This window comes from Sphingomonas metalli (assembly GCF_014641735.1).
Classification (GTDB): Bacteria; Pseudomonadota; Alphaproteobacteria; order Sphingomonadales; family Sphingomonadaceae; genus Sphingomonas; species Sphingomonas metalli.
This window is the reverse complement of the sequence record NZ_BMIH01000002.1, coordinates 167346-618741: the sequence shown is the minus strand read 5'-3', so window position 1 is coordinate 618741 and position 451396 is coordinate 167346. Positions and strand designations below refer to the sequence as shown.

Here is a 451396-nt window from a genome sequence, read left to right as displayed (position 1 = left end):
CCGGCGACCTGGGCGATGATGCTGGTCGGCTTCGGCATGGTCGGCGCGGCCACGCGCTACCGCCGCCGCAGCACCAAGGCCGCGATCGCCTGATCCGCTTGCGCCGACGATTGTGACGGGCGGGTCACCGGCGGACGCCGGTGGCCCGTTCGCGATGGGCGACGCGGAGGGTGGCGCTTATCGCCCCTGCGCCCGCCAGCGCTTGATCGTCCGCTCCAGGATTTCCTCCTCGCCGCCGGCATCCTGCCATAGCCGCGAGAAAAGCGGATCGGCGGAGGCCGGCCGCCGGCTTTCCTCCAGCGGGTCGAAGACGACGCGGACCGGGATCGACACGCCCTCGCCGCAGATGATGCACTCGCGGTTGCGCAGCGCGGGGATCGCATCGAGGAAGCCGCGCGCGCCCTCGGGCATCGCCGCCTTGACGAAGGCCTGGTCGCGATCGTTGTTGAGCCGCATCGAGATGATCGTGCCGCACTGCGACAGCACCCCCTCGGCCAGGTCGGACGGGCGCTGCGTGACGAGGCCGAGCGCGACGCCGTATTTGCGCCCTTCCTTGGCGATCCGGCCCAGCACCCGGCCGACCGCGGTCGCGCTTTCGTGCGCGGGGATGTAGCGATGCGCCTCCTCGCAGACGAGCAGGATCGGCCGCTGCGGCTCGTTTCGCGACCAGATGGCATAGTCGAAGGTCATCCGGCTCAGCACCGCCACCACCACCGCGGTGATGTCCGACGGTACGCCCGACACGTCGACGATCGAGATCGGCTTGCCGTCGCCGTTCATGCGGAAGATCCGGGCGAGGAAGCCCGCCATCGTGTCCGCCACCAGCATGCCGGAGAACATGAATCCGTAGCGCGGGTCGGACTTCATCTCGTCGATCTTCGCCTTGAGCCGCAGATAGGGCGCGGTGTCGCTGGCGCGGTCGAGCTTGCCCATTTCCGCGGCGATGATCTGGGTCAGGTCCGACAGCAGATAGGGGATGGGCGCGTCGACGGTCAGCTTGCCGATATCCTGCCCCAGCCGGCTCTTCGCCTTGGCGGCCAGCAGGCATTTGGCGAGGATGTCGGCATCCATCTGCCGTGCCGAGCCGCTGGTGGTCAGGAACACTTCGCAATGTTCCTCGAAGTTCATCAGCCAGTACGGCATCTGGAGGTTGTTGACGTCGTAGATCGCGCCGTTGCCGCGAAACGCGGCGGCATATTCGCCGTGCGGATCGATCATCACCACATGGCCCTGCGGGGCCAGGTCGCAGATGCGGTGGAGGATCAGCGCCGCGGCGGTCGACTTGCCGGTGCCGGTCGATCCGACCAGCGCGAAGTGCTTGCCCAGCAGCGCATCGATATGGAGTGCGGCGCGGATGCCGGCGGTCGGATAGACGGTGCCGATCTGGATATGCGGGCGCTCGTCGGCGGCGTAGATCTGGTGCAGCTCCGCGGTGGTGACCGGATAGACCTCGGCGCCGGGCATCGGATGGCGGGTCACGCCGCGGCGGAAGCCGAAGATCTTGCCGGTCAGCCGCTCCTCGTCGCCCTCGCCGAGAAAGTCGATCTCGGCCGAGACCAGCGTGCCCGCCGCATCCTCGAGCGTCACCGACCGCACGCTCGCGATCAGCCAGGTGCCGCCCACCCGCATCTTCAGCTGGCTGCCGAGCTGCCCGGCAGCGGCGGCGACCGGATCGCGATCGTCGGCGATCGCGGCCATCGCCGAGCGGTCGAGCAGCACGCGGCTTCCCCCGCCGCCGACGCTCAGTACATGGCCGACCGGTGCGATCATGCCGAGCGGTCGATCGGCCGCGAACACCTCGGCCCCGTACATCTGAGTCATCGCTACGCTCCACCCGCCGCTTGCCGCGACCGGCCTAGGGCCCGGGGGTAAATTTAGCGTATCGGCCGACGCCCGGGATCAGACCCGGCGCGCGATCGTGCCGGCGATCCAGCCCAGCCCCACCGACAGGGCCACCGCGACCAGTCCGTAGAGCAGGCCGGCGCGCTGCGCGGCCCGGGCGACGAACCGCTCGAACCCGGACTTGCGGATGTCGATGTCGCGCACCGCCGCGGCCAGCACGCGGCCGTCGCGGATCAGGAAGGTCTCGGCGGTAAACCGCCCCACCGGCACGCGCGCGGGGATGGTGACGCGCGCCCGGTAGAGAACGCCGTCTGTGATCTCCACCGCGCGCGGATTCTCGACATAGAGGCCCGCGCGCGTCTTCAGCTCGACCAGCCCCTGGCCGAACCGCGCCTGCACGTCCGCCGGCGCGGTCGAGACGGGGGAGAGCTGCAGGCTGTCGACGCCCAGCTCGTAGATCGCGCGCTGCCGCTCGTCGACGATCGTCTGGATCGGCCGCGAAGAGGCGATCGCGTAGAAGCTGGGGGCGGAGCGGTAGCGGGCGCTCGCCGCATTCACCCAGATGCCGGCGACCTTCTCTTTCTCGCGCAGCAGGATCGACTGGGTCGGACCGCGCACGACGACGACGATGTCGGCTGGCTTCTCGCCCGCCGGCACCTGCCCGCCAGGATAGAGGATCGCACCGAACAGCAACAGGTCGGCGCCGGTGAAGCTGTAGGCGATCTCGATCGCGCGCTGCGACACGTCGGGCACCAGCACGGGCTTGGCCTGTCCCATGGTCAGCGGCGCGGCGACCGCCAGCAGGGCGGCGGCGCGCCTCACGACAGCGTCACCGTGAAGATCTCCTCGGGTCGCCAGACCAGCCCCAGGAAGATGCGCGAGCCCACCGCCAGCACCATCAGCGCCAGCGCCAGCCGCAGATATTCTGGGCGGATCTTGGTCGCCAGCCGCGCCCCGATCTGCGCGCCTGTGACCGACCCGACCAGCAGCAGCGCGGCGAGCACGATATCGACCGCGCGGGTGGTGGTGGCATGGACCAGCGTCGCGACCGCGGTGACGAACAGCGTCTGGAACAGGCTGGTGCCGACCACCACGCCCGTCGCCATGCCGATCACGTAGATCATCGCCGGCACCAGGATGAACCCGCCGCCGATCCCCAGCAGCATGGTCAGCACGCCGGTCATGAAGCCGAGCAGCAGCGGCGCGAGCGGCGAGATGTACAGGCCCGAGGCGTAGAAGCGGGTGCGGAAGGGCAGGGCGGCGACGAGCGGGTGATGCCGCCGCTTGCGCGCCCTGGGTGGCTGTCCGCGCCGGCGGCGGACGATCGCGGTCAGCGCCTCCTTCGCCATCACCCCGCCGATCCAGCCGAGCATGACGACATAGACGATCGCGATCACCGTATCGATCTGGCCGAGCGCCTGGAGCAGGCGGAACAGCCACGCGCCGGCAAAGGTGCCGACGATCCCGCCCGCGACCAGCACCCCGCCCATCTTGAAGTCGACCCCGCCGCGGCGGACATGCGCGAACACGCCCGACACGCTCGCCCCCGTCACCTGGCTGGCGCTGGACGCGGCGGCGACGGTCGGCGGGATGCCGTAGACGATCAGCAGCGGCGTGGTCAGGAAGCCGCCGCCGACCCCGAACATCCCCGACAGCAGCCCGACGCCGCCGCCGAGCAGCACGATCACCAGCGCGTTGACCGACAGGTTGGCGACGGGAAGGTACAGGTCCACGCGCGTCGTCCTACCCAGCTTCGCTGCCCGATGCCACTCGCGGGCACCCGGACCCGCGCGGAAAAATGAGCCCGGCGGAGACCGATCCGCCGGGCCCGAGGTACGCACGCGAGAAGGTGTAAGAAAACCGCGCGCCCGCTCCTTATGGTAAACGCGCCTTTAATCCGGCGTGACGGGGTCGTTCACCGGCGGTGCAGGCGTGGCTGCGGTTTTCCGCTGTTGAACGGCTCTTCGTGACTTTGGCCTTCGAAAGGCGCGACGGCGACCCCCTTCACTCGTCATCCCGGACCTGTTCCGGGATCCACCGTTCCGCAAACCTAGAGCTCGAGCGCTTGCGGTGCCGTGGATGCCGGAACAGGTCCGGCATGACGGTACGACTTTCACAGAGGTCTCGCCTTCGCCTGGGTGACGGAAGGCAAGTACGCAAACGACCCCGATCGCAACACCTCCGCGCCTCCGCGCCTCCGCGCGAACCCCGATCCCTTACGCCACTACCTTCGCCGCCGCCCGCAGATCCTCGACGAACCGCGCGAACTCCTCCTCCGCCTGCACCTTGTCGGGGAGGCGCAAGAGGTAGCTCGGATGCACCGTGATCCATGCCGCCCCGCCGTCCGGCAGGTCGAGCACCCGGCCGCGTTCGCGCGAGATGGTCATCGTCCGCCCGAACAGCGATCGCGCCGCGGTCGCGCCCATCGCCACCGTCATGCGCGGGCGGACCAGCGCCAGTTCCTGCCCGATCCACCAGCGGCACGCCTCGATCTCGCCGGTGCCGGGCTTGGCATGAATGCGCCGCTTGCCGCGCGGCTCGAACTTGAAGTGCTTGACCGCATTGGTGACGTAGACGCGCGTCCGGTCGACCTCCGCCGCCGCCATCGCCCGGTCGAAGACCTGCCCCGCCGGCCCGACAAAGGGCCGCCCCGCCAGATCCTCCTGGTCGCCCGGCTGCTCGCCGACGATCATCATCTCGGCATCGATCGGCCCCTCGCCGAACACCGTCTGCGTGGCCGGCGCGTAGAGCGGGCAGCGGGTGCAGCCCAGCGCCTCCTCGCGCAGCGCCTGCCAAGCCGCCATGCTGTTGGTGCCCTTGGGCGAAGGGGCCGCCGTCCGCGCCGTGTCGATCATCTGCGCCTCCCGTGCCTGTGCGCCGGCCAGCAATTCGGGGACCAGCGCGGTTTCCGGCATGTTCTTCCAGTATTTGCGCGGCATCTCCTTCAGCATCGCGCCGACCTTCAGCCGGGCGGGATTGAAGATGCTGGCATAATAGGTCTTCCACACCTCCTCGGTCGGATCGCCCTCCGGCGCGTCGCCGCGGGTCGCGCCCGGCCCCTGCGCCAGTGCCTTGCCGTCCCAGTGAAGCGATAGCTCGGGCGTCAGGATCGACCAGCGCATCGACGCGAAGCGATTGACGAAGAAGGCCGCATTGGCGCGGACGATGTGATGCTCCGGCTCGAACCACGCGACGTAGCGGCTCCCGCCCTCCTCGGCGACCTCGCGGAAGCGCAGAAAGGCGCGCATCTTGTGGATATCGCGGCGCACCGCCTTGGCCATCTCCTCGAGCCGGCGGACGAGCCGGTCGGCGCGGTCCTCCATCAGCTTGGGCTCGCGTCGCAGTCGGGTCAGCAGCGTATAGAGCAGCGCGAACCGCTCCGGCTCGCGCGACAGGATCGCCGAGCGCGCCAGGTCGAGAAAGGCGCGCGGGACGCCGAACGCCGGTGCCGCGCCCGGCAGCGCGCGCGTGTTGCTTTCACCCGCGAACAGGTCGGTCGGCACGTCGCCCACCTGCCACACCACATCGTCCGGCGGCACCGACGCGGCGGCGAGATCGCGTGCGGCGTCACGCCAGGCATCGAAGTCATCGGGCTCGGGAATCGTCACGACGCGCATGGTGCGGGGTCATCGTTCGAGCGGGGGACAAGGTTGCACGACGGCAACCGTCATCCCGGCGAAGGCAGGACCTTGGCAAAGCTCGCAACACCGCCCTCTTTCACTCGTCATCCCGGACGTGTTCCGGGATCCACCGTGCCGCAAGATCAATGGCCTGAGCATTTGCGGAACCGTGGATGCCGGAACGAGTCCGGCATGACGAACTGACTGTGAGCGCCATAGCCACGCAAGGCCCCAGCCTGGGTCGAGGCGACGACGCTGGAGGCCTTCAAGCGGCAAACAGCTCCAGCTGCTCGCGCTTGGGCGTCACCAGCGGCTTCAGGTCGGCGCGGTCGGTCAGCATCACCGGCCGCCAGTCTTCCGCGACGATGAAGGGCCGGATCTTCGTCACCGACACGGTCAGTCGCGCCACGTCGTCCAGCCGCAGCCGCCGCCAGCGCCGGCTGGTCAGGATCGCATTGACCGCCTTCACCCCCAGTCCCGGTACCCGCAACAGCATCTCGCGCGGCGCCCGGTTGATATCGATGGGAAAGCGGTCGCGAAACCTGAGCGCCCAGGCGAGCTTCGGATCGATGTCGAGCGGCAGCATCCCCGTCGACGGATCGGCCGCCGCCACCACCTCGTCGGGGCGATAGTCGTAGAAGCGCATCAGCCAGTCCGACTGGTAGAGCCGGTGCTCGCGCATCAGCGGCGGACGGCGCAGCGGCAGCACCGCGCTGGCATCGGGAATCGGGCTGAAGGCCGAATAATAGACCCGCCGCAGCCCGAACCGGTCGTAGAGCGTGGAGGCGCGCTTCACGATATCGCCGTCGGTCGCGGCATCGGCGCCGACGATCATCTGGGTCGACTGGCCGGCGGGCGCGAAGCGGGGGGCGGACTTGTACTTCCTGGTCGCATCGCGGCTGTCGGCGATCGACGCCTTCACGTCCGCCATCGCGCCCTCGATCCGCGCCCCGTCCTTTTCGGGTGCGAGCCGCTTCAGCCCGCCGGCGGTCGGCAGCTCGACGTTGATCGACACGCGATCGGCATGAACCCCCGCCAGCCGCACCAGCTCGGGATCGGCATCGGGGATCGTCTTGAGGTGGATATAGCCGCGGAAATGATGATCCTCGCGCAGGCTCCGCGCGACCTCGACCAGCTGCTCCATCGTATAGTCGGGCGACCGGATGATGCCCGACGACAGGAACAGCCCCTCGATATAGTTGCGCCGGTAGAAGGCGAGGGTCAGCTCCACCACTTCGTCCGCGGTGAAGCGCGCGCGGCGGACGTTCGAGCTCTTGCGATTAATGCAATAGTGGCAGTCGAAGATGCAGCTGTTGGTCAGCAGGATCTTCAGGAGCGAGATACAGCGACCATCGGGGGCATAGGCATGGCAGATGCCCATCCCCTCGGTCGATCCGATCCCCTTGCCGTCCGCCGAGTTGCGCTTGGCCGTTCCCGACGACGCGCAGGACGCATCGTACTTCGCCGCGTCCGCCAGGATCGCCAGCTTCTCGCGGGTATCGAGCTGCGCCATCCGTTCGATATACGTTCCGGGGGCGAGGCGGACAAGGTTGGAAAGGCCGGTTATTCCGGGCGAGGTTACATGGGTGAACGGCCGTGCCGGCCCCGGCGCGGGTACAGACAAGACTTGTGCGAAGGTCGCCCCCGTCATGCCGGACTTGTTCCGGCATCCACGGCACCGCAAGCGCCTAACCCGTTAGTTTGCGGAACCGTGGATCCCGGAACAGGTCCGGGATGACGATTGGAAGTCGCCGCGGTGACCTTCGCAGACGCCTTGCGACGCCGCGCGCCCCGCTTACGCCCCCGCGCGCTTCAGCGCCTCTTCGAGCTGCGACCAGCGCACCACGTTCGGCACCGTCTCGCCGTTGAGGATGAAAGTCGGCGTACCAGTCACCGTGCCGGCCGCGCTCGCCGTCTCGGTCGGCTTGGCGACGGCATCCATCTTCGCCTGGTTTGACAGGCACTGGCGGGCCTTCGCCTCCGGAATGCCGCGCTGCTTGACGAAATCGACCGCGCCGATCGCGTCGGCGATGGTGGTGATCGCCTGCAGCGGCGGCTGGCCCTGGATCGTCTGCTGCTGCTGCGGAGTCAGGCCCTGCAGCTTGTCGAGGAACTGGTTCTGATTGGCATAGGTCTGTTCGAGGATCGGGAAGAAGGTCGCCGGATCGCCGCAGGTACCCAGCAGGGCCAGCGCCAGATCGGGCGCGCCATGCACCAGGAAGTCGCGGAACTCGAAGCTGACCTTGCCGCTCGCGACATATTTCTCGGTCAGCGGCTGGAAGCCCTCGCGCGCGAAGGCGCCGCAGGTCGGGCAGGAGCGGGCGCCATATTCGACCAGCTTGATCGGCGCGTTCGGATTGCCCATCCGATAGCCTTCCTCGGTCTTGGTCACGACCTCGGTCCAGCTCTTGCCGGCGGGCGCGGGCACCGCGGCGACCGGAGCGGCGGCGGGGGCGCTGCCATTGGCGTCGCCGCTGCCCGAACAGGCGGTCAGCGCGGCGGCGGCAAAGAGGATCGGGAAAACAGCCTTCATCACGAAAACTCCAGAGGCGGATTGCAGCGGGCGGAAGAGGGTCAGCGGGCGCCGGCGGCGACGAGCTGCGGCTGGACGTCGGCCCAGCTGCCCGGCGGCAGCAGCTTGCCGTTGAGGAAGAAGGTGGGGGTGCTGGTCACCTCGGCAGGCGCGGAGGCGGTCAGGGCCAGCAGCTTGTCGGTCGCGGCGGCATTGGCGAAACAGGCGGCGATCTGCGGCTCGGTCAGCCCCTGCGCGCGCCCGATCGCCGACAGGCCGATCCCGTCCGCCAGCTGGCGCAGCGCCTGCGGGCGGGGCAGGGCGTTGAGCCGCTCCGCATTGGTCGACAGATAGGTCTGCGCGGTCGCCATCCATTTCTCCTGCCCCGCGAACATGGCGAGGTGCGTCGCCGCGAACCGCGCCGCCCCGCCGCACCGCACGATCGTCGCCGCGGCAAGGTCGATCGGATCGCGGACCATGTGCCGCACCTCGAGGCTGGTCGAGCCGGAGCGGATCATCCGGTCCTTTAGGACGGGCGCCGACTGGACCGCGAAATGGCCGCAATGCGGGCAGGTGTAGCTCGCCCATTCGACCAGCTTCACCTTCGCCGCGGGATTGCCGATGACATAGGCGCCATCGGGCTTCATCGCCGCCACCCGGCTCCAGTCGCGCGCCGCCGGCGCGGCGGCGGCGAGCCCCGCCAGGCCGGCGGCGGCGAGAACGACGGCATGGATCGGGCGCATCACGAAACCTTCGGCAGGGCACGGGTCGCCGCGACCCCGGCGGCGAGGGATTCGAGCACGGCGCGCAGCTCCGGATCGGCGATCGTCTTCAGCCCCTCGCCCATCTCTGCGGGCATGGCGCGAAGGCCGGGCGGCGCGCGTCGCGGCGCGGCGGCGCCCGCCACCTCGCCCTGCCGGATCTGGACGCGCGCGACCGCCGGATAGCCGAAGAAGCGGTTCACCCGCTCGACGATGTCGGGCAGGATGTGCTGGATCATCACCGCATGCGCGCCGCGCACCGTCAGCGTCAGCGTACCGTCCTGCTTCTGACCCATGGGAAAGCGGATCGATTCGGGTGCGCAGGCGCGCGCCAGCTTCTCGCCGACGATCTCGGGCCAGCGGCTGACCACCGAGGACTGGACGAAGCCGAATCGCCGGAATGCCGCGCCGCCGACCGCCGGCAGCAGTTCCGACACGGCGCGCGGGCGGTTGGCGCGGACGGGTTCGCTCGCCTTTTGGGGGGCGCGGAGGCGCTTGCTCATTCCCAGTCCCATGCCATAGCGGCCGGGTGGACGCCAAGCGATCTTCTGTACCCGCCAAGCTGCTGCACTGGTACGACGCCAACGCCCGCATCCTGCCGTGGCGCGCCCGTCCGTGCGAGGCGGCGGACCCCTATCGCGTCTGGCTGTCGGAGGTGATGCTCCAGCAGACCACCGTCGCCGCGGTCACGCCCCGGTTCCGCGAGTGGACCGCGCGCTGGCCGACGATCGACGCGCTCGCCGCCGCGACCGACGCGGAGATCATGGCCGCCTGGGCGGGGCTCGGCTATTATGCCCGGGCGCGCAATCTGGTGAAGGCGGCGCGCGCCGTCGCGCACGATCATGGCGGCCGCTTTCCGGCGACCGAAGCGGGCCTGCGCGCGCTGCCGGGACTCGGCGCCTATACTGCCGCCGCCGTGGCGGCGATCGCGTTCGGCGAGCGGGCGGTGGTGGTCGACGCCAATGTCGAGCGGGTGGTCGCACGCCTCTTCGCGATCGACACGCCGCTCCCTGCCGCCCGGCCTGCGATCCGGGCCGCCGCCGACACGATCACGCCGGACGTGCGGGCGGGTGATTTCGCGCAGGCGATGATGGACCTCGGCGCGACGATCTGCACCCCGCGCCGCCCGCGCTGCCTCCTCTGCCCGCTGCGCGAAGACTGCCGCGCCTTCGCCGCAGGCGATCCCGAGCGCCTGCCGGTCAAGGCGGCGAAGAAGGCGCGGCCGCAGCGGCACGGCACGATCTTCTGGCTGGAACGGCCCGTCGACATTCCGTCCCCGACATCGCCCGGCGTGTCGGCGCGCGCGCGCCAGTCCAGCCATCACCCCGGACTTGTTCCGGGGTCCACGGTTCCCCAGACTCGCCAGCCTGAGCCTATGCGGGTCGGTGGATGCCGGGACGAGCCCGGCATGACGGCTCTTGTGTCGCGAGAGGATCAGGCGCGCGAGATCTGGCTCGTCCGCCGGCCGCCGCGCGGGCTGCTCGGCGGGATGCGCGCGCTGCCGACCGGGCCGTGGGTCGAGGCCGCGCCCGCGCTCGACGACGCCCCCGCCGACACCGAGTGGCGCGTCCTGCCCGAGACCGTCGCGCACGGCTTCACCCATTTCGACCTCACGCTCGCGCTTGCGGTCGGGCGCGGGGTGCCGCACGGAGAGGGGGAGTGGTGGCCGCTCGCCGATCTCGAGGCGGCGGGTCTGCCGACCCTGTTCGCCAAGGCCGCCCGGGCCGTCATGGAGAGTGACCGATGAAGACGCTCGTCGCCGCCCCGCTGATCCTGTCGCTCCTCGCCGCGCCGCTGGCCGCGCAGCAGGCCGCGGCCCCGCCGCCGCCCGCCGCCGCACCGTCGGTCGCCGCCTTCCTGCCGAACACGCAGGCGCTGTTCGACGCCTATGTCCGCGACGACAAGATGCCGGGCATTGTCGGCGCCTTCGGCGTGGGCGACCATCCCACGCTGTTTCCCGCCGCAGGCCGGATCGCCGACGACGCCAACGCTCCGCGCGCCGATGCCGACACGCTGTGGCGCGTCTATTCGATGACCAAGCCGGTCACCGCCATGGCGGCGATGATCCTGGTCGAAGACGGCAAGCTGCGGCTCGACCAGCCGATCAGCGACTTCTTTCCCGGTTTCGCGAAGATGCGCGTGCTGACCCGTCCGGATGCCAGCCTCGACTCGGTGCCGGCGAAAACGCCGATCACCGTCCGCCACCTTCTCACCCATACCGCGGGCCTCGGCTATTCGATCATCACCAAGGGGCCGCTGCTCAAGGAATATGAGCGGCTGGGCATCGTCCCATTCGCGTCGAACGCGACCGTCGAGGCGCAGGTGCGGCCGACCCGCCCCAGGACGCTGCAGGAGTTCGCCGCGCGTGTCGCCACCCTGCCGCTGATCGCCGAGCCGGGGACGAAATGGAGCTATTCGATCGGCCTCGACGTGCTCGCCGCAGTGGTCGAGAAGGCGAGCGGCATGCCGTTCGAGCGGTTCGTCCAGGCCCGGCTGTTCACGCCGCTCGGGATGACCTCCAGCTACTGGACGGTGCCCGCCTCCGCCGCGCCGCGCCTCGCCACCAACTACGTCTTCACCGGCGATGTCCGCTCGCCGATCGATCCCGGTGCGACCTCCGCCTGGCTGTCGCCGCCCAGCTTCCCCTATGGCGGCGCGGGGCTGGTCATGTCGGCTCGCGACTATGACCGGTTCCTCCATATGCTGCTCGACGGGGGCACGCTGGAGGGCGCGCGGGTGATGAAGCCCGAAACGGTGCGGCTCGCCATGTCGAACCTGCTGCCGGCCGACGTCACCTTTGGCGGGGTCGATGGCGGGACCGGCGGCACCAATGCGGCGGTGCCGATGGGCTTCGGCGCGGGCGGCTCGGTCTATCTCGCCGACGGCCCCGGCGGCTTTCCGGGCAAGGGCACCTATGGATGGGGTGGCGCGGCGGGCACGGTCGCCTGGGTCGATCCCGTCCACAAGGTGCGGGGCACGATCATGGTCAACTACTTCCCTTCCGATCGCTACCCGCTGCGGCAGGCGGTCGTCGCCGCGCTGATGAAGGACTCGATGCGTCTTCACGGCACGCCGACCGGCCCGCGATGATCCTCGGCTTCACCGGCAATCCGCTCGACCGCGCCGACCGGCTGCGCCACGATCCGGATGCGCTGGCCGCGCTGCTGCCGGAGGCGCGGCTGCTTCGCCTCGACGCGCTGATGCCGCGGACCGACGGCGCGGGCGGGCTGGCCTGGACCGGCATGGCCGACTTCCCGGCGGAGGCGCAGCCGATCCTGCTCGGCCTGATCGACGGCCGCGCGCATGTCGCCGCGCTGCCGACCGCGCCCGCCACCGGCACCGCGCCCGCGATGCGCAGTCCGGAGCTGATGGCGCTCCTCGCCGCGCTCCGGCCGGGCGAGGCGGCGATCTACGCCGCCGCGCGCAGCCTGATCGACTGGCACGCGCGGCATCGCTTCTGCGCCAATTGCGGCACCCCCACCGATCCGTTCCGCGCAGGCTGGGGGCGGCAATGCTCCGCCTGCGGCGCCGATCATTTCCCGCGCGTCGACCCCGTCGTCATCATGCTCGCCGAGCATGACGGCCGCGCGCTGCTCGGTCGCGGCCGCAACTGGCCCGCGGGCCGCTATTCGGCGCTGGCCGGCTTCGTCGAGCCCGCCGAGTCGATCGAGGAGGCGGTCGCGCGGGAGGTGCTGGAAGAGACCGGCGTTCCCGTTGCCGAGGTCCGCTACGTCGCCAGCCAGCCCTGGCCTTTCCCGTCGCAGCTGATGATCGCCTGCACCGCCACCGCGCTCGACCCGGCGCTGTCGATCGACCGTGCCGAGCTGGAGGATGCGATCTGGGTCACCCGCGAGGAGGTGCGCGCCGCGCTCGCCGGTGAACCCGGCCGCTTCGTGGCGCCGCCGCCCTATGCGATCGCGCATACGCTGCTGGCGCGCTGGGCTGGCTGAACCCCCGCCCGACTTTCGCGTTAAAGCTCGCGATTGCAGGGAGTTACAATCATGGGTGAAGGCACGGACAGTCCGATCCTCGCAGTTCTGCTGATCTGCGTGGCCGGCTCGGTCGTACTGGCGGCGATCGGGATCTGGCTGCATCGCACCCGCCGCCTCACCTCGCGCCGTGCCGCCCTGGTCTGGGCGATCCTGACCCTCGTCCCGCTCTTCGGCGCCGGCTTCGCGATGATGACCCGCCACACGGTCGACATGGCCACGGGCGAGACCCGCGCCGGCGTGAACGAACCCCCGCCGACGCGCTAGCGGCGAGGACGTGCTAGCCCCGCCTGCGCGCCTGGCGATAGGTGCCGAGCAGCCGCACCCATTTGGAGTGGAAGCCCAGCTCCTCCACCGCCCGGTCGAAACCGGGCTCGCCCGGCTTGCCCTCGACATCGGCGTAGAATTCGGTCGCGGCGAAGCTGCCGCCGCGCTGGTAGCTCTCCAGCTTGGTCATGTTGACGCCGTTGGTCGCGAAGCCGCCCATCGCCTTGTAGAGGGCGGCGGGCACGTTCTTCACCTCGAAGATCAGCGTCGTCATCCACGGCCCGTCGCCCGCCGGCGGCCGGCCGCCGCGGGCCAGGGTGACGAAGCGGGTCGTGTTGTGGTCGGCATCGGCGATGTCGGTGGCCAGCAGGTCCAGCCCGTAGAGCTCGGCAGCACCCGGCGGGGCGAGCGCCGCGACCGCCGGATCGCCGAGCTCCGCCACCATCGCCGCCGCGCCCGCGGTGTCGGGATAGGCGACCGGCTCGATCCCGTGCGCGCGCAACCAGTGGCGGCACTGGCCCAGCGCCTGGGGATGGCTCATCGCCTGGCGGATACCAGCCATCGGCCCGGCCGCCATCAGCGCGTGGCGGATCGGCAGGAAATGCTCCGCCGTGATGACCAGCCCCGATTCGGGCAGGAGGAAGTGCATGTCGGCGACCCGGCCGTGGAGCGAGTTCTCGATCGGGATCATCGCGCAGTCGGCGCGGCCGTCCTTCACCGCGTCGAGCGCGTCGGCGAAGTCGAAACAGGGCAGGGGCAGCCCGTCCGGGAACGCCTCGCGCACCGCGACATGGCTGTTGGCGCCCGGCGCCCCCTGAAAGGCGACGGTCCGTTCGGGCGCGGCGGCGGCCGCTTCAGCCATGGCGGAGACGAGCGCGCGGGCGGGGGCGGCGAAATTCTGCATGGGGCCGGGTCTGTGGACGCTGGCCGGCCCCGGGGTCAAGCACCGCGGCCACGGCCGCTTGCGGTCGGGCGCGGCCGACCCTAAGGGGTTGGGAACGACATTCTGGGGCGGATTATGGATCTGAAGACCAACACGATCGCCGGCTGGGCTCTGGGGGCGGGGATCGTCGCGCTGGGGACCGCCATCGTCGGCGGCATGATCTTCGACGGGCACCGGCCCGAGAAGATGGGCTATGCGATCGAGGGCGTCGAGGAAGCCGGCGCCGGCGGCGGCGCGGCCGAGGTGCCGATCGCCACGCTGCTCGCCACCGCCGATCCGGCCAAGGGCGCCGAGGTCTTCAAGAAGTGCGCCGCCTGCCACACGATCAACCAGGGCGGCGCCAACGGCATCGGCCCCAATCTCTACGCCACGCTGGGCGAGGCGATCGCGCAGGGCAAGGCCGGCTTCGCCTTCTCCGACGCGCTGAAGGCGGTCGGCGGCACCTGGACCTTCGACGCGATGAACGCCTGGCTGACCAGCCCGCGCAAGTTCGCCAACGGCACCAAGATGACCTTTGCCGGCCTGTCCAACCCGCAGGATCGTGCCAATGTCATCGCCTATCTGAACAGCCAGGGCTCCAACCTGCCGCTGCCGGCCGCCCCGGCCGCGGGCGAGGCACCGGCCGCCGACGCGGGCGGCAATGTCGCCGCCGCGGCCAATGCGGTGGCCGAGGATACCAAGGCCGAGACGGGCGACATCGCCAACACCGGCACCCCGGCAAGCGGCGCGCCTTCGGTCGATCCGGCGGCCGCCCGCAAGGGTGCCCGCAGCGAGTGAGGTGAGGCCGGTCCGGCTTCGTCTTTAACCGGTTGTAAGCGGGCCCGCCCTTAGGGTCCCTGCCGGGGACGGGCAGGGAAGCGGCAGATGGGTGAAGACAACCGACTGGCGACGCTCAGAAGCTATGGGGTGATGGACACCCCGCCCGAGGCCGGATTCGATGCCATCGCGTTCGACGCCGCCCGGGAGCTGCGCTGTCGCCATGCGGTCGTGTCGTTCATCAACGAGGACCGGCAATGGTATAAGGCGCGGTTCGGTGTCGACGGCGTGGGCGTCGCGCGCGCCGACAGTTTCTGCACCCATACCATCGAGTCCGACGAAGTGATGGTCGTGCCCGATGCGCGGCTGCACCGGCTTTTCGCGCGCAACGCCTTCGTTCTCGGTCCGCCCTTCGTCCGCTTCTACGCCGCCGCGCCGATCCGTGCGCTCAACCGCGAGCGGCTCGGCACCGTCTGCGTCTTCGATCCGCAGCCACGCGCGGAGGTGACCACCCGCGAGCAGCGCATGCTCTCCGCCCTCGCCGCCCGCGCGGTCGAACTGCTCGAACGCCATCGCTGGAGCGGCGCGGCGCGGCAGGCGCGGTGAGGCGGTAAGGGGCGAACCCCGTCCTGTCCGTCATTCCCGCGAAAGCGGGAATCCCGACTCGCGGGAGCCGTCCGCATTGCCCACGAACGTCAGGGAATATGGATTCTCGTCTTTGCGGGGATGACGGAAAAGGCGGGAAGGTCACTCTTGCACAAGCGCCTCGCCACTCAGCCCCAAGCCCCCATCACCCCTGTTTCGCCTGCTCGTCGTAGAAGGCGCGCACCACGTCCCAGGCCTCTTCCGCCGTCTCGACATAGGTGAAGATCTTGAGGTCGCGCTGCGACACCACGCCTTCCTCGACCAGCGCGTCGAAGTTCACGACCCGCTCCCAGAATTCGCGGCCGAACAGCAGCACCGGGATCGGCGCGATCTTGCCGGTCTGGATCAGCGTCAGCAGTTCGAACAGCTCGTCGAACGTGCCGAAGCCGCCCGGAAAGGCCGCCAGTGCGCGCGCATGGAGCAGGAAGTGCATCTTGCGCAGCGCGAAATAGTGGAACTGCAGGCTGAGCGCCGGCGTGACATAGGGATTGGGCGCCTGTTCGTGCGGCAGCACGATGTTGAGGCCAACCGACTCCGCGCCGACATCGGCCGCGCCGCGATTGGCCGCCTCCATGATCGACGGGCCGCCGCCCGAGCAGACGACGAAGTGCCGCCGCCCCGCCTCGTCGCGCGGGATGCGGCTGACGATCTGCGCCAGCTCGCGGGCGACGTCGTAATACCGGCTCTTCGCCACCAGCCGCTCCGCGATCGCGCGCGAGGCGTCGTCGCTCGCCATCTCCAGCAGCGCGTGCGCCTTGGCCGGCTCCGGGATGCGCGCCGAGCCGTAGAAGACGAAGGTGGAGGCGATCTTCGCCTCGTCGAGCAGCAGTTGCGGCTTCAGCAATTCGAGCTGGAAGCGGACCGGCCGCAGATCCTCGCGCAGCAGGAAGTCCATGTCCTGGAACGCCAGCTTGTAGGCCGGGCTCTCGGTCTGGGGGGTGGAGACGACGGTCTTGGCGCTTTCGGCGTCCTGGCTGGCACGGGGGAAAACGCGGGCGGGAACTCGGGTATCAGTCATCCGAGGGAGTTAGAGCAAGATTTCGTGACACGCTAGGGTCAGCGATGCCTCCGTCCGCACAGCCGTCATCGGCAGAAATGCGCGTTGTCGTCCTCGAGGTGCAGGTGATTGCGGTGCGCGGCGTTATAGTCGGGCGACAGCACCGTGCCGTAGCGCTTGCAGGCGGAGGCATGGATGGTCCGCAGGAAGCGGTGCACGGCGGGATCGGGGCTGTTCCAGTCGGCGAGAATCGTGATCCGCCGCCCGTCCTTCAGCACGAAGCCGCCGATGTCGACCGCATTGGCCAGCGCATGGCCCGACCGGCGGTCGCCCATGCCGCGCGTGCCGACGATGTTGCGGCAGGCATAGGTGCCCATCCCCTCCACCCGCGCGAGCGGCGATCCGAGGATCTGCCAGGCCGCCGGCGCCACGGCATTGCGCACCCAGGTGGCGAAGGCACGGGCATTGCCGCAGCGCATCGCCGTCACCCCGGTCACCGGCACCCCGATATCGGTCAGCTGCACCGCGCCATAGAGGCCGCAGCCCTGCCCGAAATCCTGCGCCGGCAGCGCGCGATAGTCGACGCCCTCGCGCCGCAGGTCCGCCTGGCACTGCGCCGTCTCCGCCACCGGCGGCCTCAGCGGCTCGCGGGTGATCAGCGGCGGCGCCGGCGAGGGCGACCGGCCGCAGGCGGCGAGCAGCAGGAGGAGCGACAGCATTCCCCTGCATCGGCCCTCGCGCGATCTGGTTTCACGAGCGGTAATCATTGATCAGGATTGCTCTGCTATGTAGCCGCCAATTCGACGGATTTGGGGGCGAATTCAGTTGGTGAACAGCAGATACATGACGATGGACGCCGTGCGCGGCGTCGCGGCCTTGAGCGTCTTCACCCTTCATGCCTTTCCGTTCCTGGCGCCGATCCATCTGCCGCATGCCTATCTGGCGGTGGACCTGTTCTTCATGCTCAGCGGCTTCGTCATCGATCATGCCTATGGCAACCGCCTGGCCACTGACATGAGCGTCGGGCGGTTCGTCGTCGCTCGCTATATCCGCCTCTATCCCCTCTATATCTTCGGCTTTGGCATCGGTGCGTTGGCCGCCGGGATAAGTCTGGTCGCCGGCGCCGGCAATCTGGATGCGACGGGCTATGCCAAAGCGGTGATCGCCGGCACGCTGCTGTTGCCGTCGCCCACCTGGGCCGATGATGCGATGCTTGTCCCCTTCAACTATCCGGCATGGTCGCTGATGTTCGAGATCGCGATCAACATCGTCTATGCGGCGACATGGCGGTACTGGCGCGTGCCCGTCCTGATCCCGGTGGCGATCGCCGGCGCACTGGCGCTGATCGTCGTCGGCCACGCCTATGGTACAACGGGTTACGGTGCCTATTGGACCTATGGCTGGATCGGCGGGGTGCGCGTCGTCTTCGCGTTCGTCATGGGTATCCTCATCCGGCGCCTCTGGACGGGACAGGCGCGGCACAGCCGCTGGGCGTGGCTGGCACCGATCGCGACGCTCCCCTTGCTCTACGGGGTCGACGGCGTCGCCGGCGAGCTGGTCACCATCATCCTGCTCTTCCCGCTGGTGATCTGGCTTTCGGCCGCGATCGAGCCGCGCGGCGGCCGCGCCTTCGAGGTGCTGGGCATCGTCTCCTACCCGCTCTACGTCATCCATATTCCGATCCTGCAGCTGGTCGAACGGGCCTCGACCGTCCTGCATGTGCAGCCCAAGGACTATGCGCCCTGGCCGGGGCTGGCGATCGGCGCCGGTGTCGTGCTGCTCGCCCTCGCGCTCGACCGCTGGTACGACCGGCCGGTGCGCAGATGGCTGACGGCGCGGCTGGGCCAGCGGCCGGCGCGGATTGACAGGGGCCTCTGACCCGCTAAGGCCGTCGGCGGGCCACGCCGTCCCAACGCGGCGCGCGCTCTCTGTAAGGAGAGATACATTGACGGATACCGCCACCGCACCCGACGTTCGGGGTGCGACCAAGCCGGGCACCAAGCCGGCTCGCCCCTTCTTCAGCTCCGGTCCCTGCGCCAAGCCTCCCGGCTGGGATGCGTCGAAGCTGGCGAGCCAGTCGCTGGGCCGTTCGCACCGCTCCAAGCTCGGCAAGCAGCGTCTACAATATTGCATCGACCTGATGCGCGAGCTGCTCGGTCTGCCCGATACCCACCGCATCGGCATCGTCCCCGGCTCCGACACCGGCGCGTTCGAGATGGCGATGTGGACGATGCTGGGCGCCCGCCCCGTCACCGCGCTCGCCTGGGAGAGCTTCGGCGAGGGCTGGGTGACCGACGCGGTCAAGCAGCTGAAGATCGATCCCACCGTGATCCGCGCCGATTACGGCCAGCTGCCCGATCTCGGCGCCATCGACTGGTCGAACGACGTGCTGTTCACCTGGAACGGCACGACCAGCGGCGTCCGCGTGCCGAACGCGGACTTCATTCCGGCGGATCGCGAGGGCCTGTCCTTCGCCGACGCCACGTCGGGCGTGTTCGCCTATGACATCGACTGGGCGAAGATCGACGTCGCGACCTTCAGCTGGCAGAAGGTGCTGGGCGGCGAGGGCGCGCATGGCGTGCTGATCCTCGGCCCCCGCGCGGTCGAGCGGCTGGAAAGCTACACCCCCGCCTGGCCGCTGCCCAAGGTGTTCCGCCTCGTGTCGAAGGGCAAGCTCGCCGAGGGCGTGTTCAAGGGCGAGACGATCAACACGCCTTCGATGCTCGCGGTCGAGGATGCGATTTTCAGCCTCGAATGGGCCAAGGGCCTGGGCGAGCGCGGCCTGATCGCGCGCTCCGATGCGAATGCCGCGGCGCTCGACCGGATCGTCGAGGCGCGCGACTGGCTCGGCCATCTCGCCGCCGATCCGGCCACCCGGTCGAAGACCAGCGTCTGCCTGACGGTCGAGGGCGCCGACGAGGCGTTCATCAAGACGATGGCCGGCCTGCTCGAGAAGGAAGGCGCGGCCTTCGACGTCGCCGGCTATCGCGACGCTCCGCCGGGGCTGCGCATCTGGTGCGGCGCGACCGTCGATACCACCGATATCGAGGCGCTCGGGCCGTGGCTCGACTGGGCCTACGCGACCGCCAAGGCGGCCTGACCTTCGATTCTGTCACCCCAGCGAAGGCTGGGGTCTTTTTCCGTAATCGGTGCCCTCGCGGCACAAGACCCCAGCCTGCGCTGGGGTGACGAGGTGTAAAATGCCCAAAGTTCTCATCAGCGACAAAATGGACCCCAAGGCCGCCCAGATCTTCCGCGAGCGCGGGGTCGAGGTGGACGAGATCACCGGCAAGACGCCGGACGAGCTGAAGGCGATCATCGGCCAGTATGACGGCCTCGCCATCCGCAGCGCGACCAAGGTCACCAGGGAGATTCTGGAGCACGCGACCAATCTGAAGGTCGTCGGCCGCGCCGGGATCGGCGTCGACAATGTCGACATCCCCGCCGCGAGCGCCAAGGGCGTGGTGGTGATGAACACCCCCTTCGGCAACTCGATCACCACCGCCGAACACGCCATCGCGCTGATGTTCGCGCTCGCCCGCCAGCTGCCGGAGGCCGACGCCTCGACCCAGGCGGGCAAGTGGGAGAAGAACCGTTTCATGGGCGTCGAGCTGACCAGCAAGACGCTCGGCCTGATCGGTGCGGGCAATATCGGCTCCATCGTCGCCGACCGGGCGCGCGGGCTGAAGATGAAGGTCGTCGCCTTCGATCCCTTCCTGACGCCCGAGCGCGCGCTGGAGATCGGGGTGGAGAAGGTGACGCTGGACGAGCTGCTCGCCCGCGCCGACTTCATCACGCTCCACACGCCGCTGACCGACCAGACGCGCAACATCCTGTCCGCCGAGAACCTCGCCAAGACCAAGAAGGGCGTGCGGATCATCAACTGCGCGCGCGGCGGGCTGATCGACGAGGCGGCGCTGAAGGAAGGGCTCGATTCGGGCCACATCGCCGGCGCCGCGCTCGACGTGTTCGTCACCGAACCGGCCAAGGACAGCCCGCTGTTCAACACGCCCAATTTCATCTCCACCCCGCATCTGGGCGCGTCGACCACCGAGGCGCAGGTCAATGTCGCGATCCAGGTCGCCGAGCAGATGGCCGATTTCCTCGTCTCGGGCGGCGTCACCAACGCGCTCAACATGCCCAGCCTGTCGGCCGAGGAAGCGCCCAAGCTGAAGCCGTACATGGCGCTGGCCGAGAGGCTCGGCAGCCTGATCGGCCAGCTGTCGACCGGCGCGATCGACCGCATCTCGGTCCATACCGAAGGCGCGGCGGCGGAGCTGAACCAGAAGCCGATCACCAGCGCGGTGCTCGCCGGCTTCCTGCGGACCCAGACGGCCACGGTGAACATGGTCAACGCGCCGCTCCTCGCCCGCGATCGCGGCATCGAGGTGCGCGAGATCCGCTCGGAGCGCGAGGGCGACTATCACACCCTCGTCCGTGCCGCGGTGCGGACCAGCGACGGCGAGCGCTCGGTGGTCGGCACGCTGTTCGGCGACCAGAGCCCGCGCCTCGTCGAGCTGTTCGGGGTGAAGGTGGAGGCCGATATCGCCGGCCAGATGCTCTATGTCGTCAACGAGGACGCGCCGGGCTTCATCGGCCGGCTCGGCACGCTGCTCGGCGAGGCGGGGGTCAATATCGGCACCTTCCATCTCGGCCGCCGTCAGGCGGGCGGCGAAGCGGTGCTGCTCCTGTCGGTCGACGAGCCTGTCACTGCGGAGCTGCTCGCCCGCGTGAAGGCGCTGCCGGGCGTGAAGACCGCCATGGGCCTGTCCTTCTGACACTCCGATCCTCCCCCGCCCGGGGGAGGATCAAGCGTTTGGTCTCGGCACCGCCCATCCGCCCGGACGGACGATGACGTGAAGTCGGCCCGTCCAAGCGAGCAAGGCGAAGCGATCCAGTGGCCTGCGCGTGGTCCCGGATCGCTTCGCCACCCCCGCGGCGAGGGATGGTTCAACTTCACCCCGTCTTGCCCTAGGCCAGCGGCTCACAGTGTCGCAGGAGCCTTCGCATGACCCACCCCGCCGGACCCGCCATGGCGCTGGCCGGGGTGCGCGTGCTCGACCTGTCGCGGGTGCTCGCGGGTCCCTGGGCGACCCAGGCGCTCGCCGATCTGGGCGCGGACGTGCTCAAGGTCGAGCAGCCGGGCCGCGGCGACGACACAAGGGCCTGGGGACCGCCCTTCCTCGCCGATGCCGACGGCGTCGAGGAGCGCGGCGAGAGCGCCTATTACCTCGCCTGCAACCGCAACAAGCGGTCGGTGGCGATCGACCTCGCCGATCCCGCCGGTGCCGCGCTGGTCCGCGACCTCGCCGGCAAGGCCGATATACTGGTCGAGAACTTCAAGGTCGGCGGCCTGGCCCGCTACGGGCTCGATCATGCCAGCCTGCGCGCGGCCAATCCGCGGCTCGTCTATTGCTCGATCACCGGTTTCGGCCAAACCGGCCCCTATGCCGACCGGCCCGGCTACGACTTCGTCGCCCAGGCCATGGGGGGCTTCATGAGCATCACCGGCGAGGCGGGCGGCGGGCCGCTGCGCGCGGGCGTGGCGATGGCGGACCTGTCGACCGGGATGTACGCGGCGACCAGCATCCTCGCCGCGCTCCGCCATGCCGAGCGGACGGGGGAGGGCCAGCATATCGACCTGTCGCTGCTCGACACGCAGGTGGCGATGCTCGCCAACCAGGCGATGAACTGGCTGGTCGGGGGGATCGATCCGGGGCGGCTCGGCAACCGGCACCCCACGGTCGTTCCCTACCGCACCTTCACCGTGGCCGGCGGCGCGACGATCGTCATCGCGGTCGGCAATGACGGCCAGTTCCGTTCTCTCTGCCGCGAGCTGGGACGCCCCGAACTCGCCGACGATCCCCGCTTCGCCACCGCGCGGCTGCGCCTCCTCAACCGCGACGCGATCGAGGCGATCGTCCAGCAGGCGGTCGGGGACGAGGACGGCGCGGCCCTGATCGCGCGGCTCTCCGCCTGCGGCGTCCCCGCCGGGCCGGTCAATTCGATCGCGCAGGTCTTCGCCGATCCGGTGATCGCCGCGCGCGAGACCGTCCACCGCTTCGTCCGCGAGGACGGGGTCGCCATCCCCTCCGTCGCCTTCCCGGCCAAGCTCTCGGCTACGCCGGCCACCTGCCGCACCCCGCCGCCGCGCCTCGGCGAGCGTGGCCGCGCCGCGCTCCACGACTGGCTCGGGCTCGACGCGGCGCGGATCGACGCGCTCGCCGCGGCGGGAACGATCACGGCATGAGCCGCGCTTGCACGCCGCTCGCTGGCGGCGCAGGAGCATAGCCGATGCAGTTCGACATGGCCGAAACGGCGCCAGCCACCCGCTACAGGATCGTCAGCTCGACGATCACGCCGCGCCCGATCGCCTGGATCACCAGCCTGTCGCCCGCCGGCGTGGTCAATGCCGCGCCCTACAGCTTCTTCAACGCGGTGGGCGCGGAGCCGCCGCTGATCGCGCTCGGGCTGATGAAGGTGCCGGGCACCCGCGCGCTCAAGAACACGGCCGCCAATATCCTCGCCACGGGCGAGTTCGTCGTGAACCTCGTCAGCGAGGACGATGCGGCGGCGATGAACGCGACCAGCGTCGATGCGCCCGCGGAGGTGAGCGAGGTCGACTATGCGGATCTGGCGACGCTGCCCTCGCTCAAGGTCGCGCCGCCGCGCATCGCGACCAGCCCGGTGAGCTTCGAGTGCCGCAAGCATACGGCGCTCGACATCGGTACCGCGCAGACCGTGGTGCTCGCCGAGATCCTGGTCGCGCATATCGCCGACCGTTTCGTCACCGATGCCGAGCGGGTGCATCTCGACACGCCCGCGATGCGGCTGATCGGCCGCACCCATGGCGCCGGCTGGTACGCCCGCGGCACCGACCAGTTCCAGCTCGACCGTCCGGCCTATGACCCGGAATGGGCGGCGAAGCGCGGGGCGGAGGGCCGGTGATGCGGCTGCGCTCGCTGCTCTTCGTTCCTGCCGACCGGCCCGAGCGTTTCGCCAAGGCGGCGGCGAGCGGAGCGGACGCGATCATCCTCGACCTCGAGGACTCGGTCGCTCCTCCCGCCAAGGCGCAGGCGCGGGCGGCGGTGGCCGAACATCTGGCGGCGCCCGGAGCGGTCCCGCGGCTGGTGCGGATCAATCCGCTCGACGCCGGGATGCTGGCCGACGACATCGCCGCCGCGCGCGATGCGGACGCGGTCATGCTGCCCAAGGCGGAAGGAGCGGCCAGCGTCGCCGCCTTGCGTGCGGCCTGGGGCGCGGACTGCCCGCCCGTCCTGCCGATCGCGACCGAGACGCCGCGCGCGATCTTCGCGCTCGGCAGCTATGCGGAGGCGGAGGGTCTGCTCGGCCTGACCTGGGGCGCGGAGGACCTGCCGGCCGCGATCGGCGCGCAGACCGCGCGCGAGCCGGACGGCGGCTATACCGAGCCCTATCGCCTCGCGCGCGCGCTCACCCTGTTTGCGGCGCATGCTGCCGGGATCGCGGCGATCGAGACCGTCTATCCCGCCATCGCCGATATCGAAGGCCTCGCCCGCTATGCGGCGCGCGGCGCACGCGACGGCTTCACCGGCATGATGGCGATCCATCCCGCCCAGGTGGCTGCGATCAACGCCGCCTTCACCCCCGGCGCGGACGCAATCGCCGACGCCCGCCGCATCGTCGCCGCCTTCGCCGCGGCACCGGGCGCCGGCGCGCTCCAGCTCGACGGCCGCATGATCGACGCCCCGCACCTGAAGCAGGCCCGCGCGCTGCTGGCGCGGGCGGGGGAGTAGGCCGATCGCCGTACCGCCCGGCACGTCGATCGCGAGCGGCTTCTCACCGCATGCCCTGAGCGTCGTCGAAGGGCTTGCGACCCATTGGTGCTTCGACTCCGCCCGGCACGAACGGGTCGGATGTGTGCCGCCCGTTCCTAAAACCCGATCACCACGCTGACCGTGTCGGTATAGCTCCCCGCCGCCGGGGTGGTCTGGCCGGGATCGACCTTCGCCACATAGGTCTGCATCTGCGCCGGCGTCGTCGCGCCCGTGCCCGGTTGCGCGGCGGCGAGCGGATTGCTCTCGTCCCATATCGTCACGCCGTCGGGCCGATAGATGTTGTAGCGCAGCAGATTGGTCCCGCTCTTCATCTGCCGCCACGGCCGGGCGGTGGCGCTGTTCGCGCCGGCGGTGAAGGCGATGGTGTAGGCGGTGCCCTTGGTGCAGTCGACCGCCACCGCCTGGGTCACGCTGGCGAATTGCGATGCGAGCGGCGCGGTGCCGAAAGCGATGGCGGGCGCACTGATCCGGCAGTCGCGGCTCACCGTCAGCGTCACGGTGATCGTCGTCGTGCCCGATCCCGTCTCCTGCAGCACGCAGATCCCGCCCACGCCGAGCAGCCGGCACACGGCCCAGGACCAGTTCATCGTCACCGTGTCGGTATAGGTGCCTGCCGGCAGGTTCGGCAGCTCGCTCAGCGCCGCGTACATGGGCGGGACGATGTAGCCGGGGTTGAGGATGCCGAGCAGGCTGACGAATGCCGAGTCCATGTAGTTGATCGTGCCGCCCTGGGTGAAGGCGTAGCTGCCGGCGCTGTCCGCCGACAGGCGGTAGCCGATCGTGTCGCCGCTCGCGCTGCGCAGGCGAAAGGCGTTGGTGCTGGTTGCGGTCGCCTTCATGTAATCGGCCGAGAAGACCCCCAGGATCGAGCCGTTGCACGACAGCTGGGTCGGCAGCGCCTGCGATCCGCCGGTCGCCGTGCGCACGTCGTAGGAGGTGCGGCTGCCGAAGTCGTTGGTCACCGCCGAGGCGAGCGTGCAGGCGGCGCGGGCCGGCTGCGCCAGCAGGCAGAGCGCGAGGAGCAGAAGGGCGCGCAGCATCATCGGCATGGCACCGCCCCCAGATCGGCCATCGGCGCGCCCGCGGCCGCGATCGCCATCGTCGCGCGGCACGCGCCGCCATCGGCGGTGCGGGCGGACACGGTGACCCGCCCGGTCAGCGCCTCGATCAGCAGGATCCCGTCCCAGCCGATCGGCGCGCTGCGGCTGGCGCCGTCGCCGTCCAGCCGCGCGAGCGTGCCGGGCGGCAGCGGCACGCCCGCCCGGTCGACGATCCGCGCGGTCACGCTGCGGCGGACGGCGACCGGCAGGCGGACGATCCCGCCCGTGCCGGCGCGGATCGCCGCGCGCGTCTCCGTGCGATCGGCGACGGTGCCGAGCGGCAGGTCGATCGGATCGATCGCGAACCGGGCGGGCTGATAGGCGACGACGTTGGGCACGAACAGCCGACCGCCGCGATCCGTCTGTCCCATCGCCTGGTTCTCGTAATAGACCGGCACCCGCGCCATGCCTGTCTGCACCACCGCAAAGGCGCCGGGCAGCGCCCGTGCGGCGAAGACATGGCCGTCGAGCATGGCGACCGACCCGGTCACGCCCGCCCAGCCCGATCGGGCGCCGCCGTTGGTCGCGCCGCCGACCTCGACCTGCATCCGCTCGGTCCGCCACGAGGCGCTCGCCTGGCCCAGCACCTCGCCGCGCGTGTCGGCGGCCAGATCGGCGGCATAGCCGATCCCGCCGGCGGGCCGCGGCGTGCGCGCGACGCTGGCCTGCATCCGGCCGCTGCCGTCCGGCGCGCGGACCAGCCCCGCGCTGGCCACGCCGGTCCGGCCGAAGGGCAGGACGAGACGCAGCTGCGCACTCACCGCATGGCGCCCGAAATCATAGTCGACCGCCGCGAAGGCGGAGGCGGCACGCCCGATCGGCACCGAGGCGGAGGCGGAGGCGAGCCGCGCCCGCAGCCCGTCTCCGGCGCGGGTCGAGACATAGCCGATCCCGACGCTGCCGAAGCCGGATACAGGCAGGCTGGCGCTCACCCGATCGCTCCGGCGACTGCCGGCGAAGCGCGCCAGGTCGAAGCCGGCGATGTCGCGATAGCCGGCGCTCCGCTCGACATGCTCGGCGCCCAGCGACAGGCGGCGGCTGGTGAAGCTGTAGCCGAGCGTCAGCTGCCGCCCGGTCCGGCCGGCCGCGCGGCTCACCGAGAGCGCGCCGTTGAGCGCGCCCCACAATCCCGGGCTCCAGGCCGCGCCCACCCCGCCATTGGCCAGCCCGCGGGTGCCCTCGGCATGGCCCGACAGGGTCAGGTGCCGCGTCAGGCCGTGCCGCGCCGAGGCGGTGGCGACCGCCCGCGCATAGTCGAAGCTGCGCAGGCCGAAGCCGCGCCGCAGGAAGCCCGCCGCGGTGCTGAAGTCGGTCAGGCCCGGGCGCAGCAGCTCGGGCGCGACGTAGAAGGGGATGACGGTCGCGATCTGTCGCCCGACCGCGTCGGTGGTCACGATCCGCGCCTCGCCCGCGCCGTTCACCACCGGCACCGAGTCGAGCACGAAGCGGCCCGGCGCGACCTCCGCGCGGCTCTGGCGATAGCCGTCGATGAACAGGTCGACCCCGGTCGGCACCGCGGCCTCTCCGGCGAAGCTCGGCAGCGGCACGGTGATCAGATCGGGCCGCAACGCGAAGTTGCGCGACAGCTCGGCGCCGCCGATCCGCACGGCGCCGTTCCAGGGCAGCACGCGGGTGATCAGGTCGCCTGCGTTCAGCTCCAGCGCGCGGTCCTCGTCGACGCGGCGATAGCGGGTCTCGAGCCGGACATAGCCGCGCCGCGCCCTGGGGCCGCCGGCGGTCAGCACCCCGGTGTTCGACACCGTGCCGAACCGGCCGAAGACGCGCTGCTCGGTCGACAGCGCGATGCTGCGCACGCCGCGCGCCGCCTGCGCGAACAGGTCGTAGTTGAGGACGAAGCCGGTATCGATCGTCGGCGCCATCGCCTGGCCCGCCGGCGCGCTGATCCGGCGCAGCGGCAACAATGCGGGGTCGACGTCGAGCAGCAGCCGCTGCTCCGGCGCGTCATAGGTCGCGCGCAGGCCGGTCATGTGCGCCACGTCGATCGTGCCGGTCGCGGCAGGCGTCGCGATTCCGGCGCCGTGCAAGGCCGTCGCCTCCACCAGCAGCGCATCGCGGTCGATCACCAGTCCCGCCAGCGCTCCGTTCGCCTGGCCGTTGACGACGAGCTCGACGAACAGCTGCGCCGGTCCTGCCGCCACTGCGGCCGGCGGCGGCACGCCCTCCGCGGGGGCGGCGGCGACCGGCGTCGCCCAGCCGATCAGCGCGGCGAGAAGAAGGAAGAGGCGCATCGTCGGCCGGCAAGGGCGATCAGGCCTGGCCGCCCAGAACCGTATCGGTGCCGTTCACCCCGACCCGCACTACGCCCCCCTGATGATCGCCGAGCGGAATGACGATCGTCGCGCCGGCCAGCACATAGCCGACCAGGCCCGCGCGCAGCATCGTCTCGCGCCCGCCGGTGCCGATCAGGCGCAGGTCGGTCAGCCGGGCATGCGTCGTGCCGTCATTGTGGATCGTCAGCATGCGTCCTGCCGGGCCCGTCGTCACCTGCGCGCCGAGCGCAGGCGCGGCCGGGGCGGCGGCATAGGCGAAGAGCGGGATCGAATAGCGCATCTGCACCTGCAACCGGGCCTGCACCGCACCATCGACGGCAGGCGCAGGCGGCGGCGGCAACTCGTCGACGATCAGGCGGTAGGCGCTCTCCACCGGCGGGGCGGCGGGGCCGGCCGGTGCACGGCGGATCAGCCGCACGAGCTGGCGCGCGCCCGGCGCGACGGTGGCGATCGGCGGGCTGGCGACCAGGCGGTCCTGCGCGTCCAGCCGGTCCTCGCCCGCCGGCTGCGACCAGCCGAAGGTGCGCACCTGCAAGGTCACCGGCGCATCGCCCTTGTTCTCCAGCCATATGGCCGTCGCGGTCTCGCCCGGGCGCAGGACCGGATCGACCGGCCAGATGACGACCGCCGCCGCGTTCGCCATGGCAGGGGCGAACAGGCCGGCGAGGCTCAGGAACAGGGCGGTCAGGCGCTGCATGGCAAGGGCTTTCGGATGGAGTGGCACGGGTCTCACCAGCTCAGCGTGACGCGCACCGTGTCGGTGTAGCGGCCCGCCGCGGCCGGGGCGGCGAGGGTGGCGACGGCGCGGATCGGCACGAGCCGCGGGCCGGCGGTGAAGGACAGCGGCGTGCTGCCCGCAAAGGCAGTGGCAGCGCCGTCGACATAGAGCTGGTAGGGGATCGTCGCGGTCCCGCCCATCAGCCCCAGCCGGCGCTGGCTGCCCGCCGGATGGTCGCCGGTATCGATCGCCAGCGTCGCCGACAGGCCCGGCGTGCACTCGATCGACACGCCCGCGCCCGCGGTCGAGATCAGCGACCCCTGCGCGCTCGCCCCGGCGGTGCCGGCGACGCTGCCCAGGTCGATCGCTCCCCAGCTGCCCTGGCCGTTGGCGACGACGATGCAGCCGGCGACGATCTGGGCGGAGACCTGGAAGGACTTGGTCGTCTCCGCCCCAACCGGCGCGGCCACCCAATACGCGGTGGCCGCGACGGCCGGGGAGAACCACAGGATACGCATGGCGGAGCCCCCGAAGCCCGGCACCGTCACCAGGTCAGCGTGACCTGCACGGTGTCGGTATAGCTGCCCGCCGCGAGCACCGATCCGGCTCCGGTCGCGCGGGCATAGATGGGCACGCTGATCGGTGCGCTGGCCGCGGTGCCCAGCGACAGGCTGCTGCCGATGCCGAGTTCGCTGGTGCGCTGCGGATCGCTGAACAGGCGATAGTCGATGGTGGTGCCGTTATAGGCCAGCCGCCGCTTGCCCGCGGCATCGTTCGCGCCGGCGCCGAAGGTCAGCTGCGGCGTCACCCCCGGCGAGCACTGGACCTGCAACGTGCCGAGCGAACCGACCAGCTGGCCGTCGACGGTGCCGAAGACGCCCGGCTGGCTCGGAAAGGCGATGTCGCCCATCGAACCCGTATTGCTCTGCACCTGGGCGGCGCCGTTGATGACGCAGGCATTGGTGATGGTCAGCGACAGGCCGATCGTGCCCGCGGTGCTGCCCGCGGCGGCGGCCGGTGTCGCGCCGAGCACGGCCGCACCCAGCACCGTCGCCAGTGCCCCCAGAGCAACGAAGCCGACCCGTCCCCCCGGATGCGGCATGACGAAAGACAGAAACATGAAACCTCCCCGCTCGTGATGGGAACGGGTTCGGCCGGCGCAGTAAACGGGGTCTTACCGGATCGCGGAAACGATCCCTCGCTTAGACCTAAGTATTAGGTTCGGCATCATAATCATGGGATAGGATGGTTGCGATCGCCGCCCGGGAAAGCTGCCGCGCCCGCGGCAGCGCCTCGGAGTCGCCCAGTGAAACGGCGCGCCACGCCTCGCCGGTCGCAGCGAAGCCGAGCGAACCCGCGGCACCCGCGATCCGGTGCGCGGCGAGCAGGATCGCCGGACCGTCGCCGAGCGTCAGGATCTCCTCGAGCGACTGGCGCAGCCCGTCCGCCAGGGCGGCCACCGGTCCCGTTCCGAACAGGGCGGCCAGCCGGGCGAGCGCCTCCGGGTCATCCTCCATCGGGAAGCATCGCGAGCCTGTGCGTCGCCGAGAAACCAATTCGCATCAGCAATCTATGTCCGATTCCGTGCTTTTCTGTCAGGAAACTATTATTTATTGGGTAGTTATCAAAGGCCGACCAGAGGGAAACTGGGTGTGAGAGCCGGTGGCCGGGTACTTGTTGCAGACGATCATCCCTTGACGCGCGAGGGACTGTCGCTGGTCGCGCGGACGGCACTTCAGGGCGCCACGACATTGGGCGTCGGATCGGTGGCGGAGGCCGTGGCCGAGGCGACACAGCGCGCGGCGTTCCGGATGATCCTGCTCGATCTGCAACTGCCGGATGCACGGGGCTATTCGGGCCTGCTCTCGCTCCAGTACCGGTCTCCCGCCTCGCCGATCGTCGTGGTGACCGCCTGCGAGACCGCGGCCTCGATCGAGGCTGCCCGCGCGCTCGGCGCCGCCGGCTTCATCCCGAAGAGCCTGCCCCTCGACGAGATCGCCGAGCGGCTGCGCCGGATCGATGCCGGACAGCCCTGCTTTCCCGACGAGGCCGCGCCCGATCCGCGCATCGCCGCCGCCCGCGCCCGCATCGCCGCGCTGTCGCCCGCGCAGCACCGCGTGCTGCTGGCGCTGGCCGACGGGCGCTCGAACAAGCAGATCGCCGGCGACATCGATCTCAGCGAGGCGACGGTCAAGGCGCATATGTCCGCCATCTTCCGCAAGATGGGCGTCAGCAATCGCGCCCAGGCGCTGCTGGCGCTGCAACCGCTGACCGGACCGGTCGCCGCATGACGGCCGGGGCGGTGCGCATCCGGCCTCCCTCGGCCCTGCGCTTCGTCGCCATCGCCCTGATCGTCCCCATACTCATCGTCGCACTGCTGCTCTGGGTCGGCAGCGAGTATCGCCGCGCGGAGGAACTGCGCGACGCGATGACGCGCACCTTCACCCATAGCCTCGCCGAGGAGCGGCTGCTGTCGCTGCTCAAGGATGCCGAGACGGGACAGCGCGGCTATCTGCTGACCGGCGATCGCCGCTTCCTCGATCCCTATACGCCCGCCGTGTCGGCGATCGGCGACGAGATGGCGGCGGTTCATGCCTCGCCCGAGCGTCGCGCGCTGGTCGCGGCGAAGCTCGCCGAACTCGATCGGACGATCCATCTGCTCGACGAGGGCGATCGCGCCGGTGCGCTTCAGGTCGTCCGTGGCGGCGAGGGCAAGGCGATCATGGACCGGCTGCGGGTCGAGGTTGCCAGAATGTTCCACGTGGAACATTCCGCCATCGAGGCCCGGCGGCGCAGCTTCGAGGCGCAGCGCGCCCGGCTGCGCGTGACCATCGTCGTGCTCGCCGTGCTGCTGATCGCCTCGGTGCTGGTCGGACTGGCGATCCTGTGGCGGTCGCGCCAGCAGCGCTACCAGTCGCTGATGGAGGCGCTGGAGGCGGCCGAACGCAACGCCGCGGTGCTCGACAACACTGCGGATGCCATCCTGATCCTCGATGCGAAGGGCCTTATCGAGGAGGGCAACGCCGCGGCGACGCGGCTGCTCGGCTATCCGGCGGAACAGCTGATCGGCTGCGACATGGCGGAACTGCTCGACCTGTCGGACGGGATCATCGACGGCCCGTCGCCCCCGCCCTTCCTGTCCGATGTGGAGGTGCGCCATCGCGACGGCCATTCGATCACGGTCGACGTCGCGATCAGCGCCCTGCGCCTGCCCGCGGGCGAGCGGCGGATCGTGTCGCTGCACGACCTGTCCGACCGCAAGCGGATGGAACAGGCCAAGGACGAGCTCATCTCCACCGTCAGCCACGAGATCCGGACGCCGCTGACCTCGATCGTCGGCTCGCTCGGCCTGTTGCGGGCCGGCAGCGCCGGCAGCCTGCCGCCGGCCGCGGCGCAGCTGATCGGCATCGCGGAGAACAACAGCGCGCGGCTCATCCGGCTGATCAACGACATGCTCGATATCGACTGGATCGCGACCGACCGGCTGCCGATGATGCGCAGACCCGTCGATCTGCACCAGGTGCTCGAACGGACCTGCGTCGGCAGCGAGGGACTGGCCCGCTCGCGCGGCGTGGAGATCCGTTGCACGCCGCGCGACCGGCCGGTGATGGTGGAGGGCGATGCCGACCGGCTGCTCCAGGTCGCGACCAACCTCGTCTCCAATGCCGTCGCGGTCGCGCCGCAGGGCTCGGCGGTCGAGATCGGGCTGCACCGGCAGGGCGGCCGGGCGATCCTGCACGTCGACGATCGCGGCCCGGGCGTTCCCCCCGCCTTCCGTGCGCGCATCTTCGGCCGGTTCGAGCGCGGCAGCGGCGCCGGCGACGGGGCGGGACTGGGGCTCGCCATCTCGCGCGAGATCGTCCAGCGCCACGGCGGCACGATCGGCTTCGAGGATCGGGCGGACGGTGGCACCCGCTTCTGGGTCTCGCTGCCCGACCTCGGCGCGGAGCGGGACGACGTCGACCGGCTGGAGCATTTCGGGTGACCGCGCCGCTCCACCTCCTCTATGTCGACGACGATCCGGATATCCGCACCATCGTCCAGCTGGCGCTCGGCCTCGATCCCGCGATCCGGCTCAGCCTCGCCGGATCGGGCGTGGAGGCGCTGGCGCTGCTCGGGGAAGGGCTGCGGCCCGACGCGGTACTGCTCGACGTGATGATGCCGGGGCCCGACGGCCCGGCGCTGTTCGACACGCTGCGCCGCGGAGCCGGATGGGACGAGATGCCCGTCTTGTTCGTGACCGCGCGCGGGCGCCGCCGCGATATCGAGGCGCTCGAGCAGCAGGGTGCGCGTGGCGTGATCCTGAAGCCGTTCGACCCTGTCGGTCTCGCCGCCGAGATCCGGGCGCTGCTATCGGCCTGACCGGAACCGGGATCGCCGGGCCGCTGCCATCTATTGACACCCGGCCGGACGCTGGCGAAGAGGCGCCATGTCCAGCCGCTACACGCGCAACGTCGCCCTCACCGCCGAATGGGACGGTTTCGTCACCGAGAGCCTGTCGTCCGGCGACTATGCCAATGCCAGCGAGGTGATCCGCGCCGGGCTGCGCGCCCTGCGCGACGGCCGCGCCGCTCGACCCGCGCCGGCCGGCTGGCCCTATGGCGGCGGCGAATGCGGCGACCTGCTCCGCCGCTTCGACTGGTCGAAGACCGCGATGGGGCCGATCGACGCCTGGACGGTGGAGCTGCGCGCGACGGTGGGCAACATCGTCAACTCGCCCATCCCCAAGGTGCTGATGTGGGGCGCCGACCATGTCATGATCTACAACGATGCCTATGCGCGCGTCGCGGGCGCCGCCCATCCGGCGGCGCTGGGCAGCACCGTGCCGGCGGTCTGGCCGGAGATCTGGGAATGGAACCGCGAGATGCTCGCGGCGGGGTTTCGCGGGGAGCGGCGCGCCTATCACGACCAGCCGCTGACGCTCGACCGCGGCGCGGGACCGGAAACCGTGGTGTTCGACCTGTTCTACACTCCCGTCTACACGGCGGACGGCCGGGTCGGCGGGGTCATGTGCACTTGTGTCGACAACAGCCCGCGCGTGGCGCTGGAACAGGAGCTGTCGGTCAGCAACACGCGGTTCCGCACCGCGATGGACGCGGTGCATGGCGTGCTGTGGACCAACAGCGCCGACGGCCGGATGATCGGCGAACAGCCGGGCTGGGCGGCGCTGACCGGCCAGACCTTCGCCGCCTATCAGGGCTATGGCTGGACCGCGGCGATCCACCCGGACGATGTCGAGCCGACGGTCCAGGCATGGCAGGCGGCGGTCGCGACGCGGAGCATGTTCGTGCACGAGCATCGCGTGCGCCGACATTGCGGCAGCTGGCGCAATTTCGCGGTGCGCGCCCTGCCGGTGCTGAACGGTGCGGGCGCCATCACCGAATGGGTCGGCGTCCACACCGACATCACCCATCAGCGCGCGGCCGAGGCGGCGCTGCGCGAACAGGCCGAAGCGCTCGCGCGGCAGGTCCGCCATCGCGAGCGGGCCGAGGAGCAGCTGCGCCAGCTCAACGAGACGCTCGAAGCGCGGGTGATCGCCGAGATCGGCGAGCGTCGCCAGGCGGAGGCGAAGCTGGCGCAGTCGCAGAAGATGGAGACGGTCGGCAAGCTGACCGGCGGCGTCGCGCACGACTTCAACAACCTGCTCCAGGTCGTGTCGGGCAACCTCCAGCTCCTGTCCAAGGACGTAGCGGGCAACGATCGCGCCGAACAGCGCGTCGCCAACGCCATGGCGGGCGTGTCGCGCGGGTCGAAGCTGGCCAGCCAGCTCCTCGCCTTCGGTCGGCGGCAGGCGCTCGAGCCCAAGGTGGTCAACGTCACCCGCTTCGTGCGCGGCATGGACGACATGCTCCGCCGCGCGATCGGCGAGGGGATCGAGATCGAGACGATCGTCGGTGGCGGCCTGTGGAATACCTTCATCGATCCCGGCCAGATCGAGAATGCGCTGCTCAACCTGGCGATCAACGCGCGCGACGCGATGGACGGGCAGGGCAAGCTGACCATCGAGCTGGGCAACGCCCATCTCGACTCGGACTATGCCCGCACCCATGACGAGGTGACGCCCGGCCAATATGTCATGCTCGCCGTGTCGGATACCGGATCGGGCATGACGGCGGACGTGCTCGACAAGGTGTTCGAGCCCTTCTTCTCGACCAAGAGCGAGGGCAAGGGATCGGGGCTGGGCCTGTCGATGGTCTATGGCTTCGTCAAACAGTCCGGCGGCCATGTGAAGATCTATTCGGAGCCGGGCGAGGGCACCACCGTGCGCCTCTACCTGCCGCGCGCGATGGAGAGCGAGGATGTCGAGGTGCAGGTCGACACCGGCCCGATCACCGGCGGCAGTGAGACGGTGCTGGTCGTCGAGGACGATGACGAGGTGCGCGCGACCGTCGTCGAGCTGCTGACCGATCTCGGCTATCGCGTGCTCAAGGCGTGCGACGCGACTGCCGCGCTCAACGTCATCGAGAGCGGGGTGCCGATCGACATCCTGTTCACCGACGTGGTGATGCCCGGCACGCTCAAGAGCCCCGAGCTCGCCCGCAAGGCGCGCGAGCGGCTGCCCGATATCGCGGTGCTGTTCACCTCGGGCTATACCGAGAATTCGATCGTTCATGGCGGCAAGCTCGATGCGGGCGTCGAGCTCCTGTCCAAGCCCTATACGCGCGAGGCTTTGGCGCGGCGCTTCCGCCACGTGCTCGCCAACCAGCGGCAGCGCGGCGCGCCGCGGACCGCTGCGCCCGCTCCGCGCGGCCCGGCGGGGACGACGGTGCTGCTGGTCGAGGACGACGTGCTGATCCGGATGAACACTGCCGAGATGCTCAAGGAAGCGGGCTGCGTCGTCGTCGAGGCGGGCAGCGCTGAAGAGGCGATGGCCGCGCTCCAGACCGCGCCAGTCGACGTGCTGGTCACCGATCTCAACCTGCCCGGCAGTTCCGGCGCCGAACTTGCGGCGCGCGCACGCGACATCCGCGGATCGATCGGCATCGTCTTCGCGACCGGCGACAGCCAGCGCGCGGGGGATGCTGCCCAGAGCGGCGATGTGGTGCTGTCCAAGCCCTATGACGAGGAGGGCCTGGCCAAGGCGCTGGAGCGCGCGCTGGCGGGGCGGGGTGTGAAGGCTGTGGGGGAAGCGGTGGGGTGAGGGTCTGCTCGATAGGACCAACTCTCAACCGTTCGCCCTAGACCTGTCGAAGCCTGTCCTGAGCGCCTGCCTTGGCAGATGGGGGCTGTTCTTCTTTTCGGAGGGGGAGGACAGGGTGAAGTTCGCCTAGTTTCTCACCCGAAAACCCCCGTGGCGGCCCGCCCTTCCATCCGCTACACCGCCCCTATGTCGCGCGGGCGCCGGATCCTGATCGTGGGCGGGGGAACGGCCGGCTGGCTGACCGCGGCCTATCTGGCCCGCGCGCTGGGGCCGGCGGTGGCGATCAGCCTGCTCGAGGCAGCCGAGATCGGCATCATCGGCGTGGGCGAGGGCACCTTCCCGACGATCCGCGATACGCTGCGCTTCCTCGGCATCGAAGAGGCCGCGTTCGTGCGCGAGGCGTCGGCGACCTTCAAGCAGGGGGTGCGCTTCATCGGATGGCAGCCCGACACGGACGGGCGATCGCACAGCTATTTCCATCCCTTCGAGCCGCCCTTCTTCACCGAGGGCGCCAGCCTGATTCCGCACTGGTTGTCGCAGGCGCCCGGCACGCGCCGCGCCTTCGCCGAGACGGTGACGATCCAGAACCGCGTCGCCGAGGCGCGGCGTGCACCCAAGCAGCCGGGCGAGGGCGACTATGCCGGGCCGCTCAACTATGCCTTCCACTTCGATGCGACACGTCTGGCGCGGATCCTCGCCGATCGTGCGCGCCAGCTGGGGGTGGAGCATCTGTCTGGGCGGCTCACGGAGGTGGTGCTGGATGCGCGCGGCGATATCGCGCGGATCGACACCGATGGCGGGCCGCTGACCGCGGACCTGTTCATCGACTGCACGGGCTTTCGCGCCGAGCTGATCGGCAAGGCGCTCGGCTCGCCCTTCCACTCAGTCGCCGACCAGCTGTTCACCGATCGCGCGCTGACCTGCAAGCTGCCCTATGACCGGCCCGATGCGCCGATCGAGAGCTACACGCTGGCGACCGCGCACGAGGCGGGCTGGATCTGGGATATCGGCCTCGCCGAGGGGCGCGGGATCGGCTGCGTCTATTCGAGCCGGCATGTCGACGACGCGCGCGCTGCCGCGATCCTGACCGACTATCTCGGGGCGGAGGTCAGTGCGCGCAAACTCGCGTTCGAGCCGGGCTGGCGCGAGCGGCCCTGGATCGGCAACTGCGTCGCGGTCGGCCTGGCGGGCGGGTTCCTCGAGCCGCTCGAATCGACCGGGGTGGTGATGATCGAGGCGGCGGTGGGCATGATCGCCGAGCTCTTCCCGCATCACGGTCTGATCGACCTGCCCGCGCCGCGCTTCAACGCGCTGATGGCGGCGCGCTACGCCAACATCGTCACCTTCCTGAAGCTGCACTATTGCCTCAGCCGCCGGCCCGAGCCCTTCTGGCGCGACAATGCCGATCCCGCGACCAGCCCGGAACGGCTGCGCGCGCTGCTGGCGCAATGGCGCTACCGCCCGCCGAGCCGGTTCGACTTCCTGCTCGACACCGAAAGCTTCGCCTTCTTCAACTACCAGTACATCCTCTACGGCATGGGGTTCGAGACCGAGCCCGCGCCGGCGCCCGCAAATGCGGCGGAGGCGGAACGGCTGTTCGCGCGCATCCAGGCGTTCGGCGAACAGGCCAGCCGCGACCTGCCGCCGCACCGCGTGCTGGTCGAACAGCTGGCCGGGGGAAGGGGGTAGGGACGGGGTGACCTGAGGTCGACCCACCTCAAACCGTCGCCCCAGCGTAGGCTGGGGCCTCATGCGGTTCCTGCCCCTATCCCTCGCAGGGAGATCCCAGCCTTCGCTGGGATGACGTTTGTGTCGGTTGTTCCCTCACCCCCGCACGAACAGGCTCTTGAGCCAGACCGGGCCACCCCGGGACAGCTGGCGCCAGTCCATCTCCTCCTCGGCGGCGTCGGGCGCATAGCCCCAGGGATTGACGAGGCGGACCTTGCCAGACCGGAAGTCGGCCGGGCGGCGGGTGGCGAGGGTGAGGCCATGCTCCAGCGCGGTGGCGGCGACGAGTCCATCGCGCATCGCCGGATAGGCGAGGCTGCCGGCGCGGCGGGCAACGGCGCCGTCCACCGACAGCACCCGGCCGTCAAAGGCGGCGATGACGGCGCCATCCGCCCAGCGCCGGATCGCGGCGGCAGCCGCCTTGTCGCTGCGCTCGATCTGGCCGGCGGCGCTGGCGAACTCGGCGAGGCTCAGGGCCGAGACGAACATCCCGGTGCGGGGCTGCGCCTGAGCCCAGGCGACGACGGCCGGATCGCTGCGCCCGGCCTTGCCGCCGCGCAGCTCCCAGACGACCTCCGTGTCGAGAAGGATCATCAGCGCGCCCAGCGTGCGGCGGCGCGCCAGTCCGGGTCGGCCGCGACCGGATCGTCCATGGCGAGAAGATCGACCAGCGATTCGTTCGGCCCCGCCAGCTGGCGAAAGGCATCGATGCTGAGCAGGACGTGAGTCGGCCGGCCGCGGTCCGTGACGAAGACGGGCTCGTCCCGCGCCAGCCGCTTCGCGGCGCTGACATCCTGGTTGAAGGCTCGGCTGGTCAGCGTTTTCATGATCCTACGTACCTACATCGCAGCCTGGAAGATGTAGGTACGATACTACAATGTTGTGCGCGTGCAACGCTTTGTCCGTCGGGCCCGGAAATCGGCGGGGCGATGGCGTTCCGCGCTTGCGCGCCGGGCCGCGACTCGTCTTCCTGCGCCGCGAAGAGGGACGGGCGACCCGCCGGGGCAGGCGTCCGCATGGGGAGAGCGATGATGGACGGCTGGCTGGAAAGCCTGGGCAAGACGGTGGCGGGCGTGTTGAGCCCGCACGGGCCCGCCACGCAGGCGGCGGCGACCAGCTATGCGCCGGGCGATTTCTCGATCCACTTCTTCCTGCAACTCGCGGTGATCCTGATCACCTGCCGGGTGGTCGGCTGGCTCGGCAAGCGACTGCTAGGCCAGCCCCAGGTGGTCGGCGAGATGATCGCCGGCGTGGTGCTGGGGCCCTCCCTGCTCGGTCTCGCCTTCCCGGCGCTGCAAGGTGCGATCTTCCCCAAGGAGACCAAGAACGTCCTCTATGCCGGCGCGCAGCTGGGCGTCGGGCTGTACATGTTCCTGGTCGGCACGACGCTGCGCCTCGACCATTTCCGCACCAAAGCAAAGAGCGCCTCGTTCGTCTCGATGGCCGGGATCGCCGCGCCCTTCGCGATCGCGGTGCTGATCACCCCGATGCTGCTGACCGTGCCCGGCCTGTTCGCGCCGACGATCAGCCAGGCGAGCGCCACGCTGTTCCTCGGCGCTTGCATCGCGCTGACCGCCTTTCCGATGCTGGCGCGGATCATCAACGAGCGCGGGCTGGCGAACAGCGCGCTCGGCACGCTGTCGCTGACCGCGGGGGCCTTCGACGATGCCTGTTCGTGGTGCGTGCTGGCGATCGTGCTGGCGACCTTCGGCGGCGGCGCGGGGGTGGCGATCCTCGCGATCGGCGGCGGGCTCGCCTGGGCGCTGTTCGTCCTCATCGCCGGGCCGAAGCTGCTGGCGCCGCTGGGGCGGATGGTGGAGCGCGAGGGCGAGCTCAGCCTGCCCGCCTTCGCGACGGTGATGATCGCCTTCTGCGTTTCCGCCTTCCTGATGGATCTGGTCGGCATCCATGCGATCTTCGGCGGCTTCATCCTGGGCGCGGTGATGCCGCGCGGGCGGCTGACCCAGGAGATCCGGCGCAAGCTGGAGCCGCTGACGGTCGTGCTGCTGCTGCCGATGTTCTTCACCTATTCGGGGCTGAACACGCGAATGGACATGGTCAATTCGCCCGAGCTGCTGCTGATCGCGCTCGGCATCCTGATCGCCTCGGTGCTGGCCAAGGGCGGCGCCTGCTATCTGGCGGCGCGGCTGTCGGGCGAGGACAACCGGACCGCTTTGGGGATCGGCGCGCTGATGAACTCGCGCGGGCTGATGGAGCTGATCATCATCAATATCGGCCTGCAAAAGGGCATTATCGGCCCGACCCTCTTCTCGATGCTGGTGCTGATGGCGATCGTGACGACGATGATGGCCAGCCCCCTGTTCGAGATCTTCTATGGCCGCAAGGGCCGCGAGGCGGGCGAGCTCGACGCGCTGGACGGCGGGATCGTCAAGGTCGCCTGATCCGCGGGGCGCGCTGACGCCCCGATCCAAGGACCCTCCTGATGGGCCCGGACGCGACCACCGCGTCCGGGCTCTTTTTTCGTGCGCGGCGCCTCTTCCGCCGGCCCGGCCAGCCCGTGTCTCCGGCTCCGGGCTTCGATCCCGCCACACTGTATCGTCGCTCCAGCGCCGTCTGGGGCTTCGGGCGGGTCCTGCCCCGCGCGACCGCCGCCTTGCTCGCGACGACGATCAGGCGGTCGTAACCAGTGAAAATGCAGTATTCGTCGAATCTACACAGCGGTTAGCGGATGATTCATCATTTACCGGGTAATCTACATCAACAGAGAGGAGCAATGATGATGAATACACCTCGGCAAAAACATCAGGATGATCGCTAAATACATTTAGTCCTAAAAACAGTTCTGTAAAATCCTAAACTGTAAAGCGGGATAGACTGTGCGAATCATCCGCTGAAAGGCGCTGCCTTCCAGTGAAAACCGCCTGATACTCAACATGATGGGAGTGCCGCATGTCGTCCACCACGGTGATGGCAGCCGAGAACCTGTGCCTGCCGACGATCGAGACGCTGGCCGACGCGCTGCGCGCGGCGCTGTCGCCGGGCCGCGCCGTTCGCCTCGACCTGTCCGCGGTCGCGGCGCCCGATCTCAGCGTGCTGCAACTGGTCCAGTCCGCCCGCGTCACCGCGGCGCGCGACGGCTGCGGCTTCGCGCTGGCCGTGCCGGCAACCGGGTCGCTCGCCGCCCTGCTGGACCGCGCCGGCTTCCCGCCCGCCTTCACCCCCGAAGATCGCCAATTCTGGTTCCACGGAGACACGGTTCAATGAGCGCTTCCATCCTGACCGTTGATGACAGCGCCAGCCTGCGCATGGCGATCCGGATCGCGCTGACCGGGGCGGGCTATGCCGTCACCGAGGCGGCCGACGGCGTCGAGGGGCTGGCGAAGGCGACCGCGACGCGGTTCGACCTGATCGTCACCGATCTCAACATGCCCAATATGGACGGGCTGCAGATGATCCGCGCCCTACGCGAGCAGCCGTCCCAGGCGGGCGTGCCGATCATCTTCCTGACCACCGAGTCCGACGACGGCATGAAGGCGCAGGCCAAGGCGGCGGGCGCGACGGGCTGGCTGGTCAAGCCGTTCCAGCCCGATCAGCTGATCCGCGTCGCGCAGAAGGTGCTGGCGAAATGAGCGGCGAGGATCCCACAGCCGCCTTCCGCATCGAGGCTGCCGAGCTGCTCGAGCAGATCGAGCAGGGGTTGCTCGACCTCGGGCACCGGCTGGACGATATGGGGCTGGTCAACGCGGTCTTCCGCGGGCTGCACACGCTCAAGGGCTCGGGGTCGATGTTCGGCTTCGATGCGCTGGCGGCCTTCACCCATCATTGCGAGAGCGCGTTCGACAAGGTGCGCAAGGGCGACGTGCCCGCGACGCCCGAGCTCGTCTCGGTCATCCTGTCCGCGGGCGACCATATGCGCGCGCTGGTCGAGGGCGAGGCCCCGGCGGCGGTCGGCGATGCGATCCTGGCGCGGCTGGCCGCGGCGGTCGAGGCGGCGGCGGGCGGCGTGCCCGTGCCGCACGCCCCGGCGGCGAAACAGGGCTGGCGCGTGGCCTTCCGCCTGCCCGCCGACGCGATGGCGAACGGCACCAGCCCGCTGGCGCTGCTCGACGAGCTGCGCGCGCTGGGCGAGGCGGAAATCGTCGCGCAGCTCGACGCGGTGCCGGCGCTGGACGAACTCCGGCCCTCCGACTGCCTGATCGGCTGGGACTGCACGCTGACCGGCGACATCGCGCGAGAGGCGATCGAGGACGTCTTCATCTTCGTGATGGATGACATGACGCTCACCATCGAACCGCTCGCGGTCGAGGCGGATAGCGGGGATGCCGCGGCGCCCGCCGCAAGGGGCGAACCCGATGCGCCGGTCCGTGCGGCGGGCGCACCCGCGGTGGTTGCCGCCCGGTCGCAGGGCGAGCATGTCCGCGTGCCGGCCGAGCGGCTCGACGAGCTGATGGACCGGGTGGGCGAGCTGGTGATCGCGCAGAGCCGCCTGTCGCAGCTGACCGGCGACGGCCAGGATCTGGCGCTGCGCTCCGTCTCCGAGGAGATCGAGCGGCTGGCGGGCGAGATGCGCGACACGATGATGGTGCTGCGCATGGTTCCGGTGTCGACGCTGTTCGGCCGCTTCCGCCGCCTGATCCACGACCTCGCGATCGAGACGGGCAAGGCGATCGAGCTCGCCACCGACGGCGAGACGACCGAGGTCGACAAGACCGTGATCGAGCGGCTGTTCGACCCGCTGGTCCATATCATCCGCAATTCGTGCGACCATGGCCTCGAGTCCGCCGAGGACCGGATCGCGGCGGGCAAGCCGGCCGCGGGTCTGGTGCGGCTGAGCGCGCATCAGGCGGGCGGCGAGGTGCTGATCACCATCAGCGACGACGGGCGCGGCATCGACGGCGACCGTGTCCGCGCCAAGGCGGAGGCGAACGGGCTGATCCAGCCCGGCCAGGCGATGGCGGACGAGGATCTGCTCAACCTGATCTTCCACCCCGGCTTCTCCACCGCCGTGCAGGTCACCAACCTGTCGGGCCGCGGGGTCGGCATGGATGTGGTGAAGCGCACGATCGAGAGCCTGCGCGGTTCGATCGACGTGCGTAGCATCCCGGGGCAGGGATCGACGATCACGCTGCGCATCCCGCTGACGCTGGCGATCATCGAGGGACTGCTGGTCCGCGTCGGGCAGGGCAGCTATGTCATCCCGCTCTCCGCGGTCGAGGAATGTCTCGAACTGTCGCTGGAGGAGGATCTGCGCTCGCGCGGGCGCAGCGTCATCACGCTGCGCGACCGGCTGGTGCCCTTCCTGCGCCTGCGCGAGATGTTCGCGACGGGCACGAGGCCCGATCCCTATCAGAAGATCGTGGTGGTCGCGACCGGTCGCGAGCGCGTCGGGCTGGTCGTCGACCAGATCGTCGGCAACCACCAGACGGTCATCAAGTCGCTGTCCGCCTTCCACCGCGGCGTGGCGAGCTTTTCCGGCGCGACGATCCTGGGGGACGGCAGCGTCGCCCTGATCCTCGACGTCGGCCAGCTCGTCGCGCTCGCCCAGCCGCAAGAGGAGACGCTGCGTGCCGCAGGATGATGTTCTGGCCGCATCGGCGGCCGCCGCGGACGACCGTATCGCGTGGAGCCCGCATGGAGAGCTGGAGGTGCTGATCTTCGAGCTCGGCGGCGAGACCTTCGCGCTGGAGGCGATCATGGTGCAGGAGATCCTGGACCTGCTGCCCGAAACCTTCATCCCCGGCGCCCCGGAGCTGGTGGCGCATGTCGTCAACTTCCGCGGCAAGATCGTGCCCGTCGCCGACCTGCGCCTCGCCTTCGGCATGGAGCGCGCAGAGGCGACCAAGGACAGCCGCATCGTCGTGATCGAGCTGCCGCTCGACGGCGAGACGATGCTGATCGGGCTGCGCACCGACCGGGTCCACGAGGTCGCGACCTTCCAGCAGGCGCGCGCCGACGAGGTGCCGGCGGTCGGCATCCGCTGGAAGCGCCAGCATGTGCGCAGCCTGATCCGCTGGCACGAGGATCTGGTGGTGCTGCCGGACCTGGGCGCGATCTTCCTCTCGGCGATGCGCGGGCACCCGTCCGCGCCGGTCCACTGACGGGAAGGGCCGGCGATGACCCGCTATTCCCTTCAGGTTCCCGGCGTGCGCACCGCGGCGCTGCACGCGCTGGCCGGCTGCATCATGGCGCTGCCCGTCGCGGCGCAGTCGCTGGGTGACGAGCGCCCCTATTGCGCCTCGCGTCCGGGCCTCGGCACCACGCCCTGCACGATCGCGCCGAAGCGGGTGGCGGTCGAGTTGGCGCTGGCCGACTGGGAGCGGGACGCCGGCGAGGCGACACGCTCCGACACGATGTTGGTCGGCGAGATCGCCGGGCGGTTCGGCATCGGCCCGAATACCGAGGTCTCGGTCGACTGGACGCCGTTCGGCGAGACCTGGGTGGCGGGCGGCGGCCTGCCGACCCGGCGCGGCCTCGGCACCGGCGACCTGACCGTCGCGACCAAGATCAACCTGAAGAATCCCGACGGCAACGGCGTCTCGATCGCCGTCGCGCCCTATCTGGGCCTGCCGGTCGGCGGCACCGCCATCGGCTCGGGCCAATGGGCCAGCGGGGTGATCCTGCCGGTCAGCTACGCGCTGGGCGGGCCGTTCAGCCTGCAGGCCACCCCGCAGTTCACGCTGGAGACGGCGGGGCGGGGCGGCGGGCATCATGCCAGCGGCCGGATCGTCGGCGGGCTCGGCATCGCGGTCAGCGACCGGGTCGCGCTGACCGAGGAGTTGAGCGTCGGCCGCCAGCACGACGGCGCGGCGACCGTGACCCAGGGCTTCGCCGCCACCTCCATCGCCTACACCACGGCCAACCGCTTCCAGCTCGATGCGGGCGCGGTCTTCGGCCTCAACGACCATTCACCCGACGCCCGCTTCTATCTCGGCGTCTCCCATCAGTTCTGAACCTTTTCCGGGGGATCACATCATGCGCGCCACCATCAAGGTAAAATTGGCAGCCACCTTCTCGATCGTCGTCATCCTGCTCCTGGCGGTGGTCGGCATCGGGGTCACGCGGCTCAACACGCTCAACAACGCCATCACCGAGGTGATCAACGGCCCGGCCAAGCGACTGTCGACCGCGCAGGCGATCGACACGCTGCAAAGCCAGTCGCTCGCCGACCAGCAGTCGCTGATCCTCAACACCGACGCCAGCCTGATGCGGACCTATAACGATCGCGTCCTCAACGAGGTGTCGGAAATGGAGAAGCTGATGGCGAGCGGCATCGCCGCGGCGACCGATCGCGACAAGTCGGCCTGGGAGGCGGTCCAGCGGACCTGGGGCGAGCTGAAGCCGACCTTCGACCACATCCGTGAGCTGGGCTTCACCAACCACAACGACGAAGCGATGAAGCTGTCGAACGAGAACCAGATGAAGCTGATGGACAAGTTCCAGGGCGACATCACGGCGCTGAGCGACATCCAGAAGAAGGCGATGTCGGAAACGGACGAGCAGACCAACGAGCTCTATGCGTCGAGCCGGTCGGTCCTGGTCTCGGCGGGCGTCGTCGCCCTGCTCATCGCCGTCGGCGGCGCGCTGTGGATCTCGCTGCTGGTCTCGCGCGGACTGAAGCGGGTCGGCGTGGCGATCGATGCGGTCGCGATCGGCGACCTCGACCAGGACGTCACGGTGACCTCCAACGACGAGATCAAGGATCTGGTCGACACGGTGAACCGGATGACCGCCAGCCTGCGCCGGAGTGCCCAGCTGGCCGACACGATCGCTGGCGGCGAACTGACCGTCGATCACACGCCGCTGTCGGACAAGGACAAGCTGGGCCACGCGCTCGTCTCGATGGTCGAGCGGCTGCGCGGGGTCGTGGGCGACGCGACCGTCGCGGCGCAGAACGTCGCGAGCGGCAGCCAGCAGCTGTCCTCCTCGTCCGAGCAGGTCTCGCAGGGCGCGACCGAGCAGGCCGCGGCGGCGGAGGAGGCCTCTGCGTCGATGGAGCAGATGGCCGCCAACATCAAACAGAATGCCGACAACGCCACCCAGACCGAGAAGATCGCGCGCCAGTCGTCGCAGGACGCCGAAGTCAGCGGTGCGGCGGTCCAGAAGGCGGTCGTGGCGATGCGGACGATCGCCGAGAAGATCGGGATCGTGCAGGAGATCGCGCGCCAGACCGACCTGCTCGCGCTGAACGCCGCGGTCGAGGCGGCGCGGGCCGGCGAACACGGCCGCGGCTTCGCGGTGGTGGCGGCCGAGGTGCGCAAGCTGGCCGAGCGCAGCCAGACCGCCGCGGCCGAGATCAGCGGCATGTCGTCCGACACGGTCAGCGCGGCCACGCAAGCGGGCGAGATGCTGACCAAGCTGGTGCCCGATATCCGCCGCACCGCCGAACTGGTCGCCGAGATCAGCGCCGCGTGCCGCGAGCAGGACATCGGCGCGATGCAGATCAACGAGGCGATCCAGCAGCTCGACAAGGTCACGCAGCAGAATGCCGGCGCGTCCGAGCAGATCAGCGCCACGTCCGAGGAGCTCGCCGGCCAGGCCGAGGAGCTGCAGGAGAGCATCGCCTTCTTCCGGGTCGAGAATGGCAGCCGCCCGGCGACGCGGGCGCCCGCGCGCAAGTCCGCCGCCAGGCCGGCGGCTGCGGCGCCTGCCAAGGCGAAGGGCAAGCCGATCGCCAAGCCCCATTCGGTCGCCGACCAGCAGGCGCGCGTCCGCGGCTTCGCGCTCGACCTGACCAATGGCGGGCCCGACGGCGAGGATGCCGATTTCGGACGGGCGGCATGACGCGCGATCAGGACATCCAGGTCGTCGTCTTCGGCCTCGGCGCGGAGGAGTTCGCGCTCCCAGTCGCCGCGGTACGCGAGATCCTCGACCACCGGACCGCCTACCGGGTGCCCAGTGCACCCGGCTGGTTCCTCGGGCTGACCGACGTGCGCGGCAGTTCGGTGCCGATGGTCGACCTGCGCGTGCGGCTGGGCCTGCCGGCCGAGGACGCGACGGTGACGACGCGGATCCTGGTGGTCGACGTGCCCTCCGCCGACGGCGACGGCCTGTCGCTGGGTCTGGTGGTCGACCGGGTGCTGGACGTCAGCACCTTCGCCGCCGAGGCGATCGAGGACTCTCCCGACATCGGCGGGCGTTGGCGGTCGGAGCATATCCGGGCGATGCTGCGGCGGAACGCCGACTTCGTCGCGCTGCTCGACCTTGCCCGCATCTTCGGCGCCGATGCCGAGCTCACCGCGCTGCGCGCCGCGGCCTGACCGCCATGCGCTCCCGAGACCAAGGACCGAGCCGTTGAGCAACCTCGCCATCGCGCCCCTCGAGACCGACACGCTGGCACCGCGCGACTTCGAGCGGCTGGCCGCCTATATCTACAAGGCGGCGGGGATCCGGCTGCCCGCGCAGAAGATCACGATGATCGAGGGGCGGCTCCGCCGGCGCGTGCGCGCGCTCGGCCATGCCAGCATCCGCGACTATTGCGCCTGGCTGTTCGACGGCGACAATCTGGCGGCGGAGAACGAGCATCTGCTCAACGTCGTCACCACCAACAAGACCGACTTCTTCCGCGAGCCCAAGCATTTCGACTATCTGACCGGCGAGCTGTTGCCGCGGCTGAAGCGCGAGGGTGCCACGCGGCTGAGGGTGTGGAGCGCCGCCTGCTCGACCGGGGCGGAGCCCTATACGCTGGCGATGCTGCTCGATGCCTTCGCCCGGGATCAGGGTGGCCCCGACTTCGGCATCCTCGCGACCGATCTCGACACCGAGGTCCTGAAGATCGCGCGGCGTGGCGTGTTTCCCGTCGCGATGCTCGATCCGGTGCCCGCGCAGCTGCGCGCCCGCTACACGATGCGGGCGGCGGACCCGCGCCGGGCCGAAGCGCGGATCGTGCCCGAACTGCGCGCCGCGATCGGCTTCGCCCGGCTGAACCTCATGGACGAGCGCTATCCCGTCGGCGACCCGATGGACATCATCTTCTGCCGCAACGTCCTGATCTATTTCGACAAGCCGACGCAGGAGGCGGTCGTGCGCCGGCTGGTGGCGTGCCTGCGCCCCGGCGGGCTGCTGTTCCTCGGCCACTCGGAATCGATCGCCGGTTTCGACCTTGCTCTCGCTCCGGTGGCGAACACCGTGTTCCGGCGGACCTGATCCATGAAGAAGACCCGTGTCCTCGTGATCGACGACAGCGCCAGCGTCCGCCAGGCGATGACCCAGATCCTGGCGGCCGATCCGGAGATCGAGGTGATCGCCGCCGCCGCCGACCCCTTCGCCGCTGCGCGCTACATTCAGGACGAGCTGCCCGACGTCATCACGCTCGACGTCGAGATGCCGCGGATGGACGGCATCACCTTCCTGCGCAAGCTGATGAGCCAGTGCCCGGTGCCGGTGGTGATGTGCTCCTCGCTGGTCGAGGAAGGATCGGAGACGCTGCTCCAGGCGCTGGAGGCGGGCGCGGTGGACGTGATCCTGAAGACGCGGATCGGCGTCGCCGACCACCTGGTCGAGGCGCATCTGATGATCCGCGAGACGATCAAGGGCGCGGCACGGGCGCGGCTGGGCGCACGGCGCACGGCCCGGCCCGGTTCGGTGCAGCAGAAGCTGACCGCCGACGCCGTGCTGCCCCCGCCGACCGGCAAGGCGATGAGCCGCACGACCGAGATGGTGGTGTGCATCGGCGCCTCGACCGGCGGGACCGAGGCGCTGCGCGAGGTGCTGGAGGCGCTGCCCGCCAACGCGCCCGGCATCGTCATCGTCCAGCACATGCCCGAAAGCTTCACCCGCGCCTTCGCCCGCCGGCTCGACGGTCTGTGCGCGATCGACGTCAAGGAGGCCGAAGACGGCGACACGGTAATGCGCGGCCGCGCGCTGATCGCACCGGGCGGACTGCGCCACACGATGCTGGAGCGGCAGGGCGCGCGCTATGTCGTCTCGGTGCGCGAGGGGCCGCTGGTGTCGCGCCATCGTCCCTCCGTCGACGTGCTGTTCCGCTCCGCCGCGCGCAACGCCGGGGCCAATGCGGTGGGATTCATCCTGACCGGCATGGGCGACGACGGCGCGCGCGGCCTGCTCGAGATGAAGCAGGCGGGCGCGCGCACCTTCGCCCAGGACGAGGCGAGCTCGATCGTGTTCGGCATGCCCAAGGAGGCGATCGCGCGCGGCGCGGCCGACCGGATCATCCCGCTGGGCAGCGTCGCGCGCGAACTGCTGCAAGCCGCAAACCGCTGAAGCGTAAAGGACCACGACCATGCTGATGGCCAAGATAGATGCAGACGAGACCGCCATCGTGCAGGCCGTCGACCTTGCCGGTCACCTCGATGCCGAAGTCGGCGGGCTCGAGGCGACCTTCCGCGCGGTGGGCGAGACGCTCGCCGCCTCGATCGGAACGATCGACCAGATGGCACGCGGGCTGGAGGACATCCAGCGTTCGATGGCGCCCGAGACCGCCGGCCTCGCCGTGTCGCGGCTGCGCCAGGCGGCGCACCGGCTCAGCACCCTGCCGCTGATCCAGCAGCGCCGCGCGATCGAGATCGAGACGCTGACGGGCCGGGCTCGCGAGTTGAGCGCGCTGCTCGCCGACGTCAGCGCGATCCTGCACCTGCTCGGCATCTACGGGATGAACATCAAGATCGCCTCGTCGGGCGAGGCGAGCTTCTTCGATTTCGTCGTCGGCATGGAAAGCAAGCTGGCGAGCGGCAGTCGCGAGGTGCGCCATATCGAGCGCGAGCTGGAGCAGTTCGGCCGCGTGGTCGGCGACGTGCGCAAGGCGGACCGGATGCTGGCGCAGGAATGCGCCCGCGTCGGTGCGACCGCGCCGGCCGACCTGACGCGCAACGCCAACGCGCTCCAGGCGCATGTCGAGACGGTGCTGCAGATCGCCGGAGACACCGGCGGCATCATGCGCACCGTGCAGGGCGAGGTGGCCCGCATCCTGGGCGCGATCCAGATCGGCGACAGCGTGCGCCAACGCGTCGAGCATTGCGTCGCGATCCTGCGCCGGGTCGCGCCGGGTTCGACCGATCCGGCAGTGCCGGCGGTGCCGCCGGGGGCGGCGGCGCACATGGTGCGGCTGGTCGCGGCGCAGCTCGATACGATCGGCGGCGACTTCGCGACCGAGGTGGGCGCGGTGATCGACTCGCTCAACCGGCTGGGACCGCTCGCCGACCAGCTGCTCCGTTTGCTCGAATCGCATGCGGGCGGCGAGGATGCGCAGATCCTGACCCGGCTGGAGAGCGACATCGCCAAGCTGGACGACGTGACCCAGCAGCTTTCGCAGGCAGACCGCCAGCTCGCCTCGCTGACCGGCTTCGTCACGCGGACGCTGGCCGACCTCACCCAGGGGCTGGGGCGCATCCAGCGGATCGCGGTGGACGTACAGGACATTTCGACCAACACCCGGCTGCTGTGCCGGCGCCACGGCGTGATCGGCAACGCCGTCGCGGTGATCGCGAAGGAGGTCGCCCCCTGCGCCAGCCAGCTCGACACGCTGAGCACCAATGTCGCGCGGCTGATCGGCGCATTGGCGGCGATCGACCTGGTGCAGGACGGCTCCGGCGTCGACAGCGCGCTGATCCTCGACGAGGCGCTGGCGGTGGTCCATGGTGCCTGCGAGAGCGCGAACGCGGCGGTGGCGAAGGGCGGCGAGGACGCGCGCCGGATCGTCGTGTCGCTCGTGTCGAGCGCGGGCGACCTTGAGAAGCAGCGGAGCTTCGCCGAGACGCTGGCGCTGGGCGCCCGCACCCTGGCGCTGCATGCCGAGGGACTGGCGCCGGGCTCGTCCGCCGCCGCACTGCCGGGCGAAGTCGACGAGACGGCGCTGCGCGAACTCCTGCCCTGGGCAGCCGGGCTCTACACCATGGCGCGCGAGCGCGAGGTCCATGCGCTGTTCCTCCTGCCCGGCATGACCCGGCCACCGGTCGCGACCGTGACCTTCGACGAGGACGACGACGGGCTGTTCTGACGGCGGGGTTCGCGGAGGCCGGGCCGGGCAGTGTCGTCCCGATAATCCCGACCATCACGGAAAACATTGGCGAATGAACGCGTTGCACCGGCTCGATACGAAGAGGTGGTGCGATGAAGGCGATGGTGCTCGGGGCGCCGGCAGGGCTTGGCAATCTGCGGCCGGCGGAGCGGCCGGATCCCGGCCAGCCCGGGCCGGGAATGATCCGGGTGGCGCTGCACGGCAGCTCGCTCAACTATCACGATCTCGGCGTCGTCACCGGCCGGATGCCGAGCGCGGACGGGCGCATTCCGCTCGCGGACGGTGCCGGGCTGGTCGAAAGCGTCGGCGAGGGAGTCGAGGCGTTCCGCCCCGGCGACATGGTCGTCTCCTGCTTCTTCCCCGACTGGGCCGACGGGCCGCCCGCGATCGGCGACTTCGCGCGCACGCCCGGAGACGGCATCGACGGTTTCGCGCAGGAACATGTCGTGCTGCCCGCCACCGCCTTCACCCTCGCCCCCCGGGGCTATGATGCGGTCGAGGCGGCGACGATCACCACCGCGGGGCTGACCGCGTGGCGCGCGCTGGTCGTCGACGGGGCACTCAAGGCGGGGGATCGCGTGCTGCTGCTCGGCACCGGCGGCGTCTCGATCTGGGCGTTGCAGATCGCCAAGGCAATGGGCGCGCGCGTCGCGATCACCTCCTCGTCGGACGAGAAGCTGGCGCGTGCCCGGGAGATGGGTGCGGACTTCGCGCTCAACTATCGCGAGACGCCGGACTGGGGCCGGTCGATCGCCGACTGGGCTGAGGGGCGGGGCGTCGACCATGTCGTCGAGGTCGGCGGACCGGGCACGCTCGCCCAGTCGATCGAGGCGGTCCGGATCGGCGGCCACATCTCGCTGATCGGCGTGCTGACCGGCGGCAGCGGCGAGGTGCCGACCGCCGCGCTGATGGCCAAGCAGGCGCGGTTGCAGGGACTGATCGTCGGCAGCCGCCGGCACCAGCAGGACTTCGTCCGCGCGCTCGAGACCACCGGCATCCGCCCCGTGGTCGACCGTCGCTTTCCGCTGGAGGCGCTGGCCGAGGCCTTCGCCTGGCAGGAAAAGGGCGCGCATTTCGGCAAGGTCGGCATCGCATGGTAGCGGCGTCGCGCCGGTGCATTTGACGATGGCCGTGCGCCCGCCGATGCTGGCCGGCATGATCCGCCTGCTCGCGCTCCTCCTCTTCCTCGCCCTCGGCATCGCTCCGGCCGCCGCCGCGCCGCTCTGCACGGCGGGCGGCGCGGGGCAGACGGTGACGCTGACCGAGGGCGGACGCGGCCTTGCCGTCTTCCGCCCGGCCGCGCTCGCCGACGGCGCCCGCGCGCCGCTGGTGCTGCTGCTCCACGGCAGCGGCGCCACCGGCGCGGAGATGCTGCGCGACTCGCGGCTGGCGGAAGCGGCGGCGCGGCACGGGTTCCGGGTCGTCGCGCCCGATGCCGGGATCCGGCACGAGCGCGGCTATGTCTGGAACATTCCCGGCGTACCGACCGTGTCGGGTCGGGTGCCGGGACCGGGCGATCCCGACGACGTCGCCTTCCTGACCGGTCTGATCGACCGGATGGTGGGCGAGGGCTGTGTCGATCGCACCCGCGTCTATGCCACCGGATTGTCGGGCGGCGGGCGGATGACCTCGTGGCTGGGCTGCGTCGCCGCGGACCGGTTCGCGGCGATCGCGCCGGTCGTGGGCCTGCGCGCCGGCCGTCCGCTCGCCACCGACCCGCAGCGACCCGATCCCGCCACCTGCCGCCCCGCCAGGCCGATGCCGGTCATCGCCTTTGCCGGCGACCGGGACACGACCAATCCGATCGCGGGTGGGGGCGCATCCTATTGGCAATATTCCATGCATGCCGCCGAACGGCGCTGGGCCGCGCTCAACGGCTGTACCGCTGTGCCGGTGACGGAACGGGTCGCGCCGAACGCCTATGAGGAGCGCTATGACCGCTGCCGGGGCGATGCGTCGGTGACCGGCCGAATCGTCGAGGGCGCCGGGCACAGCTGGGTCGCGGACAATGACGTCATGTGGGCGTTCCTGCGACGCCACCGGCGCTGACGGCACCCGGCGCGGCGGGACAATCGCGCTCGCTATGCAAGAATGTGCTAAGTCGATAGCCGCTCTGCAATACTAAAGATCAAGCAACTTTGTCCGCATAATTCTAGGGAACCCGAAGAAGATCGTAATATCAAAAGCATAGATTTGCCGCATTGACGAGAAGACATCGAAGTTCCCGGCCGATTAACCTCCTCGAGAGGCCGGCTTACCCAAGATGATCCCCAACACGGATCTTCTGTTGGGGGAATGGAACATGGCACTTGCGAAGCGGACGGCGATCGGGAGTCCGCGCCAGGACGAGGATGCGACCGTCGTCACCGCGTCCCGCACCGTCCGCGTCACCGCCGAGGCCGAGAAGCGCAAGGCGCGGACCTTCGCGCGCCAGCAAAAGGCGGCCGAGCGGATCGCCTCTGCCACCACCGAGCTGTCGAGCGGGATCGTCGAGGCCAGCTCCGCGGCGGAGGAGCTGCGCAAATCGTCCGAGCAAATCAGCGTCGGCGCCGAACAGGCGTCGAGCGCGGCGCAACAGACGATGAAGTCGATCTCCCAGGCCGACGGCCTGCTCCGCGACGCCAAGGAGCGCGCCGACGCCTCGCTGAAGCTGACCCAGGCGCTGTCGGACCTGATCGGCAACACCGGCGTCGATGTCGCCGGCTCGATCAGCGCCATCTCGCGCGCGTCGGAGCGGCAGGAAAGCTCGGTCAAGATGGTCGAGGAGCTCGACCGACAGGCCGCCGGTATCGGCGAGGTGGTGAAGGCGGTCGCGCGGATCGCCGACCAGACCAACCTGCTCGCGCTCAACGCCGCGATCGAGGCGGCCCGTGCCGGCCAGCACGGCAAGGGCTTCGCGGTCGTCGCCGACGAGGTCCGCACCCTGGCCGAGACCAGCGAGAAGTCGGCCCGCGACATCCAGGAGCTGATCCTTCAGGTCCAGCAGGACGTGAAGCAGGTCGCCGAGGGCATCGACCAGTCCGCCACCAGCGCCCGCAACGAGGTGGAGAAGGGCACCGCCGTCACCGCCGGGCTGGAGCAGATCCGCACCGACATGATCGAGATCATGAAGGGCTGCGAGGAGATCGCGGCCGGTGCCGAGACCGCCACCGTCGCCGCCAACGAGGCGCTGAAGGGGGCCGAGGTGATCGCCACCGCCGCCGAGGAGCAGGGCGCCGCCTGCCAGGAATCCAACACGACGATCGAGCAGCAGTCCGCCGCGCTCCAGCAGTGCGAGCAGGCCGCGCAGGAGCTGTCGGAACTGGCCGAGGAGCTGAAGAACAGCACCAATATCGGCAAGAGCGCCGAGGAAGTCGCCTCCGCCGCCGAGGAACTGTCGAGTGCGGTCGAGGAGATCAACCGCGCCTCCACCCAGATCTCGACCGCGTTGGAGCAGATCAACCGCGGCGCGCAGCAGGCCTCGGCCGCGACCCAGCAGTCGGCCGCCGCGATCAACCAGATCGAGGGCAATGCGCAGGCCGCCGCGAGGCTCGCGACCGGCGCCGTCGAAAAGGGCAATGCGATCGCCGCGCGGCTGGCCGAGAACAAGGCGCTGGTCGAAGCGCTGATGAGCGGCGTCGCCCGGTCGGTCGACGCCGGGCGCAGCAGCCGCGACCAGATCGCCGCGCTGGAACAGGTCAGCCGCCGCATCGACAAGATCGTCGACGCGATCACCACCGTGTCGATCCAGACCAACATGCTGGCCGTCAGCGGCTCGGTCGAGGCGGCCCGCGCGGGTGAGTTCGGCAAGGGCTTTGCGGTGGTGTCGACCGACATCCGCAACCTGGCGCGCGATTCGGCAGAGAATGCCGACCGGATCAAGGACACGGTGAAGGAGATCCAGGACACGATCGCGCGCGTGCGCGGCGACCTGCAGGAGATCGCCGACGCCGCTTCGGTCGAGGTCGAGAAGAACCGCGCCATCGCGACCGGGCTCGACCAGATCGCCAGGGACGTGGCCGAGGTGGTCGGCGGCAACAGCGCGATCGCGGGCGCGGCGGCGGACATCGCCCGGCTGCTCCAGGAGACGCAGACCGCGATCGAGCAGATCTCGGCCGCGGCCCAGCAGGCGACCCATACGTCGAACGAGGCGAGCGGTGCCGCGCGCGAGCAGGCGCAGGGCGCCGAGCAGCTCGCCGCCGCGATCGAGGAGATCGCCTCGCTCGCCGACGAACTGCAGGCCGCCTGATCCCATCCCTCCAGCGCGAGAGGATTTGCGCTCATGGCCAAGAGACTGACATCCGCGACGGCGGCCGATCCGGCCGCCGCGCGGAGCCCGGACGCACGCGAGCGCGACGCCAGCCGCCAGTTCGTGATCTTCCACAGCGCCGGCGAGATGTTCGCCGTGCCGCTGGCCGAGGTGAAGGAGATCATCCGCGTGCCCGACGTGGTGCGGATGCCGCTCAGCCCGGCCGCGTTGCTGGGCCTGCGGGTAGCGCGGGGGAGGCGGTGCCCTTCGCCGGCAGCGATCGCGAGGATGCGGTCGAGGTGGCGGACGAGGACCAGCTCGTCTCCTTCCTGGTCGACGGGCAGGAATATGCGTTTCCGATCGGCGACGTGCAGGAAATCGTCCAGCTGCCGGAGGCGATCACGCCGGTGCCGAACGCGCCCGCCCATGTGCTCGGCGTCACCACGCTGCGCAGCCGCATCCTGCCGCTCGTCTCGCTACGCGCGCTGTTCGGCCTGCATGACCAGGCGCTGTCGGACGCGAACAAGGTCGTCGTCGTCTCGGTCGGCGACGGCGATCGGGGCCGCGTGTCGGTCGGCGTGGTGATGGACATGGTGAAGGCGGTGCTGCGGGTGAACCGCGCGCTGGTGGAGCCGGTGCCGACCACGCTCGGCCAGTCGGGCGGGCAGGGCGACATCCGCGCCATCTGCCGCCTCGACGACGGGCGGCGGCTGGTCTCGGTCCTCGCCGCGGACGGGATGCTTGACGTGGAAGAGCTGCGCACGATGCGCGGCGGCGACGGCGCGCAGGATGCCGCCCAACAGGAGGAAACGGTCGTGATCGACGCCCTTGCCGACGACGCGCAGTTCGTCGTCTTCCGCCTCATGGACGAGGAATATGGCGTGCCGGTCGAATCGGTGCGCGAGATCGTCCGCGTGCCCGAGCAGCTGACCCGCGTGCCGCGCACCCCCGATTTCGTCGAGGGCGTGATCAACCTGCGCGGCACGGTGCTGCCGGTGATCGACCAGCGCCGCCGCTTCGGCCTCGCCGAGATCGAGCGGTCGGACCGCCAGCGGATCATGGTCTTCACGATCGAGGGCCGCGACACCGGCTTCATCGTCGACAGCGTGTCCGAGGTGCGGCGCATCGCCACGCTCGCCATCTCGCCCGCCCCCGAACTGTCGGGCGAGCGCGGCAGGGTGGTGCAGGGCGTCGCCAACCTTCACGACCAGCGGCGGATGATCCTGCTGCTCGACATCGGCTGCCTGGTCGATGCCGAGGAAGAGGTGGCGCTGTCGGCCATCGAAGACCGGCTCGCGGCCTGAGGAGCAAAGGCTCGATGCCCGCGATCCGCGTTCTGGTGGTGGACGATTCGGCGCTGATGCGGCGCCATCTCGTCCAGCTGCTGCAAGGCCAGAAGGACCTGGAGGTCCAGGCCGCGCGCAACGGCGAGGAGGCGCTGGCGCTGGTCGACCGCTTCGACCCGCATGTCGTCACCCTCGACGTCAACATGCCCGAGATGGACGGCATCACCTGCCTCGCCCGCATCATGGTGGGCAGTCCGCGGCCGGTGATCATGGTCTCCTCGATCACCGAGGCGGGGGCGGAGGCGACGCTGCAGGCGCTGAGCCTGGGCGCGCTCGATTATGTGCAGAAGCCGGGGGGCACGATCTCGCTGTCGCTGGATCGGGTCGCCGAGGAACTGATCACCAAGGTCCGCATGGCGGCCAAGGCGGGTCGGCGGGGAGCGAAACCGGGCACTGTCAGCCCGCTCCCCGTCGCCCCGTCGCGGTTCCGCGCGGCAGCGCCCGTCCCCGTGTCCGTGCCGTCGCGGCCGGCGGGCGGGCGCGTAGCGACTGCCGCGGCAGGCGACCCGCCGGGGCTGGTGGTGATCGGCGTCTCGACCGGGGGGCCGCACGTGCTCGAGCAGATCCTGCCGGCGCTGCCCGCGACGCTGCCCTGGCCGGTGGCGATCGCGCAGCATATGCCGCGCAGCTTCACCGGCGTCTTCGCCCGGCGGCTCGACAAGCTCTGCGCGCTCGCGGTGCAGGAAGTGACCGGCCAGGCGACGCTCGCGCCGGGCAACATCTACATCGCGCGCGGCGATGCCGACATGCTGGTCGTCCGGCGCGGCAAGGCGCTGCACCTCGCCTCCGTCCCCGCCAGCGAGGCGCATGCCTGGCATCCCAGCGTCACCCGCCTGGCCGACAGCGCGGGCGAGCATGTGCCGCCCGCACGCATCCTGTGCGTGCAGCTGACCGGCATGGGCGACGATGGGGCGGAAGCGATGGCGCAGCTGAAGCGTCAGGGCGCGCGCACCATCGCGCAGAACGAGGACAGCTGCGCCGTCTTCGGCATGCCCAACGAACTCATCCGCCGCGGCGGCGCATCGGTGGTGCTGCCGACCGGCGCCATCGCCGGCCAGATCGCCAAATGGCTCAATCCGGCGTCGCTCGCCCGCGCGTCATAATCGAAAAGGGACGTCCATGCCGCTCATCAAGGCCCGCCATTCCGGCCCGGAGGAAGACCTGGCGCCCGTCATCACGCGGCCGGGCGACGCCGACGCGCTGCTCGCCGCGCCGACCGCATCCGAACGCCGCGCCGCCGTGCGTCGGCTGGAGGACAGCGTAGAGGGGCAGGCCGCGCTCTGCCGCCGCCTGCCCGACGAGACGGCGGCGAGCGTGCGCGAGGCGATCCTCGCCGCGCTGATCCGCCACCGCTCGCCCGCGATCGCCGCGGCGCTGCTGCCGCTGCTGCGCAGCGAGGATCCGGCGCTGCGCAACGCCGCGATCGAGGGACTGGCCGAGATGCCGGACGAGGTGGCCCCGCATATCGAGGCGCTGCTCGCCGATCCCGACAGCGACGTGCGCATCTTCGCCGCCAACCTGCTGGGCGTGCTGCCCCATGTCCGCGCCGGCGAATGGCTGCTGGCGGCGCTCTCCGACGACCACGTCAACGTCTGCGGCGCCGCGATCGACGGACTGGCCGAGATCGGCGGTCCCGATGCCGCCGATGCGCTCGACGCGGTGCCCGGCCGCTTTCCCGGCCACCGCTTCATCGCCTTCGCCGCCGGTGTCGCCGCACGCAGGATCCGGGGATGCTGAGCGCCGCCGCCACCGCACCGGCCCGCGCCGCGCCGGCCATTCCGCCCGAGGATTACGCCCGCTTCTGCGAATTCTTCTATCGCAAGACCGGCATCATGTTCGGCGACAACAAGACCTATTTCGTCGAGCGCCGTTTGCTGGAGCGGCTGGCCGCGACCAAGAGCGCGACCTTCCGCGACTATTTCACGCTGGTCCGCTTCCAGTCCTCGGGCGAGGAGATGCAGAATCTCGTCAACGCGATGACGGTCAACGAGACCTACTTCTATCGCGAGGATTACCAGTTCGAGGCGCTGGTGCGCCATCTGCTGCCCGAGATCGCGAGGACGCGCGCGCCCAGCGATCCGATCCGCATCTGGTCGATGCCCTGCTCGACCGGGGAGGAGCCCTATTCGATCGCGATGCAGATCCTGGAGAACTGGCCCCAGGCGGACGAACATGCCGTCGAGATCCTGGCATCGGACATCGACAGCCGGGTGATCGCGGAGGCGAAGGCGGGCCTGTACAGCGCGCGCTCGCTGCACCGCCTGTCGCCGACGCTGAAGACGCGGTACTTCGCCGCCTCCGGCGACAGCTTCCGCATCCGGCCGGAGCTGCGCGGCTCGATCGACTTCTCGGTCGTCAACATCGCCGACACGTTCGCGATGCGGAGATTCCGCAACCTCGACGTGATCTTCTGCCGCAACATGCTGATCTACTTCGACGACAGCTCGCGGCGGCAGGCGGTCGAGGCGCTCTACGACAGCCTGCGCCCCGGCGGCTACATCTGCCTCGGCCATTCGGAGAGCATGAGCCGCATCTCCTCCATGTTCCGGCCCCGCAAGTTCGGCGCGACCATCCTCTATCAAAGGCCCTTGGACAATGACTAAGCCCCATAACAACGGCAAGCGCGTCCTGGTGGTCGACGACGGCATGACCACGCGCCTCTATTATCGCGAGGTGCTGGAGGGCGCCGGCTTCGCCGTCGAGGAGGCGGTGAACGGCGTCGAGGGGCTGGAACGCGCCCTGATGGGGGAATTCGACCTCCTGATCGTCGACGTCAACATGCCCAAGATGGACGGCTACGAGATGATCACGCAGGTGCGGATCGACCCTGCGCTGCACGAGATCCCGGTCATCACCATCAGCACCGAGGCCGGCGGCCAGGACGCCGACCGCGCCTATCGCGCCGGCGCCAACCTCTACATGGTCAAGCCCGCTGATCCGGTGCAGCTGACCGAGACGGCGCAAATGCTGACGGGCGTCGAGGCGGTGCGATGAACACCGTCCTCCTCGAGCGCTTCGTCCAGGAGGCGCGCGAGTTGTTGCAGGCGTCGGCGTCGGGCCTGCTGACGCTCGAACGCAATCCGACCGACGCGACCGCGATCAACGAGGTGTTCCGCGCGGTCCATACGCTGAAAGGCTCGTCCGGCCTGTTCGATACGCCGGCGCTGACCCGGCTGGTCCATGCCGGCGAGGATGTGCTGTCGCAGGTCCGCACCGGTGCACTGGCGCTCGATTCCAATCTGGTCGACCTGCTTCTCGACAGCCTCGACCAGGTGGGTGGTTTCATCGACCAGCTCGACCGCGACGGCACGCTGGCGGGCGATGCCGACCGGATCGCCAGCCAGCATGCCGGCGCGCTGCGTGCGCGGCTGGGCGGCGCGGAAAGCGCCGCGCCGGTCGTCGTCGACGCGGTGCTGGAACCCGCGCCGGCCGCGTGGCTGACCGGCTTCGCCGAGCCGCACCGCACCGCCCTGCTGGATCGGGCGCGGGCGGGGGAGGCGATCCTCGTCGTCCGCTACACGCCCGAAGAGGGGTGTTTCTACACCGGCACCGATCCCCTGGCGGCGATGCTCCCCGTCGCGGAGGTGTTCGACCGCTTCCCGCGCCTCGTCCGCGACATCGCCCGCCGGCTCGACAAGCAGGTCGAGCTCGTGATGGAGGGCGCCGACACCGCCGCCGACAAGACGATCGTCGAGGCGCTGGGCGATCCGCTCCTCCATATCGTCCGCAACTCGCTCGACCATGGCATCGAGGAGCCGGCGACGCGCACCGCCGCCGGCAAGCCCGCCGCCGCGACGCTGCGCCTGCGCGCCTGGCAGGACAATGACTGCGTGGTGATCGAGATCGCCGATGACGGGCGCGGCATCGATCCCGTCCGCATCCGCAAGGCCGCGGTCGACAAGGGCCTCGTCACCCGCGAACAGGCCGATGGCCTGTCGGACCAGGAGGCGATCAACCTGATCTACCGCCCCGGCTTTTCGACCGCGGCGGAGATTTCGGACCTGTCGGGCCGCGGCGTCGGCATGGATGTGGTGCTCAGCACCGTCCAGAAGCTGGGCGGGCGCGTCTCGGTCAGCTCGCAACTGGGGCAGGGGACGGTCACGCGCCTGTCGCTGCCGCTCAGCATGGCGGTGACGCGGGTGATGGTCGTCGAGATCGGCGGCAGCCTCTATGGCATCCCGATCGATCATGTCGTCCAGACGACGCGGCTCGACCCCTCCGTCATCCAGCGGATCAAGCATCGCGAGGTCTTCGTGCTGCGCGACGAGGTGGTGCCGTTGGTGCGGATGACCGCGCTGCTCGGCGGGCGTCCCGCCGCGGTCGACCGCGAGCGCGGCGAGGCGGTGCTGGTCTGCCGCTTCGAGGGGCGCACCGTCGGCCTCGTCATCGACGATTTCCGCGAGGGCATGGACGTGATCCTGAAGCCGATGACCGGGCTGCTCGCCGAGGTGAGCGGCTATTGCGGCACGACCCTGCTCGGCGACGGGCGCGTCCTCCTCGTCCTCGATCTGAAGGAGCTGTTGTGATGGCGATCCGCTACACCCGCACGATGGCGCATTGCGAAGGGCGCTGCGCGGTCGAGGAGGCGCTGGACCTCGCCAACTTCCTGCGCGCCAATCCGCGCGCGAAGCTGGCCATGGCGAAATGCACCGGCATGCACGGTGCGCTGTTGCAGGTGGTCCTGGCGCTGCGGCCCAGGATCGCCAGCCTGCCCGCCGATCCGCTGCTCGCCGGCCTGATGGCGACCGATCCGGTCGCGCCGGCCGCCGCCGCCCAAACTTCTGCCTGACCCATCTGAGAGACCGACCGTGGCTGACCCCATCCTGATCGTAGACGACTCCCCCTCGATGCTGATGAGCGTTGCGATCGCGCTCAAGCCGACCGGGCTCGACGTCAAGGAGGCGTCGAGCGGCGAGGATGCGCTGGCGAAGGTACAGGCCGGCTTGAAGCCGCGGATGATCCTGACCGACCTCAACATGGGTGGCATGAGCGGCATCGACCTGGTCAAGGCGGTGCGCGGCCTGCCGGGCATGGGCTTCACCCCGATCGTGCTGCTGACGACGGAATCGCAGGAGGATATGCGCCAGATGGCCAAGTCCGCCGGCGCGACCGGCTGGCTGGTCAAGCCGTTCGATGCCGACAAGCTCGTCGCGCTGGTCAGGAAGCTGGTGCCATGACCCGCTTCGTCCTGCCCGACGGAACCGAGGAGCCGCGCGTCAACCCCTGGCGAATTCCGCCGCCTGCGCCACCTCCGCCGCCGTCGGACGGACACCCGTATAGAGGATGAACTGCTCCAGCGCCTGGAGCGTCGCGACCTCGGTGCCGGTGATGACGCGCTTGCCCGCCGCCCGGGCGGCCTGGAGGAAGCGGGTCTCAGGCGGGTACTGCACCACGTCGAAGGCGATGTCGCAGGCGGCGATCGCGTCGGCGGAGAAGGGCAGTTCGTCCTCGTTGCCGCCGGTCATGCCGATCGGGGTGACGTTGATCAGCAGCGGCGCGCCCTCGGTCACCGCCGCCGCCCAGCCGAAGCCGTAGAGCGCGGCGAGCGCCTGTCCGGCCCCGGCATTGCGCGCGACGATGGTGCCGTCGCGGAAGCCGGAGTCGCGCAGGGCGGCGGCCACCGCCTTCGCCATCCCGCCCGATCCGCGCAGGACGAAGCGCGTCGCCGGATCGATATCGGCGATCAGCGCCACCACCGCCGCATAGTCGGTATTGTAGCCGGTCAGCACGCCATCGTCGTTGACGATGGTGTTGACGCTGTCGATCGCCGCGGCGGACCCCGCCAGCCCGTCGAGCAGCGGGATCACCGCCTCCTTGAACGGCATGGAGATCGCGCAGCCGCGGATCGCCAGCGCCCGGATCCCGCCGACCGCGCCGGGCAGATCGCGCGTGCTGAACGACTTGTAGACATAGTCCAGCCCGCGCAGCTCGTAGAGCCGGTTGTGGAAGCGCGATCCGAAATTGCCGGGGCGCGCCGACAGCGACATGCACAGCCGCGTGTCGCGACCGATCGGGGGCTTCATGGTCATCGCCTCTCGCTAGAGGCTGGCGGCCTTGAGTTCAAACCGCTCCTGCGTGCGGCACCCCTCTCCGCCGCAGCCGCGATGATGCAAACGCACCCGTCTGCCGGCGCAAAGCTACCAGGAACGCATCATCCTGATCGAGGTTAGCTTTGCCGTTTCGCCCAACGTGCAACGGAGAATCTCGCATGGCCATCGCCGCCACCCCCCGACCACGCCCCGCCGCGGCGGCCCGCCGCCTCGCGGCCGAGACGATCGGCACCTTCTGGCTCGTGCTCGGCGGATGCGGGGCGGCGGTCCTGTCGGCGGGCGCGGCGGTGCCCGGGACGATCGGCCTGCTCGGGGTCGCACTGGCGTTCGGCCTGACGGTGTTCACCATGGCCTTCGCGGTCGGCTTCATCTCGGGCGGCCACTTCAACCCGGCCGTGAGCGTCGGGCTGGCGGTGGCCGGCCGGTTCCCGGTCCGCGACCTGCCCGGCTATATCGGCGCGCAGCTGGTCGGCGGCGCGCTCGGCGCGGCGGCGGTGGCGCTGCTCGCCGCGGGGCAGCCCGGCTTCGATCTGGTGCAGAGCGGGCTGGCGGCCAATGGATATGGCGCGCACTCGCCCGGCGGCTACGGCCTCGCCAGCGCCTTCGTGGCGGAGGCGCTGCTGACCGCGGCCTTTCTGGCCGTGATCCTGGGCGCGACCGACGAGCGCTCGCCGACCCCCTTCGCGCCGCTGGCGATCGGACTGGCGCTCACCCTGATCCACCTCGTCTCGATCCCGATCACCAACACCTCGGTCAATCCGGCGCGCAGCACCGGGCCGGCGCTGCTCGTGGGCGGCTGGGCGCTGTCGCAGCTCTGGCTGTTCTGGGTCGCGCCGATCGCGGGCGCGGCGGCGGCCGGACTGATCGGTCGCTGGCTGTTCGCGCACGAGGCCGCCGAACAGTCGCCCGGCCCGATCGGCGACATGCCGGTCGAGCTGATGGTGGAAGGGGAGCGGGCGGGGCGGTGACCCGCCGTTCCTGGGCGGGCTGAGATCACCCTGCCCCGTTCGTGCCGAGCGAAGTCGAAGCACAGGTGAGTCGCAGGCCCTTCGACGTCGCTCAGGGCAAACGGTCGGGAATGGGTGAACCTCGCGTCCGGCCCTACCGCAACGACTCGATCCTGTAGGTGGCGGCATAGCCGACATGGTCGGACAGCATGTCGCCCTCCGCATCGCGGCCGAACGGGGTGGCGATCGCCTGCGCCGCCAGTCCGATGCGCGTGCCGTCATAATGGATCTGCCAGTCGCGTGCGCGCATCAGCGACCATTGCGCGTCCGCGTTGAGGCGTCCGGTCGGGGCGATCTCGCGCAGCGCGTCGCGGCCGGGCTCGCCATCGTCCCAGCGCTGCGCCGCCGCATCGAAGCGGGTACGTCGCGGCAGGACGGGGCCGACGTTCATGTCGCCGCTGACGATCATCGGGCGGTTCGGATCGTGTGCGGCGGCGATGAAGGCGCCCAGCCGGCCGAGCTGGCGATCCCAGGCGGCGTCGGCGCGGGCGATGTCGACCCCGGATGCGCCGCGACTGTTGAGGTGGGCGGTGACGATGTCGACCGCGCCGCGCCCGCCCGGCAGCTGCACGGCGGCGATCATCGCTCCCTTGGCGGCGAGGCAGTCATAGCCGGCGCAGTCGAAGGCCGGAAAGCTCAGCCGCCGCACGTCGCGGATCGGCAGGTCGGACAGGATGGCAAGGCCGCTGCCCAGCACCTTGCCCTCCGTCTCGCCCGCGCTCCAGCGCGCGTCGGCGGCGAAGGCCCGGTCCGCAGGGGTGACAGGCGCGTCCGGCGCGGCATCGGCGCCCGCGCCCAGCGCGACATGCCGGTAGCCGGTGGCGGCGATCATCGCGCGGGCGTCGTCGGTGAACGCCTCCTGCAGCACGACGATGTCGGGCGCCGTGCCGTCGAGCCGCATCTGGCGCAGCTGCCGTCCGATCTGCGCCAGCGCCGCGCCGCGCCCGGCGGCGATCGGCCAGGGCAGCCCCTTCACGTTATAGGTCATCACGGTCAGCCCGTCGGCCGTCCGCGCCATGCCCGTCATCGCCGGCGCGCGCGCCAGAACACCATTACCCGCGGTCTGCGACGCCAGCAGAACCGATGCCGCGCACAGAATAGCCGCCCGTGCAAACAGAGACATGATCGATCCCTCCACCCGACCATGAGACGATACGCGGCCGCCTAATCCGCAGCGGTTGCGGGAAAATGACGGATATTTAGGAAAACCTTGGGGCTGGCCTTTTCAGCTTATTTCGCAACGGCTTGGGGCTGAACGAAGAGTGGGGCGTTTCCGGCTTGCGCGGCGATTCCGCCGCGGGAGACGAGCGATGAGCGAGCTGGAGACGTCGCGCCGGGGCCTGTTGGGCGGCGCCGCGCTGGGATTGGCGGCCGGGGCCGCGGGCGCTGCGGGCGCCGCGGCGCAGGGGAGCGCGGGCGGCGGCCGGCCGCTGCGCGACCCGCGCACCGCCTATCGGCGCGAGCCTTTCCCCGAACAGCGCCAGCCCTGGCCCGCGCTGACCAGCAAGATGAACCCGCGGCCGGATCATGGCGAGACGAGCTATCGCGGATCGGGCAAGCTGGCCGGGCGGCGGGCGCTGATCACCGGCGGCGACAGCGGCATCGGACGCGCGGTGGCGATCGCCTTCGCCCGCGAAGGCGCGGACGTCGCGATCAACTATCACCCCAGCGAGGAGAGCGACGCGCGCGAGGTGCGCACGCTGATCGAGCAGGCGGGGCGCAGGGCGGTGCTGCTGCCTGCCGACATCCGGACGCTGAAGGCGTGCGAGGACACCGTGCGCCGCGCCATCGCGCAGCTCGGCGGGCTCGACATCCTGGTCAACAACGCGGCCTATCAGCAGTCCAAGGCCGATATCTCGGAAATCACCGACGAACAGTTCGTCCGCACCTACGAGACGAACATCTTCCACGTCTTCCGCTTCAGCAAGGCGGCGATCCCGACGCTGCCGCCGGGCGGGGTGATCATCAACACCGCCTCGGTGAACAGCTACGATCCGGGCGAGGAGCTGATCGACTATGCCTCGACCAAGGCGGCGATCCTCAACCTGACCAAGGGCATGGCCAAGCAGCTCGCCAAGAAGGGCATCCGCGTCAACGCGGTCGCGCCGGGCCCGATCTGGACGCCGCTGCAGGTCGCGGGCGGGCAGCTGTCGGGCAAGATGGGCGAGTTCGGCCAGGACACGCCGCTCGGCCGCGCCGGCCAGCCGGCGGAGCTGGCGGCGCTCTATGTCACGCTCGCGTCCGACGAGGCGAGCTTCTCGACCGGGACGGCGGTGGGGGCGCATGGCGGGAAGGGAAATCCGTAAGGCATCTCCGCGTCAATCCGGCGAAGGCTGGGGCGGCGGTTAAGGCTTAGTAGATCGGTTCCTGGTGCAACATGATCTCGGGATGCTCCGCCCCCAGCCGTTCGCCCTGAGCGTAGTCGAAGGGCCTGCGACCCACCGTGCTTCGACTTCGCTCAGCACGAACGGACAAAGAACGACGTCTCTAGTTACAGGACGGTCACCATAAGGCCGTCTCAATACGCCTCCGCCGATCCGCTCGCGTCGAGCTGCGCCAGGAACGCCTGGGCCTGCGCCCGCGTCGCCGCCTGTTCCTCCGCCGCCATCCGGTCCCAGCTCCGGTATGGCATGGCCAGCCGCCGGTTGTCGCCGAGCCTGTCGCGGTGGCGGACAAGGAAGTCCCAGTACAACGCATTGTACGGACAGGCATCCTCGCCGGTCCGCTTGCCGACATCGTAACGGCAGCCGCGGCAGTAATCGGACATGCGATTGATGTACGCGCCCGACGAGACGTAGGGCTTCGACCCGACCAGCCCGCCATCGCCGAACTGGCTCATCCCCAGCGTGTTGGGCAGTTCGACCCATTCATAGGCGTCGAGATAGACCTCCAGATACCATTGATGGACCTGCTTCGGGTCCGCGCCGATCAGCAGCGCGAAATTGCCGATCACCATCAGCCGCTGGATGTGGTGCGCATGCGCGGTGGCGAGCGTCTGGCCGAGCGACTCGGCCAGGCAGCGCATGTCGGTCTCGCCGGTCCAGTACCAGCCGGGCAGGGCGCGACGATGGTCCAGATGGTTGCGGTCGACATAGTCCGGCCCCTCGCGCCAGTAGATGCCGCGCATGAACTCGCGCCAGCCGATGATCTGGCGGATATAGCCCTCGACCGAATTGAGCGGCGCCCGCCCGGCCCGATATTCCGCCTCCGCCCGGCGGCACAGGTCGAGCGGGTCGAGCAGCCCCGAATTGATATAGGGCGACAGGATCGAGTGCCACAGGAAGCGCTCGCCCGCGAGCATCGCATCCTCGAAGTCGCCGAAGCGCGGCAGGGCGTGGGCGAGGAAGTGCGCCGCCTGCCGTTCTGCATCCGCCGCCGTCACCGCATAGTAGAAGCCGGCAAGGCTGCCGGGATGGTTGCCGAACCGAGCCTCGACCAGCGCGATGACCTCCTGCGTGACGGCATCGGACGGGAAGGCGAGCGGGCGGGGCATCAGCAGGTCCGCCTGGGCCGGCTTGCGGTTCTCCTTGTCGAAGTTCCACCGATCGCCCTCGGGCTTGCGCCCGTTCATCAGCAGCCCGGTCTTCTGCCGCATCTGGCGATAGAAGAACTCCATCGTCAGCGAGGCGCGGTCTTCCGCCCAATCGGCGAACTCGGCGTGCGAGCAGACGAAGCGCGTGTCGGGGTGGATCTCGACCGGAAGGCCGAACAGCGTCTCCCAACTGTCGAGCATCGCGGCGACGCGCCACTCGCCCGCTTCGGTCACGACGATACGGTCCGGGCCATGGCGGGCGACCGCGCGGGCGACCTCGCCGGTGAAGCTGCCGCAATTGTCCGGATCGTCGAGGCGGACATAGTCCACCTGCCATCCCGCCGCGCGCAACGCCGCCGCATGATGGCGCATCGCCGACAGGATATAGACGAGCTTGGTCTTGTGGTGGCGGACGTAGCGCGTCTCGTCCGCCACCTCCATCATCAGCACGACGCCGTCGGCCGGGTCCGCGCCCCGCAATGCGGAGAGGTCGGGCGAAAGCTGGTCGCCCAGCACCGGGATCAGGACGGTCATGCGGGGCGAACGCGAAACCACGCGCCCGCGTTCAATGGCCGAGCGCCGTCAGCACCGCATCGAGCTTGGGGGCTTCCGACCGCGGCTGCCCGGCATATTCGCGCAGCCCCCAGGCGCCGAACTTGCCGATCGGACCGGTGGCGGAGAAGAGGACGAGCAGGTCGTCGTCGTTGGCGGCGATCGCCTGCGGGATGTAGTCGGCATAGAGCGCGCCCATGCGGGGATCGCGGTTGAGCCCGGCGACCACGTCAACATTGTCGGCGACGATGTGCTGGCCGCCTTCATAGGAGATCAGCCGCAAACCGAATTCCTTCGCAACGGCTCGATTCTGCGGCTGGATACCAGTCAGGATCCGGACCATGTCCGCGCGCAGCAGCGGAAACAGGCGATCCGGATCGGTTACGCCGGGATTGGCCGGAATGACCGCAGCGCCGAAATAGGGGGCAACGGCCAGGGCGTCGATCAATCCGGACCGGCCGAGACCGCTCTCGCGCAGCACGACATTGGCTGTCCATGGATTATCCTGCTGGGTCGCGGCGACGCGGATGAGCTGGCCGGGTCGATCCCTGAACACGTCCGTCCAGATGCGCATCAGCTCGGCGGTCCGGCGGGCATATTGGAACAGCCCGCTCTTGAAGGCGTCTCCGTCGCTCGACAGATTAACGGCCGCGCCTTCACGGTTTGCCTGAGCGGCGGCGGCGAACGCGAAGTTCCACACCTCGTTGGACAGTTCGACATAGACATGGCGATCGGCCGGGGTGGCGTCGTGGATCAGCTGCGCCATGCGCCGCTGATAGTCCTCATCGGCATTGTAGCTTACATTGTACCAGCCGTCCGCCTGCGCCGCCGCGGCGAGCGCGACCTGATGCTCGAGCGGCATGCCATCGCTGCCCGACAGCGTCAGGTCGTCGGGCTGCGTCCGGGTGGTCCAGCGCCATTGGCCGTTGCCGTTGACGCCGGAGGCGTCGAGGAAGCGCAGCGTCCCGAAATTGCGGTAATAGGCGACGACCTCCGGCAGGAAGAGATCGGTCAGCCCGACATGCGCGGCGGCGCGGCAGTCGAGATTGCGGATCGGGTCGGCGCGGTCGCTCGCCATGATCTGCAGCCACGTCATCTTGGTCATGTCGCGATTGGGTACGAAGGTCATCTCGTACCGTCCGCGACGCTCCACCACGCCGGCCGCGGAGTTGCCGCCGATCGTCACCCGGCCCTTGCCGGCCCAGGTGCAGACGACCGGTACGGCCTGAGTCTGGCTGCCGAGCGGCGGCTTGATGATCACCAGAGGCTGATAGGCGGCGGAGATCAGCTCCGCCTTGGGGATGCCGTCCGGGCCGAGATCCTCGCGCTTGGCATTGGCCCAGCCGGGCGCGCGCCATTCCGCGCCGCGGAGCAGGTTCACATAGGTCTGGTCGCCGCTCCACCAGGCACCGGGACCGGCGATGTTGATGCCCAGCTGGGCGCGGCGCGTGGTGGGCTTCGCGGCCAGCGGCCAGGCGCGCGGGCCGGCTGCGACGACCGGTTTGGAGGGGCGGACGGGTGGCGGCACGGGCGTGGCGGCGGCCGGCGGGTCGATGATCGTCGCGGCGGTCGTCTCGCAATGTTTGGGCGTGCCGAAGGCCGGGTCGCCAAAGCCGCCATTGCCGCAGGCGATGGAGCCGGTGACCAGCTTCTCCGACCATTTCCCGGCCGCGCCGTAGCGGACGCGCGCGCGGCCGCCGATCCGGCATTGGCCGCCTTCGTTCGCGCAGAGCCGCCAGTCCGCGGGGCGGCCGGGCGCAGCGGCCGTGCGCCTGGGTGCCGGGGGCGCCGCCGTCGCCAGGCCCGCGACCAGGAGCGGGGCGGCGGCGAGCAGCAGCCGTGGGAGCGGTCGACGGGCGCGGATCATGGACGGGGTTCCCGAAATGGTTCGCGGCCATGATAGCCCGCCGCCGGCCGGGCGGAAGCCCGATCGGGGCGAACCGGTCCCGCAAGCCGGTCCGTCCGCCCCTCGGCCCTCCGGTCAGCGCGCGAGTTCGACGTCGAGCGGCCTGCCCGTCAGTGGGATCGTATATCCGCCACGCACCGTCGTGCCGGTCAGCGGGCGATAGGGCAGGCCGCCACCGGGCGCCTCGACGATCAGCCGCGCTGCCGGCGTGACGGCGGTGGCGGGATCGAGGGTCAGGGTGATGCGGCCGGTGGCGGGCGCGTAGCGGACGCCGGCGATCTTGCCCGCGTCGAGCGTGATCCAGGCGCCGGCCGGCGCGATGAACAGCCGGCTGCGCGCCCCGTCTCGCGGCACGACCGTCACGACGCCGTCCTCCTCGCGCAGATTGCCGCCATAGGCGAGCCAGCCGAGCTCTGCGTCCTTCACCACATAGGTCGCGGCGGCGATGGCGTGGCCATAGAAGCCCATGCCATAGTCGCCCGAATAGGGGTCCCAGCGCATCATGTCGGGCGCGGAGTGGAAGGCGGCGGATGAGAAGCCGTCGCGGTCGATATTGGTGATCCCGCCCATCAGCCCGCCATAGGCGACCCGCAACAGATGCATGTCGGCCGGGTCGCGGCGGAAGGCGTCGAACAGCGGCACCGCGTTCAGCGTCGAGCCGTAATGGTGCAGCTGCCGCTCGATCCGCGGATATTTGCCGCCATAGAGGAAGTCCCAATAGCGGCGCGCATTGCCGTTATAGCCCCAGCTCGGGATGGCGGGATCGTAGCCCAGGATCACCTCGCGCGTGATCTCCGCCTGCGGCCGGTAGCCGAAATAGCGCATCCAGGCATAGACTTCGGGCTGGCCGGTGGAGTCCCACGCCATCTCGCTGCCGAAGGGGTATTGCAGCGTGCGCCAGTGATCGGCGCGGCCGCGCATCAGCCGCTCCATGCCGGTAGCCTCTTCCGTCATCCCCTCGCGCTTCAGGTCCCGGAGGATGTCGAGGAAGACGTCGCCCTCCATCAGGCCGAACTGCGCGTAATGGGGCGCGTCGCGCATCATCGCGACGGTCGTGCGGTATGCCCAGCCGAGATAGAAGCGCCAGTCGTGCCGCGTCACCAGCCCGGGATGGTTGCGTGCGATCCGGTAGAGCACCCAATGGCCGATCGCGACATGCGGATAGTTGTAGGCGCGGCCGAGATCCTCGGCCCCCTTGAAGTCCCAGCTGGTCCAGCTCTTCCACTTGTCCGCCGGAAAGGCGCGATAGGCGTCGGGGAATTTGGCGGGATCGTAATAGAACAGGCTCTTGCGCACCGCGCCCGCGGTCGGGCCGGCATCGTCCTGCAACCGGCCGAGCACGGTCTCGTCGATCAGCCGCTCGAGCCTGGCGACCTCGGCCGGATCGGGATTGTCGAGCTGCTTCGCCATCGCCGCGACCCAGCTGCCCGCGCCGCCCTCGTCGCTCATCCCCGCGATCCATACGCGCGGCTCGGACGCGACGATCGCATTCGCCTCGCGATCATAGGTCAGGATGGCGGGACTGCGGCCGAAGGGATCGCCCTTCCCCTCGAACCACTGTTTGGTGGTCGAGAAGCGGCCCAGATCCGCCATGACGCGCTCGAGCGGCTTGGTGACGTAATAGCTCACCGTCTGGACGCTGCCATCGGCATAGCCGATCGACAGCCGGGCGGGACCCCAGCCGGTGCCGCGCACCGCGAAGCGCCGCCAGCCCTTGACCGTGCCGGCCGGGTTGACCGTCAGCGCGTCGGCGGGCGACACCTCCATCCGCACGACCGCCGCCGGCGCGCGCAGGAACAGGCTCGCTTCCATGTCGGTCGGCACGACATAGCCGGGCACGCCGACCGCGACCGGCCGCCCCGCCGCCGCCAGCGTCGCCTCGATCCCCCGGATCTTCGGCGACAGGACGAGGCGGACGCCGACGCTCCGCCGCTCGCCGGGGGCGAGGGTGAAGCTGGTCGGCACGTTCCACTGCTCGCCCGCCTTGGCCCATTCGCGCTCGGCAAAGCCCTTGCTGGCGACGGTCCAGTCGTAGAAGCCTTCGGACGTCTGGCCGCGCGGGCTGTGGTCGGTAAAGCTCTCGTCCTTCGCCGCGCTGTCCTGCAGGATCGGCCGCCAGGCTTCCAGCGGCGATCGGCCATCGGGCAGGACGAGCAGTGCGGGACCGGCCCCGTTCAGCCGCGTGACCTGGAGATAGCCGGCGTCGCGCCCGATATAGGGATCGACGAAGCTCGCCTGCGCATGCGCCTGGTCGAGCGAGCGATCGGTGATGATGTTGTCGAACACCATCGGCATGCCGAGCGCACCGATCTCCACCGCCGCGCTGCCGGTGTTGACCAGCGTGAAGCGCAGCACCGGCACGCCGCGATCGTCGATCCAGTGCCGCTCCACCCGGATCGGCAGACCGGGGCCCATGGTTGCGGTGATATCCGCCGCGGCGAGGATCGGGCCGCCGGCGGGCAGGGGCGTGACCGGCCGGCGCGCGCTGGCCGAGGCGAAGTCCTGCCACGCGCCGCCCGCGACGCGCAGCCGCAGATGCAGGTCGCCGAGATGGACATAGCCGTCGCCCGACCGCTCCGCCTCGCGGCCGGAGGGCAGGAAGTCGAAGCCCGGCGCGCTGTCCGGCCGCAGGCTGGCGAGCGTCTGCGTGTCGCGGCGCAGCGCGAGCACGAAGCGGCCGACCCGGTGGCGGATAACCGGCACGGGGCGGATCGCCGGCATGGCGGCGGCCGGTCGGACCGGCGCTGCCATCGCCCCGCCGACCATCGGCGTCAGCAAGGCCAATGCCGACCATCCGGCCATACCCCATCGCGTCATCGTCGTTACTCCCGCTGCCCGGTCGCCATATCGTATACGAAAGCGGTCAGCCAGCCCGTTGTGAACATCGGGTCGCGCGCCATCCGCCGGGTCGACACGGCAGCGGCGAAAACTATGCTGGGCCGGCCATTTGAGGGACCGATCCGATGACCATCCGCTCCAGCACGATCGACGCGGTCGACACGATCATCCTGCCGCCCGTGCGCGATCTGGGCGACGGCTTCACCGTTCGCCGCGCGCTGCCCTCGGCGCACCGGCGGATGGTCGGGCCGTTCATCTTCTTCGACCAGATGGGGCCCGCCGCCTTCCGCGCCGGCGAGGGGCTCGACGTGCGGCCGCACCCGCATATCGGTCTGGCGACCGTCACCTATCTGCTCGACGGCGAGATCCTGCACCGCGACAGCGTCGGCTCGGTCCAGCCGATCCGTCCGGGCGAGGTCAACTGGATGACCGCGGGCGCGGGCATCGTCCATTCCGAGCGCACCGCGCCGGAGGTGCGCGCCGCCGACGCGTCGCTGTACGGGCTCCAGACCTGGGTGGCGCTGCCCGAACGGCACGAGGAGGCTGCCTCCAGCTTCGCGCACCACAAGGCCGGCGATATTCCCCGGACCGACGCGGACGGGGTGGCGATGACGGTGATCGTGGGCCGGCACGACGGGCTGGTCTCGCCGGTCGAGACCTTTTCGGACATGGTCTATGCCGACCTGACGCTGGCGCCGGGCGCGCGCTACCAGCTGCGCGCCGAGCATGTCGAGCGGGCCGTCTACGTCCTCTCGGGCGACATCGGTGCGGAGGGGCAGACCGGCGCCTTCGCGGCGCACGAGCTGGTCGTCTTCAAGCCCGGTGCCGAGATCGTGCTGACGAGCGAGCGCGGCGCGCGGCTGATGCTGATCGGCGGCGAACCGCTGCCGGAGCAACGCTACATCTACTGGAACTTCGTCTCCAGCCGGCCGGAGCGGATCGAGCAGGCAAAGGAGGATTGGCGACAGCGCCGCTTCCCCGGCGTGCCCGACGAGCACGAGTTCATCCCGCTGCCCGACGATCCGCCCGCGCCGGTCCGCTATCCCTGAGCGTCCGGCGCCATCAGCCGATATGCAGTTCGGTCGTGCCGTGCGGCACCGCGATGCTGGCGGCGGTGGCGACCGGAGCGTCGGGGCGTGAGACCGCCGCGACGGTGCGGACGTCGGTCTGCCAGCGTTCCGGGGTGACGTCGCAGACCAGATAGCCGCGCCGGTCGTTCTCGAATCGCAGGAAGGGGTTCCCGGCCATGATCCGGTCGGTGCCGGCCCGGCGGTCCGCCCCGTCCCCGCCCGAGGAGATCGACGTGGCGACGAACTCGACCGCCACCGCCTCGCCCCGGCCGCCCGCGCGCCGCAGCTCGCCGGCGAAATTCTGGTGTTCGTCGCCGGTCAGCACCACCGCGTTGCCCGCCGCCGACAGCTGGGCGAGGAAGCGTTCCCGCGGGGCGTCATAGCCGCCCCAGCTGTCCATGTTGCGGATCGGCGCGGGCTCGTCTCCGGTGCGGCGGTCGAGCGGCATCACCATCACCTGCTGCGCCAGCGCGTTCCACCGCGCGCGCTTCTCGGCCAGGCCGCGCGCCAGCCACGCCTCCTGGGTCTGGCCGAGCACCTGCGCCTTCTGGTCCAGCACGCCGGCGCAGACCGTCTGCAAGCCGTCGCCGCAGGGCTGGTCGGTGCGGAACTGGCGCGTGTCGAGCAGGTGCAGGTCGAGCAGCGTGCCAATCCGCGCCCGGCGATGGACGTGCATCCCGCCCGGTCCCGGAAACGACGCGCGGCGGAACGGCAGATGCTCGTAATAGGCCTGGAACGCCGTCGCCCGGCGCAGCGCGAAGATCTCCGGCGGGGTGTCGTCCTGATCGATGCTGCCCGTCCAGTTGTTGTCGACCTCGTGATCGTCGAAGGTCGCGAACCAGGCGGCGCTGGCATGCGCGGCCTGCAGGTCCGGGTCGAGCTTGTACTGGGCGTAGCGGCGGCGATAGTCGTCGAGGTCGTAGATCTCCTGCCCTTCGTGCATGCGCAGGAAGGGGGCGGTGGCGCCGCCCTGCTCGCGGCCCTGCGGCGTGCCCCGCCCTTCGTAGATATAGTCGCCATAATGATAGACGAAGGCGAGGTCCTCGTCGGCGAGATGGCGATAGGCGGTGTAGAGCCCGTCCTCGTAATTCTGGCACCCGGCGACCCCGAACCGGATCCGGGCGAGCGCGGCGCCCGGCAGGGGCAGGGTGCGGGCCCGTCCGGTGGTCGACCGCTCCCGCCCGACGAGGAAGCGATACCAATAGGGACGGTCGGGCTGGAGCCCGGTCAGCTCGACATGCACTGCATGGCCGAGTTCGGGCCGGGCGAGCGCCGTGCCCTTGGCGGCGATCGTCTGGAACTTCGCGTCGCCGGCGACCTGCCACTCCACCTCGACCGGGGCCATCGGCATGCCGCCATGCCGCTCGAGCGGCTCCGGCACGAGTCGGGTCCAGATGACGAAGCCGTCCGCCGCCGGCTCCCCCGCGGCGACGCCGAGGCGGAAGGGATAGGCCGTGAACAGCTGCTGCCCGCGCAGGATGGCCGGCGCCGCGACCAGCCCGGCGGCGAGGCCGCCGATGATCGCACGGCGGGAGGGGAGAAGGATCGACATGGACCGGTCGCTGCGCCGCGCGCGTGACAGGGGTATGACGGGAAAGGGCGGCCGGGCTGCGGAAGCCCGTCGTCATGCCGGACGTGTTCCGGCATCCACGGCACCGCGGATGAGCAACCCGTTGATCTCGCGGAACGGTGGATCCCGGAACACGTCCGGCATGACGACTGAAAGAGAGCCCCGTCGCGGCTGTCGCGACGGTCCCGCCCACCCCGGGATGACGTTTAGCGGACCGCCGGAGAGCATCCGCCCTAGATCTGCACGAACCGTCCCAAATCGGTAACCGTCATCGAACTGTCACGCGATTGTCGCGGATCGGGCCGAAGAGGCGGACATGGTCGCCCTCTCTCCCGACGCATCGCACCACAGCCAGCCGAGCCGCGCGCAGGCGCTCGACGGGCGACTCCACCCCGCCAGGCGGGCGGTGTTCCTGGCGCTGCTGGTCGGCGGTCTGCTCTATGCCGGCGCCAGCATCCTGTTCGATACGCAGCAGGTCGGCGAGCAGCTCGCCTTCGGCGTCTTCCTGTTCCTCGGCCTGGCGCTGGTGATCGCGCTCGGCTTCGAGTTCGTGAACGGCTTCCACGATACCGCCAATGCGGTCGCGACGGTGATCTACACCAACGCGATGCCCGCGCAGGTCGCGGTGGCCTGGTCGGGCTTCTTCAACTTTCTCGGCGTGATGACCTCCAGCGGCGCGGTCGCCTATGCGATCGTGACGATGCTGCCGGTCGATCTGGTGCTGCATGTCGGCAGCGCCGGCGGCTATGCGATGATCTTCGCGCTGCTCCTCGCCGCGGTCGGCTGGAACCTCGCGACCTGGTATGTCGGGCTGCCCAATTCGTCGAGCCACGCGCTGATCGGGTCGATCCTGGGCGTCGGCCTCGCCAACCAGCTCTTCTCCGGCCAGCCCGGCGGCACCGCCGGCGTCGACTGGAGCCAGGCGCAAAAGGTGCTGTACGGCCTGTTGTTCAGCCCGCTCGTCGGCTTCCTCGGCGCGTTCGTGCTGCTGCTCGTGCTCAAGCGCATCGCGCCGGACCCGGCCCTCTATCGCGAGCCCGCCGCCGATCGGCCGCCGCCGCGCGGCATCCGGGCGCTGCTGATCTTCACCTGCACCGCCGTCAGCTATGCGCATGGCGGCAATGACGGGCAGAAGGGCATGGGCCTGATCATGCTGATCCTGATCGGCTGCGCCCCGACCGCCTATGCGCTCAACCGCACCATGCCCGAAAGCGCTACCGCCGCCTTCGTCCAGACGTCGCAGGCGGCGGAGCAGGCCTTTGCGCGGATGGCCGGCGGCGACCGCCTGGCGCCCGATGCCGCGCGGGCGGCGCTGACCGACACGCTGCGCGCGCGCCATGTCGAGGGCGCGCGCACCTATGCGGCGCTCGGCGGCCTGTCCGGCGACGTGGCGGAGCGGATCGCCGCCTATGGCTCGCTCGGCAAGGTGCCCGCGGCGGCGACGCCGAACCTGCGCAACGACATGTATCTGGTCCATGACGCGACCGCGCTGGTCCGGAAGGACGAGACGGCGCGTGCGCGCATGTCGGCGGCCGAGCTCGACGCGGTCGGCCACTATGCCGACGGGCTGGAACAGGGCACCCGCTACATCCCGCTCTGGGTCAAGGTGGCGGTGGCGCTGGCGCTGGGGCTGGGCACGATGGTCGGCTGGCGGCGGATCGTGGTGACGGTGGGCGAGAAGATCGGCAGCACCCACCTGACCTATGGCATGGGCGCCTCGGCCGAACTGGTCGCCGCGGCGACCATCCAGCTGGCCGACTATTTCGCCGCGCCGGTCTCCACCACGCACATCCTCTCCTCCGGCGTCGCCGGCGCCAGCGTCGCCAACGGCGCCGGCCTCCAGCGCCGCACGGTGCGCAACATGGCGCTGGCCTGGATCCTGACGCTGCCGGCGGCGATGCTGCTGGCGGGCGTGCTGTACTGGGTGCTGCTGACCGGGGTGCGCGCGGCGGGATTGTAGACGCGACGGGGCCGATCCGCGCCGGCCTCCTGTCACCTCGCCGACGCGACTTCGTCATGCGGCTGCAAGATCATGCCGCCAGACGGTCCCGAGAGGGGCCGGAAGACGCCCCTGATATACAGGGACTCCTTCCATGAAGATCGTCACGCTCCTCGCCGGCGGCACCGCCGCGCTCGCTCTCGTCCCGGCACCCGCAACCGCGCAATCCGTCCTGCCGACCGCGTCCGCCCCTGCCCCTGCCGCCGCCCCGGCCGCGCCGGTCGAGGCGGAGGGCGGCGAGGCCTCGTCGGACATCGTCGTGACCGGGACGACCGTCACCCGTTCGGTGACCCAGATCAGCGGCGCGGAGATCCAGGCGATCCTGCCCGGCACCAGCCCGCTCAAGGCGCTCCAGACGCTGCCGGGCGTGACCTATCTGACCGCCGATCCCTGGGGCATGAACGAGCAGAACATCTCGCTCTTCATCCACGGCTTCAACGCGCAGCAGCTCGGCTACACGCTCGACGGCGTGCCGCTGGGCGACCAGCAATACGGCAATTACAACGGCCTGTCGCCGCAGCGCGCGATCATTTCGGAAGATGTCGGACGGGTCGTGCTCGCGTCCGGCGCCGGCGATCTCGGCACCGCCTCGACCAGCAATCTCGGCGGCACGATCGACACCTTCTCCAGCGATCCGCGCCGCGACTTCGGCGTAACCGTGCAGCAGGTGGTCGGCAGCTACGACGCGGTGCGCAGCTATGCGCGCATCGACAGCGGCGACATCGGCCAGAACACCCGCCTATATGCCTCGGGCGTCCGCCATCGCGCCCGCGCCTGGGACTTCAACGGCAAGCAGGGCGGCTGGCAGGCCGATGCCAAGCTGGTCCATGATGATGCGGCCGGCAAGCTGACCGCCTATTTCGCCTATTCGGACAAGACCGAGCCGAACGAGGACGCGACCGTCGTCGCCGCGAACCAGGCCTATCAGCCCTATACCCGCCCGTTCCTCTACCCGAACGTCCAGCAGGCGCTGGCCTATTATAACAATCGCGTGCCGTATAACGGCGCGGCGAGCTATGCCGCCGCGGGCAGCAACTACAGCAACTATTACAGCGACGCGCAGCGCACCGACTATCTCGGCTATGCCAAATACGACTGGACCGTCGCCAACGCGGTGACCTGGTCGAACCAGATCTACTTCCACCACAATGACGGCGTCGGCGTCGTCGCCGGGCCGATCACCGCGGCGGGGCTGCCGCTGCTCTTCTCCTTCTACTATCCGGGTGCGGCGGGCAGCAGCCCGACCTCGGCGGCGAACCTCGCGCGGCTGTCGACGATCTTCGGCGGATCGGGCATCGCCACCCGCACCACCGAATATCGGATCGACCGGGTCGGCGGCATCTCCACGCTCCGCGCGGAGATCGGCAACCACCAGATCGAGCTGGGCGGCTGGTACGAGCATCAGAGCTCGTCCGCCTATCGCCGCTGGTACGCCTTCGACGTCAACGCGCCCAGCTCGCCCTATGCCCGCCCGCTCGATCAGGCGCGGCCGCTGATCACCCAATATGGCAGCGAGATCCGGGTCGAGGTGATCCAGGCGCACCTGCAGGACGCCTGGCGCATCCTGCCGACCCTGACGCTCCAGGCGGGGTTCAAGAGCACCTTCCAGCGCGCGCGGCAGACCGTGGCGGTGCAGCCGATCCCGGGCTCCTTCACCGGATCGCGCGAGCTGCCGGTCGGCCGGATCAACACCGACAAGGGTTTCCTGCCGCAGGTCGGCCTGTTGTGGGATGCGACCGGGCACGAACAGCTCTTCGCCAACGCCCAGCAGAATATCCGCCAGTTCCAGACCAGCGCGGCGGCAGGACTGTCGCCCTTCGCGCTGGGCAGCCAGACGCTGTTCGACTTCTTCAAGGCCAATACCAAGCCCGAGACGAGCTGGACCTATGAGGGCGGCATCCGCACCCGCCGCACCCTCGATGCCGGCCCGCTGACAGGGATCGAGGCGCAGGTCAGCTACTATCACGTCGACTTCTCGAACCGGCTGCTGGCGATCAGCCCGACCACGACGATCACCGCGATCGTCAGCGGCGCGCCGATCATCGCCAATGTCGGCGATGTGCGCACCGACGGGATCGATGCGGCGGCGACGCTGCGCTTTGGCGACGCCTTCACCCTCTACAACGCGCTGTCCTACAATAATTCGCGCTACGCCGACGACTATCGGGTCGGGTCGGCGCAGACGGTGGTGCCGACCGCGGGCAAGAAGGTCCCCGGCTCGCCCGACTGGCTGAACAAGACGGTGGCGACGCTGCGCGGCGACGCGATCGAGGTGCAGCTGATCGGAGACTATATCGGCCGCCGCTATGCGACCTACACCAACGATCTGAAGGTGCCGGGCTATTTCACCCTCTCGGGCCGCATCGCCTTCGACTTGCCGGTGTCGGGCGAGGGGCTGGCCAAGGCGCTGACGGTCAGCCTCAACGTCACCAACATCACCGACAAGAAGGCGGCCTCGACGCTCAGTGTCGGTGCGGCCTCCGGCACCTATAACTTCTTCCCGGTCCCGCCGCGCCAGGTCTTCGCGACGATCCGGGCGGGGTTCTGATCCCCGCTGCGCCGATAGGGTGCCGGCGACGGGGCTCACGCCGCTCGGTCGCCGGCGACCGCCCCGTCGTCGTCGGTCGGCTTCGCCTTCGCGTGACGACGGCTGGCATCGCGCAGCACGTCCTCCATCTCGAACAGCAGCGCGCGGCCTGGTCACGAGATCGGGAAAAGCGCCTAAGCGATACACTCTTCGCCGATCATCGGGGTCGGTTCGACAGGGCTTGATCGCCTCGAACGGTCAGCCGTGCCGCAATGGCGATCCTACGGATCGAAACGCACCGAGTCGTCGTTCTCGTCGTCCAGGGACGGGTAGCCGATCGGCTTGTCGCCAAAATGCCGCCGCAAGGCCCGCTGGCTTCGGACGAACAGCTCCTCGTCGGGATCGATCTGGTCGGGATAGATATAGGCCACGTCGAACCGGCCGTCGCGAAGGACATATTCCAGCTCGGCCCACCTCTCTGGCCCAGGCTGCGCCTCCCAATAGTCCAGCAGTGCGAAAGATAGATCGGAATTTTTCGGCCAGCGGAAGAGGATGTGGTTCCCTAGATCTTTGTAGATACATTCCGCAATGGCGCCCGGTTCCATTCGCGCGTAGAGAAAGCTCCGTGCATCGGGATAGTCGGGATCCTGCATCAGATATCGCCCGAATGCTTCGAGAGCCTCGTCGTGGTCGCCCTTACCCATGATGCGCCCGCCCGGTTTCATTGGAGACCTTCTGGCTGCTCTTATGGCCATCGACCTGCCACCATACATTGATTGCAGACGGTCGAACGGACGTTCCACCAAATTCCGGAGCGATCTTGACGGATACGGCATGGCCCAGCCGCTTGCTGCGTGCCCATTCGTCCTCAAGCCGTCGATAGACGCCGCGATTGAACTTTGCATCCTGCGCGAAGTGATTGAACGCATCGGTCGGACCGTTGAAGCGCGCGGCGATATAATGGCCGCCGTCGTCGCTCGCTCGCCGCTCCGCGCCTCCCGCCTGGCGTTGCGCCGTACGAGAGCGAAGAGGCATGCTGGCCATCGTCAACGATCCGGTCACCCGACGTGTCCGCTCGCGTGAGTCGATCAGATAGGTATAGCCGTTGCGTGTGACGGAATGCAGATGTTCATCAGAGGAGGGTCCGGCCTCGGCATTTGGTTTCTGCACCCCGCCGCGAACCGTCGGCCCGCTGATCGACGATTTGGAAGTCGGCTTTATATAACGATGACCGAAAAAATCGGGCCACCCCGGCCCGGTCGCTCCTGCGCCACCGAAATCGCCGCCGCCGCCGCCGGTAAAGCCGCCGCCGCCCCAACTGCCCGACGGCGCCCTACGGGCGGGTCGATCAGCAGCCCGCGCAAAGGAAGCCGCCGCGCCGGGGCGTGTCCGGTGACTTGCAGACGATGAGGCGCTGGTCTGGCTCTCAGCGCCGCGTTTGCCGCCGCCGACTTGCTTGCCGCTCACGCCATCCGGCGGACCCTTGTGCGATCCGCCGGTCGTCGTACCCCCATCCGCGAAGGTGAAGCGTCCGCTCCGAGGATCGTGATAGGGATTGAACTTCAGTTCGCGCCCGTCCGCCCCGCGGGCCGTCGCAATACGCCCGGTCCGCAACCACCCCACAAAGGCTCGCCGTCGTTCGTCGCTCGATGTCGTCATCATGCCGCCCGCTCCCTGTCAGCAGCGGGAACATTTGAGCAACATATCCCAACAAAGCAAGCGGGCCGAGTGCACGCGACGGCCATCGATCCGCACGCATCGGCGGAGTTGATGTCAGGAACAGGAAAATGGTGCCCAGAAGAGGACTCGAACCTCCACGACCTTGCGATCGCCAGCACCTGAAGCTGGTGCGTCTACCAATTCCGCCATCTGGGCACGGGGTAGGCGGCGGCCTTTAGGGGTGGCTGGCGAGCCTTGTCAACCGGTCATTGCGCGGGCAAAGGCGCGGACGGGTTTTTTGCGGATGCGAGGGTCATGAAGAACAAGCTCGTCACGTTGATCGGCGGCGGCGGTTTCGTCGGGCGCTATGCGGCGCGCGCACTGCTGCTCGCCGGCGCCCGTCTACGCATCGCGCAGCGCGATCCGCGCCATGCCTGGTATCTGCGCACCCAGGGCGGGCTCGGCCAGACCCAGTTCGTCGCCGCCGACATCACCCGGCCGGACACGGTGGCCCGCGCGGTCGCGGACGCCGACATCGTCGTCAATCTGGTCGGCGTGCTCGCCGGGGCGTTCCAGCGGGTCCATGTCGACGGCGCGCGGATCGTCGCCGAGGCCGCGGCGAAGGCGGGGGCCGGAGCGCTCGTCCATGTCTCGGCGATCGGCGCCGATCCGCAGGCCGCCTCCGCCTATGGCCGGACCAAGGGCGAGGGCGAGGCGGCGGTGCGCGCCGCCTTCCCCGCGGCCACCATCCTGCGCCCCTCGATCGTGTTCGGGCGCGAGGACCAATTCATCAACCGCTTCGCCGGCATGATCCAGGCGAGCCCGGTGGTGCCGGTGCTGCGCGCGCCGGTGAAGTTCCAGCCGGTCTTCGCCGGCGATGTCGGCGATGCCATCGCGATCGCCGCCGGCGATGCAGGGCAGTTCGGCGGCAAGACGTTCGAGCTGGGCGGCCCGGACGTGATGACGATGGCGGAGGTGCTGCGCTTCATCGCCGACACGATCGACCGCTCGCCGTCCTTCATCGAGCTGCCCGACGCGATCGGGTCGCTGCTCGCCAAGCTGCCGCTCGCGCCGATCACCCGCGACCAGTGGCTGATGCTCCAGCACGACAATATCGTCTCGCCCGGGGCCGAGGGGCTGGCGGCGCTGGGCATCGCGCCGACCCCGCTCGCCGCGGTCGCGCCCGACTATCTGGTGCGCTTCCGCCGGCAGGGCCGGTTCGGCCGGCGCGCGATCGAGCAGGCCGCCTGATTCCTCCTGACGCGCCGGGAGGCCGCTGATGAACGACATACTGACCGCCATCGTCCTCGGCATCGTCGAGGGCGTGACCGAGTTCCTGCCCGTCTCCTCGACCGGCCACCTCGTCCTCGCCACCGAGCTGATGGGCTATGATCCCCAGAAATGGGCGGTGTTCAACGTCGCGATCCAGCCCGGCGCGATCCTGGCGATCGTGGTGCTCTACTGGCGCACCTTCCTGGCGGTGCTGACCGGGCTGATGAAGCGCGAGCCGAATTCGATCGCCTTCGTCCGCAACCTGCTGATCGCCTTCATCCCCGCCGCGGTCCTCGGCTTCGCCTTCAACGACCGGATCGAGGCGCTGCTGGAAAGCGCGCGGGTCGTCGCCTGGGCGCTCGTCGCGGGCGGCATCGGCATCCTCGTCGTCGAGCGGCTGGCGCGGACCCGGCCGGTGGGCGGCGTGGCGGGCGTGGGCGCGGGCCAGTCGCTCAAGATCGGGCTCGTCCAGTGCATCGCGATGATCCCGGGCGTCAGCCGCTCGGGCGCGACGATCATGGGCGCGATGGCGCTGGGGATCGACCGGCGGACCGCGGCCGAATTCAGCTTCTTCCTCGCCCTGCCGACGCTGACCGGGGCGACCGTGCTGCAGCTGGCCAAGCATCACGACCAGATCGGCGGCGACATGATCGGGTTGATCGGCATCGGATTCGTCGTGTCGTTCCTGGTTGCGCTGGCGGTGGTCAAAGGCTTCATCGCGCTGGTGACGCGCCATGGCTTCGCACCCTTCGCCTGGTATCGGATTGTTGCGGGAGGTGCTGCTCTGGCATTCCTGTATAGAATTTAGGCTTTATTGCGGACCTATAAAGTGAATGAAATTGCTGCAACTGAACGCGCGCTCATCCCGAAGCCGAATAATAGGTCAGCGTAGCTGACTTGTAGGTCGGAGAGTTGTCGGTAAAGGGCGCGTGACCTGGAGCGGGGAGACGCGCGCGTGGCTGACAATCCGATGCTGAAGTTCGTGGTGGAGGGGCAGGCTTATCCCCCCAAGCGCCCGGCCGACATGCGCGCCGAGGATTTCCGCGAGATCGCGGATCGCTACGCGCCGGAGGCGGCGGAGGACCAGGCGTCGCGCTGCTCGCAATGCGGCGTCCCCTATTGCTCGGTCCATTGCCCGCTCCACAATCATATTCCGGACTGGCTGCGCCTGACCGCCGAGGGGCGGCTGCGCGAAGCCTTTGAGCTGTCCAATGCCACCTCGACCATGCCCGAGATCTGCGGCCGCATCTGTCCGCAGGACCGGCTGTGCGAGGGCAATTGCGTGATCGAATTCTCCGGCCACGGCGCGGTCACGATCGGCTCGGTCGAGAAGTTCATCACCGATACCGCCTGGGCGGAAGGCTGGGTGGAGCCGGTTGCCGTCGGCCCCTCGCGCGGCCAGTCGGTCGCGGTGATCGGCGCGGGTCCGGCGGGACTCACCGCGGCCGAATATCTGCGCGGCCATGGCTATGACGTCCATGTCTACGACCGGCACGACCGGGCGGGCGGGCTGCTGACCTATGGCATTCCCGGCTTCAAGCTGGAGAAGCCGGTGGTGATGCGCCGCATCGAGCGCCTCGCGGCGGCGGGGATCGTCTTCCATTACGGCTTCGCGGTCGGCGAGCAGGCGAGCCTCGACGCGCTGCGCCAGCGCCACGACGCGGTGCTGATCGCGACCGGCGTCTACAAGGCGCGGCAGGTCGAGGTGGCGGGCAACGCCACGCCGGGGGTGGTGCCCGCGCTCGACTATCTCACCGCGTCGAACCGCAAGGGCTTCGGCGATGCCGTGCCCGCGTTCGACGACGGCTCGCTCGATGCTGAGGGCAAGAGCGTCGTCGTGATCGGCGGCGGCGATACCGCGATGGACTGCGTCCGCACCGCGATCCGCCAGGGTGCGACCTCGGTGAAGTGCCTCTATCGCCGCGACCGCGCCAACATGCCCGGATCGCAGCGCGAGGTCGCCAATGCCGAGGAGGAGGGCGCCGAGTTCGTCTGGCTCTCCGCGCCGCTCGCCTTCGAGGGCGAGGGGCAGGTGGCGGGCGTGCGCGCCAGCCGGATGCGCCTCGGCGCGCCCGACGCGAGCGGCCGCCGCGCGCCGGAGGTCGATCCGGGCGGCGAGCTGGCGCTGGAGGCGGATCTCGTCATCAAGGCACTCGGCTTCGACGCGGAGGATCTGCCGACCCTGTGGGGCGCACCGGAATTGGGCGTCAGCCGCTGGGGCACGGTGCTGGTCGACGGCAAGACGCTGATGACCAGCCTCGACGGCGTGTTCGCGGCGGGCGACATCGTCCGCGGTGCCTCGCTGGTGGTCTGGGCGATTCGCGACGGCCGCGATGTGGCCGCGTCTATGCACAAGTGGCTGAAGGCGAAGGCCAAGGCCGAGCGGGTGGCGGCGTGAGGCTGAAGCAACGGGACATCGACGCGATCCGCATCGCGACGCGGGCGACCTTTGGCGACACGGCCTCGGTGAGCCTGTTCGGCAGTCGTCTTCACGATGATCGGCGGGGTGGCGATATCGATCTGCTGATCGAGGCGGATGCCAATGGCGAGGCCGAATGGCGTCGGGTGGGCGCGTTCCGGGATATACTGTTCCGGCATATCGATGAACAGAAAGTCGATGTCGTGTTGATCGAGCGCGGTGTGCCGCCGTCGGCGTTCGCTCGGCTGGCGGCATCACAGGCCAGGCCGCTGCCATGACGACCGAGGAGCTGATCGGCGCGGCTGTTGCGCGGTGTGACCGGATCGTCGCCGGGTTCGACGATCTGCGGCCGGTATTGGCGCCGGTGCTGCCCGTGACAGGTGACGATCTGACGAAACTGCCGCCGGCCGAACGTATCGCGAGCATCGCCCTGCTGAAGCGGTACGAGCAGCTACAGGACATGCTTGGCCGGCTGTTTCGTGCCTATCTGACCTGGGAACTGGAGGATGTTCGCGAGATGACGCGGCGCGATCAGGCCAATCAGTTGGAAAGACTGGGCGTCGTCGCCGATGCCGACGACTGGGTCGCAGCGGCCGAATTGCGAAACCGCCTCGTTCACGAATATCCGATCGACGAGGCCGAGCAGGTCGACCGGGTGAATGACACATGGAACGCCTCTTTCGGTCTGATCAAGGTTTACACGAAGCTGCGGGCACGGCTCGCTCAACAGGGTCTTCTGTCATGACCGACCAGCGCACCTATCTCGCCGAGCACGGCATGTACCGCCCCGATTTCGAGGGCGATGCCTGCGGCGTCGGCATGGTCGCCGCGACCGATGGCAAGCCGTCGCGCCGGGTCGTCCAGTCGGCGGTCGATGCGCTGAAGGCGGTGTGGCACCGCGGCGCGGTCGATGCGGACGGCAAGACCGGCGACGGCGCGGGCATCCACCTCGACCTGCCGCACCGCTTCTTCGACGATGCGATCGCCGCCTCGGGGCACAAGGTGCTGCCCAACCGGCTGGCGGTCGGCATGATCTTCCTGCCGCGAACCGATCTGGGCGCGCAGGAGGCGTGCCGCACGATCGTCGAAAGCGCGATCATCGAGGCGGGCTACACCATCTATGGCTGGCGGCAGGTGCCGGTCGACGTCTCGGTCATCGGGCTCAAGGCGCAGGCGACCCGGCCGGAGATCGAGCAGATCATGATCGCCGGCCCGCTGCCGTCCGAGACGGACGAGGCGGAGTTCGAGAAGAATCTCTATCTCGTCCGCCGCCGGATCGAGAAGCGGGTGATCGCCGCCCAGATCAGCGGCTTCTACATCTGTTCGCTGTCGGCGCGCTCGATCGTCTACAAGGGGCTGTTCCTCGCGGAGAGCCTGTCGGTCTTCTATCCCGACCTGACCGACCAGCGGTTCGAGAGCCGGGTCGCGATCTTCCACCAGCGTTATTCGACCAACACCTTCCCGCAATGGTGGCTGGCCCAGCCGTTCCGCTGCCTGGCCCATAACGGCGAGGTGAACACGATCCGCGGCAACAAGAACTGGATGTTGTCACACGAGATCCGGATGGCGAGCATCGCATTCGGCGACAATTCGGAGGACATCAAGCCGGTGATCCCGGCCGGCGCGTCCGATACCGCCGCGCTGGATGCGGTGTTCGAGGCGATTTGCCGCTCCGGCCGCGACGCGCCGACCGCCAAGCTGATGCTGGTGCCCGAGGCGTGGCAGGCGGGCGACACGCCGCCCGATCATGCGGCGATGTACCAGTATCTCGCCTCGGTCATGGAGCCGTGGGACGGGCCGGCGGCGCTGGCGATGACCGATGGCCGCTGGGCGGTGGCGGGCATGGACCGCAACGCGCTGCGTCCGCTCCGCTATACCCGCACCAATGACGGGCTGCTGATCGTCGGCTCCGAAAGCGGCATGGTGGTGGTGCCGGAGAGCACCGTGATCGCCAAGGGGCGGCTGGGGCCGGGCCAGATGATCGCGGTCGACCTCGACGAAGGCGTCGTGCTGGAGGACCGCGCGGTCAAGGACCGGATCGCCGGCGAGCAGGACTATGCCGCGATGATCGGCGAGTTCCTCGCGATCGACGACCTGCCCGCTCCGGCCGACGACGGGGTCGTCCGCTATTCCCGTGCGGAACTGACCCGGCGCCAGATGGCGGCGGGCCAGACGCTGGAGGACATGGAGCTGATCCTGTCGCCGATGGTCGATGCGGCCAAGGAAGCGGTCGGATCGATGGGCGACGACACGCCGCTGGCCGTGATCAGCGACAAGCCGCGCCTCATCAGCCAGTTCTTCCGCCAGAATTTCAGCCAGGTGACGAACCCGCCGATCGACCCGCTGCGCGAGCGGCACGTCATGTCGCTCAAGACGCGGTTCGGCAATCTCGCCAACATCCTCGACGTGCGCGACCAGCGCGAGCGGGTGCTGGTGCTGGATTCGCCGGTGCTGACCGGCGCGATGTGGGCGCGGCTGAAGACGCATTTCGGGCGCGCCGCCGCCGAGATCGACTGCACCTTCGAGGCCGATGGCGGCCCGGAGAAGCTGCGCGCCGCGATCCAGCGCATCCGCAACCAGGCCGAGCAGGCGGTGCGCGAGGGCCGGTCGGAGCTGTTCCTGACCGACGAGCATGTCTCGGAAGATCGCGTCGCGATCGCCGGCGTGCTGGCGGCGGCGGCGGTGCATACGCATCTCGTCCGCCGGGGCCTGCGCTCCTACGCCTCGATCAACGTCCGTTCGGCGGAATGCCTCGACACCCATTATTATGCGGTGCTGATCGGCGTCGGCGCGACCACGGTGAACGCCTATCTGGCCGAGGCGGCGATCGCCGACCGGCATGGCCGCGGTCTGTTCGGCGACCTGACGCTCGACCAGTGCCTCGCTCGCCATCGCACCGCGATCGAGGAGGGGCTGCTCAAGATCATGTCGAAGATGGGGATCGCGGTGATCTCCTCCTATCGCGGCGGCTATAATTTCGAGGCGGTCGGCCTCAGCCGCGCGCTGGTCAACGACCTCTTCCCCGGCATGCCCGCCAAGATCTCGGGCGAGGGCTATGCCTCGCTCCACTATTCGGCGATGGTCCGGCACGAGGCGGCGTTCGACAGCGGCGTCGCCAACCTGCCGATCGGCGGCTTCTACCGCCAGCGCAACGGCGGCGAGACCCACGCCTATTCGGCGCAGCTGATGCACCTGTTGCAGACCGCGGTCGCGACCGACAGCTACTCGACCTATCTCCAGTTCAGCCGCGGCGTCAGCGACCTGCCGCCCGTCTATCTGCGAGACCTCCTGCAGTTCAACTTCCCGGGCGAGGGCGTGCCGATCGACCAGGTCGAGGCGATCACCGAGATCCGCAAGCGCTTCGTCACCCCCGGCATGTCCTTGGGCGCACTGTCGCCCGAGGCGCACGAGACGCTGGCGATCGCGATGAACCGCATCGGCGCCAAGGCGGTGTCGGGCGAGGGCGGCGAGGACAAGGCGCGCTACACGCCCTATGAGAATGGCGACAACGCCAATTCGGGCGTCAAGCAGATCGCGTCGGGCCGCTTCGGCGTGACGGCCGAATATCTCAACGCCTGCGAGGAGATCGAGATCAAGGTCGCGCAGGGCGCCAAGCCCGGCGAGGGCGGGCAGCTGCCCGGCTTCAAGGTGACCGAGTTCATCGCCCGGCTGCGCCATGCGACCCCCGGCGTGACGCTGATCTCGCCGCCGCCGCACCACGACATCTATTCGATCGAGGATCTCGCGCAGCTTATCTACGACTGCAAGCAGATCAACCCGCGCGCGCGGGTGTGCGTGAAGCTGGTATCCTCCGCCGGCATCGGCACCGTCGCGGCGGGCGTGGCCAAGGCGCATGCCGACGTCATCCTCGTCTCCGGTCATGTCGGCGGGACGGGCGCCTCGCCCCAGACCTCGATCAAATATGCCGGTACGCCCTGGGAAATGGGCCTGTCAGAGGTGAACCAGACGCTGACTCTCAACGGCCTGCGCGGGCGCATCCGCCTGCGCGCGGACGGCGGGCTCAAGACCGGCCGCGACATCGTCATCGCCGCGATCCTGGGCGCGGAGGAGTTCGGCATCGGCACGCTCAGCCTCGTGGCGATGGGCTGCATCATGGTGCGCCAGTGCCATTCGAATACTTGCCCGGTCGGCGTCTGCGTGCAGGACGAGCGGCTCCGCGCCAAGTTCACCGGCACGCCGGAGAAAGTCATCAACCTGATGACCTTCATCGCCGAGGAGGTGCGCGACATCCTGGCGCGGCTCGGCTGCAAGAGCCTCGACGAGGTGATCGGCCGTACCGAGTTCCTGCGCCAGGTCAGCCGCGGCGCCGAGCATCTCGACGATCTCGACCTCAACCCGATCCTCGCCAAGGTGGATGCGGACGAGAGCCAGCGCCGCTTCAGCCTGTCAACCTTCCGCAACGCGGTGCCCGACAGCCTCGACGCGCAGATCATCAAGGACGCCGCGGCGGTCTTCTCGCGCGGCGAGAAGATGCAGCTGACCTATTCGGTGCGCAACACCCACCGCGCGGTCGGCACCCGCCTGTCGAGCGAGATCACCCGCAAGTTCGGGATGGACAAGCTGGCCGACGGCCATGTCACCGTGCGGCTGCGCGGCTCGGCGGGCCAGTCGCTCGGCGCCTTCCTGTGCAAGGGGATCACGCTCGAGGTGTTCGGCGACGCCAACGACTATGTCGGCAAGGGTCTGTCGGGCGGCACGATCATCGTGCGGCCGGCGGTCTCCTCGCCGCTCGCCAGCCAGGACAATACGATCGTCGGCAACACCGTGCTCTACGGCGCGACCAGCGGCCGGCTGTTCGCGGCGGGGCAGGCGGGCGAGCGCTTCGCCGTCCGCAATTCGGGCGCGATCGTGGTGGTCGAGGGCTGCGGCGCGAACGGCTGCGAATATATGACCGGCGGCGTCGCGGTGGTGCTCGGCGGGGTCGGCGCGAACTTCGGCGCGGGCATGACCGGCGGCATGGCCTTCGTCTACGACGCCGATGGCCTGTTCGAGCGCCGGGCCAATCCGGAGAGCATCGTCTGGCAGCGCGTCGCCAGCCGGCATTGGGAGAATCAGCTCTACCGGCTGATCAGCGAGCACGCCGCCGCGACCGACAGCAAATGGTCGAAGGGGCTGCTGGAGGACTGGGACCGGGTCGCCGGCCATTTCTGGCAGGTCGTGCCCAAGGAAATGCTGTTGCGCCTGTCGCACCCGCTCGACGACACGGCGGAGGCGGCGGAATAGGGGATCAGAGCGCGGGCCGGATGTCGGTCCGCGCGAAATCCTCGCCCTTGTAGAGGAGCGGTGCGTCCAGCCGCTTCGCCAGTGCGTAGACGATGCAGTCGCCGAAATTCAGGCTGGCAGGGCGACCGCCGAAGCGACGCAAGGCGTCTGTGGCGAAGCCGAGATCGTCGGCCGTCCAATCGGCGATCTCGAGCGAAGGAAGCGCAAGAAGGGCGTCCGCGTCGAACATATCGTCCCGCCCAAGCTTGCGACACAACACGGTGCGTAATTCCAGAACCGATGGCGCTGCGATGACGACCCGATCGGCATTGGCCAAGGCGTCCAGATATTGCTGTGCGTCCGGTTCATTGAAAACGATCGCGATCAAGGCCGACGTATCGACGACGATCATTTCGGCAGACCATGTTCGTCATAAAGCATTTCATCGGGCGTCCGATCATCGAGGACCGGATAGGACGCCACCCGCGCCTGCATCGCCCGAATGCGACGAAGCCACTCTTCCTTGCTGGGCTTGTCGGCCTGCCGCGCCAGTTCGTTCTGCACCGCCAATCCTATGGCGTCGGTCAGGGAGAGGCCCCGGGCGGTCGCCAGCTCCCGAATGGCCCTTTCATAGGCCTCATGCTTGATGCTGATCCCCATAACCGGCCTTTCTAGAAATCCTGGCCATCATTCTAGAACGGCGAAGCGGATGGAACAATCGCCTCGCTGCGCCTAGAGGATGGGGCATGTGGCAGCTCTACCAATTTCCCATCTGTCCCTTCAGCCGCAAGGTGCGGCTCGTGCTCGGCGAGAAGGGCGTGGGCTATGAGCTGGTGCGCGAGTCGCCCTGGACGCGGCGGGACGAGTTCGTCGACATGAACCCCGCCGGCCAGACTCCGGTGATGGTCGATGCCGGCCGCGGCGTGGTGCTGATCGATTCGCAGGCGATCGTCGAATATTTCGAGGAGACGGTCGACAAGGCGGTGACGATCAACGGCACCGCCGCCGGTCGCGCCGAGATTCGGCGGCTGACCAGCTGGTTCGACATGCAATTCTATCGCGACGTCACCGGCCCGCTGCTCCACGAGCGGCTGATCAAGCGCATCGCCCATCGCGTCACCCCCGATGCCCGCGCCCTGCGCGAGGCGATGAAGGGGGCGGTCGGCCATCTCGACTATACCGACTATCTGCTCGATCATCGGCAGTGGTTGGGCGGCGCGACGATGAGCCTCGCCGACCTGACCGCCGCGGCGCATATCTCGGTCGCCGACTATCTCGGCGGGATCGACTGGAAGGGGCATGAGCAGACGGCGCGCTGGTATCGCGGGCTGAAGAGCCGCCCCTCCTTCCGCCCCTTGCTCGCCGAGCGGATGGAGCTGGTCGGCCCGCCCAGCCATTACGACAATCCGGACTTCTGACATGGCCGATACGATCGGGTTCGACGATTTCCTGAAGGTCGACATCCGGGTCGGCACGATCGTCAGCGCCGAGCCCTTCCCGGAGGCGCGCAAGCCCGCGATCAAGCTGACGATCGATTTCGGGCCGGAGATCGGCCGCAAACGCTCCTCGGCGCAGATCACCGTCTATTACGAACCGGAAACGCTGGTCGGGCGACAGGTGGCCGCCGTCGTCAATTTTCCGCCGCGCCAGATCGGCCCGATGATGTCGGAGGTGCTGACGCTCGGCTTTCCCGATGCGGACGGCGCGGTCGTGCTGATCGCGCCGGACCTGCCGGTGCCGGACGGCGGGCGGTTGTTTTAGGTCGACATTCTCCCCTCCCCTTCAGGGGAGGGGCCGGGGGTGGGGCGCTTCCCCAAGCGTGACGCAGGTGGACACGCCCCACCCCAACCCCTCCCCTGAAGGGGAGGGGCCAAGGGGAACGATTCGCTCTACCCCTCCAAACTCTTCGACGCCTGCTCGAACAGGTCCTTCGACAGCCCCGGCGTCGCCACGATCCGTTCCAGCTCGGCGCGCATCTGCGTGCCGCGATGCTCGTCGAAGCGGCGCCAGCGTCCGAGCGGGGGCAGCAGCTTGGCCGCGGTCTGCGGGTTCAGCCGGTCGAGCGCGATCAGCTGGTCGGCAAGGAAGCGATAGCCGCGCCCGTCCGCGGCGTGGAAGGCGCGCTGGTTGGCGCCGAACGCCCCGATCAGGCTGCGCGCGCGATTGGGGTTGGCCAGCGTAAAGTCGGGATGCGCCGCCAGAGTCTCGACCACCGCCGCCGTATCCCCCCGGGTGGAGAGCGCCTGGGTCTGGAACCATTTGTCCAGCACCAGCCCGTTGTCCGAATAGCGATTGTAGAAGATGTCGAGCGCCGCCTCGCGCTCCGCGAAGTCGCCATTGGCCAGCACGGTCATCGCCGACTGGCGGTCCGTCATATTGTCGGCCGCCTCGAACTGGCGAAAGGCGAGCGCTCCCGCCTCCGGGTCGCCCGCCGCGGCGATATAGCCGAGCGCCACGCCGCGCAGCCGGCGCTTGCCCTTCGCCTCGGGCGTATAGGCATAGGGCCCTTGCTGGAGCACGTCGTAGAGGTGCCGCCAGCTGTCGAGCAGCCCGCGCCCGATCGCGCGGCGCAGCGCCTCGCGCGCGCGGTGCACCGCCTCCGGATCGACCACCGCGAGCTGGTCGCCGACGAAGCTTTCCGCCGGCAGCAGCATCACCTCGGCCATGAAGGCATAGTCGAGCTCGGCATCCTCCAGCGTGTTGAGCACCGCGCTGACCACCGGCCGGTGATCGGCGACCCCCTCGATCGCGCCCGCCACCATCGTGTCGAGCATCAGCTGCTGCATCGCCTCGTACCGGGCGAAGGGATCGTCGTCATGCGCCGAGAGGAAGGCGAGGTCGGCGGCGCTGCGGTCGCTTTCCACGATCACGGGCGCGGAGAAGCCGCGGTTGATCGACAGGACGGGGCGTTCGGTGATTGCCTCGAAGACGATCGTCTCGGCCGGCTGGTCGAGCAGCACCAGCTGCTCGTCGGTCAGCGGCCGGCCCGTCTCCGCGCCGAACAGGCGGAGCCTCAGCGGGATGACCATCGGCTGCTTCTCGGGCTGGCCGGGCGTCGCGGGTACGTGCTGGCCGAGGCGCAGCGTCGCGCGGCCGCCGCCCGGCTGGTGCTCGATGCTGGCGGCAATGCGGGGCGTGCCGGCCTGGCTGTACCAGCGGCGGAACTGAGACAGGTCGCGGCCCGACGCCTCTTCCATGCACAGCACGAAATCCTCGCAGGTGGCGGCGGTCCCGTCGAACCGGTCGAAATAGAGGTCGGTCGCGGCGCGGAACGCCTGCGGCCCCAGGATCGTCGCCATCATCCGGATCAGCTCCGCGCCCTTGTTGTAGATGGTCGCGGTGTAGAAGTTGCTGATCTCCAGATATTCATCGGGGCGCACCGGATGGGCGAGGGGGCCCGCATCCTCCGGGAACTGGGCCGCGCGCAGGCCGCGCACATCCTCGATCCGCTTGACCGCGGCCGATCCCTGGTCGGCGGAAAAGCCCTGGTCGCGATAGACGGTGAAGCCTTCCTTCAGGCTCAGCTGGAACCAGTCGCGGCAGGTCACGCGATTGCCCGACCAGTTGTGGAAATATTCGTGCGCTACCACCGCGGCGATGCCGTCATAGTCGTAATCGGTCGCGGTGTCGGGATCGGCGAGGATGTAGCGGCTGTTGAAGATGTTCAGCCCCTTGTTCTCCATCGCGCCGAAGTTGAAGTCGTCGACCGCGACGATGTTGAACACGTCGAGATCATATTCGCGGCCATAGACGCGCTCGTCCCACGCCATCGACAGCTTGAGCGCGTGGAGCGCATGGTCGGTGCGCGGCAGATCGGCGGCGCGCACCCAGATGCCCAGCTGCACCTCGCGGCCCGAGCGGGTGGTGAAGGTGCCGCGATTGACCGCGAGGTCCCCGGCGACCAGCGCGAACAGGTAGCTCGGCTTGGGGAAGGGATCGCGCCACTCGGCCCAGTGCCGCCCGCCCGGCAGATCGCCGCTCGCGACCGGGTCGCCATTGGCGAGCAGCACGGGAAAGCGCGACTTGTCGGCGCTCAGCCGTACGACATAGCGCGACAGGATGTCGGGCCGGTCGGGGAAGAAGGTGATCCGGCGAAACCCCTCCGCCTCGCACTGGGTGCACAGGTTCCCGCCAGAGGCATAGAGGCCCATCAGCTGGGTGTTGCGGTCGGGCTCGATCTCCACCTCGGTCTCGACGACATGCGCATCGCCGCCGAGCGGCACCACCAGATCCTCGCCCTCGATCCGCCAGTCGTTGATCGCCTGGCCGTCGACGCGCACCGCCAGCGGCGTCTGCCCCGCGCCGTCGAGCCGGAGCGGCGCGTCATGCCCGCCGTTGCGCCGCACCTCCAGCCGGGCGGCGACACGGGTCGTCGCAGGGTCCAGGTCGAAGTCGAGCGCGATGTCCGGGACCAGCCAGGCGGGCGGGCGATAGTCGGTCCGGCGCACCACCGGCGGCGTCGCGAGGGGTCCCTGGGTGGCGCTGGCAAAGACATCGAGCATGGGACAGATATACCCGGCACGCCCGAGGGTTCCAGCAATGGCTTGCGCATGGTCGCATCGCTGCTAGTCCAGCCGGCGATGATGCAGCGTTTCTCGGGGCTGATCGCCCTTCTGTCGATGCCCGCCGCCGCGCTGGCGCAAACCCCCAACGCGCCGACGCCGGCACCGGCAAAGCCCGCCAAGGCCGATCCCTATGCCCCCTTGCCGGCGGATCAGGCGGCGATGCGCGCGCACGTCCTGTTCCTCGCCTCGGACGCGTTGCGCGGGCGCGAGGCGGGATCGGCCGATTTCGACGTTGCTGCGCAATATGTTGCTGCACAATTCTCCGCGGCCGGGCTGCGGCCGGCGGGCGAGGGCGGCACCTATCTGCAGCGGGTGCCGCTGGTCACCTACCGCGCCGCCGGCAAGGGCAGTGCGACCTGGCAGCCCGCAGGCGGCAGCGCGCGGCCGCTGGTGTTCGGCGAGGATTACGCGCCGATCGCCAATCCCCGCTCCGCCGCCAGCCGTCTGTCGGCGCCCGTCGTCTATGTCGGCCGTGGCATCGCCGCCCCGGCGCTCGGCCAGGACGATTATCGCGGCCTCGACGTGCGCGGCAAGATCGTCGCCTTCATCGAGGATCGCGCCGACATCAAGGATCCGGAGATCGCCGCCTCCTTCAATCGTCCGACCCGGCTGGAGGAAGCGGCCCGGCGCGGCGCGGTGGGTGCGGTGGTCGTCGCCGACAGCGCTGCGGACGGCAAGAAGTTCGAGGGCGCGGCCAAGGGCTGGGAGCGCAAGGCGATGACCTGGGCGACCCCGCAGGGACTGGGCGGCGGGGCGGCGGCGCGCGGCGCACCGCTGGTCGCGACCCTTTCCGCGAAGGCGATGACGGCGCTGTTCGGCGCGGCGGTGCCGAAAATCGGCACGGTGACGAAGGGCCGGCTGACGATCGAGACCGCGACCGGCTTCACCCCCGCCGCCAGCAGCAATGTCGTCGGCCTGCTCCCCGGCAGCGACCCGAAACTGGGCCGCGAAGTCGTCGTCCTGTCCGCCCATCTCGATCATATCGGCGTGTCCGACGGGGGCGAGGGGGACCGGATCAACAATGGCGCGCTCGACAATGCGATCGGCATCGCCAGCCTGATCGAGGAAGCCAAGCGCTTCGCCGCGAGCGGCAAGCCGCCGCGCCGCAGCGTGCTGTTCCTCGCCGTGACCGCCGAGGAGAAGGGGCTGGTCGGCTCCGACTATTTCGCCGGGCACCCCACCGTGCCGGCGGACAGGATCGTCGCGGACGTCAATCTCGACATGCCCGTCCTCCTCTACCGGTTCGAGGACATGACCGTGTTCGGCGCCGAGCGCTCGACGCTCGGCCCGATCGTGCGGCGCGCGGTCAATGCCGCGGGCGTCGACCTGACCCCGGATCAGGACCCGCAACAGGCCTTCTTCGTCCGCTCCGACCATTATCGCTTCGTCGAGCGGGGCATCCCCTCGGTCTTCCTCTGGCCGGGGCAGAAGGGCGCGGGCGCGGCGGCGTTCCAGGGCTTCCTGCGCACCTGCTACCATCGCCCCTGCGACGAGGTGACCCAGCCGATCCTGTGGGATCAGGGCGTCCGCTTCGTCGACGTCAACTATCGCATCGCCCGGGAGATTGCCGATGGCGATACCCGGCCGGTGTGGAACAAGGGCGACTGGTTCGGACTGAAGTACAAGGGCCCGATGGCGACGCGCTGAGCGGAGGGCGGGAATGCACCGGCTGTTCGTCTTCGGGCGCGGCTATGCCGCCGGGGTGATCGCCGACCGGCTCGCCGCCGCATCGGAAGGCTGGGCCGTCACCGGCACCACCCGCGACGGCCGCGACGGCACGCTCGCCTTCGACGATGCGGCGGGCGTGCGCGCCGCGCTCGCCACCGCCACGCACATCCTCTCCTCGGTCCCGCCGGGAGCGGATGGCGGCGACCCGGTGCTCGACCGTTACGGTGATGCGATCGAGGCGGCGTGGATCGGCTATCTCTCCTCGACCGGCGTCTATGGCGATGCGGGCGGCGCCTGGGTCGACGAGAGCGCCCCGACCGGCACCGGACGCCGCACGGCGCGCAGCGCGGCGGATGCGGCCTGGCTGGCGCGGGGCGCGCGCGTGTTCCGCCTGCCGGGCATCTACGGGCCCGGCCGCTCGCCGCTCGATCGGGTGCGCGCCGGCACGGCGCATCGGGTCGACGTGCCGAACCTGTTCAGCCGCATCCATGTCGAGGATCTGGCCGACGGCGTCCTCGCCGCGCTGACCGCGCCGGCCGGGGCCTATAATCTCGCCGACGACCGGCCCTGCTCGCAGAACGAGGTGATCGCCTTCGCCGCTCGCCTGCTGGGGCTGGAACCCCCGCCCTTCGTGCCGCTCGAAAGCCTGTCGCCGATGGCGCGCGGCTTCTATGCCGAGGATCGGCGGATCGCCAACGGCAAGGCGAAGCGGGTGCTGGGCTGGCAGCCCCGCTATCCCGACTACCGCGCCGGCCTGCGCGCCCTCAGGGCGATGACCAGCCCGGTCGCCGCCAGCACCGCGCCGCCGGCGGCGAGCAGCGACCAGCGATAGCCCTCGAACAGGGTCGAGAGCAGCATTGCGATGACGGGCACGATCACGCTCGAATAGGCCGCCTTGGCCGGCCCGATCGTCCGCAACACCCGATAATAGAGGGCGAAGGCGACCGCCGAGGCGGCGACGCCCAGATAGACGATGCCGAGCGCATAGCCGAGCCGGTACTCGACCACCGGCGGCCCGGTCAGCCACCAGGCGACCGCGCCGTCGATCGCCGCGCCGATCCCCATCGCGTATGTGAGCAGCGGCGCCATCGGCCAGCGCGTCGCCGTCCGGGTCGCCTGCATGACGTTGGCGCAGGAGGCGGACAGGATGCCGAGCAGGGTGAAGCCGATCCCGGTCATCACCCGGGTCGGTCCGGCCGAATCGACCCGCGCCTCGTGGACGAAGAGCAAGGTAATCCCCGCCATCGCCACCGCCGAGCCCGCGACCAGCTGCCGCCCGAGCTTCTGGCCGAGGAAGACGCGCCCGAACAGCGCATTGGGAACGAGGAGCAGCGCGAAGATCACCGCCACCAGCCCCGAGGTGATATAGGCTTCGGCCCGGTAGACGAAGTTGAAGTTCAGGCAGAATTGCAGAGTCCCGAGCGTCGCGGCGAAGGCGAGGCCGCCGCGCCCGACCTTCAGGCTCTCGCCCCGCCACAGCGCGTAGCCGGCCATCACCAGCGCGGCGACGAGGAAGCGATAGGTGACCGACCAGCTCGGCGGCACCACCGCGATCTGGTCGCGGATCACGAGCCACGTCGAGCCCCAGATCAGCGTCACGATCGCGAACGGGATCAGGATCGCCGCCCGGGTCGAGTTGGGCGGCGCGGGCTCGGCCGCGGGGCTCATAGCTGGCGGATCGCCGCGGCGAAGCGGTCGATGTCCTCCGAGGCGCTGTCCCAGGCGGTGACGAAGCGCACCTCGCCCGTTGCCCAGTCGTAGAAGTCGAAACCCTGCGCGCGCAGCCGCGCCGCCTCGTCCGGGGTCGCGCGCAGGAACAGCTCGTTCGCCTCGACCGGGTGGATCAGCCGGTCGCCCGCCGCCTCCGCCAGTGTCGTCGCCGCCGCATTGGCCGCGCGACCGTTGGCGAGCCACAGATCGTCCTCGAGCATCGCCAGGATCTGCGCGGCCAGATAGCGTCCCTTGGACAGCAGCAGCCCGGCGCGCTTGCGCCGGCGCAGCGTCGCCGCGGCGAGATCGGGATCGAAGAACACCAGCGCCTCGGCACTCATCCCGCCATTCTTGACGAAGCCGAACGACAGCGCATCCACGCCCGCGCGCCACGTCATCTCGGCGGGCGCGGCGCCGGTGGTCGCCATGGCGTTGGCGAAGCGGGCCCCGTCCATGTGGAAGCGCCAGCCGCGCGCGCGGCACAGTTCCCCGATCGCGGCGACCTCGGCGGGCGTGTAGACGCGGCCATATTCGGTCGCGTTGGTGATCGACACCGCATGCGGCTGGACGCGATGGACGTCGTCGGCGATCGCATCGGCGACCTTCGCGACCCCGGCCGGATCAAGCTTGGCGCCCGGCCCGTCCGCGAGCATCAGCTTGGCGCCGTGCGTGTAGAATTCGGGCGCGCCGCCCTCGTCATTCTGGATATGCGCGTCGCGATGGCAGATCACCCCGCCATATGGCGGGCAGAGCGCCGCCAGCGCGAGGCAATTGGCCGCGGTGCCGGTGGGCACCCACAGGACCCGCACCTCCCGCTCGAACAGTTCGCCCAGCCGCGCATCGAGGCTGCGCGACCAGCGATCGCCGTCATAGGCGGTATCGAGCGAATCGGCCGCGGCCATGGCTGCGAAGACGGACGGATGCACGCGCGCGGCGTTGTCGGAGAAAAAGCGCATGGCGAGGCGCTTAGGGGGGAGCGGGGCGGGGGACAACGGGGGAGATAGAACGGCAGTTGCCCGCCCGCCCCACACCGTCATCCCAGCGACGGCTGGGATCTTTGGCGGGGTTCGGGGCAGGAGTCGCGGAAGGCCCCGGCCTTCGCCGGGGCGACGGACTTGGGAGAATGACCCGGCTCTTCGGCGAGGCTCAGAGCGGAGCCGCGGGACGCTCAGGCCTTCGCCGGGACGACGGACTGCGGAGTGGCGTGCGGACGACGATCGCGCCACCGCCCGGATCACCGCCCCCTACCAGCGATCCTCGTCATATTGCGGCTCGTCATACCCGTCGTCCGGCCCGCGGCGATCGTCGTCGCGGCTGCGCCGCTCGTCGCGCGGGCCGCGTTCGCGGTCGATGTCCCGTTCGCGGCGGCGGGGACCGACGGCGATCGAGCCGTCGTCATTCTGCCGGATCTCGAGGCCCAGCTGGTCGAGCTGGTCGGCCGCCGCGTCGATCGCGCCGGGGACCACGTCGCCCAGTTCGTTGCCCGCCGCCTCGATCACGCCGTTGTCGATCGGCTCCGCCACCTCGCGCACCACCGGCGCGACCCCCAGCGCGGTCTGCATGAAGTTGCGCCAGAGCTGCGCCGGGATGCCGCCGCCGTGCAGGCCCGGCATGGGCGAGCTGTCGTCCTTGCCGACCCATACGCCCACCACCAGATCGCCGGCCGCACCGATGAACCAGCCGTCGCGGCTGTTCTGCGAGGTGCCCGTCTTGCCCCAGGCGTCGATCGACAGCGTCGCCTCGCGACCCGTGCCGCGCAGCGACGAGCCGAGCAGCGTCAGCATGTCGTTGCGCACCCGCTCGGGCAGGCGCTTCTGCCCGCCGGCGATCGCCTGGTACCAGGGCTTGTCCTGCACCTCGGCGACGCCGCGCGGCTCGACCGGATAGGCGCCCGCGGCGATCGCGGCATAGGCGGCGGTCAGCTCGATCAGCGACACTTCGGAGGTGCCGAGGCCGATCGTCGCCTCGTTGGCGATCGGGGTCGAGATGCCGAGGTCGCGCGCGGCGGCGATGACGTTGCGCACGCCCACTTCCTGCGTGAGCCGCGCGGCGACGACGTTGGACGAGCGCGCGAAGGCGCGGCGCAGGGTGATCGGGCCGAGATAGCGGTTGTCGTCGTTGCGCGGCTTCCACCCGGCGATCTCGACCGGCGAATCATCCATCACCGTGTCCGGCGACATGCCCGCGCGCATCGCGGCGAGATAGACGAACAGCTTGAAGGTCGATCCCGGCTGGCGGCGCGCCTGGGTGGCGCGGTTGAACGGGCTCTTCGCATAGTCGCGCCCGCCCACCATCGCGACGACGCGCCCGTCCGGATGCATCGCGACCAGCGCCGCCTGCCCGCCATTGAGGCCCGCGGCGCGGATCGTCCGCTCGGCGGCGCGTTGCAGCTTGGGGTCGAGCGTGGTGCGCACCGTCGCATCCGCCTTCACCTCACCCGCCTGGTCGCGCGCCTGCGGCAGCACCCAGTCGGCGAAATAGGTGCCGGTCGGCAGCGTCTGCGCCGGCCGGTCGAGCACGCGCTGCGGCTGCACCGCCGCGGCCTCCGCCTTGGTGATAAAGCCGGCATCCGCCATCGCCGCGACCACCACCGCCTGCCGCGCCCGCGCGCCCTTCAGGTTGACGGTGGGGGCGAGGCGGCTGGGCGCCTTGACCAGCCCGGCCAGCATCGCCGCCTGACCGACGTTCAGCCGGTCGGGCGTGCGGCCGAAATAATGCTTCGCCGCGGCGGTCAGGCCATAGACGTTGTCGCCGAAATAGACGTTCGACAGATAGCGCGACAGGATCTCGTCCTTCGTCAGCCACGCTTCCAGCCAGAAGGCGATCATGACCTCGCGCAGCTTGCGCGCGGCGGTACGGTCCGAATCGAGGAACGCGTTCTTGGCGAGCTGCTGCGTGATCGTCGATCCGCCCTGCCGCACCCCGCCCGATCCGACATTGGCCCAGGCCGCACGCGCGATGCCGCGCGGGTCGATGCCCCAGTGCGAGTAGAAGCGCCGGTCCTCGATCGCCAGAAACGCCTCGCGCACATGCTCGGGCAGCTTGGCGGCGTCGACCGGCGCGCCGATGATCGCGCCGCGCCGCGCGATCGGCGTGCCGTCCGCCGCGGTCAGCGTGATCGAGGGCGGGGTCGGCGGCTTCAGCGAGCGCGACAGCGGCGCGGTGACCGCCAGCCAGCCGATCGCGACGACCAGCAGCACGATTCCCGCCGCGAGCCCACGCACCAGCCAGCGCCACACCCAGCGATAGTCGCGCCGCTTCTCCGGCTCCGGCCCGTCGCCGAACCGGTCGCTCCACAGATCGGGCGCGGTATAGGCGGGCATCCGCTCCCCGTCGCGGCCGCGCGGCAGCCAGCGGCGCGGCTGGTCGGGATCGAAGGGGTCGGGGCGCATCGGCGAATTCCAGGACACGGGAGCGCTGTTTTACCTGTATATAACACCAAGCGCAATCGCGCGAGCATAGCGGCATGGCCGGGGCGGGGAAAGGCAGGGGCCGGTGCGGTACCGACGGTGAATTGCAGGTGAACCGCACAGGCCGCGATGCGCGCGCGCCGGGCGCCGCACGGGGTTGGCAAGCGCAGCCGGCCGGGCGCATAGGACCGCCCATGGAGAAGGATATAACCGCCCAAGCCCTTGCCGCCCGCCTGACCCAGGGTGCGCTGCCCGGAGAACTCGCCGATTTCGGCCCGGCCGAGGTCGAGGCCGCCGCCCGCTTCGTCGCCGCTGCAGCCGAGGGTCGCCGACCCGGCGAGGCCGCGATCGTGCTCGAGCCGATCGCCGCTGACGACGTCCGCCGCCGGATGCGCGTGGCGGTGGTCAACGACGACATGCCGTTCCTGGTCGATTCGGTCGCCGCGGCGATCACCGGCCACGACATCGCCATCCACCGCATCATCCATCCCGTCGTGCCCGTCGTCCGCGACGCCGGGGGCCGGCTGACCGCGATCGGCGACGCCGCGACGGGCGGCGGCGCCCGCGAGTCGATGATCTATCTGGAGATGGAGCGCGCCGACGCGCGCGAGCGGCGCGACTTGGTCGCGGACCTGTCGGCCGCGCTGGCCGACGTGCGCGCCGCCGTGTCGGACTGGGAGGCGCTGCAGCGCGCGATGGCCGCCGATGCCGATGCGCTCTGGTCGGGCGAGGGCGCGGCGCTGCTGCGCTGGTTCCTCGACGGCAAGCTGACCCTGCTGGGGCACGAGCGCTGGACCGCCGCGGAGGGCGCGACCCGCCAGCTCGGCATCGCCCGCATCCCGCAGGCGCGGCCGATCCTCGCCGATGCCTCGCGCCAGCTCGCGCTCGACTGGTTCACGCGCGGCGGCCAGCCGCCGCTGCTGCTCAAGTCCAACCTGATCGCTCGCGTCCATCGCGCCGTGCCGCTCGACCTGATCGTCATGCCGGTGCGCGAGGGCGGGGTGGTGACCGGCGTGTCGATCCATATGGGCCTGTGGACCTCGGCCGCGCTCGCCGCCGATCCGCGGGCGGTGCCGGTGCTGCGCGCACGGCTCTCCGCGCTGGAGGAGCGGTTCGGTTTCGACCCGCGCGGCCATGCCGGCAAGGCGCTGGCCCATGCGCTGACCGCGCTGCCCCACGACATCGTCGTCGCGCTCGATCCGGAGCGGCTGGAGGAGCTGGCGCTCACCGCCATGTCGATCGCCGACCGGCCGCGCCCGGCGCTGGTGCTGGTGCCCTCGCCGCTCGGCCGGCACCTGTTCGCCTTCGTCTGGCTGCCGCGCGACGAGGTGACGGCGGGCCGGCGCGCGCGGATCGCCGCGATGCTCGACGAGGCGGCGGATGCGGAGGTGCTCAACTGGTCGATCGCGCTGGAGGACGGGCAGGTCGCGCTGATCCGCTACATGCTCGATCCGCGCGGCCGCGGCGCGCCGCTGCCCGATCGCGAGGCGCTGAACAGCCGGCTGGAGCGGATGGTCCGCGGCTGGGTGCCGGACGTGGAGGCGGCGCTCGCCGAAACGATGGCGCCGCCGCGCGCCGCCCGGCTGGCGCTGCGCTGGGCCGACGCCTTCCCGCAGAATTACCGCAACATCAGCGATGCGGCCGCGGCGGCCGCCGATATCGTCCGTCTCGCCGCGCTGACCGACGAGACGGAGCGCGGCGTGCGCATCCTGCCCGCGGTCGCCGGCGAGGACCGGCAGCTCAAGATCTACAAGCTGAACGGCGCGCTTTCGCTGTCCGACGCCGTGCCGGTGATGGAGAATTTCGGCTTTCGCGTGATCGGCGAACTGCCGACGCGGCTGCGCGACGCCAGCAACGCCTTCGTCCACGACTTCGTCGTCGAGGGCGCCGAGGCCGGCGGCGATCCCGCCATCCTGGAGGGCGCGATCGCCGCGGTGCTGGAGGGCAAGGCGGAGAACGACGCCTTCAACCGGCTGATCGTCGAGGTGGGGCTGGCGCCGCAGGCGGTGGTGCTGTTGCGCGCCTGGTTCCGCTATCTGCGGCAGGCGGGGCTGACCTATGGCCTGACCACCGTGGTCGACGCCTTGCGCCGCGCGCCCGATGTCGCGCGGGCGCTGATCGCGCGGTTCGCCGCGGCGCACGGGCCCGATGGCGGCGACGTCGACGCGGCCGATGCGGCGCTCGCCGCCGGGCTGGACGCGGTGTCGGCGATCGATGACGACCGCATCCTGCGCGCGCTGCGCGCGGTGGTGGAGGCATGCCTGCGCACCAACGCCTATGCGCCGGGCGGGCAGGAGGCGCTGGCCTTCAAGCTCGACAGCGCGAAGATTCCCGGCCTGCCCGCGCCGCTGCCCTGGCGCGAGGTCTGGGTCTACAGCCCGCGCGTGGAGGGCATCCATCTGCGCGCCGGCCCGGTGGCGCGCGGCGGCCTGCGCTGGTCGGACCGTCGCGACGATTTCCGCACCGAGATCCTGGGCCTGATGAAGGCGCAGCGCGTCAAGAACGCCGTCATCGTGCCGACCGGCGCCAAGGGCGGCTTCTATCCCAAGCTCCTGCCCCCGCCGGCGCAGGACCGCGACGCGTGGCTGGCCGAGGGGACGGAAAGCTACCGCATCTTCATCCGCGCGCTGCTGTCGATCACCGACAATATCGTCGAGGGCGCGGTGACGCATCCCGAGGGCGTGCGCGTCCATGACGGCGAGGATCCCTATTTCGTCGTCGCCGCGGACAAGGGCACCGCGACCTTCAGCGACGTCGCCAACGCGCTGGCACTGGAGCGGGGCTTCTGGCTGGGCGACGCCTTCGCCAGCGGCGGCAGCCAGGGCTACGACCACAAGGCGATGGGCATCACCGCCCGCGGCGCTTGGGTTTCGGTGCAGCGCCACTTCGCCGAGCGCGGCGTCGATGTGCAGAGCGACCCGATCACCGTAGTCGGCTGCGGCGACATGTCGGGTGACGTGTTCGGCAACGGCATGCTCCTGTCGCGCAGCATCAAGCTGGTCGCGGCCTTCGATCACCGCCACATCTTCCTCGACCCCGATCCCGATCCGGCGACCTCCTATCAGGAGCGCGCACGGCTCTTCGCGCTGCCGCGCTCGTCCTGGGCGGACTATGCCGGGCCGGTCTCGGCCGGCGGCGGGGTCCACAGCCGCGCGGCCAAGTCGATCACCGTCACGCCCGAGGTGGCGCGCGTGCTCGACATCGCGCCCGGCGCGATCGAGCCCGCCGCGCTGATCGCCGCGATCCTGAAGGCGCCGGCCGACCTCCTCTGGTTCGGCGGCATCGGCACCTATGTGAAGGCGGCGGCCGAGAACAACGCCGCGGTCGGCGATCCCGCCAACGACCGGCTGCGCGTCGATGCCGAGGATCTGCGCGTCACCGCGATCGGCGAGGGCGCGAACCTCGGCGTCACCCAGGCCGCGCGAATCGCGTTCAGCGCCGCGGGCGGGCGGATCAACACCGACTTCATCGACAATTCGGCCGGCGTCGACTGTTCGGACAATGAGGTGAACATCAAGATCGCGCTCAACCGCGAGATGAACGAAGGGCGGCTGGCGGAGGAGGACCGCAACACCTTGCTCGCCGCGATGACCGACGATGTCGCCGAGCTGGTGCTGGAGGACAACCGCCTCCAGACGCTCGCCTTGTCGATCGCCGAGCGGGGCGGGGCATCGGCGATGCCGCGCTATGTCCGCGCGATCGAGACGTTCGAGGCGGCGGGCCGGCTCGACCGGCGTGTCGAGGGGCTGGCCGGCAATCAGGAGCTGCTGCGCCGCGGCCAGGAAGGGCGCGGGCTGACCCGGCCCGAACTCGCCGTGCTGCTCGCCACGGCCAAGCTGGCCTTGCAGGACGCGATCGAGCAGAGCGGCCTCGGCCACGACCCGGCGCTGACCCCCGACCTCTACGCGGCCTTCCCCCCGGCGATGCGCGAGCGGTTCGGCGAGGCGATCGAGCAGCACCGTCTGCGCGGCGAGATCGTCGCGACCAAGCTCGCAAACCGGCTGGTCAACCGGCTCGGCATCCTGCTGCCCTTCGAGCTGGCCGAGGAAGAGGGCGTCGACCTCGCCGATGTGGCGGCGATGTTCGTCGTCGCGGAGCGATTGTTCGACCTCGACGCGCTCTGGCAGGCGATCGAGACCACCCCGATGGCGGAGCCGGCGCGGCTCGCGCTGTTCGACGAGGTGGCGCTGGCGGCGCGCACCCACATCGCCGATCTCGTCCGCATCCCGCGCGTGGAGGGCGGACCGGCCGCCGTGGTCGCACGGGTCGGGCCGGGCATCGCCACGCTCGACCGCCAGACCGAGACGCTGCTGCTCGAGGAAGCCCGGGCCGGCAGTGCGCGCATGACGGCCGCCTTGCAGGCGACCGGCGCGCCGCAGGAGCTGGTGGCGCGCGTCGTCCGGCTGTTCGACCTCGACGGCGTGATCGGCCTGGCCGATCTGGGCGTCGAATTGGGCATCGCCGAGGAGGCGCTGACGCGGGCCTATACGCGGCTCGGGCAGGCGCTGGGCCTCGACTGGGCGCAGGCCAATGCGGCGCGGCTGGCGCCGGCCGATCCGTGGGAGCGGCTGCTGGTCGCGGGACTGGTGCGCGAGTTCGAGCAGCTGCGGCTCGCCTTCCTCGCCCGGCGGGCCGGGAGCGACCCGCAAGGCGCGGTGGAGGCATGGCTGGCGGAGAATGCCGCACGCGTCGCCCAGTTCACCGCCATCGTCGACCGCGCCCGCACCGCCGCCCAGCCGAGCGGCGCGATGTTGGCGCAGCTGGCGAGCCAGGCGCGGGTGCTGCTGGCGCGGTGAGGGGGGGCGTACGCAGACGTTGACGCATCCTCCTCAATTCGGCGCACCCCCCTCATCCGTTCGTGCTGAGCTTGTCGAAGCACTGTCTGTCTTCCTCTGACCCAAGCGCTTGCGGCACCGGGAAGAACAGCGCTTCGACAGGCTCAGCGCGAACGGCTGGGAGGGGCGCATGAGGCTCAGGCGTCGGACGGACCGCCAATGCGTTCCACAAATGTTCCACGTGAAACATTCGTGGCTCGGCGGCATGGAGCATTGGCCCTTCCCCCGTTCGTGCTGACCGAAGACGAAGCACAGGTAAGTCCAAGGCCTTTCGATTGCGCTCAGGGCGAACGGTCGGCGGTGGGTCGATCTCGGCCCGCCCTGCTCCAGTCCTTATCGTTCCTCAAATGTTCCACGTGAAACATTCGTCCTCGGTTGTCGCCTAGGCGCAGGCTGGGGGCCTCGTGCGGCTCTTGCCCAAAGCCGTAACGAGACGATCCCAGCTTTGTCTGGGATAACGCGCAGTTCGGTACGGATGGACCGCGATCCGATCGGTCTCGCTACCCCCTCACCGCCGCTTCGGACGTCTCCGCAACCCCAGCGCCACCAGCGCCGCGCCCAGCACCGCGGCCGCCCCGATCCACGCCCACGGCCCCCGCGCCGCCCGCGCCACGCTGGCCCGCTCCGCCCGCGCCGGGGTTGCCGTGCCGGTATCGTCCGCGACCTTCACCGTCGCGCCGCGGCCGCGGCCGGCGAAGCGCAGCGTCCAGTCCGGTGCATGGCCGCCCGGCCAGTCGATCCGCCGCAAGGGCGCGCCGTTCACCAGCGGCCGGGCGGCGAGCAGCACCGCGGTCAGCGGCAGCACCGGCAGTGGCGGCCGCGCTGCCGCATCCTGCGGGTCGCCCGGCTCGACATCCAGCACCGCCGCGGTCGGCGGGTCGAGATAGATCAGGCTGCCGTCGGTCGCTTCCACGGTCACCGGCGCGCGGCCGTCGGGCAGGGTCAGCCGGGCAAGACCCGTCCCCGCCGGCAAGGCCCGCGCGGCGGCATCGGCATAGCTGTCGAGCGGCAGCAGCCCTGTCCCGCTGACCCGGTGGCGCGCCGGATGGATCCAGGGGTCGGCGACGCCGCTCGTCCACAGGGCCGCGGCGGCGGCGATGAACAGGATGAGGAGGCCGAGCCGCTTCATTTCCGCGCGCCTGCCGCCGCGGCGCGGGCGCGTCAATCGGGTTCGGGTGCTGCGGCCGCGAAGCGCGTCAGGCGTCCGCCCAGCGGCGCAGGAGATTGTGGTAGACGCCGGTCAGCTGCACCACCGCCGCATCGCCCTGGCCGCGATCGGCGGCGACCGTCTGGATCGCGCGGTCGAGCTCGAACAGCGTCCGCCGCTCGCCGTCGTCGCGGACCATCGACTGCATCCACATGAAGCTGGCGGTGCGCACGCCGCGCGTGACGGGCGTCACGCGATGCAGGCTGGAGGCGGGATAGAGGATCAAGTGGCCGGCCGGCAGCTTGACCGTCTGCGGGCCGAACTGGTCCTCGATCACCAGCTCGCCGCCGTCATAGGCGGCGGGATCGTCGAGGAAGAGCGTGGCGGACAGGTCGGACCGGATGCGGAAGTCGGTGCCGCGCTTCATCCGGATCGCATTGTCGACGTGCAGCCCGAAGCCGTGCCCCGCGCCATAGCGGTTGAACAGCGGCGGATAGAGTTTGAGCGGCAGCGCGGCGGCGACGAACAGCGGGCTGCGCCCGAGCGCGTCGAGGATGATCCCGCCCGCCTCGCGCGCGGCCGGCGCATCCTCGGGCAGCTGCTCGTTGCGCTTGGCGAGCGCCGCCTGCGGGCCGGAGGTGACGTTGCCGTCCACCCAGTCGGCAGGATCGATCAGCGCGCGCACCCGCCCCAGTGCGGCGGCGTCGAGCACGTCGGGAATGGCGATCAGCATCGGACCGTGGCTCCATCGTCTCCTGCCCGCCTGGCCGGGGAAGGCGGCGGGCAGGAGTAGCAGAGCCTCAGAAGCTGTAGAACAGGCTGAACACCGCCTGCCGCCGGTCGCCGGGCATCGCCCAGCCGCCGGTGACGACGCCGGTGGTCGCGTTGATGTTGTTGCGGACGTTGGTGAGGTATTTCGCGTCGGTCAGGTTCTGGATGTTGAGCTGCGCGGTCCAGCCCCGGCCGAAGCTGTAGGCCAGATAGGCGCGGTGGATCAGATAGTCGTCGGTCCGCAGCTGCGTGGCCGTGGCCAGGGTCGGCACATAGGTGGCGAACGACCCCTGATAGGTCAGGCCGTAGCCGACCTCCAGGCCGAAGGGCAGGCGATAGGTGGTGAACAGGCTGCCCGAATGGCTGGGCGTCTGGACCAGCCGGGCGCCGCGCTGCGGATCAGGATTGGCGGCGCTGTTGCCGCATCCGCTTGCTCCCGGTCTGGCGAGGCAGAAGTCGGAGACCGACTGGACGACCTGGCCGTCGAGATAGGTGTAGTTGGCGAAGATCGACCAGGCCGGGGTGATGTTGCCCGACGCGCCCAATGCGATGCCCTCCACCCGGCTGCGCCCGTCGAGCACCTGCACGGTCGGCAGCAGCGGGTCGTTGGACGGCACGCGATAGTTGGTCCGCTCGTTGCGGAACAGCGCCGCGGTCAGCTCCAGTTTGCGGCCGAACAGCCCCGCCTTCGCCCCGACCTCGTAGTTGCGCGCGGTCTCCGGCGCGACAGCGCAGGTGTCGGTCACGATCGCGTTGGAGACGCTGACGCAGCCGGCGCGCACGCTGGCGGAGGAGGGGGTCCTGGCATTGCCATAGCCGGCATAGACGCTGACATCGGTCACCGGGTGCCAGACCGCGCCGATCCGGTAGGAGAAGAGCCGCTCGCGGTTGATCTGCGGTCGCTGGAGCGCCGCGGCGGGCTGGGTGACGCCGGGGGCGAGCACGGTCAGCGGCAGGGCGCGGAAATCGGTCTTCTGATATTCCCAGCGCACCCCGCCGTTCAACTCGAACGCGCGGCCCAGCTCCAGCGTATCGAAGGCGTAGACGGCGACATTCTCGCTCGTCGCGCGCGACTGGGCGGTGGTGACGGAGCGGATCGTGCCGCGATAGACGGTTTCCGGGTTGCTGATCGACAGGAAGGGCAGCGGCGCGGTCGCCGAGCCGTCGGCGTTGCGCAGCAGCGAGCCGGTGGTGATGTCGTAATCCTCCACCATCGCCTGCATGCCGATATCGGCGACGTTGCGGATGCCGCCCTTCTGCCCATGTTCCAGCCGGATATCGGTCTGGTTGGCGAAGAGCTGGTTGAGCTGGTCGCGGACATAGCCGCGCGGTCCGGAGGGGAGCCACTGGCCGGCCGGCACGGTGACGGTCGCGCCGTTGACGCTGGTGGTGCAGGCCAGGCCGCGCGGGTCGCTGGCGCTGGTCGCGACCGGCTGGCGGCCGGTGCCGGCGAGGCAGAAGGTGCCCTGCGGCGCGCTGGTGACGCTATACTGGCCGACGCGCTGCCAGCGGGTGAGGTTGCGCACCGACAGATGCTCGTCGACCTGATGCCGCAGCGTCGCGGTCAGCCGGTCGACGGTGATCCGCTGCCGGTCGAGGTTGCTGTAGCCGTAATAGTCGCTGCGATCCGACCCGGTGATCAGCCCGCCGACCAGCGCATTGTTGAAATAGGGAATGCCGTAGAGCGGCGTATTGTCGTCGCGCTGGTGGACATAGGCGAGGGTCAGGCTGGTCGGCCCGTCGATCCCGATCGTCACCGCGGGGGCGATGCCCCAGCGCTCGTATTTCTCCACGTCGCGGCCGGGCACGTCGTTGTGGTGATAGGCGGCGTTGAGGCGTACCGCGATCAGGTCCGACACGCGCGCATTGCTGTCGAGCGAGGCGCGGTAATAGGCGTCGGTGCCGATCGCCGCCTGCGCGACCGTCAGATCCTCCTTGCGCGGCTCCTTGGTGACGAGGTTGATCGTGCCGCCGACGCTGCCCGATCCGTTGAACACCGAATTGGCGCCGTTATACACCTCGATCTGCTGCAGGTTGAACGGATCGGTGCGGCTGTACTGTGCGCTGTCGCGGATGCCGTCGATAGTGATGTCGGTATTGGCCGAATAGCCGCGCAGGTTGATGCTGTCGCCATAGCCGCCGCCGCCCTCGCCCGCGCCGAAGGTGATCCCCGGAATGATCTGGAGCGCGTCGCGCAGCGTCTGGAGGTTCTGCTTGCGCAGCACCTGATCGGAGATGACCGTGACGGTCTGGGGCGTGTCGAGCAGCGCCGCCGTCGCCTTGGGGCTTTCGACCGCCGCGGGCATCGCTTCCGCCGTCGCGGTGACGACGATGTCGTCGCGGCCGAGGTCCCGCCGGCCGTCCTGGGCCCGCGCCTCCGGATCGCTCGTGGCGGCCAGCGGCGCACCGGCGGGCGCTGCCGCGGCGGGCGCGGTGACGATGAAGCCGACGCACGACAGCGCGAGAAAGGATGCGGACGACGATGCCATGATGAACCCCCTTGTTCTTATGGGGGCTCAGCTATTGAGAGTCGTTCTCACTGTCAATGCTATTGCGAGCGACTTGCATCATTGTCGCAAATGTACTGCGCGAACAGCCAGCTGCGCAGCGCGCTGGCGAGATTGGGAGGCTCCGCTTCGGCGATCCGCAGCGCGTCGATCTGGGCGACGAGCGCCGACAGGGGGAGGACGCGCTCCGCCGCCGCCCGCTCGAGCGCGTTCCAGAACAGCGGCTCGAGGCTGATCGACGTCTGGTGTCCGGCGATGGTGATCGAGCGCTTGACCGGCCCCTCGAACCCGCCGGGCGGGGCGGTGACGCGCGTCGCGCTCAGCGGTTGGTCCTGAGCCGCAGCGCGACCGAGCGGGCATGGGCGGGCAGCCCCTCCGCCTCCGCCAGCGCGATCGTCGCGGGGCCGAGTTCGGCGAGCGCCGTCTCGTCCAGTCCCAGGAAGCTGGTCCGCTTCATGAAGTCGAGCACCGACAGACCGCTGGCGAAGCGCGCGCGCCGGCCGGTGGGCAGGACGTGATTGGGGCCGGCGACATAGTCCCCGATCGCCTCCGGCGTATGCCGGCCGAGGAAGACGCTGCCGGCATGGCGCACCCGCGCGAACAGCGCATCGGGATCGTCGACCGCGAGCTGGAGATGCTCGGCGGCGAGGCGGTCGACCAGCGGCATCGCCTCCGCGAGCGACGGCACGACGACGATCGCGCCGTTCGCCTCCCATGCCGCGCGCGCGACCGATCCGGTGGCGAGCGTGCCCAGCTGCCGCTCCACCGCCGCCGCGACCGCATCGGCGAATCCGGCATCGTCGGTGAACAGGATCGACTGGGTGACGACGTCGTGCTCGGCCTGGCTCAGCAGGTCGGCGGCGATCCATTCGGGGTCGTTCGCGCCGTCGGCGACGACGACGATCTCCGACGGCCCCGCCACCATGTCGATACCGACCACGCCGTAGAGCTGGCGCTTGGCCTCCGCGACCCAGGCATTGCCGGGGCCGGTGACGACGTCCACCGGTGCGATCGGCCCTGCGCCATAGGCGAGCGCGGCGACCGCCTGTGCGCCGCCGACGCGCCACACCTCGTCCACCCCGGCCAGATGCGCGGCGGCGAGGACGAGCGGGTTGATCTGCCCGTCCGGGGTCGGCGTCACCATCGCCAGCCGCTCGACCCCGGCGACCTTGGCGGGGATGGCATTCATCAGCAGCGAGGAAGGATAGGCGGCCCGGCCGCCCGGGACATAGAGGCCCGCGGCATCCACCGGCCGCCACCGAGCACCGAGCCGCACGCCCGCCGCGTCTCGCCAGTCGCTGTCGGCGGGCCGCTGCTTCTCGTGATAGGCGCGGATACGCGCGGCGGCGAGGTCGAGCGCGGTGCGCAGCCCCGGCTCCAGCGCGTCATAGGCGGCGGCGCAGTCGGCGCGGTCGATCGCCCAGCCCGTCGTCGCCAGATCGTGCCGGTCGAGCCGCAGCGTCAGCGCCTCGACCGCCGCGGCGCCGCGCGCGCGCACCTCGGCGATGATCGCGGCGACGTCGCGCGTCACGTCCGCAGAGGATTCGCGGCGGGCATCGACCAGCGCGGCGAAGGCCCCGGCAAAGCCGGCGGCCGCGGCGTTCAGCCGGATCATGCCGCCGCCTGCCGCCCGGCGACGGCGCGGCGGAAGGCCTCGACCAGGGGCACCACGTCGCCGCGGGTCTTCATCGCCGCGCGGTTGACGACCAGCCGGCTGGTCACGTCCATGATCCGCTCGACCTCGACCAGCCCGTTCTCCTTGAGCGTGCGGCCCGAGGAGACGAGGTCGACGATCCGCGGCGCGAGGCCCAGCGTCGGCGCAAGCTCCATCGCGCCGTTCAGCTTGACGCATTCGGCCTGCACGCCGCGCCGGGCGAAATGCGCGGCGGTGACGTGCGGATATTTGGTCGCGACCCGCACATGGCTCCAGCCGCGCGGATCGTCGCGCTCGGCCAGCGCGACCGGCTCGGCGACCGACAGGCGGCAATGGCCGATGGCGAGGTCGACCGGCGCATAGAGCTCCGAATAGTCGAACTCGGCCAGCACGTCCGACCCGACGATCCCCAGCTGCGCCGCGCCGTGCGCGACGAAGGTCGCGACGTCGAAGGCGCGGACGCGGATCAGCTCGATCTGCGGCACGTCGGTGGCGAAGCGGAGCGCCCGGCTGTCCTCGTCCGAAAAGGCGGGCTCCGGCCGCACGCCCGCCGCGGCGAGCAGCGGCAGCGCCTCGGACAGGATACGCCCCTTGGGCACGGCGATGATCAGTGGCGCGGACACGGGCGGTGCCTTAATCCCCGGTTGCTCGGGGTGCAACGGCGCGGAGGAGGCAAGGAATGGCGGACGAGGCAGGCAATCGCGAGGCGTTCCGCATCCAGGCCTATTACTGCCGCCAGATGGATGCGCCCGTCTACGCGCATCTGTGCGACGCGATCGCCGACGGCTTGACCCGCGTCAGCGAGACGGGGCGGCGGGTGCTCGACTGGCCGGGCGAGCCGACCCGCGACGCGCTGCCGCTGCGGCTGGTCGGCGGGCTGCACGCACTGGTGCTGGCGGGGCGCGACGCCGGTCTGGCGGCGGTGTTCGACGGGTCGGTCGACGATCGGGAGGCGATCGCCGCGGTCGTCGACGCCGTGCTGGTGCGCGAGAATGCGGCGCTGCTGCCCTGGCTGGACGGCCCGCCCCAGACCAACGAGCCGGGTCGGTCGGCGGCGCTGATGACCGGGCTGATGGAGGTGGCGCGCGCGCTCGGCCCGAAGCTGGAGCTGCTGGAGATCGGGTCGAGTGCGGGGCTGAACCTGCTGATCGACCGCTATCGCTTCGATCTGGGCGGGACATTGCTGGGGCCGGCGAACGCGCCGGTGACGCTGCGGCCCGCATGGCGCGGGGCCGCGCCGGCGGCGGTGCCGCTGGAGATCGTGTCGGTGCGCGGCTGCGATATCCGCCCGCTCGACGCCACCGATCCGGCGGTCGAGGCGCGGCTGACCGCCTATGTCTGGGCCGAGGCGCCCGAGCGGATGGCGCGCCTGCGCGCCGCGGTCGCGATGCTGCGGGAGCGGGGCGTGCGGCTGGACGCGGCGGATGCCGCCGACTGGGTCGAGGCACGCCTCGCCGAGCCGCAGCCGGCGGGCGTGACGCGGGTGCTGATGCACTCGGTCGTCTGGCAATATCTGCCGCGGGAGAGTGCCGACCGGATCCGGGCGGCGATGGCGCGCGCGGGCGCGGCGGCGACGGCGGATCGCCCGCTCGCCTGGGTGGTGATGGAGCCCGATCGCGCGACCGCGCAGATGCTGGTGCGGGTCCGCTGCTGGCCAGGCGAGGATGCGTGGCAGGTCGTGGCGAGCGCCCATGCGCATGGCGCCTGGATCGAACCGGGCGCGCCGGCGGGGGCGGGCGACTGGATCGCGCTGCCCGATGCGGCGCGGGCGGGGGTGGGGTGACGGCTAGTCCGTGATCCACCGAATTCGAACCGGCGTCATCCCAGCGCAGGCTGGGATCTCCCGGTTAGGGCGCGAGGCAGGAGTCGCAAAAGGCCCCAGCCTGCGCTGGGGCGACGGTTCTAGCCAAGTGGATCAGCCTCAAATCCCCCAGCGCCGCATCGCCGCCAGCACCGCCGCCGGCTCCTGCCACGGCACGAAATGGCCGCCGGCGATCCGCTCGACCGTCAGGTCCGGCACCAGCGCATCCAGCCCCTCCAGCTGCACCGGCAGCAGCGCCTTGTCGTCCGTGCCCCAGACCACCAGCGTTGTCTGCGTGACCGGCGGGAAGGGCGCGTCGAGAAAGGCGGGGCGGGGCGGGGTTTCGTCGGGGGCGGGGACGATGATGCGGCTGGCGCGATACCAGTTGAGCATCGCCGTCATCGCGCCGGGCTGGCTCCATTCGTCGAGATAGGCGGCCTTGTCCTCGCCCGCGATCGCGCTGGTGACGTGCTGGACGAAGGTGGAGGCGAAGAAGCGTTCGAGTCCGCGCCCGGTCAGCCCGGCGTCGATCCCGGTGTCGCGGAAGCGGGTGATATACTGGCTCGCCGCGCGCTGGGCCGGATCGTCGAACAGCGAGCGCTGGAAGACCAGCGGATGCGGCGCGTTGACGATCACCAGCCGCTCGACCCGGTCGGGCCGGCTCAGCGCCGCGGTCCATGCCACCGCGCCACCCCAGTCGTGGCCGACCAGCGTGAACCGGTCGATCCCCAGCGCATCGGCGAGCGCGATCAGGTCGGCGACGATCCGGTCGGGCGCATAGTCCTCGACCGCCGCCGGCTTGGAGGAGCGCGCATAGCCGCGCTGGTCGGGCGCGACGACGCGATGGTCGCGCGCGAGGTCGGGGACGATGTGCCGCCACGTCCGGTGCGATTCGGGGAAGCCGTGGAGCAGGATGACCGCGGGCGCATCCTCCGGGCCGGCCAGCTCGACGTCGAGGTCGACGCCCGTGGACAGCGACAGACGGGTCAGCGGCATCGCGTATCCTCCAGCATCTGCGCCAGATCGGCGGGGAAGATCGCCTCCGGCCAGTCGGCCAGCTCCGCGGGCGCGAACCAGCGCCAGCTGTGCAGCACGCGGCGCTCCAGCTCGGTCAGCGCGCCCGCGGCGATGTCGCAGGCGTCCATGTCGATGCGGAAATAGCGTTCGTCGGCATCGACCTCGACCCCCTCGAAGGTGGTGAACTGCGCCTGCCGCCGCGCCACCTGCGGGCCGCAATCGAGGATGAGGCCCGTCTCCTCCCACAGCTCGCGCGCGGCGGCCGCTTCGTAGCTCTCGCCCGGATCGACCGCGCCGCCGGGCGTGCACCAGAGCGGCGGGCGGTCGGAGGGGGTGAAGCGCATCAGCAGCACCCGCCCGTCGCGGTCGACCAGCAGGATGCGCGCCGCCGGGCGCGGCTGGAGCGCGGTGGCGGCGGTCATGCGGCGTCGAGCTCCGGATAGTGGCGGAAGATGCCGTCCTCGTTGAAGGGCAGGCGACGCTCGCTCTTGAGATAGGCGCGGATGCCGGGCAGCTCGGCGACCCGGTCGTGCAGCGCGATCAGGGCGGGATAGCGCGGCTCCAGCGCCGCCATCCGCTGCGGGAACATGTAGCGCAGCCCCTCGACCAGCTGGAACAGCGACGTGTCGCCATAGGACCAGCGATGGTCGATCAGCCAGTCGCCCTCCTGAGCGGTCAGCGCGGCTTCGAAATGCGACAGGAATTTGGGCATCCGCTCTTCGCGGAACTGGGCGGCGGCGCGGGCGGCCTCCGGCTTCTGATCGGCGTAATAGGCGCCGGTCGCGACCGGGTGGTGGACGTTGTGCACCTCGGCGACCATGTCGGCGATGGTCAGCTGCAACTGGTTGAGCCGCAGCCGCCCGGCCATGGCGGAGGGGGCGAGATCGTGCCGCTCGCCCAGGTACATCAGGATGTTGGCGACCTGCGCGATCGCGGTCCCGTCGAGCGCCAGATAGGGCGGGGCGAAGGGACGGAGCGCGCCGCGCGCCTCCATGTCGTCGAGCATCGCCTCGGCCCCGTCCTCTCGCGCGCGGTCGCGATAGGCGATTCCGGCGCCCTCCAGCGCCAGCCGGACGAACTCGCCCCGCCCCTGGATGCCGGGCCAGTACCACAGGTCGTAGGCCATGCTATTCCTCTCCCGGCGCGCGGGCGCGGATGGCGAGCGCGTGGATCCGCGTCTCCAACAGATCGGCGAGCGCCCGGTTCACCAGCCGCTGCCGCGCGACGCGCGACTGGCCGGCAAAGGCGGCGCTTTCGACATCGACCGAGAAGTGCGTCTCGCCGGTCCCGTCATCGCCCAGATGGCCGCGATGCTGGGCGCTGTCGTTGGAGACCGACAGGCGGGTGGGGGAAAGGGCGTCGCGCAGGCGGGCGGCGATCACCAGGTCGAGCGGCTCGGTGGAAGGGGCGGACATCGCGCCTATATAGGCGGTTTGGGATCGTTCGGAAAACTGCGTGGCACGTCAATCGGAGAGGAAGGAGCGCCCCGGCCAGCGCTTTCACGGCCGGATGGAGGCGAACGGGCGGATCTGCGCGCATCCGGGTTGCGCCGAGCCGGGCGAGTTCCGCGCGCCGCCGCTGGAGGGCGCGTCCGACGGGGGACCGCCCAATTTCCGCTGGATGTGCCTGGAGCATGTCCGCGCCTTCAACGCGGGCTATAATTTCTTCGACGGCATGACCGCCGAGGAGATCCATCATGCGCAGCGGCCGCTGGCCGGCTGGGAGAGCGAGACGCGCGCCTTCTCCCGTGCGGGCGGCGGCGGGCAGGGGCCGCGCTGGGCCGATTTCGCCGACCCGCTCGACGCGATCGCCGCCCGCTTCCGCCGCGAGCCGGCGGCGGACCGGCCGGACGGCAAGCCGCTGTCGGGGCAGGACCGGGCGAACCTGAAGCTGCTGGGGCTGCCGGCGGACGCGGATCGCTCGGCGCTGCGGAAGCGCTATTCGGAGCTGGTGCGGAAGTACCATCCCGATCGCAACGGCGGGGACCGGAGCCACGAGTCGAAGCTGCAATCGGTGATTGCGGCCTATCAGGCGCTGCGCGGGGCGCCGGCGTTCGCGTGAATCGACTCGGCCACTCTTCCCGTCATCCCCGCGCAGGCGGGGATCCAGAACCTCTGACCTTTGCGAATGATGCGGCAGGCTTCCGCGCGTCTGGATCCCCGCCTTCGCGGGGATGACGGAGGGTTGGTGCGGAGGCCCCGGCCTTCGCCGGGGAGGCAGTAAGAGAAAGTCCTAATCTGACTTAGCCAGCCGCTCCGCCACGGAGGCCAGCTGCGCCGCCGACGTCGTCCAGCCGGCCTCGAAGCCCATCGCCTCGTGCTGCGCCTTCGCCTCGGCGGTCCAGTGGCGGGCCGTGGCGGTGTAGCGGGTGCGGCCGTCCTCCTCGGCGAATTCGTCGATCCGCACCATCATCGGCCCGGCCGGCATCCACCCCGCGGTGAAGGCGTCGGTGGAGACGATGCGGCGTTGCGGCACCACCTCCAGATAGACGCCCTCGAGCGGCATCGACTCGCCGTTAGGGCCATACATGGTCATCGCCGAGCGGCCGCCGGGATGGAGTTCCATCACCGACACCTCGGCCCGCCACGGCACCGGGCAGAACCATTCGCCGAGATGCTCGGTCCAGGCGCGCCAGACCGCCGCGACGGGCGCGTCGATCAGCCGGGTGACCGAAAGTTCGTGGGCTGCCGTTCCGCTCATTCCGTCTCTCCCCGTACCGCCGCCTCGATCGCGGCGATGTCGATCCTGCGCATCCCCATCATCGCCTGGAAGGCGCGCGCCGCGGCGGCGGGATCGGGGTGGCGCAACGCCTCGGTCAGCTGCCGCGGCACGATCTGCCAGGCGACGCCCCAGCGGTCCTTGCACCAGCTGCACGCCATCTCGCTGCCGCCATCGCCGACGATCGCATCCCAGAGCCGGTCGGTCTCCGCCTGATCCTGGGTGTGGATCTGGAAGGAGACGGTGTCGGTCGGCGCGAACTGCGGGCCGGCGTTGAGGGCGAGCATCGGCAGGCCGCAGACGGTGAACTCGACGGTCAGCACCGCGCCCTTCTCGCCCGCCGGATAGTCGCCGGGGGCATGGGTAACGCGGTCGACCCGGCTGTCGGGGAAGGTCGCGGCGTAGAAGCGCGCCGCCTCCTCCGCCGCGCCGTCATAGCAGATGCAGGGGGTGATGCGCGCATCCATCGCTCAGGCCCCCGCCGCGCGCGGCCCGACCAGGCCGATATTGTGGCCGGCCGGGTCGAGGATCAGCGCCGAGTAGCTGCCGCCCGGGATCTCGCCCGGTCCCCAGATCACGGTGCCGCCATGGGCGGTCGTCGCCGCCAGCGCGGCATCGATATCCGCCACCTGCACATACCATTTCCACAGGCGGGGGCGCCGCTGAGCGTGCTCGACATGACCGCGCCGGGTCGCGCCTCGCCATCGCCGATAAAGGCGTATTCGCCCATGTCGCCCATCGGCATCGCCCCGGCCTTCTCCCACCCGAACAGCGCGCCGTAGAAGGCGAAGGCGGCGTCGGGATCGGGGCTGGCCAGTTCGGTCCACACCCCATGGCCGACCGCGCCGGGGTCCAGGCGGAAGGCAGTGGGGGATTCGGCGCTGTCGCCGCTCATCAGGGTGAATGGTACCCCTTGCGGATCGGCGACGGTGGCGAAGCGGCCGACCTGCGGAATGTCCATCGGCCCGAACAGCAAGCGCCCGCCCAGGGCGGTCACCCGCTCGGCCGCGGCATCGACGTCGCGGCTCGCGAAATAGACCGACCAGCCCGGAAAGCCGCCGCCGGGCGGGGGCGCCATGATCCCCGCCACCGCGCCCGTGCCCGCCCCGGCCTCGGCGATCCGGTACCCGCCATGTTCGGCCACGGGCGAGGACGCGATGCGCCAGCCGGCGATCGCGGCGTAGAAGTCGGCCGCCGCAGCGGGATCTTCGGTGGTCAGCTCGAACCAGACAGGCTGGCCGTCACGAACGGTCATGATGTTCCTCCCCTCTTGAGAATGACGACTTGAATTTGACCAAAGCTCTATCCGCTCGCCCTGAGCGCAGTCGAAGGGCCTGAGACTCGCCTGTGCTTCGACTTCGCTCAGCACGAAGGGGCGATGTTGGTTTAGCCCGTCGACTCGGGCGGTTACCGGTCGAGAATGACGGAAAAGCCGCCGAAGATCATCCGCTTGCCATCCCAGGGCGGCGGTGCGGCATCGGCCATGCGGGGGTCGGCCATGATCGCGTTCCAGCCGGCGTCGCGCGCCGCCTTGTCGGGCCATTCGACCCAGCCGAAGCCGACCGCTTCCTCGCCCTCCAGCCGCACCGCGCGCGGGAAGTCGGTCACCACGCCGGGCTGCACGTCATCGGCGAGCGCATCGACCACCCGCACCGCGCCATGATCGAGGAACACCGGTGCGAGCAGGGCGGCATGATCCGCATAGGCAGCGCGGCCCCCGCGGATCGGCATCAGCACGCCGTCGATAAAGCCGGCTCCACCCAACGATCCCGTCTCATGCACCCCGTCGAAGCCGCCATAGACCATCCGCCGCGCATCGAAGGGCATGTCGGCCATCAGCGCTTCCATGCGCGGATCGCTCATGATCTTCGCATTGGTCGCATCGCGCGCGGCACGATCGGGATATTCGAACCAGCTGAAGACGACCGCCTCGCCCTCCTCGGCGGCGACCGCGCCCCACAGGTCGTTGAGCGTGCCGCGCGGCACGTCCTCGCCCCAACTCTCGACAATCCGGGCGACGCCGAACGCCTTGAGCAGCGGCGCGGCGCGTTCGGCATGGGCGCGATAGGCGTCCCGGGCGGCGGACGGTACCGGTGTCAGGAACCCCTCGACATAGGTCATGCTGCGCGCTCCTTTCGCTGGGTCCATGCGGCCGGCGGCTCGCCGGTGAAGCCCGCCAGCTGCGCCGCCAGTGCCCGGCCGAAGGCGGGCCGCGCCTCGCCACGCGCGACATAGGCGGCGAGGTTCGGATGCGCCTCCACCAGACCGCTGCCCGCGGCGATGCGCAGGACGGAGATCATCAGCAGGTCGCCGGCGGTGAATGCCTCACCGTCCAGCCATGTCCGCTCGCCGAGCCGCTGCGACAGGTCGGCAAGCCGGGCTGTTGCGCGCTGCTCGATCGCGGGCAGGCGCGGCGCCGACCAGGGGCGGTCGCGCTCGAAGATGGTCGCGATCGAACGGTCCATCAGCGGCGGCTCGACCGAATTGAGCGCGGCGAACATCCACTCGATCGCCCGGGCGCGCGCCGCGGTGTCCTCCGGCAGCAGCGTGCCCGGATGGCGTTCCGCGATGTGCCACACGATCGCTCCCGATTCGAACAGGACCAGCCCATCCTCCTCATAGGTCGGCACCTGGCCGAAGGGCTGGAGCGCGCGGTGCCCGTCCGCCTTCTGCTCGCCCTGCGCGAGATAGCGCACGTCATAGGGCTGGCCGGCCTCTTCCAGCGCCCAGCGGACGCGCAGGTCGCGCACCTGCCCGCGGGCGAAGGGCGGCACCCAGTCGAAGGCGGTGATGACCGCTGTCATGCCTCCGCTCCCATCGCGATGCTCGCCGCCGCCATGTCCATGTAGAAGGGGCCGAAGCCGTGGCCGTCCGGATCCTCGAAGGCGCGGCTGTACATATAGCCGTGATCCTCCGCCGGATGCGCCTCGCGCCCACCGGCCGCGATCGCCGCCTCGGTGATCCCATCCACCTCGGCCCGGCTGTCGAGCGCCAGCGCGATCAGCACCGCGCTGACCGCATGCGGATCGGCGATCGGCTTGGGGGTGAAGGTCGCGTAGAAATCATGGGCCAGCAGCATGACGTGGATCGTGTCCGACCAGACCATCGCCGAGGCGCGATCATTGGAGAACATCGCGTTCTTCTCGAAGCCGATCGCCGCGTAGAAGGCGGCGGCGCGGTCGACGTCGGTCACCGGCAGGTTCACGAAGATCATCTTGGCCACGGCGCACCCTCTCCCTTGCGACTCGGTATTTGCATGGGATGCTCCGACAGGTTATTGATTGCAACCATGAAGTTAGAAAAAGTAACCGAGGGTACGACGAAGCGACGCTATGACGATGCCTGCGGTACGGCTCTGGCGCTGGAGTTCCTGGGCGAGCGATGGTCGATGCTGGTGCTGCGCGAGCTGATGTTCGGGCCGCGCCGCTTCGGGGCGATCAAGGCGAACCTGCCGGGGATCAGCGCCAACGTGCTGACTCAGCGGCTGGAGGCGATGGAGGCGGCCGGAATCCTCATTCGCCGCAAGCTGGCGCACCCGGCCAACGTGCCGGTCTACGAGCTGACCCGCTGGGGTTATGAGGCGGAGCCGATCGTGCAGGTGATGGGGCGCTGGGCCGCCCGCTCGCGCCGCCACGATCCCTTCGCCTTCATGTCGACCGCCTCGGCGATGCAGTCGCTGCTGGCGCTCGTCGATCGTGCGGGGCTGGCGGACTGGCGCGCGACGATCGGCTTCCGCTTTCCCGATGACGGCTTCCTGCTGCGGATCGCGGAAGGCGACATGACGATCGCGCGCGTGGAAGAGCCGGTCGCCGACACCGTCTTTTCGGGCGATACCATGGCGATGCGCCGAACGATCTACGGCAAGCAGGGCCTCGACGCGGAGGGTCTGCTGGGCCTGCGCGGCGACCCCGAAGTCGCCCGCCGCTTCGTCGACCTGTTCCGCCTGCCGGAGAAGATCGCCTGATCGACGGTTGATGTGCGCCCGGCCGCTATCCTAAGGCGTTGGGCGAGTTCCGAAGGCGAGCCATGACCGACATTCCCAACACCCAGCCCGACAGCCGCGAAACCACGATCCTCGACGCGCCCGACAAGATGGTCGGCGTGCGCGAGCTGTTCGACATCGATATCGACATGCAGGTCCCCGCCTTTTCGGAAGCGGACGAGCGGGTGCCCGACCTCGACCCGGCGTACGTCTTCGATCGCGATACGACGCTGGCGGTGCTGGCGGGCTTTGCGCACAATCGGCGCGTGATGGTGCAGGGCTATCACGGCACCGGCAAGTCGACCCATATCGAGCAGGTCGCGGCACGGCTGAACTGGCCGTGCATCCGCATCAATCTCGATGCGCATATCAGCCGCATCGATTTGATCGGCCGCGACGCGATCGTGCTGCGCGACGGCCAGCAGGTGACCGAGTTTCGCGAGGGGCTGCTGCCCTGGGCGCTCCAGACGCCGACCGCGCTGGTCTTCGACGAATATGACGCCGGCCGCCCCGACGTGATGTTCGTGATCCAGCGCGTGCTGGAGACGGAGGGCAAGCTGACGCTGCTCGACCAGAACCGCGTGATCCGGCCGAGCCCGTGGTTCCGCCTGTTCGCGACCGCCAACACCGTGGGCCTGGGCGACACGAGCGGGCTGTATCACGGCACGCAGCAGATCAACCAGGGCCAGATGGACCGGTGGAACATCGTCGTTACGCTCAACTATCTGCCCGCCGCGGTCGAGGCGCGGATCGTGCTCGCCAAGTCGGGCGAATATGACAAGCCCGATGGCAAGAAGACCGTCGACGCGATGGTCCGCGTCGCCGACCTGACGCGCAAGGGCTTCATCAACGGCGATATCTCGACCGTGATGAGCCCGCGTACGGTGATCACCTGGGCGCAGAACACGCTGATCTTCGGCGATGTCGGCTTCGCCTTCCGCCTGTCGTTCCTCAACAAGTGCGACGAGGCGGAGCGGCCGCTGGTGGCGGAGTATTACCAGCGCGTGTTCGGCAAGGACCTGCCGGAGAGCGTGGCGGCGGGTTGAGGACGAGGATGGACCAAGCTAGTTAGTCCACCAAAGGAGCCGCTGATGGCCGAGGCTGATCCGCAGAAGACGTTCAACGTCCATGAGGCGAAGACGCAGTTCTCGCGCCTGATCGATCGCGCCCATGCGGGCGAGGAGATCATCGTGGCCAAGGACGGCGAGCCGTGGGCGCGGCTGATGCCGATCGAACCGGCGGCGAAGCGCCGGCGGATTCCCGGTCGGTGGCCTGAACTTTCAGCCATCCCCGACTCCGTCTGGTCCAGGCCTCTATCGGACGAAGAACTGACCTTTATCGATGACCGCCCCGAGGCGGAGCGGCGCTGATTGGCCTATCTCCTCGACACGGTCGCCTTGATCCGCTGGTGGAGCGGCGCCGCAAATCTGGGCGACGCGGCGCGGCACGCGATCGAGCAAGAGGATATGCCGGTCCATGTCAGCGCGGTCAGTGTATGGGAAATCGCGAACAAGATCAGGATCGGTAAGCTGGCCGACCTGCCGGGCTTCGACGATCGGTTCTGGGCGATGATCCGGGCAGATGGGTTCACCATGCTCGACATCGGCGCATCCCACGCGATGCGCGCCGGTTATCTTCCCGGCCCGCACCGCGATCCCTTCGACCGCCTGCTTGCGGGACAGGCGCTGGTCGAGGACATGACGGTGCTGACCAACGATGCGGAATTGGCGGCATTCGGCTGCAAGGTGCTTTGGTAATGGCGAATGACACCCCTCTCGACCGGTTCAAGGCGGTGCTCGGCGGCACGGCGCGGGCGCTGGCGGACGAGCCGGAGGTGGAGCTGGCCTATAGTGCCGACGCGCCGGCGCAGTCGGGCAAGCATCTGAAGGTGCCGATGCCGGCGCGCACCCTGCCCGCCGAGCAGGTGGCGGAGGCGCGGGGCTTCGCCGACGGCTTCGCGTTGCGGCTGCGGCTCCACGATGCGGTGCTCCACCAGCGCGCGGCGCCGGTCGATCCGGTGGCGCGCGCCGTCTATGACGCGGTCGAGACGGCGCGGGTCGAGGCGCTGGGCAGCCGCGGCTATGCCGGGATCGGCGACAATCTGGCGCAGGCGCTGGAGGTGCGCACGAAAACGGATCCGATCGCGCGGGCGCGCAACCGGGCGGAGGTGCCGCTGTCGACCGCGCTCGGCCTGCTCGCGCGCGAGGCGCTGACCGGGCGCGCGTCGCCACAGGCGGCGGAGGCGGGGCTGTCGCTGGTGCGCGACTGGGTGGCGCAGCGGACGGACCTCTCGGCGCTGGCGCTGGCGCTCGACGACCAGCGCGCCTTCCAGTCGCTGGCCGCCAAGATGCTCGCCGAGCTCGAGCTGGTCGAGGGCGAGCAGCAGCCCGACGAGACCGACGAGGGCGGCGAGGAGGATGCCGCCGAGGACGAAGGCAGCGAAGGCGAGAGCGACGACGCGGCCGAAGGCGGCGCGGCGGAGGGCGAGGTCGAGGCGCGCGGCGAGGAGCGGCGCAGCGAGGACGAGCAGGGCGAGGGCGAGGAGTTCGACCAGGACGCCGACAGCGACATGGACGGCGAGCCCGGCGACGAGGGCGACGAGGGGATGCAGCCGGTCCGCCCGCCGCGGCCGCGCGACGACCTGTCGCCGCAGTTCGACTACAAGCCGTGGACGACCCAGTTCGACGAGGTGGTGACCGCCACCGACCTGTGCGACGCCGACGAGCTGGCGCGGCTGCGCGGCTATCTCGACCAGCAGCTGGCGCATCTGCAATCGGCGGTGTCGAAACTGGCCAACCGGCTCCAGCGCCGGCTGATGGCGCAGCAGAACCGGTCTTGGGACTTCGACCAGGAAGAAGGGCTGCTCGACGCCGCCCGGCTGGCGCGCGTGATCGTCAGCCCCGGCCAGTCGCTGTCCTACAAGGTCGAGCGGGACACCGATTTCCGCGATACGGTCGTCACGCTGCTGATCGACAATTCGGGCTCGATGCGCGGCCGGCCCATCTCGATCGCCGCGATCAGCGCCGACATCCTCGCGCGCACGCTCGAGCGGTGCGGGGTGAAGACGGAGATCCTGGGCTTCACTACCCGCGCGTGGAAGGGCGGGCAGAGCCGCGAGACGTGGCTGGCGGCGGGTCGGCCGCAACAGCCCGGCCGGCTCAACGACATCCGCCACATCGTCTACAAACAGGCGGACGAACCGTGGCGGCGCGCGCGGCAGAATCTCGGGCTCATGATGCGCGAAGGGCTGCTGAAGGAGAATATCGACGGCGAGGCGCTGCTCTGGGCGCACAACCGGCTGATCGCGCGGCCCGAGGAGCGGCGCATCCTGATGGTCATCAGCGACGGCGCGCCGGTCGACGACTCGACCCTGTCGGTCAATTCCGGCAGCTATCTGGAGCGTCACCTGCGCCAGGTGATCGGCTGGATCGAGCAGCGTAGCCCGGTCGAGCTGATCGCGATCGGCATCGGCCACGACGTGACGCGCTACTATGCGCGGGCGGTGACGATCATGGACGCCGAGCAGCTGGGCGGCACGATCATGGAGCAGTTGGCGAGCCTGTTCGAGCAGGAGTAGACGGCGGGAGTTCGGACAGAGGTTTCGGTTTGCTGCTCCCCTCCCTTTCGGGGGAGGGGACGAGGGTGGGGCGTGTCCGCAGGCGAGTCGCTGGTGGCAGCGCCCCACCCCAACCCCTCCCCTGAAGGGGAGGGGCTCTCGGACTACGAACACAATCCTTAACCGCTATTGCGACCAAGTTGCATTATCGCCCCGGCCTGCTATGACACGGCCGTCATCAACGGGGCGGGCCTTCCATGTCGCACGATCCAGATATGTCCGGCGGGGGCGCAGGCTGATGGAGGCCGCGATCGTCTGCATGCCGGTGGCGGCCACCGTCGCGCTGGGGCTGATCCGGGTCGGCTGGGACGGGCGGCGCTCACTTGCGCTGGCCGGCTGGGCGCTCGCGATCGCCGCCGCCGTCGCGCTCGCGATGCTGGCCGGCGCCTGGGGCCTCGCCATCGTCGCCACGACCGCGATCGTCGCGGCCCTCGCGATCCTGTTGCGCGACGCGTGGCGGGCGCCGCGGGGAAGGGCGGCGCCGGTGCGCAGCGCGCCTTCGATCGCGCTGCCGCGCCCTACGCTGCGATCGGTCGGTCGGCGCCTCGCGGTCTTCCTGCTCGTGGTGCCGGTCGCCGCCGCCGCGGCAGCGCTCCTCGCCTTCGGCCTGCAAGCCACGCTGGTGCGCGGACGGGCCGCCGAGGCCGATACCGTCGCGCTGATGATGGTCGCGCAGCCCGTGCTCTGGGCGCTGCTCGCCACGGTGCAGATCACGCGGGCGAGCGCGGTCCGCATGATCGCCCCGGCGCTCGCCTGCGCCGCGCTCGGCCTGATACTGTGGTGGCCGCTGTGAAGCACGAGCGGATCGAACGGGCCGCCGCCGCACCGGGCGAGCAGACGCTGGTCCAGCGCTCTCTGGGAGGCCATGCCGCGATCGGATTGCTCGCCGGCGCGCTCCTCTACATCATCGCGCTGAGCGGCACGCTGATCGTGATCCACGAACGCTGGCAGCGCTGGGAACAGCCGGGCGTCCCGGAGATGCAGGCGATCGCGCCCGCCGCCCTGGCCGAGGCGTTCGCGGCGAAGCTGGCGGCCGACGCGGGCCAGCCGCGATCGACCCATCTCTACGCGCGCCTGCCGACCGAGGCACTGCCCCGCACCACCGTGACGAGCGATCACGGCGCCATGGCCGTCGACGCGGCCGGCCGGCCGGTCGAGGAAGAGGCGGGGGGCTGGACCGAGTTCGTCATCGGGCTGCACGAATATCTGCATCTGCCGAGCACCGTCGGGCTGATCCTGGGCGGGGCGCTGGGCGTGATGCTGACCGCCCTCGCCGTGACCGGGGTGGTCGCGCACCCGCGCATCGTCCGCGACGCCTTCCGGCTACGCGCGCGCGGCAACCGCCAGCTCGCCCAGGCGGACTGGCACAATCGCCTGGGGGTGTGGACGCTGCCCTTCACGCTCGCGCTCGCGCTCACCGGTGCCTTCATCGGCCTGGGGTCGCTCAACGGCACGATCCTCGCCAAGGCCTATCACGGCGGCGATCTGATGAAGGTCTACGGCACGATCTTCGGCCGCGAGGGCGCGACCGATTTCCGGCCGGCGGCCCTGCCGGACGTGGCGCGCGCCATGGCCGAGATGCAGCGCCGGTTCCCCGGCGTCCGCCCGACCTACGTCACCATTCACGACCCCGGCACGGTCGGGCAGCACGTGCAGATCCTGGCGGACGTGCCGCGCCGTCTGATCTATGGCGAGACCTTCAATTTCGACGCGGCGGGCCGCTTCCACGGCCGGGTCGGCCTGTCGGACGGGCCGCTCGGGCAGCAGTTCGCGGCCTCCACCTACAAACTGCATTTCGGCAGCTTCGGCGGCCTGCCGGTCGAGCTTGCCTATATGGCCTGCGGGCTGGCGCTGTGCGTGGTCACCGCGACCGGCATGTCGCTGTGGTTGCAGAAGCGGCGGCGCAAGGGTCTGGCCGCGCCCCGTCTCGAGGGGTTCTGGACGGCGGTCGTCTGGGGCACGCCGCTGGTGCTCGTCGCGCTGCTGTGGTGGCGCTGGGCGGCCGGAGCGGCGGTGCCGCTCGGCGGCGGCTTCTGGAGTGCGATGGCGGTGCTGACGCTCGTCGCGATGCTCGCGCCGCGGCTCGCCGATCCGCGCCGGATGCGGCAGGTGCTGGCGGCGAGCCTGGCGGTGACCGCGCTGGGCCATGCCGCGACCGCGGGCGGGCTGGGGGCGGCGCTCGATGCGGGGCTGCTGCTCGCGGCGGCGGCGCTGTTCCTCGCCGACCAGCCGGCGCGGGCCTGAGCCTCAGCCGCCGCGGCGGCGCAGCGCGTGGAGCCGCGCCTGGGCGAGCAGCAGCTCCAGATCCTCGCGATCGATGTCGAAGCTCTCGTGCATGTCGGCCAGCGCGGCGTCGATATCCGCCTCGACGAAGCCCGCCGCCGCCTGCGCCGCGCGCAGCGTCTCGGCCGGCGCGGGCCGGTGCGGATAGGCGCGACCGGTCCAGCGGTGGAAGACCATGCCGAGCGTCACCAGCGCGATCGAGTTGATCCCGACCGGTGCGAAGGCGAAGGCGAAACCTGCGGCATGGATGCTCTGGCTGCCGATCACCGCGGTCAGCGCCGCGGCCCCGCCCGGCGGGTGCAGGCAGCGCAGCAGCGACATGACGAGGATCGCCAGTCCCACCGCCAGCCCTGCCGCGACCGGCGGGTTCGGCACGGCCGCGAACACCGCCACGCCGACCAGCGTCGACAGGATGTTGCCGCCGACCACCGGCCAGGGCTGGGCGAGCGGGCTGGCCGGAACCGCAAAGACCAGCACCGCCGAGGCGCCGAGCGGTGCGACGATGATCGGCAGGTCCGCCGCTGTCATCGGCACGCCGCCGCACACGATCATCGTCAGCGCGATCCCGATCGCCGCGCCCGCACAGGCGATCGCACGATCGGGCCATTGGGCGCCGGCGAGAATGGGTCGGAAGAAGCGCATCGGCGCAGGGGTTCCTGTCAGGGGGCGAGCTCGGGGCGGCCCTTATCGCGATCGTGCCGCGCCTGACCAGCCATCTTTACCTGCGATCAGAACAGCTTGCGCAATCCCAGCCGCACAGAGCGCCCCATCGGATCGAGATAGGCGGGCTGGAAGCGATAGGGCGTCGCGCCGTTGCGATCGACCACGTCGATCCGGTCGTTCAACAGGTTCTCGACCGTGAACTGCACTGACATGCGCTGCGCCCAGGGTCGGCTGACCAGCTTCGCCACATCAACCGATTCCCACAGCACCAGCCAGGTTCGCCCGGAGAAATGCAGATCGGCGGAGGCGAGATCGCTGCGCACCCGTGTCGACCCCTGCACCCGCGCGTAGAAATTGGTGGAGGTGGGGCCGTAGGAGAGTCCCACGGTGCCCTCCACCTCCCAGCGCGGCCGGCCGCCAGTACCGTTGAGCGTCGCACCATCGAGCAGGTCGATGAGCGGGATGCCGGGGCGGAGCAGCAGCCGGTCCTCCAGCCGCAAGGTGGTGGTGGCGAAGGTATAGAAAGAGGGGCGCTGCTTCGGCGGTCGGGGCGGGGGCGCGTCCGCGGTCTTCACGCCCGGCGTGGCGGCGGGCGTGGAGGGCTTGGGGCCGAGCGGGGTCGAGAAGTTGACGGTGGCGCGGATCTGGCGATCGTCCTCGCGCGCGATGTTGACCGAGCGGAAATCGACCGCCACCAGCCGACCGGCGGCGTCGCGGGTGAAGATATCGGGAAAGGCCGCCTGCGCCGCCGCGGTCAGCCCGCTGAGCTCGGCCGACAGGTCGCTGACCCGGGTCGCGGCATAGTCGATGTTCAGCCGCAGGTCGCGGTGCGCGAAGGGGCGCAGCGCCACGCCGGCGGTCGTCACCCGCCGCCGCTCGGGGGCGAGCGCCGGATTGCCGCCAGAGACCGAGGTGACCAGCGACGTGGTGCCGGTGGTGAAGTCGAAGAAGGGTGTGTTCGGCGATGTCAGCACCGGGTTGGTCAATTGGGCGATGGCCGGGGCGGTCTGCGTCGTGTTGACCGACAGGTTCACCTGGACCGGCGACCATCGCGACCAGGTCAGCCCGTAATTGGCGGTCACCAGCCGGCCATAATCGCTGACGTCGGATACGCCGAGCATCGCCGTCGCAGTCATCGTGCCGACCGGCGCCAGCACGTCGCGCTCGCGTTCGGCGATCGGCAGCGTCGCGTTGATGCTGGCGCCGCGCGTGGTCCGCGACAGGGCCAGCCGCGATGCGGCCAGCCCCGGCTGCACGCCGCTGCTGGCGGAGGCGGCATAGTCGGCGGTGACGGTCACCTGCGCCATGCCGGCCGGCAGCCGCAGCAGCGGCCCGTTGGCGGTCGCCTTGCCGGTCAGGGTGCGCGTCAGCGTCTCGCCCCGCAGCACGCGGCGGCTCGCCAGCATGGCGGCGTCAAGCGGCCGAAGCGGATCGCCGCCCGCCCGCACCGCTGCCTGCAGGCCGCTGTCCACGATGCCCTGTTCGGACAGGCTCTCGGCGCGGGTACGATCGTGGCTGGCGGTGACGTTCCATGCCCAGCGACCGATCGCGCCGAAGAGCGCCCCGCCGCCATGCAGCGTCAGGCTGGTGTTGCGCTGGCGCAGCACCGCGTCGGGCAGGGCGCGATAGACGCGGGTGTCGCCGGCAAAGGGCAGCACGTCGCCGCCCCCGGGCACGGTCAGCAGCACCGGGGCGGGGCCATTGCGGCCGCGCGTGCCCTGCGCCTCCATCGTCAGGTTGAGCGAGCCGCTGATCCCGCCGGCCACCGGTCCGGCGAGCGTGCCGCTCGAGCGGATCTGATCGCTCGCCTGCACCAGCCAGCGCCCGGCGCCGGGATCGGTCACCGCGGGCCGGTTCGCGCCCGGCAGATAGGCGGTGAGTGTCGCGCGCTCCGCGGCGGTGGCGGGCAGGGCAGCGACGGTCACCGGCCGGCCCGCCAGCGCGTCGAGCGCCGGATCGATGCTGCCGCCGTTCAGGCCGGTCACATTGCCGCCCGTCGCGAAGAGGAAGCCGGGATCGGGCGTGATCTGCCGCTGCGCCTGGGTGACCGGGCTGGTGCGAACATAGGAGGTATTGAGCGACAGGCGCCGGTCACCGTCGAGCCGCGTCGCGTTCATCTCGGTATAATCGGTGCCGCCGCCTCCTTCGGTCGTGATGCCGGGAAGGAATTGGGCCGCGACGGCGCGGAAGTGCTTCTTGGTGATGAAGTTCAGCACCGTCGCGGTCGGCGGGAAGCCGAAGCGTGCGGCATCCTCGCGCGGCAGCACCTCGGTCTTCTCCATCGCCTCGGGTGGCAGGTCGCTGAGCTCGTCCCAGCCCGAGATGCGGCGGCCGTTGAGCAGCAGGAAGGGATCGCCGCCGCCGCCCGCCGCGGTGAACGGCTTCAGCCTTTGAAGCAGTTCCTTCATACTGGTTGCACCCAGCGCCTCCAGCGCCTGCGCGCCCAGCACCGCCAGCGGCTGGACGTCGCCAATCGCGCTGCCGCGTACCCGCTCGCCGGTAACGACGATATCGCCGGCCTCGGCCGCCGGTGTGGGCTCGCGCGGCGGCTCGGCCGAAGCGTCCTCCGGCGCCGCCAGGATCGCGAACGGCAGGACCAGCCCGCCGACAGCCTTCCGCCGCTGCCTGCCACACCCCGCTCGCATCATCGCCCTCAACTCCCCGCCACGCCGGGCGAGTGCCCGGCGGGACCAGAATGTGAGTCAAAAAAAGGCTTTACTGTGACACGCGCGCAACACTCTCGAAACATGGCAAAACGGCCCGCCGGATCGCTCCGACGGGCCGTTTTCCCTACCGTACGACCGGGCGAATCAGTCGTTCAGATACTCGCCCGCCGCTTCGTCGCTGCCGTCGCCCGACGGGACGACGCTGGCCAGCGGATCGTTGCCGGTGCCGGTGTCGTCGCGGCGCGAACGCTGCTCCTCCGCCGCGCGCAGCTCGGCGGCCGAGGCCGGAGCGACGATCGCCGCCGACAGCGCCCGCTGCTGCGCACGCAGCGCCGCGTCGCGGCTGGAGGCCGCCACGCGCAGGCGGTTCATGCCCGCGCCGGTACCCGCCGGGATCAGGCGGCCGACGATGACATTCTCCTTCAGGCCCATCAGCGTGTCCTGCTTGCCCTGGACCGCCGCCTCGGTGAGGACGCGGGTGGTCTCCTGGAACGACGCCGCCGAGATGAAGCTGCGGGTCTGCAGCGACGCCTTGGTGATGCCCAGCAGGATCGGCTTGCCCTGCGCACGCGCCTGGCCCGGCTCCAGCTTGTCGTTGATCGCGTCCATTTCCTCGCGATCGACCTGCTCGCCCTTGAGCAGCGTGGTGTCGCCGCTCTCGGTGATCTCGACCTTCTGCAGCATCTGGCGAACGATCACCTCGATGTGCTTGTCGTTGATCTTCACGCCCTGGAGTCGATAGACCTCCTGGATCTCCGAGACGAGATATTCGGCGAGCGGCTCGATGCCGAGCACCTCGAGGATGTCGTGCGGATCGGGGCTGCCGCCGATCAGGTTGTCGCCACGCTTGACGTAGTCGCCTTCCTGGACGTCGATCACCTTCGACTTGGGCACCAGATACTCGACGACCTCGCCGCCATCCTCGGGCTGGATGCCGATCTTGCGCTTGGCCTTATAGTCCTTGCCGAACACGACGCGGCCCGAGACCTTGGCGATGATCGCCGCCTCCTTGGGCAGGCGCGCCTCGAACAGCTCGGCGACGCGCGGCAGACCGCCGGTGATGTCGCGGGTCTTGGCGGACTCGCGGGCCACACGGGCCAGAACGTCACCCGCCTGCACCTCGGCCCCGTCGTCCACCGACAGCACCGCGCCCGGCGCCAGCATGTAGCGCGCGGCCTCGGCATCGCCGCCGGCCCCGGTCAAAGTCAGGCGCGGACGCAGGTCCTCCTTCGACTTGGCGGCGTTGCGGAACTCGGTCACCACGCGCTGCGCGATACCGGTCGCCTCGTCGGTCTGCTCGGTCAGGGTCTTGCCTTCCAGCAGGTCCTGATACTTCACGACGCCCGAATTCTCGGTGATCACCGGCATGGTGAACGGATCCCACTCCGCCATGCGATCGCCCTTCGACAGCATGTGGCCGTCGTCGAACATCACATAGGCGCCGTACGGGATACGATGCGTCGAGAGCTCGCGGCCGTCCATGTCGACGATCGCGATCTCGCCCGAGCGGCTCAGCACCACGCGGCGACCACGCTGGTCGACGATCAGGCGCAGGTCGCGGAACTGGGCGGTGCCGTCGACCGGCGCCTCCAGGTTCGACTGCTCGTTGAGCTGCGCCGCACCGCCGATGTGGAAGGTGCGCATGGTCAGCTGGGTGCCCGGCTCGCCGATCGACTGCGCCGCGATCACGCCGACCGCCTCGCCGATATTGACCGGCGTACCGCGGGCGAGGTCACGCCCGTAGCACTTGCCGCACACGCCGATCTTCGACTCGCAGACCAGCGGGCTGCGGATCTTCATCGACTGGATGCCGATCGACTCGATCCGCGCGACCGCGGGCTCGTCGAGCAGCGTGCCGGTCGGGATGATCACCTCGCCCGACTTGGCATCGACCACGTCCTCGGCCGTGGTGCGGCCCAGGATGCGCTCGCCCAGCGACGCGATGGTCGAGCCGCCCTGCACGATCGCCTTCATCTCCAGCGCCCGGGTGGTGCCGCAATCCTCCTCGATCACGACGCAATCCTGCGACACGTCGACGAGGCGGCGGGTCAGGTAACCCGAGTTCGCCGTCTTGAGCGCCGTGTCCGCCAGGCCCTTGCGGGCGCCGTGGGTCGAGTTGAAGTATTCGAGGACGGTCAGGCCTTCCTTGAAGTTCGAGATAATCGGCGTCTCGATGATCTCGCCCGACGGCTTGGCCATCAGGCCGCGCATGCCGGCCAGCTGCTTGATCTGGGCCTGCGAACCGCGGGCGCCGGAGTGGGCCATCATGTAGATCGAGTTGATCGGCTTCTCGCGGCCGGCCATCTCGCCGTCCTCGTAGCGCCGCACCGCCTTGATCTCGTTCATCATCGAGTTCGCCACCTGGTCGCCGCAACGGCTCCAGGCGTCGATCACCTTGTTGTACTTCTCCTGCTGCGTGATCAGGCCGTCCTGATACTGCTGCTCGAAGTCCTTCACCTGGTCGCGCGTCTCGTCGACCAGCTTGTCCTTGTCCGGCGCGATGATCATGTCGTCCTTGCCGAACGAGATGCCGGCGCGGAACGCGTGACGGAAGCCGAGCGCCATGATCGCGTCGGCGAACAGCACCGTCTCCTTCTGGCCGGTGTGGCGATAGACCTCGTCGATCACGTCGCCCACGTCCTTCTTGGTCAGCAGGCGGTTGACGGTCTCGAACGGCACCTTGTGGCTCTTCGGCAGAGTCTCGCCGAGCAGCATGCGGCCCGGGGTCGTCTCGTAGCGCTTCAGATACTGGTTGCCCTGCTCGTCGGTCTGCGGAACGCGGCTGACGATCTTGGTGTGGAGCGTCACCGCGCCCGCGTAGAGCGCCTGATGCACCTCGGCCATGTCGCCCAGCAGCATGCCCTCGCCGGGCTCACCCTCCTTCATCATCGAGAGGTAGTAGAGACCCAGCACCATGTCCTGCGACGGCACGATGATCGGCTTGCCGTTGGCGGGCGACAGGATGTTGTTGGTCGACATCATCAGGACGCGCGCTTCCAGCTGCGCCTCGAGGCTCAGCGGGACGTGCACGGCCATCTGGTCGCCGTCGAAGTCGGCGTTGAACGCGGAGCAGACCAGCGGGTGGAGCTGGATCGCCTTGCCCTCGATCAGCACCGGCTCGAACGCCTGGATGCCCAGGCGGTGGAGCGTCGGCGCGCGGTTCAGCATCACCGGATGCTCGCGGATCACCTCGTCCAGGATGTCCCAGACTTCCTTGCGCTCCTTCTCGACCCACTTCTTCGCCTGCTTCAGGGTCATCGACAGACCCTTGGCGTCGAGGCGCGCGTAGATGAACGGCTTGAACAGCTCGAGCGCCATCTTCTTCGGCAGGCCGCACTGGTGCAGCTTCAGCTCCGGACCGGTCACGATCACCGAGCGGCCCGAATAGTCGACGCGCTTGCCGAGCAGGTTCTGGCGGAATCGGCCCTGCTTGCCCTTCAGCATGTCGGACAGCGACTTGAGCGGCCGCTTGTTGGCGCCGGTGATCGTGCGGCCGCGACGGCCGTTGTCGAACAGCGCGTCGACCGCTTCCTGCAGCATGCGCTTCTCGTTGCGGACGATGATGTCCGGCGCGCGCAGCTCCATCAGCCGCTTCAGGCGGTTGTTGCGGTTGATGACGCGGCGGTACAGGTCGTTGAGGTCCGAGGTCGCGAAGCGGCCGCCGTCCAGCGGCACCAGCGGGCGCAGCTCGGGCGGGATGACCGGCACGACCTCGAGGATCATCCATTCCGGCCGGTTGCCCGACTCGAGGAAGCTCTCGACGACCTTGAGGCGCTTGATGATCTTCTTGGGCTTCAGCTCCGACTTGGTCGTCGCCAGCTCTTCCAGCAGGTCGCGCTTCTCACCCTCGAGATCGAGATTCTCAAGCATGATGCGCACCGCCTCCGCGCCGATCCCGGCGGAGAAGGCATCCTCGCCATACTGGTCCTGCGCGTCGAGCAGCTCGTCTTCGGTGAGGAGCTGATACTTCTCCAGCGGGGTCAGGCCCGGCTCGATGACGATATAGGCCTCGAAGTACAGCACGCGCTCGAGCTGCTTGAGCTGCATGTCGAGCAGCAGGCCGATGCGCGAGGGCAGGGACTTCAGGAACCAGATGTGCGCGACCGGCGCGGCCAGCTCGATATGGCCCATCCGCTCGCGGCGGACCTTCGACACCGTGACCTCGACACCGCACTTCTCGCAGACGATGCCCTTGTACTTCATGCGCTTGTACTTGCCGCACAGGCACTCGTAATCCTTGATCGGACCGAAGATGCGCGCGCAGAACAGGCCGTCACGCTCGGGCTTGAACGTGCGGTAGTTGATCGTCTCGGGCTTCTTGATCTCGCCGAAGGACCAGCTGCGGATCTTGTCCGGCGACGCGATCCCGATCTGGATCTGGTCGAAGGTCTCCGGCTTCGCGAGCGGATTGGCGAAATTGGTCAGTTCGTTCATCTTGCTTTCCTCGCAGGGAGGGAAAAACCACATCCGTTCGCCCTGAGGAGGGACTGAGCGAAGCCGAAGGCCCATCTCGAAGGGCTCGCCCGGCATCGGTCCTTCGAGACGCCGCTTCGCCTTCGCTCAGCGGCTCCTCAGGACGAACGGTGTTACCTGTTACTCCGCGGCCTCGGCCATGCCGTCGTCCTGAACATCCTCCATCGACTTCAGGTCGACGTTGAGGCCCAGCGAGCGCATTTCCTTGACGAGCACGTTGAAGCTCTCGGGGATGCCGGCCTCGAACGTGTCGTCGCCCTTGACGATCGCCTCATAGACCTTGGTGCGGCCGACCACGTCGTCGGACTTCACCGTCAGCATCTCCTGCAGCGTATAGGCGGCGCCATAGGCCTGGAGCGCCCACACCTCCATCTCGCCGAAGCGCTGGCCGCCGAACTGCGCCTTTCCGCCCAGCGGCTGCTGGGTGACGAGCGAATAGGGGCCGATCGACCGGGCGTGGATCTTGTCGTCCACGAGGTGGTGGAGCTTCAGCATGTAGATGATGCCCACCGTGACCTTGCGGTCGAACTTGTCGCCGGTGCGCCCGTCATACAGGTCCGACTGGCCCGACGTGTCGAGGCCCGCCAGCTCCAGCATGTCCGACACGTCCTTCTCGACTGCACCGTCGAACACCGGGGTGCCCATCGGAATGCCGCCCTTCAGGTTGCCGGCCAGCTCGATGATCTCCGAGGCGTCGCGGCCGCGCAGGTCGTCGAGATAATGCTCGCCGTAGATCGTCTCCAGACGCTCCTTGACCGCATCGGGCATGTCCCCCGCCTTCGCGTCGGGATTGGCATCGCGCCAATCCTCCAGCGCCTGCGCGACCTGCTGGCCCAGGCCGCGCGCGGCCCAGCCCAGATGCGTCTCGAAGATCTGGCCGACGTTCATGCGGCTCGGCACGCCCAACGGGTTGAGCACCAGATCGACCGGCGTCCCGTCTGCGAGGAAGGGCATGTCCTCCTGCGGCAGGATGCGGCTGATCACGCCCTTGTTGCCGTGGCGGCCGGCCATCTTGTCGCCCGGCTGCAGCTTGCGCTTCACCGCGACGAACACCTTGACCATCTTCAGCACGCCCGGCGACAGCTCGTCGCCGCGCTCCAGCTTCTCGCGGCGGTCGTGGAACTTGTCCGTGATCCGCTTGGCCGCCTCGTCATACTGGGCCTTGACCGCTTCCAGATCCGCCTGGCGCGCATCGTCCTGCACCGCGAACTTCCACCATTCGTGACGGTCGACGCTGTCCAGCAGCTCGACGTCGATCGCCGAGCCCTTCTTGATGCCCTTGGGCGCGGCAGTCGCGACCTGGCCGAGCAGCATCTCGCGCAGGCGGCTCCAGGTCGCCCGGTTGAGGATGGTGCGCTCGTCGTCGGCGTCCTTCTTCAGGCGCTCGATCTCCTCGCGCTCGATCGCCATCGCGCGCTCGTCCTTGTCGATGCCGTGGCGGTTGAAGACGCGCACGTCGACGATCGTCCCGGCGACGCCCGGCGGCAGGCGCAGCGACGTGTCGCGCACGTCCGATGCCTTTTCGCCGAAGATGGCGCGGAGCAGCTTCTCCTCCGGCGTCATCGGGCTCTCGCCCTTCGGCGTGATCTTGCCGACCAGGATGTCGCCCGGCTCCACCTCGGCGCCGATATAGACGATCCCCGCCTCGTCGAGGTTGCGCAACGCTTCCTCGCCGACGTTCGGGATGTCGCGGGTGATGTCCTCCGGCCCCAGCTTGGTGTCGCGGGCCATCACCTCGAACTCGTCGATATGGATCGACGTGAACACGTCGTCCTTCACGATCCGCTCGCTGATGAGGATCGAGTCCTCGTAGTTGTAGCCGTTCCAGGGCATGAACGCGACCAGCGCGTTGCGGCCCAGCGCCAGCTCGCCGAACTCGGTCGACGGGCCGTCGGCGATGACGTCACCGACATTGACCACGTCACCCACCTTCACCAGCGGACGCTGGTTGATGCAGGTCGACTGGTTGGAGCGCTGGAACTTCATCAGCGTGTAGATGTCGACGCCCGACTCGGTCGCGCTGACCTCGCCGGTGGCGCGGATCACGATGCGGCTCGCATCCACCTGGTCGACGATGCCGGCGCGCTTGGCGGCGATCGCGGCGCCCGAATCGCGCGCCACGGTCTCTTCCATGCCGGTGCCGACGAACGGCGCCTCGGCCTTGACCAGCGGCACCGCCTGGCGCTGCATGTTCGAGCCCATTAGCGCGCGGTTGGCGTCGTCATTCTCCAGGAACGGGATGAGCGAGGCGGCGACCGACACCAGCTGCTTCGGCGACACGTCCATCAGCGTGATCGTCTCGGGCAGCGCCATCAGGAACTCGCCCGCCTGACGCGCGGACACCAGCTCCTCGACGAAGCGGCCCTCGTCGTCCGTCTCGGCCGAGGCCTGGGCGACGGTGTGCTTCTGCTCCTCCATCGCCGACAGGTAGACGACCTCGTCGGTCACCTTGCCGTCGATCACCTTGCGGTACGGCGTCTCGATGAAGCCGTACTTGTTCACGCGCGCGAAGGTCGACAGCGAGTTGATCAGGCCGATGTTCGGGCCTTCCGGCGTCTCGATCGGGCAGATGCGGCCATAGTGCGTCGGGTGGACGTCGCGGACCTCGAAGCCCGCGCGCTCGCGCGTCAGACCGCCCGGCCCGAGCGCCGAGACGCGGCGCTTGTGCGTCACTTCGGACAGCGGGTTGGTCTGGTCCATGAACTGCGACAGCTGCGACGAGCCGAAGAACTCGCGCACCGCGGCGACCGCGGGCTTCGCGTTGATCAGGTCGTTCGGCATCACCGTCGAGACGTCGACCGACGACATGCGCTCCTTCACGGCGCGCTCCATGCGGAGCAGGCCGACGCGATACTGGTTCTCCAGCAGCTCGCCCACCGAACGCACGCGGCGGTTGCCGAGATTGTCGATGTCGTCGATCTCGCCCTTGCCGTCCTTCAGGTCGACCAGCGTCTTGACGACGGCGAGGATGTCCTCGGTGCGCAGCGTCGTCACCGTGTCCGGGCAGTCGAGGTCGAGGCGCATGTTGAGCTTGACGCGGCCCACCGCCGACAGGTCGTACCGGTCGGGATCGAAGAACAGGCCGGCGAACAGCGCCTCGGCCGTCTCCAGCGTCGGCGGCTCGCCGGGGCGCATCACGCGATAGATGTCGGACAGCGCCTGCTCGCGCTCCTCGGCCTTGTCGGCCTTCAGCGTGTTGCGGATCCACGGACCGGTGGTGACATGGTCGATGTCGAGCAGCTCGATGGTCGAGATGCCCGCCTGGTCCAGCTTTTCGAGATTGTCCGCGCCGATCTCGTCGCCGGCCTCGACATAGATCTCGCCCGTCGACTCGTTGATCAGGTCATAGGCCGAGTAGCGGCCATAGATCTCCTCGGTCGGGATCAGCAGCTCGGACAGGCCGTCCTTGGCCGCCTTGTTGGCGGCGCGCGGGCTGATCTTCTGGCCGGCGGCGAACACCACCTCGCCCGAATTGGCGTCGACGATGTCGAACAGCGGCTTCACGCCGCGCCAGTTCTCGGCCGCGAACGGGATGCGCCAGCCGCCCTCGCCGCGGACATAGGTCACGCGGTTGTAGAAGTAGTTGAGGATCTCTTCCGAGTTCATTCCCAGCGCATAGAGCAGCGCCGTGACCGGCAGCTTGCGCTTGCGATCGATGCGGACGTTGACGATGTCCTTGGCGTCGAACTCGAAGTCGAGCCACGAGCCGCGATAGGGGATGACGCGCGCGGCGAACAGATACTTGCCCGACGCATGCGTCTTGCCGCGGTCGTGATCGAACAGCACGCCCGGCGAACGGTGCATCTGGCTGACGATGACGCGCTCGGTGCCGTTGATGAAGAAGGTGCCGTTCTCGGTCATGAGCGGCATGTCGCCCATGTAGACATCCTGCTCCTTGATATCGATGACCGACTTGGCCTCGGTATCCGGATCGACCTCGAACGCGGTCAGGCGCAGGGTGACGCGCATCGGCGCGGCATAGGTGATGCCGCGCTGGCGGCACTCTTCCACGTCGAACTTCGGCGGCTCGAGGACATAGTCGTCGAAGTCGAGATAGGCGGTGCCGGCGAAATCCTGGATCGGGAAGACCGACCGCAGCGTCTTCTCCAGCCCCGAGACATGGCCGGTGGCCTTGTCCGAGCGCAGGAACTGCTCGTAGCTCTCGCGCTGCACCTCGATCAGGTTCGGCATCTGCACGACTTCGTGGATGTTGCCGAAAACCTTGCGGATGCGGCGCTTGGCGGTGCCGCCCTTCTGCTCGCGCCGTGCGGTGCCGCCGTCGATCGCCTTGGTTGCCATGGAGTTGCTTGCCTCGTCAGCCAGAATTACCGGCGCAGGGGTCGGACGCAAAAAAGCCGATCGCAACCCGTGCGTCGGCTTCCAGCGTCCTGAACCGGCAGCCTCCCATTCGATCGACGCACTGCGCGACGGCGCATCGTTTCCCGGAAGCTGTGGTGAAGACGGCGATATAGGCAGGCTGTTGGACCGTGTCAAACGGGGACTCGACAGACCCGAATCGATGAGGAACCTTTCGTCGGATCAAGGCTGTGGGGCAATCATGGCGACCCGGTAGGGAGCAACAGGCGCGGCGGCCTTGCTGGCGGCGGTACCGCTCGCGGCGCAGATGCCGCCGACGTTGCCGGACCGCGCGCCGGACAGGCGACGATGCCGGCGCCCGACGCGACCGGCCGGACTGGCGCGGCCGCACGCGCCGCAGGCGATCCGGTCGGCGCGCTCGAGCCGGCGAACGCCAATCGCTTCGACAGCATCGACTTCTCGACTACCGACTGAAGGACCGTCGCACACTATATCGTCACACAGGCAGTTCCTCGGCTATAGCGATATTCGATATGCCACTTGCCGATTAACGATAAATCGCGCATGACCGGCCCGGTCGAAACCGGGGGCAGGGACATGCGCGACGAGACGCGGCTGGTGCGATGGGGTGAGCGGGCGTTGCGCGGCCTTGCGGTGGCGAACATCGCGCTCGGCGTCGCGGCTCTTCTCTTCATCCTCGGCACCTTCCTGTTCCAGCAGCCTTTCGCCGCGCATCTCATGCGCAAATATGGCGCGGCGGCACCGGTCATGACGATGATCTGGGAGGTGCGGCTGCTGGGCCTGCTCAGTGCTAGCGTGGTCTGGCCGATCGACCGCTGCCTGCGCCCGCTCGCCGATCTCGCCGCCAGCGTGCGGCTCGGCCAGCCCTTCGACCCCGCCAATGCCGGCCGCGTCACCACGATCGGCTGGGCGCTGCTCGCGATCCAGTGCCTCGATGTGGCGAGTGGCGTGCTGACCATGATGGTGGCGCGGACGGGCGCGGATGTGGTCGGCTGGCAGCCGTCGCTGGCGGGCTGGATCTCGGTGCCGGTCGCCTTCGTGCTGGCGCGGGTGTTCGCGGCGGGGGCGCGGCTCGATGCCGATCTGGAGGGCACGGTCTGATGCCGGTGCGCGTCCATCTGGACGACCTGCTGCACCGCCGCCGCCTGTCGCTGACCGAGCTGAGCGAGCGGGTGGGGATCACGCTGGCCAATCTGTCGATCCTGAAGACGGGCAAGGCCAAGGCGATCCGCTTCTCGACGCTCGACGCCATCTGCCGCGTGCTCGACTGCCAGCCGGGCGAGATACTGACCTGGGTCGAGGGCGACCCTGACGAAGAGGGGGAAGCATGACCGACCTGACGATGACCGAATCACGAACGCGTGGCGGCGGGTTACGCCGGATCGCCGGCGACCTGGTCGATATCTACCGCCGAGGCGGCCGGTCGCTGCGCGCCGCGCCGCTGCTCGCCGCGATCGCGATCCTGCCGGAAGCGGCGCAGCATGTCGCGGAGATCAAGCTCGGCATGTTCGTCTCGATCGATGCGTTTCGCGCCCTGTCGAACGACCCGACCCGCTGGGCGTTCGGCTATGCCAAGGTGGCGGGGTTCGTCGTCGCTTTTCTCGCATTCGCGCGGTTTCAGGCAACCGGATCGGTTCGGAGCGCGCTGCTCGTCCCGCCGCGCACGCTCGCGCGTATCGTGCTGCTGATCGCGTTGACCTTCGCGCTCGCCTGGCCGTTCGGTGAACTTCAAAAGCAGACCGGGTCGATGCCGCTCACTATCGCGCTCGGCACCGCATCCGTGGTCATTCAGGGGGCCATGCTGCTGCTCATCATCGGTGCGCTGGTCGGCGACCGCACGCTGTCATGGCATGCCGCCTTCACCAGCCATCTGCCCTCCGCGCTGCTGCTGACCCTCTACCTCGCCGCGGCCTTCGCGCCGTGCCAGCTGCTGCACATGGCCAACCACAAGCTCGCCATGGCGCGGCCGGAGCCGGCGGTGTGGGCGCTGATGGCGTTCGACGCGCTGTGGGTGGGCCTGTTCGCCTCTCTGGTCGGCGCGGCGCTGTTCGTCGGCAGTGGCGTGCGGCTGACATGGCGCGGCTGGCGCGACTAGGCTCCTAGCGCGCCAGGTGCCATTGCTGGTTGGGATGGCCGCCGCAGGACCAGACGCGGATCGGCGCGCCGCCGCTCAGTTCGCCGACATTGTCGAGGCATTTGCCGGTCAGCCGGTTGCGCAGCAGGAACCAGCCGCCGTCGGTCGGCATCATCTCCCATTGCTGCGCCGGCTGACCGCTAGCGGCGGCGAGACCGGTCGCCGCGCCGTCGGCCGTCGCGCCGAGCGAATCGATCCGCCGCCCGCCCGGCTCCGCCAGCGTCACGAAGCCATCGGCATAGGCGACCGTCCAGTCCTGCCCGGTCGCGCTGGCGGCAGGCGCGGTGCCGCGGCCGTCGAGCCACAGGCTGCTCGACCGGTTGACGAAGCGGCGGGTGCCGGCGATCGCGGCGGCGCCGTCGCTCAGCCCCATATCCGCACGCTGCGCGGCCACCATCGCGACGTTGCGCTGCGGATCGACGAACTCGCGATCGTAGTTGAGGCCATAGGGCCAGAAATGCTGGCCGTCGGCGTTCAACACCGCGTCCGGCCCCTCGAAGGCCTTGACCCGCGCCGTGGCGATCGGGCCGGTGAAGCGCCCCTCGGCCAGCAGCGCGCGCCACCCCGAATAGGTACCCGAACCCAGCCAGTGCGCCAGCTCGTGCAGCGCGACCCGCCGCCCGATCGCGCCGCCGAACTGGATGCGCCACTGATAGCCCGCCTCCGCCGTCGGCGTGCCGGCATTGTAGGTGACGGTCACCATTCCCCGATAATCGGCCAGCGTGTTGGTGTGGTTGATCGCCCAGTCCATCGCGTCGCGGATCCCCGGGCGCACCGCATCGGGTATGTCGCCCGCGAAGGACCAGCTCAGCCCGCCCGGCACGTAGAGGTCGGGCGCGGCGGTGGGCGTCGGCGTGGGTGCCGCGGTCGGGCCGGGCATCGGCGTCGGGGACGGCGATGCGGAGGGTGCGGGCGCCGGGGCTTCTGCGACCGGCAGGCTGTCGTCCTTTCCAGCCCCTCCGCACGCGATGAGGGTGAGGGCGAAGAGGGCGGGCAGGGCGAGGCGCAGGGGATGAAGCATCGGGCGCACCGGATGCCGCCGCGCCGATGAACGCCCGGTAGCCGGAACGCCGATCTTGCGCACGGACCGGCGGCCGATCCGGACTCCCGTGCGCCCGGCGCAAAAAAGGGGCGGCTCCCGGCCGGGAACCGCCCCTGTTCTGGGTCGAGACCCGGCCTTTCGACCGCGCCCCGACGGGCCTCGGGCCGGGCCTTGGCCCGGCTGCGCGGCTTACTTGAGCTCGACGGTCGCGCCGGCTTCCTCGAGCTGCTTCTTCAGCTTCTCGGCCTCGTCCTTGTTCACGCCTTCCTTGACGGGCTTCGGAGCGCCTTCGACCAGCGCCTTCGCCTCGGTCAGGCCGAGACCGGTGATCGCGCGGACCTCCTTGATGACGTTGATCTTCTTGCCGCCGTCGCCGGTCAGGATGACGTCGAACTCGGTCTTCTCTTCAGCGGCCGGAGCGCCACCGCCGGCGCCGCCAGCGGCCGGAGCCGCCGCAACCGCCGCAGCGGCCGAAACGCCCCACTTCTCTTCGAGCAGCTTCGAGAGCTCGGCGGCCTCGAGGACGGTCAGTTCGCTCAGCTGGTCAACCAGCGCGTTCAGGTCTGCCATGTCTATTCTCCATGCGGGGCATAAAGGCCCCAAAGTTCAGTTGAAAACCAGGAATGCCAGGACGGCTTACGCCGCCTCCTTCTCCGCATATGCTGCCAGCACGCGCGCGATCTGCGCGGCCGGGGCCTGCGTGATCGTGGCGATCTTCGTGGCGGGCGCCACGATGAGGCCGACGATCTTCGCCCGCAGCTCGTCGAGCGACGGCAGCGTGGCGAGGGCCTGCACGCCCGCGACGTCGAGGGGCGTTGCGCCCATCGCGCCGCCCACGATTTCGAACTTGTCGTTCGTCTTCGCGAAGTCGACGGCCACCTTGGCGGCCGCGACCGGGTCGGTCGAGGTGGCGAGGCCGACCGGGCCGGTCAGCATGTCGCTGATCGAACCATAGTCGGTCCCGTCGAGGGCGATCCTGGCAAGCTTGTTCTTCGAGACCTTATAGCTCGCGCCGGCTGCCCGCATCTTGTTGCGCAGGTCCGTGGACTGCGCGACGGTCATGCCGAGGTTGCGGGTGACGACCACCACGCCGACCTCGGAGAAGTTGCGGTTCAGCTCGGCGACGGCTGCGGCCTTTTCAGTCCGATCCATGCCATTCTCCTCACTTGGCCGCGCGCCGCCGAAACGGTTGCGCGACCGGTTACGTACCGGTGGGCGATTGCTCCCCGGCATGGTCCAGCGATGGGGAAAGGGGGGACCGGCCGCATGGAATAGCGGTCGGGCGAATCTCTATCCCCGTCTCGGCGAGAAATTAAGCCGCGGCAGGTCCGCGGCACTCGCTGTCTAGGACGGCGACACGGGGCCTGAGGCCCTGCGTCCGGGGGCGCCGTTAGCGGAAGAGCCGGTGAAACGCAACGCTTCTCTGAAGGGTCATGCCGGGCATGTCCCGGCATCCACTCCTCCGCGCGGAAAACGGTCGAAGCGTTGGCGGAACCGTGGATGCCGGGACGAGCCCGGCATGACGAAATGGGTCGGCGAGCCTTATGGCATTTCGTGCGGGCCTCGCCTATCGCTGCACCGCAAAAGGAGAAGGGTGGATGCGAAAGCTTTATCCCGATGCGGCGGCCGCGCTCGACGGGCTGCTGTTCGACGGCATGACGATCTGCGCGGGCGGCTTCGGCCTGTGCGGCATTCCGGAGCGGCTGATCGACGCGATCCGCGATGCCGGGACGAAGGATCTGACGATCGCCAGCAACAATGCCGGCATCGACGGCGAGGGGCTGGGCAAGCTGCTTCGTACCCGGCAGGTGAAGAAGATGATCTCCTCCTATGTCGGCGAGAACAAGGAGTTCGAGCGGCAGTATCTCTCGGGCGAGCTGGAGGTCGAGTTCTGCCCCCAGGGCACGCTCGCCGAGCGCTGCCGCGCCGGCGGCGCGGGCATTCCCGGCTTCTACACCAAGACCGGCGTCGGCACGAAGGTGGCCGAGGGCAAGGAGGTGAAGAGCTTCGACGGGCAGGACTATATCCTCGAACGCGGCATCCGTGCCGACCTGTCGATCATCAAGGGCTGGAAGGCGGACGAGGCGGGCAACCTCGTCTTCCGCAAGACCGCGCGCAACTTCAACCAACCGATGGCGACCGCAGGCCGCATCTGCGTCGCCGAGGTGGAGGAGGTCGTGCCGGTCGGCAGCCTCGACCCCGATTCGATCCACCTGCCCGGCATCTATGTGAAGCGGATGATCGTCGGCGCGCCATACGACAAGAAGATCGAATTCCGCACCGTGCGGCAGCGGGAGACTGTGTGATGGCCGGGGACGTGAAGGGCTGGGACCGCAACCAGATGGCCGCCCGTGCGGCGCAGGAGCTTCAGGACGGCTTCTACGTCAATCTCGGCATCGGCATCCCGACGCTGGTCGCGAACAACATCCCCGCCGGCATGACCGTGACGCTCCAGTCGGAGAACGGGATGCTCGGGATCGGGCCGTTCCCCTATGAGGACGAAGTCGACCCCGATCTGATCAATGCCGGCAAGCAGACGATCAGCGAACTGCCCTCCTCGGTCTATTTCTCCTCGGCCGACAGTTTCGCGATGATCCGCGGCGGGCATATCGACCTGACCGTGCTGGGCGCGATGGAGGTCAGCGAGGGCGGCGACATCGCCAACTGGATGATCCCCGGCAAGATGATCAAGGGGATGGGCGGCGCGATGGACCTCGTCGCGGGCGTCAAGAAGATCATCGTGGTGATGGAGCACGTCGCCAAGGACGGCAGCCCCAAGTTCATCCCCGCCTGCACCCTGCCGCTGACCGGCCAGAACGTGGTCGACATGATCGTCACCGACCTCGCCGTCTTCCAGCGGCCGGACCATGGCGCGCCGTTCCGCCTGATCGAACTCGCCCCGGGCGTGACGGCGGAGGAGGTGCGGGCGAAGACGACGGCGGCGTATCGGGAGTGAGCTACACACTGGTCACCGCGAACCGGAACTATTCTAGCTGGTCGCTGCGCCCCTGGGTGCTGATGCGCGCGCTCGACATCGCCTTTGTCGACCGGATCGAACCCTTTGCGGCATCGAACAATTACGAGGCCTTTCGCGCCTTCTCGCCGACCGGGCAGGTGCCGGTGCTGATCGACGAAGAGCGGACGATCTGGGACTCGCTCGGCATCGCCCTCTATCTCGCCGAACGGCATGAAGGGGTGTGGCCGGCGGGCGAGGCGGCGCGGACCTGGGCGATGTGCGCCGTCGCGGAGATGCATGGCGGCTTCGGCGCGCTCCGAGCCGAGCGGACGATGACTGTCGGCCAGCGCGTCGCCCCGCATCCCGGCTCGCCCGCGCTGGAACGCGACGTGGCGCGGCTGGCGGAACTGTGGGCCGAGGGGCTGGCGCGGTTCGGCGGTCCATGGCTGGCGGCCGACCGCTTCACCGCCGTCGATGCTTTCTACGCGCCGGTGGCTTTTCGCGTGCGGACCTATGGCATCGATGTGGGGCCGGCGGGCGGGCGCTGGGTCGAGACGATGCTGGCGCATCCCGCCATGGTCGAATGGGAGCGCGCTGCGCGGTCGGAGACGTTCCGCGAGCCCGGCCATGAGGCGGATGTCGCCACCTGCGGCACGGTCACGGCCGACTATCGCGCCTGAGTCGACCCACGATGCTCACGCACCGCTTTGACGGCCGGTCGACAGCTCTTCGTCCACCGCCTGTGCTTGCAGCACAGCAGGATCGGAGGCGAGTTCATACAGGAAGCGGCGGCGCTCCATCGTCCCGACCCGCAGCTTGTCGCGGGCATGAGTCTGTGCCTTGTTCAGCCGGAACGGCACATAGCCGCGCGACCGCAGGCAGGTTACGACGCGATCCTGCATAAATCTCTGCGTGCCCTTGATCCCGCCGCGGATCGAGCGCTGATAGATGCTCGAATAGTCGCGCATCATCCTGTCGAACTCCTCCGGATCAAGGCTCCTGCCGTCCTGCGCACCCATGGTGGTGGATCTCGCATTCGCCTGATCGATCGCCTGATCCTGCCTGCGTGTGCCGTCCAGAACTTGGCGGGTGTCCTCCCGCTGCGAAATATCGGCCGTTGCGCCGCCGGTCCCGCAGTCGATCGCGTCGCGGCGATACTGATCGAAGTCGATGCCCGCCTTACCCCAGGAGAGGTCTTTTCCGGCTGCGACAGCGGCCTCCGCGTCAAACGCCACGAACATAATCGTCAGACCCGCGGCGAGGATGATCGAGGCTTCAATCCTACGCCAAAAGGAGAGCATTTCTCAGCCGATCCGCCATAATTGTTGAATCGCTATACTTTGGACATTTCGCCTTGCACGCATTCAGGGCGTCCATACGGTCTTGCCAGCAACCGTCGCCGCCGCCCCTGCGCGAACAGAGCTCATAGGCTGACTCGGCTTCGGACTCGCATCCGGCATCGCATGCCCCAGATCCCCTCTGAGCTAGCAGGGAACTAGACAGCACCAAGGACCCAGACATGATCAGTGCAGCGTGCAGCCTCATGAGACCTCCCGGCGATATGCCTTATGGATTTTCGCATTATGGTATTTACATGTCGTCGTATTGTCGGTGCAAGAATATAGTTGCTTTATGTAGCAATGTTGTAGCGTTGACGCCCAATATCGTAAGGACGAAATTAAGGCGCGAACACATCCATTTGCGGGGAAAAAAAATACTATTAAGGTGGAGGCATTTTCAATGGGCAGGGCAATACAATTAAAGAATTTCATGGTAGAGATTCGCTGTGGCGTCAGCGTTGCTCAAAGCGTTGGCGGCGGTTTGATTCCGCGTCGGCCTTTTCCGCCGTCTCCGGCATCTTCCATGCGACCAGCACCAGCCCCACCACCGCGACCACGGCCAGCGTCAGGAACGCCGCGGTATAGCCCAGCCCGACGATCACCGCGCCGGCCAGCGTCGTGCTCAGCGCGCCGCCCAGCCCCTGCACCGTCGCGACCGCGCCCTGCGCGACGTTGAACCGGCCCGTGCCGCGCATGATCGCCGCCACGACGACCGGCAGCAGGGCGCCGAAGATGCCGGCGCCGATCCCGTCGAGCAGCTGGACGAACAGCAGCCAGGCCGGCGCGTTCGACAGCGGATAGAGGAGGCCGCGCAGCGCCAGCACCGCCAGCCCCGCGAGCAGGATCGGCCGATGGCCCCAGCGATCGGCATAGCGGCCGACCAGCACCGCCACCGGCACCATCACCAGCTGCGCGCCGACGATGCACGCGGCGGTGAGCGAGGTCGCCTGGCTGCTCCCCACCTCGCGGCCGAGCAACTGGCCGACCGTCGGCAGCATCGCCGCATTGGCGAGATGGAACAGGAAGCAGGCGAGCGCGAAGATGCCGAGCGCCGGCGTACCCATCAGCACCTGCCGCAGCGACTGCGGCGGCCCGTCGCGCTCCTGCGCTTCCTCGTCGTCGGCACAGCCGCGCGCCACCGCATGGTCGATCGCGCTCCCGTCCACCGACAGGATCGCGACGATGCTCAGCGCCGCCAGCCCCGCCATCAGCCAGAAGACGACGACCGGCCCGAACCGCCACGCCAGCACCCCCGCCAGCGCCGCCGCGACCGCGTTGCCGGCATGGTTGAAGGCCTCGTTGCGGCCGACCCGCGCGGTAAACGCCTTCGGCCCGACGATCCCCAGCGAGATCGCCGCGATCCCCGGCGCGAACGCCGCCGCCGCCATCGCGGCCAGCGACTGGCCCGCCGTCACCGCCAGGAAGCCGTGCGAGAGCGGCAGGGCGAGGCTCGCCAGCGTCACCGCGAGAGCCGCCGCGACGAGGATCGCGCGCTTGGCCTTGCTGCGGTCGACCAGCGCACCGGCGGGCGCATTGGCGATCAGCCCGGCGATGCCGGCGATCGTCATCACCAGCCCGGCGCTCGCCTCGTTCCAGCCGTGCGTCGGTCCGCGGACGCTGACCAGATAGATGGCGAGATACGGCCCGAGCCCGTCGCGGACATCGGCGAGGAAGAAGTTCATCGCGTCGAGCGCGCGGGTGCCGCGACGAGGCTGGTGGGCGTGCGGCATGGGCGAACCTTGATCCAGAGCAGTTTTCCCCGAACGGGCCGCGATCGCCATCGCTCCATGACAAAAGCTTCATCGTAGCAGGCGGCCGCCTCTCCCGGCGTCGCTGGCGACCGTGCCGCTTTCCGCAAGAAAATGTCGCCCGGCCTTTCCGCGACGCGCCATTTCGGTTAACGCGCGCCCGTCATGGTCCAGCCGCAAACCCTGTACGAGAAGATCTGGGACGCGCATGTCGTCGAACGCCGCGACGACGGCACCTGCCTGATCTATATCGACCGCCACCTCGTTCACGAAGTCACCAGCCCCCAGGCGTTCGAGGGGCTTCGCGCCAGCGGCCGCCGCGTTCGCCGGCCCGAGCTGACGCTGGCGGTGCCCGACCACAACCTGCCGACCACCCCGCGCACTGGCCCGGACGGCCGCCTGCTGCCGATCGCCGACCCGGAAAGCGCGCAGCAACTCGAGGCGCTGCGCCGCAACACCGCCGAGTTCGGCGTCGACTATATCGATGCGACCGCGCCCGAGCAGGGGATCGTCCATGTCGTCGGGCCGGAGCTGGGCTTCACCCTGCCGGGCACCACTTTGGTCTGCGGCGACAGCCACACCTCGGCGCACGGCGCGCTCGGCGCGCTCGCCTTCGGCATCGGCACGTCGGAGGTGGAGCATGTGCTCGCCACCCAGACGCTGCTGCTGAAGCGGTCGCAAACGATGGAGATCCGCGTCGACGGCACCCTCGGGTTCGGCGTGTCGGCCAAGGACGTGATCCTGGCGATCATCGGCCGGATCGGCGCGGCGGGCGGCACTGGCTATGTCGTCGAATATACCGGCGGGGTGATCCGCGGCCTGTCGGCCGAGGGGCGGCTGACCGTCGCCAACATGTCGATCGAGGGCGGCGCACGCGCCGGACTGATCGCGCCCGACGACACGACCTTCGCCTATCTCAAGGGCCGGCCGATGGCGCCGCAGGGCGCCGCCTGGGACAAGGCGGTCGACTGGTGGCGGACGCTGCCGAGCGATCCGGGTGCGGCCTATGACCGCAGCGTCACGCTCCACGCCACCGACATCGCGCCCTCGCTGACCTGGGGGACCAGTCCGGAGGACGTGGTGCCGATCACCGGCGCGGTCCCCGATCCCGACAGCTTCGCCGATCCCGCCAAGCGCGTCGCGGCGCGCAAGTCGCTCGACTATATGGGGCTCGCGCCGGGCATGCGGATGCAGGACGTGCCGGTCCAGCACGTCTTCATCGGCAGCTGCACCAACAGCCGGATCGAGGACCTGCGCGCCGCCGCAGCCGTCGCCGGCGGTCGCCGGGTCGCCGACGGCGTGCGGGCGATGGTCGTGCCGGGATCGGGCCTCGTCAAGCGGCAGGCGGAGGCCGAGGGCCTCGACCGGGTCTTCACCGCGGCCGGCTTCGAGTGGCGCGAGCCGGGCTGTTCGATGTGCCTGGCGATGAATCCGGACAAGGTGCCGCCGGGCGAGCGCTGCGCGTCGACCAGCAACCGCAACTTCGTCGGGCGGCAGGGGCCGGGCGCGCGCACCCACCTCGTCTCGCCCGCGATGGCGGCGGCGGCGGCGGTGACCGGGCGGCTGGCGGACGTGCGCGACCTGATGGCACGGGACACGATGGGAGCAGGGGCATGAAGAAGGTATTGGTGCTGCTGGTAGCGGGCGCGCTGCTCAGCGGCTTCGCCGCCTATGGCGCCGGCGTCGCGCGCACCGCCGCGACCCTGGCGGAGAAGCGCTGACGCCGTAACACCCTCCCCTTCAGGGGAGGGCCGGGGTGGGGCGTGTCCGCGGACGCCGCGCCCGTGGCGGCGCCCCACCCCCGGACCCCTCCCCTGAAGGGGAGGGGAGAACAGAGGATATCCCATGACCCCCGTCACCACCGTCTCCGGCAGCGCCTATCCCTGGGGCGCCAAGAATATCGACACCGACGTCATCATCCCCGCGCACTGGCTGAAGACCATCAGCCGCGCCGGGCTGGGCCGCGGCGCGTTCGAGACGGTGCGGGCGCAGCCGGGCAACATCTTCGACGATCCGCGCTATGCCGGCGCGCCGATCCTGATCGCGGGCGACAATTTCGGCTGCGGGTCGAGCCGCGAACATGCCGCCTGGGCGCTGGCGGACATGGGCATCCGGGCGGTGATCGCGCCCAGCTTCTCGGACATCTTCTCGGGCAACGCCTTCAAGAACGGCATCGTCCCCGTCGTCCTGCCGCAGGAGGCGGTCGACCGACTGCTGGAGGCGGCGCAGGACGCGCCGGTGACCGTCGACCTCGAGACGATGACCGTCACCACCGCCTATCAAGACCGCTTTCCCTTCCAGCTCGATCCCTTCCGCCGGCAATGCCTGATGGAGGGTCTGGACGAGGTCGGGCTGACACTGGCAAGAGATACCGCGATTTCGAAATTCGAAGGGGCGATGCACGAACGTCGTCCCTGGATCGAGGAGAGACGCGGTTATGCGGACGTTGCTGTCGAGGGTGCCGGGCGGACCTGAAACTCTGGAAGTCGCCGAGCTGCCCGATCCGGCGGCCGGTGCGGGGCAGGTCGTGGTCGCGGTCGGGGCCTGCGCGATCAACTATCCCGACGTCCTCGTCATCGAGGACAAATACCAGTTCAAGCCCGCCCGTCCCTTCGCGCCTGGCGGCGAGATCGCCGGGGTGATCGAAGATGTGGGCGAGGGGGTCACCGGCTGGCAGGCCGGCGACCGGGTGATCGCCGTCATCGGCCAGGGCGGGCTGGCCGAGAAGGTGGCCGTACCCGCCGCCGCGCTCCACCGCCTGCCCGAGGGGCGGAGCTTCGCCGAGGGCGCGGCGCTGATCCTGACCTATGGCACCACCATCCATGCGCTGCTCGACCGCGGACGGCTGAAGGCGGGCCATCGGCTGCTGGTGCTCGGCGCGGCCGGCGGTGTCGGCCTCGCCGCGATCGAGCTCGGCAAGGCGTTCGGCGCTGAGGTCGTCGCCGCCGTCTCGTCCGAGGAGAAGGCGCAGGCTGCGCGCGATGCGGGAGCGGACGAGACGATCGTCTACCCCCGCGCGCCCTTCGATCGCGACCAGTCGAAGGCGCTCGCCGAACGGTTCAAGGCGGCGGGCGGCCGCGACGGCTTCGACGTGATCTACGATCCGGTCGGCGGCGACTATGCCGAGCCCGCGCTGCGCGCGATCGGCTGGGAGGGGCGCTATCTGGTCGTCGGCTTCCCCGCCGGCATCCCCAGGCTGCCGCTCAACCTGACGCTGCTGAAGAGCTGCGACGTGTGCGGTGTGTTCTGGGGCGCCTTCGCCGCGCGCGATCCGGCCGCCAACGCCGCCCATGTCGATCGGCTCTTCGCCTTGTGGGCAGAGGGGCGGATCGGCCCGCGCGTCACCCGCACCTTCCCGCTCGAGCGGGGCGGCGAGGCGATCGCGGCGATGGCGGCGCGGCAGGCGATCGGCAAGCTGGTCGTGGAGATGATGGGCTGATCCCGCCGCCCGTTGCGCCCCGCTGCCCCCGCGCCTATCTCCGCCAATGGGACCAATGAGCGGGGAGCGCAGCACATGACCACCTTCGACGATCGGCAACGCGCCTTCGAGGCAAAGTTCGCCCGCGACGAAGAGATGGCGTTCCGCGTCACCGCCCGCCGCAACCGCCTGCTCGGCCAATGGGCCGCCGCGCAGATGGGCCTGACTCCCGCCGAGACCGACGCCTATGCCAAGTCGGTCGTCCAGGCCGATTTCGAGGAGGCCGGCGACGAGGATGTCGTGCGCAAGCTGCTCGGCGACCTGACCGCCGCCGGGGTCGAGACCGACGACGCCACCGTGCGCCGCGCGCTCGACGAGCAGACGGTCGAGGCGCGCCGCCAGCTGATGGAGGCGCAATAACCGCCATGCCGATGGCCGCCGACGACATCGCCGCGATGATCCGCGCCGCCATTCCCGATGCCATGGTCGAGATCACCGATCTGGCCGGGGACGGCGATCACTATGCCGCCCGCGTCGTTGCGCCCAGCTTTGCCGGGATGTCGCGGGTGAAGCAGCACCAGACCGTCTATGCGGCGCTCGGCGGGCGGATGGGGGGCGTGCTCCACGCCCTTCAGCTGACCACCGCGGCCGCGTGAAGGAAGACCAGCCATGACCGACATCACCGATACCGACACCCACGCCCGCATCGACCAGCTCGTGAAGGGCCATCACGCCGTGCTGTTCATGAAGGGCAGCCCGCTCTTCCCGCAATGCGGCTTCTCCAGCCGCGCGGTCGCGATCCTCAACCATCTCGGCGTCGAGTTCGAGAGCGTCGACGTGCTTCAGGACCAGGGCATCCGGCAGGGCATCAAAAGCTATTCGGACTGGCCGACCATCCCCCAGCTCTATGTCGATGGCGAGTTCGTCGGCGGCTCGGACATCATGATGGAGATGTACGAGAGCGGCGAGCTGGCGGAGCTGCTCGGCGGGACTCCCGCGGCGAACTGAGGCTGGCGGGCTATTTGTTCGCTTTGGGCTGGGCCTCGCGTCCTGCTCGTCCGTCATGCCGGACTGGTTCCGGCATCCACCGTTCCGCACACGCTCGCCGCGAAGAGTTTGCGGCGCGGTGGACCCCGGAACAGGTCCGGGTGACGGCAAGTGGTCGGGCCTGCCTCCACTGATACGCGCTCGGCCCACCGGCACCTTCCCCTTTCGTCATTCCCGCGAACGCGGGAATCCAGAACCTCTGACGTCTGCGGGTAATGCGGAACGCTCCCGCGCGTCTGGATCCCCGCCTTCGCGGGGATGACGGATATGGCAACGGCTTGCGGCGGGCCTAGAGCCGGGTGCGGGTGGACCGGCGCGAGACCAGTTCGAGCGACCGATCCACCCTGCTGAAAGCGATGTCGCTTCGGCTGCCCCTATCCTAGCAGCCTGTGTGCCAACTCTCCCGAAAGCGCAGTTTCCCCACGCTTGCGGCGGTTAACGTCGCCGGGTCGCCGCGCCTGCCTGTAAACCCGGCCGACACTCTGCCAACCTCTATTGACTACGTCCGTAATCAGTGCGATTACAGCTGTAGTTAGAGAGGGAGCCGAGTCGTGGCCGAGCGCATCAGCGATGCCGAGCATGTCGTGATGGAGGTGCTGTGGGACGAAAGCCCGCTCACCGCCCAGGATGTCGCCGAACGGGTGGACCCCGATCGCGGCTGGAGCGCCAATACGGTCAAGACGCTGCTCGGCCGTCTCCTCGCCAAATCCGCGATCGCGCATGAGGAGGACGGCCGCCGCTACCTCTATCGTCCGCTCGTCCAGCGCGAGGATTATGTCTCGGGCGAGAGCCGGCGGCTGATCGACCGGCTGTTCGGCGGCCGGCTGACTCCGCTGGTCGCGCATCTCGCCGAGCGTGATGAACTGACCGCCCGCGACATCGCGGACATCGAGGCCCTGTTGAAGGAGCTCAAGGCATGATCGCGTGGCTGACGGAGGCGCTGGTCGCCTCGGCGTTGCTGATGCTGCTGGTGCTGCTGGTCCGCGCGCCCGTGCGGCGGGTGTTCGGACCGCAGGTCGCCTATGCGCTCTGGGCGCTGCCGGTGTTGCGGCTGGTGACGCCGCCGCTGCCCGCAGCATGGCGCGAGCAGGCGGTGATGCCGATCAGCCGCGCCGGCGAGGCGGTATCGGTGATGATCGCCGCTCCCGTCGCCACGCCTCTGGTAGAGGCCGCGCCGGCCCCCGCCGCGACCGGCATGGCCGTCGCCGCCGCCCCGGCCATGGTCGAGGCGCCGTCCGTCCTCGCCGCGCTGCCCTTGCCGCTGCTCGTGGCCGGGCTGTGGGCGGTCGGCGCGGGCGGCTTCTTCCTCTATCACTTCCTGCGCCACCGCCGCTTCTGCCGCGGGCTGCTGCGCGCGGCCCGGACCGTCGACGAGGTCGATGGCGTTCGCGTGGTCGAGACGCCCGCCGCCGCCGGCCCGCTCGCCTTCGGGCTCCAGCTCGGCGGGCTCGGCCGCCGCTTCGTCGCCTTCCCCGACGATTTCGCCGACCGCTACGATCCCGAGGAGCGCGAGCTGGCGCTGGCGCACGAACTCGGCCACCACGCCCGCGGCGACCTGTTCGCCAACTGGATCGGCCTGGCGGTGCTCGCCATACACTGGTTCAATCCGCTCGCCTGGCGCGCCTTCCGCGCCTTCCGCGCCGATCAGGAGCTTGCCAACGACGCCCGGGTGCTTGCCGGCCGCAGCCGCGCCGACCGGCACATCTATGCCTGCGCCATCGTCAAGGCCGCGCATGGCGGCGCCGTCGCGGCGACCTGCCACCTCCACACCATTTCCGACCTGAAGGGGAGATTGCGCATGCTGTCCATCACCCGCCTGTCGCGCGCCCGCCTCGCCACCGGCGCCACTGCCGTCGCCGGGCTGGTCGCGACCGGCCTGCTCGTCACCGCCTCCGGGACGGAGGCCGCCGCGGCGATCACCGCCAAGGTCGAGGATGCGACCGGCGTCCGGCTCGCCGCCCCGCCGGTGCCGCCGGTCCCCGCCGTCCCCGCCGTGTCGGCGAAGGCCGATCTGGTCGCGGTCACCCGCAAGCCGCTGCGCGTCGTCGTCAAGCGGGCCGGCACGACGCAGGTCTATGAGGGCACCGACGCCAGCCGCTATCTCGCCCAGCATCCGCTGCCGCCGCTGCCGCCCATGCCGGCGACCCCGGTCACGCCGGTCACGCCGGTCGCCGCCGCCACGGCGCCGCGCCCGCCCGTCCCGCCGCGCCCGCCCGTCGCCGGAGACACGGTGGTCATCAACGAGGGGCAGACGATGATCATCCGCAACGGCGACTGCACCCCGCCCACCGGCCCCAGCGTCGTCCAGCGCGACCATGACGGTCGCCGCGAGATGGTGGTCTGCCGCAACCGCATCTCCGCCATGGCCGCGCGGGCCCAGGCCCAGGCGCAGGTCGCCATGCGCCAGGCGGACCGGTCGGCACGGGTTGCCGAACTGCAAGCGTCCGCCGCCGAACGCCAGGCCGCCGATGCCGAGCGACAGGCGCACTGGGCGGAACGATCGGCGCTCGCCTCGCGTCGCGCCGGCGTCAGCCAGGCCCTGGCCAGCATCGATATCGCGCGCCGCTCGATCGAGGCCAATCGCAGCCTCACCGCCGAACAGCGTCACGATGCGCTCGCCGGCCTCCAGGACGCGCAGAACGAACTGCGCGACAGCCTGAACGACGAATAAGCCTCTCCGGAAGAGGGAGGTCATGGCCTCCGGGCCGACCAGAGGGGAGGATGCGGGCGCGCTCGCGATGGGCTCATCGCGGGCGCGCCGGTCCGACCGGCCCTTGCCACCGCCCGCTCCACCCGCCATCTGCGAGCGCATGGCCGATATCCCCACCGGCATCCCGATCGTGCTGGAGCCGCTCGTCACGCGGGTGCTGGCGCCCAATGCCTCCGCCTATACCTATACCGGCACCCAATCCTATGTGGTCGGCGAGCCTGGCGGCGACGTGGCGGTGATCGATCCGGGGCCCGACGATCCCGCCCATCTTGCCGCGCTGGCCGCGGAGATCGCCGGCCGGCCGGTGCGCGCGATCCTGATCACCCATCATCACCGCGACCACAGCCCCGCCAGCCGGCCGCTCGCCGCGTCGACCGGTTCACCGGTAGTGGGCGCCGCGCCCTTCGCACCGGACGATCATGGCGCCCGCGCCGACGCCGCCTTCGACCGCGACTATGCGCCCGACCGGGTGCTGGCGGACGGCGAGGCGGTGGCGGGGCAGGGCTGGACCCTCACCGCGCTGGCGACGCCGGGGCATACCTCCAACCATCTCTGCTTCGCCCTGGCCGAAACCGCGGCGCTATTCTCGGGCGACCATGTCATGGGCTGGGCGACCAGCGTGATCTCGCCGCCCGATGGCGATATGGGGGCCTATATGGCCAGCCTCGAACGGCTGCTGGGCCGCGACGATCGCGTCTACTATCCCGGCCATGGCGAGGCGGTGGAGAGCCCACGCCGGCTGGTGCGCGGCATGCTGGGCCATCGCAAGCAGCGCGAGGGGCAGATCCTGCGGCTGCTCGGCGAGGCGGAACAGCCGGTGCCGGCGATGGTCGGGCGCATGTATGTCGGGCTCGACCCGCGTCTGCTGCCTGCCGCCGAGCGATCGGTGCTGGCGCATCTCTACGATCTTCGCCAGCGCGGGCTGGTGGCCGAACAGGGGGCGACATGGCGGATCGCAGCATGACACCTCCACCGCCCGCGCCCGCGCAGCCGGCCCGCACCGGCGGCGTCGGCGCCTTCCTCGCCAAGGCGGCGGGCGTGGTGATCTTCCTCCTCCTCGCCGTGCTGCTCGGCCTGTGGGGCGTGCAGCGCTATGTCGCCAGCCGGCTCGCCCCCGATCCGACCACCATCGCCTCGGCCAGCCTGCAGGGACTGCGCGAACAGAACCGCCTGTCCGCCTTCGCCGCGCGCTATGTCGCGGTCGTCACCTCGCGGCAGACGCAGCTCGGCTTTTCCACGCAGAAGACGCTGATCATGCCAGGCAGCGTCCGCTACGAGGTCGATCTCGGCAAGCTCACCCCGCGCGACGTGGCCTGGGACGCGGGCAGCCGCACCCTGTCGGTGCGCTTGCCGCCGGTCACGGTCGATGGCCCGCAGGTCGATCTCGCCGCGATCCGCGAATATGGCTCGGGCGGGGTGCTCTCGACCTTCACCGATGCCGAAAAGGCGCTGGACGAGGCCAATCGCCGGGCCGGCTCCGCCGAGCTGCTGCGCCAGGCGCGCGAGCCGACCGCGATCCGGCTCGCACGCGACGCCACCCGCCGCGCCATCGAGAGCAACTTCGCATTGCCGCTCCGCGCCGCCGGGGTCGATGCACGCGTCATCGTCAAGTTCGCCGACGAGCCGGTGGCGAACGACGAGCAGTGGGACGTCTCGCGCTCGATCGAGGATGTGCTAGGGAACCGCCCATGAAGATGGAACCGCTCCCGACCGGGCTCGACCTGCGCGCCGAGATCGACCGCCTGCGCCGCGAGCGCAACGCCGTGATCCTCGCCCATTACTACCAGAAGCCCGAGCTGCAGGACCTCGCCGATTTCGTCGGCGACAGCCTCGATCTCAGTCGCAAGGCGCAGGCGACCGAGGCGGACGTGATCGCCTTTTGCGGCGTCCGCTTCATGGCGGAGACCGCCAAGATCCTGTCTCCGCAGAAGATCGTCGTGCTGCCCGACATGGATGCCGGCTGTTCGCTCGAGGACAGCTGCCCGCCCGAACAGTTCGCCGCCTTCCGCGCTGCGCATCCCGATCATATCGCGCTCACCTACATCAACTGCTCGGCCGAGGTGAAGGCGCTGAGCGACGTGATCGTCACATCGTCGTCCGCCGAGACGATCCTCGCCAAGATCCCGCCCGAACAGAAGATCATCTTCGGCCCCGACCGCAATCTGGGCGGCTATCTGGCGCGCAAGACCGGGCGCGACCTGCTGCTGTGGCCGGGCGTGTGCATCGTTCACGAGGCGTTTTCGGAGACCGAGCTGCTCAAGCTCAAGGCGCAGTATCCGACCGCGCCGATCGCCGCGCATCCCGAATGCCCGGCGGTGATCCTCGACCATGCCGATTATGTCGGCTCGACCCGCGGCATCCTCGAATATGCCGCCACGGTGCCGGGCGACACGCTGATCGTCGCGACCGAGCCGCATATCATCCACCAGATGCAAAAGGCGATGCCGGGCAAGACCTTCATCGGTGCGCCGGGTGCGGACGGGAACTGCAACTGCAATATCTGCCCCTATATGGCGCTCAACACGATGGAGAAGCTCTACGTCGCGCTGCGCGATCTGGAGCCGCGGATCGAGATGGAGGAGGGGCTGCGGCTGCGCGCGCGCAAGAGCCTCGACGCGATGCTGGCGATGGCGAGCGGCACGGTGGGGCAGGGCGATCTCGGTCCCTTGCGGGTCACCGGCGACTGATCACCGCCGCCGCCCGCCCGTTTCCTCTCTTTCCATGAGTAGCCCCGTGTCCATCGACCTGCCCCCCGATTTCGATCTCGACGGCTTCATCAACGCCGCGCTGGCCGAGGATCTGGGCGCGGTCGGCGACGTCACCTCGGCCGCGGTCATCCCGGCAGACGCGCGCTTCACCGGCGTGATGGCCGCGCGCGAGCCGGTCGCGGTCGCCGGGATCAACCTTGCCCAGGCCTTCTTCCGGGACCTCGATCCCGCGGTCGAGATCGACGCGCCGGTCGCCGACGGCGAGCGGGTGCCCGCGGGCACGGTGCTGCTGCGCCTCGCCGGCAATGCCCGCGCGCTGCTCACCGCCGAGCGCTCGGCACTCAACACCGTCCAGCACCTGTCCGGCATCGCGACGCTGACCGCGGCCTATGTCGATGCGATGGCGGGGACGGGAGCGATCCTGCTCGACACGCGCAAGACCATCCCGGGCCTGCGCGTGCTGGAGAAATACGCCACCCGCATGGGCGGCGCGCAGAATCACCGCATGGGCCTGTGGGATGCGGCGATGATCAAGGACAACCACATCGCCGTCGCCGGCGGCGTGGAGGCCGCGGTCGGCCGGGCGGTCGCCGCGGGCATCGCGCGGATCATCGTCGAGGTCGACCGGCTCGACCAGATCGAGCCCGCCATCGCCGCGGGTGCGACGCATCTGCTGCTCGACAACATGGCGCCGCCGATGCTGGCCGAGGCGGTCGCGCGGGTCGCCGGTCGCGTCCCGACCGAAGCCTCGGGCGGCGTCCGCCTCGACACGATCCGCGCGATCGCCGAGACCGGCGTCACCTTTGTCAGCGTCGGCCGCCTGACCCAATCCGCCCCCGCCGTCGATATCGGGCTGGATTTCGCGGCCGCGTAAGGGGGTGGCGGCCACCCACGCCTGCGGTCGCAACCCACTGCCCACTCGTCGCCCCAGCGCAGGCTGGGGCCTTTGGCGATGGGCGTACTCCTTCTGCCAAAGATCCCAGCCTGCGCTGGGATGACGCTTGAGAGATGAACCGCGCCTCCTTCCGTCGTCCCGGGCTTGTCCCGGGATGCACGGTTCCGCGTTTACCGCGAGCTTCGCATCTGCGGAACGGTGGATGCCGGGACGAGCCCGGCACGACGATCAAGCGACAACCCTCCCACCCCCCACATCCCCGATTGCCTCCGCCCCCGCCGCGGCGCTATCGCGGCGGCGAACAGGGGGAAGCCGATGCGCCCGAAATCCGTGATCCAGGCCGAATGGGCCTATCTCGCCGCCACCGCGCTGCTGGTGCTGGGGACCGTGCTGGTCTGGGAGCCGCTGCGCCTCGTCTACGGCACCGGGCTGGCGGCGGGGGTGACGGCGTTCATCGCCGGGGCGTTCCTGCTCCTGATCCTCTTCACCACCCGCCGCGGCAGTCCGATCGCGCGCGGGCTGCTGGTCGCGCTGACCGCGCTCGGCACGATCTCGCTCCTCTATCAGGTCGCCACCGGCCAGGTCGCGCTCGGGCTGGTCGGGGTGGTCAACATCGTCCAGGTCGGGTTGACGATCGTCGGCGCGGTGCTGCTCTTCCGCCCCGCCGCCGCGCTCTGGTTCGCGCGCCCGCATGACGACTGGGAGGAGGACGCCCGATGATGCCGCGTTTCGCCGTCGCCGCCGCGCTCGCCCTGACGCCGGGCGTGGCCGCCGCCCAGGCCTATCGCTGCGCCGTTCCCGCGGGCGCGCAGCCGATCCGGCCCGACCTGCCGGATGACCGCCAGCCGCGCCGCATCCTGCCGATCGGCGGCTACACGCTCGCGATCAGCTGGTCGCCGCAATTCTGCCGCAGCGGCTCGGCCGACCGGCCCCAGTCGCGCTTCCAATGCGGGCAGGGCAACAGCTTCGGCTTCACCCTGCACGGGCTGTGGCCGGATGGGGAGGGGAAGGACTGGCCGCAATATTGCCGGCCGACCGCGCTGATCCCGGCGCGGGTGGTGCGCGCGAACCTCTGCTCCACGCCGTCCGCGCAGCTGATGCAGCACGAATGGTCGAAGCATGGCACCTGCATGGCCGGCTACACCCCTGCGCGCTATTTCGCCCGGTCGACCGCACTCTATCGGACGCTGCGCTATCCGGACATGGAAGCGCTGTCGCGCCGGTCGGCCACGGCCGGCGACCTGGCGGCGGCCATGGCTGCCGCCAATCCCGGCATCGCGCCCGACATGATGCGCATCACCGCCGACCGGCAGGGCTGGCTCGACGAGATCTGGCTCTGCCTCGACCGGCGCTTCCGCTACGCCCGCTGCCCGGTGCATCAGGGCGGGCTGGCGCCGACGACGCCGATCCGCATCTGGCGCGATCGGCGCTGAGGCGACATGCCGTCCTAACGTCTCCCGTCTGCGCGGGGCTGACGAGTCAGAGCACAATCAGGCTGATCCACCTTCGACCGTTCGCCCTGAGCGCAGTCGAAGGGCCTGGGACTCACCTGTGCTTCGACTTCGCTCAGCACGAACGGGTGAGCGCTATGTCATCCAGCTCCAGCTGAACCGGCGCCGCCCAGCCCCCGCTCACCCCGCGACGGTCACGGTCCCGGGATGATGCCTGTCAAGATGCTTGCGGATGATGCGCAGGTTGCGGCTGTTCGAGCGGAAGAAGAAGTCCGCCGCGTCGCCGACGAACGGCACCAGCCCCAGCAGCATGTCGAACCCGACATTGCCGGCCATCCGTGCCAGCTGGAACTTGGACATGCCGAGGTTGCGCGCCTCCCACACGATCCAGCTGCCCAGCGCCGCGGCGGCGACGTCGCCGACCACCGGGATGAGGCCGAGCACGAAGTCGAGCCCGACCGGCCGGTTGATCCCCGGCACGGTGAAGCTGCGCTCCAATACCCGCTCCAGCGCCTCGACGCGGCGGCGGACGGCGGCGGGATCGCGGGCGAGGGGCAGGCGATCGAGCTGCGACATGGTGCGTTCCATGCCGGTTAGATGGCGTCGGGGCGCAGCCTGTTCAATGGATGCCACGCGCGGGCGTTCGCCTGCCACGCGGCCAGCCGCGGCGCGACCAGCGACCAGCGAAAGGGGCGGGCGAGCGGGATGAAGCCCGCATCCCCGGCCATTGCGGCATCTGCCTCGGCGATCCGCGCCGCGCGATCCGCCGGGGTCGGCGCCAGTCGTGCCGCCTCCAGCGCGGCCTGCGCCTCGGGCCCGCAGGCGAGGCAGGCGGTCGCCAGGTACCAGCGCGCACTGTCATAGGGGGCGACGGAGTCGACGAGCGTCAGTTCCGCCGCGGCCTCCGGCGCGACCCGCTCGAGCACGATCCCGATGCTCGCCAGCGAGGCGGCGAGCTGCGCGTGGAGCAGCGTCGATCCCGGACCCGGCGGCAGGGCGATGCGCAGCCGCACCGGCTCGCGCCACGCCGCCACCCGCGCCCGCGCCGCCGCCCGTCGCTGGTCGAGCGTCAGCAACGACCAGTCGGGCACCTGCGGCGGCGCACCCGAATCCAGCGCCTCGGGCAGGATGCGGTCGGCGCCGGCCCAGTTCGGGGCGATCGCGGCGACCAGCGCCTCGCGGTCGATCGCCTCCGACAGCGCGCGGCGATTGGCGGGATCGGCGAGGAAGCCGTCGCGCCGCACGATCGCCAGGCCGAACAGGCCTGCCGCGGGATCGAGACGCACCGCGGTCCGCGGCAGGTCGGCGACGACCACCAGCGGCCAGTCGGCGAACCGCCCGCCGCTGACCAGATCGGAGCGGCGCTGCACGAAGCGCACGATCGCGCGGGCCGCTGGCTCGGCGATCAGCTGCACCGTCTCTTCGGGTTGGACCAGGCGCTGGTCCCCGGGATCGGCGCGATTGGGATCGAAGGCCGGGCGCAGCGACGGCATCCTGCCGCCGGTCGCGACGCGCAGCGGCCCGCTGCCGCCGGCCGGCGCCGGGCGGACCAGCGTCATCTCCGGTTGGGCGAACAGCTTGAGCAGATCAAGACGCGGCCGGTGCAGGCGGATCTCGATGACCTGCGGGGTCATGATGACGATCTCGTCGATCGCCGTCAGGAAGGGCGCGAGCGGATTGCGCGCCCGCGGCGACAGGCGATGGCGCAGCAGCCGCACCACCTGCTCCGCGGTGACGCGGGTGCCCCCCTGCCAATAGGCCTCGCGCAGGCGAAAGATATAGCTGCCGCCGCCGTCGAGCACCGTCCAGCGCTCGGCCAGCCCCGGCTCGATCTGCCCGGCGGCATCGAAGCGGACCAGCCCCTGCGCCGTCGCGTCGAGCAGCAGCCGCGCGGGAAGGTCGGCGGGCACGGGGCGCAGCGCCAGCCGGGTCGGGTCGGTCCAGTCCGGCGCCGGCCGCTCGCCGATCGCGCTCACCACCACCGGGCCTGAGTCGCTGCGGCGATCGCAGCCCGCCGCGAGCAGGGTCAGCGCGGCGAGGCTGGTGCGGACGACGGGACTCGAACCCGTACTCCGAAGGAAGCCGATTTTAAGTCGGCAGCGTCTACCGATTTCGCCACGTCCGCGCACCCTGCGGGCAAAGCCGAACGGCTGGGGAGCGTCAAGGGCGGGGCGTGATCTTCGGCGCCGCGAGCGTTCGTGGCTTGGGCGGCGATCCATCCAGACCACACTGGTCGTCATCCCAGCGAATGCCGGAATCTCTTGGTCGTGGCGCTGGGCCGAAGCCGCATCAGCCCCGAGCCTGCCGGGGCGACGACTACCGCCGATTGGAGCGGCCTCTGACGCCGCGCCAATCAATCAGACGACGGTGGCTCGTAGGGCGGCCATGCGGGCGGAAGGTCGAGATCGGCGCTGTCGCACCAGGTAAGCAGGCCTGCCGAGTACAAGTCATGTGCGATCAGCAGCGTATGAACTGATCGCATCGCCAGTATCAGCGCCTGTAATCCATCCAGTCCGCAGGCATGCTTCCACTTCGCGCCATGCGGCCATTCGATGCAATAGTAACACCGAAATTCGCCACCCGGCTGTAGGACCGGAGTATGGAAGCGAACCGGCAGGGTGCCGCCGTCGAACTCGAATACGCGCTCGACAAAGGGCAGGGCACCCGTACCGGCCACCGGAACGCGGGCCTCAACCCTCGCAGGTCAGGCGGGTGCGCATTTCCTTGCCGGGCTTGAAATAGGGGACGCGCTTGGCGTCGACCTCGACCGACTGGCCGGTGCGCGGGTTGCGGCCCGTGCGGGCATCGCGACCGCGTGTCGAGAAGGCGCCGAAGCCGCGGATCTCGACGCGGCCGTTGCGCGCGAGTTGTTCGGTGATCTCGTCGAAAAAGGTCGAGACGATCGTCTCGACTTCCCGGGCGCTGAGCGCAGGGTGGTGGCTGGAAATGCGTTGGACCAGTTCAGAGCGAATCACGACCTTATTCCCCTTCGAGAAGTCGTGATGGGCCTAAAGTTGATGCAGGTCAACTTTTGCTATCGTTACCAGACAGCGGAAAAATTGTGAAATATAAGTAATTTGATGGTGAGGTACCGGAAGGAAGTCCTTCCGGTACCAAACCTGCGTTACTTCTTGGACTGGTCGTTCTGCGCCTTCAGCGCCGCGCCCAGAATATCGCCCAGCGACGCGCCCGAGTCGGACGAACCATATTGCGCGACCGCCTGCTTCTCTTCGGCGATCTGCATCGCCTTGACCGAGAAGGTCGGCTTCTTCGACCGGTCGAAGCCGGTGACCATCGCGTCGAACTTCTGGCCGACCTGGAAACGCTCCGGACGCTGCTCGTCGCGGTCGCGGCCGAGATCGGTGCGCTTGATGAAGCCGGTCGCGCCATCGTCGCCCTGCTGCACCTCGAGGCCCGCGTCGCGGACTTCGAGAACGGTGACGGTGACGACCTGGTTCTTGCCCAGCTTGTCGCCCGCACCCGCCGAGACGGGGCCGCCGCGCTCGAGCTGCTTCATGCCGAGGCTGATGCGCTCCTTCTCCGGATCGATGTCGAGCACCACCGCCTGGACGGTCTCGCCCTTGCGATGCAGCGCCAGCGCGTCCTCACCCGACACGCCCCAGGCGATGTCGGACATGTGGACCATGCCGTCGACGTCGTTGTCCAGGCCGATGAACAGACCGAATTCGGTCGCGTTCTTGACCTCGCCCTCGACGGTCGAGCCGATCGGATGGGCGGCGGCGAACGCTTCCCACGGATTGGCCTGCGCCTGCTTCAGGCCCAGCGAGATGCGGCGCTTGTCCTGATCGACCTCGAGCACGACGACATCGACTTCCTGGCTGGTCGACACGATCTTGCCCGGATGGACGTTCTTCTTGGTCCAGGACATTTCCGAGACGTGGACGAGGCCCTCGATGCCCGGCTCCAGCTCGACGAACGCACCATATTCGGTGATGTTCGTGACCCGGCCCGACAGCTTGGCGCCGACCGGATACTTGACGCTCGCGCCGTCCCACGGATCGCTCTCGAGCTGCTTCATGCCCAGCGAGATGCGCTGCGTGTCCTTGTTGATGCGGATGATCTGGACGCGCACGGTGTCGCCGATCGCGATCATCTCCGAGGGATGATTGACGCGCTTGTACGACAGGTCGGTGACGTGGAGCAGGCCGTCGATGCCGCCCAGGTCGACGAACGCACCGTAATCGGTGATGTTCTTGACGACGCCGTCGATGATCTGGCCCTCGTGCAGCGACTGGATCAGGCCCGAACGCTGCTCGGCGCGGGTCTCTTCCAGCACGGCGCGGCGGCTGACGACGATGTTGCCGCGCTTGCGGTCCATCTTCAGGATCTGGAACGGCTGCGGGATGTCCATCAGCGGGGTGACGTCGCGCACCGGGCGGATGTCCACCTGGCTGCCCGGCAGGAACGCCACGGCGCCCGACAGGTCGACGGTGAAGCCGCCCTTGACGCGGCCGAAGATCGTGCCCTCGACACGGGCCGACTTGGAGAATTCGAGCTCGAGCTTGTCCCACGCGGCCTCGCGGCGGGCGCGGTCGCGGCTCAGCATCGCCTCGCCATGCATGTTCTCGACGCGGTCGACATAGACCTCGACCTCGTCGCCGACCTTCAGCTCGGCCTTCTGGCCGGGGGCGGGGGCGAATTCGCGGAGCGGCACGCGGCCCTCCGACTTCAGGCCGACGTCGATCACGGCCATGTCGTTCTCGATCGCAGTGACGGTGCCGTGCACCACGCGTCCCTCGAAGCTGTCGGCGCCGCCGAACATGTCATCGAGCATCGCCGCGAAATCGTCGCGGGTAGGGGCTTGGGTAGCCATAGGGTTAGAGTGTCCTATCGTGTGTTGTTTCCGGCCAAGCGGTTGGCTCCGCTGGTCTTGGCTGAAAACGCCGCGGCGACCCCATGCCGGTCGCGGCATCCATCGATCCGGCGTCGCGGAGGGCGGGAATCGCACATATGCGAAAAGGCGCGAGGGACAGCCCCTGCGCGCCACGCCTTTCCGCGAACGCTTGTGGCTCGACGGACGGCGGCGCGGTACACCAAAAGCGTGGCGGAGACAAGTTGACAATCCTTGCCATGATCCACAGGATCGCGGCCATGGCGACGATGAACATTTCCCTCCCCGACGCGATGAAGGCCTGGGTCGAGGCGCAGGCCGAAACAGGCCGCTACGCCAATTCCAGCGACGTCGTCCGCGACCTCATCCGCCGCGAACAGGTGCGCGCGGAGAAGATCGCCGCGATGCAGACGATGGTCGACGAGGCGCGGGCGAGCGGGATCGACCCGCGCTCGATCGACGAGATCATGGCGGATATTCGCAGCAAGCGGGCGTAATCGATGGCAGCGAAGTTCCGGCTCGCCCGTCGGGCATCGGCGGATCTGGAGGACCTATACTGGTCGGGCGTCGACCGTTTCGGTTTCGATCAGAGCGAAGCCTATCTCACCGGGCTGCTCGATACGGCCCGTTTTCTGGCGGAGTTTCCCCGAGCAGCGCGATTGCGGCATGAACTCGACCGGCCGGTCCGCGCGCACCCGTTTCGCGCGCACCTCATCGTCTATGAGATTGAGGACGACGGCATCGTCATCCTCCGCATACCGCACGCGCGGGCGGACTGGATGGATGATTAGGGCGGGGTCATCCTTTCCATCCGTGTTGAGAGTGTTGAAGCACTGCTCTTCCCGCCGCCAGCGCTAGCCCTTGAGGCAAAAGTACACTGCTTCGACTTCGCTCAGCACGAACGGGAGGTAGCGGGCGGGCAGCAGCCGGCCCCCCAGAGCCGCCCCTACCGCCCGCCCCGTCGCCGTTGCGCCTCGACGATCTCGATCGCCCGTGCGATCGCTGCCTCGATGCTCAGCGCGCTCGTATCCAGCGGCGCGGCATCCGGGGCCTGGGCCAGCGGCGCGGTCGCCCGGCCCGAGTCGCGCGCGTCGCGGGCGCGGATGTCGGCCAGCACCTTGTCGAAACCGAGCGAGGGATCGGCCGCGTGCAGCTCCGCGTAGCGCCGCCGGGCGCGGACCTGCGCGCTCGCCTTGACGAACAGCTTGGCGTCGGCCTGCGGGGCGATCACCGTCCCGATGTCGCGTCCGTCGAGCACCGCGCCGCCCGGCTGCCCGGCGAAGCGCCGCTGCCGCTGGAGGAGCGAGGCACGCACCAGCGGATGCGCCGACACGATCGAGGCGACCTGCCCGACCGGGTCGCTGCGCAACTCCGCCTCGGCCAGGAGCCGGTCGTCGAAGTCGCACGCCGCCACCGCGTCGGCCTCCACCGCCGGGTCGAGGCCGAGACGCATCACCGTCAGCGCCACCGCGCGATAGAGCAGGCCGGTATCGAGATGCGGCAGCCCGTAATGCTTCGCCAGCGCGCGCGCGATCGTGCCCTTGCCGCTCGCGGCGGGCCCGTCGACCGCGATGATCACGCCGGCGCCCCGCCGGTCAGCGCGTCGAGCGAGGCGAAGAAGGTCGGATAGCTCGTCGCGACCGGTGCGGCATCGTCGATCGTCACCGGCCGGCGTGCGTGGAGGGCCGCCACGGTCATGCTCATCGCGATCCGGTGGTCGAGCTTCGAGGCGATCGTCGCCCCGCCCGGGATCGCCTCGCCGCCGGAGCCGGTCACGGTCATCCCGTCCTCATGCTCCTCCACCGCCACGCCGCACGCGCCGAGCGCCGCGGCCATGGTCGCGATCCGGTCCGACTCCTTCACCCGCAGCTCATGCGCGCCGCGCGCGACCGTCCGCCCCTCGGCAAAGGCGGCGGCGACGAACAGCACCGGATATTCGTCGATCATGCTCGGGGCGAGGTCCGCCGGCACCTCGATCGCGCGGAGCGGCGCGTGGCGGACGCGCAGGTCCGCGACCGGCTCGCCGCCCACGATCCGCGCATCCTCCTCCGTGATGTCCGCCCCCATCATCCTGAGCGCGGTGATCAGCCCGGTGCGAGTCGGATTCAGCCCGACATTGCCGACGACGATGTCCGATCCCGGCACCACCGAGGCGGCGACCAGCCAGAAAGCGGCCGACGAGGGATCGCCGGGCACCACGATCGCCTGTGGGCGCAGCTCCGCCTCGCCGCGGATCGCAATCACCTTGCCCTCGGCCGTGTCCTCGACCGACAGCGCCGCGCCGAAGCCCGCCAGCATCCGCTCCGAATGGTCGCGGGTCGGCACCGGCTCGATCACGCGGGTGATGCCCGGCGTGTTGAGCCCCGCCAGCAGGATCGCCGACTTCACCTGGGCGGAGGCGACCGGCAGCGTATAGGTGATCGGCACCGCCGGGCTGATCCCGCGCAGCATCAGCGGCAGCTTGCCGCCGGGCGAGGCGGTGACGTCCGCACCCATCCGCGCCAGCGGCTCGATCACCCGCCCCATCGGCCGTCCCGACAGCGATGCGTCGCCCACGAACGTCGCGGTGATCGGATGGCTCGCCACCAGCCCCATCAGGAGGCGGGTGGAGGTGCCCGAATTGCCCATATCGAGCGCCTGGGCCGGCTGGAGCAGCCCGCCCACGCCGACGCCATGGACCCGCCACACCCCGTCCGCATCCCGCTCGATCGTCGCGCCCATCGCGCGCATCGCGGCGGCGGTGGCGAGCACGTCCTCGCCCTCCAGCAGCCCCTCGATCCGGCTCTCGCCCACGGCCAGCGCGGAGAGCATCAGCGAACGGTGGCTGATCGACTTGTCGCCGGGCACGGTGATGCGGCCGCGCAGCGCGCCGCGGGCGGAGACGGTCAGGGGCTGGGCGGGGGCGTGATGGCTCATCGGCGCTGCGCTTTGACAGCCGGGTTGTCGTATGGCAAGGCGCGCCCCACTTTCACGGGGCGAGGCATGGCTTTGCCGCGCGAATCCCAATTCCGAAAGGCACGACACGGCATGATCAAGCCGGAATGGGGCACGAAGCGCACGTGCCCGAAATGCGCGACGCGCTTCTACGACCTGACCAAGGACGAGCCGGTCACCTGCATCGCCTGCGGCTATGCCTGGGAGCCGGAACCGATCCTGAAGTCGAAGCAGCCGCTGCCCTTCGAGGTGGCCAAGCCCGACCAGCAGAAGCCCGACCAGGATCTGGAGGGTGACGACGAGGATCTGGAGGCGATCGCCGGCGACGACGAGGAGCCCTCGGCGGACGACGAGGTCGATCTGGGCGGCGACGACGATCTGGGCGTGGAAGCGCCCAACGAAGACGACGAACATTGATTTCGCGAAGGGCTCGGCAGGCGGCATGAAAACGCCGCTTGCCAAGCCCGAAGCGGCCCGCTAGGAGGCCGCCTCCCGCAGGGAATGGGGCCGTAGCTCAGCTGGGAGAGCGTCGCAATGGCATTGCGAAGGTCAGGGGTTCGATCCCCCTCGGCTCCACCATTATCCTGATCGTCCCGCAAAGGGCGCGGCGCTCCCGAAGCGCTTCGAGCGACCTCCTTGCTGCGGGTCGGGTTCAGGCTCTCTGCAAACCGGGCATCATCAACGTCATTCCAGCGAAAGCTGGGATCTTCGGATTATGGCGCGTGGCAAGAGCCGCAGGAGGCCCCAGCCTGCGCTGGGGCGACGGCTGAAGTTCAAGCCGTCAGGCTTTCATTACGTCCGGGCGAGGCACGGCGCGGTGCTTCGACACGCTCGGCGCGACCGTCTCACGTCAGCCACACCCAACCCTCGCGCACGTCCATCGCCAGCGGTGGCAACCCCGCTTTCACGCCCGCCCTGTCGATATAGTCCGCGGTCGCCGCGAACCGCTCGGGCCCTGCGGGTTCCGGCCGCCCGGGCGGGGCGCTCCACATCGGCAGGAAGCCGGCCTCGACGCGGCCCTCCGCGCCGATGCGCAGCCGCCCGATCATGCCGTTCACCGCCTCGGGGTGGAAGGGCGCGAGCGTATAGGCGGGGTCGGGCTCAAACCCGAACATCCTCTTGCGGCGCTCGACCCATTCTGCGCGCGCGGCGTGGTCCTGACCGGGGCTGAGCGCGTTGGTGACGACGCAGCCATTGCCCAGGCCGTGGAAGATCGGTCGCCCACGATACAGCTCGATCCCCTGCACGATATGCGCATGATGCCCCAGCACCGCGTCCGCGCCCGCCTCGATCGCGGCCTGCGCGACCGGCCGCTCATAGGGCGCGAGCGTCGCCGGGCGATGGGTAATTCCCTTGTGTAGCGCCACCAGCACCACATCCGCCGCGTCGCGCACCGCCCGGATCGCGTCCTGCATCGTCGCGACCGAAACGGGGTCGGCCGCAATGAGGTCGGCCTGAGGACGCGCCGGCCCGCCATCGGCGGCGAGCGTGCGGACATAGGCGCAGCCCGCTAGGGTTCCGGTCGCCCAGGCGAGCTCCGGTCCCACGCAGTTGAAGCTCAGCAGCGCCACCCGCCGTCCGCCTCGCGTCACGATCGCCGGTTGCAGCGCCGCCGCCAGCGTCGCGCCCGCACCGGCATGGGCGATGCCCAGCCGGTCGAGCTCGGCGACCGTGTCGGCGATCCCCTCCGCCCCGCGATCGGCGATATGGTTGCCCGCCATGGACAGAAGGGTGATGTTCGCCCTTGCCAGTGCGGCGAGATGATCCGGATCGGCGCCCGGTGCGGGCACGTCGCCCTCCATTTCCTGCCCGCCGCGCGTGTGCGGCACCTCCAGATGCCCTATCGCCAGATCCGCGCGCTGCGTGACCGGTGCGATCCCGCCCAGCCAGTGATCGGGCTCCGGCACGTCGAGGATGATGTCGCCGAGCAGCAATATGTCGAGCGCGCTCACCCGATCGCGCCTTCCGCGCGTAGCTGCGCCCGCGCCTCCGCATCGATCCCCAGCGTCGCCAGCACCGCATCGGTGTCCGCCCCCAGCACCGGAACCGCCGCCATCGGCTGAGGCTCGGTCGCGAAGCCCGCGCCGACCACCGCCAGCTCCCGGTCCCAGCCGGGCAGCTCGACCGAATGGAGCGTGCCGCGTTCGGCGATATGCGGATGCTGTGCGATCTCGCCCACCTCGCGCAGCATCGCCACCGGCACCCGCGCCGCGGCCAGCGCCGCTTCCAGATCGGCCGCGCGCCAGTGCGACAGCGCTTCGGTCAGCCAGGCGCGCACCTCGGCATAATGATCGACCCGCGCCTGATGGCTGGCGAAGCGGGGATCGGTGATCAGCTCGGGATGCCCCAGCACCCGCAGCAGCGTCTCGACCTGTGGCTGGTTGTTCGCGCCCAGCGCGATCCAGCCTTCACCCGTGGGATAGAATTCGGAGGTGGCGACCAGCCGGAAACCCTTGTTGCCCGTGCCCCCCGGCGTCCTGCCGGTATAGGAATGGACCGAGACGGTGGTGTTGACCAGCTTCAGCGCGGCATCGAGCATCGCCACGTCGACATGCTCGCCCACGCCGGTCGCATCGCGCCGGCGCAGCGCCGCGAGCAGCCCGATCGTCGCCAGATAGCCGGTGAAGCTGTCGATGATCGGCATCCCGATCTTCTGCGGCCCATCCGGCCCGGCATTGAGCAGCGCGATGCCCGACATGGCCTGGGCGATATGGTCGTACGCGCCGCGATCGGCGAGCGGCCCCGCCTGGCCGAAGCCGGTGATCGACACCATCACCAGCCGCGGGTTGCGCGCCTGAATGGCGGCATAGGACAGGCCGAGCCGGTCGAGCACGCCCGGCCGGAAATTCTCGACCAGCACGTCGGCCCGCTCGATCAGCTGCCACAGGATCGCGACTCCTGCCGGCGTCTTCAGATCGATCGCGACCGACCGCTTGCCCGCGTTGATCGAGGCGAAGGGGATGCTGAGCAACGGCTCGCCGCCATGTTCGGTATAGTGGCGAAACCCGTCGCCGACCCGTGGCGGCTCGACCTTGACCACCGTCGCGCCCAGTTCGACCAGCATGTTGGTGCAGGTCGGCCCGGCGATCGCATGGCTGAGATCGACGACATAGAGCCCGTCGAGCGCGTTCATGCCGACGCCTCCCGCACGCCGCTGAACGCGCCCGCCGCGGCCAGCGCCGCGATCGCTTCCGCATCGAAGCCGAGTTCGCCCAGGATCGCGTCGCGCTCCGCCCCCGGCAGTCCCGCCGGGCGATGCTCGGGCGGGGCCGCGCCGGACAGGCGGAAGGGGGTGCCGATCTGCTCGACCGTGCCGGTGCCGACCGGCAGCGTCACATGCATGCCCCTTGCCTCGGCATGGGGATGGCGCAGCGCCTCGGCCGGGGTCAGCACCGGCATCGCCTGCGTGTCCGCCGCTTCCAGCAGCGCGAGCCATGCGGCGCGCGGGCGTGTGCGGAACAGCGCGCGCAGATCGGCCTCGATCGCGGGATGCGCCTCGGTGTCGAACTGGCGCGCGGCATAGTCGGGCCGGTCGACCGCCGCGCAGAAACGCTGCCAGTAGCGCGGCTCCATATCGGTGGTGCAGAGCCACAGCCCGTCGCCGCATTCCCACACCCCGCCCTTGGGATGCCAGCCCCCGTCGGGCGGCGGAATGTCGTCGGGCGCGGCGCGGCCCAGCGCGACCGCGATCAAGGGCATGGCCGCGTCGGTCATCGCCACATCGACATGGCGGCCAAATCCCGTCCGCTCCCGCTCCTGCAGCGCGACCAGCACCGCGATCGCGGCGTGCGCCCCGGCCAGCACATCGGCGACCTGCACGCCCGGCAGGCTCGGCTGCGGCAGCCCGTTCAGCCGCGACAGCGCGCCCGCCAGCGCCAGCGCCGCCGGGTCGTGGCCGGCGCGCCCCGCGAGCGGCCCGTCCTGCCCGGCGAACGAGACCGAGGCATAGATCAGCCTCGGGTTGATCGCGGCGAGCGCGGGCTGGCCCAGCCCCATCGCCGCCATCACGCCGGGCCGGTAATCCTCGACCAGGATGTCGGCAGAGGCGACCAGCGTCTCCAGCAACGGCCGCGCCGCGGGATGGCCGGGATCGAGCACGATCGAGCGGCGGTTGCGCCAATAGGAGGGCCGCGCGCGCCGCAGCCGCGCTGCGTCGCCGGCATCGTCCGGATCGTGCCCGAACATGCGCGCGTGCTTGGCCAACTCGCGCGGATTCTCCACCCGGATCACGTCCGCGCCCATGTCGCCCGCGATCCAGCCCGTATAGGCGCCCGGCAGGAAGCGCGTGAAATCGAGCACGCGCAGCCCGGAAAGCGGCCCGGTCATGCCCGCCGCTCCGCCGCCCGCGCGCCGGCCGGCCCCTCGATGAAGGCGGTGATCCGCCGCTCCAGCGCCGCCGCCGTGTCGGCATCCATCGCGAAATTGTCGACGCCCAGCTCCAGCACCGGGATGCCCGCCGCGGTGAGCGCGCGGATGACGAAGGGGTCGGCGTCGGACAATGCCACCGCGCCGTCGATTGCGTGCGTCTGCGCTTCATGGACATGCCACGGACCCGCCCAGCTCGGCATCCGCAGCTCGTCGCCCATCGTCAGGAAGCGCGCCGCCAGCGCCCGCAACGGATCGCGCCCGCGGTCGAAGTGGCGGATATAGCCGTCCGCCGCCAGCGCGAGATACATCGACCAGACGAACACCGCGCCGTGGCTCTCTTCCCAGCGCTGGTAGAAGGCGGTCTCGCTCCACAGGCCGCGGCCGACCCACATCAGCCGCACCTTCTCCTCCGCCACCACGCCCGCGCCGGCCGCGACGCGCGCGGCGACCTCCTCGTAAAAAGCTTTAGCGGCGTCGCGCGCCCATTCGGTGCCGCGATGCCATTGCGGCACCATCGTCGCGGGCATCGAATCGACGATGCTGATCGGCGCGGGCACGGTGCGCGCGATGAGGTCGCGCGTGCGCCGGTAATAATCCTCCTGCTCGTTGACGCGGTGCATCACCGCCTCGAACCGCTCCTGCGAGAAGGTGCGCCCGGTCGCCGCCTCCAGCCGGCCGATCACCTCTTTCAGCTCGGCGACGAGCAGGTCGATCCGCTCCGGCTCCAGCTTCGTATCCCAGTCGTCGGGCAGGTCGTCCCACCAGCGGGTCGGGATCGACAGCCGCGGATCGACGGTGCGGGCATAGAGATAGGGGCTGGCCCCGCTCGCCGTCGCCCAGGCATCGAAGATCCCCGGCGTCGCGTCGCTCGACGTCACCGCATGGACGAAGTCCGGCCGCGGCACCCCGCCCCAGGGCGCGGCCTCCTCATCCTCGTCATAGGCGGCGGCCAGCCCTTGCGCGCTGTAGGCTTCGACATCGGTCGGGTGGCCGTGCGCCGCCAGCAGGTCGCGATAGCGCCGCGTCTGCTGCTTGGCCGCGACGATCGACGCCCACCATTGGTTGACGACGAAGGGGATATCGAGCGCACGCAGGATTTCCTGCGGGGCATTGGCGTTGACCATGGCGAAGGGCGCGCCGCCCGCCACCTCTGCGTGCAGCCCCTGGAACCAGGTCCGCTGATAGCTGCCGAAGCTGGCCAGCGACTCGAGCGACTTGCGGCTGCGCGGCGGCGGCGGCGGGGCGGTGCGGTTCGTGGAGGGCGGGGCGGGCGGCGCGTGCCAGCCGACCCGGCGCTGTTCGAAGGGCAGGCGATCCGCCAGCGCTCGTTCCAGCGCCGCAGCCGCCCAGGGCGCGGCTTCGTCATGATCGACCGCGAGGTGCAGCACCTGCTCCGCGCCGCTTGCAACCGCCGCGCGCGCGACCGCAGCGGCATCGGCGCTCGGGCAGCGGGCGGACAGCGGCGCGAAATACGCCGGCAGCGCGGCGGCATCGCGCGTCGCCGGCGGTGCAACCAGCCGCCGCTCGCCCCAGTCCTGATCGTCGCCGACGATCCGCAGGCCCTCCGCCTCCAGTGCCACGTAGACGGCGTCATCCTCCAGCGCGGTGCCGGTGACGAACACCGGTCGCCCCGTGACCGGCGGTGGCGCGATCGCGCTGACCAGCTCGGCAAGTTCGTCGGGCGGCAGGATCGCGGTGCAGCCGATCAGCCGCAGCCGGTCGCTCCCCGAAAGCCGCGGCAGCAGCGCGCGGATGGCTTCGATCACCGCCGCCTCCGTGGCCGCCGCCTCGGCCAGCGCGGCATCGGTCACTGCCCGGCCGCCCTGCGCTGCCAGCCAGTCGTCGAGCTGGCGCAGCCGCACCGCATTATAGCCCGCCGCCGCCGGCCGGTCCTGATGGACGAGATCGAGCATGTGCAGCCGTCCCGGCGCGGCCTCGCCCAGCCGCAGCCGTTCGCGCAGCGCCGCGAAGATCTGCGCCTGTTCGGCATCGGCGCGGGTGATCAGCACCGGCACCTCCGCCAGCGCCGGATCGAGCAGCCGCTCCATCAGCCGGTGCGCGCGCCGCCGGGCGGGGGCGCGCCCCATCACCGCATCGGCGCGTGGCGTCTCCGGTCCCGCCACGGGCGCCAGCCGTACCGGCGCAAGGCCTGCCGCGCGCAGCCAGGTCAGCGGCGCGTCGCTGCCGACCGTGCGCACCACCGTCGCGCCGCCGGCCGCGAGACGCGCGGCGACCGCATCGGCATCGGCATAGGCGGCGGCGATGGCGGCCAGCGCGTCCATCAGATCACGCCCGCCTCGGCCAGCGCCGCCAGTCGCTCCGCGTCATAGCCCAGCAGGTCGCGATAGACGTCGCCATTATGCTCGCCGATCGCGATCGGCAGCGCCGCGTCGAAGCCGGTCGTCGCCTCCGAAAAGCGGATCGGGATGCCGGAGGTGCGCAGCTCCGACTGGTGCGGATAGCGGGGATGCGCGATCGGCATCGTCTCGGCCCGCGCCATCACCCGTGGGTCGCTCAGCGCCTCTTCGGGATGGCGGACGGGGGCGGCGGGCACGCCCTCCGCCTCCAGCATCCGCACCACCTCGGCGGTCGGCTTGGTGCGCGACCATTGGGTGATCCGCGCCTCCAGAGCCACCGCATTGGCGACCCGCGCATCGCGGCTGGCGAAGCGCGGATCGTCGCCCAGCTCGGGCGCGCCCATCGCCGCGAACAGCCCGCGCGCCAGCTTCTCATGCACCGCGACCACCGCGACATAGCCGTCGGCGCATTCGAACACGCCGAAGGGCGACAGCCGCTGCACGGTCAGCCCGGTGCGCGCCGGCATCCCCGCCGCCGCCAGCGCCGACCAGTTCTCGATCGCCACGAACGACGTCAGCGCGCCCAGCATCGAGACGTCGACATGCTGGCCTGTCCCCGTCCGATGCCGCTGCTCCAGCGCGGCGAGGATGCCGATCACCGCGAAGACGGGGGCGAGCATGTCCGCCACCGGTATGCCCATCCGCACCGGCGGCGCGTCGGGGTCGCCGCTGGTGTACATCGCACCCGACAAGGCCTGGATGATGACGTCCATCGCCTTGCCGCCGTCGCGCGCATCCGCGCCGAAGCCGGAAAGCGAGCAGTAGATGATCCCGGGGTTCACCGCGCGCGCGACCTCATAGCCGACGCCGAGCCGGTCGGCGGTGCCCGCGGTGAAATTCTCCACCACGATATCGGCGCCGCGGCACAGATCCTCGAACACCCCGCGCGCGCCCGGCGCCTTGAGGTTCAGCGACACGCCCATCTTGCCGCGCGCGCGCGACAGGTGGCTGATCGACACATCGTCCTCATACGCGCGCTCGACCGTCACGCCGTTGCGCCCGACATAGGGGCTGTTCTCGCGCGCCAGATCGCCGCCGCGCGGATCCTCCACCTTGATCACCTGCGCGCCCAGCCCGGCGAGGAGCAGCGTGGCATAGGGACCGGCGAGCGCGCGCGTCAGGTCGATGACGCGTAGGCCCTCCAGCGGGCGGGCGGGGGTGGCGGCGGTATCAGTCATGGGTCGAAGGGTCCGGAGCAGGGGAGGCGCAGGGCGGCGGCGCGCCGCTGGCATCGGCCGCGATCAGCCGCTGCGCCTCGGTGAAGATCGGGGTGCCGTCCGCGCCGAAGCGGGTCAGCGCGCGGGCGATGCGGGCGGCGTTCCGGTTGTACATGGCATCGAACCGCGCCTGGTCGGCGGGCGAGATGGGCAGGAAGGTGACGCCATGCGTCTTGCCGAACTGGATGCCGGCCTGTTCGGCGGTGTTGATCTCATCGATCAGCGCCGCCTCCCACGCCCGTTCGCTCTCGGCGAGCAACTGGCGATCGGCGAGCGGCAGCGCGTTCCAGCGCGCCATGCCCATGGCCCGGGCGGGATAGGAGCCGCGGCTGACCTTCAGCGTCGTGAAATAGCGCGCGACCTCGGCGAAATGCAGGCTCTTCAGCGTGTCGGCGGGGGCGACGACGCCGTCGATCACGCCCTTGGCCAGCGCCGAATAGACGTCGGCCATCGGCATATCGACCGGGTCGGCGCCCAGCGCCCGCAGCACCTCCAGATTCTCGGCGGGTGCGCGCAGGCGCAGGCCCTTCAGGTCGTCGAGGCTGCGCACAGGCCGGCTGCGGGTGACGATGCCGGGGAAATTGCCCGGCTGGATCGCCAGCACGCGCAGCCCCTTCAGCTCGTCGGTCAGCGCCGGGAAGCGCGCCGCGATACACTGATAGACCGCGATCTGCTCGGGCATGTCGCGCACGCCGCCATAGAAACCGGCCTGTGCCCGCTGCGCATGCGCGCCGCCGCGGGTATAGATGGGGGTGATCAGGCCGATATCGGCGACGCCGTGGCGGATCTCCGCCATGCTCTGGTCGCTCGACAGCAGCGCGCCCGCCCAGAAGGGCTTGATGCGGATGCGCCCGCCCGACGCCTTCTCGACCCAGGCCATCCAGCGGATATCGGCGCGGCTGAACGGGTGGCCGGGCGGATAGGGGCTGGCATAGGTCAGCTCGGTCACCCCCGCGGGCACCGGCGCGCGGCCGCAGCCGGCCAGCAGGGCGGAGGCGAGCAGCGCAGCGATCAGGCGGCGCATCCTCATGCCATCACTCCCGGCAGCCACAGGGTCAGCGCCGGCACCGCGATCAGCAGCGCCAGATGCAGGAAGTCGGCGATCAGGAAGGGGATGATCCCGCGGAAGATCGTGCCCAGCGGAATGTCGCCCGCAATCCCCTGAATGACATAGACGTTGAGGCCGAGCGGCGGGTGGACGAAGCCGATCTCCATGGTGCGGACCAGAAAGATGCCGAACCAGATCGGGCTGAGGCCCAGATCGTGCGTGATCGGCAGGAAGATCGGCGTGGTCAGCAGCATCAGCGCCAGCCCGTCGAGGAACGAGCCGAGCAGCAGCAGCACCAGCGCCATCGCGACGATCGCCACGGTCGGCCCGGCGTGAAGGTTCGCGACCCAGGCGGACAGCGCCGCCGCGATCCCGGTCGCGCTGATGAAGGTCGCGAACAGGATCGCGCCGATCACCACGATATAGATCATGCCGGTGGTGCGCAGCGTCGTCTCCAGCGCGCCCGCTACCGCGGCGCGGGTCAGCCGCCCGCGCTTCCAGCACAGCAGCAGCGCCGCGACCGATCCGACCGACGCCGCCTCGGTCGGGGTGAACCAGCCGATGAACAGCCCCCCGATCACGAACACGATCAGCAGCGCGACGTCGGCGATGCCGCGCAGCGCCGGCCACCGCTCCCGCCACGGGGCGCGGACGGTCGGCGGCCCCAGTTCGGGCTTCAGCCGGCACAGGATCGCGATCGCGACGATGTAGAACAATGCCTGGGTCAGGCCGGGGATGATCGAGGCGGCGAACAGCTTGCCGATCGACTGTTCGGCGATGATCCCGAACACGATCAGTGCGCCCGATGGCGGCACCAGCGACCCCAAAGTCCCGCCCGCCGCCAGCGCACCGGTGGCGAAGCCGGGGGCATAGTTCGCCTTGCGCATCTCGGGCAGCGCGACCGAGGTGATGGTGGCGACCGTCGCCAGGCTCGACCCGCTGATCGCGCCGAAGCCGGCGCAGCCGCCGATCGAGGCCATGGCGAGGCCGCCGCGCCGATGCCCGACGAACCGCGCCGCGGCGTCGAAAAAGTCGCGGCTCGCGCCCGCGGCGAAGCAGAGATGCGCCATCAGCACGAACAAAGGCAGCACGCCGAGTTCGTAGCGGGAAATGGTGTCGAAGGTGACGACGCCGGCCTTGATCAGCGCCGCCTCGGGCGACAGCAACACCGTCAGCCCGACCCCGCCGACCAGCGCGAGGCCGATGCCGATCGGCACGCCGACGCCCAGCAGCGCGAGCAGCACCGCGATGCCGATCAGGCCGATCAGTTCGGGCGCGATCATGCCGGGATCCGCTTCAGCGCGCGGCGGGCGAACAGGATCGCGGTGGCGAGCGCCCCGACGATCCAGGCGAGCCGCAGCCAGCGCAGCGGCAGGTGCAGGATCTCGGTCAGCTCGAAACTGCTCCACAGGTCGGAGGCGAGCCAGGCCGACCCCGCGGCCAGCCACAGAAAGACCAGCGCGCTCAAAGCATTGGCGCCGCGCAGCCAGGCCGCGGCGCGCGCCGGCGCCATGCGTTCGAGCAGGATGTGGACGCGGGCATGGCCGTCGACGATCGTCGTCAGCACGATTGCGGTGGTGGCGATCAGCACGATGCAGGCCTGCACCACCTCGATCGCGCCGAGCAGCCGGATGCCGGCATGGCGCCCCGCCACCGCCAGCGCATCGGTCGCCATCGCCGCCAGCAACCCGGCCGATCCGATCGCCAGCATCGCGCGCGCCAGCGGCGACTGGACCGGGCGCGCCGCCTCCGGCTCGACATCGGCGTCGACCGGTGGGGCGTCGACGGGTTTGGCGTGCGGGGGCAAGGAGCTATGCGTCATAGAGAGTGTCCGACTCACCGGAAAAGGTTGAGTAAGTCAACAATCCATCTTCCGTATCTTCTACGGAATTCCCTTGGCGCGGTGCTTCGGCTAGCGAGGTGGGATGGAAGAAGCATTGCGTGCGCCCCAGTCCGCCGAACCGGATGCCGAGATCGCGCTCGGCCGGCTGGGCGATTTCGTCGGTTTCCGGCTGCGCCGCATCCAGAACCAGCTCTCGCGCGAATTCGCGCAGGTCACCGATCGCTACCAGCTGCGGCAGGGGCTGTTCTCCGCGCTCGCGATCATCTCGGCCAATCCAGGCCTGTCGCAGATCATGCTGGCGCGCGAAGTCGGTCTCGACAAATCCATGGCGGTGATGGTCGTCGACGAGCTGGAACAGCGCGGCTGGGCGGAACGCCGCCGCTCCCCCACCGATCGCCGCCGCCACGCGCTCTACACGACCGAGGCGGGCGAGGCGTGGCTGGCGGAGATGTTCGCGGCGCTCGAGGTGGTCGAGCACGACGTGCTCGACGCCCTGGGCGAGGGGGATCGCAAGCTCCTGACCGCGATCCTCGACCGCGTCTACAAGGCCTGTTTCCGCGGCTGATCCCGCCCGCTCGTCCACCGGTCAGAACCGCTTGCGCAGCGTCACCGCCACCTCGCGCCCGACCGGATTGGCCGCCGTCGCGTCATAGCCGCCGCTGCCGTTCACCGTCGGCGCGAAGTCGAGGAAGGGCGGCTTGCGGTCGAAAAGGTTGAGCGCGTCGAACGACAGGCTGAACCCGCCGTCGAAGAAGCCCTGCGGCTCGGCATCGCCGATGTTGAAGGTCACGCCCAGGTCGAATGTCGTGTAGCTGTCCACCTTCTGCACCCCGTTATTGGGCAAGGTGTTGTTGTCGTAGCCGCCGACATGGTTGACCGTCAGCCGCGTATTCACCCCGTCATACAGCCAGTTGAGGCTGCCCCGGCCCTTGAAGGTCAGCGGATTGAACACGGTATTGCGCCGGTCGATCAGCGTGCCGCTGGGCGTGATCGCGGCCAGGTAGCGCGTCAGGTAGGTGGCGTTGGCGTTCAGCGTGAAGATGCCCGCCTTCTCCGTCTCCAGCGTATAGCTGCCGACCAGATCGATCCCGCTCGTCTCCGACCGGCCCAGATTCTGAGTGCGGCCGTCGATGAACAGCACCGGATTGGCGGGCAGCACGCCGCGCGCGACGGTGATGCCGGAGGCGAGCAGCTCGCGGATCCGCGCCGCCGCGTCCGCCCCGCGCAGGATCACGCCGGTCCCGGCGAACTGCGCCTCGCGGCTCAGGATCGCCAGATCGCCCAGATAGCTGTCGACCTGCCCGGTATATTTGACGTTCCAATAGGTGAGGCTGAGCCGCAGGTTGCGCGTCGGCTCCCAGTCCGCGCCCGCCGACCAGGTCTTCGCCTCCTCCGGCCGCAGCCCGGTATTGCCGCCGGACAGCGCCGCGCCCTGGACGATCGTGCCGCCCAGCGTCGGATCGGCATAAGGCTGGACGAAGATGTTCGAGCTGTTGCCGTAGATCTGCGAGAAGAGCGGCGCGCGGAACGAGGTGCCGTAGCTGCCGCGCACCGTCAGCCCGCGGAAGGGCGACCAGTTGATGCCGAACTTGGGATTCGTCGTGTCGCCGACATCGCTGTACTTGTCGTAGCGGACCGCCGCGCTCAGCTCGAGCCGGCGCAGGCCCGGAATGGCGTTGCCGGTGCCGAAGATCGGCACGAACAGCTCGGCATAGCCCGAATCCACCTTGCGCGCATAGTTGCGAAAGGTGAGCGGCGTCGACGGCGCGCCGCGCTGGATGCCGAGCGCCACCTCCAGCTCCTGCCGCTCATAGCCCGCGGCCAGCTTCACCCCGCCGCCCGGCAGGTCGAACAGCGTGCCGTTGATCGTCGCCTCCGCGCCGGTGAAGCGGTTGAGCGTCGGCGCGTTGAACACCTGGTCGTTGATCGCCGCCAGCACCGCGGCGGAGGTGCGGCCGAGGCCATAGGGGTCGAAGGCGGTGGCCGGGTTGCTGCTCGCCAGCGCCGCGTTCAGCGCAGGCGTGTTGATGCCGTTGGGCGTGTTCGACGTATCGTCGTTGCGGCCGTAGATGATCTGGCCCTGCACCTCCCAGCTGCCGAACTTGGCGCGCAGGCCGCCCGCGCCCTGCCAGCTGCGGGTCGAGCCAAAGGAGATGTTGTTGGGCAGCTCGTCGAGCCGGATTTGCACCGACTCCGCATCGGTCGTCCCGGCCGGGCGGACGAAGAAGGCGTTGGTCGACGGTACCGTCACCGTCGCGCCGGTATAGCCGTTGTTGCGGCGGAAGCGACGGTTGGAGAAATAGCCGTCGCCGAACGCATCCAGCCAGTCGGTCAGATGGACGGTGAAGGTCGCGTTGACGCTGTCGTAGCGCGTTTCCGGGAACAGGTCCTGCCCGGTGAAGCCCTCGCAGCGATTGACGGTGTTCGGCACCAGCGCGGCGGCATTGGCGGCGGTGACGCCGCCCGCGGGGATCGCGTAGTTGACCCCGCCGACCGTCAGCGTGCCGGGATTGCACTGGGTGGTGCGGAAGTCGCGCCCGCCGAAGCGGCGCTGGTCGCTGGTGAAGAAGTCGCGATCGTCGCCCGACAGGTTGCTGCGGAAGACATGCTCATAGGCGACCATCACCTGGCCCCAGTCGCCGGTCTTGCCGCCCGCGATGCCGAACTGGCTCTCGTGGAAGTCGCGCGCCACGCCCATCCGCGCGATCGTCTCGATCCCGTTGAGGTTGCGGCGCGGGATCAGGTTGACGACGCCAGCGATTGCGTCCGAGCCATAGACGGCCGAGGCACCGTCGGCGACCACCTCGACCCGCTCCAGCCCCAGCGACGGGATGATCGAGGGATCGACCGAGCGGCTGTTGTTCACCACCCGGTGTCCGTCGAGGATGGTCAGCGTGGCATAGGGGCCGATACCGCGGATGTTGATCGCGTTGCCGAAGGTAATGTTGCTGTTGCCGCCCGACTGGCCGCGCGAGTTTTCGGAAGTGCCGAGGTCGAAGACCTGCGGGATCTCCTTGATCAGGCGGTCGGTCGTCACCGCGCCGGACGCCTGGATCGCCGAGCGGTCGATCGCGATCACGCTCGACCCCACCGGTGCGGCGCCGCGGATGCGGCTGCCGGTGATGACGATATCGGCATCGGTCACGTCCTCGCCGCCCACCGTCACCGGGCCGGCGGTCGCCGCCGGCGTCTGGACCGAGGCGGGGGCGTCGGGCCTCGCCTGTTGCGAGCTGGCGGGCTCGGGATCGGTCTGCGCGGCGGCGGCACCGGCCGAAAGGATGACGGCCAGCAGCGCGCTGGTCGAGAGGAGCAGGCGGCGGCGAAGATGGCTGTCCATGGTCATGTCCTCAAGGCGAAAGCGGGCGCGGGGTCAGCGGAAGCGGACGGGCGCGGTGAAGGGGATGGCGATGTGCGAGGGCGCGCCGCCGAACACGGTGATCGTCGGCGCGAGCGTGTCGCGGATTGCGGCGAGGTTGCGCTGGCGCGGATCGGCGCCGGTGATCGTCACGCGCAGCCGGTGGCCGGCGGGCACGGTATAGGCGCGCGGCGACAGGGCGAAGGACAGGGTCTCGGCCCGGCCCGGCACCGCCGGCGCGACATCGGCCTTCAGCCCCGAATGATAGGGCAGGCCGAGATGGTCGTAGGGCGCCTTGCCCGTCTTGCGATGGCTGAAGGCGAGCCGGCCGAAGGCGAGCATCGTCACCTTGCCCGCCGGATCGACCTCTTCCAGATAGCCGAACAGATTGGCGTCGCGCCCGTCGATCGCGGCGCGGACGGTCAGCACCGGATAGCCCTCGATCGCCGCGTCGGCGGCCAGCGGCCGGCTGGTATAGGTCACGCCCTTGCCGTCGAGCGCGCTCGGCCAGAACTGGAAATAGTCCTTGGTCGCGACACTGTAATCGACCTTGAAGGGGTGCGTGCCGGCGCGCGGTGCGGTCGCGGCGAGACTGCCGCGATCGAAGGCCGCCGGCGCGTCGTTGGGGGCGGCCGACAGGAAGAGGGTGGTGCGCGCGATCCCCGCGCCGGGCAGCGTCGCGCGGTGCACCATCGTGCCGCCCTGACCCTCTTCGCGCCACCACGCATAGCGCGGCTCGCGCTCGATGCCGTTGTCGATCCCTTTGAGATAATGGTCGAAGAAGCGACGCTGCTCGCCGACGATGTCGAACACCTTGGGCGGCTCGCAATGGCTGCCCGGGCCGACGATCAGCTTGGCGTCGAGGTTCGCCGCCGCCTGGATGATCTGCTCGGTCGGCTCGTCGTTCCAGTTGCCCCAGACATACCAGGCGAGCTGCGGGCTGCGCAGCCTGGCGAGGTGGGTATAGGGGCCGACCTCTTCCCAGAAGCGCGTGCCGGTCAGCGGCGACACGCTGTCGCGATAGGGCATCCCCGCCCAGAGCGGCGCCATCGGCGTGTTGCGCGCATGTTCGGCCACCGCCGCCTTGAGCAGCGCACCGCCGCGATCGGCATCGACCGGCACGCTGGCGAGATCGACGTCGAGCGGCTCGTCGGGCCGGGTATTGAACTGCGCGGTGATGCCGCCGTTGCGGACGAAGGCATATTTGTCGAGGTCGGTCGCTGCGGCGAACACCGCCTTCAGCGCCGGGGGCAGGGTGCCCGCGACCAGCATCGCGCTGCCGCCCAGATAGGAGCAGCCGGTGATCCCGACCTTGCCCGTCGTATAGGGCCGGGCGGCGAGCCACTGGACGATGTCGTACCCGTCGCGCGCCTCCGTCTGGTCGAGAAACCCGCGCCGCGCGCCGAAGGACGCACCCTTGCCGCGCACGTCGGCGGTGGCGACGACATAGCCCGCATGGACGAGGCCGCGCAGGCCGAAGGTGGTCGAGTCGATCAGGTCGACGACCTCGCCGTCCTTGTAATAGCGCGCGCGATAGGGGGTGAAGGCGAAGACGACCGGATAGCGGCCCTCGCGCGCCCGCCCGTTCTCGGCGGGACGGTAGATGTTGACCGCCAGCCGCGTTCCGTCGCGCACCGGCAGGTAGATGGACGAGCGCACGACGCCCGGATCGTCTGCGACCGCGCTATGGACATCGTTCTGCGCAGGGGCCGCGGTATCGACCGTCACCAGCGCCAGCGCCGCTGCGCCGAGCACGGCCTGCCGGAATGCAAAGCGACGGGTCGCCATGATCCTCTCCTCGAATCAACGTCATGCCGCTTCTTCGAGCGGCTTTGATGGGTGTAATCCCATTCAGTCGTACTTTACAACTGTTGTAGAAAAAAACATTCTTTTGGTTAGAGACGCCGGGTGGCGAATGTTCCACGTGGAACAATTGAGGAACGATTAGCGGCGCGTCGGCTGCTGGTCGCATCCGAGAGGAGCCCCGTGATCCCCGCGCAGGCGAGACCTCTGCGAAAGTCCCAGCGATCAACACCTCTCGTCCACCCCGGCGAAGGCCGGGGTCCAGCTGGGTGAAGCTTTGCAGTAACTTACGGCCGCCTCCCAACTGGACCACGGCCTTCGCCGGGGTGGACGAAGGACTTTCGCAGAGGTCATGCGAAGGCGGGGATCCATAACCGCTGACGTTTGCGCGTTATCCGGCACGCTTTCGCGCGTCTGGATCCCCGCCTGCGCGAGACCTCTGCGAAAGTCACCCCGTCATGCCGGACTTGTTCCGGCATCCACCGCGCCACAAGCGCACACGCCTTTGATTTTTTCCGGAACCGTAGATGCCGGAACAAGTCCGGCGTGACGATTGGAAGATGCTACCGCCGCGACTTTCGCAGAGGTCTCGTCTGCACGGGTTGACGGAAGACAGGCCTAACCGCCAATGTTCCACGTGGAACATTCCGCGAACAAAAAAATGGGCCGCGGTCGTCGGGCGACCGCGGCAGGAGGGGGCTCGGAAAATGGGTGCTCGGCGATCGGATCAGAATTTGAACCGGACGCCCGCGCGATAGACGCGGCCGATCTGGTCGTAGAGCGCCGGGTTGTTGAAGATCGTCGACTTGGCGGGATCGCGGTCGAAGACGTTGTCCACCTTGGCATAGGCGGTGATCTGGTCGGTCAGGTTCACCGTGCCGCCCAGGTCGAGATAGAAGGCGCCCGGCAGGAAGTTCCGGTCGATCGTCGGCCGCTGCGAGGTCGAGGCGGGGCAGGTGCCCGGCTGGCAGACGACATACTGGTTGCCCAGATTGCCGTCGCTGAACCAGCGCTCCTGCACGAACAGCGAGAACTGGTCGTTGGCATAGGTCTGGATCGCCAGCCACTTCCAGTCGGGGGTGGCGCCCAGATTGACCCCGGCGGTGTCGTTGGGCAGCGTTCCCGGCAGGCCCGTATCGGTGACGTACTTGATGACATGGGTCGCCAGCGCCCGCAGCGTCAGCGTGCCGGGCAGGCCCAGCGGACGCTGCCAGCGATAGCTCGCCTCGATATCGAAGCCGCGCGTGTCGATCTCGGCGAGGTTGAAGGCCTGGACGTTGATGAAGTTGGGGCCGGCGCTGTTGTTGAGGTTGAAGGCGCTGCACGTCTCCGGCAGTACGTTCTGGAAGCAGAGCTGGACGATATCCGCCGCCGCGATGCTGCTGATCACGCTTTTGATCTTGAGCGAGTAATAGTCGAACGAGATGTTCAGCCCCGGCAGCCAGGCGGGATTGGCCAGCGCGATGCCCGCCGTGGTGTTGCGGGCGATCTCCGGGCGCAGCGCGGTGTTGCCGATGCTGTTCTGGATCGCCAGCACGTTGGTGTTGCGGAACGGGTCGAAGAAATTGGGCAGGGTGGTGGTGACCGGCGCCGCGAACAGCTCCGACAGGTTGGGCGCGCGCACGTCGCGCGAGGTCACGCCGCGGACGCGGAAGCCTTCGATCGGCAGGTCCCAGGTGCCGCCGACCTTCCACGCCCAGACGGTGCCCGAAGTGCTGTAGTCGGTCACGCGCGCGGCGCCGTTGATGTTGGCGCGGCCGATCGCCTCCGAGTCCCAGATCGGCAGGTTCGCCTCGAAGAACGCTTCCTTGACGCTGTAGGCGCCCTGGCCGTTCTTGTAGTTGCCGGCATACCAGTTGTTGCCGCCGGTCAGCAGCACCGGGTCGGCGGGATAGTCGCCGCCCGCCGGCGAGGCGGCGAAGCCGGCGCCATAGGGATCGGCACGGACGCGGTAATATTCGTGGCGGAACTCGCCGCCGAACGCGATCGCGAGCGGCCCGGCCCACAGGTCGACCGGCGAACCGGAAAAGTTGAGGCTGACTACGTCCTGGGTCTGGCGGGTCCGCTGGAAGGGCCCGGCCTCCGGCATGATGTAGCGCAGCGCCGCTTCCGACGGATTGCCGCCGAAAATGTTGAGCGGCTGGCATCCGGCGGCGCGCGCGGTGGTGTTGCGGCAGACCACGACGCCGTTGACCGTCACCGCGTCGATCGCCTGGTTGAAGCGGTTGCTCAGCAGGATGTTGTCGACGTCGATATCGGTATAGTTGGTGCCGTGCTGATAGTAGATGTCGTAGGTCCAGTCGGTTCCCGCGACCGGCAGCCGGCCCTTGGCCCCCGCGACGAAGCGATACTGGCGGCGATCGGTGTGCACCTTCGTGTTGCCCAGCGCCGCGTTGCTGGTGCCGTACTGGAAGCTGGTGATGCCGGCATTGGTGCAGGCCGTCTGGATGCTTTGCGGCACGAAGGGGTTGCTGCACTGGATGGTCAGGCCGGGGCGGTTCTGGCCGTTGACCGGCTGGTTGCTGGTCTTCACCTGCCCGATATTGACCGTGCCGTAGATCTCGCCGTCCGGCATGAACTCGTAGCCGATGCGGCCATAGCTGTTGATCCGCTCGATGCTCGACTTGAGCGAGCGGCCGGCATCGACATTGCCCGACAGGTCGCCGCCCAGGCAGAAGCCGGGATAGCAGCCGGTGACCGCGCCGGTGCCGTTGCGGGTCGGTACCCCGTTCGAGCCGTACTGGAACTGGAACGGCACGCCGTTCTGGTCGAAGGCGGTGCCCTGCAGCGGGCCGTTGGTGATCAGCCCGTATTTGGCGAAGGTGATCGACTGGGCATAGTCGCGCAGTAGATATTGCGGCGACCCGTCGTTGAGGACGCCGCGGTTGATCAGCGTCGTCTGCTTGAACCAGTCGCGGCCGTTGGCAAGGCCGATGCCGAACTCGCCGCCGCCGATGCCGGCCTCGTTGTCATATTCGGTGCTGACGACGACATGGAGCTTGTCGTCGAGGAAGCTGTCGCCCGCGGCGAGCTGGACCAGCACCTGCGCGTCGTCGCCATAGGTGGTGATGCCGCCCTGGACGTTGCCCTTGATCCCCTTGAACCGGCTGTCGGTGATGAAGTTGACCACGCCGCCGACCGCGTCCGAACCGTAGCTGGCCGAGGCGCCGCCATTGACCACGTCGACGCGGGTGACGAGCAGCTGCGGGAACAGGCTGATGTCGGGCACGCCGGTGACGTTGGCGCCGACGACGCGCTGGCCGTCGAGCAGGGTCAGCGTGCGGATCGCGCCGACGCCGCGCAGCGAGAAGGAGCTGAGGCCCTGCTGCCCGCTCGAGGTGCTGAAGGTGTTGACCTGCGTGCCCGACGACCCCTGGAGCGAGGGCAGCTGGGCGATGGTGGTGAAGATGTTCGGCTGGGCGTTCGCCGCGATGTCCTCGGCCCCGACCACGGTGGTCGGCGTGGGAGCGTTGAAGCCGCTGACCGCGATGCGCGATCCGGTGACGACGATCTCCCGCTGGCTGTCGTCGTCCGGGGTAGTGCCGGCCTGCTGGAGCGTCTCGGCCGGCTGCGCCTGGGTCGGCGTGGTGCCGACCGGCGGGATCGGGCCGGGCGCGCTGGCGTCGGCGGGCGGCAGCTGCGCCAGCGCGGTCAGCGGCGCGGTACAGGCGGCGAGCCCGATCGCCCAGGCCGATGCCGTGCGGAGCAGCGTGCGGCGACCATCGGCCGCGGCAGTCGAAACACTTGCCATATCCTCTTCCCCTCTTCGTCGATTTATCGTTGCGATCGGGCGCTGCAGACCGGCGGGCCTGTACCGCCGGGTTCGACAACTTGCTGCAGCGCAACTTGTTAACGTGAACAATTTTGTAGGAGCGGAAGAATTGAGTGTCAATATAGGACTATATGGACTAGCCACTGTCATATGAGGCGACACGAACCGCTGGAAACCGCCGATCGGCGCCGGACGGGCGATGTTCGACCATCGTCCATCTGTTCACGTTAACGAGAGCGTGAGAGAAGAGCGCGCATGACGCGATTCGGCATTCCCCGGCTGCGCTGGACGATCATCGCCCTGTTCGTCGGCGCGATGGTGATCAACTATCTGGCGCGGGCGGTGCTGGGGGTGGCGGCGCCCGTGATCCTGACCGAGCAGCATATCAGCAGCGAGCAATATGGCTGGATCACCGGCGCCTTCCAGGTCGGCGTGATGTTCCAGCCGCTGGCGGGCTATCTGCTCGACGGCATGGGGCTGCGGCTGGGCTTCGCGCTGTTCGCCATGGCCTGGTCGGCGATCACCATGGCGCATGTCTTCGCCAGCGGCTGGCTGGGCTTCGCCGCGCTGCGCGGCGCGCTCGGCGTCGCCGAAGGCTCGGCGCAGCCCGCCGGGCAGAAGCTGGTCGCCGAATGGTTTCCGGCGCGCGAGCGCGGGGTCGCGGGCGGCATCTACAATATCGGTGCCTCGTTCGGGGCGGTGTTCGCCCCGCCACTGGTCGCCTGGGCGGTGATGACCCAGAGCTGGCGGCTTGCCTTCCTGGTCGCGGGCGCGCTGGGCCTCGCCTGGTCGCTGGTCTGGCTGTTCTTCTACGACAGCCCGGCGCGCCACCGCCGCATCCGGCCCGAGGAGCGCGCGCATATCGCGGCGGGGCAGGAGGTGCGGCTGGCGGCGGAGGGTCGCGCGTCGATCCCCGCGCTGCTCCGCCGCCGCGACCTGTGGGGAATCGCGCTGCCGCGGCTGCTCGCCGACCCGGTCTGGGGCATGCTGTCCTTCTGGATGCCGCTCTATCTGGCGCGGCAGCGGGGCTTCGACCTGACCCAGATCGCGCTGTTCGCCTGGCTCCCCTTTCTGGCGGCGGATCTGGGCTGCCTGTTCGGGCCGGCGATCGCCGCCTTCCTCCAGCGGCGCGGCGTGTCGCTGATCGATGCGCGGCGGAGCGCGTTCACGCTCGGCGCGGTGATGATGACCGGCATGGCGTTCGTCGGCGCGGTCGAAAGCCCCTATGCCGCCGTCGCGCTGCTGTGCCTGGGCGGTTTCGCGCACCAGACGCTGTCGGTGACGGTGATCACCATGGCTTCCGACCTGTTCCGCCGCAACGAGGTCGCGACCGCGGCGGGCATGGCGGGGTTCGCCGGCAATCTGGGCGTGCTCGTCTTCTCGCTGCTGCTCGGCGGCCTGGTCGATCAGGTCGGCTATACGCCCTTCTTCATCCTGCTCGGGCTGCTCGATCTGATCGGCGCGGCGCTTCTCTGGACCCTGGTACGCAAACCTCGATGACGCGAATTCCGAACCCGATCCTGCGCGGCTTCAATCCCGACCCCTCGGTGGCGAGGGTGGGTGACGACATCTATGTCGCGACCTCCACCTTCGAATGGTATCCCGGTGTCCAGATCCATCACAGCCGCGACCTGGTGAACTGGCGGCTCGCCGCGCGCCCGCTGCGTCGGAAGAGCCAGCTCGACCTGACCGGCGCGCCCGACAGCTGCGGCGTGTGGGCGCCGGACCTGACCCATGCGGACGGTCGCTTCTGGCTGATGTATACCGACGTCAAGCGCTACGGCCAGACGACCGTCGAGGGTGCGGCCGGAGCCTCGCTGCGCGACTTCCACAATTATCTGGTCACCGCCGATCGGATCGACGGCGAATGGTCCGATCCCGTCCACCTCAACAGCAGCGGCTTCGACCCTGCGCTCTTCCACGACGAGGACGGGCGCAGCTGGCTGGTCAACATGCTGTGGGACCATCGCCCCGATCGCGGGCGCTTCGCCGGAATCGTCGCGCAGGAGTTCGACCGCGCGGCGATGCGGCTGGTCGGCGAGCGGCAGCTGATCTTCGAGGGGACGGCGCGCGGCTTCACCGAGGGGCCGCATATCTACAAGCGCGACGGCTGGTATCATCTGCTCGTCGCGGAGGGCGGGACGGGCTGGGACCATGCGGTGGTGATGGCTCGCTCGCGCTCGCTGCTGGGGCCCTATGAGGTGCATCCGGACGGAGCGGTGCTGACCGCGGCCGGCGCGCGCGAGGGGGCGCTGACCCGGACCGGCCATGGCGATCTGGTCGAGCTGGCGGACGGGACGCCGTGGCTCTTCTATCTGTGCGGGCGGCCGCTGCCCGGTCGGGGGCGCTGCGTGCTGGGGCGCGAGACGGCGGCGCAGCCGATGCGCTGGGACGCGGACGGCTGGCTCCGCACTCTCGCCGGCGACGCCCGCCCCGACCCCGATCCGCCCGCGCCCGACCTGCCGCCGGCACCCTGGCCGGATGCGGCGTGGGACGGCAGCTTCGACGCGGCGCGCCCGCTGCCGGAGCCGCTGCAATGGCTGCGCACCCCCGATGCGGACGCGCTGTTCAGCCTGGCCGCGCGACCCGGCCACCTGCGCCTGTTCGGGCGGGAGAGCATCGGCAGCCATTTCCGCCAGGCGCTGGTCGCGCGCCGTCAGCAGCATCTGCGCTATACCGCGACCACCCGGCTGGATTTCGCACCCGCCAATTTCCAGCAGGCGGCGGGTCTGGTCTGCTATTACAACAGCACGAAATTCCATTACTTCCACCTGACCGCCGAGGATGGGCGACGGGCGCTGCACATCCTGTCGGCGGACCCGGCGCGCGGCTGCACCAGCCTGTCGGTGGCGGAGGACGTGCCGGCAGGCCCGCTGGAGCTGCGCGCGCAATGCGACGGCGACACGCTCCGCTTCGCCTGGCGGACCGGCGACACGGGCGCGTGGACCGAAGCGCCGGTGGCGCTCGACGCGACCATCCTGTCCGACGAGGTGACGGTGCCGGGCCTGCCCAATTTCACGGGCACGTTCCTGGGCATGGCCTGCCAGGACATGGCGGGTGCGGGCGGCTTCGCCGACTTCGCCTGGTTCCGCTATGTAGGGGTGGAGTAGCGGCGGGGGTCAGTCGCGGGAGTTTGCCGGCGCGGCGGTCGAGTTGCGCTTGACGATGCTGTGCTCGAGCACCCGGTCGCCGCCACGGTCCGCCGCGGCGCGGCCGCGGGCGGTGGCTTCGGTCGCGACGGCGGCGAGCGCCTCGGCGGCGAGACGACGCAGCGGCTGGTGGACGGTTGTGAGCGGCGGCCAGAGCGTCACCGCCGCGGTGGTGTCGTCGAAGCCCGCCACGGTCAGCTCGCGCGGGACGTCGAGCTGCTGGCGGTGTGCGACCGAGACGATCGCGGCGGCCATGTCGTCGTTGCTGGCGAAGATCGCGGTTGGCGGGGCGGGTCCGTTGAGCAGCTGCTCGCCCGCAGCGAGGCCCGAGGCGTAGCTGAAGTCGCCCTGCGCCACCTTCACCTCCACCCCGTCCGCCTCGCGCACCGCCGCGTAGAAGCCGGCCATCCGCTCGGCGCTGGCGGCCTGATCGGGGTTGCCGATGACGAAGCCGAGCCGGCGGTGGCCGAGATCGAGCAGATGGCGTGTCATCTCATAGGCGGCGGCGCGATCGTCGATCCGCACGCAGGTCGCCTCGCCCGGCTGATAGGCGCCGACCGCCGCGATCGGCCGGCCGGTGGCGCGCAGCGCCGCCAGCACCGTGCGCGATTCGCCGAGCGGCGGCGCGAGGATGATGCCCGACAACCCCGATTCGGCGAACGCGGCGAGCGCCCCGTCGTCGGGCGGATGCCCGTCCTCGCCCTTGAGCAGGACCAGCCGCGCGCCGCGGATCGACGCCTCCTCGAACACGCCGGTCAGGAACTCGCTCATGAAGGCGGCGCTGGGATTGGAATAGACGACGCCGATCCGCAGCTCGGCCGAGGTGACGAGGCTGCGCGCGGCGGCATTGGGCGTGTAGGACAGGGCGCGGATCGCCTCCTCGACCGCGGTCCGCGTCTCCGGGCGCACGCCGCTGCGGCCGTTGATGACGCGCGACACGGTCATCGCCGACACGTTGGCGCGCCGTGCGACGTCGATGATCGTGGCACCGCGTTCCAGCCGGCCGGATCTGCCCACCCTTGTCCCTCTTCGATCGTCGTCCCGCTCTACGACGCCGCGCCTCTTTGGCAAGGCTTGGTCGCCTGGCCGGCCCTTCAGCGCAGCCGCTTGGTCTGGAGACTGAGCCGCGGATCGCGGCAGAAGCCGCAAGCGGGCCCGACGAAGCGGGCCGCGGCGTCGCGGCGACCCTTGAGCTGCCAGTCCAGCCAGGCGGTCACCACCTCCGCCGCGACGCCGCCATGCGGCTGCATATAGGTGCCGCCATGGCCGACCGGGATGTCCACCAGCGCCGCGGGCAGATGCTCGATCCGGCGATAGTCGTCGCTGCCGTTTGCATGGGCGATGTCGGTCGGCCCGCCGAGGACGTAGAGGACCGAGCCGTGAAGCCTGGCGAGCGCCGCCTTGTCCGACGGGATGCCGGGGATCGGGCTGCGGCCGTCGTTGAACATGCCGCTGTTCATGACGACGACGGTCTTCACTCGCGGATCGGGCGCGACGGCAAGCGCCTGAAGCCCGCCGCAGCTCCAACCCGACACGGCGACGGCGCGGGGATCGAGCTTGCCGCGCAAGGGACTGTCGGCGCGACGGTTCTCGCGCTCCGCCCAATCGATCGCGTCGGTGAGAAGATGCGTGGGGGTCTGCGCGGTGAGCTGGCCGTTGGCGGGCCGCTGCGGCGGGCCCGCAGTGTCTCCGGCCTTGGGGATGGTGCCCGAGGCGATGACGAGATAGCCGTGCGAGGCGATCTCGAGCAGGTGGTTGCGAGAGGCGGTGCCGTCTGCGCCGCAGCCGCCGTTGCCGAAGACGTAGAGGCCGAGCTTCCGCCCGCCCAGCCGGTTCAGATCGGCGGGGCGATAGACGACATGGTCGGGCAGGTCGGCGCGCTCCTCGTAGAGAGCCGCGTAGGCGCCGGTGCCGCGCTCCGCCTCCGGCGCAGCGGCGGCGGCGGTCGCGAGCATGATGGTGGCGGCCAGCAGCAGGGGTCGGGTCATCGCGCCTCTCCTTGGTTCGACAGATGGGTCATGCCGCATGCTCATCGCCGCGCCCGGTGGAACAGCGCGAGCGGCACCGCGTCCGCCATGGCGCGGTAGCCGGCGGCGCTGGGATGGAGATGGTCGCCCGAATCATAGGCGGCGAGCAGCCGGTCGGGGCGGGCGGGGTCGCGCAGCGCGCGGTCGAAATCGACCACCGCGTCGAACGTGCCGCTGGTGCGGATGAAGGCGTTGATCGCCTGCCGGTCCGCCTCCGTCTCTGCGCCGGGGTGATAATAGTCGCTGCCGGCGAAGGGGGTGATCGTGCCGCCGATGACCATGAGGCCATGGGCATGGGCGCGCTCCGCCATCTGGCGATAGGCGCCCGTGATCGCGGCGACCATCGCCTGGTGCTCGGCGGCGCCGACCGGATGGTCGCGGGTGAGGACGCCGAGGTCGTTCACCCCCTCCAGCACGATCACATGCGTGACGCCCGGCCGGGCGATGACGTCGCGGTCGAAGCGGGCGAGGAGATTGGGACCGAGCCCGTCGAGCAGCACGCGGTTGCCGCCGATCCCGGCATTGACCACCGACAGGCCGCGCGTCGCGGTCGCGGCGGACAGGCGGCGGGCGAGCAGGTCGGGCCAGCGGGTGTTGCTGTCGTCGACGATGCCATAGCCGTCGGTGATCGAATCGCCGATCGCGACGATCGTGCCGCGCGGCGCGGTGCCGCCCTGCACCTCGACATCGGCGAGGCTCCACCACCCCCCGATCCTGGCCGCGTCGGCGAGATCGGGGCTCGCGGTGGCGTCGCCCGCGACCAGGAAGGTCGAGGCGCGCGCGCCAGGATGGCCGGTGGGAATGGCGGCGGGCTGCGGGAAGAAGAGGCTGATCGCGAGGTCGTCGCCCGCGACCACGGGGATGGGAAGCGGATCCGAATAGGCCTCCGCCCCGGGCGCGATGACGATGCCGGGCGCTCCCGCGAACCGCAGGGCGCGGGGCGCGGCGACGGCGGCCTTGCCGGGCGTGCCGCGGGCGAGGCTGGCGGCGGCGATGCGCAGCGGCGCGTCGCCGGCGATGTTCGACAGGCGGATGCGGACGCGGGAGCCGGCGGCGGAGACATGGACGATCTGGCGGATGGTGACGGCGCCGGCCTTCGCCACCCTGTCCGCGGCAGGGCCCTCGACCCGCATCTGCGCCGCGCCCCAGGCGACCTGCCAGCCCGGCATGCGCGCGGTCGCCGCTCCGCCGAGCAGGGCGAGGGCCGCGATCGCCGCGCTTCGCCAATGCCGCATCGTCATTCCCCTCCTGCCGCCGGGCTGTTCTTGCGGTCGCTCGACTGGTAGCGTTATCAAGTCGATATAGGCCAGGCTTGTCAAGCAGAACGGCTGGCGGAGCGCTGCGGCGGCGCTAGGCTTGCCGGACCGTCGCGGCGGTGCGGGCCGGAAGGAGAGAGAGGATGATGAACCCCAGGATGTGGCCGGCGATGCTGGCCCTGTTCGCGCCCGCCACCGCGCTGGCCGCGCCGCGCTGTCCGGGCATGGTGGCGGCCTGTCCCGCCTCGACGCCGGGCGCGCTGGCGCTGCTCGCGCCGGGCCGGACCGCGACGGTGGTGGTCGATCCGGCCGACGATGCGGGGGTGCGGCGGGCGGCGGCCGATCTGGTCGCCGACCTGAAGGCGGTCGGCGGCGGCGAGGTGCGGCTGGCGGGCGCGCTGGCGGGCGGCGCGACGGTGATCGCGGGCACGCTGGGCCACAGTCCCTTGATCGACGGGCTCGTCCGCGCCGGGCGGATCGACGTGACCGGGCTCAGGGGCCAGTGGGAGGGCTATGTCGAGCAGGTGGTCGAGCGCCCCGCGCCCGGCATCGCCCGCGCGCTGGTGATCGTCGGCGCCGACCGCCGCGGCACCATCTATGGCCTGTACGACATCAGCGCCAAGGCGGGGGTGAGCCCCTGGAGCTGGTGGGCGGACGTGCCCGCGCAGAAGCACCCGACGCTGTTCCTGACCGCGGGCCGCGTCGCCGACAAGCCGGTGGTCCGCTATCGCGGCATCTTCATCAACGACGAGGAGCCGGCCTTTGGCGGCTGGGCGCGGGCGACCTTCGGCGGGATCAACCATCGCGCCTATGAGAAGGTCTTCACGCTGCTGCTGCGGTCGAGGGCCAATTTCCTGTGGCCCGCCATGTGGGGCAAGTCGCTGTGGGACGACGATCCCGCCACCGCGCCGCTGGCGCGCGAGATGGGGGTGATCCTGGGCACCTCGCACCACGAGCCGATGGAACGCGCGCAGGTCGAATGGGCGCGGACCAAGGGCGGCAAATGGGACTATACCGCCAATCGCGACCGGCTGCGGGCGTTCTGGCGGGGCGGGATCGAGCGGCGCGGCGAGTCCGAGAATCTCGTCACGGTCGGCATGCGCGGCGACGGCGACGAGCCCATGACCGAGGGGACGGCGATCGACCTGCTCCAGCGGATCGTCGCCGACCAGCGCGGCATCATCGCCGACGTCACCCGCCAGCCGGCCGAGCGCACGCCGCAGGTCTGGGCGCTCTACAAGGAAGTGCAGGACTATTACGACAAGGGGATGCGCGTTCCCGACGACGTGACGCTGCTCTTCTCCGACGATAACTGGGGGAACATTCGCCGCCTGCCGGTGCCGGGCCAGCGGCGCGCTGGCGGCTATGGCGTCTATTACCACTTCGACTATGTCGGCGACCCGCGCAACTACAAGTGGCTCGACACCAACGCGATGCCGCGCGTGTGGCAGCAGATGACGATGGCGCGGCAGTTCGGCGCGGACCGGCTGTGGATCGTCAATGTCGGCGACCTGAAGCCGATGGAATATCCGATCAGCTTCTTCCTGGCGATGGCGTGGAACCCCGACCGGATGGACCTGGCGGCGATGCAGGCCTTTCCGGCGCGCTGGGCGGCGCAGCAGTTCGGCCCGGCGGACGCATCGGCGATCGGCGCGCTGCTGACGCGCTACGGCCAACTCGCCAGCCGGCGCAAGCCCGAGCTGATCGATGCCGACACCTATGGCGTGGCGAACGGCGAATGGGCGCGGGTGGTGGGCGCATGGACCGCGCTCGACACCGATGCGCGACGGCTGGGCGCGCGCATCCCGGCCGCGTCGCGCGATGCCTGGTACCAGCTGGTGCAGCACCGGATCGAGGCGATGACCAACCTCCACCGGCTCTACGCGGCGGTCGCCGCCAATCGCGCGGCGGCCCGGGCGGGCGATGCGGCGGAAACGTCGCGGCAGGCGGCGCTGGCGCGACGCTATTATGCCGAGGATGGCGCGATCCGCCGCCGGTACGAGGTGGACACGGCGGGTGGCAAATGGGCCGGAATGATGGCGCAGACGCATATCGGCTATACCGGCTGGCAGCAGCCCGATGCCGATGCCATGCCGGCGCTCGCCACGGTGGCGCGGCCGCTGCCGGCCGGCCCTGCGCAAGCGGCGCCGCCGCGCGCGACCATCGCGGCGGATGCCGGACGCGCGGTGGATGGCGGCGGCGTGCGCTGGCAGCGGGTCGCCGGCTTCACCGCGAACGGTGCGGCGATGATCGCGACGCCGGCCAGCGCCGCGCCGGTCGAGCGGCCGGGCGGGGCGAGCCCGCGGATCGTCTACGACGTCACCCTGCCGACGGCCGGCCCGGTGACCGTCGGGGTGGTCGCGGCGCCCGGCCTCGACGTGCGGGGGACAGGCCGGCACCGGCTGGCGCTGTCGATCGACGACGGCGCGCCGGTCATGCTCGACCTGATGGCGGGCGAGACCGCCGCCAGCTGGGGCAGGGCGGTCGCGGACAACCGGCGGACGGGCCGCGTGATCCTGCCGGCGACGCGGGCGGGGCGGCACCGCCTGTCGCTATGGCTGGTCGATCCGGAGGTCGTGGTGGAGGCGGTGACGCTGGGATAGGTGCGAGCGATTGCCGGCTCGCCGCCCTGGTGGCGAGGATGCCGGAACACGTCCGGGATGACGAGTGGAAGGTTGCCGTCGCGATTTTCGAGAAGGTCTCGCCTTCGCCGGGACGACGTTCGGTTCAGTTTTGGTGGCTCACAATCTAGCGCCCCCCTCTGAGCATGCGCATCGCATGGGCGCGCAGCGTCGCGAGGTTGCCGGGGATCGCGGCGAGGATGCCGTGGCGCTCGGGCGGCAGGTGGTCCAGCGGATGGCGATCCGGGCGGAAGGCATAATGGTCGAACCAGGCCTGCCACGCGCGGCGCTCGGGCAGCGGGCGTTCGGCGATCGCGGCCATCGCCAGCAGCAGCGTCGCGAAGGGCTGGTCGGGCCCGGTGGGGAAGGCATCCCACCAATAGTTGATCAGCAGGTTGAGCGGCGCGGTCGCCTCCACCCGGTGCCACCAGAGTTTGGGCAGGTAGAGCGCGTCGCCGGGGCCGAGATCGGCGACGATCGCCTGCTCGCGCCAGCGCTCGAAGCGCGGATAGCGGGGGTCGCCGGGAGCGCTGTCGGCCGCGAGCGAGACGGGCTGGCCGGCCATGGTGTGGTCGATCGGGCCGACATAGAGGTCGCCGATCGCCTCGGGCGGATAGAGGGTGAAGCGCCGCTGCCCGGCGACGACGCAGGCGATGTTGTCGAGCGTGTCGTAATGGCAGGCGACGGTCGAGCCGTGGCCGATCCATAGCCGCGGCGCGACCCCCGCCGGCACCGCTGCGAGCGGGTTCGCCGCCGCCAGCCCGGGCAGGAAGGCGTTGGTGGGCAGCGAGCCGGCATAGATGCTCGGCGCACCGGGCTGGCCGGCGGTGCGGCCGATCCGATCGAGTGCGGCGGCGAGCGGCATCGTCTCGCGCGTGAAGTTGAAGCCCGACAGATCGTCCGAATAGTGATAGCGGCCGGCGATCGCGGGCGCGCCGACAAAGGCACCGATCTCGGTCTGTGCCGCGAACCCCGTCAGATAGGCGATCAGCGCGTCATGACCCTGTGCCGCGGCCTGCGCCATCGGCCAGTCGGCGATCGCGCCGCGCAGGATGACCGGCCGGCACGGCTCGGCGATCTCGCGGCGGAACTGCTCCGCCGAGGCGAGCGCGGAGCGGTCGGCCTCGGCGGGACGCAGCGTCATGCGGGCAGGCCGGCGAGCCGGTCGTTGCGGCGGCGTGCGAGCGTCGGAATATGGTGGAGCGAGCCGGTCTGCGCATAGGCGATCTGGAGATCGCCGGCGCGGAACAGCTCGACCACCACGGCATCGGGCAGCGCATGGAGCGCGTCGAGGCTGATTGTATAGAGCGCCTCCAGCCGCAGCCGCTCGCCATCGTCGAACTGGAAGCTGAGGTCGATCGGCTCGATCAGACCATGGGCCATGAAGCGGTCGAGCAGCGTATCGGTCTCGGGCAGGCCCTTGTGCAGGCGGCGCAGGGCGGCCTGGACGCGGTGGAGGGCGGGGGCGGGTTCGCCGTCCATGTCGAAGACCGGATCGCTCTCGCCGGCGCCGGCGAAGGCGGCATGGGCAGGATCGATTGCGATATTCTCGCCCGAGACGAAGAAGCCCTGCCGCTCGAGATCAGCGGGTCGGTAGGGCAGGCGGCCGTCGCTGCCGAGCGCGTGATTCTCGCCCGGCTTCAGGCCCATGACCGCGCCGGCATAGAGCGCGCCGGTATCGGGATGGCGCGTGAAGAGCACCGGATAGTGGAGCGCGGCCGGCACGATCTCGTCAGCGACCAGCTGGACGAAGTGGCGGGTCGCATCGCCTGCTGCCGAGACGCGCAGGCCTGCGTGGCGCTGGCGGTCCAGCAGTTCCCATTGCTCCATCGAGATCCTCTCCTGCCGTCATGTTCGGGTGTGATCGCAATCACCTCAAGCCCGTTCGGACCCGTGTGAGAAGGCGGCCTTATCCGCTTCCCGCATGTCGTCAGCATAAAATGGAAGACAGGTTTACACAAACCAGTTGTTTTAGCGCTATCATAAGCGTACCATGCATACCTATTCGGTGAGATCGACCAGGCGCAAGCGTCTGGCGACCACCCAAGAAGCCGATGCAATTTCGAGAGGGGAAGTCATGATCCGTCGTCCATCTATGTCCATCGCGCAGGCCTCCCGCCGCGTGCTGTTGAGCGGGGCGTCGACCCTCGCTGCCATCGCCTTCATCGCTCCCGGAATCGCGGCCGCCCAGACCGATACCGGGCAGGCGCCGGGCGTCCGCCCCGATACGCCGGTCGAGGCGAACACCACCTCCGCCGCCGAGCAGGGCGCGCCGCGCGACCAGGCCGCCAGCCCGACCACGCAGAACAATTCGCCCGCCCCGGCCGATGATTCGAACGAGGACATCATCGTCACCGGCCTGCGCAGCTCGCTGCAGCGCAACCTCGACATCAAGCGCACCGCAACCGGCGTCGTCGACGCGATTTCCGCGGAAGACATCGGAAAATTCCCGGATTCCAACGTTGCGGCGTCGCTGCAGCGGCTGCCCGGCGTGTCGATCCAGCGCTCCGGCGCGCGCGGCGAGCCGACCGGCATCACCGTCCGTGGTTTCGGTGGCGACTTCAACACCACGCTCTACGACGGCCGCCGCATCGCGACCGGCACGGGTGGCCGCCAGATCGACTTCTCGACCGTCGGGTCGGACTTCATCGGCCAGCTGAGCGTGCTCAAGACGCCCGACGTCACCCTCGCCTCGAGCGCGATCGGCGCGACGGTGGACATTCAGTTCGCCAAGCCCTTTGACCGTCCCGGCTTCCGCGTCGCGACCAGCGCGTCGGGCTCGATCCAGGACCGTGCGGGCAAGGTCGTGCCGACCCTCGGCGCGCTGGTCAGCGACACCTTCGCCAACGACACGATCGGCATTCTGTCGAGCTTCGTCTACACCCGGCGTGATACCGATACCAACCGCGTCTACGTGTCGGGTTGGCCCGGCGGTTTCTACGCGCCGTGCCAGCTGACCGCCGCCTGCACGGACGCGCAGCTGGCGCAGGCGAACAAGACCGTGGTGGGCTGGTTCCCGCAGCAGTACGGCGCCGAGCAGCAGCGCACCAAGGACGAGCGCTACGACGGCCGCGTCGCGTTGCAGTGGCATCCGTCCGATGCGGTGATGGTCACGCTGGACAACAACTTCTCGCGCCAGTCGATCACCACCGACATCTACGGCTTCGGCGTGTGGTTCAACCAGAGCGACCTGCGCAACGTGCAGCTCGACGACAACGGCACCGCGGTCAATTTCACCCAGGCGGGCTCGCCGACCGACTTCACCGCCGCGCACAACCGCCAGGTGCTTCAGACCAACCAGACCGGCCTCAACGTCAAGTATGACGCGACCGAGAATCTGACGCTGGAGGCGGACGGCGCCTATGCGAAGAGCTGGCTGAATCCCGGCGGCGTGGTCGGCAGCAGCAACGGCGATATCGGCTATGGCGGCAATCTGGGCACGACGCTGGGCTTCAACATCAGCGGCGACAGCAACAAGGCCTTCCCGACGCTGAGCAATTACGGTCCGGCGGGCAGCGCCGCGGACTGGGCGAACCCGGCGCTGATCGGCTCGCACGTCACCGTCGTGCAGACCCAGAAGAATACCGACGTGCTGAAGCAGCTGCGCGCGGCCGCGACCTGGAAGCAGGACGGGCTGACGCTGAAGGCGGGCGGCCAGTATGTCGACGACACCTTCCGCTTCCAGAACGCCAGCACCTTCACCAACAATTTCTGGCAGGCCTATTCGGGCTATGGTGCGCCCTCGGGTCGTGGCGGCGGCGTGTCGCCGCTGCCGTCGAGCCTCTATCAGGGCTCGATCAGCCTCAACAACTTCATCTCGGGCTTCAAGGGCAGCCTGCCGCCGTCGGTCTTCATCTACAGCCCGGCGGCCTATCAGGCCTATCTGACCAGCCTGGGCAATCCGCAGGCTCAGAACGTGCCGGGCTTCAACTATGGCGCGGTCAACGGCTTCACCGGCACGTTCGACCAGGCGGTCGATCCGAACAGCATCCTGCGCGTCAACGAGAAGACGTGGTCGCTGTTCTTCAGCGCGGCGTTCGATGCGGAAATCGCCAGCATGCCGTTCCACCTCGCGGTGGGCGTGCGCAACGAGAACACGCATCTCAGCGCGACCGGCCAGGGCACCGTGCCGCTGACCATCACCCGCAGCACCACCGACCCGACGCTGCTGACGATCGGGTTCAGCCCGGCGCAGCAGGTCGTCAACAAGAGCGACTATTCGTATCTGCTGCCGACCCTCGACCTGCGGCTCGAGGTGACGGACAAGCTCCAGCTGCGCTTCGACGCGTCGCGCACGCTGACCCGGCCGACGCTGAACCTGCTCAACCCGGTACTGGGCATCGGCTCCGGCCAGCGCGTCAACGCCCTGTCGGGCAGCGGCGGCAACCCGAACCTGAAGCCCTTCCTCGCCGACAATTTCGACGTCGCGGCGGAATGGTACTATCAGCGCAACTCGTACATCGCGGTCGACTTCTTCCTGAAGAACGTCAGCAACTTCATCGTCGGCGGCGTGACGCGGCAGACGGTGAACGGCGTGATCGATCCGACCACCGGCCAGCCGGCCGTCTTCTCGATCACCCAGCAGGTCAACGGTCCCGACGCGACGGTGCGCGGCGTCGAGATCGCCTGGCAGCAGGTGTTCGGCGACAGCGGCTTCGGCTTCCAGGCCAACGCCACCTTCGTCAACACCAATAAGCCCTATGACCAGAGCAACATCTCGCAGAGCGGCTTCGCGGTCACGGGTCTGGCCAATTCGGCGAACTTCGTCGGCTTCTACGACAAGAACGGCTTCCAGATCCGCGCCGCCGCCAACTGGCGCGACGAGTATCTGGCGCAGTTCGGCCAGAACCAGAACACCGGCTCGTTCGGTGCGGAGCCGACCTTCGTCAACCAGAGCTTCCAGGTCGACTTGACGAGCAGCTACGACATCAGCCGCAACCTCAGCGTCTTCGGCGAGATCCTGAACCTCAACAACAACAAGCAGAGCACGCACGGCCGGTTCAAGAACCAGCTGCTCGACGTGTTCGACTATGGCCGCCGCTATACGGCGGGCGTTCGTTACCGCTTCTGATCGAAGCGGAAATGGTCGGGGAGGTCGGGCCGGCGGCTTGACTTCCCCGCCCCTTTCGCGGGACGCATGAGGCGCCATGGTGCAGCCGATCAACCATATCGTCATCGTCGGGGGAGGCACCGCTGGCTGGCTGACCGCCGGCGTGATCGCCGCGCGCCATCAGGGCCGCCGCGCGCACGGCTTTACCGTGACGCTGGTCGAATCGCCCAATGTCCCGATCATCGGCGTGGGCGAGGGGACCTGGCCGACGCTGCGCAATACGCTGCGCAAGATGGGCGTCTCAGAGACCGATTTCTTCCGCGAGTGCGACGCGTCGTTCAAGCAGGGCGCGCGCTTCAACCGCTGGGTCACCGGCGCGGCAGACGACGGCTATTACCACCCGCTGATGATGCCGCAGGGCTTCGCGCAGGTGAACCTTGCCGCCCATTGGCTGGCGGGGGAAGAGGGCGCGACCAACTTCTGCGACGCGGTGACGCCGCAGGGGCGGATCTGCGACGAGGGCCTCGCCCCCAAGACGATCGCGACGCCCGAGTACGAGGCGCTGGCGAACTACGCCTATCATCTGGATGCGGGCAGGTTCGCCGACTTCCTGCGCCGGCATTGCTGCGACAAGCTGGGCGTGCGCCATGTGCTGGCCGACGTGACCGAGCCGGTGATGGCGGAGAATGGCGACATCGCCGCGGTGCGCACCGAGCAGGCGGGCGAGATTGCGGGCGACCTGTTCGTCGACTGCACCGGCTTTCGCGCGCTCCTGCTGGGCGAGGCGATGGGCGTGCCGTTCAGGCCGCTGGGCGACGTGCTGTTCTGCGACACGGCGCTGGCGATCCAGGTGCCCTATGACGCGGCGGATGCGCCGATCGCCTCGCACACCATCTCGACCGCGCAGAGCGCCGGCTGGATCTGGGATATCGGCGTGCAGAGCCGGCGCGGCGTCGGCCATGTCTTTTCCAGCAGCCATATCGATGTGGATGACGCCGAGCGCGAGCTGCGCGCCTATCTGGGCGAGGCGGGGCGCGACCTGCCGGTGCGCAGGCTGTCGATCCGGGCCGGGCATCGCGAGCGGTTCTGGCAGGGCAATTGCGTGGCCGTCGGGCTGGCGGCCGGCTTCCTCGAACCGCTCGAAGCCTCGGCGATCGTGCTGATCGAGCTGTCGGCAAAGCTGATCGCCGAGCAGATGCCCGCCTGTCGCGAGGTGATGGACACGGTGGCGCGGCGGTTCAACGAGACGACGCTGTACCGTTGGGGGCGGATCGTCGATTTCCTCAAGCTGCACTATGCGCTGACGCAGCGCACGGACAGCGATTTCTGGCGCGACAATGCCCGGCCCGAGACGATGCCCGACCGGCTGAACGCGCTGATGGAGCTGTGGCGCTGGCAGGTGCCGTGGATGCATGACGAGCTGGACCGGGTGGAGGAGGTGTTCCCCGCCGCCAGCTACCAATATGTCCTCTACGGCATGGGCCAGCGTACCGCGGTGCCGCCCGGCAGCCTGGCCGCCGAAACGGTGATGGCCGGGCGTGCGCGGCGCGAGAACGATGCGATGACCGCGAAGCTGCTCGCCGGCCTGCCGCGGCATCGCGACCTGATCCGCAAGATCGTCGAGCGCGGTCTGCCCACCATCTGATCTTCCCTTTCGAACCCCCGACCGGAGACGCATTATGGCGCGTGGCCTGACGACCCTGTTCTTGTCTGCGGCTCTTTCGGGCGTGCTCGCCGCGCCGGCGCTGGCGGCGCCGCGGCTCGACGGGATCATCGGCGACCATGCGGTGCTCCAGCGCGGGCGGCCGATCCCGATCAGCGGCACCGCCTCGCCCAACGAACCGGTGCTGATCGCGCTCGGCGGCAAGACGGTGACGACGCGCACCGACCGCGACGGACGGTTCAAGGCGGAGCTGCCCGCGCTGCCCGCCGGCGGCCCCTATGACCTCAGCATCGCCGCGCCGAGTGGGGCGTTGGTCGCGCGCGACCTGATGGTGGGCGACGTCTATCTCTGCTCGGGCCAGAGCAATATGGAGATGCCGGTCGGCGTGGCGCAGAGCTGGATTCCGGACGCCAACCCGCCGCTCGATCCCAAGCTGCGGCTGGTCACCATCACCAAGCGCAGCTCCGCCGCGCCGCTCGACACGTTCCGCGACACGCCGCGCTGGGCCGCTGCCGATCAAGGCAACATTCCCGGCTTCTCGGCGGCCTGTTTCTACATGGCGCAGGCGCTGCGCCGCGCCGCACCGGACGTGCCGGTGGGGGCGGTCCATGCCAGCTGGGGCGGATCGCGGATCAGCGCGTGGCTGACCCCGGCCGGGCAGCGCGCGGCGGGGCTGGGCGAGGAGGCGGACCTTCTGGCCCTCTACGCGCGCGACCCCGCGGCCGCGGAACGTCGCGCCTCGGGCCGGTGGGAGGCGTGGTGGCGCGCCGGCAGCGGCGACGCGACGGGGCGCGAGCCGTGGCAGCCCGACGCCGCGCTCGACTGGAAACCCGTGCTGCGCTTCTCGCACTTCGAGGAATGGGGCGTGCCGGAACTGGCCGATTACAACGGCATGATCTGGTATCAGCGTGAGATCACCGTCACGCCCGCCCAGGCGCGCGGACCGGCGATGCTGTCGATCGGGATGGTCGACGATGCCGACCGCACCTGGGTGAACGGCGTCGGCGTCGGCGGCAGCAGCCTCGCCGGACAGGCGCGCACCTATGCGCTGGCGGAAGGCGTGCTGAAGCCGGGGCGGAACGTCATCACGGTCAACGACGACGACGTCTATGCCTTTGGAGGCATGACCGGCCCGGCCGAGACGATGCGGATCACCTTCGCCGACGGCAGCTCGATCCCGCTCGGCGATAGCTGGCGCTATGCGATCGCCAAACGGCTGACGGGCGGTGCGCCGCGCGTGCCATGGGACGACATCAACGGCGTCGGCACCCTCTACAACGGCATGATCGTGGCGCTGGGCGGGATGCCGCTGGCCGGCGTCGCCTGGTATCAGGGCGAGAGCGACACCGGGCTGCCCGGCTATGACACGCGGCTGAGCGAGCTGATGAAGGGCTGGCGCGCCCGCTTCGCCAGCCCGCAAATGCCTTTCGCGATCGTCCAGCTCGCCAATTATGGCGCGCTGGCGAAGGCGCCCGGCGAGAGCGGCTGGGGCTGGCTGCGCGATGTGCAGCGCCGGGTGGCGGAGGCCGATGGTCGGTCCGGCCTCGCCGTCGCGCTCGACCTGGGCGATCCGCGCGACATCCATCCGGGCGAGAAGCACGAGGTCGGCGTAAGGCTGGCGCGGGTGATGCGCGCGCGCGTCCTGGGCGAGGCGATCAGCCCCTCGGGCCCGGCGCTGGCCGGCGCGCGGCGGGAGCAGGACGGCAGCGTCTCGGTCAGCTTCACCGGCGTGACGGGCGCGCTGCACGCCACCGGTAGCGACCGGGCGATCGGTTTCGAGCTGTGCGGCGCGGCGGCGGGCTCGTGCCGCTACGCCGACGCGCGGGTCGAGGGGCAGACGGTGCGGCTGGCGGGCGCGAACGGCGCGACCAGGGTGCGCTATGCCTGGGCCGATGCGCCGAGCGTCAACGTGTTCGACGATGCGGGGCTGACGCTGCCGGGGTTCGAGGCGGCGGTGAAGTAGGGGGAATAGGCCCCCCACTGCCCAGCCTTAATCGTCACCCCAGCGCAGGCTGGGGTCTCCCTGTGGGAAGCGCAACGCCAACCAAGCGGGAGACCCCAGCCTTCGCTGGGGTGACGATGCAGGGGGGCGGCAGCGCTACTTTCGCTCCGCTCCCGACAGCGTGAACCGGTCCACGTCCATCCACCCGCCGCGGCCGGCGGGATTGTAGCAGAACAGCGCATATTGCTGCCCCTGGAAGGTCCCGGTCCGCCAGTCATAGGCGAGCGGGAAGGTGCCGCCGAGGTCCGTCCAGCGCTGTCCGTCGAGGCTGTAGGCGACCCGGGCGAGGTTCGTGCGGTAGTCCATGTCGGTGCGCAGCGACACGCGCGATCCCGTCAGCGGCACGGCGGCGACGCGGGTGTCGGTCTTCTGCGTGGTGCGCCCCTCGTCCGCCACGACATCCTCGACGACGCGCATGGTTAGCATCAGCCGTCCGCCAGCATCGCGGCCGATCGCGATATGGCCGTTATACTTTCCGAAGGTGCCGAAGCCGCACTGGTCGCCGCGGGCGATGTGGCTGGCGTCGATCACCACCTCGCCGCGGCTGACCGGGCCCTGCCCCTTCTGCACCAGCGTGTTGCGCGCGTCCCAGATCGTCTGCCCTTGCACGGCGCGGAGGCGCAGCCAGCCGGGCCGTTCGGCAAGCGACCAGCGGCCGGGCAGGGGATTATGGTTCCACTGCCATTGCAGCCCCAGCGTGCGCGCGCCGAAATCGTCGGAGGCGGGGAGTTGCGCGGGCGCCTCGCCCTGGATCGGCTTGCGCGCGGTGGCAGGGACGCGATTGGGAGCGTCGGGCGTGCCCCAATAGGGCCAGCCGTCCCGCCAGTAGATCGGGCTGATGTTGGTCATCCGCCCGATCGCACCGGCATCGACCATGACGAAGCCATAGTCGCGCCCGTCGGGCAGGTCGACGATCGCGCCCTGGTGCCCGCCCGTCCTGTCGTCGATCTGGTCGCGCGTCTCCCATGGGCCATTGAGGCTGCGCGCACGCGACACGGTCATGCCCAGCCGGCGCGGGATCGAGTTGAAGATGTAGTAATACTCGCCGCGCTTGACGACCTTCGACCCCTCCGCGCCCTTGTTGAAGTGGACCGCCCTGCTGGCGGTGATTGTCTTCAGGTCGCGGTCGAGCGTCAGCAGCGTCGCGGTGCCGTCCGCCATGGCGGAGGTGACGATATAGGCGCTGCCGTCGGTGTCGAAGAACAGGCCGGGATCGAACGCCTCCTCGCTCAGCCGGTTCATCGTCCAGGGGCCGCGGATGTCGCGCGAGCGATAGATGCGGGTCGGCTCGCCCACCGGCGTCACGGCGATGTAGAAGACCCCGTCGCGATAGCGCAGGCTGGGGGCGAAGATGCCGCGGCGATAGGCGCCGCCATCCTTCAGCTCATATTCGGGCCGCCCCTCCAGCCTGTCGATGACATGGCCGACGAAGCGCCAGTTCACGAGGTCGCGCGAGGTCATGATGGTGAGCCCCGGCACGTTCGCGAAGGTGGTGGTGATGAAATAGAAATCGCGCCCGACCCGGATGATGTCGGGATCGGGATAGTCGGCATAGAGCGGCGGATTGGCATAGCTGCCGTCGCCGCGGTCGGACTGCCACGCCTGCGCGAGCGCGCCGGTGGAGAGAAGGGCGGTCGCGAGCAGGGCGAGGCGCATGTCGTTTCCTGTCATGTGAGATGAGCGCTGCCCCGAGTTCGTCGCCCCAGCGAAGGCTGGGGCCTCTGGCGACTGGCGGGCTAACGGTTGCCGAAGATCCCAGCCTTCGCTGGGATGACGATTGGGGCTGGGATGACGATTGGGGCTGGGATGACGATTGGGGCTGGGATGACGATCGGGGCGGGGAGGCGGGGGCTGATCCTTTTTACCCCGGCGTATAGGCGAACGGCCCGACCACCGTGCCTACGAACCCGCCGGCGCGCTGGGTGCTGAGCAGGCGGGTGTCGACGCCCTGTTTCAGCGTCTGCATCGCGCCGCCCGCCTGCCAGTCGAAGCTGGCGGTGCCGCGGTCGAAGCGGATGCGGAGCGTCACCGGCCCCTTGGGATCGATCGGGGCGGAGGCGACCAGCGTCTCGGCCGCGCTCTGGTCGCGGGTGTAAAGCGCGATCATCGGTTTGCCGGCGATGCGGGTGATGCCGAAGAACAGGTTGTTCCTGTCGCTCTGCACCGCGGCGAGGCCGGCGCGGGCGCCGTCCTTGGTCGGAGTGAAGCGCACCACCGTGGAGACGGTGGCGATCGCATGTTGCTGGCGCCGGCCGACAAAGGCGGGGACGCCGCTCTGGTCGCCGAGCGCCGCGCCGCTGCCGAGCTCCAGCGCGCCGCCCTTCACGGAGTAGAAAGGCGTCTTGGGCGTGCGGATGCCGATCCACTGCATCGCCAGCCGGTCGCCGTCGAAGCCGTCGACATAGCCGAAGTCGCCGCTGGTCGGCAGCTTGGGCTTCGCGCCGCGCGGCAGATCGGGAAGCGCATGGGTCAGCGGCACCGCTTTCCCCTTGTCGAGGATGATCGGCCAGCCGTCGCGCCAGGTGACGGGGAGCAGGAAGGTCTCGCGGCCGATATTGTAGAAGTCGTCCGCATAGGGGCGGGTGGCGAGGAAGGTCGCCCACCAGTCGCCCTTCTGCGTCTGGACCAGTTCGGCATGGCCCGCGGCGCTGACCGGGTGCGCGCGGTCGGCGGGCATGTCGCGCTGGGTCAGGATCGGATTGCCGGCAAAGGGCGTGAACGGACCGCGCAGCGACTTCGACCGGAAGACGACCTGCGAATGGTTGACGCTGGTGCCGCCTTCCGCCGCGGTCAGATAATACCAGCCGTCCTTCAGGAAGATGTGCGGACCCTCGATCCACACCGGCTTCTTGGACAGGTCGACGCCGCCATTGATCAGCTGGGTGCTCTCGCCGACCATCTTGCCGGCGCGCCAGTCATATTCCTGCACCCAGATGGCGCGGTGCCCGTCGTAGCGGGCCGGCTCGGCGGGGGCGCGGTTGTTGACGATATAGGCCCTGTCTCCCTCCCAGTAGATGGAGGGGTCGATCCCCTCGAAGGGCAGCCAGATCGGGTCGGACCAGGGGCCGGCCGGGTTTTTGGCGGTGATGACGAAATTGCCTTTGCACGACACGCAGGTGTTGACGATGTAGAAGGTGCCGTCGTGGAAGGTGATGTCGGGCGCGAACACCGCTTCCGACACGCCGCGGCCGGTGAAGTCGAGCTGGGTGGGGCGGTCGATCGCGTTGCCGATCTGCACCCAGTTCACCAGATCCTTCGACCTGAAGATCGGCAGGCCCGGATAATGGGCGAAGGACGAGTTGACGAGATAATAGTCGTCGCCGACCCGCGTCACCGAGGGATCGGGATAATAGCCCGAAACGACCGGGTTGCGATATTCGCCCGGCCCCGCCTGCACCCCGTCGGGCGCGCGGCCGTCATAGCGGAACTCCTCGAACCGGGCGGTCTGCGCGGCGGCGGTGCCGGCGAGGAGCAGGGTGGCGGCGGCGGCCGCGAAGGACAGGAACTTCATCAGGCAACTCCTCGGGCAGGGGCGGCGCGGAGCGCGGCAGCGACGGCGGCACCCAGCGGCTTGGGCCGATAGGCGGCGTCATAGGGCAGCGGGCGCTGCGGCAGCTTGTCGGGCCGGGGCGTGAAGCCCTGCAGCCAGCTGTACTTGTCGATCATGCCCCAGAACAGCAGCTGGTCGAGCTGCCGATAGGACAGCATCCGGTCGAGATAGTCCTTCGCGATCGCCGCCACCTCCGCATCGCGTTTGGCGATGTCGCCGGTCAGGCTCTTGTCGTTCACGTCGAACTCGGTGATCAGCAGGCGGTAGCCCATGTCGGTGACGCGATCGACGAACTGCATCCAGTCGCGCCGCTGCGCATCCGAATGGTCGCCATCGGTGCCGATATGGCTCTGGATACCGAGCGCATCGACGGGGACGTTCTTCGCCCGGAACTGTTCGAGAAGGCGCAGCACGCCGGCGCGATGAGTCTCGTTGCCGCGCTCCCACGACATATAGTCGTTATAGACCCGCTGGGCCCGGGGAGCATGTTCGCGCGCCGCCTCATAGGCGATGCGCAGCGCGTCGAAGCCGAGCGTCTGGGTGAAGACGGTGTCGCGCAGCCCGCCGGTCTTGGGATCGATCGTCTCGTTGACGACGTCCCACGAATAGACCTGGGGAAAATGGGTGCAGACGCGGGCGATATAGTCGCGCAGCCAGCGCTCCGGCCCGGCGGCGCGGATCTGGGCGGCGAGCGGGGCGGGCATATATTCGACCCGATTCCATAACAGCGTATGCCCGCGCAGCTTCATCCCGTTGGTGCGGGCGAAGGCCGCCAGCCGGTCGGCGGGCGCGAAGTTCGGCCGCTTCGGATCGCCGCCCACCACATAGAGCTTCATCTCGTTCTCGGGGACGATCACGCCGCATTCGCGGATGAGGATGTCACGATAGGCGGGATCGTCGAAGGGCGAGGCGCGGCGACCGCTGACCGCGCTGCCGAACAGGATGCCCTTCTCCGCCGCCAGCTGGCGCAGCGACGGTCCGGCGCCGGGATCGCTAACGGGCAGGGCGCCCCCCGCCTGTGCCAGCACGCGCGCCGGCAGCGCCGCGGCGGCAAGCCCGCCGGCGAGCGCGGCAAGCTGCTCCCGCCGAGTCCAGTCCGATCCGGTCATAACCTCTCCCAAGCTGTTGTAAGAGTAGTAAAGAGCGGGCAAGCTAGCGCAAGCCACTGAAATCTTGCGATGCGGAAGGAGCAGGAAACGGGGCGGGGCGGCTGGCGTTACACTCCGGTGGCGGCCTGCTATGATCTTGATGACGCGCAGCCATAAGCGCGGGGGAGGGTGCCGACATGACCAGTGCCACGACCGGGGCGATCGGTCTCGAAGAGGATGCGGACGTGGGCGCCGGAGAGGATCTGGAAGCGGATGACGATGGCGCCAAGCGCCTTCCGCGCGGCTCCGGCCGGCGCCTGCGCGGGGCGGTGGCGCGGTACCTCGGCACCGCGATCATGTCCGGCCAGATCGCGCCGGGCGAGCGCCTGACCGGCGAGGTCGAGAATGCCGAAGCCCTCAACGTCTCGCGCGGGGCCTATCGCGAGGCGGTGCAGGTGCTGACCGCCAAGGGGCTGGTCGAGAGCCGGCCCAAGGCGGGGACGCGCGTGCTGCCGCGCAGCCGCTGGAACCTGCTCGATCCGACGGTGCTCGCCTGGGCATTCGAGGGCGGCGAGCCAGACGCGACCTATGTGCGCGACCTGTTCGAACTCCGCGCGATCGTGGAGCCGGCCGCGGCGCGGCTGGCGGCCGAGCGGCGCGACAAGGCCGATGTGAAGGCGCTCCGCGACGCGCTCGCCCGGATGCGGCGCCACACGCTCGCGACCGAGGCCGGCCGCGCCGCGGATCGCGAGTTTCACGAGGTCCTGCTGCGGGCGAGCGGCAACGGCGTGCTGCTGACGCTGAGCGCCAGCATCGGCGCCGCGGTCAATTGGACGACGCAGTTCAAGCATCGCGGCCGCGCGCTGCCGCGCGACCCGCTGCCCGACCATGTGCGGGTGTTCGACGCGGTGGCCGCGGCCGATGGCGAGGCGGCGGCGGCGGCGATGCACCAGCTGGTGCAGCTGGCGCTGGACGATACGCGCTCCTCCATGGGCGAGGTGTGACCGGGCGGCGCGGGCCGCTGCCGCTCTAGCCGATCCTCCCCGCCAGGGAGAGGTGGCGCGCTCCGGCGCGTCGGAGGGGGAGGGCGGGGGTGTCCAGTCGATACGCGCCGTGCTTGCCCCTTCCGTCAGCCTTCGGCTGGCAGGAGAGTTGGAGCGTCAGTCCAGCAACCTGGCGCCGCCCCAGCTGGCCACGATGCTGTCGGCCGCCGCGCCCTCGCCGCGGGCAACCAGTTCCACCAGCTTCGCGCCGCGCACGTCTGCCGCGATCCGCACCGCAGCCTCGCCCGCGCGCACCGCGCGTGAGCGGGCGACCTCGCGGCCATCGGCGTAGACCGCGAAGGTCACGCGCGCCGCTTTCGCCATCGTGGCGTCGTCGACCCCAACCTCTGCCGCGAAGCGGGCATGCCCGTGGTTGCGCACCTCGAGGCGGGATCCGGCGAGCACGCCGATGCCGCTGTCCTGAACTTGCCCGGCCACGCGGAGCGGATCGCCGAAGGGCGAGCGATCCGGCTGGGCGCCGCCCCAGCCGCCATATTGCGGCTGTTCGCCCGCACCATGGGTGCCGGTCCAGGGGATGACCGAGCGGTGGATGGTGGGATCGGCGCGGGGCACCAGGATCCCGTCGACCGCGGGGTTCACGTCGCCGGGCGTTTCCGACAGATAGACGCCGCCGGGCAGCACGCGCTCGCCCCGGGTGCGGAAGACCAAAGTCTCGTGCGGTGCGAGGCTGAGCTTGGTCTCGCCGGTGAAGGCGCTGCGCTTGCCCGTCCAGAGATCGGTCATCGCGACCGGCCGGTCGCCGCGCCATTTGAGGTGCGCGGCGGTCAGCGCCGCCTCTGCCGGGGCGAGGCCGCGGTTGAAGATCGCGACCGCCTTCTCGCCATCGGCCAGCGTCTTCACGAAGATCTGGATGTCGTCCGACAGATAGGCCGGGACTGCCTGATGCCCCGCCGGATCCTGGTTGAGCGCGATCAGCGCGCGATTGCCGAGCAGCGCCATCTGTTCCGCATTCGCCTTGCGCAGGTCGAAGCCGATCAGCAGCGGCGCGTTGACCATCGCCCAGAGCGCGAAATGCGATCGCGCCTCGGTCATGTGCCTGGCGTCGAAATCGCCCGAGCCGACGAACAGCATGTCCGGATCGTTCCAGCCATGCGGATGCGCATAGAGCGCGCGGGTCACCGTCGTGTCGAAATTGGTGAGCATCCGCGACCAGTTGGCGGTGATATCGTCGCTGGTGCGGGATACGTTGCCCATGTCCTTGGCCCAGGCGCGCACGTTCGACGATCCCCAAAGGCAGATCGAGAAGACATAGTCGCCATCGGGATTGTGCCGCCGCAGCGCGCCGGCGACCTGCGCATAGAGGTCCTTCACCGCCGGGATGTCGGTGCGGCTGAGCGCGTTAAGGTCGATCAGCGGCGCGAAGAGGCGGTAGTCACCCTTCTTCACATGGTCGCTGTCCGGCCCCAGCCCGCGGATGCCGCAGCCATCGACCTTGATATAGTCGAAGCCCCATTCGGCGAAGTAGAGCGCAATGTCCTGATCGATATGGCCGTACAGCCCGATCTCGCGTTCCGCGATGCTGCCTTCGGGCTGGTTGACGAAGTTGGGCGTGAAGATCTGGCCGCAGCTGTTGCGGCCGATATCCGAATAGATGCCGGCTTTGAGCCCCATGCCGTGCAGCCGGTCGGTGAGCGGGCGGAAGCTGGTGCGGCCGCCGGACGCGACGGCGGAGGGGAAGCGGTTGGTGCGGATCACCAACCGCCCGTCGCTCTGCCGGCGCTGGAGCCACCAGCCGTCGTCGATGTTGATGTAGCGGTAGCCTGCCGCGGCCAGCCCGCTGTCGACGATGATCCGCGCGGACGCGATCACCTTTTCCTCGTCGACATCGGTGTAGAAGGCGTTCCAGCTGTTCCAGCCCATCGGCGGCAGCGCCGCCTGACCCTCCGTGTTGGCGGACCAGCGTCCCGTCGGCGCCAGGGGATCGGCGGGGGCCCCGGCTGCCGGCGTGGTCAGGCCCAGCAGCACCGGCAGGGCCGTCATGGTCAGTCTCGTTCGAAACACGCGGGCCGTCCCCTCTCCACTCTTGTCGAACGCTGTTGTCAGACTAAAAGAGACGTCAAGGCAAGGGGCCGCTTTTTCGAACATTGTCTGCAACTTAATCGATTGCAGGTCGTGCGGAAAAAAGTGGTACCGCTATCAACGCCAGGAGGAAGGGAGAAGGGGATGTTCGTGAAGCAGCACTATGCCGCGTTCGTGTCGGTACTGGCCCTGTCGATCGCCGCAGCGGCGGCGTCGGCGCAGACCGGGGAGCCGATGCCGCCTGCCGCCGGCTCGCAGACCGCCGACCAGGCCGAGGCGCTCGCCGCCCGGCTCGTGGCGCGGATGACGACCGAGGAGAAGCTCGACCAGCTGCTCAACACCGCGCCGGCGATCCCGCGGCTCGACGTCCCCGCCTATAACTGGTGGACCGAGTCGCTCCACGGCGCGATCGGGACGCTGCCGACGACGAACTTTCCCGAGCCGATCGGGCTGGCTGCGACCTTCGACGACCAGCTGATCCACAGCACCGCCGGCGCGATCAGCAGCGAGGTGCGCGGTCTCCACGCGCTGGGCCGCCAGACCGGCAAGCTGGGCCGGATCGGTACTGGGCTCGACACCTGGTCGCCCAACATCAACATCTTCCGCGATCCGCGCTGGGGCCGCGGACAGGAGACCTATGGCGAGGATCCGTTCCTCACCGCGCGCATGGGCGTCGCCTTCGTCCGCGGCATGCAGGGCGAGGATCCCGGCCGCTACGACGTGATCGCCACGCCCAAACACTATGCCGTCCATTCGGGACCGGAATCGACCAGGCACGAGGCGAACGTCTACATTTCGCAGCACGATCTGGTCGACACCTACCTGCCCGCCTTCCGCGCGGCGATCGTGGAGGGGGGCGCCGGGTCGATCATGTGCGCCTATAATCGCATCGACGGCCAGCCCGCCTGCGCCAACGACATGCTGCTCAAGACCTATCTGCGCGGCGCCTGGGGCTTCAAGGGTTATGTCGTGTCCGACTGCGACGCGGTGAAGGACATCAACGCCAACCACCATTACGCCCCCGATCCCGCCAGCGCGGTGGCGGCGGCGATGCGCGCGGGCGTCGACAACGAGTGCAACACCCAGACGCTGAGCGATACCGACGGGCTCGCCAATCCCTATCGCGACGCGCTCAATCGCGGGCTGCTGTCGGTCGGCGATATCGACCGGTCGCTGATCCGGCTGTTCTCCGCCCGCTATCGCAACGGCGACCTGCCGGGCGTGCGGCCGCTGTCGATCACCAGCGCCTCCACCGCGTCGATCGGCACGCCACAGCATCAGGCGCTGGCGCTGGAGGTGGCGGAGAAGAGCCTCGTCCTGCTCAAGAACAACGGCACGCTGCCGCTCAAGTCCAGCGCGCGGATCGCCGTCATCGGCCCGCTGGGCGATGCGACGCGGGTGCTGCGCGGCAATTATTCCTCGGCGCTGTCGGGCCGGCCGATCTCGGTCGTCGAGGGGTTGCAGCGCGCCATGCCGTCGGCGCGCGTCCGCTACGTGCCGTTCGGCGAGACCTTCACCGATGGCGATCCGGTGCCGACCAGCGCGCTGCTGACGCCGGACGGGAAGCCCGGCCTCGTCGCCCGCTACTGGAACCCGGTGCAGAAGGTGCCGGCGCGCTTCGCGCCGGGCGCACTCGACGCCTTCGTCAAGGCGGCCCGCTATGAGGAGGCGCCGACCGTCACCCGGGTCGAGGCCGATGTGGGCGGGCGCAGCCTCGACCTGCCGCAGGTGCGCGACGTCCATCGGGTGAGCTGGACCGGCTTCCTCGTGCCGCCCGAGACCGGCCGCTATCGCCTCGGCATCAGCGGCTTCACCGGCACGATGACGCTGGACGGCCAGCCCTTCGTCGATCTGAAGGGCCGGTCGTGGAACAGCCTGCCGACGATGCGGACGATCGATCTGGAGAAGGGGCGGCGCTACCCGATCACCATCACCAGCGAGTCGCGCATCTCCAGCGGCATCGGTTTCGTGTGGAAGCGCGTCTCCGCCGATCCCGCCGCCGCATTGCGGTCCGCCGCGCGGGACAGCGACGCGCTGGTCGCGGTGGTCGGCCTGACCTCCGACCTCGAAGCGGAGGAGGCGCCGATCTCCGTCCCCGGCTTCAAGGGCGGCGACAAGACCACGCTGGACCTGCCGGCCGACCAGCAGCAGCTGCTCGAACAGGCCAAGGCGACCGGCAAGCCGCTGATCGTCGTGCTGATGAACGGCAGCCCGGTGAACCTCGCCTGGGCGAAGGCCAATGCCTCGGCGATCGTCGAGGCCTGGTATCCGGGCCAGGCGGGCGGGCAGGCGGTCGGCAACGTTCTGGCGGGCAAGACCAATCCCGCCGGGCGGCTGCCGCTGACCTTCTACCGCTCGGTCGACCACCTGCCGGCGTTCGGCGACTATGCGATGAAGGGGCGGACCTATCGCTACTTCACCGGCACGCCGGTCTATCCGTTCGGCTACGGCCTCAGCTACACCAGCTTCGCCTATGCGCCGCTGAAGCTGCAGCCGGCCGCGGGCGGCGCGGGCGCCGGGCTGACCGTGACGACCGAGGTGCAGAACAGCGGCAAGCGCGCGGGCGACGAGGTGGCCCAGCTGTACCTCGACTTCCCGAAGGTGGAGGGCGCGCCGCGCGTGGCGCTGCGCGGCTTCCGGCGCGTGCATCTGGCACCCGGCGAGCGGCGCGCGGTGACCTTCACCCTCTCGCCGCGCGACCTGAGCGCGGTGACCGCCGACGGGGTGCGGCAGGTGATGAAGGGCGATTACCGCGTCAGCGTCGGCAGCGGCCAGCCGGATACCGGCGTGCCGGTGCGCTCGGCTGCGTTCCGGGTGGACGAGGCGGGCGCGGTCGCGGAGTGACGGGAGCGGGCCGGCGGAGTGCCGGCCCGGTTCTTTGGACTGATACCAACTCCCCACCCCGTTCGTGCTGAGCTTGTCGAAGCACTGCCTTCTTGTCTCAAGCGCTGGCGCGCGTGGGACGAAGAACAGTGCTTCGACAGGCTCAGCACGAACGGGGTGGGGGGCGCGTGCACACCCGCACCCCTCAACATTACGTCACCCCAGCGAAGGCTGGGGTCTCAGTGGGGAACCGTCACGCTTGCCAAGCGGAGATCCCAGCCTTCGCTGGGATGACGGAATGGGTTGGTGAACGCCTCCCCCTATCCCAGCCGCACCTTCACCCCGCGCCCGGCGACCAGCGCCGCCTCGCGCCGCTCGCCCCCATAGCGGACCGTGCGCCGTCCGGCCTCGTCGCCGGTCAGCACCGCATGGGTCAGCCGCCCCTCGCGCCAGTGTACGTCCACCCGGCAGCGCCCGCGGGCGCGCAGGCCCTTGATCGACCCGGTCGGCCATGCCCGCGGCAAGGCGGGCAGGAGCAGGATCTCGTCGCCGCGGCTCTGCATCAGCATCTCGGCGATGGCTCGCGTGCCGCCGAAATTGCCGTCGATCTGGAAGGGCGGGTGCGAGTCGAACAGGTTGGGATAGGTGCGTGCGGGGCCGAGCAGATAGGCGATGATGCGATGCGCATGCTCGCCGTCGCGCAGCCGCGCCCAGAGGTTCGCGCGCCAGGCGGTCGCCCAGCCGGTCGACTCGTCGCCGCGCGCCTCCAGCGAGCGTCGCGCGGCGGCGGCGAGGTCGGGGGTGCGGTCGGGATCGATCTGGTCGCTCGGGAAGAGCGCGTAGAGATGCGAGACGTGGCGATGCCGCGGCTCGGGCGCCCTGGCGTCCCAATCCTCCTGCCATTCCTGCAACCGGCCGTCGCTGCCGATCCGGTCGGGTGCGAGTTTCGCACGTGCAGCGGCGATCTCGGCGGCAAGCGCGGCATCGACCTTCAGGATCGCCGCCGCCTGACCGACCTGGTCGAACAGGTCGCGCAGGATCTGCTGGTCCATCGCCGGCCCGGCGCAGATCGAGGCACCCATGGGATGGACATTCTCGGGCGAGAGCGACGGATTGGTCACCAGCCGCCCGGTCTTCGGATCGGTCTGCAGCGTGTCGAGGAAGAACAGCGCCGCGCCGCGCATCAGCGGATAGACCGAGGCCAGATATTCCCGGTCGCGGCCAAAGTCGTAATGGTCCCACAGATGCGTGCAGAGCCACGCGCCGCCGGTCGGCCACAGGCCCCAGGGCGCGCCGTCGATCGGCGCGGTCGCGCGCCACAGATCGGTATTGTGGTGGCATACCCAGCCGCGCGCGCCGTACATCGCCTGCGCCGTCCGCTCGCCGGTGATCGCCAGTTCGCGCACCATCTGGACGAGCGGCGCGACGCATTCGGGCAGCGCGGTGACCTCGGCGGGCCAGTAGTTCATCTCGGTATTGATATTGACCGTATATTTGGATCCCCAGGGCGGATCGGTCGCCTCGTTCCACAGGCCCTGGAGGTTCGCGGGCTGGCCGCCTTCGCGCGAGCAGGCGATCAGCAGATAGCGGCCATAGTTGAAATAGAGGGTGGCGAGCGCCGGGTCGCCGGCGGCGCGGTCCGCCTTGACGCGCAGGTCGGTGGGCTGGTCAGCCGCGGCGGTGACGCCGAGGTCGAGCGCGACGCGGCGGTAGAGCGCGCGATAGGCGGCGGTCGCATCCGCCTCCACCCGCGCGGGGCCGCGCGCGACGGCCTGCGCCAGCGTCTCGGCGGTCAGCGCCAGCGGATCGGCGGCATAATCGTCGAAGCGGCGGAAGCTGGTCGCCATCGCCACGACCAGCGTCACCGCGCGTGCGCCGCGGATCGCGAGCGCACTCTCGGCGGGTGCGATGCTGCCGCTCTCGGTCAGCGCCTGCACCCGCGCGGCGTAGCGGAGGACGCCCGGGACGCCGGCATGATCGGCATTGCGGCCGTGCATCAGCAGCGCCGGTCCCTCCGCCGTCACCGCGGTCTGCGGCTGGGGGGAGGAGAGGGCGACGTTCAGGTCGAATGGCCGATCCGCCTCGAGCCGCACCAGCAGAATGTTGTCGCCCGGCGCGGCGAGCACGGTGCGGCGATAGCGGGTGCCGCCGGCGGTGAAGCGCGTCTCCGTCACCGCCGAGTCGAGATCGAGCGTGCGGCGATAGTCGGCGATATCGGCGTTCGCGACCGCCGGCAGGTCGAGGATCAGGTCGCCGAGCGGCTGATAGGGCATCTGCGTGCGCGGCGTGCCGATCAGCGCCTTGTCCGCCAGCGCCTGCGCCTCGGCGTACCGGCCCGCATCGATCAGCCGGCGCACTTCGGGCAGGGCAGCGCGGGCGGCGGGGTTGACGGGATCATAGGGTCCGCCGGCCCAGAGCGTATCTTCGTTGAGCTGGAGCCGCTCATGCGCGGTGCCGCCGAACACCATCGCGCCGAGCCGGCCGTTGCCGACCGGCAGCGCCTCGGTCCAGACGCTGGCGGGCTGGCGATACCAGAGGCTGTGGGTAGGATCGGGCGCGCCCTCCGCCGCCGCGCTGGCGGGGCGGGCGAGGCTGCCCGCAAGGGCGACCCCGGCCGCGCCGCGCAGCACCGACCGGCGCGAGGGCGCGCCGCTCACGGCCGCGCCTGGGCGACGAGGTTGCGGCCGAAGAACGGCATGACCTGATCCTGGAAGCGCACCGCGATCCGGTTGGTATGATCGCCCTCATAGATCTGGAAGCTGTTGGCGATGCCATAGCGATCCAGCGCCTCGTGCAGCTTGCCCGCATCCGCCTTCAGCCCGTCCTGCGAGCCGACATCGATCGCGATCGCGCGATAGCGGCGCAGATTGCTGGTATATTGGTCGACGAAGGCGAGCGGCGAATTGGCCGCCCATTTCGCCGCGATATCCTCCCGCACCTGTCCGTTCTCGACCGGCAGATCGAGGTAGAGGGGCGGCTTCTTCGGATTGGGCGACCAGGCCGCGGCGCTCGCCAGCATCGCGCGCTGGCCCCAGGACAGGCTGGGCGAGTCGGCCGGGGACTTGAGCGCGGCGAGCGCGTCGGCATCCTTGGGGTCGAGCCGGGTCATCGCGCGCGGCGACAGGCAGCAGGGGCTCATCATGTACAGCGCGCCGAACACGTCGGCATGCTTCATCCCGATCCGCGACGCGCCATAGCCGCCCATCGAATGGCCGACGAGCCCGCGGCTCTCGCGCACCGGCAGGGTGCGGTATCTGGCGTCGATCGCCGCGACGAGGTCGTGCGAGATGAAGCGCTCATAGTCGCCGGTGGTGACCGAGGAGGAATACATCGAGCCGTTATGCATCGTCTTGCTGTCGGGCAGCACCACGATCATTCCGGGGACGCCGCGGGCGAAGGCGCCGGTGGTCGCCTCGATCGCGTGGATTTCCTTGCTCCACTGCTCCGCGCCGACCGAATAGCCGTGCAGCGCATAGACGACCGGATAGCGGCGGGTGCGTTCGGCGGCATAGCCGGGCGGCAGGATGACGATCACGTCGCGGGTCGCCGGATCGCCCTCAAGACTGCCTTCCAGCGCGGCGGAATGGATCCTGATCCGCTCCACGGTGACCGGCTTGGCGCCGGGTACCGCCGCGGGAAGCTCGGTGGTCATCTGCGCGGCCACCGGCAGTGCAGACAGGCAGAGACCCGCCGCGGCGAGCCAGCGGGCGGGAAGGGGGGCAGCCATGCGGATCATCCTCTCTGTGGACGGATGCCGCCGCTGACCGGCGGCCCCTTTTTTGTCGTCAGGCCGTCCCCCATGCCTGGCGGCACGGGGGACGGAAACGATCAGCCTTCCATGTCTTCCAACTCGCGGCCACGGGTCTCGTTGACCATGGCGCGCACGAAGAAGAACGAGATCGCCGCAAAGATGGCGTAGCCGGTATAGGTCACCGCCAGGCCGGGCGACACCACCAGCGCCGGGAAGCTGACCGAGATCGCGGCGTTCGCGATCCACTGGGCGAAGCCCGACACCGCCAGACCCGAACCGCGGATCTGGTTCGGGAACATCTCGCCGAGCATGACCCACATGATCGGGCCCCACGAAATGTTGAACGAGATCACGTAGAGGTTCGCCGCGATCAGCGCGATCACGCCGTTATTGCCCGGCAGCGACACCGCGCCGCCATCGCCGACCACCGCGGTCGAGAAGGCCCAGGCGACGATCGCCAACGTCACCGCCATGCCCGCCGAGCCGATCAGCAGGAGCGGCTTGCGGCCGATCTTGTCGACGAGGAGGATGGTGGCGATGCAGGCGCCGATCGACAGCACGCCCGACAGGATGTTGGTCTGGAGCGCATAGTCTTCCGAGAAGCCGACCGCCTCCCACAGCGTCGCGCCATAGTAGAAGACGACGTTGATGCCGACGAACTGCTGAAAGACGGCGAGGCCGATGCCGGTCCACACGATCGGACGGATCTTGCCGGTCGTCTTGTCCACCAGGTCCGACAGCTTGGGCCGGTGATGGTCCGCCGCCAGGCTGCGGCTGATGTCCGCGACCTTCCGGTCCGCCTCTGCGGCGCCGAACAGGCGGGTCAGGACGGCGCGCGCCTCGTCGATGCGGCCCTGCGCGACCAGATAGCGCGGGCTTTCCGGAATGACGAGCAGCGCGACGAGATAGACCGCGGCGGGGATCGCCTGCAGCCAGAACATCCAGCGCCAGGCCGGATAGCCGAGCCAGAACTGCGCGGTCGAGCCGCCGGCATAGCGGGCCAGCGCGAAATTGGCGACGAACGCGCCGGTCAGGCCGGTGATGATCATCACCTGCTGGACGCTCGACAGCCGCCCGCGGATCGCCGCCGGCGTGACCTCGGAGATATAGACCGGCGAGATGACGCTGGCCGCGCCGACGCCCAGGCCGCCAATGATGCGGGCGACGATGAAGATCGCGGAGGCCGAGGCCGCGCCCGCCAGCAGCGCGCTGACGAGGAACAGCGCCGCGGCGAGCATCATCACGCTGCGCCGGCCGATCCGGTCGGCGAGCCGGCCCGCCCCGAACGCGCCGATCGCCGAGCCGACCAGGATCGCGCCGACATTGACGCCGATGCCCAGCTTGCCGAGGTCGAAGGCGGCTTCCAGCCCCTTCTGGGTGCCGTTGATCACGCCCGAGTCATAGCCGAACATGAAACCGCCGATCGTCGCGACCGCCACGATCGCCGCGATGAAGCCGATATTCACCTGTTGCGGTAGTGCGCCGTCATTTGCGCCTGCCATGCTGCCCCTCTCCTATGATTCACGCGCGCAGGGTCGAACCGCCGCGCCGCCCTTCTGGTATCGCTATCAACTCCCCCCGGCGCGGACTGTCAAGAACGGGACCGGGCGAACCGCGGCACACTCTCGCCGCGCGGGCGGCGCAAGTCCAGCCCTATATGCGTCGGCGCATGGGACGCCACGACGAGGGCGGCGCGGCCGGGGGTTGGCGGGGGCAAGCGGCGGAAAAGAGGAGCCGTGTTGGCCGGTAAGTCTTGCCGGGCAGCGGGCGGGGTTGCGCTTGCGCCGGTGATCGGCAATCCTGCCCGCCGACCGACAGGGACGTTCCGTCCGCTTCGGCCCGCTGTCCCGACCAGCGCCGGACAGCGGGGCGAGGAGACGACGAACCCGGTTGCGCGGCACCTGTTGGTAGCGCTATCGTGCTGCTTTAGGACCGAACGATAGACCCGTGTGGAGAGGGAAGGGCGATCATGAAACGGATGATGTTGGCCGGGCTGGCCATGGGCCTCGGCCTGGCCGGGTGCGGCGGGCGGGCTGCGGGCGGCAACGAGGCCGTGGCTGCCAATGATGCCGCCGCGGCGGCGGACAACGGCGCCGAGGCACGCTCGCCGGAGGGCAAGCGCTATCTGTCGCAGCCGCTGGTGCGCGACATCTACACCGCCGACCCCTCCGCGCATGTCTGGGGCGACGGCAAGCTCTACGTCTATCCCAGCCACGACATTCCGACCGAGACGAAGGACGACGATCTCGGCAACCAATATGCCATGCGCGACTATCGCGTGCTGCGCATCGACGAGCCGGGCGGCCCCGTCACCGTCGGTCCCGTCGCGCTCGACGTGAAGGACGTGCCCTGGGCCTCGCAGCAGATGTGGGCGCCGGATGCCGCCTATAAGGACGGCACCTACTATCTCTACTTCCCGGCGCGCGACAAGACGAAGGACCGCAACGGCCTGGGCGCGTTCCGCATCGGCGTGGCGACCTCGAAGAACCCGATGGGGCCGTTCAAGGCCGAGCCGACCGCGATCCCCGGCAGCTTCTCCATGGACCCGGCGGTGTTCACCGACGCCGACGGCAAGGCCTATATGTATTTCGGCGGCATCTGGGGCGGGCAGCTCCAGCGCTGGAAGAACGGCAAGTACGATCCGAACGGCAGCGACACGGACCTGAAGCAGGACGACAAGCCCGCCCTGTCCGGCCAGATCGCGCGCCTCAATCCCGACATGAAGACCTTCGCCGAGACGCCGCGCGACGTCGTGATCCTCGACGAGAAGGGCAAGCCGGTATTGGGCGGCGACCATGAGCGCCGCTTCTTCGAGGCGAGCTGGGTCTTCAAGCGCGACGGCAAATATTACTATACCTATTCGACCGGCGATACGCACTTCCTGAACTATGCGATCGGCACCAGTCCCTACGGCCCCTTCACCTACAAGGGCCATATCCTGAAGCCGGTGCAGGGCTGGACCACCCACCATTCGATCGTCGAGTGGAAGGGCAAATGGTATCTCTTCTATGCCGACACCCAGCTGTCCGGGAAGAACCACCTGCGCAACGTCAAGATGACCGAGCTGACCTTCAACCCGGACGGGACGATCCCGACCATCGACCCCTTCGTGGAGTAGGCACAACCCATGTTCCTCGGGATCGATATCGGCACGTCCGGCGTGAAGGCCGTCGTGCTGGACGAACATGGCGCGGTGGCGGGGCAGGGGACGGCGGCGCTCACCGTCCAGCGGCCCCACCCCCTCTGGTCCGAACAGGATCCGGAGGCCTGGTGGCAGGCGACCACCGCCGCGGTGCGCGCGATCGACCCGGCGGTGCGCCGGGCGGTCCGCGGCATCGGCCTGGCCGGGCAGATGCACGGCGCGACCCTGCTCGACGCCGCCGACCGGCCGCTGAGGCCCGCGATCCTGTGGAATGACGGGCGCAGCCATGCCGAGTGCCGCGAGCTGGAGGAGAAGGCGCCCGACCTCCACCGGGTGGCCGGCAATCTCGCCATGCCCGGCTTCACCGCGCCGAAGCTGCTCTGGGTCGCGCATCATGAGCCGGAGCTGTTCGCGCAGGTCGAGACGGTGCTGCTGCCCAAAGACTATGTCCGGCTGCGGATGACCGGCGAGAAGGCGTCGGACGTGTCCGACGCGGCGGGCACGCTGTGGCTGGACGTGGCGGGACGCGACTGGAGCGACGAGATCCTCGCTGCGACCGGCCTGAACCGCGCGCAGATGCCGCGCGCGGTCGAGGGCACCGACCGCACCGGCATGCTGCGCGCCGACGTCGCCGAGGCCTGGGGCATCGGCGAGGTGCCGGTGGCGGGCGGCGGCGGCGACAATGCCGCGGGCGCGGCGGGCGTCGGCGTGGTGAAGGATGGCGACGCCTTGCTCTCGCTCGGTACCTCGGGCGTGATCTTCGTCGCGACCCGGGACTTCCGCCCCAATCCCGCGCGCGCGGTCCATGCCTTCTGCCACTGCCTGCCCGAAATGTGGCACCAGATGTCGGTCCACCTGTCGGCCGCCGCCTGTATCGACTGGGTGGCGCGGCTGACCGGCACGCCGGGCGCGGCCGAGCTGTTCGCGCGCGCCGAGAGCGCCGGGCCGGCGAGCGGGCCGGAGATCTTCCTGCCCTATCTGTCGGGCGAGCGGACGCCGCACAACGATGCCGAGGTGCGCGGCGGCTTCCTCAACCTCGACCATGACACCACGCCCGAGCGGCTGGCGCAGGCGGTGCTGGAGGGCGTCGCCTTCGCGCTCGCCGATGGCCTTGCCGTGCTGCGCGAGGCGGGCACCGAACTGTCGCGCCTGTCGGTGATCGGCGGCGGCGCGCGCTCGCGCTACTGGGGTCAGACGCTGGCGGCGGCGCTGGGCGTCGAGCTCGTCTATCTCCAGGGCGGCGAGGTCGGCCCGGCGCTCGGCGCGGCACGCCTCGCCCAGCTCGCGGTGGACGGCGGCTCTGCGCAAGAGGTGTGCGTCGCCCCGCCGACCAGCCACAGCATCGCCCCCGATCCCCTGCTCGCCGAGCGGCTCGCCCCCAAGCTCGCCCGGTTCCGCGACGCCTATCCCCGCATCACTCCAAGGAACGTCTGACCATGGCCACCGACTTCTTCGCCGAGATCCCGCAGATCCAATATGAGGGTCCGGACAGCGACAACGAGCTCGCCTATCGCTTCTACGACAAGGACAAGGTCGTGCTGGGCAAGCGGATGGAGGATCACCTCCGCTTCGCGGCCTGTTTCTGGCACACCTTCTGCTGGCCCGGCTCCGACGTGTTCGGCGGCGGTACCTTCAACCGCCCGTGGCACCGCGGCGCGAACGACAGCGCCGCCGCGGCCGAGAAGCGCGAGGTGGCGTTCGACTTCTTCACCAAGCTCGACATCCCCTTCTACTGCTTCCACGACGTCGACGTGATGGCCGACGCGCAGACCGTCGCCGAGCATCGCCGCCTGTTCGCCGAGGCGGTCGACCATCTCGAAAAGCTACAGGGCTCGTCGGGCCGCCGCCTGCTCTGGGGCACCGCCAATTTGTTCAGCCATCCGCGCTTCGCCGCCGGCGGCGCGACCAATCCCGATCCGGAAGTGTTCGCATTCGGCGCGATGCAGGTCCGCGACGCGCTGGAGGCGACCCATCGCCTCGGCGGCAGCAACTATGTGCTGTGGGGCGGCCGCGAGGGCTACGAGACGCTGCACAACACCGATCTGAAGCGCGAGCTGGACAATCTGGGCCGCTTCCTCAGCCTGGTCGTCGAGCACAAGCACAAGATCGGCTTCACCGGCACGATCCTGATCGAGCCGAAGCCGCACGAGCCGACCAAGCACCAGTACGACTTCGACACCGCGACCGTGTACGGCTTCCTCAAGAAGTACGGCCTCGAGAACGAGGTGAAGGTCAATATCGAGGCCAACCACGCGACGCTGGCGGGCCACACTTTCGAGCATGAGATCGCGACCGCCGGCGCGCTCGGCATCTTCGGCTCGATCGACGCCAATCGCGGCGACCCGCAGAATGGCTGGGATACCGACCAGTTCCCCAACTCGGTCGACGAGCTGACGCTGGCCATGCTGGAGATCATCCGCGCGGGCGGCTTCACCACCGGCGGCTTCAACTTCGACGCCAAGGTGCGCCGCCAGTCGATGGACGCGGTGGACCTGTTCCACGGCCATGTCGGCGGGATCGACGTGGTCGCCAAGGGCCTGCTCAACGCCGCCGCGCTGATCGAGGACGGTCGCCTCGATGCGATCAAGAAGGACCGCTATGCGGGCTGGGAGGGCGATTTCGGCCAGCAGATCGCGGGCCTAGACCTTGCCGGCATCGCCGACCTGGCGGTCGAGAAGGCGATCGACCCCCAGCCGCGCTCCGGCCGGCAGGAGCGGATCGAGAACATCCTCAACCGGATCGTCCATCCGGGGAAGTGATCTCGCCGAGCTGTGATGGAAAAGGGGGCGGCCTGCGGGCCGCCCTTTTTTATGCTTCCACAGGTCAGTGCGAGACTTTTGCGACAGCCGCGACGGCACCCTTTTCGCGGTCATCCCGGACTTGTTCCGGGATCCACCGTGCCGCGAAATTCTAGGCTTGTGCGTTTGCAGTGCCGTGGATGCCGGAACAAGTCCGGCATGACGACGGCCTCTTGCAAAGGTGTCGCCTTCGCTGGGATGACGTTCGCCTCAGTCGGGATAGATAACGGCCTTCCGCCCGTAAATCCGGTCCAGCACCTCGGCGGAGCGCACATAATCGTCGGCTGCCGGATCATAGCCGCGCCCTTTAGCGAGGCGGATGGCCCAATCCGCGGCGGCGCGGCCGCCCCAGTCGTCGGGGCCGTCCGCCAGCACATGCGTCGCCGTCCCGGTGAAGCGGGCGGCGGTGAAGTCGTAGAAGCTGCCGCCGACGTTGCGCAGCGTCGCGCCGCCCTCGGTCCCGTAGAACTCCGCGGCGATCACCGCGTCCTGACCGGCATGGAGCCGCCACGAACAGGCCAGCCGCACCGCCGCGTCGCCGGCGCGGAAGGTCGCGCTGGCATAATCCTCCACCTGTCCGGCTCGAAGCGGCGCACCGCCCGCGAACAGCTGCGCGTCTGCGTCGGATACCGGCGGAAAGCCGAGCGCCCAGAGCGCAAGGTCGACCAGATGCACGCCCAGATCGACCACGCAGCCCCCGCCCGACTGGGCCGGATCGTAGAACCACGGCTTGTCGGGGCCATAGGCATTGTGAAAGGTCAGATCGACCGCGAACACCCGGCCGAGCGCACCGCTGCGGATCGCGTCGGCGATCGCGACCATGCCGGCGGTGTGGCGATAGGAGAGGTCGACGCCCAGCAGCCGGTCGGCCGCCTTCGCCGCGGCGAGCACCGCCGCCACTTCCTGCGCATCGCGACCGAGCGGCTTCTGGCAGAAGACCGCGACGCCTGCCTCCAGCGCGCGGATCGCCTGCTCGGCATGGAGCGCGCTGGGGGTGGCGATGACGATCCCGTCGAGGTCCAGCGCGAGCAGGGCGTCGATCGAATCCGCCACCTGCGCCTCGGGCGCCAGCGCCAGTGCCTCGGCCCGGCCCGCCGCGTCCGGTTCGCAGACCGCCGCCGCCTCGATCGCGCCGGTCGCGATCATCGCCGCCATCCGGTGCCGGCCGATCCAGCCGGTGCCGAGAAACCCGACCCGCGGCCTCATCGCAGCATCACCAGCGCCTTGACGAACCCCTCCGGCTTGTCGCGCGTCGCGTCGAGCGCCTCGCCCAGCCCCTCCAGCGGATAGCGGTGCGAATAGAGGGGCGCGGGGTCGAGCCGTCCATCCGCGACCCAGTCGATCGCCTCGCGCAGCCCGCGCATCTGCACCGCGGGATCGCGCTCATGCGCATTGGCGACGTCGATCCCCTTCCAGTTCCACATCTGCATCGACACCTGGCGCGGCCCGTCCTGATGATAGCCCGCGATCACCAGCCGGCCGCCGAACGCCACCAGCTCGCCGGCGAGGTCGAGCGGCCATTGCTTGCCGACCGCCTCGATCACGCGGTCGCACAGCGCCTCGCCGGTCAGCGTCTTGACCTGTTCGATGATCCGCCAGTGATCGTCCATCGCGATCGTCTCCGCCGCGCCATAGTGGCGGGCGAGTTCGAGCGATTCCGGGCGGCGGGAGATGGCGATCACCCGTGCGCCCGCGGCGCTGCACAGCCGGGTCAGCACCGCGCCCAGAAAGCCGATGCCGATGATCGCCACCGTCTGTCCGGCGCGCACGTCGCTGCGGCGGAAGATGTTGAAGGCGCAGCCCAGCGGCTCGCCCGGAAAGGGCTGTCCGTCGAGCGCGGCCGGCAGCTTCGCCACCATGTCGGCGCGGGCCAGGTCATACTCGGCGAAGCTGCGATAGGAGAGGGCGGCGACGCGGTCGCCGATCGCGAGCCCGGTCACGCCCTCGCCCAGCGCATCGATCGTGCCCCAGCCTTCATGGCCGAGGCCGCCGGGCTCGCCCGGATAGGTCATCCATTCGAGACCGGCCCATGGTTCAAGATTGGAGGCGCAGACGCCGCAGCCTTCCAACCGGATGCGGACCTCGCCCGCCCCCGGCTCGGGACGCGGGGCGTCGGCGAGGTCGATGCGGCCTGGTGCGGCCAAAAGGGCGGCGCGCATCAGGCGGCGGCGAGCGGCAGCGCCGGAGCGGCGGCGGGCGCGTAGCGCTCGATCATCTCCGCGCAGAAATCGGCGAACATCTGCGGCTCGCGCGCGCAGCTGGAATGATGCGGCGCGACGCCCAGATGCTCGGGCGTGAAGCAGAAGGTGACGGTGACGTCGAACTCGGCGAGCGCCTCCATCACCCGGTCGTACCAGTCGAGTGCGCCCGGTCGGAAGCGATCGGCCCAGGACAGGCCGGTGCGCAGCTTGCGCGTGCCGAGGCGCCGCATCCACTGCACCGCCTCGTCGAGGCGGGGATCCTCGAAATGGAACCACTGCATCAGGCCCATCTCTTCCGCATGGCGGGCATAGACGTCGAGCGCGGGCTTGGGCGTGCCGTCCTCGCGGATCAGGCCCATGTAGAAGTGGCGGTAATAGCTCGATCCTTCCGCCTCGCGGTGGCGAGTGGTCGCGCCCCAGGCCCGGGGCAGGTCGTAGAGCGAATACCAGTAGACGCGCGGCACGCGGCCGAGGAGCAGCTCGGCCGTCTTCTCGACGCCGAACACCTGGACCTCCTCCGCGCCGAACGAGCCGACGCCGACCTCGGTCACCCAGACCGGCTTGTCGGGCACCACCGCCTCGATCTCGGCGATCTTGGCGGGCCAGTCATGGATCGACCAGAGGTTCCAGTCGAGCGGGAAGCCATGCACCGCGACCACGTCGACCGCGTCGAGCGCGCCATGTGTCCGCATCCGGTTCACCCAGCCGGGATCGATCGGCGACATGCCGCCCAGCACCCGCGTGACCGCGGGATTGATCGCGTGGATGGCCGAGCCGGCACGGATGACATGGTCGGCATAGATCGACCAGTCGGGATCAAGTTCGGGATCCCAGTGAGACTTGTTGTTCGGCTCGTTCCAGATCATCGCGGCTTCGATCACGCGGCTTCCCCCTTTACCGGATAGACGGCCGCCGGCCCATATTGCGCGAATGGCACGGGCGCGGTGCGGCAGAGATAGACATCGACTTCGGCGGTGGCCTCGACGGTGAAGCCGGCGGCGCGCAGCATCGCCTGGCTGCACGCGGCGTTCGGCGCCCACCAGTTGGTCCAGTCGCCCGCGAAGCACCGCTCGATGAAGTGCATCTTCGGATAGCCGGGCGCGTCGAAATAGGCGGGCTGGCGGTAGCTGTCGGGCTCGAAGAAGGGATGGTCCTCCGGCACCGGATCGACCGCATCCGATCCCTGCTGCAGCGTCTGGAACAGCATCAGGTCGCCGGCGACATGCTCGCGGATCAGGTCCAGCGCCAGCAGCGGGTGGCGCAGATGGTAGAGGACGCCCATGAAGATGACGAGGTCGAACCGCTCGCCCAGCGCGGCGACGTCGTAGACCGACAGGTTGCGGAACTCGACGCCTTCGAACCCCAGCGCCTCGGTCGCCAGCCGTGCCTGCGCCAGATAGCGGTCGTCGCTGTCGATGCCGACGACCCGGGCCGCGCCGCGCCGCTTCATCTCGACCGAATAGAAGCCGGCGTTGCAGCCGATGTCGAGCACGCTGCGCCCGGTCATGTCGGCGGGGACCGCATCGGCGAACCGCGCGAACTTGGCGGCGGGATAGTCGCCCAAGAAATGGTCCGGTGCGGTCGTGATGCCACCCAGGTCGATATTGTGGAACCAGGGTCCGAGCGCTGCTATCCGTTGCTCCAGCCCGACCTCAACGGTCATTCTCGCCGTATCGGCCGCGTCCATCTCACCCCCGAAAGATCTGTTCGCTGCTTTGCGGGCGAACATTCCTGATCCAGATCGATCCGCAACTTGGAAGCTGGCGGCATTCGTTTCGCTAACGGTCGGATCCACGGCCGGTTCCGCCGGGTAAGTAGATCATTTTTTTGCCTTAACTTGCCTCAACTTTCGATGTCGCGCGCCGGCCGGAAAAGCGAGCGACGATCCGGACAGGGGCGGATCCGACCCCCGGAAAACCGGGCTTTGTAGCTGGTAGCCTGCGCCTGTGACCGACTTCGCCGGGGCCGCAGGCCGCTCGGCGCGACCGGAAACTCGCGGGAACTACCTACAATAGAACGACATTCCTGTGACATGAGCAGGGCTGGGAACATGCCGCCGGGGGACTGGGCCGCCGCGATGCGGGCGGGAGCCTATGAGGAGGCATGGAGCTATTGCGGGGCGTTGCTGGCGGCGCGCGATCCCGCGACGCGCGACGACCCGACGCTTCCCTACCATCTGCGCTGGGTGTGGGACGGGCGGCCGTTCGACGCGCAGTCCGTGCTGGTCCGCTGCTATCACGGGCTGGGCGACACGCTGCAATTCGCGCGCTTCCTGCCCCTGCTCGCCGCGCGCGCGGCACGGGTGACGGTGGTGGCGCAGCCATGCCTCGCGCCGCTCCTGCGGCGGGCGTTTCCGGGCATCACGATCCATCCGTTCGACCCGGCCCGGCCGCTCCCGCCCGCAGCGTGCGATCTCGAGATCGGCGAACTGCCGTTCGCATTGCGCGCGCGGCCCGGCGATGCGCGCGCCGACTGGGCGTCGGCCATTCCCGATCCGCTCCATCGCGGTGCGATCGGCCTGTGCCATGCGGCTGGCGAGTGGGACCCCGACCGGTCGCTGCCCGAGCGGCTGCTCGCACCGATAGCGGCCGCGCATCGCTGCATCACCCTGGTCGCCGCGCCGAGCGGACTGCCGGTCGACAATCCCGCCGGCTGCCCGCTCGACATGGAGCGGACCGCCGCGCTGGTCGCGGGCTGCGCGCAGGTGGTCACGGTCGACACGATGATCGCGCATCTGGCCGGCGCGCTCGGCCGCCCGGTGCTGCTGCTGCTCAAGGCGGAGCCCGACTGGCGATGGAACCCCGCGGCGCGCGTCAGCGACTGGTATCCGGCGACGCGCCTGTTTCCGCAATCCCGCCCCGGCGACTGGTCCCGCCCGGTCGCCGCCATCGTCCGCGCGCTCGCGCCTCGCCCCGCAAAGGAAACGCCGTCATGGCCAGCATCGCCACGCCTTCCGTCCCCGTCTCCTGGGGTGAACTGCTCGACAAGCTGACCATCCTCGAGATCAAGCGCGACCGGATCGCCCGCGCCGAGGCGCGGGCCAATGTGGCGCGCGAATATGGCCTGTTGCGCCGGATCGGCGGCCAGGCCCTGTCCCGCGAGGGCGTCGCGCCGCTCGTCGGGGCGCTCAAGCAGGTCAACGAAGCCCTATGGGAGATCGAGGACGCGATCCGCGAGCGGGAGGCGGCGACCGACTTCGGCGCCGACTTCGTCGCGCTCGCCCGGCAGGTCTATCAGCAGAACGACCGACGCGCGGCGCTGAAGCGCGCGATCAACGTGCAGCTCGAATCCGACCTGATGGAAGAGAAGAGCTATTCGGGCAGCGAGACGATCCGGATCGCGCCGCCATCCCTCGCCGCGTCGACCGAGAAGCGCGCGAGCGAGCCCGGCGCGCAGGGCAGGTCGTAGAGCCGGTCGAGGCCCGCGCCGGACAGGAAGGCGATCATGCCGCGGATCACGTCGCAATGGGTGACGGCCAGGATGCTGCCGCCTCCCGAGCTCGTCCCGATCCCGCGCATCCAGCCGAGGGCGCGGGCGACCACTTCCTCCATCGTCTCGCCCCCGGGGCACCGGGCAGTCGCGCGCCGGGCGTTCCACAGCTGCCAGTCCGCATCACCGTCCAGCTCGGCGAAATCACGACCGGTGAAGCTGCCGAAGTCGATCTCGTCGAGCGCCGCCGTGGTGACGACAGGAAGCCCGCGCGGGTCGGCGATCCGGACGGCGGTCTGCTGCGTGCGCGGGCGCGGACTGGCATGGATCTCCGCCAGCGGTTCGTCGGCCAGCCGGGCTGCCAATGCGGCGGCCTCGGCATGGCCGCTCGCGTTCAGGCCGATCGCCGACCGACCGCTCAGGATGCGGCCGACCTCGTCATGCGTGCCGTGGCGCGCGAGCAGGATGGAGCGGGCCATCAGACCGTTTCGGTCACAAAGATCAACGGGAACAAAGACAAAGAAGATGCATTTGCTTTCATGTTGTGCCCGAAATGATCGTCAGAAATCAAGTCTGCGGACAAAGTTAACAAGCATCAAGCTAAAGTAGTAATTTAGATTAATACAGTTGATCGAGATTAATTTAGCGGGGGAGTCGAGGGACGATGGCCGAACAGATTCTTGTCACCGGCGGCGCCGGGTTCATCGGCCGCTCCGTCTGCCAGGAACTGCTGCGCCGCGGTAACCGGGTGCGCGTGCTCGATGCGATGATCGAACAGGTCCACGGCCATGTCGACGGCGCGAAGATGCTCGATCCCGAGGTCGAGCTGATCCGGGCGGATGTCCGCGACGGCGAGGCGGTGGCCAAGGCGCTCGAGAGCGTCGACAGCGTCGTCCATCTCGCCGCCGAAGTGGGCGTCGGCCAATCGATGTACGAGGTCGAGCGTTACACCTCGACCAATGATGTCGGCACCGCCGTGCTGTTCGAGCGGCTGATCGACCACCCCGTGCGACGCGTCGTCACCGCCTCGTCGATGAGCATCTATGGCGAGGGGCTCTACCGCGACGCCGACGGCCGGCTGGTCGAGGATGCCGAGCGCGGGCTGGTGCGCGACGGCCAGGCCGTGTGGGACCCGCTGGATGCGGAGGGACGCCCGTTGACCCCGGTGGCGACGCCGGAGAGCAAGCGCCCGTCGCTCGCCTCGATCTACGCGCTCAACAAATATGTGCAGGAGCGCACCACCCATATCATGGGCGCGCCCTATGGCATCGAGAGCGTGTGCCTGCGCCTGTTCAACGTCTACGGGCCGGGTCAGGCGCTGTCGAACCCCTATACGGGCGTGCTGGCGATCTTCGCCTCGCGCCTGCTCAACGGGCAGCAGCCGATGATCTTCGAGGACGGGGCGCAGCGGCGCGACTTCGTCCATGTCTCCGACGTCGCCCGCGCCTTCTGCGACGCGCTGACCGATCCGCGCGCGCCGGGCGAGACGCTCAATATCGGCTCGGGTCGCGACCGGTCGGTGACCGAGGTCGCGGAAGCACTCGCGCGGGCGATGGGCAAGAACGCGATCGCGCCCGAGATCGTCGGCAAGGCGCGGATCGGCGACATCCGCCACTGTTTCGGCGATATCGCCCGGGCCGGCCGCGTGCTCGACTTTGCGCCGCGACAGGACTTCGAAGAGGGGCTCGCAGAGCTCGCCGAATGGGTCGGCCAGCAGACCGCGCTAGACCGCGTGTCGGAAGCGCGCGCCGAGCTGGAGCGCCGGGGCCTCGTCGCATGAGCGGGGAGCGGATCCTCGTCACCGGCGGGGCCGGCTTCATCGGCTCGAACATCGCGGACCGGCTGGCGGGGGAGGGGCATGACGTCCTGATCTACGACGCGCTCTCCCGCCCCGGCGTCGAGCGCAACCTCGCCTGGCTGCAGGAGCGGCACGGCGCGCGCATCCACGCGATCGTCGCCGACATCCGCGACGAGGCGAGCCTGGCCCGCGCGGTCGACGATGCCGATGCGGTGTTCCACATGGCGGCGCAGGTGGCGGTCACCACCAGCCTGGCCGATCCGCGCGACGACCTGTCGATCAACATCCTCGGCACGTTCAACCTGCTGGAGGCGATCCGCGCCGCAGGCAGGAAGACGCCGCTGGTCTTCGCCTCGACCAACAAGGTCTATGGCGACCTCGCCGATATCGCCTTCCGCCCGACCGAGGCGGGCTATCTGCCAGCCGATCCCGCATTGCGCGCCCATGGCATCGGCGAGGACCGGCCGCTCGACTTCCACACGCCCTATGGCTGCTCGAAGGGCGCGGCGGACCAATATGTGCTCGACTATGCGCGCAGCTACGGCCTGCCCGCTGCGGTGCTGCGGATGAGCTGCATCTATGGCCAGCGCCAGATGGGAACCGAGGATCAGGGCTGGGTCGCTCATTTCCTGATCCGCGCGCTGACCGGCGAGCGCATCACCCTCTATGGCGACGGCCATCAGGTGCGCGACATCCTCGACGTGTCGGACGCGGTCGACGCCTATGTCGCGGCGTGGCGGCGGATCGACCGCGTCGCCGGCCGCGCCTTCAATCTGGGCGGCGGGGCGAGCAACGCCGTCAGCCTGCGCACGCTGATCGCCGAGATCGGCGCGCTGACCGGCGGCGCGCCGGACGTGGTGTTCGACGACTGGCGCGCGGGCGACCAGCGCTATTTCGTCGCAGACACCCGCCACGTTCGCGAGACGCTGGGCCTGTCCAACCCCGTGCCGTGGCGCGACGGCGTGGCGGCGCTCGCCCGCTGGCTGGCGGAGGAGCGCGGTCTGTCCTTGCCCGTGGTGACGGAGCGGCCGCGCGTGGCGGCGCTGTGACCAAGCGCCGCCTGCTGATGACCGCCGACTCGGTCGGTGGGGTGTGGCAATATGCGATCGATCTCGCCGACGCGCTGGCCCGCGACCATGACGTGGTGATCGCGCATCTGGGACCCGCGCCCGACACCGCGCAGCGCGCGGCGCTGGCGGCGCGCACCTCGATCCGGCTGGTCGAGACAGGCCAGCGGCTCGATTGGCTGGCCAGCGACTCCGCCGCGGTCCGCGCCGCGGCCCGCGGCGTGGCCGAGCTGGCACAGGCGATCGATGCCGATATCGTCCAGCTCAACTCGCCCGCCCTGGCAGGCGCGTACCGGTTCGACCGGCCGGTCGTCGCGGTCGATCATGGCTGCGTCGCGACCTGGTGGGATGCGGTGCGGCCGGGCGAGGCGCCGCCCGCGGCGATGCGCTGGCATGTCGAGCTGGTCGGGCAGGGGCTGCGCGCCGCGGATTGCGTCGTGACGCCCACCGCGGCCTATGGCGAGGCAGTGCGGCGCTGCTATGCGCTCCCCTTCGCACCGCTCGCCGTCCATAACGGCCGCACCCGGCTGACCCGGCCCGAGGGGGTGCCGACGCGCCGCGCCTTCACCGCCGGGCGGCTCTGGGACGCGGCCAAGTCGACCCCGCTGCTCGATGCGGTCGCGGCGCGGCTGCCGATCCCGTTCGTTGCCGCCGGCCCCGCGACGGCCCCCTATGGCGAGGCGGTGACGCTCGACCATCTCTGCCATCTCGGCACGCTCGGCGAACATGGGCTGGCGCGGCAGCTGGCGCAGCGGCCGGTCTTCGTCTCCGCCGCCCGGTTCGAGCCGTTCGGGCTGGCGGTGCTGGAGGCGGCCTCGGCCGGCTGTCCGCTCGTCCTGTCGGACATACCGGCGTTTCGCGAGCTGTGGGATGGCGCGGCGCATTTCGTCGCGGGCGAGGCGCCCGACGACTGGGCGCGCGCGATCATGGCGCTGGCGGACGATCCGCACGAGGCGGCGTGGCTGGGTCAGGCCGCCGCCGCCCGCGCCGCCCGCCGCACCCCGGCGGCGATGGCGGAGGGGATGCGCGCGGCCTTCGCCCGCGTCGCACCGCCTGCCCGGCTGCGGGAGAGGGCGGCATGAGGATCGCCTATTTCACCCACAGCCTCGCCTCCTGCTGGAACCATGGCAATGCGCACTTCCTGCGCGGGGTGATGCGCGAGCTGATCCGGCGCGGACATGACGTGCGCGTGTTCGAGCCGGCGGACGCGTGGAGCCTCGCCAATCTGCGCCAGGACCATGGCGAGGCGGGGCTGGACGCCTATCGCGACGCCTATCCCGACCTCTCCTCCACCGCCTTCGCCGCCGATGCCGATCCGGCGGAGCTGATCGGTGACGCGGACCTCGTCATCGTCCACGAGTGGAACGACCCGGCGCTGGTCGCGGCGATCGGGCGGGTGCGCGCGCGTGGCGGCACGTTCCGCCTGCTGTTCCACGACACGCATCACCGCGCGGTCAGCGCGCCCGAAGAGATGCGCGCCTATGACCTGTCGGCCTATGACGGGGTGCTCGCGTTCGGCGAGACGCTGTCGCAGGTCTATCGCGGCTGGGGCTGGGAGGGTCGCGTCTGGACGTGGCACGAGGCGGCCGACCTCACGCGCTTCCACCCGCCGACGACGGAGGGCCCGCGCGAGGGACTGGTCTGGATCGGCAATTGGGGCGACGGCGAACGCAACGCCGAGATCGAGGCGTATCTGCTCGCCCCCGCCGCCGCGGCCGGGCTGTCGCTCGACATCTATGGCGTCCGCTATCCCGAAGAGGCGCGCGCGGCACTGGCTCGGCACGGCGCACGCTATCACGGCTGGGCGCCCAACGCCGCCGCCCCGGGGATCTTCGCGCGGCATCTGGCGACCGTCCATGTGCCGCGACGCTACTACGCCACCATCCTGCCCGGCATCCCGACCATCCGCGTGTTCGAGGCGCTGGCCTGCGGCATCCCGCTCGTCTCCGCGCCGTGGGACGATGCGGAGGGGCTGTTCCGGCCGGGCACCGACTATCTGGTCGCGCGCGACGGCGACGAGATGACCCGCCATCTGACGACGCTTCGCGACGTTCCCGAGCTGCGCCGCGAACTGGTCGCGCACGGCCTCGAAACCATCCGGGCGCGCCACAGCTGCGCGCACCGCGTCGACGAGCTGGAGGCGATCGCGCGCCAGCTCTCCACCCCCGATAGCGTCAGGAACGCCGCATGAAGATCGCCTTCTACGGATCGAGCCTGCTGTCCTCCTACTGGAACGGCGCGGCGACCTATTATCGCGGCATCCTGAAGGCGCTGGCCGGCCATGGCCATGCCATCACCTTCTACGAGCCGGACGCCTTCGACCGGCAGCAGCATCGCGACATCGAGCCGCCCGACTGGGCGCGCGTCGTCGTCTATCCCGCGACGGAGGAGGGGCTGCGCTCCGTCCTGTCGCATGCGCCGGAGGCCGATGTGGTGGTCAAGGCGAACGGCGTCGGCGTGTTCGACCGCGAGCTGCTCGAAGGCGTGGTGCGCCTCGCCCGCCCCGACGCGCTGCGCATCTTCTGGGACGTCGACGCCGCCGCGACGCTGGACGAGATGCGCGACGCGCCCGACCATCCGGTGCGTCATGCGCTGCCCGCGCTCGACATGGTGCTGACCTATGGCGGCGGACCGCCGGTGATCGCCGCCTATGAGGCGTTCGGCGCACGGCGCTGCATCCCGGTCTACAACGCGCTCGATCCCGAGACGCATCATCCGGTGCCGCCCGATCCTGCCTTCGCCTGCGACCTCGCATTCCTCGGCAATCGCCTGCCCGACCGGGAAGCGCGGGTGGAGGAATTCTTCCTGCGTGCCGCCGCCCTGTCGCCCGACCGGTCCTTCCTGATCGGCGGCAATGGCTGGGAGACGAAGTACATGCCCGGCAACGTCCGCCATCGCGGCCATGTCTACACCGCCGAGCACAACGCCTTCAACGCGACGCCGCGCGCGGTGCTGAACGTTGCGCGCGACTCCATGGCGCATGTCGGCTTCTCGCCCGCGACCCGCGTGTTCGAGGCGGCGGGCGCCGCCGCCTGCCTGATCACCGATGCCTGGGAAGGGATCGAGCTGTTCCTGACCCCCGATGTCGAGGTGCTGGTGGCGCGCGACGGGCAGGACGTCGCCGATCATCTCGCCGCACTGACCCCCGAACGCGCCGCCGCGATCGGCAAGGCGGCGCGCGAACGGGTGCTGGCGCAGCACAGCTATGCGCTGCGCGGGGATCAGGTCGCCGCGATCCTCGCCGAACATGTGGCGCGCATCCTGGAGGCCGCATGAAACTCGTCGTCCTCGGCCTCAGCCTCGGCTCGTCCTGGGGCAATGGCCATGCCACCACCTTCCGGGCGCTGCTGCGCGCCTATGCCGAGCGGGGGCACGACATCCTGTTCCTCGAGCGGGAGGTACCCTGGTATGCGGGCGCGCATCGCGACCTGACCGATCCCGATTTCTGCCGGCTCGCCTATTATCGCAGCCTCGCCGCGCTCGACGACTGGCACGCGGAGATCGCCGCGGCGGATGCGGTGATCGTCGGCTCCTATGTGCCCGACGGGGTAGCGGTCGCCCGCTTCGTGCAGGCTCATGCGCAGGGCGTCACCGCCTTCTACGACATCGACACGCCGGTGACGCTGGCGAAGCTGGCGCGCGGCGAACACGAATATCTGTCGCCCGCGGTCATTCCCGGCTTCGACGTCTATTTGTCCTTCACCGGCGGGCCGACTCTGACCCGGATCGAGCAGCGCTATGGCGCGCCGCGCGCGCGGGCGCTCTATTGCTCGGTCGACGCCGATGCCTATCGCCCGCTCGGCGGCGAGACGCGCTGGGATCTCACCTATCTCGGCACCTATAGCGACGATCGCCAGCCGACGCTGGAGCGGCTGCTGATCGAGCCCGCGCGCCGCCGCCCCGACCTGCGCTTCGCCGTGGCGGGGCCGCAATATCCCGACACGATCGACTGGCCCGCCAATGTCGAGCGGATCGAGCATCTGCCGCCGGCCGAGCACGCCGCCTTCTACTCCGCCTCGCGCCTGACGCTCAACGTGACCCGCGCGGACATGATCGCGGCGGGCTGGTCGCCCTCGGTCCGGCTGTTCGAGGCGGGCGCATGCGGCACGCCGATCCTGTCCGATCGCTGGGACGGGATCGAGACGCTGTTCGCGCCGGGCGAGGCGATCCTGCTCGCCGACACGACTGACGACGCGCTCGCCGCGCTCGCCATAGACGCCGGGCCGATCGGGCAGGCGGCGCGCGAGCAGGTGCTCGCCGGCCATACCGCGCGCCACCGCGCGGAAGAACTCGAACGCCATCTGCAAGAGGCGTCGCAGGACAAGGGGAGAAGAACGATGGGGATGGCAACGACAGACCAGGAGGCGCCGCTGACGCTGGTCGCCGGCGGCGCGGGGTTCATCGGCTCGCACCTGTGCGCGGCGCTGCTCGCCCGCGGCGAGCATGTCGTGTGCCTCGACAATCTCCAGACCGCGCGCGCGTCGAACCTGCGCGCGCTGGAGGCGCATCCGCGCTTCGAGTTCGTCCGCGCCGATGTCGTCGATCCGCTGCCCGCCAGCATCCTCCATCGCGCGGCCCGCTTCACCCGCGTCTACAATCTTGCCTGTGCGGCCTCTCCGCCGCAATATCAGGAAGATCCCGAGCATACGATGCTCACCTGCGTGCTCGGTACCGACCATCTGCTGCGACTGGCGGAGCAGGCGGGCGCGCGTTTCCTCCTGACCTCGACCAGCGAGGTCTATGGCGACCCGGAGATCCATCCGCAGCGCGAGGATTATCGCGGCTTCGTCAACTGTACCGGTCCGCGCGCCTGCTATGACGAGGGCAAGCGCGCGGCGGAGGCGATGACCTTCGACTTCGCACGCACCGGTCGCGCCGATGTGCGCGTCGCCCGCATCTTCAACACCTATGGCCCGCACATGCATCCCGATGACGGGCGCGTCGTCTCCAACCTCATCTGCCAGGCGCTGTCGGGCCGGCCGATTACCATCTATGGCGACGGCACCCAGACGCGCAGCTTCTGCTACGTCTCCGATCTGGTCGACGGGCTGATGCGCCTGATGGAGAGCGAGATCGACGGGATGGAGCCGATCAATCTCGGCAATCCTAACGAGATGCCGGTCAATGACTTGCTCGACCGGATCGTCGGGCTGACCGGGGCGGAGGCGCCGGTCGAATATCGCCCGCTGCCGGTCGACGATCCCCGCCGCCGCCGCCCCGACATCGCCCGCGCCGCCGCGCTGCTCGGCTGGGCGCCCAAGGTGTCGCTGGACGAGGGGCTGGCGGCGACCTGCGCCTGGTTCGCGACCGAACTGGCGGAAGGGGAGGCGCTGGCCTGCGCCGCCGAATAGTGGACCCGCGCCGCGGACGCCCTATATTCCGGCCATGACCTATCAGGATCCGCGCGCGTTTCTCTACCGCGAGCTTTCGCCCGACACCGCCCAGGCACTGACCGCCGAGGCGCTGGGGCGGGCCGATGACGGCGAACTCTTCCTGCAATATCGCCGGACCGAGGCGTTCGGCTTCGACGACGGACGGCTGAAGACGGCGAGCTACGACACCAATGCCGGCTTCGGCCTGCGTGCGGTGTCGGGCGAGATGACCGCCTTCGCCCATGCCAGCGAGCTGAGCGCGGACGCGATCCGCCGGGCCGGTCAGACCATGGCGCTGATCGATCCCGCCACCGCGCCGCGGGCGCCCGCGCCGCAGCGGACCAATGCGCGGCTCTATACCGACACCGATCCGCTAGACCTCGTGCCCTTCGCCGACAAGGTGAACCTGTGCCAGACGATCGACGCCGCCGCCCGCGCGCGCGACCCGCGCGTCGCTCAGGTCTCGGTCGGCCTGTCGGGCAGCTGGAGCGTGGTGGAGATCGTCCGCCCCGACGGCTTCCTCGCCACCGATGTGCGCCCGCTGGTGCGGCTCAACATCCAGATCGTCGTGGAGTCGAACGGCCGGCGCGAGACGGGGACGTTCGGGATCGGCGGCCGCTATCTCTACGACCGGCTGCTCGACCCGTCGGTGTGGAACCGCGGGATCGACGAGGCGCTGGCGCAGGCGCTGGTGAACCTGGAATCGGTCGCCGCGCCCGCGGGCGAGATGACGGTGCTGCTCGGGGCGGGCTGGCCGGGCGTGCTGCTCCACGAGGCGATCGGCCACGGGCTGGAGGGCGACTTCAACCGCAAGGGCACGTCCGCCTTTTCCGGCCGGATCGGCGAGCGGGTGGCCGCGCCCGGCATCACCATCGTCGACGACGGCTCGATCGCCGACCGCCGCGGTTCGCTGACCATCGATGACGAGGGCACGCCGACGCGCGAGACGGTGCTGATCGAGGACGGCATCCTCAAGGGCTATATGCAGGACCGGCTCAACGCCCGGCTGATGGGCGTGCCCGCGACCGGCAACGGCCGCCGCGAAAGCTATGCGCACGCACCGATGCCGCGCATGACCAACACCTTCATGAAGGCCGGCCGCGACGATCCCGCCGAGCTGCTCGGCCGCGTGAAGAAGGGGATCTTCGCCAAGAGCTTCGGCGGCGGCCAGGTCGATATCGTCTCGGGCAAGTTCGTCTTCTCCTGCACGGAGGCGTACCGGATCGAGGACGGCCGGATCGGCGCGCCGATCAAGGGCGCGACGCTGATCGGCGACGGCCCCACGGTGCTCACCAAGGTGACCGGCATCGGCAACGACTTCGCCCTCGACGAAGGCATCGGCGTCTGCGGCAAGGGCGGGCAGAGCGTGCCGGCGGGCGTGGGCCAGCCGACGCTGCTGGTAGAGGGGCTGACCGTCGGGGGGACGGCGACGGGGTGAGGCGCGTCAGAAGCCGGTGATCAACAAATCCAGGGCCGCCTTGATGTCGTATTCGTGCTCGGACAAGGATACGACGATACCGAGTATGTCCCGCTTGTTTATGCTGCGGGCAAGCGGCGTGATCATGGTGAGCCTCTCGCCGTCAACGTCGAATGTCGGTGTCAACCGCGGAAGATCGACCTGTTTGGTCGCCCGCAGGGGCACCACGAAGCGGGTGTCTAGATCGGCCAGGAAATCGGACTGGCAGTCCAGCGCAATGACCCCGCCCGTCACTTTGACCGCATCGAACTGCGCCATCAGAGAGCCGGCAAATGCGCGAGCGGGTCGCCGTTTTCAGCGTACCATGCGTTGAAGCGCGCGATGCTTTCTCTGTTTTCTTCCCGCCAACGCTGTTCCTCGGCCTTTTTGACAGCAACGCGCAGCGCGGCCTCGGTCACACGCGACAGGTTGATGCCCGCCTTTCGCGCGGCATCGACGATCCCCGTGTCCAGCGAGACGTTGACGGGACGCCGGCGGCTTGCGGAAATATCCTCGTGCTTCATACGCGCAAGATATGCGCACGATAGATGCTCGTCAAGGAAGGCGATGCCATGAACCTCGTCGAACTCGGCCGCTTTTCGCGCAACGAGGCGCATATCATCGTCGGGCGGCTGGAGGCGGAGGGGATCCCCGCCGTCACCTTCGATGGCGGCGCGAGCATCGCGGATGGCAGCTGGCTGCTGATCCCGGTGCGGGTGATGATCGATGACGAGGACCTTGCCGCGGCGCAGGCAATCCTCGCTGCCCAATAAACAGGCATCTGCGCCGAACTGCCCGAAAAGTTACTGCTTCGTTACGGCCTGAGCGACCTCCGCCGCGCGGCGACAGGGCAGCGCGCAACTGGCACGACGCTTGCGATGCCAGTCCCCGGACACTCTTGCGAAAGAAGGGGGCGGGATGAAGCTGGTCATTGCGGTCATCAAGCCGTTCAAGCTCGACGAGGTGAGGGAAGCCCTCACCACCTTGGGCGTGGCGGGGATGACGGTCACCGAGGTGAAGGGTTTCGGCCGCCAGAAGGGCCAGACCGAAATCTATCGCGGGGCCGAATACAGCACCAACATGGTGCCCAAGATCAAGATCGAGGTGGTCTGCGCCAGCGGCATCGCCGACCGGGTGGTCGAGGCGATCCAGCAGTCCGCCAACACCGGCGCGATCGGCGACGGCAAGATCTTCGTCCTCGATGTCGGTCAGGCCGTGCGCATCCGCACCGGCGAGACCGACGATTCGGCGCTGTGATGATGAAGGGGGGTTCCATGAAAATCGGGAAGCTCGCCGGGGCTGCGGCCCTCGGCGTCGCGGCGCTCGCCGCTCTGCCCGCGTTCGCGCAAGGGGCGGCTCCGGCCGCGCCGGTCGTGCCGACCGCGGCGATGGTCAACAAGGGCGACGTGAGCTGGATGCTCGTCTCCACCGCCTTCGTGCTGATGATGTCGGTGCCGGGCCTCGCCCTCTTCTATGGCGGCCTGGTGCGCGCCAAGAACATGCTGTCGGTGCTGATGCAGGTGCTGACGATCGTCTGCGTCGCCTCGCTGGTCTGGGTCAGCTGGGGCTATTCCATGGCCTTCACCAACGGCGGCGGGCTCAACAGCTTCGTCGGCGGCTTCTCCAAGATCGGGCTGCAGGGCGTCGACGCGACCACCTTCGCCGCGACCTTCTCGAACGGCGTCTATCTGCCCGAGCTGGTCTTCGTGATCTTCCAGATGACCTTCGCCTGCATCACGCCGGCGCTGATCGTCGGCGCCTTCGCGGAGCGGGTGAAGTTCACGCCGCTGATCGTCTTCACGGTGCTGTGGCTGACGCTCGTCTATTTCCCGATGGCCCACATGGTCTGGTACTGGCCGGGCCCGGACTTCCAGCCCGGCGCCCCTGACGATCACGGCCTGCTCTGGGGCTGGGGTGCGCTCGACTTCGCCGGCGGCACCGTCGTCCACATCAACGCCGGCATCGCGGGCCTGATGGGCTGCCTCGTGATCGGCAAGCGCCGCGGCTACAAGGCCGAGCCGATGCCGCCCCACTCGCTGGTGATGACCATGATCGGCGCCAGCCTGCTGTGGATCGGCTGGTTCGGGTTCAACGCCGGCTCCAACCTCGAATCGAACGCGGTCACCGCGGTCGCCTTCATCAACACCTTCACCGCCACGGCGGCGGCGGGCGTGGCCTGGGCGCTGATCGAGCAGATCGTCCACAAGAAGCCCTCGCTCCTCGGCGCGGCCTCGGGCGTGGTCGCGGGCCTCGTCGCCATCACCCCGGCGGCAGGCTTTGCCCATCCCATGACCTCGATCGTCCTGGGTGCGGTGGCGAGCGGCGTCTGCTTCGTCTTCGTGACGACCGTGAAGAACAAGCTGGGCTATGACGACAGCCTCGACGTGTTCGGCGTCCACTGCGTCGGCGGCATCGTCGGCGCGATCGCGACCGGCATCGTCGCCGCGCCGTCTCTCGGTGGCCAGGGCGTGTTCGACTACAACGTCCTGCCGGCAACCTTCGACCCGGCGACCTACAGCATCGCCGCGCAGGTCTGGATCCAGATCAAGGCCGTGGTCTTCACCCTCGTCTTCTCGGGCGTGATCTCCTTCGTGCTGTTCTTCGTGCTCGACAAGACCATGGGCCTGCGCCCGACCGCCGAGGTCGAGGCCGAGGGGCTCGACATCGCCGAGCATGGCGAGCGCGCCTACAATATGTGACCCGATCGGGGGCGGCCCGGCGAGAAGGCCGCCCCCCACCGACGTTCCTCCTGCGGACGATACTGAAGGCCCGGTACGGCGACGTACCGGGCCCTTTTTTCGTCGACGTAACCTGCATCGTAGGACGCCGCGGCACGGTGGTGCAGGACCGCGGCATGGCGCAGGGCGACAGGCGGGACGGGACACGACAGGTCGGCCTGTTACGGCGGCTGGGCACCGGCGTGATCACCGGCGCGGCGGACGACGATCCCTCCGCGATCGGTACCTATGCCAGCGCGGGTGCGCGGTTCGGTTTCGCCTTCCTCTGGATCGCACCGGTGCTGCTGCCGATGATGTTCGTCGTCACCTATCTCTCGGCGAAGCTCGGGCGGGTCTATGGCAAGGGACTGTTCGCGGCGATCCGCGACCGCTACCCGCGCTGGCTGCTTCACCCGCTGATGATCGGCGCCTTCACCGGCAATGTGATCGAAGCCGCCGCCAATCTCGGCGGCGTCGGCGCGGCGCTCAACCTGCTGGTGCCGATCCCCGTCCCGGCGATCGTCGTGGCGGTGGCGGCCGGCGCGGCGCTGTTCCAGCTGTTCGGCAGCTACGAACTGCTCCGCCGCATCTTCCGCTGGCTGACGCTCGCGCTGTTCGCCTACGTCGCCGCCGCGATCATGGCGCAGCCGGACTGGGGCACCGTGATCCGCGCGACGCTCAGCCCGCAGATCCGCCTGTCGTCGGATTTCCTCGCCATGGTGGTGGCGTGCATCGGCACCTCGCTGTCGGCCTATGTCTATACCTGGCAGTCGAACCAGGAGGTCGAGGAGCAGATCGCCGACGGGCTGACCACACCCGGCCAGCGCCGGGGCGCCAGCCGGCGCGAGCTGGCGCGGACCCGGCGCGACGTGCTGGTCGGTATGGTCTTTGCCAATATCATCCTGTATTTCATCATCCTCTCCACCGCCGCGACGCTGCACCCGGCCGGCATCCGGCAGATCGACAGCGCCGCGCAGGCGGCCGGCGCGCTGGAGCCGCTGGCCGGCCCCTTCGCCAAATGGCTGTTCGCGCTGGGCGTGGTCGGCGTCGGCTTCCTCGCCGTGCCGGTGATGACGACGGGCGCGGCCTATGACCTGGTGCAGGGGCTGGGGCGCGAGGGGAGCCTGCACGACAGCCCGGCCGAGGCGCGGCTGTTCTACGGGCTGATTGTGATCGTGACGGTCGTCGCGGCGGGGCTCAACTTCCTCGGCGTGAACCCGATGCGCGCGCTGGTCCTGTCCGGGATCGTCCAGGGCTTCTCCGTCCCGCCGCTGCTCGCGATGATGATGCTGATGACGGGCGATAGGCGGATGATGGGCGCGCGGCGCAACGGCCGGCTGCTGACGGTGGCAGGCTGGGGGACGACCTCGGTGACGGCGCTGGCGACGCTGGCGCTGGTGGTGAGCTGGTTCTGAGGGGGGGCAAGCGTCCGGCCACCAATACCTTCTTCCCGTCACTCACACCCGTTCGTGCTGAGCGAAGTCGAAGCAATGTACTCTTCTTCGCCGGGCATCAGCGCTTGCGGCGCGAAGAACAGCGCTTCGACAAGCCCGGTGCGAACGGGGGGGGGGGGGGGATGGCTTTTGTCGCCCCTCAATACCGCCGCCGCCGCCGATCCAGCATCGGCCGCAAGCGAATCCCCACGAAGATCGCCGTCGGCCAGAACAGCGTGTTCGCCACGTCGCCCAGCGTGTCGTCCCACCGCCAGCTGCCGTACATCAGCCGGTCCATGATCTCGTTGAACGCCTCCGCCACGATCACCACCGACAGCGGCACCACGCTGCCCAGCGAGCGGCGGGTGACCAGCCGGGCGATCATCAGCACGGCCATGCCGGCATGGATGTGGAGGATCGTGTCGGGCAGGCCCGTGCCGTCGCCGATCCACTGGATGAATTGCTGGTAGAGCGCCGGCGCCTCGCGCGCATGGGTGGCGGCGCTGTGGGCGACGTCGTGGACGGTGTTGGCGGCGGTCATGCGCGGAAGGATTTAGGGGCCAGCCTGCGAATGTCGAGCGCATCGACCCCGGCGAGCGCCACCTCGCCCAGCCGCCGGTCGCCCGTCTCCACCAATATGCCGCGTTCGGTCGAGCGCACGGCGCGCCATGCCACCTCGCACGCGACCAGTTGCCGCCCGAGCCGCTTGACGGCCGCGACGCGCCCGTCCTCGGTCACCGCCAGCGCGCCGATCCCGTCCGCCCCCACCACGGCGCCGGAGACGCGGGTGCCGGGCAGCACCGTCTCCACCGCGGTCGCCGCATCCTCGGGGCTCTCGATCCGGGCCGGGCGGCGGCGGCGGAGCAGCAGCCAGCCGGCGCCCCCCAGCAGCACGACACTGCCCGCGCCCACCGCGGTTCCCGCGATCAGCTCGGGCGTGATCGCGATCACTGTCCGTTCGCCAGCGCGTCCAGCGTCGGCCGCAGCGCCGAAAGATCATAGCCCGCATGCGCCGCCTGGCCGACCAGCAGCGCGGGGTCGCGGCCGCCCTTCGCCGCCGCCAGCGCCCAGAGATTGCAGGACCGGGTGCCCGACCGGCAATAGGCGAGGACCGGACCCTCGGCTGCGGTCAGCGCCGCGCCCATCGCGTCGAGCATCGGCATCGACATGCCCTCGCGCCCCACGGGGATCGCGGTGTAGCGCAGTCCCGCCGCTTCCGCCGCGGCGCGGATCGCCTCGCCATCGGGCTGGCCCGGCTCCTCGCCGTCGGGGCGGTTGTTGACGATCGCGACATAGCCCGCCGCCGCGATCGCCGGCACATCCTCGGGCCGGATCTGGGGGGCGACGGCGACACGGTCGTTGAGCGGGCGGATCATGGTTACCGCCTAACTCATCGCAACCGCCGCGTCAGCAGCGAAGTCGTCACGCACGCGTCACGAAGCCTGCCGGATCACCTCCAGAAAGGCATCGCCATAGGCGTCGAGCTTGCGCGCGCCGATGCCGGACAGCATCGCCAGCTGGGCGCGGCCCGCGGGCCGCTGCGCCGCCATGTCGCGCAGCACCGAATCATGGAAGATCACATAGGGCGGGACGCCCGCCTCCTGCGCCAGTTCGCGTCGGCGCGCGCGCAGCGCCTCGAACAGGGGATTGTCCGCCGGGTTCGCCGCGACCGGCGCGCCGCGCCGCGAGGACCGCCGCTCGCGCTTGGGCGGGACGACGACCGACAGGCTCGCCTCACCCTTCAGCAGCGCGCGGGCGGCGGGGCCGAACTCCAGCCCGCCATGCGGATTGGTGCGCAGCGCGTCGCGCAGCTGGAGCGCACGGAACACGGGTTTCAGCAGCCGCGTCTCGTCGCCGTCCACGATCCCCCAGACCGACAGCGCCTCGTGCCCGCTGGTCAGGCTGCGCTCGGTCGACTGGCCGGTCAGCACCTGCTCGATATAGGTCGCGCCGAACATCTGGCCGGTGCGGAACACGGCCGAGAGATATTTCTGTGCCGTCTGCGTGGCATCGATCGCATCGCCCGAGCCGAGGCAATTGTCGCAATTGCCGCAGTCCTCGGTCGGGTTCTCGCCGAAATGGCGCAGCAGGATGCGGCGGCGGCATCCGCCCGTCTCGACCAGCGCGCCCATCGCTGCCAGCCGCTGCCGCTCGCCCGCCTGCCGTGCCGGCTCCACCTCCGCGATCCGCTGGCGCGCGCGGGCGAAGTCGTCGGCGCCCCAGAAGAGATGCGCGACCGACGGGTCGCCGTCGCGACCCGCGCGGCCGGTCTCCTGATAATAGGCCTCGATCGATTTCGGCAGGCCGGCATGGGCGACGAAGCGGACGTCGGGCTTGTCGATTCCCATGCCGAAGGCGACGGTGGCGCAGATCACCATGTCTTCGGAGGCGACGAAGTCCGCCTGGTTCCTCGCGCGCACCGGTGCATCGAGCCCGGCATGATAGGCGCGGGTCGGTCGCCCGGTGGCGCGGCCCAGCGCTTCGGCCAGCTTCTCGGTCTGCGCGCGCGTCTGCGCATAGACGATGCCGGGGCCGGGCGTGACCGCGATCAGGTCGGCGATCTGCCGCGTGATCTGGTCGCGCGGGCTGATGGTGTAGCGGATGTTGGGCCGGTCGAAGCCCGACACGATCGTGCCTTCCTCCGGGATGCCGAGCTGGCGGGCGATGTCGGCGCGGGTATGCGCGTCCGCCGTCGCCGTCAGGGCAAGGCGCGGCACCTCCGGAAAGGCATCCATCAGCGGCCCGAGCAGGCGATAGTCGGGCCGGAAGTCGTGGCCCCATTCGCTGACGCAATGCGCCTCGTCGATCGCGAACAGCGACAGCTTCGCGCTGCCGAGCAGATCGCGGAAATGCCCGCCCGACGCACGCTCCGGCGCGACATAGAGTAGGTCCAGCTCGCCCGCCTTTAGCCGCGCGATCGTCTCGCCGCGATTCTCGTCGACGGATGTCAGCGTCGCAGCGCGGATGCCCACCGCGGTCGCGGCGCGCAGCTGGTCGTGCATCAGCGCGATCAAGGGCGAGACGACCACGCACGTCCCCTCCAGCATCACCGAGGGTAGTTGGTAGCAAAGCGACTTGCCCGCGCCCGTCGGCATCACCGCCAGCGTCCGCTCGCCCGCCAGCACGCGCGCCACCACCTCTTCCTGCACGCCCCGAAAGGCGGGGAAACCGAAGACGCGGGAGAGTGTGGGAAGCGGGTCGATGACCATCTGCGGCCCTGTAGGCGAGGCGGCGGCGCGGGTCGAGCGTAACGCCGTCGCAACGACGTCCGGGTCGCCGAGTGCCGTTTAGGCCGATCATCGGCGGAGCCCGCAGGCCCGGAAGGCGTTGGGGCAGCCATGCAACAGGTCGTCAACAACCGCTCCGAACAGGAATATGTGATGGACGCGGACGGCGCGCAGGCCGTCGCCGCCTATCAGCTGGAGGGCGACACGATCGTCTTCACCCACACGGTCGTGCCGCCTGCGGTGGAGGGGCGGGGGATCGGCAGCCGCCTGATCCGCGGCGCGCTCGACGACGTGCGCGATCAGGGGCTGAAGGTTATCCCGCAATGCCCCTTCGTCCGGGCGTTCATCCAGAAGCATCCGGAATATCGGGACTTGCTGCGGTAGGGTTTGATCTACTCGGCCGAAGTCGTCGCCCTAGCGCCGGCTGGGGCCTCTTGCGCCCTTGCCTCGCATCGGAATTGGCTGATCCCAGCCTCCACGAGATCTTTGCGAAAGCCAATTCGTCATGCCGGACTCGTTCCGGCATCCACGGTTCCGCATATCCTCAAGCCTTTGATCTTGCGGCACGGTGGATCCCGGAACACGTCCGGGATGACGAGTGGAAAAGGGCGCTGTTACGACTTTTGCAAGGATCTCGCCTCCGCTGGGATGATGTGGAGTGTGGAGGGCCGTCACCGCAGTGGCAGGCGTGCCCCATCCGGAATATACCCCGCCCTCTTCAGAAACGCCGCCAGCGCTTCCGGATAGGTCGCGTAGCGAATAGTCTGGTCCGGCGGGCAGCTGCCATCGGCAGAGCGGCGGCGACATTCGGTATAAAGCGGCCAACTGTCCTGCCGGGCATAATGGCGCAGCATTTCGCGCCACGCATATGCGGTGCGGCCCAGCCGCGCGGCATCGGCGACATAGGCGGCGCAGGCGGCGCGGTCGCCCTTCAGGCAGAGGGGCCGCACTTGCGCCAGATCGGCGGCGAAGAGCGGGCGCAGGCCGGGCTCGGCGGAGATATCGACCTTGCGCCCCTGCCGGATCGTCAGCACCCGCGGCGGCGCATAGCTACAGGCGTAGCAGCCGAAGGCGTAGAGGAAGGCATTGTCGCTGATCCGGAAATCCGCAATCCCGTCTCCCGACAGGTCGCGCGGCCAGGCGATCGTGTCGCCGTCCCAGCTGCCCATGTCGACGACATCGATGCGGGCCGCAGCCGGCGTCGCGACCAGGATATGCTGGCAACAATGCGCCCCGCCCGAATAGCTGTTGAGGATGACGCTGGGCGGCGCGTCCTTCGCCAGCCGGCCGATGCCGACGAAATGCGCCATGCTGCGGCCGGTCGCCTCGCCGGTCAGCATCGTCGGCGGCAGGCCGGGCGCACGAACCTCGACCACCGGCGTCGTCATGGCGTCGGCGGGGGTACAGTCGAAGCGCCGGGAGTCGCACGGCGTCGCCCGGATCGTCGCGGTCGCACCGGCCTCGCCGATGGTCAGCGGCGGCCGGTCGCCCCGCCATTCCACCCAGCGGTAGGTCGCCGACGTAACCGGCGCAGCGGCGGTCAGCGCCAGTCCGACCATCAACCCGATCCAGCGCATCGTGCCTCCTCCGTGCCTGCTACGCCGCCGCCAGCGCCGCGTCCCGCTCGGCGGCCTGTCGCGCCCACATCGCGGCGTAGAGGCCGTCGCGGCGCAGCAGCTCGGCGTGGCTGCCCATCTCCGCCACGCGCCCTTCGTCCAGCACCACGATCCTGTCGGCCCCGACAACGGTCGACAGGCGATGGGCGATGACGATCGTCGTCCGCCCGCGCTCGACCGCTTCCAGCGTCGCGAGGATGTCCGCCTCGGTCCGGCTGTCGAGCGCGCTGGTCGCCTCGTCGAGGATCAGGATCGGCGGGTCTTTCAGCAGCGTGCGCGCGATCGCCACGCGCTGCTTCTCGCCGCCGGACAGTTTCAGCCCGCGCTCGCCGACGCGGGTGGCATAGCCGTCCGGCTGGCGGGCGATGAAGCCGGCGATCGCCGCGCCTTCGGCGGCGCGCGCCACCTCCGCCTCGCCCGCGCCCTCGCGGCCATAGGCGATGTTGTAGCCGATCGTCTCGTTGAACAGCACCGTGTCCTGCGGCACGATGCCGATCGCGGCGCGCAGGGACGCCTGCGTCACCGCGCGGACATCCTGGCCGTCGATCGTGATCCGCCCGCCATCGACATCGTAGAAGCGGTAGAGCAGCCGTGCGAGCGTCGACTTGCCCGCGCCCGACGATCCCACCACCGCCACCGTGCTGCCGGCCGGAATGTCGAGGTCGAGCCCCTTGAGGATAGGCCGCTCCGCCTCGTATCCGAAGCGGACATTCTCGAACCGGACATGCCCGCGGCCGACCAGCAGCGCCGGCGCGCCGGCAGCGTCGGTCACCTCGGGCGGGGTGTCGATCAGCTCGAACATCGACGCCATGTCGATCGCGCCCTGCCGGATCGTGCGATAGACCATGCCGAGCAGGTCGAGCGGCCGGAAGAGCTGCGCCAGCAGGGTCGAGACGAACACCACGTCGCCCGCCGAGAAGTTGCCGCGGCTCCACCCCCAGGCGACATAGGCCATGCCGCCGCCCAGCATCAGATTGGTAATCGCCGCCTGCCCGATATTGAGCCACGCCAGCGAGTTCTCGGACTTGGTGGCGGCGCGGGCATAGGCCTCGACCGCGGTCTCGTAGCGCCGCGCCTCGCGCGCCTCCGCCCCGAAATACTTCACCGTCTCGAAGTTCAGGAGCGAGTCGACCGCATGGGCGACGGCGCCGGTGTCGAGGTCGTTCATCCGGGTGCGCAGCGCGTTGCGCCAGTCGGTGACGATCCGCGTGAACCAGATATAGGCCGCGACCATCGCCACCGTCGCGCCGACCAGCGCGATGCCGAAGCTCTTCCAGAAGATGCCGAGCACCAGCGTTAGCTCGAGCACGGTCGGCGCGATGTTGAACAGGAGGAAATAGAGCATCGTGTCGATGCTCTTCGTCCCGCGCTCGACCACCTTGGTCACCGCGCCGGTGCGCCGCTCCAGGTGGAAGCGCAGCGACAGGCCATGCAGGTGGCGGAAGACGTCGGCGGCGAGGCGCCGGGTGGCGTCCTGCCCGACCCGCTCGAAAACGGCATTGCGCAGATTGTCGAACAGCGTCGTGCCGAACCGCGCCGCGGCATAGCCGGCGACCAGCAGCATGACGAGCGTGACGGCCGATCGGTCGCCCGACGCCATCCGGTCGACCGCATATTTCAGCGTATAGGCCGCGCCGAACACCTGGACGAGCTTCGAGGCCAGCACCAGCAGCATCGCCCCCGCGATCCGCGCGCGCAGCATCGGCTCTCCCGCCGGCCACAGATAGGGGAGGAAGCGGCGGAGGGTGGGAAGCAGCGGCTGGTCGGGCGTGGCGGGGGAGGGGGATTGGGGAGGCATGCCGCCCCCATGTCGGCGCGCCGGGGCGCTCGTGCAATGGCTGGTCGGATCCGATGCGGAACCCGCTGCTTTATCGCAGGTTTTTATGACAGGAAGGGGGACCTGTCATGGGTCCTATGTACTTCGTGATGGCGATCCTAGGCTGCGGCGACGGCAGCGAGCAGTGCCAGCAGGCGCGACTGGTGCCCCAGCGCTACGCAACCATGGCGCAATGCCGCGCGGCCCTGCCCGACCAGATCGCCCGGAATACGGATGTGCCGTTCCCGGTGATCGGAGCGGACTGCCGCAGGGCCGGTGCCGAGATTGCGGCGGCGGGCAAGCCGAAGGTTCGGGGTTAGGCGCTTTTCGCACCACCCACTTCCGTCATTCCTACGACGGTGAAACTTCTGCAAAACTTTTCCGTCCACCCCGGCGAAGGCCAGGGTCCAGTCGGGAGATGGTAGTACGTTATTGCAAAGCTTCACCCAACTGGACCCCGGCCTTCGCCGGGGTGGACGAAGGGGCTGATGGCTCGGCCAATCGCGACGGTTTCGCCCTCGCGGCAAGGACGGAGCTGGTAAGAGCGTCAGCGCGGCCGCGTCCACAGCCGCGGATCGCGCGGGGCGGCTGGGTACAGCGCGATCCTCGCCCGCGCCTGCCGCGCCGCGGTCGCGATGAAGCCCAGCTTCTCCAGCTTGCCCGTCGTCACCCGCCTGTCCCACGCCCGCTCGCCGCGCGCCGCGACCTTGCGGCCGATCGCGCCATAGATGGCCGCCGCCGCCAATACCGCCCAGGCCGAGCGGAAGGAGAGGGCGGGGGTGCCGCGCCGCGCGCTCGCCTCGAACGCGGCGGCCCTGTCGGCCAGCCGGCGCGCGAGCATCGCGACCTGCGGGCGGTGCTCGGGCGCGAACAGGCGACCCGGCGCGATGCCCAGCTCGGCAAGCCAGTCGGCGGGCAGGTAGCAGCGGCCGGCCCGGTCGTCCTCGTCGAGGTCGCGGGCGATGTTGGCGAGCTGGAACGCCATGCCGAGATCGCAGGCGCGGTCGAGCGTCGCGTCGTCCTCGGGGCTGACCCCCATCACCACCGCCATCATGCAGCCGACCACGCCCGCGACATGGTAGCAATAGCGGTAGAGGTCGGCCTCGGTCTGCGGCCGCCACTCCTCCGCATCGAGCGCGAAGCCCGCGATCAGGTCTCGCGCGAAGGCGGGGGGCATCGCCGTCTCGGCCGCGACGATGCGCAGCGCGTCGAAGGCCGGATCGCCCACCACCTCGCCCGCCAGCGCCGCCTCGGTCTTCGCCGCCAGGTCGGCGAGCCGCGCCCGGGCACCGGGGCGCACGGTCATGCCATGGCCATGGTCCTGCCCGTCGGCGATATCGTCGCAGCGGCGGCACCAGGCGTAGAGCAGCCAAGCGCGCGCGCGGGTCGGACGGTCGAACAACAGGCTGGCGGCGGCGAAGCTCTTGGAGCCGCGCGCGATCGATTCGCGCGCGGTGGCGACGATCGCGTCGCGGGTGGGCAGCGCTCCGCTCAAAGGTCCGCGGCGGACATGCGCACGATCGGCTGGGTCGGCCGGTGCGCCGCCATCCGATCGAGCAGCAGGTCGAGCCTATCGGCGACGATCAGCAGGTCGCGATGCTGCGGGCGCAGGAAGCCGGTCGCGGCCATCTTCTCCCAAAAGGCGATCAGCGCGTCATAATAGCCGGCGACGTTGAGCAGCCCGACCGGATCGGCGTGATAGCCGAGCTGCGCCCAGCTCAGCGCCTCCCACAGCTCGTCCATGGTGCCGGTGCCGCCCGGGATGGTGACGAAGCCGTCGGCGAGATCGGTGAACGCCTTTTTCCGCTCGTGCATCCCGGGCACGACATGCAGCTCGGTCAGGTCGCGATGCGCGACCTCGGCATCGACCAGAGCCTGCGGGATCACGCCGATCACCTCGCCGCCCGCGGCCATCGCCGCATCGGCGACCGCGCCCATCAGCCCCAGCCGGCCGCCGCCATAGACGATGCCGATGCCGCGTTCGGCGAGCGTGCGGCCGACCTCGCGCGCGCAATCGAGATAGAGGGGATCGGACGGCGTGGCGGAGCCGCAATAGATGGCGAGGCGCTTCATGATCTTCGCGCGCTAGGCGAGTTGCACCGGCTCGACAAGCCGGCCGCGGCGGGCAGGCGGTGATCGATTTGGATGGAACCGGGGGGACGCCATCATCCTGACCCGTTCGTGCTGAGCGAAGTCGAAGCACAGGTGAGTTTCAGGCCCTTCGACTGCGCTCAGGGCGAACGGTCAAAGGAAGATCCAGTTGTCCATAATCGTCATCCCAGCGAAGGCTGGGATCTCCCGATTATGGCGCGGCGCAGGAGCCGCCGGAGGCCCCAGCCTGCGCTGGGGCGACGATTCTGGCCAAAGGAATTAAGCTCTAACCGGTAGGTTCAGCCTCTAGCGGCGGCGACCGCCGAGGAACAGGCGGCGCTGCATGAAGGCATAGACCAGCACCAGCAACCCGGCACCCTTCAGAAACGCATCGAGGAACACCGCAACGTCGTGCCCGTTCGGCGCGATCCAGTCGGGCGTGTAGGCGGCGAGCGCGGCCTCGAACGCATTCTCGGTGCGGGGTGCGGGCCGGACGGCGATCGTCTGGTTCGCGGCGGGCGCGGCATCCATCAGCTCGGCGGCGCTGGCCGGAGCAGGGCGGTCGACGACGGTGCTGGCATGGGCGGGGGCGATGCAGGCAGCCCAGCAGGATGCTCCAATCAGCGCATCACGCAGGAGCTTCGCCATAGGATCATCCTCAACCGTGCAGGGCATCCACAATGCCTTCTATCACCATACTTTCATAAATGTAGGTAGGAGTAAAGCTGCGGCTCACCATAATCGGATTGATCGGCGACAATCATCGCACGAAGTTCTACCGGCTCTCCAGCATCAGCGCGGCCGTTGCCTTGGCGCTGCCGACCACGCCCGGGATCCCGGCCCCCGGATGCGTCCCGGCGCCGACGAAGAACAAATTTGGTATCGCATCGTCGCGATTGTGGACGCGGAAATAGGCGCTCTGCGTCAGCACCGGCTCCAGGCTGAAGGCGCTGCCGAGATGGGCGTTGAGATCGGTGGCGAAGTCCGATGGCGCGTAGCTGAATTTCGTGACAATCCGCTCGTGGATATCGGGAATGAACCGCCGGCCGACTTCGTCGAGAATGCGGCGTTCGAGGATCGGCCCGATCTCCGCCCAGTCGACCGGGAACTTGCCCAGATGCGGCACGGGGGCCAGCGCGTAGAAGGTCGAATGACCCTCCGGCGCGAGCGACGGATCGGTCACGGTCGGATGGTGGAGGTAGAGGGAGAAATCCTCCGACAGCACGCCGTGGTCGTAGATATCCTCCAGCAGTCCGCGATAGCGCGGGCCGAACAGGATCATGTGGTGCGGGATGCCCGGCCAGGCGCCCTTGATCCCGAAATGCACCACGAACAGCGAGGGCGAATAGCGCTTGCGCTCCAGCCGCGCCTTCGTTCGCTGCGCCGACCGGGAGTCGAGCAGCAGGTCGCGATAGCTGTGCATGATGTCGGCGTTGCTCGCCACCATGTCCGCCTCCGCCCGCCATCCGCTGCGCGTGACGACGCCCGTCGCCCGGTCGCCCAGCGTCTCGATCCGCTCGACGGGATCGCCCAGCCGCAGGCGGCCGCCGATCCGCTCGAACTGCGCGACCATGCCGGCGACCAGCCGGTTGGTGCCGCCCCGCGCGAACCACACGCCGCCGTCGCGCTCCAGTTTGTGGATCAGCGCATAGATGGCGCTGGTCGTCATCGGGTTGCCGCCGACCAGCAGCGTATGGAAGGACAGCGCCTCGCGCAGCTTCTCCGACTTCACGAAGCTCGACACGACCGAATAGACCGAGCGCCACGCCTGGTATTTCGCCAGCGCCGGTGCCGCCTTCACCATCGAGGCGAAATCGAGAAAGGCGACATGGCCGAGCTTCTCATAGCCTTCGCGGAACACGCCTTCCGAATAGGTCAGGAACCGCTGATAGCCTTCCCAGTCGCCCGGATGCAGCCGCTCGATCTCGGCGCGCAGCACATTGTCGTCATTGGTGTAGTCGAAGGTGGTGCCGTCCGGCCAATGAAGCCGGTAGAAGGGGCTGACCGGCTCCAGCACCACATCGTCGGCCATCTGCCGCCCGGTCAGCGACCACAGCTCCTGCAGGCAATCGGGATCGGTGATCACGGTGGGCCCGGCATCGAAGGTGAAGCCGTCCCGCTCCCAATAATAGGCGCGGCCGCCGGGCTTGTCGCGGGACTCGACGATGGTGGTGTCGATCCCCGCCGATTGCAGCCGGATCGCCAGCGCCAGGCCGCCCATGCCCGCGCCGATGACGACCGCGCGCCTCATCGGGCACCCCCGATCGCGCGGATCGCGCGGCCGATCGGCACGGGGGGCTTGCCGAGCAGAAGCCGGGCCTTGTCGCTCATCGTCGTGTCACCAGCATAGAAGCGGCCGATCAGGCCGGGGGAAAGGCGGTAGAAGCGTTCGAGGATGCGGTAGCGTTCCGCCGGTTCGGCGGCCCGGAACAGCATCGTGTCGAGCATGCGATAGAAGCCGCGCGCGCGCCAGTGCCGCGCGGCGATCGCCCGCGTGGCCTCGTGCAGCGCCGGGCCGGACAGGTCGGGCGCGGCGGCGATCGTCGCAGCGGTGCGCACCGCGTCGGGCAGCGAATAGCCGGTGGTGGGATGGAACATCCCGGCCCGCATCCCAGCCTTCGCAACCGCGCCGGTAGAGGCCCAGTAGCGGTCGAAGTCGCCGCCGATCACCACCGGCAGCACGCCCTCCTCCTCGTTCGCCGCCTGCGCCACCTGCCAGCCGCGCGTGGCGGCATAGGCGTGGATGCGGTTCGCCAGTGCGGGCCGGTCGAGATCGGGCGTGTCGCTGTAATAGGTGTCCTCGACGAACATCCGGTCCGCCGCCAGCGGCAGGCAATAGACGAAGCGATAGCCGTCGATCTGCGCCACGGTCGCATCCATGATCCGCGGATCGGGAGCATCATGCGGGGCGGACAGCCTCAGCTCGCGCCCGACGAACTTCTGCCAGCCGCATTCCAGCGCCGACAGGTCACCGGGGCCGCGCGCGTCGATCACGCCGGTCGCGGCGATGCGGGTGCCGTCGGCCAGCGTCACCCCGGTCGCGCTCGTCTCGGCGACCGGCCGTCCGAGCATCAACGCCTCTGCGGGGACCGCCCGACGCACGACCGCGTCCAGCCGCTCGCTCTCGATCGAGAAATAGGGCTTGGCGATGCGGCGGTGATGGCCGGGAAAGGCGACGTCGTGCGCCGCCCAGCCCTGGGTCACGAGCGGCGCGACGATCCAGCGGTCGGCGGCGGCGATGTCGTCGGCGAAGAAGGACCAGCGATGGTTGCCGCCGACCACCGGCGCGGCGTCGATCAGGCGGATGGCGATGCCCGGTCGGCGCGCCTGCACCGCCAGCGCGATCAGCCCGCCGGCCAGGCCCGCCCCGACGATCGCCAGGTCGCAATGTTCGGTGGCCGCCATGGGGAGCGGTGCTAGGCGAAAGCGCCCGCGGGGGGAATGGACTTTGGCGGCGCGGGTAACCTGTGGGGGTCGAGCGCCAATTCTCGGGCGCTTGCGCGGGTGCAGAGCATTGAAGCTCTGACGACGTTCACCCATCCGTTACCCCGGGTTTGTCCCCGGGGATCTCCTGCTCCGCATATTCCGACGCCGATCGTGCCCGGCACCGTGGATGCCGGGACGAGCCCGGCATGACGCAGTAGCGGGCGGCGATCCCGTGAGACCGCCGCCCTGCCTCTCCTTACAGACCGATCACGCCGCCGTCGTTGCGGGTGATGACGATCGTCGCCGAGCGCGGGCGCTGGCCCGACGTGGCGGCGCCGCCCTGGCTGTAGGGCCAGTTGCTGGTCGGCTGGTTGGGGTTCGCCGCATCCTCGCCGGGATGCTGGATGTTGACGAACAGCGAGCGGCCGTCCGGCGTCGAGTGGATGCCGGTGATCTCGCACTCCTTCGGTCCGACCAGGAAGCGGCGGAGCGTCGCGCCGGGCGTCTTGCCGATCCGGGTCGTGACCGTCTTGGTGGTGCCGCTCAGCGTGCTGGTGACGGTGCGGGTGCCGCCGTCGCCGACGCTGCCCGGGATCGCCGCGAGCAGCATGCAGTTGGTGACGTCGGTATAAGCGCCGTCATCGGTCTCGATCCACATCACCGGGGTGACCTGGCCCGAAGGGTTGCTGGGCAGTCCGAACCAGAGCCCGTCGGGCGACGAGAAGTCGTTGCTGGCGTCCAGCCCCGACAGGTTGATCGTCGCCGGGTCGAGGTCCGATCCCGCGCCGAAGGCATAGATGTCCCAGGCGAAGCTCGTCGCCTCGCTGGTGTCGCCGGTCTCGCGCAGGCGAATGATGTGGCCGTTGGCGTTGCCGGTGGTCGCGCCGCTGGTCGTCTTCGGGTCGGTATAGGCGCGCGGATTGGCGGCATCGACGCGCGCGGCGGTGCGCGAGGAGTTGTTGGTCAGCGTGCAGTACATCTCGCCCGTGACCGGGTTGACCGCGGTCCATTCCGGCCGGTCCATCGGCGTAGCGCCCAGCGCATCCGCGGCGAGGCGGGTGTTGACCAGCACGTCCGCCTGGCTGTCGAACGGATAGGCGGCGTTGGCCCCGGTCAGCGGGCCCTGGCCATAGACCAGCGGCAGCCACTGGCCCGTGCCGTCGGCGTTGAAGCGTGCGACGTAGAGGGTGCCGCTGTCCAGATACTTGTCACCCACCGCCAGCCGGTCGGTGGCGCTGGCATCGGCCGCCGCCCAGGGCGTCGCGGACACGAACTTGTAGATGTACTCGTTCTGCGCGTCGTCGCCCATGTAGAAGGCGGGGCGCACTCCCGCGACGGTGCGGCCGACCTGGCAGCCCTCATGGTTCATCCGACCGAGCGCGGTGCGCTTGCGGGGCACCGAATTGGGATTGTACGGGTCGATCTCGACCACCCAGCCATATTGGAACGGCTCGTTCCGGAAATCCGCGGTGCCGTCCGCGGCGAGCGAGGCGGAGGCGGTGGCGTTCCAGCGCGCATAGGTGATGTTGCTCGCGTCCGAGGGCGACACCGTCGCCCAGAGGTAATTGCCCGTCCGGCCTTCGGTGATGCCGTAGCGGCGCATCGATTCGTTCTGCTTGCTGTTGCCCGCATTGGTCCGCACCGTGGCGTCGCCCGCCAGGCGGCGGAAATAGCCGGCCCAATTCTCCTCGCAGGTCAGATAGGTGTGCCACGGCATCGTGCCGTTGGCGCAGTTGTTGATCGTGCCGCGGCCCGTCGTGCCGTCGGTCGAATAGCGGGTGCGCAGCACCGCATTGCCGCGCACCGGGCCGCTGAAGCTCATCGGCGTGTTGGGGGTGATGCGGCGGTTGAACGAGGACTGGACGACATAGGACCAGCTGCCGTTGGTCTGCGTCACCTCGACGACCGAGACGCCGTGGCACTCGATCTCCTTCAGCGCTTCCGCCTCGGGCCGCGGGCCGCTCGACAGGTTGGTCGGGCCGTTGGGATGGAGGTAGCGGATCGAGATGTTCTCGTGGTTCAGCACCAGCAGGCCGCGGCCGTTCGCGCTCGCGTCGGGCGTGCCGGTGGCCGACAGGCCGAAATAGGTCATGCCGTCATGGTGGTCGCCCGCGCGCTGCGCGAAATTGGTGTCGGTGCCGTCATTGGCGAAGGCCGGCACGCTCGCGGCCAGCGGGTCGCCGAGCCGATAGAGGACGGTGACGGCATAGCCGCTCGGCACTGCGACCGTGTCGGCCAGGCTCTTGGCGACCGCGGTGAAGCCCAGCGCCGGCGCGCCGACCGTCACGGCGACCGTCGTCGAGGTGGTGGTGCCGCCCTTGATCGCGTCGAAGCGGAACGACATCTCGGTGCCGGTCGCCACCGCGGGGGCGACGAAGCTGGCCGTGGCGGAGGTGGCGTTGCTGATCGTCACGCTCGGTCCCGACACCTGGGTCCAGGCGACACTGTCGACGTTGGTCGAGGTGTTGCCGGTCAGCGTGACCGGACGGCCGGCGGTGGTCGCGCCGGTCGAGGTCGCCGTCACCGTCATCACCGGATCGGGATCGTCGCTGCCGCAGCCGGCCAGCAGCGCGCTGCCGAACACCGCTGTGGTCATGGCCGAGATACCGCCCATCAGCGTCTGCCGCCGCGAGTAGCGCTCCGCGATCAGGGTGTTGAGACTGGGTGCGCCGCTGCGATTGGTGTCGATGTCGCCATCGTCGTAGCCGACGGTCACGTCGTTGATGCTCATGGATATGTCCCCGGAAGCCCGACCCGTTGCGGGTCGCCCGGGGCCGCTATCGTCGCGATCTGCGTCGCCTGCGTTGCGCTTCGATGACGTGAAAATGACAGTGGCGTCATGTTGCCCGCATGGTGGCTGGTGCGTTGACGGCGGCTGGGTGATGATCGCGCGGATCGACCGATGGAAGGGAACCGGGATGGCGCACGACAAGGATGACGGCCTCGACACGCTCGAAACCCTGCAGCTCGCGCTGGTCCGGCTCCAGATGGCGGCGGCGCAGAGCGGCGAGCGGATCGTCCTGGTTCTCGAAGGCCGCGACGGCGCGGGGAAGGACGGCGCGATCAAGCGGATCATCGAGCATATGTCGGTGCGCGCCACCCGCGTCGTCGCGCTGCCCAAGCCGTCGGACCGCGAGCGGACCCAATGGTATTTCCAGCGCTACGTCGCGCATCTGCCCGCGGCGGGCGAATTCGTGATCTTCAACCGCAGCTGGTACAACCGCGCGGGAGTGGAGGTGGTGATGGGCTTCTCCACCCCGGCCGAACAGGCCGAGTTCCTGCGCGACGCGCCCGATTTGGAGCGGATGCTGGTCGAAAGCGGGATCAAGCTGGTCAAGATCTGGCTCGACATTTCGAAGGACGAGCAGAAGGAGCGGCTCGACGCGCGGCGCACCGATCCGTTGAAGGCGCTCAAGGTATCCGACATGGATGCGGTCGCCCAGGCCAAGTGGGACGATTATTCGGCCGCGCGCGATACGATGCTGGCGCGCACCCACAGCCCGCTCGCGCCCTGGTACTGCGTGCGCGCCGACGACAAGAAGAAGGCGCGCAAGGCGATCATCCGCCACATCCTTCATGCGGTCGCGCCGCCCGAGATCGTCCACGGCATCGAACGGCCCGATCCGTCAATCCTCTTTCCCTTTGAGATGGCCGCCGTCGAGGACGAGCGCCTGTCGCGCTGATCGGGCGGATCTGCGTCATTTTGGGACACTAACCGAAAGCAGCGCACCGGCCGGCAACTTCCGCATAGCATCGCCCGTTTACGTCAAAATGCTGTCGATCCAATACGATAGAGATGGGTCGCGCGACGGGAGGATGCCCAGCGGTGGCGAAGACGCTCAGACCCTATCGAACGGTTCCGCTGAAAGACGAAGCTAAGGTCATGCTCACCTATTGGGCGACGGCGAGCGAGGATCTCCTCCACAACATCGTCTGCGTCGAGCATGACGGCGCGGTCCGTTGGCGCGCCGCCCTGCCCAAGGCGGCGGCAGCGCGGGATTGCTTCGTCTCGTTGCAGGATGTCGGCGGTCGGCTGGTGGCGCGGACATGGAGCGGGCTGATGGTCGAGCTGTGCCCCGAAACCGGGTCACACGTCGCAGTCGCCGCCTGAGCCGGCGATCCCGCAGGGGGCGGCAGAAGGTCAGCCAGGAAACTTGGTCTCCGCCAGGATCGATCGATCGATCGCCGCGACGTTCCGGGCGCCCGTCAGGGTCATGGCGACCCGCATCTCCCGTTCGACGAGGTCCAGCAGCTGCACGACGCCGGTCTCGCCGCGCGCCGCCAGCGCGTAGAGCCAGGCGCGGCCGAGCAGCACCCCGTGCGCGCCGAGCGCCAGCATGCGCACCACGTCGAGGCCCGATCGCACCCCCGAATCGGCCAGGACCGTCAGCCGGTCGCCCACGGCGTCGGCGATCGCCGGCAGCGCGCGGGCGGTGGAAAGCACGCCGTCGAGCTGCCGGCCGCCATGATTGGACACGACGATGCCGTCCGCGCCCACCGCCGCGGCCGCCGTCGCGTCTTCGGGGTCGAGCACGCCCTTGAGGATCAGGGGACCGCTCCACGCCGCCCGGATCCAGTCGAGATCGGCCCAGCGGATCGACGGATCGAAATTGGCGGCGAGCCAGCCCATATAGTCGGCCATCCCGCTCGCCCTGCCGAGCACGGGTTCGAGGTTGCCGAGCCGATGCGGTCGGCCGCGCAGCCCCACGTCCCATGCCCAGGCCGGCCTGCCCATCGCCTGCAACACGCGGCGGAGCGGCGCGCGCGGACCGGACATGCCGGAACGCGCATCGCGATAGCGGGCGCCGGGCACCGGCATGTCGACCGTGAAGACCAGCGCCTCCGCCCCCGCCGCCTGCGCGCGCGCGATCAGCTCGCGCATGAAGCCGCGGTCGCGTAGGACGTAGAGCTGGAACCAGAGCGGCCCCGGCGCCGCGCGGCGCACCTCGGCGAGCGAGCAGAGGGCGACCGTCGACAGGGTGAAGGGGAGGCCGCGCGCATGGGCCGCCCGCGCCGCCTGCGTCTCGCCGCGCCGCCGGTACATGCCGCCAATGCCGATCGGCGCGAGCGCGACCGGCATCGGCAGCGTGCGGCCGAACAGCGTGGTCGACAGGTCGAGCTCGGCGACGTCGGCGAGTACGCGCTGGCGCAGCGCCACCGCCTGGAGATCGTTCACGTTCGCCTGCAGCGTCGCCTCGGCATAGGCACCGCCATCGGCATAGTCGAACAGGAAGCGCGGCAGGCGACGCCGTGCCGCCTCCCGGAAGTCGAGGGTCGAGGCGATGACCGTCATGCGTCCGGCGAGGCGGACGACCGCGCGGCGCCGCGCGGGGCCAGCGCGAAGGCGAGGACGACGGCGAAGCAGACCGCCGGCACCGACATCGCGCGCACGATCGTGCCGCTGGCATCGGAGACCAGCCCCATCAGCGCCGGGAACACGGCGCCGCCGATGATCGCCATGACCAGCAGCGCCGAGGCGGACTTGGTCAGGCCGCCCAGTCCATGGACGCTCTCCGCGAAGATCGTCGGGTACATGATCGACATGAAGAAGCTGCTGGCGACCAGCGCGAGCACCCCGGCATGCCCCCCGGCGAGCGTCGCGAACAGGCAGCAGGCACCGCCGATCGCGGCGAACAGGGCGAGCAGCCGCCGGGGTGCCACCCGGCCCATCAGCATCGCCCCGGCGAACCGCCCGGCCATGAACAGGACGAGCGAGGCGGTGAGATAGTCGGACGCGGCGCGCGGTGCGGTGCCCGGCACCGCGACCTCGGCATAGCGGATCAGGAAGCTCCACACTCCCACCTGCGCGCCCACGTAGAAGAATTGCGCGGCGATCCCCAGCAGCACCTGTCGCCGGCGCAGCACCGCCCGGAAATCGCCCGCCGCGCCGACCCCTTCGTCGGCGTCGCGCGCGGTCGCGACGGGCGGAAAGCGGACCAGGCGGATCAGCAGCGCCCAGAGGAACACGCCGAGTCCGATGGCGAGATACGGTCCCTGCACCGCGGTGGCGCTGTGATCGCCGGTGTCGGACAGGATGAAGGCGCGGCCGATCAGCACCCCGACGATCGACCCGAGCGGATTGAAGGCCTGGGCGAGGTTGAGCCGCCGCGCGGCGCTCGCCTCGTCGCCCATGCGCGCGATCAGCGGGTTGGCCGAGGTCTCGAGAAAGCCGAGGCCGCTGGCGATGACGAACAGGGCCAGCAGGAAGGCGGGATAGCTCGCCAACCCGGCCGCCGGCCAGAAGAGCAGCGCGCCGATCCCGTACAGGCAGAGGCCGAGCAGCACCGCGGCGCGGTAGCCGAAGCGGCGCATGAACAGCGCCGCCGGGATCGCGAGGCAGAAATAGCCGAGATAGAAGGCCGACTGGACCAGCCCCGCCTCGAAGTCGCTGAGCGTGAACAATCCCTTGAAATGGGCGATCAGCACGTCGTTGAGATTGTTCGCCACGCCCCACAGGAAGAACAGGGCGACGACGAGGGCGAGCGGCAGCAGCGGCGCGCGCGATCCGGCGCCGAGCCGCTCGCCGGACGCCGCGTGCGGGCTGTTCCTGTCGGTCACGGTCGATCCTCCTCCCATCGTTCCACTTCCCGGCTTCTGCGGCCTTGCGGAAGCTGCCTAACAGAGACCCTGTCAATGTGAAACCGCATTTCACAAATGAACTTGTCAGGCCGGAGTCCGCTTGGATATACGAAGCGGCCGCGATCCCGTTCGCGGGTGAGGGGGTGACGATGGACCAGGTGTCGCGGCGCGGCGTAATGGCGGGGGGCGCGGCGCTGACGCTGCCGATGGTGCCGATTGCGGCCATGGCGCGTAGCGACGCGGTGACGCTGCCGCCCGCGCACGATCCCGCCGCGATCGCGCCCCGCGAGCACCTCTCCTTCGATCGCGGCTGGCGCTTCGCGCGCGGTCATGGCTCCGATCCGGCCCGCGATTTCGGGTTCGGCTTCGGGCAGAGCGACTTCGCGAAGACCGGCAATTTCGGCATCGCCAAGGACGGGTTCGACGATTCGGGCTGGACGCCCGTCGATCTGCCGCACGACTGGGCGGTCGAGCTCCCCTTCGTCCGCGACGAACGCGGCGAGGGCGACGAGCGCGCGCTGACCCATGGTTTCAAGCCGCTGGGCCGTCGCTATCCCGAAACCAGCATCGGCTGGTACCGCCGCAGCTTCCGGATCGAGGCGGCCGACCGCGGCCGCCGCATCTGGCTGGAGTTCGACGGCGCGATGCGCGACACGGTCGTGCTGGTCAATGGCTGCTATGTCGGCCGCAACGCCGACGGCTATGCACCCTTTCGCTACGACATCACCGACGTCCTCCATTACGACGCCGGCAACGTCGTCGTCGTCCGCGTGGACGCCAGTTTCGGCAGCGGCTGGTTCTACGAGGGCGCGGGCCTGTATCGCCATGTCTGGCTGACCAAGCACGACCCGCTGCACCTGGGCCGCTGGGAAACCGTCGTTCGCGCGACCCCGAGGGGCGGCACGGCGGCCCTCGACCTGGCGAGCGTGATCGTCAACGCCGGCGATGCGCCCGCCCGCTGCGCGGTCGACTGGACGATCCTCGATGGCGAAGGCCAGACGGTCGCCCGCGCCGTCTCGCCGGCGCAGACCGTCGCGCCCGGCGCCGCGACGGGCTGCACGGCCACCGCCTCCTTCGACGGCGTCCGACTTTGGGATGTCGAGCGGCCGCATCTCTACGTCGCGGTCGCCAGGCTGGTGGCGGGCGGCGTCGTGCGCGACGGGGAGCGGGTGACCTTCGGCGTCCGCTCCGCGCGCTTCGACGCGGCCAATGGCTTCCTCCTCAATGGCCGCGCGCTGAAGCTGCAGGGGACCTGCAACCATCAGGACCATGCGGGCGTCGGTGCGGCGCTTCCCGATGCCGTGCAGACCTTCCGGCTGGGCGTGCTGCGCGACATGGGGTGCAACGCGGTCCGCACCACGCACAATGCCCCGACGCCCGAATGGGTGGAGGCGTGCGATCGCGCCGGCGTGATGATGATGTGCGAGACGCGAACCATGGGCTCCCATCCCGAGGCGATGGCGCAACTCGAGCTGATGGTGCGGCGCTTCCGCAATGCGCCGTCGATCGTCCTCTGGTCGATCGGCAACGAGGAATGGATCCTCCAGGACGGCAAGATGGCCGAGCAGGGCGCGCGGATCGCGGCGACGATGACCCGGCGCTGCCACGAGCTCGATCCCACCCGGCCCGTCACCGCGGCGGTCAACAGCAACAACGAGCAGGGCGTCACCGACCCGCTCGACGTGGTCGGCTTCAACTATCATCAGGAACTTCCGGTCCCCTATCATGCGCGGCATCCGCAGCGGCCGATCGTCGGGTCGGAGACGTCGAGTGCGGTCTCCACCCGCGGGGAGTACCGGACCGATCCCAAGCGCAACGTGATGAGCAGCTATGACGGCGTCGTCGGCTGGGGCCAGACGCCCGAACAATGGTGGCAGCTCTATGGCACGCAGGCCTGGTCGGCCGGCGGCTTCGCCTGGACCGGCTTCGACTATCGCGGCGAACCGACCCCCTATGGCTGGCCGTCGATCAGTTCGCAGTTCGGCATCGTCGACACCTGCGGCTTCCCCAAGGACTATTTCCACTATTACCGGGCGTGGTGGCGGACCGAGCCGATGGTCCATGTCTTTCCGCACTGGAACTGGCCGGGCCGGGAGGGTGAGGTCATCCCCGTCTGGACCTACTCCAACTGCGACGATGTCGAGCTGATCTGCAACGGCCGCAGCCATGGTCGGCAGGCGGTGCCCCGGCTCGGCCATGTCGAATGGAAGCTGCCTTATGCGCCGGGTTATATCGAGGTGCGGGCGCGCAGGGACGGCCGCACCTTCGTCGCGCGTCGCGAGACCACCGGCCCGGCGCGCCGCATTCGGCTGACGGCGGACCGCGCGACGATCGACGCCGACGGCCGCGACGTGGCGATGGTGAGGGCGGAGGCGCTCGACGCGCATGGCCGCCCGGTGCCGACGGCGATGCATAGGCTCGCCTTCGACATCAGCGGTCCCGGTGCGATCATCGGGGTCGGCAATGGCGATCCCAATTGTCTCGAGAGCGACAAGGCGCCCCGTCGCTCGCTGTTCAACGGGCTCGCCCAGATCATCGTCCAGGCGCGCGGCGGCGCGGGGGAGATCCTGCTGCGCGCCTCCCCCGAGCTGCCGGGCGAGGCGCTGGCGCCGGCGACGCTGGCGATCGCCGCGCGGCCGTTGCCGCGCGGTGCCGCGATCCCGTCGCTCTGAGCGACGACCTTCTGGCAGCATCGGAGGCGACGCGCATGGGCAGACTGGCGGGCAAGACGGCGATCGTGACAGGGGCGGGGCAGGGCATCGGGCGTGCCGCCGCGGAACGGTTCGCGGCCGAAGGCGCGCGGGTGATCGCGGTCGATCGCAACCCGGACACGCTCGCGACCCTGTCCGGCTGCGAGGCGCATCTGCTCGACCTGACCGACCATGGCGCGATCGCCGCCTTCGGGCGGGAGGCCGGCGCGGTCGACATCCTCTTCAATTGCGCCGGCTATGTCGACACCGGCACGATCGAGGCGACCGACGATGCCGGCTATGCCCTGTCCTTCGACCTCAACGTCCATGCGATCACCCATATGCTGCGCGCCTTTCTGCCGGGGATGGTCGCGCGGGGCGGGGGCTCGATCGTCAACATGGCGTCGGTCGCGGGCGCGCTGATCGGCGTGCCGAACCGCTATGCCTATTGCGTGTCGAAGGCGGCGGTTGCGGGCATCACCCGGTCGATCGCGCTCGACTATGTCGGCGCCGGCATCCGCTGCAACGCGATCTGCCCGGGCACGGTGCAGTCGCCCAGCCTCGACGCGCGGCTGGCGGCGACCGGCGATGCTGCGGCGGCGCGGGCCGCCTTCGTCGCGCGCCAGCCGATGGGCCGGATCGGCACCGCGGCGGAGGTCGCGGCGCTGGCGCTCTATCTGGCCTCGGACGAGAGCGGCTATACGACCGGGCAGCTCCTCGCGATCGACGGCGGATGGACGATGGCCTGATCCGGCGCGCGGGTCAGACGCGATGGTCGGCGAGCAGCAGTGCCGCCGAAATCTCCGCCGCGACTGCCCGCAGATGCTTGACCACGTCGTCCATCGGCATCTGGTCGGCGATCGTCTGCAGGAAGGGCACGGTCAGCACCGCGGCGGCGGAGGTGCCGCGCAGGATCGGCGCCGCGAGGTCGGTGATGCCGAGCGTATAGCCGCTCTTCGCCTTCTCGAACCCGCGCGCGCGGACCCGTTCCGCCCGGGCGCGGAAGTCGGCGAGCTTGTCCTGGTCGATGTCGGGCGTCTGCGCGATCCAGCGCGTCCGGTCGACCTCGTCGATGAAGGCGAAGTGCACGACGGCCGAGTTTGACTCCAGCATCGGCCGGCGATGACCGATGCGGACCGAAAAGCCGAGCTGCTCGGAGGACTCGATCCGCGCCACGACGACGATGTCGCCGCCCGACCGCATCGTCATGTGGCAGGATTGTCCGGTGCGCCGCGCCAGGTCGCGCATCAGCGGCAGCGCGGTCTCGAGCAGCGACTTGACCGGCGGTTGCTCCATGCCGAGCGCGAACAGCTTCTCCGTCGGGATGAAGCCACCGCCCGGCGCCTGGCGGATGAAGCCGCGATATTCCAGCACCTGGATCATGCGGAACAGCTCGCTGGTCGACCGGCGCAGTCGCTCGCTGATCGCGGCGGCGGTCAGCGGCTTGGGCGAACGCGCCAGCAGCTCGAGGATGTCGAGCCCCTTTTCCAGCGCCGGCGCGCGATACTTGGGCTCGTCCGCGAGCGCGGGCAGATCGTCATCCTCCCTCATCCCGCCTTGGTAGGTGGTGCCCTCGCGGAATACAATCGGAGCCGCCGAAAACAGGACCTTCGCCACACGGCGTCGATTGACGCCCGTACCGCCGTCTCCTAATGAAAAGACGGTTCATAAGTGAGAAGGTCGGCGCATGGGAGGGGCGATAGGCGATATGTCCGTGTCGTGCCCGTCGTCGTCCCTCGCCGTCATGCAAGGGGCCCGGTCGCCGGGCATCGCGACCCGGCCGCTCGGCGCGACCGGGCTTACCGTGACCGAGCTGGGCTTCGGCGCCGGTGCCCTGGGCAACCTCTACCAACCGGTGACGGACGATGTGGCGACGGCGACGCTCGACGCCGCGCTCGCGGCGGGGATCCGCCACGTCGACACCGCGCCGCATTACGGGCGGGGCCTCAGCGAGCGCCGCGTCGGGGATGCCGTGCGCGGCGTCGCGGATCTGGTCCTCTCGACGAAGGTTGGCCGGCTCCTGCGGCCCGATCCCGGCATCGTCGACGATCGGCTGCGCGACGGTTTCCGGTCGGCGATGCCGTTCGCGACCCGGTTCGACTATAGCCATGACGGCATCCTGCGCAGCCATGACGACAGCCTCCAGCGGCTCGGCCTTGGACGCATCGACATCCTCTACGTCCACGATATTGGCCGGCTCACCCATGGCGAGACGCATGAGCATTACTGGTCGCAGCTGAACGCGGGCGGCGGCTTTCGCGCGCTCGAGCGGTTGCGCGCCGAGGGGGCGATCCGCGCCATCGGCCTGGGCGTGAACGAGGTCGAGGTCTGTCTCGCCGCGCTCGACGCCGCACCGCTGGACGTGATCCTGCTGGCCGGGCGCTATACGCTTCTCGAACAGGCGCCGCTCGACACGCTGTTCCCGGCCTGCGCGCGGGCAGGTACGTCGCTCGTGCTGGGCGGTCCCTATAACAGCGGCATCCTCGCCACCGGTACCCGCGCGGGCGGCGCGCTCCACTATGACTATGCGGCGGCACCGGCCGCGATAGTCGCGCGCGTCGCGGCGATCGAGGCGATCTGCCGGGCGCATGACGTGCCCCTGCCGGCCGCCGCGCTCGCCTTCGTCCTGGCGCATCCCCAGGTGGCGAGCGTGATCCCCGGTCTCGACAGTGCGGATCGCGTCGCGGGCACGCTGTCGCTCTATCGGCATCCGATCCCCGCGGCCTTATGGGAAGAGCTGCGGCACGCCGGGCTGATCCGTCCCGACGCGCCGCTGCCGGATGCGCCGGCATGAGCGCCGCCGCCGCCCTGCGCCTGTCGCCCGAGGATAATGTCGTGGTCTGTCGCCGCCCGGTCCTGAAGGGAGAGCGGGTGGAGGTCGACGGCCATGTGCTGATCGTCGCCGACGATGTCGGCCTGGGGCACAAGCTGGCGCTGGTGCCGCTGGCGATCGGCGACAAGGTCCTCAAATACGGCATGCCGATCGGCTCGATGACGCAGGCGGCGCTGCCGGGAAGCTGGGTCCACATGCACAATATGAAGAGCGACTATATGCCCGCCCATCTGCGCGACGCGCAGGGCGACCGGGCATGACCGGCGCGATGCAGCCCGGCGCGAGCTGGCAGGGCTGGCTGCGGCCGGACGGTCGCAAGGGTATCCGCGACGGCATCCTCGTCGTCTATCTGGTCGAGTGCGCGCATCACGTCGCGCGCCGGATCGTGGAGGCGGCGGACGACGCCCGGGTGCAGCTGATCGGCTTTCCCGGCTGCTATCCCAACGACTATGCGCTGGCCATGATGAAGGCGCTGACGACGCATCCCAATGTCGGCGGCGTCGTGCTGGTGTCTCTCGGATGCGAGAGCTTCAACCGCGAAGCGCTGGCCGCCGCGCTGACCGAGGCGGGGCGACCGCACGAGACGGTGGTGATCCAGCGCGCGGGCGGCACCCGCGCGGCGATCGCGGCCGGCGGCGCGGCGGTGGCGCGGGTGCGCGCGGACGCGGATGCGCAGGCGGTGCGCGTGCCGATGGGGCTGGGCGACCTGGTGGTCGGCACGATCTGCGGCGGGTCGGACGGCACCAGCGGGATCACCGCCAATCCCGCCGTCGGCCGTGCCTTCGACGCGCTCGTCGATGCCGGCGCGACCTGCATCTTCGAGGAGACGAGCGAGCTGATCGGCTGCGAGGCGCATATGCACCGGCGCGCGACCAGCCCGGCCGTCGGCGCCGCGATCGTCGCCGCGGTCGAACATGCCGAACGCTATTGCCGCGCGATGGGCTATGGCAGCTTCGCGCCCGGCAATGCGGAGGGCGGGCTGTCCAGCCAGGAGGAGAAATCCGCCGGCGCCTATGCGAAATCCGGCAACCGCCCGATCAGCGGGGTGCTGGTGCCGGCGCAGATCCCGGCCGGACCCGGCCTCTATCTGCTCGACGTGGTGCCCCCCGGCGACCCGAAATTCGGCTTCCCCAATATCGTCGACAATGCGGAAATCGGCGAGCTGATGGCCAGCGGCGCGCATGTCACGCTGTTCACCACCGGGCGCGGCTCGGTCGTCGGGTCGGCGATCGCCCCGGTCATCAAGGTGTGCGCCAATCCGGAGACCTTCGCGCGGATGCACGAGGATATGGACGTGGACGCCGGGCGCATCCTGGACGGTGCGGCGACCCTGGACGATGTCACCGCGGAGATCGTCGCGCTGATCCAGCGGACCGCGGCCGGTGCGGAGACGAAGTCGGAGGCGCTCGGCCATCGCGAGTTCGTGCTGACCTACAAGGCGACCGGTCCGGCGGGACCGTCCTGTCTGGCGGCCTGACGCGATGGGCCGCCGCGTCTGCTTCGTGCTCGATCTGGTCGACGATGCCGATCTGATCGCCGAATATGAGCGCGCGCATGCACCGGGCGCCGCCTGGCCGGAGGTGACCGCCGGCATCCGCGCTGCCGGCTTCGAGGCGATGGAGATCTGGCGGGCGGGCGACCGGATGGTGATGGTGGCGGAGGTGGCCGACGACTGGCCGCGCACCCGGCCCGCGGCGCTCGCGGACGCCGACGCGCGGTGGGAGGCGGCCATGGACCGCTTCCAGAAGCGCTTGTCGTTCGCCGCGCCGGGCGAGAAATGGGTGCCGATGACGCGCATCTTCGCGTTGGATGCGCAGTAATATCGGGAGACGAAATCGATGAAACTGTGTCGCTTCGGGCCCGTCGGCGCCGAAAAGCCCGGCCTGGTCGATGCCGAGGGCCGGATCCGCGATCTGTCGGGTCATGTCGACACGATCGACGGTGCGTTGCTCGCCGACGCCGCGCGGCTGGCGACGCTCGCCGCACTCGACCCGGCGACGCTGCCCCTTGCCGTGGGGACGCCGCGCTACGGCGTGCCCGTGGCGGGAACGCGCAAGTTCATCGCGATCGGGCTCAACTATGCGGATCACGCCGCCGAATCGAACCTGCCGATCCCCGAAGAGCCGGTTGTGTTCAACAAATGGGTCAGCTGCCTCCAGGGCCCGAACGATCCCGTCGTCATCCCCCGCGGTTCGCAAAAGACCGATTGGGAGGTCGAGCTGGGCATCGTCATCGGCCGCGGCGGCCATGACGTCGATCGGGAGCAGGCGCTCGATCACGTCGCCGGCTATGTCTGCGTCAACGATGTGTCCGAGCGCCACTGGCAGCTGGAACGCGGCGCGACCTGGGACAATGGCAAGGGCTTTCCCACCTTCGGTCCGGTCGGTCCGTGGCTCGTCACCCGCGACGAGATCGCCGATCCGCAGGCGCTGGCGCTATGGCTGGAGCTGAACGGGGAGCGCGTGCAGGACGGCTCGACCGCGACGATGATCTTCGGCGTGGCCGAGATCGTCGCCTATTGCTCGCGGCTGATGCTGCTCGAGCCGGGCGACATCATCACCACCGGCACCCCGCCGGGCGTCGGCATGGGCCGGAAGCCGGAACCCCGGTACCTGAAGCCCGGCGACGTGGTGAGGCTGGGGATAGACGGGCTCGGCGAGCAGCGTCAGGCGTTCGTCGCCGCGGCGTCGCGGGGATGAGCGTCGCCGCCGACCGGCCCCGCCTGTTCGTGACGCGGCGCCTGCCGGACGCGGTCGAGCGGCGGCTGGCGGCGGACTATGCCGCGACCTTCAACGCCGTCGACCGGCCGCTCGGCCGCGACGAGCTGGCACGGGCGCTGCGCGAGCATGACGCCCTGCTGGTGACGATCACGGACCGCATCGATGCCGCGCTGCTCGCGGGACCGGACAGGCGCGCGGCGATCCTGGTCAATTACGGCGCGGGCACCGACCATATCGACCTGGCGGCGGCCGCTGCCGCGGGACTGCCGGTGACCAACACGCCCGACGCGCTGACCGACTCCACCGCCGAACTGGCCCTCCTCCTGATGCTGATGGCGGCACGCCGCGCGGGGGAGGGCGAGCGCGAGCTGCGCGCCCGGGCCTGGACGGGCTGGCGGCCGACGCACCTGATCGGCATGGGCCTGGCCGGCAGGACGCTGGGACTGGTCGGCTTCGGCCGCATCGCACAGAGCCTGGCGGGAAAGGCGCGGGCACTGGGCATGGAGATCGCCTATTTCAGCCGCTCGCCCGCCGCGCCCGCGGTCGAGGCCGCGCTGGCGGCGCGGCGCTGCGCCACGCTGCCCGAGCTGCTGGCCCGCGCCGATATCGTCTCGCTGCACGTCCCCGGCGGCGCGGCCACCCGGCACCTGATCGATCGCGCGGCGCTGGGCCGGATGCGGCCCCATGCGATCCTGGTCAACACCGCGCGCGGGCCCGTGGTCGACGAGGCGGCCCTGGCCGCGGCGCTGGCTGAGGGCAGGCTCGGCGCCGCGGCCCTCGACGTCTATGAACGCGAGCCCGAGGTCCATCCCGATCTGCTCGCACAGCCGCGCACGGTGTTGCTCCCCCATCTCGGCAGCGCGACGCTCGAGACCCGCACGGCGATGGGGATGCAGGCCGCCGACAATCTCGACGCCTTCTTCGCCGGCCGGCCGCTGCCCCATCGTGTCGCCTGAGACGGTCCTGACCGACCACATCGCCGGAAAACTGGCGCAGCATCCGACCGGCCGCCCGCTGGTGATCGGCCTGTGCGGCGCACAGGGCAGCGGCAAGTCGACCCTCGCCGCGCGCCTCGCCGCGCGTTTTCCGGACAGCGCGGTCCTGTCGCTCGACGATCTCTATCTGCCCCGCGCCGCGCGCGCCGCGCTGGCGGCAAGCGTCCATCCGCTCTTCGCGACCCGCGGCGTTCCCGGCACCCACGACGTCGCGCTGGGGCTCGATATCTTCGCGCGGCTGGATGCGGGCCTTCCGGTGAGCCTGCCGCGGTTCGACAAGGCCGCGGACGATCGCGTGCCGGCCGCCGCATGGCCGCGCGCCGCCATGCCGTGTCGGCTGATCCTGTTCGAAGGCTGGTGCGTCGGCGCGCGGGCGCAGGCGGACGAAGCCCTGGCGAGGCCGGTCAATGCGCTGGAGGCGTCCGACGATCGCGACGGCGCGTGGCGATATGCGGTCAACGCCGCCCTCGCCGGCGACTATGCGCGGCTCTTCGCCCGGATCGACGATCTGGTGCTGCTCGCCGCGCCCGACTGGCCGACCGTGCCGCGGTGGCGGCGCGAGCAGGAACGGGCGCTGCGGCAACGAACGACGGGGATCGGCATCATGGACGAGGCCGCGCTCATCCGCTTCGTCGCGCATTACGAGCGGCTGACGCGGTGGATTCTCGACGAGATGCCGCTGCGCGCGCTGACCCTGAGGCTCGATGCCGAGCGTCGTCTGCGCGCGGTCGAGCCACCGCCGCACGTGGAGGCGTCCCGGCGATGATCGACGCCCATATGCACCTCTGGTCGCTCGCGGCGCCGGGCCATGACTGGCCCGGTCCCGCCGAGGCGGCGATCCATCGGGACTATGGGCCTGCCGACTTCACGGCGGCATGCGGCGATCTGCCGGTCGCGGGCACGGTGCTCGTCCAGTCGCAACCGACCGACCATGACACGGACTGGATGCTCGACATGGCGGACGGAGCGCCGCTGATCCGCGGCGTGGTGGGCTGGGTCGACCTTGCCGACCCCGGCGCGCCGGCGCGCATCGCGGCGCTGGCCCGTCGACCCAAGCTCAAGGGCCTGCGCCCCATGCTCCAGTCGATCGCGGCGACCGGCTGGCTGCTCGACCCCGCGCTGGAGCCCGCCATCGCGGCGATGCGGGATCATGGGCTGCGCTTCGATGCGCTGGTCCAGCCGCGCCATCTGCCGATGCTGTTGCGCTTCGCCCGGCGCTGGCCGGGGCTGCCGATCGTCATCGATCACGGCGCCAAGCCCTTCGCCGCTGCCGGCACGCTCGATCCCTGGCGCGAGGACATCGCCGCGCTCGCCGCGGCGGGTCTGTGGTGCAAGCTGTCCGGGCTGCGCACCGAGCAGGCGGCCGGCCAGCCCGCCGACGCGCTCCGGCCCTATGTCGACCATCTCGTCGCCTGTTTCGGCGAGCGGCTGATGTGGGGCAGCGACTGGCCGGTGATCGGTCTCGCCGGCGATCGCTACACCGACTGGCACGCCACCGCCGCGCGCCTCGCCGCCGCTGCGGGCGCCGACCCGGACCGGCTGTTCGCCGGCGCCGCGAGCGCGTTCTACGACCTGGCGTCCTGACGGGCTGAACGCAAAGTCGGCCGCCGCTGCGCCGCGCGACCGGGCGGTTCCCGCATGCCGCAACCGGACCAGGGACGCAGCTTGTCCCTTGCCTTGCAGCATGAGGTCTGGGGTAGAACCTTGAACGACGGGACCACGAGATCCGGGATCGCCGGTGGGCGCTCGCCAGCAGCTGCGGGCCGGTCTGAGTCGGTTCGGGGATGTGGCGGTGGAGAAGGTGGCGCACCCGACAGGGGGTCTGCAAAGCTGCAATAACAAGGACTTAGAGCGGCGGACCCCTGCCTTCGGACCAACGGATTTCTGCGGCATCCAGAAACCGTTGGCGAACCAAAAAACCGGCTTCGCGTTGCTCGAAAGCCGCATGGCGTTGGGTTATGCCCAGCGAGCAGACGGCTGGCCGGTAGGACCGGAGCTGATCCGTTATCGTGCGTGGTCATGCACCTCGCCGACTGTGCAACTGGTCGAGCTTCGCCGACGTGAGCGCGGCCGGCGCTTCGTCGTGCTGACCCTGTTCCCATTTCTGCGCACCGATCGGCGTCATCCGCCGTCACCGCCAATGACGCTCCACCGGGCGCGCCGGTTTGCATTCGCTCGTCTCCGCGCCCTTGCGCCGGATGGTCAGCTTGCATTCGGGCGGGGCGGCGGGATCGAGCTGTGCCGCGGCGGCGATCATATCGGCCTCGAGGTGATGCTATGACGCGCGGTGGCGAAATGCTGCACGCAGCGCTAGCCTATGCTGAACGTGGATGGCCGGTGTTCCCGTGTTCGCCGCGTGACAAGACGCCGTTGGTGAAGGCTGATCGTGGAGCGGACGGCAAGCCGGTAAAGGGGACCGGCGGGGTGCGCCGCGCGACGACTGATCGCGAGCAGATTGCTGCCTGGTGGCAGCGCTGGCCAGAGGCGATGATCGGGGTTGCGATGGGCGAGAACGGCCTGTTCGGCCTCGACTTCGACCCTCGCACCGACGCTGACACGGGCGAAGAGTGGACCCTTGATCGTCTAAAAGGCGAGCTGGAAGCACAGATCGGCGTTTCGCTCCCCGTGTCGCTTTCCGCCCGCACTCCATCGGGTGGCGTCCACGTCTATTTTCAGCAGCCGACTGTCGGCGAGCGGATCCGAAATCGCGGCAATCTGCCGCAGCACGTCGATGTGCGCGGCGCTGGCGGATATGTCATCGCCCCGCCCAGCCGAATGGCGGACGGCCGGAGCTATCGATGGCTGCGCGACGATGCCGACGCGGCGATCGTCCAGGCACCGGATGCGCTGATTACGGTTCTGCAAAGCCGCAAAGGTGCAAGCCGCGATGGTAAGCCAAGGCAAGGTGACGGGCGGCCCGGCGCAGAGCGCTACGCACTCGCCGCATTGGACGCGGAATGCGAGGCCGTCCGCAAGGCTCCGTCCGGGCAGCGGCAGGACGCCTTGAATCGTGGAGCCTTTGCCATCGGACAGCTGGTCGGGGCAGGTGCTTTGCCGGACGCTCCCTCCCGGATGGCCATCCTCGCTGCGGCTTTGGCAAATCCGGGGAACGACGATCAGCGGGTCATCGAGGCAACGATAGATAGTGGCTGGGTGGCTGGCGTCGCGCGGCCCCGCGACCTTTCTTCCGTTGGCAATCGCGCTCGATCCGCGCCGCGGCGTGCGCAATCCTCCCGATCCATCCCATCCTTCCACGGACGGGATGCCGATGCTGTCCATCGGGAGCTTTGCCGGCTGGCAATGACGGATCTCGGCAATGCGGAGCGCTTCGCGGCGCGCTTCGGCGATCGCGTCCGCTATGTCGATAAGTGGGGCTGGGTTGCCTATGATGGCCGGCGCTTCATCCACGACGGCGCGGAGGCGCTGATCGGCGGATGGGTGCAGGAGACCGTCCGCGCGATCCGTGACGAAGCTCGTTTAATGCGGGAAAGTGGTCGCCGCGACCTTGGCGAGGTGGACGCGCTAGACGAACTGGTCGAGACGAAGCGGGACGGCACGGAGGTGCTGCTTTCTGACAAGCTCGCCAGCTGGGCGCGAGCGTCCGAAAGCTCCAATCGTCTCGCCTGTATAGCCGGGATCGCCAAGAACCTGACGGGTGCTGGCCTGACGGTGCAGCCCGAGCATCTGGACCGCAATCCATTTTTGATCAACGTGACGAACGGCACGTTGGAGCTGATCCACCACGCCGAGGCGCCAGAGCCTTGGGCCGAGCTGTGCATCCGGCCGCACGATCCTGCGGACCTTATAACGCGGTTGATGCCCGTCGATTATCGTCCGGGTGCTGACTGCCCGATCTATGACCGCTTCATGGCCCGCGTGCAGCCGGCCGACGACATGCGTCGCTTTCTCCATCAATGGGGCGGGCTGTCCCTCACTGGCGACGTTTCCGAGCAGAAGCTGGTCTTTCATCACGGCAAGGGCGCGAACGGCAAGTCGACGCTGGTCGATACCTGGGCGACCATAGCCGGTGATTATTCGGGCACGGTGCCGATCGAGACGTTCCTCGATCAGGGGCGCAAGCGGAAGGGTTCGGATGCATCGCCCGACCTCGCGGCGCTGGTAGGCGTTCGGATGCTGCGCACGTCAGAGCCGGAGAAAGGCGCGAAACTTGCCGAAGCCCTGATCAAGCTGGCCACAGGGGGCGAGCCAATGCCGGTCCGCCGTCTGATGCGTGACCCGTTTGACCTGCATCCGGCCTTCAAGATGACGATCTCGGGCAACCATCGCCCTTCGATCAGCGGCGTCGATGACGGCATCTGGCGGCGTGTGCTGCTGGTGCCGTGGGACGTACAGATCCCGGATGCTGACAAGGATCGGCAGCTGGTCGCCAAAATGCGGCGCGAGGCGAGCGGTATCCTCAACCGATTGCTCGCGGGTCTCATCGACTGGCGGCTGCACGGCTTGCAGGAGCCCGCCAGTGTACGCGGCGCTACCGCCGACTATCGGGAGGCAAGCGATCCGCTTGGGCTCTTCCTTGCGGCCTGTACGGTCGAGGAGCGCGGCGAACGCGTACGATCATCGCAGCTGTACGCGCTGTTCAAGGCGTGGGCAACCGCCGCCGGCGAGCGCGAGTGGTCACAGAAGGGCTTCAGCACGGCCATGCTCGATCGCGGGCACCGGCGGAAGGAAAGCAACGGCATGTGGTGGATGGACCTGAAGATGGTCCGGGATCCTGCCGACTTCGACGACACCGATCGGGGTGGCGTGCCGGGCTTCCCGTCCGATCATCGTTCCCCGTTCCCCTCGGATTACGATCATGACGTGCCATAGTCCGCCCCTTTGCAAGGGTTCGTGCAAGGATAACGCAAGGGTTGGTGCAAGCATCAAACCGCAGATCTCTGCGGCTTTGCAAGGGTTGCAACAGTTCTGCGCACCCCTGCCTCACATGTATGCGCGTGCACATACGCGTCTGCGCATGCGCGTAGGATACCCCATTACCCTTGCAACCCTTCCAACCCTTGCAGTCGCAGACTGCAATCGGCGGAAAACCGCCATTCTTGGTTCGGGTGACCTGCAAGGGTCGCGCAAGGATCAGCCCATTTCTGCAAGCATCAAGGAGTCATGCCATGAGTGCACCGTCCATTCTCGCCCAGCAGCTCGCCCTCGCCGCCTTGGATACGGCCGCAACAGAGTCGGAAGCGATCAACGGCCTCATCGTTGGGGCGGCCATAATCCTCACGAAGCGCTTCGGTGGAGAAGTTGCGTCGGCGATGCTGCTGGAAATGGCGATCGAGGCGCACGTGTCGCTCTCCAGCGCCGGCATGACTGCGGAACCGACGCGCCACTGAGGGCGAGGGGGGTGGCCATGGGTCCTTCCTGGGGGCGCTGGCCTTCGGCGGTGTGGCTGAGCGCGGTCTCGCGCTGTTCAAGCCCGCTTCGCCTTTTTGAACTTGATGAACTGAACCGTTCACGGGGGGGCATTCGATGCTGACCGAGATCGTGCATGACTTCGACGAGAAGGCGGCGTCGCGCATTCTCGGGATCGCGCCTCGAACGCTGCGCCGGTGGCGCATGGCTGGGCTGGTCAGTCACTATCGGACTCCGACCGGCCGCATCCGATACACGACGGACGATCTACTTGCGCTTCAGCGGGCCGGACGAACACCTCTGGCAAGCAAGATGGCCGCAAATGGCCGCACGTGTCCGCAAATGGCCGCTTGTGTCCCGGTGACGCCGACCGACGACAAAGCGAGACAGGTGGCATGAGCTCGTCTAACTCTTCCATCCGCCAGCGCTACGCGAGTGTGGCTCCGACGTCGGCCTCGGCACCCCGCACCGCCCAGGCGCACATCGCCGACATGTTCGATCGATATTTCGCGGTACGCGGTCAGCGCGACCAAGGTCATGCCCCGCTGGCGGGGGAAAGGCTGGTGTCCGCGCCGCAGCGTACACGGGAATTGTCCCTGTCCCCGCAAAGCTGGAACGAGGCTGCGCGAACGGTCGACGTAATCTGGACTACCGGCGCGCGAGGTGCCCGCTTCAGCTGGGACACGCTCGATCTAGTGGATGAGGAATTGGCGACCGATTCCGCCAACGTTCGGCTCGATCGCCTGAACAGTGGGGCACCAGTCCTCAACACGCATCAAAAGGGGGACCTTGGCGCGCAGATCGGCACGGTTGTGCCGGGAAGCGCCCGCATGGCCGGCGGCAAAGGCATGGCGACCCTGAAGCTTTCTGATCGAGCCGACGTCGCGCCGATCGTCGCCGACATTGCCGCAGGCATCATTCGCAACCTGTCGGTGGGCTACACGGTCCACACCTTTGAGGTCGATCCCAAGGCCCGCCCTCGGCCGCTCTATCGGGCTGTCGATTGGGAGCCGACTGAGATCAGCTTCGTGCCCGTTCCATTCGATGCCGGCGCGCAAGTCCGCGACCTCTCGTTGGGTGACGCCAGCCCGTGCCTCATCCGCACCATTTCACAGCATCAGGAGCCTCAAACGATGTCCACCCCTTGGTATGCTCGCTTCACCCGTGGCCGCGAAGTCGCAACCCCGCCTGTGGCCCCGATGCCGCAGACGGCAACGCGCGACTATCAGCAGCAGCCGATCTCCTACGACCAGCCGGCAACGATCGGCTGGCTACGCAGCTATGTCGATACGGCGAGGTCGGCATATGATCTGCCTGCTGAGATCTGCGGCGATCTCGTTCTGGAGATGGCAGAGCGCCAGCTGAGTGAAGGCGACGCGCGGGATAGCTTGCTCCACATTGTCGCGGAGCGGCAGCGGCAGCAGACTTCCGGAGTCTCTCGTGTCGGCAGCGCCCTGGTAACTCCGAGCGGTTCGCCGTCGGCGAATGCCCTCGTCTTCGGTCATCGCACTTACGATGACCCCAACTTCCACGCCGGTGCCGTCGAGGACGCGCTGTTCGCGCGGATGAGCGGAACCGCGCCAAGCGATCAGGCTCGTGCCTTCATGAGTATGAGCATGGTCCAGATCGCCGGTGAGCTGCTGAGCCGATCCGGCGTCCACAACGTCAATCGTATGGCGCCGAACGATGTTCTGAATGCAGCCGCGTGGAACTCCGGCGGCGCGCGCTCCTACATGACCCGCGCCGATGGTCCTGCCGGCTACCACACCACCAGCGATTTCCCCGAGCTGCTGTTGGGCGCGGGCAATCGCTTCCTGCTCAACGTTTTTACGCAGGCCGAGTCGCCGCTGAAGCAGCTAAGCCGCCAGCGGCAGGCGCGGGATTTCCGGGCGATCAGCGGGCTTGAGCTTTCCGGCTTTAGTATCCTCCCCGAGGTGCCGGAGTCGGGCGAGATCAAGCACGGCACTTTCCGGGAACGCAAGGAGAGCTACGCCCTGCGTACCTTTGCGAAGCAGTTCGCGCTTTCCCGGCAAGCCATCATCAATGACGATCTCGCCGCTTTCGCGGATCCGATGGTGATCATGGCCCGCGCCGCGGCAGAAACCGAGGCCTCGCTGCTGGCGGATCTCGTTAATGGCAATCCGGTCATGTCGGACGGCATTCCGCTGTTCGATGCTCGGCACGGCAACGTCGCTGTCTCGGGCGGCGCTCCCAGCGTCGAGGCTCTAGACGCCGGCCGGCAGGCGATGCGTAAGCAGAAGGGCCTCGATGGGACGCCGATCGCACCCAAGCCCAAGTTCATCGTCTCCGGCATCGAGAATGAGACGACGATCGAGAAGCTGATGACCGGATTGACCGCAGGGACGGCCGATGCCGCTAATCCCTTCGCCGGCAAGCTGGTGCCTGCCGTCGATCCGCGGCTCGCGCCCAAGGCGTGGTATCTGTTCGGCGACCCAGCCACGTCGCCGACGCTCGAACATGCCTATCTGAACGACCAGACCGGCCCGGTGGTCGAGCAGAAGGACGGATGGGACGTCCTGGGTACGCAGTTCCGCGTCTATATGGATTTCGGGGCCGGCGCGGTCGACTGGCGGGGCGCGTACAAGGATGCCGGCGCGGCCGGCTGACGGAAAGCGAAGCGCGGATAGTCGCGGTAGATCAGGGCCGCGCTCGGGCTTGCATCCCGGCATTCACCCTGACGCGACGGCCACATGGCAGGCCGGAAGCCGGCGAGGCTCGATACTCCGAGTTACCTCGCCGGCAGCCACAGCGAGGATGGTGCGCATGGAACAAGGCGATCGAACGATCGATAGCAGGGATCTGGCGGCTTGCTTTCGACTGCGGCACCATAATGTGCTGGCGAAGGTAGATCGTGTGTTACAGCAATGCCCGGCCGCGGCTTCTCATATCATCTTTCAAAAATACCCAGTAAAAGCCGGCATTGGCGGGACACGCTATACTCGACACGCCGTTATTGATGCAAAGGGGTTCATGCTAATCGCTATGACTCTACCTTCGACGCAGCGTGAGCTGGCGTTGAACTTGTTGCTCCGTCTGCTTGAGGACGAAAATACGTAGATCTCCTGAAGCATTCAAAGCATGGATGCAAAAAAATTAACTGGTTAGCCTGCGATATTGCGCATGAAGTAAGTCGGCGCATCTCATGGGTTGTAAATCGACTGCCGGTAGGCCATTCTTACCAGGTGGCATGCAAAAAGATTGCAGGTCTTGTCGGATTGCTTGGATAGCGGGGCCAGATTCGCCGTAAACTGTGCCAAGAAACGTCGTCGCTCCTACGCCAGTCTGCGGATCAATCAATTCCAAATTTTGGCGATGGTAACCAAATCCAAGAAACACTATGTTGCTGGCTTTTTCAATTAGCCTGCGCATAGCTAATATTTCTTCAGTCTCCTCCATCTTCTCAGTGAAAGTACGAAGTGATTGGCTGAAAGAAGCTAATTTTCCGAATGGGATACTCCCATATGGTGTACCTTCGCCATTTCCTCGGAAATCCACTGTGCCAAGAGAACCGTAGGGATGATAGACCGTGAGAGCTCCGGCAAGCTTCAGAGCGTCATCTCGATCAAAGCCGTAGGCGGCTTGGAGTATACTTGGGACAGCTACCTCAACCGACCGATCATAATTAAAGTTTATAATTGAGATATTCGTAAAGATTTCGTCGGCGTTGCTTCGCCGTACATCGGTCGTAAGCATTTGCCCGAATGGGTACAGCCACGTGTCTGCCAGTCCTTCTATATTGTACAGGCTGTTCAGGGATGGCATAGCTTGTAGCGGGCTTTTCTCTTCCGCCGCGGCGATCGTGACACCAATAGCTATCTTTGCGATGAAATCCATCAAGGGTTCGTCATCATTCTGATCGATGACATTGTCGATTGACCGGCCTATCAACGAGGCATTACGTATTCTTTCGCAACAATAATAAAAACGCCGCCAAGAAGCTTGAGGATCGCCCGTTGATACGCCATTAAAGGAGTGTCGAAGGTAGTCTCTGCCAGCAATTGAATTATCGTTGCCATCGCCGAAGTCAAGTAATTCGGCAATTTGTTTCAGCAAGCCGGCGCCACTAGGGAACTTCAACTCAGCGCTCGCTCCCGCGCCGACGATCAATACTGTTGGCGAACGGATCATCTATCTAGCGCTTTACTCAAGATTATCCTAATAGCCTCAGGTCGATTGACAGCGGCGGTCTGCGACGCCCTCCATTCGTCGAGCGCGGCGAGCAGTGCGGGCGGTAGTCGCAGATTTATGGCGGTCGATCCAACTGGAGGCCGGCCCACCTTATTTTTGGCACCATCATTTGACATCGTAGATTGATGGTGTCAGATAAAGCGAGCCGACGCAAGGATTAGGCCCCAAGCGTCGGCTCTGACCAATCGCACGGAGCTATACCCATGCAACAGGCTGATCGCGCGCATAGCGCCACCGACGCGCTTGCGTCACCTGGAAATGACCGGGAGATTTCCACCTCACGTCGCACCGCTTTGGTCGGTTTGACCATCGGTGCGGCTTCGGCCGCACTGCTCGCTTCGTCGCGAGCCGGGGCGGAACAATCGGCTAGTGTCTCCGCTCCCATGCGTGCAGCACTAGAGGCTGAGAAGCGGGCCGAACGGCAATCCGAAACTTACCATGACCAAGTCTACGTACCTGCAAGGCGTAGATTGGACGATAGTGAGCGCGCCATCCCGCATGTTGTATATGACATAAACAAGATGCACGGGGTGTACGCTGTCTGGAGTACGGCCTCCGCAGGGGACGTAACCCACTGCAAGCGCGTGGTGAGTAACGAAGCTTATTGTGACGATCGCAAGCGACCAGCTCGTGAATTTCTGGCGATAGTTGAGAAGCGGGAAGAGAAGCTTGCGAGCCTCCGAGCGACGAGTGGCTTTGACGAGATTTACGAGCGAAGCGATCGGCTCGCGGACCGGGCCTATCGTGCTGCTGTCGCTGTAATCGAGCTGCCCTCCCAATCGCTGCAGGACCTCTGCGCTAAGGTCGAGTTGGCAGAGAGGCGGTTCGATACGGACGGGTGGGTCTGGGAGGCCGTTGTGGCCGATATCAGGCGGCTGGCATGATGTCGTTAGTCGGCTTGAAGTCGGCGTTCTTTTCCGTTGAGGCCTTGACGATAATTGTTCAAGCTGGCACTAGCGTTGTGCAGTCAACGAAAGCCCATACTATGTCGCTTCACGCTTCCATGTTTCAGAACCTCCGCGCGGGTCCGGTCATGGCGGGTGTGGGTGTCAACAGTAGCACCGTTCGAGCTTGGATCAGGAACAATGGTCTTAAGTTGAGTGATGATCGTGGCGCGTTAGATAAGCGGCCGCTTTATGACCTTGCAGATGCGGGCCGGCTGTATCTCATGCGGATCCTTACCACGCGCCTTGGAATGCCTGCGCAGCTGGCGGCCGACGCGACCAATGCAGCGACGCTGATAATCGAGGGGCTGGCAGCTTGGCAAAAGCTGCGCATGGACGGCGGGGAGTCGGCGGTCGCACCGGATCAGTGGATAATGGTTTTGGGCGGATTGGACGGCACGTCAGCGCCAAGCTTCTACACGGCTGATGTCGTAAAGGAACGCGGCTTCGTGATTGCCGAGGTTTTCGTGGATCTCCGAGCCGTGGTCCGCATGGCTCTCGAGGGTCTGTGTAACGTGCTCGGTGTCTCCGTTTTCGACCTTCCGAGGGAGGACGACTGATGGCTGATCGCGCCGTTGCAAAGCAAGCAGACCTTGAACGGACTCTCAAAGCGATCCGTAAAGCCGGCTATCCAACCGCTCGCGTGATTATGGAGCCTGGCCGCACCACCATCGTCGCTGGACCGGCCGAGGGCGCTACCCAGCCCAATACCTGCGATGAGCTGTTCGGATGACGCGCAAGAAGTGGCTGCCCGACAACGTTACCTCTTATCCCGATCGTCACGGGAAGATACGCTATCGGTGGCGGAAAAAGGGCTTCAAGCCGTATCCGTTCAAGCACGAGCCAGGGACCGAAGGATTTCTTGCCGAGCTGCGCGCGTGTGAGGATGGCATTGCCGCACCAGTGGTCGAGGCGGGTGTCGATCGCATCAAGTCGGGTACGTTCGATGATTTGCTGCGGCGCTATTATCGATCTCCCGACTTCCTTGATCCCGGCCCGCGCACACAGGTCGTATATCGAGGCGTCTTAGAGCGCTGGCGCGCACGCGTGGGCAAGAGCGGCAAGCGATATGGTGAGGCGATGGTGCGCGATCTGCACGCGCGTCACGTCGAAAAGATGCTCGCAGAAATGCTGCCGCATCGTACCGCTGCCAACATGTTGCGGAAGCGGCTGTCAGCGCTGATGAAGTTCGCGGTTCGCATCGATATGGCATCGTCGAACCCCGTTGCAGCGACCCGTCCTTTCAAGGTCGAAAGCGCCGGCTTCCACACATGGACCGACGAAGAGATCGAGGCGTACGAGAGCCGCCATCCTGTCGGTACAACCGCACGGCTGGCACTCGACCTCATGTTGTGGACCGGTCAACGTGGCGGCGACGCGCGCACGATGGGTCCGAGCAACATTCGCGATCGTCGGCTGGTAGTCACTCAGGAGAAAACCGGCGTCACCGTTTCCCTCCCGATCCTGGCTCCGCTCGCAGCGTCCATTCTGGCGACCCCGCTGACCGGCTTGGTGTTCATCATGAGCGAGCATGGCAGGCCGTACACGCAGAAGGGCTTCGGCAACAAAGTGCGCCAGTGGTGCGACGAGGCGGGCTTGCCGCAATGCTCCGCGCACGGCTTGCGAAAAGCCGCAGCGCGCCGATTTGCCGAGGCCGGATGCTCAAATCAGATGATCAAGGCGTGGACAGGTCATACGACCGATAGCGAGGTCGCTCGCTACACGGCCGCGGCCAATCAGCAGCTGCTTTCGGACGCTGCCGGCGACCAGCTGATGGCGAACCTTCGCGAAAGGTTAGCCAACGTTTCGGCTAAGTCGCTGAAAGGCGGCGCATAAATGGAGAAGGTGGCGCACCCGACAGGATTCGAACCTGTGGCCTCTGCCTTCGGAGGGCAGCGCTCTATCCAGCTGAGCTACGGGTGCGTGGGCGTCGCGACTAGCAAAGGCTGGCGGGTTGCGCCAGCCTCTATTCTCGCGCCGCGCCTTTACCGAAGTTCAGGCGGCAGCCGTCCGGCGGGCGAGGCTCGCGCGCCGGCCATAGGCGACATAGACGGCGAGCCCGATCGCGTTCCAGATGGCGAAGCGGGTCAGGGTCGTCGAGGGCAGGCTCCACAGCAGGTAGAGGCAGCCGAGCACCGCGCCGGTCCCCACCACATAGGGGGCGGGGCAGCGGAACAGACGGGCCGCATGCGGCGCGGTCCGGCGCAGGACGATCAGGCACACGCCCACCGAGATGAAGGCGATCAGCGTCCCGGCATTCGCCAGCTCGGCGATCTCGTCGAGGCGGAAGAAGCCTGCGACCAGCGCGATCGACGCCCCGGTCAGCAGCGTGATCCGCGTCGGCGCGCCGGTGCGCGGGCTCACCGTGGCGAGGCGGGCGGGCAGCAGCCCGTCCCGCGCCATCACGAAGAAGATGCGGCTCTGCCCGTACATCATCACCAGGATCACCGAGGGCAGCGCGACCACCGCGGCGAGCGCGATCAGATAGGCCGCCTGCGGCTCGCCCAGCGAGCGGAGGACCAGCGCCAGCGGCTCGGGCGAATTGGCCAGCTGGCGGAAGGGGAGGGCGCCGACCGCGGTCACCGCCACCGCCATATAGATGGCGGTGCACAGCAGCATCGAGCCGACGATGCCGATGGTCAGGTCGCGGCCGGGATTCTTCGCCTCCTCGGCGGAGGTCGCCACCGCGTCGAACCCGTAAAAGGCGAAGAAGACGATCGCCGCCGCCGCCATCACCCCGCGCTGGGTGCCGCCCACCTCGGTCGAGCCGAAGCCATAGGGCATGAAGGGGTGGAGATTGGCGCCGTCGAAGGCGGGCAGCGCGAAGACGACGAAGACGGTGAGCGCGACCAGCTTGACGATGACGAGGACGATGTTGAGCGTCGCGCTCTCGCGCGTGCCCGCCACCAGCATGCCCATCACCGCCAGCGCGACCAGCACCGCGGGCAGGTTGATGAGCCCGCCGCCATGCGGTCCGGAGAGCAGGGCGGGGGGCAGGGTGACGCCGATCGCCTGGATCCATCCGACCAGATAGCCCGACCAGCCGACCGCGACGGTCGAGCAAGCCAGCGAATATTCGAGGATCAGGCTCCATCCCACGATCCAGGCGATCGTCTCGCCCAGCGCGGTATAGCTGAAGGTATAGGCGCTGCCCGCCGCCGGGATCATCGTCGCGAGCTCGGCATAGGCCAGGGCGGCGCAGGCGCAGACCGCGCCCGCGATGGCGAAGGCCAGGATCACCGCCGGGCCGGCGCGCTCGGCACCGACGCCGGTCAGCGTATAGATGCCGGTGCCGACGATCGCGCCGACCCCCAGCGCGACTAGATGCGGCCAGCTCAGCGTCTTGGCGAGCGCCTGTCCCTCTGGCGCATGGGCGCCGAGTGGCTTGCGCGGTCCGGTGATCGACATGTTCCCCCCTCTGGTCGTGAAATACAGGGCCCCGCGTGGTTCGCGGTGGCGCTTATTGTTCGGTCGCGGCGAACTGCGCGCGCAGGTCGAGCAGCGTCCCCTCGATATGGCGGTGCATCAGCGTTTCGAGCGCCGCGCCGTCGCGCGCCATCCACGCATCGATCAGGTGCCGATGCTCCAGATGCGCGCGCGCATCGCGCCCGGCGGGCTCGAGATGGGCGACGACATAGCGTTCGGCGAGGATCGCGAGCCGCTCGACCAGCTGGGTGGTCAGCAGCCGCCCCGCCGGACGGACCAGCGCCGTGTGGAAGTTGCGGTTGCGCACCGCGACCTGGGCGAGGTCGCTGTTCGCCGCCTCGTCGAGCGCATGGAAGGCGGCGAGCGCATCGGCCCGCGCAGGATCGTCGGCCGCCTCCGCGCCGCGGGCCGCGGCGGCGGGCTCGATCGACAGGCGCAGCGCATAGATCTCGTCGGCCTGCTCGGCCGACATCGCGCGCACCGTATAGCCGCGATTGGCCTGGCTGACGAGCAGCCCTTCCTGTTCCAGCCGCGCCAGCGCCTCGCGAAGCGGGATCTTGCTGACCCCCAATTCCGTCGCCAGCGCATCCTGGCGGATCGGCGCGTCGTCGCGCAGCCGGCCTGTGACGATCCGTTCGCGAACGATCTCGAAGACCTGGTCGGACAGGGTGCGGACGACGATGCCGGTGGGCACGATCAGGGTTTCTCCACTTATGGGACGCGGGCGACCCCGAAAGGGCGGCCCCGTGTCATCGAACCGCAAAGCCTTTCCAGAATGGATCGGCGCGATCAATCCATATCGTGTTGAAGCCGGTCGCGATCGCGGAGCCCTCGACCGACGGGACGATCGCCGGGATCCCGTCCACCTCGGTCGCCGTCTCGACCCGGCCGATGAAGCGGCTGCCGATATAGCTTTCGTGGACGAAGCGGTCGCCCGGCTTGAGCACGCCGCGATCGGCGAGATGGGCGAGGCGTGCCGACGTGCCGGTGCCGCACGGGCTCCGGTCGATCGCGCCCTCGCCGTAGAAGACGGCGTTGCGGCCGTCCGCGGCTCCATCCGCCCCGCCGCCCCGCGGCGCGTCCGCCCAGAGCACGTGGCTGACGCCGCGGATCGTCGGGTCGAGCGGGTGCACGGGCTCGATCGCCGCCTGCATCGCCGTGCGGACCCGCCGGCCCATTTCGACCAGCCATTCGGCGCCCATCGCGTCCAGGCCCTTATAGGCCCCCTGCGGCTCGACGATCGCGTAATAATTGCCGCCATAGGCAAGGTCGACGGTCAGCGGCCCGATCCCCTCCACCTCGATCGCGATGCCGCGCGCGGCGACATAGGCGGGGACGTTGGTGATGCGCACGCCGGTCACCCTCTCGCCCTCGACGCTATAGGCGATGTCGATCACGCCGGCGGGCACCTCCACCCGCAGCCGGCCGGGCTCGCGCGGGGTGATCAGGCCATGTTCCAGCCCGAAGGTGATCATCCCGATCGTGCCGTGGCCGCACATCGGCAGGCAGCCGCTCGTCTCGATGAACAGGATGCCGATGTCCGTATCTTCCTGGGTCGGCGGATAGAGGAACCCGCCCGACATCATCGCATGGCCCCGCGGCTCGAAGCAGAGGCCGGTGCGGATCCAGTCGAACCGCTCGAGGAAGTCCTGCCGCCGCTCCGACATCGATCCGCCGCGCAGCAACGGCGCGCCGCCCGCCACGAGGCGCACGGGGTTCCCCGCGGTGTGGCCGTCGATGCAGAAGAAGGTGTGGCGCATGGGGTAGGATGTCCGTGTGATCCAGGCGGGGCGTACTCACGGCCCTCACCCTTCCGACGCTACGCGCCTCCCTCCCTCTCCCGATGGGAGAGGGAAGGGGCCCGCTGCCGGAGGCAGTGGGAAGGGTGAGGGCCACCGTTGATGATCGGCCGGCCCCGACCCGTCGACGTCACGCCGCCTTGGCCAGCGTCAGCGTCGGCCGCGTCGCGGCGGCCTGCTCGACCATCGCGATCACCTCGGCGCGGCGCTCGCCTTCCAGCACGTAGCGCGGCGGCAGCACGCGCTCGGAGCCGCGGCCCATCACCTGCTCGGCGAGCTTGATCGACTGGACCAGGTCATGCTCGGCATCGAGGTGGAGGAGCGGCATGAACCAGCGATAGATCTCCATCGCCTTGCCATGGTCGCCGCGCTTGAAGGCGTTGACCAGCTCGACCGATTCCTTGGGGAAGGCGTTGGTCAGGCCCGATACCCAGCCCTGCGCGCCGAGATAGAGGCCCTCCAGCGCCACGTCGTCCAGCCCCGCGAACAGTACGAAGCGATCGCCGAACCTGTTCTTCACATCGCTGAAGCGGCGCGTGTCGGGGGCCGATTCCTTGATGGCGACGATATTGGCGACGTCGGCGACCAGGCCCAGCACCTCATTGTTGATCTGGGTGCGATAGGCGGGCGGGTTGTTGTAGAGCATGATCGGCAGCGCCGTCTTCTCCGCCACGCCGCGGAAGTGCGCCGCCAGCTCCTTCGCCTTGGGCACATAGACCATCGGCGGCAGGAGCATCAGCCCGTCGGCGCCGGCCTTCTCGGCCGCCTGGGCATAGCCGACCGCGCGCCGCGTGTCGTATTCCGAGACGCCCGTCACCACCGGCACGCGCTTGTCGACCGCCTCGACGATCGCGGTCAGCACCTCGATCTTTTCCTCGAAGGTCAGCGAGTTGTTCTCACCCACCGTGCCCAGCGCGATGACCCCGGTCACCCCGTCGCGGATCAGATCGTCGACCACGCGCTGCGTGTCGGCCAGATCGATCGATAGGTCCTCGCGGATTTGGGTCGTCACTGCGGGGAAGACCCCCTGCCAATCGATGCTCACTCTGCAATACCCCGTACTTGTCTCTCAAAATCGTATACGATAGGCAGGCGCCATGATCAAGCCGGAAACCGTCCCTTTGGGTAAGTATTTGTGACTGTTGCGGTCATCGGCGGAGGCATCGTCGGCCGCACGATCGCACTGGCGCTCGCACGCGCCGGCGAGAGAATCGTCCTCGTCGACCCGGCGGGCGAGGCGGTACCCGCTTCCTGGGGCAATGCCGGCCATATCGCCACCGAGCAGGTCGCGCCGCTCGCCTCGCCCGCCACGATCAGAAGCCTGCCGCGCCGGCTGTTCGCCCTGGGCGGCGCGCTCGATCTTCCGCTGTCGCAGGCGAACGCCTGGCTTCCGTTCGGCCTGCGGCTGATCGCGGCGGCGCGGCCGGCGCGCTTCGCGGCCGGGACGGAGGCGCTGGGCTCGCTGCTCGCCGAAGCGATGCCGGCGTGGCGGCGGCTGGTCGGCGCGCTCGGTGCGCCCGGGCTGCTGCGCGAGGAGGGCCATTTCGTCGCGTGGGAACGTGCCGCCAGCGCGGCGGCGGGGCGCGCCCATTGGGCCGGGGCGGAGACGGGAACAGCCAGTTTCGCACCCGTCTGCGCTGCCGATCGCGCGCGGCTCGACGCGCTGAGCCCGCACGTCGCTGACGCGATCCGCTTCAGCGGCAGCGGCCAGATCGGCGATCTCGATGCGCTGGCGGCGGCGCTCGATCGCGCGCTCGACGCCGCGGGGGTCGCGCGGATCGCGCAGCTCGCCACGCTGACCCGGGCCGGGCGCGGCGTGGCGATCGCCGCAATCTCCGCCGACCGTATCGTGGTCGCGGCGGGCACGGGCTCGGCCGCGCCGATGCGGATGGCGGGGCACCGCGTGCCGATCATCGCCGAGCGCGGCTATCACGTCCGCGCCGCCGCCGATCGCTGGCCCGCCGACCTGCCGCCCGTGGTGTTCGAGGATCGCTCGATCATCGTCACGCGCTACGCCGATTCGGTGCAGGTCGCCGGCTTCGTCGAGTTCGGCCGCGCGGATGCCCCGCCGGACCCGCGCAAATGGCAGCGGCTGGAGCGGCACGCCGCCGCGCTCGGCCTGCCGATTGCCGGTCCGTTCCGCCGGTGGATGGGCGCGCGGCCGACCCTACCCGACTATCTGCCGGCGATCGGCCGCTCGACTGCGGCGGACAATCTGTTCTACGCCTTCGGCCACCAGCATCTGGGGCTCACGCTGGCGCCGGTCACCGCCGAGCTGCTGGCTGCCGCCATGGCCGGCGCATTGCCCGCCATCGACCTTGCCCCCTTCGCGATCGAGCGTTTTGGAAGGATTGACGCATGACCATCGGCACCTCCGACGTCGCGACGCAACTGGCCGCGATCCGCCCGCCCGCCACCCGCGTGCCGCCGATCGCCGCCGAGGAATATCGCGCGCGGCTGGACAAGGCGTGCGCCCTCATCGCGGCCGCGGGGGCGGGCGCGCTGCTCGTCCATACCGGCGCCAGCCTGCGCTATTTCACCGGCGTGCCCTGGGGCGCGACCGAGCGGATGGTGGCGCTGCTGCTGCCGGTCACGGGCGAGCCGGTGATGATCTGCCCGCATTTCGAGCGCGGCTCGCTGGAGGCGGACCTTGCGATCGCCGCCGATCTGCGCCTGTGGGAGGAGGATGAGGACCCGGTGGCACTGGTCGCCGACGCGGTGCGGGGGGCGGGCGGCGGCACGGTCGCGGTCGATCCGCTGATGCCGTTCGCCTGGATGGAGCGGCTGCGCGCCGCGGGTGCGACGCTGGTCGACGGCGCCCCGGTCATCGACGGCTGCCGCATGGTGAAGTCGCCCGCGGAGCTCGCCTGCCTCGCCGAGGCCAAGGCGATGACGCTGGAGGTGCAGGCGCGCGCCGCCGCGATCCTGCGCCCCGGCATCCGCGCCAGCGAGGTGATCCGCTTCATCGACGCGGCGCATCACGCGATCGGCGGCGGCGGCTCCTTCTTCTGCGCCGTCCAGTTCGGCCGCGCCACCGCCTTTCCGCACGGCCTTCCCGGCGATCAGGCGCTTGAGGAGAACCAGCTCGTGCTGATCGACACCGGTTGCCGCGTCCATGGCTATCATTCGGATATCACGCGGACCTACGCCTTCGGGCAGGTCGCGCAGGAGATCCGCGACATCTGGGCGATCGAACATGAGGCGCAGGCCGCCGCCTTCGCCGCCGCCGCCCCCGGCGTTCCCTGCGAGGCGGCCGACGCCGCCGCGCGCCGGGTGCTGGAGGGCGCGGGACTCGGCCCCGACTATCGCCTCCCCGGCCTGCCGCACCGCACCGGCCACGGCATCGGCCTGTCGATCCATGAGCCCGCCAATCTGGTGCGGGGGGACCGGACTCCGATGGCGCCGGGCATGTGCTTCAGCAACGAACCCATGATCGTCGTGCCCGACCGCTTCGGGGTGCGGCTGGAGGATCACTTCCATGTCACCGAGACGGGTGCGGCCTGGTTCACAGAGCCGCAGCCCTCGATCGACCGGCCCTTCGGGTGAGGGGGCGCTGCAATAGATCTGAACGTCATTCCAAGATCTGGACGTCATCCCAGCGAAGGCTGGATCTCGCCGTGATCGCGCGCAGGCAGGAGCGGCAAGAGGCCCCAGCCTACGCTGGGGCGACGAGCTAGGAAGCTCGATCAGGCTCGCCCCTACTTCCCCGCAAACGGCCCCTTGCCGCCCTCTGCGATGAACCGGTCGACCCGCGCGTCGACCATCGGCAGCGGTACCGAGCCCAGGCTCAGCATCGCATCGTGGAAGGCGCGGATGTCGAACTTCGCGCCCAGCGCCTTTTCCGCCTTCGCCCGTCCGTCCAGAAAGGCGAGTTCGCCCATATAATAGCTCAGCGCCTGACCCGGCCAGGCGATGTAGCGGTCGACCTCGGTGGTGATCTCGTGGTTCGACAGCGCGGTATTGTCGCGCAGGAAAGCCTGCGCCTGTTCGCGGCTCCAGCCCTTGGCATGGAGGCCGGTGTCCACCACCAGCCGCGCCGCGCGCCACATCTGGTAGCTCAGCATCCCGAACCGCTCATAGGGCGTGTGGTAGAGGCCCATATCCTCCCCCAACGCTTCGGAATAGAGCGCCCAGCCCTCGCCATAGGCCGAGATGTACGTCTCGCGCCGATAGTCGGGCAGCCCCTCCAGCTCGCTGGCGAAGGGCATCTGCCACGCATGGCCGGGCGCGCTCTCGTGCAGGGTCAGTGCGGGCAGCGAATAGAGCGGGCGCGACGGCAGGTCGTAGGTGTTGACGAGATAGATGCCCGGCCCGCCGCGCCCGCCGGTATAGAAGGGGGCAAGGTCCGCCGGCACCGGCTCGATGGCGAAGCGCGCGCGGGGCAGACGGCCGAAATATTGCGCGGCCTTGCCGTCGAACTCCTTGGCGGTCCACGCCGCGCGGTCGAGCAGCGCCTGCGGGGTCTTGACGTAGAATTGCGGATCGGTGCGCAGGAAGTTGAGGAAGCCGGCGAAATCGCCCTGCCACTTCACGTCGCGCATCACCGCATCCATCCGCGCGCGGATCTTGGCGACTTCCGCCAGCCCGATCGCATGGATCTGCTCGGCGGTCAGGTCGCGCGTCACGAACTCGCGGATCTTGGCGGTGTAATAGGCGCGCCCATCGGGCAGGTCATAGGCCGCCAGCGTCTTCCGCGCGCCGGGAATATAGTCGTCGCGCAGAAAGGCGAGCAGCGTCGCATGGGCCGGCACGACCGCGCTCGCGATCACCCGCTTCGCCTCGGATCGCAGCGCCGCCTGCGTCGCGGCGGGGATGGTCGCGGGCATCGACTTGAACGGCGCATAGAAGGGCGACTCATCGCTCGCTCCCGCCTTCACCACCTCGGCGACGCCGATGTCGCGCCCCTGCAGCGTCACCTGCGGCGGGGTGAATCCGCGCTTCAGCCCGGCCCGCATATTGGCGATGTTCTGGTCGAAATAGCGCGGAATGTCCGCCAGCACCCGCAGATAGCCGCGATAGGCGGCTTCGTCGCGATAGGTAGCGCGGCTGGCGTAGCCGAGATCGATCCAGAAGCTCGAATCGGCGTTGAGCGGCTTTTCGTAGTCGCGATAGCGTTGCTCGGCGAGCAGCGCCTCCACCTGGCCACGATAGACGGTGTAGTTGTCGCGCGCGGCGGGCGACAGCGTCTTCGGGTCGATGGCGTCGAGCGCCGCGAGCGTCTCGGTCCAGCGCTTCGTCTTGGCCGCCTGCATCGCCGGGCCGACATCGGGCAGGCCGCGCTGCTCGTCCTTGGGGGTATTCTCGTCCGATGCCGACAGCGTACCGCGCCACTTATACTCGGCCTCCGCCAGCGTGTTGAAACGGGCGTCGGCAGATTGGGCGGCGAGCGGCGCGGGCAACGCCGCGGCGAGGAGCAGGGCGGCGAGCAGCGGCTTGGCGGTCATCGGCTTTCCTTCGTGACGGCGTCGATATCGGCGATCAGCTGGCGGGGGACATGCACCCCCTCGGCCAGGCTCACCGCGCGCGCGGCATGGCGGCGCGATCCCGGCAGACGCGCACCCTGTTCTTCGATCGACGCGAACAGCGCCTCCGCCCGGGCGAGATGCTCCGCCGCCGCCGCGCCCAGAAAGCCCGCCGGATCGATCGCGATGATCAGCTCGCCGCCGATCGGCGAGCCGCCGCGGCCGGCATCCTTCGCGATCGATTCCGCGCTGGTCAGGTCGCCGATCAGCGGCCCGGCGATCAGCTCGACCATCGCCGCCAGCGCCGATCCCTTGTGTCCGCCGAAGGTCCGCATCGCGCCGGCCAGCACCTCCTCGGCGACGGTGGTCGCGCTTCCGTCGGGAGCGTGACCCCAATCCGGTGGGACCGGCTTGCCGGCGCGGCGGTGCAGCTCGATCTCGCCGCGGGCGACCATGCTGGTCGCGAAGTCGAACACGAAGGGCATGCCGCCCGGTCGCGGCCAGCCGAAGGCGATCGGGTTGGTGCCGAAGACCGGCTTGGTCCCGCCGGCCGGCGCCACCCAGGCATGGCTCGGCGTGCAGGCGAGCGCGACCAGCCCGTCCTCGGCCAGCGCCTCCACTTCCGGCCAGAGCGCCGCGAAATGCACGACGTTGTTGAGCGCCATCGCCGCGATGCCGCAGGTCCGCGCCGCCTCCGCCAGATGCGGGCGGCCGCGGTCGAAGGCAAGCTGCGCGAAGCCGCCGCCGCCGTCGACCCGGATCAGCGCCGGGGCGGGTCGCGACAGGACCGGCACCGCATCGGGCACCACGACGCCCTTGGCGACGCTCTGCGCCGCGACGAGCAGGCGGTAGATGCCGTGGCTGGCGCAGCCGTCGCGCTCGCCCGCGACCATCGTCTCCGCCACCGCCTCGACATGGGCGGGCGACAGGCCGACGCGGGTCAGGGTCGCACGGGCATAGTCGCGGACGTCGTCGAGCGACATAAGGATGGTCTCGTTCGCGCGCATGCACCTGTCCGTTGGTCGTCGATATCGTATACGATAGAGGGGCGGGATCGCCTGTCAATCGACCGGCTGCCCCCCCGAACCGCAAACGATCCGCCGGCGCAGTGCCGGCGGATCGCTCCTCATGCTCCAGAGCAGGATGACCCCATAGTGACCCGTTCGTGCTGAACGAAGTCGAAGCACGGTCAAGTCGCAGGCCCTTCGACGGCGCTCGGGGCGAACGGTCGGGGGTGGGTCAGCGCCAGATCATCTTGCTCAAGCCTGGCATCAGAACGCGGCGGTCAGCCCGAAGAAGAAGGACCGGCCGGCGACGTCGTAGAAGCCCGGATAGGTGTTGCCGTTGCCGAAGCTCGCCAGCAGCCCCTGCGCGATCGCGGGCGGATCCTTGTCGAACAGGTTGTTGACGCCGGCGCGGAAGTCGAGCCCTTCGGTGATCTTCACCGAGGTGGTGAGGTCGAAGTAATTGTAGGCGGGCAGCTTGGCATTGAGCTTGTAGGTGCTGCCGGTCAGGAACGGATCGCTGGTGTTCAGCGACAGTGCCGTGCCGCCGATATAGCGCCAGTTGACCGAGAAGGTGCCGATGCCGTCGGCCGTGGTCCAGGTCAGCCGCGCCTGGTGGCGCCATTCGGGCGAGGGCTGGCCGCACGTGCCGCCGAACAGGCCCTTGCAGTCGTAGGAGCCCAGCCCCGGCAGCGGCTCGGTGATCAGGTCGTGCAGCCAGGTGCCGACGAAATCGAGGTTGAAGCGACCGATCCCCGTGCGCTGGGTGTAGTTCAGCCCGATGTCGAGGCCGCTGGTCTTCAGCGAACCGGTGTTCTGCGTCGTCGACAGGATATAGCCGGCGGTATTGGCGTCGCCGCCGAACAGCACGCCGTTGCGCGGATTCCGGTTGAACAGCGAGCAGAAGAAGGGATCGCCGCTCGAAATGCACTGGCTGATCGCCAGCGTCACCGGGATCGAGCTGATATAGTCCTTCACCTTGATGTGGAAGTAGTCGACCGACATCGACAGGCCGCGCAGGAAGCGCGGGGTCAGCACCAGCCCGGCGGTGTAGGTATCCGCCTCTTCCGGTTTCAGCGCCGGATTGCCGCCGAAGAAGCCGGTGCACTGCTCGCTGGGGCACTCGATGATGTTGCCATATTGCGCCGCGGTCACGCCGGTGCGCTGGCACTGGGCGAGCGTGGCCTGGGGCCTGGCGCCGGCGCAGGGATCCTGCGTCGTGACGTTACCCGGCTGCTGGGCGCTGAACAGCTCGGAGATGTTGGGCGCGCGGATCGCGCGGTTATAGCCGGCGCGCAGCCGCAGGTCGCGCGAGGGCGCCCAGGCCAGCTCGCCCTTGTAGGTCGAGATATAGTCGTCGTTGTTGCTGTACTTGGAGAGGCGATAGCCGCCGGTCAGCGACAGCTCCTCGAAGAAGCGCTTGCCTTCCACCAGCGGCACGCGAACCTCGGTGAACAGCTCGGAGACGTTGAAGCTGCCGGCGATCTCCTTGGTGCCCTTGGCCAGCGCCAGCGCGTCGGCCTTGAACTCCAGGCTCTCGTGGCGGCGCTCGACGCCGACCACCGCGCTGATCCCATGTTCGGCCCAGGGCAGGGTCGCGCCGAAGGCGCTGCCGTCCACCGTCACCGCCGCATTGAGCACCGTCTCCTTGTCGATCCCGCGCGTGCTGGTCGGCGCGTAGATGTAGTTCAGCGCCTCGGCCGAGGGGCCGCGATACTGGAAGACGTTGAGCGGGACGCAGGCGGTGTCGGACTTGTCGATCACCGACAGGCAGGTCGGCACGCCGTTGACGTTGACGACCTTCAGCGCCTTGTTGGCCTTCGCCGGATCGATGTCGTTCGAATAGGTCTCGTTGAACAGCACCGTCGAGAACAGCGCGTTCGCGTCGTAGCGGATGCCCGGCGCGATCTCGCCGCGCACGCCGCCGGTGAAGCGATAGTCGGTGTGGCGCAGATCGTCGCGTCGCGGCTGGGCGGGCGCGGCCACCGGGCGATAGCCGATATAGACGTCCTTCTGCGCGGCGGTGCCGTAATCCGCGCCGCACAGCAGATTGCCCTGCTGCGCGCTCAGCAGCGGATTGTTGCAGTTGATGTTGTAGGTATAGCCCTGGAACAGCGCGGACGGCGCCACCTGCGAATTGGTGCGGTCGTCCATGAACATGAAGCTGCCATAGACGTCGGCGGCCGGCGTGACCTCGTAATGGGCGAAGGCGCCGGCGGTGTAGCGGGTGTCGTTGCGCTGGAAGTAGTTGAGCGGCGCGTAATTGTAGCGGAAGCTGCTGTCATACGGCACCCAGGTCTTCGACCCGTCGCGCGTGTTGTTGTAGCTGCCGCCGCTCAGCGGCGAGAAACGGCCATATTCGTTGTTCGACGATCCACCGCAGACGAAGCCGTCGAGCGCATCGTTGGGATCGAGCGCGCAGGCCGAGACGTCGCGGTTGTACTGGAGGATCGGCTTGACATTACGATAGCCGAAATAGGCGGTCACATTGCCCTTGCCGTCTTCCAGATTGGCGCCGAACGCGATGTTCGCGTCGAGCCGCTGCCCGTCGACCGGAGAGGGCAGGGCGGTATTGAAGCCCGAGGAGCGGACCAGCGCCCGCCGGTCGGCATTGTCGTTCCGGTGGTTGGCGAAGCCATATTGGACGTCGGCCCGCACCCCGCTCAGATCGTCGCGCAGGATGAAGTTGATGACGCCCGACACCGCGTCCGAGCCATAGACGGCCGAGGCGCCGCCGGTGACGACGTCGACCCGCTGGACGAGCGCCGAGGGGATGAGGTTGAGGTCGGTCGCCTGGATCGGCAGCAGGCGCTGGCCGTTGACCAGCACCAGGTTCCGGTTGCTGCCCAGGTTGCGCAGGTTGACCCGGGCGGTGCCGTCGGCGCCGTTCGACACATTCTCGTTCGAATCGGGCGTGATCTGCGGCAGCCGGTTGAGGACGTTCTCGACATTGGTCGCGCCCTGCAGCCGGATCTCCTCGGCGCCGACGGTGGTGATCGGGCTGTTGCTCTCCATGCCGGGCACCTGGAGGCGCGAACCGGTGACGACGATCTGGTCGTCTCCCGCCTCGCCGGCCTGGGTCGCCTGGGTGGTCGCCTCCGTCTGCGCGGATGCCGGCATGCTGAGACCGATGGCCACGGCGAAGGCCGCGGAGTTGCACAAAAACGCAGTCGAAATCGAACGCATTGTCGCCCCCAATCGTTATGATTGGATGACAAATACCGTATACGAATATCGCTTGGCAAATTTTTTATACGATTTCTTCTGCTCAATCCTACTTTCGTGTCGTTTTCGCCACACCCCCGACAATCATCTTCGGTTACCTACTGAAGGCGTACCTCCAGACCAACGTTCGTACCGCACTCGAAACGAACGGCTTTTGAGATTTGCACGCTCGCCACGGAAAGGCGGCGGGGACGGTGAATGCCCCGCCGACCGTCTTCACGGCTCCCGCCTCTCAGCGCGCCTTGAGCTTCTGCACAGCGGCCAGCGTCTGGCTGACATGCTCGGCGGGATTCATGTCGTCATGCACGAACACCATGCGGCCGTTGCGGTCGATCACATAGCTGGTCCGCTTGGTCACCGCGCGCCCGGCTACTTCCTTGCCGAGCGCGACGTCATAGCCCTTGACGACCGCCGGCCCGGCGCTCGCCACCGCGAACTTGCCCGCGCACTTCTCGGCCGAGAAGCGCGACAGCGTTTCCACATCGTCGGCCGACATGCCGATCACCGTCGCGCCGGCCGCCTGGAACTGGGGGATCGCCTCGGCAAAGGCATGCGCCTCCGCATTGCAGCCGCCGGTGAAGGCCGCCGGGAAGAAGTAGAGGACGACCGGGCCCTTTTTGAGCTGCTCCGAGAGCTTGACCGCAATGACCTTGCCCGCGACCGCGCCGCGCGTCGCGAAGTCGGGTGCGCGGGCCCCGGGTGCGAGGGCGGCGGTGGCCGGAACGGCGAGCGACAGCGCGGCGACCAGCGGCAGCGACAGAAAACGGCGCATGGGCAATCCTCTCAGCGGGGCGATCCGGCATGGAAGGCCCGTTGCTGCAAGCATGTAGCGCGCACGCCTGTGCCGCGATAGGCAGGGGGCATGCCCGTCAACCGTACCGATATCGACCTCGCCCACGCCCTTGCCGATGCGGCGGGCGCGGTGATCCGCCCCTATTTCCGCCGCAACCACGGCCTGGAACTGAAGGAGGACCGGTCGCCCGTCACCCTCGCCGACCGCGAGGCGGAGGCGGCGATGCGCCGGCTGATCGAGGCGGAGCGCTCGGGCGACGGCATCCATGGCGAGGAATATGGCGTCAAGGAGGGGGTGACCGGCCGGCAATGGGTGCTCGACCCGATCGACGGGACGCGCAGCTTCGCGTCCGGCCGGGCGATCTTCGGCACGCTGATCGCGCTGGTCGAGGATGGCTGGCCGGTGCTCGGGATCATCGACCAGCCGGTCCAGCGCGAGCGCTGGGTCGGCGTTGCCGGGCGTCCGACGACCTTCAACGGCGTACCGGCGCACACCCGCAGTTGCGCCGCGCTCGAAGGCGCGACGATCGCCACCACCAGCCCGCACCTGTTCGAGGAGGGGGACGTGCCGCACTTCATGGCGCTCGTCACCGCCGCGTCGGGCGGCAATCCGCGCCAGGGGCCGGTCTATGGCGGCGACTGCTATAATTACGGCCTGCTCGCCTCGGGCCATCTGGATATCGTCGCGGAATCGGGGCTGAAGCTCTACGACTTCGCCGCCCTGGTGCCGGTGGTCGAGGGCGCGGGCGGACGGATGTGCGACTGGAACGGCGATCCGCTCAACGCGAACAGCGAGGGCCATGTGCTCGCGATCGGCGATCCGGCCCGGACCGACGATGTGCTGGAGGCGATCCGGACCCTGCCGCACGCGCATTGACGGTTGGGCGAGGCGATGTTCCACGAATGTTCCACGTGGAACAATTTCCAACTGGTGCCTTAGGCAAATTTCCAGGCTTAACGTCATCCCGGCGAAGGCCGGGATCTTGCGGTTAAGGCCCTAGGCAGGAGCCGCAGGAGGCCCCAGCCTTCGCTGGGGCGACGCTGGGGGGTGGCTCGGGGTGGAGCAGCGCCTAGAAAATCCCCAGGAACTTCTTCCGCTGCGCCTTGCCGTCGCCGCGCTTGCCGTCCTCGCTCGTCGCGGTCGTGCCGTGACCCACGTCATCGCGCGGCTGCCCCTTGGTCGTCCGCTGCGCGCTTGCCTTCGCGCCCGCCAATACCGGACCGCAGGCCGCCGACTTCGCGTCGCCGATATCGACGAACGCCAGCACGCCCGCCAGCGGCGAAGCCACCAGCGACAGGCCCAGCCCCGAGCCAGCACGCGCCAGCAGGTCGCCAGAAATGACGTCGAGCGACGGCGAGGCGAAATTGCCGCCCAGCCCCACCGGCGACTGACCGGAGAAGAGCGAGAATTTCTTGCCGTCCGCGCGGAAGGCGAGGTCGATCGCCTCGTTGCGGAAGCTGAAGCCGCCACGCCCGACGATGACGTTCTTGGTCGTGTCGATCAGGATCGGATCCGCGGCCGCTATTCCGTTCCGCACGGTGAAGCCGATCAGCCCGCAATTCACCTCCACCGGTTTCTTCAGTTTGTCCTCGAACATCTTCTGGACGAAGGTGCCGAGGTCCAGTTCGGCGAGCTGCACGTTGCGCGTCCACAGCGTGCCCTGCGGCATGATGAAGGCGATCCGCCCGGCCGAGCTCGCCAGCGAATCATGGATGGTGTCGCCCCGCCCGGCGAGCTGGATGCGCCCCTTGATCGTGCCCGTCGTGCCGCTTTCCGCGACGCCATAGCCGGCGAGCAGCCGACCCATCGGCGTCGGCGCGAGGCGGATGTCGTAGGTGACGGCGCTCGGCCGCTGGCGCGTGTCGAAAACGACATCCGCCGCAACATTGCCGCGCGCCATCGCGAAGGTCAGCGGCGACAGCGCCAGCCGGCCGCGCTCCAGATCGAGCGTCAGGTCGACATCGGAGATCGGCACGTTGCGCGACCTTACCTGCCCGATCGTCCATTTCAGATCGGCATCGAAGGCCCGCATCGTCTGCACCGGCAGTTCGGCGTCCGGCAGCAGCCGCTGCGGTGCCGCGCCGGTCGCGCGGGCGGCGGCGACCGCGCCCTGCGCCGCCACGATATCGGGATTATAGCCGATAAAGGGCGCGGCATCGACGATGTCGAGGCTCTTCGTCGTCAGCGTCGAATCGAGGTGCAGCCGCTCGCCATTGACGATGGTCAGCCGACCCGCGAGGTCGGTCGCGCCCGCCACGCCGCGCAGCCGGGTGAAGGTGTAGGTCTCGCCGTCCTTCACCAGCTGGCCGCGCATCCGATAGGTGCGGGTATTGGGAATGACGACGCCGATGATGCCGAGCAGATCGGCCATGTTGCGCCCGCGCGCCGCGACCGACAGCGGCACCCGCTCGATGTCGGCGATCGAGGGTAGGGTGCCCGCGACATCGACCACGTTGTTCGCGGCGCGCATCCGCGCGACGAGCTGGTTCTGCCCGCGATTGGCGGTCGCGTCCGGGGTCAGCAGCCGGGCGACGACGGTGAAGGGCGTGCCGCGCACCAGCCCGCCGCCATGCACCCCGACCGCCCGCCCGATCCGCGCATCCTCCGAGCGGAAGTCGGCCAGCGTCAGGTCGGCGAGCAGCCGCATCCGCGGATCGCGATAGCGCACCGTGGTGCCGCTGACGGTCGCGGTGTCGATCCGGGGAAACTCGAGCGGCTTGCCGCCCTTCTTGTCGCTGAAGGTCCAGCTGTTGGTGCGGTGGTCCGGCGTCCATTCCAGGTCGACGGCGCCGTTCGCGAGATCGAGCGAGCGGAAGTGCCGCCGCCCGAAGATGAGCGACAGGGGCGCGATCCGTGCGTCGATCCGGTCGGCGGTGAACAGCTGCGGGCGGCTGGCCCATTCGGGGTTGGACAGCGCGATCCGCTCGGCGAGGAAGTGGATGTCGAGCGGCGCGAAATAGAGCTGGAAGTCGCCGCCGACCTGCACAGTGCGGCCGGTCGCCTTGCCGACGATCCGCTCGAACGGATGCTTCAGGAAGCGGCCCTTGGTGATGTAGAGGATAGCCCAGGCGGCGAAGACGACGGCCACCAGCCCGATCAGGATTCGCACCAGTCGCCTGCGCCGCGGGGCGGGCCGTTCGGTCGCGGGAGCCGTCTCCTCCATGGCCCGCCCGACGCGCAACTGGCCGTTCCGGTTCCGCATCGGTTGCATTCCGTTGCGAGCGCGGCTAAGGGCCCCGCTTCACCGAGCGATGCGCGTGAAGACGGCCCGGCCATCGGGGCTGCCGCGGCTGTCCGATGCATCGCCCATTGGAAAGGACCAAAATGCCCAAGCTCAAGACCAAGAGCGGCGTCAAGAAGCGCTTCAAGCTCACCGCCACCGGCAAGCTGAAGCACGGCGTCGCCGGCAAGCGTCACCGCCTGATCAGCCATAACGGCAAGTACATCCGCCAGAACCGCGGCACTTCGGTGCTGTCGGACGCCGACACCAAGACGGTGAAGGCCTGGGCCCCCTACGGCCTGAACTGAGGAGGGCTTAAGATATGGCACGAGTAAAGCGCGGCACGACGACCAAGGCCAAGCACAAGCGGATTCTGGAACAGGCGAAGGGCTACTACGGCCGTCGCAAGAACACGATCCGCATCGCCCGCCAGGCGGTGGAGAAGGCCGGTCAGTACGCCTATCGCGACCGCAAGGTGAAGAAGCGGACCTTCCGCGGCCTGTGGATCCAGCGCATCAACGCCGGCGTCCGCGCCGAGGGCCTGACCTATTCGCAGTTCATGCACGGCCTGAAGCTGGCCGGTGTCGAGTTGGACCGGAAGGTGCTGGCCGACATCGCGATGCACGAGGGCGCGGCCTTCAGCGCAATCATCGCGCAGGCCAAGGCGGCGCTGCCCCAGGCGGCCTGACCCCTTCGGGTTCGATGATGCGAAAGGGCGCTGGTGGCGACACCGGCGCCTTTTTTGCATCCTCTTCCTTCCCATCATAAGCTCGTCATCCCCGCGCAGGCGGGGATCCAGACACGCTGACGCTGTTGAGACTCACCAACGTCAGAGGTTATGGATCCCCGCCTTCGCGGGGATGACGGCGGAGGGGGGATGGCCAAGCAACCCTGCGTCTACATTCTCGCCAGCGGTCTGCACGGCACGCTCTACATCGGGGTCACCTCCGACCTCATGGCGCGTCTCGCTCAGCACCGCGCCGGCGCGATCAAGGGCTTTACCTCTCGCCACGGCGTCACCCGCCTCGTCTGGTACGAGATGGCCGACACGATGGACGCCGCGATCCTGCGCGAGAAGCAGCTCAAGAAGTGGAATCGCGACTGGAAGCTGCGGCTGATCGAGAAGGGCAATCCCACATGGGTTGACCTTGCCATCGCCCTCGGCTTTGACCCCGGCCTATGACCGAAGACCTCAACACCCTGGGCGAGCACATCCTGGCCGCCATTGCCGCCGCGCCGGGGCTCGATGCGCTCGATGAGGTGCGGGTGGATGCGCTGGGCAAGCAGGGGCGGGTGACGCAGCTGCTCAAGACCATGGGTGCGATGAGCGCCGAGGAGCGGCAGAGCCGCGGGCCGGCCATCCACGGCCTGCGCGAGCGCGTCACCGCCGCGATCGCCGCCCGCAAGGCCGCGCTGGAGCAGGCGGCGCTCGACGCGCGGCTCGCCGCCGAGACGCTCGACATGACGCTGCCGGTCGATGCCACCCCGGCAGGCACCGTCCACCCCGTCAGCCAGGTGATGGACGAGCTGGCGGAGATCTTCGCCGATCTCGGCTTCGCTGTCGCCACGGGCCCGGAGATCGAGACCGACTGGCACAATTTCACCGCGCTCAACATTCCGGAGACGCATCCGGCGCGGGCGATGCACGACACCTTCTACCTCGCCGACGTCGATCCGGCGGGGGACGAGCGCGAGACGTTCCGGGTGCTGCGCACCCACACCTCGCCGGTGCAGATCCGCACCATGACCGGCCAGCCGCCGCCGATCCGCATCATCGCGCCCGGCCGCACCTATCGATCGGATTCGGATGCGACGCACACGCCGATGTTCCATCAGGTCGAGGGGCTGGTGATCGACAAGGGCATCACCCTCGGCCATCTCAAATGGACGCTGCAGACGTTCCTCAAGGCGTTCTTCGAGCGCGACGACATCGTACTGCGGCTGCGCCCGAGCTATTTCCCCTTCACCGAGCCGTCGGCGGAGGTCGATGTCGGCTTCTCGATGGTCAAGGGCAAGCGAGTGATCGGCGGGGCAGAAGGCTGGATGGAGGTGCTGGGCAGCGGCATGGTCCACCCCAAGGTGATCGCCGCCTGCGGCCTCGACCCCGCCGAATGGCAGGGCTTCGCCTTTGGCTGCGGGATCGACCGGCTGGCGATGCTGAAATACGGCATGGACGACCTGCGCGCCTTTTTCGACGGCGATATCCGCTGGTTGAAGCATTACGGCTTTGCCAGCCTCGACGTGCCGACCCTGTCCGGCGGCGTCGGCGTCGCGGCCTGACAGTAACGTCACCCCAGCGAAGGCTGGGGTCTCCCCTTGGCGGCCGCACCGCCAGCCCAGCAAGACCCCAGCCTGCGCTGGGGTGACGGATGGAAGCAGATGAAGTTCACCCTTTCCTGGCTCAAGGCCCATCTCGCCACCGATGCGAGCCTCGACGGCATCGTCGACGCGCTCACCCGCATCGGGCTGGAGGTGGAGGGCGTCCACAATCCGGGCGAGGCGCTGGCGGCGTTCAGAGTCGCGCGCATCCTGACCGCGGAACGGCATCCGCAGGCGGACAAGCTGCAGGTGCTGTCGGTCGACGCCGGCGACGGTCCCCTACAGGTGGTCTGCGGCGCCCCCAATGCCCGGGCGGGGCTGGTCGGGGTGTTCGGTGCGCCCGGCACCTATGTGCCCGGGGCCGACATCACGCTGAAGGTGGCGGCGATCCGCGGCGTCGAGTCGAACGGCATGATGTGCTCCGCGCGCGAACTCCAGATCGGCGAGGGGCATGACGGGATCATCGAGCTCCCCGAGAGCGCGCCGGTCGGGCAGAGCTTCGCCGATTATGCCGGGCTGACCGATCCGGTCATCGACGTGTCGATCACGCCGAACCGGCAGGATTGCATGGGCGTCCGCGGCATCGCCCGCGATCTGGCGGCGGCGGGACTGGGGACGCTGAAGCCGATCGCCGAGGCCTATCCGGATGGCATCCTTTCCAACTCTTCCGTCACCCCCGCGACGGCGGGAGGCCAGACACGTGACGGCAGCGAAGGCGCCGCAGCGTCAGCGTCTCTAAATTCCCGCCTCCGCGGGAATGACGGGGTGGAGGATGTCACCGGAAAGAGTGACGCCCCCGATGTCCGCACCGAAACCTCCGCCTGCCCCGCCTTCTACGCCCAGTCCGTCACCGGCGTCACCAACGGCAGCGCCCCCGACTGGATGGCGCGCCGCCTGACCGCGATCGGGCAGAAGCCGATCAGCGCGCTGGTCGACATCACCAACTACGTCATGATCGATCTCGGTCGTCCGCTCCACGTCTACGACCGTGCGAAACTCTCGGGCGGCCTCGTCGCCCGGCCGGCGCGGGCGGGCGAGGAGGTCGTCGCGCTCAACGGCAAGCGATACACGCTGGCCGAGGGCATGACGGTGATCGCCGACGACGTCGCGGTCCATGACATCGGCGGGATCATGGGCGGCGAGCAATCGGGCGTGTCGGAGGGCACCACCGACGTGCTGATCGAATGTGCGTATTTCGAGCCCGAGGCGATCGCGCGGACCGGTCAGGCGCTGGCGCTGACCAGCGACGCGCGCCAGCGGTTCGAGCGGGGCGTGGACCCCGCCTTCCTTGATACGGGGCTGGCGATCGCCACCCGCCTCGTGCTCGCCATCTGCGGCGGCACGCCGAGCGCGATCACCCGCGCGGGAGAGCCGCCGCTGGGCACCCGCAGCTACGCCTATGATCCCGTGCGGGCGGAGACGCTGGGCGGCCTCGCCGTCGCGCCGGAGCGGCAGCGTGCGATCCTCGAATCGCTCGGCTTCACCGTGTCCGACGACTGGCAGGTGACCCCGCCGAGCTGGCGGCGCGATATCGACGGCACCGCCGACATCGTCGAGGAAGTGATCCGCATCGAGGGGATCGACAAGGTGGAGCCGGTGCCGCTGCCGCGCATCCCCGGCGTCGCCCGCCCGACCGCGACCGCCGAGCAACGGCTGGAGCGCCGCGTACGCCGCGCCGCCGCCGCGCGCGGGCTGGACGAGGCGGTGACCTGGAGCTTCATCGCGGAGGCGCAGGCGGCGCCGTTCGGCGGGGGCGCCTTCACGCTCGCCAATCCGATCAGCGAGGAGCTGAAGGTGATGCGGCCGACGCTGCTCGCCGGGCTGCTGTCGGCGGCGGAGCGCAACCTGCGGCGTGGCGCGACGGGCGTTCGCCTGTTCGAGCTGGGGCGCCGCTATCTGGCGGATGGCGAGCACCCGACGCTGGGCATCGTGCTGGCCGGCGACCGTACGGCACGCGGCTGGCGGGGCGGCAAGGCGACGGCGTTCGACCCCTATGACGCCAAGGCCGAGGCGCTGGCGCTGCTCGCCGCGGCGGGCGCGCCGGTCGACAATCTGCAGGTGATGACAGAAGCCGGGCCGGCCTGGCATCCGGGACAGTCGGGCACGCTGCGGCTGGGGCCGAAGACGATCCTCGCCCGCTTCGGCATGTTGCACCCGGCCTTGCTCAAGGCCTTCGACCTCGACGGCGCGGTCGCGGCGGTCGAGCTGTATCTCGACGCGCTGCCGGCGAAGCGTGGCAGCGGCTTCATGCGCGCGCCCTATGCACCGCCCGCGCTCCAGCCGGTGCGCCGCGACTTCGCCTTCCTCGTGCCGCAGGGCCTCGCCGCCGACACGCTGACCCGCGCCATCCGCGGCGCGGACAAGGCGACGATCGCGGGCGCGCGCGTGTTCGACCTGTTCGCGCGCGACGGCGAGACCTCGATGGCGGTCGAGGTGATCCTCCTGCCGGGCGAGAAGAGCTTCACCGAGCCGGAGCTGAAGGCGATCGCCGACCGGATCGTCGCGGCCGCAGCGAAGCAGGGGGCGACGCTGCGGGGGTGATGCGGGACGCGTCATGCCGGGCTTGTCCCGGCATCCACCGGGCCGCACACGGTCAGGCCGTTGATGTGCGGGACGGTGGACCCCGGAACAGGTCCGGGGTGACGGAATTTTGGTGGCGACGTTCCTCCGCCCTGCCTGCCCAGCCAAGGATAAGCGATGACCGACCTGATCTGGATCCGCACAGACGCCGTGTCCGCCGCGATCAACCCGTTCGGGGCGGAGCTGACGCATCTGCGCGATACCGACGGGGCGGAGCTGATGACCGATGCCGATCCCGCCTTCTGGCCCAAACATGCCCCGATCCTGTTCCCGGTGGTCGGCGTGACGAATGGCGGCATCCGGATCGACGGCACGACCTATCCGATGACGAAGCACGGTTTCGCCCGCGATCTGGCCTTTGCGGTGAGCGAGCAGGGGGACGATCATGCCGTCTTCACCCTGAGCGACAGCGCGGTGACGCGGGCGATCTATCCCTTTGCCTTCCGGCTGGAGGTGTCGTTCCGGGTCGAGGGCGCGACGCTGTCGATCGCGGCCCGGATAATCAATCCGGATGCGGAGCGCACGCTGCCCGCGCAGTTCGGCTTCCACCCCGCCTTCGCCTGGCCGCTGCCCTATGGCGCACCCCGCGCGGCGCATCGGATCGTCTTCGACCGGATCGAGCCGGGGCGGCTGCGCGAGATCAGCCCGGACGGACTGATCGCCGCGACCACCGCCCCGAGCCCGCTCGCGGATGGCCGCATCCTGTCGCTGGACGACAGCCTGTTCGTGCATGACGCACTCGTCTGGGACCCGGTCGCCTCGCAGGCCGTCCGCTATGGCGCCGCGGAGGGGCCGCAGCTGCGCGTCGCCTTTCCCGACACGCCCGCGCTCGGCATCTGGACCAAGCCGGGCGCGCACTTCATCTGCATCGAACCCTGGCACGGCATCGCCGATCCGGAGGGGTTCGACGGCGCGTTCGTCGACAAGCCGCAGGTCTTTCAGGTCGCGCCGCAAGCCGAGAAGACGATCGGCATGACGATCACGCTGGAACGCTGAGCGTCCATGCCTTGGCTGATCCTCGTCGTCGCGGGACTGTTCGAAGTGATCTGGGCCTATGCGATGAAGCAGTCGGCCGGGTTCACCCGCCCGGGGGCCTCGGTGCTGACGATCGCGGCCATGCTGGTGAGCTTCGGCCTCCTCTCGCTGGCGATGCGCAGCCTGCCGCTCGGCACCGCCTATACGGTGTGGACCGGGATCGGCGCGGTCGGCGCCTTCGCCGCCGGCGTGCTGTTCCTGGGCGAGGCGCTGACGCCGATGCGGCTCGTCGCGGCGCTGCTGATCGTCGGCGGGCTGGTGCTGATGAAGCTGTCGACGCCCTGACTTACATCTGTCGTTCGTCGCAACGATCTGGCAAAGCGGCCGCCTCTTCTTCCGGACCCGCACCTTGACCTCTCCCCGCCGTACCTTCGCGATCATCTCCCACCCCGACGCCGGCAAGACCACGCTGACCGAAAAGCTGCTCTATGTCGGCGGCGCGATCCATCTCGCCGGCGAGGTGAAGGCGCGCGGCGCGAACCGCCGCGCCCGGTCGGACTGGATGAAGATCGAGCAGCAGCGCGGCATCTCGGTCACCTCCTCGGTCATGACCTTCGAGAAGGACGGGGTGACGTTCAACCTGCTCGACACCCCGGGGCACGAGGACTTTTCGGAGGACACCTACCGCACGCTCACCGCGGTCGATTCGGCAGTGATGGTGATCGATGCCGCGCGCGGCATCGAGGCGCAGACGCGCAAGCTGTTCGAGGTGTGCCGCCTGCGCTCGGTGCCGATCATCACCTTCGTCAACAAGGTCGATCGCGAGGGGCGGGCGCCCTTCGAGCTGCTCGACGAGATCGCCGACATCCTCGCGCTCGACGTCGCGCCGATGAACTGGCCGATCGGCATGGGCGGCGAGTTCGAGGGGATCATGGACCTCGCCAGCGGGCGAATCAGCCGGCCGCAGGGCGACAGCCGGACCTTCCAGGGCACGACCGACACCGCGCCGCTGCCCGATCGCTTCGCCGAGGAGGTGGAGCTGGCCCAGGCGGGCTATGCCCCGTTCGATGCGGACGCCTATCGCCACGGCGACCTAACGCCGGTATATTTCGGCTCCGCGCTCAAGGACTTCGGTCCCGCAGAGCTGATCGCCGCGCTGGCCGCCTTCGCGCCCAGCCCGCGCCCGCAGCCGGCCGAGCCCGCGCCGGTCGCCCCCGAGGAGAAGGAGGTCACCGGCTTCGTCTTCAAGGTGCAGGCGAACATGGACCCGCAGCATCGCGACCGCATCGCCTTCATGCGGCTCTGCTCGGGCACCTTCAAGCGCGGCATGAAGCTGACCCCGACCGGCCATGGCAAGCCGATCGCGGTGCATTCGCCGATCCTGTTCTTCGCGCAGGATCGCGAGATCGCCGACGAGGCGTTTCCGGGCGACATCATCGGCATCCCCAATCACGGCACGCTGCGCGTCGGCGATACGCTGTCCGAGCGTGCCGCGGTGCGCTTCACCGGCCTGCCCAATTTCGCGCCCGAGATCCTGCGCCGCGTCGCGCTGAAGGACCCGACCAAGACCAAGCAGCTGCGCAAGGCGCTGGACGATATGGCCGAGGAGGGGGTGACGCAGGTCTTCTATCCGGAGATCGGGTCGAACTGGATCATCGGCGTGGTCGGGCAGCTCCAGCTCGACGTGCTGCTCTCGCGCCTCGATGCCGAATATAAGGTGGCCGCGGCGCTGGAGCCGGCCCCGTTCGATACGGCCCGCTGGGTGTCGGCGGAGGATGCCGCCGATCTGAAGGCCTTCACCGACCTCAACCGCGCCGCCATGGCGAAGGATCGCGACGGCAATCCCGTGTTCCTCGCCAAGAGCGCCTGGGAAGTCGGCTATGTCGCCGACCGTTATCCCAAGGTGCGTTTCATGGCGACGCGCGAGCGGTAGAGGCTTGCGGCGTCGTGGCGCGGGGGCGATCCCGGCAAAGCGCCGTCGGCCGCCTTTCTTCCGTCATCCCCGCGCAGGGGGGATCCATAACCTCTGACGTTTGCGAGAGATGCGGAGCGCTCCCGCGCGTCTGGATCCCCGCCGTCGCGAGACATCTGCGGAAGTCCCAGCGCCCCCATCCTCGTCCACCCCGGCGAAGGCCGGGGTCCAGCTGGGTGAAGCTTTGCAATAACTTACTGCCGTCTCCCTACTGGACCCCGGCCTTCACCGGGGTGGACGGGAGACTATCGCAGAGGTCTCGCCGTCGCGTGGATGACGAACGGATTATGCGGCGATCCCCTTCAAGGGGGGCCTTTCGCGTTTCGTCGTCCTGCCATGTTGCGTCACATGGGCCGGGCGAGCGCGACCTTCAGGATGCGGTCGTTCGCCGCCATGAACAGGGTGCGCCCGTTCTCGCCGATCGCGCAATTGGCGATCGGGCCGCTGCCGGAGCGGATCAGGCCCAGCATCGCGCCCTGCGGCGTCAGGATCGCGAGCCCGCCCGGTGCCGAGCAGAACAAGGTGCCGTCGCGCGCCACCTTCATCCCGTCGGGCAAGCCGGGCGCGTCCGGGCCCATCATCGGGGCGGCATCGAGGAAGACCCGCCCGCCGCCGATCCGGCCGTCCGCGCCGAGATCATAGGCCATGATCCGCGGTGCCTTGGGATCGGAGATCGAGACGTAGAGACGGCGCTCGTCGGGCGACAGGCCGATGCCGTTGGGGGAGCTGAGATCCGCGACCATCAGCTCGGGCTGGCCGCCGGGCTTCAGCCGGTAGACGCCGTTATGGGGCAGTTCCTTGATCGGCGAGGCGTCGCCCTCGGCGAGGCCATAGGGGGGATCGGTGAACCAGATCGTGCCGTCGCGCGCCTCAACCATGTCGTTGGGGCTGTTGAACCGCTTGCCCTGATAGCGGTCGGCGAGGACGGTGCGTTTGCGCGTCGCGAGATCGAGCCGGTCGAGGCTGCGCCCGCCGCTGTTCGCGATCAGCAGCGCGCCCATCCGGTCGACGAGCAGACCGTTGGCGCCCGGCTCGCGGACCAGCTTCGGGTCGAGCCCGCCGGTGCCGGAGGGCGAGAGGAAGATCGCGGTGCCGCCCCGCGGCTGCCAGCGGCGCACGATATTGGCAGGGGGATCGGAGAAGAGGAGATAGCCGCCCTTCGCGACCCAGGCCGGCCCCTCCGCCCAGCGAATGCCGGTCGCGATCGTCTCGATCGCTGCGCCGGGCGCGATGATCCGGTCGAGCGACGGGGCTATCCGCTGGACGGCCGGGCCGGCAGCGCGGGCGATGGCCGGAAGCAACAGCGCCGCCGCCGCGCCGGTGAGGAGGGTGCGGCGATCGGGCAGGGTCGAGTGGGTCATGGGGGTCAGCATAAAGCGGCGATCGCTCCGGGGCGAGGGCGCTGTGGTCGGGGGTGTTCGGGAAGCCGAGAAACGGCGATAGCTTCTCGCCATCTTCCCCGCCGTCATCCCCGCCTTCGCGGGGATGACGGGGAGGGTTGGTGTCGTGCCGCTCCTGGTCAGATGACGGAACAGGCGATGGGAGGCGTGGATCGGCCCAGAACCGTGACCGACCGAAACCACTCGCTTCTTACCCCCGCCCGTCGCGCGCCAGCGCATCGACCAGCGCGTCGCGGATCGCGGTCAGCGCGGTGGCGATCCCGTCTTCGGGTTCCCCCTTCGCTTCCGCGGCCAGCAATTGCTGGACCCCGCGGATCGTATAGCCCTCGTGATTCAACAGCCGGTCGATGCGGCGGACCAGCGCCGCATCCTCGGGCCGGTAGTAGCGCCGGTTCCCCGCGCGCGTCAACGGACGCAGCGCGGGGAAGCGGGTTTCCCAGTATCGCAATACATGGTGCGGCAGACCGGTTTCGGCGGAAAGCTCGCCGATCGTCCGCAATGCCCCGCTCGCCTTCGGCGTCGGGGCCGTCATTCGTCAGACGCCGGCGGCGACGATGCGGTCGCGCATCATCTGACTGGCGCGGAAGGTGAGGACGCGGCGGGGCGCGATCGGCACCTCGACCCCGGTCTTCGGATTGCGACCGATGCGCTCGCCCTTGTCGCGCAGCACGAAGGTGCCGAAGCCGGAGATCTTCACATTCTCTCCGCGTGACAGCGCCTCGCACATCTCTTCCAGGATCTGCTCCACGATTTGTGCCGAATCGGAACGGCTAAGCCCCACTTCGCGGTGCAGCGCCTCTGCCAGATCGGCCCGGGTCAACGTACCTGCTTCGCTCATCGAACTCCCCTCAGTCGAGGCGTTGGGTATACGATCGCAACCGGCGGAGCCAAGTGGCTTTTCTGTTCGGAATGATTGGAGATGGGAAAATTCGGGCCTGTTTCCGGTGCCAGGAGGCTAACAGCACTCCAGCCGGCAACCAAGGCCATTGTTAAGCATTTTCGGCGACTTAATGGTGGATGGCCTTACGGTGGCCCGTTCGGGCTGAGCCAAGTCGAAGCACGGGTGAGTCTTGGGCCCTTCGACTGCGCTCAGGCGAACGGTTGGGGGGCGGGTCAACGCCAGATCATCTTGCTCAAGAACGGAGAGGCTGAAACGTCCCGCGCCCGGGCGGCTCGGGCGTCAGACGCGGAGGACCGCCGCGCCCCAGGTGAAGCCGCCGCCCATCGCCTCCAGCACGACGATATCGCCAGCCCTGACCCGTCCGTCGCGCATCGCCGTGTCGAGGGCAAGCGGCACGGACGCGGCGGAGGTATTGGCGTGCTGGTCGACCGTCACCACGACCTTCTCCGGCGGCAGGCCCAGCTTCCTGGCGGTGGCGTCGAGGATGCGGGCGTTCGCCTGATGCGGGACCACCCAGTCGACATCCTCCGACGACAGCCCGGCGATCACCAGCGATTCGGCCATGACCGCGGCAAGGTTGACCACGGCATGGCGGAACACCTCGCGTCCCTTCATGCGGAGCTTGCCGACCGTGCCCGTGGTCGAGGGGCCCCCGTCGACATAGAGGAGATCGTTATGGCGGCCATCGGCGTGGAGCCGGGTGGCGAGGATGCCGCGCCCGTCCGCCTCTTCGCTCTCCTGCCCCTCGAGCACGATCGCCCCCGCACCGTCGCCGAACAGGACGCAGGTGGTGCGATCCTGCCAGTCGAGGATGCGGCTGAAGGTTTCCGCCCCGATCACCAGCGCCCGGCGGTGGACGCCGGTGCGCAGCATCGAATCGGCGACCTGCACGGCATAGAGGAAACCCGAGCAGACCGCGGCGACGTCGAAGGCGACGCAGTCGTCGATGCCGAGCATCGCCTGCACCTTGGTGGCGGTGGCCGGGAAGGTCTGGTCGGGCGTGGCGGTCGCCAGCACGATCAGGTCGATGTCCTGCGCCGACAGGCCGGCGGCGGCGATCGCGGCGCTGGCGGCGTCGCGGGCGAGCGTCGCTGTGGTCTCGTCGGGCCCGGCGATGTGGCGGAAGCGGATGCCGGTGCGCTCGACGATCCATTCGTCGCTGGTGTCGACCTCCTGCGCCAGCTCGGCGTTCGAGACGCGGCGGACGGGGAGGGCGGAGCCGGTGCCGGTAAGGACCGCGCGGATCATGCCGCCGCCTCGAACTCGTTGAGATCCTCGGCGATGCGGCGGGTCAGGTCGGCGCGGACCAGCTTGGCGGCGTTGCCGATCGCGGTCGCCACGCCCAGCTCGTTGGCGCTGCCATGGCTCTTCACGACGATGCCGTTGAGCCCGACGAACACCGCGCCGTTGTGGTTGTTGGGATCGAGATGGTCGCGCAGCAGCTTGGTGGCGGGGCGCGAGATCAGGAAGCCGATCTTCGACCGGGTCGAGCTGGTGAAGGCGCGCTTCAGCAGGTCGCCGACGAAGCGGGCGGTGCCCTCCGCGGTCTTGAGCGCGATGTTGCCGGCGAAGCCGTCGCACACCACCACGTCATGATGGCCGCGGGCGAGCTGGTTGCCCTCGACGAAGCCGGTGAAGGCGAGCGGCAGATGAGTCTGGCCGCGCAGCACGGCGGCGGCATCGCGGATCTCGTCGGTACCCTTCTGGTCCTCCGAGCCGATATTGAGCAGGGCGACGCGCGGGCGTTCCAGCTCGAAGATGATGCGGGCATAGGCCGCGCCCATCACCGCGAACTGAACGAGGTTGCGGGCATCGCACTCGGTATTCGCGCCGAGGTCGAGCATGACGACGTCGTTGTCGCCGAGCGTCGGCAGCGGTGCGGCGAGCGCGGGGCGGTCGATGCCGGGCAGCATCCGCAGCGCCAGCTTCGCCATCGCCATCAAGGCGCCGGTATTGCCGGACGAGACGGCGGCGGCGGCGCGCCCCTTCTTCACCAGATCGATCGCGACGCCCATCGACGTCGTCTTGGCGCGACGGATCGCCTGGCTCGGCTTCTCCGCCGAACCGACGATCTCGGGCGCATGGACGATTTCCGAATGCTGGCTGAGATTGGGGTGCTGTGCGAGCCCCGCCTGGATCGCGGCCTCGTCGCCGACGAGCAGGAAGCGCAGCCCCTCATGCTGGCGGCGGGCATGGGCGACGCCGGCCAGCATCACGGCCAGCCCCTCGTCGCCGCCCATCGCGTCGACGGCAATGCAGGGCTGGTCGGTCATCGCGTGCTGTCAGTCCTGGTAGAGCGGTTACGCCTCGACCGACACGACCTCACGGCCGTTATAATGGCCGCAGGCGCCGCACAGCACATGGGGGCGCTTCAGCTCGCCGCAGTTCGGACATTCCTGGAACGCCGCTGCCGTCAGCGAATCATGGCCGCGACGCATGCCGCGCTTGGAGGGCGAAGTCTTTCTCTTGGGGACGGCCATTGCGGCACCTTGATAACATGTTGAACCGGTACAGACAGGCGCGGCCGCCGCCCGGCCGCTTCCGGCCGCGCGGGCGTTCCAAGCCTATCGCGAAGCGCGGCCCTATAGCGGATTGCCGCAAATGCGCAAGCGATTGACGACGGACCTCCGCGGCCATCGCCCATCGGGCGGCGCGACCGCGCGGTGAAGCGGTAGCCTGCTCCACATCCGGGCGGCAAGCCGCTAGGGTCACCGGATTGTTTCAGCGGAGAGCCATCATTCCCACGCCCCGTCGCGCCGCGCTTGCCGGCCTGTTCGCCCTGCCGCTCCTCGCCGCCGCGCCGGCGCCCGATCCCGTCTCGCCCCAGCGCCTGTCGGACGACGTGAAGGTCCTCGCCTCCGACGCGTTCGGCGGGCGCGCGCCGGGGACGCCCGGCGAGGCGAAGACGATCGCGTGGCTGGTGGAGCAGTTCAAGGCGGCGGGGCTGCAGCCCGGCGGGCCGGGGGGAAGCTGGACCCAGCCGGTGCCGCTGATCCGCACCCAGCTCGGCTCCGGCACGATCGCGGCGAACGGGGCCGCATGGACGCAGGGACGCGAGGTCTATCTCTCGACCGTCCGCCCGGTCGACCGCGCGACGATCGCCAAGGCGCCGCTGGTGTTCGTCGGCTATGGCGTGTCCGCGCCCGAGCAGGGCTGGGACGATTTCAAGGGCGTCGACCTCAAGGGCAAGGTCGCCGTCTTCCTGGTCAACGATCCCGATTTCGAGGCCAAGCCCGGCGAGGATGCGGCGGGCCGGTTCGGCGACCGGCGGATGACCTACTATGGCCGCTGGACCTACAAGTTCGAGGAGGCCGGGCGGCGCGGCGCGATCGGCGCGCTCATCGTCCACGACACGCCGGGGGCGGGCTATGGCTGGGCGACGGTGACCGCGCCGGGCGGCGAAAATTATGATGTCGCGCAGCCGCGCAACCCGCGCGTGCTGCTGCAGGGCTGGATCAAGGGCGCGGCGGCGACGAAGCTGTTCGCGGCCGCGGGGCAGGACCTGGCGGCGTTACGGGCGGCCGCGCGGCGCCGGGACTTCCGACCGGTGGCCCTGAAGGGCGACGGCTTTTCCGCCGACCTGCCGGTCAGCGTCGTGCGGGCGGAGAGCCGCAACGTGCTGGCCAAGGTGCCGGGTCGCAGCCGGCCCGACGAGGTGGTGATGTATGGCGCGCACTGGGACGCCTATGGCGAGGGCGCACCGGACGCGCAGGGTCGGCGCATCCGCCCCGGAGCGAACGACGATGCGCTCGGCACTGCGGGCGTCCTCGCCATCGCCCGCGCCGCCGCCGCGCGCCGCGACTTCGCGCGGACGCAGGTCTTCGCGCTGTGGACCGGGGAGGAGCGGGGGCTGCTGGGATCGGAGACCTATGCCGCCGACCCCGTCTATCCGGCCGCCAAGACGGTCGCGAACCTGACGCTCGACATCCTCCAGACGGCGGGTCCGGCGCGCGACGTGATGCTGGTGGGCGCCGGGCAGAACGCGCTGGAGGACCGGCTGGCGACGGCGGCGAAAGCGCAGGGGCGGGTGGTGATGCCCGAGGCGCTGCCGGAGCGCGGGCTGTTCTATCGCGCGGATCACTTCTCGCTGGCGCGGCGCGGCGTGCCGACGCTGCTGCTGATGGCGATCAGCGGCGCGCCCGATCTGGTCAATGGCGGCCGGGCGGCGGGCCAGGCCTGGCTGGACGGCTATATGCGCTGCTACCACCAGACCTGCGATGCGTGGAGCGCCGACTGGAAGCTGGAGGGCGCGGCGGCGGATGTTGACCTGATCCGGCGGATCGGCTTCGACCTCGCGAACGGGCGCGACTGGCCGGAATGGCGGGCGGGATCCGAGTTCCGCGCGGTGCGGGACCAGACGGCGGGGGAGCGGCGATAGGGCCTGTTTCCTCCAGCAGACGCAAGCGTCATCCCAGCGCAGGCTGGGATCTTTCGGTCATGGCGCGGGGCAGGAGCCGCGTGAGACCCCAGCCTGCGCTGGGGTGACGGTTTTTGGCCGGCGGGATCGGACTGGAAGCGGGTGGCACGAACCGGGAGGGGGGAGCGCCCGCCTCACGCCAGTACCGCATCCCCCACGAACGGGTTCGTCTTCCGCTCGTGCGCGAAGGTGCTGGCGGGGCCGTGGCCGGGGACGAAGGTGACGTCGCCGAGCGGCCAGAGCTTGTCGCGAACCGAGCGGAGCAGCGCCTCATGATCACCGAGCGGGAAGTCGGTGCGGCCGATCGAGCCCTGGAACAGCACGTCGCCCACCTGTGCGAAGTTCGACGGCGGGTGGTGGAAGATGACGTGGCCCGGCGTGTGGCCGGGGGTGAGATAGACGTCGAGCGTCAGGTCGCCGACCGTCACCGTGTCGCCGTCGTCGAGCCAGCGGTCGGGCTCGAACACCACGCCGCGAATGCCGTAGTTGCGGCCGTCCTCGTCGAGCCGCGCCAGCCAGAACCGGTCCGCCTCGTGCGGGCCCTCGATCGGCACGCCGAGCTCGTCGGCGAGCGGCTTGGCCTCGCCGGCATGGTCGATATGGCCGTGGGTGAGCAGGATCTTCTCGACCGTGACGCCCGCCTGCGCGATCGCCTGGCGGATGCGCGGCAGGTCGCCGCCGGGATCGACCACCGCCGCCTTCATCGTCGCGGTGCACCAGATCAGCGTGCAGTTCTGCTGGAGCGGCGTGACGGGGACGATGGCGGCGCGCAGGGGCGGGTTCTGGCTCATGACGCAGCCTTGTCCGCTACGGCCGCGCCGGTCAACGTCACCAGAGGATGCCGCGCTCGGGCGTGACGGGCTGGGGCGCGGGGTCGCCGATCGACTGGAGCAGGTCGATCTCGATCGTCCGGCACATCGCGGTCAGCGGCACGTCGTGGACGGTATTGGCGAAGGGATCGACCAGATCGTCGCCGATCTGGAGGATGGCGAGGAACATCAGCCCCGCGATCGTCGAGCCGAGCGGGGTCGCATAGCCGAGCGATTCGACCAGCCCGATCGGCAGCAGGATGCAGAAGAGGTGAGTGAAGAAGGTCGGGAAGAAGCGGTACTGGTTGGGCAGCGGCGTGTTCTTGATCCGCTCCATCCCCCCCTGCGCATTGGCGATGTCGACCAGCACCGCCTCCATCTGGGTCTGCTGGATGGTGTCGATCCAGCCATTCCTCATCGCATCGGCGATGCGGCGGCCGGTGCCGTCGAGCAGCCCGTTGGCGGCGTTGGCGCGGGCGAGCGCCGGCTCCGCCTCGCCCTTGGACAGGAAGCGCAGCACCTCTGCATCGCGGTCCTGCCGGCGCAGCTGGCAGCGCAGCGCGTTCACATAGGCGACCTGGCGCAGCACGATCGAGCGGCGCAGGTCGCGCGCCTCCGGCTGGGGCATGAAGTTGCGCGCGGCGCGCGACAGGCTGCGCGAGGCGTTGATCATCGCGCCCCACAGCACGCGCCCTTCCCACCAGCGCTGATAGGCCGAATTGTCGCGAAAGCCGAGGAACAGCGCGAGCGCGGAGCCGAACAGCGTCAGCGGCAGCGAGGGCGCTTTGAACGGCAGGACGAAATAGGCGATCGTGACGATGACGTCCCAGACCGCCAGGATCAGCAGCGGTTTCCAGACCTCGCGCACGATCTGGCTCAGGCGCGGTGCGGCGTCTACGATCATTCCGGCTCCCCGATGTGGTATGGATGGGGCAACGCAGTAGGGCCGATTTGGCTGCAAGTCAGGTGGGCGCGATCCTGATGCGGATCAGCCGAAGGCGAGCTGCCACATGGTCCGGCCGGGCAGGAAGGCGAACAGGCCGGGCAGGATCAGCGCGCCGACGAACATGCCGATCAGCTGCCGGCGATGCGCCGTGATGTTGCCCGCCCGCGCCGCGGCGATCGCCCGCCACAGGGTGATGGCGATCAGCAGGACGAAGAGGTGCAGGACGCTGAACCTGCCGCCATTCAGGTTGCGGATGAACAGCGCCGATCCGGCGGTGACGAGCATCAGCGCCATCCAGATCTTGCCCAGCATCCGGTGACGCGCCCCGCCCTTGCGGGTGAGCAGGACGTAGAGGCCGAGCGGGATCGCCGGCAGCACCGCGGCGAGGTGGATCGCGACCGCCAGGGTCTTCAGCGTCGGCACTGCCGGCGCGACGCCGAAGGCATAGCGGGCAAGGGCATAGCTGCTGAGCGAGGCCACCAGCACCGCGCCGGCCGCGATCAGTGCGGTGGGCAGGAGCGACAGGGGCGAGTCGAGGCGGGGGCGGGCTTGCGGGTGGGGCAGGGTGGCCATGTTCGTCTCCGATGCTGGACGGTGCGAGGCCGGTGATGGCGGCGGCCGGCCCGCCGGCAAGCGCGACTGCGCGGGGCGGGCGCTACGGATCGCGAGCCGTGCAGCCTGCCATTTCGCGAAGCGCGAAGCGGCGGTAGGAAGCGGCCATGGACCGGACGCGCATCACCCTGATCGATCTTGCGGTCATGGTGGCGATCGGCCTGGTGCTGGCGCTGCTCGGCCCGTTCGGGACCTTTGAGGCATCCCTGGCGTGGCGCTGCGTCTACTGGCTGTCGCTGATCGTCGGCGGCTATTTCCTCTATCTGCCCGCGATGATGCTGGCGGATCGCGCCGCGCACCGGCTCGACCTGCCCGCCGGCGGACTCTGGGCGGCGTCCTGCGCCCTGGCCTCGCTGCCGATGACGATGGTGGTCTGGTCGGTCAGCGCCATGGGCCGGGCGTGGCGCTGGCCGACGGTGGACCAGTTCGTCCGGGCCTATGCGCATGTGCTGGTGATCGGCGGCATCGCCTGTCTGGTGCTGTGGTTCGTCGGGCAGCGGCGGGTGCGGGTAGAGGCGGCTGTGCCCGAGGCTCTGGCGGCAGCGCAGGCCGCGCCCGCGCCGTCAGCCGCGTTGCCGCGCTTCGTCGATCGCCTGCCGCCGCATCTCGGGCGCGACCTGCTCGCGCTGGAGATGGAGGATCATTATGTCCGCGCGCATACGGCGCTGGGCTCGACGCTGATCCTGATGCGGATGCGCGACGCGGTGGCCGAGCTGGACGGTGCCGAGGGCGCGCAGGTCCATCGCAGCTGGTGGGTGGCACGCCATGCGGTCGCGGCGACCCGGCGGGAGGGGCGGAACGTCCGGCTGGCGCTGGTGAACGGGGCGGAGGCCCCGGTGGCGCGGGACATGGCCGCGGCCTTGCGGGTGGCGGGGTGGTTCTAGGATATCGGCCGTCGGTCCACTATCGTCGCCCCAGCGAAGGCTGGGGACTCATGCGGCTCCTGCCTCGTGACGTAACCGGAAGATCCCAGCCTTCGCTGGGATGACGTCTGCCTTGGCCGGCGCATAGCGTGGACGTTCTGCCCTAACCCGCCAGCGCCCGGTCGCGCAGGCCGCGCCAGACATGGAGAGCCTGCACCGTCTCGGGGACGTCGTGGACGCGGAGGATCTGCGCGCCGAGGTCCGCGCCTTTCAGCGCGAGCGCAAGACTGCCGCCGAGCCGGGCGTCGACCGCGGCCTCGTTCGACAGCGCGCCGATCATCCGCTTGCGGCTGGCGCCGAGCATGATCGGGCAGCCGAGGCCGTGAAAGGCGGCAAGGCCGTTGATCAGGGCGAGATTGTCGGCGAGCGACTTGCCGAAGCCGATGCCGGGATCGACCATGATGCGCGCGCGGGGCACGCCGGCGGCCTCGACCGCCGCGATCCGCGCCTCCAGCCAGGCGAAGACCTCGCCGACCACGTCGCGATAGCTGACGCGGCCATGGCCGCCCTTGTGCGGGTCGGGCGAATGCATCAGCACCACCGGACATTGCCGCGCCGCGACCAGCGCCAGCGCACCCTCGTCCCACAACAATGCCGAGACGTCGTTGACGATGCGCGCGCCGGCCGAGAGCGCGGCGTCCATCACCGCCGCCTTGCGCGTGTCGATCGAGACGAGCGCGCCGGCCGCGGCGAGCCGCTCGATCACGGGGCGGGTGCGGGCGATCTCGTCGCCTTCCCAGACGGTGGTCGCGCCGGGGCGGGTCGATTCGCCGCCCAGATCGACCAAGGCCGCACCGGCCGCGAGCATCGCCATGCCGGCATCGGCAGCGGCGGCGGGATCGTCGACATGCCGGCCACCGTCGGAAAAGCTGTCGGGCGTGATGTTGAGGATGCCGGCGACCAGCGGCTGGTCGAACCGCAGCGTCCGCTCGCCCAGCACCCAGGGCGCGCGCAGCGCGGTGATGCGGGCGTGGAGCAGCGCGGCGCGCTCGCCCAGCGACGCGATGTCGGCGACCGGCACGGTGCGGCGGCCGGTATCGCCCACCACCTCATAGGCGGAAAACCACTGCATGCCGCCCGCCAGCCGCACCGCGTCTCCGTCGTCCAGGCCGACCGGCGTGTCGACGAAGCGGACGGGGCGCAGATAGTCGATCGCGGCTATGGCTGGGTCGCCAGCAAATAGGTCTGGCGGAGCGCGTCGATCGGCTTCAGTCCGCCCGCCGCCTCATAATGCCAGAAGGTCCAGCCGTTGCAGGCGGGCGCGTTCTGGAGCCCGGCACCGAGCCGGTGGATCGATCCGGTCTGCCCGCATTCGCTGACCAGCGAGCCGTCGGCGCGGATCGACACCCGCCAGCGCCGCTTGGCGTCGGTCAGGGTCGCGCCGGGGGTGAGATAGCCATTCTCGACCAGCGTGCCGAACGCGACCTTGGGCTGCTGGCGGGGGCTCTGCATCGTCGCCAGCGCCGATTCGTCGAGCGGCAGGGCGGCGTCGATCCGCTCCTGCGCCGCGCCGACATAGCCCAGCTCGCGCTCGATCCCGATCCAGTGGCGACCCAGCCGCCGGGCGACCGCGCCGGTGGTGCCGGTGCCGAAGAACGGGTCGAGCACTACGTCGCCCGGCTTGGTGCAGGCGAGAAGGATGCGGTAGAGCAGGGCCTCGGGCTTCTGGGTCGGGTGGACCTTCACCCCGTCCTTCTTGAGCCGCTCCGGGCCGCCGCAGATCGGGAACTCCCAGTCGGAGCGCATCTGCAGCTCGTCGTTGAGCGTCTTCATGCTGCGATAGTTGAAGGTGTATTTCGCCTTCTCGCCCTTCGACGCCCAGATCAGCGTCTCGTGCGCGTTGGTGAAGCGGGTGCCGCGGAAGTTCGGCATCGGATTGGCTTTGCGCCAGACGATGTCGTTGAGGATCCAGAAGCCCAGATCCTGCACCGCGGTGCCGACGCGGAAGATGTTGTGATAGCTGCCGATCACCCAGATGGTGCCGTGCGGCTTCAGGATGCGGTGCGCCTGGGCCAGCCAGGCGCGGGTGAAGGCGTCATAGGCGGCGAAGGTGTCGAACTTGTCCCAATCGTCGGTGACGGCGTCGACATGGCTGCCATCGGGGCGGAACAGCTCGCCGCCGAGCTGGAGGTTGTAGGGCGGATCGGCGAAGATCATGTCGACCGAGGCATCGGGCAGCGCGCGCATCCGGGCGATGCAGTCGCCGGTCAGGATCGTGTCGAGCGGAAGCGCGATCGACTCGTCCGTCGTGGCGCGTGTTCGCGCGAGTGTTCCGATAGCCGCCATTCCCGCCCCCTTCCAAACCGCCATAAGAATCCGCGGACCCGGAATCCGTCAAGCACGCAATGGTTAACGAGAGAGGTTGCGGAAGGGTGAACGATGCGCGCGGTGTGCGACTGGGCGCTAGCTATCGGGGACGAGCGACGGCGCGCCCACCAGATGTTGCGACTGTGGCGTGGAGGACTCGGGCGGCGCAAAACGCAGGGCGGCCGCGGCGACGGGGGCGAAGCTGCGCCGGTGAAGCGGTGTCGGCCCGTGCTCGCGCAGCGCGGCGAGGTGGTGCGGGCAGCCATAGCCCTTGTTCGAATGCCAGTTGTAGTGCGGCCAGTCCTCCGCATGGCGCAGCATGATCGTGTCGCGCGTATGCTTGGCGACGATCGAGGCGGCGGCGATCGAGCGGCTGTGCGCGTCGCCCGAGACGATCGCGGTGGCGGCATAGGACCAGCGCGGCAGGCGGTTGCCGTCGACCAGCACATGGCCCGGCGGGCAGCCCAGCCCCTCGCACAGCCGGTCGACCGCGATCGTCATCGCCTTCATCGTCGCCCAGTAAATGTTGAGCGTGTCGATCTCCTCGGGCTCGACGATGCCGATCCCGACATGGGCGCAGTCGAGCAGGCGGGCGTGGAGCCGCTGGCGCTCGGCGGCGGAGAGCTTCTTCGAATCATCGATGCCGCGCGGCACGCCGCGGGCGGGGAGGACGACGGCGGCGGCGACCACCGGACCGGCGAGCGGGCCGCGACCGGCCTCGTCCACCCCGGCGACGGGGGCGAGGTGGAGCTTTTCGAAGCGGAGGCCGGGCATCCTACTAGCCCCTCCCCTTCAGGGGAGGGGTTGGGGTGGGGCGCTCCAACGAACCTGCCGTTTGCGGAAGAGCCCTTCCCCTGAAGGGGAGGGGGGTGACGAGGGCGTGACCCATCGGGCCGTGGCCCGCACCGAAGCCCGGCGCGGCGGCGAGGGCTGCCTGGACGAAGGCGATGGCGCGGGCGCAGGCGTCTGGGAGCGAGAGGCCCTCGCCGAGACCGGTGGCGATGGCGCTGGCCAGCGTGCAGCCGGTACCGTGGGTGTGGCGGGTGTGGATGCGGGGGTGCTTCCAGACGGTGTCGCCGGTGTCGGTGACGAGCCGGTCCTCGATCGTCTCGCCCTCGCCATGGCCGCCCTTGACCAGTAGCGCCGGGCCGAGCGCGCGGACCTGCGCCTCGCCGCCCAGCGCCGCGAGCTCGGGGAGATTGGGGGTGACGACCGTCGCGAGCCGGATCAGGCGGGTGAAGGCGGCGATGGTCGCCGCGTCCGCCAGCACCGCGCCGCTGGTGGCGATCATCACGGGGTCGAAGACGATGGGGGCGCCGTGCAGTGCCACCAGCACGTCCGCGACGGCGTGGGCGGTCTTCGCCGAGCCGATCATGCCGATCTTGACCGCATCGACGCCGAGATCGTCGAGGACGCTGCGCATCTGCGCGACGACCATGTCGGTGGGGATCGGGTGGACCGCCTGAACCCCGAGCGTGTTCTGCGCGGTGATCGCGGTGACCGCTGTCATGGCGTGGCCGCCGAGCATGGTGACGGTCTTGATGTCCGCCTGAATCCCCGCCCCGCCGCCGGAGTCGGAACCGGCGACGATCAGGATGCGGGGTGGTCTGGGGGAGGGCATGGTGGCGGGTCTATAGCAGGACGTGTGTCGGGCTGAAGGGTGGCGCATTCCCCAGTTCGTCATTCCCGCGAAGGCGGGAATCCAGAGACGCTGGCGTTGCGGCCCTTGCGAGGACCTGCGCGTCTGGATTCCCGCCTTCGCGGGAATGACGAAGGGGGGCTAGCCGCAGAATCGCCGTTCCGTGGCCGCCGGATACTTCTTCAGCGTCGCCCCCACCCGGGCCGGGCGGTCGAGGAGTTCGCCGCCGCAGCCGGGGCAGCGTTCGTCGAGGGCGTCGGCGCAGTCGGCGCAGAAGGTGCATTCGAGCGAGCAGATGAAGGCGCCGCCCTCGTCCGCGGGCAGGTCGGCGCCGCAGCGTTCGCAATCGGGGCGCATCTCCAGCATCAGGCGGCGGCCTGCACGGCGGCGCAGATGCGCGACACGACCTGTTCGACCTCGCCGGCATCCTCGCCCTCCGCCATTACGCGGATCACGGGTTCGGTGCCCGAGGGGCGGATGAGGACGCGGCCGCGGCCGGCGAGCTGCGCCTCGGCGGCGGCGATCGTGTCCTTGACCGCGCCGGCCTCCAGCGGCTTGCTGCCCGCGGCGAAGCGGACGTTGCGTAGCAGCTGGGGCAGGGGATCGAAGCGGTGGAGCACCTCGCTGGCGGGCGCGCCGGCGCGCTTCACCTCGGCGAGGATCTGGAGCGCGGCGACCAGGCCGTCACCGGTGGTGGCATAGTCGGACAGGATGATATGCCCCGACTGCTCGCCGCCGACATTGTAGCCGCGGGTGCGCATCGCCTCTAGCACGTGACGGTCGCCGACCTTGGTGCGGATCAGGCCGAGACCCTGCGCCGAGAGATGGCGTTCGAGGCCGAGGTTGGACATGACGGTCGCGACCAGTCCGCCGCCCGCCAGCTTGCCGCGGCGCGCCCAGGCGGCGGCGATCGTCGCCATCAGCTGGTCGCCGTCGATCACCCGGCCCTGTTCGTCGACCACGATCAGCCGATCGGCATCGCCGTCGAGCGCGATGCCGATATCGGCGCCCGAAGCGACCACCGTCTCGCCGAGCGCCTGCGGCGCGGTGGAGCCGACGCCGTCGTTGATGTTGAGCCCGTCGGGCTTGACCCCGATCGCGATCAGGTCCGCGCCCAGCTCCCACAAGGCGTCGGGCGCGACCTTGTAGGCGGCGCCGTGCGCGCAATCGACCACCACGCGCAGCCCGTCGAGCCGGAGGTCGGACGGGAAGGTCGACTTGGCGAAATGGATATAGCGGCCGGCGGCGTCGTCGATCCGCTTGGCGCGGCCGATCTGGGCAGAGGGAACGAGCGGCACTTCGCCGTCGATCAGCGCCTCGATCGCCTCCTCGTCCTCGTCGGAGAGCTTGTAGCCGTCCGGCCCGAACAGCTTGATGCCGTTATCGGCAAAGGGATTGTGGCTGGCCGAGATCATCACGCCGATATCGGCGCGCATCGACTGGGTCAGCATCGCGATGGCGGGGGTGGGAAGGGGGCCGGTCATCACCACGTCCATGCCGACCGAGGTGAAGCCGGCGACCAGCGCGGATTCAAGCATATAGCCCGACAGGCGCGTGTCCTTGCCGATCACCACGCGATGCTTGTGGTTGCCGCGCAGGAAATAGGCGCCGGCCGCCATGCCGACCCGCATCGCCATCTCCGCCGTCATCGCACCGGCGTTGGTGGCGCCGCGGATTCCGTCCGTTCCGAAATATTTCCTTGCCATTCAACGGCCATCCCGTGCGCTATGCCAATCTGCGGCCCGCCATAGCGGCTCGCCCTGCCGTCAGGAAGGACCCGCCCCGCTCATGTCGCCATCGACCCGCATCCTCCTGTCGCTCGTCGCCGGCCTAGTCGGCGGGGTCGCGCTCGCCGCGGCCGCCCCGGATGCGACCGGCCCCGCCATCGCGTTCGCCCAGCCGATCGGGACCGCCTGGCTCCACGCGCTGCAGATGACGGTGGTGCCGCTGGTCGTGTCGCTGCTGGTCACCGGCGTCGCCGCAACGGCGGAGGCGGCCCAGGCGGGGCGCCTGGCGGCGCGCGCGATCGCGGCCTTCGTGCTGCTGCTGATGGCCTCGGCGATCGTCGCGGCGGTGCTGATGCCCTGGCTGCTCGATCTCTTCCCCTTGCCCGCCGAGGCCGCGGCGCGCCTCCGTGCGGCGCTGGTCGGGTTGAGCGAGCCGGCGGTCGTGCCGACGATCGGCGATCTGGTCGAGGGCGTGGTGCCGACCAACGCGCTGGCGGCCGCGGTCAACGACGCCTTCCTGCCGCTGATCCTGTTCACCCTCGTCTTCGCCTTCGCCATCACGCGGCTGGAGGCGGCGCTGCGCGCGCCGCTGATCGCGCTGTTCACGGCGCTCCGCGAGGCGATGCTGGTGGTGATCGGCTGGGTGCTGTGGCTGGCGCCGGTGGGGGTGCTGGCGCTGGCGCTGGTCGTGGGCGCGCGCGCGGGCACCGCCGCGTTCGGCGCGCTGCTCCATTATCTCAGCCTGATCTGCGCGGTCGGGATTGCCGTGGCGGTGGCCGGGCCGTTGCTGGCGCTGATCGGCAGCCGGCTGAACCTCGCGCGCTTCGCCCATGCCGCGCTGCCGGCGCAGGCGGTGGCGTTCAGCACCCAGTCGTCGCTCGCCAGCCTGCCCGCGATGCTGCGCGGGGCCGGCGCGATCGGTGTGGCCGAGGCGCAGGCGGGCATCATCCTGCCGCTCGCGGTCGCGGTGTTCCGCTGGACCGGGCCGGCGATGAACCTGGGCGTCGCCATCTATGTCGCGCGCTGGTTCGGGGTGGTGCCGAGCTTCGGCACGATGGTGGCGGCGGTCACGGTGGCGGGGCTGACCTCGCTCGGCACGGTCAGCCTGCCGGGGCAGATCAGCTTCGTCAGCGCGATCACGCCGATCGCCGCGGTGCTCGGCGCGCCGCTGTTGCCGCTGGGCCTGCTGGTGGCGGTGGAGACGATCCCGGACATTATCCGCACCGTCGGCAACGTCACCATGGACCTGGCGGTGGCGCGGCGGCTGGCGAGCGAGCCGGCGAGAGAGGGCTGAGGAGGCGGGAACGCTGCCGGCGTGGCGCGTGGGGCGATGCCCCTCCACCACCCGGCATTGCCGGGCGGTCCCCCTCCCCACGCCGTGGGGAGGAGCTTAGAGGCCGGGCTTCTGCTCGTCGCGGGTCTGGATGCCGGTCGCGATCGGTTCGGCGAGCGTGTCCTGCCCGGCAAGCGCGTGGTCCGGCTGGCCGAGCGTGTCGAGGTGCATCAGCCGGGTGACGAAGGGCGCGACGATCAGGACGACGACGCCGATCCCCATCGCGAACCAGCCGATCCGGCCATAGACTTCGAGCACCTGCGCCGGTCCCGCGCCCTCTCCGCCGGTCGCCTGGGCGATGATGCCGGCGAGGAAATTGCCGCCGGCCGTCGCGAGGAACCAGGTGCCCATCATCAGCCCGGTCATGTTCGCGACCGACAGACGCGTCATCGACGACAGGCCGATCGGCGAGAAGCAGAGCTCGCCGGCCGAATGGAGCAGGTAGAGGAGGATGATGACGATCGCCGGGGTCAGGCCCTGTGCGGGCGCGCCCAGGATCAGCGCGAAGAAGCCCGCGCCGACCAGCACGAGGCCGATGCCGAACTTGACCGGCGCGCTTGGCTCCCAGCCGCGCTTCGCCAGCGTCACCCACAGCCAGCCGAAGACCGGCGCGAGGGTGATGATGAAGAAGGGGTTGACCGACTGGAAGACGGAGGCGGGGACCGCCCAGCCGAGCAGGGTGCGATCCACCTGCTGGTCGGTATAGACGGTCAGCGACGAGCCGGTCTGCTCGAACAACGCCCAGAAGAGCGGCGACAGCGCGGCGAGAAACAGGGCGGCGAACACCCGGTCGCGCTCCTCGCGCGGCAGGCGGGCGACCGCGGTGTAGAGAATGTAGCCGACGGTCACGACCGCCGCGACCGCGAGCAGCGCCGCCACGAGCCCCTGCGCGTCGACCAGCTGCCAGGCGCCGAAGATCGCCACGATCGCGCCCAGATAGATCAGCCATTCGATCGACAGGCCGGCCACCGGCCGCGAGGCGAGCGCCTGCGCCGAGGGGGGCTCGCCGGCGCCGTGCAGTTCGCGGGTGAAGAGGACATAGACGATCAGGCCCAGCGCCATGCCGATCCCGGCCGCGCCGAAGCCCCAGCCCCAGCCGACCGTCTCGCCCAAGATGCCGATCACGATCGGACCGACAAAGGCGCCCGTGTTGATGCCCATGTAGAAGATCGAGAAGGCGCCGTCGCGGCGGATGTCGTCGCGGCGGTAGAGCTTGCCGACCAGCACCGAGATGTTGCCCTTCAGGAAGCCGGTGCCGACGATGATGAGCGCGAGCCCGAAATAGAAGCCGCTCAGCGTCGCGCCCTGCACGCCCTGCGGCCCTTCGACGAGCGCGAGCACGAGATGGCCGAGCGTGATGAAGATGCCGCCGGCCAGTACCGCCTTGCGCGCGCCCAGATAGCGGTCCGCCAGATAGCCGCCGATGATCGGCGTGATGTACACGAGCGACGTATAGGCGCCGTAGATCGCATAGGCGGGCTGTTCGGCGAGCAGGAAGTGCTTGGTCAGGTAGAGCACCAGGATGGCGCGCATGCCGTAGTAGGAGAAGCGCTCCCACATCTCGACGAAGAACAGCATGAAGAGGCCGCGCGGGTGCCCCAAAAGGTTTTTCGCATGGGGCGGGACCCCGCCACCCTGCATCACGGTCGCCATACGCTCGCTTACTCTGCCATTTGGATAGGCGCGCGAACGTAGCGCGATCGGGGCGGGTGTAAATACGCCCCGCCCGCGGCTATGGCGCGGCCATGTTCAACGACCTGTCCAGCCCCGCCGCCTTTCTCGAATCCCGCCGCTCGGGCAAGCCGCGCGATCTGGTCGCGCCGGGCCCCGATGCCGCGACGCTCGACCGGATGCTGGCGATCGCGGCGCGCACGCCCGATCACGGCAAGCTTTCCCCCTGGCGGTTCGTGATCGTCGACGATCGCGACCGGCTGTCGCGGGTGATCACCGACGCCTACCGTGCCGAGCGGCCGGCCGCCTCGGCGACCGAGCTGGCGTCGCTCGACCAGTTCGCCCGCCAGGCACCGACGCTGGTCGTCGTCCTGTCGAGCCCGAACATCGGCAGCCATATTCCCGTCTGGGAACAGGAGCTTTCGGCGGGGGCGGCGTGCATGAACCTGCTCCATGCCGCGGGCGCGCTCGGCTTCGCCGGCGGCTGGCTGACCGGCTGGCCGACCTTCAGCGACACGGTGCGCGACGCGCTCGGCAAGCCGCACGAGCGGATCGTCGGCTTCGTCTTCATCGGCACGCCCGGTCGCGCGCTGGAGGAGCGGCCGCGGCCCGACATGGCTAAAATCGTTTGCCGATGGTGAGTCGACTTTCGTGCGCTGTTGCTGTATTAGATCAGCATGACAGCCATGAACAACGAGGACAGCCCGGTCTATCTGCGGCTGCGCCGGGCGATCACCGCGGGTATCCTGCGCGGCGACTATCGGGCGGGCGACCAGCTGCCCTCGGTCCGGGCCTTCGCGGCGGAACATGGCGCCAACCCGCTGACCGTCGCGAAAGCCTATCAGGGTTTCCAGGACGACGGCTATGTCGAGGTGCGACGCGGGATCGGCATGTTCGTGCTGCCCGGCGCCGCCGACCGGCTGCGCACCGCCGAGCGCGACAATTTCCGGAAGGTCCACTGGCCACGCATCGTCGAGGCGGTCGAACTGCTCGACCTCAGCTGGGACGAGTTGCTCGAACGCGTCTGACCGGCGGGCGCCCGCCGTCAGCGCCGCGGGGGCAGCCACAGCAGCGCATCGCCCGAGGGCAGCCGGCGCGGACGATAGCCGTGGCGGAGCGCCCAGCCTTCCAGCACGCCGTCCAGCCCGTGCGGGTGGCGCAGGAAGGGACGGGGTTCGGTGCCGGTCAGCAGCGCTGCGGGCGGCGCGGCGGCGAGTGCGCGATCCGTATCGGCGATAACCATTACCGCCCAGCGCGGCGGGATGCGCGCGGCGAGCGGCGGCATGATCCGGAAGAGAAAGGGACCCGCGACGAAGCGCGGGTCGAAGCGCGTGCCCGCCCCGGCGATCCGTTCCGGCGCTAGCGTCACCACCGCGGCGTCGCCGACCGCGCGCAGCACCGCATGGGCGTCGCGGATCAGGGCGAGGACCGGGCTGCCGCGGCGGACCGCATCGCGCGCCGCCATCGCGGTCGGGGCGAGGCCGATCAGCGCGAAGCCGGCCAGCGCGACCGGAAGCGCCCGCCCTCGCAGGCGGGCGCGATCGGACAGCAACATTCCGGCACGCAGGAACAGCGGCGGCAACAGCGGCACGAGATACTGGCGATAGGTCGGATCGGGCAGATAGGCTGCCAGCAGCGCGCCGAGCAGGGCCGCATCGAGCAGCAGGGGTATCGCGCCGCGCCCGCCGCGCCCGCGCAGGCGCGCCGCCGCGACGACGATCAGCAGCAGCAGCGCCGGACCGAGCGCGGCGAAGGCCGCCAGCCGCCCGATCTTGGCGAGGGGAGACAGCATGCCCGTCTCGCCGACCAGCAGCCGCCATTGCTGCGGCGCGATCACGCTATAGTCGATGATGCCGAACCACGCCTCTGCCGGCGCGATCGCTACGAGCGCTATGGTGGGCGCGAGGCCGGCCAGCCCGCCCGCGGCGAAGGCCAGGATCATGCGGAGCGACAGGAGCCGCAGCATCAGTAGCGCCACGCCCAGCGTCGCGGCGGGCAGGGCGTAGCTGATCTTGGCCGAGGCCGCGGCGGCGAGCAGCAGCCCCGCCAGCGCCGCCGTGCCGGGCCGGCCGGCGCGGTCGCCGGCGAGGCGGAGCGTCGTCGCCAGCCCGCCGGCGAAGAGCAGCATCGGCAGCGCATCGTTGCGCGCGACGCTGCCGGCGAACAGAAAGGCATTGCAGGTCAGCATCAGCAGCATCGCCGCCGCGGTCGGGCCGCGTGCCACGCCGTGCCGCCTCAGGCTGTTGCCCAGCACCACCAGCGTCCCCACGGCGCAGAGCAGGTTGGCGAGCCGCAGCCCGACGACGAGCCAGCCCGGCGGCAGCGCCGAGAAGGGCGCGAAGAGCAGCGGATGGAGCGGCGTCTGCAGAAAGGCGAAGTCGCGATAGGGAAGGCCGTGGCGCATCGCCGCGACGGCGGCGACATATTGGCTCTCGTCATGATCGATCGGCGCGACCAGCATCACCCCGACCAGCAGGACGAGCGCGAGCATCGTCGCGACCAGCGCGCGGACCGACCGCGCACCGCCCGCCCCCGTTCTCCAAGGCGCTGTCGCACCACGCGCGACGCCGACCGACCATTCCATTGCCGCTCCTCAACCGACCGGCGGCGCCCTGCCAGCCCGGCGTCCGCTGCGGGAGGGGGCCGGCGACCGAATCCGACGATCCGCCGCGCAGCCGCGGCGAAGCCCCGCCGGTAGCGCACCGCCGCTGCGGCGCAAGCCGCTTGCGCGTCGGCGGCGGCACTGCCAGAAGCCCGCGCGTCGATCACCGGTCGCCGCACCGGCTACGGCGCGCGAGGAGCGAAACGATGCTGCCCCCACCCCCTGAATGGGCCCACCATGACGCCGTCTGGATCGGCTTTCCGAGCCATCCCGAACTGTGGCTGGAGGATCTGGAGCCTGCCCGCGACGAGGTTGCCGCCTTCGCCCGTGCCGTCCATGCCGGGGGCCGGGGCGAAACGGTCGTGCTGGTCTGCGCGGACAGCGAGGCGGCCGACGCGGCGCGCGAGCGGGCGCCGTTCGCGACGATCGAGGTCCAGCCCTTTGGCGACATCTGGCTGCGCGACACCGGCCCGATCATCGTCGGCGACGGATCGGCCCGGCTGTTCCGCTTCAACGGCTGGGGCGGCAAGTATGATCTGCCGGGCGACGACAGCGTCGGCGCGCGACTGGCGGAGGCGCGGGGCGTCGCCGCTCGGGCCTGCGGCTGGGTGCTCGAGGGCGGTGCGATCGATGGCGACGGCACCGGCACGGCGGTGACGACGCGCCAGTGCCTGCTCAACCGCAACCGCAATCCCGAGCTGGGACAGGCGGAGATCGAGGCGCGGCTGGCCGGCGACCTGGGCCTGACGCGCATCGTGTGGCTCGGCGACGGCCTGCTCAACGACCATACCGACGGCCATGTCGACAACCTGGCCCGCTTCGTCGCGCCGGGCCGCGTCGCGATACCGGAGGCGGCGGAGAATGATCCGAACTGGCAGGTCTATGCGCAGGCCCGCCGCGACCTGACCGCGGTGGGGCTGGAGGTGGTGACCATCCCGTCGCCCGGGCGGGTGCTCAACGAGGACGAGGACATCGTGCCGGCGAGCTATATGAACTTCTACATCGGCAATGCCGCCGTGGTCGTGCCGCTCTTTGGCAGCGACAATGATCAGGCCGCGGTCGCGGCGATCCAGGCGCTGTTCCCCGGGCGCGAGGCCGTGGGCCTGCGCGCCGACGCGATCCTGACCGGCGGCGGCAGCTTCCACTGCATCTCGCAGCAGATCCCCGCCTGAATTGAGAGACGACCATGACCGCCATCACCGTCGCCGCGCTCCAGCTCGGCTTCTCGAACGATATCGATGCGAACATCGCGAACGTCTCGCGGCTGGTGCGTGAGGCGGCGGCGAAGGGTGCGCAGGTCATCCTGCCGCCCGAGCTGTTCGAGGGCGAGTATTTCTGCCGGGTCGAGGACGAGGGACTGTTCGCCAATGCCGCGCCGGTCGGCGAGCACAAGGCGGTGCTGGCGATGCAGGCGCTGGCCGAGGCGCTGAAGGTGACGATCCCGACCAGCTTCTTCGAGGCGGACGGGCCGCATTACTATAACAGCCTGGCGATGATCGGCCCCGATGGCGAGGTGCAGGGCGTCTATCGCAAGAGCCACATCCCCGATGGCCCCGGCTACGAGGAGAAATTCTATTTCCGGCCGGGCAATACCGGCTTCAAAGTATGGCCGGCGCCGGAGGGGGCGCCGGGCTGGACGCTGGGCGTGGGGGTCTGCTGGGACCAATGGTATCCCGAGACGGCGCGCGCGATGATGCTGATGGGCGCGGAGCTGCTCTTCTATCCCACGGCGATCGGCAGCGAGCCGCACGACACCAGCCTCGACACCGCGCGGCTGTGGCGGCGCGCGATGGTCGGCCATGCGGTGTCGAACGTGGTGCCGGTGGTGGCGGCCAACCGGATCGGTACCGAGCATGGCCAGAGCTTCTACGGCACCAGCTTCATCTGCGACGAGCGCGGCGACATCCTGGCCGAGCTGGGCCGCGAGGAAGAGGGGGTGATCACCGCGACGCTGGATCTCGCCCGCATCCGCCGGCACCGCGCGGCCTTCGGCTTCTTCCGCGACCGGCGGCCGGAGCTGTACGGTCGGCTGACCGCAGACATCTAGACCGCAATCGAGCCATCATACCAGACGTCTTCCCAGCGACTGCCGGGATCTTCCGGTCGTAGCGGGCAGCAGGAGTCGCGGGAGGCCCCAGCCTGCGCTGGGGCTGCGACGCCATGTGACTGGATCACGCGGCCAGCTGTCGGTTCCGTGCCGGGCGGAGCGGAAGCATCCCCGACCGGCACGGATCGCGGTCAGCCGATCTGCTGGCCCTGGGCGCCGCTGTCGGTGCGCGCCGGACCGAGCACCGGCTCCTCGCCCAGCGGGCGATTGGGGAAGACGGTGAACTCGCCGCGGCCGTCGATCGTCGAGCCGCTCGTCCAGCGACCCTCGGGCACCGTCCCGTCCGCCGCGGTGGCGTAGAAATTGTAGTTGTTCTCCTGATCCTCCTGCTCCTGCGGGAAGGAATTGGGGATCGGCAGGTTGGCGGAGGGGCCGCCCAGCTCTTCCAGCACCGCCAGCCACTGCTGCTGGTGCATCGTGTCGCGCGCGATCATGTAATGGAGCATGTCCTTCATGCCGGGATCGTGCGCGGCGTTGTACAGGCGCACCGCGAGCACGCGCCCGGTGCTCTCCGCGGCGACGTTGGAGTACATGTCGGCGGCGATGTTGCCGCTGGCGTAGATGTGGCTCATGTTGAACGGCACGCCGTCCGAATCCATCGGCATCGCCGCAAGGCCGCTCGACAGCAGGTTCTTGTGGATCAGCCCCTCGATCATGTGCCGCGGCCGCTCGCCGCCCATCACCGCACCGACGATCGAGTCCGCCGCCCCGGTCTCCTGGAGCGAGGCGGGCGCCTTGTCGAGGTTGAGCGCCACCGCGGTGGCCAGCATCTCGATATGGCCGATCTCCTCGGTCGCCGTGTGGAGCAGCATGTCGCGATATTTGGTGTTCGGCGCGCGATTGCCCCAGGCCTGGAAGAAATACTGCATGCAGACCCGGATCTCGCCTTCGACCCCGCCGATCGCCTGTTGCAGCATCCGCGCAAAAGCGGGATCGGGCTTCTCGACGACCACCGGATACTGAAGGCGCTTATCGTGGTAATACATGCTGGTCCTCCGCCAAAGCTGATGCCGTGCTGGCCCGATGAACCGACGACGGCGGCGGAAGTCGTTCGCACCCCGATACAAATTCCGTATATTTTGCAGTAACTTAAATCAGATAGGGCGGGTTTGGCACAGGTTTACGCCGTCGCACTGGGCAGCAATCGCCGGACGATCCACGGCGCTCCGCGCGCGACGCTGCGTGCCGCCTGCGCGCGGCTCGGCGGCCTGATCGCGATGTCGCCGGTGCTCGACACCGCACCGCTCGGCCCCTCCAGCCGCCGTTTCGCCAACGCGGCTCTGCTGGTCGAGAGCGACGAGCCGCCGCCCGCCTTTCTGGCGCGGTTGAAGGCGATCGAGCGCGCCCTCGGGCGTCGCCCGGGACGGCGATGGGGCGCGCGGCCGATCGACCTCGACATCATCCTCTGGTCCGGCGGCGTGTGGCGCGACCCGATCCTCACCATCCCGCATGCGCGATTCCGCGAGCGTGACTTCGTGCTCAGGCCGCTGGCCGCGATCGCGCCCGGCTGGCGCGACCCGGAGACGGGCAGGACGATACGCCAATTGCTTGCCCGCGTCCGCCGCCGCCGCTAGGGGAGCGTTCCGCACGATGGCCGGGGTCCGTAGCTCAGTCGGTAGAGCAAGCGACTTTTAATCGAGAGGTCCCGGGTTCGAGCCCCGGCGGACCCACCATCGTTCCGCCGAACCGCTTGACCCCTTCGGGGCTAGCCGGGACAAGGCGCGATGCCGATCCGAACCCATACCCGCCAAATGCCCCGCGAACTCGCCGGGTTGGCCACGCTGGCACTGGCGGCGCTGGTGGTACTGGCGCTCGGCCTGCTGGTCGACCGCGTACCGTTCGGCTTCGACAGCGCGATCATTGCGGGGCTGCGCGCCTGGGGCGGCCCGGCCTGGCTGCGCGGGGCGGCGATCGACGTGACGGCGCTGGGTGGCGGCACGGTGCTGACGCTGGTCGTGCTGCTCGTCGCTGGCTTCCTCCTGACGCAGCGGCTGTGGCTAACCGCGCTGCTGCTGGTGCTGGCGAGCTGGACCGGCGGGCGGGTGGTCGCGCTGGTCAAGGATCAGGTGGCGCGCGCCCGGCCCGAACTGGTCGATCATCTGGTGCCGGTGTCGAGCGCCAGCTTCCCCAGCGGCCATGCGGCGAGCAGCGCGATCGTCTATCTGACGCTCGCCGCGCTGGCGGCGCAGGTGGTGCGGGGACGGGCGATCCGCCGCTATCTCTTCGCCGCCGCGGTGCTGCTGACCGGGATGATCGGGACGAGCCGTGTGTATCTGGGCGTCCACTGGCCGTCCGACGTGCTGGCCGGCTGGTGCTTCGGGACGCTCTGGGCGCTCGGCTGGTGGTGGATCGCGGCCTTCACCCGCCGCGCGATCGGCGGCGAGCGCGGCTAGGGCAAGGCGCAGTCGAAGGGCCTGAGACTCACCTGTGCTTCGACGTCGCTCGGCACGAACGGGTCGGGGTCGCGCCGATCGGCCCTAATCCTCCGCGTCCCGCTCGGCGAGGCGGCGTTCCCAGGCCAGCGCGTCGCGGACGATCAGGTCGAGATCGTCGCGCTCCGGTCGCCAGTCGAGTGTCGCGAGGATCGCGCGATTGTCGGCGACCAGCTCGGCGGGATCGCCGGCGCGGCGGCCCTCCAGCCGGCGCTCGATCGTCATGTTGGTGACGCGGTCGACCGCATCGAGGACCTCCGCCACCGAGAAGCCGCGGCCATAGCCGGCGTTGAGCGTGTGGTTGAGCGAGGGATCGGCGCGCAGCAGGTCGAGCGCGGCAACATGCGCCTTCGCCAGATCATGGACGTGGATATAGTCGCGCACGCCGGTGCCGTCGCGGGTCGGGAAGTCGGTGCCGAAGATCGAGACGTGCGAACGCCGGCCCGTCGCCGCCTCGACCGCGACCTTGATGAGGTGGGTCGCGCCCGCGGTCGACTGGCCCGAGCGGCCCTGCGGATCGGCGCCGGCGACGTTGAAATAGCGCAGCACCGCATAGTTGATCGGATGCGCCGCCGCGACGTCGCGCAGCATCGCCTCCGTCATCAGCTTCGACATGCCATAGGGATTGATCGGCACGGTGGGGTCACCTTCCGCGACCGGCACCCTTTCGGGCGTGCCGTAGGTGGCGGCGGTGGAGGAGAAGATGAAGTGCCTTACCCCCTCGCACACCGCGCTTTCGAGTAGCGCGCGGGAGGCGACGGTGTTGTTGCGATAGTATTTGAGCGGGTCGGACACCGACTCCGGCACCACCACCGAACCGGCGAAGTGCAGGATCGCATCGACATGATGGCCGCGGATCGCGGCGCGGACGCGGCCCTCGTCGGCGACGTCGCACTGGACCAGAGTGGCGCGTGGATCGACCGCCCAGGCGAAGCCGGTGACGAGGTTGTCGATAACCACCACCTCGTGCCCCGCATCCAGCAGGGCCAGCACCGCATGGCTGCCGATATAGCCCGCGCCGCCCGTCACCATCACCGCCATCGATCGGTCTCCCTTTGCGGGCGCCCTAGCGGCTTCCTACATCGGCTGCAAAGGAGACCCTGGAATGACCGAATATGTGACCCTGGCCGGCGGCTGCTTCTGGTGCACCGAGGCCGTCTTCAAGGACGTGATCGGGGTGGAGAGCGTCGAGAGCGGCTATATCGGCGGCCATGTCGAAAACCCGACCTACAAGCAGGTCTGCGGCGGCGACACCGGCCATGCCGAGGCGATCCGGGTCGGCTTCGATCCCGAGAAGATCGACATCGCCGACATCCTCGACATCTTCTTCGCGACGCATGATCCGACCCAGCTGAACCGGCAGGGCAACGACGTGGGCACCCAGTATCGCTCCGCCATCTTCCCGGCGACGGTGATGCAGGAAGAGCAGGCGAACCAGGCGATCGCCCGCGCGCAGCAGGGACTGGACAGGCCGATCGTCACCACGATCGAGCAGGCGGACAATTGGTATCCGGCGGAGGATTACCATCAGGACTATTGGGAGACGTCGGGCCGCTCCAATCCCTATTGCATGGCGGTGATCCCGCCCAAGCTGCAGAAGCTGCGCAAGAGCTTCGCGGCGCGGTCGAAGGCGGTGACGGCTTAGGGCCGACGAGATCCTCCCCGCTCCGCGGGGAGGGGGGCCGCCGGCCGCCAGGCCGGTGGTGGAGGGGCGCCGCCGCGAGCGAGCCGTGCGCGGCAAACCCCCTCCACCACGCCTTTGGCGCGGTCCCCCTCCCCACGCTGTGGGGAGGATCTTTGACGGCGCGGCCGCTCCACATCCGGTCGGCCTAGGCTTCTCGAAGGGCCTTGCCTCGACAGGCCCGGCACAAACGGCATGGGAGGCGCGCGGAGGCCTATGATCGCGCCGCCGCCCGGCGCAGGCGGTCATTGATGGCGGCGCCTATGCCGTCGTCGGGAACGGGGGCCACCGCGAGCGCAGCGGCGTTTGAGGCGTCCGCCCTGTGCAGCGCGTCGAACAGCCTCGCCGCCGCTTCCACAAGATCGCCGCTCGCCGACAGCGTATCGTGGCCGGCAACGTCGCCGAAGCCGATCAGCCATTCGTCCGCCCGGCGCTCCGTCGCGTTCAGGCGCAGCGGCTTGACCGGGGCATAGTGAACCGCGAGCTGTCCCGGTGCGACGATCCGGCTGCCGTCGCGCGCTTCCTCTACCGCCCCCAGCACCGCGGCGATCGCATCCGCCGGGATCGGGCCGGGGCGCAGCACCTGCCGCCCGTGCACGATCGTCGACTCCACCCCTGCGGTGCAGGCGCCGTCGTCGATCACCAGACCGGCCGCCGCGCCCAGGCTGGCGACGACATGCGCGGCGCGGGTCGGGCTGAGATGATTGCTGCGATTGGCCGAGGGCGCGGCCAGCGGACGGCCGGTCGCCGCCAGCAGCGCGCGGATCGCGCGATGGGCCGGCACCCGCAGGGCGATCGTCTCCAGTCCCGCTGTCACCAGCGACGCGATCGGTGCGCCGGGCCGCAGCGGCAGCACCAACGTCAGCGGGCCGGGCCAGAACGCCTCCGCCAGCGCCCGGGCATCACCGTCGAACACGGCCAGCGCCTCAGCGGCGGCGAGGTCGGGCACGTGCACGATCAACGGGTTGAAGCTCGGCCGCCCCTTGGCCGCGTAGATGCGCGCCACTGCCGCGGCGTCACCTGCGTCGGCGGCGAGGCCATAGACCGTCTCGGTCGGGATCGCGACGATACCGCCACTACGAATTACCTGCGCCGCCTCTTCGATGGCGGCCGTGCCGTAACGTCGAACGAGGGGGTTTGCGGCGATCGTCATCCTGTGCCTATACCAGCCAAAACCGTGGAGAGAATGGTGCCTTTCACGCCCCCCGTCGCCGAGCAGCGCTTCGTCCTCGACCACGTCGCCGGTCTGGCGGAGCTCGCCGCCACCGATCGCTTCGCCGCCGCCTCCGACGATGTCGTCGATGCGGTGCTGGAGGGGGCGGGGCAGTTCGCCGCGGGCGAGTGGGAGCCGCTGGCCGAACGCGGCGACAGCGAGGGACCGCGCTGGACGCCCGAAGGCGTCACGATGCCGGCCGGCTATCCGGAGGCCTATCGCGCCTATGTCGAGGGCGGCTGGGGCACGATCGGCGCGCCCGAAGCCTGGGGCGGGCAGGGGCTGCCCTTCGCGCTCCAGACCGCGGTGCTGGAGACGCTGGGCGGCGCGAACACGGGTTTCGCACTGTGCCCGACGCTGACCGTGGGCGCGATCGAGGCGCTGGCGCATCATGGCAGCCAGGCGCAGCAGTCGCTCTACCTGCCGAAGCTCGCGACCGGCGAGTGGACCGGCACGATGAACCTGACCGAGCCGCAGGCGGGCAGCGATGTCGGCGCGCTGCGCACCACCGCCACCCCGCGCGGCGACGGCACGTGGAGCATCCGCGGCACCAAGATCTTCATTTCGTTCGGCGACCACGACATGGCGGGAAACATCGTCCATCTCGTGCTCGCGCGTACGCCCGACGCGCCGCCGGGGACGCGGGGGATCAGCCTGTTCCTGGTGCCCAAGTTCCGCCTCGACGCGGACGGAAATCCGGCCGAGCCCAACGACATCCGGGTCGTGTCGATCGAGCACAAGATGGGGCTGCATGCGTCGCCCACCTGCGTGCTCTCCTTCGGCGATCATGACGATTGCATCGGCGAGCTGATCGGCCCCGAGCATGGCGGGATGCGCGCGATGTTCACCATGATGAACAATGCGCGCCTCAATGTCGGACTGCAGGGCGTGCAGGTCGCGGAGGCCGCGACGCAGAAGGCGATCGGCTACGCGCTCGACCGGGTGCAGGGCGCGCGCGGCGGGGCGGCGGTGCCGATCGCCGAGCATCCCGACGTCCGCCGCATGCTGATGCGGATGAAGGCGCAGACCCAGGCCGCGCGCGCGCTGGTCTATTATGCCGCCGGCCAGGTCGACCGCGCGGCGCTGGGCGATGCGGCGGCGCGCGACCGGCTGGAGCTCATGACCCCGCTGGCCAAGGCGCACGGCACCGATCTGGGCTGCGAGGTCGCCAGCATCGGTGTGCAGGTGCATGGCGGCATGGGCTATATCGAGGAGACGGGCGCGGCGCGCTTCTATCGCGACGCCCGGATCACCCCGATCTACGAGGGCACGAACGGCATCCAGGCGGCCGATCTGGTCGGCCGCAAGCTGGCGCTGGGCGGCGGATCGGCCTTTGCCGCGCTGGTCGCCGACATGCGGGGCGAGGCGGAGGCGCCCGCCCTCGTCCAGCTGATCGACCTGTGCGAGGCGACGGGCCGGCACCTCGCCGCCGCGGCCCCCGACGACCGGCTGGCCGGCAGCTATCCGTTCCTGACCATGGTGTCGGTCGCCGCGGCGGGCTGGCTGCTGGAGCGGCAGGCGCGGGCCGCCGGCGACGACGCCTTCGGCAGGGGCAAGCGGGCGGTCGCGCGCTTCTATCTCGACCAGATCGTGCCCGAGGCGCACGGCCTTCACGCCGCGGCGACCGCGTCGGCCGATATCCTCTATGCGCTGGAGGCGGAGGCGCTGGCGGCCTAGGGGCGCGCCTTTTCCGTCGCTACCGCCGGCCCGTGCCGCTAGACGCGTCGGCATGTTCGACCTCGACGCCTATCTCACCCGTATCGACATGCCTGCCCGTCCGACCCGCGATGCGGCGGGGCTGGCCCGCCTGCAACGCGCGCATCGGCTGGCAATCCCGTTCGAAAATCTCGACGTCATCCTCGGTCGCGGCATCGCAATCGACAGCGAGGCGGTGTTCGCCAAGCTCGTCACCACCCGGCGCGGCGGCTATTGCTTCGAGCAGAACCGGCTGTTCGGCGATGCGCTGTCCGCGCTCGGCTTCGCGCACCAGCCGCTGCTCGCGCGCGTGTGGCTCGGCGTCGATCCGGCGGAAGACGCGGTGCCGCCGCTGACCCACACCTTCAGCCTGGTCGAGGCCGATGGCCGCGCCTGGATCGCCGATCCGGGATTCGGCGGCGCCTATTCGCCGATCCTGCCGCTGGAGGAGGGCGCGGAAGCGGAGGCGCCCGATGGCGCGCGCTTCCGTCTGATCCGCGATGCGGCGCATGGCTGGGTGCTGGAGCGGCACGGCCCCGCGGCCTCCACCGACGGACGCGGCTCGCATGACGGATGGCAGGCGCAGTACAGCTTCAGCGGCGAGCCCGCGGTGGCGGCCGACCTGGCGATGGGCAATCTCTGGGCCTCCACCGCGCCGGGAACGCGCTTCACCACCTTGCGGATCGCCAGCATCGTGCTGCCGCATGGCTTCGCGTCCTTGACCGACGCGCACTATCGGCGGGTGGCGGCGGGGACGGAGAATGCCGGCGCGATCACCGATCCGCGGGTGTACCGGATGCGGCTGAGCCTGATGTTCGGGATCGATCTCAGCGTCGAGGAGGTGGCGGCGCTGGGCGTGTTTTAGGGTGGGCGCCCTATGCCGGAGCTGACCCCGACCGTTCGCCCTGAGCGTCGTCGAAGGGCCTGAGACCCACCGTGCTTCGACTTCGCTCAGCACGAACGGTCAGGAGAAGGCACCCGCTTGGCGCGATACGATCCGATGCCCCCGAACAGCCGCGGCCTTTACGAAAAAAGGCGGCCCCGCGAGGGACCGCCTTTTTCGGTGTCTCCGCCGGTGCGGAGGACCCGATCAGCGCGAGTAGAACTCGACGACCAGGTTCGGCTCCATCTTCACCGGATAGGGCACCTCGTCGAGCGTCGGAACGCGCACGAAGGTGATCTTGGCGTTGCCGTCGGGCGCGACATAGTCGGGGATCTCACGCTCGGCGAGGTTCTGCGCCTCGAGCACCAATGCCATTTCCTTGGCCTTGCTGCCCAGCGTGATCTCGTCGCCGACGAAGCAGCGGCGCGATGCGACGTTGCACTTCACGCCATTGACGCGGATGTGGCCGTGGCTGACCAGCTGACGGGCGGCGAAGATCGTCGGCGCGAACTTGGCGCGATAGACGATCATGTCGAGGCGCTGCTCGAGCAGGCCGATCAGGTTCTGGCTGGTGTCGCCCTTCATCCGGGCGGCCTCCTGATAGCACTGCTTGAACTGCTTCTCGGTGACGTCGCCGTAATAGCCCTTGAGCTTCTGCTTGGCGCGAAGCTGGATGCCGAAGTCCGACACCTTGCCCTTGCGGCGCTGGCCGTGCTGGCCGGGGCCGTATTCGCGCTTGTTGACCGGCGACTTCGGACGACCCCAGATGTTCTCGCCCATCCGGCGATCGAGTTTGTACTTGGCGCTTGCACGCTTCGACATGCGTAATCCTTGGCAATATGCGAACGACGATTCCGCCGGCCCGAAGGCTGGCGGGACAGATCCCGGTATCGCGCTGCTGATCCGTTTTCAGGAGGGCAGGGCCGCCGCTTCACCGGGGTGCGGGGCCGATTGCGAAGGGGCGCGCCTAGCCAAAGCCGGCCGCCGCGTCAAGCTCGGTCTGTCGGACGCCGGTCAGCCGCCTCCGGGCGTGACCCGTGCGGCATTGTTGCGCATGGTGTCGATCTCGCGCCGCGCACTGACCTCTTCCTCGTCCCACTCATGGGCCGTCTTGCAGATGCGCTTGCCGCCGAGCCGCGAGCCGGTGGAGGCGAACATCTTGCAGATCTTCTTGTCGTTCGGGCTCTTGGCGGCCGGCACCGGCGCCGCCTGCATGGCCAGGGCTGCGAGCAAAATGAAGGACATAGATCGGTTTCCCCCCGCGATCATTCTCGATCCCGACCCTAGTCGCGCGAACGGAGCCTGTCGATCCGGTTGCGACCCGGCGATGAGCCGTTATGGCAACGCGCATGTCGACCGCCGCGCCTGCTCCGGATCCCGCCGCCTGCACGACCATGGCCGAGGTGCGCGCGGGCGTCGACGCGCTCGACCGCGAGCTGGTGGCGTTGCTGGCGCGGCGCTTCCGCTTCATGGCGGCCGCCGCGCGGATCAAGCCGGATCGGGGCGCGGTGCGGGACGAGGCGCGCAAGGCGACGGTGATCGCGCAGGCGCGCCGCGCCGCCGAAGAGGCGGGCGCGCCGGCCGACATCATCGCCGCGCTGTGGGAGCAGCTGGTCGAAGCCTCGATCGCCTATGAGCTGGCGACCTTCGACCGAACGCGGGGCTAGCCCCGCCGTGCCTTCGCGCCGTCCAGCGCCGACAGGACACCGCGCAGGGTGCGCACCTCCTGGGTCGACCAGCCGGGCTTGGTGAGCAGCGTCCGCAGCGTCCGCCGGGTGGCGGGGGTGCGGTCGGGCGGGAAGAAGAAGTTCGCCTGCTCCAGCATCGCGTCGAGCTGGGCGATCATCCCGTCCAGCTCGCCCTGCGGGGCGGGGGGCGGCAGCTCGGTCTCGGGCGGCTGGGCCAGCGCGTCGCCCGCGACATGCTTCGACCATTCATAGGCGACCAGGATCACCGCCTGGGCGAGGTTGAGGCTGCCGAACTCCGGATTGATCGGCACGGTGACGATGGTGCGGGCGAGCGCCACGTCGTCGGTCTCCAGCCCGGACCGCTCGGGCCCGAACAGGATCGCGCTGCGACCCGGGCCGCTGTGAACGGCGCGCGCAGCCTCTTCGGGCGTCACGACGGGCTTGGTCACACCGCGCTTGCGGACGGTGGTGGCGTAGACATGCGCGCAGTCGGCCACGGCGTCGGCGACGCTGTCGAAGACCCGGGCGCGTTCGAGCACGATGTCCGCCCCCGAGGCCGCGGGGCCGGCGGCCGGGTTGGGCCAGCCGTCGCGCGGAGCGACGAGGCGCATCTCGGTCAGCCCGAAGTTCAGCATGGCGCGCGCGGCCTTGCCGATATTCTCGCCGAGCTGCGGGCGGACGAGGATGATGGCGGGGGGTGGGGTGGGGGTCATCTTGGTCCTTCGAGACGGGCCTTCGCCTTCGCTCAGTCCCTCCTCAGGACGAACGGGGCATTGTAGATCGGGACGTTCGTCCTGAGGAGCCGCTGAGCCCGGCGAAGCGGCGTCTCGAAGGACAGCCCGGCTGGCGAGGGTTCTCACCGCTGCCCAGTCGCCGGCGATCAGCGCTTCCTTCTTCGCGCGCGACCAGCCCTTGAGCTGACGTTCGGCTTCCAATGCTTCGAGTCGTGACGGGAATGCTTGCGCCCAGACCAACGATACGGGCCGTCGTCGCTGAGTGTAGCCAGCGATCTCTCCGGCATTATGCTGCGCGATACGGCGGTCCAGCGCGTCGGTGTGGCCAATATAGTAGCTGCCGTCGGAGCAGCGCAGCATATAGGTGTGGAACATCGGGCTCGGGCTGTCCTTCGATACGCGTCTTCGCCTGCGCTCAGCCGCTACTCAGGACGAACGGAGGGGTGGGATCGGGCTGGGGGCGAGGCAGGTGCCGGAACCGTTGCCCCTCACCCCTTGCCGACCTCCTCCACCTGCCCCGCAAACGCCTCGAAGTCCCGCGCCTCGCTGAAGTCGCGATAGACCGAGGCGAAGCGGATATAGGCGACCGAGTCGAGGCCCTTCAGTCCCTCCATCACCAGCTCGCCGATGCGGGCGCTGGTCACCTCGCTTTCGCCGGTGGTCTCCAGCCGGCGCTGGATGCCGCTGACCAGCTTCTCGATGCGGGCCGGCTCGACCGGGCGCTTGCGCGCGGCGATCGAGACGGAGCGCATCAGCTTTTCGCGGTCGAACGGCTCGCGCCGGTTCTCGCTCTTCAGCACGGTCAATTCACGCAGCTGGATCCGCTCGAACGTGGTGAAGCGCGCGGCGCAGCCCTCGCACTGGCGCCGACGGCGGATGGCCGCCCCGTCATCGGTGGGGCGGCTGTCCTTTACCTGGCTGTCGTCATGGCCGCAGAACGGGCAGCGCATTCAGCAGCTCAGTCGTGCCGCTTGGCATAGGCGAGCGCGGCCCCGGCGATCGCGCCGAATACCGGGCCGACAAAGGGCACGGGGATGGCGATCACCGCGCCGATCGCGCCATATTTGGCCATCTTCTTGCCGAGACCGGGCGTCGCCTTGATCTCGTCCTGCACTTCGCGGGCTTTCTGGTCGATCGACATGGCTTATCCTTGATAGATGGGGAAGCGCGCGCACAGGGCCCGCACCCGGTTCCGAACGTCTGCCTCGACCTCCGGGTTTCCGGCCTCGCCCTTCTCGCGCAGGCCGTCGAGCACATCGGCGACCATATTGCCGATCTCGCGGAACTCGGCGACGCCGAAGCCGCGGGTGGTGCCGGCGGGCGAGCCGACGCGGATGCCGCTGGTCTTGACCGGCGGCAGCGGATCGTTGGGGATGCCGTTCTTGTTGCAGGTGATGCCGGCGCGCTCCAGCGCCTCGTCCGCATCCTTGCCGGTGATGCCGAGCGGGCGAAGGTCGATCAGCGCCAGATGCGTGTCGGTGCCCCCGGCGATCACGTCCGCCCCGCGCTCCTTCAGGGTCGCGGCGAGGACCTTGGCATTCTCCACCACCGCGGCGATGTAGCTCTTGTACTCGGGACGGAGCGCCTCGCCGAAGGCGACGGCCTTGGCCGCGACGACGTGCATCAGCGGGCCACCCTGCAGCCCCGGGAAGACCGCCGAGTTGATTTTCTTGGCGATCGCCTCGTCATCGGTCAGGATCATGCCGCCGCGCGGGCCGCGCAGCGTCTTGTGCGTCGTGGTGGTGACGACATGCGCATGGCCGAAGGGGGTGGGGTGCAGTCCCGCGGCGACGATGCCGGCGAAATGCGCCATGTCGACCATGAAGTAGGCGCCGACCTTGTCGGCGATCGCGCGGAAACGCTGGAAGTCGATCACGCGCGGATAGGCGCTGCCGCCGGCGATGATTAGCTTGGGCTGATGCTCGACCGCCAGCGCCTCGACCGCGTCATAGTCGATCAGATGCGTGTCGGGGTCGACGCCATATTGGACGGCGTTGAACCACTTGCCGCTCATCGCCGCGCGCGCGCCATGGGTCAGGTGGCCGCCGGCGTCGAGGCTCATCCCCAGGATCGTGTCGCCCGGCCTGACTAGCGCCAGCATCACCGCGCCGTTCGCCTGCGCGCCCGAATGCGGCTGGACGTTGGCGAAGCCGCAGCCGAACAGCTGCTTGGCGCGCTCGATCGCGAGCGTCTCCACCACGTCGGACGGGTGGCAGCCCTGATAATAGCGCTTGCCCGGATAGCCTTCCGCATATTTGTTGGTGAAGACCGAGCCCTGTGCCTCGAGCACCGCCTGCGACACGATGTTCTCCGACGCGATCAGCTCGATCTGCGTCTGTTCGCGTTCCAGTTCCTGCGCGATGCCGGCGAAGACGGCGGCATCGGCCTCGGCCAGGCCGCGGGTGTAGAATCCGTCGGGCTGGACCTCGGAGAGATCGTGCGGCTGGGTGCTCATAGGGCGAACTCCTTGGCGAGCTTGGCGACTCGGGGCTGGTGACGGCCGCCGTCGAAGCCGGTCGTCAGAAAGGCGGTAATGCAGGCCTTGGCCATGTCCTCGCCGATGAGGCGAGCGCCGAAGGCGATGGCGTTGGCATCGTTGTGCTGGCGGGCGAGCGCCGCGGACAGTGGCTCCGACACGAGCGCGCAGCGGCAGGCCGGGTGGCGGTTGGCGGCGATCGAGATGCCGATGCCGGAGCCGCACACCGCGACGCCGCGCTCCGCCCGGCCGTCCGCCAGTGCCTCGGCGAGCGCGAAGCCGTAGTCGGGATAGTCGACCCGCGCATCGCCATGGGTGCCGAGGTCCAGCACCGCGTGCCCGTCCTCGCGCAGCCACACCACGAGCGCGTCTTTCAGCGACACGGCGGCATGATCGGAGGCGATGGCGATGCGCATGGGCGCGTCCTCGAGGCGGATGGCTGACGGATTTGCCCGCGCCCTTACGCCGCCCGCTGGCGGATTGCCACACCCGATCGCAACCCGGCTTGAGCCCCGCGCGCCGATCCACTAGAGCGCCCGCCGCACCCGACAGGGTTAACCACGCCGCCCCCTTTCCGCGCGCAGTCGCGGGCAGGGCCGGGCGGCGCTTTTTCACGGGATGGAGAGACGATGGACGAGCGGGGCGAGGGCATGGGTGGCGGTCAGGTCGCGGCGGAGGAGCTGCGCCTGCTGATCGAGCGCGCCGAGCGGCTGGAGGAAGAGAAGAAGGGCATCGCCGACGACATCAAGGACGTGTTCGCCGAGGCCAAGGGCCGCGGCTACGACCCCAAGGCGATCCGGAAGATCATGTCGATCCGCAAGAAGAAGCGCGAGGAGTATCAGGAGGAAGAGGCCATCCTCGAGACCTATATGCAGGCGCTGGGGATGCTGTAACAGACGATTGGTGAGGCAGGTTTCTCAAAAAGCGTGTCTGGAATGAAGACTCTTGTCTCACCGACCAATATGCCGAATTTGATGATTCCCGCGGCGCTATTTGAAACCGCTATCTGGATGAAGGTGGGAGACCGGGCCGCGACGCATGCCTGGCACATGATACCACCGCACCCGCCTTCGGGCTTGCTACAATTGGTATGACAAGCGCGCAGCATTCTGCGCGCTCAGTATCGTCGAGGCAAGCGACGGCCGTCTGCCGGAAGAACGTATCCGAATTCGGTTAACGGCCGATAAAGGATTCGCATTGCCAACGGGTTAGCGAGTATAAACGACCGGAATCGGCGTGATGACAGCTGGTTTTTCCCTGCGCGAAGGAGGGAAGCTGTCAGGCCATCGGGGGATGGTCAGCGACTGGTTGTTGGTTCTGCCGGGGGGTGGGTGTGGCGACGTTCCTGTTGATCGGGGGGAATGGCTTTATCGGCGCCAATCTGGCTGCGCGTCTTCACAACTATGGACATCGTTCGATCACCACGTTGCGAAGAGCGCCTGCGATGCCGGACCTGCAGGGTGCTAAAATTGTCCTCGATTGGACGAGTCGTCACCTTATTGCGGATTTGATCGACACTCAGTCGATCGATGTCATCGTGTATCTCGCCTCCTCTATGATCCCTTCCAGTCCCGCGCAATCATATCTGGCCGAACGATCTGCCTTGGTGGAGCCATTCCTTCAATTGGGACAGATCGCAGCTAGCCGGCACATCCCGCTAATCTATTTCTCTTCGGGTGGAGCAATCTACGGTGCAACGGCATCGGGTGCGGCTAGCGAATCGGATGAGTGCGCGCCAATCAGCTTCTATGGTCAATTAAAGCTTGAAATTGAGCAACTGGTGCGTTTTCTCCATCGCACGGTGGGGCTCGAGTATATTATTGTCCGGCCTTCCAACCCGTTTGGTCGTTATCAGGCGGGCGACGGGCGGCAGGGCCTGATAGCTACTATATTCTCGCGGGTGCAGGCTGGCCAGGAACTGGAAGTTTGGGGGGATGGCCGAGCTATTCGGGACTATATTTATGTCGACGACCTTGTTGATGCTGTTGTGGAACTGGCGGGATCGGGAAACCAGCGCAATATGACTGTCAATGTCGGTAGCGGTGTAGGATATTCTCTGCTCGAAGTCGTGAACACGGTCGAATGCGTGCTCCAGCGGCCGATAGCTCTGCATTTCCGTCCTGGCCGCGCGACGGACGTGTCTAGGATTGTAGTGGATACTGAGAAGCTCAGAAGTCTCGTATCGGTAGCGCCGCGGTCACTGGAAGCGGGTATCAGAGACTTTGCGCGAATTAAGGGGATGATCGGTGACTGACGCAACGCTCGCAATTGCCATCCCCACATATCAACGGCCGGATGTTCTTCGACGCTGCCTAGCTGAAGTGCTCGACGATGCCGAGGCCCTGGGCGTCGCAATCTATATCTCGGACGACAGCAGCGATGCCGACACAGAAGCCATGGTAGCTGATCTGTCGCAGCGCTATCCTAACATCCACTATCGTCACAATCGGCCGGCGCTTCGCCACGACGGTAACGTTCTGCAGACGCTGTTGTGGCCGGAAGCGGATTATGTCTGGCTTCTGGGCGATGCGCGCTGGGTCAAGAGAGGGCAGCTTGCTCGAATCAAGCGCTTCCTCACCGGTCAGGATATGGTCTTTGTAAACTCACACTGCTCAGATACCCGAACGGTAAAAGCGGCAGAGGGTGACGACGCGCTCCACCTGGCGCGGGATCGATTGTGGCATCAGACCATGACGGGAGCGACAATTTACCATCGGAACGTCATCCGATGGGCGGCAAATGACATCATCGTGAAGCGAAACTTCCCGCAGATCAGCGTGATCCTGGGCTATTTAAGCTCAAATCCTGCTAAGATCGGCTGGTTTGGAGAACCGAGCATTGGGACGGTGGACAAACCCAGCTATTGGCAAAGCGCCATGCTTGACGTCTTCGTCGACGACTGGGTTTCAGTGGTATCCGCCTTCCCCAAAGTGGTATCCCCTTCGGAGATGCCGAGCGTCGTCAAGGCCCATTCAGCCAACATGAATCTTTTTAGCCGTAAAACGCTGTTCGAGCTCAAAGCAAGTAAACGTGTTAGTTGGCGAGCATTGCGCCGCTCGCACTTTCTGGACGCGATGCACCTCAACAAATGGGTCGTGATCGGAATTCTGATTTCGCCGATCTTTGTTGTCCAAGTCGCAAAATCGGTTCGAGCTCTTTCACGGTCGCGGATCGCCATCAGGCCGCCTCGGCCGGCTCCGTCGTCCAGCCCAGTCGCGGGATGGTGATGGAGCGTTTGCCGGACAGGTCGACCCGGGTCACGAACAGGTCGCGGCTCTCGATATAGCCGATCAGGCGGCGCACGCGGCCGAGCGAGCTGGTGCCATAGGTCGTGGCGAGCTCGGTATCGCTGGGGCAGGGGCGCCCCTCGCGCGCGGCGCGGGCGACGAGGAGGAAGGCGCCCATCATATCGTCGGGCAGGGTGCCCGCGAGCGCCAGCGCGTCGGCCCATTCGGGGGCGTGGATGTCGAAGATGCCGGCCCGCGCGCAGGACAGGCGGCGGGTGAAGGCCGGCATGTCGAGCGCGGGCTTGGGCAGTCCGGCCATGCGGCAGCGGACCTGGAAATCCTGGAACAGCACCGAGGGCGGTCGCAGCGCCGCATCGGCATCGGCGACGATCGCACGGAGCGCCTCGGCATAGATCGCCTCCACCTCCTCCTCGTCCTTTTCCGGCAGGGCCGGAGCGGGGGCGAAGGGCGTGATGATGTCGGCGCTCGGCCGCTCGATCTCGGCGGCAAGCTCGTCGGTCGGGACGCGGCGCGGGCGCGGCTCGAAGGCGAAGGGCAGGGACGGGGCCTCCGGCTCGGCGAGCAGGTCCGACAGGTCCATCGGCTTCGCCTCGGGCAGGGGCGTCAGCTTGGGACTGCCGGAGCGCGCGGAGGTTTCGACCGCGCCGATCCGTACCGTCACCGGACGGCGTGACACGGCGGGACCGAGCGCCATGAAGGCGCCACGGGGAAGGTCGCGGATTGCCTCCGCCTGGCGGCGCTCCATGCCGAGCAGATCGGCCGCGCGCGCCATATCGATGTCGAGAAAGGTCCGCCCCATCAGGAAGTTGGAGGCTTCGGCGGCGACATTCTTGGCGAGCTTCGCCAGCCGCTGCGTGGCGATCACGCCGGCCAGCCCGCGCTTGCGGCCGCGGCACATCAGATTGGTCATCGCCGACAGCGAGGCACGGCGCACCTCCTCCGCCACCTCGCCGCCGCCGGCGGGCGCGAAGAGCTGCGCCTCGTCGACCACGACCAGCGCGGGATACCAATGTTCGCGTGGGGCATCGAACAGCGCGTTGAGGAAGGCGGCGGCGCAGCGCATCTGCCCTTCCGCCTCCAGCCCCTCGAGCGACAGGACGACCGAGGCGCGATGCTCGCGGATGCGCCCGCCGAGCCGCTCGATCTCCGGGATCGAATAGTCCGCCGCCTCGATCGCGACATGGCCGTAAGCGGCCGACAGGGTGACGAAGTCGCCTTCGGGATCGATCACCACCTGCTGCACCTGCCCCGCCGAGCGCTCGAGCAGGCGGCGCAGGAGGTGCGACTTGCCCGACCCCGAATTGCCCTGCACCAGCAGGCGGGTGGCCAGCAGTTCCTCCAGATCGATCGGGACGGCCGCGCCGTTCGAGTCGCGACCCATGTCTACGCTGACGGTCATCGCCGGGCGTTTGGCCGATCGGGTGGGGCGGGGGCAAGCGGTTTGCGGTGGGGGTGTGGAAGCGGTCAACGATCGACGTTGACCCAAAGGGTGGTCACGACCCTAGCCGACGAAGCGTATCGCGGCATATTCCCGCAGAGGATCGAATCTCGGGAGAACGGCCGGCTTCCCGGAAACGCGCCACCGTGACGATTTGGGAAAGTTTCGCCCGACGAGTAGCGATAGCAGTAGACATGCGCCTTGCAGAATGGCTCCGGCAGAACGCATCATGCGGCACCTGCCCACCAGTCCGAGTTGTCCTTGATCCGCTATAGTATGCTCGCTTTCGCGCTATTGTTCGCGGCCACGCCGTCCTTCGCGGCGGAAGGCGCTACCAACCGGCCGACGAACGCGGAAATGACGGCCATATTCAACGCGGATCAGAAGGATCGGCAGGGGCCCGTGATTGACGGCAACACCATCGGACAAAAAGACGACGTACGTCGAAAGCGAACTCAAGCCCTACTCGATGCCGATGCCTTGAATAGCGGCAATGATTTCTACCACGCCGCCTTTGTGTTCCAGCATGGGGGGACACCCGAAGATTATCTGAAGGCGCACCTGCTCGCGACGATCGCCGTCGCGCGGGGAAAAGCGGAAGCGACGTGGATCGCGGCAGCGACCCTTGATCGTTATCTACAGGCGATCGGCAAACCGCAAATCCTCGGTACGCAGTTTCGCGTAGGGTCGGATGGGCGGGCTACCCAAGAGCCTTTTGACCGTTCGCTCGGGTCGGATGGCCTGCGCGCCGCGCTGGGAGTTCCACCGTTGGCGGAGCAGGAGGAGAGACGCGCAGAGCTTGAGAAGGAGTCCCGGCCCAAACCGGTCATCATGCCAGTTCCTTCTCTCCAGCAGCTTGCTCCGGCCCCGACCGCGCGGACTTTCACAGCAACGGCGCAACCAGTTCGCTGTCGCCCGATCCCCGCGTCGGAAACCCTGCTTGGTCGGGCACGTCTGCGCTGGATCGTGGTGGGGGAAATACATGGCACCACCGAAACTCCAGACGCTTTTGGCGATCTTGTCTGTTTGGCATCGGCCTCCAAACCGGTAACCGTCGCGGTGGAGCAGGCGACGAGCGAGCAACCTGCCATTGACGAATTCATCGGGTCGGACGGCGGACCGGAGGCCACCACACGGTTCCTTTCGAGCCGCATTTGGACCCAGACCGTCAAGGACGGTAGATCAAGCGAGGCATATTTCAGGCTTTTCGAGCGGCTGCGCGAACTTCGATCCGCCGGTCGCATTTCCAGCGTCGTCGCCTTCCAGCCCCTGTATAATCCGGATCCCGGCGGTTTTAACCCGGGCCATTACGAGAACGCACTCGCCGCCTCACTGCTCGGCAGAAGCCCGAAAGGCACGCGCGTGCTCGTACTCGTTGGAAACGCGCATGCGATGCGGGTGCCACCGGTTTGGGCCAAACCACCCTACCTGCCAATGGCCGGCTATCTGCCGCAGGGCGAAACCGTCAGTCTCGATGCCAGGTGGAATGGGGGATCATACTGGGCCTGCACGTCGGATACCGACTGCGAGCCGCAGACGGCATCTCCCCCTCCGACGAAACTGCCACGCGGAATTACAATGGATGCGCCGGGCGGTCCTTTTACGGGAGCGTTGAACTTGGGCGTGGAGGTGACCGCCTCACCTCCGCAAAGGCAAACCGCTCAATAATAAGCAGAACGGGCGGCGTGCTGCCCCACTCGGTCTTCCCGATTGGAAACCCGTGGCGGAAATCCCGCCGGGCTTGTCGCAGTGACACCTGCGGGGCGGCCGTTTTTCAAATTTGCTTTCGGTTGCACTCTCCCAATCTGCTCGAGGCTGGTCGAGGAAACGGGAAAGCTCGTCCCGCAGGGCCGCTATCGGGAAGCCGCATCGCCCGTCCGGACGTCCGCGGTCGGCCCGCTCCCGACACCGCTTGCCCGCCCCCTCCGCCCCCGGTACCGCGCCAGCGCCCTTCTCCAGATCGGGGACCGACCCATGGCCCAGCTTCCGCTCGCCGACCTTGCCCAGCGTCTGCTGCGCAAACCCGACCACACGCTCGACCCCGAGGAGCGGCGCGTCCTCGACAGTATCGACAGCGGCACCATTGTCAGCCGTGATGCGGCGGACGAGGCGGATGCGCGGGCGAGCGTCGGCGATCGGCTGGCCGACCGGGTGGCGGCGATCGGCGGGTCGTGGGGGTTCATCATCGCCTTCACGCTGGTGCTGCTCGGCTGGATGCTGCTCAACACCGATGTGCTCGCGCACTTCGGGATGCAGTTTGATCCCTATCCCTATATCTTCCTCAACCTGATGCTCTCCACGCTGGCGGCGGTGCAGGCGCCGGTCATCATGATGAGCCAGAACCGGCAGGCGTCGAAGGACCGGCTGGCCGCCAGCCTCGACTATGAGACGAACCTGCGCGCGGAGCTCGACATCCTGCGGCTCCACCAGAAGCTCGACGGGGTGGTGATCGAACGGCTGGCGGCGCTGGAGGCGAAGATCGATGCGCTCTCCCGCCCCGATGCTCTGGCGAAATCCGACGCCGGAGCGTAACAGGCCCGCCATATCTTCAGAGGCGGATCATGGCAGGCCATTCCAAGTTCAAGAACATCATGCATCGCAAGGGCGCGCAGGACAAAAAGCGCTCCAACATGTTCTCCAAGCTCTCGCGTGAGATCACGGTCGCGGCCAAGATGGGCTTGCCCGACCCGGACATGAACCCGCGACTGCGCGCCGCGATCAACGCCGCCAAGGCGCAGTCCATGCCCAAGGACAATATCCAGCGCTCGATCGACAAGGCGTCGAAGGGCGACACCGAGAGCTACGAGGAAATCCGCTATGAGGGCTTCGGCCCCGGCGGCGTCAGCCTGATCATCGAGGCGCTGACCGACAATCGCAACCGCACCGCCACCAATGTCCGCACCGCCGTGGCGAAGAATGGCGGCAATCTGGGCGCGAGCGGATCGGTGAGCCACGGCTTCGATCGGATGGGCCTGATCAACTATCCCGCCAGCGCCGGTGACGCCGAGACGGTGTTCGAGGCCGCGCTGGAGGCGGGGGCCGAGGACGTGACCTCCAGCGAGGACGGGCACGAGATCTGGACCGCGCAGGGCGACCTGCACGAGGTGGCCAAGGCGCTGGAGCCGGTTCTCGGCGAGGCGGAGGGCGCGAAGCTCGCCTGGCGCCCGCAGACCATGGTCGCGGTGAGCGAGGCGGATGCGGCGACGCTGTTCAAGCTGATCGATGCGCTGGACGATGATGACGACGTCCAAACCGTCTGGGGGAATTACGAGGTGTCGGACGAGGTGATGGAGAAGCTCGGTTGACCCCACATGATCCTCCCCATGCGTGGCATGGGGAGGGGGACCATGCGCAGCATGGTGGAGGGGCGGTGCGCAGCACCGGCTGGCGCCGGCCCCTCCACCACTCGGCTGAAGCCGAGCGGTCCCCCTCCCCATCTGCGATGGGGAGGATCGGGATATGATCCTGCTCGGCCTCGACCCGGGGCTCGGCACGACCGGCTGGGGGGTGATCCGGGCGGAGGGCAACCGGCTGACCCATATCGCCAACGGCCAGATCAAGACCGATCCCTCCATGCCGCTGCCGCGGCGGCTGTCGAACCTGCATGCGGCGCTGATCGACGTGATCCGCGCCGAGCGGCCCGAGAGCGCGGCGGTGGAGGAGGTGCTCGGCAACACCAACGCGCAGTCGACGCTGAAGCTGGGGCAGGCGCGAGGGATCGTGCTGCTGGCGGCGGCGCAGGCGGGACTGATGATCGGCGAATATCATCCGAGCACGGTGAAGAAGGCGGTGGTCGGCACGGGCGGCGCGGAGAAGCGGCAGATCCAGGCGATGATGGCGGTGCTGCTGCCCGGTGCGAAGCTGGCCGGACCGGACGCCGCGGACGCGCTGGCGGTGGCGATCACCCATGCCCATCATCTCGCCAGCGCCGCCGGACTGGCACGGCGCGCACGGGTGACGGCGGGAGGATGAGACGATGATCGCGCATCTCAAGGGACGGCTGGACGCGACGGGGATCGACCATGCGGTGATCGATGTCGGCGGCGTCGGCTATCTGGTCGGCGCGTCGTCGCGCACGCTCGCCGCCATCGGCCCGGTGGGTGAAGCCGCGACGCTGTTCACCGAGATGCTGGTGTCGGAGGACTCGATCCGGCTGGTCGGCTTCGCCACCGCGACCGAGCGCGACTGGTTCCGGCTGCTGACGGGGGTGCAGGGCGTCGGTGCGCGCGTGGCGCTCGCCATCCTGTCGGCGCTGGAGCCGGCTGAGCTGTCGCGCGCGGTGGGCGCGCAGGACAAGGCGATGGTCGCCCGCGCCAACGGCGTCGGGCCCAAGCTCGCCGAGCGGATCGTGCGCGAGCTGAAGGACAAGGTCGGGGGGCTGTCGCTCGGCCCGGCTGCCGCGGCGCAGGCGCTGCCGGTCGGCGCCTCGGCCGATGCCGTCTCGGCGCTGCTCAACCTCGGCTTCCGTCCGGCGGAAGCCGCATCGGCGGTCGCCGCGGCGGAAGACGAGCTGGGCGCGGGCGCGAGCCTCGACGCGCTGGTCCGCCTCGCGCTCAAAAAAGCGGCCAGATAGGCTTCTTCTTCAGCAGAAACAGGTAGTTCGCGCGCTTCCAGGCGTGCGGCCCCTAGCGCGCCCTCGTCACCCGCGCAGGAACATGGTAGGAGCAAATATTACATTTATGTGACATAGCGGGTCAAGGAGAAAGATGAAGATCATCGCGGTCTACAGCCTGAAGGGCGGGGTGGGTAAGACGACGCTGTCGGTCAATCTGGGCTGGGCCGCCGCCTGCCTGTCGAAGCGGCGGACGCTGCTCTGGGACCTCGACGCGCAGGCGGCGGCCAGCTGGGTCCTCGGCGCCGACGATCGGCCGCGGACCGAAGCCCAGGCGGCGATCACGCGCGAGGTCGATCCCAAGACGCTGATCCTGACCACCCCGGTCGAGCGGCTGTCGCTGCTGCGGGCCGACGCCTCGCTGCGCTCGCTCGACCGGCTGTTCCACGATATCGACAAGAAGAAGCGGCTGGCGAAGATCGCCGGCGACCTGGCGCGCGACCACGACCGGATCATCGTCGACTGCCCGCCAGGCCTCACCGATACGTCCGAACAGGTGCTGCGCGCGGCCGATCTGGTCGTGGTGCCGGTGATCCCGTCGCCGCTCGCCCGGCGCGCCTTCGAGACGGTCGCGGCGCATGTCGGCACGCGCAAGGACGGGCCGGCCCTGCTGCCGGTCTTCTCGATGGTCGACCGCCGCCGCGCGCTGCACCGGGGGGCGCTGGCCGAGCATCCGGGCTGGCCGGTGATCCCGATGGCGAGCACGATGGAGGCAATGACCGAGCATCGCGCGCCCGTCGCGACCTATGCTCCCAGGTCTCCCGGTGCCGTCGCGATCGCGGCCTTGTGGCGAGCGGTGGAGAAGCGGCTGGCCTGAGCGCGCGCTCAGCTTCTGCCGAGCAGGCCCGCGCCCAGGGCGAGCGCGCCCGCGGCCAGGCCGATAGCGGCGATCATCAGCGCGCCGTCGCGCACCAGCAGCGCCAGCCCGAATGCCGCGATCGCCGCCATCGGCGCCGTGGTGGCCAGCGGCAGCAGTTCGAGCGGCGGCACGGTACAGGCCAGGCCGATACAGGCCGCCGCCGCCACCCGGACGAAGGGGCCGCGGGTGAGCGCCGGCAGCCGGCCATGAAACCAGCCGTCGATCCTGCGGGCGATGCCCCGGCCCTTGCCGACCGTCTTGCGCACCGTCTCCGCCCGGAACCCGCGCCGTTCGAGGAAACCGGGCAGCCAGAGATGCTCGCGTCCCGCGATCACCTGGGCCGCGGTGAGGATGATGATCGCTGCCAGCACCGTGGGAAGGCCGGGGATCGAGCCGACCGGCGAGATGTCGACCAGCGCCGGGAGGAGCAGGAAGGGGCCGTAGGAACGGCTGCCCAGCGCCTCCACCGTCTGGCCCAGCGTCACCCTGTCGTGCGCATCGGCCAGCCGCTCGAGCGTGTCGAGAACGTCGCCGAGGCTGTGGGGTTCGTCCGCCATCAGGGGGGAACCGGGCGACGAGGGCGCGGTTCCGCGCGGCGTCATTTGGGGCAGGGGAGCCCATCACGAAACCGTCACCGGACATGGTTAACGCCGCGGCGGCTGTAAGAGGGAGATAGACCGTGACGAACTTCGCGAGGTTCCTGACCCTGTTGCTGGCGGCGGCGCCGATGCCGGCCGAGGCGACGTCCTTCCTGTTCATCCGACATGCCGAGAGCACGGCCAATGCGGGGACCGCCGCGACGCCGCAGGAGGTCCTCGATCCGCCACTGACCGCGCTTGGCCAGCAGCAGGCGCTGGACCTGGCCAAGACCCTCGCCACCTATGACGTGCGCGCGATCTACACCAGCGCTTACCAGCGCACCAAGCTGACCATCGCCCCGACGGCGGCGGCACTGGGCCTTGCGCCGGTCGCCGATGCCCGTACGAACGAATGGTATTTCGGGGACGTCAAAAGCGTGGCGGACCTCGCGTCGCTGAACGGCGTCATCGGGCAATGGGCGGCGGGCAATACCGGCGCGCGCGCCAACCTGCCCAATGCCGAATCGCTGGACGAACTGGCGGCGCGGGTGTTGCCCGCGTTGCAGGAGATCATCGACGCCCACAGGAACGACAGCGGCACCGTCGTCATCGTCGGGCATGGGGCGGAGACCGGCTTCGTCATGCCCTATTTCGCGAAGAACGTCAGCGCCGGCTTCGCCTTCGCCAATCCGATGCGCAACACCGGCATCATCCAGGTCGATCTGGTCGGCGGACAACCGGTCGTCACGAACTGGCAGGGCATCGCCGTGGCCGTGCCGGAACCCGCGACCTGGACGATGATGCTGGTCGGGTTCGGGATGGTCGCGGGCGCGGCCCGCTATCGCCGGCGCCGGACGATGGCCCGGATCGGCTGAGGACCGGCTTCGTCTTGGAATAGCCGGATTGCGCTGCGCGCGGTCGGTGCGGTCCGGCGTCCGCTTCCCCTCGACCCGCGCCGCCATGGCCGCTACGGAACGAAGCGTGACCGACGACCGCTTCATGACCGCCGCCCGCCGCCCGGAGGATGTCGACGCCGCGCTGCGTCCGCGGCACCTCGACGAGTTCGTCGGCCAGGCGGCGGCGCGGGAGAATCTGCGCATCTTCATCCAGGCGGCGCGCAGCCGGGGCGACGCGCTCGACCATGTGCTGTTCTTCGGGCCGCCGGGGCTCGGCAAGACGACGCTCGCGCAGATCATCGCCCGCGAGATGGGGGTGGGGTTCCGTGCGACCTCCGGCCCGGTCATCGCCAAGTCGGGCGACCTCGCCGCGCTGCTGACCAACCTGGAGGACGGCGACGTCCTGTTCATCGACGAGATCCATCGGCTGCAGCCCGCGGTCGAGGAAGTGCTCTATCCGGCAATGGAGGACCGCGCGCTCGACCTGATGATCGGCGAGGGACCGTCGGCGCGATCGGTGCGGATCGACCTGCCGCGGTTCACGCTGGTCGGCGCGACGACCCGGCAGGGACTGCTGACCACGCCGCTCCGCGATCGCTTCGGCATTCCCGTCCGCCTGCAATTCTACACCGTCGAGGAACTGACCCGCGTCGTCACCCGCGCGGCGGGTCTGCTCGACCTCGGCATCGCCGCCGATGGTGCGACCGAAGTGGCCCGCCGGTCGCGCGGTACGCCCCGCATCGCCGGCCGCCTGCTCCGCCGGGTGCGCGACTTCGCCAACGTCGCGGGTGCCGAGATCGTCGATGCACGGGTGGCCGATGCGGCGCTCAACCGTCTGGAGGTCGACGCGCTCGGCCTCGACGCGATGGACCGCCGCTATCTGACGATGATCGCCGACATCTATCGCGGCGGTCCGGTGGGGGTCGAGACGCTGGCTGCCGGCCTGTCCGAACCGCGCGATACGATCGAGGAGGTGATCGAGCCCTATCTGATCCAGCTGGGCCTGGTCGCGCGCACCGCGCGCGGGCGGATGCTGAATGCGGGCGGGTGGAAGCATCTCGGCCTCAACCCGCCGGTGGGATCGCAGGACGGGCTGTTCGATCAGGGCTAGCCGCGCAGCCTGAGGCCCAGCCAGAGCGTGCGCGGGGTCGCCCGCTCGACGATGTCGGCACCGCTGATCCCCGCCTCGACCCGCGTGTCGGTGATGTTCTCGCCGCGCAGCTCGACCGAGACCAAGCGGGTCAGCGGCAGCGCCAGATAGGCGTCGAGCGTCGTGGCGGGCGCGAGCGTGCGGCTGTTCTGGTCGTCCTCGAACTGGCGGGCGGCGTGGCGCAGCGTGGCGGACAGGGTGGCGGCGTCGCGGCGCCAGCCGAGCGTCGCGGAGACCAGGTCGCGCGGGGTCTGGGCAGGACGCAGCCCGTCGAGCGCGGCGGCGGCTCCGGAGGCCTCGACCGTCGGATCGGCATGGCTCCAGGAGGCGATGGCGAACAACCGTCCAAGCTCGGCGCGGGCATCGATCTCGATCCCGCTCGAGCGGATCGCGTCGAGATTCTGGCGAATGCGGTAGATGCCACCGGCCGCGACGAAGCCGACGCCGGGAAAGGTGCCGGGCCCTCGACCCGCGGTGACGTTGGCGATCGCGCCGGTCAGCCGGTTCCAGAACCACGTCGCATCGAGCGACAGGCCGGGCGCGGGGGTGAGGCGGATGCCGCCATCGACGCCGGTGACCCGCTCGGGCGCCAGCCCGGCATTGGCCGCGACCGCATCGGGGCCGACCCGGAAGGGGCGGTAGAGTTCGTTGAGCGTCGGCAGCCGCCATCCGCGATAGGCGGCGGCGCGCAGCGTCAGCGGCGGGGCGACCGTCCAGGCCAGCCCCGCGCGGCCGGTCGCCTCGCTGCCGCTGCGATCGGCGAAGCGGGCATCCGTCAAGGGTGCGCCGTTGGCAATGGTATATTCCCGCAGCCGCCCGTCGGTGATCCGCCACCAGTCGATCCGGCCACCCAGCGTCAGCAGCAGCGAGCCGAATGTCGTGCTGCCATCGGCAAAGGCGCCGATCGTCCGCGTCGCGCCGCCGGCGATCCGCCGCCGCGTCGGCAGGCCGGCGACATAGGTATAATTCTCCTGCGTCCGCCCCTCGACCCCGCGCACGTCCGCCCCGAAACGCAAATCGCGACCGGCGCCGACCGGTGCGATCACCTCGATCCGGCCACCAAGTCCGGTGGCGGGCGTGTTGTACTGGTCGAGCGTCGGCGTCGCGCCGATCCGTTGCGCGTCAACCGCGGCGAATTGCGAGGCGAAGCTGCGCGCCTGAAGCCAGGCGAGCGCCGAATAGCCCCAGCGGCCACGATGGACGAGGCGCAGGCTCGCATCCGCGCCCTCGCTGCGATTGGCCGTGAAGGCGGTGCCGCGTTCGCGCCGGTCGGTGAAGGCGGCGACATTCGCCTGAAGCTCGGTGCCTCCGCCTGCCGCGATCACGCCGCGGATCGCGCCCGACGCCTGTTCATAGGGCGCCGTCCGATCGGCGGGACCCCGGCTTTGCGCGACGATCGGGACGAAACCGTCGCCGCGTGCATAGGCCGCGGAGACCGTGGCGAAGCCGTCGGCGCGGACGAGCGCTGCCGATCCCTGCGCATCGACCGAGGAGCGGCTGCCAAGGGCGACGCTGGCGAGCAGCGGTTCCGCCCCGCGCGGCGTCGCGCTGTCCAGCTCGACCGTGCCGGCGAGCGCGCCCGCGCCGTAATAGCCGCTGCCGCCGCCCCGCGTCACGCGGATCGCGCCGATCCGGCCGGTGGCGTAAGCGGGAAAGGCGACCCAGCCGCCAAAGGGATCGGCCTGCGGTACGCCGTCGAGGATCAGCAGCGCGCGGCTGGAGGCATTGCCGCCGATGCCGCGCAGCGACAGGCCCTGGCTGGTCGGATTGGCGCTGCGCGAATCGGATCGGCGGAATTGCTGGAGCCCCGCGACGTCGGCCAGCACCGTTTCCAGCCGGTTGGCGGCGCTCTGCGCGATCCGGTCCGCTTCGATAGTGACGGTGTCGAAGGCCCGATCGCCCGGCCGCTCCGCCAGCCCGCGGCCGGTGACGACGATGTCTTCACCGTCGGCGGCCGTCGATTGCTGCGCCGTTACGGGAGCAGCGACAAGCAGCAGGGCAGGGGCACAAAGGCGTGGCAGCATCGATCGGTCCTATGGGAGACTGCCCAACGCACCGGGACGGCCGATCGCGCCCTGCTCGATCAGAACTCCGTCGCTGCCGAAAAGCGCACCTGCCGCGCCAGACCCGCATAGAGATTGGCGCCGCCGGTCGCCCAATAGCGCCGGTCGGCGAGATTGTCGCCGTTGACCCGCAAGGTCAGCGTGCCGCCGCGGTCGAGATGGACGCGGTAGCTCGCGCCCAGGCTGACCGTGACATAGCCGGGCAGGCGAAAGCTGTTGAGGGCGTCGGCATAGCGCGCCCCGGTGTAGAAGGCGCCGGCGCTGACCGCGAGATCGGGCAGCGGCGCGGGCCGGTATTCGGCGAAGGCCGATCCCGACCAGCGGGGCGCATTGTCCACCCGCTTCCCGTTCTGCGCCACCACGCCGGTCTGGCGCTGGATCGCATCGAGATACTGACCCGCCAGCGAGACCGACAGGCGCGGGGTCACGTTGCCCTGCAGCGACGCCTCGACGCCGCGATGCCGGGCGCGGCCGTCGACGACGTAGAGGTTCGCGGCATTCAGATAATCCAGGCCGCGATCGATATGGAACCACGCGACCGACGCGAGCGCGCCTGCGATCTGCATCCGTGCGCCGACCTCGGTCTGGCGGCTGGTGACGGGGGGCAGCACGTCGCCCTCGTTGCTCGCGCCAGCGGGGGCAGTGCCGGCGCTTTCCAGCCCCTCGATATAGGTGACGTAGAGGCTGGAGCCGGAGGAGGGGCGGAACACCGCGCCGGCCGTCGGCGTCCAGGCGCGCAGGGTGAAGCCGGCGCGGTCCCGTTCCGTATCGTACAGCACCCGCCGCACGCCGCCGATCAGCAGCAGCCGCTCGCCGACATGGGCGAGATCGAGCGCGTAGAGGCCGGTATCGACATTGACGCTGCCCGGCTGCAACCGCGGCGTGGCGGCGAAGACCAGGCTGCGGAAGGGGATGGCGACGGGCTCGAACAGGTTCTGCGCGACCGGCGTATAGCTGTACTGATGCTGGTCGCGCTGCACCTGCCGGTTGCGCGCGACGCCGAACAGCAGCTCGTGCCGAATGCCGAAGGTCGGCAGCGTTCCCGCCAGCTCGCCCCGGACATATTCGTTCCGGTAGCTCTGGTCGGGCGTGTAGTTGCCCGAGAGCCGCCCCGCCCCGGTGCGCGGCCCCGTGGTTGCCGAGGTGAAGGAGAAGTCGGCGCGGCTCCGCTGGCGGCGGGAGGCGGCGAGTCCGCCCTCGACCCGCAGCGACCAGTCGGTCGCCAGCGCATAGTCGGCCCGGCCGAGCAGGTTGGTCGACCAGGTGCGATAGGGTGCGTCGACCGGCGCGTAGCGGTGGTGCGGGTCCGGCACGCCGCTGAGCAGACGGGCCGCGGCGAGGGTGATCGACCCGGGCTCGTCGGTGTCGCGCCAGTAATGCTCGACGTCGAGCTTGAGCGCGAGCCGTTCGCTCGCCTGCCAGTCGAAGGCGCCGCTGACCATGTAGCGACCGCCGTTCACGCCATCGATCGGCGTTTCGATATGCCCCGAATAGCCGTTGAGCCGTGCCCCGAACTGCCCGTCTGTGCCAAAGCGCCGGCCGAGATCGACCCCGATGCCATAGCTCCCTTCGGCATCGCCATTGGCATAGGCGCTCGTCACCGGGCGGCTGCCGGCGCGCTTTGCGACGACGTTGACGATCCCCGAGGGCGTCGCGATCCCATAATAGAGGGCGGACACGCCCTTCAGCAGCTCGACGCGCTGCTTGTTCTCGATCGGGATGGGGCTGAGGTTCACCACCTGCAAGGCGCCGTTCAGCCGGTAGTTGGTGCGGGCGTTCATCAGCACGCCGCGCGCGACGAAGTTGTTGCTGGTGATCGGGCTGGTCGCCTGCTGCGTGACGCCGGGCGTGTTGCGCAACGCCTCCTCCAGCCCGACGGCGCCCTGCGCGTCGAGCAGCGTGCGGGGCATCACGGCGATCGTCGCGGGGGTGTCGAGGATCGACTGGTTGCGGAAGGCACCCACCTGCACGGCCTCGGTGCGGAAGCCGCGCCGGCCGTTGACGACGATCTCCTCGTCGAGCGGCCGCTCGCCCGCCTGATCGACCGCGGTCGCGAGCGCTTCGGTCGCGGCGGCAGGCTCGGCCGCCAGCGCGGCAATCAGCAGTATCGGCATCGTACACGTCCCCCGATTGCGGCCGCCGATCTCCGGAGCACCGCATCGAGGGGCCGTTAGCGAGAATGATAACGCCTCGCAATTGCGTATCGCGGGATTTTCGGGCATCGAACCGGGAATCGGCGCGGCCAGCCACCGCGCGCAGCAGGGCGGGGCAGGGCGGTGACCAGAATTATCCTATTCCAGATCCACTGGTTCCTGGGGATCACCGCAGGTCTCGTGCTGGCGGTGATGGGCGTCACCGGCGCGATGATGAGTTTCGAGGACGAGATCGCGGAGGCGGTCTCTCCCGGCATCTACGCGCCGGGCGTTCCGGCCCGGCCCGACCTGACGCCCGATCGCCTGATCGCCCGCGCCGAGGCGGCGCATCCCGGCTTTCGCGTGACCCGCCTGGACTGGGAGACGCCGCGGGAGCGCTCGCACGGCGTCACCCTCGTCGCGGCGAAGGGGCGGGGTCGCGAGCAGGGCCGGATCGACCGCGCGACCGGAGCCTGGCTGGGCGAGTCGGCCGCCGCACCCGTGTTCGAGACGGCGGAGGGGCTGCACCGCTGGCTCGCGCTGCCCGGCGGCGGCGGGGGTATAGGGCGGCAGATCACCGGCTTCTCGGCGATCGCGCTGATCTTCTTCGCCTTGTCCGGCCTCTACCTGCGCTGGCCGAAGCGCGCGGTGGACTGGCGGGCGTGGCTGGTGCTCGACTGGCGCAAGTCGGGCCGCAACCTGTGGCGCGCGCTGCACGTCACGATCGGCACCTGGGTGCTCGCCTTCTACCTGCTGAGTGCGTTGACCGGCATGTGGTGGTCCTATGACTGGTACCGCCGCGGCGTGTCGGCGATGCTGGGGGCGGAACCGCGCGAGGAGGCACGCGGCGGCAAGGGGCGGACGCAGCCCGCCGCGCGGCCCGCGATCGACCCCGCCTGGCGCGCGTTCCGCACGGCGACTGGCGATCGCTATGTCTGGATCCGCATCGCCCGCCCCGCGCCCGACCGGCCGATGAAGGAGATCAGCTTCGAGGCGCGCCGTGCGGAGGCGCGGCACCTGCGCCAGATCGACCGCTTTACCTATACGCCGGCGGGGCGGCGGACGTCGGCCGACCTCTATGCCGCCCGCCCGCTCGGCAAGGTGCTGACCCAGAGCATGTTCGAGCTGCATCGCGGCGCCTTTTTCGGGCTGCCGGGCCGCGTCGTGATGTTGCTGACCAGCCTGACCATGCCGCTGTTCACGGTGACCGGCTTCCTGCTCTACCTGTCGCGTCGCCGCCGGCGCCGCGCGGGACGGGATAACGGGCCGGCCCTGCCGGCGGCCTCGGGCAAGCCGATCCTCGTCGCCTATGCCAGTCAGACCGGACATGCCGAACTGCATGCGCGCAACGCCGCCGCGGCGCTCGCCCGGGGCGGGGTGCCGGTCCAGCTCGAGCCCTTGGCCAGGGTCGACGCCGCGTTGCTGGCGCGAACCGAGCGCGCGCTCTTCGTCGTCAGCACCTATGGCGAGGGCGAGCCGCCCGACACGGCGCGCGGCTTCGTGCGGAAGGTGATGGCGGCCCCGGCCGGGCTGACCGGGCTGACCTATGGCATATTGGCGCTCGGGGACCGGGAATATCGGGACTTTTGCGCCTTCGGCCGGGCGTTGGACGCGTGGCTCGCCAGCTCGGACGCGACGCCGATCTTCGAACCCATCCTGGTCGATGGCGAGGATCCGGACGCGCTGGAGCGCTGGCGGCGACGGCTGCACGCGCTCGGTGCGGCGGAGGCGGGGCGCGGGCAGCAGGCCGAGGGCTTCGGGCGCTGGACCCTGGTGTCGCGGACCCCGCTCAACCCGGGCAGCGCCCATGCGCGCGCCTTCCATCTCCGCTTCGAGCCGTCGGGCGATGCGCTGCCCGAATGGGAGGCAGGCGATATCGTCGAGGTCCGGCCGCAGAACGACCCGGCGCGGGTGGAGGCGGCGCTGGCCCGATTCGAACAGGCCGGCGATGGCGAGGTGATGCTCGACCGCGCGGACCTGCGCGTGCGCCTCGCCGGCGCGATCCTGTCGGACACCATGGGCGAACCGGAGGGGCTACGGCCGCTTCCGCCGCGCGAATATTCGGCCGCCTCGATCCCCGCGGACGGCACGCTCGACCTCGTCGTTCGGCAGGTTCGCGGCGCCGATGGCGGCTATGGCATCGGATCCGGATGGCTGACCGAGCATCTGCCGGTCGGCGCGACCACAGCGCTGCGGCTGCGCGCCAATCCCGGCTTCCGCGTTCCGCCCAGGGCCGGCTCCCTGATCCTGATCGGCAACGGCACCGGCATTGCGGGGCTACGCGCCCATCTGAAGGCGGCCGCGCGCCGGGGAAGCCGCGGGCATTGGCTGTTCTTCGGCGAGCGGGAGCGGGCGCATGACGGCTTCTTCGCCGACGAGATCGCCGGCTGGATCGCGGACGGCACGCTCGCCCGCGCCGATCGCTGCTGGTCGCGCGAGGCGGATTGTGGCCGCTACGTCCAGCACCTGCTGTTCGAGGAGGGGCCGGCGCTGATCGCCGCGATCGATGCGGGCGCGGCGATCCTGGTCTGCGGCAGCCTGGAGGGCATGGCGCCCGCGGTCCATGCCACGCTCGCAGCGTTGGTGGGCGAGGCGCGGCTCGAGTCGCTGGCGGAAGCCGGGCGCTACCGCCGCGACGTCTATTAGGGTCCGGAGGCCATCGGAACAGGGTCGTGGCAACGACGCCAGCGGCCTTCGCCGGCCGATCCCCGTTCCGATCGAGTCAAGACCCTGAGGTCCGGCCGGGCCTTGCGGGATCGTACCCGCCACCCGGCGGGGCGGTAAGCGTGTATAGAGCGGGCTGCGATTCGAAGGGCTGCCCATGAAGTTGCTGATCGTCGAGGATGATGCCGACTATGCCGCCGGGCTGAAGGCGGAGATGGAGGCGCTCGACCATCGCGTCACCGTCGCCGCGACCGGCCCGGCGGGCCTGACCGCGGTCGAGCGCGAGGGGTTCGACGCCGTGATCCTCGACTGCATGCTGCCCCAGATCGACGGCGCCAGCGTAGCCCGCCGCCTGCGCGCCGGCGGCCATCGCCTGCCGGTGCTGATGCTGTCCGCGCTCGGCCGCTCGAGCGAGAAGGTCGGCGGGCTGGAAGCGGGTGCGGATGATTATGTCGTCAAGCCGACCCCGGCGGAAGAGATCGATGCCCGGCTGAAGGCGCTGATCCGCGCACGGGGCTGGACCGGTGGCGGCGAGACCGACACGCTCGCTGCCGGCGACATCGTCGTCAGTCCCGGGCAACATCGCGCCTGGCGCGCGGGCGAGCCGCTCGACCTGACCCGGCTCGAATTCGCGCTGCTCGCCGAACTCGCCCGCCATGCCGGCAGCTATCTGACCCGTGCGATGCTGCTGGAGCGGGTCTGGGGCTATGATTTCGAGCCGACGACCAACATCGTCGATGCGCAGATCCGCTCGCTGCGCCGCAAGCTGACCGTGGCGGGCGGCGAGGATCCGATCCAGACCAAGCGCGGGGTCGGCTATATGCTGCACCGCTGACCATGGCGTCGCTGCGCGGCCTGACGCTGGTCTTCCTCGGCGCCTTCGGCGCAGCGGTCGCCGGGGCCGGCTATGCGACCTACAGCGCCTCGCATCGCGCGGTGGTGACCCTCGTCGACCGCCGGATCGAGGAGGTCAGCCGGGCGCTGCTCGACGAGACCCGACCCGGCGACGCGGCGGCGATCCTGGAACGCGTCCGCCTCTTCGCCGGACGACGGGAGACCGGCGATATCGGGTTCGAGCTGGAGGATGCGCGCGGTCGCTGGCTGGGCGGCAACGTCCATCTCGCGCGGGTCATCCCGAGCGGCTTTTCCACCCTCTATCGCCGCGATCGCATCGTCGGGCTGACCGCGGGGCGGGCGCTGAGCCGCGATGCCGGCGGCGGACTGCGCCTCATCACGATGATCGAGACCGAGCCGGTCGACGGCTATAACACGCTGCGTCTGCGCAATTATGTCCTCGGCTTCGGGCTGATCGCGCTGGTCGTGCTGGCGGGGACGGCGGGGTTCAGCCTGCTGATCCGCCGCCGCATCGCCGAGGTGCGCCGCACGGCGGAGGCGATCGCGGACGGTGATCTGGGCAGCCGGGTTCCCGTCGACCCGGCCGGTGGCGCCTTTGCCGAGCAGGCCGTCAGCTTCAACCGGATGCTCGACCGGATTGCGCTGCTGGTGGAGGGTATCCGCAATGTCGGCGGCGATATCGCGCACGATCTGCGCACGCCGCTGGCGCGCCTGCGCAGCCGGCTGACGCGGCTGGTCGAGGCGGCGCCCGATGCGGCATTGGCACAGGAACTGGAGGCGGCGCTGGCGCAATGCGATGAGATGCTCGGCATGTTCGCGGCGATATTGCGCATCGCGGAGGTCGAGGGGGGCGACCGGAGGGCGGGCTTCCGCCCGGTCGATCTCGCGGAACTGGCGGTGCAGATCGGCGAGACCATGGCAGATGCCGCGGAGGCGCGAGGAGGGCGGCTGGTCGTCGCGGCGGACGCACCCGCCATCGTCACGGGGGATCGCCAGCTGCTCAGCCAGGCGCTGCTGAACCTGGTCGAGAACGCGCTCGCGCATGGGCCGGCGGGGACGATGGTCCGCATCGCCGTCGCGCAACGCGGCGATACGGTCCTGCTGTCCGTCGCCGACAACGGACCCGGCATCGCGCCGGCCGATCGTGCCGCGGCGCTCCGCCGCTTCGGGCGGCTCGATGCAAGCCGCAATACGCCCGGCCACGGCCTCGGCCTGCCGCTGGTCGAGGCAGTCGCCCGGCTTCACCGCGGCACGCTCGCGCTCGGCGAAGCGGCTCCCGGGCTGGTCGTGACATTGACCTTGCCGCGCGGCCCGACCGGATAAGCGAAGCGCCCGGCTCTCCTGGGAGAACCGGGCGCTTGTCGATTGGGCCGGAGCCGGTGCGTCAGAAGCGGGCGGTCGCTTCGAAGCCCCAGGTCCGCGGCGGGTTGAAGTTGGCATAGTCGCCGAGGATGCCACCATAGCTGGTCGAGACCAGCTGGCCCGCCGCGCTATAGTTGAACACCGGCGAGGAATTGGCCGCCGACCGGCGATAGATGTAGGTCTTGTCGAGCAGGTTGCGGACCCAGAAGGCGAAGGTCACCTTGTTGCGGTCCGACACCGCGATGTCGGCCAGCGCGATGCGACCGTTCATGATGAAGCTGGCATCGGTCTTGGTCGGTTCCAGCTGGAAGCTGTACTGGCTGCTGGCATAATTGGCGTCGAGGTGGAAGCGGATGCTGGCGTCGTCGTTCCCGATCGGCACGTTGTAGTCGATCGCGCCCGACGCCGCGTTCTTGGGCGTACAGACAATATAGAGCTGCTGGGCCGGCGCGCCCGGTGCCAGCGGGTTCACCGCGGACGGTGCCTTCCAATAGGTGTAGGCATAGGAGCCGGTGAGCGTCAGGCCGTCGACCGGCGCCACGGTCAGGTCCGCCTCGATACCGCGGATCTTGCTGCGCCCGGCGTTGATCGTCTGCTCGATGTGGCTGCCGTTGGTCGGGCTGGAACCGTTGGTGTCGAAATAGTCGAAGTCGAACTGGGTGTTCGACCGGTTCATGATGTAGCCGGCCAGGTTGAGACGCGCCCGATGGTTCCAAAAGTCCATCTTCGAGCCGATCTCGTACGACTTCACCGCTTCGGGGCCAAAGGCATTGAACTGCAGCGAGCGGTCGTTGGCGCCGCCGGCGCGGAAGCCGGTCGCGTACTTGGCATAGAGATGGATGTCGCGGGTCGCGTCGTAGGACAGGTTCACCATCGGGTCGAAGCGGCTGATGCTGTTGCGGAAGGCGAAGGGCGAGATGGTGCCCGCGGTGACCAGATCGGCGCGGTTGTTCACGACATAGAGCGTGCCGCGACGCTTGTCCTTGGTCCAGCGACCGCCGACCGTCAGGTGCAGCACGTCGTCGAGCGCCTCGGGCGTGAAGGTCAGGTTGCCGAACAGTGAGTAGTTGTGGTCGCTCGCCTGGCTGGCGCGGGTGATGAACTGGCAGCTGTTGGCGAATTGCGGCACGGTCGCGGCCAGCGTGTTGTTGCACGACGCGTCATACTGCTGATAGCCGGAATTGGCGCCGCTGATCGCGTTCGCATTGCCGGGGATCGGGCTGCGGATCGTGTAAGCGGTGCCGTCCGCGTTCCACAAATTGGTCAGCGGCGTCGCGGCATATTCGGTCGCCCGTTCGGTATAATAATAGGCGCCGACCACGTAATCGAGTTGCGGCACGCTGCCGACCGCCTGGAATTCCTGGCTGAACTGGTGCTGGCGCAGGAACGACAGGCTGTAGCGGCTGAAGTTGGAACTCGGCGCGAAGCTGCTCCGCTCCGGACCGCCCGAATTGTCCCACTGGTCGGTGCTGACGCCGCGCCATGCGGTGATCGAGCGCAGCTCGACTTCCGGGGCAAGCATGTACCGCAGGTTGGACGAGAAGCCGTGCGTGATGTCGACGCTGGGCTGCTGCGGCACGCCGACATCGGCGACGCGCTGGCGGTTGGGATGGATGCCGACCAGCGGCGCCTTCGGCGCGATGCAGGCCTGACGGCCGGCGGCCGCCTGTGCTGCGGTGATCGTGCCGCCACATGCCGTGGTCGTGCCCGGCAGGACCAGGGTGGTGCCGCTGAAGGCGCCGACACGGTAGCCGTTGGGATTGTAGTTGATCAGCTGGCTGTACTGCGGCGTGTTCTCGTCCTTCGCATAGTCATAGGCGAAGTCGGCGGTGAAGCCCTCGACCGGCTTCCAGCGCGCGGCGACGCGGCCGCCCTTGCGGTCGTAATAGTTCCAGCCGGTCGAGCCCGTCAGCGGGTTCTTCACGGTCGGATCCTGATGCTGATAGACGCCGTCGAACTTCAGCGCGACGTTGACGAAGGCCGGCAGGTCGAGATGCACATCGGCATTGTGGCTGCCGTAGTTGCCGACGCCGGCGGTCACGCGGCCGCCGAATTCGCCGCTGGGGGCACGCGAGACGAGCGAGAGCGCGCCGCCCTCGGTGTTGCGGCCGAACAGCGTGCCCTGCGGACCCTTGAGCACCTCGATGCGCTCGATGTCGAACAGTGCGGCGTTGAGGCCCTGGGTCTTACCCAGCGCGACACCGTCGATATAGACGCCGACGCCGCCGTCGCGCGCGGTCTGGTTCTGGTCGTAGGGAACGATGCCGCGGATGCCGATCGTCAGCGCCGACTGCCGCGCCTCGAATGTGGCGACGCGGAGCGACGGGATGGTGCCGTCGGCGAGGTTGAACAGGCTGAGGACGTGGCGGTCCTGCAAGCCCTGGGTGTTGAGGACGCTGATCGAGATCGGGGTCTTCTGCAGGTTCGTCTCGCGGCGGGTCGCGGTGACGACGATGTCGCCCAGGCCCTCGCCCTGCGGCGCATCGGCCGGCGCGGCGGCGGCGTGCGCCTCGGGTTCGCCCGCGGGCGCGGTCGCGGTGGGAACCGCCGGCGCGGCGAAGGCCGTGGCCGGAACGGCGAGGGCGGCGATGCCGCTGAGGAGGCGCAGGCGGGTGCGCGAAACGGTCTGCATGTCGAATTTCCCCTTCGGGGCCCGGTGGCCCGCTGGCTGGGTCGCCTAAGACGATTCGGGGGCATCGCCGTGACGGTTCGATGACGCGCGCCGTTACCGCTACTTCATCTATCGATCATCTTTCTCGCAAGCTCTTGGTCCGCCTGGAGCAGCGAATCCCTGGAAACCGCGACAAACGAGACGTTTCGCGCTTCCGCGACCGCGGCGCCGGCGCAAAGCGGGACAGTTCCCGTCCGGCACGCCTAGGTCGGAATCGCACCAGGTGTTGCGCGATTGTCTCGCCGTCTCAGGCGGTTTCGAGAAGCCGATCGGCCTGCGCGCGCGCCTCGTCGGTGACGGTCGCGCCGGAGAGCATGCGCGCGATCTCCTCGCGCCGCTCGGCGTCGGCCAAACGGCGGACGCCGGTGCGCGTCACTGTGCCGTCGCTCGCCTTGGCGATCAGCAGATGCGCGGCGCCACGCGCCGCGACCTGCGGGCTGTGGGTGACGACGAGGAGCTGGGTCGCCTGTGCCAGCCGGGCCAGACGCTCGCCGATCGCGGAGGCGACCGCGCCGCCGACGCCGCGATCGATCTCGTCGAACACCATGGTCCGCGCGCCGCCCTGCTCTGCCAGTGCGACCTTGAGCGCGAGAATGAAGCGCGACAACTCGCCGCCACTTGCGATCTTGGTCAGGGGCGCGAAGGGTGCGCCGGGATTGGTCGAGATCTCGAATTCCACCCGGTCCCGCCCCGCGCCCGACCAGCTATCCTCGCCGAGCGGCGCGACGACGGTGCGAAAGCGCGCAGCGTCGAGCTTGAGCGGCGCCAGCTCCCCGGCCACCGCGGCGTCCAGCCGCTCGGCGGCCGCCCGCCGCCCGGCAGAGAGGGTGTCGGCAGCGGATTCATAGTCGGCGCGCGCCGCAGTCACCTCCTGTTCGAGCCGCGCGATCCCGCCTTCGCCCGCCTCCAGTCTCTGGAGCTGGGCGGCGAGCTCCGCGGACAGCGCGGCGAGATCATCGGGCTGGACACGATGCTTGCGGGCCATCGCACGCAATTCGAACAGCCGCGCCTCATCCTCTTCCAGCGCGCGCGGGTCGTGGGCGAGCGCGCTGCGCGCCTCGGCCAGCCGGTCTTCCGCCGCCGCACCCTCGATCACCGACCGGTCGACCGCCGCCAGCGCCTCGGCAAGGGCCGGGTGATCGCCGGCCACCCGTTCCAGCACGCGCGCAGCCTGCCGCAACCTGGCGAGGCCCCCATCCGAGCCTTCGAGATACTCCTCGATCGCCGACAGGTCGGCCGCGATCTTCTCGGCGCGCTGCATCGAGCGGCGACGCTCGGCGAGCGCTTCCTCCTCGCCCGGCTCGGGAGCCAGGCGCTCCAGCTCGCTGACCGCATGCTCCAGCCATTCGCGATCGCGTGCTGCCGTCTCGATCTCGGCGCGCGCTTCGGCGAGCCGGTCCTGTGCCCGGCGCAGCGCCTCCCACGCCCGTGCCACTGGGCCGGTGTCGAGCCGGGCGAAACTGTCGAGCAGCGCGCGGTGCCCGCGGGGGTTGAGCAGACCGCGATCGTCGTGCTGGCCATGGATCTCGACCAGCTGCGGCGCGATCTCGCGCAGCAGCGTGGCGGAGGCGGGCTGGTTGTTGATGAAGGCGCGGCTGCCGCCATCGGCCTTGACGACACGGCGGACGAGCAGCGGCTCGCCCGGCTCGACCTCGACGCCATTCTCGTCAAGCAGCGCCGCCAGACCGGCGGTCGGCGTGTCGAAAGCGGCGGTGACCACCGCCTGGGCGGCGCCGTGCCGCACCAGGCCGCTGTCGCCGCGTCCGCCTAGCGCAAGCCCGAGCGCATCGAGCAGGATCGACTTGCCCGCCCCGGTCTCGCCCGTGAGGACGCCGAGACCATCGCCGAAATCGAGGTCCAGCGCCTCGATCAACACCACGTCGCGGATGGAGAGCTGGGTCAGCATCGCGCCCGATGTAGGCCGGTCGCGCGCGAATTTGAACCGCTTATGTTCTGCATTCGCCAGGCAGCCGTCACGGGCAGAGCAGGGACGCCAGCCGTTCCGGTCAGCGCGGAGTGTCGCCGCTGGGCAGCGGCGCCGCGCCGGCGCCGGTGCCGACCGTCGACGGCGGCACTGCCGGCGCGTTGGCGGGCTCGGTGCCGGTCGTGGCCGGCGCGGCCTCGCTGGCCTTGCGCGGCTTGCCGGTCGGCTCGCCCGACGGCCCCTTCGGCGCGTCGGCGCGGGTCACGACCTGGCCCGGCTGGACCAGCGCCGCGAGCTGCACCGGATGCTTCTCCATCAGCTTATAGGCCTGCTGGTACCAGTCGCTGCCCGGATAGTTGCGCCCCAGCACCGCCGCCGCCTTCTGCGCCTCGGTCGGCACGCCGAGCGCCAGATAGGTCTCGGTCAGCCGCATCAGCGCCTCCGGCGCGTGGGTCGTCGTCTGATAGGTGTCGATCACGCTGCGGAAGCGCATGCTCGCTGCCAGCCACTGGCCGCGCGTTTCGTAGAAGCGGCCAATCTCCATCTCCTTGCCGGCGAGATGGTCGTTGACCAGGTCGATCTTCAGCCGCGCGTCGGACGCGTAGCGGGTATCGGGATAGCGACGGGTCAGCTCGCCCAGCGCATTCAGCGCCTGGACGGTGATCTTCTGGTCGCGCGTCACGTCCTGGATCTGCTCGTAATAGGAGAGCGCGACCAGATAATAGGCGTAGGGCGCGTCGCGGTTGCCCGGATGGACCGAGATGAACCGCTGCGCCGACTGGATCGCCGGCGTATAGTCGCGCGCCAGATAGTAGCTGAACGCGCTCATCAGCTGCGCGCGCCGCGCCCAGATCGAATAGGGGTGCTGCCGCTCCACCTCGTCGAACAGGATCGCCGCTTCCTTGTAGCGGTTCTGGTCGAGTCGGCTCTTGGCGGCGGTGTAGAGGGTGCCGACGTCGCGGGCGACATAGGGCACGTCGCCCTTGGTCGTGGCGGTGCGCGCGCATCCCGCAAGCGGGACGGCGACCAGGGCGACGAGAGCGAGCGCGGCGGACGGGCGGTACGGGAGGATACGCATCGAAGATCGCCTTAGCCCAGCGGACAAGCCCCGAACAATAGGCTAGGGCGCGCGTTAGAGGCCATTCCATTCCCGTAAGGATCGACCATGCCCGCTACGCTGCTGCACACCCATCGCGTCGAGAAGCCCTGGGGGCGCCGGGATCTGGGCCTCGGGTTCGGCGACGTGCCCGAGGGCGGCGAGCCGGTGGGCGAGATCTGGTTCCAGGCGCCCGGCGACACGACGCCCGACCTGCTCATCAAATATCTGTTCACGGGCGAGAAGCTGTCGGTACAGGTCCATCCCGACGACGAGGAGGCGCACAAGCGCGGCCTGCCGCGGGGCAAGGACGAATGCTGGACGATCCTGTCCGCCGCGGCCGATTCGACGATCGCACTCGGGCCCAAGGCCCCGATGACCGCCGATGCATTGCGGGCCGCCGCGCTCGACGGTTCGATCGAGGATAAGCTCGACTGGGTGCCGATCGAGGCGGGCGACTTCTATTATGCGCCGTCGGGGACGATCCATGCGATTGGGGCGGGGCTGACGCTGATCGAGGTGCAGCAGAACAGCGAGACCACCTACCGCCTCTACGATTATGGGCGGCCGCGCGAGCTGCACCTCGACGATGGCGTCGCGGTGGCGCATCTCGATCCCTATGCGCCGATCACCTCGCCCGGGCCCGTCGATGCGCACCGGACGATCCTGGTCGAGGGGCCGAAGTTCGTGCTCGAGCGGTGGAAGGGCGGGGCCGACCATGCCGTCTCGCTGCCAGATGGCGTCACCGCCTGGATCGTGCCGATCCATGGTTCGGGATCGGTCGGCGGTGTCGCCTTCGAGGCGGGCGAGTGCGCGACGGTGACCGGCCGTGAGACGATCGCGACCAGCGCGGACGCGGATTACCTCTTCGCCTATCCGGGCACGCGCCGAATCTGATCCGGCCTGCCGAAGCCTCGCCGCGTATGGGTGCGCGGTTCAGGCCGACGGCGAGGGGGCGGCATCGGCGTGCCGCGACCCTCGCCGCAGCACCAGCGCCGCGAGGGCGAAACCGGCCAGCATCATCAGCCAGGTGCCGGGTTCCGGCACCGCGGCGACGCCGGCAGGGATGAGCTTCTCGAACAGGTTGGCCCGCACCGACTCGGGCAGATTGGGATCGATCGCCGTGCTGAAGGTGTGCGTGGCGTCGGCGAAGCCGCCGCGATTGACCGGCAGCTGGAGTGCGGCGACGGTCAGGATCTGCTGGCCGGGCTGGAGCATGAGCGTGTCGGTGGTCAGCACGCCGTTGACGCAGGTCCGGTTGGTCACGCTGATCGAGGTCTCGCCGCCGCGCAGGCTGCCGGTCGCGGTACGCAGCCCCAGGACGCCCGGCGTGTTGCAGCGGGCGAGGAACAGCGCGCCGAAGAGTTCCTCGGCCGTGGTGAGGCCGTTCAGGACAGACGGATCCCAGATCCCGACATAGCTGGTGTAGCTCGCGCCATTCGGCAGGTACGATCCCGGAACGGTGTATCGATCGCCATTGGGTTCCGTGTCGATATAGTCGGGCGCGCTTGCGCTGCTGTCGACGATATGAAGCGTGCCGGTCAGCGAGAAGGGGGTCGCTTCGGTGCCGGTCCAGGTGAAGGTCTGGAAGCCGAAGGCGTTGATGTTCATCCGATCGTCGGCACCGGCGCGGGTTTCGGCACGGATCTCGGGCAGGTTGAAGGCGCCGAGGCTGACGGTGCTGTGCGCATAGGCGTCGTTGGCGGTGCCTTCGCGATCGAGATCGAGATTGGCCGAGGTGAAGTTGCCGATCCCGCCGGCATATACGTCTTTGAGGATGGCCTGGCTGGGATCAACGTCGGACCCTTCGCACCGCTCGGTCGCCGCCTTGGTGGCGCAGCTGCGATAGGTCGAACGCTGGGCCGAGCCATAGGGCCCGCTCTGCGCCTGCGCCTGGCCGGTCCATCCCATCAGGATGACGAGAGCCGCGACCGTGCCGTATCGTGACGATTTCATCCCGCTTGTCCCCTGTGCCTGAGATATTGGCACGGGCGTATCGGACCGCCGAGGTGGCGTCTTACTGCAAATGGATGAAATCAGCCGGTCGGAGACCGACCATCTTATCAGGCATCGAGCGGATAAAGCGCGGCGGCGATCTGCCGTCCTTCGTCGCGGAGGACACCCCAGGCACGGGCGGCGGCGCGGCTGTCCATCGGGTCGATGCCGATGCCGCGTGCGTCGAGCGCGCGGATCAAGGCCGCCGGTGGGCGGATGAGGCGGGCGCCGGTGCCGAGCAGGATGAACTCCGGCGTCTCGTCGAGCGCGGGCGCGAACGACTCGACCGTCAGCGCCGCGATGGCGGGGGGTGTCCAGTCGAGCGCCCGTGTGGGGGTCAGCAACAGCGACGCCGCGACGGTGATGTCGTCGAGGCGGAAGCCGTTGCCCGCAAAACCGCGGATCAGCGGGCCATTGGCGGGCTGGCCGCGCTCCATCCGCATCGCGCGTTCCTTCTCAGCTCTCGCGCGGGGCGATTCGCTCGGCGTCCTGACGGCGGCTCTTGTCGGTCGTGCCGGGCTTCTCGCGATTTGGCTCGGCGCGCAGCCCCAGCGAGATGAGCAGCGAGGACGAGACGTAGATCGACGAATAGGTGCCGACCACGATGCCCAGGATCATCGCCGCGGTGAAGCCGCGCAGCACGTGCCCGCCCAGGATCAGCAGCGCGCCCAGCGCGAGCAGGATCGTCACCGAGGTCATGACGGTGCGCGGCAGCGTCTCGTTGACCGACAGGTTGATGATCTCGCGCATGTCCATCTTGCGATAGCGGCGCATATTCTCGCGGATGCGGTCGTCAATGACGATCTTGTCGTTGATCGAATAGCCGATGATCGTCAGCACCGCGGCGACGGTGTTGAGGTCGAACTCGAACCAGTCCCGCATCAGCGCGAAGAAGCCGAGCGTCATCAACAGGTCGTGGACGATCGCGACCACGGTCGAGACGCCGAACTGCCATTCGAAGCGGAAGATCGCGAACAGGCCGATGCCCAGCACCGCCAGCACCACCGCGAGCAGGCCGTTGCGAATCAGCTCGCCCGAGACCTTGCCCGACACGGTCGAATAGCGGCTGAAGGTCGCGCCCGGGAACTCGCGTCCGATCGCGGTCTGCACCTTGCGGACGACGGCGTTGGTCGCACCCTCGTCGGCGCTGTCCTGCACCGGCAGGCGGATGGTGACCGTGCGCTGGTCGCTCGACTGCTGGAGCGCGGCCTGGCCGACGCCCTGTGCGTCGACAACCTCACGGACCCGGTCGAGCGACGGCGGCGCGTCGAACCGCTCCTCGATCGAGAGGCCGCCGACGAAGTCGACGCCGAAGTTCAGCCCGCGCACCGCGACGAGGCCGACGGCCGCGAGCGACAGGAACGCGGTCAGGGCGAAGGCCCAGACGCGCAGCCGGACAAAGTCGATATTGGTGTCGTCGGGGACGAGTTTCAGGAGTTTCATGCGATCTCACCGTCACCCCAGCGGAGGCTGGGGTCTTTCTCCGACTGGGAGACCCCTGCCTTCGCAGGGGTGACGTGGGGGAGGCCGATCATATCGTGATCGTCTTCGGCTTGGCGCGACGCAGCCACAATGCCACGAGCATGCGGGTGAAGGTGACCGCGGTGAACACCGAGGTCGCGATGCCGATCAGCAGCACGACCGCGAAGCCCTTCACCGGACCGGAGCCGAGCACCAGCATGATGAAGCCGGAAATGGCGTGGGTCACGTTCGCCTCGAAGATCGTGCGGCTGGCCTCCTTATAGCCCAGTTCCACCGACTGGACGACGCTGCGCCCGCGTCGCCGCTCCTCGCGGATGCGCTCGTTGATCAGCACGTTGGCGTCGACCGCGGTGCCGATCGTCAGCACGAAGCCGGCAATGCCGGGCAGGGTGAGCGTGCCGTTGAGCACGGACAGGACGCCGAGGATCACGAACACGTTGATGACCACGGCGAGATTGGCATAGGCGCCGAACCGGCCATAGGTGACGAGCATGAAGGCGACGACCAGCGCGACCGCCACGGCGGAGGCGAGGATGCCGGCATGGATCGAATCGGCACCGAGCTCCGGCCCGACCGTCGACTCCTCGACCACCTTGAGCGCGACGGGCAGCTTGCCCGAGCGCAGCGCAATGGCGAGCTGGTTCGCGCTCTCCACGGTAAAATTGCCGGAGATCTGCGCGCGGCCGCCCAGGATCGGCTCGTTGATGTTGGGCGCCGAGATCACCTGATTGTCGAGGATGATGGCGAAGGGCTTGCCGACATTCTCCTGCGTCACGCGCGCGAAGCGGCGGCCGCCCTGGCCATCGAAGGTGATCGCGACCTGCGGCTGGTTGGTCTGCGGGTCGAAGGTCTGCTGCGCGTCGATCAGCTGATCGCCCGAGATGATCGTCGAGCGCTTGACCGCGATCGCCGGCTGGCCGAGCGGATTGCCGGGATAAGGCAGGATCTGGCTGCCGACCGGCGCCTGCTTGGCCGCGACCTGCTGGGGCGTCGCGGTCTCGTCGACGAGCTTGAACTCGAGCCGGGCGGTCTTGCCGAGCAGGTCCTTGAGCGCCTGCGGATTCTGGAGGCCCGGCACCTGCACGACGATGCGGTCGGTGCCCTGGCGGATGATGGTCGGCTCGCGGGTGCCGAGCTCGTCGATGCGGCGGCGGACGACCTCGGTCGCGTCGCCCATCGCGGTGTCGATCGCCTGGGCGAGGCCGGCCTCGGTCGGCTTGAGCACGAAACGGCTCGAGTCGACGACCTGGATGTCCCACACGCGCTGGCCGCTCATGCCGGCGCCGCCGCCGGTGATCGTCAACAGCCGCTCGCGCGCCGCGTCGACCTGCGACGGGTCGCGAAGCATGAAGCTGAGCTGGCCGTCGCGCACCGAAATGTCGCCGATGGCGATCTTGGGGGTGCCGCGGCGCATCTCGGTGGCCACCTGGTCGCGCATCGTCTCGAGCCGGGTCGCGGCGAGATCGGCGACGTCCGCTTCCAGCATCAGATAGCTGCCGCCGGCCAGATCGAGGCCCAGATTGATGCGCGGCACGTGGAAGCCCGCGCCCGCCGTCACCCGCTCGGGCAGGAAGCTCGGGATGGCGAGCGCGACCAGCACCACCAGCGTGGCGATGATCGAGAAGACCTTCCAGCGCGGGAAGTCGAGCATCAGTCGTTCGCCGGCTTGGCGTTGGGGCTGACGACTTCGGTCAGGGTCGCCTTCACCACGCGGACGCGGGTGTTGGGCGCGATCTCGACCTCGACATGCGCGTCCTCGACCCGGGTCACCTTGCCGACGATGCCGCCCGCGGTCACGACCGTGTCGTTCTTCTTCACCGCGGCGACCGACTCCTGCAGCGCCTTCATCCGGCGCTGCTGCGGGCGGATCATCAGAAAATAGAAGACGACGAAGACGAGGAAGAGCGGGGCGAGGCTGATGAACGAGGCGACCCCGCCGCCTTCCGCGCCGCCGCCCGCGACCTGGGCGTATGCTGGTGAAATGAACATCGGACCCGTTTGTGGCTGGGGCACGGGCGAAGGCCACCCGTGCTCAAAGCGCGCCCGCTACCATCGCCGACGCGCGATGGCAACGATCTGTGCCCCGCGGGCGAAACCCGCTTGCATCGCCATGCCCCCGCGCGTAGAGGCCGCCGCTCGGACGGTCGCCGACGCGATCGTCCCCGGTCGGGGCGTAGCGCAGCCTGGTAGCGCATCACACTGGGGGTGTGGGGGTCGCAGGTTCGAATCCTGTCGCCCCGACCATTTTCTTCCCGCACAAAATCCGCCATGCCCCGAGGACCGGGCGCGAAGGTGAGTCCCAGGCCGTTCGGCGGCGCTCAGGGCGAACGGCGGGAGATCAGGCGCAGGAACGCGGCCGCAGCGTCGAATTCCGCGCGGCGCGCGGCGGTCGCCTGCGCCGCGAGCATGTCCTCGCCCCAGCGCTCCGCCTGCCATTCGGCGTCGACATCGGCGGCGTGCCAGACCGCGTCGGCGTCCATCGCGCCCTCGATCAGCGCCAGCGCTAGGACCAGCGAGCCGGTGATCGTGACGACCGGCGACAAGCCCGCCAGATGCCAGGCGTCGAGCGCCGCGACCGCCTCGCCGAGGCGGGCGATCGTGGCGGGCGGCTGGTCGCGGTGCAGGATCCCCGTCACCAGCGTGAAGTGGACGTCGTAGCGGGCGCGCGCCCAGTCGAGCGGCGGATCCCAGGCCGCCGCCTGCCGGGACACGAGATCGGGCGGCGCATCCGCGCGGTAACAGAGCAGGTCGCTCTCGCCATAGGCGGCCAGCCCGGCGGCGAAGGTTACGGGATCGGGTGCGATCCGCTCGATCGCCGCATTGGCGAGGCCGGTGAGCCGCATGGTGCGCGGATCGAGCGTTTCTCCGACCGCTCGCCACTCGGCCGCGACCGCCTCCGCCAGGGCAGGGGCGGGAATGGCCAGCGGCAGCCGGCCGGGCGTGCGCACCGGCTTGCCGTCGAGCCGCACCTCGCCGTCATGGACGGTCACGTCGCGCCAGAAGCGTTTCACGACCGGCCGCTCCGCCAGCGATGGGCGAGGCTGGCGGGAACGAGGGCGATCATGACCAGCGCCGACAGGACGATGGCCACTCCCAGCACCTTCGGCCCCGTCGTCTGCGCCCGCGCGGCAAGGATCATCCCCAGCATCGCGCCCGCGGTGCCGGCCACGCGGATACCCGACAGGATCAGCCAGCGCCGCCGCGCCAGGCGGTCCTCCGGGCTCATGCCGGTACCCGCTCGAGCAAGGCGGGCAGCTCGCCGGCCGATGACGCGATCACATCGGCGCCTCCCGCGATCAGCGCCTCGCGATCGTGATAACCCCATGCGACCCCGACGGCGCGCACCCTTGCGGCCTTCGCCATCGCCATATCGAAGCTGGTATCGCCGATCATCGCGCACGCCTCCGGCTTCGCGCCCACGTCCGCCATCGCCGCTAGGATCATTGCGGGGTCCGGCTTGGACGGGTGGCGATCCGCGGTCTGGAGCGTCACGAAGCGGCCGGTCAGGCCGTGCCGCGCGAGGACATGGGCCAGCCCCCGGTCGGACTTGCCGGTCGCGATCCCGAGCAGCCAGCCCGCCGCGTCCAGGGCGTCTATCGCGGTGGCCACGCCCTCGAACAAGGGCTCGTCGTCGAGCGCGTCGTCGTGCCGCAGCTGGTGATAGACATGCTTGTAGGCGAGGGCGAGCCGGTGGTGCTCCGACCCCTCCAGAGCGGGCGCCAGCACCCGCATCGCCTCGGTCAGGCTGAGCCCCACGATCGCGCGGGTCGCGGCCCTCGGCGGCGGAGTCAGCCCCGCCTCCACGAATGTGCGGTCCATCGCGCGGCAGATATTGGCCTGGCTGTCGACCAGCGTGCCGTCGCAATCGAACACCGCGAACCGCAGGTTCATGGAAGCTGCTCCTGGAGGCGCGAGGTCATGCGACGGCTGTGGGGCCTGGCACCGGCCGCGACAAGCCTGCGCACGCGAACTTCGTCCTCAGCCGTTCCCACGCGAGCCGCGACCGCGGCGCTCGCCGCGACGCTCCTTGCGGACGGTCTTGGCATGCGCCTTGGCCCGCTGCTTCAGCACCGCCTTGGGCGGCGGGCCCCGATCCTCGTCGAGGGGCAGGGCGTCACCCGCGGCCTCCTCGAAGCCGAGGCTGGCGAGGCTCTCGCGAAAGTGGGTGGGCAGATCGGCGGTGACGTCGATCCGCCCGCCATCGGGATGATCGACGCGGATGCGGCGCGCATGAAGGTGCATCTTGCGGCTGATTCCGCCGGTGAGGAATGCCGCCGGGCCGCCATATTTGCCGTCGCCGACGATGGGATGGCCGATCGCCGCCATATGGACGCGCAGCTGATGGGTACGCCCGGTAAAGGGCTGCAGCTCCACCCAGGCGGCCCGATTGCCGGCGCGTTCGATCACCCGATAGCGGCTGCGGGCCGCCTGGCCCTCGGCCTCGTCGACATGCATCTTCTCGCCGCCGGTGCCGGGCTGCTTGGCGATCGGCAGGTCGATCGTCCCGTCCTCGATCGAGGGCACGCCGACCACCAGCGCCCAGTAGATCTTGCGCGCCGTCCGCCCTGAAAAGGCCTTGGCGAAGAAGGCTGCCGATCGGGCCGTGCGGGCGACCAGCAGGGCGCCCGACGTGTCCTTGTCGAGCCGGTGGACGAGCTTCGGCCGACCCTCGTCGTCCTCGTGCAGCGCGTCGAGCAGCCCGTCGACATGCGCGGTCGTCTTGGTGCCGCCCTGGGTGGCGAGGCCGGGCGGCTTGTTGAGGACAAAGGCCTGCGGATCGCGATGGATCACCATCTCGCGGGCAAAGGCGATCTCGTCGTCGGAGAGAGGCTGACGGACGCGGGCGGGGCGCTTCGCCTCGGCAGGCGCGGGTTCGGCGGGTGGCACGCGCAGCACCTGTCCGGCCGAGATGCGATCGCCCGGCGTCGCGCGCGCGCCGTCGACGCGCAGCTGGCCGGTGCGCGCCCATTTGGCGACGATCGTGAAGCTGGTATCGGGCAGATGCCGCTTGAACCAACGGTCGAGCCGGATGCCGTCATCGTCATAGCCGACGGTGAACTGGCGGACATTGTCGCTGCGGTCGGCGGTCATGCGACGCTCCGGGCGAGCGAGAGACCCGCGACCAGGGCCGCCATAGCACCGGCAACGGACAGAAGGATATAGCCGAGCGCGAGGACGGACTGCCCGCGCTCCAGCAACGTCACGGTATCGAGCGTGAAGGCGGAGAAGGTCGTGAACCCGCCCAGCACGCCGACGCCGAGGAACAGCCGCCACGGCTCGCCGCTGCCGATGCGCGCGAGGCTGCCGGCGAGGAGGCCCATGGCAAAGCCGCCGAGCAGGTTGACGGCGAGGGTGCCCCAGGGAAGGTCGGGGCCGAGCAGCGACGCGGCGGCACGGCCGGTCAGGTAGCGACCGCCCGATCCGAGCGCACCGCCGAGCATCACGAGGAGGAGCGAGGGCATGGACCCGCCCTAGCCCGACGAGGGGCGGGGGGCAAATTCCGGATCGCCGGACCGCGAGGGCCGGGGGGGCGGACCCGCAGGTGCGAGAAAGGATGCAACCGTGCCCCCATATCGGGGTTAGGAAGCCGCAACGGATCGGCCGTTCCGGCCATAGTCAAAGGGGGTTATCGCCATGTTCAACCTGATCTCGATCCTCATCGGCCTCGTCACGCTGGTGTCGGGCCTGATCGCCTTCGTTCCCCTGCTCGGCTGGATGAACTGGCTGGTGATACCGATCGGGATCGTCGGTGCCGCAGTCGGCGCGATGTCGTCGTCGAGCAATGCGGGGCGCAATCTCAACCTGGTGCTGATCGTGATCTTCGGGCTGCGGCTGATGCTGGGCGGCGGCATCTTCTGATGGGCGAAAGGGAGCGGGCGCCGCGCCCGCTCCCCCTCTGCAATTCAGTTCAGCGGCAGACGACCTGCCCGCGGTCGACCGAGCGGCCAAGCAGCGCGCCGCCACCGGCGCCGACCAGCGTGCCGAGCAGGCTGGAACGGCCATTGTCGAGCAGGCTGCCGAGCACGCCGCCGGCGACCCCGCCGATGATCAGGCCCGTGGTGCCGTCCGACCGGCGGCAGTAATATTGGCCGTTATAGCCGCGATAGATGCGGTCGTTTCGGCCGAGACGGCGCGGCTGGTAGTAGCGGCCGTCGCGATAGTAGCGGTCGGCATAGTAATAGCGCTGGCCGGGCTCGAACCGGTTATAGTCGTAGGACCGGTACTGGCGCCAGTCGCGGGCGCGGTCGCGGCGGATGTCGCGCAGGTCCTCGCGGCGATCCTTGCGCGCATCGGCGACCTCGCGGCGATACTCCCGCTGCGCCTGGCGTACGTCGCGACGGGAATCGGCGTTGCGCAGGTCGCGGCGATAGTCGCGGCGTGCGTCCCGAACCTCGTCGCGATATTCCTGATTGGCTTCGCGGCGGGTGTCCTGCGCTGCGGCGGGCACCGCGGCGAGGGTGGTGGCGGCCAGCGCCGCGGACAGGATGGCGTTACGCATACTCATCTCTCCCGTTCTAGGTGGCGCAACAATGCGCAGCCGCGACAGGGAGTTGCGTGAACCGAAAACTACCTTGCGTTAAGCCTGGCGACAGCTCGCGGGACAGGAAAAAGGGCGCCGCGACGAAGTCGCGACGCCCTTTCGCGGCACATGGCTGGCCGGGAAATCAGCGGCAGCGACGGCTGCTGCTGCCGCGATCGACCTCGCGGCCGACCAGCGCGCCAGCGGCAGCGCCGCCCAGCGTCCCCAGCGTCCGGTCACCGCGCGTGTCGATCGTGCGGCCCAGCAGCGCGCCCGCGACGCCGCCGACGACCAGGCCGGTGGTTCCGTCCGCCTTGCGGCACCGCAGGCGGCCGCGATCGTCGCGCCACTCGCGATACTTGTAGCGGCGCTGCGCATCGGCATCGGACACGGTCGCGACCAAGGTGGGGGCGACCATCGCGGCGCAACCCAGCGCCAGCATCAACTTACGCATCACTCTGTCCCTCTCTTCAACGGATACGGCAGCGAAACGTCCGCTTCATGACAAGAGTTGCATGAACCTTACACAACATGGTCTGGCAGCCGGGACGGGCCGGCGGGTATAGCGCAGCGCCGATGATACCGCAGACGCTTCAGCCCGTATTGCCCGCCGCCGCCCCGTGGCTCGACCTTGCCGGACTGGCCGTCTTCGCCGTGTCCGGGGCACTCGCCGCCGCGCGGGCGCGACAGACGTTCGTCACCCTTGCCTTCTTCGCGCTGATCACCGGGGTCGGCGGCGGGACAGTCCGCGACCTGTTGATCGGCGCGCCGGTCTTCTGGGTGCGAGACGCGCACATCGCCGCGCTGTGCCTGGCGATGGCGATGCTGGTCTGGTTCGCGCCGTCGCGCTGGTGGCGAGGATCGGCGCTCGCCTGGTTCGACGCGCTCGGTCTGGCGGCCTATGCCGTCTATGGTGCGGGCAAGGCGCTGCGCTATGGCGTGCCGCCGGTCCCGGCCGCGGTGATGGGGGTGGTGACCGCCTGTGTCGGCGGCATCATCCGCGACGTGCTGGCGGGCGAGCCTTCCATCCTGATGCGGCCCGAACTCTATGTCTCCGCCGCCGCCCTCGCCGCGGCGAGCTTCGTCGGGCTGAGCCTTGCCGGTCTCGATCCGACGCTCGCCGCGGTGGTCGCCGCAATGGCAGGCTTCGCCCTGCGCGCCGCGGCGATCCACTTGCGGCTCGGCCTGCCCGTCTATCGCGATGGCGGAGAGGCTTAGGTCCGGGTGACCTTCCCTCGATGCGTCCGGGCCGAGCGCAACCGACGCACAGATGGCCCTTCGATGCTTCGACGGCGCTCAGTCCATCCAGTCGCTTTCGCCGATCGGCATGCCGGGCGGGATCGGGGTGAGGCGCTTGCCACGCTCGGCGACCGCGGCGGCGAGGCGATCCGGATCGCGCAGCAGCCGGGCGGTGGCACGCGACCAGGCATCGCGGCCCTTGCCGAGCCGGTCTGCGGCATCGATCAGCGCCTGATCGGCGACGGCCGCGACACCCGGCGCGGTGTCCGGCGCCCGTGACAGCGCGGCGAGCTGGATCAGGGCGCGGGTCGCGACCTGCTGACCGGCGGCGGTGCCGGCGCCGGCCATGACCGTGTCGACGGTCCGCCCGACCACCTCCTGCGCGCCGGGCAGGCTGCCGGCGGCGGCGTGCTGCACCTCGAGCCGTTCGAGCCGCGCGGGGGCGAGCAGCGTGTCGAGCGTCACGCCCGCCGCCACCTCCGCCGCGACGAGCGGGTCGAAGACCGGGCCGCCGGCGGTCGGCATGACCTCGATATCGAACTGGCGGTCGTTGGGGCCGCTCCTGCCCGCCGAGAGCAGCGGCAGGAGGGCGGGCGGCACCGCCAGCGCGGTCGGCGACAGGGTGGCGAGCAGCGAGAACAGCGCGGCGCGCTGCCGATCGGCGGTCACGGGCGCTGCAGCTTCATGTCCGCCGCCGGCGACCGCATAGGCGAAATCCACACCGCCGACGACTTTCGCCGCCGCTTCGACCTGATAGCGATGGAGCAGCCAGATCGGCACGAACTTGCGCCGCAGATTCTCCGCCGCCTCGCCCGGCCGCAGCGCCGCGGGGCCGAACTGCGTCAGCGCGGCGCGGCGGACCGTCATCATCCGGTCGAGCTCGGCGACGGGGTCGCTGCCGTCGTCCCACAGGCTGGCATCGGGATGCGCGGTGTCCGCAGCGCGCGCATCGCCGTCGCTGATGAAGCGCAGGCCGGCTGCCTTCAGCGCGTCCGCCTGCGCGGCGGCGGCGGCGGGATCGCCGTAAAGCCGCGCGATCGACGCGAGATCCCAGCGCCCCACCCCGGTGCCATAGGCGTCGGACAGGTCGGGCCGGCCGTCCTTCAGCAGGATGCGCGGGGCGGGATAGTCCATCACCGAGGCGCGATCCTGAGTCGAGGCAGCGAAATTGTGCTCGAGCCCGAGCGCATGGCCGACCTCGTGCGCGCCGAGCTGGCGGATGCGCGCCAGCGCCACGCGGACCGGATCGTTGGGGCCGCCGGTACCGACCAGATTGGCGCCGACCAGCGCCTCGTAGATCAGCATGTCCTGCCGGACGCGCAGCGAGCCGAGCAGCACCGATCCCTTGACGATCTCGCCCGTCCGCGGATCGCTGATCACCTGGCCATAGGACCAGCCGCGGGTGGCGCGGTTGACCCAGTTGACGACATTGTAGCGGATATCGAGCGGATCGGCGCCTTCGGGCAGGATCTCGACGCGGAAGGCGTCGATGAATCCGGCCGCATCGAAGGCGGTGCGCCACCAGGCGACCCCCTCCGCCAAAGCGGATCGGATCGGCTCCGGCGCGGCGCGGTCGATATAGAAGGTGATCGGCTTCTTCACCGCGGAGCGCGGCGCGGCGGGATCGGCCTTCTCGAGGCGGAAGCGGTTGGCGAGCGTGTAGACCACGTCCTGGCCGAGCGGTGCGGCATAGTCGACCGCCTGCGCGCCGAAGCCGCCGAAGCGCGGATCGAAGCGGATCGGAACATAGCCGGGGGCGGGCAGGCGGATCAGCGAGTGATGCACGGTGAGCGCGATCGAGCGGGCATCGGGAGCGATCGCGTCGACCGCCTCGCCCGGTCGCTCGCTCACGAAGGTCTGGCGCGCCTCGAGCTCGATATTGTCGGGGAAGACGCGCGTGGCCGTCGGGTCGGCGACCGAGGCGCCGCTGTCGAGCCGGTATTCGCCGCCTCCGCCGCGACGCAGCGACAGGGCGACGCCCATGGTGTCGCGCAGCAGGAAGGGCGCAAGGTCGACCACCATCGTCCCGTCGGGCCGCGTCGCCGCGATGTCACCCACCCAGGCGGTGGTGGTGGCGAAGCTTTCCCGCGCCGCGGTCTGCTCGGCCGCCGGGGCGTCCGTCGCGCGGAAGCGGGGGTTCTCGAACTCCGCGACGATCTTCTTGCCGAGGCGGCGAAAGGCGAGGAGCTGCGTCTCGCTGTTCTGCCCGTGGTCGAGCCCGGTCTGCGACGAGCCGATCCCGGTGCGCAGGCTGGCGACATAGAGGAAGCGGGCCGACACGCCGTCGGTGCCGGCGGGGGGCAGGGTGACGAGGATGCGCCCGCCGTCGCGATCGACGGCGACGGGAAGCAGGCCGTTGGTCACCATCGTGCCCTTGAGCGGATCCGCCGGTGGATCGGCCGCCAGCGCCGTCCCGGACACCCCCAGCATCAACGCCGCCGCCGCTATCCGCCGCATCGCACCGACCATCGCTTCGCCCCCTTTTCAGATCCTCGGCCGCGTGATGGCACGTCGCGGCGCGGTACGGAATTGTGGCATTCCTGCAACGATTTAAGCATTGATTAACCAAAATTTTTGCATTGCGGAACGAACCCGTCGATCTGGGGTTCGAGTGTTGAACGCGCGTTCTCCACGCGAGGGGCATGTCCGGCCGGATCATCACGCCCTTCGCGCCAACAGGCCAAAAGGCCCAGAAGGGGAATGATCATTATGGGGATGAGGCACGCGATCTGCGCTGCGGCGCTGACGGCCGCCTGCTGCGCCAGCCCGGCGGCAGCGCTGACATTCGATCTGGTGGACTATAACGGTTCGGTGCGCGGGACCCCCGCGGAGCAGGGCTTCCGGATCGCCACGCAATATTGGTCGTCGGTTCTCACCAACGATGTGACGGTGCGGCTGGAGATCGGCTATAACGCGCTGGCCGCCGGCGTGATCGGTTCGACCGGTTCGACCCGCTACGGCGTCACGACCGCGGACATCTACGAACAGCTTGCAGTCACCGGCAACAGCCGCCTCGACGCCATCGCGCGCGACAATATGATGCCGCTGACCTATGCGGGCGGCCTGCAGGCGATCACCAGCGGCTATCGCGACGCGACGACCAAGGTCGGCATCGACACGACCACCCGGGTCTTCGACGCCGACGACAGCGCCAACAACCTGACCATGGGCGTCAACGGCGCGACGCTGAAGGCGCTGGGCTATACCGGGTTCAACCCGCTGTCGCGCGACGCGCAGGTCAATTTCAGCAGCAACTTCGCCTTCGACTTCGATCCCAGCGACGGGATCACCGCGGGCCGGATGGACTTCATCGGCGTCGCCATCCACGAGATCGGCCACGCCCTCGGCTTCACCAGCGGCGTCGACATCTACGACAATCCCGCCAACGCCGCGGCGAACATCAACGGGTCGAACTACATCTTCACCACGCTGGACCTGTTCCGCTACAGTCAGGATCCGACGAACGCGCTGTCGGGCGACGCGCCGGTGCTCGACCTGGCGGTCGGCTCGCCCGCCTATTTCTCGATCGACGGCGGCCGCACCCAGCTGTTCGGCAACTCGCTGTTCTCGACCGGGCGGAACTTCGGCGACCGGCAGCAGGCGTCGCACTTCAAGGATCTGGGCGGCTGCACCAACCAGATCGGGATCATGGACCCCAATTTCTGCTATGCACAGATGGGCGAGATCACCGCGACCGACCTGGCGGCGTTCGACGCGATGGGCTGGAACCTGAACTTCGACGTGCTGGCCAACCCGAACTATCTCGCCACCTCGGCCAGCATCTTCGCCAGCTTCGTGCCCGAACCGCAGAGCTGGGCGCTGATGATCACCGGTTTCGCCATGATGGGCGCGGCGCTGCGCGCCCGCCCACGGCGTCGCACCGTCACCTTCGCTGTCGCGAACTGACCCTGCCTTGCCCGGGGGCCCGATCGGGACCCCCGGGATTTTCCACGCTCCGCCCTCCAGTTTTTTGCCATTCTTTACGCTCTTCTAACCACCCAGGGCGCAGACCGCGCGGCACGATGGTTTGGAGACGCGGAACATGGCGCTGACCGCACAGCTATTTCGCGCGGACGACGAGCGCGCTGCGGATCGCCGTTCGGTCAATCTGGACGGCACGCTGCGCCAGCAGGACGATCGCCGTCCGGTCGACGTGATGATCGAGGACCTGTCCGCGACGGGCTTTCGCATGGTGTGCAGCGAGCCGATGGCGCTGGACGCGACGATCACGGTCGGCATCGCGGGGCTCGGCCGGCATGTCGCGCTGATCGTCCGCTCCGCGCCGCCACAATATGGCTGCCGGTTCCTCAGCCCGATCGACGTGTCGGGTGTCGAGGCGTCGGTCCAGCCGACGATCCTCGCTCCCGATTTCGGCTGGACAGGGCCGGCCACCAAGATCGACGTCGATCCGCCGCTCGACGCCGTCGAACAGCGCATTCGCATGGTCCGCGGCCCGATCATCGCCGCCGGACTGATCGTGCCCTGGATCGTCATCGGAATGATCTGCGCCGCGATACTGTGACCGGGAACGCCCGACCTCGCCGCCGCTCAGTAGAGCCAGGTGTCCCATTGCGCCGCGACGCGCCAGCCGGCGCCACTGCGTTCCAGCGCGTAGGTGGTGCCCCAATGGTCGAGCGTCGCGGTGATGAAGCCCGTCTTGCCGTCATGCACCAGCCGGGACAGCACGACGGTGCGCTCGCATCCGTGCAGCCGGTTCATCAGCCACCAGCGAACCGCCATATTGGCCGGCGCCAGGCTGCCGTCCATCGCGAAACCGAGCGACTCGCCATCGACCGACATGGCCCGCGCGCGCGCGTCCAGCTGCGCCTGCGCCTCGCGGGGCAGGGGCTCGGCGGCCTCGTCCGGCTCGCGGATGCGCAGCGTCTCGCGGCCGGTCGCATCGTTGAACAGGTCGCGGCCATGCACCTTGGGTTCGGTGCGCAGCGGCTCGGCTTCGCGCCACTGATGCTCGTCGGGCTCGCTGTTGATCCGCATCGTGCGGTAGATCGCCAGCGGTTCGCCGCGCGGCCGGGAGTCGACGCACAGTTGCGGGGCGTTCGGTGAGCGCCCCGTCTCCAGCAACGCCAGCGTCGCGCGCAGGATCTGCGCCGTGTCGCCCTCGGGCGCTCCGGCGCACGAGGCCAGTGTCAGCGCGAGCAGCGGGGTGGTTGCAACAAGCAGCGCATGTCGTGCGTAAATGTCACTGTCGCCACGCGAACAGACGGCCGAGCCAGTCCGCAGTCGCGTGCGCCGGTCCTTTGCGTTATGGGCGGAACGTGGGAAACGGATCATGAACTCACCCCCTGAAACTCTCGTAGCAACGCACGAACGGCGATTCCAGCACGTCGTGGTCGGCGGGCTGGTGACCATGTTCGCGGTGGTGGCGCTGGCGCCGCACACCGAGCGCGCCCTGTTCGAGAACGGGGCGCTGCCGCTCGCCTTCGCCGCGGTCGCGCCCGCCGCGCCGCCGCCGATCGGAGTACTCCAGCGCTTCGGCTTCATGGGGCCCCAGCGCTTCAAGCGCGCCTTCCGCAATTCGCCGCGACTGGACCAGCCGGAACCCGGCGCAGCGCAGGTGCCGCCCGATGCCGAGCCGTTCTTCGCGACGCGCGAGGATGTGCAGCCGCCGCTCCTGGCGGCCAATCCTGCCGTGCTGGCGCCCGTCGGGGCGCTGCCGGGCGGAGGCTTCCAGTTCGCCAATTTCTCACCGACCGGTCCTGGCTATGGCATCGGCGGTGCGGCGGTTCCGGGCGGCGGCGGTGTCGTGCCCGAGCCGGGCGTGACACCGACGCCGACGCCGGAGCCGACGGTTACGCCGACGCCGCAGCCCACGGGCACGCCGACGCCCCAGCCGAGCGCCACCCCGACGCCGGAGCCGACCGCTACGCCGACGCCGCAGCCGTCCGCGACCCCGACTCCCGAGCCGAGTGCCACGCCGACGCCCGAGCCCACGCCGGTCATCACGCCGACGCCCGAGCCGACGCCTGAGATCCCGGTCACGCCGGTGCCGGAACCGGCGAGCTGGATGTTGCTGCTGACGGGGCTCGGCGTAGTCGCGGCGACGCTGCGTCGCCGGCGCCGCGCGACGGGGACCGTGAAGGCCTGAGGCGATGCCGGCCTGAAGCCGGCGACATTACGCTGATCCGTTCCTTCGGAACGAAGGCGAGGCACGGTCGGGCGGGCGGTCGGGGGTCATGCTACCCATGTCTTCTTGCCCTGGTAGTTGATCCGGACGTTCCGAATCGTTGCGCCAGCGCGAACTGCGGCTTCGAGCGATTCCTGCGTCGCGCCATGACCACGAGATCCCGGCCTGCGCCAGGACGACGATGGTGTCAGCTAAAGCGGATCAAGGTCCAGCCTCCGGCGCGGAGGTGATGTCCGAGGGCAGGCGTGAGCGACGCGCCCGGTCTTTAGCGGCGCAGCGTCGGGAAGGCGGCGCGGAAGGCGGCCACCTTCGGCTTGTCCCACATCACGATATAGGGATGATCGGGGTGCCGGTCGAAGAAGTTCTGGTGATAGGCCTCGGCCGGATAGAAGCCGCCGCTCTCCATCCGGGTCGCGATCGGCCGGGGGAAGGCCCGGGCGCCCGACAATTGAGCGATATAGGCCCGGGCGACCCGTGCCTGTTCGGGCGACTGCGGGAAGATCGCCGAGCGGTAGCTGGGTCCGCTGTCCGGGCGTTGACCGTCCACCTGCGTGGGGTCGTGCGCGACCGAGAAATAGACGCGGAGCAGCGTGGCGTAGCTGACCTGCCGCGGATCGAAGGTGATGCGGATCGCCTCCGCATGGCGCGTCGTCTCGGTCGAGACGGTGTCGTAGCGCGCGGTCGCCGCCGTGCCGCCGGCATAGCCGGCCGTGACGGTGCGCACGCCGCGGACCTGCTCGAAGACCGCTTCCATGCCCCAGAAGCACCCGCCCGCCAGCACCGCGGTCTGCAGACCCGGCGTCGCCGGCACGTCGACGCGGGCGGCGGGAATGATCACCGCCTTCTCGGCGGCGGCCGGCGCCATCAGCGCCGCGCCCGCGGCCGCGCCGAACGCGATCAGGACGGCGGCGGTTTTCACCGTCAGCGGATCTCGTGAGTCGGGACGATCCGCCCGACCATCGCGCGGGTCGCATCCGCGGGTTGCAGCACGACGAGCCCGATCGCGCCGAGCACGAAGCCGCCGGCGAACTGCCACATGGCGCTGGATTTCAAACGCTTCATCATGATCTCGTACCCATTGACGTCACCGGGATCGCCGAGGCGAGGCCGGTGCGATGTTGGTCGCCATGTCGTAGATCAACCACGTCACGACAAGATGACGGTGGGAAACATAGCGTTGCAGGATGAACGATCCCTTGGCGGCCCGTTCATCCCGTGTTGCATTTGGATCGGCGTCGCCCGGCCCGCCCGGACCGGGACCGGCCGTCAGCGCAGGGCGGCGCAGGCCTCCGCGATCCGGTTGCACGCCTCGGTCAGCAGCGCGTTCGATGTCGCGTAGCTGATCCGCATCGCCGGCGAGAGGCCGAAGGCCGCGCCCTGCACCGCCGCGACCCGTGCTTCGTCGAGAAGATAGGTGACGAACGCCTCGTCGTCGCCGATCGTCGCGCCCTTCGGCGTGGTCTTGCCGATCAGTCCGGCGATCGACGGATAGACGTAGAAGGCGCCTTCGGGTCGCGGACAGGTGATGCCCGGGATGGCATTGAGCGCATCGACCACCAGATCGCGCCGGGTGCGGAACGCCGCATTGCGCTCGGCGAGGAACGACTGGTCGCCGCTCAGCGCTGCGACCGCCGCCGCCTGCGCGATCGAGCAAGGATTGCTGGTCGACTGCGACTGGAGCTTCGCCATCGCCTTGATCAGCCAGCTCGCCCCGCCGGCGAAGCCGATCCGCCAGCCGGTCATCGCATAGGCCTTGGAACAGCCGTTGACGGTCAGCGTGCGCTCGTAGAGCTCCGGGCAGACCTCTGCGATCGTCGCGAAGCGGAAGCCGTCATAGACGATATGCTCGTACATATCGTCGGCGAAGATCCAGACCTGCGGGTGCCGTGCCAGCACCTCGCCCAGCGCCTTGAGTTCGTCGGCCGTGTAGGCGGCGCCGGTCGGGTTGGAGGGCGAGTTCAGGATCACCCACTTGGTGCGCGGCGTGATCGCGGCCTCGAGAGCCTCGGGCGACAGCTTGTAGTTCTGGTCGGGCCCCGCCTTGACGATCACCGGGGTGCCGCCGGCGAACTGGACGACGTCGGGATAGCTGACCCAATAGGGGGCCGGAATCACGACCTCGTCGCCCGCCTCGACGGTCGCGACGAGCGCGTTGAACAGCGTATGCTTTCCGCCGACGTTCACGCTGACCTGGCCGGTGGTGTAGGTCAGGCTGTTGTCGCGCGCGAACTTGGCGACGATCGCCTCCTTCAGTGCCTGCGTGCCGTCGACCACGGTATATTTGGTCTGGCCGTCGCGGATCGCCTTGATGGCGGCGTCCTTGACGAAGTCGGGCGTGTCGAAATCGGGTTCGCCGGCGCCCAGGCCGATCACGTCCACACCCGCGCGCTTCAGCTCGGTGACGCGGGCGGTGACGGCCAGCGTGGGCGAGGGGCTGATGCGGTCGAGCGCGGCGGAGGTCTTCATGATGGAACCTTTTGCGATTTGCCCGGCGACAGGGGGCGGCGGCGCTATACCCTATATGTCCGGTGCGACAAGCGCCGGGATCAGCCCGCGCAGCGCATTGCCCAGAAAGAAGCCGTGCGCCAGATCGGCACGCGTCACCACGCCCTCGACCGCGCGCCCTTCCGCCAGCAGGGCGGCGCGCAGCACGCCGGGCAGCATCGGCGTATCGGCATCGGCAGCGGGCGTCACCAGCAGCGCGCCGCGCGGCACGAAGATCGAGGTGAAGCTGCCCTCGGTCAGCCGGCCGTCATGTTCGAAGACGACCTCCTCGGTCCCCGCGGCGCGGCGCGCCGCATCGTAGAAGCCGCGGTCGGCCGTCTTGTGGCGGAGGCGCAGGTCGCCTGGCGGAACGGGCAGGGGGCGGATCGCCACCGTCATCGGCCGGTCGGGCACCGCCGGCAGCGGCCCCGATTCGATCGCGACCGCACCGGAGGGCGCCAGCACCAGACGGATCCGTCGCGGCCCACGCAAGCGGAAGGTCGCCGCCTGCAACTCGTTGCGCGCGGCGTGGCGGTCGAAGGCGAAGCCGAGGGCGGCGGCGCTCGCCTTCATCCGCGCCAGATGCAGGTCGAGGCGCAGCAGCCCCTCCTCGGGATCAAAGGCCATCGTCTCGATCAGGTCGGGAGTCGGCGTGCCGCCGCTGATGAATGCGCCCTTGGTCAGGCACTCCTCCCACTCCGCCGCGGGGTCGCTGTCCGCGACGATGCCCGACCCGAGCGACAGGGTCGCCTGCGTTGCGCCTGCCGGGATGGCTAGCGTGCGGATCGCGACGTTGAAGGCGGCATCGCCGTTGGCATCGATCCGTCCGATCGAACCCGTATAGGCGCCGCGGGGGCTTTCTTCCAACGTCGCGATCGCCGCCATCGCCGCCAGCTTCGGCGCGCCGGTGATCGATCCGCAGGGAAAGGTCGCGGCGAGCACGTCGACCGCGGAGCGCCCGTCCGCCAGCGTCGCGGTGACGGTGGAGGTCATCTGCTGCACCGTCGGATAGCGTTCGACCGCGAACAGCTCGGGCACCGCCACGCTGCCGCTCTCCGCGACGCGCGACAGGTCGTTGCGCATCAGATCGACGATCATGAGGTTCTCGGCGCGTTGCTTGGGATCGGCGGCGAGCGATGCGGCGAGCGCGTCGTCCGCCGCCCGCGTCGCGCCGCGGCGCGCCGTCCCCTTCATCGGCCGGCAGGTCAGCCGATCCCCCATCAGGGTGAAGAAGAGTTCGGGCGACAGGCTGAGCAGCGTCTCCGCTCCGGTCGCCACCACCGCGCCATAGCCGGCGGCTGCGCGGGCGCGCAGCCCGGCATAGAGGCTGAGCGGATCCCCCGCCATCGCGACGTCGGTCGGGAAGGTGAGATTGGCCTGGTAGAGGTCGCCCGCCCCGATCTTGGCGAGCAGCGCCTCGACCGTCGCGCGATAGGCGGCGGGGGCGATCCGCGGCACCGGCGCGCCGGCATGGGCGCCGGCCGGATCGGGAAGCGAGGCGGCGGGATCGATCGCGTCCCACTTTTCGAACAGGCCGAACCAGGCCAGCGGCATGGCGCTGCCCGCGACTACCTGCATGGCCGGATCGAAGGCCGGGGCCGCTTCGTAGGAGAGGAAGCCCGCCGCATGCAGGCCCCGCGCGGTCCGCAGCCGGTCGAGCAGGGCGCGGACCTCCGACGGGGTTCGCGCCACGAGGATCTCGACCGGGTCGCGATAGAGGCGGGCGGTGCCGCCCGGCCGCGCATCGTCGAGCAGGACGAAGGGCGCGCGCCACCGCCCGAACCCGTCCGCCGCGCCGGCACCTGTCGGAATGACGCGATCGGTCGTCCTCATGTCGACCGATTATCCCGCGAGCCGGAGCTTGTCTCCCCGCCAGATCAGGATTTTTTCTGCCGTCCTCCGGGAACGATCCGCGGATCCGATCCGAGTCGCGCGGCCGCGATCACGCCGCGTTGTCGATCCCGAGCTCGCCCAGCTTGCGGTAGAGCGTCGACCGGCCGATCCCCAGCCGCCGTGCCACCTCGGTCATGCGGCCGCGATAATGGCCGATGGCGAGGCGGATCACATCGGCCTCGATCTCCTCGAGCGGGCGCATATGACCATCGGGCCGGAACAGCGTGACGCCGCCCGCGTCCGCCGCGGCGGCGGTGCGGCGATGCCCCATCGCCGCGATCTGCGGGAAGTCGCTGCGCGTCAGCGTCTCGCCCTCGCAGAGCACGGCGGCCCGGAACAGGGCGTTCTGGAGCTGGCGGACATTCCCCGGCCATTCATAGCCCGAGAGCAGGTCGAGCGCGTCGTCGGAAATGGCCAGCGGGCGCAGGCCCGGCTGCCGGCCGATCCGCGCGAGCAGGTGGCGCGATAGCGCCGGAATGTCGCCGATCCGGTCGCGCAGCGGCGGGATCGCCACCTGCACGGTGTTGAGCCGGTAGAACAGATCCTCGCGGAACCGGCCTGCCTCCACCTCCTCCGACAGGCGACGGTTGCTCGCCGCGATCACGCGCACGTCGACCTCGCGAGGGTGGCGCGCCCCGAGCGGCTGGACCTCGCCGTTCTGGAGCAGGCGCAGCAGCTTGACCTGCGCCTCGGGCGGCATCTCGCCGACCTCGTCGAGGAAGATGGTTCCGCCGTCGACCTCCTGGAACCGGCCGATCTTGCGCTCGAAGGCACCGGTGAACGCCCCCATCTCGTGGCCGAACAGCTCGCTCTCGACGAGGTTGGCGGGGATCGCGCCGCAGTTGATCGAGATCATCGGCCGCTTCTGACGCGGCGAGGCGGCGTGGATCGCCTTGGCCACGACCTCCTTGCCGACGCCACCCTCGCCCTCGATCAGCACCGGCGCGCGCGACCGGGCGGCCTTGGCGGCGATCGCCAGCGCGGCGCGGAAATCGGGGGAGGAGCCGACGATCTCGTCGAAGGCGAGTTCGGCCGGCAGCTTCTCGGTCAGCGGCCGCAGCTCGCCCGCGCTGTTGCCGCCGACCGCGGTCTCCAGCGCGGCGAGCAGCCGGTCGGGGGCGAGAGGCTTGACCAGGAAGTCGCTGGCACCGGCGCGCATCGCCGACACCGCCTGCGCCGCCGAGCCGTTGGCGGTGAGCACCAGGATCGGCAGCTGCGGGCGCTGGCCGCGCAGCCGCGCGATCAGGCTGGTCGCATCCGCGTCGGTCGCCCAATGGTCGATCAGGACGGCATCGAGATGCATTCCGTCCTGCGTGCCTAGCGTGGTGACCGCGGTATCCTCGTCGCCGGCGAAGATGGCGCGCCAGCCCCCGCGCGAGGCGAGCGCCGCCACCAGCCGGCGCTGGGCCGGCTCGTCGTCGATCAGAAGGAGCAGTCGCTGTCCGTTGCGCGTCATCGGCCTCAATCCGTCCCGGTTCGGCACGGTCAATAGGGAGCCGCTGGTAAAGGCGAAGCTAACGGCCCTTCGCTCGTCGGTGGCGGGGAGCCTTGAGGTGCGCGCACCGCCTCGTTAGGGTCGCTACCGGATTTCCATGACGGGAGGATGGCGCATGGCCGGAGAACACGGGGCCGAGCATCACGCGGCCAGGGTCGATGTGACGACGTATAACGGGATGATCGGCTTTCTCAAATGGGGCGCTGTCGGCGCGGGCCTGCTGGTCGCGCTGGTCATCTACCTGATCGCCGGCTGAGCGGCCCGATGCGGATCGCGGTGCTGCGCGAACGCGCCGACGCGGAGCGGCGGGTCGCCGCAACACCCGAGACTGTGCGGAAATTCGGCGCCCTCGGCGCGACCCTGGCGATCGAGGCGGGGGCCGGCGAGGCGGCGGGCTTTGCCGATGCCGATTATGCCGCGGCCGGTGCGACCGTCGCCGACCGCGACGCAGTGCTGGCGGGTGCGGACATCGTGCTGGGCGTGCAGGGACCCGATCCCGCGGCGCTGGGCGGCGTCTCGCCGGGAGCCTGGATCGTCGCGGGCCTGAACCCGCTGGCCGCCGGAGAGCAGGGGCGCGGGCGGGTGGACGCCTATGCCGCGGCGGGGGTCGAGGCGCTGGCGATGGAATGGATGCCGCGCATCACCCGGGCCCAGTCGATGGACATCCTGTCCTCGCAGTCGAACCTGTCCGGCTACAAGGCGGTGCTCGACGCGGCAGCCGAATATGGCCGCGCCTTTCCGATGATGATGACCGCGGCGGGCACGATCCCGGCTGCGCGCGTCTTCGTCATGGGCGTGGGCGTCGCCGGGCTGCAGGCGATCGCCACCGCGCGGCGGCTGGGGGCGCAGGTTTCCGCCACCGACGTGCGCTCGGCGACGCGCGAGCAGATCCAGTCGCTCGGCGCCAAGCCGATCTTCGTCGAGAGCGTCGCCGGAATCGAGGGCGAGGGCGCGGGTGGCTATGCCGGCGAGATGAGCGAGGAATATCGGAAGGCGCAGGCCGAACTGGTGTCCAGCCATATCGCCAAGCAGGACATCGTCATCACCACCGCGCTGATCCCCGGCCGCGCCGCGCCGCGCCTCGTCTCCGACGCGCAGATCGCGTCGATGCGGCCTGGCAGCGTGCTGGTCGATCTCGCGGTCGAGCAGGGCGGCAATGTCGAGGGAGCGGTGCCGGGCGAGGTGGTGACGCGGCACGGGGTGAAGATCGTCGGCCACCGCAACGTGCCGAGCCGGCTCGCCGCGGACGCCTCGGCGCTGTTCGCGCGGAACCTGTACAACTTCCTGTCCGCCTTCTGGGACAAGGAGGCCGGGCGGCCGGTGCTGGACGCGGAGATCGGCGACGCGATCCGGCTGACGAAGAATGGCGCGGTCGTGCATCCGAGGCTGGCGACGTGAGCATCCTCCGGTCCCTCGATCCTCCCCATGCAAGGCATGGGGAGGGGGACCGCCCGGCGCAGCCGGGTGGTGGAGGGGCTTCCACGGTTCGCCGCGCGCGCAGCCTTCGCCGCACGATGAGCCTGCCCGAAGTGCTGCTCTGGCAGCGCCTCCGCGGGCTCGACCATCTGCGGTTTCGCCGCCAGCATCCGCTGGGCCGCTACATTCTCGACTTCTACTGCCCCGCCGCGCGACTCGTGATCGAGATCGACGGCGAATCGCATAATCGCGGCAACCGGCCGGTGCATGACATGGTCCGCGACGCATGGCTTACCGAGCGAGGCTTGCGGGTTATCCGCATCGCGGCCGTCGACGTGCTACGCAATCCAGACTCCGTCGCAGCCGCGATCGCGCGCGCGGCCCAGCCCCTCCACCACCCGGCTGCGCCGGGCGGTCCCCCTCCCCATGCAGGGCATGGGGAGGATCGCCAAGGACGCGCCCCATGACCTTCATCGCCATCCTGTCGATCTTCGTGCTCGCCTGCTTCGTCGGCTATTACGTCGTTTGGTCGGTGACGCCGGCGCTGCACACGCCTTTGATGGCAGTGACCAACGCCATCTCCTCGGTCATCATCGTCGGCGCGCTGGTCGCCGCGGCGGCGGCGGGGTCGCCGGGGGCCAAGTGGCTGGGGCTGGCCGCGGTTACGCTGGCGAGCGTCAACATCTTCGGCGGGTTTGCCGTCACCCAGCGGATGCTGGCCATGTACAAGAAGAAGGAGCGCCCCGCCAAATGAGCCGGGGCCACGCGAAGGCGCGCGATCGGGGGGAGCGGGGATGCACGAGGTAACGGTCAATCCCTGGGTGGCCTTCGCCTATCTGGTGGCGGGCGTCTGCTTCATCCTGGCGCTGCGCGGGCTGTCCAGCCCGTCGACCAGCCAGCGGGGGAACCGGCTGGGCATGATCGGCATGGCGATCGCCGTGGTGACGACGCTGGCAACGCATGTGCCGCAGTCCATGACGATGACCGATCAGGTGATTGTTGACGGACAAGCGGTTCATGCAATCGTGTTCGGTGAAGCAGTAGACTGGACCGCGGCGCTCGAAATCCTCGCCGCGATCGGCCTCGGCGCGGTGATCGGCATCGTCACGGCGCGGCGGATCGCGATGACGGCGATGCCGCAGCTCGTCGCCGCCTTCCACTCGCTGGTCGGGCTTGCCGCGGTGCTGGTCGGCATCGCCGCCTATCTCAACCCGATGGCGTTCGGCATCGCCGAGCTCGTGACGCCGCTGATCGGCCAGCCCTTCGCCGTCATCCATCCGGCCAGCCGGGTGGAGATGGGGCTGGGCGTCGCGATCGGTGCGATCACCTTTTCGGGCAGCGTCATCGCCTTCCTGAAGCTCAACGGCAATATGGGCGGCAAGCCGATCCTGCTCCCCGGCCGGCACGTGCTCAACCTGACGATCCTCGCCGCCATTTTGGGGTTGGTCGCACTGTTCACCCGCGATCAGGCGCCGTGGATCTTCTGGACGATCACGCTTCTGTCCTTCGCCATCGGCTTCCTGCTGATCGTGCCGATCGGCGGGGCGGACATGCCGGTCGTGGTGTCGATGCTCAACAGCTATTCGGGCTGGGCGGCGGCGGCGATGGGCTTCACGCTCGGCAATACCGCGATGATCATCACCGGCGCGCTGGTCGGCGCGTCGGGCGCGATCCTGTCCTACATCATGTGCCATGCGATGAACCGCAGCTTCATCAGCGTGATCGCCGGCGGCTTCGGGGCGGAGAGCGGCGGCGGGGGCGGCGGCGCGGCGGCGGCGAGCGACCGGCCGTGGAAGCGCGGCTCGGCCGAAGATGCCGCCTTCCTGATGAGCCAGGCGGAGCAGGTCGTGATCGTTCCCGGCTACGGCATGGCGGTCGCGCAGGCGCAGCACGTGCTGCGCGAGATGGCGGATAAGCTGAAGGAGGAGGGGGTGCGCGTCAAATACGCGATCCACCCCGTCGCCGGGCGCATGCCGGGGCATATGAATGTCCTCCTCGCCGAGGCCAATGTCCCCTATGACGAGGTGTTCGAACTCGAAGACATCAACGCCGACTTCGCGCAGACCGATGTGGCGTTCGTCATCGGTGCAAACGATGTCACCAATCCGGCGGCAAAGACCGACAAGTCGTCACCCATCTATGGCATGCCCGTACTCGACGTCGAGAAGGCGGGCACCGTGCTGTTCATCAAGCGATCGATGGGCGGTGTGGGCTATGCGGGCGTCGACAACGAACTTTTCTACCGGGACAACACGATGATGCTGCTGGCCGATGCCAAGAAGATGGTCGAGGAGATCGTGAAGGCGCTGGGCTGATGCCCGACGGCTTCGATGCGGCGCTGATCGCGCCGCCCGTGCGCCGCAGCGATGCCGAGGCGGCGATCGAGATGGCGGGCGGCCGGATGGTGGCGGCCTGCGACTGGAGCGATCCTGCCCGCTTCATCGCGACGATCGGCAAGGTGCCGCTTCTGTCGGTCGAGGCGGAGAGCGTCGCGGCGGCGGTGCTCGACGTGGCGCTGCCGGTCCTCGGCGAGGCGATCCGGACGACGGGCGTGCGCGCCGTGGTGACCTTCGATGTGGAGCAGCTCGAGCCGGTCTTCGCCGCGCTGATGATGCATGGCGTCGAGCTGCTGTGCGGACCGACCCTGGCCGAGCAGGTGGCGGCGCTGGCGACGCACGGCCGCCTCGCCGATCGCGGCGGACTGTCCGACCGGGTCCGCGAGGACGAGGCGAAGCGCGAGCGCCGGATCCGTGCGCAGATCGGCCGGGTCGCGGGCGCAATCGTCGGCGGCGCCGAGCGCGATCGCGGGCGGGGCGGGGGCGGCGTGGGCGACCGCCATGTCAGCTTCGGCTTCGCGCCCGCCCTGGAGTCGCCGGTCGACGCGCAGACGGTACGCCAGGCGATCCGAAGCCGCCGGATGCGCGACAGCTTCTTCGGGGACGGGCTGTTCGAGGATCCCGCCTGGGACATTTTGCTCGACCTCTACGCCGCGCATCTCGAGCGGCAGCGCGTGTCGGTATCGAGCCTGTGCATCGCCGCCGCGGTTGCGCCGACCACCGCCCTGCGCTGGATCGCACGGATGACCGAGGCGGGGCTGCTCGACCGCTGGCCAGACCCAGACGATGGCCGCCGCGCCTTCATCACCCTGTCGCGCCGGGCCCTGGAGGGGATGGAGGGCTATGCCGCCGCGCTCGATCGTGCGGGCCTGCCGTTTGCCTGACCGGACGCCGGGGATAAGCGGCTTGCATCGCGGCGGCGGCCGCCGCTAAGGGCAGGGCTGCGGGCGCTTAGCTCAGTTGGTAGAGCATCTCGTTTACACCGAGAGGGTCGGCGGTTCGAGCCCGTCAGCGCCCACCACCCCGCTCGATGCGCATCACCCGTGCCGTTCCGGTACACCTTGGAAAGGCGCGGAACATTTCGGGCTCATCGCGATTGTGCGGTGTAGTGCCCACGCGACGTTTGCGTGCGGTGCCTGGGTGGGAAGAACGATGAGCCGTGTGAAACTGACCTTGTTCGGTGCCTCTGGACTGGCGCGGAACGGCGCCGCTGCGGCGGCCGAGCGTCGAGGTGCCAACGACCAGGCCGATCGCCGTGGCCTGACGCCGGTAGAGCTGGCCGCGATCGAGGCGATGAACCGACCCGCCGGGGCCGTGACCGCCTGATATTCCGACCGCCCGGCGGCGACGTCGCGGCGGGGCTGTCCTACAGACGGTACGACATGCCATGCGCCCCCTCCCGCGAGGATGGAGTGGCATATGCGCGAGCTGGTGGAACGCAGGATCGATGAGCAGGGCCGCCCGGCCCCGGCCGGACGCAAGGTCACTGTCAATGTCGCCGAATCGCCGCTGGGCTGGCTTGCCGCGCGCGGGCTCGTGACGCCGCGCCAGCTGGACGCCGGCGAGCGGCTTCGGGCAGACTATGAACGCGCGCAGATCTCTCCGGTCACCACGATGCGCTGGCAACCCCGGGTCGACGGAGCGACGGGTGATAGCACCGATCCCGGCACGGCCCGGATCGCGGCCAAGCGCCGCTTCGACGATGCCGTGCGGGCGGTCGGGCCCGGCCTGTCCGACATATTGTGGCGCATCGTATGTGCGGGGGAGGCCGTGCCGGTGGCGGAAAAGGCGCTCGGCTGGCCGGGACGCTCCGGGCGGCTGGTGCTGACGCTGGCGCTCGACCGGCTGGCGGATCATTACAGTCTGCGGTGACGGTGTTAGGCCGGCGCCGGGGGGATGGGCGGACCGCATGCGGCGCTTCGGCCCGGATGTTAGCGCCGTCGGACCGATCCGGCCGCCCGCCGCATCGCCCCTTCATAATGGCGGAGCTTCCGCCTAGATCACGCGCCTGCCCCGCGGAGCCTGAAGATGCGTCTGTCCTTCACCAAATGTCACGGCTCCGGAAACGATTTCCCGATGGTCGATGCCCGCGGCCTCGACCTGTCCGATGCCGACTGGTCGGCCGTTGCCCGGGCCCTCGCCGATCGGGCGGGACCGGTGGGTGGCGACGGGCTGCTGCTGATGCTGGACGGGCGCGACGGCGATGCGATCGGCTATCGCATGTTCAATCCCGACGGGTCGGAGGCGGAGACGTGCCTCAACGGGCTGCGGTGCGTCGCACGCGCGGGGTTCGCGGCGCTGGGCGTCGAGGCGGCGGGAGTGCGGCTGATCGGCTCGCGCGCCGATGTCGCGCACGCGCCGCCGCTCGCGCCCGGTGTCTTCACGGTGCGGGAGCGGGCCGGGCCGGCGTCGCTCGATATCGCGGCCTGGCCGCTTCGCATCGGCGCCGAGCGGCTGGTCGATGACGCCCTGCCGCCGCTCGGGGGATTGCGCTTCACGGCGATCGCGATCCCCAATCCGCATCTCATCGCCTTTGTCGAATCGATCGACGAGACCGAACTCGTCCGTATCGGGCGGCTATGCGAGGCCGCGCCCGATTGGCTCCCCCGCCGCGCCAATGTCAGCTTCGCCGTCATGGAGGCGGAGGGGCTGTTCGTGCGCACGTTCGAACGCGGCGTGGGCCTGACCGATAGCTGCGGCAGCGCCATGGCCGCCTCGACCTACGCCGCCTGCCTGACCGGGCGGTGGGCCTATGACCGCTCCGCGATCTTGCGCAACCGTGGCGGTCTGGTGCGCGCGGTCGCGGACGCCGATGCGATGGTGACCATCGAGGGCAACGCCACCTTCGAATGGGAGGGCGAGGTGACGGTGGACCTCGCCACGGCGACCGCCACCGACCTGACCGTCACCAAGCGTTACCCCGAAGAGGTCGCCGCCTGGGAGGCGGTGCGCGCGGCCTGAGGTGCCGCGCGACATTCACAAGTGCAGGAACCGCCCCCATATTCCGCGCATGGACATGCGACGGGCGATCGGGAACAGGGTGCGCGGGCTGGTCGGTTCCGGCGAACTGGATCTCAGCCGCCCGCCCGGCGACCCGGGGCTGTTCGGGCCGGGCTCCGCCACCTGGGCGGTGCATGGCGACTTCACCAGCATGATGATCGGCGGCGTCGCGTCGCTCCTCGTGCAGATGCTCCACCCTGCGGCGCTGGCCGGGGTGTGGGATCATTCCAACTTCCGCCGCGATATGACCGGCCGGCTGCGCCGGACCGCGCAGTTCATCTCCGTGACGACCTTCGGCTCGACCGAGGCGGCCGAGCGGATGATCGGGCGCGTGCGCCGCGTGCACGAGCGGGTGACGGGGACCTTGCCTGACGGCACGCCCTATGCCGCATCGGACCCGGACCTGCTCGCCTGGGTGCACGCCGCGGAGGTGGATGCCTTTCTGCGCGCGCATCTGCGCTATCGCGACCCCGCCATGCCGGTGGCGCGGCAGGACGCCTATGTCGCCGAGATGGCGCAGGTCGCCGAACGGCTCGGCGCCATCGACGTGCCGCGTACGCGCGCCGCGCTCAACGCCTATATCGAGGGCATGCGCCCGGCTCTCCGCGCGGATGCCCGTACGCGCGAGGTCGCGGGGCTGCTGATCCGCCAGCCATCGCCCAGCCTGCTCAACGCCCCGGTCAATGCGGTGATGATGCAGGCGGGGATCGAGCTGATGCCGCGCTGGGCGGCGCGGCTGCACGGCTTCGGCGTGCCGCTGGCGCAGCGGCCCGCAGTGCGCTTAGGTGCGCATGGCGTCGGCCAGTTGCTGCGATGGGCGCTGCGCTAGACGCGAGAGACAGGGAGAGAGACGATGACGGCGCAACCGGGCTGGTTGGTCGATGTGTTCCATGACGGCGCCTATAGCGGCAACCCGCTGGCGGTGGTGATCGCCGACGAGGCTCTCGACACGGCGACGATGCAGGCGATGACGCGCTGGTTCAACCTGTCGGAGACGGCCTTCCTGCTGCCGCCGACCGATGCCGCCGCCGATTACCGCGTCCGCATCTTCACGCTGGAGCGCGAACTGCCCTTTGCCGGCCATCCGACGCTGGGCAGCTGCCATGCCTGGCTGGCGAACGGTGGCGCGCCGCGCGACCCTGCCCGCATCGTCCAGCAATGCGGGGCCGGGCTGGTTCCGATCCGCCGGGACGGCGAACGGCTGGCCTTCGCCGCGCCGCCCATGATCCGGACCGGCGCGGTCGACGCGGCGCATGCCGCCGCGATCGCCCGCGTCCTCCACCTCGATCGCTCGGCGATCAAGGCGATGGAGTATATGGACAACGGACCGGGCTGGATCGGCGTGTTGCTGGAGTCGGCGGACGCGGTGCGCCGCGTCGTGCCGATGCGGCACCACCCGGGACGGGTCGAGATCGGGCTGATCGGACTGCAGCCGGCGGGTCACGAGACGCAGTGGGAGATCCGCACCTTCTTCTCCGACGCGCATCATTCGGTGATCGAGGATCCGGTGACGGGCAGCTTCAACGCCTCGGCCGCGCAATGGCTGAAGGCGACCGGTCGCGTCGACTCCGGCTATGTCGCGGCACAGGGTACCGAACTCGGCCGGCGCGGACGCGTGTTCGTGGACTATGACGCGGACGGGCAAGCCTGGATCGGCGGCCGGTGCCGGACCGTGCTGGAAGGGCGCATGGTGGGATAGGTCGCCATCCTTCCCCGTCGTGGGGAAGGAATGGAAGGATCATTCCGCGTCGCCGCTATACTTCATTTCGAGGAAGCGGCCGCGCGTCTGCAGACTGTCCAGATCGCCCTGCGCGAGCCGCTCGGTCATGCCGGCGATTTCGCGCTCGATCAGCGCAAGCCCGTCGATCAGCGCCGTGTCGGGCGTACGCCCGTTGCGCTCGGTCCGGCGGAGCGGCTCGGGCACGCGGGCATAGTCGCCGACAAAGGCAGGCAGCTGTTCGCCGACCAGACGGCGGATCTCCAGCGCCGCCTCGCCCTCCGGCTCGACCCGGGCGAGCTGGGGAGAGAGCGTGTCGAGCCGCTCGCCGATCCGGTCGACGAGATGCTGCGCGGGCGCGGGCAGCTGCGCCCGCTGGGCCGCGAGCCAGCGTTCGGTCTGTGCGGGCAGCGCCTTGATATCGACCTTGCGCAGCGTTTCCGCCGGCGGGGGCGGGCGGTCCCGCGCGGCCGGCCAGGCCGCGATCGTCGCGGTCGCCACGAAAATCGCCACCAGCGCCAGAAAGGCTCCCATGATCCCGATCGGCGCGACGATGCCCGCGACGAACGCCGCCACCACGATTGCCAGCGCCGCCGCGACGATCATCTTGAGACGGCGCATGCCATGGCCGGGCGCCCGGCGCGTGCGCGTCCGCTGTGGCGAGGGTGCCGCACCCGGCTCGGTGATCCTGGCCCAGCTCGCGCGTGCGGCGGCGATCGCGTCGTCGACCTCGCTCATGGCGGTTACAGCGCCTCCAGCCGGAACTGGTCGGACGACGGGCCCTTGAGCTGCGCCTGCGCCGCCCCTTCCGCCCGCGCGATATAGCCGCGCGACTTCTCCACCTCGTTGCCCAGCGTGTTGACCGTGGTCTTCATGCTGTCGAGCGCCTTGAGCTTGAACGTGTCGATCGCGTCCATCGTGTCGTAGATGTTCTGGAAGGCGCGCTGGAGCGTTTCGAGCGGGATCGTCGAGGAGGCGGCCTGTTCGTGGACGCGGGCGGTATTCTCCTTGAGCAGCCGCCCGGTCGAATCGATGATGTTGGCGGTGGTGGTGTTGAGCTGGGTGATCTGTTCCAGCACCAGCTTCTGGTTGGTCAGCGCCTGCGCCACCGTCACCGCGGTGCGCAGCGCCGCGACGGTGGTGGTGGAGGCGCGGTCGACGCCCTTCACCAGCTCGACATTGTTCTTCTTGACGAGGTCCAGCGCCAGATAGCCCTGGACCGTCACCGCCATCTGGGTGAGCAGGTCCTGCGTCCGCTGCCGGGTATAGAAGAGCGCGGTCTCGCGGATCGCCTTGGCCTTGGCGGGATCGGTGTGATCGAGCTCGTTCGCCTTGTCCTCGAGCTTGGCGTCCATCGCCCGGGACAGGTGGATCATCTGCTCCAGCCGGCCCATCGCGGTCCACAGATTGGCGCGTTCGGTATCGATCGCGGCATTGTCCATCAGCAGCTCGTCCTTGCCCGAGGCGAGGCTCTTCAGGATCGAGCTGATATGCGTCTGCGACGATTTGTAGCCGTCGAAATAATTGCGCATCTTGTTGCCGAACGGGATGATGCCGAACAGCTTCTGCGGCGCGGTCAGGTTGCCGCGCTTGCCGGGATCGAGATCCTCGACGACCCGGCGCAGCTCGGCCAGATCCTTGCCGACCCCGCCTTCCTGATCCATCGCGCGGACCGGACGATCGAGGAAGCGGTTCGACTGGCCCGCGGCATCGCGGATCTCCTTGGCGCCCATCGCGGTGATCGCATCGACCCGCCGGCCGAACTCGGGGCTGTTCGGATCCTGCGCGACGAGGTCGGCGACGAACTGGTCGACGCGGGTCTCCAATTCGGTCTTCTTGCTATCATCGACCGGTACCAGCCCGGCCGCCTTTTCCGCCTGCACCACCGGCACGGGGTCTGGCGGCGTCAAGGTGAGCGCGGCCGGCGCCTCGACGGTCAGGGTGGGGTCGCTCGCCATCTATTCGTCTCCCGCGGATCGCCGGACGGAGCATGGCGTCGCACCGCTCCGCGATCAACTGTGTTATTCAGATAATACGGCATGTGCGCTACGCAAGGCAAGTCATGCCCAGGTCATCCCGGGAACCGCTCGGCCTTAGAAAAGTACCGCCGGAACAACGAGATAGGCGATGTGTTCGGATCCTGAAAACACGGGAGTCGATGCGATCATGACCCAGCCGCACCAGCAGGACGCCGCCAACGGCAAGGGACGCACCATCGCCATCGGTGCCGCCGCCGCGGTCGCCACGGGCCTTCTCGCCAACCTCTTCCGCAAGGCCGCCGTGCAGGCGCCGACCTATTTCGCGGGTGAGTGGGACACCGCGCTGGCTGCGGAGCACAAGGCGGCGCTGGCGCTGTTCGACGCGCTCGAGAAGACGGGCGACGATGCCGTCGCGCGGCGCACGGTGCTGCTGACACAGCTGAAACATGCGATCGGCAAACATGCGCTGCAGGAAGAGAATGTCGTCTACACGATGATGCGCGATCAAGGGCTGACCGAGGCGGCCGATCACCTCAACCACGAACATGGCTATGTGAAGCAGTATTTCTTCGACCTGACGGAAATGTCGCGCAGCGATCCGGCATGGCTGCCCAAGCTCAAGGAATTCCGTGCCTTGATTGAAAGCCACATGCGCGAGGAAGAGGACGAGCTGTTCCCGAAGCTGCGCGCGAAGATGTCCGGGGAGCAGAACCGCCACATCACCCGGATGATGAACCGCGAAGGGCTGAAGCTCGCCTGACCCGGCGACCTGACAGCGCCACGGCCCTCTGCTAGATCGGGGGCGGTGATGGAGGCGCTGGATGAACGTCATGGCCCGGATCGTTCGCTCGGGCGAGAGCCAGTCGGTGGAACTGCCCGAAGGCTATCGCTTCGACGGCGATGAGGTTTTCCTGCGGCGCGACGGAAATCGCGTGGTGCTGGAAACAGCCGAGGACGCGCTCGATCCCGATACCGGTCTGAGCATCGCCCGGCTGCGCGAGCTGATCCAGGAAGGGCTGGACAGCGGACCCGGCGAGCCATGGGATCTGGAAGCGACCTTGCGCGAGGCCCGTCGCCGCCTTCCATGACGATCATCCGGACGCCGGCGGCGCAGAGCGACATTCTGGATATTTGGCGCTACATCGCCGTCCATCATCCTCCCGCAGCCGATGCGATGGTTCGTCGGTTCGACGCAAAGATGACGCTGTTGGAGCGGCATCCGCTGCTCGACCGGGATCGGTGGGAAGTGCCCGGCATCCGCAGCTTAGTGATCGATCGATACCTCATGTTGTATCGGACGATCGACGACGGCGTCGAAATTTTTGCGCGTCCTTCACGGTGCCCGCGATATCGCCTGCGCGCTACCTGACGACTGACCCTTCCCGCGACGCAGCATTTTTGCTATGGGCGCGCGAACTCCAGACAACAGGATACCCCATGAGCCTCCGCAACGTGGCGATCATCGCGCACGTCGACCACGGCAAGACCACGCTCGTCGACCAGCTCTTCCGCCAGTCCGGCACCTTCCGCGACAACCAGCGCGTCGAAGAGCGGGCGATGGACTCGAACGACCTCGAGAAGGAGCGCGGGATCACCATCCTGGCCAAGCCGACCTCGGTCGAGTGGCAGGGCACGCGGATCAACATCGTCGACACGCCCGGCCACGCCGACTTCGGCGGCGAGGTGGAGCGCATCCTCTCGATGGTCGACGGCGTCATCCTGCTGGTCGATTCGTCCGAGGGCGCGATGCCGCAGACCAAGTTCGTCACCGGCAAGGCGCTGGCGCTCGGGCTGCGCCCGATCGTCGTCGTCAACAAGGTCGACCGCGCCGATGCGCGCATCCAGGAGGTGCTGGACGAGGTGTTCGACCTGTTCGTGTCACTCGACGCGACCGACGAGCAGCTCGACTTCCCGGTCCTCTATGCCTCGGGCCGCAACGGCTACGCCTCGACCGACATGGACGCGCGCGAAGGCACGCTGACCCCGATGTTCGAGCTGATCGTCAACCATGTGCCCGCGCCCAAGGTCGATGTGGACGCGCCGTTCAGCTTCCTGGTGACGCTGCTCGACCGCGACAACTTCCTCGGCCGCATCCTGACCGGCCGCGTCAACACCGGCACGCTCAAGCTGAACCAGGCGATCCACGCCCTCGACGGCAACGGCAACGTGATCGAGACGGGCCGCGCCTCGAAGATCATGGCATTCCGCGGACTGGAGCGCGTGCCGGTCGAGGAAGCGCAGGCGGGCGACATCATCTCGCTGGCCGGCCTGACCGTCGCGACCGTCGCCAACACGATCGCCGACACCAGCGTCTCGACCCCGATCAAGGCGCAGCCGATCGATCCGCCGACGCTGTCGATGCGCTTCGCGGTCAACGACTCGCCGATGGCGGGTCGCGAGGGCAGCAAGGTCACCAGCCGCATGATCCGCGACCGCCTGTTCCGCGAGGCGGAGTCGAACGTCGCGATCAAGGTCACCGAGTCGGAGGATCGCGACAGCTTCGAGGTCGCCGGTCGCGGCGAGCTTCAGCTGGGCGTGCTGATCGAGACGATGCGCCGCGAGGGCTTCGAGCTCGGCATCAGCCGTCCGCGCGTGCTGTTCGGCACCGACGAGGAGGGCAAGCGCACCGAGCCGTACGAGACGGTGGTGATCGACGTCGACGACGAGTTCTCGGGCACGGTCGTCGACAAGATGAACCAGCGCAAGGCCGAGATGACCGACATGCGTCCGTCGGGCGGCGGCAAGACGCGCATCACCTTCTCCGCGCCCAGCCGCGGCCTGATCGGCTATCACGGCGAGTTCCTGTCGGACACGCGCGGTACCGGCATCATGAACCGCCTGTTCGAGAAGTACGGCCCGTACAAGGGCGCGATCGAGGGCCGGAAGAACGGCGTCCTCATCTCGAACGGTGCCGGCGAGGCGCAGGGCTATGCGCTCGGCCCGCTCGAGGATCGCGGCATCCTGTTCGTCGGCCATGGCGAGGCGCTCTACGAAGGGATGATCATCGGCGAGAACGCCAAGACGGATGACCTCGAAGTCAATCCGATGAAGGCGAAGCAGCTGACCAACTTCCGCGCCAGCGGCGGCAAGGACGACGCCATCCGGCTGACGCCGCCGAAGAAGATGACGCTGGAACAGGCGATCGCCTATATCGACGACGACGAGATGGTCGAGGTGACGCCCAAGTCGATCCGGCTGCGCAAGCGCCATCTCGATCCGCATGAGCGCAAGCGCGCCAGCCGCGCCAAGGAAGCGGCCTGACCTATACTGTCCCGAGGCCGGATCGGTCCGGCTTCGGGACACGAGACTTGTAACTTCTTCAGACAGCGGCAATCCTGATCGTCGCTGCGGTTCTCGCGAATCGAAGATGCCGGGCGGTGAACGGGGGCGTTCATGCAGGTCGGTGATCTATACGATGCGATTCTCGACGAGGGCGCCTATGCGGCGCTTCCCGGGATGATCGCACAGGCGGTGGGCGGCCGCTCGTCCGTCGTCCACCGCTACGAGCGCAACCATTTCGGGCCGCCCGAACTCAATACCTGCTATTTCGATGCCCCGTTCCTCGCGGACGTGCTCGCCCTGGTCGCCCAGGGTGGCGACATCTGGACGCGCACCGGGCTCGACACCGGCATCCGCAACCGCGCGGTGGCGATGCACAAGCTGGTGCCCGACGACATGTTCCGCGGCTCTACCCTGTTCAACGAGGTATTCCGCAAGCATGGCGACGATACCGGCCACAGTCTGGGGATGATAATAGAGACTCGAGGCGCGTTGCTGTGCGTGTCCTCGCAGCGTGCCTGGGGCGCCGGGGCCTTCGGTCTGGAGGAAGAAGCGGCGCTCGATGCGTTGCGCGTCGACCTCAACCGCGTGTTCGAAGCGCGCGAGCTGATCCGCGGGCAGCAGGGGCGGATCACCGACCTGACCGACATGGTCGCCGCGGGAGAGACGCGCATCCTGGTCGTCGGGCCGGACCTCGAACTGCGCGGTGCCAGTCCGGCGGGCGAGGCGGTGTTGGGGCTGGGCGACGGCCTGCGCGCCTTCCAGGGCCGGTTGGCTTTTGCCGACCGGCGAATCGAGGCGCAGCTGCGCGCGGCGGTGCGGGCGACGATCGCGCGGGCGCCGGTGGCGCGCACGGTCTTCACCGCCGGGCGCCCCTCGGGCGCGGAAGAATGGCGGTTGCGGGTCGTGCCCAGCGGCCGTCAGGACGCGCGATCCTGCCTGATCCTGATCGGGGCTGACGAGATCGACGGCCGAGACCGGCAGCGGCTGTGGCTGCGCGAGCATTTTGGCGTGACCGACTCCGAAGCGCTGGTCGCCCATGGTCTCGTCGCGGGTCTTTCGCCGGAGGAGATCGCCGACGAGCGTGGCGTGTCGAAGAACACGGTGCGTGCCCAGCTGCGCGCGCTGATGGGGAAGACCGGCACGTCGCGCATGGCGGAGCTGGTGGGGCTGCTCGCCCGCGTGCCGTGAGGGGCACGAGCCGGGGATGGTAGATGAACGGTGAGGTGAGGGGGGAAGTCCACCCGGCTCACCCCGCCAGCCGCTCCACCGCGGCCCATTCCGTATCGCGCACCGGCGACACCGACAGGCGCGACTGGCGGATCATCGCCATGTCGGCACAGGCCGGATCCGCCTTCATCGCCGCGAGTGTCACCTGGCGCGGCAGCGGCGCGACCGGCTCGAGCGCCACCGATACCCAGCCGCCATCGCCGTCGGGCCTGGCCGCACGGGCGACGCGCGCGATCCCGACCACGGCCTTCGCCGCGCCGCTGTGATAGACCAGCACCGGGTCCCCGACCGCCATCGCGCGCAAATGCCCCGCCGCCGCATGGTTGCGCACGCCGTCCCATTCCGTGCCGCCATCGCGGACGAGATCGTCCCAGAAATAGCTGTCGGGCTCGGTCTTCACCAAAAAGCGGGCCATCGGCTGAACCTTCTCTAAATGCGTCATTCCGCGTGTGTTCAGCGGCATGCGACTAAGCGCTGCAACACGGTCGCGAAGTTATGCGTTTTTCCGGCGGACCGGCGTATCATGTAGGAGGTTCGAGATGAACGGATGGATCAAGAAGGCGGGGCTCGGTGCGGTGATGGCCGCGACCGCCCTGACGGCGGCGGCACCGGCGGATGCGCAGCGCTGGGGCGGCTATTATCATCGGCGCGGCGGCGACGCGACCGCGAGCGCGCTGCTCGGCGGCATCGTCGGGCTGGGCGTCGGCGCGGCCATCGCGTCGAGCAACCGCGACCGCTATTATGATCGCGGCTATTATGACCGGGGCTATTACGACCGTCGATCCTATTACGACGTGCCGCCGCCGCCGGTCTATCGCGAGCGCTATTATTATGACGACTATCGCCCGCGGTGCTGGACCGAATATCGGCGCGACGGCTATTATGGCGGCCGGGTACCGGTGCGGGTCTGCAACTGATCCGAGGGTGACCGAAGGCGGCGCGGCGGGAGCGATCCGGCCGCGCCGCTTTTTTCTGGCGAGCGCGCCCGCCCGCGTGTAGGCGGCGCGGATGAGCGATACGCCCCCCGACCGCCTGTCGATCGATCCCGACAGCCCCCATTTCGACCAGTCGCTGCTGGAGCGCGGCGTCGGCATCCGCTTCAAGGGCGTGGAGCGCCGCGACGTCGAGGAATATTCGATCTCCGAGGGCTGGGTGCGGGTCGCTCTCGGCAAGAAGGTCGATCGCCGCGGCAAGCCGCTGACGATCAAGCTGACCGGCCCGGTCGAGGCATGGTTCGAGCGTCCTGCCGCCGGCGCGGAAGACGCTGCGGGCGAGGCGCCGGGCGAGGATGACGGCGAACAGGGTTGATCCGGGCGTGACGATCGAGACGCTCTCCACCTCGCGCGCCTATGGCGGCGTGCAGGGCGTCTATCGACACCAATCGACGGCGACGGGCACGCCGATGACCTTCTCGGTCTTCGTGCCGGAGCATGAGCCAGGCGAACGGCTGCCGGTGGTCTGGTATCTGTCGGGCCTGACCTGTACCCATGCCAACGTGACCGACAAGGGCGAGTATCGCGGCCCCTGCGCCCGCCATCGCCTGATCTTCGTCGCCCCCGATACGAGCCCGCGCGGCGAGGGCGTCGCCGACGATCCCTCCTGGGACATGGGGCAGGGCGCCGGCTTCTACGTCGACGCGACGCAGGCGCCCTGGATGCCGCATTTCCGCATGCGCAGCTATGTCGAGGACGAGCTGCCCGCGCTGGTCGCGGAGCATTTTCCGGTCGATATGGCGCGGCAGGCGATCACCGGCCATTCGATGGGCGGGCACGGCGCGCTGACCGTGGCGCTGCGCCATCCCGATCGGTTCCGCAGCTGCACCGCCTTTGCCCCGATCGTCGCACCCGGACAGGTGCCGTGGGGGGAAAAGGCGCTGGGCGGATATCTGGGGCCGGATCGTGCGGCGTGGCGCGCGCATGACGCGGTGGCGCTGATCGAGGACGGTGCGCGCCTTCCGGACCTGCTGGTCGATCAGGGCGATGCGGACGGCTTTCTCGCCGAGCAGCTACGCCCGGAGCTGTTGGCGGCGGCCTGCGAGGCGGCGGGCATCCCGCTGACCTTGCGGATGCAGCCCGGCTACGATCACAGCTATAATTTCATCTCGACCTTCATGGCCGATCATATCGCCTGGGCGGCCAAGCGGCTGGGCTGATCCTGCCCACCACAGGCTGGCTCTACAGGCCCAGCTTCGCCGCCAGCCACCGCGCCGCCGCGTCGGGCGATTGCTTGTCCGCCTCGCGATCGACAAGCAGATTCGCCTCGCGCATCGCCGCGACCGGGATGCGCCCCACAAGGGGCGCAAGCGCCTGTGTGAAGCGCGCATCTTTGGCGCGGCCCGGTGCGACGAGCAGAATCGCATCGTAACCGGGAATGGCATGGCGCGGATCGGTCAGCACCGTCAGCCGCTCCGCCGCGATCCGCCCGTCGGACGAGAAGGCGGTGATGACATCGGCGCGTCCGCTCGCCAGCGCCCGATACATGAAGGTGGGGCTGTAGGGCGTCGCCGCGGCGAAGCGCATCGGATAGGCGCGCCGCACCGCCGCCCATTCGGGCCGCTCGAGGAATTCGAGATCGCTGCCCAGCCTCATGGTGGGGGATCGCGCCGCCAGATCGGCAAGCGTCGCGATGCCCCTGGTCCGGGCCGTGCCGGGCTGCATGGCGAAGGCATAGGCATTCTCGAAGCCCAGCGCGCCGAGCATCCGCACCCGGTGATTGTGCGCCGTCCATGCCGCAATGCTGCGCAGCATAACGCCGCGCTCGGGCACGTCGCGGCGCTGCATCGCGTTCGTCCAGATCGTCCCGGCATAGTCGACATAGACGTCGACCGCCCCGCTCGCGACCGCCCCGAAGATCACCGCCGAGCCCAGCCCCTCGCGATAGCGGACGCGGTAGCCGGCGCGCTCGAGGCGCTGGCCGATCAGGCGGGCGAGAATGTACTGCTCGCCGAAATTCTTGGCGCCGACCGTGATCAGCGGCCGACCGCCGCCATCGGACGGTCGCCACCAGAGCGGTGACGTCGACGCCACCAAGCCCCCGCCGAGCAGGGCCAGCGCGCCGAGCCAGAGCCGTCGCCGCCGCGTCGCGATCCCCCGCTCCGCCAACCCCATCAGCGCGTCGACCGCCAGCGCCAGGCCGGCAGCGGCGACGCAGCCGGCGAGCACCAGCGGCCAGCTCTGCGTCTGAAGCCCGGCGAAGATCAGGTCGCCCAGTCCCGGCTGACCCACCGTGGTCGACAGGGTGGCGGCACCGATCGTCCAGACCGCCGCGGTGCGCAGGCCCGCGATCGCGACCGGCGCGGCGAGCGGAGCCTCGACCAGTCGCAATCGCTGCGCCCGGGTCATGCCGACCGCGTCCGCCGCCTCGATCACCGCCGGATCGATGCCGCGCAGCGCCGCCACGCCGTTCCGCAGCAGCGGCAGGAGCGCGTAGAGGGTCAGCGCGAGGAGTGACGGCAGGAAGCCGAGCGCCGGCAGCCGGCCGCCGCCGAGCCACAGCAACAACGGGAAGAAGAGCGCGAGCAGCGCCAGCGACGGGATCGTCTGCACCAGGCTGGCAAAGCCCAGCGCCGCGGTAGCGAGCCGCGGACGGCGCGCGGCGGCGATCGCCAGCGGGGCGGCGATCAGGAGCGCGAACAGCAAGGCGGAGAGACTCAGCAGCACATGCTCGGCGAGCAGCTCCGGCACCCGGGCGAAGGCCTCGTTCATCGGTGCGCCATCGCGGCGAGCTGCTCCGCCTGCGCGCGCGGGACCGCGACCAGCGCCTGTGCCGCGTCGCCGCCTCCGCCGGCCATCAGCGCCGCGGGCGTCTCGTCGGCGACGATGCGGCCGGCCCGCATCACCACGACGCGCGTGGCGAGGAGTAGTGCCTCCGCCATGTCGTGGGTGACGAGAATGGTGGTGAGCGCCAGCTCGTCGTGCAGCGCGCGCAGTCGCCTTCCGAGTGCGTCGCGGGTCACCGGATCGAGCGCACCGAACGCCTCGTCCATCAGCAGCAGCTTGGTATCCTGCGCCAGTGCCCGCGCGATCCCGACCCGCTGGCGCTGCCCGCCCGACAGTTCGGCCGGCATCCGGCCGGCAAGCTCGCGGGGCAGCTCGACCAGATCGAGCAGCCGGTGGATGTCGGGTGTCGGCCTGCCGGCGACGCGCGGCCCGATGGCGATGTTCCGGGCGACGTCGAGATGCGGGAACAGCCCGATATGCTGGAAGACATAGCCGATCCGCCGCCGCAGCGTCGGCGCGGGCTCCCCGGTCACGTCGCGTCCGTCGAGCAGCACGCGGCCCTCATCGGGGTCAATCAGCCGGTTGGCCATCTTCAGCAGCGTCGACTTGCCCGATCCCGACGTGCCGACCAGCGCGACGAAGCTGCCGCTTGCGACCGCCAGCGACACGCCATCCACCGCCGCCACCGCGCCGTAGCGCTTCACGACCCGATCCCAGGCGAGCGCAGGCGGTTCCATAGCCACCAGGATGAGGCCGGCCCGCGCCTTCGTCCACTGGTTTTGCGAAAACGTCCCCGATCCTCCCTCTGGCAAGGGAGGATCGGGGCATCATCCCGCCCCGGCCAGCACCTTCGCCACCGCCAGCATCACGGCCGGGTTGCGCTGCACGCCCATATGGCTGCTTGACACCTCGATCGCGCGGCAATGGTCGTCGCGGCAGATCAGGCCCTGCACCAGCCCGTCATTGCGGCTCCAGATCGCGGTCGCCGGCACCGGCAGGGGCGCTGCGATGCGCGTGGAGCGCGCGAGGACCGCAGGATCGTCGAGCCGCTCGCCGCTCGCCAGTTCGAAGGCGCGCCAGACGTTGGTGGCATGGCCGCTGCCGGCATAGGGCGAGGCGATGGTGATGACCTCGCGCACGAGATCGGGGCGCTCGTGCGCGACCAGCCGCGCCATGATTCCGCCGAGACTTGCACCGATCAGCGTCACCGGGCCGTCCGCCGCCAGCCCTTCGACGCGCGCGATCAGCCGCTCGGCCTCGGCGCCTACGGTCCGGACCCCCATGTTGCGACCCAGGCCCCAGCTTTCCGCACGATAGCCGGTGCGGGAGAGGAACGCCGCCATCCGCGCCATCGAGCGGTCGCCATTGAACAGTCCCGGCAGCAGCAGCACGCGCCGGCCGTCGCCGCGCGGCGCGGCGGCAAGCGCGGCCCGGTGACGCCAGCGATTGGCGTGCATCCACAGCGCGCGCGGCAGCTCCGCCGCCCAGAGCGCCTTGGACGGGGCGGTCATCGTCACAGCCATTGCATCACCGTCGCCGGAAAGGGTGTCCATCGTCCCATCGTCACTCCCGCATGGCGCAGGGCCGCGCCGGTCCACTCGTTACAGGTATGTAGGGCATCATAATGGCCGCGCCCTTCGTAGAAGGCGTCATAGGGCCCATAGCCGGGGTGCCGCGCCCCGCCCGGCTTCAGGCTGGCGGCGATGAAGGCGGACAGGCGGCGATATTCCTCCGTCCGCAGCACGACCGCGCGGACGTCGGCGGCGGGGGCGGGGCGGGGCAGGTGATCGACATGGACCAGCGTCGCGTCGCTGCCGATCGCCGCGGCGAGGACGGTGGCGGGGCGCACGTCCGCCCAGGTCGGCGTGCCGAGATAGAAGGCGCGGTCGCCCCAGCCGAAGGCGAGATGGTCATAGGCGGCGTAACGCGGATTGCGGAGATGCTCCGCCCGCGCGACGCTGCGCCAGTCGATCCCCGCCGCGACCTTGGGCACGATGATGCCGGTGTGGATGCCGTTGCTCTCGATATAGACGGTCACGCCCGTGGCCGGCGCCCGGCGGTCGGCACGGACCGGGATCGCGCCGCCCACCGCGCCGGCCACGAGATAGGCGAACGGGACGCCGACCAGCAGCAGGGCCAGCCGCCGCAACCAGAGCCTCAGCATGTGGTTTCATTCGCAACCATTGCTGGTAGGATAGCGCCATGGCCGACGATACGCACGTTCTCGACGCCCCGCCGCCCGGTGCCGCAGCCGACTGGACCATCGACCAGCACTGGGATGCCTATACCCAGGAGGAGCACGCGACCTGGGACACGCTGTTCGCGCGCCAGGCACAGCTGCTGCCCGGCCGCGCCTCGGAAGCCTGGCTGAAGGGACTCGACGTGCTCAAGCTCGATCGCCCCGGCATTCCCGATTTCCGCGTCCTGTCGGATCGGCTGATGGCGCTGACCGGGTGGCAGGTGGTGGCGGTGCCGGGGCTGGTTCCCGACGACGTCTTCTTCGACCATATGGCCAACCGGCGCTTCGTCGCGGGCAACTTCATCCGCCGTCCCGACCAACTCGATTATCTGCAGGAGCCGGACGTCTTCCACGACGTGTTCGGCCATGTGCCGATGCTCGCCGATCCGGTCTTCGCCGACTATCTCGCCGCCTATGGCCGGGGCGGGCAGCGGGCGCTGGGTCTGGATGCCTTGCGGTATCTCAGCCGTCTCTACTGGTATACGGTCGAGTTCGGCCTGGTGCGCGAGGCGGGCGGTCTGCGCATCTTCGGCGCCGGCATCGTCTCGAGCTTCACGGAAAGCCGCTTCGCGCTGGAGGATGACAGCCCCGACCGCATCCTCCTCGACCTCGAGCGGGTGATGCGCACCGAATATCGGATCGACGATTTCCAACAGACCTATTTCGTCGTGCCGAGCTTCGACGAATTGCTGCGCCTGACGGTCGAGACCGACTTCGCGCCGCTCTACGAGCGATTGAAGCAGCAGCCAGATATCCCGGTCGGCACGGTGGTGCATGGCGACACGGTGCTGACCCGGGGCACGCAGGCGCGGGTTCGAGGGTAATTGCTGGATCGCCAGCTCCCCACCCGTTCGTGCTAAGCTTGTCGAAGCACTGCCGTTCTTCTTCGCGCGATACGAAGAAGAACAGCCCTTCGACAAGCTCGGGGCGAACGGCGGAAGGTGTCTGAGGCGAGGAGCGCGCACCCGCTCGACAGCTTCTATTCAGCACCGCCCGACCACAGCACACCCCGCCGCGTGCTGGAAACCGGAGCCTTATGCCGATGCACTGGATCATGGATCGCGACCGGCGGGTGGATCACAGCCTGTCGGCGCTGCTCGTCCTGCAAGGACTTACCCTCTTCGTCGTCATCCCTTTCGCGCAGGACTGGGCGATGGGGCGGACGCTGCTCGACGCCTGCCACCTCGCCTTTGCGGGGATCTGCATCGCCGCGTTGACCCGGCACCGCCTGTGGCAGGCGGTGCTGGTCGCCTCCATCGGATTGCTCACCGCCTGGCCGCTCGCCGGCCCGATCGTCACCGATTCGCTTCGGCTGGACCCCTTGGAACAGCATGAGGCCATCGCCCTCGTCGCCTTCATCTTCAACGGCGCGATCACCGCGGTGGTGGCGCAGCACGTCTTCGCGGAAGGGCGCGTGACGGCCCATCGCGTCCGCGGCGCCGTGCTGCTCTACCTCAACGTCTCGGCGCTGTTCGCCATCGCCTATGGCGCGATCCAGATGCATGCGCCGAGCGCCTTTGTCGGGGCCGGCGGGGTGCATGCAACCGCGGGCTCCACCGCCGCCTTCACCTATTTCAGCCTGACGACGATCACCACCACCGGCTTCGGCGACATCACCCCCGCCGAGCCGCTGACCCGCAGCCTCGCGACGGCGGAGGCGGTGTTCGGCCAGCTCTTCCCGGCAACGCTGCTCGCGCGCCTCGTCGCGCTGCACCTCGCGCACGAGGGACGGCTGCGCGGCGAGCGCGAGTCAGATGTCTAGCGCCCAGCCGTCACGTCCCTTCGGGTCGAAGGGGCCGGTCGGCACGAAGCGCTCGGCGCTCGCGGTCAGGCGCAGGATCGTCCAGTCGCCGCGGCGGTCGATCGCATCGAGCGAACAGCCGCAGGCGGCATAGGCCGCGACCACCGCCTCGCGCTGCGTCTCGAGCAGGCCCGCGAGCAGGATCGTGGCATGCGGCGCGGCGATCGCGGCGAGTTCCGGCGCCATCGACACCAGCGGCCCCGCCAGGATGTTGGCGATGACGAGGTCGTAGGGCGCGCCGTCGGTCACGGCCGGATCGAGCGTGCCGTCGGCGACGATCAGGCGAACGCCCTCCACCGTATTGGCGGCAGCGTTGGCGCGGGTCACGTCGATCGCCACGGGATCGATATCGGTCGCGGTCACTGCCGCCTGCGGCCACAGATGCAGCGCGGCGAAGGCGAGCAGGCCGGTGCCGGTCCCGATATCGATCGCGCTGGCGAACCGCTTCCCCTCGCGCGCCAGAGCATCGAGCATGGCGAGGCAGCCGCTGGTCGTGCCGTGATGCCCCGTGCCGAAGGCGCGACCCGCGTCGATCAGGAAGGCGCGCGTGCCGGGTTCGGGGGTAGCGGGATGCGCGCTGGTATGGACGACGAAGCGGCCTTCGCGAATCGGCTCCAGCCCCTGCTGGCTGAGCGTCACCCAATCCTCGTCGGACAGCTTCTCGATCCGCGGCGGGCGGCTGCCCGCGCTCGGCGCCAGCGCTGCCAGCGCGGCGAGCATCGCCGCATCGGGCTCGGCATCCATATAGGCGTCGAGCCGCCAGTGCTCGACATCGTCCTCCACCTCCTCGGTGGTCATCAGCACCGCGTCGATCGCGAGATCCGACGCCGCATCGATCGCCTCGGCCTCGGCACGGGTGCAGGGCAGGGTGACGCGCCAGCTATCGGACATAGGAGGCGCCGTTCACGTCGATCACCGCGCCGGTCATCGAGGGCGGCGCGTCCAGCGCGAGGTAACGGACGGCGCTCGCCACCTCCGCAGGGTCCGCGACGCGACCGAGCGGGATATCGGCGAGCAACTTGTCCCCGCCGCGGCTCTCCAAATAATCCTCGGCCATGCCGGTCATGGTGAAGCCGGGGCAGACCGCGAAGGCGAGGATGGAGTCGCGCGCATAGCCGCGCGCGATCGTCTTGGTCATCGCGACCATGCCGGCCTTGGAGGCGGCATAGTGCCAGTGGGCCGGGCTGTCGCCGCGATAGGCGGCGCGGCTGGCGACATTGACGATCCGGCCGCCGACTCCGCGCGCCTGCCAGTGCAGCACGGCGAGGCGGCAGAGTTCGGCGGCGGCGGTCAGGTTGACGCGCATCGTCCGCTCCCAGCCGGCGAGCCAGTCGGCATCGTCATCGTCGAGCGGATTGGCCTCGAAGATGCCGGCATTGTTGATCAGCAAGTCGATCGCGCCGCCGGCCTGATCGAGCGCCGCCTGCCACAGCCGGTCGGCCGCACCGGGCTGGCTGAAATCGGCGGGGATGCCGCTCGCGGTGCCGTGGCCGATCACGGCGGTACCCGCCGCAGTGAGGGAGTCGAGGATCGCTGCGCCGATGCCGCGGCTCGATCCGGTGAGTAGGATGGTCATCACGCCCGCTTAGTGCGGGGGCGGAGGTGGGGCCACTGTTTGCGGGTGGAACCGAGAGTCCGATCCACCCAACCTGAGTCGTCGCACTAGCGCAGGCTGGGGCCTCTCGCGGCTCCCGCCCCGCGCTATCACCGGGAAATCCCAGCCTTCGCAGGGACGACGGCCTGGTGTTGAACGCCTCAGGCCGCGACCTTGGTCACGAACTCGCCGGCGCTGGTCTTGAGCTGGCCCAGCCGCCCGTCGAGCGCGTCGAAGCCCCGGCCGACTTCCTCGATCTCGGAGGCGACGGTCTCCGTATCCTCGCGGATCGCGGCGATGGTCGAGGACATGGAGTCGGCCGCCAGCGCGGTCTCGTCGACCGCGGCGGTGATGGCGGTCACCGTCTGTGCCTGCGCCTCCATCGCATAGCGGATGCGCTCGGCGGATTCCTGGACCTCCGCGACCGTTGTCTTGATCGAAGCGTTGGTATCGACGGTCGAGCGGGTGGCCGCCTGGATCGAGGCGATCTTGGCGGCGATGTCGTCGGTGGCGCGCGCCGTCTGGCTGGCGAGGCTCTTCACCTCCTGCGCCACCACGGCGAAGCCGCGCCCCGCGTCGCCCGCGCGCGCCGCCTCGATCGTGGCGTTGAGCGCGAGAAGATTGGTCTGGCCGGCGATGTCGCGGATCAGCCCCAGGATCGATTCGATCGACTTGGCGTGATCCGACAGCGCCTCGGACATGCCGACCGCCTCGCCCGCCTGGGCCGCGGCGCGGGTGGCGATCTCGGCGGCGGCATCGACCTCCGTGCGGGCATCCTCGATCGCGCGGATCAGGCCGGCGGCGGTCTGCGCGGCCTCGCGCATCGCGACGGCCGACTGCTCGGCCGCGGCGGCGACCTCCGACGACTTGCCCAGCATGCCGCGCGCCAGCATCGAGGCGCGGCCGCTCTGGCCGCGCAGCGCGGTCGAATCCTGGCTCGCCACCTCGACGGTGCCGCCGATGCTCTGCTGGAATTCCGAGGTCAGCATCTCGCGCTTCTGCCGCTCACCATGCTGCTGGAAGCCGGCGAACAGGGCGACGGTCAGTTCGGTCTCCATGCCGAACAGGCGCATCAGCGTGTCGGTCATCGTGGCGAAGCGCGGATCCTCCGGGGGAACGTTGCGGCACAGCACGGTCAGGGCGGCGCGATCGCTGGCGCACGACATGGCCAGCACGTCCATCGGGGCGATCCCGTTGCGATAGGCCGCGGCGACGGAGCGCTCCAGCGATTCGATCCACGAACGCCCGGCCAGGTCGCAGAAACGGTTGCGCAGATAGGTGCGCCCCGCTTCGATCCGGCGGACCTTGTCGAGCGGCGTCCACTCGGCATGACCGGGATGCGCGCGCTGCCACGAGGCCCAATAGGCATCTACGATCTCGTCGGCTTCCGGCTCCAGGATCGGCCAGAGCGCCGCGGCGTTGGCGATCAGCGTGTTGTCGCCGCCATCGAACGCACTGATCCGCGCCTGGATGTCGATCGATGCGGCGATCGAGGCCGGTACTGGCATGGTGCTGACGGACACGGGCCGAATTTCCCCCCGGGAATAAAGGTTCTGCTCGCCCGGAGGCCTATCCGCGGACTGGTTAAGGGTAGGTTAGAGGCAACAGGGGTGAACGCCCGCCCTGCTTGCGGCTTGCATCGCACGGGCGGGGGTCGCATAGGCGGGCGCGCATACGTCCGAATGGATGATAGTCCCTTTTCCTGCTCAAGAGGCACGCCTTGGCATCCCGCAATCCCGCCCGGCCGCTCAGCCCGCATCTCACCATCTGGCGCTGGGGCCCGCACATGCTGGTCTCCATCCTCCATCGTGTGACCGGCAGCGGCATGGCGACCGTGGGTGCGGGCCTGTTGGTCTGGTTCCTCGCCGCACTGGCGGGGGGCGAGGAGAGCTACGCGACCTTCGTCGACACCTTCACGGTCGAAAGCGGCAAGCTCAACGTGCTGGGCTATATCGTCGGCATCGGCCTGACCCTGTCGCTCTTCCAGCACATGATGACCGGCATCCGCCATCTCGTGCTCGATACCGGCGCGGGCTACGAGCTGCGCCGCAACAAGCTGGGCGCGCTGGCGACGATGCTCGCCTCGGTCACGCTGACCGCCGCCTTCTGGCTCTATCTGGGGATGAAGTGATGCGCTCGGGTACGTCTCTCGGCCGGGTGCGCGGCCTCGGCTCCGCCAAGGAAGGCGCCCATCACTGGTGGCAGCAGCGGCTGACCGCGGGCTCCAACCTGTTCCTCATGCTGTGGCTGATCGTGTCGATCGCCCGCCAGCCTTCGTTCGACTATGCCTCGATGCGGATGTGGCTGTCGAACGGCTGGGTCGCGCTGCCGATGGCGTTGCTGATCCTGTCGGTCTTCTCGCATTTCCGCCTGGGCCTCCAGGTGGTGATCGAGGACTATCAGCATGACGAGAGCCGCATCGTCATGCTCGTCCTCCTCAACTTCTTCGTGGTGGCGCTGGGCGCCGCCGCCCTTTTCTCGATCGTGAAGATCGCGCTCGGAGCCGCTGCCTGATGCCCGCTGCCTACAAGATCATCGACCACACCTACGACGCCGTCGTCGTCGGCGCGGGCGGTTCGGGCCTGCGCGCGACCATGGGGATCGCCGAGAGCGGGCTGAAGACCGCGTGCATCACCAAGGTGTTCCCGACCCGCAGCCACACCGTCGCGGCGCAGGGCGGCATCGCTGCCAGCCTGGGCAACAACACGCCCGATCACTGGTCGTGGCACATGTACGATACGGTCAAGGGTTCCGACTGGCTCGGCGACCAGGACGCGATCGAATATATGGTGCGCGAGGCGCCGGCCGCGGTCTACGAGCTGGAACATGCCGGCGTGCCGTTCAGCCGCAACGAGAACGGCACCATCTACCAGCGCCCGTTCGGCGGTCATATGCAGAATATGGGCGACGGCCCGCCGGTGCAGCGCACCTGCGCCGCGGCCGACCGTACCGGCCATGCGATGCTGCACGCGCTCTACCAGCAGTCGCTGAAGTACGACGCGGACTTCTACATCGAATATTTCGCGCTCGACCTGATCATGGAGAACGGCGTCTGCCGCGGCGTGATCGCGCTGTGCATGGAAGATGGCTCGATCCACCGGTTCCGCGCGCACAATGTCGTGCTGGCGACGGGCGGCTATGGCCGCTGCTATTTCTCCGCCACCTCGGCGCATACCTGCACCGGCGACGGCAATGCGATGGTGCTGCGCGCGGGCCTGCCGCTGCAGGACATGGAGTTCGTGCAGTTCCACCCGACCGGCATCTACGGCGCGGGCGTGCTGATCACCGAGGGCGCGCGCGGCGAGGGCGGCTATCTCACCAATTCCGAGGGCGAGCGCTTCATGGAGCGCTACGCCCCCTCGGCGAAGGATCTGGCGTCGCGCGACGTCGTGTCGCGCTCGATGGCGATGGAGATGCGCGAGGGCCGCGGGGTCGGCGAGCACAAGGACCATATCTTCCTGCACCTCGACCATATCGATCCCAAGGTGCTGGCCGAGCGGCTGCCGGGGATCACCGAGACGGGCAAGATCTTCGCGGGCGTCGACCTGACGCGCCAGCCGCTGCCGGTCACGCCGACCGTCCATTATAATATGGGCGGCATCCCGACCAACTATCATGGCGAGGTCGTCTGCCTGAAGGACGGCAATCCTGACCATGTCGTCCCCGGCCTGTTCGCGGTGGGCGAGGCGGCGTGCGTGTCGGTCCATGGCGCGAACCGCCTGGGCTCCAACTCGCTGATCGATCTCGTCGTGTTCGGCCGCGCCACCGGCCTGCGCATCCGCGACATCCTGAAGCCGAACACCAAGCACGACGCGCTCCCCAAGGGCTCGGAGGAGCTGGCGCTGACCCGGCTCGACCGGTTCCGCAACGCCGCCGGCGGCTCGCCGACCGCGCAGATCCGCACCGAGATGCAGCGGACGATGCAGAAGCATTGCGCCGTGTTCCGCGACTCCGCGCTCCTGTCCGAAGGGCAGGAGAAGATCGCCGCCACCTACAAGCGGATGGCGGACGTGGGGGTGAAGGACCGCTCGCTGATCTGGAACACCGATCTGGTCGAGACGCTGGAGCTGGACAATCTCCTGTCCCAGGCCGTGGTGACGATGGAGAGCGCTGCCAACCGCAAGGAATCGCGCGGCGCCCATATGCACGAGGACTTCCCGGAGCGCGACGACGCGACCTGGATGAAGCATACGCTGACCACCTTCACCGGCTGGGGCGGCGACGGCGGGGCGGTGGCGATCGATTATCGCCCGGTGCACGATTACACGCTCACCGACGACGTCGATTACATCAAGCCGAAGAAGCGGGTCTACTAAGGTTCGGTCCCGCCGCGCGGGATCTTGGCGAAAGTGGGTCGTCGGCATCTTTCATCGTCATCCCGGACGTGTTCCGGGATCCACGGTTCCGCGAGATCGGCAGCTCATACGCTTGTCGCGCGATGGATGCCGGAACGAGTCCGGCATGACGATGAACTTTTGTAGGAATCTCGCTCTACGAGATCGTCTTCCCGGCGGGATGGGGTCTCGGGCGGCGTTGTCCTAGAGCTAGATGACCTCTCATTGACCTGTTCGTGCTGAGCGAAGTCGAAGGGCCTGAGCCCCCCTTTTCCTCGACTCCGCTCCGCACCGGCGGATCAAAGCCACGCGCCGCGCCTCACGCCGCCCGCCGTCGCATTGCCAGCCCTGCCGCGGCGAGCGCCAGTCCGCCGATCCCCACCGCCGCGGTCGTGCGCGGATGGAGCGAGGCGGCCGTGTAGAGGCTGGTGCGCCGCGCATGCGGGTGTTCGCCCGACCGTTCCTCGCCGGTGCGGACGCTCGCCGGCAGGTTGCTCGGCACCGGTTGCGCCTTGCGCTTGTCGAGGAAGCTGCGCGCCATCCAGGGCGCCAGGCGCTCGTACAGCGCGGGAAAGTGGGCCGCGAACAACGCCTCGGCGCGGCCCGCCCCGCCGACGGTCACCTCGCGGATGGGGCGCACCGCGCAGGCCAGGATCGCGTCGGCGACCAGCTGCGGATCGTAGACGGGCGGGGGGATCTGCGCCTCGCCGGGCTCGTGATTGGCGGCATGCTGGCCGATCGGCGTATCGATCCCCGATGGCTTGACCAAGGTGACCGAGATCGGCGCGCCCGCCGCGGCCAGCTCCATGCGCAGGACCTCGACGAAAGCCTTCACCGCGTGCTTGGAGGCGGAATAGGCGCCCATGATCGGGCTCGGCATGTCGGAGGCGATCGAGCCGACCGTGATCAGCGCACCGCCCTGCTCCCGCAGATGCGGCACCGCCGCGCGACAGCCATGGACGACGCCGAAATAGTTGGTGCGGAACAGCTGTTCATGCTCGTCATCGGGCACGTCGAGCAGCCGTCCGTACACAGCGACCCCCGCGCAATTGACCCAGGTGTCGATCCGGCCGAAGCGCGCGACGGCATGGTCCGCCGCGGCCTTGACGCTCGCTGCGTCGCCGACATCCGCGGCCTTCGCCGCGACGATGCCGCCTTCCGACTCGAGCTCGCCGACAAGGCTTTGCAGCGTCGCCTCGGACCGGGCGACCATCAGGACCTTGGCGCCTGCGCGGGCCGCCGCACGGGCGGTGACGAGGCCGATGCCCGAGCTCGCTCCGGTGATGACGATGACCTGATCGGCAAGCGGCTTGAGCGTCGGCATCCCAGTCTCCGGGCAGCGAGGGTAGGAGGCCACTCAACCCTATGGATTGAAAGCCGTTCCTTCCGCTTGACGGGTCGCGGGATTGCGCCTTCACTTCGATCAACAGCGTAGGGGACGGGCGGATGAGGCGGATCGTATGGGCTGTCGGGGCGCTGCTCGCCGCGGGCGGGATCGTGGCCGCGCAGGAGCCGCCGGCCGCGCACACCCGGCAGGCCCCGCTGATCGGTACCGCACCCGAGGCCGAGGTAGTGGCATTGGCCAACGGCGCCGTCGCAATCGAGCACGACCGCAGCCCGGCGGCGACGCTCGCCCAGCATCGCGCGCTCGAACAGGCGCTTGCCGGGCTCAGGCCGCAGCGGCCCGGCACCGTCGACGCCTATGTCGTCGCCGTCGCGCTCGACAGCGATCCGGTCTTCGCGCGCGAGGCGCGGGAGGCGGGCCGGGTGCTCACCCGCCGCTATGGTGCCGACGGCCGCAGCGTGACTCTGGCCGGGCGCGACGGCCGGGGCGGGCCCGCGCTGGCGATGGGATCGCCCCAGGCGGTCCAGACGGTGCTGGCGCGGGTCGCCGAGCTGATGGACCGGCGGGAGGATGTGCTGATCCTCTATCTGACCGCGCACGGCGCGCCGCTCGGGATCGTCTACAACGACAGCGACCAGGGCTATGGCGTGATGTCGCCAACCGCGCTGTGGACAACGCTTTCGATGCTGGGCATCGAGCGGCGAATGGTGCTGCTCAGCGCCTGTTTCGCCGGCGTGTTCGTGCCGATGCTGGCGAACGACACCAGCGCGGTGGTGACCGCCGCCTCGGCTGAGCGAACCTCCTTCGGCTGCCGGGCCGACAACGACTGGACCTTCTTCGGCGATGCGCTGATCAACCATGCGCTGCGCAAGCCCCAGTCCTTCGCCCGGGCGGCCGCAGAGGCGCAGGCGACGATCGCGGGATGGGAGCGGCAGGGCAAGCTGGAGCCCTCGCAGCCGCAGGTCGCGATCGGTGCGGGTGCGGCGCGCTGGCTCGCGGTGCTCGAGACGCCGCCGGTCGCCGGAGGTGCGCCGGTCGGGCGGCCGGCGACAGACGCGCTGGCGGAATGACGGAACCGCAACTTCCGTCTCCGGTTACTCCCGCTATGACCGATAACGTACCCGGCACCGCCGACGATACACAGGGACGCGCGTCCCGCTATCCGCTGCTGGCGGCACCGCATGTGCAGCTGCACGGTGCGGTGGACGAGGCGATGTACCAGAGCTTCAAGGATCAGCTCCTCGCCGCCGCGCCCGACGGTCCGCTGGTCGTCTCGATCACCACCCTGGGCGGCGATCCGGAGATGGCGCGGGCGATGGGGGACGGCATCCGCCTGATCCGCGAATATACCGGGCGCGAGACGCTTTTCCTGGGCAAGGTCGCGGTCTATTCTGCCGGGGCGACCTTCATGTCGGCCTTTCCGGTCGATTGCCGCTTCCTGACCCGCGGCAGCCGGTTGATGATCCACGAACGGCTGATGAATTCGACCGTACAGCTCAACGGGCCGCTGAGCACGCTCGACTATCTGCTCAAGGCCAAGCTGCACGAGATCAGCGATTCGATCCGCATCCAGGACGAGGGCTTTGCCGCCCTGGTCGCCGGGTCACGCGTGTCGCTCGAGGAGTTGAAGGCCAAGGCGCCGTCCAACTGGTATATCGAGGCAGAGGAAGCGCGCTCGCTGGGGCTGGTCCTCGACATCATCTGATCCTTGCCGCATGCGCGAGCGCTGCGTTCCGGCACGCTCGCCCGATGCCCTGCGCAAGGCAGCGGTAATCCGCAGCAACTATCCGCGCGCAGGGTTTGCCGCAGCGCCGCAGCGGTGTTAACGGCTCTGCCGTCAGACAGGATCGGATTACACGATGGCCGAATTCGCCCTCCCCAAGAACAGCCGCGTCACGAAGGGCGCGCACTATCCCGCCAGCAACCCGGCGGCGGCGAAGGGCCGGCTGAAGACCTTCAAAATCTATCGCTACGATCCCGATAGCGGCGAGAATCCGCGCTACGACAGCTTCGAGGTCAATCTCGACGACTGCGGCCCGATGGTGCTCGACGCGCTGATCAAGATGAAGGCGGAGCAGGACAGCTCGCTGACCTTCCGCCGCTCGTGCCGCGAGGGCATTTGCGGTTCGTGCTCGATGAACATCGACGGCAAGAACGGCCTGGCCTGCACCACGGCGATCGAGGACATGAAGGGCGACATCCGCATCACGCCGCTGCCGCATATGGACGTGGTGAAGGACCTGGTGCCGGACTTCACCCACTTCTACGCGCAATATGCGTCGATCAAGCCATGGCTGCAGACCGTGACGCCGGAGCCGGCGGGCAAGGAGCGGCTGCAGTCGCCCGAGGACCGCGCCAAGCTCGACGGGCTGTACGAGTGCATCCTGTGCGCCTGCTGCTCGACCTCCTGCCCCAGCTACTGGTGGAATTCGGACAAGTTCCTGGGCCCGGCGATCCTGCTCCAGGCCTATCGCTGGCTGGCCGACAGCCGCGACGAGATGACCGGCGAGCGGCTCGACAATCTGGAGGACCCGTTCCGCCTGTATCGGTGCCACACGATCATGAACTGCGCGAACGTGTGCCCCAAGGGGCTGAACCCGGCCAAGGCGATTGCCGAGATCAAGAAGATGGAGGCCGAGCGGATCCTCTGATCCCTCGTCTCGGCCCCTCCCCTGAAGGGGAGGGGAGGCTGGTATCGTCTCCTCCCATGCCAAACGTCCTTTCCGCCTATAACACGCTGATCGTCGCGGGCGAGTTGCGCGCCGATCCGGAGCAGGCGGCGGCGGCCAAGCGGCTCGACGCTCTGGCGGAAGAGCTGGCGCATCCCCGCACCACCGGGCTGTTCCGCCGTCGCATCGTGCCGCCGCGCGGAGTGTATCTCTGGGGGGATGTCGGCCGCGGCAAGTCGATGCTGATGGACCTCTTCTTCGAGCAGGTCGCTATCGCGCAGAAGCGGCGTGTCCATTTCGCCGAGTTCATGCTGGAGGTGCATGGCCGCATCGCGATCGAGCGTCGCAAGGAACAGGGCGATCCCATCCCGCCGGTCGCCGCCGCGCTGGCGGAGGAGGCGCGGCTGCTCGCCTTCGACGAGATGATGGTGACGAACAGTCCCGATGCGATGATCCTGTCGCGGCTGTTCACCGCAATGATCGAGGCGGGGGTGACGGTGGTCACCACCTCCAACCGGGCGCCGTCGGAACTGTACAAGAACGGGCTCAACCGCGAGCATTTTCTGCCGTTCATTGCGCTGATCGAGACGCGGATGGACGTCCTCGCGCTCAACGGCCCGGTCGATTACCGCCGCGACCGGCTGGGCAGCCAGCAGGTTTGGCTGGTGCCCAACGGTGCGGCGGCGACCGCCAATCTGTCCGCCGCCTTCTATCGCCTGACCGATCATGAAGTGACCGAGCCGATCCCCGCGGAGGACCTGATCGTGCAGGGGCGCACGCTGCATGTCCCCAAGGTGCTGAAGGGCGTGGCCGTGTTCTCGTTCAAGCGCCTGTGCGGCGAGGCCCGCGGAGCGGCCGACTATCTGGCGATCGCCCGCCGCTACCACACGGTCATCCTGGTCGGCATTCCCCGGCTCGGCCCCGAGAATCGCAACGAGGCGGCGCGCTTCGTCTCGCTGATCGATGCGCTCTACGAGCATAAGGTGAAGCTGCTGGCGGCGGCCGATGCCGAGCCTGCGGAGCTCTATCCCGGCGGCAACGGCGCGTTCGAATTCCAGCGAACGGTCAGCCGGCTGGAGGAGATGCAGTCGGACGATTATCTCGCGGCCGGCCATGGCGAAGCGGCGTAGACGGCGCTTGCAATGCCTTATCGCTCCTGCGAACTATTATCAAAACTAATCCTTAACTCCGGCGCTTTACCGGTTGCCCCCGGCGACCGATGGGCGTAGGCGGCATGTCCAATCGCACCCGCGCCTCCAAGGGAGAAGGATTGGAATGGCCCGCAAGAAGATCGCGCTGATCGGCGCCGGCAATATCGGCGGCACGCTCGCGCACCTGGCCGCCCTGAAGGGGCTGGGCGACATCGTCCTGTTCGACGTGGTCGAAGGCGTGCCGCAGGGCAAGGCGCTCGATCTGTCGCAGTGCGGCCCCGTCGAGGGGTTCGATGCCTCGATCAAGGGCTCGAACGACTATGCCGACATCGCCGGTGCGGACGTCATCATCGTCACCGCGGGCGTGGCGCGCAAGCCGGGCATGAGCCGCGACGACCTGCTCGGCATCAACCTGAAGGTGATGAAGGCCGTCGGCGAGGGCATCGCCGCCAACGCGCCCGACGCCTTCGTGATCTGCATCACCAACCCGCTCGACGCGATGGTCTGGGCGCTGCGCGAGTTCTCCGGCCTCCCCCACAACAAGGTGGTCGGCATGGCGGGCGTGCTCGACTCGGCGCGCTTCAGCCACTTCCTCGCCGAGGAGTTCGGCGTGTCGGTGAAGGACGTGAACACCTTCGTGCTCGGCGGCCATGGCGACACGATGGTGCCGGTGCTGGAATATTCGACCGTCAGCGGCATCCCGGTCAGCGATCTGATCGACATGGGCTTTTCCACCAAGGAGAAGGTCGACGCGATCATCAAGCGCACCCGCGGCGGCGGCGGCGAGATCGTCGCGCTGCTGAAGACCGGTTCGGCCTACTACGCCCCCGCGACCAGCGGCATCGCGATGGCCGAGGCGTATCTCTACGACCAGAAGCGCATCCTGCCCGCCGCGGCTCACCTGTCGGGTGAATATGGCATCGACAATCTCTATGTCGGCGTGCCCGTCGTGATCGGTGCCGGCGGCGTCGAGAAGGTGGTCGAGGTCAAGCTGTCGGACGAGGCGAAGGCGAACCTCCAGGTCTCGGTCGACGCGGTGAAGGAGCTGCTGGTGGCCTGCAAGGGGATCGATGGCAGCTTGAACTAAGCCAAGCAAAAAAAGAACCACCCCGGCGAAGGCCGGGGTCCAGTCGGGATGTCGGTCATGATGGAGGCGCAATGCTTCGTTTACATCATGGCCAGCGGGCGCAACGGCACCCTCTATCTCGGCTCGACGACGAACCTGTCCAAGCGCGTGTGGGAGCATCGCAACGGCGCCGGTTCCGGGTTCACGAAGCGATATGGTTGCAGGCACCTCGTCTGGTATGAGGCATGCGGCGACTGGGAGGCGGCTCGGCAGCGCGAGCTGCAAATGAAGCAATGGAGGCGTGACTGGAAGGTGCGGGAGATCGAGGGGCTTAATCCCGAATGGGAAGACCTGTACGATCGTATCGCCCTGCCATGAGCGCCTTCCCAACTGGACCCCGGCCTTCGCCGGGGTGGTAGGATCGGAGATCAGATGAGCATCCTCGTCGACCGGAACACCAAGGTCATTACCCAGGGCATGACCGGCGAGACCGGCAGCTTCCACACCAAGGCGGCGCTGGAATACGGCACGCAGATGGTCGGCGGCGTCACGCCGGGCAAGGGCGGGACCACGCATCTCGACCTGCCGGTGTTCGACACCGTGGCGGAAGCCAAGGCCAAGACCGGCGCGGATGCGTCGGTGATCTACGTGCCGCCGCCCTTCGCGGCGGATTCGATCCTGGAGGCGATCGACGCGGACGTGCCGCTGATCGTCTGCATCACCGAGGGCATTCCGGTGCTCGACATGGTCCGCGTCAAGCGCGCGCTGTCGGGCTCCAAGTCGCGGCTGATCGGGCCGAACTGCCCGGGCGTGCTGACGCCGGGCCAGTGCAAGATCGGCATCATGCCGGGCTCGATCTTCAAGCAGGGCTCGGTGGGCGTCGTCTCGCGGTCGGGCACGCTGACCTACGAGGCGGTGTTCCAGACCTCGAACGCCGGCCTCGGCCAGACCACCGCGGTCGGCATCGGCGGCGATCCGGTCAACGGCACCAACTTCATCGACGTGCTGGAGCTGTTCCTGGCCGACGACGCGACCGAGTCGATCATCATGATCGGCGAGATCGGCGGCTCGGCCGAAGAGGAAGCGGCGCAGTTCCTGCGCGACGAGGCGAAGCGCGGGCGCAAGAAGCCGATGGCGGGCTTCATCGCCGGCCGCACCGCCCCTCCGGGTCGCCGCATGGGCCATGCCGGCGCGATCGTCTCGGGCGGCCAGGGCGGCGCCGAGGACAAGATCGCGGCGATGGAAGCGGCCGGGATCAAGGTCGCGGCCAGCCCCAGCGAGCTGGGTTCGACGTTGTTGGAAGTACTCGGCAAGTAAATACGTCCGTCACCCCGGCAATGGCCGGGGTCCAGAGCGGCAGGCGGGCCGCTCGTGGCTCTGGATCCCGGCCTTCGCCGGGGTGACGACATAGACCGAAGGCGGCCCGGAGAAGCGTAAAATGGGCTACGAAGGTCAGGATTTCAGCGACATCGCATCGGGCGTCAGCCCGGCGTTCATCGAGGCGCTCTATGCCCGCTACCAGGCCGATCCCGGCTCGGTCGAAAGCGGCTGGCAGGGCTTTTTCGAGGGGCTGGAGCGCGGGCCGTCGCAGCCGAGCTGGCAGAGCCGGCGCTGGCCGCTGACCAGCACCGACGAGCTGACCGCCGGGCTGGACCCGACCCAGATGGAGCCCGCTCCCAAGCCAGCCAAGGGGGGCAAGCCCGCCGCGGCCCCCGCGGCGGCGGCGCCGAGCCAGCAGGACATCGTCAAGGCGGCGGGTGACGCGATCCGGGCCCAGCTGCTGATCCGCACCTATCGCGTGCGGGGCCATTTCGCCGCCAATCTCGATCCGCTCGGCCTCGCCAAGCGCGAGATGCCGGAGGATCTGCGCACCGAATATCACGGCTTCACCGACGCCGATCTCGACCGCCCCGTCTATCTGGGCGGCACGATGGGCTTCGAATGGGCGACCATCCGCCAGCTCGTCGACACGCTGCGCCGCAATTACTGCGGCAATGTCGGGCTCGAATATATGCACATCGCCGATGTCGAGGAGCGCCGCTTCCTGCAGGACCGCATGGAGGGACAGGACAAGGCGATCGAATTCACGACCGACGGCAAGAAGGCGATCCTGAACAAGGTGATCGAGGCCGAGCAGTGGGAGAAGTTCCTGGGCCGCAAATATGTCGGCACCAAGCGCTTCGGCCTCGACGGCGGCGAGTCGATGATCCCGGCGCTGGAATCGGTCATCAAATATGGCGGCCAGCAGGGCGTGCGCGAGATCGTGTTCGGCATGGCGCATCGCGGCCGGCTGAACGTGCTGGCCAATGTCATGGCCAAGCCGCTGCGCGTCATCTTCCACGAATTTGCCGGCGGATCGGCCAACCCTGACGATATCGGCGGTTCGGGCGATGTGAAGTATCACCTCGGCACCAGCCATGACCGCGAGTTCGACGGGCACAAGGTGCATATGTCGCTGGTCGCCAATCCCAGCCATCTGGAGGCGGCCGACCCGGTGGTGCTGGGCAAGACCCGGGCGATCCAGACGATCGCGGGCGATCTGAAGGACCACAGCGCCTCGCTGCCGGTGCTGATCCATGGCGACGCCGCCTTTGCCGGGCAGGGGATCGTTTGGGAATGCCTCGGCTTTTCCGGCATCCGCGGCTATAACACCGGCGGCTGCGTCCACTTCATAATCAATAACCAGGTGGGCTTCACCACCTCGCCGCAGTTCGCGCGGTCCTCGCCCTATCCCTCGGACGTGGCGAAGGGCGTGCAGGCGCCGGTCTTCCACGTCAACGGCGACGATCCCGAGGCGGTGACCTTCGCCACCAAGATGGCGATCGAGTTCCGCCAGAAGTTCCATCGCGATATCGTGATCGACATGTGGTGCTATCGCCGCTTCGGCCATAACGAGGGCGACGAGCCGGGCTTCACCCAGCCGCTGATGTACAAGGCGATCAAGGATCACCCGCCCGTCAGCGCCATCTATGCCAAGCGGCTGGTGGCCGAGGGCGTGGTGGATCAGGCCTGGGTCGACCAGAACGTCAACCAATATGTCACCCGGCTGGAAGGCGAGTTCGAGGCGGGCGCGAGCTACAAGCCGAACAAGGCGGACTGGTTCGCGGGCCGCTGGACCGGCCTGTCGGCGCCGACCGAGCGCGTGACCGACCGCCGCACTGCCGAGACGGGAATCACCGGCAAGCTGTTCGACAGCCTGGGCCGGACGCTGACCACGGTGCCCGACACGATCCAGGTCCACAAGACGCTGGCCCGCGTGCTCGACGCCAAGCGGCAGATGTTCGCCACCGGCCAGAATTTCGACTGGGCGACGGGCGAGGCGCTCGCCTTCGGCTCGCTGATGTCGGAGGGCTATGGCGTCCGCCTGTCGGGTCAGGACTCCGGCCGCGGCACCTTCTCGCAGCGGCATGCGGTGTGGGTCGACCAGACCGACGAGCACAAGTACGTGCCGCTGTCGACGGTCGAGCATGGGCGGTTCGAAGTGCTCGACTCGCCTCTGTCGGAATATGGCGTGCTCGGCTTCGAATATGGCTATGCGCTCGCCGATCCGAAGACGCTGGTGCTGTGGGAGGCGCAGTTCGGCGACTTCGTCAACGGCGCGCAGATCATGATCGACCAGTTCATCGCGAGCGGCGAGGCCAAGTGGCTGCGCGCCAACGGCCTCGTGATGCTGCTGCCGCACGGCTATGAAGGGCAGGGGCCGGAGCATAGCTCGGCCCGGCCCGAGCGGTTCCTGCAGCTGTGCGCGGGCGACAATATGCAGGTCGCCAACTGCACCACGCCGGCCAATTACTTCCACCTGCTGCGCCGGCAGATGCACCGCACCTTCCGCAAGCCGCTGGTCGTGTTCACGCCCAAGTCGCTGCTCCGCCACAAGCTGGCGGTGTCGACCGCGGCCGAGTTCCAGGGCGACAGCCACTTCCAGCGCATCCTGTCCGACACCAACGGTGCGCCGGACGCGCAGACGAAGCGGCTGGTGCTGTGCACCGGCAAGGTCGCCTACGACCTGATCGAGGCGCGCGACGCGGCGGGGGACACTACCACCCAGATCGTGCGGATCGAGCAGCTCTATCCCTTCCCCGGCGAGCCGCTGGCCGAGCGGGTGAAGCGGATGCCGCAGCTGGAAGAGGTGATCTGGGCGCAGGAAGAGCCGAAGAACCAGGGCTATTGGTTCTTCACCGAGCCGCTGATCGAGGAGGCGCTGGCCGCCGCCGGATCGTCGGTGAAGCGCGCGCGCTATGCCGGCCGCGCGGCCGCCGCCTCGCCGGCGACGGGTCTGATGAAGCGGCACCAGACCGAGCAGGGGGCGCTGGTCGCCGACGCGCTCGGCCACAATGTCCGCGACGAGATCCGCCGCAATCGCGAGAGCGACAAGAAGGCCGGCAAGGCAGCGAGCTGAGATGTAGCGCCCAACCACCCAGGCGAAGGCCGGGGTCCAGTTGGGAGTGATTGGTAACGAGGCGAGGCGCTTCACGAGCAGCGTCCTCCAACTGGACCCCGGTCTTCGCCGGGGTGGAAGGAAGTAGGGAATGGCCACCGAAGTTCTCGTCCCCGTGCTGGGCGAATCGATCACCGAAGCCACGGTCGGCGAATGGCTGAAGCAGCCCGGCGACGCGGTCGCCGCGGACGAGCCGATCGCGAGCCTGGAGACCGACAAGGTCTCGGTCGAGGTGCCGTCGCCGGTCGCAGGCGTGATGGGCGCGCACGCGGTTCAGGTCGGCGACACGGTGCAGGTCGGCGCGATGATCGCGACGATCGAGGCGGGCGGCGGCGCGGCCGCCGCTCCGTCGGCGCCGGCTGCGGCCTCGGCGCCTGCGGCGCAAGCCGCCGCCCCTGTTGCGGTTGCCCCGGCGGGAGACGCGGTGGCGCTGTCGCCGTCGGTGCGCCGCGCGGTGCTGGAGCATGGCGTCGATCCCTCGACCATCACCGGCACCGGCAAGGATGGCCGCCTGACCAAGGAAGACGTTGCCGCGGCCGCACAGGCGAAGCCGCAGGCCGCCGCGGCGCCCGCCGGCGCGGGCCCGTCGTCGAACGGAGGCGATGCCACCGCCGGCCGTGCCGGCTCTGGCCGGCGGGAAGAGCGCGTCAAGATGACGCGCCTGCGCCAGACCATCGCCAAGCGCCTCAAGGAGGCGCAGAACACCGCCGCGATGCTGACGACGTTCAACGACGTCGACATGACCGCGGTGATCGAGGCGCGCGCCAAGTACAAAGACCTGTTCGAAAAGAAGCACGGCGTCCGGCTCGGCTTCATGGGCTTCTTCGTGAAGGCCGCGACGATGGCGCTGAAGGACATCCCCGCCGTCAACGCCTCGATCGAGGGCGACGAGATTGTCTATCACGACTATGCCGACATCTCGGTCGCGGTCAGCGCCCCGAACGGCCTCGTCGTGCCGGTGATCCGCGACGCGCAGGACCTGTCGGTCGCCGGCATCGAGAAGACGATCGGCGACTTCGGCAAGCGCGCCAAGGACGGCACGCTGAAGATGGACGAGATGAAGGGCGGCACCTTCACCATCTCCAACGGCGGCGTGTTCGGCTCGCTGATGTCGACCCCGATCATCAACCCGCCCCAGTCGGCGGTGCTCGGCCTGCACCGGATCGAGGAGCGTCCGGTCGTGCGCGACGGTCAGGTCGTGGTGCGCCCGATGATGTACCTCGCGCTCAGCTACGACCATCGCCTGATCGACGGGCGCGAGGCGGTGACCTTCCTCGTCGCGCTGAAGAACGCGATCGAGGATCCGACTCGCATCCTGATCGACCTGTAATCACCCGCGCCTGTACCCCGGCGGAGGCCGGGGCCCAGTTGGGAAGGCGGATGTAACCGGGCACGGCGCTCACCATATGCCGTCCCGTAACTGGGCCCCGGCCTCCGCCGGGGAACGGAGATGAAGATGGCTGACAAGACCTACGACTATGACGTCCTCGTGATCGGCGCCGGCCCGGGCGGCTATGTCGCCGCGATCCGCGCCGCGCAGCTCGGCCTGCGCACCGCCTGTGCCGAGAGCCGCGACACGCTGGGCGGCACCTGCCTCAACGTCGGCTGCATCCCCTCCAAGGCGCTGCTCCATGCCTCGGAGCTCTACGAGGAGGCGACCGGCGGTCACCTCGCGAAGTTCGGCGTCAATTTCGAGGGGGTCAGCCTGAATCTCGACCAGATGCACGCCGAAAAGGCGAAGGCGGTCGGCGAGCTGACCGGTGGCATCGAGTTCCTGTTCAAGAAGAACAAGGTGACCTGGCTGAAGGGCAAGGCCGCCTTCAAGGACGGCCACACGGTCGAGGTGGCCGGCCAGACCGTCACCGCCAAGGACATCGTGATCGCGACCGGCTCGGTCGTCACCCCGCTGCCGGGCGTCACCATCGACCAGGAGGTGGTGGTGGATTCGACCGGCGCGCTGGCGCTGCCCAAGGTGCCCGAGCATCTGGTGGTGATCGGCGGCGGCGTGATCGGGCTGGAGCTGGGCTCGGTCTGGCGGCGTCTCGGCGCGAAGGTGACGGTGGTCGAGTATCTCGACCAGATCCTGCCGGGCTTCGATGGCGAGGTCCGCAAGGAATCGGCCAAGCTGTTCAAGAAGCAGGGCATGGAGCTCAAGACCTCGACCAAGGTGACCGGCGTCACCGTCGAGGGCGGTCGCGCGACCGTATCGGTCGAGCCGGCGGCGGGCGGCGCCGCCGAGACGCTGTCGGCGGACGCGGTGCTGGTCGCGATCGGGCGCAAGCCGAACATCGACGGGCTCAACCTCGAAGCCGCGGGCGTGTCGCTGACCGATCGGGGGCAGGTGGCGATCGACCACGACTTCCGCACCAACGTGCCGGGGGTCTGGGCGATCGGCGACGTCGCGCCCGGCCTGATGCTTGCGCACAAGGCCGAGGACGAGGGCGTCGCGGTGGCGGAGAACATCGCCGGCCAGACCGGCATCGTGAACCACGACGTGATCCCCAGCGTCGTCTACACCATGCCCGAGATCGCCGGCGTCGGCCTGTCCGAGGAAGCGGCGAAGGCGAAGGTGGGCGAGGTGAAGGTCGGCAAATTCCCCTTCATGGCGAACAGCCGCGCCAAGACGAACCGCGACACCGACGGCTTCGTCAAGGTGATCGCCGACGCCAAGACCGACCGCGTGCTGGGCGCGTGGATCATCTCGTCGCTGGCCGGCACGATGATCGCGCAGGTCGCGCAGGCGATGGAGTTCGGCGCGACCAGCGAGGACATCGCCTATACCTGCCACGCGCATCCGACCCATTCGGAAGCGGTGAAGGAAGCGGCGATGGCCGTGCAGGGCAAGCCGATCCATATCTGAGGGTGTCGATCGTAGATGGGGGCGGAGGCAGGATCGTCTCCGTCGCCTCCATTTACGTCGCCCCGGCGCAGGCGAATATTCTGCGACAATCTACCAGCTACCCCGGCGAAGACCGGGGCCCAGTTGGGGGACGGGAGTAATCCCTTCGAAAACGTCGCCTAGCTGGACCCCGGCCTTCGCCGGGGTAGACGATCGGGCGAGGGACGGATCAAGAGGTGTCGAGGCGGGGCGCCTGCCGGCGACGATCTTGAGGACGCAGGCTTGGACACCCGTCGCCGCGGCTTGCCGCGTCGTGCGGGATCGGCAACATTCTCCCGATGCGCCAGTACCTTGCAGCCGCCGTCCTGATCCTCGCCGCCCCCGCGCCCGGGCAGGAAACCAGTCTCTCTGCCGACAATTATCGCGTCGATGTGCCGCTGGAGCGGCCGGCTTCGGCTCGGCTGGTCTGGCGCGACGAATTCGATGGCGATCGGCTCGATCCGGCGCGCTGGGCCTATGAGACCGAGCGCAACCGCGACGGCTGGTACAATCATGAGCGGCAATATTACGCGGCCGGGCGGCCGGAGAATGTCCGCGTCGCCGGCGGACAATTGACGATTACCGCAAGGTCGGAACGGCTCGATCCGGCGCGGTTCGCCGACTGGGGCGGGCAGGCCTATACGTCCGGTCGGATCACCAGCACCATGGGCTGGCGCTACGGCTTCTACGAGGTGCGCGCCAGACTGCCGTGCGGGCGGGGGACGTGGCCGGCGATCTGGATGCTGCCCCAGGCGAGCGGCGCGCGATGGCCCGACGGGGGCGAGATCGACATCATGGAGCATGTCGGCTTCGACCCGGAGGTGATCCATGCGACGCTGCACAGCGCGCTCTACGTACATACCAAGGGGACCCAGCGGGGCGCGCAGCGGACGCTGCCGGGGGCGTGCGGGGACTTCCATCGCTACCAGATGCGCTGGACCCCGAAGGCCATATGGATCGGCGTCGACGACCGCGCCTATCTGCGCGTCGCGAACGACCGGCCGGGCGGGCGCGAAGCGTGGCCGTTCGACACGCCGTTCCGGCTGATCCTGAATCTGGCGGTGGGCGGCGACTGGGGCGGGGCGAAGGGCATCGACGACGCCGCGCTGCCGCAGGCGATGACGGTCGATTACGTCCGCATCTGGCAGGAGCCGGCACGCTGAGCGACCGGGCGGCGCTCGAGGCCGAGTGGCTGGACCTGACTCGCCGGGTCCTGCCGGCGCTGGCGGATGAGCGGAGCTGGCCGGTGCGCGCGGACCATTGCTTCCAGCGGATCCTGCTCGATACGGCATGCGGGGGACGGTGGTACGACCATATCGCGGGCCGGCCCGCCTATGCCCATGCGCCGGATACAGTGCTGGTGCGGGCGGTGGCGCTGGCAAGAGCGGCCGCGGCCGGCGAGGCGGACCTCGCAACGCTCAATCGCCAGTCGCTCTTTTGGCGGGGGAAGATGCGATAACGACTGGACCTCTCCCGCCATTGGCCTCGTCGCAGCCCGGCTCTTTTATGATTATGGCGGACTGGCTGGAACCGGACGACACGAACTCGAACCGCTCATGCGAAGCGATGGCGAGCCTCGGGCCTTCCACTACGCTCGGGTGGTCAGTCAGGTGTGGGTCAACCACTTTAGGTCACCTTGGCCTATAGCGCGCTGCACTGGGCGCGCCTGTTGCGGTTGACCCGACCCTCCGTCCGCAAACCGTAGCCGGGCTCCTTCACGCGCCGCAGCCGAACCATGGCCTTCAGCTCGGCTTGCGGGGTCGGAGGAACGCGCCCAGCACCTGCTCCGCCGCACGGCCGAGCGCGACGCCGATGTCGTGGGGGTCGGGCGCGGTCGTCGTACCTTGTGGTGGAACCGGCGCCGCGGCGGGCTGCGGCGGGATCGGCGGCACGGGCGGCGTAGGGGGCACGGGGGGCGTCGGCGGGGCGGGCGGCGTCGAGGGTGCCGGATGGGACGTGCCGGTCCCGCCGCGGATCAGCGCAGCACTGGCGGCGGCTGCGGCCATGGTCAGGCTGGAGGCGAGCAGGCGCCGCGTTTCGGGCGTGTCGGCCTGCCGCGCGATCGCCGCGGCGATCCCGGCAAGCGGTGCGAGCGGCGAGGAGGCTGACGGCTTGGCATCCTCGGCGGCGTGCTTGTGCTTCTTGCCGTGCTTCTTCTTGCCCATACCCGACTCCTGCTGTCTTGCTTCTATAACACACATGGGAGGTGGGAGCGTACCAGGCAAGATGGCGAGCGACGATTCTCCGTCGCCTCCTCGGCAAAGCGACCGGGACTTTTCCCCGACGGCATCGTTCCTATGTCCGCCCGGCAACCCATGGCGCCCTCTTGCCTGCCGCATCAGAACGGAAGTAGAACGCGAATATGCTGACCAAAATTTCCGTCCGCGGCGCGCGCGAGCATAATCTGAAGGACGTCGACGTCGACATTCCGCGCGACACGCTGACGGTCATCACCGGCCTGTCGGGTTCGGGCAAGTCGAGCCTCGCCTTCGACACCATCTATGCCGAGGGGCAGCGGCGCTACGTCGAGTCGCTGTCGGCCTATGCGCGCCAGTTCCTCGAGCTGATGCAGAAGCCGGACGTCGATCATATCGAGGGCCTGTCGCCGGCCATCTCGATCGAGCAGAAGACGACGAGCCGCAATCCGCGCTCGACGGTCGCGACGGTCACCGAGATCTACGACTATATGCGCCTGCTCTGGGCGCGGGTCGGCATTCCGTACAGCCCGACCACGGGCGAGCCGATCGCGGCGCAGACCGTCAGCCAGATGGTCGACCGGGTGATGACCCTGCCCGAGGGAACGCGGCTCTACCTGCTCGCGCCGGTCGTCCGCGGGCGCAAGGGCGAGTACCGCAAGGAGCTGGCCGAGTGGCAGAAGGCGGGCTTCACCCGCGTCCGCATCGACGGGCAGATCCACGAGATCGACGACGCGCCGGCGCTCGACAAGAAGTACAAGCACGATATCGAGGTGGTGGTCGACCGGCTGGTGGTGCGCGAGGATATCGCGACGCGGCTGGCGGAGAGTTTCGAGGCGGCGCTGAAGCTGGCCGATGGCCTCGCCTATGTCGATCCCGCCGATCCGGTCGAGCCGCGCACCCCCGAAAGCGTGGTGCTGGGCGACCATGCGCCGCCGGGCCGGATCGTGTTCTCGGAGAAGTTCGCTTGCCCCGTCAGCGGCTTCACCATCGCCGAGATCGAGCCGCGGCTGTTCTCGTTCAACGCGCCGCAGGGGGCGTGCCCGGCCTGTGACGGGCTGGGCGAGAAGCTGATCTTCGACGAGGATCTGGTCGTTCCCAATCACGACCTGTCGATCAAGAAGGGCGCGATCGTCCCCTGGGCGAAGTCCAACCCGCCATCGCCCTATTACATGCAGGTGCTGGCGAGCCTGGCCAAGGCGTTCGACTTCTCGCTCGATACGCCGTGGCACGAGCTGCACCCGGAGGTGCAGGACAAGATCCTGTTCGGCACCGCGGGCAAGCCGGTGACGCTGACCTTCATCGACGGCAAGAAGAAGTACGACGTCAACAAGCCGTTCGAGGGGGTGATCGGCAACCTCAACCGCCGGATGCTCCAGACCGAAAGCGCGTGGATGCGCGAGGAGCTGGGCAAGTATCAGTCGAGCCAGGCGTGCGAGGTATGCCACGGCGCGCGGCTGAAGCCTGAGGCGCTGGCGGTGAAGGTGGCGGGGCAGGACATCGCCCATGCGACGCACCTGTCGGTGGTCGATGCGCTGAGCTTCTTCACCGATCTGCCCAACCATCTGGGCGACCAGCAGCGCGCGATCGCCGAGCGGATCCTGAAGGAGATCGTCGAGCGGCTCGGCTTCCTCAACAATGTCGGGCTCGACTATCTCAACCTCAACCGGACCAGCGGCACGCTGTCGGGCGGGGAGAGCCAGCGCATCCGCCTCGCCAGCCAGATCGGCAGCGGCCTGTCGGGCGTGCTCTACGTGCTCGACGAGCCGTCGATCGGGCTCCACCAGCGCGACAACGACATGCTGCTGGCGACGCTGCGCCGGCTGCGCGACCTCGGCAATACCGTGCTCGTCGTGGAGCATGACGAGGATGCGATCCGCACCGCCGATTATGTCATAGATATGGGGCCGGGCGCGGGCGTGCATGGCGGCGCGATCGTGGCGCAGGGCACGCTGAAGCAGCTGCTGAAGTCGAAGACGAGCATCACCGCCGACTATCTGAACGGCGTGCGGCAGGTGCCGGTGCCGGCGTTGCGGCGCAAGGGGACGGGCAAGAAGCTGACCGTCCACAATGCCCGCGCCAACAACCTGACCGGGGTGACCGCGAGCGTGCCGCTGGGCACCTTCACCTGCATCACCGGCGTGTCGGGATCGGGCAAGTCGAGCTTCACGATCGACACGCTGTTCGCCTCCGCCGCCCGCCAGCTCAACGGCGCGCGCATCCTGGCGGGCAAGCATGACAAGGTCACCGGGCTCCAGCATCTCGACAAGGTGATCGACATCGACCAGTCGCCGATCGGCCGCACCCCGCGGTCGAACCCGGCGACCTATACGGGCGCCTTCACCCAGATCCGCGACTGGTTCGCCGGCCTGCCCGAGGCGCAGGCGCGTGGCTACAAGCCCGGCCGGTTCAGCTTCAACGTCAAGGGCGGACGGTGCGAGGCGTGTCAGGGCGACGGCGTGCTCAAGATCGAGATGCACTTCCTGCCCGACGTCTATGTCACCTGCGACGTATGCCACGGCGCGCGCTACAATCGCGAGACGCTGGAGGTGAAGTTCAAGGGCCACTCGATCGCCGACGTGCTCGACATGACGGTCGAGGATGCCGCCGAGTTCTTCAAGGCGGTGCCGCCGATCCGCGACAAGATGGCGATGCTGGTCGAGGTGGGGCTGGGCTATGTGAAGGTCGGGCAGCAGGCGACGACGCTGTCGGGCGGCGAGGCGCAGCGGGTGAAGCTGGCCAAGGAACTGGCCCGGCGCGCGACCGGCAACACGCTGTACATCCTCGACGAACCGACTACGGGCCTGCATTTCGAGGACGTCCGCAAGCTGCTCGAAGTTCTGCACGCGCTGGTCGAGCAGGGCAATACGGTGGTGGTGATCGAGCATAATCTCGACGTCATCAAGACCGCCGACTGGATCATCGATCTGGGGCCGGAAGGCGGCGTGAAGGGCGGCGAGATCGTCGCGGTCGGCACGCCCGAAGAGGTGGCGCGCGAGCCGCGGAGCTATACGGGGCGGTATCTGGCGCCGCTGCTGGAGCGGGGGCGCGAGGCGGCGGAGTGAGCGCCTATCGCCCGGAGTTCGAGGCCGCCCTGCGCCTTTTCGCCCGCGCGAGCGAGGCGATGAAGGCACAGGGCTACGGCGTCCCGATCCTCGTGGGCGGCGGCGCCGTCGAACTCTATTCGAATAGCGCCATCACGACCGGCGACTTCGACATCGTCACGCCGCGGCAAGAGGAGTTCGAGCGGCAACTGGTCACTCTTGGTTTCGAGAAGCCGCAGGGCTTGGGGCATACGCCGCTTGGCTGGGTGCATCCTACCTTGCGGCTGGGCTTCGAGATCGTGTCTTCGACTTTGTACGACGGCATGGCCGATCGCGATCGCGTAGTCCTTGTCGATCTCGGTGACGATGGCGAGGCCGCGATCGTCGCTATCGAGGATCTGATCGCAGACCGCATGGGCCAATATGCCTCAGGCAGCGCGCCCGAAATGCTGGAACAGGCCAGACGGCTGTACCGGCTTCATGCCGACGCCGATCGCGGCTATATGGAAGGCCGCATCCGCCATGAAAGCGCAGGGGATTATGGTGTCTCCGATCTCGAACCGTAAGGCCATTCCCCTTGCCGAGTTCGCCGCCGATATCGAGCGGCGCCGGCAGGAGACGGGTATTACGGAGCTGCCGCGCAACAATGGCACGCGGCGCACGCCCAGCAAGCTGGCGATGCTGAACGCGTTGGACAAGCTTGGCGCAAAGTGGTGACACAGCGTCGCTGCGCCTCATCGACGCAAAGCCGGTAGCGCCTCCGCAGCCGGCGGCCGGCCTCAGGGCAGGCCGGCGGGAACGCCGTTCTCCTTCCACCGTTGGTCTGGCCGAACAGCAAAGGACAGGACCATGGCCGACACTCGCAAATCGCATCGCGCCGGCGGCAAGGGCCGCAAGGGCAAGGCGGCGTCCCGGCAGGACCGCACGGTTGGCGTGCAGCTGATCGCAGCGGCGGGGGCGGCGGTTGCACTCGGCGCTACGGCGCTGGCGGTGTTCTTCACCCGGCGCAAGGGCGTGACCAACCCCGCCGAACATGCCGTGCCCGACCTTGCCGCCGATGCGCCGGTGCCGGGCACCAACCGCGCGCCCGACGCCTTTCGCCCCGATCCGACCGCGCCGGTACCGCCCGAGCTGCGCGAGTCGCTACGGCCGGCGACCGGGCCGGCGCCGTCGCTCGCCGCCGATCGCGGTTCGACCATCCAGTAAGGAGGATCACCGGCATGACGACGCGCACCGGTTCGGCCCGCTATGACGGGCTCGGCAAGGACGGAAAGGGACATGTCAGCACCCAGTCGGGCGTGCTGAGCGACAGTCCCTATGGCTTCAACACGCGGTTCGAGGACGAGCCCGGCACCAATCCGGAGGAGCTGATCGCCGCGGCCCATGCGAGCTGCTTCACCATGGCGCTTTCCTTCGCGCTGGCAGGGGCGGGGCACGCGGACGGCACGCTGGAGACCAAGGCGGCGGTAAAGCTGGAGAAGGACGGCGCAGGGTTCAAGGTGACCCGGTCGGACCTGACCCTGACCGCCTCGGTACCCGGCATCGACCAGGCCGAGTTCGACCGGATCGCGCAGGAGGCGAAGGCGAACTGCCCGATTTCCAAGCTGTTGAACGCCGAGATCACGCTTCAGGCGAGCTTGACCTAAAGCAACTCCGGGCGGGGTTCGCGCATTGGAGGTCGATCCACAAACAGGAGAGGACCAATCGATGCGTATCCCCGCCCTTACCGCCGTCGCCGTTGCCGCGGCGACGCTCGTCACCGGCTGCACCGGCGACGGCTATGGCGTCGACCCGCGCTATCGCAGCTATCGCAGCTACGACTATAACCGCGCCGACCCGGCCTATGGCGGCTATTATGCCGATCGCTATTATGTCGATGACGCGCGCTATCGCGAGCGGCGGCTGTCGCGACGCGACCGCATCTATCGCGGGCAGAACGGCAATTACTATTGCCGGCGGACGGACGGCACGACGGGCCTGATCGTCGGCGGGGTCGCGGGCGGCGTGCTGGGCAATATCATCGCACCGGGTGGCTCGGAGCTGCTCGGCACCGTGCTCGGTGGCGCGGCCGGCGCCCTCGCCGGGCGCGAAGTCGACCGGAACAACGTGCGCTGCCGTTAAGACGTGAAGACGCGCGGGGCCGCGCCGTGCGGCGCCCGCGCCTTTCCGCACCGCACTGTTGCGGCGATCAGGTGAGCGAGGATTTCCGCGGGATTGTTTCCTCGGCCTGTGGCTGCCCCTTGTCGAGGGTATCGGACGGACGGCGGGCGTCGCCGTCCCGCTGGTGCTCGGTCGAGAGATTGGGGTCCTTCGTCTCTCGGGTCGGCTTGATCGGCTCGTCCATCGTCCATCTCCTCTGGTCGCGAGACCAACCATCGGCGGCCGCTCGCCGTTCCTGAACGTTGCCGCGCAACCCGTTACGATTGGCGACAGTTTAGCCAAGTCCATGGGACAGGGCGGTTACAGGCCCTTCCTATTTCAAGTGTCGGGCCGCCGGGAAGGCGGCCGCGTAATGGGAGTGACCATCATGAAGACCTTCACGATCACCGCCGCGATCGCCGCGCTGGCCGCCACCGCCATCCCCGGCGCCGCCAGCGCACAGCGCGGCTGGCAGCCGATCGCCCAGCGCCAAGCGAATCTCGACCGGCGGATCGAGCAGGGCATTCGCTCGGGCCGGCTGACCCGCCCGGAGGCGCGCCGCATCAATGCCGAGTTCAACCAGCTCAGCCGGCTGGAGGCACGGTATCGCAGCAACGGCCTGACGCTGCGCGAGCGCAACGACCTCGATCGCCGCTACGATGCGCTCAGCGCACGGATCCGGTACGAGAAGAACGATCGTCAGGACCGCCGCCGCTAAGCGAGGGACTGTCGAGATCGAGCCCGGCTTCGGGGATGACCCGGAGTCGCGGCGCGACGGCGCGGAGGGGTTCGACGAACTGCTTCGCGTCGCCGACGATCACGATGCTCGCCGGTCCGGGGTCGAGCAGGTCCTTCGCGACCGACGCCACGGAAGCCGGATCGACCGCTTCGATATTCGCAACATAGCGGCCGATCTCGGCCAGCGGCACGCCTTCGACCAGATGTTCGGACAGCAACCCCGCCATGCCGTCATTGGTCTCGATCGTGCGGCCGAATCCGCCGATCAGCACCGCCTTGCGCGTCTCCAGCTCTGCGGCGGGAACGGCTGCCGCCCCCATGCGGCGCATTTCCGACAGGATCAGCCCGGCGGCCTGTGCGGCCGTCGGGTTCTGCGTCTGCGTGCGGGCGGCAATGCTGCCGGGCAGCCGGCGCGCCTGAAGGCTGGACGAGGCGCCATAAGCGAGCCCGCGCTTGATGCGGATCTCCTGATTGAGCCGCGACGAGAAGCCGCCGCCCAGCACCGTGTTGCCGACGCTGAGAGCATAGTAGCGTGGATCGCTGCGGGTGATGCCGGGCCGGGCGACGACGACCGCCGCCTGCGGCGCCTCCGGCATGTCGATCACGATCGTCTGGGGCGGGCTGAAGGCAGCCGGGGCGAGCGGCGCGGAGGGCGTCGCCGTGCCGCGCTGCCAGCCGCCCAGCGACGCCTCGGCGAGACTGCGAGCGGCGGCGGGGTAGATGTCGCCGACCAGTACCAGCGTGCTCCGGTCCGGCGAGAAGGCGGCGCGCCACGCGGCCAGCACATCGTCGCGGGTAATTGCGGCGAGCGATCGGGGCGTTCCCTCCAGCGGCGTGGCATAGGGAGCCGTGCCGAATACCGCGCGCGTCGCCACCAGGCCCGCCAGCTGGGGCGGATCCTTCAGGCTTACGGTGACGCCGTCGAGCGTCTGGGTGCGCAGCCGCTCGATCTCTGCGGGGGCGAAGGCGGGATGGATCACCACGTCCGCCAGGATCGGCAGCGCGCGCGTCAGCTCGCCCGAGCGGACCGCGATGCTGACGATGCTGCCGTCCCGATCGGCGCCGCTGCCGATGCTGCCGCCCAGTGCCTCGACCGCCCGCGCGATGTCGGTCGCGGTGCGGGTGGTCGTGCCCTTGGTCAGCAGCGATGCTGCGAGCGCGGCGGTGCCGGCGCGACCCGGCGCATCCCCGGCCGCACCGCCGCCGCCGACGATGAGCGCGGTGACCAGCGGCAGGTCGTGCCGTTCGACGGTGACGAGCCGGAGGCCGTTCGCCAGACGCTGTTCGTCGATGCGCGGGGTGGCGACGGCCACCGCGGCGCCGGGCGGTGGTGGCGCGATCCGCTCCGCGGCGGAAGCGGGGGTGACCGTGTCGATATCGGCGGGCGCGGTCAGCGCGCGGGTAACGACGGTGGGGGCGATCGCGACACGGTCGCCCGTGGCGCCCGGTGCGGCGGGCAGATAGCGCAGCGTCGCCGCCCCGGCCGGCGCGAGATAGCGGCGCGCGACCCGTTGCACGTCGGCGGCGGAGACGCGCTGGATCGCGGCGAGCTGTGCCTCGCTGGCGCGGGGGTCGCCGGTCAGGAGCACGTCGCTGGCGAGGACCGACGCCTTGCCGTCCACCGTCTCGCGTTCGCGCAGGGCGGCGGTGACGAGTTCGTTCTTCGCTTCCGACAGTTCCTCCGGCGTCACCGGCGCGTCGCGCAGCCGGGCCACCTCGCGCATCAGCGCGGTCTCGCCGGCATCGGCGGACTTGCCGCCCGCCATGATCGCATAGGCCGCATAGACCCCGGTACCGGCGCGCAGATCGAGCGCGGTGGCGGCGCTGGTGGCGAGCTGGTCGCGATAGACCAGGCTTTCGTAGAGACGCGAATGCTCGCCGGTCGCCAGGATGGCGTCGAGCACCTGGAGCGCGGGCACGTCCGGATCGCGCGCGGGCGGCAGCTGCCAGCTCATCAGTACGGCGGGGAGGGGCGTATTCGGCTCCCGCACCGTGCGTCGTACCGGGGCGGTGCGCGGCGGCTCGGTGACCGTCACGCGCGGGATCGTCCCGGCGGGGCGGCGGATGGGCGCGAAATACTGGTCGACCCAGCGGTTCAGCTCGGCCGGATCGAAATTGCCGGCGACGACGAGGATCGCATTGTCGGGCCGGTAATAGGTCGCGTGGAAGGCGCGGACGTCCTCGATCGTCGCGGCATCGAGATTGCCGACATCGCCGATCACGCCGCGGGCATAGGGATGCCGGCTATAACTGATCGCAGGCAGATAGGTCTGGAAAAGCTTGCCATAGGGGCGGGCGAGGCCCTGGCGATATTCCTCCTTCACCACATCGCGCTCGGAGGCGAAGCTCTTCGGCTCCACCACCAGCGAGGCCATCCGGTCGGCTTCGGCAAACAGCAGGCGTTGCAGGTGGTTGGCGGGTACGACCTCGTAATAGTTGGTATAGTCGTCGCCGGTCGAGGCGTTGTTGAAGCCGCCGACATCCTCGGTCAGCCGGTCCATCTGCTCGGGGACGAGGTTGCGGGTCGCCTTGAACATCAGATGTTCGAAAAGATGCGCGAAGCCCGACCGGCCGCGCGGATCGTCGCGGCCGCCGACATCGTACCAGACCTGGATCGAGACGTTCGGCGTCGTCGTGTCGCGGATCGCATAGACGCGCAACCCGTTCGCCAGCGTCCGCTCGGTGAAGGCCAGCGGCTTGACCGGGGTGGCGGGCGGCACGTCCAGCGCGGCCCGGGTCGCGGCGAAGGCGGGGCTGGCGACGGCGGCGAGCAGTGCCGCGACGACCCGTGCCCTCACTGATCGTCGCGCTTACGGTTCGCGTAGAGGACGGCGGCGGCCACCGCTGCGGAGCCGATGCCCACGCCCAGTCCGATCTTGCCCAGCGGCCAGCGGCGCGCCTGCTCTGCGGCGGTATGCGCTGCCGCCTCGGCCTTGGACTTGGCTTCCTTGGCCGCGGCGAGGATCTCGTTGGGGGCGTCGTCGGTCCGGTCGGTCACGTCAGTCTCTCCTCAGCCGCCCGTATAGCGTGAGCGGAAGTCGTTGGCGAAAACGGCCAGTCGCCCGTCGGCGATCGCGGCGCGCAGATCGGCCATCAACGCCTCATAGAAGCGAATGTTGTGCTCGGTCATCAACATCGCGCCCAGGATCTCGCCGGCGCGGACGAGATGATGGAGATAGGCGCGGCTCCAGGTCGTGCAGACGGGGCAGTCGCAGGCGGCGTCGAGCGGGCCCTGATCCTCGGCGAA

General features: G+C 69.4%; 414 protein-coding genes, 7 tRNA genes and 1 pseudogene (2 of these 422 only partly in view). 229 read left to right on the top strand and 193 right to left on the bottom strand.

Features of this window, described 5'->3' with window-relative positions; all coding sequences use genetic code 11:
• Positions 1-93, top strand: partial view of a choice-of-anchor K domain-containing protein gene (locus tag IEX18_RS09055; protein ID WP_188658390.1) — the 3' portion only. Its footprint begins 624 nt before the window's first position; 93 of the gene's 717 nt are visible here — the last part of the coding sequence; its start codon lies beyond the left edge, outside the window; it ends in the stop codon at positions 91-93.
• Positions 94-177: 84 nt separating this feature from the next.
• On the opposite strand, the gene IEX18_RS09050 is transcribed toward IEX18_RS09055, so the two are convergent.
• The 8 genes from IEX18_RS09050 to IEX18_RS09015 form a co-directional block, all read right to left on the bottom strand.
• Positions 178-1821, bottom strand: coding sequence for an ATP-binding protein (locus IEX18_RS09050; protein WP_188658388.1), 1644 nt, complete (start codon positions 1819-1821; stop codon positions 178-180).
• Between the two features lie 78 nt (positions 1822-1899).
• Positions 1900-2619, bottom strand: coding sequence for a TIGR02186 family protein (locus IEX18_RS09045; RefSeq protein ID WP_188658668.1), 720 nt, complete (start codon positions 2617-2619; stop codon positions 1900-1902).
• A gap of 41 nt (positions 2620-2660) precedes the next feature.
• Positions 2661-3575: a sulfite exporter TauE/SafE family protein gene (locus IEX18_RS09040; protein ID WP_188658382.1), complete on the bottom strand. Its 915-nt coding sequence runs from the start codon at positions 3573-3575 to the stop codon at positions 2661-2663.
• Positions 3576-4058: 483 nt separating this feature from the next.
• Positions 4059-5459 (bottom strand): UdgX family uracil-DNA binding protein, encoded by a 1401-nt coding sequence (locus IEX18_RS09035; RefSeq protein WP_188658381.1) that lies wholly within the window; start codon positions 5457-5459, stop codon positions 4059-4061.
• Between the two features lie 268 nt (positions 5460-5727).
• Positions 5728-6975 (bottom strand): putative DNA modification/repair radical SAM protein, encoded by a 1248-nt coding sequence (locus tag IEX18_RS09030; RefSeq protein WP_188658379.1) that lies wholly within the window; start codon positions 6973-6975, stop codon positions 5728-5730.
• A 282-nt stretch (positions 6976-7257) separates the two neighbouring features.
• The gene (locus IEX18_RS09025) at positions 7258-7995 is read right to left on the bottom strand and encodes a thioredoxin domain-containing protein (RefSeq protein WP_188658378.1); all 738 of its coding nucleotides are present in this window, start codon (positions 7993-7995) and stop codon (positions 7258-7260) included.
• Between the two features lie 41 nt (positions 7996-8036).
• A complete protein-coding gene (locus IEX18_RS09020) occupies positions 8037-8717 on the bottom strand; it encodes a DsbA family protein (RefSeq protein WP_188658376.1) in 681 nt (226 codons plus the stop codon).
• Positions 8717-9238 (bottom strand): DUF721 domain-containing protein, encoded by a 522-nt coding sequence (locus tag IEX18_RS09015; RefSeq protein ID WP_229664467.1) that lies wholly within the window; start codon positions 9236-9238, stop codon positions 8717-8719. The genes IEX18_RS09020 and IEX18_RS09015 overlap by 1 nt, the downstream gene beginning before the upstream one ends.
• Before the next feature lie 26 nt (positions 9239-9264).
• Between IEX18_RS09015 and IEX18_RS18600 the strand changes: the two genes are divergently transcribed.
• From IEX18_RS18600 to IEX18_RS08990, 4 genes are read left to right on the top strand one after another with little or no spacing between them, the layout of a single operon-like run.
• Complete coding sequence (locus IEX18_RS18600) at positions 9265-10482, top strand: A/G-specific adenine glycosylase (RefSeq protein WP_229664466.1); 1218 nt, start codon at positions 9265-9267, stop codon at positions 10480-10482.
• The gene (locus tag IEX18_RS09000; RefSeq protein WP_188658374.1) at positions 10479-11825 is read left to right on the top strand and encodes a serine hydrolase domain-containing protein; all 1347 of its coding nucleotides are present in this window, start codon (positions 10479-10481) and stop codon (positions 11823-11825) included. The genes IEX18_RS18600 and IEX18_RS09000 overlap by 4 nt, the downstream gene beginning before the upstream one ends.
• A complete protein-coding gene (gene nudC, locus IEX18_RS08995) occupies positions 11822-12685 on the top strand; it encodes an NAD(+) diphosphatase (protein ID WP_188658373.1) in 864 nt (287 codons plus the stop codon). Before IEX18_RS09000 ends, nudC begins: the two co-directional genes overlap by 4 nt.
• Before the next feature lie 51 nt (positions 12686-12736).
• On the top strand, positions 12737-12991 hold the full coding sequence (locus IEX18_RS08990) for a hypothetical protein (RefSeq protein WP_188658372.1): 255 nt from the start codon (positions 12737-12739) through the stop codon (positions 12989-12991).
• Between the two features lie 13 nt (positions 12992-13004).
• On the opposite strand, the gene IEX18_RS08985 is transcribed toward IEX18_RS08990, so the two are convergent.
• Positions 13005-13895 (bottom strand): prephenate dehydratase, encoded by an 891-nt coding sequence (locus IEX18_RS08985; RefSeq protein ID WP_188658371.1) that lies wholly within the window; start codon positions 13893-13895, stop codon positions 13005-13007.
• Positions 13896-14009: 114 nt separating this feature from the next.
• On the opposite strand from IEX18_RS08985, the gene IEX18_RS08980 reads away from it, so the two are divergent.
• Together IEX18_RS08980 and IEX18_RS08975 are read left to right on the top strand one after the other, a co-directional pair.
• Positions 14010-14711 (top strand): c-type cytochrome, encoded by a 702-nt coding sequence (locus IEX18_RS08980; protein WP_188658370.1) that lies wholly within the window; start codon positions 14010-14012, stop codon positions 14709-14711.
• A gap of 87 nt (positions 14712-14798) precedes the next feature.
• Positions 14799-15296, top strand: coding sequence for a GAF domain-containing protein (locus IEX18_RS08975; RefSeq protein WP_188658369.1), 498 nt, complete (start codon positions 14799-14801; stop codon positions 15294-15296).
• Positions 15297-15480: 184 nt separating this feature from the next.
• Here the strand turns inward: IEX18_RS08975 and IEX18_RS08970 are convergent, their stop codons facing one another.
• Both IEX18_RS08970 and IEX18_RS08965 read right to left on the bottom strand, forming a co-directional pair.
• Positions 15481-16353 carry an LOG family protein gene (locus IEX18_RS08970; protein WP_188658368.1) on the bottom strand — a complete coding sequence of 291 codons (873 nt, stop codon included), beginning with the start codon at positions 16351-16353 and terminating at the stop codon, positions 15481-15483.
• 65 nt (positions 16354-16418) lie between these two features.
• Positions 16419-17051, bottom strand: coding sequence for an extensin family protein (locus IEX18_RS08965; RefSeq protein WP_188658367.1), 633 nt, complete (start codon positions 17049-17051; stop codon positions 16419-16421).
• A gap of 124 nt (positions 17052-17175) precedes the next feature.
• Between IEX18_RS08965 and IEX18_RS08960 the strand changes: the two genes are divergently transcribed.
• The 6 genes from IEX18_RS08960 (at position 17176) to IEX18_RS08935 (ending at position 24107) form a co-directional block, all read left to right on the top strand.
• Positions 17176-18210, top strand: coding sequence for an acyltransferase family protein (locus IEX18_RS08960; protein ID WP_188658366.1), 1035 nt, complete (start codon positions 17176-17178; stop codon positions 18208-18210).
• Between the two features lie 67 nt (positions 18211-18277).
• Entirely contained in the window at positions 18278-19432 is a 1155-nt protein-coding gene (locus tag IEX18_RS08955; protein WP_188658365.1) for a phosphoserine transaminase, read from the top strand.
• Positions 19433-19532: 100 nt separating this feature from the next.
• Positions 19533-21110: a phosphoglycerate dehydrogenase gene (serA, locus tag IEX18_RS08950; protein WP_188658364.1), complete on the top strand. Its 1578-nt coding sequence runs from the start codon at positions 19533-19535 to the stop codon at positions 21108-21110.
• Between the two features lie 230 nt (positions 21111-21340).
• A complete protein-coding gene (locus tag IEX18_RS08945) occupies positions 21341-22582 on the top strand; it encodes a CaiB/BaiF CoA transferase family protein (RefSeq protein WP_188658363.1) in 1242 nt (413 codons plus the stop codon).
• 44 nt (positions 22583-22626) lie between these two features.
• The gene (locus IEX18_RS08940; RefSeq protein WP_188658362.1) at positions 22627-23280 is read left to right on the top strand and encodes a flavin reductase family protein; all 654 of its coding nucleotides are present in this window, start codon (positions 22627-22629) and stop codon (positions 23278-23280) included.
• Positions 23280-24107: an HpcH/HpaI aldolase/citrate lyase family protein gene (locus tag IEX18_RS08935; protein WP_188658361.1), complete on the top strand. Its 828-nt coding sequence runs from the start codon at positions 23280-23282 to the stop codon at positions 24105-24107. The genes IEX18_RS08940 and IEX18_RS08935 overlap by 1 nt, the downstream gene beginning before the upstream one ends.
• Positions 24108-24244: 137 nt before the next feature.
• Here the strand turns inward: IEX18_RS08935 and IEX18_RS08930 are convergent, their stop codons facing one another.
• The 6 genes from IEX18_RS08930 to IEX18_RS08905 all read right to left on the bottom strand — a co-directional run bounded on the left by IEX18_RS08930 (position 24245) and on the right by IEX18_RS08905 (position 29775).
• Positions 24245-25198: a Csu type fimbrial protein gene (locus tag IEX18_RS08930; protein WP_188658360.1), complete on the bottom strand. Its 954-nt coding sequence runs from the start codon at positions 25196-25198 to the stop codon at positions 24245-24247.
• Positions 25189-27498, bottom strand: a complete 2310-nt coding sequence (locus IEX18_RS08925; protein WP_188658359.1) for a fimbria/pilus outer membrane usher protein — start codon at positions 27496-27498, stop codon at positions 25189-25191. Before IEX18_RS08925 ends, IEX18_RS08930 begins: the two co-directional genes overlap by 10 nt.
• Before the next feature lie 19 nt (positions 27499-27517).
• The gene (locus IEX18_RS08920; RefSeq protein WP_188658358.1) at positions 27518-28237 is read right to left on the bottom strand and encodes a fimbrial biogenesis chaperone; all 720 of its coding nucleotides are present in this window, start codon (positions 28235-28237) and stop codon (positions 27518-27520) included.
• Between the two features lie 32 nt (positions 28238-28269).
• Complete coding sequence (locus tag IEX18_RS08915) at positions 28270-28776, bottom strand: Csu type fimbrial protein (RefSeq protein ID WP_188658357.1); 507 nt, start codon at positions 28774-28776, stop codon at positions 28270-28272.
• A gap of 26 nt (positions 28777-28802) precedes the next feature.
• Complete coding sequence (locus IEX18_RS08910) at positions 28803-29378, bottom strand: Csu type fimbrial protein (protein ID WP_188658356.1); 576 nt, start codon at positions 29376-29378, stop codon at positions 28803-28805.
• Positions 29379-29466: 88 nt separating this feature from the next.
• On the bottom strand, positions 29467-29775 hold the full coding sequence (locus IEX18_RS08905; protein WP_188658355.1) for an Hpt domain-containing protein: 309 nt from the start codon (positions 29773-29775) through the stop codon (positions 29467-29469).
• A gap of 135 nt (positions 29776-29910) precedes the next feature.
• On the opposite strand from IEX18_RS08905, the gene IEX18_RS08900 reads away from it, so the two are divergent.
• The 5 genes from IEX18_RS08900 to IEX18_RS08880 all read left to right on the top strand — a co-directional run bounded on the left by IEX18_RS08900 (position 29911) and on the right by IEX18_RS08880 (position 37088).
• Positions 29911-30549: a response regulator transcription factor gene (locus tag IEX18_RS08900; protein ID WP_188658354.1), complete on the top strand. Its 639-nt coding sequence runs from the start codon at positions 29911-29913 to the stop codon at positions 30547-30549.
• Positions 30546-32243 (top strand): sensor histidine kinase, encoded by a 1698-nt coding sequence (locus IEX18_RS08895; protein ID WP_188658353.1) that lies wholly within the window; start codon positions 30546-30548, stop codon positions 32241-32243. The genes IEX18_RS08900 and IEX18_RS08895 overlap by 4 nt, the downstream gene beginning before the upstream one ends.
• Positions 32240-32620, top strand: a complete 381-nt coding sequence (locus tag IEX18_RS08890; protein WP_188658352.1) for a response regulator — start codon at positions 32240-32242, stop codon at positions 32618-32620. Before IEX18_RS08895 ends, IEX18_RS08890 begins: the two co-directional genes overlap by 4 nt.
• Positions 32621-32687: 67 nt before the next feature.
• Positions 32688-35399, top strand: a complete 2712-nt coding sequence (locus IEX18_RS08885; protein ID WP_188658351.1) for a hybrid sensor histidine kinase/response regulator — start codon at positions 32688-32690, stop codon at positions 35397-35399.
• 186 nt (positions 35400-35585) lie between these two features.
• Complete coding sequence (locus tag IEX18_RS08880; protein WP_188658350.1) at positions 35586-37088, top strand: tryptophan halogenase family protein; 1503 nt, start codon at positions 35586-35588, stop codon at positions 37086-37088.
• Positions 37089-37223: 135 nt separating this feature from the next.
• Here IEX18_RS08880 and IEX18_RS08875 read toward each other — a convergent pair whose 3' ends face one another.
• Complete coding sequence (locus IEX18_RS08875; protein WP_188658349.1) at positions 37224-37721, bottom strand: PIN domain-containing protein; 498 nt, start codon at positions 37719-37721, stop codon at positions 37224-37226.
• Entirely contained in the window at positions 37721-37954 is a 234-nt protein-coding gene (locus IEX18_RS08870) for a type II toxin-antitoxin system Phd/YefM family antitoxin (protein WP_188658348.1), read from the bottom strand. The genes IEX18_RS08875 and IEX18_RS08870 overlap by 1 nt, the downstream gene beginning before the upstream one ends.
• A gap of 189 nt (positions 37955-38143) precedes the next feature.
• Here IEX18_RS08870 and IEX18_RS08865 point away from each other — a divergent pair, with 189 nt between their 5' ends.
• From IEX18_RS08865 to IEX18_RS08760, 23 genes and pseudogenes are all read left to right on the top strand, one after another.
• The gene (locus IEX18_RS08865) at positions 38144-39529 is read left to right on the top strand and encodes a cation:proton antiporter (protein ID WP_229664464.1); all 1386 of its coding nucleotides are present in this window, start codon (positions 38144-38146) and stop codon (positions 39527-39529) included.
• Positions 39530-40037: 508 nt separating this feature from the next.
• A complete protein-coding gene (locus IEX18_RS08860; protein WP_188658347.1) occupies positions 40038-40352 on the top strand; it encodes an STAS domain-containing protein in 315 nt (104 codons plus the stop codon).
• The gene (locus tag IEX18_RS08855) at positions 40349-40717 is read left to right on the top strand and encodes a response regulator (protein ID WP_188658346.1); all 369 of its coding nucleotides are present in this window, start codon (positions 40349-40351) and stop codon (positions 40715-40717) included. The genes IEX18_RS08860 and IEX18_RS08855 overlap by 4 nt, the downstream gene beginning before the upstream one ends.
• Positions 40714-42666 carry a chemotaxis protein CheA gene (locus tag IEX18_RS08850; RefSeq protein ID WP_188658345.1) on the top strand — a complete coding sequence of 651 codons (1953 nt, stop codon included), beginning with the start codon at positions 40714-40716 and terminating at the stop codon, positions 42664-42666. Before IEX18_RS08855 ends, IEX18_RS08850 begins: the two co-directional genes overlap by 4 nt.
• Positions 42653-43186, top strand: coding sequence for a chemotaxis protein CheW (locus tag IEX18_RS08845; RefSeq protein ID WP_229664463.1), 534 nt, complete (start codon positions 42653-42655; stop codon positions 43184-43186). The genes IEX18_RS08850 and IEX18_RS08845 overlap by 14 nt, the downstream gene beginning before the upstream one ends.
• A 15-nt stretch (positions 43187-43201) precedes the next feature.
• Positions 43202-44038, top strand: a complete 837-nt coding sequence (locus IEX18_RS08840) for a transporter (RefSeq protein ID WP_188658344.1) — start codon at positions 43202-43204, stop codon at positions 44036-44038.
• A gap of 22 nt (positions 44039-44060) precedes the next feature.
• Positions 44061-45869: a methyl-accepting chemotaxis protein gene (locus tag IEX18_RS08835; protein WP_188658343.1), complete on the top strand. Its 1809-nt coding sequence runs from the start codon at positions 44061-44063 to the stop codon at positions 45867-45869.
• Entirely contained in the window at positions 45866-46345 is a 480-nt protein-coding gene (locus IEX18_RS08830; RefSeq protein ID WP_188658342.1) for a chemotaxis protein CheW, read from the top strand. Before IEX18_RS08835 ends, IEX18_RS08830 begins: the two co-directional genes overlap by 4 nt.
• Positions 46346-46379: 34 nt before the next feature.
• Entirely contained in the window at positions 46380-47231 is an 852-nt protein-coding gene (locus IEX18_RS08825; protein WP_229664462.1) for a CheR family methyltransferase, read from the top strand.
• A gap of 3 nt (positions 47232-47234) precedes the next feature.
• Positions 47235-48308 carry a protein-glutamate methylesterase/protein-glutamine glutaminase gene (locus IEX18_RS08820; protein ID WP_188658340.1) on the top strand — a complete coding sequence of 358 codons (1074 nt, stop codon included), beginning with the start codon at positions 47235-47237 and terminating at the stop codon, positions 48306-48308.
• Positions 48309-48327: 19 nt separating this feature from the next.
• Positions 48328-50040, top strand: a complete 1713-nt coding sequence (locus tag IEX18_RS08815; RefSeq protein ID WP_229664461.1) for a hypothetical protein — start codon at positions 48328-48330, stop codon at positions 50038-50040.
• Between the two features lie 113 nt (positions 50041-50153).
• Positions 50154-51161, top strand: coding sequence for a zinc-dependent alcohol dehydrogenase family protein (locus tag IEX18_RS08810; RefSeq protein ID WP_188658338.1), 1008 nt, complete (start codon positions 50154-50156; stop codon positions 51159-51161).
• Between the two features lie 25 nt (positions 51162-51186).
• On the top strand, positions 51187-52110 hold the full coding sequence (locus IEX18_RS08805) for a CE1 family esterase (RefSeq protein WP_229664460.1): 924 nt from the start codon (positions 51187-51189) through the stop codon (positions 52108-52110).
• Between the two features lie 253 nt (positions 52111-52363).
• The gene (locus IEX18_RS08800; protein ID WP_188658337.1) at positions 52364-54289 is read left to right on the top strand and encodes a methyl-accepting chemotaxis protein; all 1926 of its coding nucleotides are present in this window, start codon (positions 52364-52366) and stop codon (positions 54287-54289) included.
• Between the two features lie 33 nt (positions 54290-54322).
• Positions 54323-54496 (top strand): annotated as a pseudogene (locus IEX18_RS18860) (hypothetical protein); the annotation flags it as partial.
• A gap of 53 nt (positions 54497-54549) precedes the next feature.
• Positions 54550-55593, top strand: a complete 1044-nt coding sequence (locus IEX18_RS08795) for a chemotaxis protein CheW (RefSeq protein ID WP_229664459.1) — start codon at positions 54550-54552, stop codon at positions 55591-55593.
• A 14-nt stretch (positions 55594-55607) separates the two neighbouring features.
• Complete coding sequence (gene cheB, locus IEX18_RS08790) at positions 55608-56738, top strand: chemotaxis-specific protein-glutamate methyltransferase CheB (RefSeq protein WP_188658336.1); 1131 nt, start codon at positions 55608-55610, stop codon at positions 56736-56738.
• A gap of 16 nt (positions 56739-56754) precedes the next feature.
• On the top strand, positions 56755-57372 hold the full coding sequence (locus tag IEX18_RS08785) for a HEAT repeat domain-containing protein (RefSeq protein ID WP_188658335.1): 618 nt from the start codon (positions 56755-56757) through the stop codon (positions 57370-57372).
• The gene (locus IEX18_RS08780) at positions 57366-58238 is read left to right on the top strand and encodes a CheR family methyltransferase (protein WP_188658334.1); all 873 of its coding nucleotides are present in this window, start codon (positions 57366-57368) and stop codon (positions 58236-58238) included. The genes IEX18_RS08785 and IEX18_RS08780 overlap by 7 nt, the downstream gene beginning before the upstream one ends.
• On the top strand, positions 58231-58629 hold the full coding sequence (locus tag IEX18_RS08775; RefSeq protein WP_188658333.1) for a response regulator: 399 nt from the start codon (positions 58231-58233) through the stop codon (positions 58627-58629). The genes IEX18_RS08780 and IEX18_RS08775 overlap by 8 nt, the downstream gene beginning before the upstream one ends.
• Positions 58626-60161 (top strand): chemotaxis protein CheA, encoded by a 1536-nt coding sequence (locus IEX18_RS08770; RefSeq protein ID WP_188658332.1) that lies wholly within the window; start codon positions 58626-58628, stop codon positions 60159-60161. Before IEX18_RS08775 ends, IEX18_RS08770 begins: the two co-directional genes overlap by 4 nt.
• Positions 60161-60424 carry a hypothetical protein gene (locus tag IEX18_RS08765; RefSeq protein ID WP_188658331.1) on the top strand — a complete coding sequence of 88 codons (264 nt, stop codon included), beginning with the start codon at positions 60161-60163 and terminating at the stop codon, positions 60422-60424. Before IEX18_RS08770 ends, IEX18_RS08765 begins: the two co-directional genes overlap by 1 nt.
• Before the next feature lie 19 nt (positions 60425-60443).
• Positions 60444-60812, top strand: coding sequence for a response regulator (locus IEX18_RS08760; RefSeq protein ID WP_188658330.1), 369 nt, complete (start codon positions 60444-60446; stop codon positions 60810-60812).
• Between the two features lie 39 nt (positions 60813-60851).
• Here IEX18_RS08760 and IEX18_RS08755 read toward each other — a convergent pair whose 3' ends face one another.
• Positions 60852-61664, bottom strand: a complete 813-nt coding sequence (locus IEX18_RS08755; RefSeq protein ID WP_188658329.1) for a shikimate 5-dehydrogenase — start codon at positions 61662-61664, stop codon at positions 60852-60854.
• A 179-nt stretch (positions 61665-61843) separates the two neighbouring features.
• Between IEX18_RS08755 and aqpZ the strand changes: the two genes are divergently transcribed.
• Positions 61844-62653, top strand: coding sequence for an aquaporin Z (aqpZ, locus tag IEX18_RS08750; RefSeq protein WP_188658328.1), 810 nt, complete (start codon positions 61844-61846; stop codon positions 62651-62653).
• A gap of 133 nt (positions 62654-62786) precedes the next feature.
• On the opposite strand, the gene IEX18_RS08745 is transcribed toward aqpZ, so the two are convergent.
• Entirely contained in the window at positions 62787-63815 is a 1029-nt protein-coding gene (locus tag IEX18_RS08745) for an endonuclease/exonuclease/phosphatase family protein (RefSeq protein ID WP_188658327.1), read from the bottom strand.
• Positions 63816-64002: 187 nt separating this feature from the next.
• On the opposite strand from IEX18_RS08745, the gene IEX18_RS08740 reads away from it, so the two are divergent.
• Complete coding sequence (locus IEX18_RS08740; RefSeq protein WP_188658326.1) at positions 64003-64998, top strand: SDR family oxidoreductase; 996 nt, start codon at positions 64003-64005, stop codon at positions 64996-64998.
• Positions 64999-65210: 212 nt separating this feature from the next.
• On the opposite strand, the gene IEX18_RS08735 is transcribed toward IEX18_RS08740, so the two are convergent.
• From IEX18_RS08735 to IEX18_RS08725, 3 genes are all read right to left on the bottom strand, one after another.
• Complete coding sequence (locus IEX18_RS08735) at positions 65211-66758, bottom strand: cryptochrome/photolyase family protein (protein ID WP_188658325.1); 1548 nt, start codon at positions 66756-66758, stop codon at positions 65211-65213.
• Between the two features lie 31 nt (positions 66759-66789).
• Positions 66790-68643 carry a hypothetical protein gene (locus tag IEX18_RS08730; protein WP_188658324.1) on the bottom strand — a complete coding sequence of 618 codons (1854 nt, stop codon included), beginning with the start codon at positions 68641-68643 and terminating at the stop codon, positions 66790-66792.
• 114 nt (positions 68644-68757) lie between these two features.
• Positions 68758-71499, bottom strand: a complete 2742-nt coding sequence (locus tag IEX18_RS08725; RefSeq protein WP_188658323.1) for a DUF5695 domain-containing protein — start codon at positions 71497-71499, stop codon at positions 68758-68760.
• 146 nt (positions 71500-71645) lie between these two features.
• Between IEX18_RS08725 and IEX18_RS08720 the strand changes: the two genes are divergently transcribed.
• Positions 71646-72569, top strand: coding sequence for a pirin family protein (locus tag IEX18_RS08720; protein ID WP_188658322.1), 924 nt, complete (start codon positions 71646-71648; stop codon positions 72567-72569).
• 13 nt (positions 72570-72582) lie between these two features.
• On the opposite strand, the gene IEX18_RS08715 is transcribed toward IEX18_RS08720, so the two are convergent.
• On the bottom strand, positions 72583-74142 hold the full coding sequence (locus IEX18_RS08715; RefSeq protein ID WP_188658321.1) for an alkaline phosphatase D family protein: 1560 nt from the start codon (positions 74140-74142) through the stop codon (positions 72583-72585).
• Positions 74143-74476: 334 nt separating this feature from the next.
• Here IEX18_RS08715 and IEX18_RS08710 point away from each other — a divergent pair, with 334 nt between their 5' ends.
• Both IEX18_RS08710 and IEX18_RS08705 read left to right on the top strand, forming a co-directional pair.
• Complete coding sequence (locus IEX18_RS08710; RefSeq protein ID WP_188658320.1) at positions 74477-76120, top strand: inorganic phosphate transporter; 1644 nt, start codon at positions 74477-74479, stop codon at positions 76118-76120.
• A 133-nt stretch (positions 76121-76253) separates the two neighbouring features.
• The gene (locus tag IEX18_RS08705) at positions 76254-78707 is read left to right on the top strand and encodes a TonB-dependent receptor (protein WP_188658319.1); all 2454 of its coding nucleotides are present in this window, start codon (positions 76254-76256) and stop codon (positions 78705-78707) included.
• A gap of 260 nt (positions 78708-78967) precedes the next feature.
• Here IEX18_RS08705 and IEX18_RS08700 read toward each other — a convergent pair whose 3' ends face one another.
• From IEX18_RS08700 to IEX18_RS08690, 3 genes are all read right to left on the bottom strand, one after another.
• Positions 78968-79390 carry a hypothetical protein gene (locus IEX18_RS08700; protein ID WP_188658318.1) on the bottom strand — a complete coding sequence of 141 codons (423 nt, stop codon included), beginning with the start codon at positions 79388-79390 and terminating at the stop codon, positions 78968-78970.
• Complete coding sequence (locus IEX18_RS18595; RefSeq protein WP_229664458.1) at positions 79383-80348, bottom strand: DNA/RNA non-specific endonuclease; 966 nt, start codon at positions 80346-80348, stop codon at positions 79383-79385. The genes IEX18_RS08700 and IEX18_RS18595 overlap by 8 nt, the downstream gene beginning before the upstream one ends.
• 126 nt (positions 80349-80474) lie before the next feature.
• Positions 80475-80561: transfer RNA gene (locus IEX18_RS08690), tRNA-Leu, on the bottom strand.
• Between the two features lie 99 nt (positions 80562-80660).
• Between IEX18_RS08690 and IEX18_RS08685 the strand changes: the two genes are divergently transcribed.
• From IEX18_RS08685 to gltB, 6 genes are all read left to right on the top strand, one after another.
• Positions 80661-81596 carry an NAD-dependent epimerase/dehydratase family protein gene (locus IEX18_RS08685; protein WP_188658317.1) on the top strand — a complete coding sequence of 312 codons (936 nt, stop codon included), beginning with the start codon at positions 80661-80663 and terminating at the stop codon, positions 81594-81596.
• A gap of 28 nt (positions 81597-81624) precedes the next feature.
• Complete coding sequence (locus IEX18_RS08680) at positions 81625-82425, top strand: undecaprenyl-diphosphate phosphatase (protein ID WP_188658316.1); 801 nt, start codon at positions 81625-81627, stop codon at positions 82423-82425.
• 147 nt (positions 82426-82572) lie between these two features.
• Positions 82573-84015, top strand: coding sequence for an NAD(P)-dependent oxidoreductase (locus IEX18_RS08675; protein ID WP_188658315.1), 1443 nt, complete (start codon positions 82573-82575; stop codon positions 84013-84015).
• Complete coding sequence (locus IEX18_RS08670) at positions 84012-84314, top strand: nucleotidyltransferase domain-containing protein (RefSeq protein WP_188658314.1); 303 nt, start codon at positions 84012-84014, stop codon at positions 84312-84314. The genes IEX18_RS08675 and IEX18_RS08670 overlap by 4 nt, the downstream gene beginning before the upstream one ends.
• Positions 84311-84781, top strand: a complete 471-nt coding sequence (locus IEX18_RS08665; RefSeq protein WP_188658313.1) for a hypothetical protein — start codon at positions 84311-84313, stop codon at positions 84779-84781. Before IEX18_RS08670 ends, IEX18_RS08665 begins: the two co-directional genes overlap by 4 nt.
• Entirely contained in the window at positions 84778-89280 is a 4503-nt protein-coding gene (gltB, locus tag IEX18_RS08660; RefSeq protein WP_188658312.1) for a glutamate synthase large subunit, read from the top strand. The genes IEX18_RS08665 and gltB overlap by 4 nt, the downstream gene beginning before the upstream one ends.
• 4 nt (positions 89281-89284) lie before the next feature.
• Here gltB and IEX18_RS08655 read toward each other — a convergent pair whose 3' ends face one another.
• On the bottom strand, positions 89285-89671 hold the full coding sequence (locus IEX18_RS08655; RefSeq protein WP_188658311.1) for a type II toxin-antitoxin system VapC family toxin: 387 nt from the start codon (positions 89669-89671) through the stop codon (positions 89285-89287).
• Positions 89668-89919, bottom strand: coding sequence for a type II toxin-antitoxin system VapB family antitoxin (locus IEX18_RS08650; protein ID WP_188658310.1), 252 nt, complete (start codon positions 89917-89919; stop codon positions 89668-89670). The genes IEX18_RS08655 and IEX18_RS08650 overlap by 4 nt, the downstream gene beginning before the upstream one ends.
• An 86-nt stretch (positions 89920-90005) precedes the next feature.
• On the opposite strand from IEX18_RS08650, the gene IEX18_RS08645 reads away from it, so the two are divergent.
• The gene (locus IEX18_RS08645; RefSeq protein ID WP_188658309.1) at positions 90006-90677 is read left to right on the top strand and encodes a glutathione S-transferase family protein; all 672 of its coding nucleotides are present in this window, start codon (positions 90006-90008) and stop codon (positions 90675-90677) included.
• 1 nt (position 90678) lies between these two features.
• Positions 90679-91020: a tRNA-binding protein gene (locus tag IEX18_RS08640; protein ID WP_188658308.1), complete on the top strand. Its 342-nt coding sequence runs from the start codon at positions 90679-90681 to the stop codon at positions 91018-91020.
• A gap of 128 nt (positions 91021-91148) precedes the next feature.
• Here IEX18_RS08640 and pepN read toward each other — a convergent pair whose 3' ends face one another.
• Positions 91149-93761 carry an aminopeptidase N gene (pepN, locus tag IEX18_RS08635; RefSeq protein WP_188658307.1) on the bottom strand — a complete coding sequence of 871 codons (2613 nt, stop codon included), beginning with the start codon at positions 93759-93761 and terminating at the stop codon, positions 91149-91151.
• A gap of 48 nt (positions 93762-93809) precedes the next feature.
• Between pepN and IEX18_RS08630 the strand changes: the two genes are divergently transcribed.
• Positions 93810-95471 (top strand): M28 family peptidase, encoded by a 1662-nt coding sequence (locus IEX18_RS08630; protein WP_229664457.1) that lies wholly within the window; start codon positions 93810-93812, stop codon positions 95469-95471.
• 13 nt (positions 95472-95484) lie between these two features.
• The gene (locus IEX18_RS08625; protein ID WP_188658306.1) at positions 95485-96324 is read left to right on the top strand and encodes a Rossmann-fold NAD(P)-binding domain-containing protein; all 840 of its coding nucleotides are present in this window, start codon (positions 95485-95487) and stop codon (positions 96322-96324) included.
• Here IEX18_RS08625 and IEX18_RS08620 read toward each other — a convergent pair.
• The 3 genes from IEX18_RS08620 to IEX18_RS08610 form a co-directional block, all read right to left on the bottom strand.
• Positions 96234-97160 carry a DMT family transporter gene (locus IEX18_RS08620; RefSeq protein WP_188658305.1) on the bottom strand — a complete coding sequence of 309 codons (927 nt, stop codon included), beginning with the start codon at positions 97158-97160 and terminating at the stop codon, positions 96234-96236. The genes IEX18_RS08625 and IEX18_RS08620 overlap by 91 nt on opposite strands.
• Positions 97157-98158, bottom strand: coding sequence for a threonine aldolase family protein (locus IEX18_RS08615; RefSeq protein ID WP_188658304.1), 1002 nt, complete (start codon positions 98156-98158; stop codon positions 97157-97159). The genes IEX18_RS08620 and IEX18_RS08615 overlap by 4 nt, the downstream gene beginning before the upstream one ends.
• Before the next feature lie 288 nt (positions 98159-98446).
• Positions 98447-100594 carry a transglycosylase domain-containing protein gene (locus tag IEX18_RS08610; protein WP_188658303.1) on the bottom strand — a complete coding sequence of 716 codons (2148 nt, stop codon included), beginning with the start codon at positions 100592-100594 and terminating at the stop codon, positions 98447-98449.
• A gap of 212 nt (positions 100595-100806) precedes the next feature.
• On the opposite strand from IEX18_RS08610, the gene IEX18_RS08605 reads away from it, so the two are divergent.
• Positions 100807-105408 carry an NAD-glutamate dehydrogenase domain-containing protein gene (locus IEX18_RS08605; RefSeq protein WP_188658302.1) on the top strand — a complete coding sequence of 1534 codons (4602 nt, stop codon included), beginning with the start codon at positions 100807-100809 and terminating at the stop codon, positions 105406-105408.
• A gap of 547 nt (positions 105409-105955) precedes the next feature.
• On the opposite strand, the gene IEX18_RS08600 is transcribed toward IEX18_RS08605, so the two are convergent.
• From IEX18_RS08600 to hisG, 6 genes are all read right to left on the bottom strand, one after another.
• A complete protein-coding gene (locus IEX18_RS08600) occupies positions 105956-106576 on the bottom strand; it encodes a hypothetical protein (RefSeq protein WP_188658301.1) in 621 nt (206 codons plus the stop codon).
• Positions 106577-106643: 67 nt separating this feature from the next.
• Positions 106644-107327: a Fe2+-dependent dioxygenase gene (locus IEX18_RS08595; RefSeq protein ID WP_188658300.1), complete on the bottom strand. Its 684-nt coding sequence runs from the start codon at positions 107325-107327 to the stop codon at positions 106644-106646.
• A gap of 67 nt (positions 107328-107394) precedes the next feature.
• A complete protein-coding gene (locus IEX18_RS08590) occupies positions 107395-109854 on the bottom strand; it encodes a TonB-dependent receptor (protein ID WP_188658299.1) in 2460 nt (819 codons plus the stop codon).
• A 59-nt stretch (positions 109855-109913) separates the two neighbouring features.
• The gene (locus IEX18_RS08585; RefSeq protein ID WP_188658661.1) at positions 109914-110195 is read right to left on the bottom strand and encodes a ribbon-helix-helix domain-containing protein; all 282 of its coding nucleotides are present in this window, start codon (positions 110193-110195) and stop codon (positions 109914-109916) included.
• On the bottom strand, positions 110192-111487 hold the full coding sequence (hisD, locus tag IEX18_RS08580) for a histidinol dehydrogenase (protein WP_188658298.1): 1296 nt from the start codon (positions 111485-111487) through the stop codon (positions 110192-110194). The genes IEX18_RS08585 and hisD overlap by 4 nt, the downstream gene beginning before the upstream one ends.
• Entirely contained in the window at positions 111484-112149 is a 666-nt protein-coding gene (hisG, locus tag IEX18_RS08575) for an ATP phosphoribosyltransferase (RefSeq protein ID WP_188658297.1), read from the bottom strand. Before hisG ends, hisD begins: the two co-directional genes overlap by 4 nt.
• 56 nt (positions 112150-112205) lie before the next feature.
• On the opposite strand from hisG, the gene IEX18_RS08570 reads away from it, so the two are divergent.
• On the top strand, positions 112206-113309 hold the full coding sequence (locus tag IEX18_RS08570; protein ID WP_188658296.1) for a DUF2332 domain-containing protein: 1104 nt from the start codon (positions 112206-112208) through the stop codon (positions 113307-113309).
• A 138-nt stretch (positions 113310-113447) separates the two neighbouring features.
• Here the strand turns inward: IEX18_RS08570 and IEX18_RS08565 are convergent, their stop codons facing one another.
• The 4 genes from IEX18_RS08565 to IEX18_RS08550 are packed head-to-tail and all read right to left on the bottom strand — an operon-like array spanning position 113448 to position 115759.
• A complete protein-coding gene (locus tag IEX18_RS08565; protein ID WP_188658295.1) occupies positions 113448-114323 on the bottom strand; it encodes an alpha/beta fold hydrolase in 876 nt (291 codons plus the stop codon).
• A complete protein-coding gene (locus tag IEX18_RS08560; RefSeq protein WP_188658294.1) occupies positions 114314-114766 on the bottom strand; it encodes an NUDIX hydrolase in 453 nt (150 codons plus the stop codon). Before IEX18_RS08560 ends, IEX18_RS08565 begins: the two co-directional genes overlap by 10 nt.
• Entirely contained in the window at positions 114763-115470 is a 708-nt protein-coding gene (locus IEX18_RS08555) for a glutathione S-transferase (RefSeq protein WP_188658293.1), read from the bottom strand. Before IEX18_RS08555 ends, IEX18_RS08560 begins: the two co-directional genes overlap by 4 nt.
• A 1-nt stretch (position 115471) precedes the next feature.
• Positions 115472-115759: a BolA family protein gene (locus IEX18_RS08550; protein ID WP_188658292.1), complete on the bottom strand. Its 288-nt coding sequence runs from the start codon at positions 115757-115759 to the stop codon at positions 115472-115474.
• A 94-nt stretch (positions 115760-115853) separates the two neighbouring features.
• Here IEX18_RS08550 and IEX18_RS08545 point away from each other — a divergent pair, with 94 nt between their 5' ends.
• Entirely contained in the window at positions 115854-116405 is a 552-nt protein-coding gene (locus IEX18_RS08545) for a J domain-containing protein (RefSeq protein ID WP_188658660.1), read from the top strand.
• A gap of 171 nt (positions 116406-116576) precedes the next feature.
• On the opposite strand, the gene IEX18_RS08540 is transcribed toward IEX18_RS08545, so the two are convergent.
• The 7 genes from IEX18_RS08540 to IEX18_RS08515 form a co-directional block, all read right to left on the bottom strand.
• Positions 116577-117044 (bottom strand): SRPBCC family protein, encoded by a 468-nt coding sequence (locus tag IEX18_RS08540; protein ID WP_188658291.1) that lies wholly within the window; start codon positions 117042-117044, stop codon positions 116577-116579.
• A complete protein-coding gene (locus IEX18_RS08535) occupies positions 117041-117529 on the bottom strand; it encodes a VOC family protein (RefSeq protein WP_188658290.1) in 489 nt (162 codons plus the stop codon). The genes IEX18_RS08540 and IEX18_RS08535 overlap by 4 nt, the downstream gene beginning before the upstream one ends.
• A 3-nt stretch (positions 117530-117532) precedes the next feature.
• Positions 117533-117691, bottom strand: a complete 159-nt coding sequence (locus IEX18_RS18590) for a VOC family protein (protein ID WP_229664456.1) — start codon at positions 117689-117691, stop codon at positions 117533-117535.
• Positions 117637-118317: a VOC family protein gene (locus IEX18_RS08530; protein WP_229664455.1), complete on the bottom strand. Its 681-nt coding sequence runs from the start codon at positions 118315-118317 to the stop codon at positions 117637-117639. The genes IEX18_RS18590 and IEX18_RS08530 overlap by 55 nt, the downstream gene beginning before the upstream one ends.
• Before the next feature lie 152 nt (positions 118318-118469).
• Positions 118470-119183 carry a DUF1428 domain-containing protein gene (locus IEX18_RS08525; protein WP_188658289.1) on the bottom strand — a complete coding sequence of 238 codons (714 nt, stop codon included), beginning with the start codon at positions 119181-119183 and terminating at the stop codon, positions 118470-118472.
• Positions 119180-119866: a glutathione S-transferase family protein gene (locus tag IEX18_RS08520; protein ID WP_188658288.1), complete on the bottom strand. Its 687-nt coding sequence runs from the start codon at positions 119864-119866 to the stop codon at positions 119180-119182. The genes IEX18_RS08525 and IEX18_RS08520 overlap by 4 nt, the downstream gene beginning before the upstream one ends.
• Positions 119863-120276, bottom strand: coding sequence for a VOC family protein (locus tag IEX18_RS08515; protein ID WP_308419339.1), 414 nt, complete (start codon positions 120274-120276; stop codon positions 119863-119865). Before IEX18_RS08515 ends, IEX18_RS08520 begins: the two co-directional genes overlap by 4 nt.
• A gap of 75 nt (positions 120277-120351) precedes the next feature.
• Between IEX18_RS08515 and IEX18_RS08510 the strand changes: the two genes are divergently transcribed.
• The 7 genes from IEX18_RS08510 (at position 120352) to IEX18_RS08480 (ending at position 126904) form a co-directional block, all read left to right on the top strand.
• On the top strand, positions 120352-121026 hold the full coding sequence (locus IEX18_RS08510) for a winged helix-turn-helix transcriptional regulator (RefSeq protein WP_188658286.1): 675 nt from the start codon (positions 120352-120354) through the stop codon (positions 121024-121026).
• Between the two features lie 62 nt (positions 121027-121088).
• Positions 121089-122090: a cobaltochelatase subunit CobS gene (gene cobS / locus IEX18_RS08505; protein ID WP_188658285.1), complete on the top strand. Its 1002-nt coding sequence runs from the start codon at positions 121089-121091 to the stop codon at positions 122088-122090.
• Between the two features lie 45 nt (positions 122091-122135).
• Entirely contained in the window at positions 122136-122414 is a 279-nt protein-coding gene (locus IEX18_RS08500) for a type II toxin-antitoxin system Phd/YefM family antitoxin (RefSeq protein ID WP_188658284.1), read from the top strand.
• Complete coding sequence (locus IEX18_RS08495) at positions 122415-122801, top strand: type II toxin-antitoxin system VapC family toxin (RefSeq protein WP_188658283.1); 387 nt, start codon at positions 122415-122417, stop codon at positions 122799-122801. It abuts the gene before it with no gap.
• Positions 122801-124621 (top strand): cobaltochelatase subunit CobT, encoded by a 1821-nt coding sequence (cobT, locus tag IEX18_RS08490; protein ID WP_188658282.1) that lies wholly within the window; start codon positions 122801-122803, stop codon positions 124619-124621. Before IEX18_RS08495 ends, cobT begins: the two co-directional genes overlap by 1 nt.
• A 277-nt stretch (positions 124622-124898) precedes the next feature.
• Entirely contained in the window at positions 124899-125453 is a 555-nt protein-coding gene (locus IEX18_RS08485) for a hypothetical protein (protein WP_188658281.1), read from the top strand.
• Positions 125441-126904: a PepSY-associated TM helix domain-containing protein gene (locus tag IEX18_RS08480; protein WP_229664454.1), complete on the top strand. Its 1464-nt coding sequence runs from the start codon at positions 125441-125443 to the stop codon at positions 126902-126904. The genes IEX18_RS08485 and IEX18_RS08480 overlap by 13 nt, the downstream gene beginning before the upstream one ends.
• 3 nt (positions 126905-126907) lie before the next feature.
• On the opposite strand, the gene IEX18_RS08475 is transcribed toward IEX18_RS08480, so the two are convergent.
• The 4 genes from IEX18_RS08475 to rpoB form a co-directional block, all read right to left on the bottom strand.
• Positions 126908-127585: an HPP family protein gene (locus IEX18_RS08475; protein ID WP_188658280.1), complete on the bottom strand. Its 678-nt coding sequence runs from the start codon at positions 127583-127585 to the stop codon at positions 126908-126910.
• An 86-nt stretch (positions 127586-127671) separates the two neighbouring features.
• On the bottom strand, positions 127672-130254 hold the full coding sequence (locus IEX18_RS08470) for a porin family protein (RefSeq protein ID WP_229664453.1): 2583 nt from the start codon (positions 130252-130254) through the stop codon (positions 127672-127674).
• A 162-nt stretch (positions 130255-130416) separates the two neighbouring features.
• Complete coding sequence (gene rpoC, locus IEX18_RS08465; RefSeq protein WP_188658279.1) at positions 130417-134706, bottom strand: DNA-directed RNA polymerase subunit beta'; 4290 nt, start codon at positions 134704-134706, stop codon at positions 130417-130419.
• Positions 134707-134865: 159 nt separating this feature from the next.
• Entirely contained in the window at positions 134866-139044 is a 4179-nt protein-coding gene (rpoB, locus tag IEX18_RS08460) for a DNA-directed RNA polymerase subunit beta (RefSeq protein ID WP_188658278.1), read from the bottom strand.
• Between the two features lie 366 nt (positions 139045-139410).
• Between rpoB and IEX18_RS18755 the strand changes: the two genes are divergently transcribed.
• The 4 genes from IEX18_RS18755 to IEX18_RS08445 all read left to right on the top strand — a co-directional run bounded on the left by IEX18_RS18755 (position 139411) and on the right by IEX18_RS08445 (position 141178).
• Positions 139411-139536 carry a hypothetical protein gene (locus IEX18_RS18755; protein ID WP_268234943.1) on the top strand — a complete coding sequence of 42 codons (126 nt, stop codon included), beginning with the start codon at positions 139411-139413 and terminating at the stop codon, positions 139534-139536.
• A 90-nt stretch (positions 139537-139626) separates the two neighbouring features.
• Complete coding sequence (locus tag IEX18_RS08455) at positions 139627-140184, top strand: DUF2975 domain-containing protein (protein ID WP_188658277.1); 558 nt, start codon at positions 139627-139629, stop codon at positions 140182-140184.
• Complete coding sequence (locus IEX18_RS08450; protein ID WP_188658276.1) at positions 140184-140414, top strand: helix-turn-helix domain-containing protein; 231 nt, start codon at positions 140184-140186, stop codon at positions 140412-140414. The genes IEX18_RS08455 and IEX18_RS08450 overlap by 1 nt, the downstream gene beginning before the upstream one ends.
• Positions 140411-141178 (top strand): hypothetical protein, encoded by a 768-nt coding sequence (locus IEX18_RS08445; RefSeq protein WP_188658275.1) that lies wholly within the window; start codon positions 140411-140413, stop codon positions 141176-141178. The genes IEX18_RS08450 and IEX18_RS08445 overlap by 4 nt, the downstream gene beginning before the upstream one ends.
• A 4-nt stretch (positions 141179-141182) precedes the next feature.
• Here IEX18_RS08445 and IEX18_RS08440 read toward each other — a convergent pair whose 3' ends face one another.
• From IEX18_RS08440 to rplJ, 3 genes are all read right to left on the bottom strand, one after another.
• Positions 141183-142238, bottom strand: coding sequence for an RICIN domain-containing protein (locus tag IEX18_RS08440; RefSeq protein WP_188658274.1), 1056 nt, complete (start codon positions 142236-142238; stop codon positions 141183-141185).
• A 210-nt stretch (positions 142239-142448) separates the two neighbouring features.
• Positions 142449-142829 (bottom strand): 50S ribosomal protein L7/L12, encoded by a 381-nt coding sequence (gene rplL / locus IEX18_RS08435; RefSeq protein WP_188658273.1) that lies wholly within the window; start codon positions 142827-142829, stop codon positions 142449-142451.
• Between the two features lie 66 nt (positions 142830-142895).
• Positions 142896-143411, bottom strand: a complete 516-nt coding sequence (gene rplJ / locus IEX18_RS08430; protein WP_188658272.1) for a 50S ribosomal protein L10 — start codon at positions 143409-143411, stop codon at positions 142896-142898.
• Positions 143412-143857: 446 nt separating this feature from the next.
• Here rplJ and IEX18_RS08425 point away from each other — a divergent pair, with 446 nt between their 5' ends.
• From IEX18_RS08425 to IEX18_RS08415, 3 genes are read left to right on the top strand one after another with little or no spacing between them, the layout of a single operon-like run.
• Positions 143858-144565, top strand: coding sequence for a CoA transferase subunit A (locus IEX18_RS08425; protein ID WP_188658271.1), 708 nt, complete (start codon positions 143858-143860; stop codon positions 144563-144565).
• A complete protein-coding gene (locus IEX18_RS08420) occupies positions 144565-145215 on the top strand; it encodes a CoA transferase subunit B (RefSeq protein WP_188658270.1) in 651 nt (216 codons plus the stop codon). The genes IEX18_RS08425 and IEX18_RS08420 overlap by 1 nt, the downstream gene beginning before the upstream one ends.
• Entirely contained in the window at positions 145212-145895 is a 684-nt protein-coding gene (locus IEX18_RS08415) for a glutathione S-transferase family protein (RefSeq protein WP_188658269.1), read from the top strand. Before IEX18_RS08420 ends, IEX18_RS08415 begins: the two co-directional genes overlap by 4 nt.
• A gap of 15 nt (positions 145896-145910) precedes the next feature.
• Here IEX18_RS08415 and IEX18_RS08410 read toward each other — a convergent pair whose 3' ends face one another.
• Together IEX18_RS08410 and IEX18_RS08405 are read right to left on the bottom strand one after the other, a co-directional pair.
• Complete coding sequence (locus tag IEX18_RS08410) at positions 145911-146450, bottom strand: hypothetical protein (protein ID WP_188658268.1); 540 nt, start codon at positions 146448-146450, stop codon at positions 145911-145913.
• 557 nt (positions 146451-147007) lie between these two features.
• Entirely contained in the window at positions 147008-148285 is a 1278-nt protein-coding gene (locus tag IEX18_RS08405; protein ID WP_229664452.1) for an MFS transporter, read from the bottom strand.
• 183 nt (positions 148286-148468) lie between these two features.
• Between IEX18_RS08405 and leuC the strand changes: the two genes are divergently transcribed.
• The 14 genes from leuC (at position 148469) to IEX18_RS08335 (ending at position 160514) form a co-directional block, all read left to right on the top strand.
• On the top strand, positions 148469-149920 hold the full coding sequence (gene leuC / locus IEX18_RS08400) for a 3-isopropylmalate dehydratase large subunit (protein WP_188658266.1): 1452 nt from the start codon (positions 148469-148471) through the stop codon (positions 149918-149920).
• A gap of 228 nt (positions 149921-150148) precedes the next feature.
• Complete coding sequence (gene leuD / locus IEX18_RS08395; RefSeq protein WP_188658265.1) at positions 150149-150778, top strand: 3-isopropylmalate dehydratase small subunit; 630 nt, start codon at positions 150149-150151, stop codon at positions 150776-150778.
• Positions 150741-151742 carry an NADPH:quinone oxidoreductase family protein gene (locus IEX18_RS08390; protein WP_188658264.1) on the top strand — a complete coding sequence of 334 codons (1002 nt, stop codon included), beginning with the start codon at positions 150741-150743 and terminating at the stop codon, positions 151740-151742. Before leuD ends, IEX18_RS08390 begins: the two co-directional genes overlap by 38 nt.
• A 75-nt stretch (positions 151743-151817) precedes the next feature.
• Positions 151818-152141 carry a DUF1476 domain-containing protein gene (locus IEX18_RS08385; RefSeq protein ID WP_188658263.1) on the top strand — a complete coding sequence of 108 codons (324 nt, stop codon included), beginning with the start codon at positions 151818-151820 and terminating at the stop codon, positions 152139-152141.
• A gap of 5 nt (positions 152142-152146) precedes the next feature.
• A complete protein-coding gene (locus tag IEX18_RS08380; protein WP_188658262.1) occupies positions 152147-152377 on the top strand; it encodes a BolA family protein in 231 nt (76 codons plus the stop codon).
• 22 nt (positions 152378-152399) lie between these two features.
• On the top strand, positions 152400-152729 hold the full coding sequence (gene grxD / locus IEX18_RS08375) for a Grx4 family monothiol glutaredoxin (protein ID WP_373284540.1): 330 nt from the start codon (positions 152400-152402) through the stop codon (positions 152727-152729).
• Between the two features lie 590 nt (positions 152730-153319).
• Positions 153320-153688, top strand: a complete 369-nt coding sequence (locus IEX18_RS08370; RefSeq protein ID WP_188658261.1) for a BlaI/MecI/CopY family transcriptional regulator — start codon at positions 153320-153322, stop codon at positions 153686-153688.
• Positions 153685-155439, top strand: a complete 1755-nt coding sequence (locus IEX18_RS08365) for a M56 family metallopeptidase (RefSeq protein WP_188658260.1) — start codon at positions 153685-153687, stop codon at positions 155437-155439. Before IEX18_RS08370 ends, IEX18_RS08365 begins: the two co-directional genes overlap by 4 nt.
• Positions 155440-155578: 139 nt before the next feature.
• Entirely contained in the window at positions 155579-156442 is an 864-nt protein-coding gene (locus IEX18_RS08360; protein WP_188658259.1) for an MBL fold metallo-hydrolase, read from the top strand.
• The gene (locus IEX18_RS08355) at positions 156439-157170 is read left to right on the top strand and encodes a DUF4230 domain-containing protein (RefSeq protein WP_229664451.1); all 732 of its coding nucleotides are present in this window, start codon (positions 156439-156441) and stop codon (positions 157168-157170) included. The genes IEX18_RS08360 and IEX18_RS08355 overlap by 4 nt, the downstream gene beginning before the upstream one ends.
• Positions 157167-158165: a quinolinate synthase NadA gene (gene nadA, locus IEX18_RS08350; protein WP_188658257.1), complete on the top strand. Its 999-nt coding sequence runs from the start codon at positions 157167-157169 to the stop codon at positions 158163-158165. Before IEX18_RS08355 ends, nadA begins: the two co-directional genes overlap by 4 nt.
• Positions 158166-158199: 34 nt before the next feature.
• A complete protein-coding gene (gene nadC / locus IEX18_RS08345; protein ID WP_188658256.1) occupies positions 158200-159060 on the top strand; it encodes a carboxylating nicotinate-nucleotide diphosphorylase in 861 nt (286 codons plus the stop codon).
• 336 nt (positions 159061-159396) lie between these two features.
• Positions 159397-159801, top strand: a complete 405-nt coding sequence (locus IEX18_RS08340) for a hypothetical protein (protein WP_188658255.1) — start codon at positions 159397-159399, stop codon at positions 159799-159801.
• Positions 159798-160514 (top strand): ribonuclease T2 family protein, encoded by a 717-nt coding sequence (locus IEX18_RS08335; RefSeq protein WP_188658254.1) that lies wholly within the window; start codon positions 159798-159800, stop codon positions 160512-160514. Before IEX18_RS08340 ends, IEX18_RS08335 begins: the two co-directional genes overlap by 4 nt.
• A 198-nt stretch (positions 160515-160712) precedes the next feature.
• On the opposite strand, the gene IEX18_RS08330 is transcribed toward IEX18_RS08335, so the two are convergent.
• The 6 genes from IEX18_RS08330 to rpsA form a co-directional block, all read right to left on the bottom strand.
• A complete protein-coding gene (locus IEX18_RS08330) occupies positions 160713-161120 on the bottom strand; it encodes a DUF4112 domain-containing protein (RefSeq protein WP_188658253.1) in 408 nt (135 codons plus the stop codon).
• 5 nt (positions 161121-161125) lie between these two features.
• Positions 161126-162508, bottom strand: coding sequence for an ABC transporter substrate-binding protein (locus IEX18_RS08325; RefSeq protein WP_229664450.1), 1383 nt, complete (start codon positions 162506-162508; stop codon positions 161126-161128).
• A 65-nt stretch (positions 162509-162573) separates the two neighbouring features.
• A tRNA-Leu gene (locus tag IEX18_RS08320) sits at positions 162574-162657 on the bottom strand.
• A 228-nt stretch (positions 162658-162885) separates the two neighbouring features.
• Positions 162886-163209: a DUF6968 family protein gene (locus tag IEX18_RS08315; protein ID WP_188658252.1), complete on the bottom strand. Its 324-nt coding sequence runs from the start codon at positions 163207-163209 to the stop codon at positions 162886-162888.
• A gap of 13 nt (positions 163210-163222) precedes the next feature.
• Positions 163223-163507 (bottom strand): integration host factor subunit beta, encoded by a 285-nt coding sequence (ihfB, locus tag IEX18_RS08310; RefSeq protein WP_188658251.1) that lies wholly within the window; start codon positions 163505-163507, stop codon positions 163223-163225.
• Between the two features lie 149 nt (positions 163508-163656).
• Positions 163657-165366 (bottom strand): 30S ribosomal protein S1, encoded by a 1710-nt coding sequence (gene rpsA / locus IEX18_RS08305; RefSeq protein ID WP_188658250.1) that lies wholly within the window; start codon positions 165364-165366, stop codon positions 163657-163659.
• A gap of 257 nt (positions 165367-165623) precedes the next feature.
• On the opposite strand from rpsA, the gene IEX18_RS08300 reads away from it, so the two are divergent.
• Together IEX18_RS08300 and IEX18_RS08295 are read left to right on the top strand one after the other, a co-directional pair.
• Positions 165624-165881 (top strand): type II toxin-antitoxin system ParD family antitoxin, encoded by a 258-nt coding sequence (locus tag IEX18_RS08300; RefSeq protein WP_308419334.1) that lies wholly within the window; start codon positions 165624-165626, stop codon positions 165879-165881.
• Between the two features lie 3 nt (positions 165882-165884).
• Complete coding sequence (locus IEX18_RS08295; protein WP_188658249.1) at positions 165885-166175, top strand: type II toxin-antitoxin system RelE/ParE family toxin; 291 nt, start codon at positions 165885-165887, stop codon at positions 166173-166175.
• Between the two features lie 155 nt (positions 166176-166330).
• Here IEX18_RS08295 and cmk read toward each other — a convergent pair whose 3' ends face one another.
• Both cmk and aroA read right to left on the bottom strand, forming a co-directional pair.
• Entirely contained in the window at positions 166331-166963 is a 633-nt protein-coding gene (cmk, locus tag IEX18_RS08290; RefSeq protein ID WP_188658248.1) for a (d)CMP kinase, read from the bottom strand.
• Positions 166960-168300 carry a 3-phosphoshikimate 1-carboxyvinyltransferase gene (aroA, locus tag IEX18_RS08285; RefSeq protein ID WP_188658247.1) on the bottom strand — a complete coding sequence of 447 codons (1341 nt, stop codon included), beginning with the start codon at positions 168298-168300 and terminating at the stop codon, positions 166960-166962. Before aroA ends, cmk begins: the two co-directional genes overlap by 4 nt.
• Before the next feature lie 111 nt (positions 168301-168411).
• Here aroA and IEX18_RS08280 point away from each other — a divergent pair, with 111 nt between their 5' ends.
• Both IEX18_RS08280 and IEX18_RS08275 read left to right on the top strand, forming a co-directional pair.
• Positions 168412-168735 carry a TIGR02300 family protein gene (locus tag IEX18_RS08280; protein WP_188658246.1) on the top strand — a complete coding sequence of 108 codons (324 nt, stop codon included), beginning with the start codon at positions 168412-168414 and terminating at the stop codon, positions 168733-168735.
• An 86-nt stretch (positions 168736-168821) separates the two neighbouring features.
• A tRNA-Ala gene (locus tag IEX18_RS08275) sits at positions 168822-168897 on the top strand.
• Between the two features lie 266 nt (positions 168898-169163).
• On the opposite strand, the gene IEX18_RS08270 is transcribed toward IEX18_RS08275, so the two are convergent.
• From IEX18_RS08270 to IEX18_RS08235, 8 genes are read right to left on the bottom strand one after another with little or no spacing between them, the layout of a single operon-like run.
• Positions 169164-170270 (bottom strand): CapA family protein, encoded by a 1107-nt coding sequence (locus tag IEX18_RS08270; RefSeq protein ID WP_188658245.1) that lies wholly within the window; start codon positions 170268-170270, stop codon positions 169164-169166.
• A complete protein-coding gene (locus tag IEX18_RS08265) occupies positions 170267-171451 on the bottom strand; it encodes a CaiB/BaiF CoA transferase family protein (RefSeq protein ID WP_188658244.1) in 1185 nt (394 codons plus the stop codon). Before IEX18_RS08265 ends, IEX18_RS08270 begins: the two co-directional genes overlap by 4 nt.
• Entirely contained in the window at positions 171448-172644 is a 1197-nt protein-coding gene (locus IEX18_RS08260; protein ID WP_188658243.1) for a CaiB/BaiF CoA transferase family protein, read from the bottom strand. The genes IEX18_RS08265 and IEX18_RS08260 overlap by 4 nt, the downstream gene beginning before the upstream one ends.
• Positions 172641-174968 carry a 2-hydroxyacyl-CoA dehydratase family protein gene (locus IEX18_RS08255; RefSeq protein ID WP_188658242.1) on the bottom strand — a complete coding sequence of 776 codons (2328 nt, stop codon included), beginning with the start codon at positions 174966-174968 and terminating at the stop codon, positions 172641-172643. Before IEX18_RS08255 ends, IEX18_RS08260 begins: the two co-directional genes overlap by 4 nt.
• Positions 174968-176221, bottom strand: coding sequence for a CaiB/BaiF CoA transferase family protein (locus IEX18_RS08250; RefSeq protein WP_188658241.1), 1254 nt, complete (start codon positions 176219-176221; stop codon positions 174968-174970). The genes IEX18_RS08255 and IEX18_RS08250 overlap by 1 nt, the downstream gene beginning before the upstream one ends.
• The gene (gene dctP / locus IEX18_RS08245; protein WP_229664449.1) at positions 176214-177290 is read right to left on the bottom strand and encodes a TRAP transporter substrate-binding protein DctP; all 1077 of its coding nucleotides are present in this window, start codon (positions 177288-177290) and stop codon (positions 176214-176216) included. The genes IEX18_RS08250 and dctP overlap by 8 nt, the downstream gene beginning before the upstream one ends.
• A complete protein-coding gene (locus IEX18_RS08240; RefSeq protein WP_188658240.1) occupies positions 177287-178591 on the bottom strand; it encodes a TRAP transporter large permease in 1305 nt (434 codons plus the stop codon). Before IEX18_RS08240 ends, dctP begins: the two co-directional genes overlap by 4 nt.
• Positions 178588-179130, bottom strand: a complete 543-nt coding sequence (locus tag IEX18_RS08235) for a TRAP transporter small permease subunit (protein ID WP_188658239.1) — start codon at positions 179128-179130, stop codon at positions 178588-178590. The genes IEX18_RS08240 and IEX18_RS08235 overlap by 4 nt, the downstream gene beginning before the upstream one ends.
• Before the next feature lie 103 nt (positions 179131-179233).
• Between IEX18_RS08235 and IEX18_RS08230 the strand changes: the two genes are divergently transcribed.
• Positions 179234-179716, top strand: coding sequence for a MarR family winged helix-turn-helix transcriptional regulator (locus tag IEX18_RS08230; protein ID WP_188658238.1), 483 nt, complete (start codon positions 179234-179236; stop codon positions 179714-179716).
• Between the two features lie 21 nt (positions 179717-179737).
• Here the strand turns inward: IEX18_RS08230 and IEX18_RS08225 are convergent, their stop codons facing one another.
• The 3 genes from IEX18_RS08225 to IEX18_RS08215 all read right to left on the bottom strand — a co-directional run bounded on the left by IEX18_RS08225 (position 179738) and on the right by IEX18_RS08215 (position 188060).
• Positions 179738-182488 carry a TonB-dependent receptor domain-containing protein gene (locus IEX18_RS08225; protein WP_188658237.1) on the bottom strand — a complete coding sequence of 917 codons (2751 nt, stop codon included), beginning with the start codon at positions 182486-182488 and terminating at the stop codon, positions 179738-179740.
• A 33-nt stretch (positions 182489-182521) separates the two neighbouring features.
• Positions 182522-184294, bottom strand: a complete 1773-nt coding sequence (locus IEX18_RS08220) for a CocE/NonD family hydrolase (RefSeq protein WP_188658236.1) — start codon at positions 184292-184294, stop codon at positions 182522-182524.
• 742 nt (positions 184295-185036) lie between these two features.
• Entirely contained in the window at positions 185037-188060 is a 3024-nt protein-coding gene (locus IEX18_RS08215; RefSeq protein ID WP_229664448.1) for a TonB-dependent receptor plug domain-containing protein, read from the bottom strand.
• A gap of 276 nt (positions 188061-188336) precedes the next feature.
• Here IEX18_RS08215 and IEX18_RS08210 point away from each other — a divergent pair, with 276 nt between their 5' ends.
• Positions 188337-189581, top strand: coding sequence for an MFS transporter (locus IEX18_RS08210; RefSeq protein WP_188658235.1), 1245 nt, complete (start codon positions 188337-188339; stop codon positions 189579-189581).
• On the top strand, positions 189578-191191 hold the full coding sequence (locus IEX18_RS08205; RefSeq protein WP_188658234.1) for a glycoside hydrolase family 43 protein: 1614 nt from the start codon (positions 189578-189580) through the stop codon (positions 191189-191191). Before IEX18_RS08210 ends, IEX18_RS08205 begins: the two co-directional genes overlap by 4 nt.
• A 9-nt stretch (positions 191192-191200) precedes the next feature.
• Here the strand turns inward: IEX18_RS08205 and IEX18_RS08200 are convergent, their stop codons facing one another.
• The 3 genes from IEX18_RS08200 to IEX18_RS08190 form a co-directional block, all read right to left on the bottom strand.
• Positions 191201-192247 carry a LacI family DNA-binding transcriptional regulator gene (locus tag IEX18_RS08200; RefSeq protein WP_188658233.1) on the bottom strand — a complete coding sequence of 349 codons (1047 nt, stop codon included), beginning with the start codon at positions 192245-192247 and terminating at the stop codon, positions 191201-191203.
• 77 nt (positions 192248-192324) lie between these two features.
• Positions 192325-193218, bottom strand: coding sequence for an alpha/beta hydrolase (locus IEX18_RS08195; RefSeq protein ID WP_188658232.1), 894 nt, complete (start codon positions 193216-193218; stop codon positions 192325-192327).
• A 41-nt stretch (positions 193219-193259) separates the two neighbouring features.
• Positions 193260-194498 (bottom strand): SGNH/GDSL hydrolase family protein, encoded by a 1239-nt coding sequence (locus IEX18_RS08190; protein WP_229664447.1) that lies wholly within the window; start codon positions 194496-194498, stop codon positions 193260-193262.
• A gap of 158 nt (positions 194499-194656) precedes the next feature.
• On the opposite strand from IEX18_RS08190, the gene IEX18_RS08185 reads away from it, so the two are divergent.
• The gene (locus IEX18_RS08185) at positions 194657-197116 is read left to right on the top strand and encodes a glycosyl hydrolase 115 family protein (protein WP_229664446.1); all 2460 of its coding nucleotides are present in this window, start codon (positions 194657-194659) and stop codon (positions 197114-197116) included.
• 145 nt (positions 197117-197261) lie between these two features.
• Here the strand turns inward: IEX18_RS08185 and IEX18_RS08180 are convergent, their stop codons facing one another.
• Positions 197262-198278: a cupin-like domain-containing protein gene (locus tag IEX18_RS08180; protein WP_188658231.1), complete on the bottom strand. Its 1017-nt coding sequence runs from the start codon at positions 198276-198278 to the stop codon at positions 197262-197264.
• Positions 198275-198964 (bottom strand): SapC family protein, encoded by a 690-nt coding sequence (locus IEX18_RS08175; protein WP_188658230.1) that lies wholly within the window; start codon positions 198962-198964, stop codon positions 198275-198277. Before IEX18_RS08175 ends, IEX18_RS08180 begins: the two co-directional genes overlap by 4 nt.
• 265 nt (positions 198965-199229) lie before the next feature.
• Here IEX18_RS08175 and IEX18_RS08170 point away from each other — a divergent pair, with 265 nt between their 5' ends.
• The 3 genes from IEX18_RS08170 to IEX18_RS08160 all read left to right on the top strand — a co-directional run bounded on the left by IEX18_RS08170 (position 199230) and on the right by IEX18_RS08160 (position 205810).
• Positions 199230-202205 carry a TonB-dependent receptor gene (locus IEX18_RS08170; protein ID WP_229664445.1) on the top strand — a complete coding sequence of 992 codons (2976 nt, stop codon included), beginning with the start codon at positions 199230-199232 and terminating at the stop codon, positions 202203-202205.
• A gap of 76 nt (positions 202206-202281) precedes the next feature.
• The gene (locus IEX18_RS08165) at positions 202282-203829 is read left to right on the top strand and encodes a tryptophan halogenase family protein (RefSeq protein WP_188658228.1); all 1548 of its coding nucleotides are present in this window, start codon (positions 202282-202284) and stop codon (positions 203827-203829) included.
• Positions 203830-203863: 34 nt separating this feature from the next.
• A complete protein-coding gene (locus tag IEX18_RS08160) occupies positions 203864-205810 on the top strand; it encodes a sialate O-acetylesterase (RefSeq protein ID WP_188658227.1) in 1947 nt (648 codons plus the stop codon).
• Between the two features lie 135 nt (positions 205811-205945).
• Here IEX18_RS08160 and IEX18_RS08155 read toward each other — a convergent pair whose 3' ends face one another.
• The 3 genes from IEX18_RS08155 to IEX18_RS08145 all read right to left on the bottom strand — a co-directional run bounded on the left by IEX18_RS08155 (position 205946) and on the right by IEX18_RS08145 (position 210508).
• Positions 205946-207505 carry a glycoside hydrolase family 43 protein gene (locus tag IEX18_RS08155; protein ID WP_188658226.1) on the bottom strand — a complete coding sequence of 520 codons (1560 nt, stop codon included), beginning with the start codon at positions 207503-207505 and terminating at the stop codon, positions 205946-205948.
• Positions 207506-207710: 205 nt separating this feature from the next.
• A complete protein-coding gene (locus tag IEX18_RS08150; RefSeq protein ID WP_188658225.1) occupies positions 207711-209360 on the bottom strand; it encodes a glycoside hydrolase family 43 protein in 1650 nt (549 codons plus the stop codon).
• On the bottom strand, positions 209360-210508 hold the full coding sequence (locus IEX18_RS08145) for an endo-1,4-beta-xylanase (protein WP_188658224.1): 1149 nt from the start codon (positions 210506-210508) through the stop codon (positions 209360-209362). Before IEX18_RS08145 ends, IEX18_RS08150 begins: the two co-directional genes overlap by 1 nt.
• A gap of 176 nt (positions 210509-210684) precedes the next feature.
• Here IEX18_RS08145 and IEX18_RS08140 point away from each other — a divergent pair, with 176 nt between their 5' ends.
• Positions 210685-211491, top strand: coding sequence for a FadR/GntR family transcriptional regulator (locus IEX18_RS08140; protein ID WP_188658223.1), 807 nt, complete (start codon positions 210685-210687; stop codon positions 211489-211491).
• Between the two features lie 156 nt (positions 211492-211647).
• Here the strand turns inward: IEX18_RS08140 and IEX18_RS08135 are convergent, their stop codons facing one another.
• Positions 211648-213531, bottom strand: coding sequence for an NPCBM/NEW2 domain-containing protein (locus IEX18_RS08135; RefSeq protein ID WP_188658222.1), 1884 nt, complete (start codon positions 213529-213531; stop codon positions 211648-211650).
• Between the two features lie 183 nt (positions 213532-213714).
• Here IEX18_RS08135 and IEX18_RS08130 point away from each other — a divergent pair, with 183 nt between their 5' ends.
• Positions 213715-216414, top strand: coding sequence for a glycoside hydrolase family 3 C-terminal domain-containing protein (locus tag IEX18_RS08130; RefSeq protein WP_188658221.1), 2700 nt, complete (start codon positions 213715-213717; stop codon positions 216412-216414).
• Positions 216415-216713: 299 nt separating this feature from the next.
• Here IEX18_RS08130 and IEX18_RS08125 read toward each other — a convergent pair whose 3' ends face one another.
• From IEX18_RS08125 to IEX18_RS08115, 3 genes are all read right to left on the bottom strand, one after another.
• On the bottom strand, positions 216714-219050 hold the full coding sequence (locus IEX18_RS08125; protein WP_229664444.1) for a glycoside hydrolase family 95 protein: 2337 nt from the start codon (positions 219048-219050) through the stop codon (positions 216714-216716).
• Positions 219047-220120: an alpha/beta hydrolase gene (locus IEX18_RS08120; RefSeq protein WP_188658220.1), complete on the bottom strand. Its 1074-nt coding sequence runs from the start codon at positions 220118-220120 to the stop codon at positions 219047-219049. Before IEX18_RS08120 ends, IEX18_RS08125 begins: the two co-directional genes overlap by 4 nt.
• 101 nt (positions 220121-220221) lie before the next feature.
• Positions 220222-221646 (bottom strand): sugar porter family MFS transporter, encoded by a 1425-nt coding sequence (locus IEX18_RS08115; RefSeq protein WP_188658219.1) that lies wholly within the window; start codon positions 221644-221646, stop codon positions 220222-220224.
• A 476-nt stretch (positions 221647-222122) separates the two neighbouring features.
• Here IEX18_RS08115 and IEX18_RS08110 point away from each other — a divergent pair, with 476 nt between their 5' ends.
• From IEX18_RS08110 to xylA, 3 genes are read left to right on the top strand one after another with little or no spacing between them, the layout of a single operon-like run.
• Positions 222123-223262: a glycoside hydrolase family 43 protein gene (locus tag IEX18_RS08110; RefSeq protein ID WP_188658649.1), complete on the top strand. Its 1140-nt coding sequence runs from the start codon at positions 222123-222125 to the stop codon at positions 223260-223262.
• 9 nt (positions 223263-223271) lie between these two features.
• Positions 223272-224720: a xylulokinase gene (gene xylB, locus IEX18_RS08105; protein WP_188658218.1), complete on the top strand. Its 1449-nt coding sequence runs from the start codon at positions 223272-223274 to the stop codon at positions 224718-224720.
• Positions 224721-224722: 2 nt separating this feature from the next.
• On the top strand, positions 224723-226045 hold the full coding sequence (gene xylA / locus IEX18_RS08100) for a xylose isomerase (protein ID WP_188658217.1): 1323 nt from the start codon (positions 224723-224725) through the stop codon (positions 226043-226045).
• Between the two features lie 249 nt (positions 226046-226294).
• Here xylA and IEX18_RS08095 read toward each other — a convergent pair whose 3' ends face one another.
• The 4 genes from IEX18_RS08095 to IEX18_RS08080 are packed head-to-tail and all read right to left on the bottom strand — an operon-like array spanning position 226295 to position 229948.
• The gene (locus tag IEX18_RS08095) at positions 226295-227290 is read right to left on the bottom strand and encodes a Gfo/Idh/MocA family protein (RefSeq protein ID WP_188658216.1); all 996 of its coding nucleotides are present in this window, start codon (positions 227288-227290) and stop codon (positions 226295-226297) included.
• Complete coding sequence (locus IEX18_RS08090; RefSeq protein ID WP_188658215.1) at positions 227287-228243, bottom strand: MDR/zinc-dependent alcohol dehydrogenase-like family protein; 957 nt, start codon at positions 228241-228243, stop codon at positions 227287-227289. Before IEX18_RS08090 ends, IEX18_RS08095 begins: the two co-directional genes overlap by 4 nt.
• Entirely contained in the window at positions 228243-229166 is a 924-nt protein-coding gene (locus IEX18_RS08085; RefSeq protein ID WP_188658214.1) for a glycosyl hydrolase, read from the bottom strand. Before IEX18_RS08085 ends, IEX18_RS08090 begins: the two co-directional genes overlap by 1 nt.
• Positions 229163-229948 carry a TIGR04290 family methyltransferase gene (locus tag IEX18_RS08080; protein WP_188658213.1) on the bottom strand — a complete coding sequence of 262 codons (786 nt, stop codon included), beginning with the start codon at positions 229946-229948 and terminating at the stop codon, positions 229163-229165. Before IEX18_RS08080 ends, IEX18_RS08085 begins: the two co-directional genes overlap by 4 nt.
• 369 nt (positions 229949-230317) lie before the next feature.
• Here IEX18_RS08080 and IEX18_RS08075 point away from each other — a divergent pair, with 369 nt between their 5' ends.
• Positions 230318-231277, top strand: coding sequence for a glycosyltransferase family 9 protein (locus IEX18_RS08075; RefSeq protein WP_229664443.1), 960 nt, complete (start codon positions 230318-230320; stop codon positions 231275-231277).
• A complete protein-coding gene (locus tag IEX18_RS08070) occupies positions 231217-231693 on the top strand; it encodes a DUF6165 family protein (protein ID WP_229664442.1) in 477 nt (158 codons plus the stop codon). Before IEX18_RS08075 ends, IEX18_RS08070 begins: the two co-directional genes overlap by 61 nt.
• Here the strand turns inward: IEX18_RS08070 and IEX18_RS08065 are convergent.
• A complete protein-coding gene (locus IEX18_RS08065; protein ID WP_188658212.1) occupies positions 231597-232193 on the bottom strand; it encodes a histidine phosphatase family protein in 597 nt (198 codons plus the stop codon). The genes IEX18_RS08070 and IEX18_RS08065 overlap by 97 nt on opposite strands.
• A gap of 185 nt (positions 232194-232378) precedes the next feature.
• Between IEX18_RS08065 and IEX18_RS08060 the strand changes: the two genes are divergently transcribed.
• From IEX18_RS08060 to tldD, 7 genes are read left to right on the top strand one after another with little or no spacing between them, the layout of a single operon-like run.
• Positions 232379-233494 carry an SDR family NAD(P)-dependent oxidoreductase gene (locus IEX18_RS08060; protein ID WP_188658211.1) on the top strand — a complete coding sequence of 372 codons (1116 nt, stop codon included), beginning with the start codon at positions 232379-232381 and terminating at the stop codon, positions 233492-233494.
• Positions 233491-234561 carry an SDR family NAD(P)-dependent oxidoreductase gene (locus IEX18_RS08055; protein ID WP_188658210.1) on the top strand — a complete coding sequence of 357 codons (1071 nt, stop codon included), beginning with the start codon at positions 233491-233493 and terminating at the stop codon, positions 234559-234561. The genes IEX18_RS08060 and IEX18_RS08055 overlap by 4 nt, the downstream gene beginning before the upstream one ends.
• On the top strand, positions 234558-235661 hold the full coding sequence (locus IEX18_RS08050) for a glycosyltransferase family 4 protein (RefSeq protein ID WP_229664441.1): 1104 nt from the start codon (positions 234558-234560) through the stop codon (positions 235659-235661). The genes IEX18_RS08055 and IEX18_RS08050 overlap by 4 nt, the downstream gene beginning before the upstream one ends.
• Positions 235658-236770 carry a CgeB family protein gene (locus IEX18_RS08045; protein WP_188658209.1) on the top strand — a complete coding sequence of 371 codons (1113 nt, stop codon included), beginning with the start codon at positions 235658-235660 and terminating at the stop codon, positions 236768-236770. Before IEX18_RS08050 ends, IEX18_RS08045 begins: the two co-directional genes overlap by 4 nt.
• Entirely contained in the window at positions 236767-237855 is a 1089-nt protein-coding gene (locus tag IEX18_RS08040) for a CgeB family protein (RefSeq protein ID WP_188658208.1), read from the top strand. The genes IEX18_RS08045 and IEX18_RS08040 overlap by 4 nt, the downstream gene beginning before the upstream one ends.
• Positions 237852-239930 (top strand): bifunctional glycosyltransferase/UDP-glucuronate decarboxylase, encoded by a 2079-nt coding sequence (locus IEX18_RS18810; protein ID WP_308419332.1) that lies wholly within the window; start codon positions 237852-237854, stop codon positions 239928-239930. The genes IEX18_RS08040 and IEX18_RS18810 overlap by 4 nt, the downstream gene beginning before the upstream one ends.
• A 34-nt stretch (positions 239931-239964) precedes the next feature.
• Positions 239965-241389: a metalloprotease TldD gene (gene tldD, locus IEX18_RS08025; protein ID WP_188658207.1), complete on the top strand. Its 1425-nt coding sequence runs from the start codon at positions 239965-239967 to the stop codon at positions 241387-241389.
• Between the two features lie 6 nt (positions 241390-241395).
• On the opposite strand, the gene IEX18_RS08020 is transcribed toward tldD, so the two are convergent.
• Both IEX18_RS08020 and IEX18_RS08015 read right to left on the bottom strand, forming a co-directional pair.
• Entirely contained in the window at positions 241396-241686 is a 291-nt protein-coding gene (locus IEX18_RS08020; protein ID WP_188658206.1) for a CcdB family protein, read from the bottom strand.
• Positions 241686-241931, bottom strand: a complete 246-nt coding sequence (locus IEX18_RS08015) for a type II toxin-antitoxin system CcdA family antitoxin (RefSeq protein ID WP_188658205.1) — start codon at positions 241929-241931, stop codon at positions 241686-241688. The genes IEX18_RS08020 and IEX18_RS08015 overlap by 1 nt, the downstream gene beginning before the upstream one ends.
• A gap of 48 nt (positions 241932-241979) precedes the next feature.
• Here IEX18_RS08015 and IEX18_RS08010 point away from each other — a divergent pair, with 48 nt between their 5' ends.
• The 4 genes from IEX18_RS08010 (at position 241980) to IEX18_RS07995 (ending at position 245539) form a co-directional block, all read left to right on the top strand.
• The gene (locus IEX18_RS08010; protein ID WP_188658645.1) at positions 241980-242180 is read left to right on the top strand and encodes a putative signal transducing protein; all 201 of its coding nucleotides are present in this window, start codon (positions 241980-241982) and stop codon (positions 242178-242180) included.
• Between the two features lie 145 nt (positions 242181-242325).
• Complete coding sequence (locus IEX18_RS08005) at positions 242326-242664, top strand: P-II family nitrogen regulator (RefSeq protein ID WP_188658204.1); 339 nt, start codon at positions 242326-242328, stop codon at positions 242662-242664.
• 17 nt (positions 242665-242681) lie between these two features.
• Positions 242682-244106, top strand: coding sequence for an ammonium transporter (locus IEX18_RS08000; protein WP_188658203.1), 1425 nt, complete (start codon positions 242682-242684; stop codon positions 244104-244106).
• Between the two features lie 137 nt (positions 244107-244243).
• Positions 244244-245539, top strand: coding sequence for an Nramp family divalent metal transporter (locus IEX18_RS07995; RefSeq protein ID WP_229664440.1), 1296 nt, complete (start codon positions 244244-244246; stop codon positions 245537-245539).
• 178 nt (positions 245540-245717) lie between these two features.
• On the opposite strand, the gene IEX18_RS07990 is transcribed toward IEX18_RS07995, so the two are convergent.
• From IEX18_RS07990 to recQ, 4 genes are read right to left on the bottom strand one after another with little or no spacing between them, the layout of a single operon-like run.
• Positions 245718-246098, bottom strand: a complete 381-nt coding sequence (locus tag IEX18_RS07990) for a hypothetical protein (protein WP_229664439.1) — start codon at positions 246096-246098, stop codon at positions 245718-245720.
• The gene (locus tag IEX18_RS07985) at positions 246095-246508 is read right to left on the bottom strand and encodes a hypothetical protein (protein ID WP_229664438.1); all 414 of its coding nucleotides are present in this window, start codon (positions 246506-246508) and stop codon (positions 246095-246097) included. Before IEX18_RS07985 ends, IEX18_RS07990 begins: the two co-directional genes overlap by 4 nt.
• Complete coding sequence (locus IEX18_RS07980) at positions 246505-246933, bottom strand: protein tyrosine phosphatase family protein (protein WP_188658202.1); 429 nt, start codon at positions 246931-246933, stop codon at positions 246505-246507. The genes IEX18_RS07985 and IEX18_RS07980 overlap by 4 nt, the downstream gene beginning before the upstream one ends.
• Positions 246934-246990: 57 nt before the next feature.
• On the bottom strand, positions 246991-248766 hold the full coding sequence (recQ, locus tag IEX18_RS07975) for a DNA helicase RecQ (RefSeq protein ID WP_188658201.1): 1776 nt from the start codon (positions 248764-248766) through the stop codon (positions 246991-246993).
• A gap of 129 nt (positions 248767-248895) precedes the next feature.
• Between recQ and IEX18_RS07970 the strand changes: the two genes are divergently transcribed.
• Positions 248896-249168 carry a GNAT family N-acetyltransferase gene (locus IEX18_RS07970; RefSeq protein WP_188658200.1) on the top strand — a complete coding sequence of 91 codons (273 nt, stop codon included), beginning with the start codon at positions 248896-248898 and terminating at the stop codon, positions 249166-249168.
• A 287-nt stretch (positions 249169-249455) separates the two neighbouring features.
• On the opposite strand, the gene IEX18_RS07965 is transcribed toward IEX18_RS07970, so the two are convergent.
• Both IEX18_RS07965 and IEX18_RS07960 read right to left on the bottom strand, forming a co-directional pair.
• Complete coding sequence (locus IEX18_RS07965; protein WP_188658199.1) at positions 249456-250361, bottom strand: hypothetical protein; 906 nt, start codon at positions 250359-250361, stop codon at positions 249456-249458.
• Positions 250362-250380: 19 nt separating this feature from the next.
• Complete coding sequence (locus IEX18_RS07960; protein WP_188658198.1) at positions 250381-252198, bottom strand: ABCB family ABC transporter ATP-binding protein/permease; 1818 nt, start codon at positions 252196-252198, stop codon at positions 250381-250383.
• Positions 252199-252305: 107 nt separating this feature from the next.
• On the opposite strand from IEX18_RS07960, the gene IEX18_RS07955 reads away from it, so the two are divergent.
• Complete coding sequence (locus tag IEX18_RS07955; RefSeq protein WP_188658197.1) at positions 252306-252536, top strand: hypothetical protein; 231 nt, start codon at positions 252306-252308, stop codon at positions 252534-252536.
• Between the two features lie 227 nt (positions 252537-252763).
• Here IEX18_RS07955 and IEX18_RS07950 read toward each other — a convergent pair whose 3' ends face one another.
• The 6 genes from IEX18_RS07950 to IEX18_RS07925 all read right to left on the bottom strand — a co-directional run bounded on the left by IEX18_RS07950 (position 252764) and on the right by IEX18_RS07925 (position 260464).
• Entirely contained in the window at positions 252764-253711 is a 948-nt protein-coding gene (locus IEX18_RS07950; RefSeq protein ID WP_188658196.1) for a phytoene/squalene synthase family protein, read from the bottom strand.
• Complete coding sequence (locus IEX18_RS07945) at positions 253708-254289, bottom strand: LOG family protein (protein WP_188658195.1); 582 nt, start codon at positions 254287-254289, stop codon at positions 253708-253710. Before IEX18_RS07945 ends, IEX18_RS07950 begins: the two co-directional genes overlap by 4 nt.
• 324 nt (positions 254290-254613) lie before the next feature.
• Complete coding sequence (locus IEX18_RS07940; RefSeq protein ID WP_188658194.1) at positions 254614-254955, bottom strand: hypothetical protein; 342 nt, start codon at positions 254953-254955, stop codon at positions 254614-254616.
• Positions 254956-255082: 127 nt separating this feature from the next.
• Positions 255083-256558, bottom strand: coding sequence for a phytoene desaturase (locus IEX18_RS07935; protein ID WP_188658193.1), 1476 nt, complete (start codon positions 256556-256558; stop codon positions 255083-255085).
• Positions 256555-257712, bottom strand: a complete 1158-nt coding sequence (gene crtY, locus IEX18_RS07930) for a lycopene beta-cyclase CrtY (protein ID WP_188658192.1) — start codon at positions 257710-257712, stop codon at positions 256555-256557. The genes IEX18_RS07935 and crtY overlap by 4 nt, the downstream gene beginning before the upstream one ends.
• Before the next feature lie 277 nt (positions 257713-257989).
• Complete coding sequence (locus IEX18_RS07925) at positions 257990-260464, bottom strand: PhoX family protein (protein WP_188658191.1); 2475 nt, start codon at positions 260462-260464, stop codon at positions 257990-257992.
• A 187-nt stretch (positions 260465-260651) separates the two neighbouring features.
• Between IEX18_RS07925 and ppk2 the strand changes: the two genes are divergently transcribed.
• Both ppk2 and IEX18_RS07915 read left to right on the top strand, forming a co-directional pair.
• Positions 260652-261416, top strand: a complete 765-nt coding sequence (ppk2, locus tag IEX18_RS07920) for a polyphosphate kinase 2 (protein ID WP_188658190.1) — start codon at positions 260652-260654, stop codon at positions 261414-261416.
• Positions 261417-261616: 200 nt separating this feature from the next.
• A complete protein-coding gene (locus tag IEX18_RS07915; protein WP_188658189.1) occupies positions 261617-261844 on the top strand; it encodes a DUF7957 family protein in 228 nt (75 codons plus the stop codon).
• 30 nt (positions 261845-261874) lie between these two features.
• Here IEX18_RS07915 and lldD read toward each other — a convergent pair whose 3' ends face one another.
• Both lldD and IEX18_RS07905 read right to left on the bottom strand, forming a co-directional pair.
• Entirely contained in the window at positions 261875-263026 is a 1152-nt protein-coding gene (lldD, locus tag IEX18_RS07910; RefSeq protein ID WP_188658188.1) for an FMN-dependent L-lactate dehydrogenase LldD, read from the bottom strand.
• Positions 263023-264225 carry a sugar MFS transporter gene (locus tag IEX18_RS07905; protein WP_373284539.1) on the bottom strand — a complete coding sequence of 401 codons (1203 nt, stop codon included), beginning with the start codon at positions 264223-264225 and terminating at the stop codon, positions 263023-263025. The genes lldD and IEX18_RS07905 overlap by 4 nt, the downstream gene beginning before the upstream one ends.
• A 236-nt stretch (positions 264226-264461) precedes the next feature.
• Here IEX18_RS07905 and galA point away from each other — a divergent pair, with 236 nt between their 5' ends.
• A complete protein-coding gene (gene galA, locus IEX18_RS07900) occupies positions 264462-266984 on the top strand; it encodes a beta-galactosidase GalA (RefSeq protein WP_188658186.1) in 2523 nt (840 codons plus the stop codon).
• A gap of 35 nt (positions 266985-267019) precedes the next feature.
• Positions 267020-267751: an SDR family oxidoreductase gene (locus IEX18_RS07895; protein ID WP_188658185.1), complete on the top strand. Its 732-nt coding sequence runs from the start codon at positions 267020-267022 to the stop codon at positions 267749-267751.
• A 13-nt stretch (positions 267752-267764) separates the two neighbouring features.
• Here IEX18_RS07895 and IEX18_RS07890 read toward each other — a convergent pair whose 3' ends face one another.
• Complete coding sequence (locus IEX18_RS07890) at positions 267765-268553, bottom strand: IclR family transcriptional regulator (protein WP_188658184.1); 789 nt, start codon at positions 268551-268553, stop codon at positions 267765-267767.
• Positions 268554-268746: 193 nt separating this feature from the next.
• Between IEX18_RS07890 and IEX18_RS07885 the strand changes: the two genes are divergently transcribed.
• The 14 genes from IEX18_RS07885 (at position 268747) to IEX18_RS07820 (ending at position 281995) form a co-directional block, all read left to right on the top strand.
• Positions 268747-269796 carry an aldo/keto reductase gene (locus IEX18_RS07885; RefSeq protein ID WP_188658183.1) on the top strand — a complete coding sequence of 350 codons (1050 nt, stop codon included), beginning with the start codon at positions 268747-268749 and terminating at the stop codon, positions 269794-269796.
• Complete coding sequence (locus IEX18_RS07880; RefSeq protein ID WP_188658182.1) at positions 269793-270095, top strand: UxaA family hydrolase; 303 nt, start codon at positions 269793-269795, stop codon at positions 270093-270095. Before IEX18_RS07885 ends, IEX18_RS07880 begins: the two co-directional genes overlap by 4 nt.
• Positions 270092-271312 (top strand): UxaA family hydrolase, encoded by a 1221-nt coding sequence (locus tag IEX18_RS07875; protein ID WP_229664436.1) that lies wholly within the window; start codon positions 270092-270094, stop codon positions 271310-271312. The genes IEX18_RS07880 and IEX18_RS07875 overlap by 4 nt, the downstream gene beginning before the upstream one ends.
• A 4-nt stretch (positions 271313-271316) precedes the next feature.
• Positions 271317-271655 (top strand): L-rhamnose mutarotase, encoded by a 339-nt coding sequence (locus tag IEX18_RS07870; RefSeq protein WP_188658181.1) that lies wholly within the window; start codon positions 271317-271319, stop codon positions 271653-271655.
• Positions 271656-271673: 18 nt separating this feature from the next.
• A complete protein-coding gene (locus IEX18_RS07865; protein ID WP_188658180.1) occupies positions 271674-272534 on the top strand; it encodes a fumarylacetoacetate hydrolase family protein in 861 nt (286 codons plus the stop codon).
• Positions 272531-273511 (top strand): 2-hydroxyacid dehydrogenase, encoded by a 981-nt coding sequence (locus IEX18_RS07860; protein ID WP_188658179.1) that lies wholly within the window; start codon positions 272531-272533, stop codon positions 273509-273511. Before IEX18_RS07865 ends, IEX18_RS07860 begins: the two co-directional genes overlap by 4 nt.
• Complete coding sequence (locus IEX18_RS07855) at positions 273501-274316, top strand: kinase (RefSeq protein WP_188658178.1); 816 nt, start codon at positions 273501-273503, stop codon at positions 274314-274316. The genes IEX18_RS07860 and IEX18_RS07855 overlap by 11 nt, the downstream gene beginning before the upstream one ends.
• Positions 274313-275134: an amidohydrolase family protein gene (locus tag IEX18_RS07850; protein ID WP_188658177.1), complete on the top strand. Its 822-nt coding sequence runs from the start codon at positions 274313-274315 to the stop codon at positions 275132-275134. Before IEX18_RS07855 ends, IEX18_RS07850 begins: the two co-directional genes overlap by 4 nt.
• A gap of 208 nt (positions 275135-275342) precedes the next feature.
• Positions 275343-275831 (top strand): hypothetical protein, encoded by a 489-nt coding sequence (locus IEX18_RS07845; RefSeq protein WP_188658176.1) that lies wholly within the window; start codon positions 275343-275345, stop codon positions 275829-275831.
• A complete protein-coding gene (locus tag IEX18_RS07840; protein ID WP_188658175.1) occupies positions 275828-278380 on the top strand; it encodes a phage/plasmid primase, P4 family in 2553 nt (850 codons plus the stop codon). The genes IEX18_RS07845 and IEX18_RS07840 overlap by 4 nt, the downstream gene beginning before the upstream one ends.
• Positions 278381-278676: 296 nt before the next feature.
• Positions 278677-278898 (top strand): hypothetical protein, encoded by a 222-nt coding sequence (locus IEX18_RS07835; RefSeq protein ID WP_188658174.1) that lies wholly within the window; start codon positions 278677-278679, stop codon positions 278896-278898.
• A gap of 136 nt (positions 278899-279034) precedes the next feature.
• Positions 279035-279316, top strand: coding sequence for a MerR family transcriptional regulator (locus IEX18_RS07830; protein WP_188658173.1), 282 nt, complete (start codon positions 279035-279037; stop codon positions 279314-279316).
• Entirely contained in the window at positions 279313-281544 is a 2232-nt protein-coding gene (locus tag IEX18_RS07825) for a prohead protease/major capsid protein fusion protein (protein WP_229664435.1), read from the top strand. The genes IEX18_RS07830 and IEX18_RS07825 overlap by 4 nt, the downstream gene beginning before the upstream one ends.
• Before the next feature lie 157 nt (positions 281545-281701).
• Positions 281702-281995, top strand: coding sequence for a Rha family transcriptional regulator (locus IEX18_RS07820; protein ID WP_188658171.1), 294 nt, complete (start codon positions 281702-281704; stop codon positions 281993-281995).
• Positions 281996-282031: 36 nt separating this feature from the next.
• Here the strand turns inward: IEX18_RS07820 and IEX18_RS07815 are convergent, their stop codons facing one another.
• A complete protein-coding gene (locus IEX18_RS07815; protein ID WP_188658170.1) occupies positions 282032-283066 on the bottom strand; it encodes a hypothetical protein in 1035 nt (344 codons plus the stop codon).
• Positions 283067-284129: 1063 nt separating this feature from the next.
• On the opposite strand from IEX18_RS07815, the gene IEX18_RS07810 reads away from it, so the two are divergent.
• Genes IEX18_RS07810 through IEX18_RS07800 form a run of 3 tightly spaced genes read left to right on the top strand, consistent with a single transcriptional unit; the run spans position 284130 to position 285906 of the window.
• A complete protein-coding gene (locus tag IEX18_RS07810; protein ID WP_188658169.1) occupies positions 284130-284630 on the top strand; it encodes a hypothetical protein in 501 nt (166 codons plus the stop codon).
• Complete coding sequence (locus IEX18_RS07805) at positions 284630-284803, top strand: hypothetical protein (protein WP_188658168.1); 174 nt, start codon at positions 284630-284632, stop codon at positions 284801-284803. The genes IEX18_RS07810 and IEX18_RS07805 overlap by 1 nt, the downstream gene beginning before the upstream one ends.
• Positions 284800-285906 (top strand): tyrosine-type recombinase/integrase, encoded by a 1107-nt coding sequence (locus IEX18_RS07800; protein ID WP_188658167.1) that lies wholly within the window; start codon positions 284800-284802, stop codon positions 285904-285906. The genes IEX18_RS07805 and IEX18_RS07800 overlap by 4 nt, the downstream gene beginning before the upstream one ends.
• A 10-nt stretch (positions 285907-285916) precedes the next feature.
• Here the strand turns inward: IEX18_RS07800 and IEX18_RS07795 are convergent.
• The 5 genes from IEX18_RS07795 to IEX18_RS07775 all read right to left on the bottom strand — a co-directional run bounded on the left by IEX18_RS07795 (position 285917) and on the right by IEX18_RS07775 (position 290340).
• Positions 285917-285993: transfer RNA gene (locus tag IEX18_RS07795), tRNA-Arg, on the bottom strand.
• A gap of 72 nt (positions 285994-286065) precedes the next feature.
• Complete coding sequence (locus IEX18_RS07790) at positions 286066-287478, bottom strand: amino acid permease (RefSeq protein WP_188658166.1); 1413 nt, start codon at positions 287476-287478, stop codon at positions 286066-286068.
• A 52-nt stretch (positions 287479-287530) separates the two neighbouring features.
• A complete protein-coding gene (locus IEX18_RS07785) occupies positions 287531-288190 on the bottom strand; it encodes a GntR family transcriptional regulator (protein WP_229664434.1) in 660 nt (219 codons plus the stop codon).
• Between the two features lie 55 nt (positions 288191-288245).
• Complete coding sequence (locus IEX18_RS07780; protein ID WP_188658165.1) at positions 288246-289256, bottom strand: 4-hydroxyproline epimerase; 1011 nt, start codon at positions 289254-289256, stop codon at positions 288246-288248.
• A gap of 169 nt (positions 289257-289425) precedes the next feature.
• Positions 289426-290340, bottom strand: a complete 915-nt coding sequence (locus tag IEX18_RS07775; protein ID WP_188658164.1) for a dihydrodipicolinate synthase family protein — start codon at positions 290338-290340, stop codon at positions 289426-289428.
• 90 nt (positions 290341-290430) lie between these two features.
• Between IEX18_RS07775 and IEX18_RS07770 the strand changes: the two genes are divergently transcribed.
• Together IEX18_RS07770 and IEX18_RS07765 are read left to right on the top strand one after the other, a co-directional pair.
• Positions 290431-291657 (top strand): NAD(P)/FAD-dependent oxidoreductase, encoded by a 1227-nt coding sequence (locus IEX18_RS07770; protein WP_188658163.1) that lies wholly within the window; start codon positions 290431-290433, stop codon positions 291655-291657.
• The gene (locus IEX18_RS07765) at positions 291654-292841 is read left to right on the top strand and encodes a M24 family metallopeptidase (protein WP_188658162.1); all 1188 of its coding nucleotides are present in this window, start codon (positions 291654-291656) and stop codon (positions 292839-292841) included. The genes IEX18_RS07770 and IEX18_RS07765 overlap by 4 nt, the downstream gene beginning before the upstream one ends.
• A 152-nt stretch (positions 292842-292993) precedes the next feature.
• Here the strand turns inward: IEX18_RS07765 and IEX18_RS07760 are convergent, their stop codons facing one another.
• From IEX18_RS07760 to IEX18_RS07745, 4 genes are all read right to left on the bottom strand, one after another.
• Positions 292994-294739, bottom strand: a complete 1746-nt coding sequence (locus tag IEX18_RS07760; protein ID WP_188658161.1) for a DUF885 domain-containing protein — start codon at positions 294737-294739, stop codon at positions 292994-292996.
• The gene (locus IEX18_RS07755; RefSeq protein WP_188658160.1) at positions 294736-295764 is read right to left on the bottom strand and encodes an Ldh family oxidoreductase; all 1029 of its coding nucleotides are present in this window, start codon (positions 295762-295764) and stop codon (positions 294736-294738) included. Before IEX18_RS07755 ends, IEX18_RS07760 begins: the two co-directional genes overlap by 4 nt.
• A 264-nt stretch (positions 295765-296028) precedes the next feature.
• Entirely contained in the window at positions 296029-298881 is a 2853-nt protein-coding gene (locus tag IEX18_RS07750; RefSeq protein WP_229664433.1) for a TonB-dependent receptor domain-containing protein, read from the bottom strand.
• Between the two features lie 337 nt (positions 298882-299218).
• Positions 299219-299758, bottom strand: coding sequence for a peroxiredoxin (locus IEX18_RS07745; RefSeq protein ID WP_188658158.1), 540 nt, complete (start codon positions 299756-299758; stop codon positions 299219-299221).
• 90 nt (positions 299759-299848) lie between these two features.
• Between IEX18_RS07745 and IEX18_RS07740 the strand changes: the two genes are divergently transcribed.
• Positions 299849-300655: an inositol monophosphatase family protein gene (locus IEX18_RS07740; protein WP_188658157.1), complete on the top strand. Its 807-nt coding sequence runs from the start codon at positions 299849-299851 to the stop codon at positions 300653-300655.
• A 193-nt stretch (positions 300656-300848) separates the two neighbouring features.
• Here the strand turns inward: IEX18_RS07740 and IEX18_RS07735 are convergent, their stop codons facing one another.
• Complete coding sequence (locus tag IEX18_RS07735; protein ID WP_188658639.1) at positions 300849-302942, bottom strand: AsmA family protein; 2094 nt, start codon at positions 302940-302942, stop codon at positions 300849-300851.
• A gap of 161 nt (positions 302943-303103) precedes the next feature.
• Between IEX18_RS07735 and rpmI the strand changes: the two genes are divergently transcribed.
• The 8 genes from rpmI to IEX18_RS07695 all read left to right on the top strand — a co-directional run bounded on the left by rpmI (position 303104) and on the right by IEX18_RS07695 (position 310806).
• Positions 303104-303307 (top strand): 50S ribosomal protein L35, encoded by a 204-nt coding sequence (gene rpmI, locus IEX18_RS07730; RefSeq protein ID WP_007406658.1) that lies wholly within the window; start codon positions 303104-303106, stop codon positions 303305-303307.
• Between the two features lie 14 nt (positions 303308-303321).
• Entirely contained in the window at positions 303322-303687 is a 366-nt protein-coding gene (rplT, locus tag IEX18_RS07725; RefSeq protein WP_188658156.1) for a 50S ribosomal protein L20, read from the top strand.
• 189 nt (positions 303688-303876) lie between these two features.
• Positions 303877-304182: a GIY-YIG nuclease family protein gene (locus tag IEX18_RS07720; RefSeq protein ID WP_188658155.1), complete on the top strand. Its 306-nt coding sequence runs from the start codon at positions 303877-303879 to the stop codon at positions 304180-304182.
• On the top strand, positions 304179-305279 hold the full coding sequence (pheS, locus tag IEX18_RS07715; RefSeq protein ID WP_188658154.1) for a phenylalanine--tRNA ligase subunit alpha: 1101 nt from the start codon (positions 304179-304181) through the stop codon (positions 305277-305279). Before IEX18_RS07720 ends, pheS begins: the two co-directional genes overlap by 4 nt.
• A 99-nt stretch (positions 305280-305378) precedes the next feature.
• Complete coding sequence (gene pheT / locus IEX18_RS07710) at positions 305379-307859, top strand: phenylalanine--tRNA ligase subunit beta (protein ID WP_188658153.1); 2481 nt, start codon at positions 305379-305381, stop codon at positions 307857-307859.
• 156 nt (positions 307860-308015) lie between these two features.
• Complete coding sequence (locus IEX18_RS07705) at positions 308016-308894, top strand: aldose 1-epimerase family protein (protein WP_188658152.1); 879 nt, start codon at positions 308016-308018, stop codon at positions 308892-308894.
• A 6-nt stretch (positions 308895-308900) separates the two neighbouring features.
• Positions 308901-309218, top strand: a complete 318-nt coding sequence (locus tag IEX18_RS07700) for a DMT family transporter (protein WP_188658151.1) — start codon at positions 308901-308903, stop codon at positions 309216-309218.
• 64 nt (positions 309219-309282) lie between these two features.
• The gene (locus IEX18_RS07695) at positions 309283-310806 is read left to right on the top strand and encodes a peptide chain release factor 3 (protein ID WP_188658150.1); all 1524 of its coding nucleotides are present in this window, start codon (positions 309283-309285) and stop codon (positions 310804-310806) included.
• A gap of 383 nt (positions 310807-311189) precedes the next feature.
• On the opposite strand, the gene IEX18_RS07690 is transcribed toward IEX18_RS07695, so the two are convergent.
• The 6 genes from IEX18_RS07690 to rpmF form a co-directional block, all read right to left on the bottom strand.
• Complete coding sequence (locus tag IEX18_RS07690) at positions 311190-312218, bottom strand: SMP-30/gluconolactonase/LRE family protein (protein ID WP_229664432.1); 1029 nt, start codon at positions 312216-312218, stop codon at positions 311190-311192.
• Between the two features lie 217 nt (positions 312219-312435).
• Positions 312436-312777 (bottom strand): MerR family transcriptional regulator, encoded by a 342-nt coding sequence (locus IEX18_RS07685; protein WP_188658149.1) that lies wholly within the window; start codon positions 312775-312777, stop codon positions 312436-312438.
• A 3-nt stretch (positions 312778-312780) separates the two neighbouring features.
• A complete protein-coding gene (locus tag IEX18_RS07680; RefSeq protein ID WP_188658148.1) occupies positions 312781-313083 on the bottom strand; it encodes an integration host factor subunit alpha in 303 nt (100 codons plus the stop codon).
• Positions 313084-313425: 342 nt separating this feature from the next.
• Positions 313426-314394 carry a beta-ketoacyl-ACP synthase III gene (locus IEX18_RS07675; protein ID WP_188658147.1) on the bottom strand — a complete coding sequence of 323 codons (969 nt, stop codon included), beginning with the start codon at positions 314392-314394 and terminating at the stop codon, positions 313426-313428.
• Positions 314391-315419, bottom strand: a complete 1029-nt coding sequence (plsX, locus tag IEX18_RS07670; protein ID WP_188658146.1) for a phosphate acyltransferase PlsX — start codon at positions 315417-315419, stop codon at positions 314391-314393. The genes IEX18_RS07675 and plsX overlap by 4 nt, the downstream gene beginning before the upstream one ends.
• A gap of 27 nt (positions 315420-315446) precedes the next feature.
• Positions 315447-315626, bottom strand: coding sequence for a 50S ribosomal protein L32 (rpmF, locus tag IEX18_RS07665; protein ID WP_188658145.1), 180 nt, complete (start codon positions 315624-315626; stop codon positions 315447-315449).
• A gap of 236 nt (positions 315627-315862) precedes the next feature.
• Here rpmF and IEX18_RS07660 point away from each other — a divergent pair, with 236 nt between their 5' ends.
• Complete coding sequence (locus IEX18_RS07660) at positions 315863-317524, top strand: M28 family peptidase (protein WP_373284529.1); 1662 nt, start codon at positions 315863-315865, stop codon at positions 317522-317524.
• 173 nt (positions 317525-317697) lie between these two features.
• Here the strand turns inward: IEX18_RS07660 and IEX18_RS07655 are convergent, their stop codons facing one another.
• The 3 genes from IEX18_RS07655 to IEX18_RS07645 all read right to left on the bottom strand — a co-directional run bounded on the left by IEX18_RS07655 (position 317698) and on the right by IEX18_RS07645 (position 319891).
• Positions 317698-318354 carry an MBL fold metallo-hydrolase gene (locus IEX18_RS07655; protein WP_229664431.1) on the bottom strand — a complete coding sequence of 219 codons (657 nt, stop codon included), beginning with the start codon at positions 318352-318354 and terminating at the stop codon, positions 317698-317700.
• 37 nt (positions 318355-318391) lie between these two features.
• Positions 318392-319276 (bottom strand): bestrophin family protein, encoded by an 885-nt coding sequence (locus tag IEX18_RS07650; RefSeq protein ID WP_188658144.1) that lies wholly within the window; start codon positions 319274-319276, stop codon positions 318392-318394.
• Positions 319277-319360: 84 nt separating this feature from the next.
• Entirely contained in the window at positions 319361-319891 is a 531-nt protein-coding gene (locus IEX18_RS07645; RefSeq protein ID WP_188658143.1) for a DUF2306 domain-containing protein, read from the bottom strand.
• Between the two features lie 146 nt (positions 319892-320037).
• Here IEX18_RS07645 and IEX18_RS07640 point away from each other — a divergent pair, with 146 nt between their 5' ends.
• Positions 320038-320814 carry a LytTR family DNA-binding domain-containing protein gene (locus tag IEX18_RS07640; RefSeq protein WP_188658142.1) on the top strand — a complete coding sequence of 259 codons (777 nt, stop codon included), beginning with the start codon at positions 320038-320040 and terminating at the stop codon, positions 320812-320814.
• 142 nt (positions 320815-320956) lie between these two features.
• Here IEX18_RS07640 and folP read toward each other — a convergent pair whose 3' ends face one another.
• The 6 genes from folP to glmM form a co-directional block, all read right to left on the bottom strand.
• Positions 320957-321925: a dihydropteroate synthase gene (gene folP / locus IEX18_RS07635; protein WP_188658141.1), complete on the bottom strand. Its 969-nt coding sequence runs from the start codon at positions 321923-321925 to the stop codon at positions 320957-320959.
• 86 nt (positions 321926-322011) lie between these two features.
• Positions 322012-323139, bottom strand: coding sequence for a site-specific DNA-methyltransferase (locus tag IEX18_RS07630; RefSeq protein ID WP_188658140.1), 1128 nt, complete (start codon positions 323137-323139; stop codon positions 322012-322014).
• A gap of 117 nt (positions 323140-323256) precedes the next feature.
• The gene (rnhB, locus tag IEX18_RS07625) at positions 323257-323934 is read right to left on the bottom strand and encodes a ribonuclease HII (protein ID WP_188658139.1); all 678 of its coding nucleotides are present in this window, start codon (positions 323932-323934) and stop codon (positions 323257-323259) included.
• A 4-nt stretch (positions 323935-323938) separates the two neighbouring features.
• The gene (thiD, locus tag IEX18_RS07620; protein WP_188658138.1) at positions 323939-324781 is read right to left on the bottom strand and encodes a bifunctional hydroxymethylpyrimidine kinase/phosphomethylpyrimidine kinase; all 843 of its coding nucleotides are present in this window, start codon (positions 324779-324781) and stop codon (positions 323939-323941) included.
• A 159-nt stretch (positions 324782-324940) separates the two neighbouring features.
• Positions 324941-325165 carry a DUF1272 domain-containing protein gene (locus IEX18_RS07615; protein WP_188658137.1) on the bottom strand — a complete coding sequence of 75 codons (225 nt, stop codon included), beginning with the start codon at positions 325163-325165 and terminating at the stop codon, positions 324941-324943.
• The gene (gene glmM / locus IEX18_RS07610) at positions 325165-326505 is read right to left on the bottom strand and encodes a phosphoglucosamine mutase (RefSeq protein WP_188658136.1); all 1341 of its coding nucleotides are present in this window, start codon (positions 326503-326505) and stop codon (positions 325165-325167) included. The genes IEX18_RS07615 and glmM overlap by 1 nt, the downstream gene beginning before the upstream one ends.
• 82 nt (positions 326506-326587) lie before the next feature.
• On the opposite strand from glmM, the gene IEX18_RS07605 reads away from it, so the two are divergent.
• Positions 326588-327820 (top strand): dicarboxylate/amino acid:cation symporter, encoded by a 1233-nt coding sequence (locus IEX18_RS07605; protein ID WP_188658135.1) that lies wholly within the window; start codon positions 326588-326590, stop codon positions 327818-327820.
• A gap of 96 nt (positions 327821-327916) precedes the next feature.
• On the opposite strand, the gene IEX18_RS07600 is transcribed toward IEX18_RS07605, so the two are convergent.
• Complete coding sequence (locus tag IEX18_RS07600; protein WP_188658134.1) at positions 327917-329512, bottom strand: peptide MFS transporter; 1596 nt, start codon at positions 329510-329512, stop codon at positions 327917-327919.
• 92 nt (positions 329513-329604) lie between these two features.
• Between IEX18_RS07600 and IEX18_RS07595 the strand changes: the two genes are divergently transcribed.
• Positions 329605-330171 (top strand): nitroreductase family protein, encoded by a 567-nt coding sequence (locus IEX18_RS07595; protein WP_188658133.1) that lies wholly within the window; start codon positions 329605-329607, stop codon positions 330169-330171.
• Between the two features lie 36 nt (positions 330172-330207).
• Positions 330208-330558, top strand: coding sequence for a GntR family transcriptional regulator (locus tag IEX18_RS07590; RefSeq protein WP_188658132.1), 351 nt, complete (start codon positions 330208-330210; stop codon positions 330556-330558).
• Between the two features lie 17 nt (positions 330559-330575).
• On the opposite strand, the gene IEX18_RS07585 is transcribed toward IEX18_RS07590, so the two are convergent.
• Entirely contained in the window at positions 330576-332114 is a 1539-nt protein-coding gene (locus IEX18_RS07585; protein ID WP_188658131.1) for a glycosyltransferase 87 family protein, read from the bottom strand.
• A 224-nt stretch (positions 332115-332338) separates the two neighbouring features.
• On the opposite strand from IEX18_RS07585, the gene IEX18_RS07580 reads away from it, so the two are divergent.
• The gene (locus IEX18_RS07580) at positions 332339-333304 is read left to right on the top strand and encodes an agmatine deiminase family protein (RefSeq protein WP_188658130.1); all 966 of its coding nucleotides are present in this window, start codon (positions 332339-332341) and stop codon (positions 333302-333304) included.
• A 14-nt stretch (positions 333305-333318) separates the two neighbouring features.
• The gene (aguB, locus tag IEX18_RS07575; protein ID WP_188658129.1) at positions 333319-334179 is read left to right on the top strand and encodes an N-carbamoylputrescine amidase; all 861 of its coding nucleotides are present in this window, start codon (positions 333319-333321) and stop codon (positions 334177-334179) included.
• A 191-nt stretch (positions 334180-334370) separates the two neighbouring features.
• Here the strand turns inward: aguB and IEX18_RS07570 are convergent, their stop codons facing one another.
• Positions 334371-335225, bottom strand: coding sequence for a manganese catalase family protein (locus tag IEX18_RS07570; protein ID WP_188658128.1), 855 nt, complete (start codon positions 335223-335225; stop codon positions 334371-334373).
• 123 nt (positions 335226-335348) lie between these two features.
• On the opposite strand from IEX18_RS07570, the gene folK reads away from it, so the two are divergent.
• From folK to IEX18_RS07555, 3 genes are all read left to right on the top strand, one after another.
• A complete protein-coding gene (gene folK / locus IEX18_RS07565; RefSeq protein ID WP_188658127.1) occupies positions 335349-335813 on the top strand; it encodes a 2-amino-4-hydroxy-6-hydroxymethyldihydropteridine diphosphokinase in 465 nt (154 codons plus the stop codon).
• Positions 335814-335836: 23 nt separating this feature from the next.
• Positions 335837-335912: transfer RNA gene (locus tag IEX18_RS07560), tRNA-Lys, on the top strand.
• A gap of 78 nt (positions 335913-335990) precedes the next feature.
• Positions 335991-336632: a phosphatase PAP2 family protein gene (locus IEX18_RS07555; protein WP_188658126.1), complete on the top strand. Its 642-nt coding sequence runs from the start codon at positions 335991-335993 to the stop codon at positions 336630-336632.
• Between the two features lie 84 nt (positions 336633-336716).
• Here IEX18_RS07555 and galE read toward each other — a convergent pair whose 3' ends face one another.
• A complete protein-coding gene (gene galE / locus IEX18_RS07550) occupies positions 336717-337712 on the bottom strand; it encodes a UDP-glucose 4-epimerase GalE (RefSeq protein ID WP_188658125.1) in 996 nt (331 codons plus the stop codon).
• Between the two features lie 64 nt (positions 337713-337776).
• Between galE and msrA (IEX18_RS07545) the strand changes: the two genes are divergently transcribed.
• The gene (msrA, locus tag IEX18_RS07545) at positions 337777-338316 is read left to right on the top strand and encodes a peptide-methionine (S)-S-oxide reductase MsrA (RefSeq protein WP_188658124.1); all 540 of its coding nucleotides are present in this window, start codon (positions 337777-337779) and stop codon (positions 338314-338316) included.
• 250 nt (positions 338317-338566) lie between these two features.
• Here the strand turns inward: msrA (IEX18_RS07545) and IEX18_RS07540 are convergent, their stop codons facing one another.
• The gene (locus IEX18_RS07540; protein ID WP_188658123.1) at positions 338567-339505 is read right to left on the bottom strand and encodes an L-threonylcarbamoyladenylate synthase; all 939 of its coding nucleotides are present in this window, start codon (positions 339503-339505) and stop codon (positions 338567-338569) included.
• A gap of 33 nt (positions 339506-339538) precedes the next feature.
• Between IEX18_RS07540 and IEX18_RS07535 the strand changes: the two genes are divergently transcribed.
• Positions 339539-341242 carry an acyl-CoA dehydrogenase family protein gene (locus tag IEX18_RS07535; protein ID WP_188658122.1) on the top strand — a complete coding sequence of 568 codons (1704 nt, stop codon included), beginning with the start codon at positions 339539-339541 and terminating at the stop codon, positions 341240-341242.
• 52 nt (positions 341243-341294) lie between these two features.
• On the top strand, positions 341295-342125 hold the full coding sequence (locus IEX18_RS07530; protein ID WP_188658121.1) for an arylamine N-acetyltransferase family protein: 831 nt from the start codon (positions 341295-341297) through the stop codon (positions 342123-342125).
• A gap of 225 nt (positions 342126-342350) precedes the next feature.
• Here the strand turns inward: IEX18_RS07530 and rpsD are convergent, their stop codons facing one another.
• Both rpsD and IEX18_RS07520 read right to left on the bottom strand, forming a co-directional pair.
• A complete protein-coding gene (gene rpsD / locus IEX18_RS07525) occupies positions 342351-342965 on the bottom strand; it encodes a 30S ribosomal protein S4 (protein ID WP_188658120.1) in 615 nt (204 codons plus the stop codon).
• 192 nt (positions 342966-343157) lie between these two features.
• Entirely contained in the window at positions 343158-343388 is a 231-nt protein-coding gene (locus IEX18_RS07520; protein ID WP_188658119.1) for a hypothetical protein, read from the bottom strand.
• A 104-nt stretch (positions 343389-343492) separates the two neighbouring features.
• On the opposite strand from IEX18_RS07520, the gene IEX18_RS07515 reads away from it, so the two are divergent.
• Positions 343493-343810 carry a chorismate mutase gene (locus tag IEX18_RS07515; protein WP_188658118.1) on the top strand — a complete coding sequence of 106 codons (318 nt, stop codon included), beginning with the start codon at positions 343493-343495 and terminating at the stop codon, positions 343808-343810.
• Here the strand turns inward: IEX18_RS07515 and IEX18_RS07510 are convergent.
• From IEX18_RS07510 to rpiB, 5 genes are all read right to left on the bottom strand, one after another.
• On the bottom strand, positions 343807-344940 hold the full coding sequence (locus IEX18_RS07510; RefSeq protein WP_188658117.1) for a TrmH family RNA methyltransferase: 1134 nt from the start codon (positions 344938-344940) through the stop codon (positions 343807-343809). The genes IEX18_RS07515 and IEX18_RS07510 overlap by 4 nt on opposite strands.
• A gap of 113 nt (positions 344941-345053) precedes the next feature.
• The gene (nrdR, locus tag IEX18_RS07505) at positions 345054-345515 is read right to left on the bottom strand and encodes a transcriptional regulator NrdR (protein ID WP_188658116.1); all 462 of its coding nucleotides are present in this window, start codon (positions 345513-345515) and stop codon (positions 345054-345056) included.
• Between the two features lie 8 nt (positions 345516-345523).
• Complete coding sequence (locus tag IEX18_RS07500) at positions 345524-345706, bottom strand: hypothetical protein (RefSeq protein WP_188658115.1); 183 nt, start codon at positions 345704-345706, stop codon at positions 345524-345526.
• 3 nt (positions 345707-345709) lie between these two features.
• Complete coding sequence (gene glyA / locus IEX18_RS07495; RefSeq protein ID WP_188658114.1) at positions 345710-347020, bottom strand: serine hydroxymethyltransferase; 1311 nt, start codon at positions 347018-347020, stop codon at positions 345710-345712.
• The gene (gene rpiB, locus IEX18_RS07490; RefSeq protein WP_188658113.1) at positions 347017-347457 is read right to left on the bottom strand and encodes a ribose 5-phosphate isomerase B; all 441 of its coding nucleotides are present in this window, start codon (positions 347455-347457) and stop codon (positions 347017-347019) included. The genes glyA and rpiB overlap by 4 nt, the downstream gene beginning before the upstream one ends.
• A gap of 213 nt (positions 347458-347670) precedes the next feature.
• Between rpiB and IEX18_RS07485 the strand changes: the two genes are divergently transcribed.
• The 3 genes from IEX18_RS07485 (at position 347671) to IEX18_RS07475 (ending at position 350268) form a co-directional block, all read left to right on the top strand.
• Positions 347671-347934 carry a DUF2312 domain-containing protein gene (locus IEX18_RS07485; RefSeq protein ID WP_188658112.1) on the top strand — a complete coding sequence of 88 codons (264 nt, stop codon included), beginning with the start codon at positions 347671-347673 and terminating at the stop codon, positions 347932-347934.
• A gap of 440 nt (positions 347935-348374) precedes the next feature.
• Positions 348375-349295 carry an NAD-dependent epimerase/dehydratase family protein gene (locus tag IEX18_RS07480; RefSeq protein WP_188658111.1) on the top strand — a complete coding sequence of 307 codons (921 nt, stop codon included), beginning with the start codon at positions 348375-348377 and terminating at the stop codon, positions 349293-349295.
• Positions 349288-350268 (top strand): glycosyltransferase, encoded by a 981-nt coding sequence (locus tag IEX18_RS07475; protein ID WP_188658110.1) that lies wholly within the window; start codon positions 349288-349290, stop codon positions 350266-350268. Before IEX18_RS07480 ends, IEX18_RS07475 begins: the two co-directional genes overlap by 8 nt.
• Here the strand turns inward: IEX18_RS07475 and IEX18_RS07470 are convergent.
• Complete coding sequence (locus IEX18_RS07470; protein WP_188658109.1) at positions 350219-351688, bottom strand: AAA family ATPase; 1470 nt, start codon at positions 351686-351688, stop codon at positions 350219-350221. The genes IEX18_RS07475 and IEX18_RS07470 overlap by 50 nt on opposite strands.
• Before the next feature lie 315 nt (positions 351689-352003).
• Here IEX18_RS07470 and IEX18_RS07465 point away from each other — a divergent pair, with 315 nt between their 5' ends.
• The 6 genes from IEX18_RS07465 to IEX18_RS07440 all read left to right on the top strand — a co-directional run bounded on the left by IEX18_RS07465 (position 352004) and on the right by IEX18_RS07440 (position 357156).
• The gene (locus tag IEX18_RS07465; RefSeq protein WP_188658108.1) at positions 352004-353395 is read left to right on the top strand and encodes a hypothetical protein; all 1392 of its coding nucleotides are present in this window, start codon (positions 352004-352006) and stop codon (positions 353393-353395) included.
• A gap of 306 nt (positions 353396-353701) precedes the next feature.
• Positions 353702-354259, top strand: a complete 558-nt coding sequence (locus IEX18_RS07460) for a DUF1003 domain-containing protein (protein ID WP_188658107.1) — start codon at positions 353702-353704, stop codon at positions 354257-354259.
• A gap of 29 nt (positions 354260-354288) precedes the next feature.
• Positions 354289-355032, top strand: coding sequence for a YebC/PmpR family DNA-binding transcriptional regulator (locus IEX18_RS07455; protein WP_188658106.1), 744 nt, complete (start codon positions 354289-354291; stop codon positions 355030-355032).
• Between the two features lie 154 nt (positions 355033-355186).
• Positions 355187-355699 (top strand): crossover junction endodeoxyribonuclease RuvC, encoded by a 513-nt coding sequence (ruvC, locus tag IEX18_RS07450; RefSeq protein ID WP_188658105.1) that lies wholly within the window; start codon positions 355187-355189, stop codon positions 355697-355699.
• Positions 355700-355703: 4 nt separating this feature from the next.
• Positions 355704-356300, top strand: a complete 597-nt coding sequence (ruvA, locus tag IEX18_RS07445) for a Holliday junction branch migration protein RuvA (RefSeq protein ID WP_188658104.1) — start codon at positions 355704-355706, stop codon at positions 356298-356300.
• Between the two features lie 133 nt (positions 356301-356433).
• Positions 356434-357156, top strand: a complete 723-nt coding sequence (locus tag IEX18_RS07440) for a ParA family protein (RefSeq protein WP_188658103.1) — start codon at positions 356434-356436, stop codon at positions 357154-357156.
• Between the two features lie 8 nt (positions 357157-357164).
• On the opposite strand, the gene IEX18_RS07435 is transcribed toward IEX18_RS07440, so the two are convergent.
• Complete coding sequence (locus tag IEX18_RS07435; protein ID WP_188658102.1) at positions 357165-357755, bottom strand: exopolysaccharide biosynthesis protein; 591 nt, start codon at positions 357753-357755, stop codon at positions 357165-357167.
• A 122-nt stretch (positions 357756-357877) separates the two neighbouring features.
• Between IEX18_RS07435 and IEX18_RS07430 the strand changes: the two genes are divergently transcribed.
• Both IEX18_RS07430 and ruvB read left to right on the top strand, forming a co-directional pair.
• A complete protein-coding gene (locus IEX18_RS07430) occupies positions 357878-358651 on the top strand; it encodes a histidine phosphatase family protein (protein ID WP_188658101.1) in 774 nt (257 codons plus the stop codon).
• A 106-nt stretch (positions 358652-358757) separates the two neighbouring features.
• Positions 358758-359783 (top strand): Holliday junction branch migration DNA helicase RuvB, encoded by a 1026-nt coding sequence (gene ruvB, locus IEX18_RS07425; protein ID WP_188658100.1) that lies wholly within the window; start codon positions 358758-358760, stop codon positions 359781-359783.
• On the opposite strand, the gene IEX18_RS07420 is transcribed toward ruvB, so the two are convergent.
• Complete coding sequence (locus IEX18_RS07420) at positions 359780-361846, bottom strand: TonB-dependent receptor (RefSeq protein WP_188658099.1); 2067 nt, start codon at positions 361844-361846, stop codon at positions 359780-359782. The genes ruvB and IEX18_RS07420 overlap by 4 nt on opposite strands.
• 59 nt (positions 361847-361905) lie before the next feature.
• Complete coding sequence (locus IEX18_RS07415; protein ID WP_188658098.1) at positions 361906-363999, bottom strand: TonB-dependent siderophore receptor; 2094 nt, start codon at positions 363997-363999, stop codon at positions 361906-361908.
• Between the two features lie 162 nt (positions 364000-364161).
• Here IEX18_RS07415 and IEX18_RS07410 point away from each other — a divergent pair, with 162 nt between their 5' ends.
• The 3 genes from IEX18_RS07410 to IEX18_RS07400 all read left to right on the top strand — a co-directional run bounded on the left by IEX18_RS07410 (position 364162) and on the right by IEX18_RS07400 (position 368859).
• Positions 364162-366663, top strand: a complete 2502-nt coding sequence (locus IEX18_RS07410; RefSeq protein WP_188658097.1) for a PepSY domain-containing protein — start codon at positions 364162-364164, stop codon at positions 366661-366663.
• A 175-nt stretch (positions 366664-366838) separates the two neighbouring features.
• Positions 366839-367516 carry a response regulator transcription factor gene (locus IEX18_RS07405; protein ID WP_188658096.1) on the top strand — a complete coding sequence of 226 codons (678 nt, stop codon included), beginning with the start codon at positions 366839-366841 and terminating at the stop codon, positions 367514-367516.
• 2 nt (positions 367517-367518) lie between these two features.
• The gene (locus IEX18_RS07400; protein WP_188658095.1) at positions 367519-368859 is read left to right on the top strand and encodes a sensor histidine kinase; all 1341 of its coding nucleotides are present in this window, start codon (positions 367519-367521) and stop codon (positions 368857-368859) included.
• Positions 368860-368920: 61 nt separating this feature from the next.
• Here IEX18_RS07400 and IEX18_RS07395 read toward each other — a convergent pair whose 3' ends face one another.
• The 3 genes from IEX18_RS07395 to IEX18_RS07385 form a co-directional block, all read right to left on the bottom strand.
• Positions 368921-371530 carry a TonB-dependent receptor gene (locus IEX18_RS07395; RefSeq protein WP_188658094.1) on the bottom strand — a complete coding sequence of 870 codons (2610 nt, stop codon included), beginning with the start codon at positions 371528-371530 and terminating at the stop codon, positions 368921-368923.
• 286 nt (positions 371531-371816) lie between these two features.
• Positions 371817-373475, bottom strand: coding sequence for a DNA repair protein RecN (gene recN, locus IEX18_RS07390; RefSeq protein ID WP_188658093.1), 1659 nt, complete (start codon positions 373473-373475; stop codon positions 371817-371819).
• Positions 373476-373575: 100 nt separating this feature from the next.
• On the bottom strand, positions 373576-374571 hold the full coding sequence (locus IEX18_RS07385) for an outer membrane protein assembly factor BamD (protein ID WP_188658092.1): 996 nt from the start codon (positions 374569-374571) through the stop codon (positions 373576-373578).
• 87 nt (positions 374572-374658) lie between these two features.
• Between IEX18_RS07385 and IEX18_RS07380 the strand changes: the two genes are divergently transcribed.
• A complete protein-coding gene (locus tag IEX18_RS07380; RefSeq protein ID WP_188658091.1) occupies positions 374659-375486 on the top strand; it encodes a class I mannose-6-phosphate isomerase in 828 nt (275 codons plus the stop codon).
• Positions 375487-375525: 39 nt separating this feature from the next.
• Here IEX18_RS07380 and IEX18_RS07375 read toward each other — a convergent pair whose 3' ends face one another.
• The 5 genes from IEX18_RS07375 to yajC form a co-directional block, all read right to left on the bottom strand.
• The gene (locus IEX18_RS07375; RefSeq protein WP_229664430.1) at positions 375526-376545 is read right to left on the bottom strand and encodes a PEP-CTERM sorting domain-containing protein; all 1020 of its coding nucleotides are present in this window, start codon (positions 376543-376545) and stop codon (positions 375526-375528) included.
• A gap of 107 nt (positions 376546-376652) precedes the next feature.
• Positions 376653-377027, bottom strand: a complete 375-nt coding sequence (locus IEX18_RS07370; protein WP_188658090.1) for an Mth938-like domain-containing protein — start codon at positions 377025-377027, stop codon at positions 376653-376655.
• A gap of 13 nt (positions 377028-377040) precedes the next feature.
• On the bottom strand, positions 377041-378027 hold the full coding sequence (gene secF / locus IEX18_RS07365; RefSeq protein WP_188658089.1) for a protein translocase subunit SecF: 987 nt from the start codon (positions 378025-378027) through the stop codon (positions 377041-377043).
• An 88-nt stretch (positions 378028-378115) separates the two neighbouring features.
• A complete protein-coding gene (gene secD / locus IEX18_RS07360; protein WP_188658088.1) occupies positions 378116-379717 on the bottom strand; it encodes a protein translocase subunit SecD in 1602 nt (533 codons plus the stop codon).
• Positions 379717-380055 carry a preprotein translocase subunit YajC gene (gene yajC, locus IEX18_RS07355; RefSeq protein ID WP_188658087.1) on the bottom strand — a complete coding sequence of 113 codons (339 nt, stop codon included), beginning with the start codon at positions 380053-380055 and terminating at the stop codon, positions 379717-379719. The genes secD and yajC overlap by 1 nt, the downstream gene beginning before the upstream one ends.
• Positions 380056-380233: 178 nt before the next feature.
• On the opposite strand from yajC, the gene IEX18_RS07350 reads away from it, so the two are divergent.
• Positions 380234-380310, top strand: a tRNA-Pro gene (locus IEX18_RS07350).
• Between the two features lie 74 nt (positions 380311-380384).
• Here the strand turns inward: IEX18_RS07350 and IEX18_RS07345 are convergent.
• The 5 genes from IEX18_RS07345 to crcB form a co-directional block, all read right to left on the bottom strand.
• The gene (locus IEX18_RS07345; protein ID WP_188658086.1) at positions 380385-381077 is read right to left on the bottom strand and encodes an ATP12 family chaperone protein; all 693 of its coding nucleotides are present in this window, start codon (positions 381075-381077) and stop codon (positions 380385-380387) included.
• Complete coding sequence (locus tag IEX18_RS07340) at positions 381074-381292, bottom strand: hypothetical protein (protein WP_188658085.1); 219 nt, start codon at positions 381290-381292, stop codon at positions 381074-381076. The genes IEX18_RS07345 and IEX18_RS07340 overlap by 4 nt, the downstream gene beginning before the upstream one ends.
• Complete coding sequence (locus tag IEX18_RS07335) at positions 381289-381957, bottom strand: HAD-IA family hydrolase (RefSeq protein WP_188658084.1); 669 nt, start codon at positions 381955-381957, stop codon at positions 381289-381291. The genes IEX18_RS07340 and IEX18_RS07335 overlap by 4 nt, the downstream gene beginning before the upstream one ends.
• A gap of 87 nt (positions 381958-382044) precedes the next feature.
• Entirely contained in the window at positions 382045-383157 is a 1113-nt protein-coding gene (locus IEX18_RS07330; protein ID WP_188658083.1) for an RluA family pseudouridine synthase, read from the bottom strand.
• Positions 383154-383528 carry a fluoride efflux transporter CrcB gene (crcB, locus tag IEX18_RS07325; protein WP_188658082.1) on the bottom strand — a complete coding sequence of 125 codons (375 nt, stop codon included), beginning with the start codon at positions 383526-383528 and terminating at the stop codon, positions 383154-383156. The genes IEX18_RS07330 and crcB overlap by 4 nt, the downstream gene beginning before the upstream one ends.
• A 172-nt stretch (positions 383529-383700) precedes the next feature.
• On the opposite strand from crcB, the gene IEX18_RS07320 reads away from it, so the two are divergent.
• A complete protein-coding gene (locus tag IEX18_RS07320) occupies positions 383701-383925 on the top strand; it encodes a hypothetical protein (protein WP_188658081.1) in 225 nt (74 codons plus the stop codon).
• A gap of 49 nt (positions 383926-383974) precedes the next feature.
• Here the strand turns inward: IEX18_RS07320 and IEX18_RS07315 are convergent, their stop codons facing one another.
• Positions 383975-384565, bottom strand: coding sequence for a glycine zipper 2TM domain-containing protein (locus tag IEX18_RS07315; RefSeq protein WP_188658080.1), 591 nt, complete (start codon positions 384563-384565; stop codon positions 383975-383977).
• A gap of 166 nt (positions 384566-384731) precedes the next feature.
• A complete protein-coding gene (locus IEX18_RS07310) occupies positions 384732-385028 on the bottom strand; it encodes a glycine zipper 2TM domain-containing protein (protein WP_444544612.1) in 297 nt (98 codons plus the stop codon).
• A 134-nt stretch (positions 385029-385162) separates the two neighbouring features.
• Between IEX18_RS07310 and IEX18_RS07305 the strand changes: the two genes are divergently transcribed.
• Positions 385163-385804: a trimeric intracellular cation channel family protein gene (locus IEX18_RS07305; protein WP_188658078.1), complete on the top strand. Its 642-nt coding sequence runs from the start codon at positions 385163-385165 to the stop codon at positions 385802-385804.
• 78 nt (positions 385805-385882) lie between these two features.
• On the opposite strand, the gene IEX18_RS07300 is transcribed toward IEX18_RS07305, so the two are convergent.
• A complete protein-coding gene (locus IEX18_RS07300; RefSeq protein WP_229664429.1) occupies positions 385883-388294 on the bottom strand; it encodes a zinc-dependent metalloprotease in 2412 nt (803 codons plus the stop codon).
• Between the two features lie 246 nt (positions 388295-388540).
• On the opposite strand from IEX18_RS07300, the gene IEX18_RS07295 reads away from it, so the two are divergent.
• Together IEX18_RS07295 and IEX18_RS07290 are read left to right on the top strand one after the other, a co-directional pair.
• Complete coding sequence (locus IEX18_RS07295; RefSeq protein WP_188658077.1) at positions 388541-389731, top strand: NF038122 family metalloprotease; 1191 nt, start codon at positions 388541-388543, stop codon at positions 389729-389731.
• A gap of 136 nt (positions 389732-389867) precedes the next feature.
• Entirely contained in the window at positions 389868-390347 is a 480-nt protein-coding gene (locus tag IEX18_RS07290) for a PilZ domain-containing protein (RefSeq protein ID WP_188658076.1), read from the top strand.
• A 26-nt stretch (positions 390348-390373) separates the two neighbouring features.
• On the opposite strand, the gene IEX18_RS07285 is transcribed toward IEX18_RS07290, so the two are convergent.
• The gene (locus IEX18_RS07285; RefSeq protein WP_188658075.1) at positions 390374-391117 is read right to left on the bottom strand and encodes a hypothetical protein; all 744 of its coding nucleotides are present in this window, start codon (positions 391115-391117) and stop codon (positions 390374-390376) included.
• On the opposite strand from IEX18_RS07285, the gene IEX18_RS07280 reads away from it, so the two are divergent.
• Positions 391116-391931, top strand: coding sequence for a PEPxxWA-CTERM sorting domain-containing protein (locus tag IEX18_RS07280; protein WP_188658074.1), 816 nt, complete (start codon positions 391116-391118; stop codon positions 391929-391931). The two genes, IEX18_RS07285 and IEX18_RS07280, sit on opposite strands and share 2 nt — an antisense overlap.
• A gap of 304 nt (positions 391932-392235) precedes the next feature.
• On the opposite strand, the gene msrA (IEX18_RS07275) is transcribed toward IEX18_RS07280, so the two are convergent.
• The 5 genes from msrA (IEX18_RS07275) to IEX18_RS07255 all read right to left on the bottom strand — a co-directional run bounded on the left by msrA (IEX18_RS07275) (position 392236) and on the right by IEX18_RS07255 (position 397803).
• Positions 392236-392835 carry a peptide-methionine (S)-S-oxide reductase MsrA gene (gene msrA / locus IEX18_RS07275; protein ID WP_188658633.1) on the bottom strand — a complete coding sequence of 200 codons (600 nt, stop codon included), beginning with the start codon at positions 392833-392835 and terminating at the stop codon, positions 392236-392238.
• A 56-nt stretch (positions 392836-392891) separates the two neighbouring features.
• Complete coding sequence (locus tag IEX18_RS07270; RefSeq protein ID WP_188658073.1) at positions 392892-393035, bottom strand: hypothetical protein; 144 nt, start codon at positions 393033-393035, stop codon at positions 392892-392894.
• A gap of 201 nt (positions 393036-393236) precedes the next feature.
• A complete protein-coding gene (locus tag IEX18_RS07265; RefSeq protein WP_188658072.1) occupies positions 393237-394436 on the bottom strand; it encodes a pyridoxal phosphate-dependent aminotransferase in 1200 nt (399 codons plus the stop codon).
• Between the two features lie 51 nt (positions 394437-394487).
• A complete protein-coding gene (gene pabB, locus IEX18_RS07260; RefSeq protein ID WP_188658071.1) occupies positions 394488-396287 on the bottom strand; it encodes an aminodeoxychorismate synthase component I in 1800 nt (599 codons plus the stop codon).
• A 109-nt stretch (positions 396288-396396) separates the two neighbouring features.
• Positions 396397-397803: a sigma-54-dependent transcriptional regulator gene (locus tag IEX18_RS07255; protein WP_188658070.1), complete on the bottom strand. Its 1407-nt coding sequence runs from the start codon at positions 397801-397803 to the stop codon at positions 396397-396399.
• A 154-nt stretch (positions 397804-397957) separates the two neighbouring features.
• Here IEX18_RS07255 and IEX18_RS07250 point away from each other — a divergent pair, with 154 nt between their 5' ends.
• From IEX18_RS07250 to IEX18_RS07195, 12 genes are all read left to right on the top strand, one after another.
• On the top strand, positions 397958-398098 hold the full coding sequence (locus IEX18_RS07250) for a hypothetical protein (RefSeq protein ID WP_188658069.1): 141 nt from the start codon (positions 397958-397960) through the stop codon (positions 398096-398098).
• 8 nt (positions 398099-398106) lie between these two features.
• Positions 398107-399240, top strand: coding sequence for an NAD(P) transhydrogenase subunit alpha (locus tag IEX18_RS07245; protein ID WP_188658068.1), 1134 nt, complete (start codon positions 398107-398109; stop codon positions 399238-399240).
• Positions 399237-399725, top strand: coding sequence for an endonuclease domain-containing protein (locus tag IEX18_RS07240; RefSeq protein ID WP_308419330.1), 489 nt, complete (start codon positions 399237-399239; stop codon positions 399723-399725). The genes IEX18_RS07245 and IEX18_RS07240 overlap by 4 nt, the downstream gene beginning before the upstream one ends.
• Positions 399722-400012: an NAD(P) transhydrogenase subunit alpha part 2 gene (locus tag IEX18_RS07235; RefSeq protein ID WP_188658066.1), complete on the top strand. Its 291-nt coding sequence runs from the start codon at positions 399722-399724 to the stop codon at positions 400010-400012. The genes IEX18_RS07240 and IEX18_RS07235 overlap by 4 nt, the downstream gene beginning before the upstream one ends.
• 40 nt (positions 400013-400052) lie before the next feature.
• Complete coding sequence (locus IEX18_RS07230) at positions 400053-401573, top strand: NAD(P)(+) transhydrogenase (Re/Si-specific) subunit beta (protein WP_188658065.1); 1521 nt, start codon at positions 400053-400055, stop codon at positions 401571-401573.
• Entirely contained in the window at positions 401573-402478 is a 906-nt protein-coding gene (locus IEX18_RS07225; RefSeq protein ID WP_188658064.1) for a helix-turn-helix domain-containing protein, read from the top strand. The genes IEX18_RS07230 and IEX18_RS07225 overlap by 1 nt, the downstream gene beginning before the upstream one ends.
• Before the next feature lie 61 nt (positions 402479-402539).
• Positions 402540-402615 (top strand) — tRNA-Val (locus IEX18_RS07220).
• Between the two features lie 131 nt (positions 402616-402746).
• A complete protein-coding gene (locus IEX18_RS07215) occupies positions 402747-402920 on the top strand; it encodes a hypothetical protein (RefSeq protein WP_188658063.1) in 174 nt (57 codons plus the stop codon).
• Positions 402921-403013: 93 nt separating this feature from the next.
• Complete coding sequence (locus IEX18_RS07210) at positions 403014-403466, top strand: DUF6456 domain-containing protein (RefSeq protein WP_188658062.1); 453 nt, start codon at positions 403014-403016, stop codon at positions 403464-403466.
• A gap of 156 nt (positions 403467-403622) precedes the next feature.
• Positions 403623-404555: a diaminopimelate epimerase gene (gene dapF, locus IEX18_RS07205; RefSeq protein WP_188658061.1), complete on the top strand. Its 933-nt coding sequence runs from the start codon at positions 403623-403625 to the stop codon at positions 404553-404555.
• 49 nt (positions 404556-404604) lie between these two features.
• Complete coding sequence (locus IEX18_RS07200) at positions 404605-405423, top strand: oxygenase MpaB family protein (RefSeq protein ID WP_188658060.1); 819 nt, start codon at positions 404605-404607, stop codon at positions 405421-405423.
• Positions 405424-405447: 24 nt separating this feature from the next.
• Positions 405448-406293, top strand: coding sequence for a PhzF family phenazine biosynthesis protein (locus IEX18_RS07195; RefSeq protein WP_188658059.1), 846 nt, complete (start codon positions 405448-405450; stop codon positions 406291-406293).
• 39 nt (positions 406294-406332) lie between these two features.
• On the opposite strand, the gene IEX18_RS07190 is transcribed toward IEX18_RS07195, so the two are convergent.
• Both IEX18_RS07190 and IEX18_RS07185 read right to left on the bottom strand, forming a co-directional pair.
• Positions 406333-407049 (bottom strand): hypothetical protein, encoded by a 717-nt coding sequence (locus IEX18_RS07190; RefSeq protein ID WP_188658058.1) that lies wholly within the window; start codon positions 407047-407049, stop codon positions 406333-406335.
• Positions 407050-407054: 5 nt separating this feature from the next.
• Positions 407055-408269, bottom strand: coding sequence for a toxic anion resistance protein (locus tag IEX18_RS07185; RefSeq protein WP_188658057.1), 1215 nt, complete (start codon positions 408267-408269; stop codon positions 407055-407057).
• 208 nt (positions 408270-408477) lie between these two features.
• On the opposite strand from IEX18_RS07185, the gene IEX18_RS07180 reads away from it, so the two are divergent.
• The 5 genes from IEX18_RS07180 (at position 408478) to IEX18_RS07160 (ending at position 412760) form a co-directional block, all read left to right on the top strand.
• Positions 408478-409050: a hemerythrin domain-containing protein gene (locus tag IEX18_RS07180; RefSeq protein WP_229664428.1), complete on the top strand. Its 573-nt coding sequence runs from the start codon at positions 408478-408480 to the stop codon at positions 409048-409050.
• Between the two features lie 61 nt (positions 409051-409111).
• The gene (locus IEX18_RS07175; RefSeq protein ID WP_188658055.1) at positions 409112-409378 is read left to right on the top strand and encodes an antitoxin; all 267 of its coding nucleotides are present in this window, start codon (positions 409112-409114) and stop codon (positions 409376-409378) included.
• A complete protein-coding gene (locus IEX18_RS07170; protein ID WP_188658054.1) occupies positions 409375-409659 on the top strand; it encodes a type II toxin-antitoxin system RelE/ParE family toxin in 285 nt (94 codons plus the stop codon). Before IEX18_RS07175 ends, IEX18_RS07170 begins: the two co-directional genes overlap by 4 nt.
• 68 nt (positions 409660-409727) lie before the next feature.
• Positions 409728-411551 (top strand): translational GTPase TypA, encoded by a 1824-nt coding sequence (gene typA / locus IEX18_RS07165; RefSeq protein WP_188658053.1) that lies wholly within the window; start codon positions 409728-409730, stop codon positions 411549-411551.
• A gap of 132 nt (positions 411552-411683) precedes the next feature.
• Positions 411684-412760, top strand: coding sequence for a helix-turn-helix transcriptional regulator (locus IEX18_RS07160; RefSeq protein ID WP_188658052.1), 1077 nt, complete (start codon positions 411684-411686; stop codon positions 412758-412760).
• Between the two features lie 58 nt (positions 412761-412818).
• Here IEX18_RS07160 and IEX18_RS07155 read toward each other — a convergent pair whose 3' ends face one another.
• Entirely contained in the window at positions 412819-413214 is a 396-nt protein-coding gene (locus IEX18_RS07155) for an EVE domain-containing protein (protein ID WP_188658051.1), read from the bottom strand.
• A gap of 124 nt (positions 413215-413338) precedes the next feature.
• On the opposite strand from IEX18_RS07155, the gene IEX18_RS07150 reads away from it, so the two are divergent.
• The 3 genes from IEX18_RS07150 (at position 413339) to fghA (ending at position 414951) form a co-directional block, all read left to right on the top strand.
• Positions 413339-413716: a hypothetical protein gene (locus IEX18_RS07150; protein WP_188658050.1), complete on the top strand. Its 378-nt coding sequence runs from the start codon at positions 413339-413341 to the stop codon at positions 413714-413716.
• Between the two features lie 91 nt (positions 413717-413807).
• Positions 413808-414107: a DUF3297 family protein gene (locus tag IEX18_RS07145; RefSeq protein ID WP_188658049.1), complete on the top strand. Its 300-nt coding sequence runs from the start codon at positions 413808-413810 to the stop codon at positions 414105-414107.
• Positions 414088-414951 carry an S-formylglutathione hydrolase gene (gene fghA / locus IEX18_RS07140; protein ID WP_188658048.1) on the top strand — a complete coding sequence of 288 codons (864 nt, stop codon included), beginning with the start codon at positions 414088-414090 and terminating at the stop codon, positions 414949-414951. The genes IEX18_RS07145 and fghA overlap by 20 nt, the downstream gene beginning before the upstream one ends.
• Before the next feature lie 22 nt (positions 414952-414973).
• Here the strand turns inward: fghA and IEX18_RS07135 are convergent, their stop codons facing one another.
• From IEX18_RS07135 to IEX18_RS07120, 4 genes are all read right to left on the bottom strand, one after another.
• Positions 414974-416503, bottom strand: a complete 1530-nt coding sequence (locus IEX18_RS07135) for an ABC transporter permease/substrate-binding protein (RefSeq protein WP_188658047.1) — start codon at positions 416501-416503, stop codon at positions 414974-414976.
• The gene (locus IEX18_RS07130; RefSeq protein ID WP_188658046.1) at positions 416500-417255 is read right to left on the bottom strand and encodes an ATP-binding cassette domain-containing protein; all 756 of its coding nucleotides are present in this window, start codon (positions 417253-417255) and stop codon (positions 416500-416502) included. Before IEX18_RS07130 ends, IEX18_RS07135 begins: the two co-directional genes overlap by 4 nt.
• 90 nt (positions 417256-417345) lie before the next feature.
• The gene (locus IEX18_RS07125; protein WP_188658632.1) at positions 417346-418029 is read right to left on the bottom strand and encodes an esterase/lipase family protein; all 684 of its coding nucleotides are present in this window, start codon (positions 418027-418029) and stop codon (positions 417346-417348) included.
• A gap of 2 nt (positions 418030-418031) precedes the next feature.
• A complete protein-coding gene (locus IEX18_RS07120) occupies positions 418032-418682 on the bottom strand; it encodes a TIGR02117 family protein (protein ID WP_188658045.1) in 651 nt (216 codons plus the stop codon).
• 38 nt (positions 418683-418720) lie between these two features.
• Between IEX18_RS07120 and phhA the strand changes: the two genes are divergently transcribed.
• Positions 418721-419581: a phenylalanine 4-monooxygenase gene (phhA, locus tag IEX18_RS07115; protein ID WP_188658044.1), complete on the top strand. Its 861-nt coding sequence runs from the start codon at positions 418721-418723 to the stop codon at positions 419579-419581.
• Between the two features lie 218 nt (positions 419582-419799).
• On the top strand, positions 419800-420519 hold the full coding sequence (locus IEX18_RS07110) for a potassium channel family protein (RefSeq protein WP_188658043.1): 720 nt from the start codon (positions 419800-419802) through the stop codon (positions 420517-420519).
• Here IEX18_RS07110 and IEX18_RS07105 read toward each other — a convergent pair.
• The 3 genes from IEX18_RS07105 to IEX18_RS07095 form a co-directional block, all read right to left on the bottom strand.
• A complete protein-coding gene (locus IEX18_RS07105; RefSeq protein ID WP_188658042.1) occupies positions 420508-421449 on the bottom strand; it encodes a 50S ribosomal protein L11 methyltransferase in 942 nt (313 codons plus the stop codon). The genes IEX18_RS07110 and IEX18_RS07105 overlap by 12 nt on opposite strands.
• On the bottom strand, positions 421439-422134 hold the full coding sequence (locus IEX18_RS07100) for an SDR family NAD(P)-dependent oxidoreductase (protein ID WP_188658041.1): 696 nt from the start codon (positions 422132-422134) through the stop codon (positions 421439-421441). The genes IEX18_RS07105 and IEX18_RS07100 overlap by 11 nt, the downstream gene beginning before the upstream one ends.
• Positions 422135-422313: 179 nt before the next feature.
• Positions 422314-423660 carry a methyl-accepting chemotaxis protein gene (locus IEX18_RS07095; RefSeq protein WP_188658631.1) on the bottom strand — a complete coding sequence of 449 codons (1347 nt, stop codon included), beginning with the start codon at positions 423658-423660 and terminating at the stop codon, positions 422314-422316.
• Between the two features lie 212 nt (positions 423661-423872).
• Between IEX18_RS07095 and sdhC the strand changes: the two genes are divergently transcribed.
• From sdhC to sdhA, 3 genes are read left to right on the top strand one after another with little or no spacing between them, the layout of a single operon-like run.
• Positions 423873-424283 carry a succinate dehydrogenase, cytochrome b556 subunit gene (gene sdhC / locus IEX18_RS07090; protein ID WP_188658040.1) on the top strand — a complete coding sequence of 137 codons (411 nt, stop codon included), beginning with the start codon at positions 423873-423875 and terminating at the stop codon, positions 424281-424283.
• A complete protein-coding gene (gene sdhD, locus IEX18_RS07085; protein ID WP_188658039.1) occupies positions 424283-424666 on the top strand; it encodes a succinate dehydrogenase, hydrophobic membrane anchor protein in 384 nt (127 codons plus the stop codon). The genes sdhC and sdhD overlap by 1 nt, the downstream gene beginning before the upstream one ends.
• The gene (gene sdhA, locus IEX18_RS07080) at positions 424666-426468 is read left to right on the top strand and encodes a succinate dehydrogenase flavoprotein subunit (RefSeq protein ID WP_188658038.1); all 1803 of its coding nucleotides are present in this window, start codon (positions 424666-424668) and stop codon (positions 426466-426468) included. The genes sdhD and sdhA overlap by 1 nt, the downstream gene beginning before the upstream one ends.
• 337 nt (positions 426469-426805) lie before the next feature.
• Here sdhA and IEX18_RS07075 read toward each other — a convergent pair whose 3' ends face one another.
• Positions 426806-427810, bottom strand: a complete 1005-nt coding sequence (locus IEX18_RS07075) for an SDR family oxidoreductase (RefSeq protein ID WP_188658037.1) — start codon at positions 427808-427810, stop codon at positions 426806-426808.
• A 122-nt stretch (positions 427811-427932) separates the two neighbouring features.
• Here IEX18_RS07075 and IEX18_RS07070 point away from each other — a divergent pair, with 122 nt between their 5' ends.
• The 12 genes from IEX18_RS07070 to IEX18_RS07015 all read left to right on the top strand — a co-directional run bounded on the left by IEX18_RS07070 (position 427933) and on the right by IEX18_RS07015 (position 441492).
• A complete protein-coding gene (locus IEX18_RS07070; protein ID WP_188658036.1) occupies positions 427933-428901 on the top strand; it encodes a C13 family peptidase in 969 nt (322 codons plus the stop codon).
• A 35-nt stretch (positions 428902-428936) separates the two neighbouring features.
• Entirely contained in the window at positions 428937-429536 is a 600-nt protein-coding gene (locus tag IEX18_RS07065) for a ClpP family protease (RefSeq protein ID WP_188658035.1), read from the top strand.
• Positions 429537-429690: 154 nt separating this feature from the next.
• Positions 429691-430482 carry a succinate dehydrogenase iron-sulfur subunit gene (locus IEX18_RS07060; RefSeq protein ID WP_188658034.1) on the top strand — a complete coding sequence of 264 codons (792 nt, stop codon included), beginning with the start codon at positions 429691-429693 and terminating at the stop codon, positions 430480-430482.
• A 56-nt stretch (positions 430483-430538) separates the two neighbouring features.
• Positions 430539-431630 carry a cell division protein ZapE gene (gene zapE, locus IEX18_RS07055; protein ID WP_188658033.1) on the top strand — a complete coding sequence of 364 codons (1092 nt, stop codon included), beginning with the start codon at positions 430539-430541 and terminating at the stop codon, positions 431628-431630.
• Positions 431631-431775: 145 nt separating this feature from the next.
• A complete protein-coding gene (gene mdh / locus IEX18_RS07050; RefSeq protein ID WP_188658032.1) occupies positions 431776-432738 on the top strand; it encodes a malate dehydrogenase in 963 nt (320 codons plus the stop codon).
• A 48-nt stretch (positions 432739-432786) separates the two neighbouring features.
• Positions 432787-433095: a GIY-YIG nuclease family protein gene (locus IEX18_RS07045; RefSeq protein WP_229664427.1), complete on the top strand. Its 309-nt coding sequence runs from the start codon at positions 432787-432789 to the stop codon at positions 433093-433095.
• A gap of 54 nt (positions 433096-433149) precedes the next feature.
• Positions 433150-434034 carry a succinate--CoA ligase subunit alpha gene (gene sucD, locus IEX18_RS07040; protein WP_188658031.1) on the top strand — a complete coding sequence of 295 codons (885 nt, stop codon included), beginning with the start codon at positions 433150-433152 and terminating at the stop codon, positions 434032-434034.
• A gap of 121 nt (positions 434035-434155) precedes the next feature.
• Entirely contained in the window at positions 434156-437116 is a 2961-nt protein-coding gene (locus IEX18_RS07035; protein WP_188658030.1) for a 2-oxoglutarate dehydrogenase E1 component, read from the top strand.
• Positions 437117-437246: 130 nt separating this feature from the next.
• Positions 437247-438485, top strand: coding sequence for a 2-oxoglutarate dehydrogenase complex dihydrolipoyllysine-residue succinyltransferase (odhB, locus tag IEX18_RS07030; protein ID WP_188658029.1), 1239 nt, complete (start codon positions 437247-437249; stop codon positions 438483-438485).
• Between the two features lie 126 nt (positions 438486-438611).
• On the top strand, positions 438612-440015 hold the full coding sequence (gene lpdA / locus IEX18_RS07025) for a dihydrolipoyl dehydrogenase (protein ID WP_188658028.1): 1404 nt from the start codon (positions 438612-438614) through the stop codon (positions 440013-440015).
• Between the two features lie 317 nt (positions 440016-440332).
• Entirely contained in the window at positions 440333-441196 is an 864-nt protein-coding gene (locus IEX18_RS07020; protein WP_188658027.1) for a glycoside hydrolase family 16 protein, read from the top strand.
• 83 nt (positions 441197-441279) lie between these two features.
• On the top strand, positions 441280-441492 hold the full coding sequence (locus IEX18_RS07015; RefSeq protein WP_229664426.1) for a hypothetical protein: 213 nt from the start codon (positions 441280-441282) through the stop codon (positions 441490-441492).
• Between the two features lie 283 nt (positions 441493-441775).
• Here the strand turns inward: IEX18_RS07015 and IEX18_RS07010 are convergent, their stop codons facing one another.
• Positions 441776-442198 (bottom strand): hypothetical protein, encoded by a 423-nt coding sequence (locus IEX18_RS07010; protein WP_188658026.1) that lies wholly within the window; start codon positions 442196-442198, stop codon positions 441776-441778.
• Positions 442199-442395: 197 nt separating this feature from the next.
• On the opposite strand from IEX18_RS07010, the gene uvrA reads away from it, so the two are divergent.
• From uvrA to IEX18_RS06980, 6 genes are all read left to right on the top strand, one after another.
• The gene (uvrA, locus tag IEX18_RS07005) at positions 442396-445293 is read left to right on the top strand and encodes an excinuclease ABC subunit UvrA (protein ID WP_188658025.1); all 2898 of its coding nucleotides are present in this window, start codon (positions 442396-442398) and stop codon (positions 445291-445293) included.
• On the top strand, positions 445290-445838 hold the full coding sequence (locus IEX18_RS07000; RefSeq protein ID WP_188658024.1) for a hypothetical protein: 549 nt from the start codon (positions 445290-445292) through the stop codon (positions 445836-445838). Before uvrA ends, IEX18_RS07000 begins: the two co-directional genes overlap by 4 nt.
• Positions 445813-445989 (top strand): hypothetical protein, encoded by a 177-nt coding sequence (locus IEX18_RS06995; RefSeq protein WP_188658023.1) that lies wholly within the window; start codon positions 445813-445815, stop codon positions 445987-445989. Before IEX18_RS07000 ends, IEX18_RS06995 begins: the two co-directional genes overlap by 26 nt.
• Positions 445990-446121: 132 nt before the next feature.
• Positions 446122-446478: a hypothetical protein gene (locus IEX18_RS06990; protein ID WP_188658022.1), complete on the top strand. Its 357-nt coding sequence runs from the start codon at positions 446122-446124 to the stop codon at positions 446476-446478.
• A 14-nt stretch (positions 446479-446492) separates the two neighbouring features.
• Entirely contained in the window at positions 446493-446918 is a 426-nt protein-coding gene (locus IEX18_RS06985) for an OsmC family protein (RefSeq protein ID WP_188658021.1), read from the top strand.
• A 61-nt stretch (positions 446919-446979) separates the two neighbouring features.
• The gene (locus IEX18_RS06980) at positions 446980-447393 is read left to right on the top strand and encodes a glycine zipper 2TM domain-containing protein (protein WP_188658020.1); all 414 of its coding nucleotides are present in this window, start codon (positions 446980-446982) and stop codon (positions 447391-447393) included.
• 67 nt (positions 447394-447460) lie between these two features.
• Here IEX18_RS06980 and IEX18_RS06975 read toward each other — a convergent pair whose 3' ends face one another.
• Positions 447461-447616 carry a hypothetical protein gene (locus IEX18_RS06975; protein WP_188658019.1) on the bottom strand — a complete coding sequence of 52 codons (156 nt, stop codon included), beginning with the start codon at positions 447614-447616 and terminating at the stop codon, positions 447461-447463.
• Positions 447617-447799: 183 nt separating this feature from the next.
• On the opposite strand from IEX18_RS06975, the gene IEX18_RS06970 reads away from it, so the two are divergent.
• Positions 447800-448129, top strand: coding sequence for a hypothetical protein (locus IEX18_RS06970; RefSeq protein ID WP_188658018.1), 330 nt, complete (start codon positions 447800-447802; stop codon positions 448127-448129).
• Here the strand turns inward: IEX18_RS06970 and IEX18_RS06965 are convergent.
• The 3 genes in view from IEX18_RS06965 to tgt are tightly spaced (at most 12 nt apart) and all read right to left on the bottom strand, a layout consistent with a single transcriptional unit that may run on beyond the window.
• Complete coding sequence (locus IEX18_RS06965) at positions 448077-450947, bottom strand: M16 family metallopeptidase (protein WP_229664425.1); 2871 nt, start codon at positions 450945-450947, stop codon at positions 448077-448079. The two genes, IEX18_RS06970 and IEX18_RS06965, sit on opposite strands and share 53 nt — an antisense overlap.
• Positions 450944-451147, bottom strand: coding sequence for a hypothetical protein (locus IEX18_RS06960; RefSeq protein ID WP_188658017.1), 204 nt, complete (start codon positions 451145-451147; stop codon positions 450944-450946). The genes IEX18_RS06965 and IEX18_RS06960 overlap by 4 nt, the downstream gene beginning before the upstream one ends.
• Before the next feature lie 12 nt (positions 451148-451159).
• Positions 451160-451396, bottom strand: the final stretch of a protein-coding gene (tgt, locus tag IEX18_RS06955) for a tRNA guanosine(34) transglycosylase Tgt (RefSeq protein WP_188658016.1). Its footprint extends 900 nt past the window's final position; only the last 237 of its 1137 coding nucleotides appear in the window; its start codon lies beyond the right edge, outside the window — the gene reads right to left on this strand; the stop codon is at positions 451160-451162.

Excerpts from the sequence above, each read along its gene's own strand:
- IEX18_RS09050 (WP_188658388.1), bottom strand. The coding sequence starts at position 1,821 with ATGACTCAGATGTACGGGGCCGAGGTGTTCGCGGCCGATCGACCGCTC.
- IEX18_RS09045 (WP_188658668.1), bottom strand. The coding sequence starts at position 2,619 with ATGGGACAGGCCAAGCCCGTGCTGGTGCCCGACGTGTCGCAGCGCGCG.
- IEX18_RS09035 (WP_188658381.1), bottom strand. The coding sequence starts at position 5,459 with ATGCGCGTCGTGACGATTCCCGAGCCCGATGACTTCGATGCCTGGCGT.
- IEX18_RS09030 (WP_188658379.1), bottom strand. The coding sequence starts at position 6,975 with ATGGCGCAGCTCGATACCCGCGAGAAGCTGGCGATCCTGGCGGACGCG.
- IEX18_RS09025 (WP_188658378.1), bottom strand. The coding sequence starts at position 7,995 with ATGAAGGCTGTTTTCCCGATCCTCTTTGCCGCCGCCGCGCTGACCGCC.
- IEX18_RS09020 (WP_188658376.1), bottom strand. The coding sequence starts at position 8,717 with ATGCGCCCGATCCATGCCGTCGTTCTCGCCGCCGCCGGCCTGGCGGGG.
- IEX18_RS09015 (WP_229664467.1), bottom strand. The coding sequence starts at position 9,238 with ATGAGCAAGCGCCTCCGCGCCCCCCAAAAGGCGAGCGAACCCGTCCGC.
- IEX18_RS09000 (WP_188658374.1), top strand. The coding sequence starts at position 10,479 with ATGAAGACGCTCGTCGCCGCCCCGCTGATCCTGTCGCTCCTCGCCGCG.
- nudC (WP_188658373.1), top strand. The coding sequence starts at position 11,822 with ATGATCCTCGGCTTCACCGGCAATCCGCTCGACCGCGCCGACCGGCTG.
- IEX18_RS08990 (WP_188658372.1), top strand. The coding sequence starts at position 12,737 with ATGGGTGAAGGCACGGACAGTCCGATCCTCGCAGTTCTGCTGATCTGC.
- IEX18_RS08985 (WP_188658371.1), bottom strand. The coding sequence starts at position 13,895 with ATGCAGAATTTCGCCGCCCCCGCCCGCGCGCTCGTCTCCGCCATGGCT.
- IEX18_RS08980 (WP_188658370.1), top strand. The coding sequence starts at position 14,010 with ATGGATCTGAAGACCAACACGATCGCCGGCTGGGCTCTGGGGGCGGGG.
- IEX18_RS08975 (WP_188658369.1), top strand. The coding sequence starts at position 14,799 with ATGGGTGAAGACAACCGACTGGCGACGCTCAGAAGCTATGGGGTGATG.
- IEX18_RS08970 (WP_188658368.1), bottom strand. The coding sequence starts at position 16,353 with ATGACTGATACCCGAGTTCCCGCCCGCGTTTTCCCCCGTGCCAGCCAG.
- IEX18_RS08965 (WP_188658367.1), bottom strand. The coding sequence starts at position 17,051 with ATGCTGTCGCTCCTCCTGCTGCTCGCCGCCTGCGGCCGGTCGCCCTCG.
- IEX18_RS08960 (WP_188658366.1), top strand. The coding sequence starts at position 17,176 with ATGACGATGGACGCCGTGCGCGGCGTCGCGGCCTTGAGCGTCTTCACC.
- serA (WP_188658364.1), top strand. The coding sequence starts at position 19,533 with ATGCCCAAAGTTCTCATCAGCGACAAAATGGACCCCAAGGCCGCCCAG.
- IEX18_RS08945 (WP_188658363.1), top strand. The coding sequence starts at position 21,341 with ATGACCCACCCCGCCGGACCCGCCATGGCGCTGGCCGGGGTGCGCGTG.
- IEX18_RS08940 (WP_188658362.1), top strand. The coding sequence starts at position 22,627 with ATGCAGTTCGACATGGCCGAAACGGCGCCAGCCACCCGCTACAGGATC.
- IEX18_RS08935 (WP_188658361.1), top strand. The coding sequence starts at position 23,280 with ATGCGGCTGCGCTCGCTGCTCTTCGTTCCTGCCGACCGGCCCGAGCGT.
- IEX18_RS08930 (WP_188658360.1), bottom strand. The coding sequence starts at position 25,198 with ATGCCGATGATGCTGCGCGCCCTTCTGCTCCTCGCGCTCTGCCTGCTG.
- IEX18_RS08925 (WP_188658359.1), bottom strand. The coding sequence starts at position 27,498 with ATGCGCCTCTTCCTTCTTCTCGCCGCGCTGATCGGCTGGGCGACGCCG.
- IEX18_RS08920 (WP_188658358.1), bottom strand. The coding sequence starts at position 28,237 with ATGCAGCGCCTGACCGCCCTGTTCCTGAGCCTCGCCGGCCTGTTCGCC.
- IEX18_RS08915 (WP_188658357.1), bottom strand. The coding sequence starts at position 28,776 with ATGCGTATCCTGTGGTTCTCCCCGGCCGTCGCGGCCACCGCGTATTGG.
- IEX18_RS08910 (WP_188658356.1), bottom strand. The coding sequence starts at position 29,378 with ATGTTTCTGTCTTTCGTCATGCCGCATCCGGGGGGACGGGTCGGCTTC.
- IEX18_RS08905 (WP_188658355.1), bottom strand. The coding sequence starts at position 29,775 with ATGGAGGATGACCCGGAGGCGCTCGCCCGGCTGGCCGCCCTGTTCGGA.
- IEX18_RS08895 (WP_188658353.1), top strand. The coding sequence starts at position 30,546 with ATGACGGCCGGGGCGGTGCGCATCCGGCCTCCCTCGGCCCTGCGCTTC.
- IEX18_RS08885 (WP_188658351.1), top strand. The coding sequence starts at position 32,688 with ATGTCCAGCCGCTACACGCGCAACGTCGCCCTCACCGCCGAATGGGAC.
- IEX18_RS08880 (WP_188658350.1), top strand. The coding sequence starts at position 35,586 with ATGTCGCGCGGGCGCCGGATCCTGATCGTGGGCGGGGGAACGGCCGGC.
- IEX18_RS08875 (WP_188658349.1), bottom strand. The coding sequence starts at position 37,721 with ATGATCCTTCTCGACACGGAGGTCGTCTGGGAGCTGCGCGGCGGCAAG.
- IEX18_RS08870 (WP_188658348.1), bottom strand. The coding sequence starts at position 37,954 with ATGAAAACGCTGACCAGCCGAGCCTTCAACCAGGATGTCAGCGCCGCG.
- IEX18_RS08865 (WP_229664464.1), top strand. The coding sequence starts at position 38,144 with ATGGGGAGAGCGATGATGGACGGCTGGCTGGAAAGCCTGGGCAAGACG.
- IEX18_RS08860 (WP_188658347.1), top strand. The coding sequence starts at position 40,038 with ATGTCGTCCACCACGGTGATGGCAGCCGAGAACCTGTGCCTGCCGACG.
- IEX18_RS08855 (WP_188658346.1), top strand. The coding sequence starts at position 40,349 with ATGAGCGCTTCCATCCTGACCGTTGATGACAGCGCCAGCCTGCGCATG.
- IEX18_RS08850 (WP_188658345.1), top strand. The coding sequence starts at position 40,714 with ATGAGCGGCGAGGATCCCACAGCCGCCTTCCGCATCGAGGCTGCCGAG.
- IEX18_RS08840 (WP_188658344.1), top strand. The coding sequence starts at position 43,202 with ATGACCCGCTATTCCCTTCAGGTTCCCGGCGTGCGCACCGCGGCGCTG.
- IEX18_RS08835 (WP_188658343.1), top strand. The coding sequence starts at position 44,061 with ATGCGCGCCACCATCAAGGTAAAATTGGCAGCCACCTTCTCGATCGTC.
- IEX18_RS08830 (WP_188658342.1), top strand. The coding sequence starts at position 45,866 with ATGACGCGCGATCAGGACATCCAGGTCGTCGTCTTCGGCCTCGGCGCG.
- IEX18_RS08820 (WP_188658340.1), top strand. The coding sequence starts at position 47,235 with ATGAAGAAGACCCGTGTCCTCGTGATCGACGACAGCGCCAGCGTCCGC.
- IEX18_RS08815 (WP_229664461.1), top strand. The coding sequence starts at position 48,328 with ATGCTGATGGCCAAGATAGATGCAGACGAGACCGCCATCGTGCAGGCC.
- IEX18_RS08810 (WP_188658338.1), top strand. The coding sequence starts at position 50,154 with ATGAAGGCGATGGTGCTCGGGGCGCCGGCAGGGCTTGGCAATCTGCGG.
- IEX18_RS08805 (WP_229664460.1), top strand. The coding sequence starts at position 51,187 with ATGGCCGTGCGCCCGCCGATGCTGGCCGGCATGATCCGCCTGCTCGCG.
- IEX18_RS08800 (WP_188658337.1), top strand. The coding sequence starts at position 52,364 with ATGGCACTTGCGAAGCGGACGGCGATCGGGAGTCCGCGCCAGGACGAG.
- cheB (WP_188658336.1), top strand. The coding sequence starts at position 55,608 with ATGCCCGCGATCCGCGTTCTGGTGGTGGACGATTCGGCGCTGATGCGG.
- IEX18_RS08785 (WP_188658335.1), top strand. The coding sequence starts at position 56,755 with ATGCCGCTCATCAAGGCCCGCCATTCCGGCCCGGAGGAAGACCTGGCG.
- IEX18_RS08780 (WP_188658334.1), top strand. The coding sequence starts at position 57,366 with ATGCTGAGCGCCGCCGCCACCGCACCGGCCCGCGCCGCGCCGGCCATT.
- IEX18_RS08775 (WP_188658333.1), top strand. The coding sequence starts at position 58,231 with ATGACTAAGCCCCATAACAACGGCAAGCGCGTCCTGGTGGTCGACGAC.
- IEX18_RS08770 (WP_188658332.1), top strand. The coding sequence starts at position 58,626 with ATGAACACCGTCCTCCTCGAGCGCTTCGTCCAGGAGGCGCGCGAGTTG.
- IEX18_RS08765 (WP_188658331.1), top strand. The coding sequence starts at position 60,161 with ATGGCGATCCGCTACACCCGCACGATGGCGCATTGCGAAGGGCGCTGC.
- IEX18_RS08755 (WP_188658329.1), bottom strand. The coding sequence starts at position 61,664 with ATGACCATGAAGCCCCCGATCGGTCGCGACACGCGGCTGTGCATGTCG.
- aqpZ (WP_188658328.1), top strand. The coding sequence starts at position 61,844 with ATGGCCATCGCCGCCACCCCCCGACCACGCCCCGCCGCGGCGGCCCGC.
- IEX18_RS08745 (WP_188658327.1), bottom strand. The coding sequence starts at position 63,815 with ATGTCTCTGTTTGCACGGGCGGCTATTCTGTGCGCGGCATCGGTTCTG.
- IEX18_RS08740 (WP_188658326.1), top strand. The coding sequence starts at position 64,003 with ATGAGCGAGCTGGAGACGTCGCGCCGGGGCCTGTTGGGCGGCGCCGCG.
- IEX18_RS08735 (WP_188658325.1), bottom strand. The coding sequence starts at position 66,758 with ATGACCGTCCTGATCCCGGTGCTGGGCGACCAGCTTTCGCCCGACCTC.
- IEX18_RS08730 (WP_188658324.1), bottom strand. The coding sequence starts at position 68,643 with ATGATCCGCGCCCGTCGACCGCTCCCACGGCTGCTGCTCGCCGCCGCC.
- IEX18_RS08725 (WP_188658323.1), bottom strand. The coding sequence starts at position 71,499 with ATGACGCGATGGGGTATGGCCGGATGGTCGGCATTGGCCTTGCTGACG.
- IEX18_RS08720 (WP_188658322.1), top strand. The coding sequence starts at position 71,646 with ATGACCATCCGCTCCAGCACGATCGACGCGGTCGACACGATCATCCTG.
- IEX18_RS08715 (WP_188658321.1), bottom strand. The coding sequence starts at position 74,142 with ATGTCGATCCTTCTCCCCTCCCGCCGTGCGATCATCGGCGGCCTCGCC.
- IEX18_RS08710 (WP_188658320.1), top strand. The coding sequence starts at position 74,477 with ATGGTCGCCCTCTCTCCCGACGCATCGCACCACAGCCAGCCGAGCCGC.
- IEX18_RS08705 (WP_188658319.1), top strand. The coding sequence starts at position 76,254 with ATGAAGATCGTCACGCTCCTCGCCGGCGGCACCGCCGCGCTCGCTCTC.
- IEX18_RS08700 (WP_188658318.1), bottom strand. The coding sequence starts at position 79,390 with ATGGGTAAGGGCGACCACGACGAGGCTCTCGAAGCATTCGGGCGATAT.
- IEX18_RS18595 (WP_229664458.1), bottom strand. The coding sequence starts at position 80,348 with ATGATGACGACATCGAGCGACGAACGACGGCGAGCCTTTGTGGGGTGG.
- IEX18_RS08685 (WP_188658317.1), top strand. The coding sequence starts at position 80,661 with ATGAAGAACAAGCTCGTCACGTTGATCGGCGGCGGCGGTTTCGTCGGG.
- IEX18_RS08680 (WP_188658316.1), top strand. The coding sequence starts at position 81,625 with ATGAACGACATACTGACCGCCATCGTCCTCGGCATCGTCGAGGGCGTG.
- IEX18_RS08665 (WP_188658313.1), top strand. The coding sequence starts at position 84,311 with ATGACGACCGAGGAGCTGATCGGCGCGGCTGTTGCGCGGTGTGACCGG.
- gltB (WP_188658312.1), top strand. The coding sequence starts at position 84,778 with ATGACCGACCAGCGCACCTATCTCGCCGAGCACGGCATGTACCGCCCC.
- IEX18_RS08655 (WP_188658311.1), bottom strand. The coding sequence starts at position 89,671 with ATGATCGTCGTCGATACGTCGGCCTTGATCGCGATCGTTTTCAATGAA.
- IEX18_RS08650 (WP_188658310.1), bottom strand. The coding sequence starts at position 89,919 with ATGGGGATCAGCATCAAGCATGAGGCCTATGAAAGGGCCATTCGGGAG.
- IEX18_RS08645 (WP_188658309.1), top strand. The coding sequence starts at position 90,006 with ATGTGGCAGCTCTACCAATTTCCCATCTGTCCCTTCAGCCGCAAGGTG.
- IEX18_RS08640 (WP_188658308.1), top strand. The coding sequence starts at position 90,679 with ATGGCCGATACGATCGGGTTCGACGATTTCCTGAAGGTCGACATCCGG.
- pepN (WP_188658307.1), bottom strand. The coding sequence starts at position 93,761 with ATGCTCGATGTCTTTGCCAGCGCCACCCAGGGACCCCTCGCGACGCCG.
- IEX18_RS08630 (WP_229664457.1), top strand. The coding sequence starts at position 93,810 with ATGGTCGCATCGCTGCTAGTCCAGCCGGCGATGATGCAGCGTTTCTCG.
- IEX18_RS08625 (WP_188658306.1), top strand. The coding sequence starts at position 95,485 with ATGCACCGGCTGTTCGTCTTCGGGCGCGGCTATGCCGCCGGGGTGATC.
- IEX18_RS08620 (WP_188658305.1), bottom strand. The coding sequence starts at position 97,160 with ATGAGCCCCGCGGCCGAGCCCGCGCCGCCCAACTCGACCCGGGCGGCG.
- IEX18_RS08615 (WP_188658304.1), bottom strand. The coding sequence starts at position 98,158 with ATGCGCTTTTTCTCCGACAACGCCGCGCGCGTGCATCCGTCCGTCTTC.
- IEX18_RS08610 (WP_188658303.1), bottom strand. The coding sequence starts at position 100,594 with ATGCGCCCCGACCCCTTCGATCCCGACCAGCCGCGCCGCTGGCTGCCG.
- IEX18_RS08605 (WP_188658302.1), top strand. The coding sequence starts at position 100,807 with ATGGAGAAGGATATAACCGCCCAAGCCCTTGCCGCCCGCCTGACCCAG.
- IEX18_RS08600 (WP_188658301.1), bottom strand. The coding sequence starts at position 106,576 with ATGAAGCGGCTCGGCCTCCTCATCCTGTTCATCGCCGCCGCCGCGGCC.
- IEX18_RS08595 (WP_188658300.1), bottom strand. The coding sequence starts at position 107,327 with ATGCTGATCGCCATTCCCGACGTGCTCGACGCCGCCGCACTGGGGCGG.
- IEX18_RS08590 (WP_188658299.1), bottom strand. The coding sequence starts at position 109,854 with ATGGCATCGTCGTCCGCATCCTTTCTCGCGCTGTCGTGCGTCGGCTTC.
- hisD (WP_188658298.1), bottom strand. The coding sequence starts at position 111,487 with ATGATCCGGCTGAACGCCGCGGCCGCCGGCTTTGCCGGGGCCTTCGCC.
- IEX18_RS08570 (WP_188658296.1), top strand. The coding sequence starts at position 112,206 with ATGGCGGACGAGGCAGGCAATCGCGAGGCGTTCCGCATCCAGGCCTAT.
- IEX18_RS08565 (WP_188658295.1), bottom strand. The coding sequence starts at position 114,323 with ATGCCGCTGACCCGTCTGTCGCTGTCCACGGGCGTCGACCTCGACGTC.
- IEX18_RS08560 (WP_188658294.1), bottom strand. The coding sequence starts at position 114,766 with ATGACCGCCGCCACCGCGCTCCAGCCGCGCCCGGCGGCGCGCATCCTG.
- IEX18_RS08555 (WP_188658293.1), bottom strand. The coding sequence starts at position 115,470 with ATGGCCTACGACCTGTGGTACTGGCCCGGCATCCAGGGGCGGGGCGAG.
- IEX18_RS08550 (WP_188658292.1), bottom strand. The coding sequence starts at position 115,759 with ATGTCCGCCCCTTCCACCGAGCCGCTCGACCTGGTGATCGCCGCCCGC.
- IEX18_RS08545 (WP_188658660.1), top strand. The coding sequence starts at position 115,854 with ATGGAGGCGAACGGGCGGATCTGCGCGCATCCGGGTTGCGCCGAGCCG.
- IEX18_RS08540 (WP_188658291.1), bottom strand. The coding sequence starts at position 117,044 with ATGAGCGGAACGGCAGCCCACGAACTTTCGGTCACCCGGCTGATCGAC.
- IEX18_RS08535 (WP_188658290.1), bottom strand. The coding sequence starts at position 117,529 with ATGGATGCGCGCATCACCCCCTGCATCTGCTATGACGGCGCGGCGGAG.
- IEX18_RS08530 (WP_229664455.1), bottom strand. The coding sequence starts at position 118,317 with ATGACCGTTCGTGACGGCCAGCCTGTCTGGTTCGAGCTGACCACCGAA.
- IEX18_RS08525 (WP_188658289.1), bottom strand. The coding sequence starts at position 119,183 with ATGACCTATGTCGAGGGGTTCCTGACACCGGTACCGTCCGCCGCCCGG.
- IEX18_RS08520 (WP_188658288.1), bottom strand. The coding sequence starts at position 119,866 with ATGACAGCGGTCATCACCGCCTTCGACTGGGTGCCGCCCTTCGCCCGC.
- IEX18_RS08515 (WP_308419339.1), bottom strand. The coding sequence starts at position 120,276 with ATGATCTTCGTGAACCTGCCGGTGACCGACGTCGACCGCGCCGCCGCC.
- IEX18_RS08510 (WP_188658286.1), top strand. The coding sequence starts at position 120,352 with ATGAAGTTAGAAAAAGTAACCGAGGGTACGACGAAGCGACGCTATGAC.
- cobS (WP_188658285.1), top strand. The coding sequence starts at position 121,089 with ATGACCGACATTCCCAACACCCAGCCCGACAGCCGCGAAACCACGATC.
- IEX18_RS08500 (WP_188658284.1), top strand. The coding sequence starts at position 122,136 with ATGGCCGAGGCTGATCCGCAGAAGACGTTCAACGTCCATGAGGCGAAG.
- cobT (WP_188658282.1), top strand. The coding sequence starts at position 122,801 with ATGGCGAATGACACCCCTCTCGACCGGTTCAAGGCGGTGCTCGGCGGC.
- IEX18_RS08485 (WP_188658281.1), top strand. The coding sequence starts at position 124,899 with ATGGAGGCCGCGATCGTCTGCATGCCGGTGGCGGCCACCGTCGCGCTG.
- IEX18_RS08475 (WP_188658280.1), bottom strand. The coding sequence starts at position 127,585 with ATGCGCTTCTTCCGACCCATTCTCGCCGGCGCCCAATGGCCCGATCGT.
- IEX18_RS08470 (WP_229664453.1), bottom strand. The coding sequence starts at position 130,254 with ATGATGCGAGCGGGGTGTGGCAGGCAGCGGCGGAAGGCTGTCGGCGGG.
- rpoC (WP_188658279.1), bottom strand. The coding sequence starts at position 134,706 with ATGAACGAACTGACCAATTTCGCCAATCCGCTCGCGAAGCCGGAGACC.
- rpoB (WP_188658278.1), bottom strand. The coding sequence starts at position 139,044 with ATGGCAACCAAGGCGATCGACGGCGGCACCGCACGGCGCGAGCAGAAG.
- IEX18_RS18755 (WP_268234943.1), top strand. The coding sequence starts at position 139,411 with ATGCCGGCGCCCGACGCGACCGGCCGGACTGGCGCGGCCGCACGCGCC.
- IEX18_RS08455 (WP_188658277.1), top strand. The coding sequence starts at position 139,627 with ATGACCGGCCCGGTCGAAACCGGGGGCAGGGACATGCGCGACGAGACG.
- IEX18_RS08450 (WP_188658276.1), top strand. The coding sequence starts at position 140,184 with ATGCCGGTGCGCGTCCATCTGGACGACCTGCTGCACCGCCGCCGCCTG.
- IEX18_RS08445 (WP_188658275.1), top strand. The coding sequence starts at position 140,411 with ATGACCGACCTGACGATGACCGAATCACGAACGCGTGGCGGCGGGTTA.
- IEX18_RS08440 (WP_188658274.1), bottom strand. The coding sequence starts at position 142,238 with ATGCTTCATCCCCTGCGCCTCGCCCTGCCCGCCCTCTTCGCCCTCACC.
- rplL (WP_188658273.1), bottom strand. The coding sequence starts at position 142,829 with ATGGCAGACCTGAACGCGCTGGTTGACCAGCTGAGCGAACTGACCGTC.
- rplJ (WP_188658272.1), bottom strand. The coding sequence starts at position 143,411 with ATGGATCGGACTGAAAAGGCCGCAGCCGTCGCCGAGCTGAACCGCAAC.
- IEX18_RS08425 (WP_188658271.1), top strand. The coding sequence starts at position 143,858 with ATGCGAAAGCTTTATCCCGATGCGGCGGCCGCGCTCGACGGGCTGCTG.
- IEX18_RS08420 (WP_188658270.1), top strand. The coding sequence starts at position 144,565 with ATGGCCGGGGACGTGAAGGGCTGGGACCGCAACCAGATGGCCGCCCGT.
- IEX18_RS08405 (WP_229664452.1), bottom strand. The coding sequence starts at position 148,285 with ATGCCGCACGCCCACCAGCCTCGTCGCGGCACCCGCGCGCTCGACGCG.
- leuC (WP_188658266.1), top strand. The coding sequence starts at position 148,469 with ATGGTCCAGCCGCAAACCCTGTACGAGAAGATCTGGGACGCGCATGTC.
- leuD (WP_188658265.1), top strand. The coding sequence starts at position 150,149 with ATGACCCCCGTCACCACCGTCTCCGGCAGCGCCTATCCCTGGGGCGCC.
- IEX18_RS08390 (WP_188658264.1), top strand. The coding sequence starts at position 150,741 with ATGCGGACGTTGCTGTCGAGGGTGCCGGGCGGACCTGAAACTCTGGAA.
- IEX18_RS08385 (WP_188658263.1), top strand. The coding sequence starts at position 151,818 with ATGACCACCTTCGACGATCGGCAACGCGCCTTCGAGGCAAAGTTCGCC.
- IEX18_RS08380 (WP_188658262.1), top strand. The coding sequence starts at position 152,147 with ATGCCGATGGCCGCCGACGACATCGCCGCGATGATCCGCGCCGCCATT.
- IEX18_RS08365 (WP_188658260.1), top strand. The coding sequence starts at position 153,685 with ATGATCGCGTGGCTGACGGAGGCGCTGGTCGCCTCGGCGTTGCTGATG.
- IEX18_RS08360 (WP_188658259.1), top strand. The coding sequence starts at position 155,579 with ATGGCCGATATCCCCACCGGCATCCCGATCGTGCTGGAGCCGCTCGTC.
- IEX18_RS08355 (WP_229664451.1), top strand. The coding sequence starts at position 156,439 with ATGACACCTCCACCGCCCGCGCCCGCGCAGCCGGCCCGCACCGGCGGC.
- nadA (WP_188658257.1), top strand. The coding sequence starts at position 157,167 with ATGAAGATGGAACCGCTCCCGACCGGGCTCGACCTGCGCGCCGAGATC.
- nadC (WP_188658256.1), top strand. The coding sequence starts at position 158,200 with ATGAGTAGCCCCGTGTCCATCGACCTGCCCCCCGATTTCGATCTCGAC.
- IEX18_RS08340 (WP_188658255.1), top strand. The coding sequence starts at position 159,397 with ATGCGCCCGAAATCCGTGATCCAGGCCGAATGGGCCTATCTCGCCGCC.
- IEX18_RS08335 (WP_188658254.1), top strand. The coding sequence starts at position 159,798 with ATGATGCCGCGTTTCGCCGTCGCCGCCGCGCTCGCCCTGACGCCGGGC.
- IEX18_RS08330 (WP_188658253.1), bottom strand. The coding sequence starts at position 161,120 with ATGGAACGCACCATGTCGCAGCTCGATCGCCTGCCCCTCGCCCGCGAT.
- rpsA (WP_188658250.1), bottom strand. The coding sequence starts at position 165,366 with ATGGCTACCCAAGCCCCTACCCGCGACGATTTCGCGGCGATGCTCGAT.
- IEX18_RS08300 (WP_308419334.1), top strand. The coding sequence starts at position 165,624 with ATGATCCACAGGATCGCGGCCATGGCGACGATGAACATTTCCCTCCCC.
- IEX18_RS08295 (WP_188658249.1), top strand. The coding sequence starts at position 165,885 with ATGGCAGCGAAGTTCCGGCTCGCCCGTCGGGCATCGGCGGATCTGGAG.
- aroA (WP_188658247.1), bottom strand. The coding sequence starts at position 168,300 with ATGAGCCATCACGCCCCCGCCCAGCCCCTGACCGTCTCCGCCCGCGGC.
- IEX18_RS08280 (WP_188658246.1), top strand. The coding sequence starts at position 168,412 with ATGATCAAGCCGGAATGGGGCACGAAGCGCACGTGCCCGAAATGCGCG.
- IEX18_RS08265 (WP_188658244.1), bottom strand. The coding sequence starts at position 171,451 with ATGAACGCGCTCGACGGGCTCTATGTCGTCGATCTCAGCCATGCGATC.
- IEX18_RS08260 (WP_188658243.1), bottom strand. The coding sequence starts at position 172,644 with ATGACCGGGCCGCTTTCCGGGCTGCGCGTGCTCGATTTCACGCGCTTC.
- IEX18_RS08255 (WP_188658242.1), bottom strand. The coding sequence starts at position 174,968 with ATGGACGCGCTGGCCGCCATCGCCGCCGCCTATGCCGATGCCGATGCG.
- IEX18_RS08250 (WP_188658241.1), bottom strand. The coding sequence starts at position 176,221 with ATGACTGATACCGCCGCCACCCCCGCCCGCCCGCTGGAGGGCCTACGC.
- dctP (WP_229664449.1), bottom strand. The coding sequence starts at position 177,290 with ATGAGGATGCGCCGCCTGATCGCTGCGCTGCTCGCCTCCGCCCTGCTG.
- IEX18_RS08240 (WP_188658240.1), bottom strand. The coding sequence starts at position 178,591 with ATGATCGCGCCCGAACTGATCGGCCTGATCGGCATCGCGGTGCTGCTC.
- IEX18_RS08235 (WP_188658239.1), bottom strand. The coding sequence starts at position 179,130 with ATGACGCATAGCTCCTTGCCCCCGCACGCCAAACCCGTCGACGCCCCA.
- IEX18_RS08230 (WP_188658238.1), top strand. The coding sequence starts at position 179,234 with ATGGAAGAAGCATTGCGTGCGCCCCAGTCCGCCGAACCGGATGCCGAG.
- IEX18_RS08225 (WP_188658237.1), bottom strand. The coding sequence starts at position 182,488 with ATGGACAGCCATCTTCGCCGCCGCCTGCTCCTCTCGACCAGCGCGCTG.
- IEX18_RS08220 (WP_188658236.1), bottom strand. The coding sequence starts at position 184,294 with ATGGCGACCCGTCGCTTTGCATTCCGGCAGGCCGTGCTCGGCGCAGCG.
- IEX18_RS08215 (WP_229664448.1), bottom strand. The coding sequence starts at position 188,060 with ATGGCAAGTGTTTCGACTGCCGCGGCCGATGGTCGCCGCACGCTGCTC.
- IEX18_RS08210 (WP_188658235.1), top strand. The coding sequence starts at position 188,337 with ATGACGCGATTCGGCATTCCCCGGCTGCGCTGGACGATCATCGCCCTG.
- IEX18_RS08205 (WP_188658234.1), top strand. The coding sequence starts at position 189,578 with ATGACGCGAATTCCGAACCCGATCCTGCGCGGCTTCAATCCCGACCCC.
- IEX18_RS08195 (WP_188658232.1), bottom strand. The coding sequence starts at position 193,218 with ATGACCCGACCCCTGCTGCTGGCCGCCACCATCATGCTCGCGACCGCC.
- IEX18_RS08190 (WP_229664447.1), bottom strand. The coding sequence starts at position 194,498 with ATGACGATGCGGCATTGGCGAAGCGCGGCGATCGCGGCCCTCGCCCTG.
- IEX18_RS08185 (WP_229664446.1), top strand. The coding sequence starts at position 194,657 with ATGATGAACCCCAGGATGTGGCCGGCGATGCTGGCCCTGTTCGCGCCC.
- IEX18_RS08180 (WP_188658231.1), bottom strand. The coding sequence starts at position 198,278 with ATGACGCTGCGTCCCGCCGAGGCCGACCGCTCCGCGCTCGCCTCGGCG.
- IEX18_RS08175 (WP_188658230.1), bottom strand. The coding sequence starts at position 198,964 with ATGGAGCAATGGGAACTGCTGGACCGCCAGCGCCACGCAGGCCTGCGC.
- IEX18_RS08170 (WP_229664445.1), top strand. The coding sequence starts at position 199,230 with ATGTCCATCGCGCAGGCCTCCCGCCGCGTGCTGTTGAGCGGGGCGTCG.
- IEX18_RS08165 (WP_188658228.1), top strand. The coding sequence starts at position 202,282 with ATGGTGCAGCCGATCAACCATATCGTCATCGTCGGGGGAGGCACCGCT.
- IEX18_RS08160 (WP_188658227.1), top strand. The coding sequence starts at position 203,864 with ATGGCGCGTGGCCTGACGACCCTGTTCTTGTCTGCGGCTCTTTCGGGC.
- IEX18_RS08155 (WP_188658226.1), bottom strand. The coding sequence starts at position 207,505 with ATGCGCCTCGCCCTGCTCGCGACCGCCCTTCTCTCCACCGGCGCGCTC.
- IEX18_RS08150 (WP_188658225.1), bottom strand. The coding sequence starts at position 209,360 with ATGAAGTTCCTGTCCTTCGCGGCCGCCGCCGCCACCCTGCTCCTCGCC.
- IEX18_RS08145 (WP_188658224.1), bottom strand. The coding sequence starts at position 210,508 with ATGACCGGATCGGACTGGACTCGGCGGGAGCAGCTTGCCGCGCTCGCC.
- IEX18_RS08140 (WP_188658223.1), top strand. The coding sequence starts at position 210,685 with ATGACCAGTGCCACGACCGGGGCGATCGGTCTCGAAGAGGATGCGGAC.
- IEX18_RS08135 (WP_188658222.1), bottom strand. The coding sequence starts at position 213,531 with ATGACGGCCCTGCCGGTGCTGCTGGGCCTGACCACGCCGGCAGCCGGG.
- IEX18_RS08130 (WP_188658221.1), top strand. The coding sequence starts at position 213,715 with ATGTTCGTGAAGCAGCACTATGCCGCGTTCGTGTCGGTACTGGCCCTG.
- IEX18_RS08120 (WP_188658220.1), bottom strand. The coding sequence starts at position 220,120 with ATGGCTGCCCCCCTTCCCGCCCGCTGGCTCGCCGCGGCGGGTCTCTGC.
- IEX18_RS08115 (WP_188658219.1), bottom strand. The coding sequence starts at position 221,646 with ATGGCAGGCGCAAATGACGGCGCACTACCGCAACAGGTGAATATCGGC.
- IEX18_RS08110 (WP_188658649.1), top strand. The coding sequence starts at position 222,123 with ATGATGTTGGCCGGGCTGGCCATGGGCCTCGGCCTGGCCGGGTGCGGC.
- xylB (WP_188658218.1), top strand. The coding sequence starts at position 223,272 with ATGTTCCTCGGGATCGATATCGGCACGTCCGGCGTGAAGGCCGTCGTG.
- xylA (WP_188658217.1), top strand. The coding sequence starts at position 224,723 with ATGGCCACCGACTTCTTCGCCGAGATCCCGCAGATCCAATATGAGGGT.
- IEX18_RS08095 (WP_188658216.1), bottom strand. The coding sequence starts at position 227,290 with ATGAGGCCGCGGGTCGGGTTTCTCGGCACCGGCTGGATCGGCCGGCAC.
- IEX18_RS08090 (WP_188658215.1), bottom strand. The coding sequence starts at position 228,243 with ATGCGCGCCGCCCTTTTGGCCGCACCAGGCCGCATCGACCTCGCCGAC.
- IEX18_RS08080 (WP_188658213.1), bottom strand. The coding sequence starts at position 229,948 with ATGACCGTTGAGGTCGGGCTGGAGCAACGGATAGCAGCGCTCGGACCC.
- IEX18_RS08075 (WP_229664443.1), top strand. The coding sequence starts at position 230,318 with ATGAGCAGGGCTGGGAACATGCCGCCGGGGGACTGGGCCGCCGCGATG.
- IEX18_RS08070 (WP_229664442.1), top strand. The coding sequence starts at position 231,217 with ATGGCCAGCATCGCCACGCCTTCCGTCCCCGTCTCCTGGGGTGAACTG.
- IEX18_RS08065 (WP_188658212.1), bottom strand. The coding sequence starts at position 232,193 with ATGGCCCGCTCCATCCTGCTCGCGCGCCACGGCACGCATGACGAGGTC.
- IEX18_RS08060 (WP_188658211.1), top strand. The coding sequence starts at position 232,379 with ATGGCCGAACAGATTCTTGTCACCGGCGGCGCCGGGTTCATCGGCCGC.
- IEX18_RS08055 (WP_188658210.1), top strand. The coding sequence starts at position 233,491 with ATGAGCGGGGAGCGGATCCTCGTCACCGGCGGGGCCGGCTTCATCGGC.
- IEX18_RS08045 (WP_188658209.1), top strand. The coding sequence starts at position 235,658 with ATGAGGATCGCCTATTTCACCCACAGCCTCGCCTCCTGCTGGAACCAT.
- IEX18_RS08040 (WP_188658208.1), top strand. The coding sequence starts at position 236,767 with ATGAAGATCGCCTTCTACGGATCGAGCCTGCTGTCCTCCTACTGGAAC.
- IEX18_RS18810 (WP_308419332.1), top strand. The coding sequence starts at position 237,852 with ATGAAACTCGTCGTCCTCGGCCTCAGCCTCGGCTCGTCCTGGGGCAAT.
- tldD (WP_188658207.1), top strand. The coding sequence starts at position 239,965 with ATGACCTATCAGGATCCGCGCGCGTTTCTCTACCGCGAGCTTTCGCCC.
- IEX18_RS08020 (WP_188658206.1), bottom strand. The coding sequence starts at position 241,686 with ATGGCGCAGTTCGATGCGGTCAAAGTGACGGGCGGGGTCATTGCGCTG.
- IEX18_RS08015 (WP_188658205.1), bottom strand. The coding sequence starts at position 241,931 with ATGAAGCACGAGGATATTTCCGCAAGCCGCCGGCGTCCCGTCAACGTC.
- IEX18_RS08010 (WP_188658645.1), top strand. The coding sequence starts at position 241,980 with ATGAACCTCGTCGAACTCGGCCGCTTTTCGCGCAACGAGGCGCATATC.
- IEX18_RS08005 (WP_188658204.1), top strand. The coding sequence starts at position 242,326 with ATGAAGCTGGTCATTGCGGTCATCAAGCCGTTCAAGCTCGACGAGGTG.
- IEX18_RS08000 (WP_188658203.1), top strand. The coding sequence starts at position 242,682 with ATGAAAATCGGGAAGCTCGCCGGGGCTGCGGCCCTCGGCGTCGCGGCG.
- IEX18_RS07990 (WP_229664439.1), bottom strand. The coding sequence starts at position 246,098 with ATGACCGCCGCCAACACCGTCCACGACGTCGCCCACAGCGCCGCCACC.
- IEX18_RS07980 (WP_188658202.1), bottom strand. The coding sequence starts at position 246,933 with ATGATCCGCCCGCTCAACGACCGTGTCGCCGTCGCCCCCCAGATCCGG.
- recQ (WP_188658201.1), bottom strand. The coding sequence starts at position 248,766 with ATGGTCATCGACCCGCTTCCCACACTCTCCCGCGTCTTCGGTTTCCCC.
- IEX18_RS07970 (WP_188658200.1), top strand. The coding sequence starts at position 248,896 with ATGCAACAGGTCGTCAACAACCGCTCCGAACAGGAATATGTGATGGAC.
- IEX18_RS07965 (WP_188658199.1), bottom strand. The coding sequence starts at position 250,361 with ATGCGCTGGATCGGGTTGATGGTCGGACTGGCGCTGACCGCCGCTGCG.
- IEX18_RS07960 (WP_188658198.1), bottom strand. The coding sequence starts at position 252,198 with ATGCCTCCCCAATCCCCCTCCCCCGCCACGCCCGACCAGCCGCTGCTT.
- IEX18_RS07955 (WP_188658197.1), top strand. The coding sequence starts at position 252,306 with ATGGGTCCTATGTACTTCGTGATGGCGATCCTAGGCTGCGGCGACGGC.
- IEX18_RS07945 (WP_188658195.1), bottom strand. The coding sequence starts at position 254,289 with ATGAAGCGCCTCGCCATCTATTGCGGCTCCGCCACGCCGTCCGATCCC.
- IEX18_RS07940 (WP_188658194.1), bottom strand. The coding sequence starts at position 254,955 with ATGGCGAAGCTCCTGCGTGATGCGCTGATTGGAGCATCCTGCTGGGCT.
- IEX18_RS07935 (WP_188658193.1), bottom strand. The coding sequence starts at position 256,558 with ATGAGGCGCGCGGTCGTCATCGGCGCGGGCATGGGCGGCCTGGCGCTG.
- crtY (WP_188658192.1), bottom strand. The coding sequence starts at position 257,712 with ATGGCGGCCACCGAACATTGCGACCTGGCGATCGTCGGGGCGGGCCTG.
- IEX18_RS07925 (WP_188658191.1), bottom strand. The coding sequence starts at position 260,464 with ATGAGCATCAACGACGTGACCGTCGGCTACGACGATGGCGACATCGAC.
- ppk2 (WP_188658190.1), top strand. The coding sequence starts at position 260,652 with ATGGCGCACGACAAGGATGACGGCCTCGACACGCTCGAAACCCTGCAG.
- IEX18_RS07915 (WP_188658189.1), top strand. The coding sequence starts at position 261,617 with ATGCTCACCTATTGGGCGACGGCGAGCGAGGATCTCCTCCACAACATC.
- lldD (WP_188658188.1), bottom strand. The coding sequence starts at position 263,026 with ATGACGGTCATCGCCTCGACCCTCGACTTCCGGGAGGCGGCACGGCGT.
- galA (WP_188658186.1), top strand. The coding sequence starts at position 264,462 with ATGGACCAGGTGTCGCGGCGCGGCGTAATGGCGGGGGGCGCGGCGCTG.
- IEX18_RS07895 (WP_188658185.1), top strand. The coding sequence starts at position 267,020 with ATGGGCAGACTGGCGGGCAAGACGGCGATCGTGACAGGGGCGGGGCAG.
- IEX18_RS07890 (WP_188658184.1), bottom strand. The coding sequence starts at position 268,553 with ATGAGGGAGGATGACGATCTGCCCGCGCTCGCGGACGAGCCCAAGTAT.
- IEX18_RS07885 (WP_188658183.1), top strand. The coding sequence starts at position 268,747 with ATGCAAGGGGCCCGGTCGCCGGGCATCGCGACCCGGCCGCTCGGCGCG.
- IEX18_RS07880 (WP_188658182.1), top strand. The coding sequence starts at position 269,793 with ATGAGCGCCGCCGCCGCCCTGCGCCTGTCGCCCGAGGATAATGTCGTG.
- IEX18_RS07875 (WP_229664436.1), top strand. The coding sequence starts at position 270,092 with ATGACCGGCGCGATGCAGCCCGGCGCGAGCTGGCAGGGCTGGCTGCGG.
- IEX18_RS07870 (WP_188658181.1), top strand. The coding sequence starts at position 271,317 with ATGGGCCGCCGCGTCTGCTTCGTGCTCGATCTGGTCGACGATGCCGAT.
- IEX18_RS07865 (WP_188658180.1), top strand. The coding sequence starts at position 271,674 with ATGAAACTGTGTCGCTTCGGGCCCGTCGGCGCCGAAAAGCCCGGCCTG.
- IEX18_RS07860 (WP_188658179.1), top strand. The coding sequence starts at position 272,531 with ATGAGCGTCGCCGCCGACCGGCCCCGCCTGTTCGTGACGCGGCGCCTG.
- IEX18_RS07850 (WP_188658177.1), top strand. The coding sequence starts at position 274,313 with ATGATCGACGCCCATATGCACCTCTGGTCGCTCGCGGCGCCGGGCCAT.
- IEX18_RS07840 (WP_188658175.1), top strand. The coding sequence starts at position 275,828 with ATGACGCGCGGTGGCGAAATGCTGCACGCAGCGCTAGCCTATGCTGAA.
- IEX18_RS07835 (WP_188658174.1), top strand. The coding sequence starts at position 278,677 with ATGAGTGCACCGTCCATTCTCGCCCAGCAGCTCGCCCTCGCCGCCTTG.
- IEX18_RS07830 (WP_188658173.1), top strand. The coding sequence starts at position 279,035 with ATGCTGACCGAGATCGTGCATGACTTCGACGAGAAGGCGGCGTCGCGC.
- IEX18_RS07825 (WP_229664435.1), top strand. The coding sequence starts at position 279,313 with ATGAGCTCGTCTAACTCTTCCATCCGCCAGCGCTACGCGAGTGTGGCT.
- IEX18_RS07820 (WP_188658171.1), top strand. The coding sequence starts at position 281,702 with ATGGAACAAGGCGATCGAACGATCGATAGCAGGGATCTGGCGGCTTGC.
- IEX18_RS07815 (WP_188658170.1), bottom strand. The coding sequence starts at position 283,066 with ATGATCCGTTCGCCAACAGTATTGATCGTCGGCGCGGGAGCGAGCGCT.
- IEX18_RS07810 (WP_188658169.1), top strand. The coding sequence starts at position 284,130 with ATGTTTCAGAACCTCCGCGCGGGTCCGGTCATGGCGGGTGTGGGTGTC.
- IEX18_RS07805 (WP_188658168.1), top strand. The coding sequence starts at position 284,630 with ATGGCTGATCGCGCCGTTGCAAAGCAAGCAGACCTTGAACGGACTCTC.
- IEX18_RS07800 (WP_188658167.1), top strand. The coding sequence starts at position 284,800 with ATGACGCGCAAGAAGTGGCTGCCCGACAACGTTACCTCTTATCCCGAT.
- IEX18_RS07790 (WP_188658166.1), bottom strand. The coding sequence starts at position 287,478 with ATGTCGATCACCGGACCGCGCAAGCCACTCGGCGCCCATGCGCCAGAG.
- IEX18_RS07780 (WP_188658165.1), bottom strand. The coding sequence starts at position 289,256 with ATGCGCCACACCTTCTTCTGCATCGACGGCCACACCGCGGGGAACCCC.
- IEX18_RS07765 (WP_188658162.1), top strand. The coding sequence starts at position 291,654 with ATGACCATCGGCACCTCCGACGTCGCGACGCAACTGGCCGCGATCCGC.
- IEX18_RS07760 (WP_188658161.1), bottom strand. The coding sequence starts at position 294,739 with ATGACCGCCAAGCCGCTGCTCGCCGCCCTGCTCCTCGCCGCGGCGTTG.
- IEX18_RS07755 (WP_188658160.1), bottom strand. The coding sequence starts at position 295,764 with ATGCGCGCGAACGAGACCATCCTTATGTCGCTCGACGACGTCCGCGAC.
- IEX18_RS07750 (WP_229664433.1), bottom strand. The coding sequence starts at position 298,881 with ATGCCGGCATCCGCGCAGACGGAGGCGACCACCCAGGCGACCCAGGCC.
- IEX18_RS07745 (WP_188658158.1), bottom strand. The coding sequence starts at position 299,758 with ATGCGCCGTTTTCTGTCGCTGCCGCTGGTCGCCGCGCTGTCGCTCGCC.
- IEX18_RS07740 (WP_188658157.1), top strand. The coding sequence starts at position 299,849 with ATGCCCGTCAACCGTACCGATATCGACCTCGCCCACGCCCTTGCCGAT.
- IEX18_RS07735 (WP_188658639.1), bottom strand. The coding sequence starts at position 302,942 with ATGGAGGAGACGGCTCCCGCGACCGAACGGCCCGCCCCGCGGCGCAGG.
- rpmI (WP_007406658.1), top strand. The coding sequence starts at position 303,104 with ATGCCCAAGCTCAAGACCAAGAGCGGCGTCAAGAAGCGCTTCAAGCTC.
- rplT (WP_188658156.1), top strand. The coding sequence starts at position 303,322 with ATGGCACGAGTAAAGCGCGGCACGACGACCAAGGCCAAGCACAAGCGG.
- IEX18_RS07720 (WP_188658155.1), top strand. The coding sequence starts at position 303,877 with ATGGCCAAGCAACCCTGCGTCTACATTCTCGCCAGCGGTCTGCACGGC.
- pheS (WP_188658154.1), top strand. The coding sequence starts at position 304,179 with ATGACCGAAGACCTCAACACCCTGGGCGAGCACATCCTGGCCGCCATT.
- pheT (WP_188658153.1), top strand. The coding sequence starts at position 305,379 with ATGAAGTTCACCCTTTCCTGGCTCAAGGCCCATCTCGCCACCGATGCG.
- IEX18_RS07705 (WP_188658152.1), top strand. The coding sequence starts at position 308,016 with ATGACCGACCTGATCTGGATCCGCACAGACGCCGTGTCCGCCGCGATC.
- IEX18_RS07700 (WP_188658151.1), top strand. The coding sequence starts at position 308,901 with ATGCCTTGGCTGATCCTCGTCGTCGCGGGACTGTTCGAAGTGATCTGG.
- IEX18_RS07690 (WP_229664432.1), bottom strand. The coding sequence starts at position 312,218 with ATGCTGACCCCCATGACCCACTCGACCCTGCCCGATCGCCGCACCCTC.
- IEX18_RS07685 (WP_188658149.1), bottom strand. The coding sequence starts at position 312,777 with ATGACGGCCCCGACGCCGAAGGCGAGCGGGGCATTGCGGACGATCGGC.
- IEX18_RS07680 (WP_188658148.1), bottom strand. The coding sequence starts at position 313,083 with ATGAGCGAAGCAGGTACGTTGACCCGGGCCGATCTGGCAGAGGCGCTG.
- IEX18_RS07675 (WP_188658147.1), bottom strand. The coding sequence starts at position 314,394 with ATGATCCGCGCGGTCCTTACCGGCACCGGCTCCGCCCTCCCCGTCCGC.
- plsX (WP_188658146.1), bottom strand. The coding sequence starts at position 315,419 with ATGACCGACCAGCCCTGCATTGCCGTCGACGCGATGGGCGGCGACGAG.
- rpmF (WP_188658145.1), bottom strand. The coding sequence starts at position 315,626 with ATGGCCGTCCCCAAGAGAAAGACTTCGCCCTCCAAGCGCGGCATGCGT.
- IEX18_RS07655 (WP_229664431.1), bottom strand. The coding sequence starts at position 318,354 with ATGAGCCAGAACCCGCCCCTGCGCGCCGCCATCGTCCCCGTCACGCCG.
- IEX18_RS07650 (WP_188658144.1), bottom strand. The coding sequence starts at position 319,276 with ATGATCGTAGACGCCGCACCGCGCCTGAGCCAGATCGTGCGCGAGGTC.
- IEX18_RS07645 (WP_188658143.1), bottom strand. The coding sequence starts at position 319,891 with ATGGCCACCCTGCCCCACCCGCAAGCCCGCCCCCGCCTCGACTCGCCC.
- IEX18_RS07640 (WP_188658142.1), top strand. The coding sequence starts at position 320,038 with ATGGACCGGACGCGCATCACCCTGATCGATCTTGCGGTCATGGTGGCG.
- folP (WP_188658141.1), bottom strand. The coding sequence starts at position 321,925 with ATGCAGTGGTTTTCCGCCTATGAGGTGGTGGGCGATACCGGCCGCCGC.
- IEX18_RS07630 (WP_188658140.1), bottom strand. The coding sequence starts at position 323,139 with ATGGCGGCTATCGGAACACTCGCGCGAACACGCGCCACGACGGACGAG.
- rnhB (WP_188658139.1), bottom strand. The coding sequence starts at position 323,934 with ATGCCCGGCCTCCGCTTCGAAAAGCTCCACCTCGCCCCCGTCGCCGGG.
- thiD (WP_188658138.1), bottom strand. The coding sequence starts at position 324,781 with ATGCCCTCCCCCAGACCACCCCGCATCCTGATCGTCGCCGGTTCCGAC.
- IEX18_RS07615 (WP_188658137.1), bottom strand. The coding sequence starts at position 325,165 with ATGCTGGAGATGCGCCCCGATTGCGAACGCTGCGGCGCCGACCTGCCC.
- glmM (WP_188658136.1), bottom strand. The coding sequence starts at position 326,505 with ATGGCAAGGAAATATTTCGGAACGGACGGAATCCGCGGCGCCACCAAC.
- IEX18_RS07605 (WP_188658135.1), top strand. The coding sequence starts at position 326,588 with ATGTCGCCATCGACCCGCATCCTCCTGTCGCTCGTCGCCGGCCTAGTC.
- IEX18_RS07600 (WP_188658134.1), bottom strand. The coding sequence starts at position 329,512 with ATGGCGACCGTGATGCAGGGTGGCGGGGTCCCGCCCCATGCGAAAAAC.
- IEX18_RS07595 (WP_188658133.1), top strand. The coding sequence starts at position 329,605 with ATGTTCAACGACCTGTCCAGCCCCGCCGCCTTTCTCGAATCCCGCCGC.
- IEX18_RS07590 (WP_188658132.1), top strand. The coding sequence starts at position 330,208 with ATGACAGCCATGAACAACGAGGACAGCCCGGTCTATCTGCGGCTGCGC.
- IEX18_RS07585 (WP_188658131.1), bottom strand. The coding sequence starts at position 332,114 with ATGGAATGGTCGGTCGGCGTCGCGCGTGGTGCGACAGCGCCTTGGAGA.
- IEX18_RS07580 (WP_188658130.1), top strand. The coding sequence starts at position 332,339 with ATGCTGCCCCCACCCCCTGAATGGGCCCACCATGACGCCGTCTGGATC.
- aguB (WP_188658129.1), top strand. The coding sequence starts at position 333,319 with ATGACCGCCATCACCGTCGCCGCGCTCCAGCTCGGCTTCTCGAACGAT.
- IEX18_RS07570 (WP_188658128.1), bottom strand. The coding sequence starts at position 335,225 with ATGTATTACCACGATAAGCGCCTTCAGTATCCGGTGGTCGTCGAGAAG.
- IEX18_RS07555 (WP_188658126.1), top strand. The coding sequence starts at position 335,991 with ATGCCCCGCGAACTCGCCGGGTTGGCCACGCTGGCACTGGCGGCGCTG.
- galE (WP_188658125.1), bottom strand. The coding sequence starts at position 337,712 with ATGGCGGTGATGGTGACGGGCGGCGCGGGCTATATCGGCAGCCATGCG.
- msrA (WP_188658124.1), top strand. The coding sequence starts at position 337,777 with ATGACCGAATATGTGACCCTGGCCGGCGGCTGCTTCTGGTGCACCGAG.
- IEX18_RS07540 (WP_188658123.1), bottom strand. The coding sequence starts at position 339,505 with ATGACGATCGCCGCAAACCCCCTCGTTCGACGTTACGGCACGGCCGCC.
- IEX18_RS07535 (WP_188658122.1), top strand. The coding sequence starts at position 339,539 with ATGGTGCCTTTCACGCCCCCCGTCGCCGAGCAGCGCTTCGTCCTCGAC.
- IEX18_RS07530 (WP_188658121.1), top strand. The coding sequence starts at position 341,295 with ATGTTCGACCTCGACGCCTATCTCACCCGTATCGACATGCCTGCCCGT.
- rpsD (WP_188658120.1), bottom strand. The coding sequence starts at position 342,965 with ATGTCGAAGCGTGCAAGCGCCAAGTACAAACTCGATCGCCGGATGGGC.
- IEX18_RS07520 (WP_188658119.1), bottom strand. The coding sequence starts at position 343,388 with ATGTCCTTCATTTTGCTCGCAGCCCTGGCCATGCAGGCGGCGCCGGTG.
- IEX18_RS07515 (WP_188658118.1), top strand. The coding sequence starts at position 343,493 with ATGTCGACCGCCGCGCCTGCTCCGGATCCCGCCGCCTGCACGACCATG.
- IEX18_RS07510 (WP_188658117.1), bottom strand. The coding sequence starts at position 344,940 with ATGTTCCACACCTATATGCTGCGCTGCTCCGACGGCAGCTACTATATT.
- nrdR (WP_188658116.1), bottom strand. The coding sequence starts at position 345,515 with ATGCGCTGCCCGTTCTGCGGCCATGACGACAGCCAGGTAAAGGACAGC.
- IEX18_RS07500 (WP_188658115.1), bottom strand. The coding sequence starts at position 345,706 with ATGTCGATCGACCAGAAAGCCCGCGAAGTGCAGGACGAGATCAAGGCG.
- glyA (WP_188658114.1), bottom strand. The coding sequence starts at position 347,020 with ATGAGCACCCAGCCGCACGATCTCTCCGAGGTCCAGCCCGACGGATTC.
- rpiB (WP_188658113.1), bottom strand. The coding sequence starts at position 347,457 with ATGCGCATCGCCATCGCCTCCGATCATGCCGCCGTGTCGCTGAAAGAC.
- IEX18_RS07485 (WP_188658112.1), top strand. The coding sequence starts at position 347,671 with ATGGACGAGCGGGGCGAGGGCATGGGTGGCGGTCAGGTCGCGGCGGAG.
- IEX18_RS07470 (WP_188658109.1), bottom strand. The coding sequence starts at position 351,688 with ATGACCGTCAGCGTAGACATGGGTCGCGACTCGAACGGCGCGGCCGTC.
- IEX18_RS07465 (WP_188658108.1), top strand. The coding sequence starts at position 352,004 with ATGCTCGCTTTCGCGCTATTGTTCGCGGCCACGCCGTCCTTCGCGGCG.
- IEX18_RS07460 (WP_188658107.1), top strand. The coding sequence starts at position 353,702 with ATGGCCCAGCTTCCGCTCGCCGACCTTGCCCAGCGTCTGCTGCGCAAA.
- IEX18_RS07455 (WP_188658106.1), top strand. The coding sequence starts at position 354,289 with ATGGCAGGCCATTCCAAGTTCAAGAACATCATGCATCGCAAGGGCGCG.
- ruvC (WP_188658105.1), top strand. The coding sequence starts at position 355,187 with ATGATCCTGCTCGGCCTCGACCCGGGGCTCGGCACGACCGGCTGGGGG.
- ruvA (WP_188658104.1), top strand. The coding sequence starts at position 355,704 with ATGATCGCGCATCTCAAGGGACGGCTGGACGCGACGGGGATCGACCAT.
- IEX18_RS07440 (WP_188658103.1), top strand. The coding sequence starts at position 356,434 with ATGAAGATCATCGCGGTCTACAGCCTGAAGGGCGGGGTGGGTAAGACG.
- IEX18_RS07435 (WP_188658102.1), bottom strand. The coding sequence starts at position 357,755 with ATGGCGGACGAACCCCACAGCCTCGGCGACGTTCTCGACACGCTCGAG.
- IEX18_RS07420 (WP_188658099.1), bottom strand. The coding sequence starts at position 361,846 with ATGCTGCCACGCCTTTGTGCCCCTGCCCTGCTGCTTGTCGCTGCTCCC.
- IEX18_RS07415 (WP_188658098.1), bottom strand. The coding sequence starts at position 363,999 with ATGCCGATACTGCTGATTGCCGCGCTGGCGGCCGAGCCTGCCGCCGCG.
- IEX18_RS07405 (WP_188658096.1), top strand. The coding sequence starts at position 366,839 with ATGAAGTTGCTGATCGTCGAGGATGATGCCGACTATGCCGCCGGGCTG.
- IEX18_RS07400 (WP_188658095.1), top strand. The coding sequence starts at position 367,519 with ATGGCGTCGCTGCGCGGCCTGACGCTGGTCTTCCTCGGCGCCTTCGGC.
- IEX18_RS07395 (WP_188658094.1), bottom strand. The coding sequence starts at position 371,530 with ATGCAGACCGTTTCGCGCACCCGCCTGCGCCTCCTCAGCGGCATCGCC.
- recN (WP_188658093.1), bottom strand. The coding sequence starts at position 373,475 with ATGCTGACCCAGCTCTCCATCCGCGACGTGGTGTTGATCGAGGCGCTG.
- IEX18_RS07385 (WP_188658092.1), bottom strand. The coding sequence starts at position 374,571 with ATGCGTATCCTCCCGTACCGCCCGTCCGCCGCGCTCGCTCTCGTCGCC.
- IEX18_RS07380 (WP_188658091.1), top strand. The coding sequence starts at position 374,659 with ATGCCCGCTACGCTGCTGCACACCCATCGCGTCGAGAAGCCCTGGGGG.
- IEX18_RS07375 (WP_229664430.1), bottom strand. The coding sequence starts at position 376,545 with ATGAAATCGTCACGATACGGCACGGTCGCGGCTCTCGTCATCCTGATG.
- IEX18_RS07370 (WP_188658090.1), bottom strand. The coding sequence starts at position 377,027 with ATGCGGATGGAGCGCGGCCAGCCCGCCAATGGCCCGCTGATCCGCGGT.
- secF (WP_188658089.1), bottom strand. The coding sequence starts at position 378,027 with ATGAAACTCCTGAAACTCGTCCCCGACGACACCAATATCGACTTTGTC.
- secD (WP_188658088.1), bottom strand. The coding sequence starts at position 379,717 with ATGCTCGACTTCCCGCGCTGGAAGGTCTTCTCGATCATCGCCACGCTG.
- yajC (WP_188658087.1), bottom strand. The coding sequence starts at position 380,055 with ATGTTCATTTCACCAGCATACGCCCAGGTCGCGGGCGGCGGCGCGGAA.
- IEX18_RS07340 (WP_188658085.1), bottom strand. The coding sequence starts at position 381,292 with ATGAGCCCGGAGGACCGCCTGGCGCGGCGGCGCTGGCTGATCCTGTCG.
- IEX18_RS07335 (WP_188658084.1), bottom strand. The coding sequence starts at position 381,957 with ATGAACCTGCGGTTCGCGGTGTTCGATTGCGACGGCACGCTGGTCGAC.
- IEX18_RS07330 (WP_188658083.1), bottom strand. The coding sequence starts at position 383,157 with ATGACCGCCGACCGCAGCGACAATGTCCGCCAGTTCACCGTCGGCTAT.
- crcB (WP_188658082.1), bottom strand. The coding sequence starts at position 383,528 with ATGCCCTCGCTCCTCCTCGTGATGCTCGGCGGTGCGCTCGGATCGGGC.
- IEX18_RS07320 (WP_188658081.1), top strand. The coding sequence starts at position 383,701 with ATGTTCAACCTGATCTCGATCCTCATCGGCCTCGTCACGCTGGTGTCG.
- IEX18_RS07315 (WP_188658080.1), bottom strand. The coding sequence starts at position 384,565 with ATGCGTAACGCCATCCTGTCCGCGGCGCTGGCCGCCACCACCCTCGCC.
- IEX18_RS07310 (WP_444544612.1), bottom strand. The coding sequence starts at position 385,028 with ATGCTGGCGCTGGGTTGCGCCGCGATGGTCGCCCCCACCTTGGTCGCG.
- IEX18_RS07305 (WP_188658078.1), top strand. The coding sequence starts at position 385,163 with ATGATACCGCAGACGCTTCAGCCCGTATTGCCCGCCGCCGCCCCGTGG.
- IEX18_RS07300 (WP_229664429.1), bottom strand. The coding sequence starts at position 388,294 with ATGGTCGGTGCGATGCGGCGGATAGCGGCGGCGGCGTTGATGCTGGGG.
- IEX18_RS07295 (WP_188658077.1), top strand. The coding sequence starts at position 388,541 with ATGAGGCACGCGATCTGCGCTGCGGCGCTGACGGCCGCCTGCTGCGCC.
- IEX18_RS07290 (WP_188658076.1), top strand. The coding sequence starts at position 389,868 with ATGGCGCTGACCGCACAGCTATTTCGCGCGGACGACGAGCGCGCTGCG.
- IEX18_RS07280 (WP_188658074.1), top strand. The coding sequence starts at position 391,116 with ATGAACTCACCCCCTGAAACTCTCGTAGCAACGCACGAACGGCGATTC.
- IEX18_RS07285 (WP_188658075.1), bottom strand. The coding sequence starts at position 391,117 with ATGATCCGTTTCCCACGTTCCGCCCATAACGCAAAGGACCGGCGCACG.
- msrA (WP_188658633.1), bottom strand. The coding sequence starts at position 392,835 with ATGGCGCCGGCCGCCGCCGAGAAGGCGGTGATCATTCCCGCCGCCCGC.
- IEX18_RS07270 (WP_188658073.1), bottom strand. The coding sequence starts at position 393,035 with ATGATGAAGCGTTTGAAATCCAGCGCCATGTGGCAGTTCGCCGGCGGC.
- IEX18_RS07265 (WP_188658072.1), bottom strand. The coding sequence starts at position 394,436 with ATGAAGACCTCCGCCGCGCTCGACCGCATCAGCCCCTCGCCCACGCTG.
- pabB (WP_188658071.1), bottom strand. The coding sequence starts at position 396,287 with ATGAGGACGACCGATCGCGTCATTCCGACAGGTGCCGGCGCGGCGGAC.
- IEX18_RS07255 (WP_188658070.1), bottom strand. The coding sequence starts at position 397,803 with ATGACGCGCAACGGACAGCGACTGCTCCTTCTGATCGACGACGAGCCG.
- IEX18_RS07250 (WP_188658069.1), top strand. The coding sequence starts at position 397,958 with ATGGCCGGAGAACACGGGGCCGAGCATCACGCGGCCAGGGTCGATGTG.
- IEX18_RS07245 (WP_188658068.1), top strand. The coding sequence starts at position 398,107 with ATGCGGATCGCGGTGCTGCGCGAACGCGCCGACGCGGAGCGGCGGGTC.
- IEX18_RS07235 (WP_188658066.1), top strand. The coding sequence starts at position 399,722 with ATGACCTTCATCGCCATCCTGTCGATCTTCGTGCTCGCCTGCTTCGTC.
- IEX18_RS07230 (WP_188658065.1), top strand. The coding sequence starts at position 400,053 with ATGCACGAGGTAACGGTCAATCCCTGGGTGGCCTTCGCCTATCTGGTG.
- IEX18_RS07225 (WP_188658064.1), top strand. The coding sequence starts at position 401,573 with ATGCCCGACGGCTTCGATGCGGCGCTGATCGCGCCGCCCGTGCGCCGC.
- IEX18_RS07215 (WP_188658063.1), top strand. The coding sequence starts at position 402,747 with ATGAGCCGTGTGAAACTGACCTTGTTCGGTGCCTCTGGACTGGCGCGG.
- IEX18_RS07210 (WP_188658062.1), top strand. The coding sequence starts at position 403,014 with ATGCGCGAGCTGGTGGAACGCAGGATCGATGAGCAGGGCCGCCCGGCC.
- dapF (WP_188658061.1), top strand. The coding sequence starts at position 403,623 with ATGCGTCTGTCCTTCACCAAATGTCACGGCTCCGGAAACGATTTCCCG.
- IEX18_RS07200 (WP_188658060.1), top strand. The coding sequence starts at position 404,605 with ATGGACATGCGACGGGCGATCGGGAACAGGGTGCGCGGGCTGGTCGGT.
- IEX18_RS07195 (WP_188658059.1), top strand. The coding sequence starts at position 405,448 with ATGACGGCGCAACCGGGCTGGTTGGTCGATGTGTTCCATGACGGCGCC.
- IEX18_RS07190 (WP_188658058.1), bottom strand. The coding sequence starts at position 407,049 with ATGAGCGAGGTCGACGACGCGATCGCCGCCGCACGCGCGAGCTGGGCC.
- IEX18_RS07185 (WP_188658057.1), bottom strand. The coding sequence starts at position 408,269 with ATGGCGAGCGACCCCACCCTGACCGTCGAGGCGCCGGCCGCGCTCACC.
- IEX18_RS07180 (WP_229664428.1), top strand. The coding sequence starts at position 408,478 with ATGACCCAGCCGCACCAGCAGGACGCCGCCAACGGCAAGGGACGCACC.
- IEX18_RS07175 (WP_188658055.1), top strand. The coding sequence starts at position 409,112 with ATGAACGTCATGGCCCGGATCGTTCGCTCGGGCGAGAGCCAGTCGGTG.
- IEX18_RS07170 (WP_188658054.1), top strand. The coding sequence starts at position 409,375 with ATGACGATCATCCGGACGCCGGCGGCGCAGAGCGACATTCTGGATATT.
- typA (WP_188658053.1), top strand. The coding sequence starts at position 409,728 with ATGAGCCTCCGCAACGTGGCGATCATCGCGCACGTCGACCACGGCAAG.
- IEX18_RS07160 (WP_188658052.1), top strand. The coding sequence starts at position 411,684 with ATGCAGGTCGGTGATCTATACGATGCGATTCTCGACGAGGGCGCCTAT.
- IEX18_RS07155 (WP_188658051.1), bottom strand. The coding sequence starts at position 413,214 with ATGGCCCGCTTTTTGGTGAAGACCGAGCCCGACAGCTATTTCTGGGAC.
- IEX18_RS07150 (WP_188658050.1), top strand. The coding sequence starts at position 413,339 with ATGAACGGATGGATCAAGAAGGCGGGGCTCGGTGCGGTGATGGCCGCG.
- IEX18_RS07145 (WP_188658049.1), top strand. The coding sequence starts at position 413,808 with ATGAGCGATACGCCCCCCGACCGCCTGTCGATCGATCCCGACAGCCCC.
- fghA (WP_188658048.1), top strand. The coding sequence starts at position 414,088 with ATGACGGCGAACAGGGTTGATCCGGGCGTGACGATCGAGACGCTCTCC.
- IEX18_RS07135 (WP_188658047.1), bottom strand. The coding sequence starts at position 416,503 with ATGAACGAGGCCTTCGCCCGGGTGCCGGAGCTGCTCGCCGAGCATGTG.
- IEX18_RS07130 (WP_188658046.1), bottom strand. The coding sequence starts at position 417,255 with ATGGAACCGCCTGCGCTCGCCTGGGATCGGGTCGTGAAGCGCTACGGC.
- IEX18_RS07125 (WP_188658632.1), bottom strand. The coding sequence starts at position 418,029 with ATGACCGCCCCGTCCAAGGCGCTCTGGGCGGCGGAGCTGCCGCGCGCG.
- IEX18_RS07120 (WP_188658045.1), bottom strand. The coding sequence starts at position 418,682 with ATGCTGAGGCTCTGGTTGCGGCGGCTGGCCCTGCTGCTGGTCGGCGTC.
- phhA (WP_188658044.1), top strand. The coding sequence starts at position 418,721 with ATGGCCGACGATACGCACGTTCTCGACGCCCCGCCGCCCGGTGCCGCA.
- IEX18_RS07110 (WP_188658043.1), top strand. The coding sequence starts at position 419,800 with ATGCACTGGATCATGGATCGCGACCGGCGGGTGGATCACAGCCTGTCG.
- IEX18_RS07105 (WP_188658042.1), bottom strand. The coding sequence starts at position 421,449 with ATGTCCGATAGCTGGCGCGTCACCCTGCCCTGCACCCGTGCCGAGGCC.
- IEX18_RS07100 (WP_188658041.1), bottom strand. The coding sequence starts at position 422,134 with ATGACCATCCTACTCACCGGATCGAGCCGCGGCATCGGCGCAGCGATC.
- IEX18_RS07095 (WP_188658631.1), bottom strand. The coding sequence starts at position 423,660 with ATGCCAGTACCGGCCTCGATCGCCGCATCGATCGACATCCAGGCGCGG.
- sdhD (WP_188658039.1), top strand. The coding sequence starts at position 424,283 with ATGCGCTCGGGTACGTCTCTCGGCCGGGTGCGCGGCCTCGGCTCCGCC.
- sdhA (WP_188658038.1), top strand. The coding sequence starts at position 424,666 with ATGCCCGCTGCCTACAAGATCATCGACCACACCTACGACGCCGTCGTC.
- IEX18_RS07075 (WP_188658037.1), bottom strand. The coding sequence starts at position 427,810 with ATGCCGACGCTCAAGCCGCTTGCCGATCAGGTCATCGTCATCACCGGA.
- IEX18_RS07070 (WP_188658036.1), top strand. The coding sequence starts at position 427,933 with ATGAGGCGGATCGTATGGGCTGTCGGGGCGCTGCTCGCCGCGGGCGGG.
- IEX18_RS07065 (WP_188658035.1), top strand. The coding sequence starts at position 428,937 with ATGACCGATAACGTACCCGGCACCGCCGACGATACACAGGGACGCGCG.
- IEX18_RS07060 (WP_188658034.1), top strand. The coding sequence starts at position 429,691 with ATGGCCGAATTCGCCCTCCCCAAGAACAGCCGCGTCACGAAGGGCGCG.
- zapE (WP_188658033.1), top strand. The coding sequence starts at position 430,539 with ATGCCAAACGTCCTTTCCGCCTATAACACGCTGATCGTCGCGGGCGAG.
- mdh (WP_188658032.1), top strand. The coding sequence starts at position 431,776 with ATGGCCCGCAAGAAGATCGCGCTGATCGGCGCCGGCAATATCGGCGGC.
- IEX18_RS07045 (WP_229664427.1), top strand. The coding sequence starts at position 432,787 with ATGTCGGTCATGATGGAGGCGCAATGCTTCGTTTACATCATGGCCAGC.
- sucD (WP_188658031.1), top strand. The coding sequence starts at position 433,150 with ATGAGCATCCTCGTCGACCGGAACACCAAGGTCATTACCCAGGGCATG.
- IEX18_RS07035 (WP_188658030.1), top strand. The coding sequence starts at position 434,156 with ATGGGCTACGAAGGTCAGGATTTCAGCGACATCGCATCGGGCGTCAGC.
- odhB (WP_188658029.1), top strand. The coding sequence starts at position 437,247 with ATGGCCACCGAAGTTCTCGTCCCCGTGCTGGGCGAATCGATCACCGAA.
- lpdA (WP_188658028.1), top strand. The coding sequence starts at position 438,612 with ATGGCTGACAAGACCTACGACTATGACGTCCTCGTGATCGGCGCCGGC.
- IEX18_RS07020 (WP_188658027.1), top strand. The coding sequence starts at position 440,333 with ATGCGCCAGTACCTTGCAGCCGCCGTCCTGATCCTCGCCGCCCCCGCG.
- IEX18_RS07010 (WP_188658026.1), bottom strand. The coding sequence starts at position 442,198 with ATGGGCAAGAAGAAGCACGGCAAGAAGCACAAGCACGCCGCCGAGGAT.
- uvrA (WP_188658025.1), top strand. The coding sequence starts at position 442,396 with ATGCTGACCAAAATTTCCGTCCGCGGCGCGCGCGAGCATAATCTGAAG.
- IEX18_RS06995 (WP_188658023.1), top strand. The coding sequence starts at position 445,813 with ATGGTGTCTCCGATCTCGAACCGTAAGGCCATTCCCCTTGCCGAGTTC.
- IEX18_RS06990 (WP_188658022.1), top strand. The coding sequence starts at position 446,122 with ATGGCCGACACTCGCAAATCGCATCGCGCCGGCGGCAAGGGCCGCAAG.
- IEX18_RS06985 (WP_188658021.1), top strand. The coding sequence starts at position 446,493 with ATGACGACGCGCACCGGTTCGGCCCGCTATGACGGGCTCGGCAAGGAC.
- IEX18_RS06980 (WP_188658020.1), top strand. The coding sequence starts at position 446,980 with ATGCGTATCCCCGCCCTTACCGCCGTCGCCGTTGCCGCGGCGACGCTC.
- IEX18_RS06975 (WP_188658019.1), bottom strand. The coding sequence starts at position 447,616 with ATGGACGAGCCGATCAAGCCGACCCGAGAGACGAAGGACCCCAATCTC.
- IEX18_RS06970 (WP_188658018.1), top strand. The coding sequence starts at position 447,800 with ATGAAGACCTTCACGATCACCGCCGCGATCGCCGCGCTGGCCGCCACC.